This window comes from Kordiimonas sp. UBA4487, from assembly GCF_002389025.1.
Taxonomy (GTDB): Bacteria; Pseudomonadota; Alphaproteobacteria; order Sphingomonadales; family Kordiimonadaceae; genus Kordiimonas; species Kordiimonas lacus.
Genome location: NZ_DGNR01000011.1, coordinates 1 through 461373 on the forward strand (window position 1 = coordinate 1; position 461373 = coordinate 461373).

Annotated in this window: 421 protein-coding genes, 5 tRNA genes, 1 pseudogene and 1 riboswitch (1 of these 428 only partly in view); of the genes and pseudogenes, 187 read left to right on the top strand and 240 right to left on the bottom strand. The window is 56.4% G+C overall.

Annotated elements, in window-relative coordinates:
• The first annotated feature begins 521 nt into the window (after nt 1–521).
• From B3Z17_RS05545 to B3Z17_RS05555, 3 genes are all read left to right on the top strand, one after another.
• On the top strand, nt 522–2006 hold the full coding sequence (locus B3Z17_RS05545; protein WP_286828907.1) for a M23 family metallopeptidase: 1485 nt from the start codon (nt 522–524) through the stop codon (nt 2004–2006).
• Between the two features lie 53 nt (nt 2007–2059).
• On the top strand, nt 2060–2623 hold the full coding sequence (locus tag B3Z17_RS05550; RefSeq protein ID WP_286828908.1) for a hypothetical protein: 564 nt from the start codon (nt 2060–2062) through the stop codon (nt 2621–2623).
• Nucleotides 2624–3328: 705 nt separating this feature from the next.
• Entirely contained in the window at nt 3329–6238 is a 2910-nt protein-coding gene (locus B3Z17_RS05555) for a TonB-dependent receptor plug domain-containing protein (RefSeq protein ID WP_286828909.1), read from the top strand.
• 136 nt (nt 6239–6374) lie between these two features.
• Here the strand turns inward: B3Z17_RS05555 and B3Z17_RS05560 are convergent, their stop codons facing one another.
• Nucleotides 6375–7301 carry a class I SAM-dependent methyltransferase gene (locus tag B3Z17_RS05560; RefSeq protein WP_286828911.1) on the bottom strand — a complete coding sequence of 309 codons (927 nt, stop codon included), beginning with the start codon at nt 7299–7301 and terminating at the stop codon, nt 6375–6377.
• Nucleotides 7301–9163, bottom strand: a complete 1863-nt coding sequence (locus B3Z17_RS05565; protein WP_286828913.1) for a tetratricopeptide repeat-containing sulfotransferase family protein — start codon at nt 9161–9163, stop codon at nt 7301–7303. The genes B3Z17_RS05560 and B3Z17_RS05565 overlap by 1 nt, the downstream gene beginning before the upstream one ends.
• Before the next feature lie 144 nt (nt 9164–9307).
• Here B3Z17_RS05565 and B3Z17_RS05570 point away from each other — a divergent pair, with 144 nt between their 5' ends.
• Nucleotides 9308–10021, top strand: a complete 714-nt coding sequence (locus B3Z17_RS05570; RefSeq protein WP_286828914.1) for a 2OG-Fe(II) oxygenase — start codon at nt 9308–9310, stop codon at nt 10019–10021.
• A 3-nt stretch (nt 10022–10024) separates the two neighbouring features.
• Here the strand turns inward: B3Z17_RS05570 and B3Z17_RS05575 are convergent, their stop codons facing one another.
• The gene (locus B3Z17_RS05575; protein ID WP_286828915.1) at nt 10025–11845 is read right to left on the bottom strand and encodes a tetratricopeptide repeat protein; all 1821 of its coding nucleotides are present in this window, start codon (nt 11843–11845) and stop codon (nt 10025–10027) included.
• Between the two features lie 290 nt (nt 11846–12135).
• Here B3Z17_RS05575 and B3Z17_RS05580 point away from each other — a divergent pair, with 290 nt between their 5' ends.
• The 3 genes from B3Z17_RS05580 (at nt 12136) to B3Z17_RS05590 (ending at nt 17430) form a co-directional block, all read left to right on the top strand.
• A complete protein-coding gene (locus B3Z17_RS05580; protein WP_286828916.1) occupies nt 12136–13371 on the top strand; it encodes a TonB-dependent receptor plug domain-containing protein in 1236 nt (411 codons plus the stop codon).
• Nucleotides 13372–13449: 78 nt separating this feature from the next.
• On the top strand, nt 13450–15375 hold the full coding sequence (locus B3Z17_RS05585; RefSeq protein WP_286828917.1) for a TonB-dependent receptor: 1926 nt from the start codon (nt 13450–13452) through the stop codon (nt 15373–15375).
• A gap of 138 nt (nt 15376–15513) precedes the next feature.
• On the top strand, nt 15514–17430 hold the full coding sequence (locus B3Z17_RS05590; RefSeq protein WP_286828918.1) for an alpha/beta hydrolase family protein: 1917 nt from the start codon (nt 15514–15516) through the stop codon (nt 17428–17430).
• A gap of 52 nt (nt 17431–17482) precedes the next feature.
• Here B3Z17_RS05590 and B3Z17_RS05595 read toward each other — a convergent pair whose 3' ends face one another.
• Nucleotides 17483–19027: a tetratricopeptide repeat-containing sulfotransferase family protein gene (locus B3Z17_RS05595; RefSeq protein ID WP_286828920.1), complete on the bottom strand. Its 1545-nt coding sequence runs from the start codon at nt 19025–19027 to the stop codon at nt 17483–17485.
• Between the two features lie 497 nt (nt 19028–19524).
• Between B3Z17_RS05595 and B3Z17_RS05600 the strand changes: the two genes are divergently transcribed.
• On the top strand, nt 19525–22011 hold the full coding sequence (locus tag B3Z17_RS05600; RefSeq protein ID WP_286828921.1) for a TonB-dependent receptor: 2487 nt from the start codon (nt 19525–19527) through the stop codon (nt 22009–22011).
• Between the two features lie 69 nt (nt 22012–22080).
• Here the strand turns inward: B3Z17_RS05600 and clpB are convergent, their stop codons facing one another.
• The 10 genes from clpB to B3Z17_RS05650 all read right to left on the bottom strand — a co-directional run bounded on the left by clpB (nt 22081) and on the right by B3Z17_RS05650 (nt 35952).
• Entirely contained in the window at nt 22081–24684 is a 2604-nt protein-coding gene (clpB, locus tag B3Z17_RS05605) for an ATP-dependent chaperone ClpB (RefSeq protein ID WP_286828922.1), read from the bottom strand.
• Nucleotides 24685–24883: 199 nt separating this feature from the next.
• The gene (locus B3Z17_RS05610; protein ID WP_286828923.1) at nt 24884–25504 is read right to left on the bottom strand and encodes a DUF4167 domain-containing protein; all 621 of its coding nucleotides are present in this window, start codon (nt 25502–25504) and stop codon (nt 24884–24886) included.
• A 195-nt stretch (nt 25505–25699) separates the two neighbouring features.
• Nucleotides 25700–26560 carry a peptide chain release factor N(5)-glutamine methyltransferase gene (prmC, locus tag B3Z17_RS05615; protein WP_286828924.1) on the bottom strand — a complete coding sequence of 287 codons (861 nt, stop codon included), beginning with the start codon at nt 26558–26560 and terminating at the stop codon, nt 25700–25702.
• Nucleotides 26557–27636 carry a peptide chain release factor 1 gene (prfA, locus tag B3Z17_RS05620; RefSeq protein WP_286828926.1) on the bottom strand — a complete coding sequence of 360 codons (1080 nt, stop codon included), beginning with the start codon at nt 27634–27636 and terminating at the stop codon, nt 26557–26559. The genes prmC and prfA overlap by 4 nt, the downstream gene beginning before the upstream one ends.
• 11 nt (nt 27637–27647) lie before the next feature.
• Complete coding sequence (hisS, locus tag B3Z17_RS05625) at nt 27648–28886, bottom strand: histidine--tRNA ligase (RefSeq protein WP_068307916.1); 1239 nt, start codon at nt 28884–28886, stop codon at nt 27648–27650.
• A gap of 21 nt (nt 28887–28907) precedes the next feature.
• The gene (gene ispG, locus B3Z17_RS05630; RefSeq protein ID WP_286828927.1) at nt 28908–30023 is read right to left on the bottom strand and encodes a flavodoxin-dependent (E)-4-hydroxy-3-methylbut-2-enyl-diphosphate synthase; all 1116 of its coding nucleotides are present in this window, start codon (nt 30021–30023) and stop codon (nt 28908–28910) included.
• A gap of 102 nt (nt 30024–30125) precedes the next feature.
• The gene (locus B3Z17_RS05635; RefSeq protein WP_286828928.1) at nt 30126–31037 is read right to left on the bottom strand and encodes a helix-turn-helix domain-containing protein; all 912 of its coding nucleotides are present in this window, start codon (nt 31035–31037) and stop codon (nt 30126–30128) included.
• 316 nt (nt 31038–31353) lie between these two features.
• Entirely contained in the window at nt 31354–33615 is a 2262-nt protein-coding gene (ptsP, locus tag B3Z17_RS05640) for a phosphoenolpyruvate--protein phosphotransferase (protein WP_169794404.1), read from the bottom strand.
• Nucleotides 33616–33678: 63 nt separating this feature from the next.
• Nucleotides 33679–34695: an NAD(P)H-dependent flavin oxidoreductase gene (locus B3Z17_RS05645; protein WP_068307925.1), complete on the bottom strand. Its 1017-nt coding sequence runs from the start codon at nt 34693–34695 to the stop codon at nt 33679–33681.
• Between the two features lie 27 nt (nt 34696–34722).
• Complete coding sequence (locus B3Z17_RS05650) at nt 34723–35952, bottom strand: aspartate kinase (protein WP_068307927.1); 1230 nt, start codon at nt 35950–35952, stop codon at nt 34723–34725.
• Nucleotides 35953–36133: 181 nt separating this feature from the next.
• On the opposite strand from B3Z17_RS05650, the gene ubiG reads away from it, so the two are divergent.
• The gene (gene ubiG, locus B3Z17_RS05655) at nt 36134–36925 is read left to right on the top strand and encodes a bifunctional 2-polyprenyl-6-hydroxyphenol methylase/3-demethylubiquinol 3-O-methyltransferase UbiG (RefSeq protein WP_286828929.1); all 792 of its coding nucleotides are present in this window, start codon (nt 36134–36136) and stop codon (nt 36923–36925) included.
• 30 nt (nt 36926–36955) lie between these two features.
• Here ubiG and B3Z17_RS05660 read toward each other — a convergent pair whose 3' ends face one another.
• Entirely contained in the window at nt 36956–37879 is a 924-nt protein-coding gene (locus B3Z17_RS05660; protein WP_286828930.1) for a CPBP family intramembrane glutamic endopeptidase, read from the bottom strand.
• Nucleotides 37880–38023: 144 nt separating this feature from the next.
• On the opposite strand from B3Z17_RS05660, the gene B3Z17_RS05665 reads away from it, so the two are divergent.
• A complete protein-coding gene (locus B3Z17_RS05665) occupies nt 38024–38899 on the top strand; it encodes an AraC family transcriptional regulator (RefSeq protein WP_286828931.1) in 876 nt (291 codons plus the stop codon).
• An 8-nt stretch (nt 38900–38907) separates the two neighbouring features.
• Here B3Z17_RS05665 and B3Z17_RS05670 read toward each other — a convergent pair whose 3' ends face one another.
• From B3Z17_RS05670 to B3Z17_RS05685, 4 genes are all read right to left on the bottom strand, one after another.
• Nucleotides 38908–39360, bottom strand: coding sequence for a DUF1178 family protein (locus B3Z17_RS05670; RefSeq protein ID WP_068307936.1), 453 nt, complete (start codon nt 39358–39360; stop codon nt 38908–38910).
• Nucleotides 39357–40184 (bottom strand): carbon-nitrogen hydrolase family protein, encoded by an 828-nt coding sequence (locus B3Z17_RS05675; protein ID WP_286828932.1) that lies wholly within the window; start codon nt 40182–40184, stop codon nt 39357–39359. Before B3Z17_RS05675 ends, B3Z17_RS05670 begins: the two co-directional genes overlap by 4 nt.
• Before the next feature lie 5 nt (nt 40185–40189).
• Nucleotides 40190–40447 carry a glutaredoxin 3 gene (gene grxC / locus B3Z17_RS05680; RefSeq protein ID WP_286828933.1) on the bottom strand — a complete coding sequence of 86 codons (258 nt, stop codon included), beginning with the start codon at nt 40445–40447 and terminating at the stop codon, nt 40190–40192.
• A 113-nt stretch (nt 40448–40560) separates the two neighbouring features.
• On the bottom strand, nt 40561–41316 hold the full coding sequence (locus tag B3Z17_RS05685; protein WP_286828934.1) for a ComF family protein: 756 nt from the start codon (nt 41314–41316) through the stop codon (nt 40561–40563).
• Nucleotides 41317–41376: 60 nt separating this feature from the next.
• Here B3Z17_RS05685 and B3Z17_RS05690 point away from each other — a divergent pair, with 60 nt between their 5' ends.
• Entirely contained in the window at nt 41377–42222 is an 846-nt protein-coding gene (locus tag B3Z17_RS05690) for a methyltransferase domain-containing protein (protein WP_286828935.1), read from the top strand.
• On the opposite strand, the gene B3Z17_RS05695 is transcribed toward B3Z17_RS05690, so the two are convergent.
• Nucleotides 42219–42746: a nucleotidyltransferase family protein gene (locus B3Z17_RS05695; protein ID WP_286828936.1), complete on the bottom strand. Its 528-nt coding sequence runs from the start codon at nt 42744–42746 to the stop codon at nt 42219–42221. The genes B3Z17_RS05690 and B3Z17_RS05695 overlap by 4 nt on opposite strands.
• 23 nt (nt 42747–42769) lie before the next feature.
• Complete coding sequence (gene mutT / locus B3Z17_RS05700) at nt 42770–43168, bottom strand: 8-oxo-dGTP diphosphatase MutT (protein WP_068309330.1); 399 nt, start codon at nt 43166–43168, stop codon at nt 42770–42772.
• A 159-nt stretch (nt 43169–43327) separates the two neighbouring features.
• On the opposite strand from mutT, the gene B3Z17_RS05705 reads away from it, so the two are divergent.
• Nucleotides 43328–43540, top strand: a complete 213-nt coding sequence (locus tag B3Z17_RS05705; protein WP_068307945.1) for a Flp family type IVb pilin — start codon at nt 43328–43330, stop codon at nt 43538–43540.
• A gap of 45 nt (nt 43541–43585) precedes the next feature.
• On the opposite strand, the gene B3Z17_RS05710 is transcribed toward B3Z17_RS05705, so the two are convergent.
• Together B3Z17_RS05710 and argJ are read right to left on the bottom strand one after the other, a co-directional pair.
• Nucleotides 43586–43834 (bottom strand): hypothetical protein, encoded by a 249-nt coding sequence (locus tag B3Z17_RS05710; RefSeq protein WP_139167406.1) that lies wholly within the window; start codon nt 43832–43834, stop codon nt 43586–43588.
• Between the two features lie 162 nt (nt 43835–43996).
• Entirely contained in the window at nt 43997–45241 is a 1245-nt protein-coding gene (gene argJ / locus B3Z17_RS05715) for a bifunctional glutamate N-acetyltransferase/amino-acid acetyltransferase ArgJ (protein WP_286828937.1), read from the bottom strand.
• 297 nt (nt 45242–45538) lie between these two features.
• On the opposite strand from argJ, the gene secA reads away from it, so the two are divergent.
• Nucleotides 45539–48385, top strand: coding sequence for a preprotein translocase subunit SecA (gene secA / locus B3Z17_RS05720; RefSeq protein WP_286828938.1), 2847 nt, complete (start codon nt 45539–45541; stop codon nt 48383–48385).
• Nucleotides 48386–48557: 172 nt separating this feature from the next.
• Entirely contained in the window at nt 48558–49502 is a 945-nt protein-coding gene (locus tag B3Z17_RS05725) for a hypothetical protein (RefSeq protein WP_286828939.1), read from the top strand.
• A gap of 57 nt (nt 49503–49559) precedes the next feature.
• Here the strand turns inward: B3Z17_RS05725 and B3Z17_RS05730 are convergent, their stop codons facing one another.
• Both B3Z17_RS05730 and B3Z17_RS05735 read right to left on the bottom strand, forming a co-directional pair.
• On the bottom strand, nt 49560–50234 hold the full coding sequence (locus tag B3Z17_RS05730; protein ID WP_286828940.1) for a DUF6058 family natural product biosynthesis protein: 675 nt from the start codon (nt 50232–50234) through the stop codon (nt 49560–49562).
• Between the two features lie 150 nt (nt 50235–50384).
• Nucleotides 50385–51380: a ribonucleotide-diphosphate reductase subunit beta gene (locus tag B3Z17_RS05735; RefSeq protein WP_286828941.1), complete on the bottom strand. Its 996-nt coding sequence runs from the start codon at nt 51378–51380 to the stop codon at nt 50385–50387.
• Nucleotides 51381–51659: 279 nt separating this feature from the next.
• On the opposite strand from B3Z17_RS05735, the gene B3Z17_RS05740 reads away from it, so the two are divergent.
• Nucleotides 51660–52220, top strand: coding sequence for a hypothetical protein (locus tag B3Z17_RS05740; protein WP_068307963.1), 561 nt, complete (start codon nt 51660–51662; stop codon nt 52218–52220).
• An 80-nt stretch (nt 52221–52300) separates the two neighbouring features.
• Here B3Z17_RS05740 and B3Z17_RS05745 read toward each other — a convergent pair whose 3' ends face one another.
• The 6 genes from B3Z17_RS05745 to B3Z17_RS05770 all read right to left on the bottom strand — a co-directional run bounded on the left by B3Z17_RS05745 (nt 52301) and on the right by B3Z17_RS05770 (nt 60843).
• The gene (locus B3Z17_RS05745; protein WP_349680301.1) at nt 52301–54139 is read right to left on the bottom strand and encodes a ribonucleoside-diphosphate reductase subunit alpha; all 1839 of its coding nucleotides are present in this window, start codon (nt 54137–54139) and stop codon (nt 52301–52303) included.
• A gap of 335 nt (nt 54140–54474) precedes the next feature.
• Nucleotides 54475–55425: an acetyl-CoA carboxylase carboxyltransferase subunit alpha gene (locus tag B3Z17_RS05750; RefSeq protein ID WP_068307967.1), complete on the bottom strand. Its 951-nt coding sequence runs from the start codon at nt 55423–55425 to the stop codon at nt 54475–54477.
• Nucleotides 55426–55527: 102 nt separating this feature from the next.
• On the bottom strand, nt 55528–57675 hold the full coding sequence (locus tag B3Z17_RS05755) for a penicillin acylase family protein (RefSeq protein WP_286828943.1): 2148 nt from the start codon (nt 57673–57675) through the stop codon (nt 55528–55530).
• 41 nt (nt 57676–57716) lie between these two features.
• A complete protein-coding gene (locus B3Z17_RS05760; protein ID WP_068307973.1) occupies nt 57717–58613 on the bottom strand; it encodes a site-specific tyrosine recombinase XerD in 897 nt (298 codons plus the stop codon).
• A 6-nt stretch (nt 58614–58619) separates the two neighbouring features.
• Nucleotides 58620–60674, bottom strand: a complete 2055-nt coding sequence (locus B3Z17_RS05765) for a hypothetical protein (protein WP_286828944.1) — start codon at nt 60672–60674, stop codon at nt 58620–58622.
• Between the two features lie 28 nt (nt 60675–60702).
• The gene (locus B3Z17_RS05770; protein ID WP_169794405.1) at nt 60703–60843 is read right to left on the bottom strand and encodes a hypothetical protein; all 141 of its coding nucleotides are present in this window, start codon (nt 60841–60843) and stop codon (nt 60703–60705) included.
• 195 nt (nt 60844–61038) lie between these two features.
• Between B3Z17_RS05770 and B3Z17_RS05775 the strand changes: the two genes are divergently transcribed.
• The 3 genes from B3Z17_RS05775 to B3Z17_RS05785 all read left to right on the top strand — a co-directional run bounded on the left by B3Z17_RS05775 (nt 61039) and on the right by B3Z17_RS05785 (nt 64314).
• Nucleotides 61039–61617 carry a shikimate kinase gene (locus tag B3Z17_RS05775; protein ID WP_068307976.1) on the top strand — a complete coding sequence of 193 codons (579 nt, stop codon included), beginning with the start codon at nt 61039–61041 and terminating at the stop codon, nt 61615–61617.
• Nucleotides 61614–62744 (top strand): 3-dehydroquinate synthase, encoded by a 1131-nt coding sequence (aroB, locus tag B3Z17_RS05780; RefSeq protein ID WP_286828945.1) that lies wholly within the window; start codon nt 61614–61616, stop codon nt 62742–62744. The genes B3Z17_RS05775 and aroB overlap by 4 nt, the downstream gene beginning before the upstream one ends.
• Before the next feature lie 271 nt (nt 62745–63015).
• Nucleotides 63016–64314: an HlyC/CorC family transporter gene (locus B3Z17_RS05785; protein WP_286828946.1), complete on the top strand. Its 1299-nt coding sequence runs from the start codon at nt 63016–63018 to the stop codon at nt 64312–64314.
• A gap of 148 nt (nt 64315–64462) precedes the next feature.
• Here B3Z17_RS05785 and htpG read toward each other — a convergent pair whose 3' ends face one another.
• The 7 genes from htpG to B3Z17_RS05820 form a co-directional block, all read right to left on the bottom strand.
• The gene (htpG, locus tag B3Z17_RS05790; RefSeq protein ID WP_286828947.1) at nt 64463–66355 is read right to left on the bottom strand and encodes a molecular chaperone HtpG; all 1893 of its coding nucleotides are present in this window, start codon (nt 66353–66355) and stop codon (nt 64463–64465) included.
• Nucleotides 66356–66455: 100 nt separating this feature from the next.
• Nucleotides 66456–67493 carry a DUF4340 domain-containing protein gene (locus tag B3Z17_RS05795; protein ID WP_286828948.1) on the bottom strand — a complete coding sequence of 346 codons (1038 nt, stop codon included), beginning with the start codon at nt 67491–67493 and terminating at the stop codon, nt 66456–66458.
• 33 nt (nt 67494–67526) lie between these two features.
• Nucleotides 67527–69422, bottom strand: a complete 1896-nt coding sequence (locus tag B3Z17_RS05800; protein WP_286828949.1) for a GldG family protein — start codon at nt 69420–69422, stop codon at nt 67527–67529.
• On the bottom strand, nt 69422–70159 hold the full coding sequence (locus B3Z17_RS05805; protein ID WP_068307986.1) for an ABC transporter permease subunit: 738 nt from the start codon (nt 70157–70159) through the stop codon (nt 69422–69424). The genes B3Z17_RS05800 and B3Z17_RS05805 overlap by 1 nt, the downstream gene beginning before the upstream one ends.
• Nucleotide 70160: 1 nt before the next feature.
• On the bottom strand, nt 70161–71093 hold the full coding sequence (locus B3Z17_RS05810; protein ID WP_068309334.1) for an ABC transporter ATP-binding protein: 933 nt from the start codon (nt 71091–71093) through the stop codon (nt 70161–70163).
• A 112-nt stretch (nt 71094–71205) separates the two neighbouring features.
• Nucleotides 71206–71892, bottom strand: a complete 687-nt coding sequence (locus B3Z17_RS05815) for a glutathione S-transferase family protein (RefSeq protein WP_286828950.1) — start codon at nt 71890–71892, stop codon at nt 71206–71208.
• A 383-nt stretch (nt 71893–72275) separates the two neighbouring features.
• The gene (locus B3Z17_RS05820; RefSeq protein ID WP_286828951.1) at nt 72276–72686 is read right to left on the bottom strand and encodes a MerR family transcriptional regulator; all 411 of its coding nucleotides are present in this window, start codon (nt 72684–72686) and stop codon (nt 72276–72278) included.
• Between the two features lie 36 nt (nt 72687–72722).
• On the opposite strand from B3Z17_RS05820, the gene B3Z17_RS05825 reads away from it, so the two are divergent.
• Both B3Z17_RS05825 and B3Z17_RS05830 read left to right on the top strand, forming a co-directional pair.
• Nucleotides 72723–73100 (top strand): hypothetical protein, encoded by a 378-nt coding sequence (locus B3Z17_RS05825; RefSeq protein WP_286828952.1) that lies wholly within the window; start codon nt 72723–72725, stop codon nt 73098–73100.
• Nucleotides 73101–73319 carry a GDCCVxC domain-containing (seleno)protein gene (locus B3Z17_RS05830; RefSeq protein WP_074519261.1) on the top strand — a complete coding sequence of 73 codons (219 nt, stop codon included), beginning with the start codon at nt 73101–73103 and terminating at the stop codon, nt 73317–73319.
• A 61-nt stretch (nt 73320–73380) separates the two neighbouring features.
• Here the strand turns inward: B3Z17_RS05830 and B3Z17_RS05835 are convergent, their stop codons facing one another.
• Nucleotides 73381–74139, bottom strand: a complete 759-nt coding sequence (locus B3Z17_RS05835) for a head GIN domain-containing protein (RefSeq protein WP_068307998.1) — start codon at nt 74137–74139, stop codon at nt 73381–73383.
• Nucleotides 74140–74155: 16 nt separating this feature from the next.
• Entirely contained in the window at nt 74156–74860 is a 705-nt protein-coding gene (locus B3Z17_RS05840; protein ID WP_068308002.1) for a head GIN domain-containing protein, read from the bottom strand.
• 169 nt (nt 74861–75029) lie between these two features.
• On the opposite strand from B3Z17_RS05840, the gene B3Z17_RS05845 reads away from it, so the two are divergent.
• Together B3Z17_RS05845 and B3Z17_RS05850 are read left to right on the top strand one after the other, a co-directional pair.
• Nucleotides 75030–75398, top strand: coding sequence for a DUF2794 domain-containing protein (locus B3Z17_RS05845; protein ID WP_286828953.1), 369 nt, complete (start codon nt 75030–75032; stop codon nt 75396–75398).
• Between the two features lie 105 nt (nt 75399–75503).
• Nucleotides 75504–76643, top strand: coding sequence for an ankyrin repeat domain-containing protein (locus tag B3Z17_RS05850; protein WP_286828954.1), 1140 nt, complete (start codon nt 75504–75506; stop codon nt 76641–76643).
• Here the strand turns inward: B3Z17_RS05850 and B3Z17_RS05855 are convergent.
• Nucleotides 76623–77873: an NRAMP family divalent metal transporter gene (locus B3Z17_RS05855; RefSeq protein WP_286828955.1), complete on the bottom strand. Its 1251-nt coding sequence runs from the start codon at nt 77871–77873 to the stop codon at nt 76623–76625. The two genes, B3Z17_RS05850 and B3Z17_RS05855, sit on opposite strands and share 21 nt — an antisense overlap.
• Nucleotides 77874–78162: 289 nt before the next feature.
• Here B3Z17_RS05855 and B3Z17_RS05860 point away from each other — a divergent pair, with 289 nt between their 5' ends.
• Nucleotides 78163–78618, top strand: coding sequence for a glyoxalase superfamily protein (locus B3Z17_RS05860; RefSeq protein WP_286828956.1), 456 nt, complete (start codon nt 78163–78165; stop codon nt 78616–78618).
• 50 nt (nt 78619–78668) lie between these two features.
• Here B3Z17_RS05860 and B3Z17_RS05865 read toward each other — a convergent pair whose 3' ends face one another.
• Entirely contained in the window at nt 78669–79577 is a 909-nt protein-coding gene (locus tag B3Z17_RS05865) for a diacylglycerol/lipid kinase family protein (protein ID WP_286828957.1), read from the bottom strand.
• Between the two features lie 191 nt (nt 79578–79768).
• On the opposite strand from B3Z17_RS05865, the gene B3Z17_RS05870 reads away from it, so the two are divergent.
• From B3Z17_RS05870 to B3Z17_RS05895, 6 genes are all read left to right on the top strand, one after another.
• Nucleotides 79769–80119, top strand: a complete 351-nt coding sequence (locus B3Z17_RS05870; protein ID WP_286828958.1) for a hypothetical protein — start codon at nt 79769–79771, stop codon at nt 80117–80119.
• A gap of 67 nt (nt 80120–80186) precedes the next feature.
• Complete coding sequence (locus tag B3Z17_RS05875) at nt 80187–81431, top strand: TolC family protein (RefSeq protein WP_286828959.1); 1245 nt, start codon at nt 80187–80189, stop codon at nt 81429–81431.
• A complete protein-coding gene (locus tag B3Z17_RS05880; protein ID WP_286828960.1) occupies nt 81428–82924 on the top strand; it encodes an efflux RND transporter periplasmic adaptor subunit in 1497 nt (498 codons plus the stop codon). The genes B3Z17_RS05875 and B3Z17_RS05880 overlap by 4 nt, the downstream gene beginning before the upstream one ends.
• The gene (locus tag B3Z17_RS05885) at nt 82924–86037 is read left to right on the top strand and encodes an efflux RND transporter permease subunit (RefSeq protein WP_286828961.1); all 3114 of its coding nucleotides are present in this window, start codon (nt 82924–82926) and stop codon (nt 86035–86037) included. The genes B3Z17_RS05880 and B3Z17_RS05885 overlap by 1 nt, the downstream gene beginning before the upstream one ends.
• Nucleotides 86038–86039: 2 nt before the next feature.
• Complete coding sequence (locus tag B3Z17_RS05890; protein WP_286828962.1) at nt 86040–86477, top strand: YybH family protein; 438 nt, start codon at nt 86040–86042, stop codon at nt 86475–86477.
• 32 nt (nt 86478–86509) lie between these two features.
• Nucleotides 86510–87247, top strand: a complete 738-nt coding sequence (locus B3Z17_RS05895; RefSeq protein WP_286828963.1) for a PepSY domain-containing protein — start codon at nt 86510–86512, stop codon at nt 87245–87247.
• Here B3Z17_RS05895 and B3Z17_RS05900 read toward each other — a convergent pair.
• Entirely contained in the window at nt 87244–88602 is a 1359-nt protein-coding gene (locus B3Z17_RS05900) for a winged helix-turn-helix domain-containing protein (RefSeq protein WP_286828964.1), read from the bottom strand. The two genes, B3Z17_RS05895 and B3Z17_RS05900, sit on opposite strands and share 4 nt — an antisense overlap.
• Nucleotides 88603–88778: 176 nt before the next feature.
• On the opposite strand from B3Z17_RS05900, the gene B3Z17_RS05905 reads away from it, so the two are divergent.
• Nucleotides 88779–89876, top strand: coding sequence for a hypothetical protein (locus B3Z17_RS05905; protein ID WP_286828965.1), 1098 nt, complete (start codon nt 88779–88781; stop codon nt 89874–89876).
• A 45-nt stretch (nt 89877–89921) separates the two neighbouring features.
• Here the strand turns inward: B3Z17_RS05905 and B3Z17_RS05910 are convergent, their stop codons facing one another.
• Nucleotides 89922–90437, bottom strand: coding sequence for an Lrp/AsnC family transcriptional regulator (locus tag B3Z17_RS05910; protein ID WP_068308051.1), 516 nt, complete (start codon nt 90435–90437; stop codon nt 89922–89924).
• Between the two features lie 164 nt (nt 90438–90601).
• Between B3Z17_RS05910 and B3Z17_RS05915 the strand changes: the two genes are divergently transcribed.
• Nucleotides 90602–90877 (top strand): hypothetical protein, encoded by a 276-nt coding sequence (locus B3Z17_RS05915; protein ID WP_068308054.1) that lies wholly within the window; start codon nt 90602–90604, stop codon nt 90875–90877.
• Here B3Z17_RS05915 and B3Z17_RS05920 read toward each other — a convergent pair.
• The 3 genes from B3Z17_RS05920 to B3Z17_RS05930 all read right to left on the bottom strand — a co-directional run bounded on the left by B3Z17_RS05920 (nt 90863) and on the right by B3Z17_RS05930 (nt 93290).
• The gene (locus B3Z17_RS05920) at nt 90863–91855 is read right to left on the bottom strand and encodes a hypothetical protein (RefSeq protein WP_286828966.1); all 993 of its coding nucleotides are present in this window, start codon (nt 91853–91855) and stop codon (nt 90863–90865) included. The two genes, B3Z17_RS05915 and B3Z17_RS05920, sit on opposite strands and share 15 nt — an antisense overlap.
• Before the next feature lie 11 nt (nt 91856–91866).
• Nucleotides 91867–92895, bottom strand: coding sequence for a permease (locus B3Z17_RS05925; protein WP_286828967.1), 1029 nt, complete (start codon nt 92893–92895; stop codon nt 91867–91869).
• 98 nt (nt 92896–92993) lie between these two features.
• Nucleotides 92994–93290: an ArsR/SmtB family transcription factor gene (locus tag B3Z17_RS05930; protein WP_068308060.1), complete on the bottom strand. Its 297-nt coding sequence runs from the start codon at nt 93288–93290 to the stop codon at nt 92994–92996.
• A gap of 314 nt (nt 93291–93604) precedes the next feature.
• Between B3Z17_RS05930 and B3Z17_RS05935 the strand changes: the two genes are divergently transcribed.
• Entirely contained in the window at nt 93605–93850 is a 246-nt protein-coding gene (locus B3Z17_RS05935) for a hypothetical protein (protein WP_068308063.1), read from the top strand.
• A gap of 18 nt (nt 93851–93868) precedes the next feature.
• Here B3Z17_RS05935 and B3Z17_RS05940 read toward each other — a convergent pair whose 3' ends face one another.
• The 5 genes from B3Z17_RS05940 to B3Z17_RS05960 form a co-directional block, all read right to left on the bottom strand.
• Nucleotides 93869–94822 (bottom strand): sulfotransferase family 2 domain-containing protein, encoded by a 954-nt coding sequence (locus tag B3Z17_RS05940; RefSeq protein ID WP_286828968.1) that lies wholly within the window; start codon nt 94820–94822, stop codon nt 93869–93871.
• A 4-nt stretch (nt 94823–94826) separates the two neighbouring features.
• On the bottom strand, nt 94827–96575 hold the full coding sequence (locus B3Z17_RS05945; RefSeq protein WP_286828969.1) for a glycosyltransferase: 1749 nt from the start codon (nt 96573–96575) through the stop codon (nt 94827–94829).
• 143 nt (nt 96576–96718) lie between these two features.
• Nucleotides 96719–97336 carry a cob(I)yrinic acid a,c-diamide adenosyltransferase gene (gene cobO, locus B3Z17_RS05950; RefSeq protein ID WP_286828970.1) on the bottom strand — a complete coding sequence of 206 codons (618 nt, stop codon included), beginning with the start codon at nt 97334–97336 and terminating at the stop codon, nt 96719–96721.
• Between the two features lie 65 nt (nt 97337–97401).
• On the bottom strand, nt 97402–99297 hold the full coding sequence (locus B3Z17_RS05955) for a TonB-dependent receptor plug domain-containing protein (protein ID WP_286828971.1): 1896 nt from the start codon (nt 99295–99297) through the stop codon (nt 97402–97404).
• Nucleotides 99298–99446: 149 nt separating this feature from the next.
• Nucleotides 99447–99658, bottom strand: a riboswitch (cobalamin riboswitch).
• Between the two features lie 95 nt (nt 99659–99753).
• Nucleotides 99754–99828: transfer RNA gene (locus B3Z17_RS05960), tRNA-Thr, on the bottom strand.
• A gap of 449 nt (nt 99829–100277) precedes the next feature.
• Here B3Z17_RS05960 and dcd point away from each other — a divergent pair.
• The 13 genes from dcd to B3Z17_RS06025 all read left to right on the top strand — a co-directional run bounded on the left by dcd (nt 100278) and on the right by B3Z17_RS06025 (nt 109449).
• The gene (gene dcd / locus B3Z17_RS05965; RefSeq protein ID WP_068308079.1) at nt 100278–100832 is read left to right on the top strand and encodes a dCTP deaminase; all 555 of its coding nucleotides are present in this window, start codon (nt 100278–100280) and stop codon (nt 100830–100832) included.
• 102 nt (nt 100833–100934) lie between these two features.
• Nucleotides 100935–102215 carry a UDP-N-acetylglucosamine 1-carboxyvinyltransferase gene (gene murA, locus B3Z17_RS05970; protein WP_286828972.1) on the top strand — a complete coding sequence of 427 codons (1281 nt, stop codon included), beginning with the start codon at nt 100935–100937 and terminating at the stop codon, nt 102213–102215.
• A gap of 116 nt (nt 102216–102331) precedes the next feature.
• Nucleotides 102332–102766 carry a DUF2948 family protein gene (locus tag B3Z17_RS05975; protein ID WP_068308085.1) on the top strand — a complete coding sequence of 145 codons (435 nt, stop codon included), beginning with the start codon at nt 102332–102334 and terminating at the stop codon, nt 102764–102766.
• A gap of 64 nt (nt 102767–102830) precedes the next feature.
• Nucleotides 102831–103499 (top strand): ATP phosphoribosyltransferase, encoded by a 669-nt coding sequence (gene hisG, locus B3Z17_RS05980; RefSeq protein WP_286828973.1) that lies wholly within the window; start codon nt 102831–102833, stop codon nt 103497–103499.
• On the top strand, nt 103483–104784 hold the full coding sequence (gene hisD / locus B3Z17_RS05985; protein ID WP_286828974.1) for a histidinol dehydrogenase: 1302 nt from the start codon (nt 103483–103485) through the stop codon (nt 104782–104784). The genes hisG and hisD overlap by 17 nt, the downstream gene beginning before the upstream one ends.
• Nucleotides 104785–104787: 3 nt before the next feature.
• The gene (locus tag B3Z17_RS05990; RefSeq protein WP_068308094.1) at nt 104788–105285 is read left to right on the top strand and encodes a UPF0262 family protein; all 498 of its coding nucleotides are present in this window, start codon (nt 104788–104790) and stop codon (nt 105283–105285) included.
• Nucleotides 105282–105716 (top strand): low molecular weight phosphatase family protein, encoded by a 435-nt coding sequence (locus B3Z17_RS05995; protein WP_286828975.1) that lies wholly within the window; start codon nt 105282–105284, stop codon nt 105714–105716. The genes B3Z17_RS05990 and B3Z17_RS05995 overlap by 4 nt, the downstream gene beginning before the upstream one ends.
• A 172-nt stretch (nt 105717–105888) precedes the next feature.
• Entirely contained in the window at nt 105889–106107 is a 219-nt protein-coding gene (infA, locus tag B3Z17_RS06000) for a translation initiation factor IF-1 (protein ID WP_068150598.1), read from the top strand.
• Nucleotides 106108–106123: 16 nt separating this feature from the next.
• Nucleotides 106124–106747, top strand: a complete 624-nt coding sequence (locus tag B3Z17_RS06005; RefSeq protein WP_286828976.1) for a Maf family protein — start codon at nt 106124–106126, stop codon at nt 106745–106747.
• Nucleotide 106748: 1 nt separating this feature from the next.
• Nucleotides 106749–108137: a ribonuclease E/G gene (locus B3Z17_RS06010; protein ID WP_286828977.1), complete on the top strand. Its 1389-nt coding sequence runs from the start codon at nt 106749–106751 to the stop codon at nt 108135–108137.
• Between the two features lie 31 nt (nt 108138–108168).
• The gene (locus B3Z17_RS06015; protein ID WP_074519289.1) at nt 108169–108345 is read left to right on the top strand and encodes a DNA gyrase inhibitor YacG; all 177 of its coding nucleotides are present in this window, start codon (nt 108169–108171) and stop codon (nt 108343–108345) included.
• A gap of 99 nt (nt 108346–108444) precedes the next feature.
• Nucleotides 108445–108520: transfer RNA gene (locus B3Z17_RS06020), tRNA-Phe, on the top strand.
• A gap of 20 nt (nt 108521–108540) precedes the next feature.
• Complete coding sequence (locus B3Z17_RS06025; RefSeq protein WP_286828978.1) at nt 108541–109449, top strand: S1 family peptidase; 909 nt, start codon at nt 108541–108543, stop codon at nt 109447–109449.
• 174 nt (nt 109450–109623) lie between these two features.
• Here B3Z17_RS06025 and B3Z17_RS06030 read toward each other — a convergent pair whose 3' ends face one another.
• The 7 genes from B3Z17_RS06030 to B3Z17_RS06060 form a co-directional block, all read right to left on the bottom strand.
• Nucleotides 109624–110781, bottom strand: coding sequence for a hypothetical protein (locus B3Z17_RS06030; RefSeq protein WP_286828979.1), 1158 nt, complete (start codon nt 110779–110781; stop codon nt 109624–109626).
• Between the two features lie 16 nt (nt 110782–110797).
• A complete protein-coding gene (locus B3Z17_RS06035; protein WP_286828980.1) occupies nt 110798–111223 on the bottom strand; it encodes a hypothetical protein in 426 nt (141 codons plus the stop codon).
• Nucleotides 111220–111630, bottom strand: a complete 411-nt coding sequence (locus tag B3Z17_RS06040; RefSeq protein ID WP_286828981.1) for a hypothetical protein — start codon at nt 111628–111630, stop codon at nt 111220–111222. The genes B3Z17_RS06035 and B3Z17_RS06040 overlap by 4 nt, the downstream gene beginning before the upstream one ends.
• Nucleotides 111631–111724: 94 nt before the next feature.
• Entirely contained in the window at nt 111725–112168 is a 444-nt protein-coding gene (locus tag B3Z17_RS06045; RefSeq protein ID WP_286828982.1) for a hypothetical protein, read from the bottom strand.
• Between the two features lie 23 nt (nt 112169–112191).
• Nucleotides 112192–113811 carry a hypothetical protein gene (locus B3Z17_RS06050; RefSeq protein WP_286828983.1) on the bottom strand — a complete coding sequence of 540 codons (1620 nt, stop codon included), beginning with the start codon at nt 113809–113811 and terminating at the stop codon, nt 112192–112194.
• Between the two features lie 110 nt (nt 113812–113921).
• Nucleotides 113922–115784, bottom strand: coding sequence for a DNA helicase RecQ (recQ, locus tag B3Z17_RS06055; protein WP_286828984.1), 1863 nt, complete (start codon nt 115782–115784; stop codon nt 113922–113924).
• Between the two features lie 92 nt (nt 115785–115876).
• Nucleotides 115877–116347: a cupin domain-containing protein gene (locus B3Z17_RS06060; RefSeq protein ID WP_286828985.1), complete on the bottom strand. Its 471-nt coding sequence runs from the start codon at nt 116345–116347 to the stop codon at nt 115877–115879.
• A 261-nt stretch (nt 116348–116608) separates the two neighbouring features.
• On the opposite strand from B3Z17_RS06060, the gene B3Z17_RS06065 reads away from it, so the two are divergent.
• Complete coding sequence (locus B3Z17_RS06065) at nt 116609–118045, top strand: oligosaccharide flippase family protein (RefSeq protein WP_286828986.1); 1437 nt, start codon at nt 116609–116611, stop codon at nt 118043–118045.
• Between the two features lie 75 nt (nt 118046–118120).
• Complete coding sequence (locus B3Z17_RS06070) at nt 118121–119818, top strand: monovalent cation:proton antiporter-2 (CPA2) family protein (protein ID WP_286828987.1); 1698 nt, start codon at nt 118121–118123, stop codon at nt 119816–119818.
• Here B3Z17_RS06070 and B3Z17_RS06075 read toward each other — a convergent pair.
• Both B3Z17_RS06075 and B3Z17_RS06080 read right to left on the bottom strand, forming a co-directional pair.
• Complete coding sequence (locus tag B3Z17_RS06075; protein WP_068308135.1) at nt 119815–120036, bottom strand: SlyX family protein; 222 nt, start codon at nt 120034–120036, stop codon at nt 119815–119817. The two genes, B3Z17_RS06070 and B3Z17_RS06075, sit on opposite strands and share 4 nt — an antisense overlap.
• Nucleotides 120037–120063: 27 nt before the next feature.
• On the bottom strand, nt 120064–121773 hold the full coding sequence (locus B3Z17_RS06080; protein ID WP_286828988.1) for a formate--tetrahydrofolate ligase: 1710 nt from the start codon (nt 121771–121773) through the stop codon (nt 120064–120066).
• A 160-nt stretch (nt 121774–121933) separates the two neighbouring features.
• Here B3Z17_RS06080 and B3Z17_RS06085 point away from each other — a divergent pair, with 160 nt between their 5' ends.
• Nucleotides 121934–122917: an ion channel gene (locus B3Z17_RS06085; RefSeq protein ID WP_286828989.1), complete on the top strand. Its 984-nt coding sequence runs from the start codon at nt 121934–121936 to the stop codon at nt 122915–122917.
• 4 nt (nt 122918–122921) lie between these two features.
• Here the strand turns inward: B3Z17_RS06085 and B3Z17_RS06090 are convergent, their stop codons facing one another.
• Nucleotides 122922–123464 carry a hypothetical protein gene (locus B3Z17_RS06090; protein ID WP_286828990.1) on the bottom strand — a complete coding sequence of 181 codons (543 nt, stop codon included), beginning with the start codon at nt 123462–123464 and terminating at the stop codon, nt 122922–122924.
• Nucleotides 123465–123606: 142 nt separating this feature from the next.
• On the opposite strand from B3Z17_RS06090, the gene B3Z17_RS06095 reads away from it, so the two are divergent.
• The 9 genes from B3Z17_RS06095 to aroQ all read left to right on the top strand — a co-directional run bounded on the left by B3Z17_RS06095 (nt 123607) and on the right by aroQ (nt 131871).
• On the top strand, nt 123607–124152 hold the full coding sequence (locus B3Z17_RS06095) for a GNAT family N-acetyltransferase (protein WP_286828991.1): 546 nt from the start codon (nt 123607–123609) through the stop codon (nt 124150–124152).
• A complete protein-coding gene (rluA, locus tag B3Z17_RS06100; protein WP_286828992.1) occupies nt 124152–124811 on the top strand; it encodes a bifunctional tRNA pseudouridine(32) synthase/23S rRNA pseudouridine(746) synthase RluA in 660 nt (219 codons plus the stop codon). The genes B3Z17_RS06095 and rluA overlap by 1 nt, the downstream gene beginning before the upstream one ends.
• A 204-nt stretch (nt 124812–125015) precedes the next feature.
• Complete coding sequence (locus B3Z17_RS06105; RefSeq protein ID WP_160328651.1) at nt 125016–125159, top strand: hypothetical protein; 144 nt, start codon at nt 125016–125018, stop codon at nt 125157–125159.
• A 108-nt stretch (nt 125160–125267) separates the two neighbouring features.
• Nucleotides 125268–126518, top strand: coding sequence for a type III PLP-dependent enzyme (locus B3Z17_RS06110; protein WP_286828993.1), 1251 nt, complete (start codon nt 125268–125270; stop codon nt 126516–126518).
• 52 nt (nt 126519–126570) lie between these two features.
• On the top strand, nt 126571–127623 hold the full coding sequence (locus tag B3Z17_RS06115) for a 1,9-bis(guanidino)-5-aza-nonane synthase (RefSeq protein ID WP_286828994.1): 1053 nt from the start codon (nt 126571–126573) through the stop codon (nt 127621–127623).
• A 5-nt stretch (nt 127624–127628) separates the two neighbouring features.
• Nucleotides 127629–128543, top strand: coding sequence for an agmatinase (gene speB, locus B3Z17_RS06120; protein ID WP_286828995.1), 915 nt, complete (start codon nt 127629–127631; stop codon nt 128541–128543).
• Between the two features lie 149 nt (nt 128544–128692).
• Nucleotides 128693–129922 (top strand): TIGR03862 family flavoprotein, encoded by a 1230-nt coding sequence (locus B3Z17_RS06125; protein WP_286828996.1) that lies wholly within the window; start codon nt 128693–128695, stop codon nt 129920–129922.
• Between the two features lie 84 nt (nt 129923–130006).
• Entirely contained in the window at nt 130007–130879 is an 873-nt protein-coding gene (locus B3Z17_RS06130; protein ID WP_286828997.1) for an alpha/beta hydrolase family protein, read from the top strand.
• 8 nt (nt 130880–130887) lie between these two features.
• Nucleotides 130888–131871 (top strand): gamma subclass chorismate mutase AroQ, encoded by a 984-nt coding sequence (gene aroQ, locus B3Z17_RS06135; RefSeq protein ID WP_286828998.1) that lies wholly within the window; start codon nt 130888–130890, stop codon nt 131869–131871.
• Here aroQ and B3Z17_RS06140 read toward each other — a convergent pair.
• The 5 genes from B3Z17_RS06140 to B3Z17_RS06160 form a co-directional block, all read right to left on the bottom strand.
• Complete coding sequence (locus B3Z17_RS06140; protein WP_286828999.1) at nt 131868–133085, bottom strand: M24 family metallopeptidase; 1218 nt, start codon at nt 133083–133085, stop codon at nt 131868–131870. The two genes, aroQ and B3Z17_RS06140, sit on opposite strands and share 4 nt — an antisense overlap.
• A 136-nt stretch (nt 133086–133221) precedes the next feature.
• Nucleotides 133222–134799, bottom strand: coding sequence for a SulP family inorganic anion transporter (locus tag B3Z17_RS06145; protein ID WP_286829000.1), 1578 nt, complete (start codon nt 134797–134799; stop codon nt 133222–133224).
• A gap of 150 nt (nt 134800–134949) precedes the next feature.
• Entirely contained in the window at nt 134950–135243 is a 294-nt protein-coding gene (locus tag B3Z17_RS06150) for a hypothetical protein (protein WP_068308170.1), read from the bottom strand.
• 69 nt (nt 135244–135312) lie between these two features.
• Nucleotides 135313–137109 (bottom strand): monovalent cation:proton antiporter-2 (CPA2) family protein, encoded by a 1797-nt coding sequence (locus B3Z17_RS06155; RefSeq protein WP_068308173.1) that lies wholly within the window; start codon nt 137107–137109, stop codon nt 135313–135315.
• A complete protein-coding gene (locus B3Z17_RS06160; RefSeq protein WP_286829001.1) occupies nt 137106–137648 on the bottom strand; it encodes an NAD(P)H-dependent oxidoreductase in 543 nt (180 codons plus the stop codon). The genes B3Z17_RS06155 and B3Z17_RS06160 overlap by 4 nt, the downstream gene beginning before the upstream one ends.
• Nucleotides 137649–137944: 296 nt before the next feature.
• On the opposite strand from B3Z17_RS06160, the gene B3Z17_RS06165 reads away from it, so the two are divergent.
• Complete coding sequence (locus B3Z17_RS06165; RefSeq protein ID WP_241493437.1) at nt 137945–138223, top strand: energy transducer TonB; 279 nt, start codon at nt 137945–137947, stop codon at nt 138221–138223.
• A gap of 104 nt (nt 138224–138327) precedes the next feature.
• Here B3Z17_RS06165 and B3Z17_RS06170 read toward each other — a convergent pair whose 3' ends face one another.
• The 3 genes from B3Z17_RS06170 to B3Z17_RS06180 form a co-directional block, all read right to left on the bottom strand.
• The gene (locus B3Z17_RS06170) at nt 138328–141507 is read right to left on the bottom strand and encodes a TonB-dependent receptor (protein WP_286829002.1); all 3180 of its coding nucleotides are present in this window, start codon (nt 141505–141507) and stop codon (nt 138328–138330) included.
• 67 nt (nt 141508–141574) lie between these two features.
• A complete protein-coding gene (locus B3Z17_RS06175) occupies nt 141575–142567 on the bottom strand; it encodes a FecR family protein (protein WP_286829003.1) in 993 nt (330 codons plus the stop codon).
• Between the two features lie 34 nt (nt 142568–142601).
• Nucleotides 142602–143285, bottom strand: a complete 684-nt coding sequence (locus tag B3Z17_RS06180; protein ID WP_068308188.1) for an RNA polymerase sigma factor — start codon at nt 143283–143285, stop codon at nt 142602–142604.
• A gap of 528 nt (nt 143286–143813) precedes the next feature.
• On the opposite strand from B3Z17_RS06180, the gene mobA reads away from it, so the two are divergent.
• The 5 genes from mobA (at nt 143814) to B3Z17_RS06205 (ending at nt 150857) form a co-directional block, all read left to right on the top strand.
• A complete protein-coding gene (gene mobA, locus B3Z17_RS06185; protein WP_286829004.1) occupies nt 143814–144362 on the top strand; it encodes a molybdenum cofactor guanylyltransferase in 549 nt (182 codons plus the stop codon).
• 232 nt (nt 144363–144594) lie between these two features.
• Nucleotides 144595–144801, top strand: coding sequence for a cold-shock protein (locus B3Z17_RS06190; protein WP_068150689.1), 207 nt, complete (start codon nt 144595–144597; stop codon nt 144799–144801).
• A gap of 209 nt (nt 144802–145010) precedes the next feature.
• The gene (locus B3Z17_RS06195; RefSeq protein WP_286829005.1) at nt 145011–148256 is read left to right on the top strand and encodes a S41 family peptidase; all 3246 of its coding nucleotides are present in this window, start codon (nt 145011–145013) and stop codon (nt 148254–148256) included.
• Nucleotides 148257–148306: 50 nt separating this feature from the next.
• The gene (locus B3Z17_RS06200; protein WP_286829006.1) at nt 148307–150004 is read left to right on the top strand and encodes a dipeptidyl-peptidase 3 family protein; all 1698 of its coding nucleotides are present in this window, start codon (nt 148307–148309) and stop codon (nt 150002–150004) included.
• Between the two features lie 82 nt (nt 150005–150086).
• The gene (locus B3Z17_RS06205; protein WP_286829007.1) at nt 150087–150857 is read left to right on the top strand and encodes a hypothetical protein; all 771 of its coding nucleotides are present in this window, start codon (nt 150087–150089) and stop codon (nt 150855–150857) included.
• An 18-nt stretch (nt 150858–150875) separates the two neighbouring features.
• Here B3Z17_RS06205 and B3Z17_RS06210 read toward each other — a convergent pair whose 3' ends face one another.
• The 3 genes from B3Z17_RS06210 to B3Z17_RS06220 form a co-directional block, all read right to left on the bottom strand.
• Nucleotides 150876–152621: an ATP-binding protein gene (locus tag B3Z17_RS06210; RefSeq protein ID WP_286829008.1), complete on the bottom strand. Its 1746-nt coding sequence runs from the start codon at nt 152619–152621 to the stop codon at nt 150876–150878.
• Nucleotides 152621–154213, bottom strand: coding sequence for an HD domain-containing phosphohydrolase (locus tag B3Z17_RS06215; protein WP_286829009.1), 1593 nt, complete (start codon nt 154211–154213; stop codon nt 152621–152623). Before B3Z17_RS06215 ends, B3Z17_RS06210 begins: the two co-directional genes overlap by 1 nt.
• Before the next feature lie 171 nt (nt 154214–154384).
• Nucleotides 154385–154891, bottom strand: coding sequence for a PAS domain-containing protein (locus B3Z17_RS06220; RefSeq protein ID WP_286829010.1), 507 nt, complete (start codon nt 154889–154891; stop codon nt 154385–154387).
• Nucleotides 154892–155098: 207 nt separating this feature from the next.
• Here B3Z17_RS06220 and B3Z17_RS06225 point away from each other — a divergent pair, with 207 nt between their 5' ends.
• Together B3Z17_RS06225 and B3Z17_RS06230 are read left to right on the top strand one after the other, a co-directional pair.
• The gene (locus tag B3Z17_RS06225; protein ID WP_286829011.1) at nt 155099–156085 is read left to right on the top strand and encodes a hypothetical protein; all 987 of its coding nucleotides are present in this window, start codon (nt 155099–155101) and stop codon (nt 156083–156085) included.
• Between the two features lie 198 nt (nt 156086–156283).
• Nucleotides 156284–157864, top strand: a complete 1581-nt coding sequence (locus B3Z17_RS06230; protein ID WP_286829012.1) for an MFS transporter — start codon at nt 156284–156286, stop codon at nt 157862–157864.
• Nucleotides 157865–158112: 248 nt separating this feature from the next.
• Here the strand turns inward: B3Z17_RS06230 and B3Z17_RS06235 are convergent, their stop codons facing one another.
• The 5 genes from B3Z17_RS06235 to B3Z17_RS06255 form a co-directional block, all read right to left on the bottom strand.
• The gene (locus B3Z17_RS06235) at nt 158113–159378 is read right to left on the bottom strand and encodes a M24 family metallopeptidase (protein ID WP_286829013.1); all 1266 of its coding nucleotides are present in this window, start codon (nt 159376–159378) and stop codon (nt 158113–158115) included.
• Between the two features lie 87 nt (nt 159379–159465).
• Nucleotides 159466–160737, bottom strand: coding sequence for a metal-dependent hydrolase family protein (locus B3Z17_RS06240; protein WP_286829014.1), 1272 nt, complete (start codon nt 160735–160737; stop codon nt 159466–159468).
• A gap of 168 nt (nt 160738–160905) precedes the next feature.
• Nucleotides 160906–162507 carry a tetratricopeptide repeat protein gene (locus B3Z17_RS06245; protein ID WP_286829015.1) on the bottom strand — a complete coding sequence of 534 codons (1602 nt, stop codon included), beginning with the start codon at nt 162505–162507 and terminating at the stop codon, nt 160906–160908.
• Between the two features lie 141 nt (nt 162508–162648).
• Nucleotides 162649–163188, bottom strand: a complete 540-nt coding sequence (locus B3Z17_RS06250) for a hypothetical protein (RefSeq protein ID WP_068308220.1) — start codon at nt 163186–163188, stop codon at nt 162649–162651.
• 11 nt (nt 163189–163199) lie between these two features.
• Nucleotides 163200–164930: an OPT family oligopeptide transporter gene (locus B3Z17_RS06255; protein ID WP_068308222.1), complete on the bottom strand. Its 1731-nt coding sequence runs from the start codon at nt 164928–164930 to the stop codon at nt 163200–163202.
• Nucleotides 164931–165085: 155 nt separating this feature from the next.
• On the opposite strand from B3Z17_RS06255, the gene B3Z17_RS06260 reads away from it, so the two are divergent.
• Nucleotides 165086–166468 (top strand): MATE family efflux transporter, encoded by a 1383-nt coding sequence (locus B3Z17_RS06260; protein ID WP_286829016.1) that lies wholly within the window; start codon nt 165086–165088, stop codon nt 166466–166468.
• A gap of 145 nt (nt 166469–166613) precedes the next feature.
• A complete protein-coding gene (locus B3Z17_RS06265) occupies nt 166614–167495 on the top strand; it encodes a MipA/OmpV family protein (RefSeq protein ID WP_286829017.1) in 882 nt (293 codons plus the stop codon).
• A gap of 7 nt (nt 167496–167502) precedes the next feature.
• On the opposite strand, the gene B3Z17_RS06270 is transcribed toward B3Z17_RS06265, so the two are convergent.
• Nucleotides 167503–168117 carry a nitroreductase family protein gene (locus tag B3Z17_RS06270; protein ID WP_349680304.1) on the bottom strand — a complete coding sequence of 205 codons (615 nt, stop codon included), beginning with the start codon at nt 168115–168117 and terminating at the stop codon, nt 167503–167505.
• Nucleotides 168118–168271: 154 nt separating this feature from the next.
• On the opposite strand from B3Z17_RS06270, the gene B3Z17_RS06275 reads away from it, so the two are divergent.
• The 4 genes from B3Z17_RS06275 (at nt 168272) to B3Z17_RS06290 (ending at nt 171533) form a co-directional block, all read left to right on the top strand.
• Nucleotides 168272–170026, top strand: a complete 1755-nt coding sequence (locus tag B3Z17_RS06275; RefSeq protein WP_286829019.1) for a serine hydrolase domain-containing protein — start codon at nt 168272–168274, stop codon at nt 170024–170026.
• 147 nt (nt 170027–170173) lie between these two features.
• Nucleotides 170174–170434: a hypothetical protein gene (locus B3Z17_RS06280; RefSeq protein WP_068308234.1), complete on the top strand. Its 261-nt coding sequence runs from the start codon at nt 170174–170176 to the stop codon at nt 170432–170434.
• Nucleotides 170435–171073 (top strand): DNA-3-methyladenine glycosylase family protein, encoded by a 639-nt coding sequence (locus tag B3Z17_RS06285; protein ID WP_286829020.1) that lies wholly within the window; start codon nt 170435–170437, stop codon nt 171071–171073.
• A 16-nt stretch (nt 171074–171089) separates the two neighbouring features.
• Nucleotides 171090–171533, top strand: a complete 444-nt coding sequence (locus B3Z17_RS06290) for a TIGR01244 family sulfur transferase (RefSeq protein WP_068308241.1) — start codon at nt 171090–171092, stop codon at nt 171531–171533.
• Nucleotides 171534–171538: 5 nt separating this feature from the next.
• Here B3Z17_RS06290 and B3Z17_RS06295 read toward each other — a convergent pair whose 3' ends face one another.
• From B3Z17_RS06295 to B3Z17_RS06305, 3 genes are read right to left on the bottom strand one after another with little or no spacing between them, the layout of a single operon-like run.
• Entirely contained in the window at nt 171539–172072 is a 534-nt protein-coding gene (locus B3Z17_RS06295; protein ID WP_068308244.1) for an STM3941 family protein, read from the bottom strand.
• A gap of 3 nt (nt 172073–172075) precedes the next feature.
• Nucleotides 172076–172702 (bottom strand): GNAT family N-acetyltransferase, encoded by a 627-nt coding sequence (locus B3Z17_RS06300; RefSeq protein ID WP_286829021.1) that lies wholly within the window; start codon nt 172700–172702, stop codon nt 172076–172078.
• 25 nt (nt 172703–172727) lie between these two features.
• Nucleotides 172728–174779: a S9 family peptidase gene (locus B3Z17_RS06305; protein ID WP_286829022.1), complete on the bottom strand. Its 2052-nt coding sequence runs from the start codon at nt 174777–174779 to the stop codon at nt 172728–172730.
• A gap of 173 nt (nt 174780–174952) precedes the next feature.
• Here B3Z17_RS06305 and B3Z17_RS06310 point away from each other — a divergent pair, with 173 nt between their 5' ends.
• Together B3Z17_RS06310 and B3Z17_RS06315 are read left to right on the top strand one after the other, a co-directional pair.
• Complete coding sequence (locus tag B3Z17_RS06310; protein WP_286829023.1) at nt 174953–176746, top strand: aminopeptidase P family protein; 1794 nt, start codon at nt 174953–174955, stop codon at nt 176744–176746.
• Nucleotides 176747–176766: 20 nt separating this feature from the next.
• On the top strand, nt 176767–177510 hold the full coding sequence (locus B3Z17_RS06315) for a metallophosphoesterase (RefSeq protein WP_286829024.1): 744 nt from the start codon (nt 176767–176769) through the stop codon (nt 177508–177510).
• Here B3Z17_RS06315 and B3Z17_RS06320 read toward each other — a convergent pair.
• Nucleotides 177476–177904 (bottom strand): OsmC family protein, encoded by a 429-nt coding sequence (locus B3Z17_RS06320; protein ID WP_286829025.1) that lies wholly within the window; start codon nt 177902–177904, stop codon nt 177476–177478. The genes B3Z17_RS06315 and B3Z17_RS06320 overlap by 35 nt on opposite strands.
• 157 nt (nt 177905–178061) lie before the next feature.
• Here B3Z17_RS06320 and B3Z17_RS06325 point away from each other — a divergent pair, with 157 nt between their 5' ends.
• Complete coding sequence (locus tag B3Z17_RS06325; protein ID WP_286829026.1) at nt 178062–178490, top strand: BLUF domain-containing protein; 429 nt, start codon at nt 178062–178064, stop codon at nt 178488–178490.
• 3 nt (nt 178491–178493) lie between these two features.
• Here the strand turns inward: B3Z17_RS06325 and B3Z17_RS06330 are convergent, their stop codons facing one another.
• Together B3Z17_RS06330 and B3Z17_RS06335 are read right to left on the bottom strand one after the other, a co-directional pair.
• Complete coding sequence (locus tag B3Z17_RS06330; protein WP_286829027.1) at nt 178494–179147, bottom strand: glutathione S-transferase; 654 nt, start codon at nt 179145–179147, stop codon at nt 178494–178496.
• On the bottom strand, nt 179147–180124 hold the full coding sequence (locus B3Z17_RS06335) for a rhodanese-related sulfurtransferase (protein WP_414672763.1): 978 nt from the start codon (nt 180122–180124) through the stop codon (nt 179147–179149). Before B3Z17_RS06335 ends, B3Z17_RS06330 begins: the two co-directional genes overlap by 1 nt.
• A 301-nt stretch (nt 180125–180425) precedes the next feature.
• Between B3Z17_RS06335 and bfr the strand changes: the two genes are divergently transcribed.
• Nucleotides 180426–180905, top strand: coding sequence for a bacterioferritin (gene bfr, locus B3Z17_RS06340; protein ID WP_068308263.1), 480 nt, complete (start codon nt 180426–180428; stop codon nt 180903–180905).
• Between the two features lie 106 nt (nt 180906–181011).
• Here bfr and B3Z17_RS06345 read toward each other — a convergent pair whose 3' ends face one another.
• Entirely contained in the window at nt 181012–181203 is a 192-nt protein-coding gene (locus B3Z17_RS06345; protein ID WP_068308266.1) for a (2Fe-2S)-binding protein, read from the bottom strand.
• 208 nt (nt 181204–181411) lie between these two features.
• Here B3Z17_RS06345 and B3Z17_RS06350 point away from each other — a divergent pair, with 208 nt between their 5' ends.
• The 4 genes from B3Z17_RS06350 (at nt 181412) to B3Z17_RS06365 (ending at nt 184989) form a co-directional block, all read left to right on the top strand.
• Nucleotides 181412–182032, top strand: coding sequence for a PAS domain-containing protein (locus B3Z17_RS06350; protein WP_286829029.1), 621 nt, complete (start codon nt 181412–181414; stop codon nt 182030–182032).
• A gap of 154 nt (nt 182033–182186) precedes the next feature.
• Entirely contained in the window at nt 182187–182717 is a 531-nt protein-coding gene (locus B3Z17_RS06355; RefSeq protein ID WP_068308272.1) for a PAS domain-containing protein, read from the top strand.
• Nucleotides 182718–182898: 181 nt separating this feature from the next.
• Nucleotides 182899–184200 carry a guanine deaminase gene (guaD, locus tag B3Z17_RS06360; RefSeq protein ID WP_286829030.1) on the top strand — a complete coding sequence of 434 codons (1302 nt, stop codon included), beginning with the start codon at nt 182899–182901 and terminating at the stop codon, nt 184198–184200.
• Between the two features lie 69 nt (nt 184201–184269).
• A complete protein-coding gene (locus B3Z17_RS06365) occupies nt 184270–184989 on the top strand; it encodes a substrate-binding periplasmic protein (RefSeq protein ID WP_286829031.1) in 720 nt (239 codons plus the stop codon).
• Here the strand turns inward: B3Z17_RS06365 and B3Z17_RS06370 are convergent.
• Genes B3Z17_RS06370 through aceB form a run of 3 tightly spaced genes read right to left on the bottom strand, consistent with a single transcriptional unit; the run spans nt 184986 to nt 188298 of the window.
• Entirely contained in the window at nt 184986–185483 is a 498-nt protein-coding gene (locus B3Z17_RS06370) for an ureidoglycolate lyase (RefSeq protein ID WP_286829032.1), read from the bottom strand. The two genes, B3Z17_RS06365 and B3Z17_RS06370, sit on opposite strands and share 4 nt — an antisense overlap.
• A gap of 3 nt (nt 185484–185486) precedes the next feature.
• Entirely contained in the window at nt 185487–186677 is a 1191-nt protein-coding gene (locus tag B3Z17_RS06375; RefSeq protein WP_349680305.1) for a urate hydroxylase PuuD, read from the bottom strand.
• A 19-nt stretch (nt 186678–186696) separates the two neighbouring features.
• Nucleotides 186697–188298, bottom strand: a complete 1602-nt coding sequence (aceB, locus tag B3Z17_RS06380) for a malate synthase A (protein WP_286829034.1) — start codon at nt 188296–188298, stop codon at nt 186697–186699.
• 406 nt (nt 188299–188704) lie between these two features.
• On the opposite strand from aceB, the gene B3Z17_RS06385 reads away from it, so the two are divergent.
• Complete coding sequence (locus B3Z17_RS06385) at nt 188705–189637, top strand: LysR family transcriptional regulator (protein ID WP_286829035.1); 933 nt, start codon at nt 188705–188707, stop codon at nt 189635–189637.
• On the top strand, nt 189634–190101 hold the full coding sequence (locus tag B3Z17_RS06390) for a hypothetical protein (protein WP_286829036.1): 468 nt from the start codon (nt 189634–189636) through the stop codon (nt 190099–190101). Before B3Z17_RS06385 ends, B3Z17_RS06390 begins: the two co-directional genes overlap by 4 nt.
• On the opposite strand, the gene xdhC is transcribed toward B3Z17_RS06390, so the two are convergent.
• Genes xdhC through uraH form a run of 4 tightly spaced genes read right to left on the bottom strand, consistent with a single transcriptional unit; the run spans nt 190098 to nt 195019 of the window.
• Nucleotides 190098–190856 (bottom strand): xanthine dehydrogenase accessory protein XdhC, encoded by a 759-nt coding sequence (gene xdhC / locus B3Z17_RS06395; protein ID WP_286829037.1) that lies wholly within the window; start codon nt 190854–190856, stop codon nt 190098–190100. The genes B3Z17_RS06390 and xdhC overlap by 4 nt on opposite strands.
• 4 nt (nt 190857–190860) lie before the next feature.
• Complete coding sequence (gene xdhB, locus B3Z17_RS06400; RefSeq protein ID WP_286829038.1) at nt 190861–193179, bottom strand: xanthine dehydrogenase molybdopterin binding subunit; 2319 nt, start codon at nt 193177–193179, stop codon at nt 190861–190863.
• Nucleotides 193172–194650 (bottom strand): xanthine dehydrogenase small subunit, encoded by a 1479-nt coding sequence (gene xdhA, locus B3Z17_RS06405; RefSeq protein ID WP_286829039.1) that lies wholly within the window; start codon nt 194648–194650, stop codon nt 193172–193174. Before xdhA ends, xdhB begins: the two co-directional genes overlap by 8 nt.
• Nucleotides 194651–194665: 15 nt before the next feature.
• On the bottom strand, nt 194666–195019 hold the full coding sequence (gene uraH, locus B3Z17_RS06410) for a hydroxyisourate hydrolase (RefSeq protein WP_286829040.1): 354 nt from the start codon (nt 195017–195019) through the stop codon (nt 194666–194668).
• A gap of 183 nt (nt 195020–195202) precedes the next feature.
• On the opposite strand from uraH, the gene B3Z17_RS06415 reads away from it, so the two are divergent.
• The 11 genes from B3Z17_RS06415 to B3Z17_RS06465 all read left to right on the top strand — a co-directional run bounded on the left by B3Z17_RS06415 (nt 195203) and on the right by B3Z17_RS06465 (nt 205976).
• The gene (locus tag B3Z17_RS06415; RefSeq protein ID WP_286829041.1) at nt 195203–195892 is read left to right on the top strand and encodes a GntR family transcriptional regulator; all 690 of its coding nucleotides are present in this window, start codon (nt 195203–195205) and stop codon (nt 195890–195892) included.
• 9 nt (nt 195893–195901) lie between these two features.
• Nucleotides 195902–196825 carry an allantoinase PuuE gene (gene puuE / locus B3Z17_RS06420; RefSeq protein ID WP_286829042.1) on the top strand — a complete coding sequence of 308 codons (924 nt, stop codon included), beginning with the start codon at nt 195902–195904 and terminating at the stop codon, nt 196823–196825.
• Nucleotides 196822–197337 (top strand): 2-oxo-4-hydroxy-4-carboxy-5-ureidoimidazoline decarboxylase, encoded by a 516-nt coding sequence (gene uraD, locus B3Z17_RS06425; RefSeq protein WP_068308310.1) that lies wholly within the window; start codon nt 196822–196824, stop codon nt 197335–197337. Before puuE ends, uraD begins: the two co-directional genes overlap by 4 nt.
• A 16-nt stretch (nt 197338–197353) precedes the next feature.
• On the top strand, nt 197354–198343 hold the full coding sequence (gene alc / locus B3Z17_RS06430) for an allantoicase (protein WP_286829043.1): 990 nt from the start codon (nt 197354–197356) through the stop codon (nt 198341–198343).
• Nucleotides 198344–198446: 103 nt separating this feature from the next.
• A complete protein-coding gene (locus B3Z17_RS06435) occupies nt 198447–199691 on the top strand; it encodes a right-handed parallel beta-helix repeat-containing protein (protein ID WP_286829044.1) in 1245 nt (414 codons plus the stop codon).
• An 84-nt stretch (nt 199692–199775) separates the two neighbouring features.
• Nucleotides 199776–200549 (top strand): DUF4129 domain-containing protein, encoded by a 774-nt coding sequence (locus B3Z17_RS06440; RefSeq protein ID WP_286829045.1) that lies wholly within the window; start codon nt 199776–199778, stop codon nt 200547–200549.
• Complete coding sequence (locus B3Z17_RS06445; protein WP_286829046.1) at nt 200549–201796, top strand: DUF4350 domain-containing protein; 1248 nt, start codon at nt 200549–200551, stop codon at nt 201794–201796. The genes B3Z17_RS06440 and B3Z17_RS06445 overlap by 1 nt, the downstream gene beginning before the upstream one ends.
• The gene (locus B3Z17_RS06450) at nt 201783–202739 is read left to right on the top strand and encodes an AAA family ATPase (RefSeq protein ID WP_286829047.1); all 957 of its coding nucleotides are present in this window, start codon (nt 201783–201785) and stop codon (nt 202737–202739) included. The genes B3Z17_RS06445 and B3Z17_RS06450 overlap by 14 nt, the downstream gene beginning before the upstream one ends.
• Complete coding sequence (locus B3Z17_RS06455; RefSeq protein WP_286829048.1) at nt 202739–204049, top strand: DUF58 domain-containing protein; 1311 nt, start codon at nt 202739–202741, stop codon at nt 204047–204049. Before B3Z17_RS06450 ends, B3Z17_RS06455 begins: the two co-directional genes overlap by 1 nt.
• The gene (locus tag B3Z17_RS06460) at nt 204049–205068 is read left to right on the top strand and encodes a stage II sporulation protein M (protein ID WP_286829049.1); all 1020 of its coding nucleotides are present in this window, start codon (nt 204049–204051) and stop codon (nt 205066–205068) included. The genes B3Z17_RS06455 and B3Z17_RS06460 overlap by 1 nt, the downstream gene beginning before the upstream one ends.
• The gene (locus B3Z17_RS06465; protein ID WP_286829050.1) at nt 205065–205976 is read left to right on the top strand and encodes an RDD family protein; all 912 of its coding nucleotides are present in this window, start codon (nt 205065–205067) and stop codon (nt 205974–205976) included. The genes B3Z17_RS06460 and B3Z17_RS06465 overlap by 4 nt, the downstream gene beginning before the upstream one ends.
• Nucleotides 205977–206065: 89 nt before the next feature.
• Here B3Z17_RS06465 and B3Z17_RS06470 read toward each other — a convergent pair whose 3' ends face one another.
• From B3Z17_RS06470 to B3Z17_RS06480, 3 genes are all read right to left on the bottom strand, one after another.
• Nucleotides 206066–206875: a hypothetical protein gene (locus B3Z17_RS06470; protein WP_286829051.1), complete on the bottom strand. Its 810-nt coding sequence runs from the start codon at nt 206873–206875 to the stop codon at nt 206066–206068.
• 21 nt (nt 206876–206896) lie between these two features.
• Nucleotides 206897–207742: a hypothetical protein gene (locus B3Z17_RS06475; RefSeq protein ID WP_286829052.1), complete on the bottom strand. Its 846-nt coding sequence runs from the start codon at nt 207740–207742 to the stop codon at nt 206897–206899.
• A gap of 113 nt (nt 207743–207855) precedes the next feature.
• Complete coding sequence (locus B3Z17_RS06480) at nt 207856–209091, bottom strand: MFS transporter (RefSeq protein WP_349680306.1); 1236 nt, start codon at nt 209089–209091, stop codon at nt 207856–207858.
• Nucleotides 209092–209282: 191 nt separating this feature from the next.
• Here B3Z17_RS06480 and B3Z17_RS06485 point away from each other — a divergent pair, with 191 nt between their 5' ends.
• Both B3Z17_RS06485 and pgmB read left to right on the top strand, forming a co-directional pair.
• Nucleotides 209283–211625: a glycoside hydrolase family 65 protein gene (locus B3Z17_RS06485; RefSeq protein ID WP_286829054.1), complete on the top strand. Its 2343-nt coding sequence runs from the start codon at nt 209283–209285 to the stop codon at nt 211623–211625.
• A gap of 19 nt (nt 211626–211644) precedes the next feature.
• On the top strand, nt 211645–212292 hold the full coding sequence (gene pgmB / locus B3Z17_RS06490; RefSeq protein ID WP_286829055.1) for a beta-phosphoglucomutase: 648 nt from the start codon (nt 211645–211647) through the stop codon (nt 212290–212292).
• Here the strand turns inward: pgmB and B3Z17_RS06495 are convergent.
• Nucleotides 212289–213311 (bottom strand): LacI family DNA-binding transcriptional regulator, encoded by a 1023-nt coding sequence (locus B3Z17_RS06495; protein WP_286829056.1) that lies wholly within the window; start codon nt 213309–213311, stop codon nt 212289–212291. The two genes, pgmB and B3Z17_RS06495, sit on opposite strands and share 4 nt — an antisense overlap.
• Nucleotides 213312–213552: 241 nt before the next feature.
• Between B3Z17_RS06495 and B3Z17_RS06500 the strand changes: the two genes are divergently transcribed.
• A complete protein-coding gene (locus tag B3Z17_RS06500) occupies nt 213553–215817 on the top strand; it encodes a TonB-dependent siderophore receptor (protein ID WP_286829057.1) in 2265 nt (754 codons plus the stop codon).
• Between the two features lie 447 nt (nt 215818–216264).
• Entirely contained in the window at nt 216265–217551 is a 1287-nt protein-coding gene (locus B3Z17_RS06505) for a site-specific integrase (protein WP_286829058.1), read from the top strand.
• Nucleotides 217552–217571: 20 nt separating this feature from the next.
• Here the strand turns inward: B3Z17_RS06505 and B3Z17_RS06510 are convergent, their stop codons facing one another.
• Genes B3Z17_RS06510 through B3Z17_RS06530 form a run of 5 tightly spaced genes read right to left on the bottom strand, consistent with a single transcriptional unit; the run spans nt 217572 to nt 223671 of the window.
• The gene (locus B3Z17_RS06510) at nt 217572–218285 is read right to left on the bottom strand and encodes an HNH endonuclease (RefSeq protein WP_286829059.1); all 714 of its coding nucleotides are present in this window, start codon (nt 218283–218285) and stop codon (nt 217572–217574) included.
• 12 nt (nt 218286–218297) lie between these two features.
• On the bottom strand, nt 218298–219920 hold the full coding sequence (locus tag B3Z17_RS06515) for a hypothetical protein (RefSeq protein ID WP_286829060.1): 1623 nt from the start codon (nt 219918–219920) through the stop codon (nt 218298–218300).
• Nucleotides 219917–222025, bottom strand: a complete 2109-nt coding sequence (locus tag B3Z17_RS06520; RefSeq protein WP_286829061.1) for a sensor histidine kinase — start codon at nt 222023–222025, stop codon at nt 219917–219919. The genes B3Z17_RS06515 and B3Z17_RS06520 overlap by 4 nt, the downstream gene beginning before the upstream one ends.
• The gene (locus B3Z17_RS06525; protein WP_286829062.1) at nt 222018–223253 is read right to left on the bottom strand and encodes a DNA cytosine methyltransferase; all 1236 of its coding nucleotides are present in this window, start codon (nt 223251–223253) and stop codon (nt 222018–222020) included. The genes B3Z17_RS06520 and B3Z17_RS06525 overlap by 8 nt, the downstream gene beginning before the upstream one ends.
• Complete coding sequence (locus B3Z17_RS06530) at nt 223246–223671, bottom strand: very short patch repair endonuclease (RefSeq protein WP_286829063.1); 426 nt, start codon at nt 223669–223671, stop codon at nt 223246–223248. Before B3Z17_RS06530 ends, B3Z17_RS06525 begins: the two co-directional genes overlap by 8 nt.
• 546 nt (nt 223672–224217) lie before the next feature.
• Between B3Z17_RS06530 and B3Z17_RS06535 the strand changes: the two genes are divergently transcribed.
• Nucleotides 224218–224499 carry a hypothetical protein gene (locus tag B3Z17_RS06535; RefSeq protein WP_286829064.1) on the top strand — a complete coding sequence of 94 codons (282 nt, stop codon included), beginning with the start codon at nt 224218–224220 and terminating at the stop codon, nt 224497–224499.
• Between the two features lie 35 nt (nt 224500–224534).
• On the opposite strand, the gene B3Z17_RS06540 is transcribed toward B3Z17_RS06535, so the two are convergent.
• The 3 genes from B3Z17_RS06540 to B3Z17_RS19650 form a co-directional block, all read right to left on the bottom strand.
• Nucleotides 224535–224828 carry a hypothetical protein gene (locus tag B3Z17_RS06540; protein ID WP_286829065.1) on the bottom strand — a complete coding sequence of 98 codons (294 nt, stop codon included), beginning with the start codon at nt 224826–224828 and terminating at the stop codon, nt 224535–224537.
• 11 nt (nt 224829–224839) lie between these two features.
• A complete protein-coding gene (locus B3Z17_RS19645; protein ID WP_414672764.1) occupies nt 224840–225100 on the bottom strand; it encodes a helix-turn-helix transcriptional regulator in 261 nt (86 codons plus the stop codon).
• Nucleotides 225101–225367: 267 nt separating this feature from the next.
• Complete coding sequence (locus tag B3Z17_RS19650; RefSeq protein WP_414672765.1) at nt 225368–225703, bottom strand: helix-turn-helix domain-containing protein; 336 nt, start codon at nt 225701–225703, stop codon at nt 225368–225370.
• A 133-nt stretch (nt 225704–225836) separates the two neighbouring features.
• On the opposite strand from B3Z17_RS19650, the gene B3Z17_RS06550 reads away from it, so the two are divergent.
• Nucleotides 225837–226178 (top strand): hypothetical protein, encoded by a 342-nt coding sequence (locus tag B3Z17_RS06550; RefSeq protein WP_286829066.1) that lies wholly within the window; start codon nt 225837–225839, stop codon nt 226176–226178.
• Nucleotides 226179–226271: 93 nt separating this feature from the next.
• On the opposite strand, the gene B3Z17_RS06555 is transcribed toward B3Z17_RS06550, so the two are convergent.
• A tRNA-Arg gene (locus B3Z17_RS06555) sits at nt 226272–226348 on the bottom strand.
• A gap of 378 nt (nt 226349–226726) precedes the next feature.
• Between B3Z17_RS06555 and B3Z17_RS06560 the strand changes: the two genes are divergently transcribed.
• Nucleotides 226727–227092: an energy transducer TonB gene (locus tag B3Z17_RS06560; protein ID WP_286829067.1), complete on the top strand. Its 366-nt coding sequence runs from the start codon at nt 226727–226729 to the stop codon at nt 227090–227092.
• A gap of 134 nt (nt 227093–227226) precedes the next feature.
• Nucleotides 227227–227592 (top strand): energy transducer TonB, encoded by a 366-nt coding sequence (locus B3Z17_RS06565; RefSeq protein WP_286829068.1) that lies wholly within the window; start codon nt 227227–227229, stop codon nt 227590–227592.
• 55 nt (nt 227593–227647) lie between these two features.
• Here the strand turns inward: B3Z17_RS06565 and B3Z17_RS06570 are convergent, their stop codons facing one another.
• The 4 genes from B3Z17_RS06570 to B3Z17_RS06585 form a co-directional block, all read right to left on the bottom strand.
• On the bottom strand, nt 227648–228979 hold the full coding sequence (locus B3Z17_RS06570; protein ID WP_286829069.1) for a substrate-binding periplasmic protein: 1332 nt from the start codon (nt 228977–228979) through the stop codon (nt 227648–227650).
• Between the two features lie 147 nt (nt 228980–229126).
• The gene (locus tag B3Z17_RS06575; protein WP_286829070.1) at nt 229127–230332 is read right to left on the bottom strand and encodes a DUF547 domain-containing protein; all 1206 of its coding nucleotides are present in this window, start codon (nt 230330–230332) and stop codon (nt 229127–229129) included.
• Between the two features lie 188 nt (nt 230333–230520).
• Nucleotides 230521–232149 (bottom strand): L-aspartate oxidase, encoded by a 1629-nt coding sequence (gene nadB, locus B3Z17_RS06580; protein ID WP_286829071.1) that lies wholly within the window; start codon nt 232147–232149, stop codon nt 230521–230523.
• Nucleotides 232146–233093, bottom strand: a complete 948-nt coding sequence (locus tag B3Z17_RS06585) for an ABC transporter ATP-binding protein (RefSeq protein WP_286829072.1) — start codon at nt 233091–233093, stop codon at nt 232146–232148. The genes nadB and B3Z17_RS06585 overlap by 4 nt, the downstream gene beginning before the upstream one ends.
• Nucleotides 233094–233267: 174 nt before the next feature.
• Between B3Z17_RS06585 and B3Z17_RS06590 the strand changes: the two genes are divergently transcribed.
• The 5 genes from B3Z17_RS06590 (at nt 233268) to B3Z17_RS06610 (ending at nt 239793) form a co-directional block, all read left to right on the top strand.
• Nucleotides 233268–233465 carry a zinc-finger domain-containing protein gene (locus tag B3Z17_RS06590; protein ID WP_286829073.1) on the top strand — a complete coding sequence of 66 codons (198 nt, stop codon included), beginning with the start codon at nt 233268–233270 and terminating at the stop codon, nt 233463–233465.
• Nucleotides 233466–233519: 54 nt separating this feature from the next.
• Nucleotides 233520–236306 carry a DNA polymerase I gene (gene polA, locus B3Z17_RS06595; protein ID WP_286829074.1) on the top strand — a complete coding sequence of 929 codons (2787 nt, stop codon included), beginning with the start codon at nt 233520–233522 and terminating at the stop codon, nt 236304–236306.
• 73 nt (nt 236307–236379) lie between these two features.
• A complete protein-coding gene (locus B3Z17_RS06600) occupies nt 236380–237132 on the top strand; it encodes an alpha/beta hydrolase (RefSeq protein ID WP_286829075.1) in 753 nt (250 codons plus the stop codon).
• A 128-nt stretch (nt 237133–237260) separates the two neighbouring features.
• Nucleotides 237261–238445: a Bcr/CflA family multidrug efflux MFS transporter gene (locus B3Z17_RS06605; protein ID WP_286829076.1), complete on the top strand. Its 1185-nt coding sequence runs from the start codon at nt 237261–237263 to the stop codon at nt 238443–238445.
• A 76-nt stretch (nt 238446–238521) separates the two neighbouring features.
• Entirely contained in the window at nt 238522–239793 is a 1272-nt protein-coding gene (locus tag B3Z17_RS06610; RefSeq protein WP_286829077.1) for an APC family permease, read from the top strand.
• Nucleotides 239794–239851: 58 nt separating this feature from the next.
• Here B3Z17_RS06610 and B3Z17_RS06615 read toward each other — a convergent pair whose 3' ends face one another.
• The 5 genes from B3Z17_RS06615 to B3Z17_RS06635 form a co-directional block, all read right to left on the bottom strand.
• Complete coding sequence (locus B3Z17_RS06615) at nt 239852–241300, bottom strand: inorganic phosphate transporter (protein WP_286829078.1); 1449 nt, start codon at nt 241298–241300, stop codon at nt 239852–239854.
• Between the two features lie 173 nt (nt 241301–241473).
• Nucleotides 241474–244011 carry a TonB-dependent receptor gene (locus tag B3Z17_RS06620; protein ID WP_286829079.1) on the bottom strand — a complete coding sequence of 846 codons (2538 nt, stop codon included), beginning with the start codon at nt 244009–244011 and terminating at the stop codon, nt 241474–241476.
• A gap of 564 nt (nt 244012–244575) precedes the next feature.
• On the bottom strand, nt 244576–247176 hold the full coding sequence (locus tag B3Z17_RS06625) for a TonB-dependent receptor plug domain-containing protein (RefSeq protein ID WP_286829080.1): 2601 nt from the start codon (nt 247174–247176) through the stop codon (nt 244576–244578).
• A 244-nt stretch (nt 247177–247420) separates the two neighbouring features.
• Complete coding sequence (locus B3Z17_RS06630) at nt 247421–247840, bottom strand: hypothetical protein (RefSeq protein WP_139167398.1); 420 nt, start codon at nt 247838–247840, stop codon at nt 247421–247423.
• A 552-nt stretch (nt 247841–248392) separates the two neighbouring features.
• Complete coding sequence (locus B3Z17_RS06635) at nt 248393–251398, bottom strand: SBBP repeat-containing protein (RefSeq protein WP_286829081.1); 3006 nt, start codon at nt 251396–251398, stop codon at nt 248393–248395.
• A gap of 233 nt (nt 251399–251631) precedes the next feature.
• On the opposite strand from B3Z17_RS06635, the gene B3Z17_RS06640 reads away from it, so the two are divergent.
• From B3Z17_RS06640 to B3Z17_RS06665, 6 genes are all read left to right on the top strand, one after another.
• Complete coding sequence (locus B3Z17_RS06640; protein ID WP_068309355.1) at nt 251632–251919, top strand: YggT family protein; 288 nt, start codon at nt 251632–251634, stop codon at nt 251917–251919.
• The gene (locus tag B3Z17_RS06645; protein WP_286829082.1) at nt 251909–252241 is read left to right on the top strand and encodes a DUF167 family protein; all 333 of its coding nucleotides are present in this window, start codon (nt 251909–251911) and stop codon (nt 252239–252241) included. Before B3Z17_RS06640 ends, B3Z17_RS06645 begins: the two co-directional genes overlap by 11 nt.
• Before the next feature lie 35 nt (nt 252242–252276).
• Nucleotides 252277–253173, top strand: a complete 897-nt coding sequence (folD, locus tag B3Z17_RS06650) for a bifunctional methylenetetrahydrofolate dehydrogenase/methenyltetrahydrofolate cyclohydrolase FolD (RefSeq protein ID WP_286829083.1) — start codon at nt 252277–252279, stop codon at nt 253171–253173.
• A gap of 68 nt (nt 253174–253241) precedes the next feature.
• Nucleotides 253242–253862 carry a MarC family protein gene (locus B3Z17_RS06655; protein ID WP_068308424.1) on the top strand — a complete coding sequence of 207 codons (621 nt, stop codon included), beginning with the start codon at nt 253242–253244 and terminating at the stop codon, nt 253860–253862.
• 72 nt (nt 253863–253934) lie between these two features.
• A complete protein-coding gene (locus tag B3Z17_RS06660) occupies nt 253935–255584 on the top strand; it encodes a M28 family metallopeptidase (RefSeq protein ID WP_286829084.1) in 1650 nt (549 codons plus the stop codon).
• A gap of 141 nt (nt 255585–255725) precedes the next feature.
• A complete protein-coding gene (locus tag B3Z17_RS06665) occupies nt 255726–256454 on the top strand; it encodes a hypothetical protein (protein WP_286829085.1) in 729 nt (242 codons plus the stop codon).
• On the opposite strand, the gene B3Z17_RS06670 is transcribed toward B3Z17_RS06665, so the two are convergent.
• From B3Z17_RS06670 to B3Z17_RS06685, 4 genes are all read right to left on the bottom strand, one after another.
• Nucleotides 256451–257044: a glutathione S-transferase N-terminal domain-containing protein gene (locus B3Z17_RS06670; protein ID WP_082714739.1), complete on the bottom strand. Its 594-nt coding sequence runs from the start codon at nt 257042–257044 to the stop codon at nt 256451–256453. The genes B3Z17_RS06665 and B3Z17_RS06670 overlap by 4 nt on opposite strands.
• A 4-nt stretch (nt 257045–257048) precedes the next feature.
• Complete coding sequence (locus tag B3Z17_RS06675) at nt 257049–257510, bottom strand: YtoQ family protein (protein WP_286829086.1); 462 nt, start codon at nt 257508–257510, stop codon at nt 257049–257051.
• Nucleotides 257507–258451: an AEC family transporter gene (locus tag B3Z17_RS06680; RefSeq protein ID WP_286829087.1), complete on the bottom strand. Its 945-nt coding sequence runs from the start codon at nt 258449–258451 to the stop codon at nt 257507–257509. The genes B3Z17_RS06675 and B3Z17_RS06680 overlap by 4 nt, the downstream gene beginning before the upstream one ends.
• A 130-nt stretch (nt 258452–258581) precedes the next feature.
• Nucleotides 258582–259814: an argininosuccinate synthase gene (locus tag B3Z17_RS06685; protein WP_286829088.1), complete on the bottom strand. Its 1233-nt coding sequence runs from the start codon at nt 259812–259814 to the stop codon at nt 258582–258584.
• Nucleotides 259815–260064: 250 nt separating this feature from the next.
• Between B3Z17_RS06685 and B3Z17_RS06690 the strand changes: the two genes are divergently transcribed.
• The 4 genes from B3Z17_RS06690 to B3Z17_RS06705 all read left to right on the top strand — a co-directional run bounded on the left by B3Z17_RS06690 (nt 260065) and on the right by B3Z17_RS06705 (nt 264255).
• Entirely contained in the window at nt 260065–260895 is an 831-nt protein-coding gene (locus B3Z17_RS06690; RefSeq protein ID WP_286829089.1) for a flagellin, read from the top strand.
• Between the two features lie 109 nt (nt 260896–261004).
• Nucleotides 261005–261739, top strand: a complete 735-nt coding sequence (locus B3Z17_RS06695) for a 2OG-Fe(II) oxygenase (protein ID WP_286829090.1) — start codon at nt 261005–261007, stop codon at nt 261737–261739.
• Nucleotides 261740–261849: 110 nt separating this feature from the next.
• Nucleotides 261850–262605, top strand: a complete 756-nt coding sequence (locus B3Z17_RS06700) for a MerR family transcriptional regulator (protein WP_286829091.1) — start codon at nt 261850–261852, stop codon at nt 262603–262605.
• Between the two features lie 288 nt (nt 262606–262893).
• Complete coding sequence (locus B3Z17_RS06705) at nt 262894–264255, top strand: EAL domain-containing response regulator (protein ID WP_286829092.1); 1362 nt, start codon at nt 262894–262896, stop codon at nt 264253–264255.
• Here B3Z17_RS06705 and rlmN read toward each other — a convergent pair.
• Together rlmN and B3Z17_RS06715 are read right to left on the bottom strand one after the other, a co-directional pair.
• The gene (gene rlmN / locus B3Z17_RS06710; protein WP_068308444.1) at nt 264238–265458 is read right to left on the bottom strand and encodes a 23S rRNA (adenine(2503)-C(2))-methyltransferase RlmN; all 1221 of its coding nucleotides are present in this window, start codon (nt 265456–265458) and stop codon (nt 264238–264240) included. The genes B3Z17_RS06705 and rlmN overlap by 18 nt on opposite strands.
• A gap of 164 nt (nt 265459–265622) precedes the next feature.
• Nucleotides 265623–267005: an MATE family efflux transporter gene (locus B3Z17_RS06715; protein ID WP_286829093.1), complete on the bottom strand. Its 1383-nt coding sequence runs from the start codon at nt 267003–267005 to the stop codon at nt 265623–265625.
• A gap of 227 nt (nt 267006–267232) precedes the next feature.
• On the opposite strand from B3Z17_RS06715, the gene B3Z17_RS06720 reads away from it, so the two are divergent.
• On the top strand, nt 267233–267985 hold the full coding sequence (locus B3Z17_RS06720; RefSeq protein WP_286829094.1) for a carbon-nitrogen hydrolase family protein: 753 nt from the start codon (nt 267233–267235) through the stop codon (nt 267983–267985).
• Here the strand turns inward: B3Z17_RS06720 and B3Z17_RS06725 are convergent, their stop codons facing one another.
• The 8 genes from B3Z17_RS06725 to B3Z17_RS06760 all read right to left on the bottom strand — a co-directional run bounded on the left by B3Z17_RS06725 (nt 267986) and on the right by B3Z17_RS06760 (nt 273036).
• Nucleotides 267986–268501: a hypothetical protein gene (locus B3Z17_RS06725; RefSeq protein ID WP_068308448.1), complete on the bottom strand. Its 516-nt coding sequence runs from the start codon at nt 268499–268501 to the stop codon at nt 267986–267988.
• Nucleotides 268502–268555: 54 nt separating this feature from the next.
• Entirely contained in the window at nt 268556–269401 is an 846-nt protein-coding gene (locus B3Z17_RS06730) for an MBL fold metallo-hydrolase (protein ID WP_286829095.1), read from the bottom strand.
• Nucleotides 269402–269464: 63 nt separating this feature from the next.
• On the bottom strand, nt 269465–269929 hold the full coding sequence (locus B3Z17_RS06735) for a hypothetical protein (RefSeq protein WP_286829096.1): 465 nt from the start codon (nt 269927–269929) through the stop codon (nt 269465–269467).
• A 20-nt stretch (nt 269930–269949) separates the two neighbouring features.
• The gene (locus B3Z17_RS06740; RefSeq protein ID WP_068308450.1) at nt 269950–270471 is read right to left on the bottom strand and encodes an invasion associated locus B family protein; all 522 of its coding nucleotides are present in this window, start codon (nt 270469–270471) and stop codon (nt 269950–269952) included.
• A gap of 58 nt (nt 270472–270529) precedes the next feature.
• Nucleotides 270530–271096: an RNA methyltransferase gene (locus B3Z17_RS06745; RefSeq protein ID WP_286829097.1), complete on the bottom strand. Its 567-nt coding sequence runs from the start codon at nt 271094–271096 to the stop codon at nt 270530–270532.
• Complete coding sequence (locus B3Z17_RS06750; RefSeq protein ID WP_349680298.1) at nt 271096–271443, bottom strand: low molecular weight protein tyrosine phosphatase family protein; 348 nt, start codon at nt 271441–271443, stop codon at nt 271096–271098. Before B3Z17_RS06750 ends, B3Z17_RS06745 begins: the two co-directional genes overlap by 1 nt.
• The gene (locus B3Z17_RS06755) at nt 271422–271652 is read right to left on the bottom strand and encodes a hypothetical protein (RefSeq protein ID WP_286829099.1); all 231 of its coding nucleotides are present in this window, start codon (nt 271650–271652) and stop codon (nt 271422–271424) included. Before B3Z17_RS06755 ends, B3Z17_RS06750 begins: the two co-directional genes overlap by 22 nt.
• Nucleotides 271653–271731: 79 nt before the next feature.
• Nucleotides 271732–273036 (bottom strand): MFS transporter, encoded by a 1305-nt coding sequence (locus B3Z17_RS06760; protein ID WP_286829100.1) that lies wholly within the window; start codon nt 273034–273036, stop codon nt 271732–271734.
• Between the two features lie 108 nt (nt 273037–273144).
• Here B3Z17_RS06760 and ispZ point away from each other — a divergent pair, with 108 nt between their 5' ends.
• Nucleotides 273145–273771, top strand: a complete 627-nt coding sequence (gene ispZ / locus B3Z17_RS06765) for a septation protein IspZ (RefSeq protein ID WP_286829101.1) — start codon at nt 273145–273147, stop codon at nt 273769–273771.
• Between the two features lie 14 nt (nt 273772–273785).
• Here ispZ and B3Z17_RS06770 read toward each other — a convergent pair whose 3' ends face one another.
• From B3Z17_RS06770 to ccmA, 16 genes are all read right to left on the bottom strand, one after another.
• Entirely contained in the window at nt 273786–274568 is a 783-nt protein-coding gene (locus tag B3Z17_RS06770; protein ID WP_286829102.1) for an FkbM family methyltransferase, read from the bottom strand.
• A gap of 83 nt (nt 274569–274651) precedes the next feature.
• On the bottom strand, nt 274652–275350 hold the full coding sequence (locus B3Z17_RS06775) for a sulfotransferase domain-containing protein (protein ID WP_286829103.1): 699 nt from the start codon (nt 275348–275350) through the stop codon (nt 274652–274654).
• Nucleotides 275351–275541: 191 nt separating this feature from the next.
• On the bottom strand, nt 275542–276066 hold the full coding sequence (locus B3Z17_RS06780) for an NUDIX hydrolase (protein ID WP_286829104.1): 525 nt from the start codon (nt 276064–276066) through the stop codon (nt 275542–275544).
• Nucleotides 276067–276110: 44 nt separating this feature from the next.
• A complete protein-coding gene (locus B3Z17_RS06785) occupies nt 276111–277556 on the bottom strand; it encodes a M20/M25/M40 family metallo-hydrolase (protein WP_286829105.1) in 1446 nt (481 codons plus the stop codon).
• Nucleotides 277557–277566: 10 nt separating this feature from the next.
• Nucleotides 277567–278169 (bottom strand): acyloxyacyl hydrolase, encoded by a 603-nt coding sequence (locus tag B3Z17_RS06790; RefSeq protein WP_286829106.1) that lies wholly within the window; start codon nt 278167–278169, stop codon nt 277567–277569.
• Nucleotides 278170–278226: 57 nt separating this feature from the next.
• Nucleotides 278227–278508, bottom strand: a complete 282-nt coding sequence (locus B3Z17_RS06795; protein WP_286829107.1) for an ArsR/SmtB family transcription factor — start codon at nt 278506–278508, stop codon at nt 278227–278229.
• A gap of 97 nt (nt 278509–278605) precedes the next feature.
• Nucleotides 278606–278965: a hypothetical protein gene (locus B3Z17_RS06800; RefSeq protein ID WP_286829108.1), complete on the bottom strand. Its 360-nt coding sequence runs from the start codon at nt 278963–278965 to the stop codon at nt 278606–278608.
• 153 nt (nt 278966–279118) lie between these two features.
• The gene (gene ccmI / locus B3Z17_RS06805) at nt 279119–280207 is read right to left on the bottom strand and encodes a c-type cytochrome biogenesis protein CcmI (RefSeq protein WP_286829109.1); all 1089 of its coding nucleotides are present in this window, start codon (nt 280205–280207) and stop codon (nt 279119–279121) included.
• Nucleotides 280204–280668 (bottom strand): cytochrome c-type biogenesis protein, encoded by a 465-nt coding sequence (locus B3Z17_RS06810; RefSeq protein ID WP_286829110.1) that lies wholly within the window; start codon nt 280666–280668, stop codon nt 280204–280206. Before B3Z17_RS06810 ends, ccmI begins: the two co-directional genes overlap by 4 nt.
• On the bottom strand, nt 280665–281195 hold the full coding sequence (locus tag B3Z17_RS06815; protein ID WP_286829111.1) for a DsbE family thiol:disulfide interchange protein: 531 nt from the start codon (nt 281193–281195) through the stop codon (nt 280665–280667). The genes B3Z17_RS06810 and B3Z17_RS06815 overlap by 4 nt, the downstream gene beginning before the upstream one ends.
• 2 nt (nt 281196–281197) lie before the next feature.
• Nucleotides 281198–283168 carry a heme lyase CcmF/NrfE family subunit gene (locus B3Z17_RS06820; protein ID WP_286829112.1) on the bottom strand — a complete coding sequence of 657 codons (1971 nt, stop codon included), beginning with the start codon at nt 283166–283168 and terminating at the stop codon, nt 281198–281200.
• Entirely contained in the window at nt 283165–283644 is a 480-nt protein-coding gene (gene ccmE / locus B3Z17_RS06825) for a cytochrome c maturation protein CcmE (RefSeq protein ID WP_068308468.1), read from the bottom strand. The genes B3Z17_RS06820 and ccmE overlap by 4 nt, the downstream gene beginning before the upstream one ends.
• Nucleotides 283644–283823, bottom strand: a complete 180-nt coding sequence (ccmD, locus tag B3Z17_RS06830) for a heme exporter protein CcmD (protein WP_286829113.1) — start codon at nt 283821–283823, stop codon at nt 283644–283646. Before ccmD ends, ccmE begins: the two co-directional genes overlap by 1 nt.
• A complete protein-coding gene (locus tag B3Z17_RS06835) occupies nt 283823–284542 on the bottom strand; it encodes a heme ABC transporter permease (protein ID WP_286829114.1) in 720 nt (239 codons plus the stop codon). Before B3Z17_RS06835 ends, ccmD begins: the two co-directional genes overlap by 1 nt.
• An 86-nt stretch (nt 284543–284628) precedes the next feature.
• Complete coding sequence (ccmB, locus tag B3Z17_RS06840; RefSeq protein WP_286829115.1) at nt 284629–285321, bottom strand: heme exporter protein CcmB; 693 nt, start codon at nt 285319–285321, stop codon at nt 284629–284631.
• On the bottom strand, nt 285318–286001 hold the full coding sequence (gene ccmA / locus B3Z17_RS06845; protein ID WP_068308472.1) for a heme ABC exporter ATP-binding protein CcmA: 684 nt from the start codon (nt 285999–286001) through the stop codon (nt 285318–285320). The genes ccmB and ccmA overlap by 4 nt, the downstream gene beginning before the upstream one ends.
• A gap of 153 nt (nt 286002–286154) precedes the next feature.
• On the opposite strand from ccmA, the gene B3Z17_RS06850 reads away from it, so the two are divergent.
• Nucleotides 286155–287612: a phospholipase D-like domain-containing protein gene (locus B3Z17_RS06850; protein ID WP_286829116.1), complete on the top strand. Its 1458-nt coding sequence runs from the start codon at nt 286155–286157 to the stop codon at nt 287610–287612.
• Between the two features lie 3 nt (nt 287613–287615).
• On the opposite strand, the gene B3Z17_RS06855 is transcribed toward B3Z17_RS06850, so the two are convergent.
• From B3Z17_RS06855 to B3Z17_RS06875, 5 genes are all read right to left on the bottom strand, one after another.
• A complete protein-coding gene (locus tag B3Z17_RS06855) occupies nt 287616–288920 on the bottom strand; it encodes an HD domain-containing protein (protein WP_286829117.1) in 1305 nt (434 codons plus the stop codon).
• Nucleotides 288921–289058: 138 nt separating this feature from the next.
• Nucleotides 289059–289541, bottom strand: coding sequence for a hypothetical protein (locus tag B3Z17_RS06860; RefSeq protein ID WP_286829118.1), 483 nt, complete (start codon nt 289539–289541; stop codon nt 289059–289061).
• A 302-nt stretch (nt 289542–289843) separates the two neighbouring features.
• A complete protein-coding gene (locus B3Z17_RS06865; protein ID WP_286829119.1) occupies nt 289844–292447 on the bottom strand; it encodes a VCBS domain-containing protein in 2604 nt (867 codons plus the stop codon).
• A 461-nt stretch (nt 292448–292908) separates the two neighbouring features.
• Entirely contained in the window at nt 292909–295059 is a 2151-nt protein-coding gene (locus B3Z17_RS06870) for an Ig-like domain-containing protein (RefSeq protein WP_286829120.1), read from the bottom strand.
• 186 nt (nt 295060–295245) lie between these two features.
• Nucleotides 295246–295767, bottom strand: a complete 522-nt coding sequence (locus B3Z17_RS06875; protein ID WP_286829121.1) for a DUF962 domain-containing protein — start codon at nt 295765–295767, stop codon at nt 295246–295248.
• A 121-nt stretch (nt 295768–295888) separates the two neighbouring features.
• Between B3Z17_RS06875 and B3Z17_RS06880 the strand changes: the two genes are divergently transcribed.
• Nucleotides 295889–296752: a crotonase/enoyl-CoA hydratase family protein gene (locus tag B3Z17_RS06880; protein WP_286829122.1), complete on the top strand. Its 864-nt coding sequence runs from the start codon at nt 295889–295891 to the stop codon at nt 296750–296752.
• A gap of 80 nt (nt 296753–296832) precedes the next feature.
• Here the strand turns inward: B3Z17_RS06880 and B3Z17_RS06885 are convergent, their stop codons facing one another.
• Together B3Z17_RS06885 and B3Z17_RS06890 are read right to left on the bottom strand one after the other, a co-directional pair.
• Nucleotides 296833–298482: a SulP family inorganic anion transporter gene (locus B3Z17_RS06885; RefSeq protein WP_286829123.1), complete on the bottom strand. Its 1650-nt coding sequence runs from the start codon at nt 298480–298482 to the stop codon at nt 296833–296835.
• A gap of 36 nt (nt 298483–298518) precedes the next feature.
• The gene (locus B3Z17_RS06890) at nt 298519–299151 is read right to left on the bottom strand and encodes a carbonic anhydrase (protein ID WP_286829124.1); all 633 of its coding nucleotides are present in this window, start codon (nt 299149–299151) and stop codon (nt 298519–298521) included.
• 156 nt (nt 299152–299307) lie between these two features.
• Here B3Z17_RS06890 and B3Z17_RS06895 point away from each other — a divergent pair, with 156 nt between their 5' ends.
• On the top strand, nt 299308–300291 hold the full coding sequence (locus B3Z17_RS06895; protein WP_068308492.1) for a hydrogen peroxide-inducible genes activator: 984 nt from the start codon (nt 299308–299310) through the stop codon (nt 300289–300291).
• On the opposite strand, the gene B3Z17_RS06900 is transcribed toward B3Z17_RS06895, so the two are convergent.
• On the bottom strand, nt 300246–300863 hold the full coding sequence (locus B3Z17_RS06900; protein ID WP_068308494.1) for a hypothetical protein: 618 nt from the start codon (nt 300861–300863) through the stop codon (nt 300246–300248). The genes B3Z17_RS06895 and B3Z17_RS06900 overlap by 46 nt on opposite strands.
• A 383-nt stretch (nt 300864–301246) precedes the next feature.
• On the opposite strand from B3Z17_RS06900, the gene B3Z17_RS06905 reads away from it, so the two are divergent.
• From B3Z17_RS06905 to B3Z17_RS06930, 6 genes are all read left to right on the top strand, one after another.
• Nucleotides 301247–302974 carry a diguanylate cyclase gene (locus B3Z17_RS06905; protein WP_286829125.1) on the top strand — a complete coding sequence of 576 codons (1728 nt, stop codon included), beginning with the start codon at nt 301247–301249 and terminating at the stop codon, nt 302972–302974.
• Between the two features lie 31 nt (nt 302975–303005).
• Nucleotides 303006–303908 carry a patatin-like phospholipase family protein gene (locus B3Z17_RS06910; RefSeq protein WP_286829126.1) on the top strand — a complete coding sequence of 301 codons (903 nt, stop codon included), beginning with the start codon at nt 303006–303008 and terminating at the stop codon, nt 303906–303908.
• A gap of 123 nt (nt 303909–304031) precedes the next feature.
• The gene (locus tag B3Z17_RS06915) at nt 304032–305270 is read left to right on the top strand and encodes a cytochrome P450 (RefSeq protein ID WP_286829127.1); all 1239 of its coding nucleotides are present in this window, start codon (nt 304032–304034) and stop codon (nt 305268–305270) included.
• A 12-nt stretch (nt 305271–305282) separates the two neighbouring features.
• Complete coding sequence (locus B3Z17_RS06920) at nt 305283–305939, top strand: hypothetical protein (protein ID WP_286829128.1); 657 nt, start codon at nt 305283–305285, stop codon at nt 305937–305939.
• Nucleotides 305936–306511, top strand: a complete 576-nt coding sequence (locus B3Z17_RS06925; protein ID WP_286829129.1) for a hypothetical protein — start codon at nt 305936–305938, stop codon at nt 306509–306511. The genes B3Z17_RS06920 and B3Z17_RS06925 overlap by 4 nt, the downstream gene beginning before the upstream one ends.
• Complete coding sequence (locus B3Z17_RS06930; RefSeq protein WP_286829130.1) at nt 306511–307926, top strand: Dyp-type peroxidase; 1416 nt, start codon at nt 306511–306513, stop codon at nt 307924–307926. Before B3Z17_RS06925 ends, B3Z17_RS06930 begins: the two co-directional genes overlap by 1 nt.
• Before the next feature lie 53 nt (nt 307927–307979).
• Here the strand turns inward: B3Z17_RS06930 and B3Z17_RS06935 are convergent.
• A tRNA-Arg gene (locus B3Z17_RS06935) sits at nt 307980–308056 on the bottom strand.
• 167 nt (nt 308057–308223) lie between these two features.
• Between B3Z17_RS06935 and B3Z17_RS06940 the strand changes: the two genes are divergently transcribed.
• Nucleotides 308224–309756, top strand: a complete 1533-nt coding sequence (locus tag B3Z17_RS06940) for an ATP-binding protein (RefSeq protein ID WP_286829131.1) — start codon at nt 308224–308226, stop codon at nt 309754–309756.
• A 6-nt stretch (nt 309757–309762) separates the two neighbouring features.
• Here the strand turns inward: B3Z17_RS06940 and B3Z17_RS06945 are convergent, their stop codons facing one another.
• Entirely contained in the window at nt 309763–310521 is a 759-nt protein-coding gene (locus tag B3Z17_RS06945) for an HAD family hydrolase (RefSeq protein ID WP_286829132.1), read from the bottom strand.
• On the bottom strand, nt 310521–311453 hold the full coding sequence (locus tag B3Z17_RS06950; protein WP_286829133.1) for an aminotransferase class IV: 933 nt from the start codon (nt 311451–311453) through the stop codon (nt 310521–310523). The genes B3Z17_RS06945 and B3Z17_RS06950 overlap by 1 nt, the downstream gene beginning before the upstream one ends.
• Nucleotides 311454–311543: 90 nt before the next feature.
• On the opposite strand from B3Z17_RS06950, the gene B3Z17_RS06955 reads away from it, so the two are divergent.
• Entirely contained in the window at nt 311544–312347 is an 804-nt protein-coding gene (locus tag B3Z17_RS06955) for a thermonuclease family protein (protein ID WP_286829134.1), read from the top strand.
• Nucleotides 312348–312412: 65 nt separating this feature from the next.
• Here the strand turns inward: B3Z17_RS06955 and B3Z17_RS06960 are convergent, their stop codons facing one another.
• From B3Z17_RS06960 to fdxA, 3 genes are all read right to left on the bottom strand, one after another.
• On the bottom strand, nt 312413–313291 hold the full coding sequence (locus B3Z17_RS06960) for an RNA polymerase factor sigma-32 (protein WP_286829135.1): 879 nt from the start codon (nt 313289–313291) through the stop codon (nt 312413–312415).
• A gap of 193 nt (nt 313292–313484) precedes the next feature.
• Nucleotides 313485–313985 carry a CarD family transcriptional regulator gene (locus B3Z17_RS06965; protein ID WP_068308516.1) on the bottom strand — a complete coding sequence of 167 codons (501 nt, stop codon included), beginning with the start codon at nt 313983–313985 and terminating at the stop codon, nt 313485–313487.
• Nucleotides 313986–314408: 423 nt separating this feature from the next.
• Nucleotides 314409–314744, bottom strand: a complete 336-nt coding sequence (fdxA, locus tag B3Z17_RS06970) for a ferredoxin FdxA (RefSeq protein WP_286829136.1) — start codon at nt 314742–314744, stop codon at nt 314409–314411.
• Between the two features lie 242 nt (nt 314745–314986).
• On the opposite strand from fdxA, the gene B3Z17_RS06975 reads away from it, so the two are divergent.
• Nucleotides 314987–315454, top strand: coding sequence for a hypothetical protein (locus B3Z17_RS06975; RefSeq protein WP_286829137.1), 468 nt, complete (start codon nt 314987–314989; stop codon nt 315452–315454).
• An 85-nt stretch (nt 315455–315539) separates the two neighbouring features.
• On the opposite strand, the gene B3Z17_RS06980 is transcribed toward B3Z17_RS06975, so the two are convergent.
• From B3Z17_RS06980 to B3Z17_RS06990, 3 genes are all read right to left on the bottom strand, one after another.
• Nucleotides 315540–315977 carry a universal stress protein gene (locus tag B3Z17_RS06980; RefSeq protein WP_286829138.1) on the bottom strand — a complete coding sequence of 146 codons (438 nt, stop codon included), beginning with the start codon at nt 315975–315977 and terminating at the stop codon, nt 315540–315542.
• Between the two features lie 130 nt (nt 315978–316107).
• Nucleotides 316108–316500: an RNA-binding S4 domain-containing protein gene (locus B3Z17_RS06985; protein ID WP_286829139.1), complete on the bottom strand. Its 393-nt coding sequence runs from the start codon at nt 316498–316500 to the stop codon at nt 316108–316110.
• 10 nt (nt 316501–316510) lie between these two features.
• Nucleotides 316511–319441 (bottom strand): helicase-related protein, encoded by a 2931-nt coding sequence (locus tag B3Z17_RS06990; RefSeq protein ID WP_286829140.1) that lies wholly within the window; start codon nt 319439–319441, stop codon nt 316511–316513.
• Nucleotides 319442–319571: 130 nt separating this feature from the next.
• Here B3Z17_RS06990 and B3Z17_RS06995 point away from each other — a divergent pair, with 130 nt between their 5' ends.
• The 3 genes from B3Z17_RS06995 to rpmB all read left to right on the top strand — a co-directional run bounded on the left by B3Z17_RS06995 (nt 319572) and on the right by rpmB (nt 322166).
• Nucleotides 319572–319943 carry a hypothetical protein gene (locus tag B3Z17_RS06995; protein WP_286829141.1) on the top strand — a complete coding sequence of 124 codons (372 nt, stop codon included), beginning with the start codon at nt 319572–319574 and terminating at the stop codon, nt 319941–319943.
• Complete coding sequence (locus B3Z17_RS07000; protein WP_286829142.1) at nt 319940–321691, top strand: amidase; 1752 nt, start codon at nt 319940–319942, stop codon at nt 321689–321691. Before B3Z17_RS06995 ends, B3Z17_RS07000 begins: the two co-directional genes overlap by 4 nt.
• 187 nt (nt 321692–321878) lie before the next feature.
• On the top strand, nt 321879–322166 hold the full coding sequence (gene rpmB, locus B3Z17_RS07005) for a 50S ribosomal protein L28 (protein ID WP_068308533.1): 288 nt from the start codon (nt 321879–321881) through the stop codon (nt 322164–322166).
• Between the two features lie 90 nt (nt 322167–322256).
• Here the strand turns inward: rpmB and B3Z17_RS07010 are convergent, their stop codons facing one another.
• From B3Z17_RS07010 to cobS, 3 genes are read right to left on the bottom strand one after another with little or no spacing between them, the layout of a single operon-like run.
• The gene (locus B3Z17_RS07010; RefSeq protein ID WP_286829143.1) at nt 322257–323252 is read right to left on the bottom strand and encodes an esterase-like activity of phytase family protein; all 996 of its coding nucleotides are present in this window, start codon (nt 323250–323252) and stop codon (nt 322257–322259) included.
• An 8-nt stretch (nt 323253–323260) separates the two neighbouring features.
• Entirely contained in the window at nt 323261–325120 is a 1860-nt protein-coding gene (gene cobT / locus B3Z17_RS07015) for a cobaltochelatase subunit CobT (protein ID WP_286829144.1), read from the bottom strand.
• Nucleotides 325121–325141: 21 nt separating this feature from the next.
• On the bottom strand, nt 325142–326149 hold the full coding sequence (gene cobS, locus B3Z17_RS07020) for a cobaltochelatase subunit CobS (RefSeq protein ID WP_068308539.1): 1008 nt from the start codon (nt 326147–326149) through the stop codon (nt 325142–325144).
• Between the two features lie 155 nt (nt 326150–326304).
• On the opposite strand from cobS, the gene B3Z17_RS07025 reads away from it, so the two are divergent.
• On the top strand, nt 326305–326574 hold the full coding sequence (locus B3Z17_RS07025; RefSeq protein WP_286829145.1) for a BolA family protein: 270 nt from the start codon (nt 326305–326307) through the stop codon (nt 326572–326574).
• Between the two features lie 16 nt (nt 326575–326590).
• The gene (locus B3Z17_RS07030) at nt 326591–327352 is read left to right on the top strand and encodes a transporter substrate-binding domain-containing protein (RefSeq protein WP_286829146.1); all 762 of its coding nucleotides are present in this window, start codon (nt 326591–326593) and stop codon (nt 327350–327352) included.
• Here the strand turns inward: B3Z17_RS07030 and B3Z17_RS07035 are convergent.
• The 5 genes from B3Z17_RS07035 to B3Z17_RS07055 all read right to left on the bottom strand — a co-directional run bounded on the left by B3Z17_RS07035 (nt 327349) and on the right by B3Z17_RS07055 (nt 332381).
• The gene (locus B3Z17_RS07035; RefSeq protein ID WP_286829147.1) at nt 327349–327600 is read right to left on the bottom strand and encodes a DUF3303 domain-containing protein; all 252 of its coding nucleotides are present in this window, start codon (nt 327598–327600) and stop codon (nt 327349–327351) included. The two genes, B3Z17_RS07030 and B3Z17_RS07035, sit on opposite strands and share 4 nt — an antisense overlap.
• Nucleotides 327597–328442 carry a hypothetical protein gene (locus B3Z17_RS07040; protein ID WP_286829148.1) on the bottom strand — a complete coding sequence of 282 codons (846 nt, stop codon included), beginning with the start codon at nt 328440–328442 and terminating at the stop codon, nt 327597–327599. The genes B3Z17_RS07035 and B3Z17_RS07040 overlap by 4 nt, the downstream gene beginning before the upstream one ends.
• A 31-nt stretch (nt 328443–328473) precedes the next feature.
• A complete protein-coding gene (locus tag B3Z17_RS07045; protein WP_286829149.1) occupies nt 328474–329310 on the bottom strand; it encodes a DUF4846 domain-containing protein in 837 nt (278 codons plus the stop codon).
• Nucleotides 329307–329441, bottom strand: a complete 135-nt coding sequence (locus tag B3Z17_RS07050; RefSeq protein ID WP_286829150.1) for a hypothetical protein — start codon at nt 329439–329441, stop codon at nt 329307–329309. Before B3Z17_RS07050 ends, B3Z17_RS07045 begins: the two co-directional genes overlap by 4 nt.
• 159 nt (nt 329442–329600) lie before the next feature.
• Entirely contained in the window at nt 329601–332381 is a 2781-nt protein-coding gene (locus tag B3Z17_RS07055) for a bifunctional aconitate hydratase 2/2-methylisocitrate dehydratase (RefSeq protein WP_286829151.1), read from the bottom strand.
• Nucleotides 332382–332599: 218 nt separating this feature from the next.
• Between B3Z17_RS07055 and acnA the strand changes: the two genes are divergently transcribed.
• Nucleotides 332600–335281, top strand: a complete 2682-nt coding sequence (gene acnA, locus B3Z17_RS07060) for an aconitate hydratase AcnA (protein ID WP_286829152.1) — start codon at nt 332600–332602, stop codon at nt 335279–335281.
• A gap of 61 nt (nt 335282–335342) precedes the next feature.
• On the opposite strand, the gene B3Z17_RS07065 is transcribed toward acnA, so the two are convergent.
• Nucleotides 335343–335864: a hypothetical protein gene (locus tag B3Z17_RS07065; protein ID WP_286829153.1), complete on the bottom strand. Its 522-nt coding sequence runs from the start codon at nt 335862–335864 to the stop codon at nt 335343–335345.
• 177 nt (nt 335865–336041) lie between these two features.
• Between B3Z17_RS07065 and B3Z17_RS07070 the strand changes: the two genes are divergently transcribed.
• The 3 genes from B3Z17_RS07070 to B3Z17_RS07080 all read left to right on the top strand — a co-directional run bounded on the left by B3Z17_RS07070 (nt 336042) and on the right by B3Z17_RS07080 (nt 340021).
• Nucleotides 336042–336815 (top strand): DUF1223 domain-containing protein, encoded by a 774-nt coding sequence (locus tag B3Z17_RS07070; protein WP_068308555.1) that lies wholly within the window; start codon nt 336042–336044, stop codon nt 336813–336815.
• Between the two features lie 288 nt (nt 336816–337103).
• Nucleotides 337104–338684, top strand: a complete 1581-nt coding sequence (locus tag B3Z17_RS07075; RefSeq protein WP_286829154.1) for a DEAD/DEAH box helicase — start codon at nt 337104–337106, stop codon at nt 338682–338684.
• 62 nt (nt 338685–338746) lie between these two features.
• Nucleotides 338747–340021: a hypothetical protein gene (locus B3Z17_RS07080; RefSeq protein WP_286829155.1), complete on the top strand. Its 1275-nt coding sequence runs from the start codon at nt 338747–338749 to the stop codon at nt 340019–340021.
• 6 nt (nt 340022–340027) lie between these two features.
• Here B3Z17_RS07080 and B3Z17_RS07085 read toward each other — a convergent pair whose 3' ends face one another.
• From B3Z17_RS07085 to B3Z17_RS07105, 5 genes are all read right to left on the bottom strand, one after another.
• Nucleotides 340028–340330: a hypothetical protein gene (locus B3Z17_RS07085; RefSeq protein WP_286829156.1), complete on the bottom strand. Its 303-nt coding sequence runs from the start codon at nt 340328–340330 to the stop codon at nt 340028–340030.
• A gap of 1 nt (nt 340331) precedes the next feature.
• Nucleotides 340332–341396, bottom strand: coding sequence for a tRNA epoxyqueuosine(34) reductase QueG (queG, locus tag B3Z17_RS07090; protein WP_286829157.1), 1065 nt, complete (start codon nt 341394–341396; stop codon nt 340332–340334).
• Entirely contained in the window at nt 341397–342065 is a 669-nt protein-coding gene (locus tag B3Z17_RS07095) for a glutathione S-transferase family protein (RefSeq protein ID WP_286829158.1), read from the bottom strand.
• A gap of 165 nt (nt 342066–342230) precedes the next feature.
• Nucleotides 342231–346739 carry a glutamate synthase large subunit gene (gltB, locus tag B3Z17_RS07100; RefSeq protein WP_286829159.1) on the bottom strand — a complete coding sequence of 1503 codons (4509 nt, stop codon included), beginning with the start codon at nt 346737–346739 and terminating at the stop codon, nt 342231–342233.
• Between the two features lie 18 nt (nt 346740–346757).
• Complete coding sequence (locus B3Z17_RS07105) at nt 346758–348185, bottom strand: NAD(P)-dependent oxidoreductase (protein ID WP_286829160.1); 1428 nt, start codon at nt 348183–348185, stop codon at nt 346758–346760.
• 377 nt (nt 348186–348562) lie between these two features.
• On the opposite strand from B3Z17_RS07105, the gene B3Z17_RS07110 reads away from it, so the two are divergent.
• Entirely contained in the window at nt 348563–349393 is an 831-nt protein-coding gene (locus tag B3Z17_RS07110) for an undecaprenyl-diphosphate phosphatase (protein ID WP_286829161.1), read from the top strand.
• On the opposite strand, the gene B3Z17_RS07115 is transcribed toward B3Z17_RS07110, so the two are convergent.
• A complete protein-coding gene (locus B3Z17_RS07115; protein ID WP_286829162.1) occupies nt 349390–350040 on the bottom strand; it encodes a glutathione S-transferase family protein in 651 nt (216 codons plus the stop codon). The genes B3Z17_RS07110 and B3Z17_RS07115 overlap by 4 nt on opposite strands.
• Nucleotides 350041–350127: 87 nt before the next feature.
• Between B3Z17_RS07115 and B3Z17_RS07120 the strand changes: the two genes are divergently transcribed.
• Complete coding sequence (locus B3Z17_RS07120) at nt 350128–350577, top strand: MarR family winged helix-turn-helix transcriptional regulator (RefSeq protein WP_286829163.1); 450 nt, start codon at nt 350128–350130, stop codon at nt 350575–350577.
• On the opposite strand, the gene B3Z17_RS07125 is transcribed toward B3Z17_RS07120, so the two are convergent.
• On the bottom strand, nt 350574–351530 hold the full coding sequence (locus tag B3Z17_RS07125) for a complex I NDUFA9 subunit family protein (RefSeq protein ID WP_286829164.1): 957 nt from the start codon (nt 351528–351530) through the stop codon (nt 350574–350576). The two genes, B3Z17_RS07120 and B3Z17_RS07125, sit on opposite strands and share 4 nt — an antisense overlap.
• Before the next feature lie 214 nt (nt 351531–351744).
• On the opposite strand from B3Z17_RS07125, the gene B3Z17_RS07130 reads away from it, so the two are divergent.
• A tRNA-Leu gene (locus tag B3Z17_RS07130) sits at nt 351745–351831 on the top strand.
• Between the two features lie 118 nt (nt 351832–351949).
• Here B3Z17_RS07130 and B3Z17_RS07135 read toward each other — a convergent pair.
• A complete protein-coding gene (locus B3Z17_RS07135; RefSeq protein WP_286829165.1) occupies nt 351950–352171 on the bottom strand; it encodes a helix-turn-helix domain-containing protein in 222 nt (73 codons plus the stop codon).
• Nucleotides 352172–352333: 162 nt separating this feature from the next.
• On the opposite strand from B3Z17_RS07135, the gene B3Z17_RS07140 reads away from it, so the two are divergent.
• The 6 genes from B3Z17_RS07140 to B3Z17_RS07165 all read left to right on the top strand — a co-directional run bounded on the left by B3Z17_RS07140 (nt 352334) and on the right by B3Z17_RS07165 (nt 355534).
• Entirely contained in the window at nt 352334–352552 is a 219-nt protein-coding gene (locus B3Z17_RS07140) for a hypothetical protein (RefSeq protein WP_286829167.1), read from the top strand.
• Between the two features lie 12 nt (nt 352553–352564).
• A complete protein-coding gene (locus B3Z17_RS07145) occupies nt 352565–353749 on the top strand; it encodes a site-specific integrase (protein ID WP_286829168.1) in 1185 nt (394 codons plus the stop codon).
• A 4-nt stretch (nt 353750–353753) separates the two neighbouring features.
• Nucleotides 353754–354185, top strand: a complete 432-nt coding sequence (locus B3Z17_RS07150) for an MbcA/ParS/Xre antitoxin family protein (RefSeq protein WP_286829169.1) — start codon at nt 353754–353756, stop codon at nt 354183–354185.
• Between the two features lie 35 nt (nt 354186–354220).
• On the top strand, nt 354221–354412 hold the full coding sequence (locus tag B3Z17_RS07155) for a hypothetical protein (protein ID WP_286829170.1): 192 nt from the start codon (nt 354221–354223) through the stop codon (nt 354410–354412).
• A gap of 12 nt (nt 354413–354424) precedes the next feature.
• Complete coding sequence (locus tag B3Z17_RS07160; RefSeq protein WP_286829171.1) at nt 354425–354775, top strand: hypothetical protein; 351 nt, start codon at nt 354425–354427, stop codon at nt 354773–354775.
• A 99-nt stretch (nt 354776–354874) separates the two neighbouring features.
• Nucleotides 354875–355534: an NAD(P)/FAD-dependent oxidoreductase gene (locus B3Z17_RS07165; protein WP_286829172.1), complete on the top strand. Its 660-nt coding sequence runs from the start codon at nt 354875–354877 to the stop codon at nt 355532–355534.
• 646 nt (nt 355535–356180) lie between these two features.
• Here B3Z17_RS07165 and ftsH read toward each other — a convergent pair.
• Nucleotides 356181–357992, bottom strand: a complete 1812-nt coding sequence (ftsH, locus tag B3Z17_RS07170) for an ATP-dependent zinc metalloprotease FtsH (RefSeq protein ID WP_286829173.1) — start codon at nt 357990–357992, stop codon at nt 356181–356183.
• A 348-nt stretch (nt 357993–358340) separates the two neighbouring features.
• Between ftsH and B3Z17_RS07175 the strand changes: the two genes are divergently transcribed.
• The 3 genes from B3Z17_RS07175 to B3Z17_RS07185 all read left to right on the top strand — a co-directional run bounded on the left by B3Z17_RS07175 (nt 358341) and on the right by B3Z17_RS07185 (nt 361198).
• Complete coding sequence (locus B3Z17_RS07175) at nt 358341–359117, top strand: alpha/beta fold hydrolase (protein WP_286829587.1); 777 nt, start codon at nt 358341–358343, stop codon at nt 359115–359117.
• A 209-nt stretch (nt 359118–359326) separates the two neighbouring features.
• Nucleotides 359327–360388: a phospholipase D-like domain-containing protein gene (locus B3Z17_RS07180; protein WP_286829174.1), complete on the top strand. Its 1062-nt coding sequence runs from the start codon at nt 359327–359329 to the stop codon at nt 360386–360388.
• A gap of 111 nt (nt 360389–360499) precedes the next feature.
• The gene (locus B3Z17_RS07185; protein WP_286829175.1) at nt 360500–361198 is read left to right on the top strand and encodes a lycopene cyclase domain-containing protein; all 699 of its coding nucleotides are present in this window, start codon (nt 360500–360502) and stop codon (nt 361196–361198) included.
• On the opposite strand, the gene B3Z17_RS07190 is transcribed toward B3Z17_RS07185, so the two are convergent.
• The 11 genes from B3Z17_RS07190 to B3Z17_RS07240 all read right to left on the bottom strand — a co-directional run bounded on the left by B3Z17_RS07190 (nt 361195) and on the right by B3Z17_RS07240 (nt 376253).
• Nucleotides 361195–362469, bottom strand: coding sequence for a hypothetical protein (locus tag B3Z17_RS07190; protein ID WP_286829176.1), 1275 nt, complete (start codon nt 362467–362469; stop codon nt 361195–361197). The genes B3Z17_RS07185 and B3Z17_RS07190 overlap by 4 nt on opposite strands.
• 77 nt (nt 362470–362546) lie before the next feature.
• Nucleotides 362547–363875 carry an APC family permease gene (locus tag B3Z17_RS07195; RefSeq protein WP_286829177.1) on the bottom strand — a complete coding sequence of 443 codons (1329 nt, stop codon included), beginning with the start codon at nt 363873–363875 and terminating at the stop codon, nt 362547–362549.
• A gap of 234 nt (nt 363876–364109) precedes the next feature.
• On the bottom strand, nt 364110–365969 hold the full coding sequence (gene nqrF / locus B3Z17_RS07200; protein WP_286829178.1) for an NADH:ubiquinone reductase (Na(+)-transporting) subunit F: 1860 nt from the start codon (nt 365967–365969) through the stop codon (nt 364110–364112).
• Nucleotides 365966–366697, bottom strand: coding sequence for a PepSY domain-containing protein (locus B3Z17_RS07205; protein WP_286829179.1), 732 nt, complete (start codon nt 366695–366697; stop codon nt 365966–365968). Before B3Z17_RS07205 ends, nqrF begins: the two co-directional genes overlap by 4 nt.
• A gap of 73 nt (nt 366698–366770) precedes the next feature.
• Nucleotides 366771–369491, bottom strand: a complete 2721-nt coding sequence (locus B3Z17_RS07210) for a TonB-dependent receptor (RefSeq protein WP_286829180.1) — start codon at nt 369489–369491, stop codon at nt 366771–366773.
• A 368-nt stretch (nt 369492–369859) separates the two neighbouring features.
• A complete protein-coding gene (gene hutC / locus B3Z17_RS07215; RefSeq protein WP_286829181.1) occupies nt 369860–370588 on the bottom strand; it encodes a histidine utilization repressor in 729 nt (242 codons plus the stop codon).
• 350 nt (nt 370589–370938) lie between these two features.
• On the bottom strand, nt 370939–371472 hold the full coding sequence (locus B3Z17_RS07220; protein WP_286829182.1) for a transporter substrate-binding domain-containing protein: 534 nt from the start codon (nt 371470–371472) through the stop codon (nt 370939–370941).
• A 360-nt stretch (nt 371473–371832) separates the two neighbouring features.
• Complete coding sequence (locus B3Z17_RS07225) at nt 371833–372786, bottom strand: DUF2231 domain-containing protein (protein ID WP_286829183.1); 954 nt, start codon at nt 372784–372786, stop codon at nt 371833–371835.
• A gap of 142 nt (nt 372787–372928) precedes the next feature.
• A complete protein-coding gene (locus tag B3Z17_RS07230; protein WP_286829184.1) occupies nt 372929–373693 on the bottom strand; it encodes a copper resistance protein B in 765 nt (254 codons plus the stop codon).
• A 50-nt stretch (nt 373694–373743) separates the two neighbouring features.
• Nucleotides 373744–375624 (bottom strand): copper resistance system multicopper oxidase, encoded by a 1881-nt coding sequence (locus B3Z17_RS07235; protein WP_286829185.1) that lies wholly within the window; start codon nt 375622–375624, stop codon nt 373744–373746.
• Nucleotides 375625–375857: 233 nt separating this feature from the next.
• Nucleotides 375858–376253, bottom strand: a complete 396-nt coding sequence (locus tag B3Z17_RS07240) for a hypothetical protein (protein ID WP_286829186.1) — start codon at nt 376251–376253, stop codon at nt 375858–375860.
• Nucleotides 376254–376492: 239 nt separating this feature from the next.
• Between B3Z17_RS07240 and B3Z17_RS07245 the strand changes: the two genes are divergently transcribed.
• Nucleotides 376493–376816 carry an amidohydrolase family protein gene (locus B3Z17_RS07245; RefSeq protein WP_286829187.1) on the top strand — a complete coding sequence of 108 codons (324 nt, stop codon included), beginning with the start codon at nt 376493–376495 and terminating at the stop codon, nt 376814–376816.
• 70 nt (nt 376817–376886) lie between these two features.
• Here B3Z17_RS07245 and B3Z17_RS07250 read toward each other — a convergent pair whose 3' ends face one another.
• On the bottom strand, nt 376887–377579 hold the full coding sequence (locus B3Z17_RS07250) for a class I SAM-dependent methyltransferase (protein ID WP_286829189.1): 693 nt from the start codon (nt 377577–377579) through the stop codon (nt 376887–376889).
• A 75-nt stretch (nt 377580–377654) separates the two neighbouring features.
• On the opposite strand from B3Z17_RS07250, the gene B3Z17_RS07255 reads away from it, so the two are divergent.
• Nucleotides 377655–378605: a sterol desaturase family protein gene (locus B3Z17_RS07255; protein ID WP_286829190.1), complete on the top strand. Its 951-nt coding sequence runs from the start codon at nt 377655–377657 to the stop codon at nt 378603–378605.
• A 60-nt stretch (nt 378606–378665) separates the two neighbouring features.
• On the top strand, nt 378666–379139 hold the full coding sequence (locus B3Z17_RS07260) for a YybH family protein (protein WP_286829191.1): 474 nt from the start codon (nt 378666–378668) through the stop codon (nt 379137–379139).
• On the opposite strand, the gene B3Z17_RS07265 is transcribed toward B3Z17_RS07260, so the two are convergent.
• Complete coding sequence (locus B3Z17_RS07265; protein WP_286829193.1) at nt 379136–379651, bottom strand: helix-turn-helix transcriptional regulator; 516 nt, start codon at nt 379649–379651, stop codon at nt 379136–379138. The genes B3Z17_RS07260 and B3Z17_RS07265 overlap by 4 nt on opposite strands.
• 171 nt (nt 379652–379822) lie before the next feature.
• Nucleotides 379823–380245, bottom strand: coding sequence for a MerR family transcriptional regulator (locus B3Z17_RS07270; RefSeq protein ID WP_286829194.1), 423 nt, complete (start codon nt 380243–380245; stop codon nt 379823–379825).
• Nucleotides 380246–380322: 77 nt separating this feature from the next.
• Between B3Z17_RS07270 and B3Z17_RS07275 the strand changes: the two genes are divergently transcribed.
• The 6 genes from B3Z17_RS07275 (at nt 380323) to B3Z17_RS07300 (ending at nt 387291) form a co-directional block, all read left to right on the top strand.
• Complete coding sequence (locus B3Z17_RS07275; RefSeq protein ID WP_286829195.1) at nt 380323–380985, top strand: cation transporter; 663 nt, start codon at nt 380323–380325, stop codon at nt 380983–380985.
• A 43-nt stretch (nt 380986–381028) separates the two neighbouring features.
• Nucleotides 381029–381343 carry a hypothetical protein gene (locus B3Z17_RS07280; RefSeq protein ID WP_286829196.1) on the top strand — a complete coding sequence of 105 codons (315 nt, stop codon included), beginning with the start codon at nt 381029–381031 and terminating at the stop codon, nt 381341–381343.
• An 88-nt stretch (nt 381344–381431) separates the two neighbouring features.
• Nucleotides 381432–382673: a TolC family protein gene (locus tag B3Z17_RS07285; RefSeq protein WP_286829197.1), complete on the top strand. Its 1242-nt coding sequence runs from the start codon at nt 381432–381434 to the stop codon at nt 382671–382673.
• 8 nt (nt 382674–382681) lie between these two features.
• Nucleotides 382682–383845, top strand: coding sequence for an efflux RND transporter periplasmic adaptor subunit (locus B3Z17_RS07290; RefSeq protein ID WP_286829198.1), 1164 nt, complete (start codon nt 382682–382684; stop codon nt 383843–383845).
• A 9-nt stretch (nt 383846–383854) separates the two neighbouring features.
• Complete coding sequence (locus B3Z17_RS07295) at nt 383855–386983, top strand: efflux RND transporter permease subunit (protein ID WP_286829199.1); 3129 nt, start codon at nt 383855–383857, stop codon at nt 386981–386983.
• Nucleotides 386980–387291: a P-II family nitrogen regulator gene (locus tag B3Z17_RS07300; RefSeq protein ID WP_286829200.1), complete on the top strand. Its 312-nt coding sequence runs from the start codon at nt 386980–386982 to the stop codon at nt 387289–387291. The genes B3Z17_RS07295 and B3Z17_RS07300 overlap by 4 nt, the downstream gene beginning before the upstream one ends.
• A 436-nt stretch (nt 387292–387727) precedes the next feature.
• Here B3Z17_RS07300 and B3Z17_RS07305 read toward each other — a convergent pair whose 3' ends face one another.
• From B3Z17_RS07305 to B3Z17_RS07320, 5 genes are all read right to left on the bottom strand, one after another.
• Complete coding sequence (locus B3Z17_RS07305) at nt 387728–387991, bottom strand: DUF5676 family membrane protein (protein ID WP_286829201.1); 264 nt, start codon at nt 387989–387991, stop codon at nt 387728–387730.
• A gap of 77 nt (nt 387992–388068) precedes the next feature.
• Entirely contained in the window at nt 388069–388476 is a 408-nt protein-coding gene (locus B3Z17_RS19655) for a MerR family transcriptional regulator (RefSeq protein WP_414672769.1), read from the bottom strand.
• Nucleotides 388477–388503: 27 nt separating this feature from the next.
• Nucleotides 388504–389238 (bottom strand): hypothetical protein, encoded by a 735-nt coding sequence (locus B3Z17_RS07310; protein ID WP_286829202.1) that lies wholly within the window; start codon nt 389236–389238, stop codon nt 388504–388506.
• Between the two features lie 47 nt (nt 389239–389285).
• Nucleotides 389286–389690 carry a MerR family DNA-binding protein gene (locus B3Z17_RS07315; RefSeq protein WP_286829203.1) on the bottom strand — a complete coding sequence of 135 codons (405 nt, stop codon included), beginning with the start codon at nt 389688–389690 and terminating at the stop codon, nt 389286–389288.
• Between the two features lie 12 nt (nt 389691–389702).
• Complete coding sequence (locus tag B3Z17_RS07320) at nt 389703–392180, bottom strand: heavy metal translocating P-type ATPase (protein ID WP_286829204.1); 2478 nt, start codon at nt 392178–392180, stop codon at nt 389703–389705.
• 182 nt (nt 392181–392362) lie between these two features.
• Here B3Z17_RS07320 and B3Z17_RS07325 point away from each other — a divergent pair, with 182 nt between their 5' ends.
• The 3 genes from B3Z17_RS07325 to B3Z17_RS07335 all read left to right on the top strand — a co-directional run bounded on the left by B3Z17_RS07325 (nt 392363) and on the right by B3Z17_RS07335 (nt 393649).
• Nucleotides 392363–392575: a DUF2933 domain-containing protein gene (locus B3Z17_RS07325; protein ID WP_286829205.1), complete on the top strand. Its 213-nt coding sequence runs from the start codon at nt 392363–392365 to the stop codon at nt 392573–392575.
• A 6-nt stretch (nt 392576–392581) separates the two neighbouring features.
• Nucleotides 392582–393217 carry a methyltransferase family protein gene (locus B3Z17_RS07330; protein ID WP_286829206.1) on the top strand — a complete coding sequence of 212 codons (636 nt, stop codon included), beginning with the start codon at nt 392582–392584 and terminating at the stop codon, nt 393215–393217.
• A gap of 69 nt (nt 393218–393286) precedes the next feature.
• The gene (locus tag B3Z17_RS07335; protein ID WP_286829207.1) at nt 393287–393649 is read left to right on the top strand and encodes a hypothetical protein; all 363 of its coding nucleotides are present in this window, start codon (nt 393287–393289) and stop codon (nt 393647–393649) included.
• Nucleotides 393650–393703: 54 nt separating this feature from the next.
• On the opposite strand, the gene B3Z17_RS07340 is transcribed toward B3Z17_RS07335, so the two are convergent.
• Genes B3Z17_RS07340 through B3Z17_RS07380 form a run of 9 tightly spaced genes read right to left on the bottom strand, consistent with a single transcriptional unit; the run spans nt 393704 to nt 406054 of the window.
• On the bottom strand, nt 393704–394816 hold the full coding sequence (locus tag B3Z17_RS07340) for an ABC transporter permease (protein ID WP_286829208.1): 1113 nt from the start codon (nt 394814–394816) through the stop codon (nt 393704–393706).
• Between the two features lie 6 nt (nt 394817–394822).
• Entirely contained in the window at nt 394823–395944 is a 1122-nt protein-coding gene (locus B3Z17_RS07345; protein WP_286829209.1) for an ABC transporter permease, read from the bottom strand.
• Complete coding sequence (locus B3Z17_RS07350; protein ID WP_286829210.1) at nt 395941–397656, bottom strand: ATP-binding cassette domain-containing protein; 1716 nt, start codon at nt 397654–397656, stop codon at nt 395941–395943. Before B3Z17_RS07350 ends, B3Z17_RS07345 begins: the two co-directional genes overlap by 4 nt.
• Nucleotides 397640–398680, bottom strand: coding sequence for an efflux RND transporter periplasmic adaptor subunit (locus tag B3Z17_RS07355; protein ID WP_286829211.1), 1041 nt, complete (start codon nt 398678–398680; stop codon nt 397640–397642). Before B3Z17_RS07355 ends, B3Z17_RS07350 begins: the two co-directional genes overlap by 17 nt.
• Nucleotides 398677–399582, bottom strand: a complete 906-nt coding sequence (locus B3Z17_RS07360; protein ID WP_286829212.1) for a ribose-phosphate pyrophosphokinase — start codon at nt 399580–399582, stop codon at nt 398677–398679. Before B3Z17_RS07360 ends, B3Z17_RS07355 begins: the two co-directional genes overlap by 4 nt.
• Nucleotides 399582–401108 carry a thymidine phosphorylase family protein gene (locus tag B3Z17_RS07365; RefSeq protein ID WP_286829213.1) on the bottom strand — a complete coding sequence of 509 codons (1527 nt, stop codon included), beginning with the start codon at nt 401106–401108 and terminating at the stop codon, nt 399582–399584. Before B3Z17_RS07365 ends, B3Z17_RS07360 begins: the two co-directional genes overlap by 1 nt.
• Nucleotides 401105–402463: an MBL fold metallo-hydrolase gene (locus B3Z17_RS07370; RefSeq protein WP_349680309.1), complete on the bottom strand. Its 1359-nt coding sequence runs from the start codon at nt 402461–402463 to the stop codon at nt 401105–401107. The genes B3Z17_RS07365 and B3Z17_RS07370 overlap by 4 nt, the downstream gene beginning before the upstream one ends.
• Nucleotides 402463–404931, bottom strand: a complete 2469-nt coding sequence (locus tag B3Z17_RS07375) for a xylulose 5-phosphate 3-epimerase (RefSeq protein WP_286829215.1) — start codon at nt 404929–404931, stop codon at nt 402463–402465. The genes B3Z17_RS07370 and B3Z17_RS07375 overlap by 1 nt, the downstream gene beginning before the upstream one ends.
• A 46-nt stretch (nt 404932–404977) precedes the next feature.
• Complete coding sequence (locus B3Z17_RS07380; RefSeq protein ID WP_286829216.1) at nt 404978–406054, bottom strand: acetate/propionate family kinase; 1077 nt, start codon at nt 406052–406054, stop codon at nt 404978–404980.
• A gap of 212 nt (nt 406055–406266) precedes the next feature.
• Between B3Z17_RS07380 and B3Z17_RS07385 the strand changes: the two genes are divergently transcribed.
• The 7 genes from B3Z17_RS07385 to B3Z17_RS07415 all read left to right on the top strand — a co-directional run bounded on the left by B3Z17_RS07385 (nt 406267) and on the right by B3Z17_RS07415 (nt 416882).
• Nucleotides 406267–406638, top strand: a complete 372-nt coding sequence (locus B3Z17_RS07385; protein WP_286829218.1) for a hypothetical protein — start codon at nt 406267–406269, stop codon at nt 406636–406638.
• A 204-nt stretch (nt 406639–406842) separates the two neighbouring features.
• Complete coding sequence (locus B3Z17_RS07390; protein ID WP_286829219.1) at nt 406843–408042, top strand: TolC family protein; 1200 nt, start codon at nt 406843–406845, stop codon at nt 408040–408042.
• Complete coding sequence (locus B3Z17_RS07395; RefSeq protein WP_286829220.1) at nt 408035–409534, top strand: efflux RND transporter periplasmic adaptor subunit; 1500 nt, start codon at nt 408035–408037, stop codon at nt 409532–409534. The genes B3Z17_RS07390 and B3Z17_RS07395 overlap by 8 nt, the downstream gene beginning before the upstream one ends.
• An 18-nt stretch (nt 409535–409552) precedes the next feature.
• Nucleotides 409553–412729: an efflux RND transporter permease subunit gene (locus B3Z17_RS07400; protein ID WP_286829221.1), complete on the top strand. Its 3177-nt coding sequence runs from the start codon at nt 409553–409555 to the stop codon at nt 412727–412729.
• Nucleotides 412722–413708, top strand: coding sequence for a DUF2231 domain-containing protein (locus B3Z17_RS07405; protein ID WP_286829222.1), 987 nt, complete (start codon nt 412722–412724; stop codon nt 413706–413708). The genes B3Z17_RS07400 and B3Z17_RS07405 overlap by 8 nt, the downstream gene beginning before the upstream one ends.
• Nucleotides 413709–413741: 33 nt before the next feature.
• On the top strand, nt 413742–414098 hold the full coding sequence (locus B3Z17_RS07410; RefSeq protein WP_286829223.1) for a copper-binding protein: 357 nt from the start codon (nt 413742–413744) through the stop codon (nt 414096–414098).
• Nucleotides 414099–414878: 780 nt separating this feature from the next.
• Complete coding sequence (locus tag B3Z17_RS07415) at nt 414879–416882, top strand: TonB-dependent receptor (RefSeq protein WP_286829588.1); 2004 nt, start codon at nt 414879–414881, stop codon at nt 416880–416882.
• A gap of 53 nt (nt 416883–416935) precedes the next feature.
• Here B3Z17_RS07415 and B3Z17_RS07420 read toward each other — a convergent pair whose 3' ends face one another.
• The 5 genes from B3Z17_RS07420 to B3Z17_RS07440 form a co-directional block, all read right to left on the bottom strand.
• Nucleotides 416936–419170, bottom strand: a complete 2235-nt coding sequence (locus B3Z17_RS07420) for a TonB-dependent receptor family protein (RefSeq protein ID WP_286829224.1) — start codon at nt 419168–419170, stop codon at nt 416936–416938.
• A gap of 160 nt (nt 419171–419330) precedes the next feature.
• The gene (locus B3Z17_RS07425; protein ID WP_286829225.1) at nt 419331–419675 is read right to left on the bottom strand and encodes a c-type cytochrome; all 345 of its coding nucleotides are present in this window, start codon (nt 419673–419675) and stop codon (nt 419331–419333) included.
• Between the two features lie 9 nt (nt 419676–419684).
• Nucleotides 419685–419978, bottom strand: coding sequence for a hypothetical protein (locus B3Z17_RS07430; protein WP_286829226.1), 294 nt, complete (start codon nt 419976–419978; stop codon nt 419685–419687).
• A gap of 17 nt (nt 419979–419995) precedes the next feature.
• Nucleotides 419996–421330: a hypothetical protein gene (locus B3Z17_RS07435; RefSeq protein WP_286829227.1), complete on the bottom strand. Its 1335-nt coding sequence runs from the start codon at nt 421328–421330 to the stop codon at nt 419996–419998.
• A gap of 117 nt (nt 421331–421447) precedes the next feature.
• A complete protein-coding gene (locus B3Z17_RS07440) occupies nt 421448–421975 on the bottom strand; it encodes a hypothetical protein (protein ID WP_286829228.1) in 528 nt (175 codons plus the stop codon).
• Nucleotides 421976–422005: 30 nt separating this feature from the next.
• Between B3Z17_RS07440 and B3Z17_RS07445 the strand changes: the two genes are divergently transcribed.
• Nucleotides 422006–422407, top strand: coding sequence for a MerR family transcriptional regulator (locus B3Z17_RS07445; RefSeq protein ID WP_286829229.1), 402 nt, complete (start codon nt 422006–422008; stop codon nt 422405–422407).
• Nucleotides 422408–422505: 98 nt separating this feature from the next.
• Here B3Z17_RS07445 and B3Z17_RS07450 read toward each other — a convergent pair whose 3' ends face one another.
• The 3 genes from B3Z17_RS07450 to B3Z17_RS07460 form a co-directional block, all read right to left on the bottom strand.
• Nucleotides 422506–423324 (bottom strand): formyltransferase family protein, encoded by an 819-nt coding sequence (locus tag B3Z17_RS07450; RefSeq protein ID WP_286829230.1) that lies wholly within the window; start codon nt 423322–423324, stop codon nt 422506–422508.
• A 7-nt stretch (nt 423325–423331) separates the two neighbouring features.
• Nucleotides 423332–423823 carry a c-type cytochrome gene (locus B3Z17_RS07455; RefSeq protein ID WP_286829231.1) on the bottom strand — a complete coding sequence of 164 codons (492 nt, stop codon included), beginning with the start codon at nt 423821–423823 and terminating at the stop codon, nt 423332–423334.
• A 352-nt stretch (nt 423824–424175) separates the two neighbouring features.
• Nucleotides 424176–425543: an IS1182 family transposase gene (locus tag B3Z17_RS07460; RefSeq protein ID WP_286829232.1), complete on the bottom strand. Its 1368-nt coding sequence runs from the start codon at nt 425541–425543 to the stop codon at nt 424176–424178.
• 275 nt (nt 425544–425818) lie between these two features.
• Between B3Z17_RS07460 and B3Z17_RS07465 the strand changes: the two genes are divergently transcribed.
• Together B3Z17_RS07465 and B3Z17_RS07470 are read left to right on the top strand one after the other, a co-directional pair.
• Nucleotides 425819–426319 carry a hypothetical protein gene (locus B3Z17_RS07465; protein WP_286829233.1) on the top strand — a complete coding sequence of 167 codons (501 nt, stop codon included), beginning with the start codon at nt 425819–425821 and terminating at the stop codon, nt 426317–426319.
• Nucleotides 426319–431598: a tyrosine-type recombinase/integrase gene (locus B3Z17_RS07470; protein WP_286829234.1), complete on the top strand. Its 5280-nt coding sequence runs from the start codon at nt 426319–426321 to the stop codon at nt 431596–431598. Before B3Z17_RS07465 ends, B3Z17_RS07470 begins: the two co-directional genes overlap by 1 nt.
• A 34-nt stretch (nt 431599–431632) precedes the next feature.
• Here the strand turns inward: B3Z17_RS07470 and B3Z17_RS07475 are convergent, their stop codons facing one another.
• The 13 genes from B3Z17_RS07475 to B3Z17_RS07535 all read right to left on the bottom strand — a co-directional run bounded on the left by B3Z17_RS07475 (nt 431633) and on the right by B3Z17_RS07535 (nt 438088).
• Nucleotides 431633–432319, bottom strand: a complete 687-nt coding sequence (locus B3Z17_RS07475; protein ID WP_286829235.1) for an HNH endonuclease — start codon at nt 432317–432319, stop codon at nt 431633–431635.
• A gap of 61 nt (nt 432320–432380) precedes the next feature.
• The gene (locus tag B3Z17_RS07480; protein WP_286829236.1) at nt 432381–432875 is read right to left on the bottom strand and encodes a hypothetical protein; all 495 of its coding nucleotides are present in this window, start codon (nt 432873–432875) and stop codon (nt 432381–432383) included.
• 23 nt (nt 432876–432898) lie between these two features.
• A complete protein-coding gene (locus B3Z17_RS07485) occupies nt 432899–433108 on the bottom strand; it encodes a hypothetical protein (RefSeq protein WP_286829237.1) in 210 nt (69 codons plus the stop codon).
• Between the two features lie 17 nt (nt 433109–433125).
• Entirely contained in the window at nt 433126–433587 is a 462-nt protein-coding gene (locus tag B3Z17_RS07490) for a toll/interleukin-1 receptor domain-containing protein (RefSeq protein WP_286829238.1), read from the bottom strand.
• Between the two features lie 41 nt (nt 433588–433628).
• Nucleotides 433629–433913, bottom strand: coding sequence for a hypothetical protein (locus tag B3Z17_RS07495; RefSeq protein WP_286829239.1), 285 nt, complete (start codon nt 433911–433913; stop codon nt 433629–433631).
• Between the two features lie 24 nt (nt 433914–433937).
• Nucleotides 433938–434135, bottom strand: coding sequence for a hypothetical protein (locus B3Z17_RS07500; protein ID WP_286829240.1), 198 nt, complete (start codon nt 434133–434135; stop codon nt 433938–433940).
• Between the two features lie 102 nt (nt 434136–434237).
• Nucleotides 434238–434570 (bottom strand): hypothetical protein, encoded by a 333-nt coding sequence (locus B3Z17_RS07505; RefSeq protein ID WP_286829241.1) that lies wholly within the window; start codon nt 434568–434570, stop codon nt 434238–434240.
• Between the two features lie 247 nt (nt 434571–434817).
• Nucleotides 434818–435057: a hypothetical protein gene (locus B3Z17_RS07510; RefSeq protein WP_286829242.1), complete on the bottom strand. Its 240-nt coding sequence runs from the start codon at nt 435055–435057 to the stop codon at nt 434818–434820.
• An 11-nt stretch (nt 435058–435068) separates the two neighbouring features.
• Complete coding sequence (locus B3Z17_RS07515; RefSeq protein ID WP_286829243.1) at nt 435069–435557, bottom strand: hypothetical protein; 489 nt, start codon at nt 435555–435557, stop codon at nt 435069–435071.
• A 51-nt stretch (nt 435558–435608) separates the two neighbouring features.
• Nucleotides 435609–435989 carry a hypothetical protein gene (locus B3Z17_RS07520; protein WP_286829244.1) on the bottom strand — a complete coding sequence of 127 codons (381 nt, stop codon included), beginning with the start codon at nt 435987–435989 and terminating at the stop codon, nt 435609–435611.
• Complete coding sequence (locus B3Z17_RS07525) at nt 435986–436549, bottom strand: hypothetical protein (protein ID WP_286829245.1); 564 nt, start codon at nt 436547–436549, stop codon at nt 435986–435988. Before B3Z17_RS07525 ends, B3Z17_RS07520 begins: the two co-directional genes overlap by 4 nt.
• Nucleotides 436550–436551: 2 nt before the next feature.
• A complete protein-coding gene (locus tag B3Z17_RS07530) occupies nt 436552–436836 on the bottom strand; it encodes a hypothetical protein (protein ID WP_286829246.1) in 285 nt (94 codons plus the stop codon).
• 283 nt (nt 436837–437119) lie between these two features.
• Entirely contained in the window at nt 437120–438088 is a 969-nt protein-coding gene (locus B3Z17_RS07535; protein WP_286829247.1) for a DNA/RNA non-specific endonuclease, read from the bottom strand.
• 367 nt (nt 438089–438455) lie between these two features.
• Here B3Z17_RS07535 and B3Z17_RS07540 point away from each other — a divergent pair, with 367 nt between their 5' ends.
• From B3Z17_RS07540 to B3Z17_RS07550, 3 genes are all read left to right on the top strand, one after another.
• Nucleotides 438456–439016: a hypothetical protein gene (locus tag B3Z17_RS07540; protein WP_286829248.1), complete on the top strand. Its 561-nt coding sequence runs from the start codon at nt 438456–438458 to the stop codon at nt 439014–439016.
• Nucleotides 439017–439161: 145 nt separating this feature from the next.
• Entirely contained in the window at nt 439162–439335 is a 174-nt protein-coding gene (locus tag B3Z17_RS07545) for a hypothetical protein (RefSeq protein ID WP_286829249.1), read from the top strand.
• Nucleotides 439325–439711 carry a hypothetical protein gene (locus tag B3Z17_RS07550; protein ID WP_286829250.1) on the top strand — a complete coding sequence of 129 codons (387 nt, stop codon included), beginning with the start codon at nt 439325–439327 and terminating at the stop codon, nt 439709–439711. Before B3Z17_RS07545 ends, B3Z17_RS07550 begins: the two co-directional genes overlap by 11 nt.
• On the opposite strand, the gene B3Z17_RS07555 is transcribed toward B3Z17_RS07550, so the two are convergent.
• On the bottom strand, nt 439687–439956 hold the full coding sequence (locus tag B3Z17_RS07555) for a DUF6471 domain-containing protein (protein WP_286829251.1): 270 nt from the start codon (nt 439954–439956) through the stop codon (nt 439687–439689). The two genes, B3Z17_RS07550 and B3Z17_RS07555, sit on opposite strands and share 25 nt — an antisense overlap.
• A 180-nt stretch (nt 439957–440136) precedes the next feature.
• Between B3Z17_RS07555 and B3Z17_RS07560 the strand changes: the two genes are divergently transcribed.
• The gene (locus B3Z17_RS07560) at nt 440137–441036 is read left to right on the top strand and encodes an IS1595 family transposase (protein WP_286829252.1); all 900 of its coding nucleotides are present in this window, start codon (nt 440137–440139) and stop codon (nt 441034–441036) included.
• Between the two features lie 37 nt (nt 441037–441073).
• Complete coding sequence (locus tag B3Z17_RS07565; protein ID WP_286829253.1) at nt 441074–441526, top strand: hypothetical protein; 453 nt, start codon at nt 441074–441076, stop codon at nt 441524–441526.
• Nucleotides 441527–441856: 330 nt separating this feature from the next.
• Here the strand turns inward: B3Z17_RS07565 and B3Z17_RS07570 are convergent, their stop codons facing one another.
• Nucleotides 441857–442297 (bottom strand): hypothetical protein, encoded by a 441-nt coding sequence (locus B3Z17_RS07570; RefSeq protein WP_286829254.1) that lies wholly within the window; start codon nt 442295–442297, stop codon nt 441857–441859.
• A gap of 65 nt (nt 442298–442362) precedes the next feature.
• Here B3Z17_RS07570 and B3Z17_RS07575 point away from each other — a divergent pair, with 65 nt between their 5' ends.
• On the top strand, nt 442363–442554 hold the full coding sequence (locus B3Z17_RS07575; protein WP_286829589.1) for a helix-turn-helix domain-containing protein: 192 nt from the start codon (nt 442363–442365) through the stop codon (nt 442552–442554).
• 462 nt (nt 442555–443016) lie between these two features.
• On the opposite strand, the gene B3Z17_RS07580 is transcribed toward B3Z17_RS07575, so the two are convergent.
• On the bottom strand, nt 443017–443562 hold the full coding sequence (locus B3Z17_RS07580; RefSeq protein WP_286829255.1) for a PAS domain-containing protein: 546 nt from the start codon (nt 443560–443562) through the stop codon (nt 443017–443019).
• Nucleotides 443563–444413: 851 nt separating this feature from the next.
• Between B3Z17_RS07580 and B3Z17_RS07585 the strand changes: the two genes are divergently transcribed.
• Together B3Z17_RS07585 and B3Z17_RS07590 are read left to right on the top strand one after the other, a co-directional pair.
• Nucleotides 444414–445010, top strand: coding sequence for a PAS domain-containing protein (locus tag B3Z17_RS07585; protein ID WP_286829256.1), 597 nt, complete (start codon nt 444414–444416; stop codon nt 445008–445010).
• Nucleotides 445011–445229: 219 nt separating this feature from the next.
• A complete protein-coding gene (locus tag B3Z17_RS07590) occupies nt 445230–445520 on the top strand; it encodes a putative quinol monooxygenase (protein ID WP_286829257.1) in 291 nt (96 codons plus the stop codon).
• Between the two features lie 103 nt (nt 445521–445623).
• Here the strand turns inward: B3Z17_RS07590 and B3Z17_RS19660 are convergent, their stop codons facing one another.
• Nucleotides 445624–445758 (bottom strand): hypothetical protein, encoded by a 135-nt coding sequence (locus B3Z17_RS19660; RefSeq protein ID WP_414672770.1) that lies wholly within the window; start codon nt 445756–445758, stop codon nt 445624–445626.
• 29 nt (nt 445759–445787) lie between these two features.
• Here B3Z17_RS19660 and B3Z17_RS19610 point away from each other — a divergent pair.
• Nucleotides 445788–446060, top strand: a pseudogene (locus B3Z17_RS19610) (nitric-oxide reductase large subunit); the annotation flags it as partial.
• 315 nt (nt 446061–446375) lie between these two features.
• Here the strand turns inward: B3Z17_RS19610 and merA are convergent.
• Genes merA through B3Z17_RS07610 form a run of 3 tightly spaced genes read right to left on the bottom strand, consistent with a single transcriptional unit; the run spans nt 446376 to nt 448536 of the window.
• Complete coding sequence (gene merA, locus B3Z17_RS07600; protein WP_286829259.1) at nt 446376–447821, bottom strand: mercury(II) reductase; 1446 nt, start codon at nt 447819–447821, stop codon at nt 446376–446378.
• A gap of 1 nt (nt 447822) precedes the next feature.
• Nucleotides 447823–448149, bottom strand: coding sequence for a heavy-metal-associated domain-containing protein (locus B3Z17_RS07605; RefSeq protein WP_286829260.1), 327 nt, complete (start codon nt 448147–448149; stop codon nt 447823–447825).
• A 15-nt stretch (nt 448150–448164) separates the two neighbouring features.
• Nucleotides 448165–448536 (bottom strand): mercuric transporter MerT family protein, encoded by a 372-nt coding sequence (locus B3Z17_RS07610; RefSeq protein WP_286829261.1) that lies wholly within the window; start codon nt 448534–448536, stop codon nt 448165–448167.
• A gap of 106 nt (nt 448537–448642) precedes the next feature.
• Between B3Z17_RS07610 and B3Z17_RS07615 the strand changes: the two genes are divergently transcribed.
• The gene (locus B3Z17_RS07615) at nt 448643–449053 is read left to right on the top strand and encodes a MerR family transcriptional regulator (RefSeq protein WP_286829262.1); all 411 of its coding nucleotides are present in this window, start codon (nt 448643–448645) and stop codon (nt 449051–449053) included.
• A gap of 27 nt (nt 449054–449080) precedes the next feature.
• Here B3Z17_RS07615 and B3Z17_RS07620 read toward each other — a convergent pair whose 3' ends face one another.
• A complete protein-coding gene (locus B3Z17_RS07620) occupies nt 449081–449761 on the bottom strand; it encodes a tRNA-dependent cyclodipeptide synthase (protein WP_286829263.1) in 681 nt (226 codons plus the stop codon).
• Nucleotides 449762–449823: 62 nt separating this feature from the next.
• Nucleotides 449824–450219 (bottom strand): hypothetical protein, encoded by a 396-nt coding sequence (locus B3Z17_RS07625; RefSeq protein WP_286829264.1) that lies wholly within the window; start codon nt 450217–450219, stop codon nt 449824–449826.
• Between the two features lie 264 nt (nt 450220–450483).
• Here B3Z17_RS07625 and B3Z17_RS07630 point away from each other — a divergent pair, with 264 nt between their 5' ends.
• Nucleotides 450484–453462, top strand: a complete 2979-nt coding sequence (locus B3Z17_RS07630) for a Tn3 family transposase (RefSeq protein WP_286829265.1) — start codon at nt 450484–450486, stop codon at nt 453460–453462.
• A 125-nt stretch (nt 453463–453587) separates the two neighbouring features.
• On the opposite strand, the gene B3Z17_RS07635 is transcribed toward B3Z17_RS07630, so the two are convergent.
• On the bottom strand, nt 453588–454076 hold the full coding sequence (locus tag B3Z17_RS07635; RefSeq protein WP_286829266.1) for a c-type cytochrome: 489 nt from the start codon (nt 454074–454076) through the stop codon (nt 453588–453590).
• Between the two features lie 26 nt (nt 454077–454102).
• Nucleotides 454103–454423 (bottom strand): P-II family nitrogen regulator, encoded by a 321-nt coding sequence (locus B3Z17_RS07640; RefSeq protein WP_286829267.1) that lies wholly within the window; start codon nt 454421–454423, stop codon nt 454103–454105.
• A gap of 355 nt (nt 454424–454778) precedes the next feature.
• Between B3Z17_RS07640 and B3Z17_RS07645 the strand changes: the two genes are divergently transcribed.
• The 4 genes from B3Z17_RS07645 to B3Z17_RS07660 all read left to right on the top strand — a co-directional run.
• The gene (locus B3Z17_RS07645) at nt 454779–455033 is read left to right on the top strand and encodes a cation:proton antiporter (protein WP_286829268.1); all 255 of its coding nucleotides are present in this window, start codon (nt 454779–454781) and stop codon (nt 455031–455033) included.
• 629 nt (nt 455034–455662) lie between these two features.
• On the top strand, nt 455663–457114 hold the full coding sequence (locus B3Z17_RS07650) for a Wadjet anti-phage system protein JetA family protein (RefSeq protein WP_286829269.1): 1452 nt from the start codon (nt 455663–455665) through the stop codon (nt 457112–457114).
• Complete coding sequence (locus B3Z17_RS07655; protein WP_286829270.1) at nt 457107–457823, top strand: DUF4194 domain-containing protein; 717 nt, start codon at nt 457107–457109, stop codon at nt 457821–457823. The genes B3Z17_RS07650 and B3Z17_RS07655 overlap by 8 nt, the downstream gene beginning before the upstream one ends.
• 4 nt (nt 457824–457827) lie before the next feature.
• Nucleotides 457828–461373, top strand: partial view of an SbcC/MukB-like Walker B domain-containing protein gene (locus tag B3Z17_RS07660; protein ID WP_286829271.1) — the 5' portion only. Its footprint extends 51 nt past the window's final position; 3546 of the gene's 3597 nt are visible here — the first part of the coding sequence; its start codon is at nt 457828–457830; its stop codon lies off the right edge, out of view.

Sequence of the window (461373 nt, forward strand, 5' to 3'; positions counted from 1 at the left end):
ATCTACAATGTCAAAGAGCAAAAAACCTGCCTGACCGGAAAACCAGTTTGAAACCTTCTTCGCGTTTCAGGCAATGTGCCGGACCGGACATTTCGTCAGCGTGCGGCAGGGCGATCTGTATATGGTGGGCGAACCCTCCGTGTCAAGTCGTTTCAAACAAAGTTTTTAACAACTTTCAGACCGTGTCGTCGGTGCGGCATTCCTATCCGGCGTTGGTGCCCGTGGGCCCCGTCCGGTAGAGCAGCGCGCCCCGTCGGTGGAGCGGTTTCTAGGGGGATCGGGGTGAAAGCGCAAGAGCTTTTTTGGCATTTTTGCACTTTTTTTACAGCCTCCTGTTACAATCCGCAGAAACCCGGGCTTTTCGGCATTATCACTGTCGATTTCAGGATGAAATTGACAGTGAATCCATGTCAGATATACTGCCCTATATATATAAAGACTCTAATTGGTGAATTGAGAGCACCGCACCGTGAATCAGCGAGCGTGTCACGATGCGGTTTTTGTGAATCAGAGGATGATAGATGTTTCGATTAAACGAGATTCGCGACAAGATTTCTGACCCTGCCTGGCGCGCTAATGTGAAAAGTCAGCTCGGCCGGACGCTAAAAGTGAGCGAGTCGCCCCTGGGCTTCGCCACAATCGCTGGCGCTGGCCTCATGCTGGTGCTGATTCTTAACCTGGGCGGCAATGATCATTCTAACGATCCCCAGGCGGCTGACCCAACACCTGAACCACCCATGCTTGCCGATACCGATATAAAAGAGTCAGGCGAAGTAGCCGTTGCAGAAGCAAGTACCGGCAAGACACCCGACACGGATGTCGTCCCCGCCGCAGCGCAGACTTACCGACTGAGAAGAAACGAGACGCTGATCGGCCTGCTGCACCGCGCAGGCATCTCTTCGGTCGAGGCCCACAAGGCTGTAGGGGTACTGAAGGACGTTACGAACCTGAGACGGCTGCAGCGCGGCCAGGAAGTGCGGATCATTCCAGCGGCGGACAAAAGTGGCCGCATCCAGGAATTGCGCATGCGCGACAGCTTCGAGGCGGAAGCCGTTCTGCTGGCCGCCGACGGTCGCTATGACGCAATGCGGACACCCATCGCAACTCTGGCCCTGACCCACCTGGTAGAAGGCGAGATTACCGATAGCCTCTATTTGTCTGCACAACGGGCCGGGCTGCCAACGCCCGTCATTGTCGAACTGATCCGCCTGATGAGCTTTGACGTGGACTTTGAGCGCGAGATTCGAACCGGCGATAAGTTTCAGGTCTATTTCGAGCGCAGCTATGCTCCAGACTTTGGTGACCTGGCAGAAGGCCGCATCCTGCACATGCGCCTTGAGCTTCAAAAGCGCACGCTGGAGGCAACCTATTTTGAAGATGAGACCGGCCAGGGTGACTATTTCGATGCCAACGGCCACAGTACCCGCAAGGCCCTGATGAAGACACCGCTGGATGTCACCGTCGTGACGTCAAGCTACGGCAAACGCAGGCACCCGGTACTTGGCTACACGCGGCAGCATACCGGCGTCGACTTCCGGGCTCGCACCGGGACGCCCATCATGGCCGCTGGTGATGGTGTGGTGGAACGGGCCAGCCGCTATGGTGGGTATGGCAACTATATCCGCATACGCCACAACAGCACCTATCAGACGGCCTATGCCCACCTGAGCAAATACGGGAGGGGTATCAAGGCCGGTGTCCGGGTGAAGCAGGGACAGATCATCGGCTATGCCGGCGCTACGGGCCGGGTAACGGCTGCACACCTCCATTATGAAGTGTTGGTTAACGGCCGACACGCCAACCCGCTTACCCTGAAACTGCCAACTGGACGGGTTCTGGAGAAGGAGCAACTGGCTACCTTCCAGCACGCCCAGGCAGCGCTTGTAGCAGATATTGACAAAATCCTGATGCAGCAACAGATATTGCAAACGGCCTCTGCTGACACGGTGAACCCATCACCTGATTCGGAAGGCGTGGCTGGCATGACAAATACAGCCGACAGATAAACGGCAAGCCCACCACAGATATATGGGGCAGGAAACTTCAAGGGGGACTTCTAATGAACAGGATCGCCGCTACTCTACTGGCATCCACCGGACTTGCGCTGTGCGTATCAATCGGTCCAGTTACAGCAGACGACACACCGACGCTCGACAACTTCAAGAAGTGTGCGGCCATTAACGACGACGCCAAACGGCTAGCTTGCTTCGACAAAGCAGCAGCCGGATTTGACTTCGAGAAAGCCACCGCCAGCCTCAACGAGGCCAAGCGCCTGCGTGCCGAAGCGAAAACACTCAAAGAAGAGAAGCGCAAGCTGGCCGAAGCGGAGAAACGCCGCGAGGCAGAGCTGGCTGCACAGCGGACGGAAGAGTTCGGCAGGGCTGACGCAGAGGTCCGCACCGTTGACCGGGTCGAAAGCGCAATCAAACGCGTGATCGAGCCGCGGGTTGGCGGCAAATACCTGGTACTCGAAAACGGCATGGTTTGGCAGATCGTCGACGGCGGCAGAACCGGCCCGGTCAAAGAAGGCATGGCGGTACATATTAATAAGACAGCCTTTGGCGGTTACCTGTTAACCTTCGAGCTGACACGCCGGACCTTCCGCGTCAAACGCGCCAACTAAGGGTAGCCCCTCAAAACTGACCCGCCAAAATTCAGTCAGGCTCCGGCCTGCCTGGAAGGCGAGACTAGACCATGGGGACCCGCCCAGCCTGTTGCAACAAGGCCACAAAGCCCCATATCAGCCGCCTTTCAGCCCTTTCTTTGTCTCGAGAGGTGGCACGAAAGACTTTGCCTGCTGCATCAGCCCATTTGACCATCCGCAACGCATTACCACAACACCCGCCCGGACGCTCCTGATCTCAGCACTGCCGAATAGCCTGAAAGCGGCCAGGCATGCCCCGCGTCCGGTAAAATACCGCAAATTCAAGAGCTTCAGGTACCAGCCCACCACAAGAAGCCAAAGACCCGGCGGCAAGCGGCGTCATCGTCCGCAGACAAGCATGCCGCACAGGCGCAAAGAGAAACAGTTTCTTCTAAAACCAATGCCAGCAGAAAAACTTTCGCTCTAAACTAAAATCCATCAACCACAGAGGGTTTAAACCGCCTAAAATACAGCTACAGCGAGGTTCCAGTGACTTGATATAACCATCGTTTATGTCTGTGGCGCAAATGACACACCAATCTGCTAATCCCAAAGTTCACCTAACCGGAAGATTAAACTTTTCTGTCATGCGGGGACAGATTCTGGCTACAGGATATGAGCGGAAAGTAATTTCCGCATATTCCGAGTGCTTGGAAAGCAATAATACAGAAGAGGAAACGCAGAGTGTCTAAGGAACTCATGAAATTGCGCCGCTCCGCCCTTATGGGTAGCGCCGCAACACTGCTCGCCAGCTTCGCGCTGGGCGCAGGCGTAACCGGTGCTTCTGCACAAGATGCAGACTCCGATTTTGATATGGACCTGGAAGAAGTAACCGTAACCGGTTCGCGCATCGTACGTCGCGACCTGACGGCTCCTTCCCCAATTTCTACCGTTGGTGCTGAAGAGTTCCAACTGTCTGGTGCACAGAACGTTGAGCAGGTACTTGCTACCCTGCCACAAACGATCCCAGGCTTTGGTGGCTCCTCCAACAACCCAGGTGATGGTACTGCAACTGTTGACCTTCGTGGTCTCGGTTCTTTCCGTACCCTGGTTCTGGTAAACGGTCGCCGTTACCTCCAGTCTCGTCAGTCTGGTACGGTTGACCTGAACACCATCCCATCCACGCTGATCGAGCGTGTTGAAGTTGTGACCGGTGGTGCTTCCGCTGTTTACGGTTCCGACGCTATGTCCGGTGTTGTTAACTTCGTGATGAAAGACGATTACGAAGGTCTGGAAGTTTCCGGTCAATACGACACCACGATCCACGGCGATGCTGAGAAATACAACATCGACGCGACAATGGGCGGCAACTTCGCTGACGGTCGCGGTAACGCTACCCTGTTTGTGAACTACGCTAAGCGTAAGTCTCTCATGCAAGGTGACCGTAAGTTCTCCACTTACGCTCTCGGCGAAGGCGGCGATCCAGATCGTCTGCCAGGTGAAGCATATGGTGCAGGCACTGGCCTGGGTGGCTTCGGCTCCTCCGGTATCCCTGGCACGCGTATCTTCGGTGGCCCAACTGTGAATCCAGGTGGTGCTGGTGAATATGCTCTCGGCCGTTTCAACAGCGACGGTTCCGGTGCGCCATACTCCGCAGCGTCTGATTCGTTCAACTACGCGCCAGACAACTTCCTGCAGCTCCCACAAGAGCGCTGGATGGCGTCTGCAATGGCTCACTATCAGATCAACGACAGCGTTCGTATGTACACGGAAGCTACGTTCGTATCGAACAAAGTGCCACAAGAGCTGGCTCCAACGCCTGCTTTCACTACCATCGAAATCAACCCAGACAGCCCATTCTTCACGGCTGACGTACAGGCTGCTCTCGCTAGCTCCCGTACTGACACCAACGGTGATGGCGTTGTAGACGGCGACGACAACATGCTCGCATTTGTTGGCCGTCGTATGGTTGAAAACGGCCCACGTCAGGCTCTCGACACTCGTGACGCCTTCCGCGTTCTCGTTGGTTTCGACGGCGAAATCGGTGACGGCTGGTCCTACGATGTATCCTACTCCTACGCTCGCGTAGACAACTTCCAGTTCCTGAAGAACGACGTTTCTGCTTCCCGCTTCGTTCAAGCGATTGCAGTAACTGACGATGGTACTGCATGTCAGGATCCATCCGGCGGCTGTGTGCCACTGAACATCTTCGGTGCTGGCAACATCAGCCAAGAAGCAATTGACTTCGTAAACATCTCCGCAACCAACGTAACTGAAATCGAAACCCAGAACATCCAGGGTATCGTTTCCGGTTCACTCGGTGACTGGACTGGTGCTGGTGAAGTTGGCCTCGCGATCGGTGTTGAATACCGCAAAGACGAATCCGCGTTCACGCCTGATACCTTCCTGGCATCCGGTGACGTTCTCGGCTTCAACGCTGGTGAGCCAACTGTAGGTGGCTTTGACACTTACGAAGTGTTCGCTGAGATGGCTCTGCCACTCATCACTGGCGCTCCAATGGCTGAAAACCTCGAAGCCAGCCTGGCTGCTCGTTACGCAGACTATTCCACTGCAGGTTCCGTATGGTCCTACGCTGGTGGTCTGACTTGGGCACCTGTAGCTGACATCAGCCTGCGTGCACAGTATCAGCGCGCTGTACGTGCTCCTAACGTACTCGAGCTGTTCCAAGGTAACGCAAACGGCTTCCCAGGCGCATCTGACCCATGTTCCGATGCAACTGCTAGCCCATCCGCTACCCTGATCTCGCTCTGTGAAGCACAAGGTGTTCCTGCTGGTCTGACCGGCAACTTCACCCAAGCTAACGGCCAGATCGAAGGTATCTTCGGTGGTAACCCTGACCTGTTCGAGGAAACTGCTGACACATACACCTTCGGTGCTGTGATCACGCCAGAAGCCCTTCCTGGCTTCACCATGACCGTTGACTACTATGACATCACGATCGATGACGCTATCTCCACCCTGGGTGGCGGCGTTAACAACATCCTGGACATTTGTTACAACAAAGTTCAGGACCTGAGCTCGATCTACTGTCAAGCAATCACGCGTCGTGTAGACGGTAACGTTGACACTGTATTCGCTGGTAACGCAAACATCGGTCAGATCAAGACTGCTGGTGTTGACCTGCAGATGTCTTACGGCATGGATGTTGACTTCGGCTTCTTCGAAGGTGGTTCCTCACTGGACTTCAACTTCGTTGGTACGCACGTAATCAACAACGAAGTGACGCCTGACCTGTTCGTAGGTACGGTAAACGACTGTGAAGGCCAGTACGGTAACACTTGTGGTGAGCCTGATCCGAAGTACCGCTTCAACCTGCGTACGACGATGACGAACGGCCCACTTCAGCTCTCGCTGAACTGGCGTTGGCTCGACAGCGTACAGGATGACCAGATCATCAACGGCGGTCTGACCGCAGCTGATCTGCCAGTTCCTACGCTGGGTGCTGAGAACTACTTCGATCTGTCCTTCACGTACGACGTGAACGAGAACCTGCAGATGTACGGTGGTGCTCGCAACATCTTCAACAACAAGCCTACGTTTGTTGGTGACAGCCAAGAGCAAGCAAACACCTTCCCAGAAACTTACGACGCAATCGGTACGCGCGTATTCCTGGGTGCACGTGTGCGCTTCTAAGCCAACGGCTTAATCGAAACACGGGAGCGGCGGGCATTGCCCGCCGCTTTCTTTTTGCCCAAACGCCTTGACCAAACGGCAGCGCAAACCGTCGGTAGCCAGACACCCCGCTGCAAATTTCAGGAATTAATCGAAATCACTTGTGGCCAGTGAACTGCCATCCGAGCAGAGCTCGGTCTTCGCCAACGTGAAATGGTTCAAAGCTGACGTGCCGCAGACCTGCATCCGCCATCAACGCACGCAAATTATCTGCCTCGCCTTCAGACAAAGCCGCATCACCAAGCTGGCGCATGCGTTCCTGCTCTGCCTCAAGTCGGTGACGCATATCAGAAGCGCCTTGAGCGCGCACATCCAAGTCGAGATCCTGACGCGCGAGAAGCTGCCTCACTGCTGCGAAAATCTCTGACGTGATTCGCGGCAACTGATTATTGTGCTGGACGAGCAAACGCCTGCCTTCGTCTTCCAGACGGTCCATCGGTAAAGTGCCCGCCAGAAGCTGCTGAATGCAATCAACCAGCCCCCCTGGCACCAAAAGCGCCTTGATTTCAGCGACCTGCTCCACATTCGGCGTAACCAACGCACCCTCCGTATGGTGGACCAGAAACTGGAAGGGTGCCCCTGGTCGAAGCACACGGGCGAGTTCGGCGACCGCAGGCGCAGCCGGCGCATATTCAAACCCGAACTGGGACACAGCACCATCAAAACACTGGTCACCAAACGGCAAGGCGCAAATGTCAATCCCGCCATGGAACTGGATCAGGTTCGCGAAATCGCTATATTCTGTCAGATAAGATTCAGGCCGGATATCCGCCAGATCAACGGCATCCACCGTGACATCCTTGCCAAGGTCAGCAGCGGCCTGAACAAGACGCAAAGCGACCGCACCATTCCCAGTCGCAAGATCCAGCAATCGTCCACCGGATGGACAACCCTTCACAAATTCACGCCAAAATCCAAAGATCGCCTTTTGATCGCCTTCTTGCTGACCCTGACGAACAATACAGCTGTCCAATCGGTTGGCGGCATGCCAGTAGGTTGTCCAGGCTGTCTCCTTCGCCACCATCAGGAAAGCACCCCATAGGCCTCCAGCGCCTTTTCCAGGGGGGCAAGCTGGGCCTCATAAGACCGCCAGCGTCCGATACCTTCCTTGTTCAAGGGCTTCCTGACCTGCAGTTCGCTGAAGGTGAAACTGGTCCCCTGCTGTTTGTGAAATTCAAGACACCCGGCATGCCATTCCAATTCACAGAATTTGGCGATTTCTTGGGTGTGGCTCACTGGGTCATCGACCAGGTCTTCATAGACCACTTCCAGCACCTGATCTGGGAAGACAGACTTCCAGTGATCTTTCAGACGCATATTTTCAGCATAGAAGTGCGCAAGCCATTCCAGGTCCACTGCATAGCGATGCGCTTCCGGGAACAGCCGACTGAAGATAGACAGGCACACATCCCGGGGGTCGCGCCGCATGTATATCACTCGGGCATCAGGGAACATTTGGCAGATCAACCCCACATGGCGGAAGTTGTGAGGCATCTTGTCTGTTACAACAGGCAGCTTATGCGGTGTTTTCTGCCAGTAGGAGGAGGCCATGGCTTCCAAGCTTTCAGCAGCCACCTCTGTCGGGCAAACAGCACGGCCTTGTGCCAGGTCCCAATAGTATTGGGCAGCAACGAATTCGAGCGCTTCATTTTCGCCGCCCGCTTCCACCCCGTCGAGGCACGCCAGAATTTTTTCGACCAGCGTAGTGCCGGACCGCGGCATCCCCAGAATGAAGATTGGCCTCTGGCCCTCCAGCCTGGGCGCTACAGCATAATTGCCACCTATTGGGAAATGACCAATGATCTTGTCGTGTTCAGCGGTCGTGGCGGCTTTGTCGTAGGCAAAGTTTCGTTTAGCCAACAGCGCCTTGTGCTTCGAATTGCCTCGTGCGAATGCCAGGAAGGCATCATCAAACCGGTCAAGCTTCTCGAACGCGCGGCCGGCTGTCAGGTCCAGCATGATCCGGTCCCATTCCGTCGCGCCATCGGCGTCAACCAGGCGGGTACATGTCTCGGCGAGCTCCGCCAGCTCATCTTTGGCCGAGACTTCAAACTTCAACTGCCAGGCGTGCCCAAACGTGGGTCGGCGCTCAATCGCCAAATCGGAAAACTTCCGGACACCCGCTTTATCACCCTCAAGGCGCGCGCATTTGGCCGCCAGGTGATGGGCTTCAGCCCGGTCCACACCACCGCCGACAGCTTTCTCAAGCTCAGCCCGGGCGGCTTCCGGTTGGCGCGCAGTCAGCAGCAGATCTGCAAGGCTTAGAAAGTCCTCTGCTGAAGGCTCTTTTTTGGTCATGTAGGTTTTGAAGGACGCGACCGCCGCAGCATAGTCACGCAGGAAGCCTGCAGCTTTTGCGTGCTCAAACCACACTACAGGGTCATCTGGGCTTTCGTCTGCCAGCTCCGCCAGCGCCCGGGCGGCCCCACGCCAGTTGCCGGCGGCACCCAGGGCCTTTGCCTTGAGAATTCGGACTTTGGGGCTTTGATCGCCGGTACGGTCCAGGCAATTATAGGCCTGCCCGGCCAGCCCCAGTTCAACCATTTTGGTACAGATTGGGATCAGGAAATAGATGTTGTTTCCAGCAAGTGCGGCTGCCCTCAGCAGTGCTGATTTGGCGTCCTCAATGCGCCCAACCTTGACTAGGCAAAGTGCAAGATTGAACTGAAATTCAGGCACGTTGGGTAGCTGCGTCACCGCGCTCGTCAGATGACCCAGCGCTTCATCGCCCTTGTTTTGCTGCATCAACACAGTGCCCAGACCATATTCCGCATCAGCATGCCCTGGGGACGTCATCAATGCTTTTTGGTATAGGGCGACAGCATCATCAAGCCGACCGGCTCTGTGGCACCCCTCAGCCTGGTCAAGTAGCTGATCAATCGTCAAAAAAATCTCCCCTACCCAAATCGCCCAATGCCGCCTGCTTCCTTTTGTCGCCAGGAAAGTCGTCGGCAAGCCAGCCTTCGCCTTTTACAATGGGTCGCCATAAGTTAAAAGACCTGTAGTCACCACAAAGGGAAAAGAGTGGATATGTTGGACTTTTCGCTGAACAGCCAATTGAACGTGGACGATCTGGCCAAGGAATATGCCAGCAAGAGGCGCCTTCATATTCCCAACATCCTGTCTGAAGTCAGTGCCAATAAAATTGCTACATGTCTGGAGACACAGGTGCCATGGGGCTTTGCCTACAACAACGGCGAATCCCAGTTCCTGCGCGCTGAAGAAATGCAGAAGATGTCGGCGCCAGACCAGCAGAAGCTCCTGAAAGAACTTTATGACCGGGCGCGCACAGGATTTCAGTATGCCTACAACTGCTATCCTATTCTGGATGCCTATATGAACGGGTGGGGCCAGGTGCCCCTCCTGGATCGGGTTCTGGAATTTATCAATTCAGAAGAAGTCCTGGCCTTCATGCGGACGCTGACAGGACGGCCCGAGATTATCAAAGGCGATGCCCAGGCGACACGGTACGGCCCCGGCCAGTTCCTCAAGTTCCATACCGATAACGTGACAGAAGAATTTCGGGTGGCCGCCTTTGTGCTGAATTTCACCCGAGACTGGGACCCGGATTTTGGCGGCTACCTGCAGTTTTACGACAAGGACTGGGACATCGAAGAGGCTTTCCTGCCCCGCTTCAACGCGCTCAACATCTTTACTGTGCCTCAAAATCACGCTGTCAGCTATGTGGCCAACTATGCCACCAAACAGCGATATGCCATCACCGGCTGGTTCCGCTACAAGTAGGCTTTAAGTAGGCACCACATCGAACGGCGTCGTCATGCGCACACCGTCATCGGTGAAGGGCACTGTGCCATGCCAGACATAGGATGGGAACAGTGCCAGCAAGCCAGGTTCCGGCTTGATGATCTTTTTGATCTCTTCTCGGCCTTCACCAAGGGAAAGGCCGCTTTCACCGAATTTGATCCAGCCTTCATGGGCTTCATCAGTGTCTCTTACGCTATCCGGCACCTGTACATAAAAGGCGGAGCTGATCCACCCTGCCGGGTGCACGTGGTTGACGTGAAAACCGTCTTTGGTCAGGCGCACCGACCAGGACCCAGCGAACCGGAAAGTCCTGCTTTTGCGCCCCAAAAGGGGATGATCCGCATCATCGGGCAAGGCATCAATATATCGGGCAATGCATATCTCAAGCTGCTGCCTGAGTGTCTGGACGATCGGAACCGGGCGGAAGAACAAGCGCCCGTGAGTCTGGGTGCCGCCGCGCAAGGTCTGTTCAAGCGGCCGCACCTGGGTGACATGCATGTCCGTTACCGTTTGGCCCAACTCCTCAAGGAATTCATCAAGCGACCCGTACCCATCCGGCGTATCAATCCGCTGCGGCCGGACGAAGGCATCATAATCATTCAGCCATGCCTCCCGTTTGTCACCCAGAAAGCGCCAACACAGACCCCGGTAGCACCACATTTCCTGGTCAAACGGGTTCAAGGCCTCAGCAGCTTCCAAGTGGCCCAGTGCGCTTTCATAATCACCTTTTTGGATCAGGAGCCGCGAGAAATCCATGCGGATAGGCTGATGCTCAGGGTTCGCATTCACTGCCTTAGCGAAATAATCGACGCTGGCATCCACATCGCCCTTGGCCGCCAGGATGCGGGCTTTCCGGCGGAACAGCCCCGCGTCTCCACCAAGGTCCGACAAGGCCTCATCGACCACAGCTTCCGCCGCTTCCTGGTTGCCTGCAAGCTCAAGGGACTTGATATAGGCCTCCCGTAGCTCAGGCGACTTGGGCGCGTTCTTGATGCCAATCTGATAGGATTTGGCGAACAGATCGCGCTTGCCATGTTCCCAGTACATCTGGTTCAAGGTCTCGTGGGCGTCCAGGAAATCGGGCTTGAGGGCAATGGCCGTGCGGTATTGTTCGTCTGCTTCGTCATAGCGGCCAAGCTCATACAGAGCGTTGGCCAGATTATACCTGAGCTCTGCGATCCGTGGCTCAATTTCCATGGCCCGCATATAATAATCGAGCGCTTCAGCCTGCCGGTCCTGCATCCTGAGCGCCACCCCCATATTATGGAGGGCACGGTAATAATCGGGCTTCACCTTCAGAGCCTGAGCATAGGCCTCAACAGCCTTTTCCAGTTGATCAGTTTCCTTGAACGAAATACCCATGGCGTTCGCGAAACGAGGATCGCTGGGCATTATCGCCCGTGCCTTTTCAAGCGCGGCAATGGCCTCCTGGTGCTGATCCATGCTTTGATAAGCAAGGCCCATGTTAAAGAATGGTTCGGCAAACCCCGCCTGGACCCCGGCCGCCTTTTCATAGGCACCAACAGCCTCCTGAGGCCGGTTCATATCGCGCAACAGGTTGCCCAGATTGTTAAGCATTTGCGCGTTCGCAGGCTGGATACCCAGTGCCTTCCTCAGTTGTTGCTCTGCTTCGGCAAACCGCCCTTGGCGGCGCCGAATCAAACCCAACAAGTGCAGGGCATTGGGTTCTGAGGCAACCTGAGCGAGGATCGCACGGCAACATTGCTCAGCCGTGGCCAAGTTTCCCTGACTGAAGGCCTGCCCGCCTTGTTGTAGAAGATTTTGCAGTTGCGCGTTACTCAAAAAAGGCCTCCTCTTGCCATTTCTTTAGCCTTCCTAAAGCCGTTTGAGAACGAAAATCTACAGTCTGCGATATAATGTCTTTGGCACAATAAAACCATGACTGGCCTTAAGTTTAGCCCCAGTTAGTTTCAAAAGTTACATTTTTGTCACAGTCAGTTTTCATAATTAATCTCTTGTTAATCTTTGGCTTTACTCCCAATGAGGGGGCCGACACTTTAGGGGCCTAAACAAAAGGTCAGGGGCGCCTGTCGGGGCTGGCAGGCGCTACTTATCTCTGGGAGGAGTAACTTATGAATAGCACAGAGCTATTGAAGAACCGGCTGGCATACAGCACGGCTTCACTGCTTATTGCGACTGCGGGCATGATGGGCACGCCCGGCGCAATGGCACAGGACACGGCAGGTTCCGGTCCACAATGCGCAGCCGACCAAGTCATTGGTGATGACGGCGAGTGTGTATTTGAGGATGAACTGGTTGAAGTGGTTGTTACGGGGTCCCGTATCCGCCGCAGCGAATTCACCAGCGCTTCCCCAATCCAGATCATCTCGGGTCAAAAATCCCGTGAAATTGGTCTGATCAGTGCTGCAGACGTTCTGCAGTCAACTGTTCAAACTTCTGGTCTGCAAATCGATAACACCTTCGGTGGTTTCGTGATCGACAACGGTCCGGGTTCCCAGCAGATTGGTCTGCGTGGTCTTGACCCAGAGCGTACGCTTGTTGTTCTGAATGGTCGTCGCCTGGCGCCTGCCGGTATCGGTGGTGCTCCAACATCGCCTGACCTGAACCTGATCCCAAGTATCATGGTTGACCAGTATGACATCCTGCTTGACGGCGCTTCGACCATTTATGGTTCCGATGCAATCGCAGGCGTGGTGAACATCAAGCTGCGTCAGGACGTTGAAGGCTTCGAAGTTGACGCTTCTTACCAGGTTCCGTTCGCTGGTGGCGCTGAAGAGCTGACGGCTTCCGTTCTGTGGGGCACGAAAACTGACCGCGCAAGCTTTATGATCGGTGCCGAATTCTACGACCGTAAGGCGCAGACTGTTGGCGAAAACCCATACATGGGCGATTGCGAAGGCTACGAGTATGAAGACGCGCAAGGGAACCGTTACCAAGGCGACCGCACATTGGGCCCAGAGTCCCGCGGCATCGTTGACTGTAACATCTTCCCGCTGACCAACCGTATGTCCATTCCAGTGTTCTGGGGCAGCGTGTACTATACGCCTGGTTTCTCCAACACCGGTATTCCTGGTGTATCGGACGGTATTCCAAACTTCTCTGAATCGTCTGTAACTGGCTTCGCTGGCTTCTTCCCACACTGGGTAGCTGCTGACAGCAACGCCAACGGCGATCTGACGGACGACAATGGCTACGCCATCGTTGACTGGGATGGCGATGGCCTCAAGGACTTCGACTTCCAGGACCCGTTCTACGCGTTCGATCGTTCTGAATATGCGCAGCAATCCCAGTTTATCTCACCGTCTCAGCGTGTGACAATCATGGGTACTGCTGACTATAACCTGTAGGACGAGAACGATACGACCTTCTACTTCGAAGGCCTGTATTCCCAGCGTGACGACAGCAGCTTCGCGGCTGGCTACCAGTTGTTCCCAACTGTAGGCGCAGACAACCCGTACAACCCATGTGGTGTAGACGGTGTTGACTGTCTTGGCGTTATCGGCTTCCCGATTGGCCCAACTTCCGTGACGCCAATCGTGAACATTCGCGGTGACCGTGATACAGCAAACTTCGACCTCTACCAGTACCGTCTGGTTGGTGGTGTACGCGGTAACATCAGTGCGCTTGATAACTTTGGTCAGGGTAACTGGTCGTACGACGCTTACGGCTCCTACAGCTACTCAAAAGGCTCCAACAGCCGGTTTGGTATCAGCAACCCTCGTCTTGAGCAGTCTCTGGACGCGACGCGTGACGCTAATGGCAATCCGGTTTGTAACGATACGTCCAACGGCTGTGTTCCTGTGAACCTGTTCGGTGACAACATCTTCCAAGAAGGTGGTGGTACGTTCACTGACGCTGAAGCTGACTTCCTGATGGTTGAGCGTTACTCTGAGACGATCGTCAAGCAGACAATGGCTAGTGCATTCCTGACGGGTGACCTGTTCCGCCTGCCATGGAACGACACTGTTGTTCCAATCGTGTTCGGCTATGAATTCCGCCGCGACACCATCGCGTCCAACCCGAACGACGTAGCTGCAGATGGCCTTCTCTTTGGTTGGTTTGCTGACAGCGGTGCTGATGGCTCCCGTGACCTGCACGAATTCTATGCAGAGACACACCTGGACCTGTTGCAGGGCCTGCCATTCGCCGAAGAGCTGTCGATTGACGCATCTGCTCGCTGGACTGACGAGAGCTACTATTCTCCTGCGTCTACATACTCCGTCAAGGGTGTGTACCGTCCGGTGGAATATCTGACCTTCCGCGGCAGCTACGGTACGTCTTACCGGGCACCAAACCTGCGTGAGCACTTCCTGAACGGTACAACGGGCTTTAACTCGGTTTCTGACCCATGTGTTGTTCCTGAAGCCGCTCGTGCAAACGCTCCAGGCGGCCAGCCTGGCGATCCACAGATCTACAATGCAGCTGATGATACTCGCCTCGACCGCGTGCTTGATGCATGTCGCGCAGACGGCGTGGACCCAACGACGCTGGGCCTGAACCCTGCAACGTTTGGTTCCTACTCTGTAGAAATCATCACTGGTGGTGCTCTTGACCTGACGGAAGAAGAAAGCACCAGTAAGACTGTTGGTGTTGTTCTCGACCAACCTTGGTTCGACAACTTCGACCTGCGCCTTGCTGTGACTTACTTCGACATCGAGATCACTGGCAGTATCGAAGAACCAACCCGGGGCTTTATCGTGAATCGTTGTTACGACAACCCGGATGAGCCAAACGCGACCAGCGGTTTCTGTAGCCGTATCACGCGTGACAGCGATGGCTTCATTGATCTGCTGGATACCTCCTTCGTGAACGCTGGTCGCTACACGTCCAAAGGCTTCGACTTCAACCTGTACTATCAGCAGGACTTTGAAGTTGGCAGCAAAACGCTTGGCGTATCCTTCGACCTGCGTGCAACCAACCAGCGCGAAAACGAATTCGAACTGTTCGGCGACCTCGACGACTTTGCTGGTGAGCCTGGCTCCCCACACTGGCGTGCCCGCGGCCTGCTGACCCTTGAATACGATGATTTCGCATTCAACTGGGATGCGCGTTGGATTCAGGGCGGTGAAAACGACAACCCAGAAGACTTCGACACAACTGCCATTCCTTGTGATGGCCTGGGTGTTGGCTGTCGTCCGGTTTACTACACCGACAACTATATGCGTCACAACATGTCCATCGGCTGGAACAACGGTAAATACCGCGTGAACGTAGGTGTTGAGAACGTCTTCAATGCCAAGCCACCTCGCGTGGATTCAGACGGCGTATTCAGCATTCGCAACGTTCCAATCGGCATCGGTCATGACGTAATTGGCCGCTCTGTCTTCATGAGCGTAGGCGCGACATTCTAAGAAAACTCTTAGCCCACGCCTGTGGGCTAAGTTAGATTGTGGCTCCGGGAGACTGTCTCCTGGAGCCATTTTCACCTGAGGCCCGGTAGGCTGGCGCCCTGTGGCCTCGACCTTGGGAAATGATTGGGGTGAGATTCAATGTTTAAGAAACTCGGTTTTGCTATGGCTGCTGTGCTGTCGATGACAGCTGCGCCGAGCACACCAGCCTTCGCGGAAGAAGAAGACCAGATTCCGCTTGAGGCTTTTACCATGTTGCCAATGATTCAGGACGCGCGTGTTTCACCGGATGGGAAGAAGCTTGCTGTCCTGCGTGCCACATCAGCTGCTGGCAACTATATCGTGGATATCTATGATACCCGCCGCATGGACAAAGAACCTGTCAGGCTAGGCTCCGACAAAATGCAGATGCAAGCTGCAGGTTGGGCCAATAGTGATCGTCTTTACATGACGTTCCGCGTCCAGAAAGAGCGACCGAACCGCTTGGGAAGCTACTATCGCTTCCAGCGAGCCATTGTTGATGCCGATGGCAAAGGTAACTGGCTGGAACTGCCTGAGGGCAGCAGTCTTATGTCCTGGTTCAGGAGCGACAAGGATGAGATCCTCCTGGAAATGGACGCTAACGAAAACCGCATCCCTGATGTGGTTCGTTACAATGTGAATAATGGTCGCACGCGCACAGTTATTCGTGGCAGCACTAAAATCAGCGGCTTCACCAATGATGTCGATGGCGATATTCGCGGCGGTACCGGTTTTGAGGTCGAATCCGGTTCCATCAAATATTATGCACGCCTCAAGGGTGATGATGACTGGGAGCTGATCAAGACGATCACACCTGATGCCGAGACCCGGGAAGATTTCGACCTACTCGGCTTCTCGGTGGAAAACCCGAATGAGATGTATATCCGCGCCAATAACGGCGAAGACAAGTCTGGCATCTACACATACAACCTTGAAACCAAACAGTTGTCAGAGCGTCTGTTCGGCCTCAAGTCAGTTGATGCAGGCGGCATCATCACCGGCAGCCAGCCCCATAACCTGGGCAAGCTTTTGGGCTACACATACGACTCCGGAGAATACAAGCGCTTCTATACCGATCCGGCAGAGAAAGCACTGCATGACGCCGTACAGGCGCTGTTTCCGGAAGATGATGTGTCGCTCTACAGCCGGTCCGACGACGACAACATGATCATGGTTTATGTTTCGTCCGATACGACCCCAGGCACATATTATCTGTTGAAGAACAAGGCGGAGCTGATCAAGATCGGTGATACCTACCCACTGCTGGACAAGAACAACCTCGCAGAGAAAAAATATATCCGCTACAAGGCCCGTGATGGCCGTACCATCTATGCCTACCTGACGGTGCCGAAGGGCGAAGGCCCGTATCCTGGCATCGTGCTGCCTCACGGCGGCCCGTGGGTACGTGAAACCGGCGGCTATGATGAATGGTCCCAGCTCCTTGCCAGCCGCGGCTATGTTGTGATCCAGCCTAACTATCGCGGCTCCACCGGCTATGGCCTCGATCACTGGAAAGCGGGTGACGAAAACTGGGGCCTGAAGATGCAGGACGACCTGGATGACGCTGCCATGTATCTGGTTGAAAACGGCCTTTCCACCAAGGACGAGCTGGCGATGTTTGGCTGGAGCTATGGCGGTTACGCAGCCTTCGCAGCCTCCATGCGTGATGACAACATCTATCAGTGTGCAGTTGCAGGCGCGGGTGTTAGCAACCTGGAGCTCCTGAACGCCGGTCTTCACAACAACCCGTTTTTGAAGGAACTGCAACGCCCTACCATCAAGGGAGTTTCACCTCAGAAACAGGTTGAGAAGGTGAATATTCCGATCTTTGTCGTTCATGGTGCGATTGATGAACGGGTCCCTGTGATCCACAGCCGTCAGTTTGTTGACGAACTGAAGAAATACGGCAAGGACTACAAATACACTGAAATGGAAGGCCTGGACCACTTCTCCAACCGCTTCACGCACGAGCACAAGAAACAGTTCTACACCGAGCTGCTTGATTGGCTCGCCAGCGATAAATGCTTCGGTAAGTAAGCGAGTAGAGAATCAGAGAAAAGCCGGGGTCCTGCCCCGGCTTTTTTTGTCCCTAATCCTGGGCCAAGTCTCCCAGCGCCCGTGTGAGTGGTTCAAGGCCTTCGTCACTGTATCGCTTCCAGCGGCCAATGGAGCCGGAATAGAGCGGCTGTCTGACCTGCACGGAACTGGCCGTCGAAACCGGGGCCGCATTTTCATGGAACCGAAGACACCCTTCGAACCAATCCAGACCGCAGAAATCCAGCAAACGCCGGGTCTGGGCTTCCTGATCAAAGACGATATCCTCATAGCGGATTTCCATGAAGCGGTCTGCAGGCAGCAGGTCGCGCCACTGCGCCATCAGCCCATCAAACCCGCAATAGAATTGCGCTGTGCTCTCAAGGTCGTAAGTGTAGTTATAGTAGGAGAACTGGGTGGAAAACAGCTGCCTGTAATTACTGAGGCAGCTATCCATCGCGCCGCGCCTGAGCGCCACAATGCGGGCATTCGGTAGTGCCTTGAGGATCAGCGCAGCATAGAAGAAATTCAGCGGCATCTTGTCGACGAACCTCTCGGCCCCACGCGCCAGCACTTTGGTTGCGGCCATGTAATGATTGCCAATTTCAGCCAGGTCAGCCCCTTCGACCATTCTCAGTGTTTCTGCATCCAGCACCATATTGCTGCTGCTTCCCGCCTTCGCCTTCACAAGGCCTGCGAATACATTCAGTTCGCCAGCAGACACCACGTCCGGATGGGTGGACAGGATACGGTCTACCAGGGTGGTACCCGTGCGCGGCAATCCAACTACAAAAATCGGTGCGCCATCCGCCCCACCGGGTGCGTCAAATCCAGCCGTTTCCACAGCGGCCTTGAACATGTCCGCCTGTTCGGCTTCATCAATGGGATAGCGTTCCCGGTTCTGGGCCTTTGCGCGCTTCAACCATGCGATACTCTCGTCATATTCGCCCAGGTCCTCATAGGTTTTGGCAATGGCGTGTCCCAGATGCAGTGCTGCATCGGCGTCAACCGAGAGCCGGTCAAACATCGGCAGCAGCACGTCAAGGCGGTTATCCTCAGGCGTCTGCTTCTTGAGCGCCACCAGCCCCGAGTGCGCCTTGAAAAATTCCGCGTCGCGGGCAAGTGTCTCCTTATAGGCCTCTTCCGCTTCCTCGAAACGCCCGGCGAACTGCAGCGATGATGCCAGATTATAGTGGAAGTTGGCAGGCCCCGGGTTCAGGCTGATCGCCTGCCTGAAAAAGGGCACTGCCCGTTCATGAAAGCCTGCCCGACTGAATACGACCGCAATGATATCCGCAGTCATGGGATCATTTACCGGCAGTGCGGCGGCTTTCTCGGCGGCCTCCCGTGCATCGTTCTGGCGGCCAACAACCGACAGGACCTGGGCATAAGCCGCCCAATAAACGGCCTCACTAGGCGACAACATTGTCGCGCGTTCACACAGCTCGACGGCTTTGACAAAGTTCCGGTGATCGAGTGCGAGCAGGCCAAGGGCGTGATAGGGGCGTGGGTCCTTTACATCCTGTCGGATCATTTCCATGCTCAGGTTGTGGGCCTCCTGATACTGTTTAGCCACGACTTTCTTCAGCGCTTCGTTCAAGACAATATTCCCCGCGGATCCCGTTCTATTCAACCTGACGACCTTGAATGCCACTAGTCTCTGTTCCGTTGTAGGCAACAGCCAAACGTCTGCGCAACCGATTTCTCGAAGCCGCCTGCCAGGCGCCTTATCAACTAGGCCAACTTTAGTCTCAGGCAGGCTATAACTTCGGCATAGCCACCGCAGATTCTGCAGGCAAGCAGGTTCGAACTGCATCTTGTGCTGCGCCGTCTCTGCAATTCTGCAGGTCATTCGCCGCGAAAGTTTGTATCATTCCTGTGGAGAACGACGCAATTTTGCGTGTCTTTTTGGTAACATGGACGAAAGAATAATCTTCGGGGCATAGAAATGCTCAGACCATTCTTTGCGGTACAGACGCACGCTATTGTCTCATAAGCAGAACCAAAAGATGCCAACAAGGTCGCCCAAAAAGTCACGTTGTCTGCAGTAGAGGGGCTGCAAAACGGTTTGAAGACCAATCCACAAGGAGGAAACTCATGATCCAGGGTCATGAAACATACCCACAAAAAAAGCATCGCCATGTAGCGCTATTGAGTGGGGCTGCAACGGCGCTTGCGCTGGCTGTTACGGGTTCAAATGTCGCACAGGCGCAAGACAGCCAAGACACGGCCGACGCCTTTTCCATCGATGAGATTATCGTTACGGCCACCCGCCGCGCGGGCTCTGTACAGGATGTTCCCATCAACATTGCAGCCGTAGGTGGTGCACAGATCGAAGAACAAGGCTTCGAGGACATCTCTGATATCCTGGCCTATGTGCCTGGCATCAACGTGGTGGACCGCGGCGGCCGAAACGGTAACCGCCTGATCGTCCGCGGCCTGAACGCCGATTCACTCGGCCAGGGTTCCGCCAGCGCAAATGGCGGAACGGTATCCACCTATCTGGGTGAGATCCCGATCTATATCGACCTCAAGCTCAATGACCTCGAGCGTGTTGAAACGCTGCTTGGGCCACAGGGCACCCTGTATGGTGCAGGCACGCTTGGCGGCGCCATTCGGTATATTCCGAACAAACCCAAGTTCGACGAAACCACATTCGAGGTCCGCGGCGACGCCTATATGACCAAACATGGTGATGGTGTAAGCACCGATACTGGCTTCACCATCAACGTCCCGGTTTCCGACAATTTCGCGATCCGCGGCTCGCTTGATTATCTCGACTATAAGGGCTTCATTGACTATGGCTACGTAGTCAATGACATTGGCGTATCTGAACCGGACGGCGCCAATGCAGACATCACCAGCTATGAGGATATGAACGGCCAGGAAGCGCTTTCAGGCCGTATTGCTGCACGCTGGGAGCCGACAGACAGCCTTGATGCTACACTGACCTACTATTTCCAGAATAGTGACAACGAAGGCCGCCAAACCAGTGGCTGGCGCGGTCCGCTGAATACCGACCGGTACGAAAGCCCGAGCCGTGTGCTGGAACCAAACGAAACCGAAAACGAGCTCCTCGCGCTTGAGATTACAGCCGACCTTGGTTTCGCGGAGCTGACATCAGCATCCGGTATTGGCGGCTACAAGGAAAACGGCCAGCGGGACCAGACCGACCTTCTGATCAGCCTGGAATATAGCTATGAGACCTTCCCAACCTTCACAGCCTTTACCCGTGAAGACCAGGAAAACAGCTTCTTCAACCAGGAAGTCCGCCTCGTTTCCAAAGGCGAACATGACTATAACTGGATCATCGGCGGGTATTATAACAAGTTCAACTCCACCGGCACCTCGGCTGAATTCACGCCCGGTTACGCTGCATTTGCCGGTTTCGACCGCCCGGATGATCTGGAATACTATTCTACCAGCGTGATCGACCTGACGGAAAAAGCTGTGTTCGGTGAGTTTGGGTATGACATCACTGATCGCTGGCAGGTAACTGTCGGTGCGCGCTATTATGAATATAAGCTGGAAACGTCTTCTACTGTGGACTTCCCGCTGTTTGATCCTGGCTTCACCATTCCTGACTTTGACGGACTTGGCGATCGGGCACCTGATCCAGACGCCGGCCAGGAAGACAGCGGTTGGCTTTTCAAGATCAACTCGTCCTATGAAGTGAATGACGACATGCTGGTCTATGCCACAGTCAGCCAGGGCTACCGCATCGGCAACTCGAACGGCATCGGCCAGTGTGACGCGTTTGATCCGGACAAGAACCAGGGCGCGTGTGCTCTGGCCCAAGGTCAGGTGTATGACGCCAATGGCAATACGGCAGAGTTTGACGAGCGTTTCTTCACGCCCGACAAAACCACCAACTATGAACTGGGTGCCAAAACCACCTGGCTCGATGGTGACCTGACGCTGAATGCGGCCCTCTTCTACGTGAAGTGGTCTGACCCTCAGCTGGGTTCGGCAACGGTGAACGCAAGCATTCCGATCACGATCAACGCCTCCGGCGCAGAATCGAAAGGTATCGAGATGAGCGGTAACTGGCGTGTGACTGACCGGTTCAGCCTGCGCGGTGCCTTCAGCTACACCAAGTCCGAGCTGACTGACGATGTACCGTCACTGATCCGGACAATCCCGACGCCAACATCTGCAAACCCGAACCCGGGTTTTGCGACCATCTTTATCGACGGCAAGTCCGGCGACCGTCTGCCTGGTTCTCCAACCACGCAGTTCTCCCTGTTCGCCAACTATGATCAGCCACTCGATAACGGCGCCACGCTTCGGTATAACCTCGGCTATGCCTATCAGGGCCATGTCCTGTCACGTACTGGCACCCGTGGTGGCGGCCTGACGCTGGATGACTTTGGCATTGCCAACGCGTCTGTTGTCTATGACACGGAAGACTGGACTGTTACGGCCTATATCGACAACCTCTTCAACGAGTTTGCCGAAACAGGCGTGCAGAGCACCAGCCGTTCAAACCAAATCCAACAGGGTGCGACGGTGCGGTCCTTCCAGACAACGGTCCTGACACCTCGTCAGATCGGTCTGCGCTTTACCTACCGTTTCGGCCTTTAAGGTCTATAAGATAAATGCAAAAAGCCGGGATCCTGCCCCGGCTTTTTTTCTTTTCTGAATACTACAGAATTATGCCGCGTCAGCTTTGCTTTCCTGCTGCGTCAGCACCAGCGCACCGTCACCAGCCGTGACAGACACATGATCCCCCGGCTTGATGTCACCCCTCAGGAGCTCATCCGCGAGCGGGTCCTGCAGGTATTTCTGCACGGTCCGTTTAAGGGGCCGCGCGCCATAAACCGGGTCATAGCCCATGTTACCGAGCCAGTCGCGGGCTTCATCCGACAAGTCGATTACAATCTTGCGGTCGTCCAGCAGTTTCTGCAGGCGGCGGACCTGGATATCCACGATCGCCGCCATATGGCCACGCTCCAGACGGTGGAACAGAATGATCTCGTCCAGCCGGTTGATGAATTCTGGCCGGAAGGATCCCTTGACCACATCCATCACCTCGTTGCGTACGCTTTCAACTGGCTCGCCGTCCTTGAGGTCGGCAATCAGGTGTGAGCCCAGGTTCGACGTCAGGATGATCAGCGTGTTGGTGAAATCCACCGTGCGCCCCTGACCGTCCGTCAGGCGGCCATCATCCAGCACCTGCAACAGCACGTTGAAGACATCCGGGTGTGCCTTCTCAATTTCGTCGAACAGAATCACCTGGTATGGCCGACGCCGCACTGCTTCGGTCAGCACACCGCCTTCTTCATAGCCGACATAGCCCGGAGGGGCACCGATCAACCGGGCCACGGAGTGTTTCTCCATGAACTCGGACATATCGATACGCACCATGGCAGTGTCGTCATTAAAGAGGAACGATGCCAGCGATTTGGTCAGCTCCGTCTTGCCCACACCGGTTGGTCCAAGGAACAGGAAGCTCCCGAGCGGCCGGTTCGGGTCCTGCAAACCAGCACGAGCACGCCGCACCGAAGCCGAAACAGCCTCCAGCGCTTCCCGCTGGCCGATCACGCGGCGACCAAGCTCGTCTTCCATGCGAAGAAGCTTGTCACGCTCACCCTCAAGCATCTTCTCGACCGGCACACCAGTCCAGCGCGCCACAACGGCCGCGATATCCTGGTCAGTGACCTCTTCCCTGAGAAGTGACCCCGGTTCGTCTGAACTGGCTGCGGCTTCCTCCAGGCGCTGCTCAAGCCCTGGAATGGTGCTATGCTGCAGTTCTCCCGCCTTGGCATAGTCGCCACGACGCTGGGCCTGCTCCAGCTCGATCCGGGCATGGTCCAGCTGTTCCTTGAGGTTCTTGTCGCCAGCGATCCGGTCTTTCTCCGTCTGCCAGCGGGCTGTCAGCTCAGCCGAGCGCTGTTCAAGGTCAGCCAGCTCTTTCTCAAGGTCCTTGAGGCGTGTCTTGGAGCCTTCGTCCTTCTCTTTCTTCAGCGCTTCCCGTTCGATCTTCAGCTGGATGATCTTGCGGTCCAGCTCGTCGATCTCTTCAGGCTTGGATTCGGTTTCCATGCGTAGGCGCGAGGCGCTCTCGTCCATCAGGTCGATCGCCTTGTCCGGCAGGAAGCGGTCCGTGATATAGCGATTCGAAAGAGTTGCCGCAGCCACGAGCGCCGCGTCCGTGATGCGGACACCGTGGTGCAGCTCATATTTCTCCTTGAGGCCGCGCAGGATGGAGATGGTGTCTTCAACCGTCGGTTCGCCCACGAAAACGGGTTGGAACCGGCGCTCAAGGGCCGCGTCCTTCTCCACATATTTCTTATATTCATTGAGCGTGGTGGCACCAATACAGTGAAGCTCACCGCGCGCCAGGGCTGGCTTCAGAAGGTTCGACGCGTCCATGGCGCCATCGGTCTTGCCGGCGCCCACAAGCGTGTGCATCTCGTCAATAAACAGGACAATATCGCCCTCGCCCGCTGACACTTCCTGCAGCACGCCCTTCAGGCGTTCCTCAAACTCACCGCGATATTTCGCGCCGGCAATCAGCGACCCCATATCCAGCGCCATAATGGTCTTGTTCTTCAGGCTGTCCGGCACATCGCCGTTGGCAATCCGCAGCGCAAGGCCCTCCGCGATGGCGGTTTTACCCACGCCGGGTTCACCGATCAGGACTGGGTTGTTCTTGGTCCGGCGCGACAGCACCTGCACGGTGCGACGGATTTCTTCGTCGCGGCCGATTACCGGGTCCAGCTTGCCGTCGCGGGCACGCTGGGTCAGGTCTTGCGCGAAACGTTTGAGGGCGTCATAGGCATCTTCGGCAGACGCCGTATCCGCCGTCCGGCCCTTGCGGACCGTATTGATCGCTTCATTCAGTTTTTCGGGTGCCAGGCCAGCCTTCATCAGAATGCTGCTTGCCTCGCATTTAGGCGTCAGCAGGAACGCCAGCAGCATGCGTTCGGCGGTGACATATTTGTCGCCTGCCTTTTCTGCAATTTCCTCTGCTTTAGCAAATACCTGCGCGGTTGCCGGGTCCAGATGCAACTGGCCGGCGCCGGAGCCCTCGACTTTGGGAAGTTTGGCCAGGGCTTCTTCAACGCCCTTCAAGGCATCTGCTGGCCGGCCACCAGCTGCACGAATAAGGTTCGCTGCAAGGCCTTCCTTATCGTCGAGGAATACTTTCAAAAGGTGTTCTGGTGTAAAGCGCTGATGGCCTTCACGAAGAGCCAGCCCTTGAGCGCTTTGAATGAAACCGCGCGTGCGGTCAGTATAGTTTTCGATATTCATGTGTCATTAACCCCATGATTGTCCTGCCCTTCTTTTGAAGCTGCAGGGTTACTGTCGGTTACTCACAGACGCCTTCTTTGAAGCCCGCCTGCTATACACATGTGGGTACTATACCAAATTCACGCAAGGGTGGGAGGCATGAAAAAAGGTCGCACCCCGGAGGACACGACCTTTCATAATCTTTTCTGCAGAAATTGCCTTAAGCGGCTTCATTGCCTTCTGGGCTTCCGCCAGCTTCAGCCGGGGCATCTGCAGCGACTTCAGGCGCCACATCGGCCTTGGGGCTGCGGCGACGGGCTGGCGCCCTGCGGCGTTTCGGCTTTTCCTCGACCGCTGTGCCGTCCAGGTCCAGCTCAGGATGCACCTCAACCGGCTGGTCAGCCACTGCCGGATCACCTGCAACCTCTGCAGCGCTTGCAGGTGCAGCCTGATCGTCAGCGGCTTTGCGGCGACCGCGACCACGGCGAGGCGCCTGTTCGGCTTCCTGCTGGGGTGCGTTGTCATCGTGCTGGTCATCATCAGACTGATTTGAATCACGCTGGTTCTGGTCGCGTTGGTTTTGTCCACCATTGCGCGCCGTCACTTCGTTCAACACACGCTGATAGTGGTCTGCGAACTGATAGAAATATTCAGCCTGAACCCGGTCACCAGCCTGTTTGGCCTCCCGTGCCTGGTTCTTGTATTTTTCCAGCAGCTGCTTTGGATTGCCGCGAACCTTAGGCTCGTTGCTCCGATTACCAGGACCGCTATTGCTACCTTTGCCGCCTTTGCGGGGTGCAGACCTACCGCGCTGTTTCCGCGCGTTCTGATTCTGTTTCATGCGAAATCATTACCAACAGTGATAAGAGATTAAATCAAAGACAGACCAAGCCTGCCAGTCTTCCGACATCGAATTCGACCGTTTTCGGAAATTATGTCCGCGGCGGTAGGCTAAAAAAGCCCTTGTCCGCTCCATCCAAGACACCTTCACCCTAGCGGGTCTTATCTGGCATTCCAAGGGAAAAAGGCTGAAAAATCAGCTTTTTTTACCCCAAACCACGCGTTCAATACCGCCCAGGTCTTTGACCTTGCCGGTTTCCACCAACCCGGCAGCATCAAATAGCGCCTTCACGTCATCAGCCTGATGAATGCCAACTTCGACCGCAAGGATGCCGCCGGGTGCCAAAAAGGCAGGGGCTTGTTCTGCGATCAGCCTGTATGGCCCCAGGCCATCGTTCCCGCCATCAAGCGCACCACTGGGCTCATAGAGCCGCACGTCCAGCATCAGGTCCGCCATGTCGGCAGACGGGATATAGGGTGGGTTGGAAACGATCACGTCAAAGCGCTGATCACCACCAAGCGGCTCAAACCAACTGCCTTCAAGGAAGGCTGTGCGCTCCTGAAGGCCAAGCGTCTCAGCATTATGCTTTGCCACCGCTAGTGCCCCAGCACTGATATCTACCGCATATCCTTGCGCGCCCGGTAATTCGTGCAACAGGCTGAGGCATATACAGCCCGTGCCAGTGCCCAGGTCTAGAACCGACCGGACAGGCCGACCGGACATCTGGTTGAGAACCGTTTCCACAAGCGTTTCAGTGTCAGGGCGCGGGATCAGTGTGTCAGGCGACACCTTGAAGGGAAGGCTCCAGAATTCCTGCTCTTCTGTGAGGTAGGCCACAGGTTCGAACGCTTGACGCCGGTCGATAAGTGAATCGAACGCCGTAGCTGCTTCTGCCGAAACAGGGTCAGCTAACTTGCCGTATAGCGCCATGTGCGGACAACCCAGCACATGGGCCAGCAGGATCTCCGCGTCCAACCGGGCGGTGTCAATCCCGGCGTCCACCAGCTTGGCCTCAGCCGCCCGTATCAGCTGCTGAAGGGTGCCTGCTGTGCTCAATAGCCCGCTTCCATTGCTGACAGTTTGGCCGCCTGATCTTCGCTGATCAAGGCATCGATCACCTCAGAGAGGCCTTCACCGGCCAGAATCTGGTCCAGCTTGTGAAGCGTCAACCCTATCCGGTGGTCGGTTACGCGGCCCTGCGGGAAATTGTAGGTCCGGATGCGTTCAGACCGGTCACCTGAGCCAACTTGTGCTTTCCGGTCCTCAGACCGCTCGGCCGCCGCCATTTCGCGCTCGCGGTCATAGAGCCGGGCACGCAGGATTTTCATCGCCTTGTCGCGGTTCTTGTGCTGCGACTTTTCCGATTGCACAACCATGATGCCCGTGGGCAGGTGGGTGATGCGAACGGCACTATCCGTGGTGTTCACGTGCTGGCCGCCAGAGCCCGATGCCCGCATGGTATCAATGCGGATGTCTTCCGGGCGAATATCGATATCCACCTCTTCCGCTTCCGGGAGCACCGCGACGGTGGCAGCTGAAGTGTGGATACGCCCGCCGGATTCAGTAACCGGTACACGCTGCACCCGGTGCACACCGGATTCGAACTTCAGTTTCGCGAACACGCCTTTGCCGGAAACGTTGGCCATGACTTCCTTGAAGCCACCCACATCGGCAGGCGAGGCAGAGACCATTTCCATCTTCCAGCCCTGCGATGCCGCGTATTTTTCATACATTTCATAAAGGTCACCGGCAAACAGGGCCGCTTCGTCCCCCCCTGTGCCGGCCCTGATCTCAAGAATCGCTGATTTCTCATCAGCGGCGTCCTTGGGCAGCAGTTGGATCGATAGCGCCCTGTCCATCTCAGGCAGCTTTTCCTTGAGCGCCAGGAATTCTTCCTGCGCCAGCTCTTTCATCTCCGGGTCATCGCCGGATTCGATCATTTCTGCCAGGTCTGCCAGTTCTTCGCGGCCAGCCTGAAGGGCGTTCACGGCTTCAATCACAGGCCCCAGGTCGGCATATTCGCGGCTCAGCTTCACAAATTCTTCGTTTGAGAATTTGTCTGGTGTGCCAAGCGCATGGCCCAGATAGTCGTAGCGGTCAGTCAGTTGCTGAAGACGTTCGTCGGAAATCATACCCTCGCTCCTTACGCCGTGATCGAGGCAACGAGACCGCCAAAAGGCACTTCCCATTGCTCGCCGCTATCCAGCTCCTTGACCATCACATTGCCGGCTTCAAGTTCGTTGTCACCCAAGATGATGGCAAATTTCGCATTTGCCTTTGATGCCCGCGTCAGGCGCTTCTTCAGGTTGCCGCTGCGGTCAGCCAAAACCGTCAGGCCTGCCTCGCGCATGTCTTCCGCCAGCGCAAATGCTTTCAGTGTCGCGGCCTCACCCATCGGCATGATCATAACCGGTCGTACGTCCACTAAATCAAGCTCAGACAGCATGGCCAGACGTTCTATGCCGCCCGCCCAGCCAACGCCAGCCACTGCCGGACCGCCCAGCTTTTCAATCAGGCCGTCATAGCGGCCACCTGCTAGCACTGTGCCCTGTGCGCCCAGTTCGGTGGTCACAAACTCAAAAGCCGTGTGGGTATAATAATCAAGGCCGCGCACCAGACGTTCGTCATGCTCATAAGGCACACCAACAGCTTCAAGGCCGGCCTTCACACTTTCAAAGAAAGCGCGAGACGCCTCATTCAGGTGTTCTGACAAAAGCGGCGCATCAGCCACGATAACCTTATCGCCGTCGTCCTTGCTGTCCAGAATGCGAAGCGGGTTGGTTTCCAGGCGCCGCACGCTGTCTTCTGACAGTTTATCCTTATGTGCTTCCAGATATGCCACCAGTGCCTCGCGGTACGCCACCCGGCTTTCCACGTCACCAAGGGTGTTCAGGTGCAGGATCACTTTGTCGCCGAGGCCAAGCTCACGCAGAAGGCGCCACGCCATGGCAATCTGTTCGACATCCGCTTCCGGATTTTCTGGCCCAAGGAGCTCAGCGTTGATCTGGTGGAACTGGCGGTAACGACCCTTTTGAGGGCGCTCATAGCGAAAAGCTGGGCCGTTGCTCATAAGGCGGCACGGCAGGTTCTGCTGCATACCGTTCGAGATGAAGGCGCGGCATACACCGGCTGTGAATTCAGGGCGCAGTGTGATCTCTTCACCGCCGCGATCTTCAAAGGTGTACATTTCTTTCGAAACCACATCTGAAGCCTCGCCGAGCGGACGGCGGAAGACATCGGTGAATTCGAAGATGGGGGTCGACAGCTCTTCAAACCCGTATGTTGATGCCACGCGGCGGAAGGTTTCCACCACAGCAGTCATCCGGCGGGCCTCATCCCCATAGATATCGCGCGTGCCCCGCGCTGGTTGCAGTTTGGACACGGGAAATTCCTTTTAAATCAGCTAATGAGAGTCTTGGGTGCTAGCAGCTTCAAATTCAGCCGCTTTTTCTTCCACAAGATCAACAATATGATCGACAAGCTTGTCGTCGGTAATTTTATGGTCGGTCACGCCCGAAAGGTAAACCATATGGTTGCCTTGGCCGCCGCCGGTGAGGCCGATATCCGTCTCACGTGCTTCACCCGGGCCGTTCACCACGCAGCCGATGATCGACAGGCTCATGGGCGTATGGATATGCGACAGGCGCTCCTCGAGCACTTCCACAGTCTTGATCACCGGGAAGGCCTGGCGCGCACATGACGGGCAGGAAACGATCCGCACGCCGCGGTGACGAAGTCCAAGTGACTTCAGGATTTCAAAGCCCGCTTTCACTTCTTCAACGGGCTCAGCAGACAGGGACACACGGATGGTGTCACCAATGCCAGCCCAAAGAAGGGAGCCGATCCCGATGGCCGATTTGACCGTGCCGCCCCGCAAGCCACCAGCTTCGGTGATGCCAAGATGCAGCGGATAATCGGTTGCGTCGGCGAGGCCCTGATAGGCCGCGACAGCGAGGAACACATCAGATGCCTTCACGCTGATCTTGAAGTCATGAAAATCATTGTCTTCAAGGATGCGGGCGTGTTCAAGCGCACTTTCAACCAAAGCCTCAGGGCAAGGTTCGCCATATTTTTCAAGAAGATGCTTCTCAAGCGACCCGGCGTTCACGCCAATCCGCATGGAACAACCATTGGCTTTCGCAGCGCGGATCACTTCCCGAACCCGGTCAGCAGACCCGATATTGCCTGGATTGATCCGCAGGCAGGCCGCGCCCGCATCAGCAGCTTCAAGCGCGCGCTTATAGTGGAAATGGATGTCCGCCACGATCGGCACATTGGCTTCACGACAGATTTCCGGCATGGCTGCAGTTGATTCTTCATCCGGGCAGGAAACCCGGACAATATCAACGCCGGCCTCTTCCGCTATGCGGATCTGGTTGATCGTGGCACGCGGGTCAGAGGTCAGCGTGTTGGTCATGGTCTGCACCGTGATCGGCGCGTCGCCACCAACAGGAACATTCCCGACCATGATCTGGCGGGATTTCCTACGGTAAACGTCTCTCCAGGGGCGTACACTCATGACGGTCTATTACCTCTAACTCCAAGCGTGTTTGTTGGCGTTATACATGAGGAAGCGCCTCGCTGAAAGCAAGGATTTTCGGGAATTGGTAGTTTCAGAAATTCAGCGTGAGCCGCCCGTGGAAGCACTAACCGACGACAGCAGACGATCCTGATCAAGGCGAACACCTTCGATCACCTCACCGCGGCCACCAAGTGCAACATGCTGCTGATCACCAAGCGTCAGGGTTACACCCCCAGCATTTGTCGTGGACAGAAGCGCTGAGCCGTCGAACTGCGGGCGGTAGCTTTGGCCTTCGCGCAAGACGCCGGACCAGATTTCCGTACCGTCAGCGTTTTCAAGCCGCAGCCACGAGTCTTCTTTGGCTTCCAGCAAAACATCTGAGGTGCCTACACCGGCAATTGCCTGATCCGCAATCGCGGCCGGTGAAAACAGCGACGCCGGGCGAACAAACAGTTGCGTGTCACCGGAAGCGACCGTTTCAAGCTGCACAGCGTCATTAACCACCGCAGCGTCCGCATTTGTCACCTGGGCCTCTTCGGTGCGGGCCGGCAAGGATGCCTGCACGGCCTGCAACTGGGCAACATCAGTATTACGGTCGATGATGTCACTGTCCGCTGTCAGGCTGAAAGGCACGATGCTTGAGCCAAACATGGCCCAGCAAAGGGAAACGCCCACCACGCCCGCAAGCGGCGAAAGCCAACCGGGCAGGCGGCGGCGCGGCTGTGCAAGCGGTGTATCAACCGGCAGCACCAGCGGCGTTTCTTCAATACCATATTCTTCTTTGAACTGGGCGACGATGGATTTTGCGTCCTGCTTTAATGCCATGGCATACGCGCGCACAAACCCAACTGCGAAAGTTTTCTCAGGAAGCTCGTCATAGTCGTCCGCTTCAATGGCGACCAGATAACTGCTTCTGACACAAATATCCTTGGCGATGGACTCAATACTCAGGCCGCGCTCATCACGCGCGTCCCGCAACAGTTTACCTACTGTTTTTTCATCTTGGCTCATCACAAAACCGTCCCCTGCCTTGCCCTTGCTGGGTTTTCCCAGTCTGGACAGACAGTAACCTGCTATTACAGCGTTTTCCCAACGTGAGACCGTCCGGCATTCCCCCTGAGGTCTCTCGAGCACCACATTTCTGCATCCATTTGTCGCCCCGCTATCGTGCGAGCAGCTTGTGGTTGCGGTCCGTGGTTTTTTTCTACGGTTTCTATTGGACCACACATTAGTCAAAAAACATTTAACGCCCCGAGTCAAATAGATTCAATTTTTATGGGAAATTATTCTCCTCTGAACAACAAACAATTGCTGCTTCAAGAGAATTTCAGAGTTTGATCTTGTGATCCTTGGCGAAAGCCACGAGTGAGTCGCGAATCGAATGTTCCGGCGACGTGATGTTCGACAGCATGAAATCACGCAACTGCTTCAGGTTGACTGAGCGGATCATTCGCTTCACAGGCCCCACAGATGTCGGCGAGATAGATATACGGCGTAGGCCCAGGGCAACAAGAGCCATGGCTTCGATCGGGCGCCCACCCATCTCGCCGCACAGGGTAACCGGCACACCTGCATTATCGCACGCCTTGATCACCATATGGAGAAACGCCAGCACCGGCGGCGCCAACAGGTCATAACGGTTGGCAAGCTTCGGGTTGCCCCGGTCGCAGGCAAAGAAGAACTGCATCAGGTCATTGGTGCCAATCGACAGGAAGTCGATCTCGTTCATCAGGGTATCAAGCTGCCATGAAAGCGACGGCACTTCCAGCATACAGCCTACCTTGACCTCCTTCGGCGCTTCGCGGTCATGCTTGGCCAGGCGGTCAATCTCCTTTTGCAGGATGGCCTTGCAGCGCCTCAATTCCGCGACCTCTGCGATCATCGGGAACATGACATGAAGCGTTTTACCGGCCGCAGCATAAAGAAGGGCTCGCAGCTGGTAGCGCAAGAGTGCCGGACGATCGAGCGCAATGCGGATGGCGCGCCAGCCCATCGCCGGGTTTTCTTCTTCTTCGCGCGGCAGGAATGGCGCGGGCTTGTCGCCGCCGATATCCAGCGTGCGGAACACTACCGGCCTGTCGCCAGCCGCTTCCAGGGCGGCTTTGTAAATCTTTGTCTGTTCATCCACCCGCGGCAATGCTGGCGACACCATGAACTGGAACTCCGTGCGGAACAGGCCAATGCCCTCCGCGCCCGTATTGTCCAGGCTGGGCAGGTCTACCAGAAGGCCAGCGTTCATGAACAGCGTCACCCGGTGACCGTCAAGCGTTTCAGCCGGCAGGTCGCGCTCAGCCGCATATTCGGCATACAGCTGTTCCTGAAGCTCAAGCGTGGCCTTGTAGCTATCGATCACATCGTCGGCGGGACGGATATAAACATGCTCGCTGCCGGTATCGACAATGACCTGCTCACCCGGCTCTACGTGGGTCAAGAGCCCCTTGACCCGGCCAAGCACGGGAATACCCATGGCGCGCGCAATGATGGTCACATGCGATGTGGCCGACCCTTCCTCAAGCACAATAGCTTTCAGGAGGTCACGGTCATAATCCATCAATTCGGCTGGCCCGATGGTGCGGGCGATCAGGGCCGATTCTTCCGTTAGCTTGGTGCGGTAGTCGCTCTTGTCGCCCTGAATGATCCGGATCAGGCGTGACGCCAGGTCTTCGAAATCAGCGATCCGCTCCCGAAGGTACGGGTCCCTGATCTTGCTCATCCGGGCACGATTTTCCTGCAGCACGCGATCAACTGCAGCTTCCGCTGTCAGCCCGGACAGCACAGCTTCACGCATCTTTTCCTGCCAGCCCTGATCGTAGGCAAACATGCGGTAGGTCTCAAGAACCTCGCGGTGCTCACCGCCGTGGGCCAGGTCAGGATGCTCGATCAGCTCTTCAAGCCGCAACCTGAGTTCAGCAATCGCTTCTTCAAGCCGCAGCTTCTCTGCGTCGACATCTTCTGCCACCGTGCGGGTGATATGAATTTGCGGCTGGTGGAACACCGCTACACCGGCCCCAACGCCGCCCGCAAGCGACATGCCATCAAGTGTTACGGGTTCACCGGTCGTGGTGCTGTCCTCGGTCAGCTCTTCCTTGTCCACAAGCGTACCGGAACCAACAAGTTCGGCAATCACCATCGAGATAGTTTGAAGCGCTTCCACTTCTTCAGGCTTGTAGCGCCGCGGTGCCACATTCTGCACGACAAGGACGCCCACCACCTTGCCGGTGCGCAGGATCGGCACCCCGAGGAAACTGTGGTAGATATCCTCCCCGGTTTCCGGGCGATAAACGAATCGCGGGTGCTGGGGGGCTTCAGAAAGATTAAGCGGCAGGCCACGTTCGGCAACCAGGCCTACAAGGCCCTCACCAACACGCAGGCGTGTCTGGTGAACGGCCTCTTCCTTCAGGCCTTCAGTTGCAAATAGTTCGAGGATTCCGCCCGCACGCGACAAATAGATGGAGCACACTTCGGCGACCATATTCTGCGCGATAACACGGACCACGCGGTCGAGCCGGTCCTGCGGCTGGCCGCTACCAGCCATCACACTATGGAGCCGCCGAAGCAGCAATCTTGGCTGACTTACGTGGTCAGGCAAGGCATTCCCCCTTTAGTCGGCACTGGCAAAGGCCAGCTTGCGGTGAAACCCGCATATCATCTGTTAGCCGCGGGCGTTCAGATGACTGATAGCTTGTGCAACAAGCTCATTGATGATGTCCGCCGTTGGCTCGATCTTCTTGACCATGCCAACGCTTTGACCTGCCATAACAGACCCGGTTTCGACGTCGCCGTCAACCACCGCGCGGCGAAGAGCTCCACCCCAGAAATGTTCAATCATCATCTGGCCCTCATCCTGCGCGATTTCGCCAGTACGAAACTTGGCGACAACCTCTTCCTGGGTTTTCATGAAATCTTCCGTACCCTGGTTTTTCAGTGCCCGCACTGGAATCACAGGGAAACGACTATCGATCTGTGTGCTTGCCACGGCGTCACGGGCACTCGCACGGATGAAAGCCTTTTTGAATTTTTCATGGGCCACACATTCCTCTGCGACCACAAACCTGGTTCCTAATTGGGCACCCGAAGCACCCATTTCAAGGTAGGAGGCCATCACTTCTCCGCGGCCAATGCCGCCTGCAACAAACACCGGCACATCGGTGATAACAGGCAGGATTTCCTGGGCTAGCACGCTGGTGGACACAGGACCAATATGGCCGCCCGCTTCAGCGCCTTCGATGATGATGGCGTCAACGCCAGAACGCACAAGTTTCTTCGCGAGGGCCGCTGTGGGTGCAAAACACATGAGCTTTGCGCCGAAGCCCTTGATTTTGGCAATGGCCGCCCCGCTTGGCAGCCCACCCGCCAGCACCACATGGCTGACCTTCTGATCGGCGCAGACATCAATCAGTGCATCCAGGTCTGGATGCAGGGTGATCAAGTTCACACCGAATGGCTTGTCAGTAAGTTCGCGGGTAGCAGCAATTTCAGCCGCCAGGAGTTCCGGGCCCATGCCGCCACAAGCAATGACGCCGAAGCCGCCTGCGTTAGAGATGGCAGAGACCAGGTTTCGCTCGGAAACCCATGTCATCGCACCACCAAGGATGGCATACCGGCTGCCCAAAAATTCCTTGCCACGCTGCCAATGGCGTTCCAGGCGCGCGAGACCGATTTCACTCATAAAAAACACCCTCAAACTCCACGCAGATCATGCGTCAGTTGGGGCATCCAAACCATAAGCCGTATGAAGCGCCCGAACTGCAAGCTCTGTATATTCCGCGTCGATAATTACACTAACTTTAATTTCAGACGTAGAGATAACTTGGATATTGATACCCTTTTCTGCAAGCGTATCAAACATTTTGCTTGCGACACCCGCGTGGCTGCGCATGCCAACACCCACGACAGACACTTTCACCACGTCGCCGGTGTAGACCAGATCACGGTATTTGAGCTCGTCCTTACGGTCGCTGAGCACCTTCACGGCCTTGCGAAGATCATCTTCCGGCACGGTGAAGGTCACGTCGGTGGACGTACCATCTTCGGACGCGCTCTGCACGATCATGTCGACGTTGATATTCTGGTCTGCGAGCGGTGCGAACAGGTGCGATACCTGCCCAGGCCGGTCTTCAAGGCCAACAACGGTAATTTTTGCTTCGCCGCGGGAATATGCAATCCCGCTTACTACTTCCTGTTCCACGATTTCGTCCTCACCAACTACAAGTGTTCCGGGCAGGTCTTCAAAAGATGACAGAACCTGGGTCCGCACGCCGTGCGTCATGGCCATGGCCACAGACCGGGTCTGCAGCACCTTGGCGCCCAGGGATGCCATCTCGAGCATTTCTTCATAGGTAATCTTATCAAGCTTGCGCGCCTTGGGCACAATACGGGGGTCGGTGGTATAGACACCGTCCACATCCGTGTAGATATCGCACTGGTCAGCCTTCAAGGCCGCAGCAAGTGCCACAGCCGAGGTGTCAGACCCGCCGCGACCCAGCGTGGTAATGCGGCCATCGTCAGCAATACCCTGGAAGCCTGCAACAACGGCCACACGACCACCTTTGAGGCATTCCTCAAGCTTTTCGGTTTCAATCTTTTCGATTCGCGCAGCACTATGTACATCGTTCGTACGGATCGGCACCTGCCAGCCCAGGAAAGAGCGCGCAGGCACTTCCATTTCCTGAAGGCAGATCGACAACAGCCCGATGGTAATCTGCTCACCCGCGGCCACTACCGTGTCGTACTCGCGCGCATCGTGCATGGGCGCAGCCGACCGGCAGAAGTCCACCAGCTGGTTCGTGGTGCCTGACATGGCAGAGACAACCACCACCACTTCATGGCCTTCGTCCACGGCTTTCTTGACCCGGCTTGCCACGTTCCTGATACGGTCAACGTCGCCTACAGAGGTTCCACCAAACTTTTTTACTATCCGTGCCATCTGATAATCCGGTTCCTGTCGCAATTCTTCCTGTTTCCGGCAATTTGACGCATCCCCTTGACCCGAAGCGCGCAAAGGTGCGTATTGAGAAACAGCGCGATATTGTTTAAAGGCTGGCTTGCATGCGTGCAAGCGCTCAGTAGGCCAGACGCGCGGGAAAAGCTTGCTTGGAACAAAAGATATGCTGAACGAAAACCAGAGACCCGATAAGGCGCCGGAGACCGGCACCATCGCCCATGGCGGCACCGTGGACGAAAGCGAGGTCGCTTTCTTCGCCCGCATTGCTGACACCTGGTGGGACCCAAAGGGCCCGTTCAAACCCCTGCATATCCTGAACCCAACGCGCCTTGGATACATCCGTCAGGAAGTCGAGGCCCATTTCGGCCTTGAGAAAAACCTCAAGAAACCGTTTGAAGGCCTGCGCCTGCTGGACATCGGCTGTGGCGGCGGACTGGTGTCTGAGCCCATGGCGCGACTGGGGGCAGACGTCGTGGCCGTGGATGCGTCAGAGAAAAACATCAAGACCGCCAGCGTACATGCGGCCCTATCGAAGCTAGAGATCGATTTCCGCAACACCACCGCTGAAGCGCTAGCAGACGCGGGCGAGCAGTTTGATGTGATCATCAATATGGAAGTGATCGAGCATGTCGCGGACGTGGACGCCTTTCTGGGCGCCTGCCGCAAGCTCTTGAAACCTGGCGGCATCATGCTGCTCAGCACCATCAACCGCACCGCCAAAGCCTATCTGTTTGCCATCATTGGCGCAGAACATGTGCTGCGCTGGTTGCCTGTGGGCGCGCACGACTGGAACAAATTCATCAGACCGGATGAGCTGAAAGATTTTGTCTCAACGGCGGGCTTTGAAGCTGGTGAAGCAACGGGTTTTGTCTTTAACCCGCTTGGCGGCAAGTGGCGCCTCAGCGCCACCGACACCGGCGTCAACTATGCAATGACGGCAACCGCCCCCAAATAGGGAAACGGCTGCCGCCATACCCCCATCAAGCTAGCCTGCTGTTTCTGTGGATTTCTTCTTCAGGCCACGCGCGAGCAGCACGCAGCCGCCAATCAACACCAGCATTGTGACCAAGCTGTTTTCCGGCCCGGCCATGCCGCCGGTCAGCCATTCAGGCGCACCGTCCTTGATCATCAGATCCACCCACAGGGGCTTGATATCAAGCGCAATACCTGTCGTTGGCACCCCGAACCAGGTGATGAAGGACCAGTTCCAGGCCGCATGCCACGCACAGGCGCCCCAAACCGATTTCTGTCGGATCACCAGGAAGCTGAGGAAAATTGAAAAGGCCATCGTCATGATGAAGAAGATGCTGAACTCGCCCAGCTTGAAGGGTTCATCACCACCAATGCCAACATGCATCAGCATGAAAAGCGTGCTGTTGCCGAGCACACCAACCCAAAGGCCGTAGCGTTCTGACAGGCGGGACAGCATCCAGCCCCGAAACAGGATTTCCTCAACGCTGGACTGGACAATGAACCCAAGGGCAAGCAGCAGGATCGGCAGGTAACTCACTGCCATGAAATCCTGCGGCCCTTCAACGGCATAACCACCCACAAGCCAGATAACGATAACCGACAAGGCCGCCATGCCGGCCCCCAGTCCAAATCCCTTGCCGAAAGTACGCTGTGCGCCTGCATGCCTCACCAGGCCTATGCTCGCTAGTCCGCGGCGCTCGAAGAAGCGCACCCACAGAAGAAGCGGTATCATCACCGCACCGAATACGATGAAGAGCATATAGAGGATGTTGGGGTATGTTTCTATTTCATCTTCGGCGATCCAGCCGCTTTCGATCGCTGGTACAATGGCCACGACCTGACCAGCAAAAAAGAAGATCACCAATAAAAGCGGCACTGCCCAAGGCCATGTCCGCTTGCCCCCGTTCAGAGCATCTTGAAAAAATGTTGTTGTCATATTGTTTTTCTCTCGCTGTCGGACTCGTCTTTGCGCGAGCCATCCCATAAGCCCCTAACGAAAGTCATAGCGGGCCTATATCAAAATCTTGCTGTTTTGGCTGGGCACACCTATGTTCAGTGGTAACAGCGAGAGGAAAACGGCATGAGCCGCGCAAAAGAAAAAATAGACAGCGCGCTGCTTCTGAAAGCCAACGCCAGCATTGAGGCCCAGCACGATATCCACCGGGATGTTGCTGTGTCCAGATGGTCCATCGACCGCAACAGCGTGGCCTACGAGAAAAGCGACAGCCACACCCTGAGCCTTTATCTGAAGGGCGGGGAAACCAGCTACCGCGCCGACCAACAGGGCAACCTGGGCCGTAGCGGCACCCTGTGCCTGATGCCGCAGGGGCATGCCTCCAACTGGCACATCGGCGGGCCCATCGATTTCGTGCATCTCTATTTTTCGGACGCCATTCTGAAACGCTTCGCGGCCGATCATTATGAGCAGGATGTACGCTTGGTGGACCTGAGAGACCTGATATATCAGGCAGACGATACCCTGTCGGCCATGTTGCTTGGCTATGTGGATTGCTGCACCCGACAGCCGGACCGCGCGGGGCTGATGGGCGAGCATCTGCTTATGAGCATCTTCGACCATATCATCACCCGCTATAACGGCTTCGATCTGAAGGAAAACCGCCTCAAGGGCGGCCTGACACCGCTCCAGATGAGGCAGGTAAAAGCCCTGATTGCCGACAAGCTGGATAGCCGCCTGTCCATGGCAGACCTGGCCGCAGAAGCGGGCCTGAGCCCCTTCCATTTCGCCCGCCAGTTCAAGGAAAGCTTAGGCGAAACGCCCGGACAATATGTTATGCGCAAGAGAATTGAAAGTGTGAGGGAGCGGCTGAAGACTGATGAACCGCTGGCACAGATCGCAGCCCGCACAGGATTTGCACAGCAAAGCCACATGACGTCACAGTTCAGGAAGCAGGTGGGATTGACGCCGCTTGCTTACCGCATGGCGATGGTGAGCTAACGGCTCGTTTAGGCGTCCTTGCGCCCGAGACCGGGGAGCGGCATCACTTCAACACCCTCTTCGAGCAGCTCCTTGGCTTCCTGAAGCGTGCTTTCACCATAGATGCCGCGTTCTTCCGCTTCACCATAGTGAATCTTGCGGGCCTCGTCGGCGAACTTGTCGCCAACATAATCGCAGTTGGCCTCAACATGGTTCTTGAGCTTGGCCAGAACCTTTTGGGCTTCTTCCACCACTTCCTGCAGCTTCGGGTCACCCGCCTTTGCGGCCACAGATGCCACCTCAGATTTCTGGTTACCCTTCGAGGCTACATTCGGTGCCATCAGTGCCTTCGATACTTCGTTGCTGCCACAGTGCGGGCATTCGACAAGCCCAACGGCCTGCTGTTCTTCATAGGCGTTTGAAGACCGGAACCAGGCTTCGAACCGGTGGCCAGTACTGCATTTCAGGTCAAATACGATCATGTGGCATCTACTGTCGTTACAGTTACATCGCGGTCATGCGTGAGCGAAGGGATTTTCTGCCGCGCTTCCGCGCATTTTGCAAGGTCCAAATCGGCGATTGTGACGCCAACGCCTGTGCCTGCGTCAGCGACAACGCTGCCCCAGGGATCGATAATCAAGCTGTGGCCGTATGTGCTACGTCCGGTGGCATGAAGGCCGGTCTGGGCAGCCGCCAGCACATAGCAACCTGTCTCAATCGCACGTGCCCTCAGAAGCGTATGCCAATGCGCTTCACCCGTTGGCCGGGTGAAGGCCGCCGGCACCAGCAACACATTTGCGCCAGCCTTGGCCAGCGCCCGATAAAGATAGGCAAAACGCAGGTCATAGCAGATGGACAGGCCGAAATCAGCCAGCGGCGTTTTCGCAACCACGGCGCTCTGGCCACCATCATAAAGTGCTGATTCCCGGTACGCTTCACCACCGCCCAAATCCACATCAAACAGGTGCATCTTGTCGTAGCTGGTTTTGATCTCACCGTCCGGGCCAATCAGGAAGCCCCTGTTAGCCAGACGGTCCTCAGCCACTTTTGTGATCAGCGAACCAATATGCAGCCACACCTTGAGCTCTGCCGCGATAGTGCGGAAGCGCTTCAGGCCAGGGTCATCATCCTGAAAGCTGGCTTTTTCTAGCACCACCTTGCGGTTCATTTCCATCAGATGCGTGGTTTCAGGCGTGCTTATAAAGTCTGCGCCATCTGCCGCAGCTTCGCGAATATAACCTTCTGCAGCGGTCACGGCATCCGCGACCACATTGCCGGTATTCAGCTGTATGAGGGCGACGCGCAAGGGCTTCAGCTCGCCAGGAGCGACGCAAGGCCGCCCTGTGCATCAAGGGCATACAGGTCATCACAGCCGCCAACATGACGCTGGCCGATCCAGATTTGTGGAACAGTGTTCACGCCGCCTGCCTTTTCACGCATTTCGCGTCGGGCAGCGGGGTTCATGTCCACGTTGATTTCCTTGAAACGCGCGCCTTTTTGCTTCAGCAGCGCCTTGGCGCGGTAGCAATAGGGGCACATGTTCGAGCTATAGATGACAATGTCAGCCACAAAAACTTCCTTTACTTCAAACAGCGTTGCCTTCCCGGCACTCTGGATTCGCTCCTTATGTAAGCGAAAACACGCTAGATTTAAAGGTATTCCCCGCTTCACAACACTGGGAGCTAACTGCGAACTGGTTGCCCCACCCGCGCGAAAGCCACAACCCCAACATGGCTGGCGCCAGCTTTCTTGAGCGCCTTCGCGCATTCTGATGCCGTAGCCCCGGTTGTCAGCACGTCATCCACCAGAAGAACCCGCTTGCCGGCAAGCTGGCCAGACCGGCTGACAGGCACACGGAAAGCACCGCGCACATTCTTGCGCCGCCCCTTTCGGTCAAGCGTGCCTTGACTTGGAGTAGCCCGCATGCGCTCCAACAAAAACGGATCAGCGCGCAAGCCAAGCTTTCCGGCCAAGCCTTTTGCCAGTAACTGGGATTGGTTGAAGCGACGCTTGAGCAGCCGCCACCGGTGCAAAGGCACAGGGATGATCAGGTCAGCCTGCATGTCGGATGGGATCACCCGCGCCATCATTGTCACGAACGCCGGAATGCTGGCCCCGGCGCCGCCATGCTTCATTCGGATGATCAGGTCACGCCCCAGCGCTTCATAAGACACCGCTGCCCGCGCCCAGTCGAAAGCTGGAGGGTCTTTCATGCAGGCGCCGCACAGCGCATCCGGGCCCACATCCACCTCGAACGGCAAGCCACACGACGCGCACCAGGGTGCAGCGATGGGCGACAGGTCCTGCCAGCAGGCCGCGCACAAATGGCCGTGTGACAGGATGCGCTCACCACAGGCCGGGCACCGCGGCGGCAGCAGAAAATCCACCACCCCGCTGCCAAGCTTCCTGAATACCGATTGTGCCCCCATCTGTTTCATGGGGTGAGCTTAGCAGGCAACACGAGATGAAACCAGTTGCACTGGCGCGGGTGCTCGCTTATGTCAAAGCCCATGAGCACCGAGCAAAATGACATCAATCTGTTTGACCAGGTCGCGGTTCAGCGCAACAGGGTGCGTGGCCGTGCCATGGGGCCGGATTTCGATTTCCTGCGCGAGGAAATTGCCGACCGGATGGCGGACCGCCTGGCGGACATCAACCGAGATTTTGGTACAGTGCTGGATATTGGTGGCAACTTTGCGCCCCACACAGGCCAGGGCGTTCAGACAGCGCCTGCGACCGACGGCACCCTTGATGTGGCACCAGGGAGTTGTGATCTCGTGATATCCAACCTGGCGCTTCACTGGGTCAACGACCTGCCGGGGCTGATGGTGCAGGCCAACCACGCCTTGAGGCCTGACGGACTTTTCATGGCAGCCCTGTTTGGCGGTGAGACACTGCATGAGCTGGGCCATAGCCTTCTGGCCGCCGAGGCGGAAGTCACAGGCGGCGCCAGCCAGCGCGTCATCCCGTTCGCCGACGTACGCGACCTGGGCAGCCTGCTTCAGCGCGCGGGCTTTGCCCTGCCGGTCACTGACATGGACACGATCACCGTAACCTACGAGCACCCGCTGAAGCTGATGCAGGAACTGCGCGGCATGGGCGAAGCCAACGCCATGCAGGCCCGCAGCAGGCGTTTCTTGCGCCGCGACGTCTTGATGCGTGCTTGCGAAATCTATCAGGCCAAATTCGGCATGGCAGACGGACGTGTGCCTGCCACCTTCCAGATCATGTATATGACCGGCTGGCACCCGCACGAGAGCCAGCAGAAGCCCCTGAAGCCCGGTAGCGGCAAAGTGAATTTGGCCGACGCCCTCAAGGCTGGCAAACCGCCCCAAAAGGCCTAGTCCCGGACTACCTTCAGGTTCGGCCAGCGTTTCAGCCAGCCTTTGGCCTGTAGGCGTGCCTCGAACCCTTCCGGATCATTGTCTTTCATCACAGGAGTGATCCTGAGGATATGGGCGAAAAGGTCATCAAACCCGAAAGCGGTAAGCCACTCGAAAGCCCCGTCAGGCGAAAGGCGTACACCGATGCCTGTTGCTGTTTCCGCCCAGTGGCGCAAAGCTGTTTCAGTATCCTGGAATGGATCGTGGCCGCCGAATGTGTGCATGCGTGCCTGGTTGCGCACCTGCCAGTCCACATCCGGCATTACCAGCTTCAGCGAAGCCTCATAGGCGAGATCGCGAGTTTTGAGGTCATAGGTCGCGTCGAAATAAATCACATCCACGTCTGCCTCTGGAAACTGAGGCTGGGGATCATACAAGCTGTCCCAGTAGCGATTACGGATGAAGCCTGCGGCGATATAGGCGCCTTCAGGGCCGGCGGTACGAACAGCCTCAAGTGCCGTCATTGCAGCCTTGTCACTGCGCAACAGGCTTTCCAGCACCTCAAGGCTCAAAGGAAATCCCGCAGCATGGCTACGAGCGGATCATCCGCCGGCGGCATTGGGTATTCCCCCAGATCCCGGATTTTCACCCACCTGAAAGCCTGGCCTTCCATACCGCGCACAAGGCCTTCCCATTTCCGGCACAGATACAGCGGCATCAGAAGATGAAACTTTTCATAGGAATGGGACGCGAAGGCAAAGGGCGCCAGGCATGCAGCGGTGATATCGATATCCAGCTCTTCCTTGCATTCGCGGATCAGGGCAGCCTCAGGCAGCTCGCCCTCCTCCACCTTTCCGCCTGGAAATTCCCATAGCCCGGCCATTGCCTTGCCTTCGGGGCGCTGCGCGATAAGCACACGGCCATCCACATCAATAAGCGCAATCGCTGCCACCAGGACTGTTGGCAGACCTGCGTCAATCTTCACATTAGGTTCTGGACAATCATCAATCATGGTGGCTACGGGTAAACACACTTTTAGCCAAATTCAAGCTTTAACAACTTGTTTAGGTTTGGCGCAGAGGCTTATGCTGCTTATAGCGCGGATTAAAACTATGGGGTTGTAATCGTGTTCAGAACAGTCGCGGTAAAATTACGCGGGCTGAAAGATGCCTTATGGCAGGATCGCCATGGTGCGACAGCCGTTGAATATGGGCTGCTGATCGGTTTAGCAGCCCTTGGTCTTGCTGCAGGATGGGGATCGATTGGCGATCTGGTGCAACAAATTTTCGCTATGCTGAGCGACCAGACACAGGCAGCCACCCCAACAAGCAGTAGCTAGTTGGACTGGCACAACAACTTTGTCCGAACCGGCATTCCGGCCCGTTTAGCTAAAGGCAGCTTCCTGAAATCCAGCAGCCACACGGCGTGACCGGCGGTCAGACTTCTTGTCGTCATCGTCATGGTCCATGCGCTCGGCAATCACAAGGCGTGCCCTGGCCACTTCCTGCTTCATGTAATTCAGCTCTGCCAGTTTGTCCGCACCCTCATCAGCATAGCGGTCCAAAGCATCGGTCAGTGCCTCATTCAATTCCGTCAGGAACTTCATCTGTAACTCTAGATTGACGGTTGGCATCATTCTTCTCCAGCAAACTCCGGTTCAACGTACCCCACGCCTTACCTGATACAAGAGTCATGCCAGAGAAATAGCTGTTTAATTTCATGCAGTTACGCCCGCAAAAGAAAACACCCGGCAGAAACCACCGGGTGTATTTTGTCAGCTTGTGGAAAATTCGTCCTAGCTGCGATAATCCGCATTGATGCGGATATAGTCGTATGTCAGGTCACACGTCCAGACCGTAGCAGTACCTTCACCAACGCCCACATCAATGCGGATATCGATATTCTGGCCCTTCATGTGTTCCGCAGCCACCGGCTCACTGTATCGAGGGTGCACACAGCCTGCCTTGGCCACATGCTGGCCCCCGATCCAGATTTGTAACACGTCACGCTCTGCCGCTTCGCCCGCCTTGCCAACAGCCGCCACAAGACGCCCCCAGTTGGGGTCTTCACCTGCAATAGCGGTTTTCACCAGCGGGCTGTTGGCCACTGACTTACCGATCACCCGGGCGGCCGCATCGTCTTCAGCGCCTTCGATCGTGATGGCGACAAATTTGGTGGCGCCTTCACCGTCCCGCACAATCAGTTGTGCAAGATCGGTCATTACTTCGTCGAACTTGGCCCGAAAATCTGCGAGGCGCGGGTCATCGGGATCGTCAATCGGGTCATAAGCCGCGCCAGCACCGGTCGCAATCGCAATACAAGTATCGTTTGTGGAGGTGTCCCCATCCACAGTGATGCTGTTGAATGTACGGTCCGTGGCGTCGGCCAGCATTTTTTGCAGGCAACCATGGGTCAGCGCCGCATTGGTGAACACAAATCCCAGCATGGTGGCCATATCGGGCGCGATCATGCCGGAGCCTTTGGCGATGCCGGAAATGACAGCTGGGCGGCCTTCGACGGTGGCTACCCTGCAACTGCCTTTGGGATAGGTATCGGTGGTCATGATGGCACCGGCCGCTTCCCGCCACATGGAACCGGACATGCCGTCCTTGATAGCCTTCAGCGGCCTTTCGAACAGGTCACCGTTCAGCGGCACGCCAATCACGCCGGTTGAACAGGCCAGCACCTCTTCAGGCGCACAGTCAACAATCGCTGCCGCTGTTTCTACCGACTTCACGGTCGCCTTCATGCCCTTTTCGCCGGTAAAGGCGTTGGCATTGCCCGCGTTGACAATCAGCGCCCGCACCTTGCCGCCAGATTTCAAAAGCGCATCCCGACACCAGTCAACAGGCGCCGCTGGCGCCTTGGACCGAGTGAAAACACCCGCCGCCACAGACCCTTCCGACATCACCGCAAACAGGAGGTCCGGACGCTCGCGCTTGCGGAAGCCTGCGTGCATTGCACCCATTTCGACACCTGGGACAGGTAAAAGGTTTGGAAAGCCCTCTGGGGCAAGGGGGGACACTTTAGACTCGGCCATGCGATTATCCTCAATCAATGCCATTTATTTTGCCGCATCATGCCCGTTGATTTGCCAATCGGCAAGAAATCACGCCCGAAACAGTCAATTCCCCGCGAGAAGGTGCCGCACCAGTTGACAGACGCTGGCATGATACTTATCTGTGCCTGCACTCTTGTAGTTGTGAAACTGCATATAATTATAAAGTCAGTAACGCATTCCCTCAGGGATCACAGTACGGCCGGCCGCGCAGCGCGCACCAACACAGTGACCGGTGATGTCAGAGCTAGGAAGCCAGGGGCAGGCCAGGAAAGAAATATGCTGGGATTAAGCACACTCGCCAAAAAGATTTTTGGGTCCGCAAACGAACGTTATCTCCGTAAACTTGAGCCTAAAGTCGCAGCCATTGGCGCGCTTGCCGACGAGATGACAGCGCTTTCAGATGAGGCCCTCAAGGCAAAAACCCAAGAATTCCGGGACAGGCTGGAAGCGGGCGAGACCGTTGACGACCTTCTGGTTGAAGCTTTCGCTGTTGTCCGCGAAGCCGCGACCCGGTCACTGGGCCTGAGGCACTATGACGTACAGCTGATTGGCGGCATGGTCCTCAACGACAGCTCGATCGCCGAAATGAAAACCGGTGAGGGTAAAACCCTGGTAGCAACATTGGCAGCCTACCTGAACGCCCTGCCCGGCAAGGGCGTACATGTGGTTACCGTGAACGACTATCTGGCCGAACGTGACGCCGAATGGATGAGCAAGGTATACGGCTTCCTGGGCATGACCACGGGTGTTGTGGTGCCAGGGAAAACCGACGAAGAGCGCCGCGAAGCTTACCGGTGTGACATCACCTATGCGACCAACAACGAACTTGGCTTCGACTATCTGCGCGACAATATGAAAACGCACCGCGACCAGATGGTCCAGCGGCCCTTCCATTTCGCGATCGTCGACGAAGTGGACAGTATCCTGGTGGACGAAGCCCGGACCCCGCTGATTATCTCCGGCCCGACCGAAGACAAGTCAGAGCTATACCTCACCATCGACAAGCTGGTGGCCGAACTGGGTGAAGGCGACTATGAAAAGGACGAGAAGTCCAAGCATGTATCGCTGACCGAAGACGGCCACGAGAAGATGGAGAAAATCCTGGCAGACCAGGGACTCCTTAAAGCTGAAAACCTTTACGATTATGAAAATACCCAAATCGTTCACCACGTAGACCAGGCTCTCAAGGCGCGCACCATGTTCGAGCGCGACACAGACTATATCGTCAAGGGCGACAAAGTGGTGATCATCGACGAATTCACCGGCCGCATGATGGACGGTCGGCGCTATTCGGGCGGCCTGCACCAGGCGCTTGAAGCCAAGGAAGGTGTCCAGATCCAGCCTGAAAACCAGACGCTGGCGTCGATCACCTTCCAGAATTACTTCCGTATGTATCCCAAACTGGCCGGCATGACCGGTACTGCCTCCACGGAAGCGGAAGAGTTTGGCGACATCTACGGCCTGGGCGTCATCGAGATCCCGACCAACGTTCCTGTGGCCCGGGTGGACGAGCACGACGAATTCTACCGCACCGGCAAGGAAAAGTTCGACGCCATCGTCAAGGACATCATCGAGGCACAGGACAAGGGCCAGCCGGTTCTGGTTGGTACAGTGTCGATCGAGAAATCCGAGGTGCTTTCGGACTATCTCAAGAAGAAGAAGATCAAGCACCAGGTTCTGAACGCCCGCTTCCACGAACAGGAAGCCGGCATCATTGCCCAGGCCGGTCGTCTCGGTGCCGTAACGATTGCCACCAATATGGCAGGTCGGGGTACTGACATCCAGCTGGGTGGTAATGCAGACTTGCGTATCGCCGATGAAACGGCAGGCATTGAAGACGAAGCCAAGATCAAGGAAATCTCTGAGCGCATCCGTAGGGAAGTCGAGGAAGAGAAGCAAAAGGTACTCGAGGCGGGCGGCCTTTATGTTGTCGCCACCGAGCGGCACGAAAGCCGACGCATCGATAACCAACTGCGTGGCCGTTCGGGCCGCCAAGGTGACCCGGGCCGCACCAAATTCTTCCTGTCGCTGCAGGATGACCTGATGCGCATTTTCGGACCTGAGCGCATGGACGCCATGCTCGTGCGCCTTGGTATTGAGGAAGGCGAGGCCATCATCCACCCGTGGATCAACAAGGCAATCGAGAAAGCCCAGTCCAAGGTGGAAGCCCGCAACTATGACATCCGTAAAAACCTGGTGAAGTTCGACGATGTGATGAACGACCAACGTCGCGCCATCTACGAACAACGCACCGAAGTTATGGATGCTGAAGAGATTTCAGAGACCATCAAGGATATGCGCGCGGACGTTGTCCACAATATTGTGGAAACCCGCATCCCGCCAAAATCATACCCTGAACAGTGGGATATCGATGGCCTGGACGAAGACGTGAGAACCAAGCTGAATCTTGATGTTGACGTTCGCGCTTGGGCGGCTGAGGAAGGCGTGGACGATCATGTGATCATCGAGCGCCTCGAAGAAGCCGTCAATGAAGTTATGGCTGAGAAAGCCAAACGTATCAACGAGATGACGGGCACAGCCGACCCGGAAACCGGCTTCGGCATGTGGGAAAAGGACATCGAGAAAAGCATCCTGCTTCAGGTTCTGGACCAGGAATGGAAAGAACACCTGCAGAATCTCGACCACCTGCGTCAGGGCGTGAGCCTGCGCGCCTACGGCCAGCGCGACCCTCTGAACGAGTATAAGACGGAAGCCTTTACCCTGTTTGAAGGCATGCTGTACCACATCCGCGAGGAAACAACTCAACTGCTGGGCCGTATTGAACTGGCACCACAGGTTCGCCCCGAGGATCTCGAACCGACACCGCCTTCCGTGTTCCAGGAGAGCCATCCTTCACCAGAAGTGGCCGTGGGCAGCCCTGCGCCAAGTGGCGGCTTCAACCCGAATGACACCTCAACCTGGGGTGACGTGCCGCGGAATGCGCCCTGCCCTTGCGGCTCCGGCGAGAAATTCAAACATTGCCACGGTGACGTGTCCGGCATGGGGGGCGGCATGATGGGTGCGTCTCGCCCCGCGTCAAATCCCTTTGCTGATGTTGGGCGCAACGACGCCTGCCCTTGTGGATCGGGCAAGAAATTCAAGCATTGCCACGGCGCCTTCTAGGGGCAAACGGCAAGGTTAAAAGCTGATAAAAGCGGGCTAAAAAGCCCGCTTTTTTATTATTTCCAATCACTTAGACCCTCCACATGCAGATGAACCATTTATGAACACACGGCTCAGGGTGGCGTAAGCAAGGCATGGCTATTGTGTCTCCATAAGACGAGGAGACCGAGTTATGACAGCACAACGAAAAACCGCCATTCTTTTGGCCGCTGCAGCGACACTGGCGCTTGGTGGTGCAGCTGAGGCCGATCACCGTGATCTTCGTGACCTGCCATCCTACGACCCCGACAGCGCAATATTCCGCACCAGCCATCCCATCCGGGTGTTCGTCGATGTGGACAGCAAGGATGAGCGCCGCGAAGCCGGCCTGACAGAATTTGAGGCCCGGGCATTCAAACAGTTGCGCTATGGCCTGCCCAATTATGTGGAATTTGTGCGCGATCGTCATCAAGCCGACATGGTGGTGCGTGCCCGCGAGCAAAACTACCGCTTTGGGTTCCGCGTGACCGATACGGACCGGAAAGACAAAAAATACAAGAAGCGTGCGCGTAACACAGGTGGTCGCTGCGGCCGATTTGAAAAAGCCTACTACACCAAGGTGAAGGAAAAGGGCGAAGCTTACGCGTCATACGGTATCAAGATTGCCATGCATGGGTATGGCCGTGACACCGACTTTATCGAACTGCGCTCGGCTGAGAACTTCAGCTACGGCACTGACCTGGTGGCACACACCAATTGCGGCATTGTGTCGACCCGTCATATGCCGTCCAGTGGTGTCGCCAAGCTGTTCGCCCGCAACACGCCGGAGTACCGCAGCCACGTGGCCCGCGAGGTCCGCAATGAGGCCGCAGAAGACCTTGGCCGTGCGCTCGCGCACAAGATCCGAAATGGTGTTGATCACTATTACCTGAATCTGGCGACCCGGCTGAGCCAGGCAGATTACGACCAATATTCACGTCGTGGTGGCGACTATGGCCTGAGTTCTGAGTATAGCCACCACACCCATCGCCCTCCGCTGGCACGAAACCAGCACTATGAAATAGAGGGCGATGACTTGGGCACCGCGGTTTTCGTCGCAACCGGGCTGGCAATCCTCGCTGCCACCCTGGACGACTAGACCTCCCCTTTTCTGGTGCCTGATACTGAAGCGCCCGGTCCCCGCCGGGCGCTTTTTTTATGCCACCTGCGCCAGATACCGTGCGCGGACCTGGTTGATATATGTTTCGCGTGAACTGCGCGCCACTTCATGGGGTGCAAACGGTGCAGATACCTGATCCAGCAGATCAACCGCTTGCTCCAGTTCTGCCAGAAGCGTACCAGCTCCCCCGGTCTCGATTGCTGCAATCAGAAATTTGATCTTGGCAATCATGGCTTCCTTGGTTGCGATTTCTTCTGCAGAGGCCGAGCCCGTACATAAGCCATAAGCCCCATCAAGATAGGCCAGCCATTCTTTTTCAAGCAGGGCTTCAGCTTCCGCACCGCCCACATGACCGTCCTGACCATAAAGCGCGTCCAGCCCAAAGGTGTGCACGCGCAACGCCACAAGTGTCTCGACATACTGAGCGAAGAAATCCTGCTTTTCCCTTCTGGCCAGCTCATCATCCGGAAGGCCCGACTGTACAAGCCCATTTACCTTGGCAACATAGGACCGCGGAAAAAACTGCAGCTCAACCGCATCTGCATGGTCGCCAAAAATCGAAGAAATCACACATTCCCCGACCACGCGGTAGGCCGGGCCGGGAAGGCATCCTGCCTTGATCAATCCTCGCAACCGCGCCGGTTCAACCCCGGTAAGCTCTGAAAGCTGGTCGAATGTCAGAAAAGTTGATTGAAGATACTGCAAGCTCATCACGTCCCCCATGAATTACAATTGTTCTCTATTTGTTCTTATTGTTTCTTTTCGTGAATGTCATGAAAAAAGCGCCCGAGATTCTCTCGAGCGCTTCTTTGATCCGGGTTTGTGACCAGTTTTGCCCTTCCGGGCTTAGTGCGTTCGGGCCTATTCGAACGCATCCTCCCACGAGCCTTGGGTGGCCGCTTTAGAATATTCGGTCGCCCGGTTTTCGAAAAAGTTGGTGTGTTCTACTGCATTCAACATGCTGTCGAGCCATGGCAGCGGATTCTTCTCCACGTGAAATACCTCATCCAGATCAAGCTGGTTCAGGCGGCGGTCGGCAATATAGCGGATATATTGCTTCACTTCCTCAGCTGTCAGGCCCTCAATCGCACCCATACCGAAGGCCAGGTCGATAAAGGCATCTTCGTGGTGCACGATGGTTTTACACGCTTCTGTCAACTCGTCCCGCATGCGGTCGTCCCACAGGTCGGGGTGCTCCTTCATCAGTGTATGGAACAGCTTGATGATGCTGTTGCAGTGCAGGCTCTCGTCACGCACAGACCAGGTAATGATCTGCCCCATGCCCTTCATTTTGTTGAAGCGCGGGAAATTCAGGAGCATCGCGAAGCTTGCGAACAGCTGCAGGCCCTCGGTGAAGGCACCGAACACCGCAAGTGTAACAGCCGCAGACCTGAGATCATCCGAGTTGAACTGCTGCATATAGTCATATTTGTCCTTCATCTCCTTGTAACGGAGGAAGGCCGAATATTCCGTCTCCGGCATGCCCAGCGTGTCCAGGAGGTGGCTGTAGGCCGCAATATGGATGGTTTCCATATTGGAGAAAGCCGACAGCATCATCTGCACTTCGGTGGGTTTGAATATCTTGGTGTAATGCTTCATGTAGCAGTTATTCACCTCGATATCGCTTTGGGTGAAGAAACGGAAAATCTGCGTCAGCAAGTTCTTTTCCGAATCAGTCAGTTTTCTGGCCCAATCGCGCACATCTTCCGCCAGGGGTACCTCTTCCGGCAGCCAGTGAATCTGCTGCTGTGTCAGCCAGGCTTCATATGCCCAGGGGTACCGGAACGGCTTATAGACGTGCCGTTCTTCCAAAAGTCCTGTCGGTTCGAATGTTTCTACAGTCGCCGCTTCAGCCATACTGACCGTGCCTCCCACTCTTAACGCTGTTGAATTTCATATTGCCCATATGTTGCGTGGCGGCAGTATAGCCCTTCAATTAGTAGAATGGAATTTAAGAGACACAATATTTGGTAAAAAAAAGTCTTGCCGCTATAATCGGGAAAGGGCGCAAAAGCGGCGAATCAATAGTACAGTTAAGGGGCAAGAGCCGGCACGCAGCAGGACAGAAAAAATTACCTATTGATCATTCGCCCGTATGCACCTGATAATGACGTCAATCTTGGAAGGGCTAGGAATGTGAACGAGAGCAATACCAACAGTGTGCTCGGCGGCATCACTGCAAAGGCGATCCTTTTTGCAGCCCTCGCGGCTGTTATCCTGACGCTGATTCAGTTTTTCCTGGAAGTGCAACAAGCCAAGGGCCGGACCGCAGCCGGGGTCGAAGGCTTGATCATGTCGCTTGAAAAACCGGCGGCACGCGCTGTCCTTATCCTTGATGCCGAGCTCGCTCACGATATTGCCGGTGGCCTTCTGGAACATCGCTTCATCACAGAAGCCCGAATCTTCGAAGACCATAATGTAGTGCTTGGGGAAGCCAAACGCTCCAGCGGCGCTAAGTATTCCATGCTTCAATCTATTGTTGGCCTGTTTGTCGGGCTGGACACCGAAGTATCTCGTGAACTGGTCTTGCCGGAAAGCATGTCGGAAGCCACGGGTGAAATCCGGGTCAGCTTCAATGAAAGGCAGGCGGTTACCTCTGAACTAGGCGGCATTTGCGTCCGACTGTTCCTGACTTTCCTGATTGCTGTGATTGCCATCCTGGCGGTTCACGCACACCTGTCCCGCCGCAATAATTAAACCATCCCTTTTCTGGCAAAAGAAAAGGCGCGCCGCTATGGCACGCCTTCTCATGGTTTATCTGATGCCCGCAGCAGACTTTACTGGCAGGCAAGGCATTCCTCATAATCGGTCGTGCCGCCAGAACCCAGTTCCAGCTGCACCTCACCTTTGGCCTTTTTCTTGTAGCTGCCCGTTGCCACAACCTCAGCCCGGCTGATGGATTTGGAACGGCAGTAATAGAGGCTCTTGAGACCCTTCTTCCAGGCTTGATAGTGAATCTGGTGCAGGTCGCGCTTGTGCACGTTCGCCGGCAGGAAGATGTTCACCGATTGGGCCTGACTGATGTGGCAGGCCCGGTCGGCTGCCAGTTCAACCACCCAGCGTTGATCCAGTTCAAACGCGGTCTTGAACACATCTTTTTCTTCCTGGGTCAGGAAGTCCAGATGCTGCACAGAGCCTTCATTGATCGTGATCGACGTCCAGATCTCGTCGGTATCCTGACCCTTTTCTTTCAGCAGCCGCTTCAGGGCGCGGTTGTGAACGATAAAGTTACCGGACAGGGTCTTCTGGTTATAGCTGTTGCCTGCGATTGGCTCGATCCCCGGGCTCGCCCCGCCACAGATGGTGGAGATGGAAGCCGTAGGCGCAATCGCCGTCTTGTTGGAGAAGCGCTGCATGATGCCATAATCGGCTGCGTCCGGGCATGGGCCGCGTTCGAACGCAAGTGCTTCCGACGCACGGTCCACTTCGCCTTCGATATGCTTGAATATCTTCTTGTTCCAGGCTTTCGCCATGGCGCTTTCGAACGGGATCATATTGTCCTGCAGGAAGCTGTGGAAGCCCATCACACCCAGACCTACAGAGCGCTCGCGCATGGCTGAGTAGCGCGCCTTAGCCATTTCGTCTGGCGCACGGTCGATAAAGTCCTGCAGCACGTTATCCAGGAACCGCATCACGTCAGGGATGAAGTCCTTGTTGTCTTTCCACTGCTTATAGTGCTCGAGGTTGAGGCTTGAGAGACAGCACACAGCTGTCCGCTCATTACCCAGATGGTCAAGACCCGTCGGCAGCGTGATTTCCGCGCACAGGTTCGACGTCTTCACCGTCAGGCCCGCCAGCTTGTGATGCTCTGGCATCTGGCGGTTCACTGTGTCTGAATAGATGATGTAGGGCTCGCCGGTTTCAACACGGGCAGTCAGCAGGCGAATCCACAGGCCGCGAGCAGACACGGAACGTACGGCATGACCGTCTTTCGGGCTTGTGAGCACCCACTCTTCGTCCGCTTCAACGGCACGCATGAAGGCATCGGTCACCAGAATGCCGTGGTGCAGGTTTGGCGTCTTGCGGTTCGGGTCACCCCCAGTTGGACGGCGCAGCTCGATAAATTCTTCGATTTCCGGATGGCTGATGGGCAGATAGATGGCCGCAGAACCACGGCGCAAGCTTCCTTGGGAGATCGCCAGTGTCAGGCTGTCCATCACGCGCACGAACGGCACGATACCGCTGGTCTTGCCAACACCGCCAACTGTTTCGCCGATCGAACGCAGGTTGCCCCAGTAAGACCCGATGCCGCCGCCCTTGGACGCCAACCAGACGTTTTCTGTCCACAGGTCCACGATGGACGAGAGCTTGTCCTGCGCTTCATTGAGGAAGCAGCTGATGGGCAGGCCGCGGTTGGTGCCACCATTCGACAGAACAGGTGTCGCGGGCATGAACCACAGGTTCGAGATATAGTTATAGAGCCGCTGCGAATGAGCCGCATCGTCACCATAGTAGGACGCAACACGAGCAAACAAATCCTGATAGCTCTCGCCAGGCATCAAGTAGCGATCCTCAAGCGTTGCTTTCCCGAAATCGGTGAGAAGTGCATCGCGACTGCGGTCCACTTCGACCGGCCCGCCATGCTCAAACTGAGTGACCTCAAACATTGTGCCCATATCTCCCTTGTCCGCCCTAGCCATGCGGTACTGACTCCTTCTTCGTCTCGAGAAACACCCCATTGTGCCCGAGCAAAGAACAAAAGTCGAACGAATCGACTTTTCGTAATTATTGTATGTACTTAGCGAAGCGCTCGACCGAACTCCCCCGTTCGAGTCGCTGTATCGCCGCGAGATTTGTAGGATAAGGTCGAACGGGTATTTTCGTCAAGATAAAGTGGTGAGAAAATTTAAGTCCCCAATATCTAGTGTTTTTATGACAGACGTGTGACAGCTAGGGTTGCACGCTGTACACCCTACCTGCTCTCAACTTCACGGAATTCAATGAGTCGCGGTTATGCGAGGCCTTTATCGCCAATCGCCAGGAATTTTTCGCGGCGAAGTTCTTTCAAACGGCCACCATCAACACCCGACATATCACGCAAGCTACGCTCCATGGCATCACCCAGCATGTTCATGGCACGCTCAGTATCGCGGTGCGCACCACCAAGCGGTTCGGCAACAATCTCGTCGATCACGCCCAGCTTCAGAAGGTCCTGCGCTGTGATCTTCAGCGCAACAGCCGCTTCATTGGCCTTGTCGTTGGTGCGCCACAGGATCGAGGCACAGCCTTCAGGCGAAATCACAGAATAGATGGCATGTTCCATCATCAGCACCTTGTTGGCAGCCGCGATTGCCACTGCGCCACCAGAGCCGCCTTCACCCACGATGCAGGTCACCATTGGCACTTCAAGGCCCAGGCATTTGTCTGTGGAGCGCGCGATGGCTTCCGCCTGGCCGCGTTCCTCGGCACCCACGCCAGGGTAGGCGCCAGAAGTGTCTACAAGGCTCAGCACCGGCAGGCCGAACCGGTCGGCCATATCCATCAGGCGGATGGCTTTACGGTACCCTTCAGGGCGCGCCATGCCGAAGTTATGCTTGATGCGGCTTTCCGTGTCCCAGCCCTTCTCATGGCCCATGACCACACAGGCTTCGCCGCGGAAGCGGGCAAGGCCACCCACAAGCGCTTCGTCTTCACCGAAGGAGCGGTCGCCGGAAAGCGGTGTGAAATCTTCAAATAGATGGCCGATCAGGTCGTGGAAATGCGGGCGTTCAGGGTGCCGCGCCACTTGCATCTTCTGCGTGGGCGTCAGCCCTGCATACGTTTCCTTGAGGAGCTTACCAAGTTTGGTCTCGAGCTGGCCGACTTCCGCGGTGATGTCAGCGCCACCCTTGAAGCTGCGCAGTTCGCGGATCTTGCCTTCCAGTTCAGCAATTGGCTTCTCAAACTCTAGAAACGTCATCATATCATTCGTATCCGTTTTTTGAGGCGACTTGTTCATGGACCCAGTAAACCATGTTTCGCCGAGGGGCGCAAAATCCTTGATTGCACTTGCTATGTCAAGTTCTCAGTTTCCTGCCCCGCCAAGGCGCCTTTCGCTTGTTTTCTCTTGCTCAAGCGCCACCATATCTAGTGGCAACACTCGCTCGCGCCCAGACGCAAACAGTGGCGCCTGGTCCGCATAATGGGGGGAGCTTGCATCCAGCGTCGCGCTGCCAAAATTATGCACCGTGCGCACATGCTGCGCACCGTCCTCACCCCACTCCACAAACATGATGTAACTATCCCCCGCCGTGGCTTCAAGATGCCCTGCGTCATCATTCCATTCACCGTAGACCGCCCGCAGCACATCCGGCCCGCCCGACAAAGGCCAGCTCTCATTGCCACGCACCAGCCGGTTAACTTGCCCCCAAGGCACGTCCAGCCGCCCGAAATTGTCCTTGAGCAGCTTCACAGCGTCTTCAAACGCCTGTCGAAGGTCGGGCCGGGGCTCGCCCCGCATATCGGCCATAATGAAGGGCTTTACTGTCAACACCCCGAGCGCGGCATGGTCGTTGGATGCGTCTGTGGTCAGGCTCCAGCCAAACAGGAAGTCACGGGCTTCTTCAAGCGCCGGGTCTTCAAACTCAAGCCCCGTCACCTCGTGCCAGACCGTGAACGCAACTGACTTTTCCTCACCGCGGAAAGAATAGGCATTGTCGTATTTGATCGACTGGAACGTATGGTCATAAACCTGCTCCGCATCCGTCAGCAATTCGCGCAGGCGCAAGGCCCGGTTTGTCATCCGCGTCTCGACCCCCATGGTGCTGGGATAATCCGCAGGCTGTGCGCCACCATCCCCATCCGTGGCCACGAAAGGCGAATTATTAGCGTTGAACACGGCACCCGAGGGTGGGTTTACCGTTTTCGGAATATCCCGGAACGCGTGATAGCCCTGCCAGATCAGGTCGGAGCGGTCTCCCGGCACAAGGCTGGACCAATCCACTCCTTCGGGCCGCTTCGGCATCATGGCATTATAATAGTGGGCGATGTTGCCCGCCTTGTCGGCATAGACATAATTGATGCTGGGCATGGCCATCATGGCAAGAGCGGCTTCGAAATCGTGCCGAGAGCGCGCCTTGTTGAGCGCGATCATTTCTTCAAGCGTGCGCATCTCGTTCATCCCGGCCCAGCGGACGGCAAAGGCGCCCTTCTCTGACTTGAACACCGGGCCATGGGCGGACCGGTAGATGGGTTCACGGAAGGTCCAGCGGATCGGCCCCCAGAAGGTGACATCGATTGTCGCATCTTCAATCTCGAAATCCCGCCACTCACCATCAAGCTTATACTGGTTCGCGTTTTCCGGGTTAAGGGTCAGCTGATAGACATCCACAAGGTCCGGCTTGTTGACCGTATTGGCCCAGCCTAGCGTCGGGCCAGTGCCGTGCAGAATGATCGGCGAGCCCGGGAAGGTGCCGCCTGCCATATCCCAGCCCTCGCCCGATTTCACACGCGCCTCATACCAGGCCACCGGGCCGGTAAGTGGCTGGTGGCTATTCACAAGAAGGCGCGTGGCGCCGTCGCCAGAGCGTTCGGGCGCGATGGCCACGCCCTGACTGCCCAACTCCGGCTGGGGTGCGTCTGTCACCATCAGGCTGGCGACCTTATCAAGCCCGGTGCCATATTCGCCTTCGGCCACTTTGGCCACCACCTGGTCAAAGCCGTAAAAGAGCGGTGTCTTGAAAGTGAAACCGGCGACGATATCCTTGCCTGTGAAGGGCAGTAGGCCCGGTGCAAGACCATCAGGGTTTTCAGACACGTAGAAATTCAGCCCGGCGGCATAAGCTTCGGCGTGATCGCGCGTCGCCTGGCTGATGCGGCTCTCGTACCCTGCGTCCACCACACTCCACACATCCATCCATTGGATCAGATAGTCGGTTTTGGCAGCATCGGGACCATGGAGCGTCGACAGCTTGCCGCGGGTGGCCAGAACCACATCCTGAATGGTCGCAAAGTCATCTTCCGCGTGGGCGAACGCCAGGCCAAAGGCGACATCCACATCACGCTCACCAAAAATATGCGGCACGCCAAACCGGTCGCGCACGATGCGTACGTCATAGTCTCCAGCCAGTGCCTGATATTGTGCCGGGTTGCCCGTCCCGGGTGCCGCCAGCCAGAAGCCAAGGTAGGTCAGCACCAGCAGCGCAGCCACCGACATTGCAATTTTCTTGATCATACAGCTCCCCTTCCCCCGGATAAGCTAGACCGCTTTGCCAATTAGTCACTCATCGGATGCTTGGTCAGCACCAGGCTCTTGAGCCGTTCCTCCAGCACATGGGTATAGATTTGCGTGGTAGAAATATCAGCGTGGCCGAGCATTTGCTGCACGGCGCGCAGGTCCGCCCCGTGCGCCAGCAGGTGCGTTGCAAACGCGTGCCTTAGCTTGTGCGGACTAACGGCTGAAGGCATCACGCCTGCCGCGACCGCCAGGTCTTTCATCAACTGCCCTACGCGGCGGCGGGTCAGATAGCCTTCCTTGCCGCGGGAGGGGAACAGGTAAGGTGAATCTTTATAAGGCGAGGTGCGCACCACTTCCATGTGGGCCATCAATGCATGCCTTGCCTTGTCACCCAAGGGCACCATCCGTTCGCGCCCGCCCTTGCCGCGCACCATGATCATGGTGGTGTCCGGCCCCACAGCACGCTTTGGCAAGGTCACGAGTTCGCTGACGCGCAGACCTGTGGCATAGAGTGTTTCAACGAGCGCATGCAGGCGCTTTTCGCCCAACCCGCCCGCATCAGCCTGCGCTTCTGCAGTATCCAGAAGCCGGTCCACATCGCTTTCCGAGAGAACTTTCGGCAGCTTCTGTTCTGGCCGTGGGCTTTCGATATTCTTGGCCGGATTATCCGTGCGCAAACCATCCGAATACAGGAACAGATAAAATTGCCGGAGCGCCGAGAGACGCCGCGCAACAGTCCCAGACTTCAGCCCCCGCCGGTGCAGGCCCGAGAGATAATCCCGGATATCCTGCGCACCCGCGGACGCCAGCTTGCTGGTGGTATGTTCGGAAAAGTCCTCGAGGTCGCGTCGGTAGGCCATCAGGCTGTTTTTGGCCCGCCCCTTTTCCGCCGCCAGCATCTCAAGAAACTGATCAATCAGCGAGGCATCAGACATGACTGTCTACAGGCCCCACCGGACCAAGGTCTCCGCCGCCAACTGGTGCGCTTCTGTGGTCAGGCCCAGTTCCCTGAGCGCACCGATGAGCGACCCGGCATAGGACGCTGACGCCGTACCGTCGGCCGTGGTGGCATAAGCCAGTGACAGTACCCCGGCCTTGTCACCCTGCGCCTGCATCACCAGAAGCCGTCGCCAATGGGCGGGCGACATGCTTGGCCCCGCAACTTGCGGTTCGCCTTGTTCGGCCATCGCCCAGATGTCTTCCGGCACAGTGTGCCCAAGCGCCTCCAGGGTGGTGAACAGAATGGCCGCATGCGCGAACCTGTCGTCATCTTCGCCTTGCTGGCCCCACCAGGCCCGCAGGCGTCCTGGTGTTACCTCAGGCGCACCAGTAAACCCTGCTGCCACCATGAGCGGCCAGCTACCTTCAAGCACAGCATCTTTTGCGGTATTGTCACCTGCCTGGCCAGCCCTGAGGGTAGTGAAAAGACCATCAGCCTGCTCAAAGTCACCTTCCAGCAGCGCCGCGCGGATCCGGCGCGCTGCCATCGCAGCATCGTCCGCCTGCCCGGCCTGCAGATAATCCAGCACCGGCAACAGATAGAGCGCCTTATCCGGGCTCTCCGCGCGGCGTTTAAGTGCCGCCATCGCCTCAGTCCGAACCGTCTCATCCGCGCCAGCCATAGCCTCAGCAATCAGCATCATATCGCCGTCGAAGCTCATGTCTTCCTGCATCAGGGCTTGCGTGTCCACGTCTGACGGAGCAGCAGGCGGCACAGCCCGCAGGTAATCCACCAGCACGCCAGCACCCAGCCAGCCTTCGGACAGACCACGGGCGATCAGCTGCAGCTTGGCTTCCGGCGCAACACCCGGAATGCCAAGCATGGCTTTTGCCGCCATCGGCTTCGCGTCGGTCATATCAAGTGCAGAGACTTGCACCTTCGCCAACCGCACCATGGTAGCCTCAAGCACATCAACCCGAAGCATGCTCGACAATACCATGCCGGAGGTCAGCACAGTTCCACCCGCCTGCTCGGCCTCCACCAAAATCTGGTCGGTCAGCTGATAGAAAGTGGGTTGGACACTCTGGACTTCCTCGAGAATGCCAAGGTTGAAATCCACCCCGACCCGGTCGCCCTGTACGGCACGGCAGAACACTGCCATCCGAAGCCAGAAAGCATCGTTGCTGTCGGCGCGTTCCTGTGCGGCAATCGCGCAGGCATCTTCAATCCGGCCAGCCAGGAGGTGGCCGTCAACAATATCGCGTGCGAGGCCGGACCAGTCATGGTCCGGCGTCAACCGGCCCAGTAGCGCCAGATAGCCTTCCGTATCACCGTGCGCTGCCAGAACATCCAGGCGCGCCCGAATAAAGGCCTCAATTTCAGTGTCACCTGCCGGCGCCGGCAGCAAATAGCCAGACAGCGCCATACGCCGTGCGGCCTTCACCATTGCCGGTGTTTTGCTGGGCTGAGCAAACTTCTTGAGTTCCGCCTGAACGGCCTCGCGGCTGTAGCCGGCCCAAAAATCATTTGGGTAAGCGCCAGGGCCTCTCAGCACCGCGATACCGCTTGGGTCAAGCGTCTGCAGGGCGCCTGCAAAAATATCTGTATCGGGCGTAGGAATGGCTTGACCCAAGTGGCCCTCACCAGCGGCGTCATCAGCCAGAGGCTGTTCGGTGTCTGGCAGGGTCTCAACCAGGTCAGATGTCATATCTGCCGGTTGATCCATAGTCTCGGTTTGGGGGGCTGGCGGCACCTCAATGGTACCCTTCGGCACATAAGGTTGTGGCAAGATTGACCGGGGGGCGCCAAGGGCTGGCCCCACCTGGCGCTTCAGCGCAGGGCGCGGGCCAAGGAAGAAGCGACCGTCGGTTCTCTCCGCTGGCCTTTCCAAGGCAGTGTCGGCTGGCTGGGCGTCCTGCGGCTGCTCTTCAGACTGTTCCTGGGCATCCTGAGTGTCACTTTCCGCGTCCTGCTGGGCGCGCACGTCAAAAGCAGCCAGCGCGGCAATAGCCCCGCCCATCAGCATCGCGGCCATCAGACGCCTGATTGCTGTCATGTCTGCCACCCGCGCGGCGGCGCGAGCCTTATGCCGGGAAACGGTCATTGCTCAGTGTTTTGGTCACTGTTTCGGAAGGTGCCGGAATGTCCCAGGTCATCAGAAAAATGGCACCGCCCACGATTACCAGCACACCGGCAATCAGCAAAATCTGCGTTAATTTCGACATGAAACTCCCTTTGGTCTTTCAAGTAACCTTGCCTTACCTGTTGGTCTTATATGATGGCCCAGCGCACAAGTCCAGCCACGCCAGCAAGAGGAAGGGTTGTGAAAAACACATTGGTCATTCTTTTAGGCAGAAATAAGGTATTGGTTTCCCATAAAACCGTTGGCGAAGCGGGCCGGGCTGTGTAAAGAGCGAAGCATGACGAACGCGAAACAAAAAAATCAGGCAAAAAAGCAGTCGGTGGCACGCCAATATGGTGTCGACCGCACGATTGTGCTGGTTGGTCTGATGGGGGCTGGCAAGACCACCGTGGGCCGGCGCCTGGCGCGCAAGCTCAACCTGCCGTTCGTCGATTCAGATCATGAGATTGAAAAGGCTGCCGGCATGTCCGTGGCGGAGATTTTCGAATGCTTCGGTGAGGCTGATTTCCGCTCTGGCGAACGCAGGGTGATCGAGCGACTTCTGGACGGTCGGCCCCAAGTGGTAGCGACCGGCGGCGGCGCCTTCATAAATGAAGCAACCCGGGGCCTCATAAAGGACAAAGGCCTGTCCATCTGGCTGGACGCTGACATTGAAGTGCTGGTGGAACGCACCGGCCGGCGCGACACCCGCCCGCTTCTCAAGACCGGCGATCCCAAGGAAATCCTGACCCGCCTGGCCGCTGAGCGCGCGCCTTTTTACGCACAGGCTGATATGAAAGTGGCCAGTTCCAGCGGGCCACACGAAGATGTGGTGGCCGGCATCCTCGAGGCGCTGAAGGCAAGGAAAGCAGCATGAGCACAGCGACTGGCATCCTGAAGACCGTGCCTGTCGACCTGGGCGACCGCGCCTATGACATCCAGATCGGCGTGGGAATCATGGCACAAATGGGCACACTGGTAGGGCCCATATTAAAGCAGAAACGCGCTATCATCATCACGGACGAGAATGTCGCCAAACTGCATCTGGCGGCGGCGGAAAAATCGCTGGCCAACGCCGGTATCAAATCCGACGCCATCATCCTGCCTGCGGGCGAGGCGACCAAATCTTTCGCCAACTTCGAGAAACTGACGAACCAGCTTCTGGAACTGGGGGCTGAGCGCAAGGACACGCTGATCGCCCTCGGCGGCGGCGTGATCGGCGACATCACAGGTTTCGCGGCGGCAGTCTTGAGGCGCGGCATGGATTTCATCCAGGTGCCCACGAGCCTCCTGGCGCAAGTCGACAGCAGTGTGGGCGGCAAGACCGGCATCAACACCCCCTTCGGCAAGAACCTTGTGGGCGCCTTTCATCAGCCCAAGATGGTGGTGCTTGATTTGCAAGTGCTGGACACCCTGCCCGCGCGCGAACTGCAGGCGGGATACGCCGAAGTGGTCAAATACGGCCTGATCGATGATCCTGACTTCTTCAGCTGGCTTGAAGAAAATGGCGCGCGCCTGCGCACCGGCGACCGGGAAGCGCAAGCTTATGCAGTAGCCAAAAGCTGCGAGGCCAAGGCGCGCATTGTGGCCGAAGACGAGTTCGAGGCCGGCAAGCGCGCGCTTCTGAATTTGGGGCACACCTTCGGGCACGCGCTTGAGGCCGAGTGCGGCTATGACGGCACGCTCTTGCACGGTGAAGGTGTGGCCATCGGCATGGCCATGGCGCTGGACACCAGTGTGCGTATGGATCTCGCACCCAAGGGCGACCTTGCGCGCTATCTGGCGCACCTCAAGTCCGTCAACATGATGGCAACCGCCAGCCAGATTGGCAAATCCCTGGACGCCGACACGCTGCTGGCCCACATGAGCCAGGACAAGAAAGTCGACGCCGGCGAGATTGTCTTCATCCTGGGCCCCATTGGCGGCGCGGCCACGCATAAAGGCGTGGACCTTGATATCATCAAAGCTGTAATAGAGGACTCTATTGACGGTCGCGGCTTATAGCCCATATGTGGGGACGCGTGAAAAAGTCCTTCGGCCATGCCTCAGTGTACTTTTTCCCGGACAATAAGGAAAATCCGGTCCTCAAAGCGGTTCTTCGACCCGGATTTACTTTGACAGTCAGTTGATCCATCTTTGGATGGATCAATATTGGAGAAAAGTTGAAAACAAGGGGCAGAGCCGCCTCAAACCCTGTTTTCGCTTTATTCTATCTGAAGAAAAGTACACCGAGCCTATGCGAGGGACTTTTCTTCACTTGAATTGGAGCTATACCATGGACGAGACAGCGGCAGCCGCTTCTCTCTTCGATACCGATTTTTGGATCACCACGGGGATCATTTTCGTCCTTCTGGGACTTTCGGGTATGTTTTCAGGGTCTGAAACAGCCCTGACTGCTTCCTCCCGCGCTCGCATCCACCATATGGCGGGGGACGGCAACAAGCGGGCGAAGCGTGTGTCCCGCCTGACCGATGACCCAGAGCGCCTGATCGGCGCGATCCTCCTGGGCAACAACCTGGTGAATATCCTGGCGTCCGCGCTTGCAACCAGCCTGTTCATGAACATGGTGGGCGAACAGGGCGTGGTCTATGCCACCCTGGTGATGACCGCGCTGGTGCTGATTTTCGCCGAAGTGCTGCCCAAGTCCTACGCCATCGCCAACCCAGACAATATGGCGCTGAAGGTCAGCTGGTTTATCAGCCTGATCGTGGCGCTTTTTGCCCCGGTTGTTGCGCTTGTGCAGAAGATCGTACGCCTGACGCTGAGGATTTTCGGCATCGATATCTCGAACATGGAAAGCGTGCTGTCGGCCCATGATGAGATCCGCGGCACCATCAACCTGCACCATAAGGAAGGCGGGCTGGTCAAAGAGGACAGCCACATGCTGGGCTCGATCCTGGACCTCAATGACGTCACCGTTGAGGATGTGATGGTGCACCGGTCAGCCATGGAAGCGCTGGATATCAACATGGGCACCGACGAGATCATCACCGCTGTGGTCTCCAGCACCTACACACGGCTGCCCGTCTATGAAGGCGACCCGGAAAACATCATTGGCGTGCTGCACGCCAAGGACTTGCTGCGGGCGCTGAGGCGCGCTGGTGCCATGTCCAAGCGGGTGAACATCAAACGCATCATGGTCAAGCCCTGGTTCGTGCCGGAAACCACCACGCTCCGTGAACAGCTGAACGCCTTCCTTGAGCGCAAGGCCCACTTCGCGCTGGTGGTGGACGAATATGGCGCCATCCAGGGGCTGCTGACACTGGAAGACATCCTGGAAGAAATCGTGGGCGATATCGCCGACGAGCACGACTTTGAAGTGCCCGGCGTGAAGCTGCTGTCGGACGGTTGGGTGCGCGCGGAAGGCACGGTGCCAATCCGTGACCTGAACCGCATGTTCGACTGGCGCCTGCCGGACGACGAGGCCATCACGGTTGCGGGGCTGGTGATCCATGAAGCCGAGACGATCCCGATCGTTGGCAAGAAGTTCGAGTTCCACGGATTCGAGTTTGAAGTAACAGCGCGCAAACGCAATCAGGTGACCGGCCTGAAGATGCGCAAACTTCCAGCATAAAAAAAGCCCCGGCAACACCGGGGCTTTTGTCTCTGTGTCACCCTGAACTTGTTTCAGGGTCCATCTCTCGACCCACACACAGGTGGTAAGTAGTGCATGGATGCTGAAACAAGTTCAGCATGACTGTTTGCGTTTTGGCAGCTGGCTATTAGGCCAGCCCCTTCTCCATCGCGGCGGACAGGCGGCGGGCGAAAGCGGCGGTATCATCCAGCTCGTCGCCCTCGAGGATTTTCGCCTGGTCCAGCAGCAGAAGCACAGGGTCCGCCAGCGTATCGATCGCGCCCTTGTCGCCGGCCTTTTCAGCCAACTTGCGGATCACCGCGTGGCCCGGGTTGATCTCAAGGATTTTAGCAGACACGGCACCCAGCTGTTTGTGAGCCTTCAGGATGCGCTCCATATGCATGTCCATGCCGCTGTCGTCCGCAACGAGACACGCTGCTGTTGTCGTCAGGCGGTCAGAGGCGCGCACGTCCTTGATCTTGTCACCGAAGACTTCCTTCATTAGCGCCGTCAGCTTCGCCAGGTCACCCTCAGGGGCTTTCTCGGTTTCGTCTTCCTTATCGTCGCCGGCGATGTCTTTCAGCTCTGACGCGCCGCGGGTGATGGATTTGAACGGCTTGCCGTCAAAATCAGGTGCCATCTGCAGCCAGAAATCATCGATAGGGTCTGCCAGCAGCAGCACCTCAATGCCCTTGGCACGGAAGCCTTCAAGCTGCGGGCTACGCTTCACCGCCTCGGCGTCCGTGCCGGTGATATAATAGATGGCGCTTTGCTTGTCCTTCATGCGGGACACATAGTCCGCGAGCGTCGTCCAGCCGTCCACGCCTGTCGACTTGAAGCGGGCGATCTTGAGAATGGCATCGCGGCGCTCAAAGTCCTCATAGATGCCTTCCTTGATCACCGCGCCGAATTCGTCCCAGATGGCTTCGAATTTCTCGGTGTCTTTTTCCGCCAGCTTTTCGAATTCACTGAGTACGCGCTTGGTGATGGCTTTCGACATGCGCTCAAGCGTCGGGTTGTTCTGCAGCATTTCGCGGCTGATATTGAGCGGCAGGTCCTGGCTGTCGACCACGCCGCGCATGAAGCGCAGCCAGCCCGGCAGCAGGTCTTCGCTGTCGTCTGTGATGAAGACACGCTTCACATAAAGCTTCACCCGGTTCTTGCGCGCGGGGTCAAACAGGTCCATCGGCTGCTTGGTGGGTACGAACAGCAGAACAGTATATTCCTGCATGCCCTCGACCTTATAGTGCAGCGTCACAGACGGGTCGTCGAAGCCGTGGCCCACATGGCGGTAGAACTCGGCATACTGCTCGTCGGTGATGTCGCTCTTCGGGCGCGTCCAGATGGCGGAGCCTTCGTTGACCACCTTGGGCTCATCGCCCTCGTCGTCGTCTTTCTTATCGCCCCCCTTGATCGCCAGCGTGATCGGCACGGCGATATGGTCACTGTAAGTGGTGATGATTTTCTCAAGCCGGTAGCGCTCCAGGAAGTCTTTGGCGTCATCCTTGAGGTGCAGCACAATCTGGGTGCCTGCATTTTCCTTGGTGGCTTCGGCGATCTCGTATGAGCCCTCACCCGCGCTCGACCACAGCCAGGCATGCTCGTCGCCCGCTTTCCTGGTGGTGACATGCACCATATCGGCCACCATGAAGACACTGTAGAAGCCCACACCAAACTGGCCGATGAGCTGCATGTCTTTCTTGCTGTCGCCGGTCAGTTGGTCCACGAAATTGGCGGTGCCTGACCGCGCGATGGTCCCCAGGTTGGCGATCAGGTCGTCGCGGTCCATACCGATGCCGTTGTCGGCGATTGTCAGGGTTTTCGCGTCGGCGTCAGCCGTGATGGAGATGCCGAAATCGCCAGATGCCAGCTCTGGTTTCGTCAGCGCTTCATAGCGCAGCTTGTCGCACGCGTCAGAGGCGTTCGAGATCAGCTCCCGCAGGAAAATCTCGCGGTCCGAATAGACCGAATGCACCATCATATGCAGCAGGCGGGAAACTTCGGCTTCGAACCCCATTTTTTCTGTTTTTACTTCAGACATGTTTTCTCTCAGCTAGCTGTTTTGGTGTTGTGCAAAATTGCGGTGCGCCCGGAAAGGCGCACCAGGAATTGTCCTTGATTTAGGAAACTATTCCGCCGGATCAAGAGGCAGCAGGCACTGGTGCCTTAACAAAAGCATCGCGGGTGCGCATCAGCACCTCGGCGTCACCCTCCGCCAGCTTGAAAAACCAGCCGCGGGTTTTGGCGTTGATGGCGTCTACTTCAGCCGCGCCGTCTGCTGGCGCGTCCGGCAGCGGGCCGGCTTCGCCTTCGCTCATCAGGCTCTCGTCATGAATGGCTGACACCTGGGCCCAGGTAGCGTCGTCCATGTCATAGAGCGTGACCATCAGGCGCAGGCCGTCGTGGGTCACGAGCGCGACCTGCCGCTTGGGTGCCGCCAGCGGATTGCCCAGATGGCGAACGTCAGCAAAGCTGAGGCCCGTTAGCACGCGCGCGGGTTCATTCAGCTGCCAGGACGGCACAGCTTCCTCGCCGTCTTTCAGACCGTCAATCGTATAGTCTTCCGCGTTCAGCGAACGGGAAAGCACGGTACCACCCAGGCTGATGGAACGCACCCGCGTGTCTTTGAGGTCCAGAAGGTCATTCTTGAGCCACCAGGCTGGATCAGCGGACGCTTCGGCAAGCGACGTCACAAGCCAGGAGCGGGTGTCGCTGTCCTGGAAAATATAGGTCAGGGACCGGTCGCTGCCGATGGTGCTCTGTTTGCCCATGGCGAAAGCCCGCATGGTTTCGCCTTTGCCGTCCCGGAGCGACACGGCCGTGCCGGAACCACCGAGGCCGATCTGGTCAAACCGGTCAGGATCAGCGGTTTTGGGTTCGCGCCTTTCCGAAAGCGCCACACCGCGCAGGAAATCCCGCACCTTGGCAAGGTCGGCCGGATAGCCGTTCCGTTCGGCGACGGTCCAGGTATCATCTGCTTTTTCAAGCGTCACTTTGCTGTCGCCGGTTGTCAGGCTGAGGCCCGCGACATCATTGATGCTGTCCTTCAGCCCCACGAAGGTGGGTTCGCCCCTACCGCCCTGGTCGCGTGTCGGGTCTTCACCGAACAGCACCCAGATAGCGCCCAGGATGGCAAACAGCGTGAGATAACCGAGAATGTTGGTCAGTCTTTCAGACATGCCTCTCTCTTTAGCTCCGTTATTGGGCCCGCATCAGGCAAGCTTATTGTCTTGGCGTCGGCGGCGCAGTAGCACACGAATGAGCGCAAAGGCAATGATCATGAGCGGCATCAGCACGATATTGATGGCCGCCAGCCAGTTGCCAAGGCTGTCGATTTCAGACCTGAGCGACCGTTGCACTTCCCGAAGCGCCTTCCTGGTCTCGAGAAGCTGGGTGCGAAAACGGCTGATTTCAGCCTCCTGGTCCCCAGAGAGCACAGTGGTGCCTTCAGGCTTCTGCGCTTCCAGTTGGGCGATGCGGTCCTCTGTGGCCTGCAGCTCATTTTCAAGGCGCTGTTCTTCAGCCAGATATTTGGCCTCGGCTTCACGGCGGATATCATCCACCACCTCGAATGGGCGCTTGGAGATGCCGCGACCGCGCAGGTCCAGAAGCGCGTCAGAGCCCGAGATATGGTCCGCCATATTGAGGACAAAGCTGCCGTTGCCCGCAAGCGGCACAACGATCCGCTGGCCAAGGAACTGCTGCAGCTGCACCCAGAAGCGGTCATCGAACAGATCACTGTCTGCCGTCACCACCAGATTCACATCGCCTTCCTTGAGCGCCGGGTCCTTGACCGGGCCGCCTTCGGCTGCTGCGCGTTCCGGGAAAGCGGTTGACGCACGGCCGGTAATACGCGCCGACAGGATATAGGATTGGCCAGCAGGTTCCAGATCGCGGATCAGGCTGTCCGGGTCCGGCATGCCCACGGCGCGCGAGGCATCATACAGCATGGCGACCGAGCTTGTGGTCATCAGCGGCTGCACGCTTGTGGTCGCCTCCGGGGCTGGCTCCAGCACGCCACTGCTGGCAAGGTTGAGGCTGTTGACCGACCCGCTGACCGGGTCATCGGTGGTCAGGAAGTTATCCGTTACCGCCAGCCAGAAGATATAATCCTTCACCGCGTCGGGGCCATAGCCGCCCATTTGTACGCGCTGCGCCAGCGACGCGTCACCCACCACCTTGCCTTCCGGCATGGTCACGCCCCAGGCAGGCAGCAGCGGTCCGAGCGTGGAAGCACTTGGTGCCATGGCGCGCGGGTTCATGGCTTCCGAGTGCGGGTCCAGGAACACCAGCGTGCGGCCGCCCTTCAGCACATATTGGTCAATGGCGAAAAGCTGGTCTTCAGTGAGCTCAGGCGGATGCACGATCATCAGCACATCCAGGCCGTCCGGCAGGGCTTCAAAATCGGGGTCGATATCCACCAGATCAAAGGCTTCACCGAGCTGCTCATAGAGGACATAAGGCTGCGCCTGACCCTGCATCATGGCCTGCGGGCCACCCGGCCCATACGGCATTGGCAGCTGGGTCAGGAGGCCAAGCGTCTTGAGGCCCGTACGGTCCAACCCCACCAGCATTTTCACCAGGTCATATTCCAGGAACTTTTCCCGCTCTTCGGAGAAGAAGGGGATTGCGCCCGTGCCGTCGGTGGAGTTGCTGGCCGTCAGCCCCATATAGAGCGTGGAGCCGTCGCCGAGCGGAATGCCCTTGAGCCCCGCAGCCACCGCATCATCTTCTGCTTCCGAGAAGGGCTCAGGGTCAATCACTGACAGGTGAATGTTTGACGGGTTCTGGGCCGCGAGCGCACGCAGCATGTCCTCCACCCGCTTGCCGTAGGTCAGAACCTGCGGATAGGGCGCCGCGAGCGATTTGGAAAAATAGAAATTCAGGGTCACCGGCTCATCAAACTGCTTCAGCGCCTTGATGGTGCCGCTTGAGAGCGTATAAAGCCCCTCGTCTGTCAGATCGAGCCGCACACCGCGCATGTAGCGGTCAGCGATTACCGTCACCGAGAGGAACAAAAGCGCCCCCATCAGGATCTGGATGCCCGGGCGTTTCATGAAGCCTTTTGCCGCCATACTCTGTTGCTCTTGCTTTTTGTCTTCGGCCATTATCCTGCCTCCCGCTTGCTTTCAACCACAACCCGGTTGACCCAAAGCCAGAAGGCAATCACCGCGATGAAATAGAAAACATCAGCAAAGGACACGACGCCCTTTTGCAGGTTGTCGAAATGGATGAGGAAGGAGAAATTGGCGACCGCAAGCGTGATGCCTTCCGGCGCCCAGCCACTAAAGAGGTCCACCACCATCGGCAGGCCGGACACCAGGAACAGGAAGCAGACCGTGACCGCCAGAATGAAGGCCACCACCTGGTTCTTGGTGGTCGCAGACAGCGCGCTGCCAATCGCCAAATAAGCCGACGCCATCAGAAGCGACCCGATATAGCCGGTGAAGATCACACCGTTATCAGGTGACCCCAGCCAGTTGACCGTGATCCAGATGGGCGCCGTGAAAAGAAGCGCGAGTGCGGCGAACGCCACCGCCGCCAGATATTTGCCGACAACAATCGAACCCATGGGGATCGGCAGCGTCAAGAGAAGCTCGAACGTGCCGCTTTTGCGTTCCTCTGCCCAAAGCCGCATGGCAATGGCGGGCATCAGGAACAGATACAGCCACGGCTGGTAGGTGAAGAAGGCCACAAGGTCAGCCTGCTCGCGCGCGTAGAATTGCCCGAGGTAGAAGGTGAACAGCCCCTGCATGACAAGGAAAATCACCAGGAACACATAGGCCACCGGTGTGGCGAAATAGCTGGCGAATTCACGCCGGAAAATGGTCAGCGTCGCTTTCATGTTACCGGCCCTCCGTTACTTGGCGGAACACATCGTCAAGCCGCCCGGCCTCAACCGAGAACTGCCTGACCTTCCAGTTGCTGACAGCGGCTATATCACCGATGGAATCGGATATTTCCGCCCCGTCGCGGGCCAGTACCGTCAGGCGCACGTCGTCGCCTTCATTTGCGGCTTCAACCTTCGCCACCATGCGGATCGATTTCATCGCTGACGCGGCCTTCTCCGCCTCGGACCGGGGCACCAGCATGGTAACCGCGTTCCTGTATTTGGACCGGGCCCGCAGCTCTGACGGTGTGCCGTCAGCCACGATGCGGCCCTTGTTGATGATCACCGCGCGGTGGCACAGGGCATCCACCTCTTCCAGAATATGGGTGGAAATAATGATCGCCCGGTCGACAGACATGGCTTCAATCAACCGCCTGACTTCGTGCTTCTGGTTGGGGTCAAGCCCGTCTGTGGGCTCATCGAGGATCAGCACATCCGGTGCATGCAGGATGGCCGCCGCAAGCCCTACCCGGCGCTTGAAGCCCTTGGATAGCGTCTCCACCCGCTGGTCCATCACGCTATGGAGATGCACGGCACCCGCTGCACTTTCCACCACATCGCGCGCTTCACCGCCTTCAATGCCGTGCGCGGCCGCAACAAAGGCCAGAAAATCGCGGGTTGTCATATCACCATACAGGGGCGCGCCTTCCGGCAGGTAGCCGATGCGCCGCCGGGCCGCAACATTGCCGGTTGAGATGGTCTCACCGCAGGCAATAGCCTGCCCGCTGGTGGGCGCCAGAAAACCAGTGAGCATCTTCATGGTGGTGGTTTTGCCGGCGCCGTTTGGCCCCAGAAAGCCGAGCACTTCGCCCTTCTTGACGGAAAGCGAGATGCCGTCCACGGCCTTTAGCGCCCCGAAATGCTTTTTGAGGTCCTGTGCTTCAAGCAACACATCCATGACCAGATATCCCCCTTCGGTCGGCGGCCGCTTGGGCGCGGCCTATCATTCTTCTTCGTTGCTAGATAAGGTTTCTAGCGGATCAAGGCAAGGTTTCTCAACACTAGTATCCGAGCTTTGCGGCCCGGGCGTACCCGTCAAACATGTCCAGCATGCCCTCGCGCCACTCGTGGATCGGATCATCTTCCCCCAGCAACTCAAAATCACTGGCGATACGGGCCCACATCAAGGTCCCGAACAGACAATAGTCCGCCCAGGCTGGCGCGTCGCCCGACAGGAATGGCTGGGCCATCAGAGTATGCCGGATCGGCGTGAGCGCCGTCCTGAATTTTGGCAGTGCCGCGTCCCGGCCCGCTTGTGCCTCCTCCAGACTGCAGCCGAGGAATTTTTCACGAGTCTCGCGAAAATAGGCACCGTTCTTTTCGTCCAAGCGCGCATGGATATCGGCCACGATCATGGGGAAGATGCCGCGCACCACTGTGTTATCGATAAAGGCATTCAAAAGCCGGGCCTGCCCTTCGGCAATAGCGCCGCCAAAAAGCGGAGCATCGGGATAGGTTTTTTCCAGGTAAAGCGCGATGTCGAAACTGTCTTTCACCCAGGTGCCATCATCATTCAGCACCGGCACGGTCTTCGACTGGGCACTTTCGAGCGGTTGCTTGTTGAGGAAACGAACGGCTACGCCTTCAAAGTCGAGGCCTTTATGCTTCATCGCCATCCTGATGCGCCAGACATATGGGCTGAAGCGCACTTCCTCGTCACGACCACAAAGCTCAAAAAGCTGCCTCATGTATCTCTCCCTTAATCGCACATGGTCAAGCCCTGGTCATTTGGGGCCAAATCTGGCGCTAGCCTGCCCGGCGAGTGCGGAATTGTCGAGTAAGAAAACCATTTTGTGATGGCAGAACACTTTTGATGCCTTTTGGGGAGGAATGCTGGCCCGACCGTGGGACAATGCGAAGATAAGGGGCTAGGGGTTCAGCGCTCCGCATAACGGTCGGGCCAGTCGAGGCCAACAATTGAAAATTCGACCTGCATTGCGGCTGGCGCAGGGCTCAAATATGACCATTTCAGGGCAGATTCTGAACCTTGGTTTAGATGGAAACCTGACACTTATGAGCAAGGGACCGCCGAAGCGCGCCGGTCCCAGACAGCCCAGCCACCCCATAAGACTCACAGGTCATAAAGATGATCGATGATCTTGCAGTCGGGTGTTTCCCCACCCGAGCATTCAGCTGCCAACCCTTCAAGGGCTGACTTCAACCTCAACAAGGCCTCAATTTTTTCCCCAATCTGCCCGGCATGCGACAGGGCTAGTGTCTTCACATCGTCACAGGCATAGCTGCCGTCCATCATCTCAAGCAGGGTCCGCACCTCCTTATTGGTGAATCCCAATTCGCGAGACCTTCGGATAAATTTCAGGCGCTTCAGATGATCGATGGAATAGCACCGATAGCCCGACGCCGTGCGCGGCGGGTCCGGCATCAGGCCTATCTTTTCATAAAAACGGATGGTTTCCAGATTGACGCCGCTTTCTTTGGCCAACCTGCCCCTTGTGTAGTCACGTTTTTGCGATGATGTCATTTTCGCCTTGAGCCTGTATTATATACAGACTTTATCATGGCAGACATGTTGGAACGAAACAACACTGCAGAAACACACCAGACAATTTGGGCTGCCAACGGCAGCCTGATTGGCAGCCTGGGCGCCATCATCGGCGGTTCATGCTGCGTGTTGCCACTGGTGCTATTCAATCTGGGGGTTGGCAGCAGCGTGATCGCACAGCTCGGGTTCTTCATGCAATATCGGCAGGCGTTTCTCGGCATAGCGGTCATCATGATCGTGGGGGCTGCCATCCTTGCCCTCCGCAACAGAAGCACCCTGACGACCAGAACCGTTATCGTGTTTGTCCTTGCGTTTGCATTTGTGGCCGCCGCCTATCTCGCACCCTTTTATGAGCAGGACCTGCTCGTCCTTTTCGGATTCAGGGGAACCTAGATGATTGAGCTTAAGTCAACACTGACCTGCCCCGAATGCGGCCACAAGGTAACAAACACGATGCCCACCGATGCCTGCCAGTATTTTTTCGACTGTCCGGGTTGCGGCGCACTGTTGAAGCCACTTCCGGGGGACTGCTGTGTCTATTGTTCCTACGGGACCGTACCCTGCCCACCGGTTCAGGAAGATGCCGGCTGCTGCAACACAAAAGAGACCTGAACGGAAAAACCCCGACATAAGCCGGGGTTTCCTTTGTCTCTCAAATTGCCGGGTTGGCGGGTCAGCGTACTTCGATATCGCCTGAACCACGCACATTTGTGCGCAGCTTGTCAGGGTTGCCGTGCACGTCAACGTCGCCAGAACCGTGGATGGAAACTTTGGCGGTCTCGCTGGCATGCACCGATACATCACCGGAGCCCTGCACCGTCACGTCCGCCGTTTTGCAGGTCAGGTCATCCACTTCAACATCGCCAGAGCCCTGTACGCCGATCTCAATCTCGTCGCAGCTGCCGTCCATTTCAATGTCGCCGGAGCCATGCACGCTGATGTCAACGTCACCAAACTTGGCGTTCTTAAAGGTACTGTCGCCGGAACCGTGCACGTTCAGGTCAAGCTTGCCGAACTCAGGGTCATTGAAGGTGGCATTACCAGAGCCGTGGATATCCATGTCGAAATCGTCGGCCTTGGCGCCGTCTACCAGCATATCCCCAGAACCATGGATACCGGCCGCGTCCAAGGATGGCACAGTGATATAAACTGTCATACGCTTGATGTTGCGGTAGTTGCCCCGCTCCATGCCGATGCGCAGGCCATCGCCTTTGATCTTGGTTTCAACGTGCTCGATGATGTCACTGTCGGCCACAACGCGGACAGACTGCGTACCACCAACCTTGATTTCCACATCCATGGAGCCCATCAGATACACTTCGTCAAAGGCACCAAGGTCACGGGTTTCTTCAGACACATCGTCGGCCTGTACGGCCATTGCACCAACCGCAAGGGCTGCTGCCGCTGCAGACGCTTTAAACAGATTCTTCATAATTCCCTCCCCAGGATTATTTGATGCGGATCTTGCCGAGCCAGCTATCGCTCTGGCGTACCTTCTTGGGGTCGCCATAAACAGTGATGGAACCGATACCACTTACATCAGCGTCAACGCTTTCGCTGGCAAAGACCTTGGCTTCGCCAACACCTTTTACGCTCACTTCAACGTCTGCGCACTCAAGCTCTTCGGCGTCCACTTCGCCTGCGCCCTTCAGCTCGACTTCCAGTGTGCCGCACGTGCCGTCAAGCTCGATCGAGCCAGCGCCCTTGAGGTCGATGACCAATTTCTCGCTCTTGAGGTTCTTCATTTCGGCGTCCACCGCGCCCATCACCTCAAATTCCTCAAGATTGGGCATGGTGATGGTGACTGTTACATCGTCAGAATCGAAATGCATGTCGCCGTCATGGTCGTCGTCGTCAGAATTGTCGAGCACCAGCGTACCGCTGCTGACATAGCTTTCCAGACGCGCCACATCGTCGTCATCACCTTCAACCTTCACGGAGAAGCTTTCGCCTGCTGTCACTTTCAGTTCCATCGCACCCTTAATGCGGATTTTGGTGAAATCCTTGACGTCGCGGTCATTGACGACTTCCTGGGCGTGGTCAGGATGCATGGCCATCATGGCTGAGGCAGCTGGAGTCAGAATGGTGGCAGCAGTCAGGCTTGCAAGCGCAAGACCAAACACACTCCGGCGAACGGTATTCGCGTGTTTCATGGGATAATTCCTCGCTTTGTTGTCGTTTGCCGTCTCAATTATTTTCTCGAAATCGGCTTTATTGTTATCTCATTCATGTAGGAAGGGGTCAACCGTATTCAAGGGGCCTTGTCGCACCAGGCTTGCTATTGACCGCATTTTTCAGCAAAATGGCAAGGAAGAGGAGTGCATGGACGAAGCATCATCCATCCATATTCTGGGGCAGCCCCCTCGAAACGCCTCAAAGGCGGGACGAGGCTCGGTCGTCTATTTCATGCGCCCCGAACTCAATCAGATTCTGAATGTTTATGGCCGCATGGTCGCTGCCGGCGAATGGCGCGACTATGCCATCGACCATCTGCGCGATCAGGCCGTTTTCTCGATTTTCCGGCGGGCGTCCGAAATGCCACTGTACCGCATCATCAAGGAACCGGCGCTTAGCCAGCAGCAAGGAGCCTGGCGCGTCATTGGCATGGACGGCCAGGTATTGAAGCGTGGGCGCAGGCTGGACCAGCTGCTGCGCTTCTTCGACCGCCAACTGGTGAAGGCGGTCGACTGACGCGGCCATCCACCCAGCCATACTCATAAACCAAATGATCCCTTGGCAATTCTGCGTGCCTGCGGCACCTTGGCGGCACAATAACAATCATTTCGGGGTAGCATAATGAAACGCCTGGGCTTGTCCTTCCTCCTTCTTGCTTTCTTCACCACCGCCGCATCGGCAGACGCGGCCACCGACAAGGCGCTGATGGATGCCGTCATGGCGGGCGACAGTGAGGCCGCGCTGACGGCCCTTGACGCAGGTGCGAACCCCGCCACCACCGACGACAAGGGTGCAAGCGCCCTTTTCCGAGCCGTCCAGAAAAAGCTGGGACCTGTCGTGGAGACGCTTCTGGAAAAAGGCGCAGACCCCAACGTGCAGTGGGACGACTATATGGGCGCGACGCCCTTGATGCTGGCGGTACAGGTGCAGGACATGGGCCTGGCTGGCACGCTCCTGGAGTATGGCGCAGACGTCAATGTGGCAGACAATAACGGCGACCCGGCGATCAACTGGGCGGCCTATTATGGCTATGAAGACTTTGTCGAACTTTTCCTGATGCATGATGCCGACACCAGCCTGACCGGCCACGGCAACGCACTGGAAATCGCCATGCGGCGCGGTCATCAGGGACTGGTGAAAATGCTCAACACGTCCCACGACATGCCGTCCCCTGACGCGGCCTTCATGGTGGAAGCCATTGAAGCGGGCGACGACGCCGGTGTGGCTGAAGCCCTGATGCTGAGCGTGCCCGCAGACACGCTGGACTTCACCGACCGGCCTGTGCTGGCGCTGGCCGCCAGACTGGGACATGGCGTGATTGTTGAACGGCTGCTGGCCGCAGGCGCGCCGGTTGACCAGCCAGACGCCATCGGCTTCACGCCGCTGATGGAAGCCGTGCGGGACGGCCAGCTGGAGACAGCAACCCTGCTCCTTGAAGCGGGCGCAGACGCCAACCACCGGTCGGAAGCCACAGCCCTTCACCTGACACCCATGCATATGGCGGGCCTCAGCGGCAAGCCTGAGATGGTGCATCTTCTGGCGGAAGCCGGCGCGGACGTTGATCCGCTCGGGCGCGAGAATGCCACCCCGCTCGCCTGGGCGCTGAGCGAAGGCAAGATCGAGACTTCCCTGGCGCTTCTGGACCTGGGCGCAGACCCCATGATCAAAAGCAGTTACGGCTACACGCCTGCGGACATGGCCAAGGGCATGGGCAACAAGGCGCTTCTGGAGAAGATGGGCTTAAGTGAAAACCAGGAATAGGTAGCCGGCGGCAAACAGTAGCATCAGCGCAATGCCCGCCCGGCTCCAGTGCATCAGGTACGGTGCCGGGCGATCGCCGTCAGGCACGCTGCTGCCCATCATCACGCGGTGATTGAAGAAGGCCAGCACCGGCGCCGTTAAGAACGCCAGCGACGTGACGAAATCTACAAATCCCTTGAAGCCGCCCAGGAAGAAATACAGCAGCAGAAACGCCGCCACCAGGAAGCCAAGAAGCGTGGCCGCATAGGCCTTCTTTTCATATCTGGACTGATCCGGTTGAGGCTGCGCCCGAAGCGAACCGACCACCGCTACGAAGGCCCGCACAAGGCCGTCAAAGGCCGTCAGGCAGGTGGTAAACATGACACTGAGCGCCGCGATGCCGATCACCGGCACGGCCCATGCGCCAAGGGTGTCGCGGTACAGAGCCATGATCTGGGCGGCGAAGGCAGGGGCGGTATCGGCGGGCTCCACCGCGCCCGAATGCATGATCCCGGCACCCAATAGCAGAAAACAGATCGCCAATATTGCCGTGCCCCAATAGCCGATGTTGAAGTCGGCCAGCACCCCCTCCAGGCTGGGCTTTGTCCCCATATCCTTGGCTTTTTCAACGGTCCACAGCGATGCAAAGATAGAGCTTTCCATCGCCGTCGGCATCCAGCCCGCAAGCGCCGCGACAAACAGCATGGCCTTCATGTCGATGGGCGGCGCGGAAGCAGGATAAAAGGACCAGTCCACCTTCGGCAGGACCAGCACCGTGGCGATCAGTGTGCTGACTGTCAGCACCGCCATGAACAGTTTGTTCAGGCGCTCCAGCCAGTGATAGCCGCCTATGATCAGGAAGGCCCCTGCCGCTGCCATCACAAGCGCCACAGCCGTCAGGATCGACACCTCAAGGCCGAACACCACCTTGACGATGCCCGCGGTCACCAGCGACAGGGCGGCCACGGCAAAACCGTCAGCCAAAATCAAAATTGCGCCCAGCAACAGCGGCGGAAACCAGCCCAGGTCACGGTAGCCTGCCACCAGGCTGCGGCCGGTTGCGGCGGCATAATGGGCGCCGAACCGGAAAGCGGGATATTTGATGACATTCGCCAGCACCACCACCGCCAGAAGCCCAAGCCCGAACACGGCGCCCGCGCGGGTGGACTGCACAAGGTGTGACGTGCCCACTGCCGCGCCCGCAAACAACAGCCCCGGCCCAAGCGCCGTCATGAATTTTGGTGATGCCATCGATGGTTCCTCCCCTGATGGGCTGACGGTATCACCGGCGCGCGCAACTGGGAAGATGGATCGTGACACCGTACCGTGACGATTGACCCCTTGGGCCTTTTGTGAGACAAGGCTGCCAAGGCTTTCAGGGATCGCCTGCCGCCCGCGCCCCACAGGGGCATGGTGAAGATCTCTCGGTACCATCCGATCTTCAATGGAGATCATTCGTCCAAACCGTCATCACGAACGGCCACGGGCGGCAAAGCGGGCCCCGTTTCCAAATGAACTGCCGTTCGCGAAAGGCGAACTGATGACTGATCTTATTACCCAGATGAAGGGGCGCGCGAAGCGGCTCCGATCCTATTTGTCCGACCTTGGGCACACGCTTAGCCATGCGCAATCTCTGGAGGCCATATCAAAAGAAGAAGGGTGCCGGGACTGGAACACCCTCTCGGCCCAGTTGCGACAGCAAGAGACTGTACATGCAAACCGCCCACCCATCCAGGTTGGGGACCGCACCAGCGGTACCTACCGGGGCAGCGCGTTTGAAGGCACTGTGCTGGCGCTTGAACGCACCGACGGCAGCGCGAGGCAACTTGGCCCCGTGTGGCGCATCAAAATCCAGTTTGATGGCCCTGTGGCGATTGGCCAGAGCGAGCAGCTCAACCTGACACGCCAACGCGTGCGCGCCATGATCGACCGCGAAGGCCGATCGGTGAACCTGAAGGGCGTGCCCGACGGCTTCATGCAGCTTGATTTGCTTTAAAGGGTAAATCCTGAGGGGTGGTGCGCCGCCCCTCATCCTACCTTCAGTGCCTACCTGCGCACGAAGGCGCGGAACGGCAGTGGATGCTTCTTGGGTGTCACCGCGACCTCGCCGAAGCCCAGAAAATCGCCGTCCATCTGCACAGGGGTTTGGTCACTGCCCAGATGAAGTGTTGCCTTTTCCAGGACCCAAACACCCGCGCGCTTGTCAAAGCGCCGCAAACCGATGGCCAGTTGGTCCAGAATGCGCGGCCAGGCGCCGTGCCCCTGGCTCATCAGGCAGGCAAGGCCGTGGCTGTTGTATGTGGTCTTCTTCGTCACAATGAACGGCCCGGCGTAGCGCCGGATGTTTGACAAAAGCGCCCAGCCACATGTGCCTTTCGTGTTCCTGTGCATATGCCAGGTGATATCCGGCAGGCTGCTGTCGCCCACAAGTGCCTGAATGATGGCCGGCACAAAAGAGGCGCGGCCGATCTTTTCCTTTAGGCTTGGCGAGACATTCCGAAGCACCTCCGCGTCGAACCCGACACCAACCCAACAGAGCCCCAGCTGCACCCGGCCATCGCGCTCCACCTCAAAGGGGTAAAGGTCAACAATGTCACGCGACAGTAGCGCATTGGCCACATGCCGGGCGCTGACCTGCCCGCTTTTCATATAGCCGAGTTCGCGCGCCAGCACATTGGCAGACCCCGCCGGAATGATGCCCACCGGCACCTTGTGGCCGTATGCGCCTTCCGCCACCTCGCGGATGGTGCCGTCACCGCCTGCCGCCACAATCACATCGGCCTCGCCTGTCGCGGCAATCTTGGTCGCCAGCTCGGTCGCATGGCCGGCATATTCGGTGTCCAGCATGCGCACATGCTGGCCGCCACGCCGAAGCTTTTCAGCAATCCGGTCCACAAGGCTGCTTTTGCCCTGTCCGGCGAACCGGTTTCGGATAATGGCGACACGTTCACTCATACTGCACTGCTGTCCCTGTTGGTTGTGTACGGCTTTCCTACTATAGGCGAACCTTGGTTAAACAAAGGCTACATAAGCGGAAATTGCAACCGTCTGCGCCGATTTATCACAGCCTGGTATCGTCCCTGTCACTAATTGGTGAAACAAAGCCGCTTGACCTTGGACTAACCTCCGGGGTTAAATTGCGCCCGATGACACGGATCGCACATATCATCGCCACCCTATTCCTGCTGGCGACCATGCTGGGACAAAGCGCCGGGGCAACCTCCGGCACGTCCCAGGATATGGATTGTTGCGATAACGAAATGATGCAGCAAATGCATGTAGTAGACGGCCTTGAAGGTGACACCTGCACTCAGGAGCGGGAGTGCCCAGGCGGCGACGCCTGCTGTGGTCAAGCCATCCAGTCCGCGCCTGCCCTGATGCCTGCCCTGGCCGACGCATCCTCCCGCATTTTCGGCCAAGCCCTATTTGAAATGGACACATTGCAGCAACCAAATGGCGCCCCTGTTGCGTCCTTTGCCCAACCGCCCATCGCCTGATTCCACGCCACACGTGTATCTTTTTGCTGCGGGACGCCAGGTGCGGCCCACCTATCAGGTGATAAAAATGTTGAAGAAATTTTCCCTAATCATCGGCCTTTGTGCAGCCAGCACGATGGCCAGTGCGGACCAGAGCCCCCTCAGTCTTGAGGAAGCCATCCGGATTGCCACAGCGACACCCGACCCGTCGGTCGAAAGCTTCCTGACGCGCAAGAGCGCCAATCTGGAAGCCGCCACAGCCGCCGGCGCCCTGCCGGACCCATCGGCCAGTGTCAGCGTGCGCAACCTGCCGGTGGATGATTTCGACCTGAACCGCGAGCCCATGACCCAGCTTCACCTGGGTGTCCGGCAAATGTTCCCGCGCGGCGACACCCGCAGCCTTCAAGCTGAACAGCGCATGTTTATGGCCGATGAAAACAGCGCCTTCGCCCTTGAGCGCACCCGCGCCATCATCCGCGACGTCACCATCGCCTGGCACAAGGCCCGCTACAGCCATGTGGCGCAAGAGGAACTGCAGGGTCTTTCCGCCCTTCTGGGCGAACTTCGGTCCGCGCAGGAAGGCAATTTTGCCGCTGCCGGCAAGGCTGCGATCCAGAAGATTTACCGCACAGAACTTGAGGCCGCGCTGGTGGAAGACCGCGTCGCATCAACCCTGCAGGCCCATGCCCAGGCGGTTGAGATGCTGGCGCGCTATATTGGCCGCGCGGAAGCCTTGCGCCCCCCTGCGGACACACCGGTACTTGCAACCGCAGCCGAAGTCGCGGCAGGGCTGGACACAGCGCTTGATGCCCATCCGCTGTTGCAGGCAGCGACCGCCCGCGAGAAGGTTGCTGGCAACAAGGTGGCGCTGGCTCATGAAGCCTACAAGCCGGCCTGGGGCGTTGAAGTGGGCTACGGCCAACGCTATGGCGGCCGGTCCGATTTCGCCTCAGCCATGGTCACCTTCGACCTGCCATTCTGGACAAGCAGCCGCCAGGACCCGGCCCTAAGGGCCGCCAAGGCGGAAAAACAAAGCCAGTCGCTATCGAAAGAAGCCCTGAAGCTGAACCTTGAGCGCGAGGCGCGCAGCCTGATCGCCGACATTCGCCACCTTGAAGGCCGTATCGACCGGTTTGAGACCGCTATCCTGCCGCAGGCCGACAGCGTCGTGACCGCCACCCGCAACGCCTACGGCGCCGGTGACGTAGACTTTTCCGAATTGATCCGTGCTGAAATCGCGCTGGTGGACAGCCGCCTTCGCCTTGCCATGCTGCACCGCGATTTGGGCATCGCCCACGCGGGCCTCACTTTCCTGACCGGAGACGACCAATGAACAAGACCGTTTTGATTGCTGCTGCAACCGCAGCCCTTGGCCTCGCCGGCGGATATATGCTGGCGGGTGGCGCAATGACCACCGGCGGCGGCGACACAGGCGCTGAGAAAAAGCCCCTCTATTGGGTTGCGCCGATGGACCCATCCTACAGGCGGGACGGCCCCGGCAAATCCCCCATGGGGATGGACCTTGTCCCCGTGTATGAGGAAGGCTCTGGTGGCACCAAGGGTTATGCCGGTGCTGAAATCGACCCGCGCATCGTCAACAACATCGGCGTTAAAACCGCTGCGGTGGAACGCACCATGCTGATGCCGGTGATCGATACTGTCGGCAAAATCACCTATGACGAAAAAGCCACAGCGCACGTTCATGTGCGGGCAGACGGCTGGGTGGAAAAGCTGCATGTCCGCGCCGAAGGCGAACGGGTGAAGAAAGGTGACAAACTGTTTGACGTCTATTCGCCTGAGCTGGTCACCGCGCAAAGCGAATATCTGCAGGCCCGTGCTTCCGGGCGTGCCGCCCTTGTGGCGTCTGCCCGCGAACGCCTGGTGGGCCTTGGCCTCACGGACGCGCAGATCAGCACACTTGAAGGCCGCAGCAAACCACTGCAAACCATCACCGTGCGCGCGCCGATGGACGGCACCATCACCATGCTCAATATCAGCGACGCAGCGCGCATCACCGCGGGCAAGCCAGCGATGCAGGTTACCAACCTGGACAATGTGTGGCTGATCGCCGACGTGTTCGAAGCCGACATGACAGAAGTGCACATCGGTGCCAAGGCCACTGCCACATCGGACGCCACAGGCGACACGCTGTTTGAAAGCACAGTCGACCATATCTATCCGGACCTGAATAAGGTCACCCGGACCAACCCGGTACGGATCCTGCTGGATAATGCTGACGGACGCCTGCGCCCCGGCATGTATATGCGCACGCGCATTGGCCGCCCGATGATCGAGGATGCCCTTGTGGTGCCCGCCACAGCGCTGATCCAACTGGGGAGCAGCAACCATGTGATGCTGGATGAGGGCGACGGCAAGTTCCGCCCCGCTGAAGTGACAGTGGGGGAAACCGTTGGCAACCGCGTGCAGGTGCTATCTGGCTTGCGTGCTGGAGAACGCGTTGTCACCGCCGGCCAATTCATGCTGGATGCAGAAAGCAGCTTCCAGGGCGCCAGCATGCGCATGGCCGCCCAGGCAGAAGCCGAAGACAGCATGGATATGGGCGATATGGATATGGAAGAACCGGAAGCCCAGTCCGGCTTCACATCCGGCACCATCAATGAAGTGATGATGGACGACCGGACGCTGAACATCAGCCACGGCCCGATCGACGCCTTCGGCATGATGGGCATGACCATGAATTTCCCGGTCGCCGACGATGTGGACATGGACGGCCTTGAAGAAGGCCAGGAAATTCATTTTGAGGTCACCAAAACACCTGAGGGACGCTATGTCGTCACCACCATCCATGTGATGGGAGGTCATTGATGATTACAGCCCTGATCCGCGCCTCTATCCAGCACCGGGTGCTGGTGGTGCTTCTGGCGCTCATCGCGCTTGCCTGGGGCGTTGTCACGCTCAAGCAGACGCCGCTTGACGCCATCCCAGACCTGTCGGACGTGCAGGTGATCGTCAAAACCCAGTTCCCCGGGCAGGCCCCGAAGGTGGTGGAAGACCAGGTCACCTACCCGCTGACCACAGCCCTGATGGCGGTACCGAAGGCCACCACCGTGCGCGGCTTCTCCTTCTTTGGCGACAGCTACGTCTATGTGTTGTTCGAGGACGGCACAGACCTCTATTGGGCGCGGTCACGCGTGCTGGAGTACCTCAATCAGGTCGCCGGCCAACTGCCGGACGGCGTGCGCCCGGAACTGGGCCCCGACGCCACGGGCGTGGGTTGGATATACCAGTACGCGCTGATCGACCGCAGCGGTAAGCATGACCTGGCGGACCTCACCAGCCTGCAGAACTGGTTCCTGAAATTCGAACTGCAGAGCGTGTCCGGTGTGGCGGAAGTGGCCACCATCGGCGGCATGGTACGCCAATATCAGGTGGTGCTTGACCCGCTCAAATTGCGCACCTTTGGTCTGACGCTCGCGGAAGTCCGCACCGCCATCCAGATGGGGAATGGCGAAGTGGGCGGTTCGGTGATCGAACTGGCTGAAGCCGAATATATGATCCGCGCCAAGGGCTATGTCTCATCCGTCGACGACCTGAAGGCGATCCCCGTCGGCCGGCTTGAAAGCGGCACGCCGGTGATGCTCGCGGATGTCGCGACCATCTCGATCGGGCCACAGATGCGCCGCGCGGTCGGGGAGTTGAACGGCGAAGGCGAGGCCGTGGGCGGCGTGGTGATCATCCGCTCGGGCGAAAATGCCTATAACACCATCCATGCCGTGAAGGAAAAGCTGGCGTCCTTGCAGGCAGGTCTGCCTGAAGGTGTTGAGGTTGTGACCACCTATGACCGGTCCGGCCTGATTGAACGCGCGGTCGAAAACCTCAAGGGCAAGCTGACCGAAGAGATGATCGTGGTGATCCTGACCTGCGCCGTCTTCCTTCTGCATTTCCGCTCATCGCTTGTGATCCTCTTGTCCCTGCCACTTGGCATCCTGATGGCTTTCATCGTGATGAAGGCACAGGGCATCAACGCCAACATCATGTCACTGGGCGGCATCGCCATTGCCATCGGCGCCATGGTGGACGCGGCCATTGTGATGATCGAGGGCCTGCACCGACGCGTTGAGGATGAGGAGCTTACGGACGAGAACCGCTGGCGCATTGTCACGGAAGTCTGTGTGGAAATGGGCCCGGCGCTCTTTTTCTCGCTGCTGATCATTACCGTCAGCTTCGTGCCGGTGTTCGCGCTTGAGGCCCAGGAAGGGCGCCTGTTTGGCCCGCTGGCCTTCACCAAGACCTATTCCATGGCGGCCGCGGCGATCCTGTCGGTCACGCTGGTGCCGGTGCTGATGGGATACCTGATCCGCGGCAAGATCACGCCCGAGCACAAGAACCCCTTGAACCGTTGGCTGGCCGCCGCGTACCGCCCAGTGCTGAAGGGGGCGCTGAAGTTCCCGAAGGTGGCGATCCTGGCGGCGCTCGCCATCACCATTTCCGGCATCCTGCCGCTCACGAAGCTCGGCAGCGAGTTCATGCCGGACCTGAATGAAGGCGATTTCCTTTATATGCCGTCCGCCTTCCCCGGCGTGTCGGTTGGCAAGGCGCGCGAGCTGGTGCAACAGACCAACAAGATGATCATGACGGTGCCTGAGGTAAAAACCGCCTACGGCAAGGCAGGCCGTGCGCTCACGGCCACCGACCCCGCGCCACTTACGATGATTGAAACCACCGTGCAACTGAAACCACGCGAAGAGTGGCGCGAAGGCATGACCATTGACCTGATCAAGGCGGAACTGAACTCCGTGGTGCAGGTTCCAGGGCTGACAAACGCCTGGGTCATGCCCATCAAAGGCCGTATCGACATGCTGGCAACCGGCATCAAGACGCCCATCGGCATCAAGATCCAGGGCCCTGACCTTGAGACCATCTCCACCATCGGCACGGATATTGAGCGCATCCTGAAGGACGTGCCGGGGACAGCGTCTGTGTACGCCGAACGGGTGGTCGGCGGCCGTTATGTCGAAGTGGACGTCAAGCGTGCGGACGCGGCCCGCTACGGCATGACTGTCGCGGCCGTGCAGGATGTGGTCCGGTCCGCCATCGGTGGTGCCAATGTGGGCCAGACAGTGGAAGGGCTGGAGCGCTACCCCATCAACCTCCGCTTCCCGCGCGATGTGCGCGACAGCCCTGAGGCCCTCAAGGCCCTGCCGGTGGTCACTCCAACCGGCGCCCAGGTGCCACTGAAGGTGTTGGCGGATATCCGCATCACCGACGGGCCCGGCATGATCCGCAGTGAAAATGCCCGCCCCGGCGGCTGGGTGTTCGTGGACATCGAAGGCGTGGATGTGGGCACCTATGTGCCGCGCGCACAAGCAGCGCTTGAGCGCGAAGGCAAGCTGCCAGCTGGCTATACCCTCGGCTGGTCCGGCCAGTTCGAATATATGGAACGCGCCAAGGAACGCTTGAAGATGATCGTGCCGGTGACGCTAGCGCTGATCATCATCATCCTGTTCCTTCTGTTCAGGCGCCTGACGGATGTGGCGCTGGTGCTGGTCAGCCTGCCGCTCGCACTGACCGGCAGCTTCTGGTTCATGCATATGCTGGGCTATGACCTGTCGATCGCCGTGGCCGTGGGGCTGATTGCGCTGGCGGGCGTGGCGGTTGAGACCGCTGTGGTGATGCTGGTGTTCCTGCATAAAGCCATTGAGGAAAACGATGCCCACCCGAAGCCGGACACCAATCTCACGAGCGTGATCATCGAAGGCGCGCTCAAACGCCTGAGGCCCATCATGATGACCACCATCACGGTGATCGTCGGTCTGGTGCCCATCATGTACGGCACAGGAACCGGGTCTGAAGTGATGCGGCGTATCGCTGCCCCCATGGTGGGCGGCATGGTCACAGCCTTGATGTTGACACTTATCGTTATCCCGGCGGCTTTCTTTCTGTTAGAACAGCGCAAACACGGGAAAAGGGAGGAATAGATATGAATACCATGAAACGCACACTTGTTGGCATGATGGGCCTTGCCCTGATGATCGCCCTGCCCGCCAAGGCACAGACAAGCCCCGAAGAGGTGGCCGACGCCTTCCACAAGGCCATTGAAACGGCAGACGAAGCTGCGGTTGAGAGGCTGCTGGCGTCTGAGGTAATGATCCTCGAGGGCGGCCACGCGCAAACAAGCCGCGCCGACTATATGGGCGGCCACATGAAGTCAGACATGACTTTCATTCCGCACATGACCCGCACGGTGCTGGACCGCAAGGCCACCACCGACGGTGATCTTGCATGGGTGGTGACCTTCTCCACCATGAAAGGTACCTACAAGGGCAAGGACTACGATTTCGCGTCTCGCGAGATGCTGGTGATGAAGAAAACTGACGGCGCCTGGCAGATCACGCTGGTGCATTGGGCCGACAAATAACAACAGGAAGCCAGAAGGCTCAGGGTAAGAAAATGACCAAACAGAAGTGGCATAAGTTTTTCGCACAGACCCACAAATGGGTGGCACTGGTACTGGGGCTCCAGCTGATCGCCTGGACAGCGGGCGGCGTGGTGATGTCTTGGATACCGCTGAATGAAATACGCGGCCGGCACAATGCGGCAGAGCAGGAACCTGTGGCTCTGCCGGTCGCGACCGACGCGCTGATGACAGCCCCTGCCCTGGCGGCAAAAGCCACCGGGCCGGTCACCCAGCTTACCTACCGGGACATGCTGGGCACGCCCGTGGCCCTTTTGACATTGAAAGACGGCAGCCGCGAGCTTCGTGATGCCGTGACAGGCACGCCGCTGTCGCCGCTTTCGGAAGACTGGGCGCGCCGCATTGCTGATGCCGATTTCATGCCCGAGGCAGAGATGGCGTCAGTCACACTGCTGGACCGGCATGTGATCGATTATCGTGGGCCGCTGCCGGTGTGGCAGATCACCTTCGCCGACGAGGAGAACACCAACATCTATGTCTCGCCCACCGAGGGTCGTGTCGTTGGGCGGCGGACGGACCGCTGGCGGCTGTTTGACTTTTTCTGGATGCTGCACATCATGGACTATGACGAGCGCGAAGACTTCAACAACCCGCTTCTGATGATCACGGCGCTGTCAGCGCTGTTGTTCTCGATCTCGGGCATTGTCCTCTTGTTCTTCCGTTTCTACCGCCGGGATTTCAACTTCATCCTGGGCAAGAAAAAGAAAGCCTAGTCGGAGCCTGCAGTCCCGCCTTCAAGCGCGATGATCCGGTTGGCATAGGCCTTCGCGAACGGTGCAAGACGCAGCGCTTTCCGGTAGACCGTCAGGGCAGCATCCGTGTTGCCCTGCGCGGCCAGGGCCTCCGCCTTCAAGGACAGGACATAATGGTCTCCCGGTGCAATTTGTTCTGCCTGCTCAAGTAGTTGCAGAGCGTGGGATGGGTTGCCATCGCGGAACAGGGCGAGTGCTGCACTATCGACGACCGACATGTAGTCGTCAGAAGGCATGCTGTCGTCCAGATTGACTTCACCTGGGTCCTCAACCACATCCCAGCGGGCTGCCAGGGCCTTGAGCGCCCGCTTCGCCGTAGAATTGTCAGGGTCTATGGCCAGCAGCTCCCGCCACTGTTTTTCCGCGCCCCTGGCTGCACCCGCCGTTGACAGGTGCGCCAGATAACGTCCGACCCAATAGCGGTCATCCTCCAGCCCCACGGGGCTTGGGCCCTTCACGCGTGAAACCCCCATGGTTTGTAGCATGGCGCCAAGCTGCATGAAAAAGGCACCGCTACCGTCCGCCAGGTCATAGGCACCCGACCAATGGACTTCGTCCGTTTTCGGGTTGGACAGGAACAGCGTGACCACCTGGCCCTCCCCGTCGTTAAGGAGAGTTCCCTTCATCAGATACACCGGTGTCTCGGCACCATAACGAGTGAAGATACCGCCCGTGGGGTCGGGCGCGTCCACATTCCACCAGTGACGGATCACAAGCACTTCCGATGTTTGCGACAGGAAGTAGGACGCCAGTTCAGAGAGCGCAATCACGCGGGAACGGTCTTCCTGCGCTTCCGATTCCGTACGGATGTCCTGCACCGTCAGGATGATGCCCGGCTTGGCTGCATCAGCGGGAGGCACCAACGGCGTAGCACGGGGCCACAAAAAGGCAACCAACAGAGCCACCGCCATAGCCGCAACAGCGGGCCAGAAGCGGCGCAGCACTGGTGCTTCGCGCGGCACTCTATCGGTTTTCACGGTTTCATTGGCTGCAATCACCAACCGGTAGCCGCGTTTCGGCACAGTCTGAAGCAGATCATCATCTGCGCCCACATCCCTGAGTGCTTTCCTCAGCTTGCTGATGGCCACCGGCACGGTTTGTTCGCTCAGGTTTCGCCCTGCCCAGATGGTGGCCAGAATGTCTTCGCGCGACACCACATCGCCCATACGCTGGCACAGGAATTCCAGAAGCTCGGCAACCTTGTCTTCAAGCTTCACATCGCCCGCGGGCCCATGAAGCGTCTTGACCTCCCCTTCAAATCGCACCGCCCCAAGGGTAAAGATTTTTGATTGCTCATGTTCCGTCACTGCTGTCATCCCATCTTTTATATTTGGCCCATTTTAGCGACAGCGGCGCCCCCACCGCCAGCAGAAAGCGCACAGGCGCCACCCCCGCCGGTCAGATTTAAGGTTTTCTTAAAGTGCGTTAAGCGGCCATGCGGACCTAGGCTGAAGCCATAATGACAGCCGAGGACCCGAAAAAGGAGGGATCAATGAAATTCCTGAAAACACTCATTGTCGTGTGTGCGCTCTCGTCCGCCACCATGGCAGAGGACTATAGATCAAACGGCCAGACATGGACCCTGTCCGACCAGGGTGCGAACATCGTCAGCCACATGGGACGGGAGGCCGTGAAAGTGAACCGCGGCACGCTGACCTTTGAGGACACATCATTCAAGAACGGTATCATCGAATTTGATATTGCCATGCCCGGCATTCGCGGGTTCGCAGGCGTAAACTTCCGCACCCGCGACAATGGCATGAGCGAAAATTTCTATCTGCGCGGACACCTTTCCGGCATGCCGGACGCCAACCAATATCAGCCGATTTTCAACGGTAATTCCGCCTGGCAGATTTTCCACGGGGCCCGCTACTGCGCACCAACACGCTATGCCACCGACCGCTGGACCAAAGTGCGACTAGTGGTCAAGGGCAACAAGATGGATGTCTTTATCGACAGCGACAAACCCGTACTGCATGTGGGCAACCTGATGCTGGGCAGTACGCCGGGCGGGGTGACCCTCAATGGCTTCGTCGCCGATTTCTACTATAGCAATATGCGGGTCACCAAGGACGATAGCGTCACACTGACCGGTACCCCTGCACCCGTTCCCGAATTACCAGCTGGATTGATCAAAAGCTTCCGCGTTGGCACGACAGCAGTGGCGGCAGACAAGATAGAAGCCCAGCCCTGGCTGGATAAGGCCCTGCTGGAGGGACAGACATGGCAGACGCTCGCGGTTGGTGAAACCGGAGCCGCGAACCTTGGGCGTATCAGTGCGCGCACACGGGATGTGAACACGCTGCTTGCCAAGTTGACCATCACGGCGGAGGAAGCCAAAACCATTCGCCTGAAATACGGGTTCAGCGACCGGGTGACAGTGTTCCTGAACGGACACGCGCTCGCCCACGGCAACGACACCTACCAGACGCGGGACTATCGCTATCTGGGCACCATCGGGCTGTTTGACAGCGTGTTCCTGCCGCTTGCGGAAGGCGACAATGATGTGGTGTTTGCCGTGACAGAAGCGTTCGGCGGCTGGGCCCTGATGGCCGCCATTGAAGATCAAACCGGCATTGAGGTCCGTTAAGCTCCCCTCATGCCGGCCGGGCAGCCCCTCCTGTTCCGCAGGCCCCTAAGCCCGGGGCTGCCCGCCCAATTCACCCGACAGGCCCAACTCACCTGACAGGTACGACAGCGGCAATTCGGTGGTCACACAACTGGACACCAGGCAGATGCTGGAATTCACTTCCTGCACACCCTGCGCCTTCGACAGGCTTTCCCAGAAAAAATCTTTATAGTCGGCCACCGACGGCACGATGATTTTCAAGAGAAAATCAAAATCTCCCATCATGGTGTGACACTCCAGCACCTGCGGGTACCGGAACATGAAGTCAGCGAAATTCTCCAGCGACTGGCTATCGTGCTTTTTCATTTTCACGTGGGCAAAAACGGTGATCCCCAGGCCTACTTTCTCCTGATCCAGCACCGCCGCGCGGCCCCGGATCACGCCCGCATCCACCAGCTGCTGAATCCGCCGCCCGCACACCGACTTTGAAGACCCGACCTTCTCCGCCAATTCCGCCAGCGATGGTGTGCAATCCCGCTGCAGTTCAGCCAGCAACTTGAGGTCGATACTGTCAAATTCCATTTTTATCGTCCCGAAAATTATGAATATTCGGGACAACGTCCCATATATTGGCTCATCTATCAACCATTAGGGAAGATGACGCGCGGCACTTGGGCTATAGTCTGTCTCGGCCGCACGGTTTCTGCGGCCGATTTTTTTGACCAATTCAGACAGAGGAAAATGTCATGGCACAAGGCCAGAACCAGTTCGTACGCTACACGTTTGTTACCGAAGAATGCGCAAGCGATCTTACCGCGGTACTTACCTATATGCGCGAACACGACATTCTACCGTCTGTGATTGAGACTGAGAAAAGCGGCAGCCGCGCCCGCGTGGTGATCAGCAGCAGTGGCAGCAAGGACTGGCACAGCCATGCCATCGCCGCCCAGTTCGAGGGACGCCCGAGCGTTCAGCATTTCGGGTTCGAGCGCCTCTCAAGCGACGCCTTACGCGCAGCATAGGACCGGGCACGTGTCGGGCACACCTTGGGGGTCTGTGTCCGACACGGCGGCCAACATGGCATCAACAATCTGGCACTCAAGCCGGGCCCCCATCACCGCATTGATCTGCCGAACGGCAGACGGGCTGGTGATATTAAGTTCCGTCAGATAGCCGCCGATGAAATCCGCACCTACCAGCATCAAACCGCGCCGGCGCAGAAGCGGGGCGATGCGCGCCACCGCCTCCCGCTCATGCGCGGACAGCTCCGTTGCCTCAACCCGCGCGCCTTGGTGAATGTTGGCGAGGTAGGCCCCTTCGCGCGGCACGCGGTTGACAGCGCCGATGGGTTCGCCGTTTAACAGAAACACCCGTTTGTCGCCCGCCGCCACATCGGACAGGAAAGCCTGGGCCTGGATTGTGCGTGCTGCTGCACCGTGCCCCACAAACGCCCGTACCGTTTCCCGCCACCCGTCGCCGGATGTGCCGACGCGCTCGATCCCACGGCCGGAACAATCCCCCAACGGCTTCAGCACCACGGTACCCTGCTCTTCCACAAAGGCCTCTATGGCCGCAGTATTCATTGTTGTCAGGGTTGGCGGCACCAGGTCCGGCCACACCAGCGGCAAGAGCTTCTCGTTCATGTCCCTCAGCGCCGTGACCCGGTTGAACTGATGCACATGCCCGGGTGCAAAATCCAACAGGTAGGTCAGATGCAAAAAGGCCTCATTCACCGGTGGGTCCGTGCGTGGTACGATAGCGCTGAAAGCTGCTGCAGGCTTTTCAGCCTGGGCCGACAGGGTGAGTGGCATGGCGGCCTCTACCCTGCGCGCCTGCACCAATAATGTGTTTTGCCGCAGGATCAGGTCATCCACTTCCGCCCAATAGACTGCCATGCCGCGCGTGATCAGCTCGTCCATCAAAAGAAGCGATGTTTCGGTCTCGAGGTTCAGGGTCTCAGCCGGGTCCATGATAAACAGAAAGGAAGGGGTGTGGGTCATGGCAAGCCTCCTTACATCACCACTTGAAAAGCAAAGCTGAATATGAGTGTGCCAGCAAGCGCAAGCGCCAGATAGGCCAGGAACACGGGCAGGCGCGCGAGTGCGAAGACCGCAATCGACGCCGGGATGGATGTCACTCCGCCCGCCAGCAGGAAGGCCATACCGGCCGCGGGCTCCATGCCCTCGCCGATCAGGCCACTCACCAGTGGCAGCGCCGCATAGCCGTTCAGATAGGCAGGCACGCCGATAAGGGTGGCCAGGAAGATGGGGGCCGCGCCCTCGCCGCCCAGCGCAGACATTACCAGCCCTTCGGGCATATAGGCCACCATCAGGCTTTCAAGCGTGAAGGCGAACAACAGCCACTTGCCCAGGAAAAAGGCGTTCGAGAGCGTCGCACCCCGGAAAGCCGTGAGGCGGTTTGCATCCTGCCAGAAGGCCCAGACAATGGGCTGGGTGCCGGACACATCCGGGCTTCCGCAGCCGCCACTCACATTCTGGCGAAGTGGTTCGCTGAATGCACCAAGGCGCTGCAGCCCCGCGACACTGAAGCCGCCCAACATGCCCATGCCAACGGCCGCGACCGACTTATAGACGGCAAACTCAAACCCGAGCGTGCCGGTGGTCATGACAAACATGGTCGGGTCCATGATAGGGGATGCGAGCCAGAAAGCCATCACGGCACTCAGCGGCACGCGCATGGCCAATAGCGCCGCCACAAGCGGGATCACGCCGCAGGAACAGAAGGGTGAAAAGGCGCCGACGATGGCTGCGCTCGGGATCATGATCAGCAGATGGCCCGTGAAAGCCTTGGCGATCATGCGGTCCAGCGACGAGGCCTTGGCAAACGCCGCGATCATGACCGACAGCATCAGGAAGGGAAACACACCCAGCACCGCGTCCCCCACGAATTTGAGAGAGGTACCAGCCTGCCCAGCATCATAGACTGCCAGGCCAGCGAACATGGCCAACACCAAAAGCAGGACCCTGTCCGGCTTCGGCAGGCGGAATATGGATTGTTCAGTCTTTACAGTGTCAGTCATCATTATATACCTAGATTTATGGTTATATTAGCTCAAAAAAAAGCCGAAGCCTTTTAGGGATTCAGTTAGCCGTTATTCACAAACGTCGCTTGCCAGCGCTACCTGAGCGGCACGCCGGCGCAACAGTCGGCAGTCAGGAATGTTGCGACCTGACCCAGTGTCTCAAAGTCAGCGATATTGATCACTTCACGCCCCTGACGTTCCTGCCGGATGGTGCCGGCACGAACCAGATGGCTGATATGATGCGCCAGCGTCGAGGCCGGGATGTCCAGATGCTTCTGCAGCTGGCCCACATTCATGCCGTCCGTGCCGGCGCGAACCAGCAAGCGTAGTACAGCGAGCCGGGCCGGGTTCCCAAGCGAGGCAAATACACTGGCGGCCGTTTCATCCTTCATGCAACACTCCTTAAAACTATATTTCTAGATATGTCGTTTAATTTGAATTGTCAAGACACCGACTGTGATATCCGCGCAACAAGTCAGTAGCTGATTCCGTGCACCAGGAGAAACTTTCGACACAAATCATTTGAATTCTAAACATATTACCCCTATATCAGGAGCACTAACGCACGAAACATAGTAGTTTATGGCAACAAAAAGGCGTGTATACGTTCACACCTCCCCATCAAAATAGTTAGATTTGAAACTTTCTCATCTCTGATGGGATGCCCCAACGCGTGTTTCAGTAATCCTTACAGGAGATTTTTCCAATGGAGCTTTTCTTAAGAGCTCAGAGCCCCGCCGATTTTGATCGTACCAGTGATACGGATGTATTCGCGTGCGCGAAGAAACAGAGCCCGCTGGTGAAGTGGACCTTTATCAACCGGATCAAATCCTGCCACCAGAATGGTGAGCTGGGCGCAACCCTGATGCTGCTGGCATGCGGCAGCGTACTCGCCGGCCTTCTTGCCGTCGCCAACATGGCTGATCGTGCAGCCGGACTGTTCCGCTCCTGACGGTCTTCTTTCCGACAATTATTTCTGGATAAGTTTGCGCGCGTAAGGCGCCAGGCTTTTGTCGAGATCACTGATCCCCTGGCCGGCCTCAAGCCGCGCCAGCAGTGTCTCTGACGCCGCGATTGCCCGCGCTGATGGCGCCGGGTCCTCGTCGCGCAGCGTAGGCGCACACATGTGTGCTGCGTCTTCAAGATAGCTGTTCAGCGCACCTGCGCGCGCAACCGGCCTGACCGGCGTAACCGCCTCCAGGTCATAATCATACCCAAAATTGAGGAAATCATCACGAAAGCGGGCATAGATCGCCCGCGCGACGTCTGGCGTGTAATGGTCCTTCAGCTTTTGCCGTGCCTTCATGGCATGATCGGCCTTGGCTGACAGCAGATGACTAAAATCCCGGCCCAGCGCGGCTACTGAAAAATCCGCCAGGCCCGCGGCCAGCGTCTCAACGTGCCCTACCGCATCATAGGCGATGAAATCGAACAGGCTGGCATAGGTCTGGCTTCTGAAATGAATGTCCGTTCGCGCGCTTGGGCGGTCACACACCATATAGACAAAATCAGCAAAATTGTCGGGGCGGCGCGGCAACTGGAACTTGGCCGGTATGTTCGGCTCAACGTCCACCTTGGCGACAATCTTTTCCAGGTATCCCGAAAGCAAGCGAATATAAGGATTGCGCACAACCGTGAGCATGCGGCGGCCCACCAGCGCGGCATAAAATTCTTCTATCGCGGATTTTCTGAAACCCAGCCACGGCGTACGCGCATCCGGCCTGCCGAAGCGCCAACCATAATTATGGACGGAAAAATACTGCTCACCCACCGGGCGGCAATGCCCCAGCTCGTGCTCTACCTGCCACAGGAAACGCTTGACGTTGGTGTTCGCCGCCTTGCTGATGGGCACATACCCGTAGCCAAGTTCTTTCGACAGGACAGAATCGCGCGCGGTATCCCGCAGAGTTATATGATCTATCATGCACTCATCCGTATTTTCCCATGGTCCGCTCAAGTTCGATCACCAGCGGATGACCGGCATGCTGTTCCTGCAGATAGCCCCGAACTGCATCCACCCCCGCCGTATCCCCAAGTGCTGCCAACGCTTTGACCCGCAACACCCTCGCGTCAACCCTGCCCGACGCCTTGGCAATTGCCATGCCAGCAAGTTGATCCGCAAACCCGGCCTCGCCCGCATCAAGCGCCAACTGGGCCAGCATAATCAATATATTCGGTGCCCGAAGCTTTTTCTCATAGGCTTCCTCAAGCAGCGTGCGGGCATCATCAACGCGGCCCAGCTTTTCAAGAATGCGCGCACGCAACCAGACACACATCGGAGTATCGCGCCAGAAAGGCCACCAGGCATCAGCCAACTGCTCGACGGCCTCAAGGTGCAGGCCATAATACAAGCAGGTTTTGGCGATTGACCGGAATCGGGCCTTCCCCGTTGTTTCCGGGGCCGCAAGAAGTTTGGTCATGGCCGCGATCTCGTCAGCAAGACTATCCGCTTCTTCAAGCGCTTCAGCCAGCTTCCGAAGACGTGCGTTCTGGCTGAACCGCTCGCGCGCCAACGCCACGACAGCTTTGGCCTCCCCCAATTTACGGCCCGCCCTGAAAACGGCGGCCAGCTGCGCCTGGGCATCAGGATCAGCCGGTGCTTTTTCAACTGCCTGCCATGCCAGTGTTTCAGCAAATTCCAGGCGTTCCGGCTTCATGCTGATACCAGACAGTATTTTCAGCAACGACGCCGGCCGTATATATCGATCATATGCGTCGGTGAGAATTTCCCGTGCCTTGTCAAAACGCTGTAGCCGTATCAGCACCCGACTACGCAATTCAATACAGACCGAATGGTGTCGCCACTCTGCCCAGTTTGCTGCTGCAATGTCTTCAAGTGCCTCAAGTTCAATGCCAAACTTGAGCGAAATCCGACATAGTTCCCGAAAGTCCGGAATGGTTGGCTTTTCGGTCGTCAACTTGGTCCTCAACCGTGCGGCAATGGGCCCAGCCTGAGCGCGCTGCCAATTCTGGTCCGACTTCTTATAGTCCAGATTTTGCCCCAGAACCACCTCCGGTCCGGGCGCAATCTTCACATTCTTCAGGTAGTCGACCAGATAGCAGGTATACCCGCCATCCTGCAGCAGCTTTGCCAATTCTACCGTGAAAACATAGGGGCCTGTGAGCGTGCCGATGCCGACATCCTCACTCGCATTTTCCTCAATATTGCGGGCCGCTGCCGACAGGGCTTTACTGATCAGGAGCGAACCTGGCGCCACGGCCATGAAGTTGTTCTGAACCCGGCGTTGCCTGAAATCGATAAAAAAGACGTCACGGTCAAGGCCAAACAGTGCCAGCGCGTCATCGGTGACGCCGTTGTCGGCATCCAGGTAATAGCCGCCATATTCATGGAGATACACAAGCCGGAACAGGTCCGCTTTCATGGCCGGGTGAAAACAGCGGTCAAACAGTTGCAGAAGAGATTTGCCGTCAACCTGGCGGTCCGCCAGATAGGCCCGCGCGTCGGCCTCGCTGAACAGGACATATTCCAGCTGGTGCTTGTCCGCCCAGGCCTTGCTGAGCGACAACATGCGCGCCACGTCCTGTGGCGGTTCCTTGTCCCAGAACTGGATTAACCGGCGGGGCACATGCCCCCCACTTGAGACATCTGGAATATCCGCCAGAAGATGAGCACCGAAAATACGCGCGAAGCTGTCCTGTTCCTGATTACGTGACATGAGGCCCCCACCTTATAAAGTCACCGAGTTAACCGTGCGATAGGGGTGCTATTACATGGCACCGGAGCCGAGTCAACCAACCCGCCCCCGAACCACAGGCGTATGGGAAGTGGGTTAAAATCAACAGCAGCTTCGAGCGAAAGTTAAAAATCAACGCCCTGCTTGGCCTTGATACCCGCATCAAAGGGGTGCTTCACCTGCGTCATGTCTGTGACCAGGTCGGCTTCCTTCATCAAGGCGTCTGGCGCATTCCGCCCCGTGATGATCACACTGGTCCGGGCGTCCCTTGCACGTACACCAGTCAGCACTTCTTCAAGCGGCAGATAGTCGTTCCGGAGCACGATATTCAGTTCATCAAGCATCACCAGGTCATAGTCGCCGCACTGCATCAGCGCACAGCTTTTCTCCCACGCGGCACGCGCGGAGGCGATATCACGCTCTTTGTCCTGCGTGTCCCAGGTGAAGCCATCCCCCATCACATGCATGTCCACCAGGTCCGGGAAACGGTCGAAGAACTCTTTCTCGCCCGTGCGCCACGCACCCTTCACATATTGGACAATCGCCACCTTGTGGCCCCAGCCAAGCGCCCGGATCACGGTACCGAAGCCGGCCGTGGATTTACCCTTGCCGTTGCCGGTGTGAATCAGCAAGAGGCCCCGGTCGGCTGTCTTGCGCTCGCGCATCTTGGCGCGATGCTCTGCCTGCTGGGCCTTCATCTTTTCCTTGTGAAGGGCGGCGTCCGTTTTTGACCTGTCAGTCATCCTGTATCCTTCACAGTTGGAGAGTGCCGGGGCTGCCCACAGGCAACCCCGGATCATGTTACCCCCTAGAAGCGGGCGCGAACACCCGCATAAGCGGAAATGCCTGGCGTGCCATACCCCAGAACCTGCTGATACTCTTCATCGAACAGGTTAACGACCCGGCCGAACAGCTCAATCGTATCCGTCAGCTTGTATGCAGCGCTCAGGTCCACGCGGGTCCAGGCGTCCACCACTTCGCGCTCACCGGTCTCGAAATTGACGCTGGTGTCATGTTCCTTGCCGTTCAGCGTGATGCTCACATTGGTGGTCAGCCGGTCCGTTACCTGCCAGTTGAGCGCCGCGAAAGCCTCATTCTTCGGCTTGCGTGCCAGCTGCTGGTCAGCTGTCAGATCGCGGGCCGAATTATAGGTATAGTTGGCGCTCAGGTTGATGGCATCTGTCAGGTCGGCCGTCAGCTCCAGCTCCACACCCTTGGCGCTGGTTTCCGCAATATTGCGGTAGCCGTCGGCGAAGGTGAAGGTGATCAGGTCATCAATATCCTGATTGAAGTAGGTCGCCCCAAAGGTCGCGCGGCCATCGAGGAACGGCTGCTTGAAGCCAACTTCCCAGCTATTGGACCGCTCGGGCTTCAACGCCAGTTCAGGCAATCCTTCCGCCTGTGCGACATTGGAATCGAAGCCGCAGCATGCGAAGGTCAGGTGGAAGATGGTCGGCGCCTTGAAGCCTTCGCTCCAGGCCGCGGTAATCTGCGTGCCCGTGCCTTCAAACTGGTAAGACGCATTCAGTTCACCATTGGTGGTGGAACCGAAAGTTTCATGGTCATCCACCCGCACGCCGCCGGACACTGTCAGGCCATCGATGCCGTCATAAGAAAGGATACCGAAGATACTGTCGGTTGAGATGGGCTCCGGGTCCTGCGACTTGGCTTCGGTCACCTCATGCTGGGCACCTGCTGTCAGCGTCCAGCCGTCGGCCACTTCCAACACACCCAGATAATCGAAATTCAGGCGCTCCCCTTCAGCCCCAAAGCTGAAGATGCCTGCGTTAAAATTATCGCGCTGGATGGATGAATATTCCACCGACAGCGTGTTCGACAGGCGACCGTCCATCAGGTCGATATACGCACGGCCCGCGACGGAAAATTCTTCTGACTTGCTGCTGTCCTCCGTGTCGGCCAGGCCATAGGTGAAGTCGTCTCTGAGGGTGAAGCCGTCATAGTCGCTTTCGGTGTCGGTATAGCTGGTGGTCACATCGAAGCTGAAACCATCCGTCAGCTTGGTGCGAACACGGCCGCGCACAGTCAGGCTTTCGTAGCCGTCATCCTCGTCACCGACTTCAGCAGCAGAGATGCCGTCGGTATCAAAGTAGGACGCGCTCAGGTTAAAGTTCATCCGGTCACTGCCGCCACGCACGGAACCGCCAATACGCTTGCTCTCAAAGGAGCCATATTCACCGAAAACTTCACCCGCAAGACCTTCTTCGCCGGATTTGGTGATGATGTTGATCACGCCGCCGATGGCATCGGAACCATACAGCACCGCCTGCGGGCCGCGCAGTACCTCGATACGCTCAATGCCGTTCGGGTCAAGGGTTGAAAAGTTGAAGCCACCACCCGGCTGGGACGGGTCATTCACCTGCACGCCGTCGATCAGGATCACGGTCTGGTCGGACGACCCACCACGGATGGTGACCGTTGCCACTCCGCCGAAGGTGCCATTCTGGTTGATGGCCACGCCCGGCAGGCTTTGCAGCGCGTCAACAACATACTGGTACTGGCGCTCAACAAGCTCGGCTTCACTCAGCACCGCGATGCTTTTGGCCACTTCGCTAATCGGTTGCGTGCGGCGACCCGCGGTTACGACAAATTCTTCGATATCTTCATCCTGCGCACTGGCTGCAGGCACATATGTAAGGGCGCTGGTGGCAACCAGAAGCGCCTTTAGAGGGGATAGTCTGGACATGGACAGGCTCCATTTTCGGCCTCTTTGAGGCCCGTAAAACAACAGCTGCAGAAATGGAGATTGTCAGACGAGAGAGGGACAAGCTCCGCACACAGCAACGACCTTGTCGCCGGTACGGAAATCCGCTTCCCATGGTTGACCCGACCAGAGAAATGGGCGACCAGATGGCAGGTCTCCTGGCTTGTGTCTCACCGTGCTCCCCGCCCTTCCCGGCTTTCACCAGTGGGCCCTTCGGGGGACACTCCACACATACAGTTGCGGGCACAGCTGCGGATTTGCCCTTCCTTTTCGGGGGACTTACCGCATTCCCTCTTCGCTCTTACCCTAACGGGCAACAGAACCATCGCGTGCGCCATGCATAGAGGCTCACGCGGGCAAATTCAATATAAAGATATGCGGGCCGCACAAGCGTTCCTGAGCGAGGCAGTGAGATTAATTTGTCGGGGAAACGAAGCGTGGTGCTGCTGAGAAGATTTGAACTTCCGACCTCTCCCTTACCAAGGGAGTGCTCTACCCCTGAGCTACAGCAGCAGGCCACGTCTTGCGAGCGATCTTCTATAAGCGCCCTAGGCATGAGTCAATAAGTAATTTCCGTACACATTCAATCTTGAAAATCTCGGCTGATTGGCGCAAATGTGGGCACATGAGCGAAAAGACTAAACAAGACGTCCCTGTGAAACAGGATTCGGGCAAGCTGAAGGATGCCGAAAAGCAGGCCCGGCTGGCTGAAGCCCTGCGCGCCAACCTGCGCCGCCGCAAGGAACAGCAGCGGACACGCAAGACAGAAGACTGATCAGGCGACTAAATAGCCGTCCGATCTCAGCTTTTTCCCGGACAGCTAAAAGCCCCCTCAACAATTCCCATATCTGGTAGGTTTAACGCTTGTCGCGCACAAGCGATTGGCTTACTAATGCCAAAAATAGCTGTGCCCCGGTGGGTTGGGGAAACAGGCAACCAGATGTCACTCAGGGGAGACGCCAATGGCCATCATGTCCGATAAATGGATTCGCGAAATGTCACAACAGCACGGCATGATCGAACCGTTTGTAGACGGGCAGGTCAGGAAGGATAACATCTCATACGGGTTATCGTCCTACGGCTATGACGCCCGCGTGGCGCCCGAGTTCAAGATTTTTACCAATGTGGACTCGGCCATTGTCGACCCCAAGGACTTTTCCCCGAAAAGCTTTGTCGACCGCGACACAGACGTGTGCATCATCCCGCCGAACAGCTTTGCCTTAGCGCGCACCGTTGAATATTTCCGCATTCCGAAAGACGTGCTGGTGATCTGCCTTGGCAAATCCACCTACGCGCGCTGCGGCATCATCGTGAATGTCACGCCGCTGGAACCCGGCTGGGAAGGCCATGTGACGCTGGAGTTCTCCAACACCACGCCACTGCCCGCAAAAATTTACGCCAACGAGGGCGCCTGCCAGTTCCTGTTCCTGCAAGGCAACGAGCCGTGCGAGACCGCCTACAGCGACCGCGCAGGCAAATATCAGGGCCAGACCGGCGTTACCCTGCCGAAGCTTTAATTTGTTTGCCCAAACACGGGCACTCCGGCGCCGTTAAGATGCCTTTATTGAAGGCCAAGTTTTGCCTTCAGTTGAGTATTGTTGAAAAGGGCACATAGACAGATGGACAAACTGGTTATTGAGGGCGGGAACAGGCTTGAAGGCGTGGTTCCCATTTCAGGCGCGAAAAACTCCGCGCTCAAGCTCATGTGTGCGTCCCTGCTGTCGTCCGAACCCCTGACGCTTCATAACATGCCGCGACTGGCGGACATCACCACGCTCGCAGACCTTCTCAATCACATGGGTGTCACTGTCACCATGGCGGGCGGCCAGGGTGGCCGTATCGCGGGCCGCAGCCTCACGTTTGACGCCGGCCAGATCAACGACACGGTCGCGCCCTATGATTTCGTGCGCAAGATGCGCGCCTCCATCCTGGTGCTGGGCCCCCTTGTGGCCCGCGCCGGTGAAGCGATCGTGAGTTTGCCCGGCGGCTGTGCCATCGGCACCCGCCCGATCGATTTGCACCTCAAGGCGCTCACGGCACTGGGCGCAGAGATCGACGTGGCTGAAGGCTATGTGCGGGCAAGTGCGCCGAAGGGCCTCAAAGGCGGCAATATCCGCTTCCCGTTTGTCTCTGTCGGCGCCACCGAAAATGCGCTGATGGCCGCCACACTGGCCAAGGGCACAACGGTGATTGAAAACGCTGCGCGCGAACCCGAGATCGCAGACCTTGCGGCCTGCCTGAATGCCATGGGCGCCAAGATTGAGGGCGCCGGGCACGAGACCATCACGGTCGAGGGCGTGGACCGCCTGCATGGCGCTGAGCATGAAGTGATGCCCGACCGGGTTGAGGCGGGCTCCTACGCTGTCGCGGCCCTGATGACCCGCGGCAACCTGTTCCTTGAAGGTGCGCGCGCACACGACATGCAGGCGACGCTTGATAAGCTTGAGGAAGCTGGCGGCATCGTGAGCGTTGAGGACGGCGGCATACGGGTGAAATCCAACGGCCACATCCACGGTTTCAATATCGTCACCCAACCCTTCCCCGGTTTCGCCACCGACATGCAGGCCCAGTTCATGGCGCTGGCGTGCGTGGCAGACGGTGCCAGCGTGATCACCGAAGCCATCTTCGAGAACCGCTTCATGCACGTGCCGGAACTGTGCCGCCTGGGCGCGGACATCACGGTGACCGGCTCAAGCGCCACGGTGCGCGGTGTGGAGGCGCTGAAGGGCGCGCCCGTGATGGCCACTGACCTCAGGGCCAGTATGAGCCTCGCGCTCGCCGCCCTTGTGGCAAACGGCAAGACGGAAATCCGCCGGCTGTATCACCTCGACCGGGGGTATGAGCGGCTTGAGGAGAAACTCAAGGCCGTCGGCGCCAACGTCGAGCGCATGCCCGACTGACCCCACCGCACGCTTCCAATAGATTTTCTGCGCGCTTCCTTAATGGGAAACCACTTGAAGCCATGGGGCATGCCGCCTACATTGCAGTCGATTCTGAAGATTGGAACATGTGACCTATGAGTGATGCCCTGAAACTGATCAGCCAGACGGAAGAGGACCTGACCATCATGTCGGGCCTTTTGCAGGATACCACCGTGCGCGTGGGCGACATTGCCTGGCTGCCCAAGGAGCATCGTTTCGCTTTCGTGGGCAACCGGTTCCGCTGGGAAAAGAAGCGCAAGTTCCTCCGCCCAAAAGGTGAGCGCGTGCGCACCGGTTTCCACATGGACGGCATTCTGGCCGCCAAGCTTCACGGCATTGACATCAAGGCCGAGGATACTGTGCTCGAACTTCTGGATATCGAGGCTCACGAAAACGGCGACGACTATTTCATCATGCTGAATTTTGCCGGCGGCGCCAGCATTCGCCTGACGGCAGAATGCATTGACGCCACGCTTTCTGACATGGGTGATGAGTGGGAAGCGCTTGAACGCCCCCATCATGCGGACTAAGTCCACCCCGGCTGCATGCGCGGCCCCTTTTTTTCTTTTTTAAAAACCGAACCGGAACTGACCGATGGAACTCACAGACAAACTGGTACTTGCCCTGCCGAAGGGCCGCATTCTCGAGGAAGTCATGCCACTCGTGAAAGCTGCCGGTATCCATCCGGAAGCCGCGTTTGACGACCCCAAATCCCGCGCCCTGCAGTTCGACACCAACATCCCGAACCTTTCGATCATCCGGGTGCGCGCGTTCGACGCCGCCACGTTTGTTGCCTTCGGCGCCGCCCATCTGGCGGTTGTCGGCAATGACGTGTTGCAGGAATTTGGCTACTCGGACCTCTACTCGCCGCTCGATCTGGATATTGGCCACTGCCGCCTGTCCCTGGCGATGCCCGAGGACGAAGCCACAGAAGACCCACGCGAGTGGTCCCACATTCGCGTGGCCACCAAATACCCGAACCTGACACGGCAATATTATGCCGAGCGCGGCGTGCAGGCCGAATGCATCAAGCTGAACGGTGCGATGGAACTGGCCCCTCAGCTCGGGCTCTCGCGCCGTATCGTCGATCTGGTGTCCACCGGTAGCACCTTGCGCGCCAATCAGCTGAAGGAAGTGGAAGTGCTGACGCACATCACCTCGCGCCTCGTGGTGCATCGCCCGGCGTTCAAAACGCGTCCGCGCGAAATCAGTTACTGGATCGACCGCTTCAGGGAGGCTGTGCAAAATGGCACAAATTCTTAAAAGTAGCGCGTCGGATTTCGAGGCCGCCTTCAAAGCCCTCCTCTCGGCCAAACGCGAGACCACCACAGACGTGCGCGACGTGGTCACCGACATCCTCAGGGACGTGCAGGACCGCGGCGATGACGCGCTTTATGACCTGACGACCAAGTTCGACCGGTTCGACGCGCGCACCAAGGGCCTCGCCATCACCGACGTAGAGGTGGAAGCCGCCTGCGCGCAGGTGGACGCTGAGACCATGGCGGCGCTCGAAGTGGCCGCCGCGCGCATCCGCGCGTTCCACGCAAAACAGATCCCGGACGATCTGGATTATACTGACGACGTGGGCGTGCGGCTGGGCCAGACCTGGCAGGCGGTTGAAGCCGCGGGCCTTTATGTACCTGGCGGCACCGCAAGCTACCCATCCAGCGTGCTGATGAACGCCATCCCGGCGTCTGTTGCAGGCGTGGACCGGGTGGTGATGGTTGTGCCCACCCCCGATGACGTGCTGAACCCGCTGGTGCTGGCGGCAGCCAAGCTGGCGGGCGTGACCGAGATTTACCGCATCGGCGGCGCTCAGGCCGTTGCCGCGCTTGCTTACGGCACAGAAACGATCGCGCCGGTCGACAAGATCGTTGGCCCCGGCAACGCCTTTGTCGCGGAAGCCAAACGGCAGGTGTTCGGCAAGGTGGGGATTGACACCATCGCCGGCCCATCAGAAATTCTGGTAGTGGCCGACAACAAGAATGACCCGCGCTGGATCGCGGCGGACCTTCTGAGCCAGGCCGAACATGACACGGCGGCGCAATCGATTCTGATCACCGATGATGAAACTTACGCTCGCCAGGTGATGGCCGCCGTCGAGGACCATCTCGCGAGCCTCGAGCGCCGCGATATCGCGCTGGCCTCCTGGACAGACTATGGCGCCATCGTCATCGTCGACGAGCTTCTGGATGCCGTGCCGCTGGTGAACCGGCTGGCACCTGAGCACCTTGAACTGGCCATGGACGACGCCGACGCATTTGCCGGGCAAGTGCGCAACGCGGGCGCCATTTTCCTGGGCCGCTACACGCCTGAAGCCATCGGCGATTATGTTGCCGGGCCGAACCACGTGCTGCCCACAGCGCGCGCGGCGCGATTCTCCTCCGGCCTCAGCGTCTATGACTTCATGAAGCGCACCACTTTCGTGGGCTGCACGGAAGCCAGCCTTCAGGCCATCGGCCCGTCTGCTGTACGCCTTGCCAAAGAGGAAGGTTTGGGCGCGCACGCGCTTTCGGTTGCCATCAGGCTTAAAGGCTTTAATAAATAGCCTATGGCGAATCATAAGCTCGTAGATGTGACACTGGATGAAAGCACGGTCGTGCGCTGGAGCGCGGACGTCGAGCACGAACGCCGTATCGCCATCTTCGACCTCTTGGAAGAAAACAGCTTCGAGCTGGAGAAATCCGCCGACGAGGCCTATGAGGGCCCCTACAAGCTGACGCTCGCAACCATTGAGGGCCGCCTGAACTTCGACGTGAAATCCACGAACGATGACCTGCTGATGAGCTTCCGACTGGCCATGACGCCGTTCCGGCGCATCATCCGCGAATATTTCGCCATCTGTGACAGCTATTATGAGGCGATCAAGACCGCAAGCCCCAGCCAGATCGAGGCGATCGACATGGGCCGTCGCGGGCTGCATAACCAAGGCAGTGAACTCTTGCAGGAACGGCTTGAGGGCAAGATCAAGATAGACCGGCAGACCGCCCGGCGCCTGTTCACCCTGGTGTGCGTGTTGCACCTCAAGGAAAACAGGGGCCCCCGATGACAGAAGCCCCGAAATCCGTGAAAAGCGTTCTGTTTGTGTGCAACCAGAATGCTGTCAGGAGCCCGATGGCCGAAGCGCTGGCGAGCAAGCATTCGAAGCGGCGGCTGTTTGTCGAATCGGCCGGGCTGATCGCCGGTGCGCTCGACCCCTTCTCTGTCGCGGCCCTCAAGGAAGAAGGCATTGATATTTCAAACCACAAGTCGCTGACGCTGGCGGATGTGAAGCTGGATGCGTTCGATCTGATCGTGGCGCTGACCAAGGAAGCCAAAGACCACATTGAAAAGGATGCCACTGCGGCGCAGGTCGCGCTTGAATATTGGCCCACGCCAGATCCGTCAGACGCTGAAGGCAACCGCAACCAGATCATGGACAGTTACCGTCTAGTGCGCGATCATCTGGAATGCCGGATCGCCGACCGTTTCCCCTACTAGCGCAGCCCCATGCGGGGCCTGTGGCCGTAAATTTGTCACACATGTCGGCCTGACATGGTAAAATCAGCACAAAATACCGACTTTTTAGGCCCAAGTTCGCCAAAATTGTTGCATTTCATTGGTACACGCTTCATGTATGTCCGCGAATTGAAAGCCATGACAAGGAGACAAAATGGCTAAAGAAGAAGTTTTGGAGATGCGCGGCAAAGTGACCGAACTGCTGCCAAACGCCATGTTCCGTGTAGAACTTGAAAACGGCCACGAGATTCTGGGTCACACCGCAGGCAAGATGCGCAAGAACCGTATCCGCGTACTGGCGGGCGACGAAGTTCTGGTTGAACTGACGCCATACGACCTGACCAAAGGCCGCATCACCTACCGTTTCAAATAAGAACGGTCGGGACCTGATGGCCGTGCGCCCACATGACGCCCAAGGGGGCGCGCAAGCTACCCAAACAGCTCAAACACTCGTCCTCGCCTCGGCATCCCCGCGGCGGCAGGATTTGTTGGCGCAAATCGGCGTCACACCAGACGTGATCGCGCCCGCGCACATTGACGAGACACCACATCGGGATGAACTGCCCAAACCCCACGCCGAGAGACTGGCGCGGGAGAAGGCGGCGGCTGTTGCGCCCGACCATAAGGACGCACTGGTGCTTGCCGCAGACACGGTGGTGGCTGTGGGCAAACGCATTCTGCCAAAGGCGGAAGACGAAGCCACGGCCCGCAAGTGCCTGAAGATGCTGTCAGGCCGGCGCCACAAAGTAATTTCCGGCATTTCGATTGTGCTGCCAGGCGGCAAACAACTGACCAAATCGGTCACCACCGTTGTCGCCTTCAAGCGCCTGTCGGACGCTGACATCGACCGCTATATCGAGAGCGGCGAGTGGGACGGCAAGGCCGGCGGCTATGCCGTCCAGGGACTTGCCGCCACCTATGTACGGTTTCTTTCCGGGTCCTATTCCAGCGTTGTCGGGCTGCCGCTCTTTGAAGTCGGTGGCTGGCTGAACGCGCATCTCAAGCAGAATTAAAATGACAGGCTTCACGATCATCGAGCCCGGCTTACTTGAGTGGCGTAGCGCCACGGTGGGCGAAGACGGCTTCCCCGAGACCATCCAGTTTCATACCGATGCGGACCTGAGCCCACTGGACGCCATTTTCCGCGCCCGGGTCACCCGCGTGGACGCGACGCTTGAGATCGCTTTCCTTGATTTGGGAGACGGCCTGACGGGCGCCATGAATTTCCGCCGCGCCAAACAGCTGGTGAAAGGCCGCGCCGACACCATCAGCGACTGTGTTCGGGAAGGCGACATGCTGACGGTGCAGGTGCTGTCGGAACCGTCCGCGCTTGAAGGCAAGGCGCTCCCGGTCACCGCCCGCCCGCGCCTCCTGGGCCGCTATGTGGTGGCTGAAACAGGCGGTGCGCGGCTGAATTTCTCGAAAGACCTGGGCCCCAAGGCGCAGAAAACCCTGACACCGCTCCTGACCGACGCCGCTTCAAAGGCCGCTGTGATTGTACGCAGCCATGCGGGCAGCGTGGCGCCGGAAGCCGTGGCCGTGGAAGCCCAGATGCTGGTGAATGCGCTCACGGCCGACAGCGACAAGCCGGGCCTGCTGTTCGCGCACAGCCCGCAGGCACAGGCGCTCTTGGCCGCGCCTCACGGTGAAAGCGATATTCTGGTTGAAGGCGGCAGTGCGCTCGCCGACGCCAAAGCCGTCGCAGCCCGCCTGTGGCCCGATGTGGCCGCGCGCTTGAAGCCCTTTAAGGGCGAAAGTGCTGCATTTGAAGAATACGGCGTCAATGAAGCCGTTGAGGAAGCCCTCGCGCCCCGGATCGACCTGCCTTCGGGCGGCTGGATTTCCATCACCCCCACCCCGGCGCTGACGGCTGTGGATGTGAACATGGGTGGCGCGCTCAAGGGCCGTAGTGCTGCGGAAGCCAAGCTGATCACCAACATGGAAGCGGCCATGGCCACAGCCTGGCACCTGCGATTCCAGGATATTGGTGGCCTGGTGGTGGTGGACTTCATCGATATGTCCTCCAAGGGCCACGCCAAGGAACTGATGGACACGGTGAACGAGGCCTTCAAGGGCGACACAGTACCGGTGCAGCACACAGGCCTGTCGCAGTTCGGCCTAATGGAGATCAACCGCAAGCGCTCAGGCCTCAGCCTCCGCGACCGCATGATGGTAAGCACGGCCCCCAGGGCACGCGCGCAGGCGCAGGCCCTGCAGCTGCTGCGCGATGCCGTCCGCACAGCAAACCGGGCGGAACCCGGCACGCTGGTGATCGCAGCACCCGAAGGCACAAAGGCCTGGTTCGAGGCGCGCGCGGATGTTACCGAATCGCTGCAGCAATCCACCGGACGCACTATTGCGTTCGAGACGGCAGAGGCGCCATCAGTATGGCTCAGGGCATAAAAGGGAAAGGCAGATGACTGAACAGGATGAGATGACAAAAACCGGCAGCAAATGCCCCGAATGCGGCAAACCTGCCATCGTGAAATTCCGCCCCTTCTGTTCGAAACGTTGCGCCGATGTGGACCTGGGCAAATGGTTCAATGAGGAATATACCCTGCCCGGCGACACGGAAATTCCGGACGACATTGGCGAAGGCGAGCCTTCGTAACCTGGCGGTTAAAAAAATTCGATTCAGCGCTGGACAGGCCCAAAGTTATTGCCTATAAGCGCCTTCGCTGACGCGGTACATGGTACCGTTTTATAGCATGCCCGGGTAGCTCAGTTGGTAGAGCAGCGGATTGAAAATCCGCGTGTCGGTGGTTCGAATCCGCCCCCGGGCACCACTTAAAAAAGCCGCTCCTTCATGGGCGGCTTTTTTGTTGGCCTCAAAAAATCGCTGAATAGCTTTCCTTGCTTGCGCAAAACCCAACTAATGTCTGCCTTGACTGAAGGCGACAAGGCAGCATCATGGGCAGCCAGAACCTGTCGGGAGCAAGGAAGCCATTTCATGCGTCTATTCTTTTTCAGCTGTTTTGTCATTCTGGCCGTCATAAGCGCCCCGGCACGTGGAATCATCGTCACGAAGGCGGCTCCCGCCAAGCAGGCCATTGTAGACCCAAAAATGTTTGCGGAGGTCGTGCCCTTACTGGAAGGACGTGCCGTTGGCACCCTGGTCGCACCACAATGGATCGTCACGGCAGCGCATGTCGCAGAACATGCGAAAATAGGTGACAAAATCCTCATTGGGCATGAAGAACGGTCGGTCCTGCAACTGGTGTTCCATCCCAGCTGGGATGCGGAAAGAGTGGGGTCGGAGGGCGTTACCGATCTGGCCCTGATAAAACTGGAAAAACCTGTAACGAGCGTTGCACCAGCCTGGCTTTACAGAGAACAGGATGAAACAGGAAAAAGAATTAGCATCCTTGGCTGGGGGCGAACCGGTGACGGCATTGATCCTGCTCTGGTCAAGGATGGGAGGTTTCGACAAGGCTTCAATATCATCGAAGAAGCCGACAAAAGACTGAGGTTCCGATTTGACGCCCCAGATTCCGGTAAGGCTGTTGAGTTTGAAGCCGTCAGCGGGCCAGGAGATAGCGGCGGCCCGGCGTTTATCACCAAAGGCCAACATAGATTTCTGGCTGGTGTAAGCTCGTTTCAACAAGACGAAACCTACCCCGGCATTTATGGGGTGACGGAAAACTATGAACGCATTTCCAACCATATTGAATGGCTTTTGGGTACCATCAACGGAGCTAGCCCCGCGGGAAATTGATACAGACAGGTTTTGCTCGAAAGAAAACAGTCATAACAGCTACCCCGGGCACCACTTAAAAAAGCCGCTCCTTCATGGGCGGCTTTTTTGTTGAGCCACGCGCCTTTGCTCGAGAGGCTCATTTTTCCCGCACGGCCCTAGGCTACTTCAGCTGATCGCTAAGCTTTGTCAACCTCAGGGGCATTTGTACTTGGAAGCCTTGAAGCGCGTGCTACGGATTTCTGACACCTTGCGGCCGTCACCATCATACATGCCAAGCAGATACTCACGGTTTTCCACGCGTTCCGGCCCAACACTTCCATCAACACATGTTGTGAAGGTCCGCAAAATCTTGTCGTCCACAACGAACTTGTCGTCGCGGATGCTGAGAAGCTCGATGCTTTTCTCAAACAACTTCCTGTCGCCGCGGCCATAAAAGACCGCCCGGTGGCGTGGAATACCTTTGCTGGCCTCTTCAGCAGACAGTTCAACAACCATCACCTTCGCTTTTTCAAAATAGCGACACAGCCTGCCACGAAAATTCGATTCATACATGAAAGTGGGCTGGCCAGGACCATGAACCCACTCACCCGTCTCAATATTGATGACACCCTCTTGGTCCAGCCCCTTCCCTTCCTCCGGCGCCACACTGACGCAGGCCAGATCACCATCAGGCAGACGGCCATAAAGCTCCTTGAAGTAGGGTGTTATGGCTTTGCCTGTTGAATCAATATAGGTGATGCGGTTGTCGCTCCCGCCCCTGTCATCCTTCGGCAGTACGGCCAGCGCACGGTTGTTTCTGAACCGGGAGTCCGTGAGCGTGCCCATGATATGGAGATATTTTGGCGGCAGCACCCAAACACCGTGCTGATCGACAAAGCCGAAACGCTTTTTCTCCATATCAAATTCTTTTCTCAGCTCCCGCCAGTCAACCGGCGGCCGCACGACCGCAGCGATGCTCGCAACCGGTATCTCTGCTGCCAGTTGGTGGCGCAGTTCATACCCCGGCTTGCTGAGCAGGAAGGCGATTGCGAAAAGAAGAATAGTGACTGTGCCAGCGAGCCTGGAACGGTGCTCAATATATTGGCCATAGACCGCCTCGCTTTGCACAAATCCCATAACCACCGGCCATGCCACCAAGGCGTATGGGAACCATGCAGCCACATCGCGCTCAGCGCCACCATCTGCAAGCTCGGGCGCGAGTGCATACTCAAGAAACCCCAATATCAACGGATAGGCCAACGTCACCAGAAAGCGGGCTGGCCGCCAATGGAGCCACCAAAAGATTCCGCTGACAAACGTGTAGAAAAAGCCGCGCCAGCTCCACCAGTCTATGGTTGATGCATTTTTCATAGTCTCACCCTGACCTTCAGCGCCCCTTCTTGCGGCGCTTCTTCTTGTCCCGTTTGCTCAGCCTACCCGTCATCGGGCCACCCTCATAGCCGTCCAGTTCCGGCCAATCGATCTCGCTCCAGGGGCTGTCGCATTCAGGCCCCACGTTGATTTCCATGCCGTAGCCCGACAGGCAGATGATGTCGTCGATCGTGTCTTCCACGAACGAGCAATACTGTGAAAGGCTGCCGCCATATTCGTCCGCGTCTGTGTCATGACGCCACTGGCCAGCCATCTTGTCCAGGCACTCCACGTCCCGGACCTTGAGAGTCCAATAGTCACCCTCAACGGTGAAGTCGGCCACATATCCCCGGCAGACGAACTGCCCCTGTTCGTGCAGGAACGGCCGCCCGACGATATCGCGGGCGATGACATCCTCTGCACTGAGCTTCACAAAGGTCATTTCCAGCCCTTTTTGCGCATCATGTCCCGCCGCAAATCACCGAAGCTTTTGCAAAAAGGGTTGTCCATTCGGGCGCGCGTATTGCAGACGGCCTCATAGTCACTCACAGCCAGTGTTTGGCCCACGCATCGCTTATTATATCGCGGCAAAAGGTTTTCATTATAGTCTGCGACATTCGAGTTGTAGCGTGCCTGGTAGCGGTCATGCTCGCTCGCAAGCTCCCTCTGGTAGTTTCGGTTGGTTGTCTCATTATAGCGCTTCTTCGCATGACGCTGCATGCGGGCATAATCATCGATGCGTTTCTGGGCACGCAGAATATCATCACCATAAGAGATACAGTCCCACGCCTGATCCCGTGTCAGCGGTTTATCGGCGGCCTCTGCCCCCGCATCTAACATTACTAGCATCAGCCCGCATGCTACCGTCATCATCAACAGTTTCAATCTTTCCTCCCGTATCACAATGCTCTAGCCACCGTATTCGCACAGGGTCTTGCAAAGGTCATTTCCAGCCCTTCTTGCGTTTGACGCGATTGGCCAAGTCAGGAAAGCTTCTGCAAAAGGGGTTTTCCATCCGGTCCTGCGTGTTGCAAACCCGCTCATAATCGCTTGTCTGGACTGACCGGCGGGCACAGTCCTTGTTAAAACGTGGCAGCAGATAGTCTTCGTAATTTTCAATACGGCGGCTTTGCTTGCGAACTTCCTTGTTATAGTCCCGGGTGAGTTGGCGCTGATAGTCGCGGTTTGTTGTACCGTTCAACCGTCTGTTGATGTCGCGCTGCGCGCGCTCGCCAAGCTCCAGGCGCTCTTCTGCACGCATGATGTCATATCCGAAGTCCATACAGCGGCGGACCTCATCCCGCGTCAAGTCTTTGCCCCATGCTGCTTGATCGGGCAAACCCGCCAGTATCAGCGCCACCGCAATCAAGCCGATCATCTTTTTCATGCGATTCCTCCCAATGCTGCTGGTCAGTTGGCGATATTCTGCTCAATCTGGGCACAAGGCTCACACGGCTGGCCATGACGCTCATAAATGCCTTTCAGGACATCAATATGCTTGCGCGCCTCATCACCAAGTCCCGCGCGGGCCGCAAAATCAGCGCGCAAGGTCTGCGCCTCAACCAGATCATTGGTCGGTTGGGTTGGCCAGGTGTCTGACAAGCCTGAAAAATACTGGTTCATCAAGTCAAAGGCGTCACCGAACCGCGCTTGATTGGCAGCGATCAGCGCGCGCATGCGCTGGGAAGTCCGGCCCAGCCCCCTGAGCCCAGCCCCATTCGCCAAGGGCAGAACGGCAGCGAAATCCTTATCGGCCTGCCCCAAATCCTGCTTGCGCACGTGGATGTCTGCCCGCGACATCAGAAGGCGCGCCTTTGTACTTGGGTCTTTCACCCTGTACACCCGGCTGTCCAGCAAGCCTTTGGCCGCATCAATACCCGCATCCCCGTTTTGAATAAGCCATCCAACGGACGGCAACAGGAAGCGCGTGGCGATTTCCTCATCCCTTGTCTTTGTCTCGCGTTGATAAAAGGAATAGCTGGAAATCAGCGGTGACCCTTTGGCCAGCGCCTTTTCAAGGAACGTCCGGTAGCTGCTTTCCACATCCTGGATGTGCGCCGACAGATCGCTGAAATTGCCCTGCCGGATGATATGAAACAGAAACCGGTGCATCATGCTGCTATTGCTGCTCGCACTCTTGAACAAGAGATCACCGCGATCCAGATCGGAGAATGTTGGCAGGTCTGTACGCACCCGCATCAGCTTCAACAGGCTCTGGTATGACGCGTCCGGCTTTTTATCACGGTCATAGAGCAAAGACTGCAACCGGTAGGCTCGCGCCTTATCGATCGACGGCAGGTTGGTTGACGACAGACAGTCATCAAGTTTCGTCAACTCGTTACCGGTATTAAAATCACCGGCATCAAGAACGCTGCAACTGGTCCGCCAAGACTGTTCCCGCATTAGCCGCAAGGCCTGCTGAGTCGCAGAACGCCTGCTGGATATGCTGCCCGCCACGAACGGGCTGTCATCCAGCAACCCACTTTGCAGGAAGTCGGACAGGGCAGCCTTTTTGTTGCCCAGCTTTTCGTGCGCCTGAGCCCGACGCGAATACAGAAGTTCCCGCCGGTAACCCAGCTGGCTACCGAAATTGGAAAGCATATAGGAAGCTTCGCGGATGTAGCCCCGGTAATCTTTTGATTCCCAGATTGCAGCGATCAGATGGACGCGAAACCTGATTTCACTATCGGTCGTCCAATTGGCCGCCGACAGAGTGCGGCGGTACAGCTGGATGGCTTCCTGGAAATTGTCTTCCGCCAGGCTGAGGTGCCCCAGTATGGAGAGAGCCCTGCCCTTATTCACATCATTTGATGTGGCCGCTACGCACGCGTTCAACTGCCTGCGCTTCTCGCGGATGACCGTGGGCTCGACCACATCGTCCACGCCGCGCTTCCAGTGGCTGTGGTCCTCAAAATACTTGTAGGCGTTTTCGCACACCATCTGGGCAGATGCCGGAGCGCTGAAAACCGCAGCCATGCAAAAAGCCGCCGCCAACGACCGCTTCGGCAGGCATGAAGCCCAAATTTTCATGAAAAACTCCGAACGCGGCTTGCATGACAAATAACGCATACGTCCTCCGGCATTCGACCCCTTGGATATGGATAGTAGGCAAGCAGGCGGCTAATTGCAAATCCACACGGTCAGGCGTCGACGGCATAATCCGCTATGGCATCCAGGAAAGCCTGCCCGAACCGGTCGAATTTCTGCGGTCCGACACCGCTGATGGCCAGCATCGCGTCTGGGTTTTCCGGTTTTTCAGCCGCCATGGCCTGCAGCACCGCGTCATGGAAAATCACATAGGCCGGGACCCCGCGATCGCGCGCCAGCTCCAGCCGCACGCCCTTGAGGTGCTCATAAAGGCCTTCATGCACGCCTTCCACCACCGGGCGGGATGCGGCCCGGCGCGACGCCGCCTTGCGGGCTTTCTGCTTGATGAAATCAACCGTACCTTCACCGCGCATCAGATCCCACCCCTTGGGCGCGATCAGGAGCGAGCCATGCTGCAGGCTGACGTCAATCATCCCCGCCGCCAGCATCTGACGGAAGATGGATTGCCAGTCGCGGGCGTCGATATCTTTGCCAGCCCCGTAAACCGCCAACGTGTCGTGCCCAGCATCGCGAATTTTCTGTGTTTTGCCGCCCACGAGGATGTCCTTGATGTGGGTACGCCCGAACATCTGGCCCGTGGCCTCGATGGCGTTCAAAACCAGTCCGGCTTCATGGGTGCCGTCATAAAGCTCCGGCGGGTTGATGCAGGCATCACAGTTGCCACACGGCGCACCATGGTCATCGCCAAAATAGCGCAAAAGCACAGTCCGGCGGCAGCTTGGCGCCTCGCAGAAACTCAGGAGCGCGTTGAGCCGCTGCACATCCAGCCGCTTCTTCTCTTCGCTCGCGGGCGAGCCGGCAATCATCTCGCGCCGGGCACGGATATTGTCGAAGCCGTATAGCATCAGGGCCCGCGCCGGTGCGCCGTCCCGGCCTGCACGGCCCATTTCCTGATAGTAAGCTTCCATGCTGGACGGCAGGTCCATATGGATCACGAACCGCACGTCCGGCTTGTCGATGCCCATGCCGAAGGCGATGGTGGCCACCATGATCACATCGGGGCGCGCCAGGAACTGTTCCTGGTTCGCAAGGCGCACATCCGCGGGCATGCCGGCGTGATAAGGCAGCGCCTGATAGCCATTCCTGTTCAGATACTGGGCCGTCCGCTCAACGCTGGCGCGTGACAGGCAATAGACAATGCCCTGACGGCCTTCAAACTCGCGGATAAAAGCCAGAAGCTGAGCCTTGGCGTTATCCTTCTGGGCCACATCGATGCGGATGTTGGGGCGGTCAAACCCCTGCACCAGCAACCTGCCGTCACCATGCAGCAGGTGATCCATGATCTCATTGCGTGTGGGTGCATCTGCCGTGGCCGTGAAGGCGCCGATGGGCACGTCGGGAAACAGGTTGCGCAAAGCATCCAGCTGGCGGTATTCGGGCCTGAAATCATGCCCCCACTGGGACACACAGTGGGCCTCGTCCACCACGAACATCGAGACCTGCTGTTTGGCAAGCGCCGGCAGCAGCCGCCCGTTCATCAGCTGCTCGGGCGACAGGTACAGAAGCTTCAGCTCCCCCGCTGTCAGCCGGTTCCATACTGAAATTTTCTCGTCGCGCGTGAGCGTGCTGTTGATGCTGGCCGCGGCCACGCCGTTGGCCTCCAGGCTCGCGACCTGATCCGCCATGAGCGCCAGAAGCGGCGACACCACAATGGTAATCCCGGGCCGCATCAGGGCCGCCATCTGGTAACAGAGGCTTTTGCCCGCGCCCGTCGGCATCACAGCCAACACGCTGTTGCCAGCAATCAAGTCCCGAACAACCTCTTCCTGCCCTGGGCGGAAGTCGCCAAAGCCGAACACCTGCTTGAGCATACTGTGGAGCGACTGATCGGGCTGGTCATCAAGATGCATGGAAAGGCCTGGTGAGAATTTCAAGACAGCCGCCGATGCGGCCATGAGACCCGCACCCTAGACGGTCTGCCGGTGAATTTGAACCGTTCAATTCAGGCTGAAGCAAATTGGTTTACGCAAGCCGCCAGCAAACAGCCCTATTGCCCGTCACCCGTCGGCGGCAGGTCACCCATATGCAGGTCCAGCGGGCCATCGCTCCAGATCAGGATTTCTGTTTCCTCAAGGGCTTCATTAGGGCCGTGGGCAACGTTTTTTGGGGCGTAAAAGAAGTTGCCTGGGCCATAGGTTTCGCCCCCAATCTTGAGACTGCCTTTAAGGATATAGACCGAATGGCCTGCCGTGGTGTGATAGTGGCGCGGTTCGATATAGCCTTCAGGGAATTTCAGAATACCGGCACCGCCGCCCGTTGCCTTGTTGGCGTGCAGGCGCTTTCGTTCAAGCCCATCCGGGAATGGGGTCCCGGTGATCTTGTCCCACGCCTTGGCTGCTGCATCCACGTGGACCATCGCTTCCTCAAGGCCTGTGATCGGGTCATCTGCCGAAGATGCAGTGCCCACCACCACCGTCACCGCCAAAACCGGCGCCAAAATCTGATGCGTCATTTTCATTGCCTGTTCCCCGATTAGATGTTTCCGCCAATCAATTACCGCCCCATGGTACAGCAAATTCCTGTCTGAAGGACCCTGATCTTTCACAAGATCAATGCCCTGATCCTACCCATCAACAATTCATGTCCCACGGCGCCCCAAACCGGTTGAAGGCCAATTCACCCTAAGACCGATAGTACCAATTCTGCTGGACGCATCCGTCAGCCCCAGATAACCTGTTGATTGTATATATTTTTTGGCATTCAAGGGGCATGAAGCACCATGGGGCTTGGGCGTTCCCTCTATTTTTCCGGCCTGTCATCGGTTGTGAAGCTCGGCATCCAGTTCGGGCTGTCGATCTTTGTCGCCCGCATGCTGACGCCAGAGGAAATCGGAAGCTTCGGCGTGGCCCTCGCCGCTGCCGCCTTTGTGCGCGCCTTTGAAAGTGCCGGCGTTGAAAATTTCGTCGCCAGCTACAAGGCGCTCGATAAACTGCTCATGCGGTCTGTCTTCACCGTCAACATGCTGCTCAATCTTCTGCTGGCAGTGGTGTTATGGCTGTTGTCTGAACCGCTGGGTGCTTTCTTTGGTGCCGACATCATCGCCGATATCACCCGCCTGACTGCCCTGGCCACTGCGCTGAACACCCACGTTCCCATCATGCGCGGCCTGATGCGCCGGGACATGCGGTTTCGGGCCTTCATGGCCATCGACAGCGGGTTGATGGTTGTCTCCGCCATTACCACCATCGCAGCAGTTCTCTATGGCTATGGCGCGCTTGCCCTGGCGATGGCCTTGGTGGCCGAAAAGATCGTCTCCATTCTGGTGGGGCTTACCCTGTTCCGGGGAAACATCCCTGTCTCGCCACGACTTGACGGCGCCAGGATTATCATCCGATACGGCCTGAGCCTGTCGACAGCGACGGTCATCGGCATGATCGGCAACCATGCCAACAACTTCATTCTGGGTAAATTGCTGGGGCTTGCGCCCTCGGCCCAGTTTGACCGGGGCTACACATTGCCACGATTGATATCGCAGGTGGCTCAGATGAGCTTCCATAACGTGCTTGTGCCCGAAATCGCGCGACAGCATAAAGCCGGCAACCCATGCGAACCCGTCGTGCAGGATGTCGTGCACATCTACGCCACTTTGCTCTGGCCTGCCGGGTTGGTGCTGGCCATCGTGGCGCCTGAGGTGGTTCTGACCCTTTTCGGTTATCAATGGTCGGAAGCCGCATCGATCGCATCGTATCTGGTGATTTATGGGCTGCTGACCAGCCCTGTCACGCTGGCCTGTTCCGCGCTTGTGGCGTTGGGTCACGGCGGGGCGCTGATCCGCAATCAGCTAGCCGACAACGGCACCAAGGTGGCGGTGTTGATGACCGCCCTTTTCTTCGACCTCAGAACCGTCGCGATCCTGATGATCCTCCCGGTCGTTGCCTACCTGCTAACAGCCTGCGCGCAGCTTCATCGGCTGAAGCTGATCTCGCCTGGCGCGTTCGCGCGCGCGCTCAAGGGGCCCTTGCGAATTACCCTTGTTTGCGCGCTTCCGGCATTTTGTTTTCGTCTCTATGCAGGCGATGGCCATCTGTCGCTGGTGGCATTGCTGCTCCTTGCTAGTGCCTCGGCGATCGTCTATGGCCTCAGCCTGAGGATATGGGAGCCCGCCATGATTACAAAAATTACCGATACAATTCGCGGCCAGAAACCCGCGACATAAGATAGCAACCCGAAAATGCCAGTTTGTGTTTAACCCCGAAAAGAGCCATACAGACCTACCATGCACCAAGACGCCATGCTTTTAGAAATCCTCAGCCTGATGGCCGTTGCCGTAATTGCCGCGACCGTCTTCAGCCGGTTAGGGCTTAGCGCCATCCTCGGCTATCTGGTGGGCGGCATGCTGATCGGCCCTTGGGGTCTGGGGCTGATCACCAACCCTGCCCAAATTGCCCATCTCGGCGAGTTTGGCGTGGTGTTCCTGCTGTTCCTGATCGGGATCGAACTCAAACCTGCGCGGCTGTGGGTAATGCGGCGCCAGGTGTTCGGTCTTGGTAGCGCGCAACTCCTGGTCACCGGCGTCGTCCTTTGGATGGTCGCACAATATGGCTTTGGCTTTGATGCTGCGCCCAGCGCCCTGATCGGCTTTGGGCTGGCCCTCTCCAGTACAGCTTTCGGCATCCAGTTGCTGGCGTCCAAGAACCAGCTCTCCAGCCAATGGGGCCGCTCTGGCTTTTCAATTCTCTTGTTGCAGGATTTGGCAGTTGTGCCGCTGCTGGCGCTTGTGCCCATTCTGGTCAAGGGCGAAGCCACCATCGGGGCTTCCTTCGGGATCGCGCTTCTTGAAACCATGGCCATTCTTGCGGGCGTGATCATGGCAGGGCGGCTGGCCATCAACCCGCTGTTTCGCCTGGTGGCCGCTGGCCGGACACCTGAGGTCTTCACTGGCTTTGCGCTTCTGCTGGTACTGGGCTTCGGCTGGCTGATGGAAAGCATTGGCCTTTCGATGGCCATGGGCGCCTTTATCGCCGGCCTCTTGCTTGCTGAATCTGAATTTCGCCATCAGGTGGAGGTGGACGTCCAACCCTTCCGGGGCCTGCTGTTGGGGCTGTTTTTCATGTCTGTGGGTATGGGCATCAACATCGGCACGCTGTTGGGTCACACCGGGCTCTTGGTGTCTGGCCTGCTGGGCCTGTTGGCGATTAAAGCCACCATCATCGTCCTGCTGGTGCGGGCAATGAAGCAGCCGCTGAGTGAGGCTATCAAGGTTGGGGCGCTGCTTGCCCAGTCTGGCGAGTTCGGTTTCGTGTTGTTTACTTATGCTCAGATAGAAGGCTTGCTTGACGGGCCGCTGGTGGAAATGTTGTCCGCCGTAATCGCGCTATCAATGGCGGTAACACCACTCCTGTTCCTTTTGGGCGAACGGCTCGCGCGTCAGGTGGCACGCGACACTGGTGTTCCTGCGCCGATTAAAAAGGCCGAAACCGAAGGAAGAAAACATATTGTCATCGCCGGGTTTGGCCGGGTCGGCGACACAATCGCCCGTATCCTGACAGACCTGGAACTGCCCTTCACCGCAGTCGACCTGAACCCCGAGCATGTCAAACGTGCGCGCGAAGCCGGTCACACCGCCATCTATGGTGATGCCGCCCGACCTGAGATTTTGCGCGCTGTCGGGGCGAATACCGCAGCCCTTTTGGTGATCACGGTGGATGACCCGAAGGCGGCGGAGCGCATGATCATCTGTGCCAAACGGGAATGCCCGAACCTGCCGATTTTCGTGCGCACGCACAATGCCACGGCGGCCAAGGCCATGCGCAAGCTGGGCGCGGTGCACGCCGTACCGGAAACCCTGGAAGCCAGCCTCAGCCTGGGGGCAGAGGTGGCCCGGGCGCTCAACGCAGATGAAGCCGATATCCAGACGGTCGTAACGGCGCTCCGCTCAGACGACTACCGCGCCATCGCGCCAAAAGAAGGCCCTGAGGGTAAGGCTTAATAGTGCGGCGGCTTGATATTGCCGGGATCGGCGGGCCCCTGGGAATCCTCAAGGTCGGCGATCTGCCCCTGCAACTGTGCCAATGACTTCTTCAGCCGGTCAATCTCCGTCCACTGGTCTGTCACTGCGCTGTTCAGCGTTTCGATTGTTTCCTGCTGGAACGCAAATTTGACCTCAAGATCATCCATACGCTCAGTCAGCTTGGCGTCGTCGGCCATACTATCTTCCTTCTATTGCGGCGGGGCTCAGAAAAGCCCCGCGACACGGCCCTTACCGTCCACATGGATGGCGTTGGCCGATGGCACCCTGGGCAGCCCGGGCATGGTCATGATGTCACCACACACCACCACCAGGAACTCGGCACCCGCCGACAGCCGTACTTCACGGATCGGCACCACATGCCCCGTGGGCGCGCCTTTATAGTCCGGATCGGTGGAAAAGCTATACTGTGTTTTGGCGATGCAGACCGGGAAGTGGCCATAATCGGCCTCCAGGTCCCTGATCTGGCCACGCACTTTCTTGTCGGCGATGATCTCGCTGGCACCATAAAGCTCGGTCGCAATGGTCTGGATCTTGTTCCAGAGCGATGTATCATCGCCGTATAGTGGCTTGAAATTGCTGTCACCACTTTCCGCCGCTTCCACAACTTTGCGGGCCAGTTCCTCTGCCCCTGCACCGCCTTGGGCCCAATGGTCGCTTTCCACCGCGGTGACACCCAGTGACGCGCATTTCTTGCGCACCAGGTCCATCTCGGCCGGTGTGTCGGCGGAGAAGCGGTTGATGCCCACAACCACCTTCACGCCAAAGCGCTTCAGGTTGCGCACATGGCGCTCGAGGTTCACGCATCCCTTCTCCAGCGCATCCAGATTTTCCGTCGTCAGATCATCCTTGGCCACACCGCCATGCATCTTGAGCGCCCGGATCGTGGCCACCAGGACAGCCGCATCAGGCTTCAAGCCACCCTTGCGGCATTTGATATCGAAGAATTTCTCGGCCCCCAGGTCGGCGCCGAACCCCGCTTCCGTGACCACATAGTCCGCCAGCTTGAGGGCCGTCTTGGTGGCGATCAGCGTGTTGCAGCCATGGGCGATGTTGGCAAACGGGCCACCGTGCACAAAGGCCGGGTTGCCCTCAAGCGTCTGCACCAGGTTGGGCTTCATGGCATCTTTAAGCAAGGCCGTCATCGCGCCCTGGGCGTTGATTTCTTTGGCCAATACCGGCTTGCGGTCGCGCGTCAGGCCAATGATCACATTGCCCAGTCGACGTTCCAGGTCCTTCAGGTCCTTCGCCAGGCACAGGATGGCCATCACCTCTGATGCTACGGTGATATCAAAACCCGCTTCCCGGGGCGCACCGTTCGCGACCCCGCCAAGCGACGTGGTGATCTGCCGAAGCGAGCGGTCATTCATATCCACCGCGCGGCGCCAGGTGATGTGCCGATTATCGAGCCCGGTTTCATCATTCTGGCGCCAATAGACGTGGTTGTCGATGAGCGCGGCCAGGAGGTTGTTGGCAGCGCCAATGGCGTGAAAATCGCCCGTGAAATGCAGGTTGATGTCTTCCATGGGCACCACCTGGGCATAACCGCCACCTGCGGCGCCGCCCTTCATGCCAAAGCAAGGGCCAAGGCTGGGTTCCCGGAGACACATCATGGCCTTTTTACCCACACGGTTCAGTGCGTCGCCAAGCCCCACGGTGGTGGTGGTCTTGCCTTCGCCAGCCGGGGTCGGCGTGATAGCTGTCACCAGAATGAGCTTGCCGTCGGGCCGCCCGTTCAGGGCCTCAATATAATCCAGCGACAGTTTGGCCTTATAGTGACCGTAGGGTTCAAGATCCGTTGCCTCGATGCCCAGCTTGTCTTTGGCCACATCCATGATCGGCCGCATGGTGGCCGCCTGGGCGATATCAATGTCAGATTTTGGATGTGCGTGTTGGTCTGAAGGTTGGCTAGCCACCTCAAATCCTTCCCTTTTTCGGCGCTCTTTGGCGTCCTGTTGTCCCTCACGCAAAACTATGGTGGCTGGCGGGCGTGCTGTCAATTTCCCTTACGGCATCCGGGCATTAATCGAATGCTAAACCTTGTCGGATACGCTGCAATAAGAAGTGGACTCATCCATGACCGACAAAAAGGCACCCTGCAAATACGTTAGTCCCGACGGACATCGCTGCGGCGAAGAGACCGCCAAAGATGGCCTTTGCTTCTGGCACTGCCCCAATACCGACAAAAGCAATCACGACTTGAAGACCCGGCTTGAAGACCATGCGCGCAGTGGTGGCCTTATGCAGGGCCTTCAGCTCAAAGGAGCAAACCTGAAAGGCGTTGACCTGGTGAACCGTGGCCATCAGAAGGGATTTGACCTCTCCTATTCTGACCTGTATCGCGCCGACCTCTCAGAGGCTCACCTCTTCAACCTGACACTCAAACACGGGTCCTTGATGAAAGCCGATGTTTCAGACGCCAACCTGCATTGTTGCGATTTCTCTGGCACAAATCTGCTTGGCATCAAGTGGCGCGGTGCACGCATAGACGGCATGGACATCGGCAAGCGCCTGATGCAGGAGGATCTGGCCCACAAGGCGGGTCGTTGGCAGAAGCACAAGACAGCGCGTGACAATTTCGAACAGTCCGAGGAAATTTACCGCGACCTCAGGAAAGCCGCAGAACAACAGGGCCTGTTCGAGATGGGTGGGCGGTTCATTCAAAAGGAACTGACCATGCGGCGGTTCCAGTATCCGCCGCTGTCGGCCCGGCGCCTCACGTCCAAGTTCATCGACCTCTTCTGCGGCTATGGCGAGCGGCCGCTGAACGTCATCATCTTCTCGCTCATCCTCATTTTTGTGTGCGCTGTTGCCTACTTCCTGTTGGGTACGACGTCGGGCGGGGAAGAGATGGGTTTTTCCACCAGCCAGAATTGGGCCACCAACATCGGCCATTTCCTGAACAGCCTCTATTATAGCGTCGTGACCTTCACGACGCTGGGGTACGGGGACATCACCCCCGTCGGGGCATCACGATTTGTTGCTGCAATCGAGGCCTTCACCGGCAGCTTTACGCTAGCCTTGTTCGTTGTGGTGTTCGTAAAAAAGATGACACGCTGAAAGGTCAGTTCTGCACCTCCACTCCGGGCCTCTCGTATCTGGCTTCATCCTTGCGGTCCAAAATCACAATCGTCTCGCCTGCGGGTAGCGCCGGAAAGGTGCCGCCACCGAACTTCCAGCCGTCCTCCGATTTGGCCATGATGACATATTCGGGCTGCTGCGGTTCCGCCTTCTCGTACTTTGTTTCCAGAAAGATGATCACCACCTGCATGTCCTTGCGGTAACAGTGGCGCATTTCGGTGCAGGGAAGCTTGCGCGCATCCACAGGGCCTGCCGTGGTGATGTTTGCCGCCAACAGGTCGCCCGACCGGGACCTGCCCTTGCTCATTGTGCGGCGCCATCGCTTCTTGTGGTGCCAGCGCTGGATGCGCGGGTGGGTCAGCTTCCACTGGTCCAGATAGCGCCCTTCTTCATAGGCTTTGGTCCAGTCAAGAAACACCTGAACGGCTTCCTTGACTTCCGCCTCTGATGCGAGCGGCGGAACCTCAATTGCCGCTGCTGGGCTGGCGACCAACAGAAACCAAAACGATAAAAGAAGACCTTTCATGAGCTTCCTCCCGGCACGCATTAAAGCAGCTTTAAGGCGCACGCACATCGCAACTTTGGCTTACAGGGCCAGAGATTTCGTTGGACAGGCCCCCACCTGCCGCCCATATGATGAAGGACCCGTATCAGCCATAGGCATTGCCATGACCCAGACACCCGATTTCGCGCACCGCGTGGCCACAAAAGAAGACATCCCTGAGCTAACCACCATCATGCATGCCTCCATCGGTACGCTGCAGGACAGCTTCCTGACGCCCGAACAGGTTCAGGCGTCCTTTGAACTGATGGGTATGGACACACAACTGATCGAGGACGGCACCTATTATGCCATCCAGTGCGGCAATGAGATTGTCGGCTGTGGCGGCTGGTCCCGGCGGGAAACGCTGTATGGCGCCAACCATACCAAAGGGCGCAACCCCCGCCTTCTGGACCCGGCATCGGAAGCTGCCCGCATTCGCGCCATGTATACCCACCCCGACTGGGCCAGGCGCGGCATTGGCCGCCTGATCATGGACTTGTGTGAAAGCAAGGCCCGCGAGGAAGGCTTCCAGACCTGCCAGCTGATGGCTACGCTGTCGGGCGAGCCGCTCTATAAGGTTTGCGGATATGAACCCGTCGTGTATGAAGAGGTCCCGACGTCCCTGGGCGTCAATGTACCGCTTATCAAAATGGAAAAGTCGCTGGTCTGATGGTCCTCCTCCTGCCCTATAATCCGCCCACCGAGCCCTGGCTCGAAATCCTGCATGAAGACGAGGACATCCTGGTGTTGAACAAGCAACCGGGGCTTCTGTCTGTGCCTGGCCGGACCGAAGAAAAACAGGACTGCCTGGCGACCCGTGTGCAGGCCCAGTTTACCGGTGCGCGGATCGTCCACCGGCTGGACATGGAAACCTCCGGCGTCATCATCATGGCGCGGCACATGGATGCGCTGAGGAACCTTGGCCGCCAGTTCGAGGACCGACTGACGGAAAAGACCTACGAAGCGCGCGTTCATGGCCATATGGGCGCGGACGAAGGCGAGGTGGATTTGCCGATGGCGTTCGACTACCCCAACAGGCCCAAGCAAAAGGTATGCTTCGAGACTGGCCGACGGGCGCTGACCCGCTACAAGGTAATTGAGCGCGAAGAGAAAGCCACCCGCGTGGCCCTTTACCCGGTCACCGGGCGATCACACCAGCTTAGGGTCCATATGCTCAGCCTCGGCCACCCGATTCTGGGTGACAATTTATATGCCGAAGGCGAAGCCTTGGAGGCCGCGCCGCGCCTGCAGCTGCATGCGAAAACCCTGACGCTCCGGCACCCTGAAACGGCGGAAATGCTCACCTTTGAAGCGCCGGTTCCCTTCTAGAAAACGCGCGCAAAAAAAATTGCTTGCAATCAGGGGGAAAAAACATCATTTACGCCGCCAGACGTAAAAAGCGCACGTGCCACGACTCCCGGGCAAACAAGCCATCAGGCTTCCGGCAGCCATGTACGGGTAACGACGCAAATCGTCCTTTGTTGATTGGGGCCGGCCACTATCCGGTCAAAGTTGATCGAGGGGTTTGCCGGAATGATCCGTACCGCACGTAAAGAAACGCTGCAGCAACTGTCTGCATCCCATGAATTTGAAGCCAACCGGCTGTTCCTGTCGGCTGACATGTACGACTATTTCTCTGTCGTACTGAAACTTTTCCATATTTCCGCGCATCGCTAAAAGATGCGCCAAACGCCGGCACTGCGCTGGCGGCCCTGTCTAGGACCCACGGATTCGTATCCCAGGGGTCATGTGCTTTTTTCCTCTTGAGTGAAGGAATCCAGGCCAATGCAGGTATTGGAAATTGTACGCCCATCGTCCCCAACCGAAGATTTTCGCGGACAGTATGGCGAACTGAATTGCTACTCCTCCATCCGTGGCGCAATCGAAGCTGAGGCCTCGAACGACAGCGTGCACCTGTTCTTCCCGGATGTTCTCCAGGACAAGGCAGCCGAGTTCCTGACCGGATTCCGCGGCCGCTCCATGTATGCGGTGAAAGCCAACCCGCACGCGGAAGTGCTGAAAACGCTGTATACTGCTGGCGTGCGCGATTTCGATGTCGCCTCCATCCGCGAGGTTGAGTTGGTGGCCGGCCTGCTGCCGGGCGCGAAGCTTTACTTCATGCACCCGATCAAGAGCCGCCAGGCCATCCAGCGCGCCTATATGATGGGTGTGCGTGCCTTCGCGTTCGACCATATGGATGAGCTGAACAAGATTCTCGAGGAAACCGGCTATGCCGAAGATCTGGAGCTGTTCCTGCGTCTTGGCGTGTCCGCCAAAGGTGCGGCTTATGAGCTTTCCGGCAAGTTCGGCGCGCCGCTTGATATGGCGCCAATGCTGCTCAGCCGTGCCCGTCAGGTCGCTATGAAGCTGGGTGTCAGCTTCCATGTGGGCAGCCAGTGCATGCGCCCGGGCGCTTTCTCCGAAGCCATTCTGCAGGCGGCGGCCGTAGTTGGCCACGCTGGCATCAAGCTGGACGTGATCGACGTGGGCGGCGGCTTCCCTGTGGCTTATCCGGGCATGGAACCACCGGCGCTCGACAGCTATTTCCAGACCATCCACAGCGCGCTCGACATGCACGGGTTCGCGGATGCTGAAACCCTGTGCGAACCCGGCCGGGCGCTTGTCGCCGAATCCGGCGCTGTCGCCGCCCGCGTGGAGCTGCGAAAAGGCACGGACCTGTATCTCAATGACGGCACCTATGGCGCGCTGTTTGACGCGGGTGTGCCAGAGTGGCCCTTCCCGCTGTCGCTTGTGACGGCTGACGGTCGCGATGTGCTTGGCGAGACCAGCTTCTACCGCTGCTTCGGTCCAACCTGCGACAGCTGCGACAAGATGGAAGGTCCCTTCCCGCTGCCGGTGGATGTGGCGGAAGGCGACTGGGTGATCTTCGAACATCTGGGCGCATACGGCCATACCATGCAAGCACGCTTCAATGGTTTCTATTCCGAAACGATGGTTGCAATTTCACGTGAAACAGACACTCCGAACACAATTTCGGTGCCGACCCTTGTGGCTGCGCCGACCCTGATTGCCTGATCGCTCTATCTAGCTTGGCAGAACCTACAGACTGAAGAATTGGACTGAAAAAATGAACGAACAAATCACCTCACCACTCGTCTCTGGCGAAAAAGCGGAACTTCTGTCGAAGAAGGTTGAGCATATCGACATCAAAAGCTTCGACGCCCGCCCGATCATCGATGCGATGGACAAGATGGCTTTCACTTCGCGCGATCTGGCCCGCGCCACCCAGATCTTCAACATGGCTGTTGAAGACAAGGACTGCAGCGTGATCCTGACACTGGCGGGCTCCACGTCCGCGGGTGGCTGCATGCATGTGTACCGCGACCTGGTGGAAGCTGGCATGGTAGACGCCATCGTCTCCACCGGCGCTTCCATCGTGGACATGGACTTCTTCGAAGCCCTTGGCTTCAGCCACTATCAGGGCGACCAGTTCATGGACGACGGCAAGCTGCGTGACCTCTATATCGACCGTATCTATGATACCTACATCGATGAGGAAGAGCTGCAGGCGTGTGACGAAACCATCAAGATCATCGCCGATAGCCTCGAGCGCCGGCCATACTCCTCCCGCGAGTTCATCTGGGAGATGGGCAAGTGGCTGAAAAAGAACGCCGTCAAGAAGGGCTCCCTGATCGAGACCTGCTATGACCATAATGTGCCGATCTTCGTGCCTGCCTTCTCTGATTGCTCAGCCGGTTTCGGCCTTGTGAAGCACCAGGTTGAAAACCCGGGCAACTATATGTCCATCGACAGCGTGGCTGACTTCCGCGAACTGACAGACATCAAGATCGCAGCGGGCCAGACCGGCCTTCTGATGATCGGTGGCGGCGTGCCGAAAAACTTTGTGCAGGACACGGTTGTTTGTGCCGAAATCCTGGGCAAGGAAGTGGACATGCACAAATACGCCGTTCAGATCACGGTTGCTGACGTGCGCGACGGTGCCTGCTCGTCATCCACGCTGAAGGAAGCCTCAAGCTGGGGCAAGGTAGACACAGTTTGGGAACAGATGGTGTTCGCGGAAGCGTCTTCCGTTGTGCCGCTTCTGGCATCTGACGCCTACCATCGCGGTGCCTGGAAGGGTCGCCCACGCCGTGAATTCGCGAAGCTCTTTCAGAAGTAAATCTGATGAAAGACGCAATCAGAAACGCGCCGTTTGACCTCTTGGCGCCCGAGGATGCTTTCCTCGGGCTCGAGGCAGAGGATGCGGCGACTTACGCTGACGCGCGCGCGGTGATCATCCCGTTCGGGCTGGAGGCTTCCGTCTCCTATGGGGGCGGCACAGCCCAGGGCCCGGCAGCCATGATTGAAGCCAGTCATCAGGTGGAACTGTTCGACGAAGACCTCTGGAAAGAGCCTTTCCGGGATTACGGCGTTGTGACCATGGCTGAAAAGCCCGTCGACGGCGCCAACATCCCGGCGGCGCTGGATAGGCTTGAAAGCTACACCCGGGCGGTGCTGGATGACGGCAAATTCCCGCTGGTGTTCGGCGGCGAGCATTCGATCACGCCAGGCGCCATCCGGCCATACTTTGACAAGTATGATGACCTGATCATCCTGCATTTCGACGCTCACGCAGACCTGCGCGACGGCTATGAGGGCGAGCACTATAGCCACGCGGCAGCGCTTCGCCGTGTGCTCGACCACCCGTCTGTCGAACTGGTGTCTGTCGGCATCCGGAATATTTCCGCAGAGGAAATCCCGTTCCTGGACGCCAACCGCCACCGCATCACCATCCATTGGGGCAAGGACCGCGATGACTGGAATGTGGAGGAGATCATTGCACCCCTGAAGGGTCGCAATATCTATCTGACGTTCGATCTGGACGGCTTTGACGGGTCGTTGATGCCCGCAACCGGCACGCCTGAACCGGGCGGGGTGATGTGGAATGATGCGATGAAGATCATCAAGGCGGCATCGAAGGCAGGCACCATCGTGGGTGCGGACATCAACGAGCTTGCGCCCATCGACGGCTTCCACGCCCCCAATTTCCTTGCCGCAAAGCTTGCCTACAAAATTCTGAATTACGCGCTGGCCCAGTAAGTCGGGCGGCTACATCAGAACAGGAAAGAGGCGGCCACTGGTGCCGCCTCTTTGCATTCATGCGTCAAATAGCCACCTCAAACCAGCTTGCTTGCCAGTGCCGTTCGCACTAGTGTCCGGGCGAGACCTGACCAGTGGGGAAAAGCGCCGTGACGCCAATTGAGGAACAAGTGGATGTTGCCATCATTGGCGCCGGGCCCGCGGGCTTGATGGCGGCAGAGGATCTGATTCATGCCGGCATCACACCAGTGATCTATGACGCCATGCCCACGCCCGCGCGCAAGTTCCTGATGGCGGGAAAATCCGGCCTGAACCTGTCGCACGCCGAACCTGTCCAGGGGTTCCTCAAGCGCTACGGCGCGGGCGAAGACCGCCTTGGAGATGCCATCCGCGGCTTCAACAGCTGGGCGATTCGTGATTGGGCCAAGGGCCTGGATACCGAAACCTTCGTCGGCAGCTCAGGCCGCATTTTCCCCACGGCCTTCAAGGCATCGCCACTGCTTCGCGCATGGCTGACACGCCTGAAGGACGGCCACGCAGTGCTCAAGACCCTGCACCGCTGGACCGGCTGGACGGAAGACGGCTCGCTTCGCATTCAGACGCCGGAACAGGAAATTGCCGTAAGGGCCAAAACCGTGATCCTGGCCTTGGGCGGTGTCAGCTGGCCCCGGCTTGGGTCAGACGGCAGCTGGGTGCCACACCTCAAGGACCGGGGCATTCGTGTGACACCCTTCCGTCCGGCCAACTGCGGTTTCAACGTGAACTGGACCGACCATTTCCGCGACCGGTTCGAGGGCGAACCGGTGAAAAACACGGTGCTGTCGTTCGCTGGGGAAGCCATCAAAGGCGACTTCGTCGTCTCCAAGCACGGGGTAGAAGGCAGCAGCATTTATGCCCATTCCGCCGCCATCCGCGACGCCATTGAGGCGCATGGGCCAGTGGCTCTGATGCTGGACCTGACCCCTGACCGCACGGCTGAACAATTGACGAATGCCCTGTCAAAGCCACGCGGCAAGAAATCCATGGCAACGCACATCAAGAAAGCCACGGGCCTCACCGGTGTCAAAGCCGCCCTGTTGCGTGAATGCCTGCCCGCGGACACCTTCACTGACCCGGCCAAACTGGCGGCAGGCATCAAGGCGCTGCCGCTAAAGCTTGAAAGCCCGCGCCCCATCGAGGAAGCCATCAGTGTCGCCGGCGGCGTAGCGTTTGAGGAACTGGATGACGCCCTGATGCTGAAGGCCATGCCGGGCGTGTTCTGTGCCGGGGAAATGGTCGACTGGGAAGCCCCCACTGGCGGCTATCTGCTGACCGCCTGTTTCGCCCAGGGCAAGCAGGCAGCCTCTGGCGCCATGGACTGGCTGAAGGCCCACGGCTGATAACACTGCATTGACTTGCACGATTGACTTGCACCGGCGCTTGGGCCTTTACTTGCCACTACATTCGGATTGGGGAGCACAATCATGCGCATCATTCTTGGCCTTCTGGCGGCCTTTACTGCACCTGCTTTTGCGGACACGGACCCGCTTCTGAGCGATCCTGTCACCATCGATGCCGACAACCCACCGGGCATGGTGGAGCTTCAAATCCCAAGCGGCGATGCCATGATGAACGGCCATATGTATCTGGCGAACGGTGCCGGGCCGCACCCGACTGTCGTTATGCTGCACGGCTTCCCGGGCAATGAGAAGAACCTGGATACGGCCCAGATGCTGCGCCGGGCGGGTTTCAATGTGCTCTATTTCCACTATCGCGGCGCCTGGGGATCAGGCGGCGATTATTCAGTCAGGAATGTGGTGGCAGACGCCGCAGCGGCTGTCGCCTTTGTGCGGGCGCAGGGCCAAGCGGGCAAGGACCGTATCGATCCCAGCCGCGTCAGCCTGTTCGGCCACAGCCTGGGCGGTTTCAATGCGCTGATGAATGGCGCAATGGACGCGGAGCTGGCCTGTACGGTGGCTGCTGCCCCGGCAGACCTTGTGAACTTCGTGGAAGCGGCCGACCCCAATACTGTTGTAAGCGCGGACGCCAATGTGCCGGTACCGGGCCTGAAGGACTATAGCTTCGCGGACCTCATCAAGGAAACAATGGCCAACAAGGCAGCCTTCAATCTGCAGTCCAGGATGGTAGCCTTCAAGGGCCGCGCGCTGATGATTGTAACAGCCAAGCAGGATGTCGTGGTGCCGCCTGAAGGCCAACAAGCGCTCGCGGACGCCGCGAAGGCTGGCGGCGCAGACCCGTTCCGCCACGTGGTGATGGAAGGCGACCATGGCTTTGCCTGGACCCGCGTTGCCTTCAACACCACCGTTACTTCCTGGATGTCAGAGCACTGTAGATAGGACCCGCCATGACCCGCCTTTTCGCTTTCCTTTTCATTGTTCTGATTGCCGCCCCCGCCGCGCTGGCTGACGCCACCATCTATCTGGTACGCCATGCCGAAAAGGTCGCCGACGGCACCCGCGACCCTGACCTGACAGCCATGGGCCGCGCCCGTGCCGATTGGATCGCAGGGTATCTTGCAGACAAAGGGCTGACCGGCATCTATTCGACCGACTATAAGCGCACGCGCGAAACGGCGCAGCCAACTGCGGAAAAAGCAGGCCTTGCCGTCAACCTCTATGACCCGCGGGCGCTTGACGCCTTCGCCGCGGAGCTGAAAAGCAAGGACGGCGTCTTTCTGGTGGTCGGCCACAGCAACACGACGCCCATGCTGGCGAACCTGTTGGCTGGCTCCCACCTCAAATATGCGGGCGAGGATGTCTATGACCAGATCTTCAAGGTCAAGCTGTCGGAGGCCGGAGCAGCCAACGTTTCCGTGAGTTTCAGCAAACCGCGGCAGGATCATATGGCGCGGCTGGAAACCCTGAAGGAGGCCATCGCCAGCAGGCTGGGCGTCATGGCCGACGTGGCACGCTATAAGTGGAACAACGACCTGCCCATTGAAGCGCCTGAGCGCGAGGCTGCTGTGCTGGACGCAACCATCAAACGCGCCACAGAAATGGGGCTGGACCCAGAGTTCGCCCGGCGCGTGGTGACGGCCCAGATGAAAGCGTCCAAAACGCTGCAAGCAGGCCTTTTCAAGGAATGGCGCGCGACTGGCGCGAAAAAGTTCGATACTGTGCCGTCGCTAGGTGACGACATCCGCCCCAAAATCGATATCCTCACCGACGCCCTGCTTGACGCGGCACAGAAGGCCGACTTTATGCTGGCCTTCTGCAGTTCTCGCGCCTCGCTTGGCACCGCGCCGTCTGATACGTCCATCTCGGCAAATGTCTGGCGGGCGGCCGCGAGCGGGTTTTCCCCGCTCGAACCTTGCGTCATAGCTGACTAAGCAGCCTCAAGCCCGAAGGGGTCATCGATGCTGTGGCTGGGCTGGGTGAACCATTTCGGGCCGTCTTCGGCCATATAGAAATGGTCCTCTAGCCGCACGCCGAACTCGCCGTCGATCACCATCATCGGCTCGTTCGAGAAGGTCATGCCGACATCAAGCGGTGTACGGTCACTTTTCACCAGATAGGGCCATTCGTGAATATCAAGCCCGATTCCGTGGCCGGTGCGGTGCGGCACACCCGGTGTCTTGTAGCCGGGGCCATAGCCCTTGCTTTCGACATAGGCCCGCGCGGCGGTATCCACGTCACCACACGGCGTGCCCAGCTGGGCGGCTTTAAACGCCGCCGCCTGTGCCGCCTTTTCCACATTCCATACCTCGCGCTGCTTGGCGTTTGGTTCACCAAACACATAGGTGCGCGTGATATCGGAAATATAGTCATGCAGCTGGCAGCCGGTGTCGATCAACACCGTATCGCCTTCCTTCAAGGTCTGCTCATAGCTCACCCCGTGCGGGAAGCTGGTGGCCTTGCCGAACAGCACAATCACAAAATAGCTGCCCTTCGGGGCACCCACGCGCTTGTGCGCTTCGTGGATGAACTCTTTCACTTCCGCCGTGGTGATGCCTTCGCGCAGGATGCGCGCGGCAGCCTTGTGCACCTCGATGGTCATTTCCATTGCGCGTTTGATCAGCGCGATTTCGGATTTGGTTTTGCGGGTGCGGCAACCGGCGGTCACCGGCTTGGCGTCCACATAGTCATAGCCCGGATGGGTCAGGCGGATGCCGTTGGTCATGGCGAAGCTGGTGCTTTCGTCCATGCCGATGCGCCCATCCTTGATACCAAGGTCCGCAAGCAGGTTCCCGAACAGCTCATAGGGGCTTTCGTGCTCCTCCCAGCCGTGGATTTCGCCCTCGACGCCCATGAAGTCCTTGACTGTGTCAATCTCGAACGCCGGGCAGATATAATGCAGCGCATCCTGTGTCACGATCGCGCCCACAAGCCGCTCGCTGGCGTACCAGCGCGTGCCAGTGAAATAGTAAAGGTTGGTGCCTGCGTTCAGATAAACGGCCTCGAGGCCTTCGGATTTCATCAGGGTGCGGGCCTTCTGAAGCCGCGCGTCAAATTCGCCCCGCCCGATGGGCGACACGCCCGCTGTCATATCGGAAAGTTTCGCCAGTTCTTCCTGGGCTGTTGAGCCCCCTACGCCAATTGTCATTGCTGTCCCTCGCTTATACTCATCAAGTTTGCGCGCAGACTATCAGCTTTTCCCGGCAAGAAAAGGAAATTGTATACAATTTATCGAGAGTGTCTTCAGGCAAAAAAAACAGGGCCGCGCGGGCCCTGAATTTTCTTTACCAACTGGCGGACTTGCTCAGCTGTTCGCCATAGTCCACAGCCACGCCGTAGATCGGATCTTCCTCATGGCTGGCCTTGACCATAGTGCCCGCTTTTTTCAGAAGCGCCTTGCAGTCAGACGACAGGTGCACAAGCCGAAGCGTGCGGTCAGCGCGCTTGTAGCGGTCGGCCAGCGCATCGATGGCCTGCAGGCCAGAATGGTCCAGCACCCGGGTTTCTGCGAAATCAACGATCACACGGTCTGGGTCTGTCTTGGGGTCAAACAGCTCATTGAAGCTTTCAACCGAGCCGAAGAACAGTGGGCCCGAAAGACGGTAGACCTTGCGGCCCTTGGCGTCCTGTTCCACGCGCGCCACGATCCGGGTGGAGCTTTTCCAGGCGAACACCAGCGCCGCCACGATCACGCCCACGACAACGGCCATGGCCAGATCGCTCACCACGGTCACACCAGACACCAGCACCAGCACGAAGGCATCGGATTTCGGGATTTTGTGCATGATGCGAAGGCTGGACCAGGCAAAAGTTGCGATCACCACCATGAACATTACACCCACAAGGGCGGCCAGCGGGATCTGTTCGATCAGACCGCTTGCGAACAGGATGAAAGCCAGCAGGAACAACGCCGCGGATGTGCCCGACAGCCGCGTACGGCCACCCGATTCCACATTGATCATGCTCTGGCCGATCATGGCACAACCACCCATGCCGCCAAAGAAACCAGTGATGATGTTGGCCGCACCCTGGGCCGCACATTCCTGGCTGGCGCCGCCTTTGGTCTCGGTAATTTCCGCCACCAGGTTCAGCGTCAGGAGCGATTCGATCAGGCCGATCGCGGCAAGGATCAGGGCATAGGGCAGGATGATGCCGAATGTTTCCAGATTGAACGGGACGCTTGGGATATGGAAGTCCGGCAGGCCGCCAGCGATGGACGCCATGTCACCCACCGTGCGCACATCAAGATCAAGGCCGATCACAATACCGGATATCGCCAGGATACCCACAAGCGGTGCAGGCAGGAATTTGATGAATTTGCCGGAAAGCACGATCAGCGCCATGGTCAGACCCACCAGACCAAGCATCAGGAAAAGCTGTTCGCCGGCCATCCAGTGCAGCGCACCTTCAGCGTCCTTCACCTTGAACTGGCCAAGCTGGGCCAGGAAAATCACAATCGCGAGGCCATTCACGAACCCAAGCATCACGGGGTATGGCACCATGCGGATAAACTTGCCGAGGCGCGCAATACCCGCCAGCACCTGAATAATGCCCATCAGGATCACGGTTGCGAACAGATATTCAACACCGTGCGTCACCACCAGTGACACCATCACGACCGCAAGCGCGCCCGTGGCGCCGGAGATCATGCCCGGACGACCACCAAACAGCGCGGTCACCAACCCGACGATAAAGGCGGCATAGAGGCCAACAAGCGGATGCACATGGGCCACGAAAGCAAAGGCCACCGCTTCCGGCACCAGCGCAAGCGCCACCGTCAGGCCCGACAGGACCTCGGTCTTGATACGGTCAGGGGTGAAGTTCGCGGCCAGGCTGGCCTTGTTTTTTGCCGTCGACTGCACGGGATTTCCTTCAGCGTTGGAGACGTCTGTTGCGGGTTAAGGGCACGCACGCGCGCACCCCGCGCAAAATTGAGCGTGCCTTCTGGGCCATTTTGCCCGGAAATGCAAGCTTTGGGCGGCCCACTATGGCCTGAAAAGATGAAATTTCTGTTAGGCGTTTGGTGCCGCGGCGCCGGTCTCGAGCGGGATTTCGATGTCCGTTTCGCCCGCCTCAAGCATATAGACCACCGCCAGCATGGCCAGTTTGCCCATCTCGTCCGTCACCTTGCCCACATCACCTGCGTGCATGTAGCCCGACAGCATCGATGCCGCCTGGCCGTGGGTCATATCCACTTCCCGAAGCAGATTCACGATAACGGGATAGTCCTGGTCGGCCACATCGAAAGTTCCGTTCAGGAACGGTTTTTCATCCTTCAGTACGGTGACGGTCAGTTTCCTGGGCATATCTCTCTCGCTTAAATTCGGGCTTGTCTTGGCGCGGCTTTAACGCGGCCGGTGCACCCAGGTCAAGGCCTACTGCCAATCTTTGTCACGGCCTTTGATCTCTTCCTCGTCCGCCTGCATCAGCCGCTCGAGTTCCTGCCGCGCCTTGATGGCAAAGTCGATGGCCTTCTTCTGGTCGCCCCGGAACTGCCGCGAATCCTTCAGCATCTTTTCGTCATAGCCGCGGAACTTGCGCGCCACCCGGTGCGCCTGATGGGCGCCGAAACCGAGTTCTTTCAGTGTCAGCTCACCGATCTCAAGCGCGGAACCGAACGTTTCCCGGCGCGCCAGCGTGACACCGATTTCAGCCAGGTCAGACACATCGCCCCGCCCCCGGGCGCGCGCCAGGATCGCCAGATCAGGATAAAGCCGCCTGACCAGCTTGGCCGTCTCCAGAAGTACTTCCTGATCATCGATCGCCAGCACCAGGACCCGGGCCTTGGCTATCCCCGCCGCTTCCAGAAGGTCGAGCCGACCGGCATCGCCATAGAAAACCTTGAAGCCGAATTTCCGGAGCATCTCAATGTGGTTGGGATTATGGTCCAATACTGTAATGGGGATCCCGAGCGACATCAGCAGCCGCCCGACAATCTGGCCGAAGCGCCCGTAGCCGGCGATGATGACCGGATGGCCTTCGTCCCGCACGTCGCTTTCCAGCTCCTGCTCCCGGCACACACGTGGGCAGATATAGCGGTCATAAACCAGCATCAAAATTGGCGTTGTCAGCATGGAGAAGGTTGCGATCAGCACCAGAAGGCCCGCCAGTTCGGTGTCCACCAGCCCGGCCTGCGCCCCCAGGGAAATCAGAACAAAGGCGAACTCGCCGCCCTGCGACAGCACAAAGGCAAACAGCCAGCCATCCGCCAGCGACATTTTCGCGGGGCGGGACAGTGCAAGCAGCACCAAAATCTTCACCGCCAGGAAGCCGCCAAGCAACATGAGCACCCGCAATGGGTCGGCGATCAACAGCGAGAAATCCACCGTCATACCGACGGCTATGAAAAACAGGCCGAGGAGCAAGCCTTTGAAAGGCTCCAGGTTAAGTTCAAGCTCGTGCCGATACTCTGATTCGGCCAACAGCACACCAGCAAGGAAGGTGCCCAGCGCCATGGAAATGCCCACCGCCTGCATCAACAGGCCGGTACCGATCACCAGGAACAGGGAAAAGGCCGTGAACACCTCCCGCAGGCGTGTTTCTGCAATGAAACGGAACACCGGCCGCAAGAGATAGCGCCCCCCAACGATGATCAACAGGAAGACGGCGAACGGCTTGAGGAAGGCGGCAACACCCAGGTCTTGCGCTATGGCATGGGTGGCAAACAAGGGAACGATGGCAAGCACCGGAATCATGGCCAGGTCCTGGAACAGCAGAACCGAAAAGGTCAGCCGCCCCACAGGGTTTTTCGACAGGCCCCGTTCCTCAAGGGATTGCAGCGCAATCGGGGTGGACGAAACGCCAAGCGAAAGTGCCGCAATAAGCGCCACCCCAAGTTCAAGGCCCAGCAAACTGGCGCATAAGCCCAGAAGAAGCACGCTCATCAGAACCTGCGCGCCGCCCAGGCCGAATACCGGCTTCCTGAGCTGCCACAAGGTCGCAGGCTTGAGCTCCAGCCCGATCAGGAACATCAACATGACCACTCCGAATTCGGAGAATTTGAAGATGGTGTCCACGTCGGAAATCAGCTTCAGGCCCCAGGGGCCAATCACCATGCCCGCCACCAGATAGCCCAGCACCGCCCCCAGACCGAGGCGTTTGAATATGGGCACCGCTATCACGGCGGCCGCCAGATAGATCATCGCGCTTTCAAGAAATCCTTCTGTCATCATGCGGCTTTCTCCATGACATGGCGCCGGATAGCAGCCGTGAAGCGCTCGGCCTCGCCCTTGATATCGGCCGGTGTGATCTGGCCAACACCGTGACAGATATAAGGTGTCACCAGCCGCATACCGCAAAAGCTGGCCGTTTGTTCAAATGGCCTCAGATAGGCAGACATGGGGGCCCCGTGCGGGCGGGTTTCAGCGTAGGATGCCGCATCACCGCCGGTGGTGACCGCCAGCATGAAATGCTTGCCCTTGAGAGCCGTGCCGCCGGCGCCAAACGCAAATCCCTTGGTCAGCACGCTGTCCTGCCATTCCTTCAAAATAGCAGGGGCGCTGAACCAGTAAATCGGGAACTGAAAGACCACCAAATCCGCCTGCACCAAGGCTTCCTGCTCGTGCGCGACGTTGATATGCATGTCAGGATACATTTCATAAAGGTCATGCACTGCCACCTCCGGCACCTGCCTGGCAGCCAGAATCAAATGCCTGTTCAGGCGCGAACGCTGGGGGTTTGGGTGCGCAAAAAGGACCAGTGCGCGGCTCATAGACTTCCTCATATCGCCGGTGGAACTTCCGCCATAGCATAGGCAATGCGCGGGCGTTGCACCACACATTCTATTGTGATGCAGTTTCCCTTGCCCTTCATCCTATGGTTTAATGATTGTTAACCGGTCCTGTGCATAGTGGATACGCTTTTATTTGGGAGCCTCCGGGCTCCAGCCAGCGCCACCATGACGGCGTAACATCATAAAGGTAATTGGCCATGATGATCCGACTTACCAGCGCAATTCTTGTAGCCTCGTTCCTTTGTTTCTCATCCCCTGCAGTGCTCGCAGACGCAATGACTGACTGGCAGCAGGCCGTTGTACAGAAGGTGAGGGCTAAACAGGGCTATCCCCGATTGGCCGTTGCCAGGCAAATTGAAGGCCGTGCCAAAGTGCGCCTGACTGTGGCCGCCGATGGCACCATCAGCAATTATGAAATTGTTGAAGCCACGGGCGAAGATGTGCTGGACCGCGCCATCCCGCCGCTTATCGGCAAGCTGAGCCCTCTGCCGCCGCTGCCTGATGGCCGGACAGACCTTACATTTGTGCTGCCGCTGAACTGGTCGCTCGACTAACTTTCCCGCCCAACCGACGCGGTTCCGTTTTGCGCCGCGTCGACATCAGGCTCTACTGACCAAAGGGCGCCACAGGCGCCCAATGAGTCAGACCCCTTCACACGCTAGAAATCAAATACGGCGCCCAGATAGAAGCGACGACCCAGCGTGTCATAGAATTGGGGGAATGTGTCCTGCACGGAGCCCGCAAATACCCGCGGGGCATCTTCGTCAAACAGGTTTCGAATACCGCCATAGAAGGTGACATGGCTGTTCATCCGCACCCGCGCAGCAATGTCGTTATAGATGACTGTAGGAATTCGTGCCTCAGGCAGATCGGTGAATGCAAGGTTGGACGTGGCACTACCCCGGATGCGCACATCCCAATCCACCGTTACATTACCCATATCAAAGCTGACACCGGCCTGAAGCCTGTGCTTTGGGTATTTCGGCAAACCACGCAATTCTTCAACCGGGCCGTCAGCGGAGTTTTGCTGCCTGGCATCCAGGTTTCGCGAATAAAGCCCGGACACTGTCACCCCATCAATGAAGCTATCCTGTCCCTTCAGGTCCAGCAGATACTGGAGTTCGACATCATAGCCCTTCAACCAGAATTTGCCGGCGTTGAAGATGGTACCGGTGGCCGCTAAGAGGTTCCCTGTTGACGGATCACGCTGGATATAGGGGCTTCCGGTTACCGGATTGTCGCCACAGAAAATGTTGGTCAGTCCCTCGCTCCGGTAACACACATCCAGAAGCTGGTCAGCATCCAGATTGACGATATAATTCGACACCTTGATGCGGTAGGTGTCGACCGAGAGCCGGAAACGACCCGGGAAATGATCAAAAAGGCCATCGCTATCGAGCGACAGGCCCCATGTCAGGTTCGACGACCGCTCCTCGCTCAGATTCGGATTGCCGAAGCTTTGGATATCGACAGGCGACTGGCTCTGCGTAAAACCATCGGGCACTCCAAGCGGGCCGTTGCTGCGGCAGTTGTCTGCCAGGGTGCTGCTGTCAAAAGGACTGAGGTCGGCGCATGGATCCTGGAACGTATCGAAACCACTGGGTCCGCCCGCGAACAATTCGGCAATATTGGGGGCACGCCGCCCGCTTTGGTAGGACAAGCGCACAGACACGCCACCGCCCGGATTCCAGTATCCCCCGGCATGCCAGTTGATGATACCGCTGGTGGTGGAAAAATCAGACAGGCGCAGACCGAAGGTGGCCGTCAGTTCCTTGGCGAATCGCAGATCCTTCAAAAGCGGTGCGGTGACATCGAAAAAGCCTTCGATGGCATCAAAGCTGCCGCTTGAACCCGGGAAAACCAGTGACCCACTGACCGGACGGGCCTCCAGTGCGGGATCAGGCTCGTCGTCCAGGGCTTCATGTCGATATTCAAGCCCGAGCGTCAGCTTGGTGTCCTCGTCTGTGAACCATTCCAGCGGCCCGGAAATCGCAAAGCTGAATATATTCTGGCGGGTATGGATTTTCCGCGTGGCGTTTGGCGCCTTCAGGAAGTCCACCTGGGAGTCGCTCAGATGGCCAAACCCGAACGGGTTTATCACGCTACATCCGACGGTGCGGGCACACAGGTCCGGGTCGAGCGACGCAGCATAATTCTTGAGATCAAGGAGGCCGTCTCTCTCTTCATCCACTTCGTTTCGGCCAAACTGATAATAGACGTCATAGGACCAACCGGGTGCCATCATGCCCTGGAAACCGATGAGAGACCGGATGGTGCGGCGCGCGATGTGCGTTCGGCGCGGGCCCAATTCAACGATACGGCGCGACAGGATCAGGCCCTCGGCGCCTGACAGGCCTTCCTCGGCCAGCAGCGCTCGTACATCGTCAGGGACAAAAGGGTTGCTCAGCGGCACTGTAACCAGCTTGCCGTCCTCAATCGTCAGGCCTGAGCCAAGCGACAGCGGTATTGGCGCCAATTGAGAAACGACTTTGGTGTCCGCAAGGCTGTTCTCGAATATCAGCTTGTGGCCCGGGGCAATATCATAATTCAGGTTCAGGGTGGCAAATACACGGTCAATCGGGGTGATCAACGTATGCCCGTTAGCGAAATTATAGATTTGGTCTTCGCGGCCTTCATGCATCTCAATCGCCGTCCCGGCTTCATTGAACAGATAGCGCTCCGACAATGAGGCAATGTCGCCCCCCGGCAAGACAACACTTTGGAAGTGTCCTTCCGGGACAAAACTGCTGCCGCCAAACCCACGCGTAAACACAGCGCCTTCTTCAAACGACCGGCGTCCATTTAGGGCAAAGCCACTTGGGTTCGACGTTACTTCCCGGTCTGACATATAAAGGCCGGACTGATCATCGATGGTCAGGCTTGCGATCACACTGCCCTTGCCTTCCGAAAATTCGTTGCCGAAGGTCAGGGTGGCCAGAATTTCCTCACGGTCGCCGCGCTCTGTCACACCGCCCTGAACGGCACCGCTCCAGCCGTCCAGATGGTCCTGCAGGGTGAAATTCACCACGCCAGAAACCGCCTCACCGCCGTAGGAAGTCGCTGCGCCGCCGTTGATGATTTCAATGCGTTCCACCAATGACGCGGGGATGCTGTTTAGGTCCACACCGTAAAGCGTCAGCGATCCACCAAATGTGGGTACGAATCGCCGTCCGTTCACCAGCACAAGCGTCCGCTCCGGCCCGATACCTCTGAGGTCGGCCATGTTCAGCCCGGCCGGGGTACCAAAGATCGTGGTATTGGCTGATGTGATATCCGACAACATGCTTGGCAGTTCAAACAGAAAGTCCGAAACATTCACCTTGCCGCCAAACTGCACATCTTCGCCGCCCAGCGCCTGGGTCGGCTTGAATTTATAGTAAGGCGGATTGCTGGTGCGGGTGCCAACAATCAGCAGCTCATCGATCACCGCTGTGGCGCTCAGTGACAGGCTTCCTGTGTCTGTCACCGGTACGAAGCCTGCGCCGCCACCCACCGGGCGCGTAATCACGGGCCGGACCGGCACAATCGCCAACGTATTGCCGCCCACGTCCACTACATGCAGGCCGCTGTTGGCAAGCAGAAGGTCCAGCGCAACCTTGGCAGAATATTGGCCCGCCAGGTCAGGCGCATCCTTGCCCGCAACAAGGCGGCTGTCGAACACCAGGCCAAGGCCTGTCAGGTCTGTGAATTCCAGCAGGGCGTCAGAGAGGGCTTTCCCTGTCAGGTCGAACTGCACCATGGTGTTGATGCTGGCAACCTCATTCGTTGCCGCAATCTCAGACGCAAAAACGGGACCCCCTATAGCGAGGGTCACCGCCAAATAAGATACCGATGTCAAGCCACTGCACTTCATCCCGAGCCCTTTTAAGCCTCCCCGCTGGCACGAGTATCGCTTCTAGGACGATCTAATTCTTTTGTCTCGCATAAAGAAGTATCACGCCGTCCAGACGCTTGACCGCGTCAATTGAAAATGCCGATTCAAGGGCATCTACAACGACGTCCTGGTCCGTGAGGTTAAAGGTACCGGATACCGGCAGGTCCGCCAACTGCGCGTCCGCTATTTCAAGCGGTGCGTTGAAATAGCGATTCAGGTCCTGAACAACAACACTGAGCGGTGTCTCGTGATACAGCGCCTTACCTGTGCGCCATGCCATGACGGACCCGGTATCGAAGCCTTCAACAACGGCCTCATTCTTGTTGGCGTCATGCTCTGCCTGCTCGCCCGCATGCAAAAGTGCCACTTCACGCACATCGTCATCATCTGACCGCTGTGCGACCGACACCAGACCTGAAAGGACCGATACAACATTCGACGAAGCGCCCAGGCGGACATTGAACTTGGTGCCCAGCACCCGCACCTGCGTATCGCCTGCATCAACAATGAAAGGACGGCTTTCATCCCGCTTGACGCTGAAGAAAGCCTCGCCCCGTTCGATAGTGACGTGGCGTTCGTCGTCCTCCATAAGGGTGGTAACCTGAGTATTGGTATTCAGCTGAAGCACGCTACCGTCCGCCAGCGCGATGGTGGACCGCTGGCCCTTCGCAGTCGCATACGTAACCGGCTCAGGCGCTGAAACCCACATGCTCACGGACAAGACAGCCGCAACAACAAAGCCTGCTGCCAGAGAAGAAATGCCTGCAACCCAGCGCTGACGCTTGCGCTCTTCGGCGGCCTCGTGAAGCTCACGCTCGAATTCTTCCTGGAGCGCAGCCTCGCCAACCGCGTCAAGGTCAGCGGTCATCGCCGCCAGTTCAGCATAAGCCTGGGAGTGGCGTGGGTCTTCGTCCCGCCAGTCCGCCAGGTCCGCTTCGGTATGCGCACGATTGTCGCCAGACATAAGCCCCACAGCCCATTGGGCCGCCTGCTCTTCTATGTCCTGCTTCTTGCTTATTGTCATCACTTCAAGGCCTTTCGCCTGTAGTCCACTTTTGTCACGCCTTGCCACCCCGGCCCCGCCGCGTCTTGCGGGGTAACGGCAAAATGGCAGCGCCCGGCTTCTTCAACAGCCGGGTGCGAAGGCGCTTGAGGGCGTCCATCATATATTTCTCAACCGTGCTTTCGGACACACCCATCTCGCCTGCAATCGCAGCATAGGTCTTGTCCTCAAACCGGTTTTTGATGAAGGCGATCCGCGGCTTGTCAGGCAACGCCCGGATCGCATCCATCATTTCCCCCACATCCTGCCTGTGCCCAAGGGCTTCTTCGGGCGTCGGGTCGTCCGTTGGCAGGTCTGCGACAGTCTTCGAGACACTGTCATCATCCACCTGCACCTGGCGCCTGAGCACACGGCCACGGCGCTTCAATTCATTAATCGCCAGATTTGCCGCGGTCTTGAACAGGAGAGCCTGAGGGTTCTCTATTACTTCGACACTCGCAAAGCGGTAGACCCTCATATAAACATCCTGGGCGACATCGGATGCGTCGTCCGCATTGCCCAGTTTCTTGGTGATCCAGCCCACCAACAGCCCATGACTGGCCTTGATGGTGGCCTCAAGCGCCCGGATATTTTTACGCCGCGCAGCCTCGTCCAGAAGCGGACGATCCCCGCCTCCCACGTCCTCGGGTGCCGGCTCGCCGTCTTTCACCAGTTTGATATGCGGTGCTTTTCGCAGCACAAATATTCCCTCACCTATCCGAAGTACCGCCTTTGAGGCTGTCGCCACCAAAAGGCCCGCTTCGCCCCCCGTTTCCCCGAGCACTGAAACACCAGCGTTCCTGCGCCTTCTAAACGGAAAATCAGAACCAATAGTTTGGTCATAGATCGTCCGTCTTAGGCCAGCAACAAAAAAAGTTGGAGGGATGGCGTCAGATGGGTTGTCTAATGGTACGAAGCACAGATGGTGTTTCCTCTCATGTTTTAACTTTCCAAGCGGAGCGGGTATTTTGCCCACTCCGCTATTTCTCTTGGAAATTTAAATAAATATTTCCAAATAAACAGTTATTTACTTATAGTTTATTGTAATAATATTTCGTTTAGCGCATCACTTTTCCTGGCGTTACTTAAAAGCAACACCTACCTGACAATCTGCCCCATCCCACACCCGGAACCTTCAGGCAACGCCGCCGTTTCGCTGTTTTCCTAAACCATTGATATAGTTTGGGCGCACAAGAACCGCCCAAACCCGGGTGATTCGCCGTATGAAATGGGACAAATCCGTCTTATCATCCCCGGCATGACCGAAACCCTGACAACATTCGTCCTGGCGGGCGGGCGCTCCAGCCGCATGGGGCAAGACAAGGCCGAGATAGAAATCGACGGCCGCAGCATGCTTGACCGCGCCTGCGATTTGGCCGCTGAGGTGGGCAGCGACCGGGTTGTCGTCTTGGGGCGGCCGGACCACCCGTTAGGCGCGGCAGACGAACAGCCTTTCGCAGGTCCCGCACGTGCCATCGCCGCGTACCTGCCGCGCCTGCAAAAGCCCGCGCGCATCCTGGTACTGCCGGTCGACATGCCTTTCCTGAAGCCCAATCATATCAAGGCCTTGCTGGCAAACACACCAGGGGCCTACTTTGATGATATGTATTTGCCCTTCACCGCCCTCGTGCAGGAAGGTGTCACCATAATCGGTGATCGCATACGGGACCTGCATGCCGCCTTTGGCGTGACAAGCATACCGTCAGACCCTGCCTGGGGTGACGCCCTTGTGAACATAAACACGCCAGCGGTGCTGGCGCAGATTGCCGGGAAATAGAAAGCTGCGTCATTTAGGGCACAGGCCAACCGGAATGTCATATAATTTTCATTCCGTTACATCTTGAATCTGCTGGACAGCAGCCTGCGTTAGTATAAGGTGCGTTTTGCATGGATTTGGAATCACTTGACCCAAGTCTGAATGCGGACTGCGACTGATCTGCTTGGTACCGAACTGTTTCCAAAAACGCCGATGCCACGACTGACTTCGCTACTACTTGGAGACCACTAAGATGGCAAACGGTACTGTAAAATGGTTCAACACCACTAAAGGCTTCGGCTTCATTAAACCAGAAGATGGCGGCAACGACGTGTTCGTACACATCTCTGCTCTCGAGCGCGCTGGTCTTTCCGGCCTCGAAGACAACCAGCCTGTTTCTTACGAACTGGTTGAAGACCGCCGTGGTCGTATGTCTGCTGGCGAGCTGAAGCTTCGCTAACAGAATTCATACCGCAAGGTAGGAAAGGGACGGTTTTTACCGTCCCTTTTTTTGTGTCATTTTCCATCATCCCAACGTCCCCGCTGGCGCGGCAATCAGTCCCACTACTGGACCAGTTGCAATCCGCCTTCAGGCGTGGCAGGAAGAATCCCTATAAAAAGTGGCCGCTTCGGGGGAAGCTGCCGACAACGGGGATCCCGGGGGATATAATGAAAAAGACATCCATCACACTGACACTTGCCACACTTATGTCCGGCACTGCGCTCGCGGCCGACATCAGCCCGAACTGGCTCCAGCATGCCGCCATCTCACCAAACGGCGACGAGATCGCTTTCAGCTACAGGGGCGACATCTACAAGGTCCCAGTGAAAGGCGGCACAGCCGTTCCGCTGACAGTGAATGCAGCCTGGGAAGGCCACCCGGTCTGGTCGAAGGACGGCAAGACGCTGGCTTTTGCGTCTGACCGCAATGGCAATCTGGATGTCTATGTCATGCGGGCGACAGGTGGCGATGCCACCCGGCTGACGTTCCATTCTGCAGACGATATCCCCAGCGATTTCACAGAAGACAGCAAAAGCGTGCTGTTCCAGTCTGCGCGGCTGGACGATGCTGCCAGCAGCCAGTTCCCTGCTTCAGCCTATCCGGAACTATATTCTGTCGGCCTGTCTGGTGGCACGCCTGTGCAGCTTCTTACCCTTCCGGCTGTGAACGCACACTGGAACAAGGGCGGCGACAAGCTGATCTACCAGGAGGAAAAAGGCCGCGAAAGTGATCTTCGGAAACACGACCGCTCTGCCTTCGCCCGCGATGTGTGGATGTATGATCCCAGCACCGGTGCCCATACCCAACTGACGACCAACCCGGCCGGTGACCAGGAACCGGTTTGGGGCCGGAAGGATGATAGCTTCTATTTCCTTAGCGACCGCAGCGGCACCTTCAACGTCTGGGCCGGCAAAGTGGGCAGCGACGCCAGGCAACTGACAGACCACAGCCTGCATGCCGTCAGGTCCCTGTCTGCGGCCAAGGATGACACGCTCGCCTACCTCTATTTTGGCGATCTTTATACCGTCAAGCCCGGCAGGAAACCGAAAGCCATTGAGGTGACCTTCGCCAATGATGGCCACGGTACAGAAGAAGAGCGCCTGTCGGTTGCAGGCCGCATTGGTGAGTTTGCCGTGTCCCCGAACGGCAAGGAAATCGCCTTCGTCTCGCGCGGGGACGTGTTTGTCACTTCAACCGAATTCGCCACAACCACCCGCATCACCGACACGCCGGGCATGGAACGCAGCGTCAGCTTCACCAAGGACGGTGACGGCCTTCTGTATGCGGCAGAGCGGGACGGCAAGTGGCGCATCATGGAGACAAACCGCAAGTATGACGGCGAGAAATATTTCTTCACGGCCACAGGGTTTGAGGAAACCGAGCTGTTTGAAACAGACGAGGACGCATTCCAGCCGCTGTCTTCACCCGACGGCAAGAAGGTCGCCTTCATTGGCACGCGCGACAATATCCGCGTTTATGACCGCGACAGCAAAAGCGTCACCACCGTGCTGGACGCCACACAGAACTATTCCTATGTGGACGGGGACATCACCTTTGACTGGTCGCCCGACAGCAAATGGATCACGGCGGATTTCGCCTCAAACGGTCGCCTGTTCTTCACCAATGTCGCCATTGTGCCGGCCGACGGCAGCGAAAGCCCACATGATATCAGCCTTTCGGGCTACACGGACACGTCGCCCACCTGGCACGAAAGCGGCGGCATCATCTATTGGTACAGCGCCCGCTACGGCCAGCGTGACCACGGCAGCCACGGCACCCAGTTCGATATTTATGCCAGCTTCCTCAACAAGGATGCCTGGGACAAATTCAAGGCAAACAAGGAAGAGCTGGCGCTGAAGAAAGAGGCGGACGCCGAAGCGGAAAAAGCCAAGAAGGATGATGAGAAAGAGGACGACACCAAAGACAGCGACAAGAAAGACGCTGAAAAGGTGACGCCCATCGCCATCGAATGGGACAAAATCGAAGACCGCCAGGCGCGGCTGACAATCCATTCGTCCAACCTTGGCACGGCGCTCCTGTCGAAGGACGCGGACAAGCTCTATTATCTGTCGTCGTTTGAAGGCGGTTATGACCTGTGGGTTCACGACTTCCTGGAAAATGAGACCAAGAAGCTGCTGCCGCTGGGCGCAGACCGGGCCTCAATGACCCTCTCTGAAGACGGCAAAACCCTGTTCCTGCTGGCGGACGGCGCCTTCAAGAAAGTGGACACCAAAAGCGGCAAGCCTGAGGGCATCAAGGTGTCCGCCGACCAGACCATCAGGGCATCTGCCGAGCGCCGCTACCTGTTCGAGCATATCTGGCGTCAGGTGAATGACAAATTCTACCGGCCCGGCTTCCACGGCCAGGACTGGGATGCCATGCGCCGCGACTATGCGAAAAAGGTGGATAGCACGTCAAACAACCGGGATTTCGCCCGCCTGATGGAAGAAATGCTGGGGGAACTGAACGGCTCGCACACCGGCGCTTACTATCGGGGCGGCAATGGCGGCACCAGCACTGCAGCCCTGGGCCTGTTGTTCGAGAACGGCAGCTTCCGCGTGACTGAGGTGCTGGAAGACAGCCCAGTGCTGGAGGCTGAAAAAACAGTCGCGGCCGGCATGACCCTGACAGCCATCAACGGCACCAAACTTGATGCCACGACCAACATGTTCGCCCTTCTGGACGGCAAGGCCGGTGAGCGCACCCGCCTGACCTTCAAACCGGAAGACGGCGAGGCCTTCGATATTGTCGTCAAGCCCACCAGCCTGCGCGATGAGGCAGACATGATGTATGACCGCTGGGTGGAAAGCCGCCGCAAGCTGGTTGAGGAACTCTCGGGCGGACGCCTTGGCTATGTCCATGTACCGCGCATGGCAGACAATGTTTACCGCAGCGTCTACCGCGACATGTTCGGGCGTTATATGAACGCCGAAGCGCTGGTTGTCGACACCCGCAACAACCGGGGCGGCGACCTGACAAACGACCTGATCAAGCTCCTGGACGGCAAACAATATATGACCAACATGCCGCGCGGCCGCAAAGCCCAGGGCGAACCGCTCACACAGTGGACCAAGCCTTCCATCGTACTGATGAACGAAGGCAACTATTCTGATGGGCACTGTTTCCCGGCGGGCTTTGCCGCGCTTGGAATGGGCAAGACCGTAGGCATGCCGGTGCCGGGTACTTGTTCCTACGTCTGGTGGGAACGGCTGATGACCGGTGACCTGGTATTCGGCATCCCGCAGATGGGCATTCTGGATACAGAAGGTGACTGGATGGAAAACAAACAGCTTGAGCCTGATGTGAAAGTGAAAAACATGCCCGGTGATGTTGCTGCAGGCAAAGACGCGCAGCTTGAAGCAGCCGTGCGGGTGATGCTTGAGGACCTGGATACCGCCCCGAAATCTGAATAAGACAGGGGCATCTGAATAAAAAACCAAGAATATGAGAAGGGGAAAATATCATGTCTAAAACCGTGATCGGCCTGACGGCAGCGGCGCTCGCGCTTGCCAGCGGCTATTATTATATGTCCAGCCAGAGCGCGCCTGAACCTGTGGCGCAGCAAGAACAGCACGCGGCAGAGCATGCCTACGACCTCCAGGCCCAGCGCGCCAAGATCGCCAAGGTGAAGATGGATGTGGACACCAGCTTCCTGACGGATGAAGAGCGCGCGGTCGTGAACAAGCTCAATGAAGCCGCCGAGCTGATGAGCGAGATCTACCTGCGCCAGCGCAGCGAAGACAACCCGGCGATCCGTGCTGAAATCGCGGCCTCAGACGCGCCGAACAAGGATCTGCTGCTGGACATGTTCGACCTGCATTTTGGGCCGTGGGATACGGTTGCGGAAGCGCACCCCTTTTACGGCAACACCGAAATGCCCGCAGGCGCCGCCTTTTACCCGGCGGACATGACGAAAGAAGAGTTTGAAGCCTGGATCGAGGCCCACCCCGAGGACAAAGAGGCTTTCACCAGCCTCTATACCGTGATCCGCCGTGACGGCGACAAGCTGGTCGCCATTCCCTACCGCGAGCATTACCGCGAGTGGCTTGAGCCCGCGGCCAAGCTGATGCGCGAAGCGGCTGAGATCACGTCGAACCCAAGCCTGAAGAAGTTCCTGACTTTGCGCGCGAAAAGCTTCCTGACAGACGATTATTTCGAAAGCGAAATGGCCTGGATGGACCTTGCCGACACACCAATCGAAGTCGCAATCGGGCCTTATGAGGTCTATACCGATGGCCTCTTTGGCTACAAAGCCGCCTATGAAGCCTTCATTACCATCAGGAACCCGGAAGAAAGCGCGGCTCTCGCACGCTACAAGGATTACCTGCGCGATATGGAAGCCAACCTGCCGGTGGACGACAGCTACAAGAACTTCAAGCGTGGGTTCGAAAGCCCGATTGCAGCCACCTACCAGATTCATGGCGGCGGCGACAATGTGCCGGGTGTGCAGACCATTGCCTTCAACCTGCCGAACGATGAGCGCGTACGCGAAGCCAAAGGCGCGAAGAAGGTCCTGCTCAATAACGTGCTGGAAGCCAAGTTCAAGCTGATCCTGAACCCGATGGCCGAACATATCCTGGCGCCCGCAGACGCTGAAAAGCTGATGGCCAAATATATGGCCAACGAGACGCTGTTCCATGAGCTGTCCCACAGCCTGGGGCCTGGCTCCATCACCGTTGACGGCGTCGAGACCACTGTGAACGCCCAGCTGAAAGAGCTCTATAGCGCCATTGAAGAAGGCAAGGCGGACGCCATGGGCGTCTATAACATCCTCTTCATGATGGAAAAGGGCGAGCTGCCGAAAGTCGAGCGCGACAATATGCTGGCCACCTATTTTGTCGGCCTGTTCCGCGCCATGCGTTTTGGCGTCGACGAAGCCCACGGCCAGGGCGCAGCCTTCCAATATAGCCTGCTGAAGGAAGACGGCGCCTTCACCGCCGACCCGGAGACGGGCCGCTTCAGCCTGGACTATGACAAGATGGAAGCCGCGGTGACGGACATCGTTCGCCGGGTTGTGATGCTGCAGGGTGATGGTAACTACGGTGAAGCCAAAGCCTTCCTGAGCACCTACGGCAAACTGGATGAAGCCGCCAAGGCGGCGATCGCCCGCACCGCCGACATCCCAGTGGACATCCAGCCCGAGTATCCCAGCAAGATCTAGGGTCCCGGCACTGAAAACACATAAGGGGCGGCGGGAAACCATCGCCCCTTGTTTTTTACCCTGCCACCCCCATGTCATGAAAATGGGGAGCTTATCAAAAATCCGGACCTTTAATCTCACCGTGGCCATGCTTGGGACATTGCTGTTTGCCGCCGCATTCGCCTTTGTTCAGTTTCAGCCCAAAGCGTTTGAATCCATGGTGCTTTCGTTTGCGACCGAAAAGGTACAAGACCGCGTGAGCCGGTCCCCACAAGCCCATCTCGCCACAACCCTTTCTGAACGGGCATCCGCCTTTCTGTCTGAGGAGCAGCGACAAGTAGCCGCCAGTCTCAAGGCAGAAATCCCGGAATATATTGCCGCAGTGGTCGCTGCCCACTGCAAGTGTGAAACGCGGGCGGAGCTGGCATTGAAGCTGCGCGCTGGCCTAGAGGCACGACATGCCCGGCTAGCAAAAGCCATGGACAGCTTGGCGCAAGCGGCCACCAACCAGTATGATGCCGTGCAGACTGAACTTCGGCAGGATGTGCGCATATTCCTTGGGACCAATCTGGTGGTGTTCCTGCTTGCCCTTGCCGCATGCCTGTTCAGGGCACCAGCGCGCCTGCATCTGCTGCCCATCTGCAGCATCCTGATTGCAAGCGTCATACTAGGCAGCAGCTGGTATATCTTCGGCCAGGACTGGATGACCACCATCGCGTTCAATGATTATGCTGGATATGGCTATAGCGCCGGCCTTGGCATTCTTGCCGTCCTGTTGGTCGATATCCTGTTTTTCCACGCCTGCCTGACCTCGGCACTCCTGAGTGGCATCTCAGACGCTTTGGGGGCGGCCGTCAGCTTTTCACCGTGCTGAAACAGGCTGAACGGGCTGTCATGCCGTCTTCCGGTTCTCAAGCGGCAACTTGATGGTGAACCGGGTGCCGCCGCCCTCGGCATCGCCCACCTCAATGCTGCCGCCCAGTTTGTGATAGACAGTATTATAGACGATATTGAGCCCAAGGCCCGAGCCGCCGGTGCTGCGCGCAGTGGTGAAAAACGGCTCGAAAATCTTTTCGCGGATGTCTTCAGGGATGCCGCGACCATTATCCATCACCTCAATGATCACGTCCTTCTTGCCCGCCTGTGCGGTGACCTTGATCTGTTTGTCGTCAAAGTCTGGCCGGTCTGAAAAGCCGTGCAGGGCGGCGTTCATGATAAGGTTGGTCAGGATATGCGACAGGTCCCCGGGCACGGTTTTCATCATCAGCTTGCCACCAGCTTCGGCTTCGACCTTCACGCCTTTTTTTCTCAGCGTCGGCACCAGGCTGTCGACAATCTCGTTGATATAGTCCCCCACATCAATCTCGCGCGTGTCGTCGGCTGATTGGTCCACCGCCACCATCTTGAAGCTGCGCACCAGATGGGCCGCGCGCTCCAGGTTCCGGCACACAACGGTGGTGCCCTCGTCCGCTGTTTCCATGAAATTGGTCAGGTCTGATTTCTTGATCCGCCCGGTATCCACCATGCGCTTGAAGCCTTCGAGCACCTCAGCCATGTGCGTGATGCTGGTCAGCGCCACGCCAAGCGGCGTATTGATTTCATGCGCGACACCAGCCACCAAGCCACCAAGCGACGCCATCTTTTCAGACCGCACCAGTTCCTCCTGCGCCAGCTTCAGGGTTTCCATGGCCTCTTCAAGGTCACGGGTCCGCTTCTTTACCTTCATCTCCAGCATTTCATTGAAACCGCGCAGGCCCTCTTCGGCCACACGCCTGTCGTGGGCCTCCAGCATCCTGAGGATCAGGTCACACAGGTAGGATACGAAAGCGATTTCGCTTTGGCGCCATTCACGCTCATAGGTTTCCTCGGCCGCTGCAATCGCGCCGACGACACGAGGGCCACGCATGATGGGCACAATGAGGATGGATTTGATGTCCTGTTCGCGCCCGTCGCCTGAGCGCACACCCTTGAGGAAATCCACCGCCTTGACGTTAGGCACACAGATGGGCTCACCGGCTGCCAGCATCTCAAACAGCGCCGGGTTGACCTCCTTGTCCAGCCGCTCCAGCTCCATATGTTCGCCCGTGGGCGACCAGTATGATTCCTGCGGATACAGCGACGTGCGGTCCACATTCATCAGCCACACATCCGTGCGTGTGGCCATCAATGCCTTGCCGGCGACCTCGGTCATGATCAGATAGGCACGTTCCTTGGTGCCGTCATAGATGGCTTCCTCATTCGCCAGCTCAGACAGCGCCCGTTCCATCCGGGCGATGCTGTCCAGGCTGCGTTTCTTCTCGGACAGGTCCCGGATCAGCGTCAGGGTGCTGCCATCCGGTAGCGCCAGGTCATCGAGCGCACAATAGCGGCCTTTGCCAAACTCGAAGATGCCGTCCTCTGCGCTCAAATCCGATATTTCATCCAGCCTGTTAAGCGCCTCAACGGCTGCAGGCTCATACGTCCGCAGGATATCCCGCACTTCTTCACGGGTTTTGCCGATCATGTCGTTATGGATGAAGCCGGGAAACAGCTCGCCGATCCGCTCGTTGAAGGACACCAACCGGCCATCGGGGCCATAGACGATATAGCCCACGGGTGACGCGCTCAGCTCACCTTCGTACGGGTCCTTGGGCAGCATCAGTCGCCCTCATCAACCGGCAGCGTATCCCGGTAGCGATCATATATCGTCCGGATTTCCGGCAGCTTCTTGAAGAAGACGTCAATGAGTTCCGGCTGGAAATGCTTGCCGCGCTCCTCGCGCAACAGGGCATGCACCTCGTCTTCGGGCCAGGGCTTCTTGTAGCAGCGCTCTGACACCAGCGCGTCATATACATCCGCCAAGGCAGTGATGCGCCCAACCAACGAAATCTCGTTGCCCTTCAGGCCGTTGGGATAGCCACTGCCGTCCCATTTTTCGTGGTGCTCATAGGCCAGCGACGCCGCCACCTGCAACAGCGCGCGATCAGAATGCTTGAGTATGTCATACCCGAGCTGGGCATGGGTACGCATGATATCAAACTCTTCCGGCGTCAGCTTGCCGGGCTTGTTGAGGATGGCGTCCGGGATGCCGATCTTGCCAATATCATGAAGCGGGGATGCCAGCCGGAAGGTTTCGGCCTCATGTTCGTCCATGCCCATCTCAACACCCAGAAGCTTCGATAGTTCCGCGACCCGCTTCACATGGTTACCGGTTTCCTTCGACCGGGTCTCAACCGCCTGCGCCAGGCGGTAGACCACCTCGCGCTGGGTATCGATCAGCGCGTTCCGCAGGTAAAGGTTCTCAACGGCAATCAGCACATTGCGGACGAAAATCTGAATCAGGTGGGTATCGATAACCGCCGGGCGGCCCTCGCCAACCAGATAAAGGATGCTGGCCCGGCCCGAATTGCCCACCACCATGCCGATGTAGGAGCCGTCGACCCAGAAGCCATATTCGCCGCGCCCGCGTTCGCGGTGTTCCTCAATGGCTGCGGCCACACGGCTGGGGAAATGGTCCCATGCCGACTTGCCTACATTGCCTGCGAACCGGCCCGTGCCGGCGACCAGAGTCATTTCCTTGCGGTCGTGGGTCGCGGCGGCTGCGTCCTCAAGGGAGAAGGCCACATCGCGCCCACCCGCCACCAGGGATGACACCTGCTTCAACACACCGCTGGCGAAATTGTCCAGGAACTGTTCCTTGAACATTTCGGCGGACGAATCGATCACCCGCACCAAACCACGGCGGCTGGCTTCAATGATATTGATGTCGCGGTAGCTTCTCAGCGTGGCATAGATCAGCGTAAACAGCTTGGTCGACGAAAGATCTGTCTTTTCCTTATAGTCATTGATGTCGTAGCGCACGATGACGTCGCGTTCGGGCGCCTGGCCCGGTTGGCCGGTCCTGAGCACGATCCGCACCATGGAATTGCCCAGTTCATTCCGGATGAAATCCACCAGATTGAGACCAGCGTCGTCGCTTTCCATCACCACATCCAGAAGGATGATGGCGATATCATTTTCCTCTTCCAGGATTTTACGGGCAGCAGCGCCCGACATGGCTTCCAGGAACTGGAGCGACATACCGTCAAACTGGAAGCCCTTGAGCGCAAGTTTGGTTGCCACATGGACATCCGGCTCATCATCGACAATCAGGATTTTCCAGGCATGCTGATCGACGGACGGGGCATCGCCTTCATCGTCCTCAATCAACAGGTCGTCGTCATCTTCTATAACCAAAAAGTCATCGTCCACGCGGTGTCTCCGCCTTTGATGTTGATGAGGCGGGAAGACTTCGCTCCCCTGCCACCTTTCCCCCTGGTATTTCTCCCTGAACGACTCCTGACATTTTCAGGCCATGCAATGTTTGCACAAACCATTTTATGATCGGTTAATCATAACACAACCATAGCGCAACTTCAGCGCCTAGCATGCAAAGGCCCGGCGAACCGCGACATGCAGGAACAACCGGTCGATATCCCTGTTGTTTTCGGACAGCGGCACATACATCACCGATACCCGAAGATAATTTTTTTCCTCAGACAGGGTGTAGGCCTGCACCAGCACCGGTTTACGGCGTTCAAGGCAGAAGGCCGCGCTTTTGAAAATGCGGTCTGCAACTTCACTGGACGGATGGATGAATATGCTTTTGCCCGTCATCTCGCCATAGAAATTCACCACATTGGTGCCCATTAGGCGCACCTTGACATCCTCAAGCACGCCGGCCGGGTCAAACTCGGGCGTCATGATGCAGACGTCAGGCAGGATATCCCTCAGTTGGCCGGGCTCAATATCCGCCCGGCAGGCCAGCCGCTTGCCGCCGGTCCTTTCCTCGAAATAGGCCAGAACGCGCTCAACTTCGGGACGCTCAGCCCGATAGCTCTCCGCCTCTTCCAGCGAAAAACCAGGCAGGTTTTCCCGCGTCCGGCCCATGGTCCCGGCATCTTCTTCAAAAGACGAAATAAGCTGCCTCCTTTACATATCGCACCAGCATACAGGGCGACCGTCACCCAATGGTTAATTTTAGCACGAACCACGCTCAGACCGAGTTGCAACAGTGCCTTCTTGCTGTATAAGTGTGCCAAAGACGAAATTAGAGAATCTACATTCAGGGAGTGCCGGCCGTGCCCGCGAACGATCATGAAAAAACTTTTGCTTGCAGCGACGTTGCTGCTCATCGGTGGGTTGCTGCCGGCCACTGCACAAGAAGAAGAACCCGCGTCCATTGAGATGCCACTGAGCATCGAGATGGAAAAACCCATCACGATGGATGTCACCTATAAAATGGAACGGGGTCCGGTAAGCCTAACCGCCCGTGAAACCATGACGCTGACTCCGCTTCGCACAGAGGGTGAACAAGTCATCTATCGCTACAAGTCGCTGGATTCAGAGTTTCTGGACCTGCAGGGCATGCCGCCCCTGTTCAGCAATGTCCTCGTGCAGATAACGGATGCTGCGCAAGGCATTACATACGAATATGCCGCAGACAACACCGGCTACCCACTGGAACTGACGGAAACAAAAAACATCCGGAAAGTGATCAAACAGGCACGCAAGAGCCTGAAGAAATGGGCCAAGTCATTCGCTAAGGAAAACGGCCTGAATAAACAACAACAGGCGCAGGTGGTGGCCGTCACAGAACAGTCGCTGCTGGAGGCATTCCCGGAAGAAGATGAGGCCCTGGCAACCGCTGTGCTGGAGCAAGGCCAGATGGTTTTCTACGGCACTGGCCGGTCGCTCTATCTCGATTATTACACCGAGTTCAACACCACGCGGTATTTCGCCCCAGGCCAGGCCACATTCCACACCATCGATAGCTGGCAGGTTGTGAGCTATGACGAGGAAAAAGGTGAAGCCGTTATCCGCTTCGACCAATATCTGAACGACGAAGAGTTCAAAGGATTTCTCGAGCGCCTGAAACCGGTCCTGATGGAACAAAATGGCCCCGCGCAGGAAGCGGCCGTCGACGCACTGGTTGAGAAATATCGCCTGCTGCAACTGAACCGGCAGGGTGAATATGTGATCGACCTCGTAACCGGCCTGCCCATGTCCGGCACTATCCGGTCGGAAGAAATTTTCGATGGCAACACCGAGGTTGAAACCATCGAATTCACCACCAAATACTAAAATATCTTTCGGGGGCGGCGCATCCGCCCCCTACCCCTTCCGCTCTCCTTTTATCGCACAAAATCAGCTTTTTACCGGATTGGCGTTGACCCACGCACATGTCTGCGCCCTAATGCGCCGCAGTTTCGAGTATGGCACGCAGCTTGGGAGGCTGCCAAAACAACAGAAAAGTGCCCAACAAGATAAAAGGGGAAAGAAATGTCCGAGGGAGATAAGGACCTCACAACGACGACCGTGAAGGACGTCAAACAGCTTGGCACCTTCGCCGCCATCGGCAGCCTGTCCTATGTGTTTTGGATTTGCGGCGGCATGGAAATGGTCGAACGACTGGCCTTCTACGGCATCTACATGACACGCGGTCTCTATGCACGAGCCCCCGTCTCGGAGGGTGGCCTGGGCCTGGATGGTGGCGATATCGGCATCATCTTCAGCATTTGGGCCCTGGTTCAATCCTGGGTTCCCGTCTTTACCGGCGGAATTTCAGACCGCCTCGGATACAAAGAAAGCATCTTTGCATCCACGGTTTTAAAAATCGTAGGGTATCTCTTCATGGCTTGGTTTGCCAGTTTCTGGGGGTTCCTGGCAGGCGCCGTGGTCCTGGCCTTTGGCACAGGGATCTTCAAACCTGGTATCCAGGGCACCATCGCCATGGTAACCAGCCGGAAGAATAGCTCAGTCGCCTGGGGCATCTTTTATCAGACCGTGAATATCGGCGGCTTCCTTGGGCCAATCGTTGCAGGCATGATGCGCCAGATGTCCTGGGACAATGTGTTTTATGCGTGTGCCGCCATCATCTCCCTCAACTTCATCCTGCTGCTTACATACAAGGAGGTAGGCAAGGACGAACGTCTGGAACGCAAGGCCAGGATAGCAAGTGGTGAAGAAGTTCAAGTGCCACTATGGAAAGACGCCCTTAAAGAGCTGTCCAATCCTTTGCTAATTCGCTACATGGTACTGTTCACCGGTTTCTGGTTCATGCTCTATATTTATTGGGATTTGGTGCCGCTGTATTTCGATGACTGGGTCGATACCCGCACCATCGTGAGCACCCTGTGGGGCAATGACCAACCATCGACTTTCGCCATCCGCTTCTGGGTAATGGACGATGCAGGCACCCACATCCTGCCTGAGGGCCTGAACAATCTGAATGCCCTCATGATCATGACTATTTGTTTCCTGGTTACTGGGTTTAGCGCGCGCCTAAAAGCCGTTAACTCAATGGCCATTGGTACGTTCCTGGCGGCTTTTGCTATCATCATCTTCGGCTACACCAACCTTGCTTGGATCATGATTGGTGCCATTATGATCTTCTCGCTTGGTGAAATGCTCTCCAGTCCTAAATTTCTGGAATACATGGGCAACATTGCCCCGGACGGGAAGAAAGCCATGTACCTGGGCTTTTCCCAACTGCCTCTTGGCATTGGCTGGACGCTGGAAGGCTACATCGGGCAGAAGTTCTATGGCGAGTATGCGGCAAAGGATGCCATATCACGGCTGGAGCTAGCGGACCTGGGTTGGACACAAGCAGCCATTGATGCTGTCCCCAACGGGGAAGCCTTCAAAACACTGCTGACAACCTCCAGCCTGGATGCTCACCAGTTGACGCAACAGCTTTATGCCAACCATGAGATCGGCACATTATTCTATGCCATGGCCAGCGTTGGCATGATCGCCGCATTAGGGCTCTATTTCTTTGGCAAATGGACTTACAAATATGCTGCGGAAACCAATCCAGAGACAATTGAAGAGCCTCTGACAGAAGTTAAGCCCGCCGAATAGGGCTGACCGAATAAAGCACAAAAGCCGCGGTATCTGCCGCGGCTTTTTCTTTGCCCTTCACCTGGTAGGAGCAATAAAAAAGGGGACGTGCCACCCCCATCAATGGCACGCCCCACAATAGTTCGCCGATCACCAATCGACTAAGTGTCAAGATGCCCGTTTGCTTGGTAACTGGCTACCTAGAAAAAATTTAGGTGCACATTTGGGCCTAAATAAGGTTGCATTGCTACCGGCGTGAGGCAGGCATATCAGCCCATGCGGCCGATGGGCTTGTCCAGGCTTTCAGGCGGCACGGTAAACCAGGCCGGGCCAGCATCCGTCATATGGATGCAGTCCTCAAGCCGGACGCCGAATTCCCCAAAAATATAAAGACCGGGTTCATTGGAGAAACACATGCCGGGCGCCAGCTTTGTGGTTTCGCCGTGGACGAAATTCACGCTCTCGTGCCCGTCCATGCCGATGCCGTGGCCCGTGCGGTGGCTGAGGCCTGGTGTCTTGTACCCGGGGCCATAGCCAAGGCCTTCATACATCTTGCGGACCGCATCATCCACCGCGCCCGCGGGCGTGCCGACTTGCGCGGTCTCGAATGCGATCTGCTGGCCGCGTCGCACCGTATTCCAGACCTCACGCTGCCGCTTTGTCGGCTCCCCGAACACAAAGGTGCGGGAGATATCGCTTTGGTAGCCATGGACCTGACAGCCGCAGTCCATCAGCACGATGTCGCCTTCCTTGAGCCTCTGCGGCTGGCCCGAACCATGCGGGTAGGCGCTGGCTTCCGCCAGGAGCGCCATGCCCCAGATACCCTGCCCGCCAAGGCTTGCCTGCGCCTTGCGCATCATGGCGGTGATGTCCGCCGGCGTCATGCCCACCTCCAGCTTGTCCCACACTTGGCTGTAGGCCGTCAGCGTCACTTCATTGGCCTTGCGCATCAGCGCAATTTCATGCGCCGATTTATACATGCGGCAGCCCAGCGTGACATCCAGTGCCGATGTGATCTCGAACCCCGGCGCTGCTTTCTTGAGGCCCTCAACAATGAAATAACGCACGGTATCTTCAAGGCCGATCTTGCCGCCCTTGAGGCCGCGATCCTTGAGGATGCCAGCCACGCGCTCGAACGGGTTTTCATGTTCGTTCCAGGTGCGCACGTCACTGCCGAAGGTCATGCTTTCGCGCACGCTGGGTTCTTCAAAGAAAGGTGTCACGACGGCGATTTCACCTTCCCGCGGGATCACCACGGCGGTCAGCCGTTCGCTGCGCCACCAGCTGATGCCAGTGAAATACAGCATCGCCGACCCGGGCTCCAGGAGGATGGCGTCGATACCGTGCTCGGCCATCAGCCGTTGGGCCTTGGCGACGCGCGCCTTGCGCTCATCCACCCCGATGGGTGTCACGTCGCCGGTGATTGGCTGCAAGCTGTCGCTCGCCCGCAGGCTGCTGGTGGCCGTGCCCGCCAGAAGGGCCGCGCCGCCCGCAGCTGCACCCAGTTTGAAAAAGTCGCGTTTTGAAAGTGTCATGTCTGTCCCCGCTTTGGTCCTTATTGGAATGGATTGGGCCCGAGGATGCATCCTCGGGCCCTGTCTCCGCAATACGATTTTATCGGCTCAAGGTTTTTTATAAGTAACGCCGCCCTTCATCACAAAAGTCACGCGTTCGGTGACGCTGATGTCTTCCAGCGGATTACCGGACACAGCCACCAGGTCTGCCAGATGACCCTCGCGGATGGCGCCCAGGTCGGTCTCGCGCTTCAGCAGCGTGGCTGAATTGATGGTGGCCGCCTGCAGCGCCTGCAGCGGCGTCATGCCAAACTGTACCATGCGCGAAAACTGTTTGGCATTGTCACCATGTGGATAGATTGCGGCGTCAGAACCAAACACCATCTTCACACCACCCTTCACCGCCTTGGTGAAGCTTTCCCGCTGGCGCTTGGATACCTGGCGTTCCTTATTGAGGTTTTCCTCCGGCACACCGTTCTGCTCGCCGTAGGTCAGCGTATATTCGGTGTTATAGATATCCATCGAAAAATAAGTGCCGAACTGTTTGGCCAGCGCCACGCCCTCGTCATCCAGGAAGCTGACATGCTCAACCGAATCCACACCCGCCACAATCGCGGCCTTGATGCCGTCGGTGCCGTGCGCATGGGCCGCCACGGTAATTTCGCGCCGGTGCGCTTCATCCACAATCGCCTTCATTTCCTCAAGGCTATATTGCTGGATGCCCACTTTGGTGCCTTTGGAAAACACACCGCCCGTGGCGCAGAACTTGATGGCGTTGGCACCGTATTTGATATTTTCACGCACCTTTTCACGCGCGGCCCACGGGCCGTCTGCCACACCGTCTGACTTGGCGCGCGCCTCTGGCGCCATGAAGTTATTGTCGCAGTGACCGCCGGTGATCCCAAGCGCGTTCCCAACCGCATAAATGCGCGGGCCGATGATATCGCCACCATTGATGCCGTCGCGCACACCGATCACGCTATAGCCGCTGGCGCCCACATCGCGCACCGTGGTGAAACCGGCCATCAGGGTTTTCCTGGCATTCTTCACCGCCACCACAGTCTGGCGTGGGACCGAATAGCTCATACTTTCAAAAAATGGCGTCTCCGGCCCGCCCGACAGGTGCACATGCATGTCCATAAAACCAGGCAGCAGCGTCTGGCCATCAAGATTGATGACCCGTGCGTCTTCCGGCACTTCAAGCTGGCCCTGCCGGCCGATGGCCACGATGCGGTCCTCCCGGATCACAATCGCGGGCTTTTCCACCCGCTTGCCATCAATCACGTCGATCATGGCGTCGGCTGTCAGATAGATGTCCTGGGCTGATACCCCGAAAGGCACCATCAGGATGGTCATGAGGGCCAGTAAAAGTGTGCGCATGTTTGTCCTCCCCGGCATGTCTGCGGTTGTGCTTGTTTCTGGCGAGGGAGCGTAAGCGGTGAAAGCGCCTTTGTCCACGCGCCACACCGGATGAAACGAGCAATAGGAGAACACAAATTCGTGTAATGGTGGGCCGCTATTGCGCTGGCACTCGGAAGCGGACGCCAGCTACTCGGTAGTCGGCGAGCCGTTGTCAGCGGAAGCTTTCTCCAGTGCCCGATCGATGCGGCCCAGCATCTGCTCTGCCCGTTTTGCTGTACGCTCGCTCGCACTCCAGTTGGCAATGTTATTCAGAAGCGGGCGTGCTTCGTCATAACGCCCATTCAAGAAAAGCGCGCGTGCATAAAGGTATCGCGCCCGGTCATTTTGCGGCACGAGCTTGATAAAGGACCGCAGTGCCTTGATGCCGCTTTCCGAAGCATTCGCACCTTCATAAAGCGAAGCAATACCAAACCGCAGATAGGCCTCGCTGTCCAATCGGTCTTTACGAGCCACCTGAAAAGCCAGCTTCTTTGCCTCATGGATGACCGCGGCATCTGCTTCAAAGGCCACCGTGTCAGGGTCGAAGTTTTCCTCGTCATCGCCACCTTGTGCAGCCTTCACAAGCTCCCATTTTCTCGTTCCTTCTCGAGACATCAGAAGCTCGGACTTCAGCAGCAGGGCATCCCTGTGATCAGGTGCCTGGGCAAGTGCCTGATCGATAATCGCTTCTGCTTCATCATATTCCTGCTCATTGATGGCAACTTTGGCCTGGTAAAGTCGTGCTTCAAAGGCCGTTGCAGGATCTTTGGCTTGCTTCTTCAGGAACCGCTTCAACCAGGGACTGGCTTCATAGTCTTCCAGAAAGTCCATGCGTAGCCGCATCTTCATTTTCTCCACCTCGACGGCATCAAGCTTTCGGTGATCCCATGTGGGCACATAGTCGATGTTGGAGAAATCCAGCTGCAGAACGGGAAATTTCTTTTCACTCCAATAGTCGCGCGCGGCGAGGCCGAATTCCTCCTCTGTCATACCGAAGTGCTCAAGAAAAGCGGCTTTCTGGTCCATGCCGCCATTGATCGCTATTAGATAATCGTCTAGCGCTTCCATCATTGCCGGTGTCGACCGGATTTTGTGAGTGTAAAGCCATGCCTGGGCATAAAAGGCGCCAACATGGAACCCGGCTCGGTCCGTGTTCTCAAAACGGGCGTTGGCGGCAAACAGAAGACCAGACGGCATCCATTGGTACCTGAGCCACCAGAAACGCTGGAGAGGCGGATTGCCGATCTGCGCAGTGGTGCCGTTAATTGTGAATGTCGAGAGATACTCTGCGAACCCCTCCTGATACCATTTGGGAAAGTTGATCGCTCCAAACTCATGCAGGAAATGGTGCGCATACTCGTGGAACAGGGTATTACGTCCGTCTTCTTTATAGACGCCTTTCTTGTCCTCTACTTCGGCAATAGTCACCGCCCCCCGCGGGGTTACCCAGTAAACACCGGCGAAGCTCGGCCTGTAGCCCAGAAGTTCCTTGTAATCGCGGTATTTGGGGATCAAATAGACTGTCAGCGGCAATGGCGACCCAGCTCCGTTGGTGCCAGTCAGAACAGATAGATAATAGCGATAATACTCGAGGTCGCGCAGAATACTTTCTGCCCGCTCGGCCTCAACCATGCTGTAGACCTGAAAATGTTCGGACCGGTAATAGTGCCACTCATCGTCCGCCTCAACACGAGAAGCGCAGCCGGACACCGCTGTAACTGCGGTCAGAATTAGAAGCCAAAAACGCATAGTACCCCCACAAATATCAATAGCTAGTGTAAAATATACATATATGCCTTTGGTTTAAAGGTCAAAGATCACCCTACCTCCACAAAAGAAAACCGGCGACCCTGAGGCCGCCGGTTTGATGTTCTTGAGTTCAAAGCGGAATCAGGCGGCAGCCTTGACCGCCTTGTCGAACTCTTCTTTCGCGTGATGGAACTGGTCCAGCGACTTGTCCACATACATCAGCACCTCGTCCACATAGCCGTCCGTGGAGGCCGACCAGACACGGTTGATATAGCGTTCACCCGCCGCAAAGCTGGACATGATGTCAGCATAAGCCTGCAGGCCGAAGATATGCTTCATGCTGTCGCGGGCATCCGCAAAACGGTTCAGGTCATCCCTGAACAGGCGGTCGATCTCGAACCGCATGTCATAGGTTGGAACCTTGTCCTTGCGACCATGGAGCTCTTCCAGGTTCTTGAGAATATTCTCAAGCGCCCCCTTCAGTTCACCACGGTGATGCTCAAGCTTTTCTGAGCACCTGGCTTCCGCCGCTTCAGCGCGCTTCAGCATCACAACGCCCACAACCCCAACCAGCATCACCGGCACAAAGGTCATCCAGTCCAGCGTGAGCTTGTCCAGAGACGTCAGGAATGCACCCGCAAGGAAAGAAAGCATGACAAGAAGGTAAGCAACTGTTTTCATCTCTTCTCTCCTTATGCTGCAAAGATCATGTAGGCGGCGTACCCGACACCGACAAGCGCTTCACCAACGATCAGGCCGGCGGCAACAGGGATACCCTTGTTGTCAGACCAGCTGTGACCCTTCTTGCGGTCGGAAATTTCCCGAAGAAGCGTCCCGATCGAGTAGGTCAGAACCACATTGAACGGCAGATAGAAACCAAGCCCCACGGTGATACCAAGGCCGGTTTGAACCGCCGACAGAAGGGCACCAAGAATAGCACCGGCGATATATTTCTCGGTCGGAACATTGCCGCCTGTGATGCCTTCCACCATGGACGCCAGTGCCTGGCCTTGCGGCGCCGGCAGCTGATCGGAGCCAAGGCCCCAGGCTTCATGAAGCAGGAAGATCAGGCCAATGATCACAATCGGGCCAAGCCACGCGCCAAAGAACTGACCCATCTGCTGCATACGCGGCGTGGCTCCCACAAGGTAGCCTGTCTTCATATCCAGCATCAGGTCGGTTGCCTGGCTCATGGCGACACAGGTTGCAGCGCCCACGGTGATCGCGGCAACGATCGCCTGCGTGGTTTCCATGCCACCAAAGCTTTGGGTGATCACGATCAGAAGTGTGACGGCAATCAAGGTCATGCCGGAAAGCGGCGACCAGTTGGTCCGACCGATGGCTTCCGACAGGATGATCCCTGCCATCCAGATCCAGACCGTGCCAAGCACACCCATCATCAGACCCCGCACGATGCCGACTTCCTCAGCTGAGGTAATCGCCATGATGGTCAAGAGGATGGCCGCACCGGCGATGCCTGCATAGAGAAGCTTGATCGGCATCTCGTCGCGGCTCATGGCGCTGTCCACCTTAGCGGACGATTGCATGGATGAGATCGCCGAACGGATCAGCGGGAATGCGAACATCACCCCGATCACCGCACCACCGATCAGCATGCCGATACCGGTTGGCCGGAACAGGCCGAGACGAAGCTCGCTCGGGTTAGAGACATCAACGCCGGCAACAGGCATGTCAAACCAGTTCAACAGCGGCGCCAGCACGAAATAACAGACATAGCCGCCAATGATGAAGGCCACACCGCCGCGACCGGCGATATAGCCGACACCGATGGTCATCAGTGACACATAGAAGGTGCCGTTGAAGTAGCCCGGCAGGCCAAGCTGATCGAACAGAGGCCAGTTCTCAAACCCGGTAGATAAGCTGATCACGTGAACAGCCCCGGAAACCAGCATGGCGATAAGAAGCAGCTTTGCTTTCTCAATGCCCGCGCCTGGTGATTTGAGGATCGTGGCTACAGCCACACCGCCTGGATAGGTCAGGCGCTCGAAATCAATCATCTGCTTCCGAAGCGGAATGATGAACGCAATGCCGAGGAATGCACCGGCAATGGCACCGAATGTCAGCACATAGGGGTTAAATTCTGTGCCGTAGCCCAGAATGAAGATAGCCGGAACCGAGAACATCATACCCGATGATGCGCCGTTCACGGCACTTGCCACGGTTTGGGCAACGTTGTTTTCAATGATGGACCGCCTGCGCAAAATGCCGCGCAGGATACCGAAGCCAAGGATGGCCGCCAGTTCAGATCCCTCGATGGAAAAACCTAGCTTGAGTGCTGCGAAGCCTATTGAAAGCGCAATGATAACGCCCAGAAAATAGCCCACCAGCACTGCTTGTGGTGTAAGCTCAGGGTATGCGCCGCGTGTAATCGGCCCCTGGCTCACTGCAGTTTCTTGTGACACCTTTAACTCTCCCCCTCAGGTATTTCCCCTGAGATATTCACTTATTTTTTATAAGTTCTGCGCCTTCAATTGCTTGCCAGCCGCGCAAAACCAGCATAGCAGTAGCACAACAAGGGCGCTCAGGCGACCCAAACAATACTGTACAGCGAACCGATATGTCCGAAAATGGCACTATAAATAGCCAGGGGGTGAACCCCCAATGGCTGCTCGAGCGTCTGAAGCGTCACTTCAGCGAACTGGCGCGGCTTGCCTTGCCTGCGGTGATGATGCGCATCGGCATCTTCGGGCTGGCGATGGTGGATACTGCCATGGTCGGCCACTATGCTACCGAACACCTGGCCTGGCTGAACCTGGCCAACCAGTCGGTCATCATGTTTGCGCTTGTGGTGGGCCTTGGGCTTCTGGGCGGAATCACTGTTTACACCGCCAATGCCATCGGCGCGGACGACAAGCGCGAAGCAGGCCGGGTGTGGCGTAGGAACGTGCCTTTCACTATTGCTGTCGGCATCGGCATCATGCTGGCGGTGTGGCCCGCGGAAACCTGGCTGACACTTCTGGGGCAACCGGAAGTGAAAGCGCAGGAGGGCGGAAAGCTGATCCGCATCCTGGCGCTGGGCCTGCCGGCCCATATGCTGTTCGTCTGCTGCACCATGTTTCTCGAGGGCATCAAGCGCGCCGAGGTTGGCTTTTATGTGATGGTGGGCGCAAACCTTGTGAATGTGGCGCTCAACTATGCGCTGATCTTTGGGCATTTCGGCATGCCTGAATTGGGCGCGGAAGGGTCAGCCTGGGCCTCCACCGGCGTCCGCATTTTTATGGCCATCGCTGCCCTTGGCTATGTCTGGTTCGCCCCCAGCGTGCGCGGTTACGGCTTGCGCAAACCGCACGGCCAGAAATGGCACGAATGGCGCGATCAGCGCCATATGGGTTATGCTTCTGCCGTCTCCCTGGCCGCGGAAGTGCTGGCGTTTGGCGCGCTGGCCATCTTTGCGGGTTGGCTTGGTACTGTGCCGCTCGCGGCACACGGTGTGGTGTTCCAGGTGGTGGGTGTACCGCTGATGATGTCCATCGGCATCGGCGTCGCATCCAGCGTACGCGTTGGCATCGCCTTCTCCCGCGCTGACAAGGCTGACGCAGCACTCGCGGGCCTTTCCGGCATTCTGCTGAACTTCCTCCTGACGGGCGCTTTTGCCGTTGGCATTTATTTCTTTATCGAACCGCTGCTGGACATCTTCACGGACGATCAGCGCATCATCGCGCTATTGGTGCCGCCGGTGGTGATCTATGCCATCGCCATGATTTTTGATGCCAGCCAGATGGTCGCGTCCATGATTTTGCGCGGCTATCGGGAAACCTGGTGGCCCACCTATCTGCAAGGTTTTGCCTTTATCATCGTCATGCTGCCAGCCTGTTACATCATGGCTTTCCCCGTAGGGCACGGTTGGGCCGGACTGATGGAAGGCATGTGCATGGGTGTGATCACCAGCTGGATTTTGCAGATGGCGCGCTTCTATCATCTGGCGCGCACCCGCATCTAGCGGGCGTCAATTCGTCGAAAAAACCTAAAAAATTTTCAGGTTCCGTTTGCCATACTTTTACCCTTTTATGGCTTCCTAATAAGAGTCAGGCGGGGTTTCAGCATCAATCCGGGGAGATCTGACCGAGACGGAGGAAAGATAGACTATGTCACAGTGGCACCCGTGCCAGATACGTAAGTTCATGCTGCCAGCAACTCTGCTGACGGCTGTTTTTTGCCAGACAAATACAGCCCATGCATCCTCTCAGGGCCTGAACCTTGCAGACCGGTTCAACAATGCGATCGAAGCCGTGCAGGAGGGCATCGACCTGATCTGGCCTGGCGACCTGGACAGCGAACAGATGAATGCCCGCATGGGCATCGGTTTCGGCTGGATTCCCGATTATGTCGGGTCAGACAATTACCGGTTCCGTGCTGTGCCAATCCTGGATGTCCGCTACAAGGAAATCTGGCGCCTGAACGGCAGCAAGCTGACCTACACCGCTTTCAAAACAGATAAGCTGGAGATCGGACCTCTGCTGAACCTGCATTTCGGGCGCAAGGAAAGCGCAAACAAGGCGCTTACCGGCCTTGGGGATATCGGGACCACTTTTGACGTCGGCGTCTTTGCCCGGTTCAAGCGCGAAAGCCTTTTGATTGACGCAGACATCCGGCGCGGACTGAGCGCCGGCCAGGGCACGACTATTCGGCTGACCGCCGGGCACGGCATATACCAGAATGGCGATTTCGCCGCCGGACTTGGCGTCCGCCTGCGCTATATGTCCAAAAAGGGCATGCAGACCAATTTCGGCATCACCCGCGAGCAGGCTGAAAATTCGGTCTATGACACCTTCCAGGCATCTGCCGGTCTATCCGAAGTGTCGGCAAACCTGATCGGCGCCTACCGCTTGACTGAAAAAGCGCGCCTCATGGGGCTGATCTCCGTCGGTCATCTGCTGGGGGACGCGGCAGACAGCCCGATTGTTGCAGACGGCACCGGATCGCCCTTACAGGCCATCGCCGGCGTCGGGCTGACATTCCAGTTCTAGCGACAACTCAGATCCAGCTTGAGATTTCCTCAAGGCTTTTCTTGTCTATGTCCGGCACCTTGACGCCCTCTGCAGGATAGCCGCACACCACCAGCATGGTCGGGCGTTCGTTTTTCGGGCGACCGCAGATCTCATTGAGGAACCCCATGGGGGATGGCGTATGCGTGAGGGTCGCAAGCCCGGCATTGTGAAGGGCCGCAATCAGGAAGCCTGCCGCCAGCCCTGCACTTTCATGGACATAGTAATTATTGGTGCGCTCGCCGGTCTGCGCGTCGATGCCGTAATTTTCGCGGAACACGGCAATCAGATAGGGGGCTGTCTCCAGGAAGGGTTTGCTGGCATCCGTGCCGAAAGGCTCAAGGTCCTCCAGCCACTCATCCGTCGCGCGCCCGCCATAAAACTCACGTTCTTCGGCTTCAGCCGCTTCGCGCAGCTTTTTCTTGGCCGCCGAGTCGGCGATCACCGCGAAATGCCAGGGCTGTTTGTTGGCGCCCGATGGCGCGCGCCCGGCAGTGCGAATGGCGTTCTCGATCACTTCGCGCGGCACAGGCGTGCTGGCAAAATCCCGCACCGTGCGCCGCTTTTTCATCATCTCAAGGAACGCTTTTGAGCGCTCAAGCATTTCCTCGCCCGTGCGGGCTTCAAAGCCCTCAAGCGGGATGAATTTTTCCCCAGTTGCCACGCCTGCTGCTCCTTCTGATGCATCGGTGGTAATCCCCTCAAACTCGTGCTTAAATCACCCTGACGGAAATATCCAGCGAACTGCGTGGGGGTTTATGCGCTTTTCCCGTTTCATCATGTGGCTGAGCCTGATGCTCATGGCGGCGCCCGCTTTTGGACAGGCGGTTGTGCTCAGGCCCGACGACGTGTTGCCGCGCCTCAAGGAAGCTGCGCCTGAGGCTTTCTATATCAACGGCCATGACGTGCACGGCATGACGGATGAGATGGCCGAAGCCTATTACCCGCTGGGGGACAGTGCAAAATATGTGCTCGCCCTCGTCACGCTGCGGCTGGCAGACAAGGGCGTAATCAGCCTTGATGAGCCGGTCGCCAAAGCCATGCCGAACCTGATGGATTTCAATCCCTTCGAGGTCGCGATCACGCCTGCGCATCTGCTGGCGGAAACCGGCGGGTTTGCAAGGCCCGTCGCGGGCATGAATGAGGCGCCTCTCAACTATTACCTGATCAAGTCGCGGGGTGCAGGGCAGATTTCACTGCATGACCCCATCGGTTGGCGGTTGCTACTGGCCTTCCTTGAAAAGCGTACAGGCCAGTCTGTTGTCGATCTGCTCACCCAGGAACTTCTACGGCCGCTTGGCCTGTCGGAAGAGGCTTTAATGCCTGTAGAGACCAGATATCCCGATGTGACCGCCACACCATTATCGGCCGCGGTTTTGCGCGGGGATGCCGTTATAGCGTTGGCCCGGTTGCTGCTTGTCAATGAAGACGCGTCAGGCGCACCGTTCCTGACATCGGAAAACCACGCCCGCCTGATATCAGACCCCTTATGGCAGATGCACCCGCTTGGGTTTGACGTTATGGCAGGGTCACGACGCTACCGGTCTGGGTCGCATGAATGGGTCCAGCTTGGGCACTGCAGGCCGGGTGTTTCAGTCGTGGCCTTCCCTGCATCGGGCATTGCCTATGTCGATCCGGAGGCCACGCCTTTTCCCAGCACCCAAAGCCAAAGCTGCGCGGGCAAGCTGTTTCGCGAACGGGCACTCTCGAACGCGACTGCCAACATTCCCCCGACATGGACCCGGCAGGAGGCAATTGCAGCTGCGGATAAATTGCTCGAACCGGAACAATTGGGCGGGCGCTATCAATGCGCCAACATATCGGCCTGGGTAAAAGACCGGGTGGACGGATCCGAGACCTGCACACTGACAACCCGCATGATTGATGGCGAGACCTTGACCGCGACGATCGTTTGGCCGCCGCGCGCGGACTTTGTGGCGGGACCGCCTTTGTCTCGGCGCTATCAATGGGAAGCGCCATACGCCTACCGTGGCAGCCTTGCCGAACCGCCGCTGATCTTCAGCCCCTACAAGGCCGGCGGCTATGCCTATATCGGCGATGTGGCCTACGTAAAGGTGGGTATGCTTGGCTATATCCGACCAATCGCGGGCAACTATATCCCGTTGATGATCATCATCCTCTTGACCGGGGCATTGCATATCCGCAGCAAAACATCCGTGCAGTGGCGCCGCTATGGTTGGTTCTGCCTCACCGGCGCGGCGCTCGTCGGGTTCGGGCTGTATGCCGACTGGCACTGGTGGCCGACGGTTCTCTATCAGCTTCAGATGCCGTGGCTGATCGTGCTGTGGCGTACGGGGCTCAACGTCGGGCTGATGCTGATGCTGGCCCTGCCCATGCTGTCGACGACCTTCATCAGGCAGCAGAATATGCCCGAGCGCGGCTTTGCGCTGCTGTTCGCCGGGCCGCACCTGGGGCTGATATCGCTGGCCGCCATCGGCCTGTTTTTGACCACCATCATCTGGGGCGTGGCTGGCACCTTCACAGCCTATTGATTTATGAAGGCTGCCCCTATATGGTCCCGCTCATGACACAAACAGGTGCGTATAAACGAATGTGGCGAATGATCCGCCCGGTTTCCAAGGGAAGCCGGGTCTCTGTCGTTCGATCCAACCACAATTTGTTTATGGGAGTCGCGCACCATGACTGCGCCGTTTGAAATAGCCAATCGCTTTGAAGTCCTCACCTGGAGGCAACCCCACGCGTTAAGTAACGTGTTATCCCACTTTTCCACCAGCCAAAGCCAACCTTCCCGCGTCAGCACTGTCGCGCACAAGGACGGGACACTTTCGGTCACCATTGTCGTCAAGGCATTGGCCGAAACCGACGCCCGTGCTATCCAGACAGACCTGAAGGAAGACAAGCAGGTGCTTCGCGCCATGCTCGAGCATTTTGTGGGATAGATGACCGACTTCATTTTGACGGAAAGCGAGATCAGGCGCCGACTTGATCTTTTGGCTAAGGACTGCCCCCATGTGGCGGCAGCGGTCAAGCTTGTGGGCTACCCCGCCGAGCGGCGCGGCACACAGGGCTTCCAGACCTTCATGCAGGTAATTGTCGGCCAGCAGCTTTCGGTGAAGGCCGCCGCCACCATCCGCGGCCGGGTTGAGGCGCTGGTGGGTGATCCAGCCAACCCGGACAGCTACGATAAGGTGACCGACGAACAGCTTCGGGGTGCGGGCCTGTCATGGCAGAAGATTTCCTATGCCCGGTCACTTGTGGAAACAGTACGCGACGGCACGCTGGATGTGGACGCGCTGCCACATATGTCGGACGACGACGCGATTGCGGCCATCACGGCGGTGAAGGGCTTGGGGGTCTGGAGCGCGCATATGTATCTGATGTTCTCGCTGGGGCGGCCCGACATCTGGCCGGTGGGCGACCTGGCGGTGCGCGTGGGTGCAGGCCGGATCGTGGGGCATGCGGAGCGCCCGACCGAGAAAGAGGCTCTGACAATCGGCGAACGTTGGAAACCACACCGCAGCGCCATTGCGCTTCTGGCCTGGCATTACTATTCTAACGCTCCCGCCATTGGTGATTAAGTTTCAGGAGACAGACATGAGCGACTTCAAAAAAGTGACAGACACGGTTTCTGTCTCCCCCCAAATTGGCAAGGCTGACATCGACGCCGCGAAGGACGCGGGCTTCAAGCTGATCATCAACAACCGTCCAGACGGCGAAGAAGGCGGCCAGCCCAAAAATGATGACCTGGCGGCCTACGCGGCGGACAAGGGCCTGAAGTGGGCCACCATTCCGGTGGTCGGCGGTCAACTGACGTTCGAATCGATCGAAATGATGGCGATGGCGCTGAAGGACGCGGACGGCCCGGTGCTGGCTTATTGCCGCTCAGGCACCCGGTCCTGCACGCTATGGTCTTTGGCACAGGCGCTGACAGGTGCGATGGAAACACCGGACATTCTCGCCCACGCCGCCAAGGCAGGCTATGACGTCTCAGGCATGGCCCCCACGCTTGATCACCTCAAGCAACTGCATCACGGCTAGACTGGTTACGCTTTGCGCCAGCAGCCGTCTGGGCCGCAGTCAACATTCGGAACCGCCCGCCGGAACGCGCCACATGCCGCTTCAATGATTTCCTCGTGAGGTTCTGAATAGTGGCTCGTTGCAACTTGCACCTGACCGAAACCAAGCCTGCTATTTAGGTTAGTCAGAGTGCGTTTAAGCCAAAGGCGCTGTCCATTTGGCAGAGCGTCTTCTTCAAGCTCAAAGCAAGCGAATTTCTGACGGTTGGTTTCGCTGGTGTACACACCTTTGACTTTCGTCCATGGCACGAACTCGGCCCAAGCCTTTGCATGAAATCCCTGGGAATTGATTTCCAATTGGTCAATGCCATTTGCAAGAACATATACTCCACGGATAGTGCATAGAGCGAAAAAGCTGCCGCCAAGAATTATGAAAGCCTTAAGGCCCCAATGTCCATTGGTTGCCTCAAACCACCACCAAATATAGCCGCATACAAGCCCAATGCCCAACAAAACTATGGCAAATTGGCGCACCTTCGAAGCCTTGAAAGTAATATCCATTGCCTATCCTTCAACTGGGATTGTTTCTGGCTGCTTGTGAATGAAGCGCACGGTTTCTTCGTAAATCTCGGCACCCGGACCATATAGTTCCCATACGTCATCGCCGTCGATCACGGCGTCCTGCCGGTGCTCCAGCCCTAGCTTCCTGAGCACATTGCGGCTGGGCTCATTGCCCCGAAGCACGTATGCGAACAGGTCATGGTCTGGAAAGCCCATGGTTTTGCGCGCGGCTTCAATTGCCGCTCGGCCCGCCTCCGTGGCCAGCCCCATGCCCCAATATTCTTCCCGGAACCAATAGCCCACTTCAACGAACCGACCATCAGGCGTGGGGCGCATCAACACCCAGCCAAGGGCCGTTTCGTCCGTACCATGCTGAGAGCTTTTCCAAGTCACCGCATAGAAGAATTTGAAGCGCCCTTCCTTCAGACCCTTGAGAAAAGCCTGCTTTTCCTCGGCCTCATCAGTGCCTGCCGGGCGCGGAATGAAACGCATCACATTGGGGTTTGAGAGCATCAGCCACATGGCGTGTGCGTCGCCTTCCTCAAACAGCCTCAGCCGTAAGCGCTCCGTCTCAACCGGCGTCGGATCAAGCGCCAGAACTTCCCGATCATACGTGCCATCCAGTGCCATAAATATTTCCCAACCAATCGTTCGGTTAAATAAGATCAAATGCCATCAGAAGGAAGGTATATTCCTCCGCCACCTCGCGGTAACGTTCAAACCGGCCTGACTTGCCGCCGTGCCCCGCCCCCATGTTGATCTTCATCATGAGGAGGTTATCGTCGGTTTTGGTGGCGCGCAGTTTGGCGGTCCATTTGGCGGGCTCCCAATAGGTCACGCGCGGGTCATTGAGGCCGCCTGTTACCAGCATGGGCGGATAGTCCTTGGCCTCAATATTGCTGTAGGGGCAATAGCTTTTGATGGTTTCAAACGCCGCCTTGTCCTTGATCGGGTTGCCCCATTCTGGCCATTCGATCGGCGTCAGCGGCAGGTCAGCGTCCAGCATGGTGTTGAGCACATCCACAAACGGCACATGCAGCACCACGCCCTTGAATAATTCAGGCGCCTGATTGACCACCGCGCCCATCAGCTCGCCCCCCGCGCTGCCGCCCGATATGCTGATGCCGCCTTTGGATGCATAGCCTTCACTTTCCAGATGTCGCGCCACATCGACAAAGTCATTGAAGGTGTTGGTGCGTTTCTCGAGTTTGCCGTCCTCGTACCAGCCGTACCCCAGTTCGTCCCCGCCCCGAATGTGCGCGATGGCGTAGGCGAACCCGCGATCCAGCAGGCTCAGGCGCGTAGCGGAAAAGCTGGGGCTCATGCCAAGGCCGTAGGCACCGTAGCCATACAGATGGACAGGCGCGCCCTTCTTCCAGTCTTTCCCATAGACAAGGCTGACAGGCACCTCGACGCCATCGCGGGCTTTGACCATCAGGCGTTCGGACGCGTACCCCGTTTTGTCATAGCCCGACGGGATTTCCTGCTCTTTCCTGAGCGTCATCTTGTCGGTACCCAAGTCATAATCGAACACGCTTGGCGGTGTCACGAGGCTCGAGTACCCCAGCCGCACATGCTTCTGGCTGAACTCCGCATTCGTGCCCAGCCCCACTTCATAAACAGGTTCCGGCATATCGATATGACGGCTGGTACCGTCCGGGAACAGCAGGCGGATCTGGTCGAGCCCGTCCAGCTTTTCCTCGACCGCCAGAAAGCCTTCGAACGCCTGCATGCCGGTAAGGTAAAGGGACGCACTGCCATCCAGGATTGGTGTCCAGTCAGCGGGCGCATTCACCGGTGCCTTATAGATGCTGAAGTTTTTCTGGCTCCGGTTCGAGCGGATATAGAAATGCCCGGCGCCGTCATGATCGACTGTATAGTCGTGGCCCGTCTCCCGCGCGCGAACAAGCGCCGGACCAGCAGACGCATCATCAAGCGGCACCACCAGATTTTCGGCGGTCACATGGTCAGCGCTTCTGATCACCAGATGCGACCGGCTGCTGGTGCGGCGGATATGGACGAAGAAGCTGGTATCGCTTTCTTCATAGACCTTGCGGGCCTCACCCCCCAGCGTGTGGAAATTCACCAGATAGGGCCGCCATTCCTTGGAGACCTTCACATAGTAAAAGCCGCTGCTGTCCAAAGCCCAGACAATCTCGCCTGAGGTTTCGACAATCTCATCGGCCAGCATGTCGCCGGTCTTTAGGTCGCGGACGCGGGCGGTGAAGCGTTCAGACCCGTTGGTGTCGCTGGAGTAAGCCAGATAGCGCCCGCAGGGGCTGACGGCCATGCCGCCCAGCTTGAAAAACTCATGCCCTTCGGCCTCAAGGTTTTCGTCCAAGAGCACGTCCCAGTCCGAAGCGCCTTTTGGCCGGCGGTACCAGGCACGATATTCAGCCCCCTTGGCAAAAGCCCAGCGATACTCATGATCGCCATCCGCCCACGGCACGCTTTCGTCGTCTTCCTTGATGCGGCCCTTGATTTCCTCGAAAAGCGCGTCGGTCAGATCTGCCTGATCTTTCATTACGGATTCGAAATAATCATTTTCCTGCCTCAGATACCCAAGGATTTCTTCGTCCGTTACTTCAGGGTAGCCCGGGTCCTTCAGCCAGAAGTATGGGTCCTCAAACGTGATGCCATGATGGCTGGCCTGATAGGGCTTTGTCGTGGCCTTTGGCGGCGCGAGGGACGCGGGGGCTTTGAGCATGGTGTGATCCTGACTCTACAAAGGTGTTTTTCCATAGGTAGGACGGGCAACAGACGCTGTAAAGCCCTTCGCGCAGGCAAGCCCGGAAATACCAACTTTCCTTGCAAAATGGCCCCTGCCCTGCCATGTAAAGCCCAACTTGTTTTCAGTTGAAACCTTAGGAGAAGCCGCCCATGTCCGATCATGCTGCCCGATTGACCGCCCTCAGAACTGAGATGAAGGAGCGTGGCCTTGACGGCTATATCGTGCCGCTGACCGATGAACACATGAGCGAATATGTAGGCAGCTACGCCCAGCGTCTGCCGTGGCTGACAAACTTCACCGGGTCTGCGGGCAACGCGGCGGTGCTAATGGACAAGGCCAGCCTGTTTATCGATGGGCGCTACACAATTCAGGCAGCAGCCGAGCTGGACCCGGCCTTGTATGAACATCACCTGTTTGATGAATACCCGCTTTTGAAGTGGGTGGCCGACCATTCGGATGAGGGCGCCGTGATTGGCTATGACCCGGAGCTGACGACCATCGCCTGGGTTGAGGAAGCCGAAGCCCTGTTCAAGAAGAAGGGCCTCAAGCTTGAGGCCGTCAGCACAAACGTCATCGATGCCATCTGGGAAGACCGCCCTGCAGAGCCGCTGGCGCCCGCGCTGGTGCATACAGCCGAGCATGCCGGCAAATCGGCCGAGGAAAAACGCGCCGAGATTGCTGCCCAACTGCGGGAAGAAGGCGCCGACGCCGCCGTTATTACCATGCTGGACAGCATTGCCTGGGCCTTCAACATTCGCGGCACGGACGTTTCCAACACGCCTGTGACCCACGCTTGGGGCATCCTGCACGCTGATGGCAGCGCCAACCTTTATATCGCGCCAGAGAAAATCACCGACGAGCTGCGCGTGCACCTGGGCAACCAGGTTCAGATTGAGCCGCGCAACACCTTCTATATGGCGCTGGCGGCGCTTGGTGGCGCTGGCCGGAAAATCCTGGTGGACCGCAACACCAACAACGCCAAGGTGTTCAACACGCTTGAGGTCAGCGGCGCCACGCTGATTGAAGGCCAGGACCCTTGCATCCTGCCGAAAGCCATCAAGAATGAGGCCGAGCAGCAAGGCAGCCGCGATGCCCATATCCGGGACGGCGCGGCCATTTCGGAATTCCTGCACTGGATTGAAACCGAAGCACCCAAGGGCGGCATTGATGAGCTGACCGCCGTGGACCGCCTGTGGGCCTTCCGCAAGAAGCGGGATCTTTTGCGCGACAAAAGCTTCGACACCATTTCCGGCAGCGGCCCCAACGGCGCCCTGCCGCACTATAGGGTAAATGAAGCCTCCAACCGCCCACTCAAGGCTGGTGAACTGTATCTGGTGGACAGCGGCGGCCAGTATCTGGACGGCACCACCGACATCACCCGCACCGTGCCGATTGGCGAACCGACAGACGAGATGCGCGACCGCTTCACCCGCGTGCTGAAGGGCCACATTGCGCTGGCCACCACGCGATTCCCCAAAGGCACCAGCGGTATGGCGCTGGACGCCATCGCGCGCCGTCCGATCTGGGAAGCTGGGCTGGATTATGACCACGGCACCGGCCACGGTGTCGGCGCCTTCCTGGGCGTGCATGAAGGCCCGCAACGGATTGCCAAAGGCGGCACGTCCGTTCCGCTACAGGCAGGCATGATCCTGTCGAACGAACCCGCCTACTATAAGGAAGGCGAGTTCGGTATCCGGATCGAGAACCTGATCCTGGTGAAGCCAGTTGATGAAGACACCGAACGTGAGATGTTCGAGTTTGAAAACCTCACCTGGGCGCCCATTGACCGCCGCCTTGTTGATACCAAAATCATGACGGATACTGAGCTTGAGTGGCTCAATGGCTATCACGCACAGGTGTATGATAAGATAGCGGAACTGGTTGACGCAGACACCCGCCAGTGGCTTAAAGAAGCAACCGCGCCAATCGGGCGCGCCGCTTAACGGACTATCCAGGACCAAACATGAACGCATCGCATCAGACAGCCCCGCGCCACATCAGGCTACCGGCCAACACGGCCGGGCGGGACTTTCTGCTTGGGGACCTGCACGGCGAATATGACCATTTCGTCGAGGCCATGACGCGGGTGAATTTCGACCCGGCAAAAGACCGCGTCATTTCAGTAGGGGATCTGGTGGACCGGGGCCCGAGCTCCTATGACTGCATGATGCTTTTGCACAAGCCCTGGTTCTATGCCACCCGCGGCAACCACGAAACCATGCTTCTGGATGCCCAGTTCGACGGCGCCGTGGCCATGTGGATGGCCAATGGCGGCGAGTGGTTCCTACAGCTGACGGAAGAGCAGAAAGACGATTGCACGACGCTGGCGCAGCAGATGCCGCTGGCGATCACACTTGAGCTGAAGGACGGACGCACCATCGGCGTCTGCCACGCCGAATGGCCGGGCGAAGACTGGGGCCAAGTGGGTGACACGGTGTTCGACCTTTATCAGGTTCAGGCCATGCTGTGGGGCCGGCGGGTGCTCACGAAGGGCAAGCCACAGAGCGACCGCACGGCCGCGCTGACGGTGCATGGCCACACGCCTATCGACGCCCCCAAGAAACTTGGGAGCGCGCTGTTCATCGATACGGGCTGTGTTTATGGCGGGACGCTGACGCTCGTGAGCGTCGAGCAGGCGCTGGCAATCCCGCCGGACGCGAAACCGTCAATCTTCAGTCGGCTTCGCGGACTTCGAAGTCAGTCGTAATCTCGGCCATGGCGCCCAGCTGCACCGACGCCGAACAATATTTATCCTTCGACAACTGAATAGCCCGCTCGACCGCGCGAGGGTCAACCCCGTGCCCCGTAATCACGAAATGTGCGTGGATTTTGGTGAACACCCGGGGCGGTTCTTCGGCCCGCTCGCTATCGAGCTCCACCCAGCAGTCAGTGACCTTCTGGCGGGATTTCTTGAGCATCAGCATCACATCGATACTGGAACAACCGCCCATCCCGAGCAGCAGCATTTCCATCGGGCGGATGCCGTGATCAAGGCCGCCGTCGCCGGAACCCGAATCCATCACCACCGCGTGGCCCGAAGGCGACTCGCCAATGAAGGTCATGTCACCGGCCCATTTCACCCGTGCCTTTTTTGCTGCCATGCTGATGCTCCCGATAAGGTTTGAAACGTTGCGTTAGCTGCTTTTAAACCAAGCCGCCCCCAACCGGCAACGACTGTTCGGCGCAAATTCCCGTTAACGCAATCTTTAGCCCTGAAATCATACACTTGGTTATGGTTAACGGTGGAGGCCAGATGCCGTGCTCTATCATCTACTTTATATCAGCGAACTGAAGGATGACACATCCTGCGACATGGACACCATCCTGCTGAACTCCAGGGGCTTCAACAAGGACCACCATATTACGGGCGCCCTATGGTTCAATGGCGCGACATTCGTTCAGATGCTTGAGGGCAGCAGGACATCACTTTCCGATGTTCTACAACGCATCATGCGCTCAGACGCGCACCACAAATTCGAATTGGTCTTTTTCGAGCCCGCGCCGGAACGCATCTTCTCGGATTGGTCGATGGCCTATTATCACGCGTCGAAGGACGAGCAGGATATCGTCAAGAAATTCGCGACGGGCGATCACTTCAACCCGCGCGAAATGTCGGCCCAAAGCCTTATCACCTTCATGCGGTATCTTGAGATGGCGCGTCATGTGAGCGCCGCCCACAGCATCTAAGCCCTAGCCCGGAAAATCGGCTTCCGCATCACCAGGTTGCCACTGCGGGTATTTCTTCATCACCGATTTGAAAAAGTCGCCGTCCATAAAGGCCTTCAGCCATGCGCGCAGCGCCGGATAGGGCGCGCTGTCGAACCAGACGCGATCAACGCTGGCGAACTGGCGCATGAAAGGCAAGACGGCATAATCGGCCAGGCAGGCGCGACCGCCAAACAGCCAACCCGTATCCTGAAGCCGAGCCTCCAGTTTGGCGAGGAACACCTCAGCAGCCTGTCGATGCTCAAGCGGGTCCACATCCTCATACCGGGTGGCATATTTGTAGCGGTCCAGATGATGCTTGAAGTCGCCGTCACAGCCCGCGATCAGCGCGAGCATGTCAGCAAGCGTGCCAGCTTCCGGTGTCAGCCAGCCGTCCGGGTCATGCTGCTCAAGCGCCCAGCGCATCACGTCCAGGCTTTCGTCAATCACCGTGCCGTCCGCCAGCATCAGCACCGGCACCGTGCCCTTGGGCGAGATCTCCAGCATGTGGGCCGGCTTGTCCCTGAGCACCACCTCCCGGAGCTTCACACCCACGCCAGCCTTGGCGATGGCAAGCCGCGCCCGCATGGCATACGGGCAGCGGCGGAAGCTATAGAGAATGGGATGCGCGTCAGCCACTAGTCGGCCTCGGCGCTTTCCGCTGCGCCGCCCGATTTGCCACGGGGTGGCTTGGTGATTCCCACGTGGCGTTCGCCGCGTTTTTGCGCCAGTTCGATCTGCTTCTGGCGTTCCTTGAAGCGCTCTTTCTGGTCAGCTGTTGTCTCGTCAATGCACAGCGGGCAACTGACGCCTTCCTCATATTCCGGCAGCAGCTTGGCGTCTGGGGATACAGGCCGACGGCAAGCGCGGCACATGGTATAGTCCCCTTCCGCGAGGCCGTGGCGCACGGATACCCGGTCGTCAAAGACGAAACAGTCGCCTTCCCACAGGCTGTCCTCTTCCGGCACTTCCTCGAGATACTTCAGGATGCCGCCTTCAAGGTGATAGACCTCCTCGTATCCCTGCTCTTTCATATAAGCCGTGGATTTTTCGCAGCGGATACCACCAGTGCAGAACATCGCCAGCTTGGGCTTCTTCAGGAGGTCTTTGTTTTCTTCGGCCCACTGGGGAAACTCGCGGAAGGATTTGGTCTTGGGGTCCACTGCGCCCTTGAAGGTGCCAATGGCCACTTCATAATCGTTGCGGGTATCCACTACCACCGTATCCGGGTCGGAGATCAGCGCGTTCCAGTCCTGTGGCTTCACATAGGTGCCAACCACCTTGTTGGGGTCCACCCCTTCCACACCCAGCGTGACGATTTCCTTCTTCAGCCGCACTTTCATACGCAGGAAAGGCTCATCCGACGCCCAGCTTTCCTTGTGGGCAAAGCCCGAAAGCGGCGCGATGGCATGCAGGAAATCAAGCACTTTGCGCACACCCGCCTCAGGGCCGGCGATGGTGCCGTTGATGCCCTCGTTCGCGAGAAGGAGCGTGCCCTTCACGTCGCCCTTGAGGCACACATCGGTGATCGGCTGCTGCCAATCCTTAAAGTCAGGGAAGGCCGCGAACTTATAAAGCGCAGCCACAAGATAATTCGACATAGTTGTTCCATTCATTTCAGGGGACCGACGCGTAAAGCCGGGACCAAAACTGGGCGCCTTATACAGGGCCATGGCGCTTTTGTAAAATCGCGGCCCCGCATGCAACCAGCACGCGGCATGAAGCACCCAAACCCTTGAAGAAACTGGACGAATTTTAGCCAGACTATCTTGTGCTTATTTCAGGGAAAAACCTTTTGTTTCCATGCAATTAAGAAGAGTTAGCAACTGTGAAAAGCGATTGGTTTTCTGCTATGGTGCCGCTATAGTCTGGATCAATCATCGATAGCGACAATACCCGAACCCGAGGAGGCTCGTCATGAAAGGCGACAAAAAGGTCATTCAGCATCTTAACGTGATTCTCAAGAACGAGCTGACCGCCATCAACCAGTATTTCCTGCATTCGCGCATGCTCAAGGACTGGGGCATGAAAAAGCTGGCGGACAAGGAATATGAAGAGTCCATCGACGAGATGAAGCACGCCGATGAGCTGATCGAACGCATCCTGTTCCTGGAAGGCCTGCCAAACCTGCAGGATCTGGGCAAGCTGATGATCGGCGAGGATGTGAAGGAAATCCTCGAATGCGACCTGAAGATGGAGCACACGGCCCACAAGGACCTCAAGGACGCGATCGAATATTGCGAAAGCATCCGCGACTATGTCAGCCGTGAACTGCTGGAAAGCATCCTCGAATCTGAAGAAGAGCACATCGACTGGCTGGAAACCCAGCTAGGCCTTCTGGACAAGATGGGCTACCAGAATTACGTGCAGCTGCAGACGCCGGCCGCCGAAGACTAACGGCTGCGCGCGCACCGCACCTGCTTAAGACACAAAAAGACCGCCTGGGCATTTGGCCCGACGGTCTTTTTTCCCCTACGTGCCCGGGCCAGCGCCCGGAAGTAGATTATTCCGCTGCAAGGACCCGCCGGTTCGGCAGTTCCTCCTGCACCAGATCATTTGCACAGTCATGGCAGGCACCACAGCAGAAGCCATTGCCAAGTGACAGATAGGCTTCTTCAGCGTTGCTTACGCCGCCTTCGCGCACAGCGGCACGGATTTCCCGGTCAGTATATCCATTGCAAAGACACACATACATGGCGCAAACAACCTTCTGCAATTGCGAACAATTCTTAGTATTAGTATCAACTGGAAAAATCCCCGTCAACAAGAAAAGTCTGCAACCCCTGCTGAGTGGGCGTTACGGCAAATCACCAAACCTGATCCAAGGACCGATTTCAGCCGTATTGATCTGACCATCTCTATGGTATTGTTGAAAAAAACAAGGCGACAGCAGGATACGCCATATGAAAGAGCCATATCAGAAGAAGCCGTTCGATTTCCCTCATGTTCCGCCAAGGGTTGACCTGAAGCTGGATGAAATCGACGAATCGACCCTCACGGACAAGCTGAAGCTCTGGCCGGTGCTGTGGCGTGATTTGCTCAAGGACGGAAAAGTGATCCCTGCCAAATCTGACCTGAGCATGCCGAAGCTGGCGGCGATTTTGCCCAATCTGATCATCTTTGAACGGCTGGAAAGCGGTGATTATACCCTACGGCTTGTCGGTACCGATGTGGAAGCCTGGCTGGACCGAAAACTGACGGGGCTTGACCCCCTGTCTCTGGTGCCCGAACCACAGCGGCGTCGGGTCAAATCGGTATATGACCATGTGATCAATCAACCATGTGGCTTTTATATTTCCGAGGTGCTGATGCTCAGTCAGGGCAAAAAGGCCCGAACTACCACTTTGAAACTGCCGCTGACCGATAAGGAAGGCACGATCCGCTATTTCCTGGCGGTCTACCAGTTTTCCGACAGTGAGTATGTCGATACAGAACCCCACCTGGCGGCAGCAGAACATCACCGCGTCGATCATATCGGCTATATCGACATCGGGTTTGGTGTGCCCGCTGACCGGGCCTTATAGTCTTCGCGCTGGCCTCCTTGCCGCTGCCTGTATGGCTTCAGCCGCACCCGCACGAGCGAGGCCTGAAGCCAAGCTTGTTTACCATTCCTTGAATTCAGGTATGATAGATTCCAGTCTCGAGTTGGGGTCGAGCAATGGAATCGGATAATCAGTTTTGCTGAATCTGGAGCATAGCATCCTGCCACCCGGCACCGAGTTCGGTGAATTTGTCATTCACGGCGGCAAGGATGTGGTCGGCAAAAATCCGATTATGGATTTCTTCTATGACTATTGGTTGTCCAAGCACACGGGCGACAAGCTTCCATGCCGGGCAGATGTCCGGCCCACCGAAATCCGCAAGCATCTGGATCATCTGGTGATCATGGATGTAACCCGTGACCACGAACCGTTCGGCCTGCATGTACGGCTGATCGGCACCCATGTGGCCAACTTCTACGGTGAGATCTCCGGCAAGGACATCCGGGAGATGACGAACCAGATCGCAGCCAACCGCATCTACCACACAAGTGCGCTTGTGCTCTCTGAGAATGTACCGCAACTGTGCATCACGCCAGCCATCTCGCCGGACCGCGAATATCTGGAAGCTTTCGCGCTCTATTTGCCGCTGTATGACGACGCTGGCGAGATTGAGAAAATCCTTGTCGCCGTGGATGTGGTGTCCCGGCGCAACAGCCGCCTTTTCTAGCCTAAAAATGCGTGAAAACGCTTGGAATTCCGCCAAAAAAGTGATTAACTGACCAAGGAGTCAGGATTGCTCGTTTGAAGGAGCGCCAACCTCCAAATTGTGACAGAATGTAACCCTGCCCGCGGGCAGGGGTTTTTATGTGGGCCACCGGACAATTCCGGGGTCAAGACAAGGATCGGGTGTGACAGTTAAAGCGATCAAAGGCGCGATTTTTCATCTTGTGGACGACCCGGCTGTGGTTGGCACCGAGGCCGCGGCAGCCTATTTCCCGGACGGTTTGCTGGTGCTGGAAAACGGCCATGTGCTGGCCTGTGGCGCGCGCGCTGATCTGGAACCCACCCTGCCGAAAGGCACCTATATTGTCGACCATAGCGGCAGCCTGATCATCCCCGGCTTTATCGACACCCACATCCATTTCCCGCAACTGGACATGATCGCCTCATTCGGCGAACAGCTGCTGGACTGGCTGGAGCGCTATACCTTCCCGGAAGAAGCCAAATTCAAAGACCCAGCCCACGCGGAAGAATGCGCTGATTTCTTCCTTGATGAGCTTTTGAGGAACGGCACCACCAGCGCACTGGTTTACGGCACCGTTCACAAAGAATCGGCCGACGCGCTTTTCAAAGCCGCGTTCGACCGCGGCATGCGAATCGTTGCCGGCAAGGCGCTGATGGACCGCAACGTACCCGAAGCCGTGCGTGACACGGCCGAAAGCGGCGACCGCGACAGCCGCGAGCTGATTGAAAAGTGGCACGGCAAAGGCCGTCTTGGGTATGCGGTGACACCGCGTTTCGCCCCCGCCTGCTCAGACGACCAGATGACCCGCGCCGGCAAATTGCTGGCCGAAATCCCGGACCTTCTGATGCACACGCACATGTCGGAAAACACGGGCGAGATTGACTGGGTGAAGGAGCTGTACCCAGATGCCAAGGATTATCTGGATGTCTATGCCAAGTTCGGCCTGCTGACCGACCGCAGCGTGTTCGCCCACTGTATTCACCTGGGCGACGATGAATTCCAGCGCATGGCAAAGAATGGTGCGGCCATCAGCTATTGCCCGACCTCGAACCTGTTCCTCGGCAGCGGCCTTTTTGACCTGAAAAAAGCCGAAGCGCACGGTGTGAAGGTGGGCATGGGCACAGACGTGGGCGCAGGCACCAGCTTTTCGCTCCTGCAGACCATGAATGAAGCCTACAAGGTGTGTCACCTGAAGGGGCATAAGCTCGATCCCTACAAGTCATTCTATCTGGCGACCCTTGGCGGTGCGCGGGCCCTCAACATGGGGGACAAGGTCGGCAGTTTTGAAGCTGGCAAAGAGGCAGATTTCCTGGTGCTCGATCTGGCTGCGACCCCGCTTCTGAAGCGGCGGCTGGAGAATTGCACGTCGATCGACGAAACGCTTTTCGTGCTATCGATGCTGGGGGATGACCGCGTCATCTGCCATACCTATATTGCAGGCGCGTGCCGGTACAGCAAACCGTAAGCTGCTGGTATTACTCTGATTTTCATGTACACTCTCCGGTGGATGGGTCAACAATAGCCGGAGCACCGCGTGTTCGCTGCCTTCGCCACTGCCGCGATGATAGTCGCTGTGGAACCCGCACCCGACGCGGTGCGGCTGACGCTTTACACTGAAGAAAACCCGCCCTTCAATTTCTTCTCGGAAAACACCGGCAAGATTGAGGGGACAGTGCACGCCGTTGTCACGGAGATGATGCGCCGGGCCGGGTTCAGCTATCAGGTCGAGCTTCTGCCCTGGAAGCGAGCCTTCCAGACCGCGCAGGAAACATCCAACGCCTGCCTCTATAGCGTCGACCGAACCGAAGAACGGGAAGCCCTGTTCCAATGGGTGTCGCCGATCTTCGAAAGCGGCTGGTATCTTCACCGACGACCGGATTCCGATATTGAGATCATGTCGCTGGCGGACATCACGCCTTACCGGGTTTCAGCCACGTTTGATTATGCGTCTACCCGTGAACTCATGGCACAGGGCCATCAGGATATCCTGATGACACAAACCAGCATCGATGCGTTGCGGCTGCTCTATCGGGGGCGGGTTGATCTGCTGCTGACCGGCGAGCTGGAGGCGAAACATCTGTCAAAAAAAGCAGGGCTACCTGAACCCATACCTGTATTGAAACTGGGCACCGCGATTTCCAGCATGGGGTGCAGCCTGACAACAGACCCGGTCATCGTGCAGAAACTGCAGGAAATCAACGACGGCATGGCCACCTTCAAGGCCCGGGTTTTGGGCGAGCCTGCAGGGGACTAGAAGCTGACGACTCGCTGCTCATCCGCGCTCAACTCATGCTCAACGCAATTGTCATCACCCGCAATGCGGTCAATCACCAGAAAATCGCTGACGCCCTCAAGCGCGAGGGAAAAATGATGCCAGGTGCCGGCGTGATAGTTCACGCCCTGACCGGGGCCCGCCAGAAAGGCGCGCATTTTTGAGGCATCAAACGGCCCTTTGGGTGCCACCACCACCAGATAGGGGCGACCGGATAACGGCACAAACGCCTGTGATGATTTGGGGTGATATTCCATCACCTTCACGGTGATCGGCCCGTCAAGCGGGCTAGACCGGAAGATACTGACACCGACTTTGCCGCCATCCGCGGTGAGCGCCAGTTGCGCCAGATCATGGAACCGCGTGGTATTGCCGTAATTGATGGAAATCTGCCGCGCGTCCGCTGACGCCTCAATGACATCGCCGAAAGGGGCGAAAGCGTCTGGTGTCAGCGGTTCGGCTTTGAGCGTGCGCATGGCCTAGCGTTTCATCCCGTCTTCAATCCACTTGCCAAGAAGGGCGCGTTCCTCGTCCGTCATGCCAGTCTCGTTCCCAAGCGGCATGATATCGGATTTGACGGCCTGTTCCATGATCGTCGGGGCATACTGCACCAGTTGGTCAGCCGTGTCGAACATCGCGCCAGCAGGGGCCTCCTCAAAGAACTCGTGGGTCGGCGTCGCCGAATGGCACATGACACAGTGCTTGCCAATAACCGCCTGGACTTTCTCGAACGTCACCTGGTCATCCGCCACCTCAACTCGGCCCGCCTTCTCGGCCTCCGCGGCAAAGAATGCGATGGCGAGGAACAGCGCCACGGCGGCCACCACGAGCGCCGGGCTGGTCTTGCCCTTGTGCCGGAGGTTGAAGAAATGCCGCACCAGCACACCCACCAGGCCGATGGCCGCTACGATCACCCAGTTATAAGGGTTCGAGAAGGTCATTGGATAGTGGTTCGAGATCATCAGGAACAGCACCGGCAGGGTCATATAGTTGTTATGAAGCGACCGCTGCTTGCCGATCTGGCCCAGTTTCGGGTCTGGCGTCTCGCCTGCCGTCAGGGCCGCGACCACCTTCTTCTGGTTGGGGATGATCACCATGAACACGTTGGCCGCCATGGCGGTCCCCACGATGGCGCCGATATGGATGAAGGCCGCCCGGTCCGAAAATATCTGCGTCAGCGCATAGGCTGCCGCCACGAGGCTCGCGAACCAGATGATGCCGGTGAGCTTGTTGTTACTCCCGATCGGTGACCGGCACAGGCCGTCATAAAACACCCACCCGCCAACAAGGAACGCCAGGCTGATGCCGATGGCCTCCGCCTGCGACAGCGCCATCTTGGACCGGTCGATCAGGAACAGGTCCGCGCCCAGATAATAGATCACAGCCAGAAGCGCGAAGCCGGACATCCAGGTGAAATAGGCTTCCCATTTGAACCAGTGCAGGTTTTCGGGCATCTGTTCCGGCGCCACGGCATATTTCTGCTTGTGATAGAAGCCGCCGCCGTGCACGGACCACAGCTCGCCCGACATACCCTTCTTGGGCTCTTTCGGTTTTTCCAGATGGTTATCAAGCCAGACGAAATAGAAGCTGGAGCCAATCCAGGCGATCCCGGTGATGAAATGCAGCCAGCGAATGGCCAGATTAAGCCAGGGGGTAAAATCGAATTCCATCATCCGGTCCTTCTAAGTCTTATGCCGCGTCTGCAAATTCATAATCCATCACCAGCTCATAGGCCGGGCGGGTCAGAAACTCTTCAAGCTCGTCATCCATCACAAGGCAGGTAAACAGCGCCACCGCGTCTGCCAGATAATCCCTGCCGATGAACGTCTCGCCTTCAAGCTTGGTGACTTCCTCATCGATCATGGCACCGAGGAGCGCGTCATCAATGGTGCGGCCATCAGACAGCTTGGCACCATGCGTGCGCCACTGCCACAGTTGGGTGCGGGAAATCTCCGCCGTCGCAGCATCTTCCATCAGGTTATGGATCGGCACGCAACCCATGCCCGAAAGCCACGCCGCGATATAGAGCAAGCCCACATTGATATTGCTGCGCACGCCCGCTTCGGTGATAGCGCCCTTCGGCAGCGTCAGCAGGTCTTCCGCTGTTACGGACACTTCAGTGCGGAGGTTCGAAAGCTGGTTCTGGCCTGGCATGACCGCGTCAAACACCTCGCGCGCGACCGGGATCAGCCCCGGGTGCGCCACCCAGGTGCCGTCATGGCCATTCTTGGCCTCCCGCTCCTTATCAGTGCGCACTTTGGCGACAGCGGCGGCGTTCAAAGCCTCGTCCGTTTTGATCGGGATCTGCGCCGCCATACCGCCCATGGCGTGTGCCCCGCGCTTGTGGCAGGTCTGGATCAGAAGCTGGCTGTAGGACTTCAGGAAATGCTGGTCCATGCCCACCGCCCCCCGATCCGGCAGCACGAAATCAGGCCGCCGGGCGAAGCGTTTGATGAAATTGAAAATATAGTCCCAGCGCCCGCAATTGAGGCCCACGATATGCTCGCGGAGCTCATAGAGGATTTCGTCCATCTGGAAGGCGGCGGTGATGGTTTCAATCAGCACCGTCACCCGCACGGTACCGCGCTTCAGGCCCATGCGGTCTTCGGCAAAGGCGATCACGTCTTCCCACAGGCGGGCCTCGAGATGGTGTTCCATCTTGGGCAGGTAGAAGTATGGCCCAACGCCCTTGGCCATAAGCGCTTTGGCGTTGTGATAAAGAAACAGCGCGAAATCAAAGAAGCCGGCAGATACCGGCCGGCCACCCAACAGCACATGCTTTTCCACCATATGCAGGCCGCGCGGGCGCACCAGAAGCACCGCGTGGTCCGCGTTCAGCGCATAGGCTTTGCCGTTCGCCGGATTCACGTAAGAGATCGTGCCGTGCGCGGCATCGCGCAGGTTCACCTGTCCCTGGATCATATTCTCCCAGGTGGGAGTGGAGCTGTCCTCGAAATCGGCCATGAAACAGTCGGCGCCGGAATTCAGGGCGTTGATCACCATCTTGCGGTCAACGGGGCCCGTGATCTCAACAGCGCGCTTCAGGAGTGGCGAGGGGGCAGGACGGACTTTCCAATCACGGCTGCGGACATCAGCTGTTTCGGGGAGGAAAAGGGGGAGGTCTCCACCGTCGAGCTTTTTCTGGACCGCCTCTCGAGCCGCCATCAGCTCCCGTCGCTTCGCGCCAAACTTACGCTCTACTTCAGCGACAAAGCTGAGGGCATCGGAGCCCAGGATATCCGCAAAGTCGGGGGAAACAGTCGCCGTAACGGTGATGTCTGCATGCTGCATGTCCTGCCTCCTCGCGCACTTGGGGGTTCGCCAAATCAGAATGAAACGCCAATCTGGCAGCGCGCACCATACACCACCTGATCATCCTGAATAATCACGTAATTTCTGTAGGATTTTCAAAAATATTTTGATAATTATAAGCCACAACCCACAAATAGAATCGAGCAGCGCCGCACATAGCTTTCCGTCAGTTAGGAGAAAACGATGCAGAATAATGGGTTATTTCAAGAGTTTTCGACGCGGTCTGACGGGAAGCTGTATGCGGCCCGTAGGGGTGGGCAGAAAAGGCCGACTTCTTCGATCAAAATGCTCGCTGATGTCCCTGCATCACCTGCGCTCTTTCCCTCGAATTCGGTACTTTTCTGCTCCAACGATGCCGATGCTCTTTGTGGGTTTGTGGCCTAGTATGAGCGTGTTTGATGATATGGCGGTTTTTGTCCGCGTGGTGGAACAGGGTAGCTTCTCTGGCGCCGGGCGGACGCTTCGGATGTCGCCGGCGCTGGTGTCCAGCCGAATCGCCCGACTCGAGTCACACCTGGGTGTCAGGCTGTTCAACCGGACTACACGAAAGGTCACCGTCACCGAAGCCGGGCGGCGGTACTATGACGACTGCCTGGATATCCGCAGGCGCGTGGCGGACGCCGAAGCGCGGGTGAGCGAGCACGACACCATGCCCTCAGGCATTCTAAGGCTCACCAGCTCCACCAGCTTCGGGCGCCAGTTTCTGGCCCCCATGATCCCGGAATTCAATGGCCGCTATCCGGACGTCAGCCTACAGTACCGCATGACCGACGCGCTTGTGGATGTGTTCGGGGACGGCATGGATGTGAGCGTGCGCCTTGGGCCCCTCAAGGACAGCAGCCTCAAGGCGCGTATCCTTAGCCCCTGCCCGCGCTATATCTTCGCGTCACCCGACTATCTGGCGCGTCGCGGCGTGCCCGAAACACCGCGTGACCTTGTGGACCATAACTGCCTGCTCTTGCGCTTCCCAGGCTCCCGCCAGTTCCGCTGGCGCTTCAAGGACAGGAAAGGCGAAGACTATGACGTGGGCGTTGAAGGCACGCTCGATAGCAACAATGGCGAAGCGCTGAAGGAATGGGCGCTTCAAGGCGCGGGGCTGGTGTTCAAAACCTATTTCGAGGTGGCCGAGGAGGTGAAGGCCTGCAAGCTGAAGATCGTCCTCGCGGACCACATGCCGCAGGATGCCTATATCGCCGCGCTTTATCCGTACGAGAAATATGTCCCCCCCCGCGTGCGCGCCTTTATCGATTTCCTGGATGAAGCCATGAAAGCGGATGGAAGGTTCGGGCAGGCACCACCGAAGGAGGCTTTTGTATGAGCCGGACCGATCCCATCGTGAAAATCAAACAATCAATCAGCACACTGCTGATTTTTGGAAGTATCCCACTACTGTTGCTCGTTCTGGATCTTTTGGTCTGGCTGAAGCGCGGCACCATCGACCAGGACCTGCTACTCATTTCGATCAGCATTTTCTTGGTCCTTTTCATGTGGTCGCGTGGTGAAACTATCATCCTGACGAAAGACCGGCTGGTTCACAGAAAGTTCTTTGTCCCTCACTGGGAAATCGGTTTAGCGGACATAGCAAAATGTACCGCCATCTCAAAATTTGAAATCGGTGCCAGGCCGCCGTTCCGATTGGAAATCTATTCGGCTCAAAAAGAAAAGCCCGACCATGTCATCAACCTGAAGCCCTTCAGAAGAAAAGATATCAACCTGTTATTTACCAGGCTGCCAAACCTGAAAACGGATGGCTTCACATTCACGCTAATGAGTAAAGACTAAAGCTGCTGCAACAGCTGTGCGGCGACGGCAGCGGCGATGACTTCGGGTTCCTTGCCGGTAACGCCTTCAACCCCGATGGGGCATGTCATCTTCGGCAAATCCGCTTCCGTGATCACGCGTTCCTTGAGCATGCGGTTTTCAAACCGGGCGCGTTTGGTCTTTGAGCCAATGAGCCCACAGTAGCGCGCGTCCCCGCGCTTGAGGACCGCTGCCGTGATGGCATAATCCAGCTGGTGGCTGTGGGTGAAGATGAGGAACAGGCTGCCCGCGGGCGCGCTTTCCACCACCTCTAGCGGGTCGCGGTCTGTCACCGTCTCAGCATGTTTAGGCACAAAGCTTGGGAACTCGTGCGCGCGTTCGTCTACCCATGTGACCCGAAAGGGCAGCTTGTGGATCGCGGCCATCACGGCCTTGCCCACATGCCCCGCGCCGAACATGTAAAGCGGCGCGAGCGCCCGGTGGTCGGCCATCAGCGCCATGCGCTCCGCGAGCGGCTTCTTCGCAAGCTTCAGGACAACGCTGCCGCCGCAGCACTGCTCGAGGAGTGGGCCGAGCGCGTAGTTCTGGGTCACTTCCGTAAGCGTCTCGTCAGCCAGCAGCTTGTGCGCCTGCTCGATCGCCAGATATTCCAGATTGCCGCCCCCAATGGTGCCCTGGATGCCACGCGCATCCACCCACATGGTGGTGCCCGCTTCACGCGGGGCCGACCCTTTGGTCTCTTCAATCAAAATCAGGACGCCAAACTCACCAGACACCAGCTTACCCCCGCATCTGCCCAATGGCCTTCAGCACCTCTTCCGGTGTGGCTGGCGCATTCAGCTGGGGCAAAACCTTATTGTCCGCCACAGACGCCACCGCATCGCGGATCGCCAGGAACACGCTGTTCGCCAGCATGAAGGGCGGTTCGCCCACCGCCTTGGACCGGTGGATGGTGGCCTCGACATTGCGGCCTTCGGCATAGAGGTCAATATTCATCACCTCGGGCCGGTCACTGCAGGCCGGGATCTTGTAGGTCGACGGCGCGTGGGTCTTCAGATTGCCCTGCCCGTCAAACACCAGCTCTTCTGTCGTCAGCCAGCCCATGCCCTGGATGAAGCCGCCTTCAATCTGCCCCTTGTCGATGGCCGGATTGAGCGACCGGCCGGTGTCATGAAGGATGTCGACCCTATCGACCTTATATTCGCCGGTGAGCGCGTCGATGGTCACCTCGGATACCGCGGCGCCATAGCAGAAATAGAAGAAGGGCCGGCCCTTATGCGTGGCGCGGTCATAATGGATTTTGGGCGTCTTGTAGAAACCGGTGGCCGAAAGCGACACCCGGTTCAGGTAGGCCTCTTTGGTCAGCTCCTCAAACGCCAGCTCATTGTTTTCCACATACACCTTGTTGCCTCTAAAGCTGACACGGTCGGTCGGGCAGCCGTATTTCTCGGCCGCGAAATCGATCAAGCGGGCCTTGATCTTGCGCGCGGCATCCAGCGCCGCCATGCCGTTGAGGTCAGACCCTGATGAGGCCGCCGTCGCCGACGTGTTGGGCACCTTGGCCGTCGTTGTGGCGGTGATCTTGATCTTGTCCACATCGATCTGGAATTCTTCGGCCACCACCTGGGCAACCTTGACGAACAGGCCCTGGCCCATCTCCGTACCGCCATGGTTCAGATGCACACTGCCGTCGGCATAGACATGCACCAGCGCGCCCGCCTGGTTGAGGTGGGTGGTGGTAAAGCTGATGCCGAACTTCACCGGCGTCAGCGCGATGCCTTTCTTCAAGACAGGGCTCGCGGCATTGAAATCTCGGATCGCGACCCTGCGCGCCTGATAGTTGGCGCTGTCCTGAAGCCTGGTGATCAGCTCAGCGGCGATATTATCCTCCACCGTCATGCCGTAAGGCGTGGTGTCCCGGCCTTCGCCGTAAAGGTTCGCCAGCCGCACCTCGTTCGGGTCCTTGCCCAGCGTGCGAGCGATGTCGTCGATAACATATTCAACACCGATCATACCCTGCGGGCCGCCGAAGCCCCGGAAGGCGGTGTTGGAGACCGTATGGGTCTTGCATCTGTGTGACTTGATGGTGCTGTCGCCCAGGAAATAGCAATTGTCGGCGTGGAACATGGCGCGGTCATTGATGGCGGGCGACAGGTCGGTCGAGCGGCCGCAGCGCGACGCCATGGTGATCTCAATGCCCAGGATGTTGCCGTCGTCGTCGAAGCCGACGTCATAGTCATATTTGAAGTCATGGCGCTTGCCGGTCATGATCATGTCGTCGTCGCGGTCGAGCCTGAGTTTCGCGGGCCGTCCGGTCTTGACCGCCACCAGAGACGCCATCGCCGCAAACATGGCCGGGTGGGTTTCCTTGCCGCCGAAGCCGCCGCCCATGCGCCGCACCTCAACCGTAACCGCATTGGTTGGCCGCCCCAGCACGTGCGCCACCAAATGCTGCACCTCCGACGGGTGCTGGGTACTGGAATAGACATGCACATCGCCGTCTTCCTGTGGTGTGGCGAAAGCAATCTGGCCCTCGAGATAAAAATGGTCCTGCCCGCCAATGCGGAAGCTGCCCTGCAGGCGGTTGGGTGCCGACGCGAGCGCCGAGGCCGCGTCGCCCTGCCCCATGGTTTGCATGGGTTCAATGGCGCTCTCATGCTCAAGCGCCTCGTCAATGGTCGTGTAGGCGGGCAGTTCTTCATAGGTTACGTCCGCCAGCTTGGCCGCCGCGCGGGCAAGCTCGACACTGGTGGCCGCCACCGCAAAAATCGGCTGGCCGATATATTCGACAAGCCCCTCGGCGAACAGCGGATCGTCGCCCGCGAACGGGCTGACGTCATTATGGCCAGGAATATCCTGGGCCGTTAACACGCACACAACACCCTTGGCCGCCCGCACTTTGTCCAGATCCATCGCCATGATGCGCGCATGGGCTTTCTCAGACATCGCCACATAGAGATGCAGCAGGTCCTTCGGCTCGGGCAGGTCATCGATATAGATGGCTTCGCCCGAAACATGCTTGTGCGCGCTGTCGTGGCGGAGGTCCTTGTGCACGGCGCCCTTGATTTCAGAGAGCTGATCAGTCGTCATTTCAGACATGGGCCAGCTCCTTATTACCCACCAGCCGGGTGTCGGTCTGCTCGGTGGTTTCCACAAACGCTTTCATCAACAGGTTCTGCGCCACCTGCATGCGGTAGTCCGCGCTCGCCCGCATGTCAGAAATCGGCGCATAGTCCTGCGCCATCGCCTCCATCGCGGCTTCAACTGCCTCAGCCGTCCATTCCTTGCCCACAAGCGCGGTTTCCGCCGCCGTCGCGCGCTTCGGGGTCGCGGCCATGCCGCCAAAGGCGATGCGCGCATCCTCAACAATACCGTCCACAATGGTCAGGCCAAAGGCCCCGCACACCGCGGAGATGTCCTGATCGAACCGCTTTGAAATCTTGTAGGTCCTGAATCGCTGATTCTCTACCGGTTTCGGCACAATGATCCGGGCTACAAATTCGCCCGGTGCGCGGTCCTGTTTGCCGTACTCGATGAAATAGTCCTCAAGCGGCATGGTGCGCTCGGCAGCGCCTTTCCTGAGCACGAGTTGGGCGCCCACTGCGATCAGCGCCGGCGGGCTGTCGCCGATCGGCGAGCCGTTTGCGATATTGCCACCGATGGTGCCGCTGTTCCTGATCTGGACGCTGGCGAAGCGGCGATACAGTTCCCCCATGTCCGGATAGTATTTGGCCAGCAGCTCCATGCCGTCCGTCACGCTGACGCCCGCGCCGATCTCAACCGACTCGCCAGACTCGCGAGTCTCCTTCAGCGCCGCCACCGCGCCGGTATAGATCACGACGGAAAGTTCCTTGTGCATCTTGGTGACCCACAGGCCCACGTCGGTGCCGCCTGCCAGGATCGTGGCGTCGGGATAGGCCTCCACCAGATCGGCCAGCGCATCCATCGTTACGGGTGCGAAATATTTCTTCTCACCCCCTGAGACCGGGTCCTTGGCCGTCAGTTCCAGCGTTTCGTGGCGCTTGAGGGCAATGAGGCTTTCGATCTTGTCCTTGAGCGCCATATGGTCCACCGGCACGCGCGCTTCCTGTGCGCGCATCCCGGCCTCAACCAGCGGGCCATAGCCCGTACAGCGGCACAGGTTGCCGGCGAGCGTGTCATTGAGCCGCTCCCGCGTGGCCACGCCGCCGTCCTCATACATGGCATAAAGGCTCATCACGAACCCCGGCGTGCAGAAGCCGCACTGGGAGCCGTGGGTATCCACAATCGCCTGCTGCACCGGATGGAGTGTGCCGTCCTTCGCCTTCAGGCTTTCAACCGTGATCAGTTCCTTGCCGTCGAGCGTGGGCAGGAACAGAATGCAGGCGTTCACCGCCCGGTAGCGCATTTCCTCATCAACCACCTCGCCGATCACCACCGTGCAGGCGCCGCAGTCACCTTCCGCGCAGCCTTCCTTGGTGCCGGTGCGCGCCAGCTTATAGCGCAGGAAACCCAAAACCGTTTCCGTGGGATCAGGGTTCACGAGCTCATACAGCTCACCGTCGAGAAGAAATCTTACAGTTCCATACATCAGGCCAAAAACTCCCTAACTGCCGCGATAGGTGCTGTAGCCGAAGGGCGAAATCAGGAGCGGCACATGATAGTGCGCACCGGCGTCCGCCACACCAAAGCGGATCGGCACGATATCAAGGAACGCCGGATCGCTGAGTGCGGCGCCGCGCGCGCGGAAATAATCGCCCGCCGCAAATTCTAGCAGATACTGCCCCGCCTTGAAATCGGCACCGTCCAGAAGCGGCGCATCCACCCGGCCGTCATTATTGGTGACAGCCTCCTTCAGAAGCGTCATGCTGTCTCCTGTGACCGCATAGAGCTTGATATGAATGCCTTCGCCCGGACACCCGTTCGCGGTGTCCAGAACATGGGTGGTAAGCCGTCCCATAATGCCCTCACAAATTCAGTTGAAATTCGTCATGCTCAACCCTGACCGAAGAATCAGGATTTGTAAAGTAGATCATCGACATTTTTGTTATGAAATTGTTGACAATCCCGCCAAATGCGCGACAATCCTAGGGAAATTGGGCCTGAACAGGTTCCCATGATACCGACAATGGATCACAAAATTATGTCAAAGAGCACAGCCTTTACCGAAGAGGATGTTTGCAAAGCTATTCGGGACCGGGTCTTGGAGCAGCGCCTGGCGCCGGGCACCAAGCTGACGGAAGATTCGCTTTGTTCCATCTTCGGCGTGGGCCGCACCACCATCCGCCGTGCCTTCCTGCTGCTGACGCGCGATAACATTATCGAGCTTCAGAAAAACAAGGGCGCTGTCGTGGCAACACCCAGCCCTGAGGACGCACGGCAGGTGTTTGAGGCCCGCATGGTGCTGGAGCGCGCGATGCTGGAGAAAGCAATAGAGAACGCGACTGCGGGTGACATTGCCCGCCTGCGCACCCATCTGGCGGACGAGGAGCAAGCGCTGAAGGCGGCAGACATCGCCCGCTGGATCCGCCTGACCGGCAAATTCCACATTCTTTTGTCGCAGCTTTCGAAGAATGACCTGATGTGCAATTTCCTGGAGCAGCTTGTGTTCCAGACCAGCCTGATCATCGCGCTTTATGGCCGCACGGGCGCGGCCCCCAACTGCAAGGGCGGCGACCATGAGCGCCTGGTGGATGCGATGGAGCGCGGCAACGCCACTGAGGCCGGCGATATCCTGATCCACCACCTGGCATCGATTGAAAGCCAGCTGGTGTTTGAGGCCCGCTCGGGCGAGCAGGACCTGCACACGATTTTCGCCACCGCGAACGATTGAGGACGCAAGATGACCACGAGTGATTACCCGCGTGACCTTATTGGATACGGCCAGAATGTGCCGCAGGCTTCCTGGCCCGGCGGCGCACGCATCGCCGTCCAGATGGTGATGAACTATGAGGAAGGCGGCGAGAACAGCATCCTGCACGGCGACAAGGGCGCCGAAACATTCCTGTCGGAAATCATCAACGCGCCGGGCATTGAAGGCGCACGCCACATGAGCATGGAATCGCTTTATGAATACGGCAGCCGCGCTGGCGTCTGGCGCTTGTTGAAGCTGTTTGATGATTACGACATCCCTATCACTGTGTTTGCCGTGGCCACCGCGCTCAAGCGCCACCCGGACGTGGCCCGCGCCATTGTTGCCGCCGGGCATGAAGTCTGCAGCCATGGATATAAATGGATCAATTACCAGGACGTCCCAGAAGACGTCGAGCGCGAGCATATCGCCAAAGCGGTCGAGATTTTGGCTGAGCTGACCGGCGAGCGGCCTTATGGTTGGTACACAGGCCGCACCGGCCCCAACACCATGCGCCTTGTGGGCGAATATGGCGGGTTCCTGTATGATTCCGACGATTATTCCGACGACCTGCCCTTCTGGAAAGAGGTAGCGGGCGAACCGCAACTGATCATCCCCTACACGCTGGACGCCAACGATATGCGCTTCGCCAGCGCCCAGGGCTTCAACTGCGGCGACCAGTTCTTCACCTACCTGAAGGACACGTTCGACACGCTTTATGCAGAAGGCGAAACCCATCCGAAGATGATGTCCGTGGGGCTGCATTGCCGCCTTGTGGGGCGCCCCGGGCGCTTTCAGGCGCTGAAGCGCTTCATTGAATATGCCAAAGGCTTTGAACATGTGTGGTTCACCCGCCGGATCGACATCGCCCGCCACTGGCGCAAGGTGCACCCGTTTGAGGGCACAGGCACATGACTGACATGAAGCTGAAAGCCAGCCGCGCAGACAAGGCCACCTTCATGGCGGCCTATGGGCACATTTATGAACACAGCCCCTGGGTGGCTGAAGGCGCATGGAAAAACTGCGACCATAGTGACCTTGATACGCTCGAGGAATTATCCGCCGCCATGGCCAAAGTGGTTGATGCAGCGGATGAAGCCGCCAAGATGAAGCTGATCTGCGCCCACCCGGACCTTGCAGGCAAAGCCGCGCTCAGGGATGAGCTGACGGCCGAGTCCCGGTCCGAACAGGCTGGCGCGGGCCTGGACCAGTGCAGCGCCGACGAGCTTGATGAATTCAACCAGCTCAATAGCGCTTACAAGGTTAAATTCGGCTTCCCTTTCATCATCGCGGTGAAGGGGCTGGACCGCTACGACATTCTGGCCGCCTTCCGTTCCCGCCTGAACCATGACCGGGCGCAGGAGTTCGATACCGCACTTGACCAAATTCACAAGATCGCCAGGCTACGCCTGGCTGACCTGACATAGTTTCGAAGGTATCCCCATGACACGCACCGATTTCACCAAACTCGTCAATCTGGCCCAGCCGCGTCTCGGCGCCAAGGTAACTTTCGCGACCGACGATTTCTTTGCCGACAAAGCCCGCCTGATTTCGCCGGAGGATGCCGTGTTCATTCCTGGCAAATATGACGACAACGGCAAATGGATGGACGGCTGGGAAAGCCGCCGCAAGCGCGGCATGGGCCACGACCATGCCATCATCCGGCTTGGGCAGGCAGGCATCATCCGCGGTGTGGACATCGACACCAGCCATTTCACCGGCAACTTCCCGCCCGCGGCTTCCCTTGACGCCTGCGTGGCAGAAGGCGACGTGCCGGGCGAGGATGCTGCCTGGACGGAAATCGTGCCCGCCACCAACCTGGCGGGCGACAGCCACCATCTGATTGCGGTCGAAAGTGACCAGCCCTGGACCCACCTCCGCCTGAACATCTTCCCCGACGGCGGCGTAGCGCGCCTGCGGGTCTATGGCATCATGCATAAAGTGTGGGGCAAATCGGACGCGGGCAAAACCATCGACCTGGCGGCGCTTGAAAATGGTGGCCGTCCCGTCGTGGCCAACAATGAGCATTTCGGCGTGCTGGCCAACATCATGGCGCCCGGCAAGGGCATCAATATGGGGGACGGCTGGGAGACCCGCCGCCGCCGCGAACCCGGCAACGACTGGGCGATCATTGAGCTGGGGCACCCTGGCACCATCGAAGATATCCTGGTGGACACGGCCTTCTTCAAAGGCAACTTCCCCAGCCATATTTCACTGCAGGCAGCCCTGGTAACCGGCGGCACGGATGAAAGCCTGACGGTTGAAAGCCAGTTCTGGCCGGAACTGCTGTCCAAACAGGACCTGCGCGCAGACGACGAACACCCCTTCAAGCCAACGGCAGACCTGGGGCCCGTCAGCCATGTGCGCATCAATATTTTCCCGGACGGGGGCATCAGCCGCCTGCGACTGATGGGCAAACCGCACATCGGGTAAAGCCCGTACCGTTCACCGCGGCTTCATCAACAACCCGAATAATGAGTGGGTGCTGCTCCTGCGTTGTCATGCGCGAATGACAACGCTATGGTAGCGGTTGCTTATGGCTAACAGTGTGATGGAGATCTCGGTGAACCGCGCAATCTGCCTCTTTTCTGCCCTTCTTTTCTTGGCGTTCAGCCAACCGTCCCGGGCGGATGGCGTTCTCATTGCGGACGATAACTTTGCCAAATATTTTGACCAGGCACGGCCTGGGGACATTTTTTCCATCTACCCAGGTCGCTACCGCATCAAAAAGCAGGTTGTGCTGGCGGCCAGCGGCACCAAAGACTTGCCAATATTCGTGCAACCGTCCGGCAATGGCAAAGTGATCATTGAAGTCGACAGCCCTGTTGCCTTCAAAATCAGGGGCGCCAACTGGGTTTTCGAAAACATCGAATTTGTCGGCATCTGCGACAATCACAGCAGATGCGAACATGCCCTGCAGATCGCAGGAAAAGCCGATAACACGACAGTCCGAAAGGTCAAGTTTGTCGATTTCAATGCTGCCATCAAAGGCAATGGCGAGATCATCGACGGCCGTCAATATTTCCCGGACAATGTTCTGATCGAAGACAATGTCATCTACAACAACACGCCCCGGAACACAGGCAACCCGGTAACCCCTATTGACGTCGTGGGAGGCCGTAACTGGGTGATTCGCGAGAATTTCATTGCAGACTTCGCAAAAGGCGCAGGCAACAAAATCAGCTATGCAGCATTCCTCAAGGGCAACTCAGACCATGGCCTGTTTGAACGCAACCTGATCATCTGTGAATGGCGCCACAAGGGCGGCGCACGGCTTGGCCTGTCTTTCGGTGGCGGCGGCGTCACAAACCCCAATTATTGCCAGGGGCGGTCCTGCAAGATCGAACATTACAAAGGGATCATCCGCGGTAATATCATCATGAATTGCCCCAACGATGTGGGCATCTACCTCAATAACGCCGCCAGTACCGAAATCATCAATAACACGATCATCAACACGGCCGGTATTGACGTCCGTTTCAACGGCAGTTTTGCCACCATCGCCAACAACATAATCGAGGGCCGCATCAAGGACCGCGATGGTGGTCGTTTCCGGCACTTCGGCAATGTCATTGTTGAAGACATCAAGGATATCTTCCCGGGCGCCGACCTGTATGACCTGACACCTGAAGACATGGATGACCTGGAAGAGGCCGCCTTTGGCTTCGAAGGTCGTGACTTTTGCACCGGCAAACCGCTTGAAGACTGGGTTGGGGCCTTTTCTCAACCGATGGCCTGTAGAATTCAGGATCAACTGAAACAGATTGGCGACGAACGCTAGGTTACGTTCGGGACACTTGTATAAAAAACACTTTCAGTGATTTTCCGTCTTTACCTGGGAATTCGGTCTTTCTAGAGTATCGCCATGACGGGGGGCTTCAAAAAAGGTATCAGCAAGAACTGGCGGCAGCTGGCCATATTGGCCGCTGTCTCGATCGGCCTGTTTGGCCTCGCCTACTGGTGGGATACTGAACGGGGCAAAGACGGCGAGACCAGTGACGATGTAGCTGCTGACTCCGTGCAGCTGAAGGCCCCTCTGCCCGATACAGAGTTAGGCCGCCAGGTCGACACTATGCTGGAAGGAGGCAGCTATCAACGCAGCCTGCCCGAGCTGGAAAAACCCAAGCCCACTCGCAAATCCAATCCCTTGCCACGGTGGCTTGGTGACCTGATCGTCTATGCCCTGGTGGGGCTGGGTCTCTTTGCCATTGCCGTGATGATCTGGGTGCTGGTGACCGGTAGCACCAGCCCAAAAATCCGCACCAGGAAGCCACGCCGGTCAACGGTACGAAAAGGCGCGGCGCCTGCCGGCACCCATGCTTTGGCCCAACCCGCCTCCCTTGATGACGCGGAAAAGGCGGCAAAGGCCGGGAATTTTGGCGAAGCTGTTCGCCTGTTGCTGGCGACGGCCCTGATTGGCCTCGCCAGGCAAGAACTTGTACGCCTGCGCCCCTGGATGACCGGCCGCGAGATTGTCAGGGACGCCAAGCTGGCCCCATCGCCAGCCGACGCGCTCGGGTTTCTTGTTGCCACCGTGGAAGCCTACGCTTTTGCCGGCCATGTCATCACCGAACAAACCTACAAAGCCTGTTTCCAGCGCTATCAATTGCTGGTTCAGGCCGGGAAAGGGACAGTGTGATGGCGACAGGCACAAACCATTCCGCGCCTTTTTCCACAAAGGCCCTGTTCTGGATTATTTTCCTCGGGATACTGGCCACCCTTGGCATGGCCGTGACATCCGCCTTCAAGGGCGACGGCAAATATGAAGTCTCGAACGGGGCAAACAGCTTTTCCAAATCGGCGATTGGTCATGCCGCCTTCATGGACATTGCCGAAAGGTCTGGCTGGCAGGTACTGCAAAGCCAGCACAATACCACCGGCAAGCTGGGGCCCGGTTCCACCCTGCTTCTGCTGGAACCACCCAGGGGCAAAGCCAGCAGTGACCGCATAGAACAATTGATCGACTGGGCGCCGATGCTTGTCGTGTTGCCCAAACGCCAGGGCATCCCGCATGGCTTCAAGGCCGACTGGATCGGCGCGGCTTTCGTGAAAAATATTGCCCAGGTAAAGGCGGTGGCAGGCAATCTTGGGGAAGACCTTGAGGTGCTGCGCCCGACCGATGCTTCAGCGGGCACCTGGCAGCATGGTTTCGATCCGCGCGCCATACCGGACATCGATAGCCTTCAGCTGATAAAATCCGAACAGGTGACCCCCCTCATCTGGAACGATCAGGGCATCCTGTTCGGGCGCCTCAACCGTGACTATGAAGAAGAACCGGTCTGGATTCTGTCCGACCCCGACCTGATCGCGACCCACGGCCTGGCCCGCGGCTGGAACGCCGCCCTGGCGCTGAACGTGCTGGAAACCGTCTCTCAGGGCCGGGAAACCCTTGTGGTTGATGAAATCATCCACGGGTTCAAGCGCGACCCCAGCATGGCGCGCGCCATGTTCAGCCATCCGTTTGTCTATGCCACTGTTGCGGCCCTCTTGGCGGTGATCATCTTCCTGCTGGCGCTGACGCGCCGCTTCGGGGCACCCTGGCGCAATGTGGCCACGGCGGACGATTCCAAAGCAGTCTTCATTGAGAATGCCGCCCGCATCCTGCATATGGCGGAAAAGGAACAGGAAGCCCTGATCCGCCTTGTGGACGATCAGTCCCTGACTGTTGCGCGCCATCTGAATGTGCCCAGCGACCTGGAGCGCAACCGGCTGGACAGCTGGCTGGACGAACAATCTGCCAAGCGGTGCGTCAAGCCCGGCTTCACTACGATCAAACGGCGAATCCTTCGCGTGCGTGATGACGACAGCACAAAAAGAAGCCGCCTTCTTACCCTTGCCAATCAATTTTATACCTGGAAACAGGAGATCATGAATGACACCAAGTGACATCAAATCCGCCGGCGACAGCCTGCGCTATAATGTGAAAAAGGTCATCGTCGGCCAGGACGACGCGGTCGACCTGTTGCTGATCAGCCTGCTTTCCGAAGGCCATATTTTGTTCGAGGGCGTCCCCGGCGTCGCCAAGACCTTGCTGGCACAAGCCTTCTCTGCCAGCCTTGACCTGAAGTTCGGCCGCATCCAGTTCACGCCGGACCTGATGCCGGGCGATGTGCTCGGGACCAACATCTACCGGTTCGAGACCAGCGAATTCGTGCTGACCAAAGGCCCGATTTTCACGGATCTCCTCTTGGCAGACGAAGTGAACCGGACACCGCCCAAGACACAGGCGGCGCTGTTGCAGGCCATGCACGAACGTGAGGTTACCATCGACGGCACCGCCCACAGCCTGGGTGACGGCTTCATGGTGATCGCCACCCAGAACCCGATCGAACAGCAGGGCACCTACCCGCTGCCGGAAGCCCAGCTGGACCGCTTCCTGTTCCAGCACATCCTGGACTATCCAAGCCGGGAAGAAGAGCGCCGCATCCTCGGCCTGCACGGCCACCGCGCGACCATGCCATCGGTGTCCGAGATGGATATCCGCCCGATTCTGAATCTGGATAGCCTGCGCGCCATGCGCCAGACCATCGCGGGCCTGCAGGTTGCGGAGGAGCTTCTGGACTATATCGTCGACCTGGTGCGCGGCACACGGGAGCATCCGTCCGTGCGCGTTGGTGCCTCGCCGCGCTGCGGCACCATGATCGCACGCGCGTCGCGTGCCTGTGCCGCCCTTGATGGTCGCGACTATGTCATCCCCGATGACATCAAACGCATCGCCCTGCCCGCGCTCCGGCACCGCCTGGTCCTCAGCCCGGCTGCGGAAATCGAAGGCATCCGCGCGGGTGACGTGGTCCAGCAGCTTCTTGAACAGGTGAAGGCCCCCCGCTGATGCGCCCAACCCTCAGGACATTCTGGCTGATCCTGGCTGCCGTCCCGCTGGCGGTGATCCTGCTTGCGATCTCGCCCACGCTTGTGAGCCTGACGGGGTATTATCTGGCGCTTGTGATGTTCCTGCTGCTGATCGACTGGCTGTCCTGCCCACGGGCACCGAAAATCAGCTTCCTGATTGAAGAACCGGCCCAGATCTATATCGGCGAAAGCCAGCCGCTGGTGGTCAGTGCCGAACGCACGGACGGTATCGCCTTGCCCGTCGTTCAGGTGGCCATTGAGGTTAATGACATCCTGGACCAGGACGCCCAGACACCGGTGACCATTGCGCCCGGTGGCGGCTGGACGGAGGTTGCGCTGACACCGCTGAGCCGCGGCACAGCCACCATCCCGACCGTCTGGTTCCGCTGGCGCGGGCCCCTGGGGCTGGCCGAACGGCAGATTGAAGAAACGCCGGACCTGAAAATCCCGGTCCTGCCGAACTTCCAGCTTGCCGCCCGAAGTGCCCAAGACCTCATGGGCGCGGCGGCGGAAGAGTTCGGCCCACGGCCGGACATACGCCGGGGTGACGGCAGCGAATTTTCCTCGCTTCGGGAATATGTCCCGGGCATGGACCCGCGCACGGTGGACTGGAAACGCTCGGCGCGCTACCGCGGCCTCCTCGTCAAGGAATTCGAAGCCGAGCGCAATCACCAGATCATCCTGGCGTTCGATACCGGCCACCTGATGGCCGAACGGCTGGGCGGCCTGACACGCCTTGACCATATGGTGAATGCCGGACTGGTGCTTGCCCACGCGGCACTGAAGGGCGGTGACAGGGTCGGGCTGTTCTCGTTCGACAGCCAGGTGCGGTCCTATGTGAAGCCGCTGTCGGGCATCACATCCTTCAGCCACCTGCAGCACTATATGGCGGCCATGCAGTGCGATGTCAGCGAAACCAACTATACGCTGGCGATGACACGGCTGGCGGAACAGCTGACCCGGCGTACGCTGGTGGTCCTGTTCACCGACTTTGTCGACACCACAACGGCTGAACTGATGCGCGAGAACCTGAGCCATCTGGCGGTGCACCATTTTGTCGTGTTCGTCGCGCTCAAGGACCCGTATCTGGAGCGCACAGCCAACCAGCCGGTCGAGGATGTCAAAGATATCTCACGCGCGGCCACAGCGGCTGAACTGCTCAAGGAACGGCAGCTTCTGTTCTCGAACCTCAGGCGGCAAGGCATACTGTGCCTGGAGCCTGAATCGGCACACCTGGTGGGTCATGTGATTAACCAGTATCGCACCATCATCAATCAGGAGCTGGTCTGATGGCGTCAGTGGGAACCAAAAGCTTCCAGTTCCGGCAGGAACGCGAAGAAGGTTGGCAACAGCTGGAACAACTGGTGCTGCAGGCCGAGAAGAAAGGCATCCGGTCCCTGAGCGCAACCGACGTGTTCGAGTTGCCGCACCTGTATAAAGGCGCGCTTTCAAGCCTCAGCGTCGCGCGGTCGATCTCGCTCGACAAGAATGTTGTCGACTATCTGGAGAATCTGACCACCCGCGCCTACTTCCTGCTGTATGGCCACCAGCGTCCTGCTGGCAGGGCCTTCGCGCGGCTTATGCAATTCTCCATCCCCGATGCTGTGCGGTCGATCCGCCAGGAATTCCTGGTGGCTCTGATCGTGACCCTGCTGGGCGTGATGGCCGGCTTCTTCCTGGTGCTGGAGAACCCGGAATGGTTCTACACCTTTGTGGACCGGTCGCTGGCCGGCGGGCGGGTACCCGGCGCTTCGGCCGAGGACCTCAGGGCCGTGCTGTACCCGGACAAGAACGAGATAGAAGGCCTGAATATATTCGCCACCCAGCTCTTTACCCACAATTCGCAAGTCGGGTTGCTGGCCTTTGCCCTTGGGTTTGCCCTTGGGCTGCCCACAATTTGGCTGTTGTTCACGAACGGCACCATGCTGGGTGCCTTTCTCGCGCTCCACTATGAAAAAGATCTGCTGGGTGAGTTGGGTGGCTGGTTGATCATCCATGGCTCCACCGAAATTCTGGCCATCATCCTGTGTGGTGCCGCAGGGCTGACAATCGCCCGGCACTATGTATTCCCCGGCAAGCTGAGCCGGATGGAAGCGCTGGCCACATACGGCAAGAAGGCCGCCCTGGTCGCCTTTGGCTGCATCCTGATGTTCCTGGTTGCCGGTCTTCTTGAAGGCTTCGCCCGTCAGCTGGTCACATCCGATGCCAGCCGCTATGCCATCGGTCTTGGCTTCCTTGTCATGTGGGCAGTCTATTTCCTGGGCATGGGCCACAACAGGCCCGATGACGCCGGGGAGGACGAGCTATGAGCCGCAAACAGCGCAATAGGCGCCCGGCAAAAGAAACCCGGCGCATCCTGACACCCGAGGGCGTGGCCCTTGAAGTGGAACTGGCCGAACGCGGCGACAGGGCGGGTGCCGTGATCATCGATCTGTTGATCCTGTTCGGCATCATGATCCTGGGGTCCATCGCCATTGCCATCACCACCGGCTGGGCCAACATCGGCCATTTCGGCCTGATTGTGATTCTGCTGCTTATCTTTGCGCTCAGGAATTTCTACTTCATGTTTTTCGAGCTGAAGTGGCAGGGCCAGACACCGGGCAAAAGGCGCCTTGGCATCAAGGTGATTGACCGGTTCGGCAGGCCGCTTTCATCCGAAGCCATTTTCGCCCGCAACATGATGCGCGAGATTGAGATTTTCGTGCCCATGGGTATTGTCTTTTCTTCGGGATCAGCCGGTGTGTCGGGCCTGATGCAGCTGTTTGCCTTTATCTGGGCCATGCTGCTTGTGTTCCTGCCCATGATGAACAAGGACAACCTGCGCGCGGGTGACCTGATCGCAGGCACGCTTGTGGTGCGCGAACCCAAGGTGTTGCTGGCCACCGATATGCTGGAAGCCAACGGGGCTGCAGCGGGGGCGCTGGACGCCTACGGCTTCACCACCGCGCAGCTGAATGCCTACGGCATCTATGAGCTGCAGACACTCGAGGAGCTTCTTAGGCAACAAGGCAAGGACGCCGCCGATAAGCTCCGGACCGCGGGTGAGACCATCATCAAGAAAATCGGCTGGGAAGACCCGGTCCTGCCGCACCAGATGGAAGCTTTTCTGTCCGCTTACTATCATGCCCTCAGGAAACACCTTGAAGGCAAACTGTTGATGGGCACGCGCAAGACCGACAAGTTCGACACAGGCCAGAAACCGTCCGGACCTAAATAGCCCCTAAAAGCAAGGCCCTAAGCAAGATGGCGTCACCAGTCTGGGACGCCATCAGGAAAATGCTATTTCAGTGAGCCTGCGTTATCGGATCAGGCAAACACCTTGGCGATCTCGTCCGCCGACGTGCCTTCCTTGGCCGCCCGCAAATTGGTGTAAACCGCAGCCACTGTCGACCCCATCAGGCCATAGGTAAGACTGCCCATCGCGATTGAAAGAATGGTCACAACAAGGGCCAAAATCGAACTACCCCCATTGGAACCAAGCATGGAAGCGCCCGCGCCAACCATAACCGTGGCAAGCAATATCTGGAAAAGCCAGATGGCAATCAAAACAACAAGGAAAGCAGCAAAGACCTGCCATTTGAAGCCGGTTGTCAGCTCCTGGCTGCGTTTCAAACCGTCAGCCATGCCGAGCTTTTCAGACACGATTGCCGGTACGGTCACTGACAGCATCAACCAGATAATGATGCCAGGCACCAACAGGAAGATGGACCCGATAAACACCAGCACAGACATGACGACCGTAGCAAGAACCACCGGAATTGCTGATCGGACGCCAGCCTTTATCATACCCAGCACAGTGGCAGACCGGCCGGCCTGATGCTCAACCGCTCCGAACGTGACACTGGCCTGGATCACCGCAGCGGCAACCATCGTCAGCAGGAAGTTCAGGAAGAATTGCCCGGGTGCGACAAACGGGCTGATTTCCCCGGACCGGTCCGACATCATCAGGCCGCTTCCCGTAATCAATCCCACACCGCCAATAATAACCACATAGCCTATAAAGCTTACGGCCAGAAACTTGAAGAAGTTGCCAAAATAAGTGCTGAAGGTTTGCGATAGCACCTCACCAACGCGGAACTCCGGGTTCACCCCATTGGTTACAGTTGAATCAGTCATGATTTTCTCTCCCCCTGACCCTTATTCGAAAACTTTTGCGATATCGTCTGCCGACGTGCCCTCTTTTGCAGCGCGCAGGTTTGTGTAGATCGAGGCAACGCCCGAACCAAAGAATACATACACCGACCCCATGAGGGTGGTGGTGACAGCCGAATAGACAAAGCCCACAGTTCCTGGTGTGACGTTCACTGTGCTGCCCAGTATCATGGGCATCATCAAAGCCAAATTAACAACCTGTGCCACGACGGCCATGACAAGGAAGCACCCCAAAATCGGCCATTTGAACCCTGACGTCAGCTCCCGACTGCGGCGTATTGCCTTCAGTGGACCCAACTTTTCGGCAACAATGGCTGGTACGGTGACACACAGCATCATGGCAACAATGATGCCCGGCACAATGAACAGCATCCAGCCGATCATATAGAGTATGACTGACAGCACCATTGCGACCACAACCGGGACACCTGATCGCACGCCAACTTTCAGCATGTCGACCAGTGGGGCCTTACGCCCTGTCTGGTATTCTATCGCGCCATAGATCACCGCGGCCATCATCACGGCAATAGAAGCCAGGACCCACGCCAATGTGCCAAAAAAGCTGATGAAAAATCCAATGGGATCGGCTGGCATCGGTGCGTCCGGAGCTGGGCCCATAAAGACACCCATGGCCCAGAAACCGATAGCGGTCGGCGCCATCACAACCAGCGCTACGGCCCAGAACCGGAAAAAATTGGCAAAAAATATGGCGAAGGTGTCGGATAGCACTTTGCCAACGCGAAAAGACGGCAGCGACACGGGCTGCGTTACAGGTTCTTCTTTCAAGGAAGAAAGCGCGCCCCAAGCGCCCGCTTGACTGTCCTGCCCCATGCTTCCCCCAACAAGCTTCGTCGGCACTGGCAGTTCCCGATCTCTTCGTGTCTCGGGAACAACCGCTTGATGGGCAGCTTATGCGGCGATTTCAAAGATGGCAAGCGCCTTGGCTAGGCCGCTGCCTTGACCGTTTCGCGCTTGAAGAAAAACAGCGTGATGAAAATCACCGTCAATGGCACCAGTGACATATAGAAAGCGGTCTGTCCGCCAAGCGCGCCGAACACCTTGCCCGTGATCAGTGACCCGGTGGTGCCGCCAAGCGCCGAAAAAATCACAATCAGGCCCGTCATGGCCGCATGCTGGTGCTTCGGCAGCGCCGACAGCACGGCGGAATTGATCGCCGGGTAGATGGGCGCCATAAACAGCCCGATAAGCGGGAAAATATAAGCCGCGATAGGGGCCGTGCTCCATGACATCGACGCCTGCGGTTCAACCCCGCTTGCCAGCGGCAACACAAGGATCACAAGCACCGCCATTGCGATGATGCAGACATTCAGCACCGGATACCAGGAAAAGCGCGCCATCACGGCGCCTGCGCTCAAGCGCCCGATGGCAATGGCAAGCGGAAAGATAACGGCGCCCGTTTGAATGCTCATGTCCGACGGCATGCCCAACACTTCCTTGTTGAAGGTGGGCAGCCAGGTGCCGATGCCCTGTTCGATCAGGACATATAGAAACACGGAAAACACAAAAACATATACCAGCGGTGCGGCCACCAGTTTTACCATGCCCATGAAATCCTCCAGGGCGCTGTGCGGCCTGTCCTGATGGCTTTCATGTTCATCAATCGGTGTCACGGCAAACACCAGCAGGCTCACAAGGCTGAGGCCAGCCAGTATCCAGTAGACATTCAGCCAGTTCTGGTCCTTGGCGTTGTCTGGATCGACGAAATTGCCGAACAGGACCCCGCCACACAGAACACCAATCATGAACGTGCCCTCGAGCACATTCATCATGCTGGCGTGTTCGCGCTTGCTGTCCGTAATCAAGCCCACGGTGGCGAAAACCGACACTTTCACCAGGGCAAAGGCAACACCCGTCGCGAGGAACATCATCTTCGACGTCAGAAAACTGGGCACCAGGGGCTGCGCAACCGCGGCGAACGCAACAATAACAAGCCCTGCCATCATGGCCCGCCGGAACCCCAGGCGCGGCAAAAAGGAAGCCACCAGGAAGGAAACGCCCGCGATGGACAGGTCCTTGAAGGCTTCCAGTACGGCAGCCTGTGTATGCAAAAGGTCATAATTGTCGATGACCTGCAAGATCACCGTACCCACGCTGTTCAGGAGGATCGCAAAAACGAAATAGACCAAAAACAGCGCAAACTTGATGCGCCAGTTGTGCATGAACCCGCTCACAGGCTTCCTCCCAATCAAACAGCTAACCCGGGGTGACCTCCCAAACAGTCCCTCACCTGATCCCGGGTGACATCGAATGTCCACAATAACAGTATTGCAATCGATTGCAAAGAAGATATTATAGGACCCTATTCCAGCACAGGCTGGCAAGTGGGGTTCAGGTTAGGGAAGACAGTTACGTGAGTAAAACGGGCGACCAGAAAAGAAAGGCACCAGCGTTCCTGCCGGACGACTGGCGGCTGGTGGAGAATGGCTTCACGCCGGACACGCAGGCCGTGTCGGAAACACTGATGGCGCAGGCAAACGGCTATCTTGGCACCCGCGGCACGTTCGAAGAAGGCGTGGCAGATGGTATCCGCTCCACCGAGGGCACCTATCTGAACGGCGTCTACCTGCGCGACCCGATCCATTATGACGAGGCCGCCTTCGGCTTCGCCAGCCATAATAACAAGATGATCTTGGTTCCGGACGGCAAGGCGTTTGACCTGACGGCTGGTGATGAACGCTTTATCCAGGGCGCGAGCAAGCTTGACGGCCAATCCCGCGTGCTGGACATGCGCGACGGCATGCTCAGCCGTACCAGCCGCTGGCAAACGCGCACGGGCGGCACACTTGAAATCAACAGCCGCCGCTTTGTCTCCATGGCCGCGCCCGGCCTGATGGTGATCGACTATATCCTGGCGTCGGTTGATTACACCGGGCCTGTCAGCCTGACCACCGGCCTCAACACCCGCTATGGCGGCGGCCATGAAGGTTTCGACCCGCGCGCGGGCGAGCTGTCGGTGGCAACCTGCCTTGAGAAGCCGGAAGCAACCGACCATGACTGTGCGATCCTGGTCGCCCACCGCGTTCGGCACAGTGGGCACCTGGTGCTGGCAGGGTGCCGGGTTGATTATTCCGGCGACACAGACATAGGCGCACAGGATATTCGCGAAGATGGCCTGTGGGCCACCCGGCTTGATGCCGCGCTCGCGCCCGGGCAGGAAATCACCGTTCGGAAATATGTCGCCTACGCCGACTTTGAAAAGGGCACACAAAGGGCACGATGGTCGGCGCTTGGTGAGAATTTGGGCACTATGGCCCAAAAGGGTTTTGACGCGCTTTATAAAGACCACAAGGCCGTTTGGGATGCCTTCTGGGATACGGCGGATGTTACGGTCGACAGCGACGACCCGGTCGAACAGGGCATCCGCTTCGGCGCCTTTCATCTGTTCCAGAGCGCCGGCAAGGACGGCGGCCGCGCCTTGGCTGCCAAGGGATTGAGCGGCCCAGGCTATGACGGCCACTATTTCTGGGACACAGAGATTTATGCCGTGCCCTTCTTCCTGTTCAACGCACCTGAAGTGGCCCGGTCGCTCATTGAGTACCGCATCAGCACGCTTGATGCCGCCCGTGCCCGGGCGCGGGAAATGGGGCACACCAAAGGTGCCCTTTTCCCCTGGCGCACCATCGGCGGCGAAGAATGCTCCAGTTTCTTCCCTGCAGGCACGGCCCAATATCACATCAATGCGGCCATCGCCTATGCACTGATCCAATATGTAAACATCAGTGGTGACAAGGAGTTACTGGCGGGTGGCGGTGCGGAAATGCTGTTCGAAACCGCCCGCATCTGGATGGACCTTGGGCACTTTAACGCCCAAAAAGGCGGCGCCTTCTGCATCCATGAAGTGACCGGTCCGGACGAATATACCGCCATGGTCGACAATAACCTCTATACCAACCTGATGGCCCAGCAGCATCTTGCCGAAGCCGCGGCACTCGCAAAAAGCTATTCAAAACAAGACTTTGATGCGATTGCCGCCAAAGTCGACTTGTCACAGGATGAAGTCGCCGCATGGCAGAAAGCGGCAGACTGCATGTATGTTCCATTCGATGAAAACCTGGGTATCCACGCCCAGTGCGATGGTTTCCTGGACAAACCGCAATGGGATTTTGACGGCACGCCGGCAGAAAATTATCCGCTGTTGCTGCACTATCACCCCTTGGTGATCTACCGCCATCAGGTGCTGAAGCAGCCTGATGTGGTGCTGGCCCAGATCCTGCTCCCCGCCCGCTTCACGGCCGATGAGAAGGCCCGGAATCTGGCCTATTATGAGCCGCGCACCACGCACGACAGTACGCTTTCGGCCTGCATTCACGCGGTCGCCAACCTTGAGAGCGGCGACCCGGCAAAGGCCTATGAGTTCTTCGAGGAAACCTACCGCATGGATCTGGAGAACCGGCACGCCAACACCCATTATGGCAACCATATGGCCTGCATGGCCGGCTCCTGGATGGCCTTGGTCTATGGCTTCGGTGGACTGCGTCTTGAAGGGGCATTGCCTGCGCTCAAGCCCGCGCTGCCTGACGGCTGGCGGTCCTACAGCTTCAAGCTCCGCTTGGGGGCGGGTCTGCTGAAGCTGTCCGTATCAGCAGACAGCACAGACTATCAATATGACGGACCGGACCCTGTGATTTTCCATCACTATGGCCACCGTGTCGCTCTGAAGCCCAAAGAGCAAATTTCCCTGCCGAACCAGTAACTTTTGTATGGAGTAACCGATGGTACAGAAAGCCTGCATCTTCGATTTGGACGGCGTGATCACCGATACCGCCCACTATCATTTCCTGGCGTGGCAGCGATTGGCCCATTCCCTGGGCCTGCCCTTTGACGAGGATGACAACCACCGCCTGAAGGGTGTTGGCCGCATGGAATCGCTGGACTATATCCTGGCCAAAGGCACCACGGCCTACAGCATGGATGACCGACTGGCCCTCGCCCAACAGAAGAACGAAGACTATAAGACACTGATCGGCGGCATTACGCCTGCAGATATACTTCCCGGAATTGTTGAGGCCCTGGATTGGCTGAAAGCCAACAACTGGCGGATTGGGCTGGCCTCGGCGAGCCGCAACGCACCGCAAGTGCTAGCCAGCCTGGAGATCACCGGCGCCTTCGACTATATCGCTGACGCAGGCGCGATCCCTAACGGCAAGCCAGCCCCGGATATTTTCCTGGATGTGGCCAGGGCTTTCGGTCTGCCAAGCAGCCAGTGCCTGGGGGTTGAAGATGCCGCATCAGGCGTTGCCGCCATCAAGGCCGCTGATATGTTCGCGGCCGGCATCGGGGACGCGGATATACTCGCGCAGGCGGATATTGTTCTGCCCAGCCCTGAAGGACTGGTTGAGAAGGTGCTGAAGCCCTTCTAGCCCTGCCCGCACGAATCGCGGATCACCAGTTCAGTCGGCATCGCCACATGGTCGATTGTCTGACCGTTCAGCACCTTGATCAGATTCTGCACCAGAAGCCGCCCCCCTTCCTGAACATCCTGTTTGATGGATGTCAGCCCCGGGGTGCTGAACAGCGCCGGTGGGTTGTCGTCAAAGCCGACAACTGCCACGTCATCCGGCACGCGGATGCCCAGCTCCGCAAACCGCTTCAGAAGCCCAAGCGCGATATTATCGCTGACACAGAAGACCGCGTCACACGTTGGTTTGCCGCCCTGGGCCAACAGGTCCGCTTTCTTGTAGCCATCCGACTGCGAAAAATCGGTCGGAATGACCAGGTCGTCGTTGGATGTCAGACCAGCGTCATCAAGGGCCTTCTGATAGCCTTCCCACCGATGTTCCATTTCCGGGTGACGCACATCCCCCATGAAAGCAATCCGTCGGCGACCGTTGCGCGCCAAAAGGCTGGTGGCGTCATATCCGCCACGGCGATTGTCGCTGCCTACAGTGTAATAATTATGGTCCGCCATTTCTGCGCCCCACACGATGAAGGGCGCTTTGGCTTCGGCCAACCGGTCAAGCCGCGGGTCATTACGGCCCTGGCCAATGATGATCAAGCCGTCAGCACGTTTGGATTCGAGGAAATAGGCGTTCAGGTCAGCAACATCGCTCTGGTTGGTCGACAGCAGCAGGTCATAGCCCTGCCGGCCAGCCTCGTCTGCGATGCTCCCCAGCAGCACCATCAGGAACGCGTCTGAAACCTCGTGCCCCCAGCGGCGGTCCACCAACAACACAACGGCCAGAGTATGGGTCTTCTTGGTGCGGAAATTCCGCGCTGCTGCATTGATCTCATAATTATTTTCGCGTGCGATTCGCTGGACCCGCGCCCGCGTTTCCTTGTTGATCAAAGGACTGTCTTTAAGCGCACGCGACACCGTGGCTTCAGACACGCCAGCCAGCTTGGCGATATCCGCCATCGTCAGGTTTTTGCTTTTTTCCATATGGTTTTACTACATGCCAGACCATGGTTTTGTCGAGATATATTACAAATCAATGCAATCGATTGTAATTTTGTATTGCAATCGATTGCAAAGGGGCGTAGATATGAGTCCATTCACCGCTTTGATGCGAGTGCCGACACGTGTGTGCGACCCCCTTCGCCACACAACCGGAGTGGAAGCCGGTCTGTTGAGCACAGCATGGAAAGTATACATAATGGTAAGGCGTGGGAGGGCCAAACACATGCGTTTTACACTCAGTCACCTTAAATCCAGCACCGCCTTGGCGGCGCTTATTGCCGTTGCGGGCACAACCGCTTCGGCGCAGGACACTGCCGCCGACACTGACGATGCCGTCGCCTTTGAAGAGATCGTCGTTCTAGGTACACCAGGCGGCGCAGGCGTTCGCAAACAGGATGCCAGCTTCGCCATCACCACCATGAACGAAGAGGCCATCGGCCTCGCCGGCACCAAAAGCACCGCAGAGCTGTTCACGCTCGTGCCTGGCGTCTGGGCTGAAAGCTCGGGCGGTGTCGCCGGCGCGAACATCGATGTGCGCGGCCTGCCAGGCGGCGGCGACGCACCGTTTGTGACCATGTCCATCAACGGTGCGCCCATCTATGGCACCGAGATGCTGTCCTTCTTTGAACAGAGTTCCATTTTCCGGATCGATGAAACCATCGCCAGCGCTGAAGCACTCCGGGGTGGGCCGAACGCTGTATTCTCAAATGGCGAGCCGGGCGTAACGCTGAACTTCAACCTGAAGAAAGGCGGCGACGAGACCGAAGGCCGGGTGAAATACACAACATCAGACTATGACCTGCAGCGCGTTGACGCGGTGCTGTCCGGCCCGCTCGGTAACGAGCTCTATTATATGGTCGGCGGCTATATCAAATCATCCCCCGGTGTGCGCGACGCCGAGTTCAATTCGGAAAAAGGCAAGCAGGTTACCCTGCAACTGACCAAGGTTCTCGATAACGGCGAGATCAACGCCTGGACCCGTGTGACCGACGATCACGGCCAGTGGTATCTGCCAATGGCGCTGAATTCCGGCAACGATCTGGGTGAGTTTTCTCAGCTCGGTAACGCCACGCGTTTCCGTACGCTCCAGGTGAACGGCAATGGCGATACTGAAGATTTTGATTTCGCTGATGGGCGTGGTTGGGACGGGTCGGTTTCCGGCCTGAATGTAGACTTCGACCTGGGCGACGGCTTCACTGTGCGCAACAACACGTCCTACACCAAGGGCAACGCCGACACCTATGGCTTCGTGCCTGACGGCAGCCCGATTCAGGTGGCCGCTCTCGGGCTGGCATCTGTATCCACGCTTGGTGGTGAGGAACTGACTGACAGCGACTATGTCCAGAACTATGGCCACTGGGTCGTGCAGAAAGACCTCGAATCCTTCACCAATGACCTCAGCCTTGCCAAGGAAGTTGGCGATCATGAGCTGACAGTTGGCTACTATAAAGCAACCTGGTCGTCAGACGATTTCTGGACACTCGGCAACTTCACGCCTGTCCATAACGTCGCAAATGGCGATTTCCTTGAGGACAGCATTGCCTGCACAGATTTGCAGGCCGCGGGTTCTGGCTCCGGTTGCTGGGCATACGGCATCAACTCCGCGGGCGACGCGTCAGCTGACGCGCTTTATCTCGCTGACAGCTGGCAGGTCACGCCTGATTTCCGGTTTGACTTCGGCATCCGCAACGAGTGGATCGATATCGACTATGTGCTGGATAGCGGCCCAGGCTACCCGGACGGCACGCGCGATATGTCGGTCAACCTGAAGGAAGACGCCTTCTCCTATACTGCGGCTGTCAACTATGACGTCAATGAAGACCTGGGTGTCTTTGCGCGGTATTCCAAAGGCTCGCTGTTCCCGCACTTTGATGATGTGCGCGAAAACAACCTCAATGTGAACGGTATCAAGCAACTTGAAGGTGGCGTGAAATATTCGAACGACTATTTCGGCCTGTTTGCCACCGCCTTCTATAACAAGAACGACAGCTTCTCCTCTGTGGTAGGTGGCACACTGGGAGCAAGCGCCTTCAAGACCCGGTCGATCGGTGTCGAGCTTGACGGCTTTGTCACCTATGAAGCTTTCAACATGGCCTTTATCGCTACACTGCAGGACGCGGAAATCACCGAATCCACCACAGCGAGCGACATCGGCAACCGGGTGCTGCGCCAGCCGAAGTTCCAGCTGCGCCTGAGCCCAAGCTATGAGTTTGAGGTGGGCGATATGACGGCAACGCTTTATGGCGCGGTCCAGTTTGTCGGCAAACGATTTGGCGACAATGGCAACAGCGTTGAGTTGGCCGGCTATGAGAAGATCGACCTTGGCCTTCTTGTGAACACGCCGTCCGGGCTCTTTTTCCAGGTCCATGCTGATAACCTGAATAACAGCCATGGCATCACGGAAGGTGACCCGCGTAACCCGGCTGCGCCAAACGGTCGCCCCATCCTGGGCCGTTCGGTGAAATTCAGCATCGGCTACGACTTCTAAGTCCTGAGTATCGGGCCCGCTGCACCCTTAGGCGGCGGGCCTTTCCCCCTAAGGCAGGATTTCCCATCCAAGTAATTGGGGCCTGGGGCGCTTTCGGTATCAACCGAAGCGTCCCTTTTTTTATGGCAGATACAGCCCGGACTAATCGCGCCACCAACGCGGCATCACCACCGGGCAACTATTTGTAGCCCGTACAGCCATGAGACAGGCGTCAACCCAAACGGCTGCACCAGCGACATGACATCGGGTAGGTAGATCTGGTAAACGGAGAATGTCTGAAGATAATGGCGCACCCGAGAGGATTCGAACCTCTGGCCTCTGCCTTCGGAGAGAAATTTCAGGTGCTACGCCATGAAACCGAATGCGACGCATTGAAACAGATTTATTGATATTTTTCAATTAGTTACTGGATTTCACTCGTTTCATTCGGCACTGTTTGAAATCAGTGTGTTGCGGGCATTTGCACTTACAGGTCACTTACGGCGGCCGAATGCCCCTTCACTTATAGGGGACTTGTTGGCCATGCTTTCAAAGCTGAATAGGAAGGTGATCGATCGGCTGAAGCCGGAAGAAAAACCATATGAGGTTCGCGACACACATGTAAAAGGGCTGATCGTGCGCGTCCAGCCCTCGGGATCGAAAAGCTTCTATTGCGAGTTCAGGAAAGGTCGGCGCATCAGTTTGGGTAAAGTGTGTCACCTATCTATCGATGAAGCCCGGACACAAGCGATCAAAGCAATCGCTGAGGCCAGAGAGGGGGGTGACCCTGCCGCCGAAAGAAAACGGCGCAAAGCTGTGTCATCTTTCCAGGAATATCTTGATAGTCACTATGGACCTTGGCTCATCGAACATACCTCTTCCGGGAAGGCCTCTATCAAACGCCTGGAATCTGCTTTTGATTTCCTTCTCACCAGAAAACTGGACGATATCCATATCTCTGATCTGGAGAAGTGGCGTACGAGACGACTGAGTGACGGCAAGAAGCATACGACTGTCAACCGCGACATTTCAGCAATCAAGGCGTCGCTCAACAAAGCCGTTCAATGGAAACTGATCACTTCGAACCCGCTCAGCGACCTCAAGAAAATGAGGGAGGATAAGATCGGCCGCGTGCGTTTTCTCAATGAATTCGAAAGAAAACGACTGTTTGATGCCCTTGAGGTCCGCGAGGAAAAGATCCGTATAAAACGGGACACCGCAAATGCCTGGCGGAAGGAGCGAGGGTATGAGCTGATGCCTGACATTCGGCAAGTTACCTTCGCAGATCACCTTAAGCCCATGATCATCTTGTCCCTCAACACGGGCTTGCGGCGAGGCGAGCTATTCTCACTCGTATGGACCGACATCGACTTCAAGAATGCCCTGGTGACAGTTCGCGGCTCAAATGCCAAGTCCAAACGCACCCGCCATGTTCCAATGAATGATCTTGCCAAGAGCACTATGGTGAATTGGCGAGACCAGGCACCGCCTGAAAGCAACTATGTTTTCACCGGCAAGAATGGCGGCAAGTTCGACAATGTAAGTTCAAGCTGGGAACAACTGCTTGACGATGCAGACCTCAAGGACTTCCGCTGGCATGACATGCGCCACGACTTCGCCTCTCGCTTGGCGATGGCTGGTGTTGATCTCAATACGATCAGAGAACTCCTAGGGCACAGCGACTACGCCATGACCCTCCGCTATGCCCACCTCGCACCCAACAAAATGGCCTGTGCTGTAGAAGCAATCTGCTAGAAATCCAATAGCCATAGAACTTATGCGGAAAACACATGCTCCCGGTGATACCGCATATAAGGCCTGCTTTGATTATGGAGTGATAGTCTCATGTCGGCTCGGATTCCCAAGGCCTTCCGCCCAGGCAACTGCTCAGAAATCATAATACGCCCGTAATCATCAAAAGATATCAATCCACGATCAAATACCTTATCGATATTTGGAAGCAAGAGGAGACCGTTATAAGGGTCTACCCGTTCTGTCGCTGAAGCACTCGCCCATGGCTTGATATGTGATGCGATAAGCAAACCGGTCTCTGGATATCCGGTTACGCTACATCTATTCCAGATCTTGACTAATTCTTGCCGGAAACGCCCCTGACCAACCCTAGCGGATATCATTTGAGCTTTTTCCGTTTGGCTCAATTCCTTAACGGCTAATATTTCTTTAACGTCGCGCTCAAGAGGCGGAAGGCAGGCCAATAAATACTCAGCATACTTTTTTAATGCACTTCCGTACATTTGGTGCCCAGTCGTGTCTCTTTCTCGAAAAATAGCTGTTTTACGGAGCGATTTGGCAACTTCGGAAAAATATAGAGAATCTGTTATCGACAGAATAGAATGATTGGTGATGCCTTCTAACCGTGCCCAGTCAGTTAAAGGACCCGCGATGGCGTTCGAGTATTTGATAATTGAAGAATCGGACAAGCCCTTTCGCTTCAACCATACTTCAAACCGAGATTTCCCGTCTAACATTTCAACCTCCAACTATTCGACGAAGGTAAGTCCTACGCGGTTGGCATGGCTAGCCATGCGGGAGAGAACCGAAGATGCTACATCACCCCTCAATCGGAAGATTGGGGCCTCCGATGTGTGATGCTTCATGTCAGTGGACTTGAGCAGCTTGAAATCCAGAATCAGATGGTACTCCTCACCGTCAAGCTGGAACGGCGGAATATCTTTGTAGATGCTTACGCCTGGCGCGAAGTCTTTTGCATACTCTCGCGGTATCAATACTCCGGGTAACAGACGATACTTCACCCACTTTTTTTGAGCGTAATCGCAAATTGGAGTTACTTCGAGCTCAACAAACTTAAACCGGGACACCTCATCATTGTCAATTGCGACCTCCCCTGTCGCTCTGTTAATCACACCATTCTTGTTGGGCTTTCTGTTGAAATAGTTCTTCAGCAGCGATCTACGGCGATTCCAGTGCGGTACTTTTTTCTCATAAACATTTCCTGGCTGAACATAACTTGGAACAACCATATCAATTAGGAGGCGAGTGTTAATAGCAGGCGTTATCGCCAGAAATCCATTGAGAAACTCCACTACACTTGCCTTCTCTTGATCATTCCGCCCCTGTTTGTACAGGCTGCCAAATGCAAGGGGGTTCTGTGTAATCTTATGGTTGTCAATGTAGAGGTGATATTTGTCCTGCTTGATGAGACATACAATTTGAAAAACTTGGCCATTGATCGTCGCCGTATATTTCACCTTGTTTTGCTCGAACTTTATTCCCTGCGATAGCCTGGGAATTTCCTGGCAATGGTTTTCTGCCATATCCAAAAACGCGTTATTCATAGTTTTGATAGCGTTTTGAAGTCGTTCATCCGTATCCGCCTCAGCAACATTCTGACCTAGCTGGGCTTTTGATAGTCGATAAATCGTCGATTTAACATTCTCGGGCCAGAACCCATTGTAATCATGCAAAGACCCAAATTCTTGTACTGTCTGCCCTGAGGCTCGATTAATAGAGGCCTCCCACGCAGTAAAAATTTGAAACGCATCCACGTTATCGCTCAGCTGTTTGACCAACTCCGTAGTAATCTTTTCGAGTGCATTGTCTTTAGGTACAAATCTTTGTTCTGGCGCAAACTCATCATCAATTGCCGATGCAATAAGCTCAATATCATCATCATCAAAAGCTGATGTAATACGATCTGAAACTTGATGAATAAGATTTCTTTTCGCTAGCTCATCAAACTCTCGAGAAAAGAAGTCGGTCTTATCCAACCGCATAACAGCAAGTGGCCTACGTTCAGAACTTACTGAAAGCACTTCAGCCTCAATGGCATCTGCATTGACGTCCAATCTCTCACTCCACAGCACCAAAACATAAGGCCCGTTGTTTGAAGGAATGAGAGCTTTAAGAATTCTGCGGATATTTGAAGCATAGCTGTGGGGATCACTGGGCCCAAACAGCTGAATGTCAAAAAACGCAAGCCGGACTTTTTGTTTTGGTTTATCCGGGAGCTCGTTGTCTAACCCACTATAGTATGTGCAAGCGACACCTCGACTGGAGAGCAAGCGGATAAGCGGGAGTGCTTCTTCAATCCTGTCATCAACCACCAGCACCGAACCGTCTGATGGTAGGATAAAATCATTCATATGGAGTTCCTGAATGCCAGCAATAGAATTGCTCCAGATTGAAACTCATCTGGCAAATCAAAGTCATATGGATCTGGGAACATCAGGTGGCCATTTTGGCCCTTCATAACCTCGTCAGCCAAATGAAGGCCCAGCCCCATACCCCCAGATTTGTCGGAAATAAACGGCCGGATAGCCTCTTCGGGAGGTATGGTAAACCCGGGACCATTGTCAGCAATTAGGAGAGAAGTGTGTTTTTCTGGGTATTCAACGATATCCAGTAAAACCTTCTTGTTTTTTGTTTTTGCGTAAGTTTGCCACCAAATAGAATTATCAACGATATTGATGATTGTGCTGATGACAAGGTTCTGCGCACAGGAAACATTCGAATTTACACTATGCCTATCCAAATAAGGCTCTAGCAAATCTACTTCATGCGCTTTGATCCTAAATTGGATATTCGAAAGGGCCTGCCGCGTCACCTGGGCCAAATTCACTTTCGATTTCTTCGACTGCTTGATCACTCCTGCATAATCACCAACGGTTTTCTGCAGTGTACCGACCAACTGCTTAACATGAGCATCTACTGGTTTACTTTTAATCGCAGCCGCCAACTCTGAAATCATGTGAATAATTTCGTGCATCACGATGCTAAGACTTAGTCCTGCACTTGAGCTGCGAGTGTATACTTCACTTATCGTCAGATAATCTTTTTCAATCTTTCCAATAGATTTCAGCAGCTCATCGCGAAGCTTTACATCTTGAACGTTACTAACAACCTGATCATGCAAAGTCCTAATCTGACCTATTACTGGCTGTTTTGTTCCCGATGGGCTGTAAAATTTGCGTACCTGACCTTTATCAAGGTTTCGTTTGGTGAGCACTTTATCTAAGCCAAAACGAATAGCTGAAACAAATTTACGGTAGGCTTCATTTTCAATAAAGCCTTCTCTATTTGTCTTTTCTTCCAGATCTGCACTTGCAATACGATCCAAGCTTACCGCCCCCACGATAATGTTGTTGCTAATAGTTTTGCCTGGTTGATTCACTCTCATCATATCCAGATTCAACCAGTCATTGCCCGGCTCACCATAGTCATATACTCGTATACCGTTTCTAAATACACGTATTCCACCGTTTCGATCAAGGTACTCTTTGAACCCTTTCTTATCGCTTACCCCCAGAGACAGGATCTTTTGTGACCTATCAAAGATCAGTAGCTCCAATTCAATCCTGCCAATCTTATGTGTTGATAAATCTAACGGGATCAGCTTTTTCTTGCCAGAATGCTCATCCTTGACCGTTTCTACCATGTCGATATTTTTGTCTGGTCGCGGAACAGGCTGAAGCTTTGTCATCGTGTCCCAAGGACAAAATTTGTAATCCAAACTTACAATTTTATCGCCCTCGATAATGAGCTTGGCCCGATAAAGTGCGTGTGCCTCAATATCCTTGAATGAGGTAAGACCAGTTAACCAGCTTTGATTGGCACCGAGCTTAAACTTAGTTCGAAACGTATCTTGAGAGCCAAAAGGGGAATTAAGTGAGTTAACTGCGCGATAGATGTCACGTACGGCGCCACGGGTCCAAGTATTTTTAAGTTCCCTAATATGAATCTTGGTACCCGTTTTCCCTTCCAAGAATTCATGTGGCGTGTCCCTTTCTTCAAAATGAATCTTGATTTCACTGAGTAATTTGTCCTGTAAGAAATCCCGCCAATCAATCTTTATAAAAACTTCGGGGAACCCTTCTTTTTTGCTGGTTAGCTCAATTACAGAACCCAGCTTGTGCACACCAAACCTACCAATGCCCTTTCCACCAATCGGCACTCGTTTACTTTCATCGATTTCTCCTGACCGGATAAGGGCATCTTTGTATTCGCTGCCCGGGCGCATCCAGACATTTCGAATGATGTTAGTATTCATGCCATCACCATCGTCGGAAATAGTGATTTCCGCCAACTCAGGCTTATCCAAATTTTGCATACGAACGGTCGCGCTATTTGCGTTTGCATCATAGGCGTTTTTAACAAGCTCAAGTAAGGCAATGCTCTCGCTTCTGATTAGTTGGTCACCAAGTTGCAAAAGCATCCTTGCTTTAGGTTGAAATTCCAATTTGTCAGCCATTGGACATCATTTCCTTGATTTTTTCTGCAATTGCGCAAGCCATTAGTGGCGGCACCGCATTCCCGATTTGCCTAAAAGCCGGTGTCCTAAATCCGTACTCAGTTGAGCCTTCAAAATAATAATCGTCAGGGAAAGACTGTATACGCGCGGCCTCTCGAACAGAGATGGAACGTAGCTGCTGTGGATCAGGATGAATAAAATGATGCCCGTCTTTGGCTATATGAGCTATCACAGTATGAGGCGTCTCCCCTACTACCTTAAATCGATCGAGGAAAGACTCCACATTCTTCTGCGTTCTCAATTCTTCAGGGATCTTGTCATTCTTGAGACGTATACCTTCTTCCAGACGAGTAATGGCAAGTTTATAGATCGCCAAATCCCGTTCGTTATGAGGACGGGTTATATGCTGGCTCACGAATTCGACACAGTTCCTCATGTTGGTATTCGAAACATATTCTCCAGGTTCACGAGAATAGTATTGAATCCGGTTAGTTTCGCCAGTTCCAATAGCAGGCAGGTCACCAAAAATATCATCTCTGAAATGTAATTTTTCTTGGCGCAAAAATTCAGGATAAGACCAGTTCAATTCTTTACGCCAACCGATGATGATAACCCTCTCTCGATGCTGAACGACATTGAAATCCCTTGCGTTCAGTAGCCTTTCCTGCACTTCATAGCCTAGCCTCTTGTAATACTTTTTCAGATTACGATAGTACTGACCTCCGGCAGATGAAAGCAATCCGGGAACATTTTCAAAGACAAACGCTTTAGGCCTATATCTGTTTAAGAAGCGACCGTAATGTACATATAACTTTGTTCGCTCATCATTGGTTTTATGCTTCAGAGGTGCTCGACCTACGACCGAGTAGGCCTGGCAAGGAGGTCCGCCAATAATCAAATCGACTGAGTCCTCTCCAACTAGCTCATCAAGTTTTTCAAATATTTTTGTATTTTTCTCACCTATCCTCGCGGCAATCACCGTATCAAGCTCATCCGCAGGAATCGCATTGTAAAGCTGTTTTCGGGAGATCGTCCCTTTTAGGTAGTCATGATAGAGTTTAAGATTGTTTTCCCGTGCTAAATAATGAAACGCCACGCGGGTCTTTAGCGTAAAAACCGCCGCAGGGTCAGCCTCAACATGAGCCAATGGCTGAAAACCATTGCGAACAAACCCCTCCGACAGTCCGCCCGCTCCCGCAAAAAGGTCTATATATTTGATCTTACTCATTATTTTTCACTATTTCCTGCGCAAGACATTCAAGAAATTTTTCTTTCTTCCCGGGTTTCAACTGACACTCCCAAACAACAATGACCTTCCAGCCAAACGCCTTCAACCGCTCTACATTTTTGCGATCTCGATCCACATTCTTCCTGATTTTGGCCTGCCACCAAGCAGTACGAGTTTTAGGCAGCTTAAAGTACTTGCAATTCGCATGGCCGTGCCAGAAACACCCGTTGACAAAAATAGCAGATTTGTATTTGGGAAATACTAAGTCTGGAGAGCCTGGGAGCCGTCTGTCATGCAGCTTGTATCTGAATCCAGAGGCAAACAAATACCTCCGTACCACCATTTCAGGTTTTGTATCCTTTCCTGAAATACGGCTCATATTGTAACTGCGTACTTTCGCGGAATGTACATCGGTCACATGCCATGTCTCCCCCTAAAACCATACAATTTTTTTTTAATTCATATGTTTACCTTCATTAGGAGTTTCTGGCAAGAAAGGCACGCTAAACACCAATAAATTGTTTTATTGCCTCTCAAGATGAGCGATTGTTACCTTGGCTAGAATAGGTCACACACGAGCCCCAAAGGCCCTTTCAGAGGACTCATAGGCAAGGCATCGAAGGCCGGTTCAAACCTTTTTGAAACAGCGGATGCTCTATCGTCCTTCAGTACACACCTGACGCACCTAGTGCGTATTGGTGAATTATGATTACAAATCAGGCACTTAAGAGAGATTTCAATTGATTGCGCACCGTTACAGCGGCTGAACTCAAGAGAACTCGCCATAAAATCAAAGGTTTATGCAAGCCGCTCCTTAGGCCCCAGGAAGAATGTCTTTAGGCAAAAAAAAGAGGCGACCAAAGTCGCCCCTTGTTCATTTGGCTGAATTGCAAACCTATACGTAGGACCATCCCCACTCATCTACGACAAAATGGCTAGGCCCAAGTGGCGTTGGGTATTGCAGGTGAAGCCGCTTCATGTCTTCCCTCGCCTGCTTGATCAAATCATCCATGTGATCATCCAGGCAAAAGGCATAATGCGTCCAGTTGCTGAATGCGGACAGAAATACGAGGTGGCTCCGATACAAGCGCAATGTGATTGCACACAGCGTGAGCAACGGGTCAGCCTTCTTCCGATCTTGCAGCTGATCGACCGCGACCAAAAGCATTTGCCTTGCGAACGACGCGGGTGTCTCACCATGGTCTTTTGCCAGACGGATCAAGTCACCGTGCAGGCCTTCGTCTAATCTGACCGTCAATGATTTGGTAAACCTCTCCTGTTTCATCGCCGGGGCCTAGGTTCCAAAGTTAAAAAATGCGGATCTATCTGCTTACGAGAAGCCATGTCCAGAGCCAACCCCTTGAGCCAATCGCTTGTTATCCAATCTGGAATTGGCTTTTCAAAGTTTCTCCTGGACAGGTAGTCCATAACTCTGGCGGATAGTTCACGCACAACAAAGTTCTCAACCACGTTTTCTAGCAATACATCGTAGTCCAATTGCTCCTTGGAACAGTAGGCCTTGAGGACTTGATCGGTGTCTCTGTCAATTTTCACTTGTCGCGTTACTTTAGTCATCGCACCCCTCCTCAATATCGACGACGAGGACAGGACAAAGACCACTCTAGTATGTCATCAGCGGGCCATTTAAGGGGACCGGGTCTATCCAGGGGACGAGGAAAGATATCATCAGCCATCCACCGATATAATGTAGTTCGGCTGATCCCCACAAATTCACAGACTTGCTTGGTATTCATCATCTTTTTGTGTCGCATAACATCTCTTCCATTTTGGAGTTTCATGAGATGTCGTGGCCACGACAAGACCAATCCTGCCGCATGATTGTTCATTGAAGCAAGGCTTTATCTTTTTGATATCATTATGGATTTCTGGATATAAAAATATTTATACTATTGCTCGGGCATCATATGAAACATTTAACATTAGCACCCAAAATCATGGATATTTTTATATCGGATCGGCCGATTTTTCGGGCGAAAATGCAATCAAAAGATGCAGTTGAAACAGCACGATTTTGTTCGATTTAGTAATTTTTTCGATTCGTTGCGGTAAATTTTGCCCGCAGATGGCTGAACTCAATGGTTTGTTAAGCCCATTTACAACCTATAGGATTTAGCTACCTTAATTAGTGTTTCAAGCTGTTCATTTGTGATCAAATCAACATGCGCCATCAACTCTAAAAGGCGCTCTTTCCTAACTGTCGAGAGATTATTGCTTTGTCCGTCATCGGATAGAAGGCTATCGACAGCGACACCCAAAACCCTCGAAAGGCAGAGCAAAGTTTCCGCGCTAGGAGAATTCACGCCGCGTTCTATCTGAGAAATTGAGTGCACGGATCTCTCGATCAAGTCCGCCAGATCTTCCTGGCTTAACCCCTTCGCCTTTCGAGCCGCTTTAACTCGCATTCCCACATTTCGTCTAAAGTCATCCATTACCGTAGAATGCTAGTAATTTCAGACATTTAACATTATCTTAGCTACGATTATTTGATTGTAATCGTAGCATTATACGGATAAAATTACTTTGTCATATCTACTCAACGAGGTCGGAACGATTGGAAGAGAAATGAAATTTAAAGACATCGATGTGCGCGGCATTATCGAAGAAGAAAACTGGAATTTTGTTCGCACGCGCGCACGTCTGAAAACTATCACTGAGCCAATTCACAGCAAGGCCGCCCTGCTGGCAATGTTCGGCGGACCGTTGCTCGGCGCATTCATCGGATTTCTTCTTCAATTGCTGTCAGGGAACTTGGATGACCTAGGAGCAGCAGCAATGCTAGGCGGCATAGCGGGTTTTGCAATTGGTCTTGTAGGGTCTGCGGCATACGTGATCAGCGGCGAAATGCGCCTTCGGATCAAGCTCCAGAAACTGGCTGCACAACCCAAGGCAACCGCCTACAGATAGCCATTTGCACTTACAGGTCACTTACGGAAACAAGAAATACGGCTCTTCACAATGCGTGAAAAGAGCTATACAATTGAAATATCTAAGGAAATATGGCGCACCCGAGAGGATTCGAACCTCTGGCCTCTGCCTTCGGAGGGCAGCGCTCTATCCAGCTGAGCTACGGGTGCGCGGACAAGCTTTTGTCGGCGCGGACACTACACTCACACCCCACACGTTGCAAGCCCAAATGCGCCAGCCCTGCTCCCTGCGCCGAATCCTGCATTCGGATAATCAGCGGATCAGGCTGAATCATTTTAACGACTCTCATTAAATTATGGATTCAGCAGCCCTGCAGGCAGGACCCAGGCTCTCAGAAGGGCGAACTGTATAAGTTTTTTATTGTTTTAAATCAATTAGTTATAGATATTTTCGCGGGTTGCTTAAAATTTTATCTTTTTCATTACCAGTGATTAACGGGCTGTCTCTATAAAGCTCGATCAAATACAGCGGCTTTCTTGCAAACTCGTGACTGCCGCACGGAACATTCTAGAATGATGGATGGAAACATGTTGAAGAATTTTGGCACTTTCTTGCTCGCTACACTGGTCATGAGCTTCGCGCTTGCTACCGCTCCTGCACATGCAGCAGACGATATGAAAAGCTGGAAAATTGCGGTGGTCAAATCGGTTGCCAAAAACCAGCGCTATCCCCGTTCCGCAATTGCGCGGGAAATTGAAGGCAAGGCCAAGGTTCGCCTGGTGGTCGCCGCCGACGGTACCATTACCAGCCACGAAATTCTGGAAGAAACTGGCCAAAGCATTCTGGACAGCGAAATCCCCAAGCTGGTGGAAAAGATGAGCCCACTGCCTGCCCTGCCAGCTGGCCAGCAGGAAATGTCCTTTGTCCTGCCACTGAGCTGGACACTGAACTAGGAATTCTGGTTCCGAGTAAACACCCATTCGTTTTGAGTAGAGAATGGCTTCCGGTTGCGGAAGCCATTTTTCTGATCCCTCCCCCCCCAAGCCGGTTTGGCAAAAACCACCGGCACTGTTGTGAGTATATCCAAATGAAACTTTCTACTGCCCTGAAATCTGCCCTTGTGGCGGCAACCACCCTGCTTGCAGTCAGCTCCCAGGCGACTGCCGCTGACACCATGAAATCCTGGCAACAGGCGCTGCTGCGTGCCGTATCACAAAACCAGAGCTATCCCCGCGCCGCCCTGATGCGTGAGATCGAAGGCAAGGCCAAGGTTCGCCTGATCGTTGCAGCTGATGGCACCATCACCGCGCACGAAGTGATCGAAGCCACAGGCAATGATTTGCTTGACCGTGAAATTCCGAAGCTGGTTGCAAAGCTGAACCCTCTGCCGGCCCTTCCCGAAGGCCAAACCGACATGAGGATTGTCCTGCCGCTCGAGTGGGCGCTGCAGTAAGCCTGCCTGTTTAACAGCATAAAGGTCCTGCACCATGTGCAGGACCTTTTTCGTTTCAGCGCGGCAAGCCGTCCAGCATCAGTGTAATGGTCCCCGTCTCTCGAAGCCGAGCAATCGCAGCGTTTATTATTGGTATTAATTCCTGCCTCGACCGATGAACTCGCACCCGAAGCGGTGCAATTTCAGACACAGGCCCCAAAACCAGCGGCCGGTGCTTTGTCTCCATCTGCATACGAAAATCATGGATGTTGATCATGGCCACTTGTGCCCTGCCCGAGGCGACCAAATTCAGAACGTCACCGATGTTACGCCCTGGAATGATTGACCGATAAGCAAGTGGTGGGTCAAACCCCCGCACCACAGCAACATTGAAGTTGGCCAAATCTGTCGCTTGTGAAATATTCAACGGTGTCTTTTCATGGAAGACATACCGTTCAACGGATTCATATAATACGTCGGAAAATAACTGGACCTGTATCTCATCCGGATTATTCCGCCAATCTGGCACCACACAACAATCCAGCACAACGCCACCTTCCACGAACATCCGCCGCTTCCGCGCGCCCGGCATTTCCACAATACGGTGCGGTATGCCACTTTCTGCCAGAACCAGACGCCAGACACTCCTGAGCGCCAGCGTATCCGCATCACCCACCAAGGCAAACGGCACACCTTTGTTTCCGAGCCTGATGGCGGCCCCGATTGCAATATTGATATCGCCTCGCGCCTTCATTCGGGCAATCGCATCATTCAGCCGATCAAGAAGGTCTGGGCGAGACTTGTGCACCCGCGCGCGCATGGCCAGTGTATGAAGTTCAGGACCCAGCACCAATGGGAGGGACTGGCCTTTCTGGCGAAACATGAGCTCCTGCTTGTTTGCAATCGCCATATCTGCATACCCGTCAGCCACCATCTGGAAGGCTTCATCGATGCTGCCCGCCAGCACGGTTGATCCGAAAAATTCGCCGTGGACATAGTCATGTCCCCGAACCACCGATACCCGATAGGCGCCTAGGTCCTCTGGCGCCCGGTAGACAATGGGTAGGTCGGGGCGATGCACGATATGCAAGGCAGAATAAAAAAAATGTGAGGTATATAGCTGAACTGCGCGCTCTTCAGGGCGGTTCCGCCATTCCGGTATTGTACAACAATCAAGTTCAAGCGCGCCTTCAATAAAGAGCCGCCGTTTCTCATCATCTGTCGTGATGACAAACTCCGGTTGAATGTCGGCTTCCTTGAGGATGGCCTGCCATGCATCGTTAAAAACACTGGCGCTACTATGGCCGGCACGAACTCTGTCCTGCGCCAGACTGTTCTCCGTCAGCACTGCGAATGCAAACAGAAAACAAAAGATGCATAACCGGAATGTCACGCCCAGATATGGCACGGTATCCTCCTACCTGCCAACTGTAGCGATCTCCGGTTAAGAGAGCCTTACCCTGCCAGCACAGATGTCAATGGCCCCGCCCGATCATTTGGGTGGGGCCATTTTCATGTCTTCCTGACCAAAGCCGCGGCGGGCCCTTCAGAACTGTTATTCTGGTGGAGACTCGTCATATTCCTCAATGCTCACTTCCCCTTCCTTGTTGGTGCGCCTGCGCTCTTCAATCGTCTTCAGATACTCAACAACGTGAATTGGGAACCTGCCACCATACTGGCTTTGCCCTTGCAGGTAAGGCGTGACGCCAGCCGAAAACACGGCACCGTCATTGGCAACATAGGAGGTAGGGCCAAAGTGGCCCTCAGCCGACGTGCCGTCATCGCCTGCGGACTTAATGGCCCCCAACAGCGCTGCCGGATTGGTGCTGACCGATGTGCCACGCCCTTTATAGCCATTGTGTATGTCGGCGATGGCATAGTTGGTGATGCTCGGCGCAAACCGCGACGCAGACTTGATCCGATCCTGATAAACACCATCAGCGTAGCGCCGCAGATGTCGCCGTAAGTCAGCGTCCCAGTTGGGGAAAAGATCGCGATTGACCTCATACAGATGCGACACTTTCATCAACCGGTCCCTGCGATGCATCCCCCGGTTCGAATTCACGAATTCTTCTGCGTTTTGCGCAAGCTGCGCCATAACCCGCCCGCCTTCATAAGCCTCAGACCGAATGTTGGGGCCGCCAGCAAAGCCTTGGAACAATCCATACATAACCAGCGGATTCTCATATTTCGGCACAAGGATTTTGTGGTGAATATCGTTGAGCGACAAAGGCATACCTGCCACCGTCAGAAGCTTGCGATCCCAGAGCGACTGGTCGCCGACATAGTGGCGCTTCAGGCGTGTTTCCGGATAGATGGTGGTGATCTGTTCAAGCACGGTGACATTATAGAGGTTGAGCCAGTACGCCAGCTGCTCGTCGCGGGACAGGAGCTTGAGCGGCAAGGAATCAGGGACAGCCTCAAGGCTTTTCCTGACTGCGGTCAGCACGGCCAGATTCCGGTCTTGCTCCAAAACCGTGAACATGATCCGGTTGCCTTCAAGCGAATAGTGGCTGTTCGATGCCCGGATGATACGCGAGGCTGCCGCCGGACGTGCCCGCGGCGCCCGTGACCGGTCAGAGCGCCCGGTCTCCAGAACCACCGCCTTCAGGATGGCGCTGAGATCGTCATAGCGGATGCTCAGGGTCGATGTCGGATCATCCCCCTGAAACGGGGCTGGCACCCCGGCCTCATCAGCCGTCGCCGCAGCGCCAGCTGCTATGACGATGAGTGCCCCCACGCCGGTCATAATACGCTTCAATATAGTGATAGGTCCCTCCCCTATGTTGCCCAAGAAGAAGAGGTAAGTGTGCCTGCCTCCGGCAATATGCCTCAATCCCTCTCCTCTAAGCTTTAGGACAGGGGAAAAGGACGGTTTCCTCACAGACAATCCGTGGAGTAAGGAGAACCGCCCAAATGTAAGGCATGATCAGGCCAGCTTGACGCCGGTCAGGCTACCCGGTCAGAAACCGCGTGGCCGAACGGGATCAGTGTGGTGTCACGAGGTTCATCTGCGAGCTTTGGATAGTCCGACGTAAAATGCAGGCCGCGCGATTCCTTGCGCATCTGGGCCGACCGCACGATCAGGTCTGCCACCGTCACCAGGTTCCGGAGTTCCAGAAGGTCTGCCGTCACCCGGAAGTTGCCGTAATATTCCTGGATTTCCGCGGCCAGCAGGTCCACCCGGCGCTTGGCGCGCGCCAGGCGTTTGTCGGTGCGCACAATGCCCACATAGTCCCACATGAAGCGCCTGAGCTCTTTCCAGTTGTGGGTCACGACTACCATTTCGTCACTGTCTGATACCTGGCTTTCGTCCCAGTCGCGCGCCATGGCGGCAGACGGCAGGTCGTCGATCTTATCGAGAATGTCATCAGCTGCCGCGTTGCCCAGAACCAGGCATTCCAGCAAGCTGTTGGACGCCATGCGGTTGGCGCCGTGCAGTCCGGTGTGGGAGCATTCGCCCGCTGCATACAGGCGGTCGAGGCCAGTGCGCGCATGCATGTCCACATGAATGCCGCCACAGGTATAATGCGCCGCCGGCACCACCGGAATCCAGTCCTTCGTGATGTCGATCCCCAGCGTCAAACAATGCCGGTAGATGGTCGGGAAGTGGGAGATAACGAAGTCTGCGTCTTTGTGGGTGATGTCCAGCCACACGCACTCCTCACCCGTCCGCTTCATCTCGCTGTCGATCGCGCGGGCGACAATGTCCCTGGGCGCCAGCTCTTCCCGCTTGTCATAGCCAGGCATGAAGCGCGTGCCGTCCTTGAGCCTCAGCACAGCCCCCTCGCCGCGCATGGCTTCCGTGATCAGGAAGGTCTTGGCATCGGGGTGATACAGACACGTCGGGTGGAACTGGTTGAACTCCATGTTGGTCACCCGGCAGCCCGCGCGCCACGCCATGGCGATGCCGTCACCGGTCGATGCATCCGGGTTGGAGCTATAGAGATACACCCGGCTGGCACCACCCGAGGCAATGATGGTCGCCCGCGCGGAGAAGGTTTCAACCCTGCCTTTTTCCAGGTTCAGCACATAAACGCCGTGGGCTTGGTCATTATAGTCGCCCGGGTTCTTCAGATGCCGGTTGGTGATGATGTCGATTGCGATGTGGTGCTCGTAAACATCGATATTGGGCTCATCCAGCACCCGCTGGTTCAGGGTTTTCTGGACTGCCTGGCCCGTGGCGTCAGCGGCGTGAATGATCCGCCGGTGGCTGTGCCCGCCCTCTCGCGTCAGATGATAGTCATAGCCGTCTTCGTGAACCGAGTTTGCCTTGTCAAACTCCACGCCCAGATTGATCAGGCCCTCAATGGCCTCCCGGCCGCGTTCCACCACGTATCGAACGGCTTCCTCATCACACAGGCCAGCGCCGGCAATGAGCGTATCGTCGATATGGCTCTGGATACTGTCGGTGGCTTCCAGCACCGCCGCAATACCGCCCTGAGCCCAGCGCGTGGAGCCGCCAGACATTTCGCCCTTTGAGAGGACAGCAACCCGCATATGCGGCGCCAGTTTGAGGGCAGCGGTAAGGCCCGCAGCGCCCGATCCGACAATCACAACGTCATAGATGCGTCTCATTCTGCCGCGTCCTTATGCTTGTCGCTGGTGAGCTGCAGGAAGATATCTTCAAGGTCGGTCTCATTAGTCGAGATATCTGTGATCGTCAGGCCCGCCTGCTGAACGGCAGCCAGCACCTGGCCCACATTGGCGTTCACCTGGCTGATCTGCACGGCCAGCTTATGGTCGCCCCGCACATCGCTGCTGAAAGGTTTCAGTTCGTCAGGCACTTCAGTCAGCTTCTCGGAAACCGAAATCACGATTTCCTTCTCATCAATACGCTTCAAAAGCTGCTCTGTCGGCTCGCAGGCCACCACATCCCCATGGTTGATGATGGCGATGGTGTCACAAAGCTCCTCGGCTTCCTCAAGATAGTGGGTGGTCAGCACGATGGTGGTGCCACGGGCATGCAGCTCGCGGACATATTCCCACAGCATCTGCCTCAGTTCGATATCCACACCCGCTGTCGGCTCATCCAGCACCAGGATCGGCGGGTTATGCACCATGGCCTTGGCGATCAGAAGCCGCCGTTTCATGCCGCCCGACAGCGTGCGGGAATAGGCGTCTGCCTTATCGAACAGATGCACGGCCTTGAGAAGTTCTTCCGTGCGGCGCTCATCCGGCTTGACGCCATACATACCAGCCTGCACCTCAAGCATTTCACGCGGGGTGAAGAAGGCATCGAACGTCAGTTCCTGCGGCACGATACCGATATTGGCGCGCGCATTCCTGGGGTTGTCGTCAATATCGAACCCCCAGATTTTGGCGCTGCCCTCGGTCTTGTTCACAAGGCCCGCGAGAATATTGATGGTGGTGGACTTGCCGGCCCCGTTGGGGCCCAGAAGACCGAACATCGACCCCTGCGGGATATCAAGGTCAATCCCCTTCAGCGCCAGCTTACCGCCGCCCTTCTTGCCGCCGTAAACCTTCTTCAGTCCCCTGATTTCAATTGCGTTTTTTGTCACACTTACAATCCTGTTTATTCTCGCTGCTACGAATGGCGCCCGACGATATTATCGTCTTTTCGGACATTGTACCACGCTGCCGCTTGTTCGCACGGCCCACCCCCGCTATATAGGGCTAAATCCCAATCTGTTTTGGGATAAATTCAATCAGACCCAAGCCAAAAGAGACACACCATGACGGTAGACGCACCTGAAACAAAACTGGTCTCCACCAAGAAAGTTGCCTGCGACGGTGACGAAGGCGCCCTCGGCCACCCACGTGTATATCTGACGATGGATGACGAAGGCAAAGTAGAATGCCCATATTGTGATCGACTTTATATCCTGCAAGGTGGCCCATCTGAAAAGAAATTGGCAGACAAATCTAAGTGATTTGACCGCCTTTTTCTAACCTGACCACCAAATAATTTTATACCGGAAAGCCTTATGCCCGAAGACACTGATCACCAGAAACATCTCTATCTGATCGACGGTTCGGGCTATATCTTCCGCGCCTATCATGCGATGGCCTACTCAAAGCGCCCGCTGACGCGTGGGGACGGCACGCCCGTGGGTGCCGTGTATGGCTTCTCCAACATGATCATGAAGCTGTTGCGCGATCTGTCTGACGCCGAGCGCCCGAGCCACCTGGCGGTGATCTTCGACGCGTCGGGCAAAACCTTCCGGAATGACATTTACCCGGAATACAAGGCGCACCGCCCGCCAGCACCCGAAGACCTGATCCCACAGTTCCCGATCATCCGGGAAGCTACCGAAGCCTTCGGCCTGCCCTCGATCGAGATGCTCGGGTATGAGGCCGATGACCTGATCGCCACCTATACCAAACAGGCGCGCGAAAAGGGCTGGAAGGTCACCATCGTCAGCTCCGACAAGGACCTGATGCAGCTTCTGGACGCCGAGACCGATATGTTCGACACCATGAAGAACAAGCGGACGCGCGCCGAAGATGTGCCGGAGAAATTTGGCGTCGGGCCAGACAGGGTTGTTGACGTTCAGGCGCTTGCGGGCGACAGCGCCGATAATGTGCCCGGCGTGCCCGGGATTGGCGTCAAGACAGCCGCGCAGCTGATTGACGAATATGGCGACCTGGACACGCTTCTATCTCGCGCAGGCGAGATCAAGCAGAACAAGCGCCGCGAAAATCTGATCGAATTCGCCGAGCAGGCTCGCGTCAGCCGCCAACTGGTGACGCTGGAGCGCGATGTGCCCATTGAGGCCCAGCTGGACAGCTTCGAGGTCAAGGACCCGGACCCAGCCACCCTGGTGCAATTCCTGGACGCGCAGGATTTCCGCTCCCTTAAGGCCAAGGTGATCAGCGCCTGGGACGGCGATATCCCTGAGGACGTGGTGACCGAAACCGTAACCGTTGAAAAGGCTACCTACGAGTGCGTCACCGAGATGGACGCGCTGAAGGCCTGGATCAAAAAGGCCTATGAGGTTGGCCATGTGGCGGTGGACACGGAAACCACCGGCCTCAACCCGGCGAAAGCTGACCTGGTGGGCATTAGCCTGTCGGTTGAACCGGGCAAGGCCTGCTACATCCCGGTGGGCCACGGCGCCAACAGCGACGACCTGCTGTCGGAAATGCCGAAGCAGATTGCAAAAGCGGATGTAATTGGGGCCCTTAAGCCGCTCATGGAGGATCTCGCTGTCCTCAAGATCGGCCAGAACCTCAAGTATGATATGTCGATCCTCGCGCGGGAGGGCATCAACCTCTACCCCATCGACGACACGATGCTGATGTCCTATGCGCTCGATGCCGGCAAGCATGGCCACGGCATGGACGAGCTGGCGGGCATCCATCTGGACATGACGCCAATCTCCTTCAAGGAAGTGGCGGGCACCGGCAAGAACCAGATCACCTTCGACAAGGTACCGCTGGATAAAGCCACCGACTATGCCGCCGAGGACGCCGACATCACGCTCCGCCTGTGGCATGTGCTGAAGCCGCGCCTGGCCAAAGAGAAAGTCACCACCGTTTATGAAACGCTCGAGCGCCCGATGGCGGCTGTGCTGTCGGCCATGGAACGCGAAGGGATCAAGGTTGACGGCAGCGTGCTCAACAAGCTGTCGAACGAATTCGCCGTTGGCATCGAACGGCTGGACCGCGAAATCCAGGACCTGGCCGGCAGGCCCTTCAACGTCAATTCGCCCAAGCAGCTTGGCGAAGTACTGTTTGACGACATGGGCCTTGAAGGCGGCAAGAAATCATCCAAGACCGGCGCCTGGCAGACCAACGTGGATGTGCTGGAAAAGCTCGCCGCCGAAGGCCACGAAATGCCCGCCAAGGTCATGGAATACCGGCAGTTCTCGAAACTGAAGAGCACCTATACAGACTCGCTGCAGAATGAAGTGAACCCGCGCACGGGCCGGGTGCACACCAGCTATCATCTGGCGGCCACCACCACAGGAAGGCTGTCGTCTAACGACCCGAACTTGCAGAATATCCCGATCCGCACCGAAGAGGGCCGGAAAATCCGCCGGGCCTTCGTGCCTGAGAACGGCAATATCCTGATCGCGGCCGACTATAGCCAGATCGAACTTCGCGTGCTGGCCCACATGGCGGATATCGACGCGCTCAAGCAGGCGTTCGAGGACGGCACGGACATCCACGCCATGACGGCAAGCGAAGTGTTCGGTGTGCCGATTGAAGGCATGGACCCGATGGTCCGCCGGCAAGCCAAAGCCATCAATTTCGGCATCATCTACGGCATCTCCGCCTTCGGGCTGGCGCGCCAGCTGGGCATCTCTCGGGGTGACGCGCAGGGCTATATCGACGCCTATTTCGAACGCTTTCCGGGCATCCGCCGCTATATGGACACCACCATCGATTTCGCCCGCGAGCACGGCTATGTGGAAACCCTGTTCGGGCGCAAATGCCACATCACGGCGCTGACAGACAAAAACCCGATGAAACGCGGCTTCGGCGAACGCGCGGCGATCAACGCGCCGATCCAGGGCACGGCTGCAGACATCCTGCGCCGGGCGATGGTGCGCATGCCAGCGGCCCTTGAAGACAATGGCCTGACGGACGTGAAGATGCTGTTGCAGGTGCACGATGAACTGGTGTTCGAAGCGCCAGAAGGCCGGGACGAGAAAGCGATTCCCGTGATCGAAGAAGTGATGGCAAACGCCTGCCAGCCGGTGCTGGACCTTTCGGTCCCGCTGGTGGTCGACAGCGGCATCGGCAAGAACTGGCAGGAAGCCCACTAGACATGTTATAATATATCGTGTATTTTCTCCCTCAGTAGTGTGTTTTAAACATTAACACTATGAGGGGGCTTATATGCGTTTCCTGCTTTTCTTGATTTGTCTGGTTTGCGGTAGCACCGCTGCCATGGCCGGCCAACTGTCCGCCAATATCCGTATCACCAGCAAACACATGGGGTATGACCTGCAATATTGGGTTTACTACCCGAGCGGCATCAAAATCACCGACCAGCTGCCAACTCTTTATCTGACAGACGGCCAGCTGTATCTGGAATATGGCAAACTGCACGGCCTGATTGACGATGAGATAAAGGCGGGCCGGATCAAACCCATCATTGCTGTTTTCATCGACCCGCGTGACCCGGACAACCATGAGGAAAACAAGCGCTGGATGCAGTTTGTCTGCAATCAAGACTATGTGGATTTTTTCAGAGACGAATTGATCCCGGATGTGGAGCGCCAATTCCCGGTCAGCACCCAGCGCGAAGATCGGGTATTGGCCGGCCTGTCTTTGGGCGGGCTGAATGCTGGGTGTTTCGGTGCGATAGCCCCGGAGCTGTTCGGCGGGGTTGCCATGCAGTCCCCCGCACTATTTCCCTTCGACTACGTCAAAAGCCTCTATCAGGCTTCACCGTACCACCCAACGAAGATTTTCTTCAGCGTCGGCCGGGAAAAGGACGGCTTGGGCGACGCCCTGAAAATGAGGAAGGTCTTGACCGACAAAGGCTATGATCTTGATTTCAGAGTAGTGCTGAGCGATCACAGTTGGAAAAACTGGGGCCCCCTGCAGGATGATATCCTGCATACCTTCTTCGCGCCCACCCAATAGACGTTGCGCTGATCGCGACATGGTGTTGCCGGATGCGGGCTTGAGGCTATATCAACAAGCATGCTAGGGCTGTGGCACCGCGCGCGGCGTCGCCTGCGTGCCCGTACCATTCAACTGACGGGTATCCGATGAAACTGAGCAGCAAAAACACCGTCGGCCTTGCGCTGATCCTGGGCAGCGTCACGGCGCTGACGCCGCTGGCGATCGACATGTATCTGCCGGCCTTCGGGCTGATCGCAGAGCATTTCGGCGCCGGACAATCGGATGCGGAATTGTCGCTCACGGTATTTTTCATCGGCCTGGCGCTGGGACAGCTGATGTATGGGCCGCTCGCGGATCGGTTCGGACGCAAGCCGCCCCTGGTGATCGGCCTCGCGCTTGCCAGCGCGGCGACCTTCACCTGTGCGCTGGTGCCCACGATCAGCGACTTTATCCTGCTCCGCTTCCTGCAGGCGCTGGGCATTTGCGCGGGCGCTGTGATTTCACGCGCGATTGTGCGCGACATGTTCGAACCGGTGGAGGTGGCTCGCTTCTTCTCGCTCCTGATGCTGGTGATGGGCGTGGCACCAATCCTGGCACCAATCCTGGGAGCGCAGGTGGCGCTGGCTTTCGGCTGGCAGGCCATCTTCTATTTCATCAGCGGTTTCGGCTTCCTGGCGCTGCTGGCGATCACCCTGTTGCTTGAGGAAACCCACCAACCCAACCCGGGTGTGCAGCTGCTGCGCGCGCTGTCCACCTACCGCGATATCCTGAGGAACCGCACCTTCACCGGCTATGCGCTGGCGGGCGGCGCCGCGCTGGCGGGCATGTTCGGCTATATCACCAGCGCCAAATTCGTGCTGGTGGACCATTTCGGTGTCTCGCCCGAACAATTCGGCTTCTTCTTTGGCGCCAACGCCGCTGGCTTCATTGTCATGAGCCAGGTCAACCGCTGGCTGGTGCAGCGCTATAGTTTCCACCAGATCCTGCGTGTGGCGCTGCCGGTGGTGCTCTTGTCGGCGCTGGGGCTTCTGACCGCCACCCTGACCGAGGCCCCCTTACCTGTTTTCATCATCCCGCTGTTCACCTTCATCGCCGTGCTGGGCGTGGTGGCCCCCAACACCATGGCCGGCGCGCTGGCAGACGAAGGCCACCGCGCGGGTGCCGCATCGGCACTGGCGGGCTCGCTGCAGTTTTCGCTGTCGTTTGTATCAAGCGGCATCATCGGCATCACAGAGGCCACCAGCCCCCTGTTGATGTGTCTGGTAATGACAGCCTGCGCGGCGCTCAGCCTTCTGTGCTTCTGGTCATCCCGCAAGCCTGTGACGACATAATCAAGGTGTGATAAGGGACACAGCACCAACTCACAAAACCCGGCAGTATGTTTCCTCGAACCAAAGCGAGGTACATATGACACAGTTGCAAAGACGCGTAGGGTTCTGGGGTGGCATCCTGATGGTTTTCTCCATGATTGTTGGGTCCGGCTTTCTTGGCGTGCCCGGCATCATGGTAGAGCAGGCCGGTCCCCTGGGCAGCCTGGCCGGATGGCTACTGATCATCCCACTCGCGGCCCCGATGGTGCATATCTTTGCCCGCCTTGGCACCCGCTTCCCAAGCGCAGATGGGGCTGTCGCTTACGCTGAATTTGCTTTTGGGCCGCGCGCCGCATCTGGCTTTTCCTTTGTTGTACTTGGCGCCTTCATGGCTGGCATGCCTGCTTTCTTTTTTATCGGCGGCGCCTACATGGCAGAGCTGTTGCAACTGAACCCCGATAGATATGCCTGGGTGTTTGCTGTACTGCTCGGCGTCTTTTCAACAGCCTTGAACACCAAGGGAACAGACAAGCTTGGGTGGTTGTCCGCTTTTGTCGTCCCACTGCTGTTGACTCTTATGGTTGTCGGCATGGCCTGGTACCTGCCACAAAATCTGGACGGTTTTGCCGCGCTCCACACCCTCGCCCAGACAGAATCGCTTTCCTGGCATTCAGTCTGGACCGCAGCAGTCATTGCCTTTTGGGCCTTCCAGGGCTGGGAAAGCATGTCGTTCGGCCTTGAGGAATTCAAGGACCCTGAAAAAACAATTCCCCGCATCTATTGGATCAGCTTCCTGCTGATCGCGGCCCTTTATGCGCTCTTCGCCCTTACCGTATCGCTTTTGGCGGCCAAGGGACTTCAGATTTCAGGGCCATCCGGGCTGGTCGCGATGCTGGCAGGCTATGGCCCTTTGCGCATAGTGGTTCTGATGCTGGTTGTGGGTGTTCTGGTCACCAACGCCAACGCCTGGGTCTTTGGCTGCAGCCGAATTTTCTTTGCCGCTGCGCGCAAAGGACTACTGCCCCCGGCAATGGCACGCTTAAACGGCGCCAATGTTCCAGCAAATACCTTATGGATACTCATGGCGGTCTATGGATTGACCATTGGCTTCATCGAGTTTTCTGACGTTGATATTCACCAGCTTTTCATGCTGACGACCCAAGGGTTCATCCTGCTTTATGGCGCAGCGATCGCGGCTTACTGGAAAGTGGAACAAGGCACTTCCAGGCTGCTTGTCTGTACGGCGGCCTGCGGGGCCATGATCATTCTGATCAGCGGGTTCAAATGGATGATGCTGGTACCGGCCGCGATTTTCATCGCCGGCTACCTGAAGCATGGGCGTCAGTTGAAAGGCCTGTTTGCGGCCTGACGCAATAAAAAAAGGCGGCCCCGAGAGACCGCCTTCCTATCTTTCCTGTTCGCCTTTCCTAGAAGGCGTTTGACATGGCGTAAAAGAGTGCGGCCGACAGAAGCCCTGACGCCGGCACAGTGATCACCCATGCGGCTGCGATGGTCAGAAGCTCACGCCGGCGCACAAGGCGGCGGTGGGCGATCTTGACCTCTTCTGAACGCGTCAGGCGCCGCTTCTTGCTCTCGCGGCTGTTCAGATATTCCCGAAGGAAGCCAACGCCGAACACCCCGCCCACGGCAATGTGGGTCGAGGATACAGGCAGGCCAAGCCAGCTGGCCGCAATCACGGTGATGGCAGCGGAAAGTGCCACACAGAAAGCGCGCATCTGGTTGAGCTTGGTGATCTTCTCACCGACCTTGCGGATCAGCTTGGGGCCATAAAGCAATAGCCCGATTGAGATACCGATAGCACCAATCGCCATCACCCAGATCGGCAAGGCAATCTTGCCAGAACCCATATCCACCGACTGCGCGGCGCTGACAATAGCCGCCAGCGGGCCAACGGCATTGGCCACATCGTTGGCACCGTGCGCAAACGACAGAAGCGCAGCGGAACAAATCAGCGGGATTGTGAACAATTTGGCAACCGACTTGCGGCGGTTTTCAAGGCCCGCAGCCGCCCGCTTCACCCAGGGCTTGGTAACAGCCCATACGACAGCGAAAGACCCAAAGCCGATCATCCACAGCATGGCGGTGTCAGGCTTCCACAGCTTCTTCAGGCCCTTCATCACCAGATACATGGAAAAGGCGCCGGCCATAATACCAACGAGAACCGGAACCCAGGTTTCGGCAGCTGCCAGCTTGTTTTCCTTGGCCAGAATCATCTTCTTGATAAACAACAGGAACAGTGCGGCAATCAGGCCGCCCAACAGGGGTGAGATCACCCAGCTTGCCGCGATGGCACCCATCTTGCCCCACGCCACGCTGGCAGCACCAGCCGCCGCGATACCGGCGCCCACAACACCACCGACAATGGAATGGGTGGTGGACACGGGCGCGCCAACCCAGGTTGCCAGGTTGAGCCACAGGGCCGCCGCCAGAAGCGCTGACATCATCGCCCAGATGAAGGTCATCTGATCTGCCATGGCAGAGGGGTCGATAATGCCCTTGCGGATGGTCGAGACCACGTCGCCGCCCGCGATCAGCGCGCCTGCCGCCTCAAACACCGCTGCGATGAGAAGCGCGCCAACCATGGTGAGCGCCTTGGAGCCCACAGCCGGGCCGATATTGTTGGCCACATCGTTGGCGCCGATGTTCATGGCCATATAGCCACCGATCACGGCAGCCGCGATCACGAAGATACCCGTGGACCCGTCGCTTTGGGTCATGGCCGTGTAGATCAGCACAAGCACCAGAAATACCAGCGCAACACCAAGATTGGCGATGCCCCGATTTTCTTTCTCCATGCCCGCGCGGAAGGCCTGTATTTTTTTCAGGTCTTTGTTGACCGGATGGTTCTCAACCATGGAAATCCCTTTTCCCGTTAGTCATGCGGGAAAGGACCGCCTGTGCCCCATGCCTTCCCCTTTGGGCGCTTATATCAGGCTGTCAAAAAAATGTAATGAAAATGTCGCACGTCGCTGCAGGCAAAAAAAAGGCGGCCCAGAGGCCGCCTTTTCCGCATTCATTTGGTTGGCTTTTAGAACTTGTAGCCGACCGAAACACCGTACATACGCGGTGGGTTGGCATAGCCGTTCACTGTGCCTGGCTGGATCACGCCCGGGAAGGCGCTCAGGTAGAACTCGTCGTTAAACAGGTTCCGGCCCCAGACAGAGAGGCTCAGGCCATTTTCCCACTCAAGGCCGGCACTGGCATTGAACAGGCTGACTTGGCGGAACACGCCATCGACGTTATCCACAACCTGCGTTTCGCTTTCATACTGCCAGTCACCACGAACATAACCGGTCATGCTGTCACCCAGTTCGAAGAAGTAGGTGGCGGCGAATGACAGGCTGGTTTCATGGATACCGGCAGGCTTTTCACCGGACAGGTCAACCACGGTACCGTTCGGGCCAGCAGCGCCCGGGAAGCTGTCAAAGACAGGATCGAGGAAGGTACCGGCAAAGCGGAATTCCAGATCTTCGATCGGTACCCATGTCGCATCAATCTCAAGGCCTTTGGTCGACTGCTTACCAGCGTTCGCCAGTACAAAGCCTGTGCCCTGGAAGATGTTAGACTGGAAGCCCTTGATGGTCTGGTCAAAGAGCGCGATGTTGATCGCCCCTTTCGAGTAACGGGCCTTGATGCCGATCTCGTAAACGGTTGAGTTTTCCGGGCCCGCATAGAGCGTACCGTACGTCTGGTTCACTTGTGTCAGGCCAGCCGCTTCAAGTGCCGCCTGATTGGCAGCAAACGGACGCGCGTCCCGCGACAGGTTCCAGCTGGTGGATTTGAAGCCGGTACCGGCACTGAGGTAAATATTGATATTGTCGCTTACCTCATACGCGGCACGTGCCTGCCAGGTTACTTTGTCGTCGTTGGTCTTGCCGTCCTGAACCGAGTTCGGATACGCCAGGAACTGCGGCTGGAACTGCAGGCCCTGCAGGCCCTGGATCGCGCTGGTTACGCCCGCGTTGATCGCGGCAGACGTACCCGGAGCCACGGATTCGATGAAGGCAATATTCTCAGGCGTTGGCGCCAGGCCGGTATTGTCCGCGAAGGCCTGACCAAACAGAGCCGTCGGGATAAAGCCGCCATTGACGGTGAACAGATCGATGCTTGAGAAGGCATCACCATTGACGGTACTACCCGTCACGGTTTTCTTATCCTTCGTATAGTTGATGCCACCGGTCAGCGTCAGCCGATCAGTCAGGTGAAAATCAAGCGATGCGAAGAGCGAGAAGGCCGTGTTGTCCTGGGTGAAGGTTTCCCGCGTCGTGGTGTCAGCCGCGAAGAAGGAACCGGACGGCATGCCAGAGAGAAGCTCAAGCGTTGCCAGCGTGCCCGGTGCACCGGTCAGGAAGTCGATATAGTTCCTTGTATCCGTACCATATTTCAGGCCCTGGATCTGGGTGATATCCTCTTTGAAGAAATAACCACCAACCATCCAGTCCAGCTTGTTCACGCCGGTCGAGGACAGGCGGATTTCCTGGGTGTAGGTATCGATGTCAGCGTCATTGTAGGCGCTGTCGAGAATGTGCGCGCCCGTATAGTCAGGCTCGGAGTCGTTGAAGCTGGAGTTGCTGCGGTACGACGAGATGGACGTCAGCGTGAAGCCTTCAAAGTCGACGTTCGCTTCCAGCGAGACACCACCGTCCTTGATCTTGTTCACCGGAACCTGGTTGATCGGCGACTCGTATGCGAACGGGTCGCTGTCATCCAGAACGGTGCCGCCCAGAAGCTGGATTAGACCGGCTGTTGGGCCGTTGATGATGTTGGTAACACCACAGCACAATTCATCAAGTTCGTTATAGTCGGCAATCATGCGGACGGAAACGGTCTCGGATGGCTCCCACAGGGCCTGGCCGCGAATGTTCCAGCGGTCACGGTTGTTGATGTCGTCAATGTTCGGGTCGCTGGTCTCGATATAGCCGTCGCGCTTGTTGACGCCGCCGGAGATGCTGACCGCGAACGTGTCAGTGAGGCCAGTGGTGTAGTAGGCCTTGATCTGACGGGCATCATAGTTGCCGTAAGACGCTTCAATACCGCCTTCAGGCTCAAAGGACGGGGCGGCTGTCACGATACTGATTACACCCGCGGATGCGTTCTTACCAAAGAGCGTACTTTGCGGACCGCGCAGAACCTCTACGCGCTGCAGACGCGGCAGGTCGCCGATCTGGGCAGCGGAACGAGACCTGTAGACACCGTCAATAAACACGCCAACGGATGGTTCGATACCGGCGTTGTTGGCACCGTTACCAAAACCCCGGATGGCGAAGTTGGTGTTGGAGGACGTCTGCAACGTCCAGACACGCAGTGAAGGCACAACAGACTGCATATCCGAGATATCCAGAATGTGAGACTTCTCAATCGTCGCGGCATCTGTAACCGATACAGCGATTGGCGTTTCCTGAAGCGTTTGAGGCCGCTTCTGTGCCGTTACCAAGATTTCTTCGAGAGTAAAGTCGGAGCTGCTGTCCTGCGCCTGGGCAGAGAGGCTGGCTCCTGTCACGACGGCGGCAGCGGCTGCTGACGTCATCAGAAATGCACGGGTTTTATGCCCTAAGTTCTTGCTCATTGGTTTCCTTCCCATTCCCTTCGACTTTTGCTGAGACACATGAAAACCCGGGGTTCCTGCAACAACTGTCTGGCAACAGCGCTGCGCCTATCTGGAACGGGACTTTCATGGCAAAAGCCAAGATCTCCACAATGCATTGTGACCAGGGGAAAAATAGTGAACAGCGGAGGTCCTGCGACCGACCCGCCTGTATGCTCCCAGCTTCCTCCCACAGCCAAACCATCCTGGCCAACCCAACCGACAGTGTCGGCGCCTTCCTGGGCCAGAAACGATTTCGGTGCAATTGTGCCTCTTGATTTACGTTAACGTCAAGCGGTTCAACACCAGCTCTCCAAGATTTCAAGTGATTGTGTATCGTCAAAACAACAATAAAAAACCCCGGAAACCTGCCGCTTTCTTGTCGAATCCCCTTAATTCCGTAACGTCAACTGAGACCTCTTAGCATCGAATACTCACCGCGTTCGGAAGGCTCCTTGGCGGCAACTTTTTTTGTCCCTCGTGAATACTCAGTCCTTAAACCAAAACCGGGGCGAATGATTTCGCCCCGGTCTCTGTGTTTTCATTTTAGAATGATGCGCTTAGCTTCGCATAAACCATCCGGCCGCGAGGGTCGTGGGTCCGCGATTCATAGCCACCGTTTGTCGAAACATAAGGTGGAGCCTTGTCGAAGGCGTTGATCACACCCAGCTGGATGCTGGAGCCATCGCCACCGTCAAACAAACCGCCGAGGTTGAAGGTATATTGTGCATCAACTGTGGTCATTGCCCCGACACGACTACCCGCATTCTGGTCGTCGTCCATGCCGCTGATATGACGGATATAGAAGCGGAAGTCATGGTCTTCATTGGTCCAGGACATGCCTGTGTTGAAGCGCCAGCTTGGCGTAGGGCTACCGAAGTTCGAGAAGTTCCGGTTGCCTGCACCGTCCACTGCACCGGCTTGTGGGTCTTCCAGGTCATACTTCAGGACGTGGGTTGCCTCGAAGAATGGCTGGAAAGTGCCATAGTCGGTGTCGAAGGTGTAGCGGGCGTTGACATCGAAGCCCTGCGTTTCCACGCTGGAGGCATTCAGGAAGTCAACAAACACCAGAAGGATGGTGCCCGACGTTCCGTTCTCGCCAGACCGGAAAACCCGGGATGGATCTGTTGGGAACGCATTCACAACAGCCTGCGAGTTTTCGACGATGATCACGTCTTCGAACTTGTAGTTCCAGTAGTCGATGTCGAACTCAAAGCCGCTATTGCCGGAATAGCTGGCACCAAAGTTCCAGGCCTTGCCGGTTTCAGGGCGGATGTCCCGGCCACCGTCAGGCGCCACAGACCGCACTGCCGCGAAGGCCGTACCGCCCATGACCGGATCAGACACCTGCTCAAGCGCCGTGGTACCACCGGCCACCTGCAGCACGCTTGGTGCCCGGAAACTGGTAGAATAACTGCCGCGCAGCGACAGGCTGTCCATCGGACGATAGAGAAGCGAGATCTTCGGATCTGTGGTGCTGCCGATATCGCCGCCATAGCTCTCATTACGAAGCGCCAGCGACAGATCGATCTGGTCGGTAATCGGGATCAGGGTTTCAGCGAAGAGGCCCACGGCGGAGCGATCTTCAGAGAAGTCCTGGTTACCGATCAGGAAGGCAAAACCGTCATTGTTCGAGACATCGTCATAATCACGACCCCAGAACTCACTCCGGTACTGCATGCCAACGGCAATGCCGATATCGCCTGCTGGCGTCGACCCGATAGAGCCGGACAGGACAGCATCAACCACTTTGGTATTTGACGAACCGTCAATCACCTGGGTGCCAATGATATAGTCAAGCACTTCAGGGCTGTTTGGCAGTGTCGAATAGCTGGTGGCGAACGGGTTATAGAACAGACAGCCGTTGGCACCCGGCACGCCGGCCCCAATGTCACAGTTGTTGCCACCAAAGCCCGCCAGCGCACGCTGGAAGTTCGCTGTCAGCGTGTCTTCTGTATTGAGGACATAACTGTTGTCCGCAATGGTGAAGCCAACGTCATAGCTCCAGGTGTCGTTGATGTCGCCTGTCAGCTCGATGTTGAAACGGTAGGTTTCCGATGTGGTCAGGTTCGGTGACACTTCCCCGCCGTTACCAATGGCACGGCCCAGGAAGGTTACGCCCTGCCCGAACGGGTTACCCGGGTGATAAGCCGGTACGCCGGCCTGGCTCAGTTGCAGGTACGGGAAGGTTGGCGAGTTGCCGCGCCGGGCTTCCGTATCTGCCCAGCCGCCTTCAACACGCAGCTGGTGGTTATCGCCCAGTTGCTGAGTAACAACAGCATACGCCTGCTTGCGCTCTTCTTCCGGTACCAGGTTGAAATAGTCACCAAAGTCGAAGCCACAGGTACCGATGCGGGCAACCCCGATGTCCACTGCGACATTTGCCTGGCCACCGACTTCCTCACAACCGGTCGGGTCGATCACAGGCACCACAGAGCCCACTGCCGCGATGATGGACGGCACATAATAGGCGCCCGGGTTACCCAGCACCGAGCTGTCGTCAGCTGTCTGGCTCAAACGACGTTCCTCGGTTGTCAGAGGCGTCCGGTCATAGTAGCTGAAGGCACCCATGACGTGGGTGGTGTCGTTGCCCCAGCCGAACTTGGCCTGATAGAGCGCATCAGACTGGCTGCCCTGATCGGTCAGTGTCTGATATTTAACAGACGCTTCCACGCCTTCGAAATCATCGTCTGTGATGAAGTTCACCACACCGGCAACGGCATCTGTACCGTAAATGGCGGCAGCGCCGTCTTTCACGATCTCAATCCGCCGAACAGCAATCTGCGGCACAAGAGAACTGGTATCAACAAAGGCAATACCGTCGTTCGTAACTGTACCTGCAACCACCTGACGGCGACCGTTCAGAAGCACCAGCGTGGAAGCCACACCAAGGCCGCGCAGGTTAAAGTTGGAAGTCCCCGTGGTGCCGTTCTGGGTGAAGGCGTCCGGGTTATTCTGAGCACCGTTGTTGATGGTCAGCGTCTGGACCAGGTCTGCCACGTTGCTGGCGCCGATCTGATTCAGGTTGTCTGCGCCGATCACTGCAAGCGGCGATGGGCTGGTGAACTGGGATTTCCCTTTAAGGTAAGTACCGGTAACTACAACTTCTTCAATGGTAAATTCTTCGTCGCTTCCATCCTGGGCCATAACTGAGCCCGAGGCTAGGAAAGCAAGACAACCGGCTGTTAGCGCGGTCGTTTTAAACAAGCGGTTCTGGCGCATGTTTCCCCTCCGTGATGTTTAATACAACTTCATTAGTCCTTCCCACTTATATGGGATAGGACGATTGCCAGAGGGGTCAAGTAATTCGCTTCATTAATTCATGGGATTTGGAGAGGTGTTACTTTTTCACCACAGCCCATAAATCAGGCATCCTGATGCCGGTATGGCGTCAGCTTGGTTCGATCAACGCCTGCTTGACATAGACAGACACGACACCAGACCCCAGGCGCTGGTCGGCATAGGGCGTCAGGTAGGCCTTGACAATATCGGGGTCGATCGGGCGGGAAACACTGAAGCGCTGACGCGCAAGCACTGTCAGCGCGCTGTTGAAATCGGCCCTGAGCTGCGGCAGGCGGGTGCGGACAAATTCATGCCCGCCCTTCTGTTCAATAACCAACACGAGATGCATGGTTACCTGGCCTCGAACGCGCCCACGCTCCAGAAGCGCCATATTGAAGGGCTTCATCTCGATCCTGGGCTTGCCGACGTCCTGAATCTCTTCGCCCTCTCCGTCCTGGGCGCGCACATCCTGCGCCCCAAATCCAGAAAGGAGAACCATCATGATCGAAAAAATAACCGAAAGGCGCATACTGCTTCTGTCCTTGCATGTCAGGGCGACGTCAGGGCCCATTCAACAGGCCTTGTCTCGTCGGGCTTGATCCTTCTAAGCCATAGTGTGTGAATAATGGCTGAATGACAATCACACTTCAGCGACTTTCTGTTGTTGCTATTTGCGACATAATTGCAAAACAAGACAATATATGTTGCTTTTTGCAATTATCTTTTCATGAAAAACAGAGCCTCATCAATGGAAAATTACATAAACCATTGAAAATAAAGAAAATAAAAAGTCGTCTAAAAAATGGCACGGAGCTTGTATTGTATAGAAGTACCTCTCGAGCAGGGGTGCGGGAATAGGTAAATTTATTTACTCGACCCCCAATCGTGCACCTGTTCCCGCCTACCCCGCCGAGAGAGGTACCTGCCAAAAGACCAGCCAGAGCCGCACCAATCGTGTGGCTTTTTTATTATCCAGCCGCTCCATGTGAACCCTTGAAAACTCCCGCACATACAGACATGCAGACCCAAGGCCCAAAGGCCGTTGGTTAAGGCAGTTGACTAAACCGGATTGGAAAAAGCGTCAGACAAACAGGCTGAGCGAAGGTGAGGACGCGCCGGACTGCAAGCGTGCGAGACCCGTCTGGAAGTTGGCAAGCTGGGCCTGCAGGTGCGCTGGCACCGTGCCCTGGGTTGACCGACCTTCTTTGATCAAGGCCTTCAACGGGTTATATTCGAGCGACCGGAAAGCGCGCTGCACTGAGCTTATCGCGCCATCAAACAAGCTCAGCACATATTTGGCTGTCGCCTTGTCCTTGATATGCAGCTCGCCCTTGAGGCCGAGCCCGAACGCACCACCCAGATTATCTGGGTCGGTGCCGTCTTCTTCTTCGTCGTCACCCAGGCCAAAAACCTCGTTCTTTGGCAGCAATTTGCCAGGCTCAAGGCCGATACGCTCCAAAAGGTCACGGTCGCCGGTACCCGGCAGAAGGTCAATCGATACACCGTCATCCAGCGTCGAGATCGTGAGCTTGTCGCCTTCTGACGTGCTGGAAACATCCACATCGATCTTGCCGAAGCCGGCGATGCGCAATTTACGCTTGAGGTCATCAAAGGTATCGCCGTCGCTCAGGGTGATCTTCTTCTTGGTACCGCCATCAACGGAGATATAGAAGAAATCGCCTTCCTTGGCAGACGTTTGTGTCTGGATATCCAGTGTCTCGTCAATATTAACCGTGCCGGTTGGCAGGCCCAGGGTTTCAAGCACAGAGTTGCCCTGCGTGGTAAAGGCCAGGCCGCCAACTGCGGATTTGGACAGACCTTCGCCATATTGCTCCATGTCTTCAAGGGCCCCCGTCTTGCCGTCGACCCGCGCCACAAAGGCGTCAACAGAGCCCCGCGCCGTCTCACCCGACAGCGTCCCAGCCGTGGAGCCCGCCACATAGACAACCTGATCAACCACTACCACATCATTGATGCGGTCGGTGCCGCTGGTTGACAGGTACGTGGTGCTTTCAGCCTTCAGGTTGGACTTGCCGTTCAGGCTGAGCGCGCTGACAAATCCTTCAAAGCCACCTTCCGCGGTCCCCACAACGGTGGCAGTGCCGCTGGCATCAAGGGCTGAATTGGTGGTCACGCCCGCGATGTAAACATCGCTATTGGTGTTATCGATGGCGATACCCTGGATCGAGCCACCGGCACCCAAGCTGCCCATATTCAGGAAATTGGTCGTGTCGCTGAGGTCAGTGGCATCCAGCCGGTATACGACGGCGTCACCGCCCTCTTCCACCGCCACGACAATGTCATCATTTCCGTCAATGGCAATGCCTTTGATCACGTCATTGCCGCTGGTGCCAAAGACGCTCGAGTCCTGCAGGCTACCGTCGCTGCCGGACAGCTTCAGGATCAAGGCATCCTGTCCGCCGGTAAATCCGGAGGTGGAGCTGATGGCAGACTTGGTATAGCCGCCCACATAAATGTCGTTGTTGCTGTCAACCGCCACACTATAGGCCGCGGATTCGCCAAAGGTATCCAACTGGTAACGGAACACTTCATCGCCGCGCTTGCTGATTTTGGTGACAAAGGCGTCTGTGCTGTCGATCACATCGCTGGTGGACAGCTCGCTGTCGGTCTTGCCCACCACAATGACATTGTCTTCACTGTCAACCGTGATGCCGTAGGCATCGGCGTCACCGGCCACGCCCAGCAGGCGGGAGAAGACCACATTGCCTTCTGTGTCGAATTTGGTCAGGAACACATCTTCGCCAGACGCCGTATTCAACTGATGCCCGAAGCTGCCTTCAGACGTACCAACCACATAGATGCCACCTTCGCTGTCCACCGCAACCCGGCTTGCCGTGGTGTCGGCATTGACCTGATAGTCGCTGTTCACGTTGGTGATGGAGAGTTCATTGTCGGTGTCATCTACTTCTTCATCGTCGGACGTACCCGTAACGTCTTCTTTGGCTTCCGCCAGAAGCTTATCGCGCAGGCCGGCGATTTTAGGATCCAGATCGTCGTCTTCCTGCTCGGCCACCTGCTCCTTCACCGCACTGGCTTCATAATCGATGCCCGAGAAGGAGGTCACATCATCAATCGCCAACGTGCCGTCAAGGCCATTGATCTCAGTGATCCGGCTGGTCACGGCAAAATCGTCATCCAGCTGCGAAACGGCAGACGCCACATAAAGCGTTGGTGTGGTCACGGCAGCGGACAATGTGACCTCTTCCGTGATGGTACCATCAATCTGCAGGCTGTATTTGCCGCTATCGCCGTCGCGGCGCACATCAAAGCGCGTTAAATGCTTCGGCGTCGGGTCGCCGTTGCCATCAAGAATGGTCAGCGCCTCAATCTGCGTGTTGATATAATCCTTGATGTTATTCAGTGACAGCGTGCCGGAAACCCCCGACAGGTCAACCTGGATATCATCTGTTTCGCCGCTCTTTGTGACGGAAATCGTGAAGACCTCATCCCCCACCAGGCCGTCGATCGCCGCGTTGGGATCGGTGGTGATCAGGCTGCCGTTCGATTCCGAGCTGTTTTTGCCCAGGCGGGTCGTCGCCTCGGTCTTGTATTCCTTATCGCCCAGGAAAAGGTCGAGCTTTTCAAGGTCAGCCGTGGACAGGAAGTCACGGACTTCATCAAGGCCCGCCTGGAATTGATCATTGAGGCGCGACAGAGAGGAAGCCGATGTGCTGTCCTGAGATGCATATTCCGCCAGGATACGCAAGTTATTGAGCGCCTTATAGAGCGCAAATGTGGCCTTCTTGTCGGAGTCGCCCACGGCGTCCAGATCATCTGCCTTCAGGTCGATGAATTTGGTCAGCTCGCGGACTTCGCGGATTTGCTGGCTGAGGGTTTTGGATTCTTCCGGCACTTGCCACGGCGGGATCACAGCATCGCCGCGGCCACTCAAGGAAAAGGCGGCACGCTGCTCAGCGGTCAGGGTCGACAGCGAACGCTGTGCCATTTTGGCGTCGACAGACATGGCAATAAGCGACGTATCAATCCCGACAATCTGTGGTCGGAACGTCTGCTGCTGCGTGGGTCCAAAAAGACCGCTAAAGCTTGTGCCACCAAAAAACGCCATGCGCTATCTTACCAGCTTTCTGCCACTGCCAGGTGGGCATTTTTTGCCCCATAGGCAATTCTTACCCAGGGGCGTATCATTTTGAGCCATTCGACTCGGAACCCCAGGGTATTTTTTGCCGCTCAATTGCATTTCGCGGCTACTCACATTACATGTCTTGCAATAACTGTGACAGTTTACCCCAAGGCCTGATAAGGATCGGTTAACAGGAAAAAGGATCGAAAATGGTCGTCATTGATGCACTGCTGCAAGTTTCCTATGTCGCGCTCGACATCTTCAAATGGATGTTGATCATCAGCATCATTCTGGGGTGGCTGATCCATTTCGGCGTCGTCAATGCCTACCAGCCGTTTGTCCAGACCGTCGGGCGATTCCTGCATGCTGTCACCGAACCGGCCCTCAAGCCGATCCGGCGCTTTATCCCCACCATGGGTGGCATGGATATATCGCCCATCGTCCTGTTTCTGCTGATCATGTTCCTCCAGCGGCTGATTATCAACATCCTCTATAATGTCGGATAGGCTGCTTATCCGGGTGGCTGAAGGCGTCAGGCTGCACATCCGCCTGACACCGAAGGCCGCCGCCGACAAGCTTGACCGCATCGACAGAGACGCCGAGGGCCAGCCACGCCTGCGCGCAACCGTTACCGCCATCCCCGAAAACGGCAAGGCGAATGCCGCGCTCATCAAGCTTCTTTCCAAAAAACTCAGGTTGCCCAAATCGGCCATTCGCCTTATAGCGGGGGACCAGAACCGGAATAAGACGATTCTCTTTGAGGGCGTGCCGGACGAACTATTTGATGCGCTCGACGCAAAGCTTCGCGAGCTGGGCCTGATGGGTTAGGCAACAGTGATCGCGACCACCGCACGGAGACACCCATGCCCACCGCCAAACTTATCGATGGTAAAGCCTTTTCAGCCAAAGTGCGCGAAGGCGTCGCCAAGGATGTTACCGCCCTTAAAACCGCTCACGGCATCACGCCCGGCCTCGCCGTGGTGATTGTGGGCGAAGACCCTGCAAGCCAGGTTTATGTCCGCAACAAGGTGAAGCAGACCGGCGAAACTGGCATGAACAGCTTCCACTTTGAAATGCCGGCCGACACCAGCGAGGAAACCTTGCTTGCCAAGGTCAATGAGCTGAACGCCGACCCTGCTGTGAACGGCATTCTGGTGCAGCTGCCGCTGCCAAAGCATATCAACGAAGCCGCCGTGATCGACGCCATCAACCCTGAAAAGGATGTGGACGGCTTCCATGTGATCAACTCTGGCCTTCTGGCCACCGGCGGCAAGGGCATGGTACCCTGCACCCCGCTTGGCTGCCTGCTGATGCTGCAGGACACACTCGGCGACATGAGCGGCAAGAAAGCCATCGTTGTGGGCCGGTCGAATATTGTCGGCAAGCCGATGGCGCAACTTCTGCTGGATGCCAACTGCACCGTCACCATCGCCCATAGCCGCACGAAGGACCTGGCGGGCGAAGTGGCTGAAGCCGATATTGTCGTGGCCGCCGTTGGCCGGGCAGAGATGGTCAAGGGCGACTGGATCAAGGAAGGCGCGACCGTCATTGACGTGGGCATCAACCGCATCGACGCACCCGAGCGCGGCGAAGGAAAAAGCCGCCTTGTGGGCGACGTGGAATTCGGTGCAGCGGCCGAGCGTGCCGGTGCCATCACGCCGGTTCCGGGCGGCGTCGGCCCCATGACAATTGCCTGCTTGCTCAAAAATACCGTGACAGCGACCTGTCGTCAGAACAATATTGATCCTGACACGCTATAAGACTGGCAGCCTTTAGGACCTCAAATTCAACAGGCTGATAACCGCGACTGAATGCAGGAGCATGCGTCATGTATGAAGCCTTTATCGCCGCCTTTATCGGCCTGTTCGTGATTGTAGACCCGATCGGCATCGCACCGGTTTTCGCCGGCCTGACCCAGGGCGCAGACACCAGCCACAAGCGCACCATGGCCGTCAAAGGCACAATCGTGGGCACATTGATCCTGGTGTTTTTCGCGCTTGTCGGAAAGCCGTTCCTGAATGCCCTTGGCATTTCCATGGATGGCCTCAGGGTCGCAGGCGGGCTAATGCTGCTGATCATCGCGCTTGAAATGGTGTTCGAGAAACGCACGGAGCGGAAGCAGGAATCGGCCGAAAAGTTCGACGAATATTTCGAGGATATTTCGGTCTTTCCCGTGGCCATCCCCCTGCTTGCGGGGCCCGGCGCCATCGCCACCATCATGCTGACCATGTCCAACTATGAAGGCGACCTTGAGGCCCAGGGCGCGATCCTGGCGGCGCTGGCGGTTGTCATGCTGATCACGCTTGTTATCTTCTTCGCCGCCTCCAAGGTGATGGACTGGCTTGGCCCCACCGTGAATGCCGTGCTGACCCGGCTTCTGGGCGTTATCCTGGCCGCCCTGTCGTGCCAGTTTATCCTCGACGGCATCAAAAACACCTTCATTGCATAAGCAAGAAGTCGCATTGACAGCAGGGCTGCGACCCGCCACTCTCCGCTTCGAACCTTAAGCGGGGAGTTTTCCATGAAGAATTTTGCATTGACCGGGGCGCTGTTGCTCTCGCTCGCGGCCTGTGGCGACAGCCAGAAGCCGGACGAGACAGCCACCAGCTACACCATGAATACAGAGGCTCTGAAGGGCCATGTTACCACGCTGGCATCCGATGAATTCGGCGGCCGTGCGCCCGGCACACCGGGCGAGGACCTGACAGTCGCCTACCTTGAAAAGGCCTTCCGGGATGCGGGCCTCAAGCCGGCGAACGGTGACAGCTACACCCAGGCCGTGCCGCTGGTGTCGATCGAGACCAAAGACGCGCCCGAGATGACCATCAAGGGCGAAGGCGGTGAGCTGAAGCTGGCCTACCGTGCCGACCATGTTGTCTGGACCCGGCGCGAGCAGTCCGACAGCGAAGTGCACGAAAGCGACATGGTGTTCGTGGGTTACGGCATCAACGCGCCCGAGCGCGGCTGGAACGACTATGACGGCGTGGACGTGAAGGGCAAAACCGTGGTGATGCTCGTGAATGATCCGGGCTATGCCACGCAGGACGATGACCTGTTCGCCGGCAACACCATGACCTACTATGGCCGCTGGGACTATAAGTTCGACGAAGCCGCCCGCCAGGGTGCCGCCGCCGCCATCATCATCCACGACACCAAACCTGCCGCTTACGGCTGGATGACAGTGGACAGCAGTTGGACCGGCCCCCAGTTCGGCCTGGTGCGCGAAGACAAGGGCACAGGTTTTTCAGAAGCCGAAGCCTGGATCACCAAGGAAAAAGCCGGTGAACTGTTCACCATGGCGGGCCTTGACCTCCAGGCCATGTATGACGCGGCCAAGACACCTGGCTTCAAGGCTGTGCCGATGAACCTTGAGTTCTCTACCCATTTCCGGTCCGACGTCGCGCACATGGACAGCCGCAATGTGGCGGGCTTTGTGGAAGGCAGCGAGCGCCCCGACGAAGTGTTCGTCTATATGGCGCACTGGGACCATATCGGCACCGACCCGACCGTTGAGGGCGACGGCATCTATAATGGCGCGCTCGATAACGCGACCGGCACCGGCGGCCTGATTGAACTGGCGCGCAAATATGCCTCTGGCCCCAAGCCGAAGCGGTCTGTGCTGTTCCTGGCCGTGACGGCCGAAGAACAGGGCCTTCTGGGCTCTGCCTATTATGCCGAACATCCGCTGTTCCCGCTGAAGGACACCGTGGGCGGCATCAATATGGACGGCCTGAATTTCTATGGCCCCACTCGGGACGTGACGGTCGTGGGCCTCGGCAATTCCGAACTGGATGACGCCCTGAAGGCAGCCGCCCAGGCACAGGACCGCATTCTGGTGGCCGACCAGGAGCCCGAGAAGGGCTATTTCTACCGCTCTGACCATTTCGAGCTGTCGAAAAAAGGCGTGCCGATGCTCTACCCCAACTCGGGCTATGACCACCGCGAAAAGGGCCGGGCCTACGTGGAAGCGATCGTCGCCGAATATATCGAGAAGCACTATCACTCCCCGTCTGACGAATACCGCGACGACTGGGACCTGACCGGTGCCGTTGAGGACCTGCGGCTTTACTACACCACCGGCCGCAGCCTGATCGACAGCGACGTCTGGCCGAACTGGCGCGAAGGCACCGAATTCAAGGCCACCCGCGACGCCCAGCGCGCTGGTGACTAGAGCCTATTTTGCCAAAGAAATGAGATCAGGCCATCCGGTACCCCGGGTGGCCTTTTTGCTAAACCATTTTCCGCCTTTGCTTAGGGCGGTCGCTGATCTACTGTTCCCGCACTCTGGGTGCTGCCGACCGAAAGATATCTGATGAAGACCGCCAAGATAATCGCGAGCACGATGGGTGTCATCCTGACCACCAGCCTTCTGCATGCCGATGACCGCCCCGCCTGGCGCAGCGCGTTCGACCTGACCCGTGCCAACCTGGACACCTTCACCATGACCCTGATGCGGGACGGTTCCGAAGCCGGGTCCATGACCTACGGCTGGGAGGTCAAGAACGGGCACTACCGCATTCACGACAGGTCGGAAATGCAGCCCAACATCCTTGAAACCGCCGAAGCATTGATCGACCGCGACAGCCTTCTTCCTGAGATGCTGTCGATCGATTTCACCATCGGGGCCAATCGCATGGATATTGATGCGGCCTGGCAGAACGGGCAGGCAACCGGCCAACTGGTTACCACGCGCGACGGCCAGCAACAGGCGCGCCCGATCGCAGACGACGCCAGTCAAGTGGCACCCCTGCGCCTTGCAGTGATCGGCCTTGTCGCGGCCCTGCCGCTTGGGCCGGATTTCAAGGTTACGCTTCCCTGGTTCAACAGCATGGCAAACCGCACCGAGCAGGTGACGCTTGAGGTAACGGGTGAGCAGATGGTCGAAACCCCGGCAGGCACCTTTGACAGCTGGCAGGTCGCCATCAAAGGGGGGACGCCCGAAAATATCGCCTATGTCAGCAAGACGCGGCCGCAGCGCATCGTGCGGATCGACGTGGTTGGCCAGCCGATGCATTTCCTGCTGACCAAAACCGGTTCCTAGTCGCGCGGATTGGAGGCGATGAAGTCCGGGTTCTGGCTCACCTCATCGAACCAGGCGGCGAGCGCGGGGTGCGCCTCGCGCCAGCTTATTTCTGGCAAGCGGAACAGCAGATAATCCAGCATGCACACGGTGGCGATGGTGGCGCTATTCCAGGCGTGGAGCTTATCCAGCCAATCGCGCTCGAGCACAACAAGCGCGCGCTTGATGGCGCCGTGCCAGCGTTCCTGCCAATAGACAGACTTCTCAGCGTCCTCGCGCCGACTTTCCATCACCAGCGAAAGCGCGGCATCCAGAATGCCATCAGTCAGCGCCTGGATCTGCAGGTCTTCGAAATACTCGTCACCCGCGCGGGGGCGCCCGGCCATATCCAGAAGGAATTCCATGATCACCGGGCTGTCGAACACGCACCGACCATCGTCGAGCACCAGCGCTGGTACCTTGTTGAGCGGATTGGCGGCCAGCAGCGCGTCCTCGTTCGCCAGCGGGTTCGCGGCCTCCACCTCAAGCCGGTCACCGAAGCCCAGCGCCTTGGCGAGCAGCAGCACCTTGCGGGCGTAGGGCGAGGTTTTTGAATAATAGAGTTTCATCATGGTCCTAACGGTTCAAAACACCGGTGGTAACGTAGCGCAGGATTTCGATCACTTGGTCGACAGTCTCGCATGTCGCCATGGCCGCGCCGTCGACTTCCTTGAGCGCATGGGTGAACTCAGGTGGATGCTGCACGATCAGGCTTTTGCCCAAGGCCGCCGCATAGCCTGCGTCAAAGGCCGCATTCCACTGGCGATATTTTTCGCCGAAACGCACCACGACGATATCGGCATTCTCGATCATGGTGCGGGTGCGGATGGCATTGACCTTGGCGCCCATATGGTCGCGCCAGAAATCATTGCCGGGCTCGCCCATAATCACCGCGCCGCAGTCGTCCGAGTCGCCGTGATTCGTATTCGGGGCCATCAGCTCAACCGGCAGCTCGGCGTCCTTGACTGCCGCCGCGATCTCATCGCGCCAGTCTGAGTGGATTTCGCCCGACAAATAGACCTGCCAGATCATTTTCATGAGAGCCCTCCTGCCTTCAGACCAAACAATACAACAGACAGCGTGGCGGCTGATAACCCGGTGGAAATCAGCACCGCTGTGGCTGCCCTACGCGCACCGATACCATACTGGCTGGCAAAACTGTAGGCGATCATACCGCTGGGCAGCGCTGCCATCAATGTTGCCACACCCACCCAGACGTCCGGCAGGCCCATGAGGAAGTGCGCCACTAAAAACACCGTCAGCGGCAGGATCATCAGCTTGAGCGACACAGCCACCATGGCGTGGGTGATGTTGCCGGCAATCCGGACACTGGCGAGCGACAGGCCGACCGAGAACAGCCCTACCGGTGCCGCCGCCACCGCCGGCAGCTCCAGCACCTTATCGAGCCAATGCGGGTAAGGCAGGCTTAAGGCCGACCAGCCAAGGCCGACAAGAAGCGCGATGATAATCGGGTTCTGGCGCACGCTTGCGAAGGTGCGCGACAGTATCCCCGGCCCTTCCGTGGCATCTGCGGCGCGTTCCACAATCACGGTGGTCACCGGCAGAAGCGTCAGCGAATGGAAGCTGACCAGCATCAGGAGAAGCCGCACGCCTTCCTCGCCATACACGCCTTCAACAATCGGGATGCCGATAAAGCCAGCGTTACCGAAGCAGGTGACGAAAGCGAATGTGGCCTGCTCTGCCGTGGACAGCCCAAACAGCAGCCTGGTTGACAGCATGGCAAGCGCATAGACCACATAAAGTGACCCATAATAGGCCAGAACAAACAGTAGTTCTGACGCGTCCGGCAGCTCATTGGGCGCGAGCGAGCGAAAAAGGAGCGCCGGGATCGCCACATACCAGACAAAGCTGATCAGGATGGGGGCGGAGCCATCGGGGAACAGCCGGGTTTTCCCAAGCCCATAGCCAAGCATCATGATGATGAACACTGGCGCAATGATGGTGAAGATTTCAGCCACGCGGGTCCCTCCGATCTTCTGATTGAAAGTGATCCGAAGCGGCAGCCTTTCAACTCGCATCATGAAAAACCGGACCTCGACATCCGTCAAGACCCGGTTCTGCAACCCTGCCATACGCAGGAGGATCGGCTTAGTCGTAGGCGGGCGGTTCGGTGACCTTGCCGCGGCGTTTCAGAAGCTGCAGCCGCAGCGCGTTTAGCTTGATAAAGCCTTCGGCGTCGCGCTGGTCATAGACGCTGTCTTCCTCGAACGTCACATGCTCCATGGAATAGAGGCTGTAGGGGCTCTTGCGGCCCACCACATGCACACCGCCCTTATAGAGCATCAGCCGCACGGTGCCCGCCACGAACTCCTGGCTCTTGTCGATCAGCGCCTGCATCATCTCGCGCTCAGGGCTGAACCAGAAGCCGTTATAGATGCACTCGGCATATTTAGGCATGATCTCATCCTTGAGGTGCATCGCACCCCGGTCGAGCGTGATCTGCTCGATACCGCGGTGGGCCGCAAGAAGAATGGTGCCGCCGGGCGTCTCATAGATGCCGCGGGACTTCATGCCGACAAAGCGGTTCTCCAGCAGGTCCAAGCGGCCAATGCCGTGCTTCTTGCCGTATTCGTTCAGCTGCTCCAGCAGTGTCGCGGGGCTCATGGCCACACCGTTGATGCCCACCGCGTCGCCCTTTTCGAACTCGACCTCGATATATTCGGGCTCATTCGGGGCCGTCAGCGGATCGTCCGTGCGGCTGTAGACATATTCTTCTGCTGCGTCCCACGGGTTCTCGAGCGCCTTGCCCTCAGATGAGGTGTGAAGGAGGTTCGCGTCCACGCTGAACGGGCTTTCGCCGCGCTTGTCCTTGGGCACCGGAATCTGGTGCTCTTCGGCAAATTTGATCAGCGCCGTCCGGCTGTGCAGGTCCCATTCCCGCCAGGGCGCAATCACCTTGATGTCCGGGTTGAGGGCATAATAGCCCAGCTCGAACCGCACCTGGTCGTTGCCCTTGCCGGTGGCGCCGTGGCACACCGCGTCAGCACCAACTTCCTTGGCGATTTCGATCTGGCGCTTGGAAATCAGCGGCCGGGCGATCGATGTGCCCAGCAGATACATGCCTTCATAGACCGTGTTGGCGCGGAACATGGGGAAGACATAGTCTTTCACAAATTCTTCGCGCAGGTCTTCAATGAAGATGTCCTTGATGCCCAGCATCTCGGCTTTTCGTCGTGCCGGCTCAAGCTCTTCGCCCTGACCCAGGTCAGCCGTGAAGGTTACCACTTCACAGTCGTAGGTCACCTGTAGCCACTTGAGGATGATCGAGGTATCAAGGCCACCTGAGTAGGCCAGTACCACCTTGTTGATCTTGTCCGACATTCAAAAAACTCCAAAGATAAAAAGTGTCAGCGCGAGTATGCGGGGGCAACCGCCCCCAGGTCAATCGTTCGACGTTCATGCTTTCTCTTTTGGGAATGCAGAAAATCTATCGAATCGCGCAGGCGTAAACAGCAGATTCTGCAGTTTTTGTCAACCGAAACTAAAGATTCTGCAGATTGCTGTAACCATCTCTTTCGTGTATTCTGTTGATGGGTGCCCTTACGGGTGGTCTGCCAAAAAGGCGGACCGAATGCTGGAGAAACTGGCAATGCTGAGCGTCAACACGAACGCTGGCGCGCTTTCTGCGCTGCGTAACCTTGAAGCCAACCACAAGTGGCTCGAGACCCTTCAGGAACGAATTGCAACAGGATACAAGGTCGCGTCCGTCAAGGATGACGCCGCCATCTATACCATTGCCCAGCGCATGCGCGGCGATCTGGCGGGCATTCGCGCGTCGCTTGACAGCATCAACCGGGCGACCGTCGCCGTTGACGTGGCCCTTGTGGCAACCGAAAGCATCTCCAACATCCTGATTGAGATGAAAGGCAAGATGGCGTCGCTCCTGAGCGCGCAGAAGAATAATGATGATGCGGCAGCGGAAGCCTATACCCGCGACCTGGACGCCTACCGCGAACAGATCAAGCTGATGATCTCCAGTGCTGACTTTAACGGCACCAACCTGATCGACAGCGGCAATGATATCATCAGCGCCCTCGCCAATTCCGACGGTACAGAGACACTTGATTTCAACCATCAGGACCTGTCGTTCGGTGGCGCGCTCATCACCCTCACGGACGACCAGGAATATTCGATGGAGGAAATCAATAACTCCATTGATAACGTCAACCGTGCCATGGGACATTTCGGCACGGCGTCGCGTCGGCTCGAGATCCAGCACGAGTTTGCCAGCAAACTGCATGACGTGGTGGAGCGCGGCATCGGCCGCATGGTGGACGCCGATCTGGCCCGCACGGCCGCCGACCTGCAGGCCGCGCAGGTGAAGGAACAGCTGGGTATCCTGGCGCTCAATATCGCCAACCAGGCGCCCAACAGCATCCTGGCGCTCTTTGGCAGGCGGTAGGGGTGCGACCCTTTGCCGTCCTGCCATTCGCCTCTCGGGCTTTGACCACCTCCCCAATTCAGGCTATGAGGCATTAAGTCTGAAACGGGCCTGATTGGGAAATGCGCGGATGTCCTCATTCAATCTTGAACTGTCGAACACACTGAAAGCGCGGGAACTGGCCGCAGCCTACAAGCAGGCCGGCCGTATCCATATTCCGGGCTTGCTGGCGGACCAGTCAGCGGCGGACCTTTTCAAGGCCATCGCCGACTTCAAGGAGTGGGTGCTGCACCTCAATCAGGGTGACAAGCTCTATGATATCTTCCCCGACCAGCGAAAGGCCATGACCGACCAGCAGCTTCATGACCTGCGCATGGCGGCCTATGCCGGGGCCCAGAAGGGCTTCCAATATATCTACGACAATTACCCGATTTACGACGCCTATCACGCCGGCGCGTGCGCCAAGCCGTTCGATGCGCTGTTCGAGTTTCTCAACAGCAAGCCGTTTATCGAATTCGTGCGCACCGTCACGGGCCACGCGGACATCACTTTCGCCGATGCCCAGCTGACAAAATTCTCGCCCGGCGACTTCCTGACCATCCATGACGACAATGTCTACGGCAAGGACCGCCGCGCCGCGTTCGTTCTGAACATGACACCCGAATGGCAACCGGACTGGGGCGGCCTCCTGCAGTTTTTCGACAAGAAAAAGCATGTGGAAGGCGGCTTCACGCCCAGCTTCAACGCGCTCAACATCTTCTCGATCCCCAAACCGCATGCAGTGAGCCAGGTATCCACCTTCTCGCGCCGGGCGCGCTACAGCATTACCGGCTGGCTTCGGACAGGAACAGACCCGCTGGCCTGATCGGCCCTTCTGCGCCGCTGGCGAAAAAATCGCATTACGGGTAAAAAAAGCCCTTGCCCCTGACGCTACGTCACCCTTTAGCGCTCGTATCCGTGGAAAGGAGACCGGCAATGACAGCCTATTCAATCGGTGAACTCGCCAAACGGTCCGGCATCACGGTGCGGGCGCTGCGCTATTATGAATCGCAGGGCCTGTTGGCACCCCTCAGGACCGAGTCAGGACAGCGGGTTTATGGCACACGGGACATTCTCAGGCTTCAGCAGATCCAGATGCTCAAGCAGGCGGGTTTTTCCCTTGCCCAGATAAAAACCATGATGGCCGAACAAACCGTTGATGCAGCGCGTCTTCTTGGCATGCAGCAGGAGCTGCTGCAGGCCAGGCTGGCGGAAACCGACGCAATGCTGGAGACAGTCACCAGCGCGTTGCGGGCGGTCCGCGAGGGCCAGACGGTCGACCTTTCCACACTCTGCAGCATCATCAAACAAGGAGAATCCGCGATGAGTGAGGAAAAATGGCAGAAGGTGTGGGACACCTATTATACGGCTGAAGAGCAGGAGCGCTGGAAGGCGGCCAAGGAGGCCGTGCCGGAAGATGTCCAAAAGGCATGCGAACGGAACTGGCCGACGCTGATTGCCCGCACCGAGGCGTTGGTCGGCACCGACCCGGCTGCCCCGGAAGCGCAGGCAATCGTCAAGGAATGGAACGCCATGACCCAGGTGATCTATGATGTCGACCCAAGCCTGATGCGCAGCGCCGCGCGCATGTATGACGATATGGACAACTGGCCAAAGGACGGTCCGGTGTCGCCCTTCTCGAAAGAAGTCTGGGATTTCATCAAGGCAGCCGAGGCGGTAGCAGAATCATAAGAAAAGGGCGCTCCAACCGGGCGCCCTGACAGCCTAGCCTTATCTGATGAAGCACAGGGATATAGCCTGTCAGGGTGCGACTCGCCCTGCTCTTTCAGGCCCAAGCCCCAAAAGGGACACTAATGGCGAAGTAATGCGGCTTAAAATCGGCCTTTGACCATACTAATTCCATGAAACAGCAGGTAATTACAGGTAAAAGCTTTAATAATAAAGCCAATACGTGTACCATCAGGTCAAAATGATCCTTGGGAGGATCGCCCGCTTCCGCACAAATGAACGGGAGTATATATGCGCCAAAAGGCCACCCAAGAGGATGCGAGGCCTCGGGCTTTGGTTGTCGACGGCTGTAGCTTTCAACGCCAATTACTGACCCTCATCTGCCGCACGGCCGGTTTTGAGACGCTTGAAGCCGGCAGTGGTCGCAAAGCCATAGACCTGATGGCCAAAGCGCCCTGCAGCTTGCTTGTCACAGACCTGGACCTTCCCGAACTTGATGGCTTTCAACTGCTGCACCATATGGCGGATTCGGGTGGCGCGGCAGACCTTCTGCTGGTTTCCAGCCAAGGGCATTCCATTCTCAACTCCGCCGACCGACTGGCCCGAACATTGAACTTCAATGTAATCGGTGCCCTTGAGAAGCCGATCATTGCGGAAGACATGCTGGACCTCCTGAACGGTCGTTGCGACAAGCCCAGCATGATCGAGCTGCTGGGCGATCCGCGCCAGGGGCCAACCATGGAACCGCTGTCGCACAGCATCATTGAACAAGGCATCACCAACGGTTCTCTCGTCGCCTTCTACCAACCCAAAATCCACCACCAGGATTCCGCTATTGTCGGTTTCGAATGTCTGGCCCGCTGGCGCACTGCCGAGGGTCTAATTCTGGAGCCTGGGGCCTTCCTGCCAATGGTGGAGGAGCTGGGGTTAATGACCTCACTGACGCAGGTGATGCTCAATCACGCCATCAAGGATATCGCGGCCTGGCAAACATTGGGATGGCCCATGCCTGTCTCGGTCAACCTATCGGCAGACAGCATGACAGATACCAACCTGCCTGACCGGCTGGCATGGCTGGTGGCGGAAAATGGCGTCCGGCCAACATCGATCACGCTTGAAATCACAGAAACTAAACTGATGGAAGAGGCCGCGGAATGTCTGGAGGTTATGTCGCGGTTGCGCCTCAAGGGCTTTGGCCTGTCGGTGGACGATTTTGGCACCGGCTACTCCACCCTCAAGCAGCTCCAATATTTCCCCTTCACCGAGCTTAAGCTCGACCAAAGCTATGTCCGGTCATCGCTTTCCCACCAGCCGTCGCGAGCGGTTCTGGAAACAGGCATTCAACTGGCGCGCAGCCTGTCTTTGTCGTGCGTTGCGGAAGGTGTTGAAACAACAGACCACGCAGACCTTCTGGCAAGCCTTGGCTGCCACAACCATCAGGGATACCTATATGGTAAGCCCATGCCCGCGGCCGACATACCTGTCTGGATTGCCGGTTGGCTGGAACGCGGCGGCACCATGATGGCGGTGGAGCCGGAAATAGCCTACCCCACCTACCTCAGCCACCGGCCTATCGGCATGCCCGACATTAGCCCTCGGGGGCCGTCAGGTCGCGGCAGCCCCCTGTCCAGCCGGTCAGGTCAGGCCGGTTGAGGTGTGGTGCGGCTCGGTGCCCGCAGCTGTTGCGGCGGCGGCAGCTTCCGCCTCACGCGCCAGCTGCGCCTTGGATTTCTTCTCTGATGCCGACTTCAGCTGGCCGCAGGCCGCCATGATGTCACGCCCGCGCGGGGTGCGGATCGGCGCAGAGATGCCGCCTTCATAGACGATGTCTGAGAAACGCTGGATCTGGCCCCAGTCACTGCACTCATAATCCGTGCCCGGCCATGGGTTGAACGGGATCAGGTTCACTTTCGCCGGCAGCTTATATTTGCGGATCAGGCGCACCAGTTCGCGCGCGTCTTCGTCCGAATCGTTCACGCCCTTGAGCATGGCATACTCGAACGTGATGCGGCGGGCATTGTGGGCGCCTGGGTAATTGGCGCAAGCCTTGAGGACTTCATCAAGGCCGTACTTCTTGTTGATCGGCATGATATCACTGCGCACGTCATTCCGAACCGCGTGCAGGCTGACGGCCAGGTTCACGCCGATTTCCTTGCCGCAGCGTTCCATGTGCGGCACCACGCCGGAGGTGGACAGCGTGATCCGGCGGCGGGAAAGCTGGATGCCCTCCTCGTCCATGATGATCTCAAGCGCCTTCTTGACGTTATCGAAATTATAGAGCGGTTCGCCCATGCCCATCATCACGATGTTGGTCACGCGGCGGCCTTCGGTCGGGTTTTCCCACTCGCCCAAATCGTCGCGCGCAATCATCATCTGGGCCACAATCTCGCCCGCCGTCAGGTTGCGCACCAGCTTCATTGTGCCGGTGTGGCAGAATTTGCAGTTGAGCGTGCAGCCAACCTGGCTGGACACACACAGCGTGCCCCGGTCTTCCTCGGGGATATAAACGGCTTCGGCCTCGTTGCCGTCGGCAAAGCGGATCAGATATTTGCGCGTACCGTCGTTTGAATATTGCGCTTCGACAATCTCGGGCCGCGTGATGATGAAATGTTCCGCCAGCTTCGCGCGCACGTCCTTGGAGATATTGGTCATATCTTCAAACGAGCTGACGCCGCGGTGATAGAGCCAGTGCCACACCTGCGTGGTGCGCATGCGCACTTGCTTTTCAGGCACGCCGATTTCAGCGATAGCGGCCTTAAGCTCAGCCCGGTCGAGACCGAGGATATTGAGCTTGTCTTCAGCGGCTGGAATGCGTGGGGAAACGATCGGCTCTTGGCCGTTCGGGGTAATCTGCATCGTGTTAACTCCTGCCTTTTCCGGTTATCTGCCGGTCCAGGGCGTTTCGGGCGAGCCAAGCGTTCCACCTGGCTGTGGGTTATCTGTTCGGGCGCCTTATACGCCTGACGCACGGGATTGTAAAGTAAAGGCGGCGCCCCCGGTTTGCAGGCGCCGCCACGTCTCTAGGCTTGCCGGAACAGGCCCCAGCGCAGGCCCTGCCGCTGGCTGGTGTGAGCCAGCGTCGCGGCGGTCAGCGCCAGAAGGCACAGTTCCGCCACCGGCCCCGCCAGCCAGATACCCGGTTCGCCAAAGCCGATAGGCATCAGGAACACCAGCGGAATGGCAAACAGATAGGGCTTTACCAGACCCAGGATCGCGGCCTGGGCCGCTTTGCCGATGGCCTGAAAGTAGGACGACAGCATCATCAGCGGCCCGCCAATGGCAAGCAGCGCCACCATCACCGGCATGATGCGCTCAATCTCACCAATCACCGCGGCGTCTGCCACGAACAGGCGACCAATCGGACCCGCAAAGAAGGTCAGCCCCGCCTGCATCAGAAGGCAATAGGCAAAGGCGGACGCGATGCCAAGCCCAAGCCCCCGGTTCGACCGCTGCCACAGCTGGGCGCCAAAATTGTTGCCCACCACGGCCTGCATGGCGTGCGACAGCCCCAGAAGCGGCAGGAACACAAAAGTGCTGACACGGGTGATGATGCCGTAGGCTGTGACCGTATCAGCATAGGTGGGGCTGTCGACCATCTGCAAGGCCGTCAGGATGGCCGCCGAGATCAGCGATACACCGAGGAAACTCAGGCTGGGCGGCAAACCCAGTGCAAGCGTCGGCCGCCAGAAGCCGGTGAAGGCGTGCCGCCCGAAGGCCGTCAGCCGCAACTGAGTGGTGCCCCATGTCCGGTATGCCAGCACGCAGGCAAGCGCCACGCACTGCGCCAGAATGGTGCCATAAGCCGACCCGGCCACACCCATCTCAAGACGCGCAATCAGCAGATAATTGAACACTATGTTCAACAGCGACACCATCAGGCTGACGCCAGCCATCAGCCCCAGATGCCCCTCGCAGCGCATGGCATCGGAGTTGAGCGCGAGCGAAAACATGAGCGGCGACCAGAAGATCAGGATACGCATATAGAGATGCCCCATATCGCCAAGCTCGGCAGACCCGCCCGCAAACAGCAGCGCCATATCTGCGCCGAAGAGCGCAAAGCCCGATATCAGCAACGCACAAATGAACCAGGCAAGCCCATGGGCGCCAACAAACGCCGCTTGCGCCTGTTCATGATTGGTCCCGCCCATGAAGCGGGCAACCTGGCTGGCCATGCCGGATGACACCAGCGTGGACAAGGCCACAAGCAACATGAAGATGGGGAACATGAGCGTCACGGCCGCAAGGGCTTCCGGGCCCACATAAAGCCCCAGGAACAGGGCATCGATGACGGTCACCGCCCCGTTCATGCCCATGACAAAAATGATCGGAAGCGCGGTTTTGATGAAAACGGCGCCCAGTGGTCCAGCGAGATAGGGGTTGCCGGATGAGAGTTCTTTCGACACGGAAATTTCCTTTGTCTGGCCTCTCAGTTCAGGGATGGATGCCCGCATTGCCATCGGCTTGAAAGGCCGTATGGAAATTCATGTCAATGAATCCAGCACTTCACCATGGCATCTGCCTGCGAGCGGCGGGCGGCTGGAGCCCGTGGGCCTTGCTATACGCCCGAAAAAGTCGATTGTAAAGCGGGCGCGGGCGAGTAGGATAAGCGCACGTTTGAGGGGAATTCGTCATGGCCAACACATTTGCAGCCGCACAGATCACCAGCATCCGGGGTGACGTGAGCGCCAACCTTGCCCTGCACCGGCAGGTGATGGAGCAGGCGGCGATGGAGGGTGTGGACGTTCTGGTGTTCCCGGAGCTTAGCGTCACTGGCTATGAAATGGATCTGGCAGCAAGCCTGCAGACCAGCGCCGAAGATATCCGCTTCATGCCCCTGCAGGCGCTCGCGCGCGAGGCGGGGATGCTGGCCTATCTTGGCATGCCGCTGAAGGCGCCCGATTATATCAAGGGCGGCAAGCCGTATCTGGGCGCGGTGATTTTGGGCGGTGATGCGCCCATGGCCTACGCCAAAATCCATGTCCACGACAGCGAAGCCATCTATTTCCAAAGTGGCACCGACTATAGCGTCACGCCGCACAAGGGCGCGCGCGTTGGCGCCGCCATCTGTGCGGACCTCACCAAACCCTGCCATGCGGCGGGCACGGTGGCAGCGGGCGCGGATGTCTATGCCGTTGGGGCGCTGATTAACGCCGATGCCTGGACGCGCGAAGAACCCTTGCTGCGCGGCTACGCCACCGAGCACGGCATCCCGGTGGCCTTTTCAAACTATGCCAGCAAAAGCGGGCCTTATACGCCCGTGGGCAAGTCCAGCGTGTGGGCGCCCGGAGGCGATCTGGTCGCACAAGCAGAAGGCAATGAGGACGCCCTCGTCATCGCCCGCCGCAATGGCGGCGACTGGCAGGGCAAAACGGTTGCCTTGTAGCTATTCCAGCATGGTAACAGACCAGTTGACGCTGGCGATGCCCCAACGGCCATCCACCTTGAACAACTGCCAGACCTCAAGGCCATAGTTGGTCACCTTGTCGTCGACAACGAATTCATAGTCGAAAGTGACAAGCGCGTAGGTCTGGTCCTGCGTGATCTCGATGTTATAGAAGTTTTCCGCGACCGTGCTTTCGGTGGTGGTGATGAAATTGACGAAATTCATCGCCTCCGTCATCGGGCCCACTTTCATGAAATCGGGGTCGTATCTTTCGCGCACATCGTCGATCACCGCCTGATAGGGCGGCGAGATAAAGAGTATCTCGTCATGCAGGAAGGTGGACTTCAAGAGCTCGCCGTCTTTTTCGCGGATACCGCGGTCAAACCGCGCGATCACCTCACGGATTGCCGCTTCGTCCTCCGGCGTCGAATGATAGGTGCCGATATAATCCGGTGCGGCGTGAACCGGCGCGGCAAGGCCAATCAACAGCATGGCTGACAGCAAAAACCTTTTCATGAATTCCCCCTCTTAAGTGAAAGAAGGGGACCATATTGTCCATTTTACTGCAAGCTATTTAGCCTCGAACGTGTGGCAGGCCATCTCGTCCGTCAGCTGCACACTGCCGGGCCATTGGCCGTGAATCCAGGCCAGAAACTGGTCACGTCCGCCATATTGGTTCATCCAGCCGCGCTCGCCCGGCGCCAGATGCATGGGCACCACGGTACCAATCTGCCACATGTCCGTGATGGTTTTTGATTGCTGGGGGTTATTGAGCCCATACCAGAAAGCCAGCAGCATCACATCCACCGGCGTGTTGCCGAGCCCCGCTTTCCGAAGGCTTTCGCCCGACGCATTGATATCGCCCGTGTGGAAGAAGCTGACGCCGTCGACCGTGACATGAAAGCCGATGTTCTGAGGCCGGTTCGGACCATGATCCACCCGGTAAGCCTTCACCTTGACGCCCGCAATGTCATAGCTGAGCGGCCCGCCTTCCCACGGCGGCAGCACGGCCATGGCGCGCGCTTCCTCGGCTTCCGTCAGGCCCGCTTGCTTGAGCATTTCGAATGCCTCAGGTGGCATCAGGTAGGTGACATCCGCGTCCGCGCGCAGGTGCGCAAGCGTGGCGCCCGCATCAAAATGGTCATTATGCTTGTGGCTGACAAAGGCCAACTTCACTTTTTCGAACGCGCCCTTGCCTAAAGTCAGGTCCGCCATCAGGCCCGCCGACGGCAGGCCGTATTCGCCGTCGTATTCGTCAGTGACCCGCGCGGCATCAAACAGCACGGCGGTTTCTTCACCTTCCACCAGGAAGCCCGCGTTGGCGATATGGCACAGCTTCACGCCTTCTGCCGCCACAGGCGCTGAGGCCAGCAGCGTAACGGCACAAAGCACGGATTTAAGATGCTTGATTGTCATATGACTGTCCCTCCCGCAGCCAGCAAAGCGGATGCAGGAGAGGAAGGCAACCCAAACTTCAGATTAACGGTATTCGTGCCAACGTTCCCGCACATAGTTCCAGCCGGCCTTCGCATTAAGAAAGAGCATACCAGAAACGATCAGGAATAATGCCGCACGCCATAGCAGGCTATCCGGGCTGGACTTGAGAAGGACAAACCCCAGAATTCCAAGAGAAAGAATGCCGTACCCGGCACCGAGCAGGTAGATTGCCCATCGCCGCAATGTGAGTAAGGCATACCCAAAAGCCCAAAGGGCGAATATCACGAGCCAGCCCCAACCCGCGGGTATGTTCACGTGAAATGAGGTCAAAAAATTAGGGTCTAACGACCACCGAAAGAACTCCACGATTAAACCGGTCAACGGCAACACAATGAACAAAATGCCAAATCGAATACCCGCCAAATGAGATTTTAGCCCTCGACCCACCACATATCTATGATCGTAATATTTGGCTCCACCCCAAATGGAACCAATCAGAAACGTCACAACCACGATTTCCAGTACAATCACCGGCAGGCGCGGGAGGCGGCGTTATAGGCCGCGGTGAAGCCCCTGAGGCTGAAGGTGTCGCGGGTGTTGGTGCCGCGCTGGCTGGTGGCGCGAACTTCCAAATTGATGCCGGCCTTCATGGCGGCAACCACGCTGCGGTCATCCTTGGGGTCATAGGCCCAGGCACCGCTGCCTTCGGTGAAGAACTGGTAATTCTTCTGGCCGTCCACATTGATGCGGGCTTCGCTGCCCTGGCGGATCGGGTATCCCACCACCACATTCACCTCATCCTTCACGCCGAAGGCGGGCCGATGGGTGACGGTCATATAAATATCGCCGCGGATCGCGCCCTTGCGGCTGATCCAGGTTTTCTTGGGCACCGAGATGACATAACAGACCTTGTTCGAGCCCGAGCCCGCGACCATGGCGTCCCAGTCATTATGGCTGGAAAGCTTGCGCGGCGTGCCCTGCGCGAACGCGGCGGCGGTGAAGCTGATGACAAGAAGTGCCGTGAGTGTGAATGCCTGAAGCTGTCTCATAGTGTCCCTGTTTGTCTCTTCCCGATTGTCACACGCCCCAATCTCATGGGCGCCTGGCTTATTTATTCTCGTTTTTCAGCCGTCGTTCTATCCGGCTGAAGCGGCCGCCATGCACATGCGCCGGCTTCTCTATCGGTTTGCCGCCCGGCATCACCGGCCTTTCGGCGAAACCACCCAGCAGGCGCAAGCGGTCGTACATGACTATAGCACCTGCAGTCGCTACGTTAAGGCTGAACTTTGTCGGGATTTTGATCATGTGATCACAGCGCTCTGCCATGGCGTGCGACAGGCTCGTGCGCTCACCCCCCAGCACATAAACCGCCTGCACCGGATGGCGGAAACTCGGCAGGTCCACAGCGTCGTCCGTCATCTCGATGCCGACAAGCTGGCAGCCCTGCGGCACATGCACGTCAGCGGCTGTTTCATAATTAAAGAAAGGAATCTGCGTGGTGCTTTTACTGGTGTCGGCGAAATCGGCGGTGACCAGCTCGCCGGTGTGGGAGATTTTCATCGGGTTGACGGCAAAGGCGAAGGACGCGCCGAAGGAATGGGCCGTGCGCACCAAGTTGCCCACATTGCCTTCTTTTGACGGACCGTCGATCCCGATCCCGAAATAGCCGCGCATCACATGCCTTCCACTATTGCTGTTACTGACTGCTCCAGCTCTGCCACCAGCTCTCCATCCATATACTGATATATATCGGGAATATCGAGAACATAGAGCGGTTTATACTGAAGCGCCCGGCCAAACGCAGCCTTCAGGCGGCTTTTATGCTTGTCTTCCATCACGAAGATCATATCGGCCCAGTCGACATCCTGGACCGACACCGTCTTGCGGGCACGCGGGCTGGTGCCGGCAGACCGGGCCTCAAACCCGTCCCGCCTGCGCCAGATGTTTTCCGCTGTGGGGCTTCGCCACTGGTTGCGGCTGCAGATAAAGAGCAGCTTTTTTACCAATTGATGTCCCCCCATTCGCCGCTGTTCAGGCATTGCCGAACCGACCGGCGCGGATACTCAAATCCAAGCCTTTGCGCCCGTTTCAGTTTGACGTGCCGTATATAGAGCAAACCAAACTTCTTCTCCATACCGCCCTTGAAGGGCGGGCGTGGCTGGCCGAGGCGCGCTTTTCTTTTGGTGGCAGACTTATGACGCCGCCACCCTCTGTCACGGATAGTGTCCATGATCTTTCCTCCTTGGTTACCGGGTTCAGCAGCCGCGGTAATCCCAAGAGGGCGACGTTTTATACAGTCAGGACCGCCTTTATTGCAAGTCCGTGACCTCTTCCTTCACCCCCGCGGGCACGCTGAAGCGGGTCGCATAGGGGTGGAAGGCACCAATGCCGCAGGCCAGCATGATGGCGCCTGAGGCCACTAGAAGCGCGCCTTCGAGGTTGATTTCAAACGCCACGCCCATGATGACGGCGGCAATGGGCAACAGCCCGACCGACATGAACATGAGGAGGCTCATGACCCGCCCGAGCAGTTTTTCCGGCGTTCGTTTCTGCAAGAGCGTGGTGAAATGCACCCACACCCAGCTGTCGCCGCAGCCTGCGATGAAGAACACCACCATGCCCCACCAGTAGGGCGGATAGAGCACAATCAGCGCGATGGTCGCGCCCGAAAAGGTAAAGAGCGAAAACATGATGCGGATGATATTCTCATCCTTCGGGGCTTTGAAAACCCCGGCAGACGACGCACCTAGAAAGGCGCCCGAGCCGTAGGCCGCTATCTGCAGGCCGTAGATATAGGCACCCTCTTCAAAGCGCAGGTCCGCAAGCGCGGGCAGGCCGACAAAAATCGGCGCCTGGAAGAAAAATTCAAGCGCGGCAATGCCCAGGAACCCCAGGCGGAACGCTGGCACAGCCCAGACAAACCGCACCGCCACCTTGATCTCTTCAAGCATGGAAGTGCCGCCCTCGTCTTCCTTCTCAAGGCTGCGGGTGCGCACGAACAGAAGCGTGAGCGCGGAGGCGAAGAAGGTCAGGCCGTCGAGCGCAAAAGCACGCGCGAGCCCCTGTTGGTCATCCCCGAGCCCGATGGTGTGGGCCGCCGCAGAATGGGTGCCCAGGCTGGCTTCGCCGGCAATCACGAAACCCGCGATCAGCGGCCCGATAATCACCCCCAGCCACATGGTGGTCTGCACCAGCGCGTTGCCCTGCTTCAGCTGGTCTTTCTTCACCAGGCTGGGGACAATCGATGTGGTTGCCGGATAGAAGAAGGCATCCGCAACCCCGAACGCCAGCGCAATGGCAAAAACGATCCCGATTGTCACGCCGCCGGTGAACAAAAGATACGCCAGCACCGACATCAGCACCATGCGGATGACGTTGGTATAAAGCATCACCTTCCTTGGGCTTGTACGGTCCACCACCGCGCCGCCCATCAGCATCAGGATGGCGCGCGGCAGGCCCTGGGCCGCAAACACCAGGCCCATCATGAATTCGCTGCCCGTCAGCTGCAGCACCAGCCAGGGGAAGGCAAGCATGCTGATATGATCCCCGATCACGGAGATAAATTCGCCGATCCAGAAGATACGGAAGTTGCGATCTTTCAAAACCTGCAGCATAACTAGCCTGCTTTCCTGCGTTTGGTGGTGCGCTATCTAGCCAGCCACTTGATGACCGGGCAAGCGCCAAATGTGATCACAAATGCGCGATGAGGCACCGAAACCACTATGGATGACAAAAAAGCCACAATAGAAACCGGCACTGACGGCCAGCAGGACGCCAAACCACAGCTGACCGGCTGGCGCAAATTCATGCTGGATTTCGGCCCGCTCCTGGTGTTTTTCATCGCCTTCCGCTTTGGCGAAGGCGAACAGGCAGTGATCACCGCAACCATTCCCTTCATGGTCGCCATCGTCATTGCTGCCCTCTATTCAAAAGTGAAACTTGGCCACGTCAGCGCCATGCATAAATTCACCTTTGTAGTGGTCATGGTGATGGGCGGGCTGACGCTTTACCTGCAGAGCGCCGTTTTCGTGAAGATGAAACTGACCATCCTCAACGGCATCTTTGCCGGGATTCTTTTGTTCGGGTTGGCGACCGGGCGGCTTTATATCAAGTCCATCATGGAGCTGGCGTTTCACCTGCCGGATGCCGCGTGGCGGGTCCTGTCGCGCAACTATGCCATCTTCTTCCTGGTGATGGCGGCGGTGAACGAGCTGATCTGGCGCACGCAGAGCGACGAATTCTGGGTGAATTTCAAGACCTTCGGCTATACGGGCATCAACTTCATCTTCATCCTGGCGCACATGCCCATGCTGATGAAGCACATGCCGGAAGAAGACGAAAAGGCCTGACGGCCGCTGGGACATTATCCCGACACCGAGGCTCTCAAGATATCACTACAATAGCTCGGAAGACGCGATGCAAAGTTAGCCACTTCCTTCGGATACGCAACAAACTCCCAGCATTTTAGGGGGCTATGCCAGAGGTCACGAGTAAAGCGCTCTCCACTGATCACATACAGCTGATATCCGTGCCGTTCAAATAAGCTGAAAAAATCGTCCTTCGTGTAACCATACAACTGACTGGCACCATGGCGACCATTCTCAAAAATAATTACGGGCCGGTCACGCGCCACAAGGCGTTCCGCTCCCAATAGGGCGTGATACTCGCCGCCTTCGATATCAAGCTTCATCAGTGTGACACGACGGAACCAGGGCATCTTGCTATCAAGGCGACAGCAGTTTACCGCGATTTCCGCTAGACCACCTTCCTCGTCAGAAAAGGGGGCACTGCGTCGCTTCAAGCCGCTAAAAGCTTTTCTGTTTTCAAACAAGCTAAAACTAGCCTTACCAGCTTCTGCGGCCACCGCACATTCGTGCAGCTGAATATTCTTGAAGCCATGCTTTCGCGCTCGCTTTCGAAGCCTCTTGCAAAGACTGGGAATGGGCTCAAAGGCGACAATGCGTCCCTTCGAGCCAACCGCCTGCGCCATAGGAAACATGTGGCGGCCATTGTTGGCCCCCACATCAATGGCTACATCACCCTCCGCCAGCAAGTCTTCATAGATTTTCTGAACTATGGCCTCAAAATAATGGCCAACCGGCTGCCCTTGAGAGGCAGAAAGCGCGTGCAATTGTTGAATAATCATGGGCCCCCCATCTCATGAACTAATGGTGGCAAACCATATGTTTGGAATTTTATGAAATCAATTTAACGACAGGAAAGCAAGCCTTACGGCTTCAGGCTTTCAATCCAGCTATCGTCGGTTTCATAGCCCAGGATTTCAAGGGACCGCTGGTGTCTGTCGGCGAACGCACGACCCAGCTTCTGGTCGAACACGGTCTTCCACTGCGCCTTCTTGCCTGAGCGCCCGTGGTGGCCCACGGCGTTCTTGTTGGCGAAAAGCGAATGTTTGAGGAACGCTGACTTGGCCTTTCTGACCGGTAATTTGAGGTGTCGGCACACCTTGCTGAATTCGGTCAGCTCGGTGTCTTCCACCAGATCTTCATATTTCACCGTCAGGAAATTCTGCTCCAGGAACTGCTGCTGGGCCTTGTCGCCCTTGGCGTCCGTCATGGCGGCGATGGTGTCCGCGGCCGCATTATCCATCTCGAACCGGTAGCGATCCGTGATCGTCTCGAAGCTATTGATCATTTCAGCGTAGGTCTTGCCGTCAAAAAAAGGCTTGGCTTCGTGAAGCCAGGCCTCGGAGGATCTCGCGTGATAGTGCGCGCCGGAGATCACCACGTCGCGGGGGTCGCGGACAATACGGATACCCCGAACCTTTCGCTTCAGGAACGGCGCCGGAAAATGAGTATGATCTTCTAGGTATATGGTGTTTTTCTGCGGCACTGCCGCTGCGTCCGCCTCTCGCAGGTCAACAAAATCGCTGCCGATCGCTGCTGCAACATCCTTGAAAACTCGCCGCATCCAGACGGTCCCTGTCTTGTGGTAGGTGCCAATGCAGCGGATGGGCGAAGGACGGAGGCGGGTCAGTTGGGATATCATGGGGAGCAGAACACCATTCTTTGGAAAACTACGGAGGAAAACAACAGTCTCTCCCCTTACACCCTGTGCGGCAGGGAATAAAGCCGGTAGGCCCAAAAAGGCCAGCTCAGGCGTTAAACAGGGTTGGTGAAGGGAGCGAAACCGGACTTGCCTTGGGCCTCCCGGTGGTGGCCCAGCACCCAGTGCACACTGGGGAACGCCAGCTCGTCCCACGGGATGTCGTCCCACGCAAACAGCCCCACTTCCTGGCTTTCAATCCCCGGCGCAAAGTCCGGCGACTTGAGCGTGGCGCGGTACATCATATGCACCTGGCTGATGTGCCGCACCGAATAAACCGCCAGCAGATCGCGGATTTCGATATGCGCCGTGGCTTCCTCATAGGCTTCGCGCGCGGCACCCTCGTCAGGGCTTTCGCCAATCTCAAGAAAGCCCGCCGGGATCGTCCATTTGCCCTTCTGGGGAAAGATGGCGCGCTTGCACAAGAGGATCTTGCCGTCATGCTCCACCACCGATCCGGCGATGATGCGCGGGTTCTCGTAGGCGATGAAGCCGCAGTCACGGCAGACAAGCCGTTCGCGTTCGTCGCCTTCGGGCACGGTGTGGTGGAAGTTTTTGGGTGCTTTTGGTGCGTTCGCCATGATTAGAAATCTAAGGCGGTCACGCGGGCTGTCCAGCCCTAATTCTACTCCGACACCGGATCTCTCAGGAATGCCTCCAGGCCCAGGAATAGCTGGCGATAAAAGTGGCCCGCCTCTTCCACATTCTGGGTCGTTACCCATTCACCGATGCCGTGGGGACCCTGCAGTTGCTCGGCTGTCAGGTGTACCGGTGTAAACCCGAAGACATGGTCACTCAGCACCCGATAATGGCGGGCGTCAGTCCCGCCGGTGATCAGCCAGGGTGAGATGAAGGTGGCATCAGGAAACTGTGTCCGTGCAAGCCTGGCAAGGGCCTGGTAGGGCCTTGAGCCGGTGTCGCTTGCCGGGCGCGGGTTACGCGGCTGCAGATGCTGTTTCACCGAAATCTCGATCGCGGGGTCATCAATAGCCCTGGTGACGTGCGCCACGACACTTTCGATCGTGTCTCCTGGCAAGATGCGAATATTCACATTGGCCTCAGCAATTTCCGGGATCGAATTGGCCTTCGTGCTGCCGCTGATCATGGTGGGTACCATGGTGGTGCGGATCATGGCATTGCTGGCTGGGCGGCTGGCCAGGCGGTTCCTGACCACGCTTTGAAAAAGCCATCGGTTGCGCAGAGCAACGCCATCAAGCCCTGTCATCACAGCTCCCATATGATCAAGTAGCGCGCTTGTCGCCGCTGTGAGCTTCGCATCGAACGGATTGTCCGCAAGCCGCACCAAAGCTCTCGCCAACCGGGTTACCGGCGTGTTAGGGCCGGGGCTTGAGGAATGGGAAAAGCCAGGTTGGGCGCTGCTCCTCAATGTCAGGTTTACCTCACCCTTCTCGGCAATGCCGATCAGACCAATGTAGCCGGGGATGTCGCCAAGCAGGGTTCCTTCCAGCACACCGCCGCCCTCATCCAGGACAAAGGAAAACCGGCCAACTCTGGTGGCCAAATGCTTGGCCATGGCCCTGGCTCCTGCGCCGCCACCTAGTTCTTCATCATGCCCGAAGGCAAAATATACATCCGTTGGCGGCTGATACCCCTCCGCAAGCAATCTTTCGGCAGCCCCCAAAAGGGTGATCACCTGTATTTTATTGTCGAAAGCCCCGCGTCCATAGATTCGGTCGCCTGCAATCGCACCGGAAAACGGCGGTTGGTCCCAGGCCCACACATCGCCCTCACGGACAGGCACCACATCCATATGGGCGGTCAACAAAACCGGCAAACTAGTTTGTTGCCGTCCCGGCCAATGATAGAGCAGGCTGTAGTCCCCGACACGCTCGCGCTCCAGTTCAGCATGGACACGGGGGAAGCTTGCTTTCAGGAAGTCATGGAATTCGTTGAAGGCTGCCATGTTTCGATTGGCGGGGTCATCATGGGATATGGTTTCAATCCGCAACGCTTGGGACAGCTTTTCAATGTCAGGGTTTTCCGGTGTATCCGCCCAAAGCGGGCTGATACACAGAAGCGATGCAAACAAGGCAATTGGCACAAGACGCATGATTTCCTCCTTAGAAACGATACTGCAGGCCAAGCGTAACGCCTTGGCTATCCACCGCAGGATTCCGGTCGGGGGTGTCCATCATGCCGTTGGAAATATGCATATAGCGGTAACCGAGCTCGAGGACCGCGCGTTCCGACAGGCTGTATGACAGGCTTCCGCCAAGCCGGGACATGATGTTCCAGTGCGTGCCACCAGTGGGATACTGCTTGTCGTAAACCACGCCCCCGATCGAGCCTTCCGCGAACAGCCCGATCCGGCCGCTTTTCAGAAGATGGAAGCGCGCCATGATACCGGCACCCGCGCCAACAGAGTCCTCGTCCATGCGCCCCAAGTCAGGGTTCCAGTCATCAGTGGAGTAGCCAGTATTTCGCACCAACGTCATCTGGCCAAACAGCTCAAGCCTTTCCCAGGACAAAAAGCCCACGGCAGCGTCAAGCAAAAGCGTATCGATGTTCCTGTCGCTATGGACAGACGTCATATATGCCGCGCTGAAAACGGTGTTTAGGTCGCGGTCGGCTTCACCGGTTTCATCAGCGCGGTCCGCTGCTGCTGCGCCACCCGCCAGAGTGAAGCTAGCGATCAGAGCCAGAACCATCCTTTGTCGTGTCATTTCTTTCTCTCCAAAACTATATTTCGAAAAATATCGAAACGTATGGGTAAATTTTTTTCAGCAGCAGCGGAAACGATCAGCCAGTTCGCTAAAAATTCGCACCATAAACTCACGGTCCCCTTTATAGAGCACATCCTTGCCCTCCTTCCGGGACACAAGGATGCCAACACGCTTAAGTTCCTTCAGGTGGTGGGATGCTGTTGAAATGGCAATGTCCATTTCCTTTGCCACAGCGCTGACGGAATGCTCTTCGCCATCCAGAAAGATATCGACAATGATTGCCTGCCGGGTATCGCTGGCCAGTGCCTTGAAGAAGTCAATCAGTTGATCACGGTTCATGGTGCTTCCAAACAATTCGATATTATTCGAAATATAGTAATGATACTGCAGAATGCAAGGGGTGTTTCAGTCCAGACTGAAAAAAGAAGAAAGAAAATCAGACGCGGATATCGATGATCTGCCCCAGCGGCACATCGCGCTGGCTGTTTGCCTGAGTTGACAAACGGCCGATCGGCGCTTCCCGCTGCCCGGCGCCCAGTTCGCCAACCCTGCTTTGCGCCGCCTCAAGCTCCTGCGACGAGGACAGGTCCGCGTTCCGGTTCGATTTTTCAGATTGCTGCGCCGGCGCCTGCCTGTTGCCTTCGCTCTGGCGCGCCTTGATACGCTCCTCGATCACGTCCGTCGGGCGGGGCGTCAGGTCGAGTTTGTTTGCTGCGGCCCGTGCACCACGGCCATTCTGAAGCTGAGCCTGCAACTGGGACTGAAGCCCAGAGGCGTTCGGGTTAATGTCGACCATGGTCTTTTGACCTCAATCTCACGAGTAGGCTATTTTAGCGCTGGAATCTGGCAGTCGAATTCTTCGGGCCGATTAATGTTCCGGTATCCATTGGGAGCCCTGACGGGCCAAAGCTCCTGTCGCGCATATTACTGCGCAATTCTGACCAGAGTCTTAAAGATCGGGATTGGACGTCAAATTGTCAAGAAAGGCCTGCAAGACAGCAGCCTTTTCGCCTGAAACATGGCTTAAACCGCGCTCCAGGGCATCAATCGCCGCATCCTGGTCCCCCATCGCAAGGTAGGAGCGCGCCAGCATCATCCAACCCTCGGCGTCATCCGGCGCCGATTCGAGCTTGGCTTCAAGCCGCGCCATCATGCTGGCGATGAAGGCCCGGCGCTGGTCTTCGGTCATATTCTCAACCGACGCGACTTGCTCGTCCGTCAATTTCGGCGGCGCAACGCCCAGACTTGAGAGCTGGCGCCTGAGAACCGGCATCCAGGGCGCATCAGGCGCAGACCTGTCAGCCAGCGCCGTCCAAGTGGCCTTTGCGCCCACCTCATCACCCGCCTGCAGGCGGGCGAGGCCCAGATAATATTGTCCCGCTGCATGGTCCGGGAACTCTTCGATCAGCTTGCCCAGCACCAGGCGGGTGGCGGGCGAAATCTGCCCCCCGGACATGGCAATCATGGCTTCCAGCTGTTGCGCGCGCCAGGTGGCATTGGTTGGGTCCAGCATGGCAAGCTGGCCGAAGGCGTTGGCGGCGGTCGAGAAATCGCGCACAGACCGCGAGGTCTTGGCCAGTATTTCCCAGGCTTTCTGGTCCTGCGGCGCGTCCTTCAGGTGCTTCTGGATGGACTTGATGGCTTCACCAAACGTCGGACCGCCTTCTTCCACCAACTGGTCGAGGCTGCTTGCCACCATGCCGGGTTTAGCCGGCAGGTCGGGCCGCCCCATGAAGCCATAGAGCGTGAAGGCAGCCACAAGGGTTACCGCAGCCAGCAGGACCGGCAGGCGCTTGTCGCCCACAACTGTGCCCGCGCTGGTTTTCTGTTTTGCCACCTTGAGAATGCGGCGCTCAACCTCAAGGCGGGCCGCCCGGGCGCTTTCCGCGTCCACGACGCCGCGGGCCTCATCTTCCGTGATTTCATCAAGCTGGGCGCGGTAATGATCCAGCGGGTCGACCGTCTTGCCGCGCCCGCGTCCAATGATCAGCACGAGCGCAACCAGAAGGGCTGTCAGGGCAAGCAAAAGCCAGATCATACGTCGTCCTTTCGCTTGCCGAGAATCTTATCAAGTTCGGCCTGTTCTTCAGCGCTGAGCGGCACCGGCGCAACGGGTTTCTTGCGGGACCGGAGCACCATATAAACCACAAAACCCAGGAAAATGAACGGCGAGCCCCACAGGAAATAGGTGGTCGGCTTCAAGGGCGGCTCGAGCAGTACATAATCGCCGTAGCGGTCAACCAGATAGGCCTTCACATTATCCGGCGTGTCGCCCATGGCGATGCGTTCGCGCACAATCTGCCGAAGGTCACGCGCAATATCGGCGTTCGAATCCTCAATCGACTGGTTCTGGCATACCACACAGCGCAGCTCTTTCATCAGCTCCCGCGCCATGGCTTCCTTGGCCGGGTCTTCGAGCGGCTTTTCATCCACCGCGACCGCAAGCGCCGCGACAGTCAGGGCAATGGTAAGCAGGATTGCTGTGAGCGCGCGCATCATTTCAGCGCCTCCAGGGCCGGCAGCACCTGGGCTTCAAGCCCGTCGCCCACAATCGGGCCCCAGTGGCGGTAGACAATGGTGCCGCTGCCGTCGACCAGGAAGGTTTCCGGCACACCGGTCACGCCCCAGTCAATGGCCACACGGCCATCCAGGTCAGCGCCGGTTTTTGCAAACGGGTTGCCAAGCTCATCCAGGAAAGCGAGCGACCGGTCCGGCGTGTCCTTGTAGGCGATGCCAATGATGCTTACGCCGTGTTCGCGTGCCAACGCCATCAGGCTTTCATGTTCGGCACGGCACGGCACACACCAACTGGCAAAGAAATTCACCAGCACCGGTTCCCCGGTCCTGAGGTCCGCGTCCGTCAGCCCGGGCGCACCGGCGTCCAGTCCCGGCAGCGCAAAAGCCGGTGCCGGTTTGCCGATCATCACGCTTTTGATCTCATTCGGGTTGCGGCCCTCCTGTGTCATCATCATGAAGAACAGGCCCGCCAGCGCGAGAACGATGATAAGGGGGACAAACCGCTGCATGATCAGGCCTCCGCGCTCAATTTTTTCGCCTTGGGTGCGCCGACCCGGAGCCGCCGGTCGCTGAGCGACAGCAAGCCGCCCAGAACCATCATCGCGGCCCCCAGCCACAGGCCAACAACAAACGGCTTGAAATATAGCCGGACAGACCAGCGCCCCCCGCCCGCGGCCTCGCCGATCACGGCATACAGGTCGCCCGACACCATCGAATGGATCGCGGCTTCGGTGGTGTTCATCACTGGGTCTGTATAGAGCCGGTCCTGCGGCTCAAGCGTAATGTCGGCACCGCCCGATTTCGGGCTAGCGTAAAAATGGCCCTGAATGGCAGTATAATTGGGGCCCGTAACCGGCGCCACGCCGTCAAACCGGACGCTATAGTCGCCCACCTCAGCCGTATCACCGCGCTGCATGATCACCAGCTTTTCCTCGGTCCAGGCCTCGGAAATGGTGATGCCGAACAGCAGCACCGCAACGCCAGCATGTGCCAGGCTCATGCCCCAGCCGGCCCGCGGCAGGTGGCGCAGGCGGCGCAGGAAGCCCGCCGGATTCTTGACCAGTTGGGTGCGCTCCGCGATTTCCATCGCCACAGACGCCAAAAGCCAGGTCGCCAGCAGCAGGCCGAAGGCGGTCATCACCAGGCCGCCTGCCGTTTGCCAATAGGTGAACAGCCCCACCACCAGCCCCACAACAAGCGCCGGCAACAGCGTGGTGGCCGCGCGTGGCAGACGCCCGCGTTTCCAGGCCAGCAACGGCCCAAACCCCAGCGCCACAATGAGGGGGCTCATCAAGACAATTGCACCGAAATCGAAGAAGGGCGCGCCCACGCTGATCTGCCCGGAACCCATGGCTTCAAGCACCAGCGGATACAGAGTACCCACCAGCACCACACCGGCGAAGGTCGACAGCAGGATGTTATTGAGGACAAGTGCGCTTTCGCGGCTCACGAGCCCGAACAAGCCGCCCGGTGTCAGTTTGGGTGCACGCCAGGCATAGAGTGTCAGCGCCCCGCCGATCACGACCACCAGGAAGGCCAGAATGAAGACGCCCCGCGCTGGGTCATTGGCGAAGGCATGCACGCTGGTGATCACGCCCGAGCGCACCAGGAACGTGCCCAAGAGGCTGAACGAGAAGGCCACGATCGACAGCAGGATCGTCCAGCTTTTGAGCGCGTCGCGTTTTTCCACCACAATGGCAGAATGCAGGAGCGCCGTTGCCACAAGCCAGGGCATGAAGCTGGCGTTTTCAGCCGGGTCCCAGAACCACCAGCCGCCCCAGCCGAGCTCATAATAGGCCCACCATGACCCCAGAATGATACCGGCCGTCAGGAACATCCAGGCCACCAAGGTCCAAGGCCGCACCCAGCGCGCCCACAGGGGCGTCACTTCGCCTTCGATCAGCGCCGCGACGGCAAAGGAAAAGGCGACGGACAGGCCGACATACCCGAGGTACAGCATGGGCGGATGGAAGGCGAGGCCCGGGTCCTGCAGCAGGGGGTTCAGGCCGTTGCCTTCAAAAGGCGCCGGGTCAAGCCGGACGAACGGGTTGCTGGTGAAAATGATAAACAGCAGGAAGCCAACCACAAGGGCGCTCTGCACCGCGATCACCCGTGTGCGGAAGCGCTGCGGCAGCTTGCGGCCCTTGAGCGACAGGGCGGCGGCAAACAGCGTCAGCATCAATATCCACAGCAACAGGCTGCCCTCATGGTTGCCCCACACGCCCGCGATCTTATAGAGCATCGGCTTGGCCGAATGCGAATTGGCAGCCACGGCGTAAACGGAAAAATCAGAGATGATATAGCTGTACATCAAGGCGCCGAACGCAATGATCGCCATCAGGAACTGGCCGATCGCCGCATTGTCCGCTACCGCCATCAGGCGGCTGTCGCCGCGGGCGATGCCCACATGCGGCACCGTAGCACCAAGAAGCGCCAACACAAGCGCCAGGATGGTGGCGAAATGGCCCAGCTCTGCGATCATCTGCCGTCCTGCCCTGCCGTCAGGGCTTCAGGGTGGCCGCAGGCTTCTTCATTCTTCGGCAGTGTGCCGGGGGCTGCGTAATTTTCATCGTGCTTGGCCAGAACCGTGTCGGCCACAAAGACCCCATCGGCGTTCAGCGCGCCTTCGGAGACCACACCCTGGCCTTCACGGAACAGGCTGGGCATGATGCCAGTATAGCTCACCGGCAGGTCTGCGGCGCAGTCTGTCACCCGGAACTCGTACGTCAGACCGTCATCCTTGCGCGCGACCGAGCCGGTTTCCACCAGGCCGCCCAGGCGAAAACGCTGGCCCACGGCCACCTTCTGCTGGAACACCTCGGAGGGCTGCAGAAACAGGTTGAAGCTGCCGGTCTGGCGCCCGGCGAATACGATCAGGAAGGCAGCAAGCGCAAGCACGGCCACAGCCACAATCATCACCACAAGGCGCTGGCGTTTTCTGGTCTTAAGGCCCGCCATCAGCTGTCTCCCTCGTCAGGTTTCCTGCGGCGCTTCGGGCGCATGCGCTCCACCTCTGCCGCCGCCGCCTTATTCGCACGCAGGCTGAGAACCGCAAGCGCCACAAGCGCCACGGCAGTGACGCCATAAGCGCCCCAGACAAAGGGGCCTACACTGCCCATGTCAAAAAGGTCTGTCATCAGCCGGTCACCCTGCTCATGCGCAAGACACTGAGCTTGCGGCGGTTGATCTCGAGCTTCATCCTATAGAGAAACACGAGAACAAAATAGGCCTTGAAGGCGATGGCCATCATAAACAACGGCCAGAGCATGTCGGCGCTGATGGTCGGCCCGTCCAGCCGGAACACGCTGGCGGGCTGATGCAGCGTGTTCCACCATTCGACCGAGAATTTGATGATCGGCAGGTTGATCACGCCCACAAGTGCGAGGATGGAGGCCGCGCGGCCTGCCTTGTCTTCCTCATCCATGCTGCGCCAGATGGCCATATAACCCAGATACAGGAAAAACAGCACCAGCACCGATGTCATGCGACCGTCCCACTGCCAATAGGTGCCCCAGGTGGGTTTGCCCCACAGCGCGCCGGTGATCAGCGCCAGCGCCGTGAAGGTGGCGCCAATGGGCGCGGCGGCCTTGCCCGCCAGGATCGCCAGCGGGTGGCGCCAGACAAATTCGGTGAAGCTTGCGCCTGCCACCACCAGATAGCAGAACATGGCCATCCAGGCCGCCGGCACATGCACATACATGATGCGCACGCTTTCGCCCTGATACTGGTCCGGTGGGCTGCCGAGGAACGCCAGATAGAGGCCATAGACAAGCGATGCCGCCAGCACAAGTTTCGCCCAAGGCAGAATCCTGTCTGCCAGGCGGTTGAACTGAGCTGGATTGGCGAATCTATGCATGGCCTTTACCTATAGTGATCCCGCGCGCGCGGCAAGTGCGACGTGATGCCTCACACAGCCTTGTTATTCAAGCGACAGCGCCAGCACTATTCAAGCGACAAGCGAAGCGCCTGGGCGCTGACAAACGGGCCGATCACAAGCGCCAGCAAACTGGCCGCCCCCAGAAGCGCCAGCGGCTGGGTTGGGTCCACCAGTCCGGCGGTCGCGTCCACCGCGCCCACGGCGAAAATCAGCGTCGGCACATAAAGGGGCAGCACCAGAAGTGAGAGCAAAACCCCGCCCCGGCGCACCGATACCGTCAGCGCCGCGCCCATGCTGCCGATCAGGCTGAGCGCGGGCGTGCCGACAAGAAGCGAGATCAACAGCGTCCCATAGGCGCCGTCCGGCAGGTTCATCAGCATGCCAAGGACCGGCGAGATGACCACAAGCGGCAGCACGGTGGAGACCCAGTGCGCCAAAATCTTGGCCGCCGCCACGCCCGTGAGCCCAAGGGGCGACAGCGCCAGATCATCCAGACTGCCGTCTTCAAAATCCGCCTGATACAGCCGGTCAAGGCTGATCAGGCACGCAAGCAAAGCCACCACCCAAATAACGCCTGGCGCGATACGCGCCAGGATCTGCGGCTCCGGCCCCACGCCAAACGGGAACAGGGTGACGGCAATCAGGAAGAAGCTGAGCGCCATGGTGCCCGTGCCGCCCTGCGACCAGGCCAGGCGCACATCGCGCTTCACGATGCCGAAGAAAATACCGCTAAGGGAAGTATCGGGAGCCATGGTCATAGCCATGCCTCCTCAAGGCTGACTTTGGGCTGATAGTCGCGCATGTCAATCATCGCGCCCTCAACCCCGATCGGGTCGTGGGTCGCGGCAATGATCATGCCGCCCGCGTCCAGGTGGGCACGCATCAGGCCCGCCAGCGCTTCGCGGTTTTCAGTGTCCAAACCCACGGTGGGTTCATCCATCAGCCACAGCGGGCGCTTCAGGTAAGCGAAACGCATCAGATTCGACCGGTGCCGCTGCCCGCTGGAAAAATATCGCACCGGCTGGTCCAGAAGCCCGGTCAGGCCGAACACGTCGGCGGCGTCCGCCAGCGCCACATCGCCCACGGCGTGCCCGGTCATCAGGCGCGTCAGCTCGCGGGCGTTTTCCCGCAGCGTCAGCACCGGCTTCAGCGCATTGTCGTGGCCGGCATAAATCAGTGCTTCCGAGAGCGCCGCATCGCCGCGCCACCAGGCGTCATCGCCAACCATCAGCGTGCCACCGTGGATGCGCAGATAGCCCGCGATCAACCTGAGGAGCGTCGATTTGCCGCTGCCGTTTTTGCCCCTGAGATACAGAAGCTCGCCGGGATCAAGGGTGAAGGAAAGACGCTCAAACACCATCCGCCCGCCACGGAAGCAGGCAAGATCGTCTGCCCGCAAGGGTTTCGGGGCGGTCGCGAATGTGGAACGTGAGGCCATGAGCGCACGCTAGCGCCATTCCCCGCCCTGCTCAAGCAAGAAATCAGCCTGTAATTTCAGGCGCCTAGGGCGGTCTGCCAAATCATCTTTGGGCCTTCACAGGCGGGGCCAAACCCCTATATGGTGATAAGAAGATCATTCGGATGGGGAATTATGAATCTGGAAGCACTGATATGGCCTAACGGCTGGCTGATAGTGGGCTTTGTTTTCCTGGCCCAGCTGCTTGCCAGCATCCATATTCTGCGCACCAAGAATGACGTGCGCTCGGCCATCACCTGGATCGGCCTGGTCTGGATCGCCCCCATGCTGGGGCTGCTGAGCTACATCCTGTTCGGCATCAACCGCATCAGGCGCCGGGCCCGGCGCGTGCGGGAACGCCGGGGCATGGCACCGAGGCCCGAACACGCACGCGAGCCTGAAGGCCCCGCCTTGACTGACGGCGTGCCGGACGCGGCCAACCGGTGGCAGGCCCACGCGCGCCTTGGCGGCCGTGTTACCAACCTGCCGCTGACGCTGGGTAACAGCATTGAGCCACTGACGGGCGGGCGCGAAGCCTATGACGCCATGATCCAGGCCATCGACGGCGCCAAACGCACCGTCGCGCTGACCACCTATATCTTCCAGGCGGACCAGGCTGGCAGGCGGTTCGTAGCCGCACTGGCGCGGGCGCACGAACGCGGCGTTCAGGTGCGGGTGCTGGTGGATGCAGTGGGCAACCTTTATGGCCTGAAGCCGGTCTCGAACCTTCTCAGGCGGCGCGGGGTGCCTGTGGCGGTGTTCAACCCGGCGCGGCTGTCGTGGCGGCTGGCCTTCTTCAACCTGCGCACCCACCGGAAGCTCCTGATCGTGGACGGCAACATGGGCTTCGCCGGCGGCATGAACATTCGCAAGCATCACCTGGAACGCACTGACGGCAGCCCGCGGGTGCGCGACACCCACTTCCGCCTCAAGGGCCCCATTGTCAGCCAGATGATGGAAGCTTTCGCCGATGACTGGGCTTTTTCCACCAAGGAAGACCTGGATGACGCGGTGTGGATGCCGCCCGCTGAACCGCAAGCGCCCAATATCACTGCGCGGTCCATCCCCGACGGGCCTGACGAATATTACCACAAGACCGCCATGATCATGGAAAGCGCGCTTTCAAGCGCGCGCAAACGGGTGCAGCTGGTAACACCTTATTTCCTGCCGGAACCGGGGTTGATTGCCGCGCTCAAGCAGGCGGCGCTTCGGGGGGTACAGGTGGATATCCTGGTGCCAAGCCAGAACAACCTGCCGCTCTTTGCGCTGTCATCGCTATCGGGTGCGCGGCAACTGGTGCAGATTGGCTGCAATCTCTATCTGTCCGAGCCACCGTTCGACCATACCAAACTGATGATTGTGGATGACGACTGGGTGCTGTTCGGGTCTTCCAACTGGGACGCCCGGTCGCTGAAGCTGAACTTCGAATTCAATGTGGAATGCTATGATGCCCGCTTCGCCGGCACCATGACCGACTGGGTGCGGGAACGCATGAGCCGCGCCACCCCCATGACACGGGACGATTTCAAGAACCGGTCTACCTTCAAGCGCGCGCTGGGCCGCGTGCTGTGGCTTTTGAGCCCCTACCTTTAAGTATTATCGACCAGACGGCTGATGACAGACTTCTTCAACGAAAGCGTCATAAAGTTCGGCTTTCTCAGGCCCTGAATCACCATCCGATTCGGGAAGATAGTATACTCTACGGCCAGAATAATCGAAGTTGCTTAACTGACTAAGCAAGGCATCACGTCTACTAATCAGCAATTCGGCCTCCAGCTTACCTGTTGCAAGTATTTTGACTGCTGTAGCCTTTTGGACATCGTCCAAATGGTCATGATCTGTTTCACCAGCTATTTTGCTTAGCTGGAGGGGAGCTTTCCACACATAAAACCGATCCGGCGAAATACCAAACTTTGCCGCGACAGCCTTTTTAGCTTTCTCGAATAGCTGAAGAGGTAGTGAGGATTCGCCTTTTTTCTTAATTTCTTCCCAAGCAGCAATCATTTTAGCGGGGCGCCGGTTCAATATTGCCCTAGCATGATCACGTATGACGATGTCCTCTTCTAAGGTTGAGGTTGAGAGTTCACCTACCAATTCACGTAGTTTTTCAAAAACATTTTGATCGTCAAAATTGTACCAATCCCCAGACTGAATTTGGCAAATCATATTTTGAGCAGAACAGTCAAGTTTGCCTATTTTCAGGAGCTTATTTATGCAGCTCACCAAACTCCATTCAACTGCAGCAACCGTCTTATTAAACGGGACCTGCATATAATCATAATATCTTGATACCAACAGGTGATCAGCTGCACGCATCGCCTTTTGCAGAAAACAATATTGGCCGGTGTCGTCTACAGTCGCCTGTTCAATTATATATTTGATGTCTACAGAGCCATAAGGCGCACCACTGAAATGAGCTGTACGCCGCAAATAGTCCAGTCGATCGCAGTCAAGGTCTGAGCTTATTATTCCGATAAGCGGGTCCGGGGTACCCTTGGAAAATATATCCTCCAGAGTATTAATTTCAAATCCATGTCGTTCGAAAATTGATCTCAATTCGCCATCATGCTTGAGAATCTGTTCCCCGAGATTTTCATGATCAAATGAAGGAGGTAGATCGTTTGGAATTGCTGACTGTTGATTGGCATCGCTCTGACCATCAATCGCTAGCAATGTTTTAGCATAATAGTTTTCGATTACATGTTCAGTTGCATGTGAGAAAGGATAATGCCCTATATCATGCAGCAGTCCCGCCAATCGATATGCTACTATTTTAGATTTGCTAATTTTTTCGCCACTGTTTCGGGAAATCGCTTTCAGGATTTGACCTGCATTGTGACAAGCCCCGATTGAGTGTGAAAAACGAGAATATCCGGCCCCTGGAAATACCAGATGTGCCAAGCCCAACTGCCTTACATTGTGAAGTCGTTGAAAAGTCCTGGATGAAGCGACTTCTGCCTCAAGCTTGCTGAGGCCTATGCTTCCGTGGACTGGGTCAGTAATTGTCTTGTGTTGGAAGTGCGTACCCACAAACACTCCCTATAATAAGGCACATTTTTGCAGATGAGCGGCACCAATATCAAAATAGTTATGTAAATGTGGCTTTACTGTCTTTAGGTAACTCTTTGCTGCATCCAAAGGCTTACCGTTGCGCCTCACTAGAAAGTGAATCGACGCCAAAAGCTCGTACCACCCTGAAATATCTAGCTCTATTTCATCAGGCTTTTCCAGCACCGCCTTAACGTCTTGCAGCTTATTCTTTACAGCTTCATTGAGCGCCACGTTGGCACTTTCAAAGTCCCCCGACCGTTTTTCTTCATCCAACTGATAGTAATCTTGTGTCAAAGATGTCGAGTAAGGACCCTTAATATACCAGCTATATCCATAGCCAAGATTTACGCCCAATAGCTGAGTAAGATATATGGCCTTTTGAATTCTGACACGATCCTTGACCGAGGAAATCTTATCCTCCTCGTCTAACTCATCAAGCACCAGCTTCAGCGCTATCAACTTGGAGTCCATTTAGCCTTCCCTTCGCACTACTGCACTCTAGATAATGTCGGAATATGAAGAACACAACAAGAACTTCTGTAACAGTCGAGCTGAAATTACGTTGGATAACCAAAAGATGAGTCAAAAATATCACACCAAAAAAGCTAAAAACACACTCAATGGAGGCACTTAATCCACTTCCCCGGCCTCAACTTAAAAACCCAAGCCTAAGCTCCAATTCCCGGCTTACGCAGCTATCCAAGTGCCACTATAGAAAAAGAGGAGCGCGAAATCGCGCTCCCCACCTGTTTCCAGACTTCAGCAGTGCTGTATCAGTCAACGTCGACGCTGATCTGATAGTCGAACTGGAAGTCCCCGCCATGGTCACCACCGCTGAGATAGTTGGTGACGATGAAGGTATACATGCCGGTTTCCTGAACGGTGAAGGTAAACAGCGGATCACCGAAAGGACCATCCGACCGCCAGATTTCGTCATCCGCGAAGCCGATATAACCGGGCTCGGAATTGAAATCGATGTTGGTGCCGAAAGTGGCAAGAGGATCATCGATCACGCCCTGGAAGATGAAGAGCGCTGGATCAAGCGCAGATTCCAGACGGTCCACCTGAATGGTTACAACCGTTCCGGCCTCAAGCGCCACATACCAGAAGTCACTGTGATCCGGATCCGCGGAATTGTACCAGCCAGCCTGGGCTACAGAGCCAATGGCACTGCTGCCAGCCTCCAGGTTGCCTTCCGAGATTTCCGGAATTTCCGGTTCGTCCGTACCGTTGATCGTGATCATGACTTCTTCGGTTGCATCACTGATGCCGTCACTGACGGTCAGGGTGAACACATCCTGCAGTGGGTCAGAATCCCCGTCGAGAGCCTGGACATCCGGGTTGCTGTTATCCAGCGTGTATTCCCAATTGCCGTCGGCATCGACAGTGAGGGTACCATAGGTCCCGACCGCATCGCCGCTCCACTCAAGGTCGTCCGACGCATCAGCATCTGTCGCTTCCACGGTGCCAGTGGCGACTTGGCCGTCGCCGCTGTCTTCCGTGACTTCACCGGTCGTACCGACACCGCTGACCACAGGCGCTTCGTTGGTGCCCACCATGGTGATGGTTACCGTCTCGGTCGCTTCGCCGCCATTGCCGTCAGATACCGTCACATCATAGGTCTGGGTCAGGCTTTCGCCTTCGCCGAGCGCTACGAGGGCGTCGTTATCCACCGTGAAGTCCCAGCTTACCTGGCCCGAACCATCGCCTTGCGACGGGTCGGAGATCGTGGCCACAAAGGTGCCCAGATAGCCTGCGCCGCCGTCGGCAACTGAAACGGAATGACCGTCCGACAGATCAGCGTCGGAGAAATCAAGCGTACCGGAATCCGTCAGCAGTGCGTTGGCAGAGCCAGCAAGGCCGCCCGCAGCACCCAGCAGTTCATAACTGCCTGATGAATCCCTGACCGACAGTTCAAGCGATGCTTCGCCGCCATACTCAAAGAAGAACAGCTCAAGCGAATGGTCGCCAGGTGAGAGGGCAATGCTGCCTTCAAACGGTGCTTCCGGATGATAGCCCGTGTCACTGATGATCAGTTGGCCGTCAACCATGAGGAAGACGCCGTCATCATTGAAGGTCCGGAAGGTATAGGTGTCGGCTTCTGACACGCTAAAGTCGGTGGTGATCCGGGCGAAGAAGACATCATTGATGCCGCCCGTCCCGGATGATCCAGTCGCCGCCGCGGCAGGCCAAGGGTTGCTGCCAGGAATTTCGCCTGCGAAGCCGCCCGGATCATCGGTGAAATCGATCACTTCGGTTTCACCGACATAGTTGGCAGCATGCGTGGCCGCATAATTCTGCAACGTTGCCAGATTGTTGGACTGGAACCCGGTATATTGCTCAACCGTGAACACCAGTGGTCCGGCCTCCCCGGCATCGGGTTCCACAGCTACTGCCGTGACAGACCCAGAATCGCCACCTGCAAACTCAGGCGCGTCATTGACACCATTCACCGTAATGGTGGCGGTTGCATCGCTGGTGCCGCCATTGTTGTCCGACATGGAATAGGAAAGCTCAACCACCGCGCTTTCGCCCGCAGCCAGATAGTCATAGTCGCTGCCCGGGTCCCACTGGACCTGGTTGCCAACAATGGAGGCCGTGCCACCACCCGAGCTGACAGACACGCTGTCAACCGTGTGGGTGTCGCTCAGGTCCACGTCTGTATCGTTGGCCAGAACATCCATTGTGATCGCGGTATTCTCGTCAGTGGAGCCCGCATCGTCAGCGGCCACAGGGCCATCGTTGGCGCCTTCAACCGTGACCGTTACCGAGCCCACTGAAGAATCCGTGCCGTCACTGACGGTATAGTCCACAACAACCTCGGCGGTTTCGCCAACGGCCAGATAGTCAAAGCTGCCAGCTGCATCATATGTCAGGCTGCTGCCATCAAGGCTGCCGGCGGACGCGCCGGTAACCGTCATCTCGTCGCCTTCATAGTCCCAGGCACCAGCCAGAAGGTCGAGGCTGCCATCGCCATCTTCCGATACCGTCATGGCATGATCATCGACCAGCGGCGCGTTATTGCCGGTCAGGTCAATTGTGAAATTGTCAAACACCAGTCTGTCGAAGTGCTTCAGGGTGTCTGTGCCATCGTCCCCCGACACAATGAAAGCATTCCCCCTGCCATCTTCAAATGTATAGTCCCGCACATCGCCTGAGAAGACGGCCGTATTCGACCCATCATTCCCATAGAGTGTGTCGTCACCTGCTCCACCGGTGACCGTATCATCGCCGTCCCCGGCATTTACGCGGTCGGCATTGCCTGTCCCCACAATGACATCATCGCCGTCCCCGCCGTTGATTTTGTTTTCGGTTGCTTCGATGACATCATCGTCATCGGTGCCGTTATCTACGCCACCATTACCGCCCTTAGGCATTGTCGTGTCCTTTCCCAGCATTTACCCCCAGCCGTGCAAATTTGGGAACTCCGAACTATCGAGCGCGTCATTGTATCTCAAATTTAAATAAAATTTTAACGAATTATTGCGTTTCTTCATGTTGTGATACTGAAATTAGGTTGTATTTTTAGCTAGATTTAAGCATCGGATACTATTAGTTGTATTTTATTAACCATAATTTCGATGAAAATCTTTTGGATTACTGGGAAAGAGAACAAAAAAAGCGCCTGATTGGGCGCTTTTTTCTTGTAACCTTATGTTCTGGCCGATCACACGCAGATCAACTTTAGTTTGTAGCGCTATTTGAGGTATTTCTTGGCCCGCGCCTCAATTTCTTTTTTTAACCCTGTTTCCAGCCCCCTATGTAGGGGGCCATTCGGGTCTGGCAGGCAGATGCCGGGGGCTGGAGCAATCGACATCCAGGCCCCCGACCATTACCGTCAGAAGATGAAATCATCGGCGCCAAGATCGCCGGCGTTCACATTGACAAGGGCAATGATATCGCCGCCACCAAAGTCGATATAGGTAATCGACCCTGCATCGATGATGTTGAGGTCATCAAAACTGTTCACACCACTCATGCCGGAAACATCAATCTTGTCCGTCCCGTCCTGATAGTCGAACACATAGTCATCAGCGAACCCATCAGCGAAAACGAAAGTGTCTGCGTCCAACCCACCCCACATATAGTCGCGGCCAGCGCCGGACTGCAGCGTGTCATTGCCGCCTTCGCCGTACAGCCGGTTTGCGTATGAGCTGGCGCTTTCGGTCACAATGGTGATGACATCGTTGCCGTTGCCACCGGACAAATGGTTGAAGCGCACACCATATTGGGATCCGGTTTCATCAGACCCGATGATCGTCAGTGTGTCGTCACCATCATGCCCATAGAGCCTGTTGCTGTATACTTGGGCATTATAAACCGTATTCGTGACATCGGATGCGTCAATGATCAGCTCGTCATCACCGGCACCGCCATACATCTGTTGGTAATATGTGTAGCTGTAGTAGTTACCGTCACCGTTCTGGTCGACTGTCAGGCTGTCATTGCCGGCATCGCCATAAAGGTAACTGTTATAGATGCCTGCATCGCCGGAATTGGTGGCATTCTGCTGCAGCAGGAAGCTGTCATCACCATCGCCTGCATGGTAGCGCGTATTATAGATGAAGCTGTTGCCCCAGCCATAACCAGATCCATCACCATTGACTTGCAGATAGGCTTCGTCATTGCCCTGATCGCCGTAGAAGAAGTTATAGTAGGCATATCCCTGATAATCGCCATTGATCTGCAGCACGAGCAAATCATCGTCTGCGCCACCGCTCAGGCCATTATAATAACCCCACCCTTGCGCGCCGCTACCCGACTGCAGACCAAGCGCATCATCGCCACCGTCGCCATACAGCCAGTTATTATAGAGATTGCCCGGCTCGTTGCCTTCAGCGAAAGACCGCAACTGGACGATATCATCACCATCATAAAGATATGCCCGGGTGCCATAGATATAATAGTCGACGTCATAGGCGAACTCATTGTCACCGTTATCGCCATGGAAGGTTTCGTAATAGAGATATTCGACATTGACGATATCCTCGGCCCCCAGGTCAATCGGGGCCTGGCTAAGCTCGAACTCGTCATTGCCAACACCGGTTATGGTGATTGACACCGTCGCCGTATCTTCGCCGCCGTTTCCGTCAGAAACCGTATAGGTAAAGCTGTCCGCCGCGGTTTCACCGTCTTCCAGGTCATCAAATGCGCCAGCCGGATCATAGCTGTAGGTCCCATTGGCATGCATCATCACAACAGCGCCAGAAGCAAGCGTGATGGTGGACCCCACGGCGCCACCGGCAACGGCTGTAACCGTCAGGGTGTCGCTTTGGTCTACATCGCTGTCATTGTCGAGCGCATAACCGATAATCGGCGGCCCTTCTTCGCTAACCGTGCCGCTGTCGTCCACAGCGTCAGGCGCATCGTTTACACCCTCAACTGTTACCGTGACCGACCGCATCACCTCGTTGGTGCCATCCGTGACTGTAAAATCAAAGACCAGGACTTCGGTTTCGCCCACAGAGAGATAGTCGTACGACCCCGCGGCATTGAATTCGAAGACACTGGTCCCACCCACAACCGAAATGGCCTCGCCTTCATAGTCCCAGGCACCGGCAAGAAGATCAGTGCTGCCGGAACCATCTTCGGAAACTGTCAGGAAGGCGTCTTCAACCAGCGGCGCGTTATTGGTGCCGTCAATCAGTAAGGTGAAATTATCGAACACGAGCGTGTCGATATGTTTCAGGGTATCTGTGCCATCGTCGCCTGAAACGATGAACGCGTTGCCCTTGCCGTCTTCAAATGAATAGTCACGAACGTCGCCTGAAAATACGGCCGTGTCTGATCCGTCATTGCCATACAGCGTGTCGTCCCCGGCGCCACCGGTGACCGTGTCATCGCCGTCGCCCGCATTGACGCGGTCAGCGGCGTCTGTACCCGTGATGACGTCACTGCCATCACCACCATTGATTTTGTTTTCCGTTGCTTCGATGACATCATCATCGTCGGTGCCGTTGTCTACGCCACCATTACCACCCTTTGGCATGTCGATACCCAGCTTTCCGTATGCCCCAACCGCAGCTTCAAATACGGAATATCAACCTCTCGGGTGACGAGGAGTATACAGGATAAAACGCCTAAACTTTAGGTAAAGTTGTCCGTTAACCATAAATAAAATCAATGACTTACATCGTACCCGGCATGCTTTCAGGATTCTATTTTCAGGGGAAAATTAACCGTCATTTTTGGGCATATATTTCTTGGCCCGCGCTTCCACTTCTTTTTTTAACCCTGTTTCCAGGCCCATCATGAACAGCACTTCCGCGATCAGGAAAGCCGGAGCGATAAAGACCTGAGTCAGATTGTCAAAAAGCGCCGGCTTGCGACCTTCGAAAATATGGCCGGTGAACTGGATGGCCCAGCCCACGATAAACAGCACTGCGAAGCTTTTGACGGCGAAGGCCGTGCCCTCAAGCGCCATAATCTCGGCAAGGTACAGCAGCAGGCCGTATATCAGCACAGCGATGGTGCCAATCAGCGGCGCATTGATAATGTAATAAAGCAGCAGCACGCCAATCAGGGCCGCCGCCAGCGTGATCCGCCCGACCTCCAGCGCCATCAGCGGCACGGTGCTGGTGAGCACAAGAAGCGAAAAGACAATCATCGGCACGCCGATATGATGCGTGGCCTGGTTGCGGCCATCGCGGTGATAGGCCGAATACATGGCCAATTGTTCCAGAAACCAGGTTTTCATCGAAGCCTCCCTCCCCAAGGATTTCACTTAAAATGGACTGAACAGTCTGGAAAGGCAAGCGGGCGCGCACTTTCCTCCGCCGCGCACCGCCCTATGATCACATCAAACAGGGAGCCCCAAGATGAGCTATGAAACACTGATCTATGACCAGGACGGCCCGGTTGTGACCGTCACACTGAACCGGCCCGATAATATGAATGCCTTCACCCCCACCATGGGACGGGAAATGGAAGAGGTGCTGGACCGCGCCGACAATGACGACAGCGTGCGCGCCGTGATCTTCACCGGCGCCGGGCGGGCCTTCTGCGCAGGCATGGACCTCTCGGCCGACGGCAATGTGTTCGGGCTGGATGAGACCGTGGACCCCACATCGCCTGAAATGGAAAAGAACCGCGACACCGGCGGGCGGGTGGTCTTGCGCATGTACCGCATGAAAAAGCCGCTGATTGGTGCCATCAACGGCGCCAGCGTGGGCGTGGGCACCACCATGCAGCTGCCGATGGACGTGCGCATCGCGTCGCCCTTCGCCAAATTCGGCTTCGTGTTCGCCGAGCGCGGCATCACGCTGGAGAGCTGTGCCAGCTGGTTCCTGCCGCGCCTGGTGGGCATCGCGAAAGCAGCCGAATGGTCCTACACGGGCCGCGTCTTCAAGGCGAATGAGGCACTGGCCGGCGGCCTGATTTCAGAGATTGTCGAACCCGACGCGCTTCTGGCGCGCGCCCATGAGATCGCGGAGAGCTTTTCAGCGCGCACAAGCGCCATGTCTGTGGCGCTGAACCGGCAACTTCTGTGGCGCATGATGGGGGCCAGCCACCCGATGGAGGCCCACAAAGCCGAAAGCCGCACCATGCTGCACACCAGCATGCGCGACGGTAAGGAAGGGGTTCAAAGCTTTCTGGAGAAACGCGACCCGGCCTTCAAAGACAGCGTGTCAGATGGTCCGCCTGCAGGCTTCGACTGGGACGCGGAGCCAGACTTCAGGTAGACCCAAATTTCTGAAAGACTGATTTCAGGCAAAAAAAATGGGCGCCCCAAAGGGCGCCCAAGGTGGATAGGAAAAGTGAATTACTCAGCCGGTACAGCCGCCATGCGCAGCGTATCGGTTTCATCCTTTTCGATCAGGTTCGCCGCTTCCGTCAGCGCAACCATGCGGTTGTCAAACCAGTGGGCGTCTGCCATGCCGGTCGCCACCTGAAGGCCGTCGATCACAGACCGCACGTCTACTGACGCACCCACGAAGAACAGGCCCTTGCCTGCGTGGCGGGCGTCCTCAACGATGGTTTCCACAGCCTTGGCAGCTGAGAGGTCGAGGAACGGCACGCGGGTGAAATCCATGATCAGGATACGCGTGGCGCCATCGGCTTTCTCGCGCACATGGTGACCCAGGTCAGCCGCTGCACCGAAGGAAAGCGGGCCGCCAAAGTCGAACACGGAAACCCGGTCCCTCAGCGAGGTCAGAAGCGCACGCTCCTCTGGGTCAGCCACTTCACGGTCAATCACCTGCAGGTTCTTGATCTGCTGCTCCGAGAGCTGCTTGATGAAGGCGAGAGCCGCCAGCACCACACCAGCCGCCACGGCAGTGATCAGGTCAACGAACACAGTCAGGCCCAGAACAACAGCCATCAATGCCAGGTCCCAGCGCGGACCTTTGTGGGCACGCTTCAGGTAGGTCCAGTCGATGATGTCATAGCCAACCTTGATCAGGATACCGGCGAGGGCGGCATGCGGGATCAGGCTTGCCACCGGTGCCAGCACCAGCGCGACTGCCAGAAGCACAAGGCCGTGGATCATGCCGGAAAGCTTGAACTGGCCGCCAGAGCGGATGTTCACAACTGTCCGCATGGTAGCACCCGCGCCCGGCACAGCACCAAAGAGGCCTGCGATGGTGTTACCGATGCCCTGACCCACCAGTTCCTGGTTCGAATCATGGCGCGTGCGCGTCATGTTGTCGGCCACAAGGGAGGTCAGAAGGCTGTCGATGGCACCCAGAAGCGCCAGCAGCACAGCGGCTTCAAGCACGATGAAGATCGTGTCGCCGGAGAAGGCCGGCATAATGAAGGACGGCAGACCGGTTGGTACGTCACCCAGGATCGGCGCACCGGAGATCATTACCGAAAGGCCCGTGGCGATCGCAAGCGCCGCCAGGGGCGCAGGCACCCATTTGCCCAGGTTCTTCGGCCAGAAGAATACGATTGCAAGCGTCAGCAGGCCAAGCGCAAGCGCGACCATGTTCGGGTCCATCACGGCGCCCGGAATGGAGGCAATAGCGGGGATAGTGCCGCTGCCTTCCGGCTCATGACCGAACAGACGCGCCAGCTGGAGCGCGATGATGATCACGCCGATGCCGCTCATGAAGCCGGACACTACAGGGTACGGCACCAGGCGGATAAATTGGCCAAGCTTGAAGACCCCGAACAGGATCTGCAGCAGGCCCGCCAGCACCACGGCCGCGAAAACCAGCGCGGGTTCACCCGACAGGCTGGCGAACACGCCCGCGAACACAACAACCATCGGGCCGGTCGGGCCGGAAATCTGGCTGCCGGTACCACCAAAGAGGGCGGCAAAGAAACCAACGATGATAGCGCCGTACAGACCCGCGATCGGGCCGGCGCCAGACGCTTCACCAAAGGCAAGCGCCAGCGGCAATGCAACGATACCGGCCGTCAGGCCGCCCATCACGTCGCCGCGGATGTTTGAAGTATCAAGGAATTTCATTTTTCTTGTCCTGCTGTCTCAGGGGGGGCCGCCGCTTTATGCGACGGCTTTTTTATGGGCGAGGGCATTGAAGCTGCCCGTGGCTGCGTCATAGGCATGCACTTCACCGTGGCCGATATCATAGACCCAGCCATGCAGGGAGATCTTGCCTTCTGCGAGGCCCGCGGCCACAACAGGGTGTGTGCGAAGGTGCTGAAGCTGCAGCAGCACGTTTTCTTCCGTCACAGCCTTGAGGAAATCCTTGCCTTCAAGGTCTGGATACTTGCGGCGGGCAACAGCCACAGCAGCCCGGCTGTGCGCCAGCCAGTTGGATACGTGGGGGAGTTCCGTCAGCGCTTCCGGGTTGATGGCGCCTTTCATGGCACCACAATCGGTGTGGCCGCATACGACAATGTCGGTCACGCCCAAAACGGCGACGGCAAACTCGATGGAGGCGGTGTTGCCGCCAGTGTGGGTGCTGTGCGGCGGTACAATATTACCTGCGTTACGGCAGATGAACAGATCACCCGGCTCGGCCTGGGTGATCATGCCAGGGTCGATGCGGCTGTCGGCACAGGTGATCATCAGCACCTCAGGACTTTGGCCCGATGCCAGGTCCTCGAACAGCGCTTTGCGCTCGGGAAACACCTCGTGTTTGAACTTCAGCACGCCATCAACAATTTTGTCCATCATACTCTCCTGCGTTTGTGAGCCACCGCCCATGGGGAAGGGTTGGCGGTGGCGAAAAATTCCGTGGCTTGGATGTATTCGCAGGTAAGTGATAATTCAATTGGCATATTTTCATAAATAGTGATAGGAAACAGCTATCACACAAAAGAGGCCCTCATGGCAGATATTGGATACCCCACGCTCAAACAACTTATGTATTTGCAGGCTGTGATAAAGGAAGGCAGCTTCCGGGCTGCGTCCCAGAAACTGGGGGTGTCGCAGCCCACAATCACCTCGCAGATTGCCGCGCTTGAAGAGACGCTGGGCATGGTGCTGCTGGAACGGTCGCGGTCTGGCACAATCCCCACGGCGGCCGGGCGCGACCTGATCCCGCACATCACCAACATCGAGACAGAAGTGAACGGCATTCGCGAACAGGCGCGCTTTGCCAGCACCGGCGGCAGTGGGGTTCACAGGCTGGGGGTACCGCCCACCCTGGGGCCCTATTTCCTGCCGGAAGTCTTGTCAGAGGTGCACACCACGGACCCGACCCTCAGGCTTTATGTGCGCGAAGGGACCCCGCGCGAGCTTGAAAACGGCCTTCTGGACGGTCGCTACGACCTGATTCTCACCACCATGCCGGTTGAGATCGGCGGTTTGGTGGTCGAACCCCTGTTCGGCGAACCCTTCAAGCTGTGCGCGCCACCGGACCATCCGCTTGTTGGCAAGGGCAAGGTGGATGCCAGCGCCATCAAGGGCGAACGCCTGCTGGCGATCGAGGAACGCCACCGCCTGTTCGAGCAGATGCAGGCCATGGCCAACCAGTTCGGCGCCCGACTGATGCGGGACTATGAAGGCACCAGCCTGGATACGGTGCGGCAGATGATCGGCACGGGGTTTGGCCTGGCGTTCCTGCCGGCCCTCTATATCCGCAGTGAGATTGCCCCCCGGAATGACGTCACAGTGCTGGAAATGAGCGAAACCCCATCAGACAGGGATGTGGTACTGGCCTGGCGGCCGACTGCGGCCAAACGCCAGCTGTACCGGTCGCTCGCCAGCCAGATGCGGCGGATTTGCCGCGACAAGCTGGCGGATTGCCTGCATGTAGCAGCGCCTCAGTCCACGTCGGTGCCCGGTGACGGCGACAAATACCCATCATAGGCTGCCAGCAGCTGATCCCCGATGCTGTTCAACAGCGCCAGATGCTGGACAAATTTGCGGGCCGCTTTGTCCGATACCTCGTCATACTGAATATCAATGGTCAGGTTGGTATATTCGCGCATGAAAAAGCGGGCGTAATCGCGGTAATAGCTTTGCGTGTCATAGACGCCGGCAAGCCGGGCAACATGATCTGCCGGCATGCGGCCCAGCACTTCTGTCATTTTGGCTGACGTCCAGGCCGAATCGCTCAATGAACTGGAAGAGATCGCGAGATGGGGGCCGATCCGGTCGATCAGGGGCGGCCTATTTTCGTCTGCACCTGTGTTGTTCTTCAGCGCTGCTGTGATGGCCGCGATATTGGCATTGTTTTCAGCAATGGACGCCCTGACTTCCCGCCGGTTGGTCTCAACCTCCAACTGAATGCGCGACAGGGCAACATCGGCCCGCTGCTGAAGCTCCATATCGTCGCGCCAGCTCTCCAGCCACAGCGCCAGCAAAACGGCAAAGACAATGCCGGTAATTTCAAGTGCCGCATCTTTTATGTTGAAGCGTGATTTTCCCTGGCCCGCCATCGCCTTTCCCCCTTCGTAAAAGCCTTCAACAGCAATCTGGCATAGTGCAAGCTTATTGTCACACCGTTGCTGACCCTCCCATCAAGTGATGGACGGCCCGAAATGCCGCGTTAGTTGCGTTTCCTGGACAATAGATTGCGTTAACTCAACAAAAAGACTGCCTAAACAGGGGTCACACCATGGAAGCTGGTTCCATTTCCGGTGCAATTACTACAGAAATGGTGAGATTTAGTCCCTGATACCAAAAAAATATGCGGCTTTATCAAATAGTTTTGCTAGATTGGCCTCTCCAAGACCTTGGTGGGGGCATCAATATTCGTATGAGGCCGGATTTCGGGACCCTTGTTCCTGTTGTGTGATGAACAATGTTTGGTAAAGCGACTATGGCTTTTTGGAAATTTACCTTCGCGTCCCTCTGGCTTGTGCTTCTGACACTGTCGCAGCCCGGTCTCGCCAAAAATCATCTCGAAATAGATGGCCTCGAGTCTGTCGTCGATGTAACGCCTTACCTGCACGTTCTTGAAGATCCCAAACGCGAATTCACTGCTGATGATCTGCGTGACGGGCTTTTCAATGCCCGCTTCGAGCCACTATACCGGGGCGCCGCAAATTATGGCTTTTCACGGTCCGACTGGTGGGTGCGCTTCACCGTTAAGAACAGTGGCGCCAAGGCCGATAAGGTTACCTTCAAACTTGATTATCCGCTGCTTGACTATGTCGATGTCTGGGTCCTCTCGGGCAAGGAACAGGTACAAAGCTGGGAAACAGGCAACAGGCGCCCCTTTGGCAGCCGCCCGATCCGGCACCGTGATTTCCTTTTCCCGCTGACACTGGCGGCCGACGAGCAACAGACCGTCTATATGCGCGTACGCACGGAAGGGCCGGTGAACATTGGTCTGTCGCTCTATGATCAACATACGCTGCTGCCGAAAATCGAACTCGAATATATGGCGTTCGGTGCTTATTTTGGCGGCTTCCTGTTGCTGGCCCTGTGTATTTCGCTTCTGTATCTGGTAGACCGCCACCTGGCGTTTCTCTATTACCTGACCTACATCCTGAGCTACAGCAGCTATATGATGGCCTTCAATGGCCTGGCCTTCCAGTATCTGTGGCCCGACGCGCCGGAGTTCGGCCAGATCAGCCGGCCCGTGCTCCTGACCTTGTCGATCATCTTCCTGCTGCAATTCTCGCGCTCGCTGCTGGGCATCAAGCGCCTGTCGCCGTTTTTGCACCGGGCCGTCACCAGCCTGCAGCTGATACTGGTGCCAATCCTGTTGTCCGTGCCGTTCATCGGCTATGGCAACCTGGTGATGCCGCTTGCCGTCCTCAACCTGATGGCACTTGGCCTTGTCCTGGCGATGGGCATTGTGGCCCATATTCGGGGCGAAGCCGCCGCGCGCTACTATCTGATGGCTTGGTCGGTCTTCCTGGTCGGCCTGCTTCTTTACCTCCTGAAAGTGTTTGGCCTGCTGCCCCATAATTTCATCACCCATTATGGCTTCCAGGTTGGGTCCTTCTTCGAATTCATCTTCCTGTCCGCGGCCCTTGGCGTACGCGTCAAGCAGCTGCGCCACCAATCGCATATCGACCCGCTGACGGGCCTGGCGAACCGTCGTCATTTTGACGAAGAGCTTGAGGCCGAATTCGACTTCAGCGCGCGCCCGGAAGCTGACCTGTCGCTGCTGGTGATCGACGTGGACAACTTCAAGAAATTCAATGACGAGTTTGGGCACGCCATCGGTGACCAGGTCTTGCGCGAGCTGGGCCGTATTTTCAAAACCCGCATCCGCCGCCCGGGCGCCGCCTACCGCTATGGTGGTGAGGAGTTCGCGGTGCTGCTGCCGCGGACTGGCAGTGAAGAAGCGGTTATCCTGGCGGAACGCCTGCGCGACCATGTGGCCATGGATATGGCGCTCAAGAAAGTGTCCATCAGCGTCGGCGTTGTCAGCCGCCGGGACGACAATTTTGCCTCTGCCGCAGATTTCTTCGACGCCGGAGACGAAGCCCTGTACCGCGCCAAGGACAGAGGCCGCGACTGCGTGGCTGTCCACCGCAGCGATGCGGCGCCAAAGCCCGACCCGACAGGCGACGTGAACGGTGCCCTGGCCTGATGGCAGCGACCGGCAGACACTGGGGGCATGCATGACGTCCGGCAAATCTGATATCGAAAACCTTGTGTTCGAAGGCGGCGGCGTGCGCGGCATTGCCTATGCCGGGGCGCTGAAGCTGCTGGAAGAGCGCGGCATGATGAAGGGCGTGCGCCGGGTGGCGGGGTCGTCCGCAGGTGCTTTCGTCGCCCTGCTCCTGAGCCTGGGCTATTCATCCGATGGCCTGAAGGACGCCCTGAAGGCCATGCAGTTCAAAACGCTGGAGGACAAGCCCAACCCGATCCGGGTGGCAACCCATTATGGCCTCTATAAGGGCGAAGTACTCTATGACTGGATCGCCCGCCAGGTAACCGATCTCGGACTGCCTGAAAGCCTGACATTTGCCGACCTCGCGACCGAGGGAAAGCGGGAGCTCAAGGTGTTCGCCACCGACCTGACCATCCGCAACACCCGCGAGTTTTCTGCCGAACAGACACCCGATGCATCCGTGGTGGGGGCCGTGCGTGCCTCCATGTCGATCCCGTTGATGTATGCGGCCTGGCAGTTCCCGGACGGCAAGCCCAACAATCATCTCTATGTGGATGGCGGCACGGTCTATAACTATCCGATCAGCGCGTTTGACGGCGAACGGGATATCACAGACAGCACGCTGGGCTTCTGTTTCACGCGCGGGGCCGACACGGCGCCCGCGCATCTTGAACTGGATAATCTGTTCGAGTTTACCAAAAGCCTGTTCGCCACGCTTCTGAGCGCCCAGGCCATCGATTTCGACCGCGACCCGGAGCAGGTTCGCCGCAGCGTGCTGATTGACGACCTGGGCTTCAAGGCAACAGACCTCGACCTTTCGGCCACCAATTTCGACCGGCTTTATACCTCTGGCTATCAGGCTACACAGCGCTATTTCGACGACGATCCCGGCATGAGGACAATCCTCTGAAGCCACCCCCTTTTCAGGAAGCTGGACAGGCGCGCATGGGTTGGATAGGCTCATCCTGTGATGGTATGTCACACCTGCCGTGGGGGCGGCATATGGATAGGCGCACATATTGGGGGTTACCGCATGAAGCCAGCTGCGGGGACAGAGAAGCTGTCCAGTCTTCAGGATAAACGGCCTGGGCCTATCGCCCAGTTCCTGACCACATTACTCGTCCGCCGGATCATTCCGGGCACATTCGCCATACTCAGGCGTTTCGCCCCAGCATTCCGGTTCCCATTCACCAACACTGTTATCGTCACCAGTTTCGACCTGGTGCAGGAAGTGTTCAGCCGCCAGAAGGATTTCCCGGTGCCCTACCAGCGCCAGGTGGATTATCTGGACTGGAAACCCACCTTCCTGTTGGCGATGAAAGACACACCCGCTTACTGGGAAACGCTTGAGAACGTCAAAAAGCTCTGGCGCACCGAGGACCTGAAGTTCGTCGGCCAGATCGCGAATGAAGTCAGCCAGCAGGCGCTCGACAAGGCAGGCGACAGGATTGATGCGATCCAGGGCCTGATGGTGCCCGTCACCGAAGCGGTGATCGACCGCTATTATGGTGTGCCGATCCCATCGGAAAAACGCCAGGACTTCTTCAACGGCTGCATGCATGTGGCCGGCTTCCTGTTTGGTGCCCAGTCCACCGCGCCCAAGGTTGTCGCTGGCGCCCAGGCCGCCGTCAAAGTCGTGTGGGAGGTGATTGATGACGCCATCGCGAGCGCACGCAAGAACCCGCTGCCGGACACCACCATCATCGGCCGCTGCCACGCCCAGAATATTGTCGATGACCAGGCGCTGAGGTCCTACCTGATGGGCATGATCATGGGCTATCTGCCCACCAACACGTTGGCGAACGGCCATGCGCTGGATGTGATCATGAACAACCGCACAGGCTATCAGACGGCATGTGACGCGGCGGCGGCAGACGATAGCGGCATGATCCTGAAGTGTGTCCATGAAGCGCTTCGGATCAGCTATATCCTGCCCGGCCTGTGGCGCACGGCACCCGAGGACCAGGAGATCGGGATCGGCTCAAAGAAGACCTACAAGATCAAGAAGGACCAGTTGGTCTATATCTCCGGCATGTCGGCCATGAAGGACAAGCGCCGGATTGCCGACCCGAACAGGTTCGACCCGAACAGGTCAAAGGACGTCTATATGGTCTACGGCTATCACTTCCATTACTGCGTCGGCGACAAGATTGCCGACACCATGATGGAAGAGATTTTCACGGCCATCTTCAAACGCAAGCCAAAGGCGGGCGGCAAGATGGTCTATAACGGGAACTTCCCCTGGAACTTCTTCCTGTCCTACGAAAAATAAAGGGGGGCCGCCATGCCGCTTGTACCCATTCATTTCAAGGGGAAGTCCAACCCCATGACGGTGATCACACCGGTTAAAAGGGGCTGGGGCCGGTTCCTGACCAAGGTGATCCTGTTCATCTTCCACCACCTGCCGCTTGGCGTGGTCAAGGAACTGGCATTCATCCATTTTGCCCGCTGGATCCTGATTGAGGGTGACAAACTACCGCGCCTGAGCCCGGACCAGCCGGTGGAAGACAAATGGCCCTATGACCTTTATCTGTTCACCACCAATTTCAACGGGCCCTGGGACCAGTATATTGATGCCTTCGGCCGCATTCACGCGGTGTCAAAAGGCCTCAACATGCTGTGGTACACCAGCCGGGGCTTTGAAGGCTCGTGGCCGATGCGGCATTTCAAGCGCTATATCCACTATTTCGAGAATGAACAGCATCTCTATTATAACGCCTACCCTGGCGCGACGGTGCGCGATATCGATGCATCCACAAGGCTGAACACGGAACTGGAAGCTTTCCTCGCGGACACGGAAAACGAGATGGACGACGCCGAGTTTGGCCGCCGCTACCGCGCTTTCGTGAACCAGGTTTCGCCCTGGCTTGGCAAATCGGGGCTGGAGCCAGAGCATGAAGCGCTGCTCCACCGCGCCCGCCCGCTGGAGTTGAGCCAATGACCGAGCACAGTTTCCTGACCGCCTTCTCGCCCATTGAACACCGCCGCAACGACCCAGATGGCCGCGAAGCCACCATCCGCAAGACGCTTCTGAGCCACGAGCAGGACGACAGCCCGTTTGCCGATTGCCCGATGGTTCATATGGCGCGCGTGCAGATTCTGGACCAACTGGTACCGCCCATGGGGGATGTCTCGGGCTCTGGCCTGAAGACCAAATATCTGATCTTCGCCGCCGATATCGACGGCCGGATCGATGATTTCCTCGATGCCCTCTACCGGCGCGATACGGACTTCGTCCATAATGTATGGGGCCAGTGCATCGGCTATCCGGACTTCCGGGGGGCTGTCTTCTTTCGCCGCTATATCGACGCCTGCAGCTTCCATAATCCGCTTGGCTATGCCGGCTTCCCCTTGAGCGTCGGGGAAACGCTCCTGCAGCTTAGGCGCAAGAATGCGCTGGCAGACTTTGTCTCCGACCATCAGGGACTGTCGGACAAGGAACTGCAAGCGGCGTGGCGGAAAAACCGCGAAAGCCTCAAAAATCCCGATCTGCCAAAGCCAGGAACATTCTGATGAGCAGCACCACGATCAACACCAAGGACGTTCAGGGCATCTTCAAGGGCTTTGGTCTCGCGTGGCCCAAGGGGCGCTTCTTCTTCCTGCGCTATGATGACGACAAGGCGGGCCGGGCGCTCATCAGGCACCTGATGCCGCTCACCAGCTTTCATGACCTCAAGTCGGTCAAACCGGACGTGTGCGTAAACGCCGCCTTTACCTGCGCGGGGCTTGAGGGCCTGAAGCTGGACAATGACCTTCTTTACAGCCTGCCGGAAGACTTCCGCGACGGCATGCGCAGGCGCGCGAAAATCAATGGCGACGCTGGCGCAAGCGCGCCCGAGCATTGGGAAGACATCTGGGCTGACCATCAGGTGCATCTGTGGGTGGGCGTCTATGCCCGCACCGACGCGCTTCTGAAAGACTGGGACAAGGCCTTCACCACCTGGGTTGCCAAGACAAAGGGTGTTGCCATTGTCGGCAGCCAGGATGTCAGCCGCATTGTCTCCAGCCCCGATGTGCCGGTTTATATCGAGGACAAAACGAGCCAGCCCGAAAAGCCCGTGCTGCTGGAGCATTTCGGCTTCCGCGACGGCATCGGCAACCCGCCGATCAAGGGCCTTAATGACAAGCACGTCACCGGCGGCGGGCGCATCACACCGGAGGGCGAATGGGCCGACTTCCCGGCAGGCGAGTTCATCCTGGGGCATGTGGACACCAACGGTGAAATGCCGATCGCGCCAAAGCCCGATGCCTTCGCCAGGAACGGGTCCTTCATGGTGCTTCGGAAGCTGGCACAGGATGTGGACCTGTGGCGGGATTACCTGAAGGGCCAGGCGTCGAAGCTTGGGGCAGACGCAGACGATATCGCCAGCCGCATGGTCGGCAGGCGCCGGGACGGCACGCCCCTGATGCCCGCCCATGACGATTTCGATTTCCGCTATTCATCGGACCCTGAAGGCCGGGTGTGCCCGATGGGATCGCACATGCGGCGCACCAACCCACGTGACAGCTCTGGCGCCAGCTTCGGGTCCCTTCTGGTGGACCGGCACCGCATCCTGAGGCGCGCCATCACCTATGGTGAGCTGGTGCCCACAGGCAAAACGCAGGAAGAGGTGAACGGCGAGGACGGCCAGGGCCTGATGTTCATCGTGCTGAACGCCAGCATCTCGCGCCAGTTCGAGTTCGTGCAGCAACAGTGGGTGAATTACGGCAACGAGTTCAACCAGGGCAATGACCGCGACCCGATCATCGGCACCCAGTGCGGGCACGACCAGATGGTAATCCCGGGCGACAATGCCGCCGGGCGCGACACCATGGTGTGCGATAACCTGCAGCAGTTTGTGGTGTGCCGAGGCGGCGACTATTTCTTCCTGCCCAGCATCAGCGCGTTCGAGGCCCTTGCATCCGACAGCCAAGGCTGGCGGCGGTAAAATGCGCCCCCGGCCTGACCCGGCCAAGCGCGCGCAACATACATTGTGGAAGGTGGTGACCCCGACAGGATTCGAACCTGTGGCCCCCAGATTAGGAATCTGGTGCTCTATCCTGCTGAGCTACGGGGCCATGCCTTGGCATGTCTATGCGGTTTAGCGGCAATCCCGTACCGGGTCAACCATGTCGAACCGGGCTGCAGGCAGGCCATTCAAAAAATGCAGAAAACTGCGGATTTCTTACAGAATATTAACCTATTCGGCGTCTGATACCCTAGGAGCTCTGTTTAAGGAATCAGCGTGAATTTTCACCGACTTGTCGCACCGGTCTTCATTGCGGTTGCCGCCAGTATTGCGGCATTCGTCGGTGTTGTGATTGTTGCGGCGACGCTTCAGGATGAAGCCGCGCTCGAAGCCGAGGCCAAGGTGATCGAACAGGATATGGCGTCCATCCACAAGTCTCTGGCCGTGCTGGCAGAGGACAATGCCTGGTGGGACGAGTCCGTCGACAATATCACGATCGAAGAAGATATCGACTGGATCGACACCACCATCGGTGAATCTGTCAATGGCATCCAAGACATTCACGGTGTACTGGTGCTGCGGCCTGACGCCAGCCTGATTTATGCCAACTTTGTTCAGGACCTGCCAGCGCCGCACGTGCTGCTTGATGCGGGTTTTCAGAAGCTTATACGCACCTTCCCCAAACCGAAGCCAAGAGAACCGATAAGCCGGTCAGGCTTTATCCTGGCAGAGGGCCAGTTGTTGGCTTTTGGCGCGAGCCTGGTACAAAACTCCGGCATCAACCAGCTTGATGATGTGGTGGCGGAAAACGGCCATTCCGCGATTATCTTTGTAGCCCAACTGACGGCTGAACACCTTGAGGAGATGGGCACCGCAAACGCCATCCACACCCTGTCCCTTACCGATGATCCGGGCGGCAGCAACGCATCGCTGCCGGTTCTGGACTTTGACGGCAACCCCATTCGTTACCTGGTCTGGAAAACGGCAGCGCCCGGGTCGGAGATGGTCAGCAAAATGATCTTCCCGGCTATCGTCTTGCTGATCATTGTGGTGCTGGCCTTGGGCCGCTTCATGCGGCGCGCCAACCAGCTGTTCCGTGAACTGGAGGGCGCCAACAAAGCGAAGTCGGCCTTCCTGGCGTCCACAAGTCATGAAATCCGGACACCGCTGAATGCCATCCTGGGCTTTACCGAGCTGATCTCGCTGGAGCTTTACGGCAAGGTTGAGGGTGAAAAGAACAAGGAATATCTGACCCTGATTCGCCAAAGTGGCGAACATCTGCTGTCCATCATCAATGACATTCTGGATATTTCAAAGCTGGAGGCCGAACGGTTTGAGATTTATGCCGAGAAGGTCGACCCCATCCTGGTGGTAGACGCCAGCAGCAAAATCATCCAGGCGCAGGCAGATGAAAAATCCATCGAGATTACCAAAGAGTGCGAGAGTGCAGAGCTGTTTAGCGATGAGCGCATCATGCGCCAGGTGCTGATCAACCTGCTGTCAAACGCGGTGAAATTCACCCGGCCCAATGGGCAGATCATGATTTCCGGCCATACGGTGGAGGACCGCTATCAGCTGGTGGTGCGCGACACAGGCATCGGCATGTCAAAGGATGAAATCCAGAAAGCTGTTTCGCTGTTTGGCCAGGTGCAGGGCGAATATGCCCGCAGCCACACAGGCACAGGCCTGGGCCTGCCGCTTGTCAGCCGCTTCATGGAACTGCTGGGCGGCGATTTCGCCATCAGCTCTGTCCCTGGCGAAGGCACAACCGTTACGCTCGGTTTCCCGCTCTATATCAAGAAAAGCTGAAGCTGGTCAGACCCGGTAGCGGCTCATTTCCTCATAGATCGGCATGGCAGCGTCTGCAATGCGCTTAAGGTCGTCATCCAAGCTGTTAAATTCTGCCGTTCGGGCCGCATCATTGGGGGGCGCGAACCCGGTCGATTGCTCCACACCGGCATACCACCAGGACGCCCACACACCGTCACTGTCCCGCGGGCCTTTGGGCCACGACAGCATGGCCGCGTCGAACGGAATATCGAGCGCCGCACAGAGCCGCGTCAGCGTCTCCTTCGGCGCAGCCTGCACTTCGGCGGTGTCGATCACCGGCGGGGCCTTGCCCTCACGGTCAGCGATCATGCGGAATATTTCCAGCTGGCGTTCCACGCCCAGATCCTCAAGCGTCACGTCGGGGCGTGACTTGACATAGCTTGCCAGGATGTGACGCGGATCACGCACCAGAAAGGCGTTCCGGAAATCGTCGGTCCAATCGAGGCCAAAGCTGGGCAGCATGTGGTGGCACATATGCTTCTGGTAAAAAATGCGCTTGCCGGTCGGCAAAGGCGCCAAGAGGTCGTCCACCACCGCCTGCCAGCTTATGGGCTGCTCCTTCAGGATCAGGTCCCGGCCCGGATGGTCGAGCCCGCTTTCCTTCAGAAAGGCGGCATAGAAGGGCTCATCCACAACCATGGTGTCCGCCCGGTTCTCGAACGAGCGCATCATGGCGGTCGAGATATTCCTTGGGCCCGACCACATGGCGATCCGGATGATATCGCCGGTCATCAGGTCCGTCATCAGCTGCGTCCCTTTGCAACCTCGGCCTCGATCCGCGCCCTATAGAGGCCGCGCAGGCGTTCAACCATCGGGCCGGGCATCGGGGCACTGTCTTCGCCAAGCGTCCGCCCATCCACATCGCCCACAGGCACAAGGCCCGCGAAGGTGCCGGTGACAAAAGCTTCGTCAGCACCGTAAACATCCGTGAGGCTGAAGTCTTTTTCAAACACCGGGATGCCGGCGTCGCGCGCGCATTCAATGACGTTGGAGCGGGTGATTCCGCCCAGGCAGTATTTCCCGCTTGAGGTCCAGACCTCGCCGTCGCGCACGATGAAAAAGTGGGTGCTGTTGCAGGTGGCGACAAAGCCGTGCGGGTCCAGCATCAGGGCTTCGTCCGCGCCCGCCTTGGCGGCCTGGATGCAGGCGGTGATGCAATTAAGCTTCGAGTGGCTGTTGAGCTTGGGGTCCTGCACGTCCGGCGCGCCGCGGCGCACATGCACGGTGAACAGCTTCAGGCCCTTCTCAAGCGTGGTCTTGAGCGGTGATTTGAATTCCGGGATGATCACAATGGTCGGATCACCGATGGTCACGCGCGGGTCCTGATAGGGCGTGGCCTTGATGCCGCGGGTAACCATCAGGCGGATATGGCCGCCCTCAAGCATCTTGTTCCTGTCGATGGTCTCATAGAGCCGCGCCTTGAGCTCTTCGCGCGTCAGGGCGATATCCATATCGATGGCCTTGGCGCCTTCATACAGCCGCTTCATGTGCCGGTCGAGAAACGCGATAACGCCGCCATGTACCCGCAGGCCTTCCCACACGCCGTCGCCCAGGATATAGCCGCTGTCGAACACAGACACTTTGGCGTCTTCGCGCGCGAAATATTCGCCATTCACATTGATCAAAATGTCCCGGTTGCGCGGGTCGTCTTCATAGTCGTGGGTACCGTGAGCCATAGCGTCTCTCTGTGGTTCTCTGTGTTGTTTTATCGTTCTCGGCGTGTGCCAATCAGGCTATGATCACCTGATCCACGGGGAGGATGAAACATGATGCCACTGAGGGCAATCCTTATATTGGTCGCGATGCTGGCGGGGCAAGCAGCCCAAGCCACAGAGCTGGACCTGACGGGCCTTGAAGACTGCGGTACGGTTACGGCCCAAGGCGCCATCGGCGGGGCGCGTTTCACCACAAATGGCGGCCAGGTGGTCAAGCTGGCGCTGGTGAAGGCGCCGGAGCTTTGGAAAAAAGGTGATCCCTACAGAAGCTGGCCCCACGCTGAAGCCGCGCGGGACGCGCTGACCGCGCTCACAGACGGTCAGGAAATCAGTCTGTACTGCGAAGGGGGCAAGACCAACCGCGAAGGCGAACTGGTGGCCCATGCGCTGCTCGCGGACGGCCGCTGGCTGCAGCATGTCCTGGTGGAGGGCGGCAACGTATTCGTTTTCCCTCGCCCGACCAGACGGCGCGGGCTTGAGACCCTCTACCGCACGGAAGATGCAGCACGGGCGGAAGGCAAGGGCCTGTGGGCGTATGACAATATGAAAACCGTCGACGCGCTGAGCTCAGGCGTGCGCACCGGCTGGTTCCAGATTGTTGAAGGCTCTGTGGTGGCGGCCAACCAGGTGGGGACAACCCTTTACCTGAACTTCGGCGAGGACTGGCGCACAGACTTTACGGTGGAAATTCCCAGTACCGCCCTGCGGCATTTCGGGAAAGCCAAAATCGACCCGCTGACGTTTGAAGGCCGGCGGGTGGAAGTGCGTGGCTGGATCGATTTCAAGGGTGGGCCAAGGCTGTTGCTGCAAGGCCCCGGGCAGCTGCGCCTCATGAAAGACAAACCCGCGCAATGAAAAAGCCGGGCTGTGCGGCCCGGCCTTGATGGTCTCTCTGATCGTCTCTTTGGGAGTACAGTGTATCAGCCGGCCAGGCCCGCCAAGCGGGGGTCGCCCACTTCGGCGATCAGCGCCTGCTTCAGCTTGCCCAGCGCCTGCGCTTCAAGCTGACGGACACGTTCCTTGGAGATGCCCAACTGGCTGCCAAGTACCGCAAGGGTCACACCCTCTTCCCGAAGCTGGCGCTCGCGGATGATGAAGCTTTCGCGTTCGGTCAGGCTGCCCATGGCTTTCTCAATAAGCGCGGCTTTCTTGGCACCGTCCACATTTTCCATATATTCCTGATCGGGACGCGGGCTTTCGCTGACCAGAAGATCCTGCCATTCCTGGGCCGATTCGTCAGCCACAGGCGCGTTCAGCGACCGGTCAACGCCCGACAGGCGCCCTTCCATGGCTTCCACATCCTTCAGCCGTACGCCCATCTCATCAGCGATCTGGTTCCTCGACAGCATGGATAGCGGCCGATCCGGGTCAACGCCCATGCGGGCCTTCAGGCGTTTCAGGTTGAAAAACAGGGCCTTGTGCGCGCTCGTGGTGCCCGTGCGGACGATCGACCAGTTCCTCAGGACATAATCCTGAACGGCGGCGCGTACCCACCAGCTTGCGTATGTGGAGAAACGAACATCCCGCTCCGGCTCGAACCGGTAGGCGGCTTCCATCAGGCCAACGGTGCCTTCCTGGATCAGGTCAGCGACGGGCAGGCCGTAATGGCGATACTTGCTGGCAGCGGCAATGGCCAGGCGGAGGTGTGCCTCGGTCAGCGTCTTCAGCGCATGCTCGTCGCGCTCCTGCTGCCAGGAAAGGGCCAGTTCGCCTTCCTCTTCCCGGTCCAGCATTGGAACCTTCATTGCGAAACGAATTAGCCTACGGTCATCGCCGGTGGCCCAGTTTCCACGACTCATTCATTCCCTCCCAAGAATTAATGTGATCGATTAATGAAGCGCATTATGGCCCTAAACGATTCAAAATGCAGCAACTTTTTTTTGAGATTTAGTTTAGTCCTCCAATGTCACAGGATTGTGTACCTCAGTACGAAAAAGCCCGCCCCCAGGATCACCGGGGACGGGCTTTTTAAAACCGATTAAGCAGATGCGCTTAGGCAGCCAGCTCTTTCTCGAGCTTGACCATCGCTGCTGCTTCGTCGATGTCCTCAACGGCGGCCAGCTCACGGGCAAGACGACCAAGGGCCGACTCGTAGATCTGGCGTTCGCTGTAGGACTGCTCAGGCTGATCAGCGCCGCGGTGCAGGTCGCGGACGACCTCCGCGATGGAAACCAGGTCACCGGAATTGATCTTTGCTTCATATTCCTGTGCCCGACGGCTCCACATGGTGCGTTTGATGCGTGCTTTGCCCTTAAGTGTTGTGAAGGCTTCCTTCAGCGTGGCGTCCGAGGACAGACGGCGCATACCGCTGGCTTCAGCTTTCAATGTTGGGACACGAAGCGTCATGCGTTCTTTCTCGAACCGGATGACATAGAGCTCCAGTGCGAGGCCCGCGATTTCCTGGGTCTCAAGCTCGGTGATCCGGCCTACGCCGTGCTTCGGGTAAACAATGTAATCGCCAACTGAGTAAGGATGTTTTGTGGATTTTGCCATAGTGGTCCTTTGTCCTTCTTTACATTAGCCGGCCTACCTGTGTAGGGTTGGACGTCCTCTCGGGCATGCACGGTTTCCCATAAGGGTCCGGCAGAGAATGTCCGGGCGGGCAATAAAATTGCGCCGACCCTGCACTGGGCCAAAAAAAACCGTTGCTGCCCCAGCTCCAGGAGCGCAAACAGGCTTTAAAAAGCGTTTCAATTATAGGCGGTTCCAGCCACCACACGGCAAAAGGCTTGGCGCCCTTTTTGCCGCGTCAATCCCTATTGTATACCACAAATTTCACTAATATGACAGTGGAAAGATGCCGCACTTTGGCTCTATTGCTGGATTTTAGACGTTTTTACACGAAAAAGAGGCCCGGCGGGATGGCCGAGCCTCTGATAAACCATTGCTGCAAAAGCAATAACGGAAACTGCTAAATCAGTCGCCTTTACCCGGCTTGTCGGAGAAATGCTCCATTTTGCCTTCTTTGCCTTTCCAGTCATCGGCGTCAGCGGGCTGCTCGCCTTTGACCGTGATATTCGGCCATTCTTCGCTGTATTTGGTGTTCAGCTCGAGCCACTCTTCCATGCCGTCTTCGGTGTCTGGCAGGATGGCCTCAGCCGGGCACTCAGGTTCACAAACGCCGCAATCGATACATTCGTTGGGGTTGATAACCAGCATGTTTTCACCTTCATAGAAGCAGTCCACAGGGCATACTTCCACGCAGTCCATATATTTACATTTGATACATGCCTCAGTGACAACATAGGTCATGAGTGTCTCCTTAACTGTGCCTGTTCGCAGTCTGCCGGGCTGGAAGGCGGCGATGCGATATAATCATTAGTTCGCTTTATGCCCAAAACAATAGCGGCCCGCAACGCCTTTATGTGCAAGCGATTCTTAACTCACGCGATTGTTTGGCTTGCTTGGTAGCCAAATTATACATCCGGCATAGATGCTTTACTTTCCTATCTGCTACATGCCTACATTAAGCGAGGAAATCAAAGGGGGTATGTGTGCAATATTTTTGGGAAGGGATTAGCAGGGCTCCGGCATGGACGACGCTCATCTGGGCAGCAATCGCACTGCTCGTTCAGAACTCCTTTGGCCTCATTCTTTTGTCGGGATTGATGTGTCTTTGGCCAGCGGCACTGGCATATGACCTTGAGCAGAAATTCGATTTTATCTCTGCAAAAATCGAACGCTACTGTCTGACTTGCGCCTTCCTGATTGCCATGACCCCGGCACTTGTTCCCAATGCATCCCCTGATGATGCAGCTTTCACCGCAACACCCGCAATCATTGCCTTTTGTGCCTATGTCTTTGCCGTCTGGAGGGTATCAGGCCTGATCGTAACGTTACAAAAGAAGTCCTTCCAGGAAACAGACGATCAAGAGCTGGTCTTTGGCGCCTTCTTCTTTCTTAGCCTTGGCGGCGCATTCTGGATTTCGAAACGGGTGTCCCGCCTAAATCCAGTGCTTTGAACCGTACCCTTTACCCGCCCATCAGCGTGTCGGTGGCGCGGCGCCGGGCCCCGGCTAAACGGGCCCCAACGCCTAACCTTGTCTTCTAAGGCACAAGAACGATGGGTTTATCCACCGTGTGCGCGAGCGAGTTTGCGACGCTGCCGACCACCAGGTCAGCCACACGGGAGCGACCGCGTCTGCCTGCAAACACATGCGTGACAGTGTTGGCCCTGACGCGTTCATTGATGGTATCGACCGGATCACCCCAGTGAACCTCGGAGCTCAATTCGACGCCCGAGTTTTCATGCCTCTCCAGGATCGGCTTGAAAATCCGGTTCCTGATTTCCGGTTCTTCATCTCTGTCGATCCGGCGGTGCGCCGCATTATCGACAGCCATCGGCTTGATGTTTGATGACCACGGTACAACGGTGATCAGACGCACAGCCGCGCCGGAGATTTTCGCCATCATAACCGCTTGGTCTACCGCACGGTTGCCCCATTCACTGCCATCAACGGCCACCAGATACGTATGCTCACTCACTGTATTTCTCCTGATATGAACTGGCAGCAGAATAGGCGAGTCGGGCGTGGAAAGATTTGAGCTAAGTCAAGCAGACAGCGCTTTCCACGGATTAAAACCCCAATGAAAATGCGGGAAGGGAGACAGGCACTTAGCGGTCCATCAGCTTGTCGATGGCGCGGCGTTCGGCCTTGGTGGGGCGGCCTGCGCCCGCGTCCCGAAGCGCCGGGGCGGACTTGCGTGCCTCGGCCTGCTCGCGCTTCTGCTCTTCAAGGGGGGCCAGGTCTTCATAAAGCGCCTGGGCCTCAGCCGCCGGGCCGCGGCGCGCGCCACAGGCCAGCACCTTTATCACGCGCACGTGCGCCGCTTGCGGGAAGGTCAGTACATCCCCGGGGCCAATGGTGGTTGAGGCTTTCTTTGAATGCTCGCCATTGACGCGCACCTTGTGCGCTTTGCAGACCTTGCCGGCGAGCGAACGGGTTTTGAAGAAACGGGCGTACCAGAGCCAGAGGTCCAGCCGGATTTTATCGCCCGTTTCAGTCATGTCTCAGGTCTTACTTCTTCTTCTGAAGCGCGTCCTTCAGGCCTGCAAGCGCCGCAAAAGGCGAATCCGGATCGGCCTGCTTTTCGCGTTTCTGGGGACGCGCCGTGTGGGTGCGCGGACCGGACGGCTTACCGCCCTTACCCTTGCCCCTGCGGTCGCCGCCTTTGCCTTGTGGCTTGCCGCCACCCGGCTTGCGGTCACCGAGCGGACGGCCACCCTGTGGGCGGGCCTTGCGCTTCGGCGCCCAGGCGAAGAAATAGCGCTCAACCAGTTCGGCTTCGCCCTCTGCTGCGGCTTCACCTTCCGGTGCTGCTGCTTCAGCTGGGGCCTCTTCGGTTTTGGCTTCTGCTGCCTTAGCTTCTTCGGTAGATGCTTCCTCAGGCTTGGCTTCCTCGGCCTGACCTTCTGCCGGCGCTTCAGCCGGAGCTTCCTCAGCTTTTTCAGCCTCAGGCGCCGGTTCAGCAGATGCCTCGTCTTTCGGGGCTTCTTCCTTGGCTGCTTCTTCCTTGGCAGGTGCCGGTACCTGACGCACTTCGTGCTTGTAGCCCGCAGACGCCATCACCTCGGCGAAGTCCTCGCCCGACAGGCCCACAAGGCCCATGATCTCAGGGGTCACCTCAAACCAATCACCGCCCTGGCCAAGGGGCCGAACGGCATCAGCAAGACGCTCGAGCATGTCCATGCGAACAGCTTTCTTGCCCACAACGGTGAAGCCTGCGAGCTCATAGAAAGCGTTCGGCGCCGTGGCTTCCGTATCCACCCACACCATGCCCGGTGTCGGCAGGCCCGGCAGACCATTCAGCTTGCCAGCCATCGCCCACATCATCAGCCTGAGCTCAATGGCATGCGGCTTCAGCACAAGCGGGATATAAAGCGAGGACGCCCCAATGCGGATACCGAACCGGCGCAGGCCCTTGCGGGCGTCCTGGTCCAGCTGGCGAAGATCGCCGTCCACTTCGGTGCGTTTCATCACGCCGTAATTTTCCAGAAGGCGGTAGGCCACGCCCCGCGCCAAACCGGAAAGCGGTGCCGCGCCCTCAGGGGCCTCGGTCTCGCCGTTCAGCTCCTGCGCCAGCTTGATCAGCGGCTCCAGCTTTTCAGCGATCCGCGTGTCCAGCCATTCCTGCGTTTTCTCGACAACCAGGTCGGCGTTTTCGCCCTGCAAAAGGCTGGAGGCCAACAGCTTCACGCGCGGGCCAAACAGGGCGCCGCTGTCGTGAACGGTCGCGATCGGCGCGCCTTCCCACATGATTTTCGGGTTCGCGAGGCCTTCGGAAAAATCGAAGGAGAGCGTTTTATAGCCCACGTTGGCGAACAGTTTCGCGCGGCGGGTCAGCTCTGCCTGCAGGGCGGTCTCGGCCGCGGCCTTCAGTGTCTTCTGTTCATCCGGGGCGGCGGAAGCCTCCACGCGGAAGGAGAAACCGTTCAGTTCACCGATTTCGTGTCCTTCGACAGAAACCTGGTTTGTCTCGTTATCAATGCTCACGCTAAGCGTATCCCTGTGCCTAAGCGAGCGCATGAGGACCGCCGTGCGGCGATCCACAAATCGCTGTGTTAACTTTTCATGCAGCGCGTCCGACAAACGGTCCTCGACGCTGCGCGTAACATGGGCCCAATGGGCCGCATCCCGAAGCCAGCCTTTCCGGTGTGAAACGTAAGTCCATATACGGATACTGGCAATTCGACCGGCCAAGGTATCTATGTCGCCGGTAATATTGTCAAGCCGCTTCACCTGACGGGCAATCCAGTCATGCGGGATGGTCCCGGCAGGCCCCATCAGATCGACGTAAATTTTCCTGAGAAGTGAAGTATGATCTTCCACGCTCAGTTTTCGGAAATCCGGAATTTGGCAGACATTCCAAAGCCTTTCGACGGATTCCTTGGTTGTCGCCAGGCTCGCAATCTTGTCGTCCGCCCCCAGCGCCTTAAGCGCCAACAGGTCAACCGTGTCCCTGACCCGGTGCAGGCCGTCTGTGCTTACAGGCGCCTCCAGCGAGCGCAAAAGCCGGGGAATCGTAGAAAAATCAAGCCGGTGATTCCGCCAGTAAAGCCGCTTTACGGGCTCAAACTCATGTTCTTCGATCTGGGCGACCATCATCGGGTCCATGGGCTCACCGCCACCGCCAAGGGTGGAAAAAGTGCCGTCTTTCTTGAAGCGCCCGGCACGCCCGGCGATCTGCGCGGCCTCTGCCGCCGTCAGGTCCCGGAAGGTGCGGCCGTCGAATTTCGAAAGCCCGGCGAAAGACACATGCCCGATATCAAGATTGAGCCCCATGCCGATGGCGTCGGTGGCCACCAGATGATCCACTTCGCCGCTTGCATACATTTCCACCTGCGCGTTCCGGGTGCGGGGCGACAGCGCGCCCATCACGATGGCAGCGCCGCCCTTCTGCCGCCGGATCAGCTCGGCCAGGCCGTAAACATCAGATGAGGAGAAACCGACAATCGCACTGCGGCGCGGCAGGGCGCGCATCTTTGCGGGGCGGATATGCTTGAGCTCGGAAAAGCGCGGGCGGGTGATGATCTCGGCTTCGGGGATCAGCTTCCTGATCAAGGGGCGCATGGTCTCCGCGCCCAGCAGCAGCGTTTCGTGCCTGCCGCGGCTATGAAGCAGATGCTCGGTAAAAATATGCCCGCGCTGGGGGTCGGCGGCCATCTGGATCTCGTCGATAGCGACAAAATCGGTCGCCGCCATGCGCGGCATGGCCTCGGCCGTACAGAGGAAATAGCGCGCGCCTTCGGGCACGATGCGTTCCTCGCCGGTCAGCAGCGCCACCTGGTTTTTGCCCTTGATGGATACCACCCGGTCATAGACTTCGCGCGCCAGAAGCCTGAGCGGGAAACCCATCACCCCACTGGCATAGCCCATCATCCGGTCCACCGCATAATGGGTCTTGCCCGTGTTGGTGGGGCCTAAAACTGCTTTGATGATGCCAGCCATAAGGTACGCCTACAGGAACATTGGAACGGGTGCGAGTTTTAAAGAACCGACCGGCCCAGCACAATGGAATAATATGGCAGCATTTTATCGATTAATTGAACCTTCATACAGTGCGCATTAGGCTGTTGAAATGAATATGGAAATCAAAGCCCGCGCCCTGCGCATCATCCTGATTGTACTGGCTTTCGCCATACTTTTCGTTCGGCCCAACATGTTGGGCGTGGACGTGGATATGCTTATGCTGTTCCTGATGGCTGGCGCCCTGGTTCTACCGCCAGCCCTGCAGTGGCGCTTCAGTGTGCGCACCATGGATGTTTTCGATATTTTGCAGGCCGCGGTCCAGATTCTTGGTCCGGCAATGATCTTTGCGGCAGCTGCTGCGGACGGACCACACGGCGCCTGGGTTCCTCTCGCTGCGATATTCTATGGGATCATGCTTATTGGCGTTATCCTGCGTGACATGGCAGCAATCATTTGTGAGCTCAGGAGGTCTCCGTCGTGAGCCAGGATAAAAGACTGAACCGGCGCCAGATATTGAAAGGCGCAACTGCGCTTGGCAGCATGGCTGTGGCTGGGGCTGCGCTTGGCCAGGATACGGCTGCGCCCGCGCCGCAGTCAGGCGAGGTGCCGCTGCCGCGCCCCCAGGATCTGGCCGGTGCCGAGCGGGTGCTGGCGGTTCAATACACGCCCGAAGAACGCGCGCTTCTCTTTGACAAGCTTGAGAATATGATCGACCGGGTGCGCGCCCGCCGCGCCAAGGTACCGCTGGAGAATGACGACGCACCGGCGCTGGTGTTCGACCCCCGCCTGCCGGGCGAGACCTATATGGTTCAGGAAAACCGGGTGGAAGTTGGCGCGACCGACTTTGGCGCTGTGCCGGCCTCCGCGGACGATATCGCCTTTGCGCCCCTGGCGGCCCAAAGCCATTGGATCAAGACCCAGCAGCTGACCTCCAGCCGCCTGACGGACATATGTCTTGGCCGTATCCAGGCCCATGCGGCCAAGCTGGAGTGTTTTGTCACGCTACTCACCGACAGCGCGCGCGAGGCCGCCTACCGCGCCGATATCGATATCCGCTCGGGCCGCTACAAGGGGCCGCTGCACGGTATTCCCTATGCGCTCAAGGACCTTCTGGACACCGCCGGTGTGCGCACCACATGGGGCGCCACAACCCACCGGGACCGAGTGGCCCTGACGGACGCGGAAGTGACCAAGCGGCTCGAAGAAGCCGGGGCGATCCTCCTCGGCAAGACCACGCTTGGGGCGCTGGCGTACGGCGACAAATGGTTTGGCGGCATCACCAAGAACCCCTGGAACCTGGCCGAAGGCTCATCAGGTTCAAGCGCCGGGTCGGCCTCCGCCGTAGCTGCCGCGCTCTGCAGCTTCGCCATCGGCACCGAAACGCTGGGGTCTATTGTGTCCCCGTCCGCGCGCTGCGGCGCCACCGGGCTTCGGCCCACCTTCGGGCGCGTCGCCCGCACCGGCGCCATGGCGCTGTGCTGGAGCCTCGACAAGATCGGCCCCATCTGCCGGGGCGTGGAGGATACCGCGCTGGTGCTGGGCACCATCAATGGCGGGCACAGGGATGACCCCAGCTCCTACGACTGGGGCTTCAGCTATGTTGGCCGGGACGCCGTGACCGAAACACTGCGTGTGGGCTATGACCCCGCCTGGTTTGGCGACGAGGCGACAGACCTGGACCGGATGGTGCTCAATCAGATCAAGGATCTTGGCTATGAGCTGGTGCAGGTCTCCCTGCCGGACCTGCCCTACAGCTCGCTTCTGGGTACGCTTGAGGTGGAAGCCGCCGCCGCGTTCGAAGACCTGACCCTGTCGGGCCGCGATGAGGAACTTTCCTGGCAGGAAGCCCGCGCCTGGCCTTCGACCTTCCGTGCCGCCCGCTTCCATTCGGCGGTCGAGTATCTGCAGCTGACCCGCTTCCGCCGCCAGGTGATGGAAATGATGGCCGAGCAGTACCGCACGGTGGACATCATTGTGTGCCCCAATTTCGCCGGTGATATGCTGGTGGTCACCAACTATACCGGCCACCCCAGCCTGACCCTGCCCGTGGGCATGACGGAGCGCCCGACCATGCCGCTCGCGGGTGAGGACATCAAGGCCGGCCCCAAACGGCTGGTGCCGCATACCATTACATTGTGGGGCAATATGCTGCGGGAAGACCAGCTGATCGGCCTTGGCTGGCTCCTCGAGCGCAACCTGAATTTCGCCAAGAACCGCCCGGCGCTCTAAGCCCACCGCAAAGAGACCGCCGGTGCCGCAACCGCGGAAAACAGCCATTAAAGCTTGACCCGGGGCAGGGAATCGCATAAACCCCCGCGAGCTAATGCCAAAACGGTCTTAGCGAAATTTGGTCATAAAGATTCACTGGATGTGCCTAAGGCACTGAAAAACCAGTAGAAAAACAAGGATAACGATCATGTCTCGCGTATGTGAACTGACCGGCAAAGGCGTAATGACTGGTAACAATGTGTCTCACGCACATAACAAAACCCGTCGTCGCTTTCTGCCAAACCTGACTAAAGCAACCCTGCTGTCTGACGTTCTGGGTCGCTCTGTAAGCCTGCGTATTTCCACGCACGCTCTGCGCTCCGTTGAGCACAATAACGGCCTTGATAACTTCCTCCTGAAAGCTCGCGATGCAGACCTGTCTGCCAAGGCGCTGAAGCTGAAGAAGGAAATCAAGAAGAAACAAGCTGCAGCCTAAGGCCAACCGGCATAGCAACAGTTTCATGAAGCGCTGCGGCAGAGATGTCGCGGCGCTTTTTCGTTGCGGGTGGCATTGTTGGGTGGATGGCTAGCCCTCGAGCGCAAACATCAACAGAAGCGTGCGCTGGTTTGAACTGAAATTGTCGTCCGACACCATATAGACCCGCGTGGTGCCATCGGCACCCGTGCCAACCTCAAGGCCTTCCAGGTTATCGACCGTCAAGGGCGGCGCCAGATGCGCCAGTTCTTCGCCCACCAGCGTCGCACCGGGCCTGATATCCTCCGCCTTGAAGCGCAAAAGCTTGATCGCCACACCGTCCACCACGGAAAAGAAGCGTGTCAGCAGCAGGATGTCGCCGTTTGGCAACAGGGCCGCGTCCGTAGGCGCAAAATTCTTGGGGCGCTTGAAAAAGAGCCCATGAATTCCGCCCGCTCCCACCAGCCAGGCGCGCGAAAGCCCCTGCACGTCCACGCCACGTTCGGCAAAAGCCAACAGGTGACCATCCGCTGTCCAACTGATCGCCTCCATGCCGCCGTTATCTGAAATACCGTCAAACTCCATCCCCTGGGCTGGCGCCCAGGGCGTGGGAACACCGCCGGGTTTGGCCATCTCCAGCCGGTGCCGCTGTTCGAACGCCACCAGGAAGCCGTCGTCCATCCGGATCAGGCTTTCCGCATCAAAGCCCTCCTTGCTGTCTTCAGGCATATTGAGGTCAAACGGTATTAGTTCAGCATCGGTGATGGGCTGCGGTGCCGCCGGGGTGAAACTGGCGGTGAACCAATCACCCTGGTCGCTGATGGCCACCAGCGTGCCATCTTCGGAAATCGTCAGCCCGGACAGGCCGCCGAACCGGTCGTGGGGTGATGTCAGCGCCCAGCCCGCAAGATATTTGAGCGCGCCAACACGGTTGAGCGCCGGATCATCCGCGTTCAGCGGTACCGGTTCGGCGCGCAGCTCAATCCCGGCGGGGGCGGCCAGCGCCTCTCCCACACTCTGGGACAAGAGGTGGCTTTTGAAGGCAAATACCACCGCGGCAATTGCCAGACAAAGGATCATCAGAATACTACTGCGATGCTGTTTCACGGGTGCTGCTATCTGATCATTTTCGGTTTGGGCGGCGTTTCCTCAAACAGGGACGCCAATTGTTCGGTCATGGCGCCGCCAAGCTGTTCGGCATCGAGGATGGTAACCGCCCTTTTATAATATCGCGTGACATCATGGCCGATACCGATGGCGATGAGTTCCACGGGCGAGCGGTCCTCGATCCAGGTGATCACCTGCCTCAGGTGGTTCTCGAGATAGGTGCCCGAATTGACGCTGAGCGTGCTGTCGTCCACCGGCGCGCCGTCGGAGATTACCATCAGGATGCGGCGCTCTTCCGAGCGCGCCATCATGCGGTTGTGTGCCCATAGAAGCGCTTCGCCGTCGATATTTTCCTTGAGGAGCCCCTCGCGCATCATCAGCCCCAGATTGCGGCGAGACCGGCGCCAGGGCGCATCGGCGGTCTTATAGATAATGTGCCGGAGGTCATTCAGGCGGCCCGGGTTCTTGGGCCTGCTGGCCTGCAGCCATTTCTCGCGGCTCTGGCCGCCCTTCCATGCCTTGGTGGTAAAGCCCAAGATCTCGACCCGCACACCACAGCGCTCCAACGTGCGGGACAGGATATCGGCAGAGATGGCGGCGATCGAGATCGGCCGTCCGCGCATGGAGCCCGAGTTATCAAGGAGGAGCGTCACCACCGTGTCCTTGAATTCGGTGTCGCTTTCAAGCTTGTAAGAGAGCGGCTTGGTCGGGCTCGAGACAACCCGCGCCAGACGGCCGCTGTCCAGCAGGCCTTCCTCAAGGTCAAACTGCCAGTGGCGGCGCTGCTGCGCGAGAAGACGCCGCTGCAGCCGGTTCGCGAGCTTGGATACGGCGCCCGACAGGTGCGCCATCTGCTGGTCGAGATATTTCCTCAGCCGCTCCAGCTCCTCAATATCGCAGAGCTCTTCGGCCTTGACGACCTCATCAAATTCTTCGGTGAAGACATTATAGAAAGGCGTGTCGGGCAGATTGTCGAGCGGGCGATTCGGGCGCCATGGGATGGTGCCTTCCTGCTTGCCTTCGCCGGCTTCAGCCTCGCCGTCGTCCATTTCATCCATCGCAGCTTCAGACGATTGCTCGTCTTCCGCGGTTTCGCCTTCCTGCTCGTCAGACCCTTCGGCGCCGTCGGCGTCACCGTCCTGGTCTTCGCCCGGTTCGCCGTCCGGTGTATCGGGCATGCCGTCCTGCGCGTCATCTGACGATTCGTCCTCCTGGTCCTCGTCGGATTTGTCGCCTTCATTATTGCCGATCAGCTCGGCAATGATGGTGCGGGTCAAAACGGACGCGCCTTTCTGGTCCTCAACCTTGTTTTCAAGCTGATCCAGCAGATGACCGACCGATTCCTCAAGCCACTTGCGCTGGCTTTCAACGGCAACCACCGCGCTTTCAGGCGGCGGGGCACCCGTGAGGCGTTCGCGCACCAGAAGCCCGAGCACATCCGCGAGCCGCGCGCTTTCATCGTCAGACGGCCGGGCCATACCGGTCTCAACCGCTTTCTTTTCGGCGAGCGCCGCCAGGTTGGCTTTCATACCGGGCATCTGCCGGGCACCAATGGCTTCAATCCGTGCGCCTTCGACCGAGTCGAAAATGGCGCGGGCGAGTGCGCCACCTGGCGCCAGTTTGGTATGCAGCTTGGTGTCATGGTAGCGGTGCCTGAGCGCGAGCGAGTCGGCAAGGCCGCGCACTTCGGCCACATCCTTCGCGCGCACCACATGCGGCAGGTACGGCACGCGGGCTTCGCCGGCAACAATGCCCGGCACATCCGCCGTGAACTTGACCTCCAGATTGCGGTCGTCCGCGACCGCACGGGTCACGGCGGCAAGCGCGTGCTCGAACACTTCTTTTGCTGACTGGCTACCGTCTGCCATGAAAAACTACTCCGGCGGTACTTAGGACGCACCACCCATCACAAGATTGGACGCGCTTTCCTTCAGGTCCTGCCCGAACGAACGCTGAAAATACTCGGCCACAATCGGGCGTTCGGCTTCATCGCATTTATTGAGGAAGCTGACGCGGAAGGCGAACGCCACATCACCACCGAGGAGCGCGGCATTCTGCGCCCAGGTCAGGACCGTCCGGGGGCTCATCACCGTTGAGATGTCACCGGCCATGAAGCCCGCGCGGGAAAGGTCCGCCACACGCACCATGTTGGAGATGATCTCCTTGCCTTCAGGCGTGTTGTAGCTGGGCTCTTTCGCCAGCATGATCTCGGTTTCCGTATCGTGCGGCAGGTAATTCAGTGTCGCCACGATATTCCAGCGGTCCATCTGGCCCTGGTTGATCTGCTGCGTACCGTGATAGAGGCCTGTGGTGTCGCCAAGGCCGATGGTGTTGGAGGTCGCGAAAATCCGGAAAGCCGGATGGGGGCGGATCACTCGGTTCTGGTCCAGAAGCGTGAGCTTGCCTTCCACCTCGAGAACCCGCTGGATCACGAACATCACGTCCGGGCGGCCGGCGTCATATTCATCAAACACGATTGCGGTCGGTGACTGGAGCGCCCAGGGCAGGATACCTTCCTGGAATTCTGTCACCTGCTTGCCGTCCCGAAGCACGATCGCGTCCTTGCCGACAAGGTCGATCCGGCTGATGTGGCTGTCGAGGTTCACACGGATCGTGGGCCAGTTGAGGCGCGCCGCAACCTGCTCGATGTGTGTGGACTTACCTGTGCCGTGATAGCCCTGGATCATCACCCGGCGGTTGAAGGCAAAGCCCGCCAGCACCGACAGCGTGGTGTCATGATCAAACACATAGGCTTCATCAACATCGGGGACATGCTCGTTCCGCTCTTCGAATGCCGGTACTTCCATATCCAGGTCGAGCCCAAATGTCTCCCGCACGGAAACCTTGTTTTCCGGAAGCGTCAGATTGGGCAGCTTTTCAGCAGTTGCGGCACTCATACGAGACATCCTCTTGTCTTAAAAACTCTTGATAACCATTCTAAAGAATGAGCATTTGCATTACCAGTGGGGTCTCGGGCCTTTTGGGTCAACCGAAAACCACTGGAAATAGGCGAAAATTCTTCAACCTTTTGTGTAGAGAAAATAAGGCGTTTATGGGCAAAGTCACCGAAAGAATCGAAAAAAAACTGAATGACAGCCTTTCACCCACGCATCTTGAGGTGATTGACGAGTCAGAAGGCCACCGGGGGCATGCCGGATACCGCGAGGGCGGTGAAAGCCATTTCCGCGTGGTGATCAAATCCAAGGCGTTTGAAGGCCAGAACCGGCTGGCGCGTCAGCGCATGGTAATGAAGGCCCTGGCGGACGAGATGAAAGAGCAGATCCATGCGCTTTCAGTCCAGGCAGACGTACCCGACGCCTGAAGCGTAGACTGACCAGATGGGGCGATTTACGATCATTCTCGGTTTCCTTGTCGCGCTGGCCGATACGCTTGGCGCAGCGCACGCTGACACGCCGGTCACTGTCGTGGTTCAGGAAATGCCGGGGCTGATCGAACCGGACAAACAGCTGCCCTATAACCGGCTGCTTGATGCGTTGCTTGAGGATGCGCCCGTGGCAACAAGTATCGAGATTCTGCCCGGCTACAGGGGGCCGCGGCAGTGGTTGCGATTTGAGCATCAATGTGTTTTCGGCGGCGTCAGCGCACCCGGGCACCAGAGGCCCCGCGATACCGCCATATCAAAGACGGACTGGTCAACGCTGCATATCTCCACACCCTTCAACATCCTGAATGTTCATGCCCTTACGCGCGACGGGGATGAGCCCGCCCACAGCCTGGCGGACCTTAAGAGCCAGACAATCGCCGTGGATCAGGTGCTGTTTTTCGACCTGCGCTTCCACTCGGACGTCCTCAAGGCCAGCGATTTCGTCAAGGTGGATACGGCCCAGGAGGCGCTGACGCTCCTTACCCAGGGCCGGGTGGATCATGTGTTCGCTTACGATAACGATGTGGCGCTGATGCAGGAAAAATCAGCTGCACGCTTCGCCTACGACCCAGCACTGACGTTACTCGAGCTCGAAGAAAGCATGATGTGCTGGTCGGGCGGCGATGTGGCAGACCTGATCGATCATATCAATGTAAGGCTGAAAGATATGACGCAGTCCGGCGCCCTCAAGGAGCTGCTTCCCAGCCTGCGCTAGGGCTTGCGCTCTGTGGCCAGCGGAATGATCTCGAAATCCACCAGATCAGCCCACTTGTCGGTCCAGGCCTTGAACAGGTCCGGGTCCTTCGCCTCCATCAGCTGGTAGCAGACTGTTTTGTCTTCCGTGAGCCAGCTGTCGATATACTCCAGCCCCAGCGGCATCATCCGGCCGTGCGTATTGAACCGCTCGTAAACCGGCTCCGCGCCATTCCTGAATTTTTCAATCACCATATAGCGCATCGTCATTCACCTTCCTCGCCACTGGGTACTTCATGCGGAAAGGGCAAACGGTAGGATACGGCCATCTTGCGCCCATCAATCAATACAGCCGTTTTGGGTGGCATTGATTTTACCAATGCCTCAAATGCTTCCGCCTCCGAGGATGGAAGATAGACGCTGAACGAATCCTCCCTACGTTCAAGCGTGGTTGTGTGATCTAGCCCTGGCCATGCTTCTGGCCATTCAATGGACTTTCCAGGGGCATATTCATAAGGCCAGAACATCACTTCCAGATGGCTGGGCGTCCACGGCTCCGCATGTTCCCAATGTCCCGACATAGCAAAGTCCCACAGATCAATAATGTCCGCAGGCAGGTCCGGTTCGTCCTCGATTATCTGTGCAACGCGGGCGCATCGGTCATTGCTGTTATTGTCGCTGCATTCTTCTTCGAACCACTCGCGGTACCTTTCCCGACGTGCATCTAAGCTGGCTTTATCGAAAGCGCCATAGATAGCTGCCGCCTTCCAGTCCTTTTCGTCATGTACAAAGAACTCATAACTGGGCTGATCGGTTGCCGATGCGACCCTCACCATTTTCTCCCGATGCTGCATCGCTTCCATGAGCGCCTTCAGGCTTGCCTCGCTGGACGTGCCCTTGATATTGGCGGTGAAATAACCGTCATCATCCTTCATGAATATGATCGTGCCGTCTGGATAATAGCTGAAAACGGGCGAATCAGACCCGATCACCATCAGCCAGGGGTCGCGCTTGTATATCGAAAGGAGCGGTTCGTCAGATGCCGAGACAGCACCCTGCATAAACAGGCCACTGACAGCAAACGCAACAAAGATTGAGATTATCCTGAACATCATGCCCCCATCGATGATCCCGCAGCCAGCCCTATTCCATGCGGTGCAGCTGGCGCGGCGTAAACCGCCACACAGGGGTGATCAGGTCTTCGCCGTTGGTGAGATCATACCAGTCACCATCCGAGAAGGGCAGCAGATTCCTCAGAACATGGGCATCCTGCGCTGGCGAAAAGCCTTCTATCAGCAGAAGCTTGCGCCTGCCCGCGCCGTCCACTGCCATGTCGGCGATCATCACCGTATGGCCCGGGAAACCCGGCCCGATGAACAGATCGCCAATCTGTGCGTCCTTTAGGTTTACACTTGGGAGGTCCCGCGCCAGCGATGCCGTGCCGGCATAGAGAAAAATGGTATCCAGCCAGCGGCGGAAGGTGTCACGCCCATGGTCGCGCGCGTCCTCCTGCTGCCACAAGACCTTACGGCCCGCCACCACCGGGCGGCGGCCAGACAAATAGTCGACATAGGGAAACGTGTCGCCGGAGGTGAAGTTGAAGGAAAGGGTTTCCGCGCTGCCTTGGGCGTAATGATATTCGGCATAGAGGCGGATCAGCGTGTCGGCACACTGCTGCAGGTCTCTGGGGCCCAGGTCCAGATCAATGATCGCGCCAGCGTAGGCGGGCCAGGCCACTTTGCTGCCATCATAAAGCCGGAGCGGCGTGCCTGTGGGCTTCATGGGCAGGTGCCTGAGGAAGTATGCGAAGCTGCCGGGAGTGGCCGCGACGCGCTCGAACCCCGCAGGGGCCGGGTGTCGGGCTTTGAGGGTTTCAGTTGCCTGCCCGCTATCCCCCAGCCAAGGATAGGGTGCCGCAAACGCCGCTGACACTTGCAGCAGGACCAGTCCCACAAGGGCCAGGAGCCGCAGGGCGGTCACCTGCGTTTCCAACTACCCATCATGAACCCCGACGCCATTTTCGCCTGCGCGCGGGCGTACCAGAGGCCGCCGATCGTCAGCATGATCAACAGGGGGAAAATAATCAGGTCTGTCGCCATCAAGTCTGTCATTGGTCTTTTCCTTTTCCGACACGACCAATGTCACGCTGAAATAAGGCAAACCCATGAAGAAATTGCGGTGTTTTCGGTAACGCAGAAAAAAACCGGCAGCGCACAAAGCACACTGCCGGTCTATCTTTCATTCAGGCATTCAGCCGAGTGGCAGAAGCCTTAAAGCTGATGCGTCACCGGTGGTTTGCCAAGCGGCGGGGCAAACTTGGTGAGGTTGATGCCCTCAACCGCGGCTTCATATTCCTCAAGCTTGGGCGTGCGGCCCAGGATGGTGGACAGCACCACAACCGGCGTTGACGCCAGAAGGCTTTCGCCTTTCTTCTCGTCACTGTCTTCCACTACACGGCCCTGGAACAGACGCGTGGATGTTGCCATCACCGTGTCGCCCTTGGATGCCTTTTCCTGGTTACCCATGCAGAGGTTACAGCCCGGACGCTCCAGATACAGGATGTTTTCATATTCGGTGCGTGCCGCGCTTTTTGGCGCGTCATCATCGAATTCGAACCCTGCGTATTTCTGCAGAACGGCCCAGTCACCTTCTTCCTTCAACTCGTCAACGATATTGTAGGTTGGCGGCGCGATCACCAGTGGCGCCTTGAACTTGACTTCGCCCTGCTTCTCCAGGTTCTTGAGCATCTGGGCGACGATCTTCATATCGCCCTTGTGCACCATGCAGGAGCCAACAAAGCCCAGGTCCACCTGTTTTTCGCCCTTGTAGAAGGATACCGGGCGAATGGTGTCGTGGGTATAGCGGCGGGATACGTCCGCGTTATTCACGTCCGGGTCTGCGATCATCGGTTCAACGATCTGGTCCAGGTCCACCACGAACTCGGCGAAATATTTCGCGTTGTCGTCAGGCCGCAGGGCCGGACGCTCGCCAGACTTGATCTCGGCGATGCGCTTGTTGGCAATGTCAATCAGGCCCTGGAGGGTCTTGGCGTCATTGTCCATGCCCTTGTCGATCATGATCTGGATGCGGTGCTTCGAGATCTCAAGCGACTGGATCAGCGTATCGTCTTCGGAAATACAGATCGAGGCCTTGGCTTTCATCTCCGCCGTCCAGTCGGTGAAGGTGAAGGCCTGGTCCGCCAGAAGCGTACCGATATGCACTTCGATCACACGGCCCTGGAAGACGTTGTCGCCGAACTGTTTCAGCATCTGCGCCTGGGTCGCGTGCACCACATCACGGAAGTCCATATAGTCCCTGAGCGTACCCTTGAAGGTCACCTTCACCGATTCCGGGATCGGCATGGTGGCTTCACCGGTCGCGAGCGCAAGCGCCACTGTGCCACTGTCGGCACCAAAGGCCACGCCCTTGGACATACGGGTGTGGCTGTCGCCGCCAATGATCACGGACCAATCGTCAACTGTGATGTCATTGAGGACCTTGTGGATCACGTCGGTCATGGGGTGATAGACACCCTTCGGGTCCCGCGCGGTGATCAGGCCGAACTTGTTCATGAAGCTCATCAACTTCGGAATGTTCGCCTGGGCTTTCTTGTCCCACACCGACGCTGTGTGACAGCCAGACTGGTAAGCCCCGTCCACAGTTGGGGAGATCACAGTCGCCGCCATGGCTTCGAGTTCCTGCGAGGTCATCAGGCCTGTGGTGTCCTGGGAACCCACGATGTTCACCTTCACGCGCACGTCAGAGCCCGCGTGCAGCACCTTGCCCGGGGTGGAACCAACAGCATTCTTGTTGAAGATTTTCTCAACCGCCGTCAGGCCCTGGCCCGCGTGCGACACTTCTTTCGAAGCCGCATAAACAGCAGGTGTTTCAACGCCCAGCGTGTCAGCCGCAAAGCTTTGAAGCTTCTTGCCAAACACAATTGCGTAGGAACTGCCGGCCTTGATGAACTCAACCTTCGGCGCGGTCAGCGCGGAGGAGATATCAACAAGCTCATCGCCCGCTTCACTGTAGAGCTTCTTGGTTTTGGTGTTGATCGTCAGCACCGTGCCGGTTTCAACAGAATAGACCTGCTCGAGCACCGGATCGCCGTTTGCGTCCAGAACCGGCTTGCCGTCAGCGTCCAGCTTCTTGACCCAGTTCTTCAGGTCGAGGCCGATACCGCCGGTCACGCCGACTGTTGTCAGGAAGATCGGCGAAATGCCGTTGGTGCCGCCAACAATCGGCGCGAAGTTCACGAACGGCACATAGGGGCTCGCCGGCTTGCCGGTCCAGAGCGCCACATTGTTCACGCCGGACATACGGCTTGAGCCCACGCCCATGGTGCCCTTTTCGGCCACCAGCATTACGCGGGCATCCGGGTGCTGTTTCTGCAGCGCCTGGATTTCAGCCTGGGCTTCTTCAGAGATCATGCATTTGCCGTGCAGCTCGCGGTCGGAGCGAGAGTGCGCCTGGTTGCCCGGCGACAGCAGGTCTGTCGACACATCGCCTTCCGCGGCGATGTAGGTCACGACCTTGATCTCTTCATCGATGTCCGGAAGCTTGGTGAAAAACTCTGCCTTGGCGTAGCTTTCCAGGAGGTCCTTGGCGACTGCGTTGCCGGCCTTATAGGCGGCAGCAAGGCGGTCCGTATCCGCTTCATAGAGGAAGACCTGGGATTTCAGGACGTCTGCGGCTTGCTTCGCGGTGGCTGCATCGTCGCCGAGCGCCAGATCAAGCAGGACTTCAACCGATGGGCCACCCTTCATGTGGGACAGAAGCTCAAAAGCAAAGTCCGGCGTGATTTCCGCAACAACGGCCTTGCCGAGGATGATATCCTTCAGGAAGGCGGCTTTTTCGCCCGCGGCGCTCGTGGTGCCCGGCAGTGTGTTATAAATGAAAAAGTCGAGCGACTGTTTCCTGTGCTCGTTGCCTGTATCCGTGATCTGGGCGATCAGCTCTTTGACGAGCGCGCCATCATCGATGGGCTTCGGATTCAAACCCTGGTTTTTGCGAGTTTCGATCTCGTTCAAATATTCGGTGTACAAACCCATGACTATCCTGACAAAAAAGTGTTAGAAGAAGCTTGAAACCCGGGCGGCAGGAGTGGTTGCCGAACGTGGGAAAAGCGGGCCGGCGCGCATACTATTTCAACATGCCCCTGCATGCAAGATGGTTCGGCCCGAAAAACATAAGTTTTCTGCCAATTTTTGCCCTGTTCCAGGCGTATAATCGGCCTATGTTAAACTCTTTAAGCGGAGGTCTTGATCACATGACGACAATCGGAAAAGACACACTCAAAACCCGCCGCACGCTAAAGGTCGGCGATAAAGAGTATGACTATTTCAGCCTGAAGGCTGCAGCGGACCAGATTGGCGACGTCTCGCGCCTGCCCTTCACCCTGAAGGTTCTCCTGGAAAACCTGCTGCGCTTTGAGGACGGCACCAGCGTGACCACGGCCGACATCCAGGCGCTGGCAGACTGGCAGAAGAAGCGCCGCTCGGACCATGAGATCGCCTACCGCCCGGCCCGGGTGCTGATGCAGGATTTCACCGGCGTGCCTGCCGTGGTGGACCTTGCCGCCATGCGCGCAGCCATGGCCGAAATGGGCGGCGACCCGGAAAAGATCAACCCTCTGGCCCAGTGTGACCTTGTGATCGACCACTCCGTGATGGTCGACAAATTCGGCACGCCGCAAAGCTTCAAGCAGAATGTCGACCTGGAGATGGCGCGCAACGCCGAGCGCTACGAGTTCCTAAAGTGGGGCCAGAATTCGCTGGATAACTTCAATGCCGTGCCGCCGGGCACCGGCATCTGCCACCAGGTGAACCTCGAATATATCGCCAAGGCCGTCTGGACCAGTGAGGAAGGCGGCCGCACCATCGCTTATCCGGACACCTGCGTGGGCACCGACAGCCACACGACCATGATCAACGGCCTGGCGGTTCTGGGCTGGGGCGTCGGCGGCATTGAGGCCGAAGCCGCCATGCTGGGCCAGCCCGTCTCCATGCTGATCCCCGAAGTTGTCGGCTTCAAGCTGACCGGAAGATTACTGGAAGGCATCACCGCGACAGACCTGGTGCTCACCGTGGTGCAGATGCTACGCGAAAAAGGCGTTGTGGGTAAATTCGTTGAATTCTACGGCGACGGACTGGATGAGCTGACGCTCGCGGACCAGGCAACCATTGCCAACATGGGACCCGAGTATGGCGCCACCTGTGGCTTCTTCCCGATTTCCCAGCGCACACTGGATTATATGAACTTCACGGGCCGCGACGCGGATACGCTCGCGCTTGTGGAGGCCTATGCCAAGGAACAGGGCCTGTGGCGCGACGCAAAGTCACCCGAACCGGTGTTCACCGACACGCTTGAACTGGATATCTCCACGGTCAAGCCGTCGCTTGCGGGGCCAAAACGCCCGCAGGACCGGGTGGAGCTTGCTGTCGCCGCTGAGGCGTTCGAAGACGTCCTCGAAAGCTTCGGCAAGAAGGGCGACGACACTGACTATAAGGTGGACGGCGAAGACTATACGCTCAACCACGGCGATGTCTGTATCGCGGCCATCACCAGCTGCACCAACACCTCAAACCCCGACGTTCTGGTAGCAGCCGGCCTTGTGGCCAAAAAAGCCAACAAGCTGGGCCTGAAGCGCAAACCGTGGGTGAAAACCTCACTCGCACCCGGCTCCCAAGTGGTGACCGACTATCTGGACAAGGCAGGCCTGACAGAACATCTGAATGCCCTTGGCTTCAACCTTGTGGGATATGGCTGCACCACCTGCATCGGCAACTCCGGCCCGCTGGACCCGCCGATCTCGAAAGCCATCAATGAAAACAACATGGTCTGTACCAGTGTCCTGTCGGGCAACCGGAACTTCGAGGGCCGCGTTAGCCAGGACATCAAGGCCAACTATCTGGCCTCGCCGCCACTCGTTGTGGCCTATGCCCTGGCGGGATCGATGAAAATCAATGTGGCCAAGGACCCAATCGCCCAGACCGCCGACGGCCGGGACGTTTACCTCAAGGATCTCTGGCCATCAAACGCGGAGGTCAAGGCCGAGATTGAAAAGGCCCTGACCCGCGAGATGTTCATCGAACGCTACGCCAATGTTTTCGAAGGCACCCCGGAATGGCAGGCCGTGCCGGTGACCGAAGGCAAGACATACGAGTGGAACGACAAGTCCACCTACATCCAGCATCCGCCCTATTTCCAGGGCATGAGCACGGACGTGGCGCCCACCCGAAATATCATCGGCGCGCGCCCGCTGGCGCTTCTGGGCGACAGCATCACCACCGATCATATCTCGCCCGCCGGCGCCATCAAGTTCGACAGCCCGGCCGGCCAGTATCTGCAGTCCAAAGGCGTGGCGAAAGCTGATTTCAACTCATACGGCTCCCGCCGCGGCAACCATGAAGTAATGATGCGCGGCACCTTCGCCAACATCCGCCTGAAGAACCTGATGGCACCGGGCACCGAAGGCGGCTGGACCACGCACCAGCCGTCAGGCGATGTGATGAGCATCTTTGATGCCGCCATGAAGTATCAGGAAACCGGCACGCCGCTGGTGGTGGTCGGCGGCAAGGAATACGGCACCGGCTCCAGCCGGGATTGGGCCGCCAAGGGCACCATCCTGTTGGGCGTCAAAGCGGTTCTGGTGGAAAGCTTTGAGCGCATCCACCGCTCGAACCTGGTGGGCATGGGTGTGCTGCCGCTGCAGTTCAAGGAAGGCGACAGCCGCGAAAGCCTGGGCCTCAAGGGCACGGAAGTGTTCGATATCACTGGTATCGAAGGCACCATCAAGCCGCGCCAGGACGTGGCGGTGACGGTCCATTATGAGGATGGCACCAGCAAGTCAATCACCGTCATGAGCCGCATCGATACCGATGACGAGGTCAGCTACTACCAGCACGGCGGCATCCTGCACTATGTGCTCAGGCGCCTCGCGGCAGAATAGCCTTGGTCGAAGAAGTGAGAATCTGAAAGGGCGCCCCCCCGAGGTCGCCCTTTTTTGTCACTTACGCCCGAATGCCGCGCGCGAAAGAAAGAATGTAGCGAAGCTCGCCGTGCCTGTCGGTTGCCGGGATATCCAGCACCTCCAGATTGACATGCTCGCGGCCGTCATAGCCAAGCCGTCCATTGAAGTATCCCATGGCCGGGGTGTTCAGCAGCCGACCAAAGAAACTGATAAGCGCGCCGACCCGCTCAGTACGGGCGTCCCTCAACCGGCTTCCCTGGGTGATCGTCCCACCAAACAATTGCGCGAAATTGCTGCCCATGATGCGAAAGCTGCCGTCTGAAAGATCGCTGTTCATTTCCGTCAAAGCAAAATGGGAATGCCACCCCCGCAAATCCTGAAACCGGTAATCCAGCCGCTGCGGCAGGGTTTTACCATCCCATTTTTCGTCAAACAGGGCGATGATGTCGTTGAACCGATCCAGCGCCGGCAACCCTTCGTTCAGGTCAAAGACATGGGACGTACCAAACTGCCTCGGCTCTGTTTCAGCTTGAGATAACTTCAATCGCGGGCGCGGTTGCATGCATCCAGTCCCCAGAAAAGTCTATTTAGGCACGTTTCTTCATGTATTGCGCACCGGCTCAGGCCCAGCATTACAGGGGGCAATAAAATAATTCAATCCCAAGTCCAATTGCGCTATAGGGACAGGCTCACACACAGGTGATTGGTAAGTGAGACGGGCCGCCGTTAAGTTGGAAGCATGAAAAACTGGTTCAAAATTCTGTTCTCTAGTGCCCTTTTGCTTGGCCTGCAGGCTGCGTCCGTTCAGGCGGATGATGCGAAAGCCCCCCGTCTGACCGTGATCGAGCTGTTCACCAGCCAGGGCTGTTCAAGCTGCCCGCCTGCTGACGCGGCGCTCAAAAGCCTGCGCGGGCGCCCCGGTATCCTGACACTGTCCTGGCCTGTTGACTATTGGGACCGGCTGGGCTGGGAAGACACGTTCGCCCACCCGCACAATGCCGTGCGGCAGGCTGCCTACAACAAGCGCCTCGGGCGCGGCGGCGTCTTCACCCCGCAGATGATCCTTGATGGCCGCATCCAGTGCGTGGGCTCCAAGCCTGAAAAAGTGCGCATGTCCATTGAAAAAGCGCGCGCTGTTGAACGTCCCGTGATCAACCCGACCCTCGCGGAAGCGCCGGACGGCAAGCTGCAGCTGACCCTGCCTGCCGCAGACGTGGGTGACATGGTGTCCGTGCGCGTGGTCTGGTTCCTGTCTGATGCCACGGTCCAGATCGGTGACGGTGAAAACCAGGGCCGGTCGCTGCATTATACCAATGTTGTCCGCGCCTCCGACATCCTGATGGACTGGAAAGGCGATGCCGCCATGCTGACGCTTGACCCGGCTGACGGCCTGGGTGCAGGGGCCGACCATGTGGCCATCCTGCTGCAGGATGACTATGGCCACGGCCCGATCGTCGGGGCGGTATCCGCGCCGCTCAAGCAGGCCTCAACAACGGTCGCAAGCGCCCGCTGATCCACGGCCACCAAGCCTTCGAGTAAAAAGCATTTCTTGACTCTGGGCGCAAAACCCGTCATAGACCGCGCCAACCTGCGCGCCATTTGTGGCCGCAGCGCGCGCATGTTGCGCGAGAATGCCCGGCTGTTATGGGCAAGTGATTGAACGAAGTTTCCGTGCGACAGTCGCACATGCCCAGTCAGCGATAAGACCAGTTGGTCTCCTGCCCCGGTTGAGGAAAAGGCGTTCATTCGGAATGAATGCGGCAGTCCTCATGGCCTGCCTTAACCGTGTTAGGAAAATTGAATGACTGACTTCGCCACGCTCGGCCTGAGCGCGCCAGTACTGGACGCGCTCGTTCAGGAAGACTTTACCACTGCAACTGAAATCCAGGCTCAAACCATCCCGCTCCTCTTGAGCGGTCGCGATGTAGTTGGCCTCGCGCAGACAGGTAGCGGCAAGACCGGCGCCTTTGTGCTGCCGATGATCGAACGCCTGATGCAGAATAGCGAGCACCCGAAACCCGGCATGCCTCGTGCGCTGATCCTGGCGCCGACCCGTGAGCTGGCGATCCAGATCACGGATGCGATCAAGACCTTCTCGCGCCACACCAAGCTCAGGAACTGCACCATCTTTGGCGGCGCCCCATATCGCACGCAAATCCATATCCTGCGCCGCGGCGTGGATATCCTGGTCGCGACCCCGGGCCGCCTGCTGGATCACATGAAACAAGGCAACATCTATCTGGATGAAGTTGAATATTTCGTTCTGGATGAAGCCGACCGCATGCTGGACATGGGCTTTGTTGACGATGTCAGCAAAATCTCCGCCAACATCCGGTGCGAGCACCAGAGCGTGATGTTCTCCGCGACCCTGAATGAGAAAATCAAGGATCTGTCGGCCACGCTGCTGAAGAACCCTGCGCGTGTCGAGATCACGCCGCAGGCAACCGTTGCCGACAACCTGACCCACAAGGTGATGTTCGTGGCCCGCCACGACAAACACGACCTGCTGCTGCACATGATTGAAGAAAAGCGCGTCTATAAAGCGCTGGTCTTTGTGCGCACCAAACGTGAGGCCGACGAACTGGCCGCCGTTATGGAAGCGCACGGGCTGAAGGTGGACTCGATCCACGGCGACAAGCAGCAGCGCCAGCGTGAGCGTATCATCCGCTCGTTCCGCAACGACAATATCGACTTCCTGGTGGCGACCGACGTGGCAGCGCGCGGTATCGACGTCAAGGACATCGGCCATGTGTTCAACATCGATGTGCCGGTTGAAGCCGAAAGCTATGTCCACCGGATTGGCCGCACGGCCCGCGGCGGTAAAAGCGGCGAAGCCTTTACCTTCTGCTCCAAGAACGAGTTCCGCCTGCTGCAGGCTGTAGAGCGCGTCATCAAGATGCGGATCGAGATCGACCACGATCATCCGTTCCCGCAGCAGGCCAAGCCAAGCAAAGGCAAGGCGAAGGTGCAGAAGCGCCCGTTCGGCGATCGCCCAGAAGGCACCACCAAGAAGCGCAAGGACCGCAAGGACCGGACGCCAATTGGCAAACAGACCAAACACCGCAAGGGTCAAAGCTCTGCCGCCAAGGCGGCTGGCAAGCCGCTCAAGAGCCGCCCTGCCCAGGACACCCGTGACACACGGGATACCCGCGCAGAAGGCAGGCCCGCATCCGGCAAGCCAGCCTCTAGTAAGCCGTCCAAGGGCAAGCCAGCATTTGGCAAGCCGGCGAAAGGCAAATCCGCTCAAGGCAAATCCGCTCTGGGCAAACTCAAAGGCAAGCCCGCCAAAAGCAGCTCAAGCAGGGGCAGCAAGCCCTTTGCCAAGACGGCCCGCCCGAAAAAGGCCGGCGGCGGCTTCGACACCCTGAAGCGCAGGGCCTGATACAGGGCCTGATCCAAAGACAGTCTTGGCGGACTGAAAGAATTATGCCTAGGATGTGTTCCATGAAACATATCCTGGGCATTTTCATTTTTGCAGTCGTGCTGGCGAGCGCCGCCACCGCGACCAACCTTTTCCTTGAAACCGACGCGGCCTATGAGGCCAGCCAGGAGGCCCGCAACAAAGGCGTCGCAGCCTTCCGCGAGGGCGACCTTGAAACCGCCCTCACCCATATGGAAGAAGCCTTCAGGCACCGGCCCAACCACCCGCTCCTATTGGGCTATATCGCCTATCTGGCAGCGGAAACGGGCAACAGGGAAAACGCCATGGAGGCAGCGAAACGTTATGCCGCCATGGGCATTGCGCCGGGCGCGGATATCCGGCTCGCACTCAAAAACGCGCTGGGCGACGAAGCGGCAGCACTTGAAAAACAATTCGAGGCCAACCTCGCCGCGCAAGGGTCGGCAACGACCAAATTCATGCTGCCGACAGAATTTCGCCTTGTGGAAGGCATTGCGCGTGACGGCCAGGGGCGCTTCTATTTCGGCACGGTAGTGTCGGGCGAGATCGTCCGCATGGACGCCACGGGGCCGGTCCAAATCGTTGACGCCAAGCAGCATGAGTTTGGCAGCTTCTTCGGCATGACCTTCCTTGACGGCAGCCTCTATGCCACCTTTGCCCATATGGAGCAGACGTTCGGCTATACCGAAGGCGAAGGCCAGACAGGTATCGCCCGCATCAACCCGGACACCGGCGACATCGAAGACGTCTGGACCTTGCCTGGTGGTACGGAAAACCAGCAGCTCGCGGATATCACGGTCACCCAGGACGGCACGATCTTTGCCTCAGACGCCAAAGGCGGGCAAGTTTTCCAGGTCACCGGCGACACCCTGTTTCCGCTGTTTGCCCATGACGGCTTCATGAGCCCGCAAGGGCTGGCTGAAACGTCCGATGGCCATTTGATTCTGGCGGACTATGGCCGGGGCCTGTGGCACCTGGACAGGAAAAGCGGCCAGATCACGCTCCTCGGCGCACCAGCGGATGTGAGCCTGCACGGCATCGACGGATTGGCGCGCCACGGCAACAGCCTGATCGCGATCCAGAATGGCGTGACGCCCCACCGTATCCTTGCCGTGACCCTGTCGGCAGACGGCAAGTTGGTAACCGATGTTACGGTCAAGGCAAAAGCCCTGCCCACCTTCGATGAACCCACGCTGGGCGTCAGCGCCCCGGACGGCTTTTATTTTGTTGCTGGCAGCCAGTGGCCGAAATATGATCCCGGCGGTTTCGTGCGCGAAGGCGCGGAAGTTGCGCCTACTACGATCATGAAGCTGGATTAAGCTGACTTAATCGGTGCTGTCGCTGACGATGTCATAGACATCCGGGAAAAGCGTACGCTCAAAAATGCCCACCTTGGCCTTGTAGCCCGGCTTGAAAAAGAAGGGTGCGAGCGTCTCGATGGTGCGTTCCTGCCCGTCTGCGAAGCGAACAGTGATCAGCCGCCGGCCCTTGCCGCCCCGCACATCCTCAAGCTTCACCACCTCCGCGACCATGGTGATGGACGGCTTCGCCGGTACTTGAGCAAATGTCCAGAGCCCGCCCAAAATAGCTGCTACCAGGATCAGGCTGGCTACCAAAAGCTTCTTCATATCATTCCCCCTCATTTTGCAACGTGTCCCATGCCCATTCGGCAGCATCGCGCACAACATGGCTTTGGTCGTCCTTGAGCGCCGCTATTTTCGTGAGGTAGCCCGCATCGCCCGAGTTGCCGATGGCATACAGCACGTTCCTGACAAACCGGTCGCGGCCAATGCGTTTGATTGGGCTGCCGGAGAAGACCTCGCGGAAAGTGGCGTCATCCAGCGCGACCAGATCCTCAAGTGCCGGGGCGCCCAGCTCGACCCGGGCGTGGAACGCCGCTTCCGCCGACGTCTGCGCGAACTTGTTCCAGGGGCAGGCGGCGAGGCAGTCATCGCAGCCATAGATGCGGTTGCCAAGCGCACGGCGAAACTCGGCGGGGATCGGGTCCTTGTGCTCGATCGTCAGGTAGCTGATGCAGCGCCGGGCGTCGATCTCATAGGGCGCCGGGAAAGCATCGGTCGGGCAGGCATCCAGGCAGGCGCGGCAGCTACCGCACTGGTCTCGGTGTGGGCCATCGAGCGGCAGTTCCATGGTGGTATAGATGGCACCCAGGAACAGCCAGCTGCCGAACTCGGGGCTGACCATATTGGTGTGCTTGCCCTGCCAGCCAAGGCCGGCGGCGGCGCTCAGGGGTTTTTCCGGCACGGGTGCGGTGTCCACGAACACCTTCAGCTCGCACCCCCAGGTTTCCACCATCGAACGCGCCAGCGCCTTCAGGCGTTTCTTGATGATGTCGTGATAATCCTTGCCGCGCGCATAGACAGAGATATTGCCGAAGCCTTTCTGCTCCAGCAGCAATCGCGGGTCATCCTTGGGGCCATAATTGACGCCCAGCATGATGGCGCTTTTGGCCTCCGGCCACAGGTTGGTGGGGCTTTCGCGGTGGTGCAGGCGCTCCTTCATCCAGGCCATGCTGCCGTGCCGGTCCAGCGCAACGAAATTCCTGAGCCCCTCGACAACCTTGTCGCTGGTTTCCGCTCGGGTGATGCCGAAGGCGTCGAACCCCAACTCACGGGCTTTGGCTTCAAGCGCGGCGCGGATATCGCCGGGCCCGGATGTCGGACCCCCTGGCATCTAGAAATCCAGTTCGGAATAGTGGGCCGGCGGCTTGAGGCCGGTGATGCGGTCCTCCAGGAGCGCGCGCACGGACCGGCGGGACTTGACCCGCACATACCATTCCTTCACCTGCGGCCAGTCTTCCCAGTTGATATCGCCGAAATAATCGACCACCGAGATATGTGCCGCAGCGGCGGCATCGGCCATGGTGAACTGCGGGCCCGCCAGATAATGACGGCGCTCCGACAGGTAGGAAATATACTTCAGATGCACCTTCAGGTTATGGGAGGCGCAGCGGATGGCTTCCGAATCCGGCTCCCCCATGCGCAGGAACCGTTTGAACAGCTTTTCCGATACCGTGTGGCGCGTGACTTCCGTGCCCAGTTTATTGTGGAACCAGCCGGTCAGGCGGCGGACCTCGTACCGGTCCTCCGCGTCCCCGATCAGCATCGGCGGTTCGGGGATCACCTCTTCAAGATATTCGGCAATGGCCATGGTGCCCGAATAGGCGTGGCCGTCATCCATCACAAGCACAGGGACTTCGCCCGCCGGGTTAAGGGCGAGGAAAGCCGGACGGCGCTCCCACTCCTTCTCAAGGCGCAGCTCAAAAGCTACGCGCTTCTCAACCAGAAGCGCGCGCACAAAGCGCGCAGAAGGACTAAGCCAGTGATGATAAAGTATTGGCATAACAGCCCCTTATTAGCCGATGGTGGGCGCGCCGCCAATCCGGAAAACGCGAGCGACCGTGAAAAACCCCGGGGGAGCGGTTGCTCCCCCGGGGTTAAGATGGTTGAAAATTGAGGCTGTTGTTTGACAGGCGCTCTTGTCTGGTCGCCTGATCAAGCCGTCTGATCAAGCCGTCAGGGCTTCCTCAGCTGGCGCGTCGCTCACCGGATGCTCAATGCGGTCCACCATTTCCTTGGGCACAACCTGCCAGAAAGAACCGCGCTTGGCTTCCCAGTTAGAGAGCACCGTCGCGCCCCAGCGGGAATGGGTTTCCGCCACATGCTCCTCAATGAGGGCCTTGAGGACGGCTTCCCAGTGCGCTGAGGAGAGGCGGTTATAAAGCACCGTTTCCTCGTTCACATGCTCCTCGAACTTGCCTTCTTCGTCGAGAACGAAGGCCATGCCGCCGGTCATGCCGGCGCCGAAGTTGTCACCAACGCCGCCCAGGATCACCGCCGTACCGCCGGTCATATATTCGCAGCCGTTGGCACCGCAGCCTTCAACCACGACAGTCGCGCCCGAGTTCCTGACCGCGAAACGCTCACCCGCCTGCCCCGCCGCGAACAGCTTGCCCGCGGTGGCGCCATACAGCACCGTGTTGCCGATGATGGTATTGTCGTTCGAATTGAACGACGCCCGGTTCGACGGCCGCACCACAATGGTACCGCCAGACAATCCCTTACCGACATAATCGTTGGCGTCACCCGCCACTTCAAGCTTCAGGCCCTGCACCGCAAAGGCGCCGAGCGACTGGCCGGCAGAGCCGCGCAGGCGCACGGTCACATGGTCGGGCTTGAGGCCGGTCATGCCGAAGGTGCGCGTGATCTCGGATGAGAAGCGCGTGCCGATACCCCGGAGCGTGTTCTGCACGGAATAGGTCAGCTGCATCTTTTCGCCTTTGCTGAACACAGCCTTGGCGTCTTCGAGCATCTGGGCATCCAGCGTGTCCGGCACTTCGTTGCGGCCCTCGAGCGTGCACACAGCACGCCTGTTGCGGCCACCCACCTGCACCAGAAGCGGGTTGAGGTCCAGGTCGTCCAGATGGTCGGCACCGCGGCTGACCTGATGCAACAGGTCCGTGCGGCCGATGATGTCATCCAACCTCTCCACACCCAGTTCGGCCAGGATTTCACGGACTTCTTCGGCGATGAAGCTGAAGAGGTTCACCACCTTGTCAGCCGTGCCGTCGAACTTCTTCCGAAGGTCTTCGTCCTGGGTACAGATGCCCACCGGACAGGTGTTCGAGTGGCACTGGCGCACCATGATGCAGCCCATGGCCACGAGGCTTGCCGTGCCCACGCCGTATTCCTCGGCCCCGAGCAATGCGGCGATCACGACATCGCGGCCCGTGCGGATACCGCCGTCGGTGCGGAGCTGCACCCGGTGGCGGAGACCATTGAGCGTCAGCACCTGGTTCACTTCAGCGAGACCGATTTCCCAAGGCGTACCGGCGTATTTGATGCTGGTTTGCGGGCTTGCACCCGTGCCGCCCGAATGGCCGGACACCAGGATCACGTCAGCGTGCGCCTTGGCAACACCAGCGGCAATCGTGCCGATACCAGCCGAGGACACCAGCTTGACGCAGACGCGGGCGCGTGGGTTGATCTGCTTCAGGTCGTAGATCAGCTGTGCCAGATCCTCGATTGAATAGATATCATGGTGCGGCGGCGGGGAAATCAGCGTCACACCCGGCGTGGAGTGCCGAAGTTTCGCAATCATTTCCGTCACCTTAAAGCCCGGCAACTGGCCGCCTTCACCCGGCTTGGCGCCCTGGGCCACCTTGATTTCAAGTTCCTCGCACGCGTTCAGATATTCCGCCGTCACCCCGAAGCGGCCGGAAGCCACCTGTTTGATCGGGCTGTTGGCGTTATCACCGTTCTCGTAGGGCTTGTAGCGCTTGCTGTCTTCGCCGCCCTCACCCGACACCGATTTGGCGCCGATGCGGTTCATGGCGATGGCCAGCGTTTCGTGTGCTTCTTTCGACAAGGCCCCCAGGCTCATGCCCGGCGTGATGAAACGCTTCCTGATCTGGGTGATCGACTCGACTTCATCCAGCGGCAGCGGCTCATCGGCGCGGCGGAAATCCATCAGGTCACGCAGGTTCACCGGCGGCAGGTTATGAAGGCCGCGCGAATAGGTCAGATATTTGGCATAATTGTCCTGGCTGACCGCAGTTTGCAGCAGGTGGATCAACTGGCCGTCATGGGCATGCACTTCGCCGCCGCGGCGGTAGCGGTAGATGCCGCCGATAGGCAGGCTTGCGCCTTCCTCGTCAAACGCCTTGGCGTGCTGCTCCAGCACCTTGTGCTGGATACCCGCGAGACCGATACCGGAGATTTTCGTCGGCATGCCGGGGAAAAACTCCGCCACCAGCGACCGCGACAGGCCAAGCGCTTCAAAGTTGTTCCCGCCCCGATAGCTTGAAATCACAGAGATGCCCATCTTGGACATGATCTTCAACAATCCCTGGTCGATGGCTTCGGACGCACGCCAGATGGCTTCATTGAGGTCCATGTCGCCAAACAGGCCCTTGGCGTGCCGGTCCGCGATTGCGTCTTGCGCCAGGTAAGCGTTCACAGTGGTCGCGCCCGCGCCAATCAGCACGGCAAAATAGTGTGGGTCCAAGCATTCGGCAGAGCGAACGTTCAGGCTGGTGAAGGTACGCAGGCCTTCGTTGATAAGGTGCGTATGCAGGCCGCCCGCCGCCAGGATCATTGGCACTGGCGCGCGGTCGACGCTGATATTCTCGTCTGTCAGGAACAGGTGGCCGCGGCCTTCGCGCACGGCGTCTTCGGCTTCACGCCGGATACGGTCCAGCGCTTCCCTGAGCGCGCCGTCGCCGCCTTTGGCGTCAAAGGTACAGTCAATCACCTGGGCTTCGTCACCGAAGTGGCTGATCAGCGTATTCCATTCCCGGTTCGAGATTACCGGGCTGTCGAGCACGATGGCGCCCGCTTGGGTGTGACCGGCGTCCAGCACGTTGTTGAAGTTGCCGAAGCGTGTCTTCAGTGTCATCACCCGGTGTTCGCGCAAGCTGTCGATCGGCGGGTTGGTGACCTGGCTGAAATTCTGCCGGAAATAGTGGCTGAGGTTACGGTATTTCGAGGACAGCACCGCAAGCGGCGTGTCGTCGCCCATGGAGCCAATGGCTTCCTTGGCCGTCATCACCTGCGGCTGCAGGATCAGTTCCATATCCTCATGGCTGAGGCCGGATACGATCTGGCGGCGGCGCAGGTCATCCCCCGTGAACTCGGGCTCTTCCGGGCCACGGAAACCAGGCAGCTCATCAATCTTCTGGATATCTTCTACCCAGTCTTCGAACGGCTGGCTGGCGGCCAGCTTGTCCTTGATTTCACGGTCGTGATAGAAGCGGCCTTCCTTGAGGTCGAGCGCGATCATCTGGCCCGGGCCAAGGCGGCCTTTCTCCAACACGTCTTCCTCGTCCACAACCACCATGCCGGTCTCGGACCCCACGATCAGATAGCCGTCGTTGGTGACGGTAAAGCGCATGGGCCTGAGGCCGTTCCGGTCCAGCCCCGCGATAACCCAGCGGCCATCGGTGGCTGCAAGAGCAGCCGGCCCGTCCCACGGTTCCATCACAGAGTTGGTATAGGCATACATGGCACGGTGCGCGTCCGGCATGGATTGCTTGTTGGTCCAGGCTTCGGGCACCAGAAGGGTTTTCACCATCGGGGCATCGCGGCCCGCACGCACCATCACTTCAAACACAGCGTCGAGCGCGGCACTGTCGGACGCGCCTTTGGGCACAACCGGCTTGATGTCTTCGGAATGTTCACCGAAGGCGATGGAGGCCATACGGATCTGGTGGCTGCGCATCCAGTTCACGTTGCCGCGGATGGTGTTGATCTCACCGTTGTGCGCCAGCATGCGGAACGGCTGTGCCAGCCACCACTGCGGGAATGTGTTGGTGGAATAACGCTGGTGATAGAGCGCGAAGGACGACACGAATTTCTCGTCCAAGAGGTCCGGATAGAAAGTGGACAGCTGCTCGGCCAGGAACAGGCCCTTATAGATCACCGACCGGCACGACAGCGAACAGATATAGAAGTCAGCAACCTGCGACTTGATCACGGCGGCTTCGATCCGGCGGCGGCAGATATAGAGCTCGCGCTCGAAATCCTCTTCGCTGGCGCCCTTGGTGTTCTCGATCATGATCTGCTCGATCTCGGGGCGCGTGGCCTCGGCCTTTTCGCCGATCACATCGATATCAACCGGCACCTGGCGCCAGCCATAGATGGTGTAGCCCAGGGCCAGGATCTCTTTTTCCACGATTGTGCGGCAGGTTTCCTGGGCCGGCAGGTCAACGCGCGGCAGGAAGACCATGCCCACGGCCAGCTTGCCTTCAGAGGGCGTGTGGCCGGTGGCGCGCACATGTTCCTTGAAGAATTCCTGCGGGATTTCCACATGGATACCCGCGCCGTCGCCGGTTTTGCCGTCAGCGTCCACCGCGCCCCGGTGCCAGATGGCCTTCAGGGCTTCGATGCCGCGCAGCACCACTTCGCGCTTCGGCTTGCCGTCCAGCGCCGCGATCAGGCCCACACCGCAGGAGGAATGCTCATCGACCGGGTCATAAAGACCGATAGGGCCAGGGACGTGCTCGTTAAACTGTTGCATTGATAATACTCCCTCGACCTACGCTACTTGGCGCACTTTTTCTTTAATATACTGTTTGATGCTCTCGGCGGCGTCGCGGCCGTCGCGGATCGCCCACACAACAAGCGATGCCCCGCGCACGATGTCGCCAGCGGCGAAAACGCCGTCCAGGTTGGTCATCATGCTTTGGTGATCCACCGTCACCGTGCCCCAGCGGGTTACGCGCAGCTCGGGCGCACCGAACATGGCGGGCAGGTCTTCGGGCTCAAACCCGAGCGCCAGGATGCCCAGATCACAGTCCAGCGTGTAGCTTGAATTGGGCACAGGCTCAGGCGCCTGACGGCCCGTGGCATCGGGGGCGCCCAGGCGCATCTCGTAAACGCGCACGCCTTCGACAACCTCGTCGCCAGTAAAGGCTTCAGGGCCCGCGAGCCAGACAAATTCAACGCCTTCTTCCTCGGCGTTCTGTACTTCACGGACGGAGCCGGGCATGTTTTCCCGGTCGCGCCTGTACACACATTTCACCGATTTGGCGCCCTGACGCACGGCGGTGCGCACACAGTCCATCGCGGTGTCGCCACCACCGATCACAACCACATTCTTGCCCTTGGCATCCAGGGTGCCGTCGTTGAATTCCGGCACATCGTCGCCCATGCCCACCTTGTTGGAGGCGGTCAGATAATCCAGCGCTTCGCGGATGTTGCCAAGGCCGACGCCCGGCACCTTGAGGCCGCGCGCGCGGTATACACCGGTCGCGATCAAAAGCGCGTCATGCTTTTCACGGAGCTCATTCAGGCCCGCTTCATCGCCGACCTCGAAGTCCAGATGAAAGGTGATGCCGCTTTGCTCCAGCCGACCCGTGCGGCGCTCCACCACATCCTTTTCAAGCTTGAAGCCCGGGATGCCGTAAATCAGCAGGCCGCCGGCGCGGTCGTGGCGGTCATAGATATGTACCTGGAAACCGGCTTTCCTGAGTTCTTCGGCGGCCGCGAGGCCCGCCGGGCCCGCACCAATGATGCCAACGCTTTCCTTCAGTTCCACACGCGGGGTGATGGGCTTGATCCAGCCCTGGTCCCAGGCGTTGTCGGTGATGAATTTCTCGACACTGCCGATGGTGACGCTCTCGAAATCCTTCTCGATCACGCAGTTGCCTTCGCACAGGCGGTCCTGCGGGCAGATGCGGCCACAGATTTCCGGCATGTTGTTGGTGGATGCCGCCATTTCATAGGCGTCCTCCAGGCGGCCTTCAGCCGTCAGGCGCAGCCAGTCCGGGATATTGTTCCCCAGCGGGCAGTGAATATGACAGAAAGGCACACCGCATTGGCTGCAGCGGCTGGCCTGCTCCTTGGCGCCTTCAATATTGTAGCGCGCGTAAACCTCATCAAAATCGCCAACGCGGTCTTCAGCTTTGCGCTTTTCCGGCATTTTCTGGTCGATCGAAATGAATTTCAAAAGATCGTCGGCCATGGATCACCCTTCTTCTGGTCACGGTTTATTTCGAATCTTCAGACACTTGGGGACAAAGAAAGGCTTCGGCGGTCCTTCAATCAGGGTCGTCGGCAGAGCCTTCGGGTTGTCACGTAATAATAGTGTCTGCGAATCTGCTTGCGCGCATTATATGTTCAAAAATCTCAAATTTCACGTAAAAAATTCATAATAGGACAAATAAGCTGACCTATTATTCCTAAATATACCAAATATAATGATTCTTTTCCAGCCCTTAGGGTGATTATTAGTACCATAATGGTATTATATAGTGTCTCGCATCCCGATTGGGGCGCTGATATAAGGAATCAGCATCAAGACCGGCGCGCGTATGACCGGCCTGAGGGAGGACGTTACCCGTGACCGCATTGCATCTTTTCGTTCTGGCGATTGTTCAGGGCATCACCGAATTTCTGCCCATCAGCTCGAGCGGTCATCTGATCCTTGTGCCTGCCCTCACCGGCTGGCCGGACCAGGGGCTTGCGATGGACGGTGCCGTGCATGTGGGCACACTGGTCGCAGTGCTTCTTTATTTCCGGGAAGATACCAAAGGCCTGTTCCTGGCCGCCCTTGGCGCCGTCGGCATTGCCCCGGCCCGCCGCGCGGTGGCGGACACCATATATGCGAAGCTGTTCTGGGCCCTGGTGATCGCCACCATCCCGGCAGTGATTTTCGGCTTTGCGGTGAAAATATCCGGTCTCGCGGACCTGATGCGCGGCGCGGCTGTGATCGCCACCACCTCAATCGTCTTTGGCCTGCTGCTGTGGGTTGCCGACAAGAAGGGCGCGACTGAGAAGGCGCTGGACCGCATGGCGGTCAAGCCGGCGCTGATCATCGGCTTCGCGCAGGTCCTGTCGCTCATCCCCGGCACCAGCCGCGCGGGCATCACCATGACGGCGGCGCGCTACCTGGGCTTTGGCCGCCAGGAAGCCGCGCGCTTCTCCATGCTGCTGTCGATCCCCACCATCATCGGCGCCGGTGTGCTGCTCGGCAAGGACGTGGCCGAAAGCGGCGACCCGGTTATCTGGATCGACGCCGCCATCGGCGCGGGCCTGTCGTGCCTGGCCGCCCTTGCCGCCATCCATTTCCTGATGAAATGGCTGGAGCGCGCCAACATGACCATTTTTGTGGTCTACCGGGTGCTTCTGGGCATTGGCCTTTTCGCGCTTATCGGCACAGGCGCTATCTAAGCCGCAGCCTTTAGCAGAAACGAGTTCCGACGGCCGAGGAACGCCCGCAGGTCGCCGGTATATGTTGCAGCAACCGCGCGCTGAACCGATGGGCGCGCCGCCAGCCGCTGCCGCCAGGCCGCCAGCGCCTCCAACCCCGCCAGAAGGCCATGATCAAGGAGCTGGTCGAACAGGTCGAAATACCGGAAAACCGGCGCATATACTGCGTCCAGCAAACTAAACGCTGCGGCAGTCGGCCACCCGGCCTCCGCCGCTGCCTGCTCCAGCTTTTCAAATTCCCGCCTCAGGTCAACCCGCGCGCCTTCATATGCCACCGCATCACGGGCACTGTATAGTCGCCCGATAGCATTCAGCAGGGAGCCCGCAAAGGCCACCCAGGCCCGCATATGGGCACGCGCCGCCGGGTCTGTCGGATACAGGACTGGCTCAATCGTGTCTTCCAGATATTCCAGAATCGCGACGGATTCGAACAGGACCGCGTCACCATCCTTCAAAAGCGGCACCTTGCCGTGCGGGGACAGGGCCAGAAACCAGTCCGGCTTGTTCGCGAGATCGATATTTATGCGCTCAAACCTTCGCGCTTTTTCATCAAGCACGATAGAAACACGTTGAGCATAAGGACACAGGGCATAACTGATAAGCTTCATGGGTTTTCTCCTTCGCTGCGTATATACATGCAATTGCATGTATTATCAATATTGATGCAAATGCATGTACCTGCTAGAAACCAGGGCATGTTCAAAGAACCCAGCAAACAGGCGCAGAAGGCCTGGATATCCATGATGCGCGCCAGCCAAAGCCTGCTGGCTGACATTGACCAGCAGCTGAAGCGGCAGGGGCTGCCGCCCCTGGAGTGGTATGACATTCTTTGGGAGCTTGAGCGCGCGGGCGCAGACACCCTTCGGCCACAGGACCTCGAACAGCGCACCCTGTTGGCCCAGTATCAGATGTCCCGCGTGCTGGGGCGCATGGAAGCCGCCGGCCTGATAACCCTTGCCAAAATGGAGCAGGACAAACGCGGCCGCACCGTTACCATCACGGACGAAGGGAGCCGTGTCCGTGCCACCATGTGGGAATGCTACGGCACCTTCCTGCGCACCCGGTTCGACGGCGCGTTGGAGCCGGCACAGTTATCAAGCCTGAGCGACCTCATGGCACAATTGCGGCCGGACGATCGGCCCTAGGACGCCTTGAACTGTCCCTTGGGCCGATATTGCTGGCTGTAACGCGGCAACACACCCGCGATGCCTGTCGGCTTGATGCCGAAGGCCTCGAACCCCAGCGCACCTTCCGACACGACATTGTCTGACCGCAGAAGCGTCACCTGATCGCGCGTCAGCGGCGGGTTGGGGAGCATCTGCAGGAAGGTGGCCTGCAGCATGGCCAGGCCCCACGGCACACGGATGATCGGCCTATGCGTTCCGATCCGGTCCATCATGTCTTCGAGAAGCGCGCGCAGGCTCATTACCCGCGGGCCGCCAAGCTCGAATGTCTTGCCTTCAAAGGCCCGATCTCCAGAAGTCAGGCCGCCATGGCTCGCCATCACGGCGGCCTTGGCCACGTCATCCACATAGACGGGCTGGAACTTTGTATCCGCGCCGGGGATGGGCAGGACGGGCAACAGTTTCACCAGCTTGGCGAAGCGGTTGTAGAAGCCGTCCTCAGGGCCGATGACCACGCTGGGGCGCAGTATCGTCGCCGTCGGAAAAGCTGCCAAAACCGCGTCTTCGCCCATGGCCTTGGTGCGGGCATAGCGGCTGTCGGACGCGTGCGTGGCCCCCAGCGCCGACATCTGCACCATGTGTTTGACGCCTTCTTCTGCCGCCACGCGGGCCACCAGCCCCGCGCCTTCCGCCTGCAGGGCCTCAAATGTCTGGCCGCCGCTGTTGAACAGGATGCCCACCAGGTTGATCACGGCGTCCGCGCCGCGGATGGCGCGCCTGACCGATGGCTCATTCTTCAGATTCGCGGCCATAAGCTTTATCTGGCCCAGGTCCCCCAGCGGTTTGAGGAACAGGGCCTCGTTGGGGCGGCGCACGGCCACCCGCACCTGCGCGCCTTCGCGCGCCAGCTGTTCGACGATATATCTGCCGATAAATCCAGACCCACCAAAGACAGTGACAAGCCGTTCTTTCATTGTCTAAGCCCCTTCTTCCAAAAGAAAAATCGTCCCGACCGGACCAGTGTATACCGAGCGCGGGTCTGCTGCAATTGGCCCGGCGTTCCCTTCTGTACGCGGCCACCGGGGTATCCGGATGGAGGCCCCTTCAAAATTTGTGATTTTTTTGAAACTGGATGCTTGACAGCACCCCCCCGGGCGCGCTACATCCCGCCGACCAATTGATACCCGTGCCCAGATGGCGGAATTGGTAGACGCGCTAGCTTCAGGTGCTAGTGTCCGTATGGACGTGGAGGTTCGAGTCCTCTTCTGGGCACCAACTATAACTCTTTGAAATACAAGAGTTATTCAGAAATTAAAAAGGCCGCTTTGAGTATATTCTCTAGCGGCCTTTTTAATTTTATACCGGATTTATACCGCTGTTATACCGCATACCACTACTCGGGTACCCGAACAGCAATGCCCTCAAGCTCACAATTAAAATAACCACATAGCTTATCGAGGTTATCAGTGGTCGCATTGTAGCCATGGGTATTCATCATTCTGGATAATGTCTGTCTACTGATGCCCGTAGATTTCGAGATTTCGTCCATCGATATTCGGCGTTTTTCTGAAAATTCCTTATCGGCGATCCGCTCTTTCAACAAAAACCTAATCATGTGGAGACCTCCAGAAACCTTAATTCTGTAGCTACCACATCACCTACGTACCGTCAAAAATTAAAAATGTATCACATACTTTACATATGAGCCTTGACATTACACGTCACATACGTACCATATATGTTACTTATCATTCATGTATGGCACAAGGAGGTTGTGATGAACTTTACTTACCTGACTACGGACGAATTAGCTGAACGTATTAAGTACGACGCGAGGACGATTCGTAACTGTCTGAAAGATTCGGTACTGATTGAAGGCATCCACTATATTCGCCCGTTTGGAGGTCGAAAGATTCTCTACAAGTGGGAGCAGATCGAAGAGGACATGAATGGCGCTCCTTCCGTGAGTCGCTTGATGCAGTCCGTTATGGCCTAATGGTGGCATCAAATGGCTACAATTAGCGAATGCAACGGAAAACTGCTTTTCGATTTCAGGTACAGGGGTATCAGGGTGAAAGAATATACGCCCTTACCCGATACCCCTGCCAATCGCAGGAAAATGAAAGTGATCCTGGATCGGATCGAGGCGGAAATCCTACTTGGGACTTTCGACTACGCTGAATACTTTCCCAATTCAAAACGCGTAGAAAAATTCCGGGTCATCGAAAATCGCACTGCATGTGCGCGATCAAACATGCCGACATTCAAAGAGTTTGCGGAGGTATGGTTTCTTGAAAAGCGACCAGAGTGGCGAAATAGCTATATCACCAACATTAGGCAAACGATGGACAAGTATCTTTTGCCGACGTTTGGTGCAAAACCACTCGATACGATTACCAAGGCAGACATTCTATCGTTCAGGAGCGATCTCGTTCGGCAAGACGGCCTAAAAGGTCGGAAATTATCACCGTCACGCATCAACCATATCCTGACCCCAGTTCGGCAGATTCTGACAGAAGCGTCGGACCGATATAGCTTTCAGACACCCTATCGAAACATCAAACCCATCAAGGTACCTCGGTCAGATGTTGAGCCCTTCACTCTACAAGAAGTGAAACTAATTCTGGATCATATCCGGGAGGACTTTAGGGCCTACTACACCGTCCGCTTTTTTGCCGGGTTGCGAACAGCGGAAATTGACGGCCTCCCATGGGACTCGGTGGACTTTGAAAGACGGCAAATCCTCGTAAAACAAGCCATTGTGAATGGCGAGATTGTTCCGACCAAAACGGATGGATCCTACAGAACGGTCGATATGTCCATGCCTGTCTATCAGGCGATGACGGAGCAGCAGAAAGCCACCAAAGGGCAGACTTATGTTTTCTGCAATAGGGCAGGCCAACCGCTAAGACACAATGATGTCACCAAGAAGGTTTGGTATCCCATTCTTAATCTCCTGGGCCTAAAAAAGCGCCGCCCCTATCAAACCCGCCATACGGCGGCTACCCTTTGGCTTGCTGCTGGTGAGAACCCCGAATGGATTGCCCGCCAAATGGGCCACGCCAACACCAAAATGCTGTTCGAAGTCTACAGCCGCTATGTCCCTAATCTTACCCGAAAAGACGGCTCAGCTTTCGAGCGACTATTGAAAGCTGAGCTCAACCACCCGCGAGCCACGACAGACAAGGAATAAGAAAATGACCCGGATGAAATACGCAATGCAAACAGCCCCCAAACTGTTACCAGCAGACCCTTTCCACCAGAAACTTGCCATTGAGCTTTCCTTCACAATCATGCGCGGTTGGGCGTTATCTGACAGCGAGCAATTCACGCTGACCGGCCTCAAAGACGCCTATATCTTTCAGTTATGGCAACAGCGGGTTTTCACTGAATTGAGCAAGGAGACTTATCTTCGCCTTGCCTGCGTCATCGATGTAAACCGGCAGCTGAAACTAATGGGCACGACAGCCCCTTCAACCGTCCGGTGGCTCAAGTCGAACAATCCCGCTTTTCAGGATCAAAGTCCGCTCCATCATATGCTCAGCCATGGCCTGGAAGGCATTCAAGATGTGAGCAGGGTTCTTTGTCAGCAGGCTCACTACCCGCTCAATACCACCCAGCTTCACTAACCATCCCTAGCCACGACCCACCAAAGGAGGCACCAATGACTGCTTCTCACGCTACTGCTACGTCTAAAATCGCTGGTACACAGCCCCTAAAGACAGTAATCAACGAATATCTCACCACCTGCCACAAAGAGTTCATTGCATGGCTCTTTGAACAAGCTGCCAAAGGCGGTTATCACATTCTGCTCGTGCTAGCAGGATTGATCTCTGAAGCCACAAACTGGTTCTGAGGGAGGCAAGACATGAACAAAATATATGATGGCGTCATCGAAGACGCATGCCTGGTTTCCTTTACGGATGCTCCTGAGCATCACAAAAATCTTCGTTTGCTATGTGGTACTGTTGTGGAAGATAGGCTCCAGCGCTTCCGCCCTGGCGATGCCTTCCGATCATCGCCTGTCCTTGAGGTTGATGGCGACAATGTTCGCACCGCCAATAGTCTCTACCAAGTGAAAGGTTCGCTGGACCATATCGAGCTGCCATGGTCTCACCTTGAAGCAGTGCTCAGATTGATGCACCCGAGGGAAATCAAAGACTTTGTGGATGGGGGCTTCACAGAAATCCTTATTCAGGCCGAAACTAAGAAAAGATGAAGCATCTTAAATGTTAGATAAATCAGTCACAGTTGCAATGCTAGTATACAATACCCGAATTCGTACTGTTCAGAATGCAGGATATGGTGGGGCGGCATTGTGACGACACAAAAGGCAATCCAAATTGTTGGCGCAGGCCCATCGGGTTTGGCTTGCGCCATAGTATTGGCTCGCGCAGGCTTCAAAGCTAAAATTTATGATAGAAGGCCGGGAGTTGGCGGCCGATTCCATGATGACTTTCAAGGGCTAGAGAACTGGACCGCAAAAGACGACATATTGCGGGAGCTTGAGCTCGCAGGAATGAAAATCAATTTTGATGTCCTTCCGGTCCGGCATGGTACAGCCTTTGATGCTTGGGATCATGCCTACGACATCAATAGTAATGCACCACTATATTATCTCGTCCGCCGGGGGCAAAAGGCCGGAACCCTTGACCGGGGCCTACTACAACAAGCCCTGGATTTAGATGTGGAAATACAGTTTGGCCATCCGATTGAAGAGGTCGATAGCCCTGCGGTGCTAGCTATCGGTCCACGTACTGCTGACGCGATTGCCACAGGCTACATATTTGAAACGACCATGCAAAATGGAAGCTGGATTTGTTTCAACAAAGAATTGGCCCCCCTTGGCTATTCATATCTACTTGTTTGGCAGGGGCGCGGCACAGTGGCAAGCTGCATGTTCACAGGCTTTAAAAGCCACCAGAAGTTTGTTGATCGTACCGTCGCATTCTTTGAAAAAAAATTGGCCTCCAAATGACCAATCCGCGCCAATTCGGGGGCTACGCGAATTTCCGGTTACCGGAGACTGCCACCCAGGGCGACAATTTGGTCATTGGCGAACAGGCCGGGTTTCAAGATGCTCTTGCGGGCTTCGGAATGGGCTATGCTATACGATCTGGCATATTGGCAGCACGCAGCATCATTGAAGGTACGAGCTATACGCGGCTCTGGAGACGTGAACTGCTCTCGCAGCTCAGAACATCTGTTTGCAATCGATTTATCTTCAATGTCGCGGGGCGATATGGTCACAGATATGCTATCGCAAACCATATAGCCACTGGCGACGCCCGCGAAGCACTGTCTGCATTGTATCAACCATGGTGGTTAACAAGGCTATTACAGCCCATCGCGTTGTTGCGCTACAGGCATCCTCTGCGCGACAAAAGCTGTGATCATATAGATTGTACATGTGTTTGGTGTGAGCATGGCATCACCGGCCACCCAAGCCAACACGATGGATAAGACATCAAGCCATCTCAGCGCAAATCGCAGCTACTGCAGGACTACCCTGGGGGCTTTGGATGCTTTGCACAGAGGATATTTTACTATGTTAACTATGCCCGTGAATATCCTGACAAGTGGGCTCGCAACAACCTTGCCACATTAGGTTTGGCTCAAGGAACCTACTTAGAGTGCCGATGAAGATATTGCCCCAATTCTTTACCACTTAGTGTTTCCTTTTCCAATAGACCCGCGGCAGCTGCATTGAGAATATCTCGTTTTTCTCGGAGAATATTTGTTGCTGCATCAAAAGCCTTATCAATTAAATCATGCACGGCGCTATCAATCTTACTCGCTGTTTCTTCACTATAGTGCCGCACACGTTCTGGCGCGGGGCTAAGAAATTGTTGCGGCTCAACTTCATAGGCTATTTGCCCAAGAGCCTCGACCATACCAAAACGGGTAACCATAGCACGAGCGATATCAGTCGCCTTCGCCAGGTCATCGGCGGCACCGGTAGAGACTTCATCAAAAATGAGAGCTTCAGCTGCACGCCCCCCCAATAGAACCGCCATCTTATTTTGGAGCTCGGTTCGACTCATTAGAAAACGATCCTCTGTCGGTCGCTGGATAGTATACCCCAGCGCACCAACACCACGCGGGATAATCGATACTTTGTGAACTTCGTCTGTCCCGGGCAAAGACATAGCGACAAGGGCATGCCCCATTTCGTGAAATGCCACAACATTCCGTTCATGGGGATTCAACAGTCGATTCTTTTTTTCCAGACCAGCAACGATGCGCTCGATCGCTTGATTGAAATCTTCCAAGGTAACAGCGTCGGCACCGCGGCGTGTCGCTAAAAGGGCTGCTTCGTTCACAAGATTTTCAATGTCCGCGCCACTAAAGCCTGGAGTCAAAGCGGCAATTTGAGCCAGATCAACATCGTCTGCCACTTTGGCTTTTCGAGTATGAACCTGCAAAATAGCTAGGCGCCCACCCTTATCGGGGCGATCTACCAAAACCTGCCGGTCAAACCGACCGGCACGTAGCAGTGCCTGATCCAAAATTTCCGGGCGGTTCGTAGCTGCGAGCAAAACCAAGCCATCCCTTGGGTCGAAGCCGTCGAGTTCAGACAACAACTGATTGAGCGTTTGCTCTTTTTCATCATGCCCACCCAATCCAGGATACGCTCCACGGGCACGGCCCAAAGCGTCTAATTCATCGATGAATATAATTGCTGGGGCTTGTTTGCGAGCTTGCTCGAAAAGATCCCGTACTCGTGCCGCGCCAACGCCAACAAACATTTCGACAAATTCGGAACCATTAATTGAGAAGAACGGCACCCCCGCTTCTCCCGCCACGGCTCTGGCAAAAAGTGTTTTTCCAGTTCCTGGAGGGCCGACCAGCAAAATACCCTTTGGCATGCGGGCGCCCAATCGACCATATCCTTTTGGCTCCTTCAAGAAATTGACTATTTCCTCCAGCTCAGCCTTGGCTTCATCGACACCAGCGACATCTTCGAATGTAACCTTGGTGTCCGTTTCCAAATATACCTTGGCCTTGCTTTTCCCAATCGACATTGCTCCTCCGCCAAGGCCCTGCTTTTCCGCCATCCGACGGATTAAAAACATCCAGATGGCCACAAAAAATAGTGTCGGTAGCAACCAGGACATTAGGTCACTTAAAAAGGTGTCTTCCACAACACCAGCAACCTTAACGTTATATTTAGAAAGCTGTTCCGCTAAGGCTGGGTCAACTCTAACAGCTATGACATGTTGCAGTTGCTCGCCGTTGCCGCCTTTCAGCGTGCCTTGAACATATTGCGAGGTTATCACCACCTCGCTCAATTGATCACTTCTGAGATAGTCCTCGAATTCGCTGTATGCGACCGTAGTGACGTGAGGCTTCTGAGCAATAACATCTTGAAGAAGAAGAATGCCAAACACCGCCAAAACGACATACCAAAAGTAGATTCGTGTTTTCTGGTCCATCCTTACGCTCCATATAGCCGGCTTGAGACTTACCTCACCCGTTATATTAACAGAGCACTCGAGCTAAGCATCAAGATACTATTGCCACGATACAGGTGCCTCTTTGATTTATGTCAACAGCTACCGTTGTTACTCAATCGATAGTTCATACGATTATAGGTAATCATCGCAAGCTGATAGATTTTGTGGTCGCTGCTTCACTGACGCAGGAAGTATATTGATCTGCTCCCGCTTCATGCTTGTGGAAATATTGCATTGCGACATAATCTTTCAAAACACAAACGCCCTGAACTGATGCCCATGAACAAAACAATGTCTGAGACGCTATCACTCACGTTTCTTGGTGATATGTCACCGAAAAAAGCTTCCGCGGACGAACCTCTTGTATTTTTACATGGGCTCGGTGGTACAACCCGTTACTGGACCTGTATGCTAGATAGAGCACCACTTGGTCGGCCAGCAATTTTTGTAGATTTGTTAGGATTTGGGGACTCTCCTCGACCTTGGTGCCGTTATACGGTAGACCGTCACATAGCTACCCTCCACAATTCGCTTGCATCATTGGGGCCTATCACATTGATAGGCCATTCGCTTGGAGCCGCATTAGCGCTCATCTATGCTTCGCGGTATCCAGAACAGGTCAGATCTCTCGTCCTTATCAGCTTACCCTGTTTTCACGACAAAAAGCGCGCGTCAAAGTGGTTTCGGCACATGCCCGGTGGCTGGATATTTACGAACATGGTGATAGCCGCATTAGTGTGCATGTTTACTCGTCGCGTAATAGGCCACCTGCTGCCCCTCATCTTAACTGACTATCCGCGTGAAGTTGCAGAGGACCTCGTGAAGCACAACGCGATGTCGTCCATCACATCACTATGGAACATTCTCTATCGTCGAGATTTGACTAATGACGCCCAAGAGATTTCCCCCAATATCGACGTTCTTTGTATCCACGCCATCGATGATGACACCGCGCCCTACGCGGAAACAGCGGCTCTTGTTGGAAAGATGGAAAATTGGAAAATTCGCCAGATAGACGGTGCTCGACATCATCCCTGGCTTTTGAATACGCAAGCCTGCCTAGAAGCAATCAAAGATTTCTGCGACCGCCGGAGAGCACCATAATGGCATGCCCGATACGGTTCACCTATCGGGCAGTAGCCTCTAGCTGCCTTCTCTATTATCCACAAGCTTATCTTATTATTTAACGATGGAACAAGATAACCAAGTCGGCCTTTCAACGGATTCCCGTTGATCACAGTCCAAATAGGTTTAGGTTAAGGAAATTGTCTATTTCTTGTCGCATGGAACTCGATCCGATGCAGCAATCCTACATGGAAAAGTTTGATCTTTTTGTCGACGGTGATGAATTGTACAGCTCAATGTTGTCGACAATCGCGACCGCAGAGAACACCATCGACTTTGAGAGCTATATTTTTGCTGATGATGTGGTTGGCAATCAATTCGCCAAGGCCTTGGTTCAGCGAGCTCAGCAGGGGGTCAGCATTCGATTGCACCTTGATGCGGTTGGATCAATGTTTGCAGCCTCCCGTCACTTGGAAAAGTATTTACGCAACGGCGGGGTACAGGTGCAATGGTTTCACCGTTGGAATTGGCGATGGCCCTGGCGCTATAACCGACGGAATCACCGTAAACTGCTGGTTATCGACAACAAAATTGCATTTCTAGGTGGCTTCAACATTCACAAGGAAAACTCCCGCAAATCCTATGGGGATTCATGCTGGCGAGACACGCATATCCGTTTTGAAGGGCCTGTAACTCAAGCAGCGTCCCAAACCTTTGACGCATTCTGGCGCGGCTGTAAGGTTCACACCAATGATTTGCAGAGCACAGAAACAGTCTTGCTGCACAACCCAACCCGTTCCTGTCGGCACCGCCTCAGATGCACCTACATGGCATCATTTCTGGCCGCAAAATCATGTATCTATATAACAACACCATATTTTGTGCCTGACCACCGCCTATTAAAACACATGAAACAGGCAGCCCGGCGCGGCGTTGATGTCAGGCTGTTGGTTCCGAGAATAAGTGACGTACGAATAGCACAGTGGGCCGCGCGCCATTTCTATGCTTCCCTGATAAAGGCGGGCGTTCAAATTTATGAATACCTGCCAAGAGTACTGCATGCCAAAACAGTGGTTGTAGATGATACATGGTCTGCGATAGGCACAGCAAACCTAGACTATCGCAGCTTCTTTCTTAATTACGAACTGACATTGGCAACCAATAATCACATGTTGGCAAAAGGCCTCCGAGAACAATTTTTGTCGGACCTAGACGTGTCCGAAAAAATCCTGTTGAGGAATTGGAACACAAGATCCAGACTTTCCAACATTCTTGAGCATATGGCTGTTATGTTCAGGCGTTGGCTGTAAACAAAAATAAATCTGCGAACTTCACATATAGGCTGTTCACAGTCTCCTCCCTGAACCAAGAAGGGGTGCTGGCAGAGGACGTTAGCTAAACTGGAGAGGGAGAATGCCGTGATGGCCATGCATTATACATATCTAACATGGAGCCTTCTGTTACTCGCAATCTGGGGAGGTGTTTTTGTTGCCAACCGGACAGAAAAGAAGAAAATGCTCTTCGTCAGCGTAAGTACCATGCCACTTGGGTTAACCGAGCCGCTTTTTTATCCAGAATATTGGTTCCCACCTACCCTTTTCGATTTGGCGGCCCGAACAGGTTTCGATGTAGAAAGCCTGATCTTCTCCTTTTCGGTTGGAGGACTTGCAAGCGCACTATACGGCATTGGGCAACGCACCGACATGGAGCTTATGCCAGAATGCACCAAACGCCAGAAACGCCATCGCTTTCACAAATTAGCACTGGCGTCACCAATATTGGCCTTTATACCTATGTTTATCTTCTTAGAACTGAACGCAATTTATATTGCTTCTATCTCAATGGCTGTGGGTGGCCTGGCTACTTTTTTGTGTCGGCCAGACCTTTTTAAGAGAATGATTTGGAGCGCCAGTATTTTTGTGGGCCTCTATTTCCTGTTTTTCGCCGCTATGAGCTGGTCACACCCAGACCTGGTTTCTCTATATTGGAATAATAACGCCATCAGCGGATGGACCATCGTCGGAGTGCCAGTGGAAGAGCTGTTGTTTGCTGTAACCTTCGGCTTTATGTGGGGCGGTCTGTATGAGCATCTCGGATGGTACAGGTCCATCCGTACTTAGCCCGCAGGCAAGGCAAATAGAACCGCGAACGTCAATATACCCGCCATCGTTACAAAACACATAAGGCGCAAGCCTTCTTTTATACTTGCAATGCCACCCTGACAAATCACCCAAATTCCCAATAGTGTTTGCAGAAGGTAATATAGGGCAAACGCGCGCGACGCGAATGCAATGATAGCAAAGATATCCGTGACCCAAATGAGTATGATTGCACTTCCTACAATACCTAAATAAGCGGTACGGCTCGAAAGCCTTTGATCGCTCTCCTGTTCGAGCAATCCCCCGGCACCGACTGTATCAGCAACCGCTGCGCTAAACTGGCTCATGATTGCTGCTAAGGCCAAAAGTGCAGGTAGAACTGGGGCTGCAAAAGCCGACAGGTCAATTATCGCTGTTTCATCTGGATTGCCCTGTTCCAGGTGATGGATCAAGGGCAGAACCAAAATGATAAAGAACAGATATATAACCGCTGAAAGACGCTGAGCTAACTTCATGCTGGCAATCCGCTTATCCGCGCTATATTCGCTTGCTAGATAACGCGACGTCTCAAACCCTTGTACGACCAGCAGCATACCAGCCAACATTCTCAATTGATCCAAAAAGGAAAGATGGGCAGCTCGCACGCCAACAAAGGAAAAACCCTCGACCAGGTTGTGATGTAGCAAGCCTGCTAACAACGCTACAATGATTGCAAGCTTAACGGAAACTGCGAGCGTTTCCATGCGTTCGAGAGCGGTCAAGCCGTAGCGCCAACCCAGACCACCGATTGCTGCCAAAACAATTGTCGTAAAGGAAGCCTCCATAAAGGGGGCCGTATCTTCGAAAGCACTAAACAGAAAGGCCGACATCAAACGCAAATAGAACGCGATCGAAATAACATAGGCGATCGAGAGGGTTATACCGGAGGCATGTTCCAATCGCCGCACAATCAACGGCTGGTAACTTCCCGCGTGTCTTTCACAATAGTTGATATTGAATCGGATGACAGCACCAATGCCGTAAGCAACAAGCAATATACTGGCCATTGCCAATGGCGCCAACTCTCCAGCAACCTCAGCCATTAAAGGTGCGATGATTAGAAATCCACTCCCTATAATGGAGGCAAGGGGCGTCGCTGTCGCGCGCCAAAATGAGGACTGTCGCAGGTGCTTGTTCTGGAGTATTGCGAAAGCAAGAACAGCAACCAGCAACACAGACTCGTTCAACAACAGCATAGAGGAGCTATTGGTTGACATCGGTGCTGTGGTTCCTACTGATTGCGTATTTTGCAATGCACCTCCTCCACATACAAGTCCTGAAGGTCTGAGCCTTAAAAACCCTGAACTAGCTTTTCACTTTCGAGGGGCCGCTAATGATGGTGGTGTTCATGGCCCGCATCACCTGCTCCTCGAAGGTTGCGCAGGTAAAATCTTTCGAAAGCAAATACAGCAGCAATGCTGCTCGCGGAGACGATAATGATGAAGGGGTCAGTGGACCCTCTGATAAAGATAAAGGCCCCCAACATAAGCGCATCCAGAACCATTGCCACAATCAGAACCCATATCGCCGCTGAGACATCGCGACGCAGGTGTCTAAACACGCCCCAGTGAATGATTATGTCCATCAGGAGGTAGAATATGGCTCCCATTGACGCGATCCGGCTCAGATCAAAGAAGGCCGCCAGCAGGCTTGCCAATACCACCGTATAGACCAGTGTGTGTTTCTGAATCCCACCCGGCATTCCGAAATGGCTGTGGGGAATCAGCTTCATGTCTGTAAGCATCGCCAGCATGCGCGACACGGCAAACGTGCTAGCAAGCAGACCAGATGCAGTTGCGATCAAGGCAATGATCACTGTGAATACAACACCATCCTCCCCTATCGCGGGGCGTGCTGCTTCAGCCAATGAATAGTCTTTTGCTTTGACGATTTCGGCGACAGACAATGTTGAGCCAACGGCAAAACTGACCGCAAGATAAACGGCAAGGCATATCAACAAAGACAGGACGATGGAGCGGCCCACGTTTTTCTTCGGCTCCTTCACCTCGTCACCGCTGTTCGTGATCGTCGTGAACCCTTTGTAAGCCAGGATGGCAAGGGCCATAGCAGCCAGAAAGTCCGGCAGGGATCGGTTAGGAGGTTCTCCACTCAGCTTTGGCGCAAAGCTGAAATCCGCCGCCCACAGGGCCAACAGGGCAAAAATTACAATCCCGCTTACTTTGATAACTGCAGAAGCCAGGGATATCCGGCCAATAATTTTGTTCCCGGAGATATTGACCAGAAAGGCCGCGACGATCAGCCCCACAGCAATAGTCGGAACCAGGATTTCGCCCTTGTCAGTGTCAATCAACCGCAACAGATATGTCGCGAATGTCCGGGCCACCAGGCTTTCGTTAATGATCATGGAAAAAGCCATCAGGAGCGCTGCAGCACCCGTGATGGTGGCAGGCCCATAGGCCTTGTGCAGGATCATCGCGATGCCACCAGCCGAAGGATATTTGCGCGAAACCACGATGTAACTGTAGGCGCTGAAGCCGCTTACGATTGCCGCCAGAAGGAACGCAAGCGGGAACCACGGCCCTGCGTATTCCGCAACCTGCCCCGTGAGCGCAAAAATGCCTGCGCCAATCATGACACCAGTTCCCATTGCCACGGTTGCGATCAGTGACAGGCTTCCCTTTTCATATGTCGGCTTCATTTGTCTCCCTTTTTTCAATCAAGTCCCAAGTATAGTTCTCTTTCTCAACCATAAAGATCACGGTGCCAAACCGAAGCAATATAAGACCTGTACATTCAGATTGTCCTAACCTTGTAAATTGAACGAGACCTTGAGGGTTCCAGTGACTGTAAGGTCAAATTGAATCAATAGATAAATGCGAAAGCCGATACCTAAATCAGCTTTCGCTTACACCTACTTTAATTGGCGAATCGATCAGATACCGAAATCGTCGAAATCTATTCGGGCATCGTCCACACCCATTTCCTTGAGCATGGCCAGAGTGGCCTCCAGCATCTTGGGCGGACCACACAGATAGAAGTCGCACTCGTGAAGGGCTTTATGACCCTCCAGATATTCTCGGCGCACCACCTCGTGGATCATGCCGGTATATCCCTGCCAGTCGGTGTTTGCCGCTTCTGACAAGGCAACATACCAGTTGAAGTTCGGATGCAGCCTTTCCAGAGTCTCAAAGGTTTCCTGGTAATAGACATCAGCACTCGTCCGGGCACCATACCAGAACGTCATCGGGGTCTTTTCGCCCTGATTGCGCAGAGCATGCATGATCATGGATCTAAGCGGTGCCATTCCGGCTCCGCCGCCAATGAAGACCTTTTCGCGTGCGTTGTCCTTGAGGGCGAAATCACCAAAAGGTCCGCGCAGAGTTACCTTTTCCCCGACTTCCAGGCTGCACATGTAAGCAGAACCTGCTCCCACAGGAACGGCGACATCACCGTTTTGTGGCAAGGCCACCCTGACATTCAGCAAAAAGTCGGCTCCGAATTCCTCAGGCGCGTTGGCCATGGAATAGGTACGGTGCAACGTTTCCTCGGTGCCCACTTCATGTAAAACATGGCTTTCGGCCCAGGCATCCTTCAGAGGTTGAGGCAGGTTTTTAAGGGAAGCCAGTGTCCTGCTGTAGGGCGGAATTGTCACCTGCATATAACTGCCGGGCCGGAAGGCTGGCGCCTCGCCGGACAGCGGACGCAGCCGCAGTTCACAGATAAACGGAGTAACAAACCGGGTCGCAACCACCTCGGCCTCAAAATCCCGGGCAGACAGCAGATCGCTTGCCACAGTGATCTTCTCCGTACTGTCGGACTGGTGCTGGCAGGACAGGCGGTAACCGGCTTCAATTTCACTGGCAGGAATTTGCCGCAAGTCAGCCGCAGTTGCGACCGGGGCCGGTGCCATGCGAACCCGGCAGAGGCCGCATGTTCCACCACCACCACAGGTGGACGGCAAGTGAATATCTTCCGCGGCCAACGCATCGAATAGGGTCTTGCGTCCCCGACTGATGACTTCTCGCTCAAAATGGCTGCCATCATCTGACACCAGAAGTTTTCTGGCATCACCCCGTTGCCGGACTGCCGCAACCAGGTTGAAATCACCACGGCGGAAATTTTCGACCAGCATGATGACACCGGTCAAGGCAAGCCACAGCACAATCCATCCTGACAGGATAACAAACATATTGTTGAAATCCTTACGGTTTTCGTAATCCATGATGTGCAGCATCCAGAAGATATCAAACAGACGCCATGTGTCCTGGCGACGCTCCCAGATGCGCCCTGTCTCGGCAGAAAGGTAAAAGGAACTATTTTCCTCGTCATCGAAGTCAACACGCCAGCCCGGCCCAACACTTTCGCGGGTTTCCATGGTTGGTGCGGTGATCGGCGTCACATTCTTGACCGTACCGTTACCGGCATAGTCGGCCACTGCGATTTCACGCGCCTTTTCTGCGTCAATGATGACGGGTTGAGCTGTCCTGGCATCAAACATACGGGTGCCGGTCTCTGTCCGCACCTTATAGATAGGTTTGCCCTGAAAGAGGTCCATTGTGACACCTTTCAGCACATCGCTGCCTGAAACCTGCACGAGCACTTCCCGCTCATTAGCAAACGGACCCAATGCGGCCAGACCGGCCGGCTCTGCATGCACATGCTTGCGAAGGTGATGCCCTTCCACCTGGTCATGCTCGAACCAGCTCATCATGAAGCCGCTCAACATCCAGAGCATTAGTTGAAGCCCCAGCAAAAGGCCGACCCATTTATGGGTAACACGCATCAAATTCATGACATGTCTCCCAAACCGCCGGTAGCCTTCCGGTTTTTCCGCCTGAAACTGTAAAACAGCAGCCAAATGCCCGTTAGAGAAAGAATGGTGCCGACAAACGCAGCTACACGGAGCAGATTGTTGTTCATGTCCGACCGGTCTTCATAGTCCATAATATGGAGCATCCAGACAAAATCGAACATGCGCCAGAAATCATGCCGTCGGGTGACGAGCCGACCGTCATTCGGCGATACATAAAGACTGGTCGCGATTGCGTCATTGAAATCAATTCGCCAAAGCGGTAGCGGGCGGGTCTGGATTTCGGTTGGTGCGTCCTTCTTGTCTGTTAAAAGGCTTGCACCAATGATCTGTCCGTCCAGAGCATAGTGATATTCTGCGACTTCTCGCGCGGCCTGTTCGTCAAGAGGAGAAACCAGTTCACCCGTGTAGCCATTGACCAGCTTCGGCCCTTCCGGCGAATAAATCCGGTAATGCGGATTACCCAGCCAGGAAACAAGTTGAATACGAGATGCATTCGGGTTTCTTGCCAGAATAGTCGAATAGGGAACCACATCTTCGTGGTCCGCCACGAGCGGGTCATCCATGTTTTTCACAAGATGATCACCATGGATATAGTCCAGATTAATCGTGACCATATAGACCCCGCTGATCATCCAGAGCAGGGCCTGGATACCAATCACCAGTGCCAGCCACTTGTGCCACCGGCGGGATAAAAACGAAGCGCGCATTTAGAAACCCCAAAAGTGCAATTAATAAAACAGTAGCCAAGGGCGGGAATATCCCGCCCTTGGGATCGCCACCCTAGTTCATCCGATATGTAAACCGGAGATAGCCGCGGCGACCGGCCAGATCATAGGTCATGGTGTCGGTATTCCCGTCCGTCCATGATGCCACATATGGTGGGTTCTTCTGGAACAGATTGTCGATACCAAGGCTCAGCTTCATTGCTTCGTTGAAGGAATAGGAGAACTGAACATTATGGTAGAAAACAGCCTTCATATGGGAGCCGACACCCTCCGTTGCATTGAAGTCGTCACCACTACCAATCATCTGAACTGAGTAGGTGCCAGACCATTTCTCGGCACTGGTTGACCAGGACGCATTGGCCCGCCAGTGTGGGTAGCCACCATTGCCGCCACCGATGAAACCATCAAACTCAAATGGTTCGTCACCATCAAAGGCCGTGGATTCATATTTAGCAAGGTAGGTAGCCTTCACGTCCAGCGAGTGTGCAAGGCCTTCCGTGTCGAAGTTATAGACAGCGCCAAAATCGACACCTTTCATAACTTCACGCCCTGTGTTGGTCTTCTGCGTCGAGAGATAGTTGATATCACCGTTCACAGAGTTCCTGGTGTGGTGATCCGGACCACAGAAAATGTGCGACAGGCTTGGCGAGTTGTAGCAGATGGACAGCTTAGTCGAGCCCGGGGTTTCGCGGATGGCATCTTCGATCTCGATATCGAAATAATCGACGGTGAAGGACAGCCCATCAAGCGGCTGCAGTACAAGGCCCAGCGTCATCGACTTTGCTGATTCCGGCTGCAGATCCGGGTTGCCACCACGGTCTGTCAGGATCGTGTTACCAAGTTGAACATAATTCAGCGGTACGCCGGCGGCCTGACAGTTCTGGTAAACCGTGCTTGAGCTATCAAGGGAGGCATAACCCGAGCAAGGATCTGTCGTGGTCAGGTTGCCCTCGGACACACCACCGAACAGTTCTGGCACATTCGGAATTCGGAAGGCCGTTGTATAGGTACCGCGCAACTTGATCGCATTCGACGCTTGCCAGTTCAAACCAATCTTGTAGTTGGTATCTCCACCGAACAGGTCATAATCCGAATAACGAATGGCTAGGTCCATATCCAGCGTTTGAACGAATGGCAGATCAGCCAGGAGTGGCACGTGCATTTCTGCATATACTTCCTTGGTTTTGGTCGTACCGGAAATCGGATCTTCCTGGTTACCGAGTGCCAGCCCTGCAACAACAAGAGAATCCGGATTACGCCAGCCTTTTTCCTTACGCCATTCCACACCACCGGCGATGCCGACCATACCTGCAGGCAGCTCAAACAGATCGCCGCTGATATTACCACTGACGCTGATCTGTTCGTTGCCGCCGGTGCCTTGCTGGTTAAATACGATGTAATCAAGCACCTCTTGGGACACATCGCCAAAACCAAGGTAATCACCGCAAGGTATGCCGCCAGAGCCACAAACATCAGTGTCCAGCGTTTCACCAAAACGCTGCATGTTGATATTGTTGGCAATGGCATCCAGACCTGTGTTCCGGCCCCAGTTGAAAGCAACATCATAAGACCAGTGGTCATTGATCGTTCCTTCAACACCAGTGACAACTCGCCACGTATCGACTTCCTGGAGGAAGTCACGGGCACCGTTCTCCAGCAGGCGGCGACGCTCAAGCGTAAAGTCCACACCTGTCGGGTTTGTCGGGTGATCCGCTGCATAAAACACATCGCGCAGAGTTGCGGGTGAAGCGGGCTGCATCGATTCCCTGTGTGTATACATCAACTCTGCAAACAGGCGGGTCTCATCGTTTAAGTTATACGAACCCAACGTTGTGAAGCTGAACCGCTCAATCGGTTGAACCGCATTGAAATACGGATTGTAGTTAAACGAGTGCCTGGAACCGTCATAAGGCTCGTAGAAATCACCGTCACCCGCACCCTGATTGAAGTTGATGCGCGTCGGCTCCGTCAAAACCGTGCCGTCCGGCAAGGTAGCTCCGGCAGGCAATGTCGCACGGCCACCAATGGTGGAAGAACTGCCGCCACATTCCAGTCCGCCGTTCCCGTCCGGGAAAAGAGGGCATGGTGCCCGGCTGTCGTCAGCAAGAGGTGACGCCTTGTTATCCTGATAGCTCATGTTGACCATGATGTTGCCGGCATCGCCGGATGCACCCCATGTCAGGTCAACAAGATATTCTTCGCCATCACCTTCGTCGGTCATGCCGAACTTGCCCTCAACCTCAAGGCCTTCGAACTCTTTTTTGGTAATCAGGTTCACCACTCCGGCAACCGCGTCGGCACCGTAGGTAGCCGAAGCACCATCCTTGAGAACCTCAACCTTGGAGATCAGGGACATCGGGATCATGGAAAGATCCACACTACTGTTTGCACCAGTACCGCCGAATACAACGCGGCGACCGTTCACCAGAACCAAGGTCCGGTTAACACCCAGACCTCTAAGGTTAATCTGTGGTGTACCCCAACCATTTGAAACCCAATAGGCATTGGTTTGGTTGCCACCAAACCCGGCTGCTGCAGGCAATCGTTGAAGAAGGACCTCAAGAGAGGTCACCCCCGTGGCCTCAATCGCCGCCTCATTCAGAACCGTTACGGGACCAACGCCCGACAGATCCTTGCGTTTGATCCGGCTGCCTGTAACGACGACTTCTTCAAGATCTATTTCCTCCCCGTCGTTAGAAATCGCAGGTGCCGTAGCGAGCGTCCCAGCCCCCAAGGCAGTCATGGCCATGAGCCAACTCAATCTAGTGTTTTTCATCTCGTAATTTCCTCCCGGTCTTTACCTGGTATTGTTGGACTCGCCACACACAAAACATCTGAAACAAGACGTCACCAAACTTCCCAGTTTATCCAGACCTGTCTAGACAACCATATATAATGAGAGAAACATTAGTATCGATTCAGGCGAAAGCAAGAACAAATCGACCAAATTAACCCTTCATTAAGAAATAAACTACATCACCACCCCGAAAACGCCATCTAAGGCCCAAGCCATTTCTAGCTATTGGCGAAATGTGCCTTCACATTCGGAAGATAAACAATTTCAACGAGTGTTGAGAGCGAAGCAAAATGGATGGTTGATGAGCGTCAATCACATTTCCGTGATGTTACGCGGTCGGAAGCTATTTAGTCGAGATTAACATTGGCGCTGAATTTATTTCCCAACCGATATCGGCTTCCCGGGAAAAACATGCGTGCAAAAGTAATGACTTTGTTGTTCATGGAAGTACGCCTGGTTAGCACAAGACAGGGTTCATTCTCAGGCATCCGGAGCAGTTCGCATATCTGCTCACTCGGCATTTCCGCGCGAATGGTATGCTCGACTTCTTGCAAGGGTAACTTCGATAGAAGATAGGCTGTTGGTGTGATCTCCCGGAAATCATTAGTCAGATAATCGGGTGCGAAACAGGGATTGACCCAACGGTCCTCCAATTGCAACGGCATGTCACCTTCCAGATGTACGATTCTGGTACGAAGAAGCGTTTCTCCCAGCGGCATCCGGAATAGCTCCGCCAATCGGCCGGTGGCAGTTTCCTCGCGACGCCGAATAACGTCCGCCGAATAAGTGTGACCTCTCGCTCGAATATCGTCCGCGATATTCCGTACATCCAGAACATGGCCATCATCTGTCTTTTCGGCGACAAACGTACCCACACCGGGAACACGCGCCAGTACGCCTTCGTCCGTCAGTTCCCTAAGCGCTCGGTGCGCCGTCATGCGGGCAACACCATACTGTTTCATCAAGGCATTTTCTGACGGAACTTTGTCATTTGGGCCGTATGTGCCATCCTTGATTGCCTGGATAAGCTCATCCTTGATACGCTGATAGGGTGCCCGAAGGGAGTGTGCTGTCACTAATCCAACCTTAAGAATTCTTTGGCGCCCTATACTCGGGAAAAATTAGCGGCGTAATCAGATCACTTTTCACCGCGGAGCAAAGCATAGTGGCGCGATATTCAGAGTGCCGAATGAACGAAAATCCACTCTAGACAACCCTAGCCTTTGCCCTTCTATAGGTTTCAATTTAAATTTGTAAATCTTTATTTGGAAACCGGGCAGTCGGTCTTAGACGTTTGCAACCCTTTACGGTGAGCCCGAGAGGTTGCTTTTATCCCGACTGGTACACAATCAAAAAACGAGGATATCCGAGACATTCACAGCCAATTACACGTTTTTGGCGTCACCGACTATCAGCGAAACCATTTTTATTCCGCAGCAAATAACTTTTCTGACAGCCCAGTCACGCGAGCTTCCTCAATCGCCGCATTCACCTCTTTCAGCGCAGCAGCCGTTTTCCTGGAATGCCAGCACGTCAACACCTCGCCCCACGACACGAGTTCCAGATTTTTATCATAAGTATATGGTCCTCGACTATGTGCTTGTTCAAACAGGCGGGTATCAAAGTCTACCGACACAACTACATCCACCCTGTGCCTGTCCAACAGTTCAAAGGCCTTAACCTCGGTTTCCACTACAAGAGTGGTAATATCCCAATCAATCCCTACATGAGGTTCAAGCATTTTTAAGTGGCTGCCCGCTCCAACAACGACCTTGCCTCGCAGTTCATGATATGCAGATACCGGCGCCTCGCCTTGGCGAGTGTAAAGGCGCAGTCCAATACGGTTTATAGGCTCTGAAAATCTTATGTGATTTCGGTCATTGGCATTAATTGGATAGTCATCGATACTATCAATCGCGATATACAGACAATCCGCGCGGCGCTCCGCAAAATCCCGCATGGCCCGTCTGTAGGACAGAAACTTCACTTCATGGTTACCGACCGAGGGCCTGACGACCTGTTCGAAAAAAGGTTATGGGGGCCAGGTGTTTGCTGATGGAAAACGTGGGGTATCTGCCCAGCCAATATTTTCAAGGGCTCCGCTCGCCCCGAAACGGACCCGAGCAACAAAATCACAAGAACTGAAGAAAGAAAGATAACCCGCACGGTCCGCCAATGCCCTAATTGTTGCGATATACTCAACCACATATTTGGCAAGCATGGCAACAGTCCCCATAATTATGTGAAGACATTTTCTCGAGTTAAAACAACACAGCTGGTGCCGCCCCGCAGCCCACACTGCAGGGCGGCTTTTGAAAGGCTACCGGTCAGCCCATTCTATCAAGGCGATCTTCCAATCGTGTCCTTCACGGCGGAGCAACATAAATTCACGACCCATCCGGTCATACTCTTTACCTCGGTAATTACCCGTTGTTCTGGAGTGGGTCACGACCCAGGCCCTGTCCCCCGCCTGCCCCATTTCACGCGACAGGGTCTCGCTTTCCATATTTGGCAGAAACGCCATGTCTGATTTCATATGCCCTGCCATATAATCGGCTTGGCTGGTTTGGGCGTGGCCGCCCTCAATGATCAACACATCGTCTGCAAGCAACCGCGCCACTGTCACCTCATCGCCAGCTTTCAATGCTGCATAAAAAGCGTCGGAAATAGCGCCGACATCCAGCGCTTCCGCCTTATGTGCATCGCCGTGATCATGCGCCTCGGCACCTTCGCCATGGTCGTCAGCCTTGTCTGCATGGTCTGGCTGGGCCGCATGGTCATGTGAACTGCCATCGCCATGGTCATGATCATGCCCTTCACCGGTAATCTCGGGCAGGCTTTTCACCCCGAGCCCATAACCATAGACAATCCTGCCACCCCACCAGGCCGTCACGGTAAGTGCCAGCGCGGCAACAGTCAGCAACGACAGGAACAGGGTTTTCGGATTGGCTTGCCCGGCCTTCCAGCGCCAGAAGGCCAGTACCAACATCGCCAGACCGGACGGCACTGCCCAACTCCTATGGGTGGTCATCGCAGCATGGGAGGGACCATCATGCCCCACCGTATAGTAGGCCTGAAAGCCAGCGGCGATTGTCACGATTATGGCCAGGGCGCCAAAGGCCAGCATCCAATCCGCCGCTTTGAGAAGGCCGGGCTTCCAGTTCCGCTCCGGGCCAAGGGTGCCAAGCCAATAAGCAACCGTCGCCGTTACCGGCAATGCATAGGCAAAATGCACCAACACCGGGTGCAGATTTGGTTCGATCAAACTGGTCATCAGGCCCTCCCGCCTTCATCAAGTCGCCTCAGGCACGCCGGGACATGCCTGCGAAACACCAATGTTTCAACTTCGTGTATGACGAGCGGGCCACTAAGGCCCGCTCCATCTACTAATGTGAGTGTATTTTCCATGCGCGTCTCTAGAACCATGCACGAATGCCAGCAACCAGTACTGTTCGCCCGACATCTTCACCAGCTGCTCGCGCAAAATCGGCGGTGCCCCCCAGTTTTCGCTGCCACTCGATACCCACATAGGGAGCAAACTCCCGCTTGACTTCATAGCGCAACCGAACACCGGCACTTAATGAGGTGAACCCCGCTCCGGTCTCCTGCTTTGCTATATCCTGGAAAGAGAACCCAATCTCGGCGCGGGGCTGCAGGATCAGGCGCTGTGTCAGCAGAAAATCATACTCCAACTCGGCGCTTGCCGTCAGATCCCCGTCGGTGCTCAGAAAAGCTGCGGCATCCACTTCAAACCAATATGGTGCCAGCCCCTGCACACCTAGGACCAGATGATCCAGCCCATCCGGTTTGAAATCATGGCGCAGACCGGCCTGCACATCCCAGAAAGGCGAAACTGCGCGCGACCAGAGCGCCTGAACTTCGGCCTCTTCGACGGCTCCACTGTCCAGATTCAACTCGGCTTCTGTTTTGACCCAGAACTTGTTGATATCGCCGCCGTACCAAGCCTGGCCATCAAGGACCAGATTGTCTTCGCCATTGTGGCTTTGCAGCTCAAACCGATCAAACTGCAGCAGGTAAGTTTTCTGGCCACCCATGGCCTTTTTGATCTCTCGGCGCTTTTCCGCCATTTCCTGCGGATCATAATACTGATCCGCCTGCTGACCGGCGATAACGGGCGGCCTGTGCACTTCCTCATTGGCAGCTGCAGAATCCGTATTCATGAGAAGCGCGCCCACTACCACTGCAGACGAAAATATCTTGTACCTAAACATTATTTACGCCCCCCTGTTTCGGTTACCGCCTTATCGCCATGCCCATGATGCATGTGCTTGTGATCGGCTTCTTTCTTCATCCCTTGATCGGACTCTGGATTGCCTCGATGGCGCCGCATATGCGGGGGCGTTTCCGATTCTGGCAGCACGGATACCACCTGAAACATGCCTGCTTCCATGTGATAAAGCAGGTGACAATGGAATGCCCAGTCACCCACATGCTCGGCTGATATATCGACCGACAGCTTTTCCCCGGGCTTCACGATAATCGTATGCTTGCGTGGTTTGTGATCGTCAGCACCGTTCACAACGTCAAAAAACATGCCATGCAAATGGATCGGGTGAGGCATCATGGTATCATTCACCATCGCCAACCTTAAGCGCTCACCCTCATAGAAGACGATGGGCTCTTCCACTTCCGAATACCGTTTCCCATCGAACGACCACATATATCGTTCCATATTGGATGTCAGGTGCAGTTCGATCTCACGTTCTGGCTGTCGCAAGTCCGGGTTTACATCCAGACTGCGCAACTGCGAATATCGCAACGCACGATGGGGGACATCAGCAAGGCCGTGCCCGGGTTCGTCGAGCCTGTTTGCGGGTGCAGCAGCAATATTCACAACGCCCGGTCCGCGCTGGATATTGGCGCCAGTTGTCGGCAGGGCATGGTGCGTGTCACCTTGCGTCGTCATAGTGCCATGGCCCATGGCGGCGTGATCCATTTTACTGTGATCCATGCCAGACATCGCGCCGTGGTCCATGCCCATATCCTTCATTGTCAGAGGAACAGGCTTTCTGATCTTCGGCTCGGCGGCGCGCATCCCGGGTCTCGGCCCAAGCGTGGCAACAACCTGACCTGACCGGTCGATGGATTCCGCCACCATGGCATAGGCTTTTTCTTCCCGTGGCTCAACAATCACATCATAGGTTTCAGCCACCCCGATTTGGAATTCATCGGTTTCAACGGGCTGAACATTCAGCCCGTCCGAGGCGACAACCGTCATCGGCATACCTGGTATCCGGAAGTTGAAAATGGACATGGCTGCTGCGTTGATTATCCGCAAGCGCACACGTTCTCCGGGATGGAAAACACCATTCCAATTGTCTGCTGTCGAATGTCCGTTGATGACATACGTGTAGGTTGCGCCGGTCACATCTGCCCAGTCAGTGGATGACATGCGCATCCGACCCCACATCGCCCGGTCGGCAAGTGTGTCACCCAGGCCATTCTCGGATATGTCATCAACAAGATCGCGCACCGTCCGGCGCTGAAAATTCAGCGATTCCGCGTTCTTTTTGAGTTTGGCGAAAATTCGGTGTGGGTCTTCAAAGGTCCAGTCGCCCAAAATCAATACATATTCGCGGTCATATTGAACGGGATCGGCGCCTTTAGGGTCGATAATGATCGGCCCATAATGGCCCAGTTGTTCCTGCATGCCCGAATGCGAGTGATACCAATAGGTACCACTTTGGGGGACAGCGAACCGGTAACTGAAGGTTTCCCCGGGTTTGATGCCTGGAAACGAAACACCTGGCACACCGTCCATATGAAATGGCACCAGAAGGCCATGCCAGTGAATAGACGTATCTTCGGCAAGGCGATTAGTGACATTGAGGGTAATATCATCTCCCTCACGAAACCGGATCAAAGGCCCAGGCAAGGTGCCATTGATCCCAACCGCAGTGGTGGAACGACCATCGATCCGGACCGGGAATCTGTCGATATCCAGATTGAAACTGTTGGCAGTGCCTGATGGCACACCCAAGTTTCCTCTGTCCGCGCTTTGTGCCCACAGAGGCAACAGACCGGAAAGGCACAGGAATGCGCCGCCGCCTGCCGCGCCTTTCAGGAGGCTTCTTCTGCTCAGATATTTCATGGTCTCCCTCCCATGCCAAAATGGTGGGATGGATTTGTATATGCACCTTCCATACGGCGCTGCCGGTCGCTATCGCAGGCAACGCCCAAATTAGGGTATTTACCCGCACTGTATAAAACAACTGATGAGATCATTTCCGAACCCTCTCGGGAATTATAACATTTTCCTTTACCGGGCAGCCATTTGCCAACGGTAGGTGACAACCAGAATCAGATGATTTGGCTTGAGAAAAGTTATAGGGTCCGGGGAGGCGGTGTGATGTGATCACCAACTGTCGAGAACAACGGTTGGCCGGGCATAGGCGCCGGAGACGTATGAAGCATCCAGGTAACTGACGCCTGCGGCAATCGTCCGATCATCGCAACAGTAACCGCCAGCCCGCAGCAGGATACATCACAGGCACTATTGTCCTGACCAATGTGTCCATTCTTTTGAATCATGCTGGTATGCTTGAATGCCGAAACTGTTGTTGCAGCTTGATCGCCTGCCATCTGTGCCATCGTGGGAGAAGCCATTTCTTCAACACAGCAATCATGGCCAGAGGCCGCGAATACGCTTGGAACGACAACCATCGATGCCGTCACCATAAAGACCATAAGGGCCGAATGTATCCTCTTAAATATAGCCATTGCTATCTCAGCATAACCCTTGACCAGGGTCGAGGGTCAAGAGGTCATTGTCTATTTCGTGGATAAAACAAATAAATTACTCACCCCCCCTAGACCTTCCAACAATTGGATGCTTCATGTGCATATCGTTCAAGACAGCATGCGCGACAAGGTTCCTTTCGTCAAACCGCTTTTCGAGCTTGACAAGCAATTGACGCTGCGGTTCCACCAAGCAGGTGTTGTGTTGGGGGCTGGCAGCGATGTCTTGTATGCCCTGGATGACACCGGGCGCCAGCTTACATCGAGAGCTGGAACTTTTTGTAGACGCAGGCATCTCGCCCGCAGACACATTGAGGATCGCAACGCAAAACGGCAGCAAGTTCGTCTATCGCGAAGACCAGATTGGCACCATCGAGACTGGTAAAATCGCAGACTTGGTCGTTCTATCCGCCAACCCATTGGATGATATCCGAAACACCCGGAAGATTGTTTCGGTTGTTAAGGCAGGCATCTCATACATGCCTGACGATCTGCTCAATAGCCTGGATCATGAAAAGACGACTTCACCCACTGGCCAACACTGAGCACAGCTGCGTGGGACAAGATATGGAGCCGCTTTTGCGCGAGTGCCCTCTCTCCTAAAAGACGTAAAGTTCACTTCGCTGCTGAATATTGCCAAACGGTGCCGAACATGGTGTTCAGCAGTGGTTTTGTGTCGACCTGCTCGAAGCCGGCTTCTTCAAGCATGTCGGGCAAGTTTCCGTTCGCGTTATCGCGGGTGACGGCCAACCCATCAAGCAAACGCACCAACCAGAAGGCGGCTCTGAGGAACATATTCACCCCTGGACCCCAGTCGATCAACACGAACCGGCCACCCGGTCGGAGCAACGTATGAACGGACCTAAGAGCCCGCTGCTTTTGATCATGGGTCAAATGATGAAACACGAGACTGGAGGTCACACAATCGAACCGGCCAATATCCTGCTGTGGAAGTGAGGCTGTGTCCGTCACATTGACTTCCCGAAATGTGACAACAGGTGCTCCGTCCTGGAAGGCAGTCTTCTTGCGTGCCAAATCCAAGATGTCGGAATCGATATCATAACCAGTGATGCTGGCCCTTAGCTCAGCTTGCGCCAGCGCGAAGGACAGGCCACCTGTGCCACACCCGAGATCCAATATGGTTTCTTCAGCCTCTGGCGCTATCGCGTCCACCGACAACCTCCGCAGCGCTCTGCCACGCGTAAAATATTCGATAACCAGGTCATAAACACCCGTTGCCCACTTGTAGCGAAGGGCCGGGACAAAGGCCTGGGGCTCACCCTTTTCGTGTTCTGCGATATTCGACATTACCGCCTCCTGAATTGTTTCCTTCAACAACAAACTAAGTGAACAGCCACCCAGTGCGCTTGAAGAAATGGCCATTTGTTCAAGCCGCTTGGACCTCCAATCGTTATCTCCGCCCTGAACAAAGGAGAGAGATCGATGTTTGTTTTGAGAGAATTGATCAAGGTGACTTATGTGCCATTGATGCTTGGCGGCTTTTTGACTGCCGCGCTATATGCCGTTGCAGGTGGTTATGGTTTTGGGGCGCTGCTGGTGCTGCTACTGCTTGCTATTGGTATCTCGTTTGCGTTGGAACGGCTTGTGCCATACGAAAGGCAATGGAACCAAGACCGTGGGGATAGCTGGCGAGACGTGCTTCATGCCTTTGTGAATGAAGGCGCCAATGCCTCGTCTGTGGCCTTGCTGCCTTTGATTGTCGCCATCGTACCGGGCTTCGATATTTGGCCCACCGACTGGCCAATGTGGGGGCAACTGTTCCTCGCCATCCTGATCGCTGACTGCGGCATCACTTTGGTGCACTACGCAAGTCACTTCTATCCAATCCTTTGGCGTTTCCATGCGGTTCATCACAGCGTCAAGCGCATGTATGGCTTCAATGGCCTGATGAAGCACCCGCTTCATCAGGCCATCGAGACGGTCGGTGGCACGTGCCCTTTGATCCTGATGGGAATCCCACTTGACGTTGCAACCCTGCTCGCCTTCGCGATCGCCATACAACTGCTCCTGCAACATAGCAATGTGGATGTGAAGATCGGGGTGCTCCGCTATGTATTGGCGCTCTCGCCTCTGCACCGGTTTCACCACATCAAGCGGCCTGTGGAGGGCGATGTGAATTTCGGCCTATTCACCACAGTTTGGGACCGGATGCTAGGGACAGCCGTGTACGACGCCGAACGCCGCTTCTCATCAAGCGACCTGGGCATCGGTAAGGAACCCGACTATCCGAACGGCTATCTGGCACAGTTGATCCGGCCGTTTAAAGCGCCCTCTAAAACAGAAGCAGCAGTTCCAAACCAGCCTGTAGAATGAGTTGCCATATACCATAAAAACCCTTTAGTATCAGTGCTGTAATAAAAAAGGAGGGATAGAGTGAGAACACTAATCTGTGCGGCACTGATCGCCATCGGGTCAACGTCCGTTTTCGCGTCTGCAGACGATGAAAAAGCGATTAAAGAAATCATCGCCGCCATCGAATATGGTTGGGAAAACGGCGATGGGACACCGTTTCGAAAGCATTTCCTCGATTTTGAGGGCGCCCGCTATGTAGAGTCCGGCGGTCAGAATGAAGGATTGGATGACCTGGTGACCAATCATGTGGAACCAGAGAAAGATGCTCTCGAATATCTGCACCTGGATTTCTCGGATATCGAAATCCATTTCGAGGGCGGCTTTGCCTGGGCCGTTGCCGACACCCGCGTTAAAGGCAAAGCTAGGAAAAATGGGCGCGATTTTGATAAAGCGGGGCGCCAAACATTCCTGTTCCGCCTGGTCGAGGGCGAATGGAAAGTGGTGCACACCCATTCTTCAAGCCGAGACTATAGGCCAATGAAGCACGAACACTAGACAGCTGGTTTTTCTGCAACCGTCATCTGGATCTTTAGAACGCTATCTGTGGGGGAGACACCAAATGTCTCCCTCATTGTTCTTGAGAAATGGGCAGAATCCGCAAAGCCTGCCTTGTGGGCTGCCGCAGTGGCGTCGTCACCTGCACCGATTGCGGCAACCGCAACATTTATGCGCCGCCATAGGGCATACCGCCGAAGCGGCATACCGATGTTGGCGCGAAACAGGTCTGTGAAACTGCTTTTGGACATACCGGCCTCTCGCGCGATCATGTTCTGCGTGACTTTGCCACCCAATGCACCGTCGATTGCTTCAAGAGCGCGGATCATCCTGGGGTCATCAATAGTGGTTTTTTGCTGCTGCAGCGCTGACAGCCACTCCTGGAGTGCCTTACGTTCGCCCTCACACCCTTCCAATAAGGTTGGCTCGATGTAAAGCAGATCGAGGGGCTCCTCGCTTGGCGCCAACCTGTGCCTTGCGTTCGACGGGACGCGAAGGAAATGACCCACCATCTTGCAATCATCAAGGGTAACCGTCGCCTCAGCTGTATCTGAGAAGACGAGTTGTGCAGGATAATGCGCATGAAACGACGTGTCGCCAGCGGGGCCATGATAATGCGCCCATCCTTGTGCGAGCAGGAGTTCACCTTGCCATTGGGCCCCATATTTCAAAACGTGAAGCTCCTAGCCGTGTTCTTTGCAGAGACTATGGTCTGCAAGCACCTTGATGATCCGACACTCCGCGATCGCACCACCTGAGCATTCGTTGATCATGCGTTTTAGCTCAGCCTGCAAAACCTGCAATGAAGCAATCTTCCTATCAACGGCACTTAAATGCTTTCTAGCGATTGCATCTACTTCGCTACAGGACCTACCCGGTTGGTCGGACAATTCCAGGAGGTTGCTTATATCATCCAGAGAAAACCCAAGTTCCCGGCTATGACGTATAAAGGTCAATCGCTCAAGGTGGGTGTCGTCATAAAGGCGCCGGTTGTTAGCGGCCCGGGTCGCCTTTGGCATGACACCAATGTCTTCATAATAGCGAATGGTTTGCACCTTTGTGTCCGTGCGTTTGGCCAATTCGCCAATCATGAACTCCCGCGTCATGCATTTTCTCCTTGCTCCTACAGTCACTGTAGCATTTAGAGTTTATCCTACAAAACTAATAGTGATTCGAGGTAAAAATGTCTGGTAGTTGTGGATGCGGTTCCGATCAAAATTTTGACGGTTCATCGCCCGCGTACAAGCGGGTATTGAGCGCCATCATTGCCATCAACCTCGGTATGTTCTTTGTCGAGCTTGTGGGCGGGCTTGCCTCTGGGTCAATGGCGCTCCTTGCAGACTCTCTCGATTTTCTTGGCGATACCGCCACCTATACAATCTCGCTTATTGTGATAGGGATGCCGCGTGCGGTCCGGGCCAAGGCTGGTCTTTTTAAGGGGCTATCCCTGTTTATTGTCGCCGCCTGGGTGCTTGGCAGCACATTTTACCGTGTCTTCATTGATGGCGTGCCCGAGGCCCTTACCATGGGAGCCATCGGCATTACCGCCTTCATTGCAAATGTTATCAGTGCAGTGTTACTTCTTAAATACAAGGATGGCGACAGCAATGTGCGCTCGGTCTGGCTATGCAGCCGGAACGATGCGATCGGTAATCTGGCTGTTGTCCTAGCGGCCTCTGGTATTGCGGCGACTGATGCGGCTTGGCCTGACCTTTTGGTGGCAGGTATTATGGGCGGCCTATTTATTCATTCTGCCACCGGGATTGTACGCCAGTCATGGGCTGAGCTTTCTGAAGAGAAACGCCGGAACAATGCGGGCAGTGACTCGTGTAAAGAAAACCTGTAAAAGCTGCATTGTAAAAATTTGGGATTAGGCATTGAAGCTATCGATGGCGAAATATTTGAAAATATTGCTGCTGTTCATTTTTGTAACAGCACCCGCCTTGGATATTGCTTTCCTTGACCCTCAGGAGTCCGCTGACCATGTCAGTGAAGCCTATCACGACGCAGTTGATCATGAGGAAGATGCGACAGCGGATTTGCACTGCATCTGTCATGTCATTCATCACGGCGTAGCCATAGGCAAGACTGCCGCTCTATCCATCAAAGATACACATTTTAAAACGCGGCAGGTGACGTCTGTCGCAATTAACGGCCTCAACCCCAAACCGGGCCTACAGCCACCTTCCATCACTCTCTCTTGATATTTCCCTGCGTAGGGCATGCCACTGCTTTCCGGATCGGAGGCCAGACTGTCCACGCACATATCAATCTATTTGAGAGTAAATAAGCATGACATATAAGCGACATGCCCTTATGGGCGTCGCGGCGATCGGCCTTTGTACCAGTATGGTGCAAAGCGGTCCTGCCGTGTGGGCGGACAGCCAGAAGCGTCCCGTCCTTCATGAGTTTATTGAACAGGTCTCTGCCGACCATCCAGCCTTGAAGGCTGCGGAGGCTTCTCTGGCGGCTGCTAGGGCGCGGGCCAAGGGCCAATCCCGTCCCATCTATAATCCTGAAATCGAAGTAGGGTATGAGAACGCCTCCGAGGTCACCAAGGAAGTAGGCCTGACGCAGACGTTCGACTGGTCAGGCAAGCGTAAAGCGCGCTCTGGTGTTGGTCGCGTCGAGGTTGAAGCAGCCGAAGCCAGCTACGCGATAGCCAGGAAAGCGCTATTGAGCGATATCCTGCAGTCACTTACCGAATATCAAACGGCATCGAGGCTACTCAATGTTGCGGCGCAGCGCGAAAACCTAAGCTTGCAGTTCCTTGAGCTGGCAACACGCCGCCATCAGGCAGGCGAAATGCCGCAAGCTGAACTGCTGACCGCGCGCCTTGCGCTCGCCGAAGCGCGTGCTGCGAAGAATGAAGCGCTACTCGTGCTATCTTCAGCGGAAGAAAAGCTGGTGGCGATTAGCGGCCAAGATCGGGAGATGTGGCCTCGCCTTAACGGTGCGCCACTTCATACGGCGGTAGAACCCGAAACAACCGTCTATGAGCGGCTCCCTGAGCTGCGCCTCGCTCAGGCGCAATCGGAGATCGCCCGCGCCCGCATTCGGGTCGCCAAGTCGGAACGCATGCCTGACCCCACGGTTGGCGTCAGGGTTGGCGAGGAAGGCAATAGTAGCCTTGTCGGGCTTTCTGCCTCCATTCCAATCCCAATCCGCAACAGCTATCGGGATCAGGTGGATGCGGCCGGGTCAGATTTTCTGGAAGCCCAGCAAAACTATTACGCTGAAAACAGGCGTGTTCGGGCACGTTATGATGCCAGTCTGAAACGCTATCTGGCGGCATCTCAAGCCTGGAGCCTTTGGCAGGACCAGGGGGCCGAACCGCTAAAAGAACAACGCTTGCTTCTAAGTAAGCTACTGGATGCCCGCCAGATCGGCGCCATCGATTATCTGATTCAACTCAATCAAACATTCGCAACTGAAGAGGCTTCTGTCGAGCTGAATGGTCGGCTCTGGAACGCCTGGTTTGACTGGCAGGATGCCGGTGCAACGGTTGAAGAATGGCTGGAGACAATTCAATGAAATACTCAATGAAATTTGCGCTGCTGGCCTTGGTTTCGCCACTGGCAATCGACACCGCCGTTGTTGGCATGCTGCCACAGCAGTTTGCTGCGTTCGCTTACAGTCAGGATGAACACGGCGACGGGCATGCTGAAGAAGAAGGCGAAAAGCACGGCGAAGAAGAAATCATCAAAATGTCTGATCAGGAATTACGTGATGCAGGTGTTGTAACCGCGCGCGTCGCACCGCGGACATTGGCAGAGACGGTCTCGGCTCCTGGGGAAGTTACCGTCAATCAATATGCAACCATTCAGGTGACGCCCCGTATCGAGGCCCAAGTGATCGCACGCCATGCCCGTATGGGGGACGTGGTTAAAAAGGGCCAGCCTCTCGTAACCATGTCCAGTGTAGAGATGGCTCGTGCGCAGGCGGATCTGATCCTGACAGAACAGGAATGGCAGCGGGTCCAGAAGCTCGGGCGGGACGTTGTCTCCGAACAGCGTTTTCTTGAAGCGAAGGTGGCCGCACAACAAGCAAAAGCCAAAGTGCTCGCCTACGGCATGTCAGAGGCTCAGGTTAAAACTCTGCTAGCCAATGAAGTCTCTGCCGCCACGGGTGTGTTTGATCTGTTGGCCAATCAAGAAGGCACCATCATTCATGACACGTTCGTGGTGGGGCAGATTATAGCGCCTGGCAATCTTCTGTTCGAAGTAAGCGATGAAAGCCGGATATGGGTAGAAGCCCAGCTGTCACCTGAAAAAGCTGCCTTGGTCGAACAGGGTTCTCAAGCCTGGGTCACAAAGAACGGTATATCCATGACGGGGACCGTCGTGCAAGTCCACCACCGTGTCGATGAAGCGACACGAACTCTGTCTGTTCGGATTGAGGTGAATAATCAGGAAGACAATCTCCATCCGGGCCAGTTCACTGATGTGGCAATCCAGACTGGCGAAACCGAACGGGTTGTTGCTGTTCCAAATAACGCGATCGTTCTTCTTGAAGGTCAGCAGGTGGTATTCAAGCGCGAGGGCGACGAGTTGCACCCCATGCCGTTGGATCTTGGCATCTCTAAAGGCGGCTGGACCGAAGTGAAAGCGGGCCTGTTTGGCGGCGATGTGATTGTCATTGAGAACGCCTTCCTTATCAAATCCCTCATCTTGAAGTCCAAGATGGGTGAAGGCCACGGGCACTAGGAGGTGCATATGTTGAACAAACTCGTAGAAAGCGCGCTCCAGTATAAATTTCTGGTGATTATCGCGTTTCTGGTCGTCGGCTTCATGGGCTGGCGCGCCGTCAATACCGTGCCGATCGATGCCTTCCCGGACGTGACGCCGGTACAGGTGAATATCTATACAGAATCCCCCGGCCTTGCAGCAGAAGACGTGGAGCAACTGCTCACGTTTCCGGTGGAATCCGGCATGGCAGGCTTGCCGGGCGTGCAGGAGATCCGATCCGTTAGCCTTTTCGGTCTTTCGTATGTGGCGGTTTATTTCGAGGATGACATGGACATCTATTTTGTCCGCCGCCTCGTTATGGAGCGCCTGGCGGAGGTTGGGGACCGTATTCCGGAAGGATACGGGACGCCAGAGATGGGGCCCAACACATCAGGGCTGGGTCAGGTGTTTTGGTACACAGTCGAACAAGCAGACGAGAAGCTGGCAGGCGCCGATAGTGAGATGGACCTGCGTACTTTGCAGGACTGGACCATCCGGTTGATCCTGAGAACTGCACCCGGTGTGGATGACGTTATGTCGTGGGGTGGTCAGGAGCGCCAGTATCAGGTTCAGATCGATCCGCTCAAGCTGATTAAATATGGCCTTGGCTACCGTGATGTGATGGAAGTGATTGAGGCCAACAACCGGCAGGTGGGCGGCCAGTATATCGATCAAGGGCCGGAACAGTATCTGGTGCGCGGCCTGGGGCTGGTTCGCGGTGAAGAGGATCTCGGCAGCATCGTCGTCAAGGAAGCCGATGGTACGCCTGTGTACCTGAAGGACATTGCAACAATTTCACAGGCAGGTGCCCTCAGGTTCGGTGCTGTCACGCGTGACGGCAAGGAAGTTGTGCTTGGCATGGCTTTGTCCCGTATCGGTGAGAACGCCAAGAATGTGGTAGATGCGGTCAAGGACAAGGTCGATATCGCCGAACAGGCATTGCCGGACGGTGTGGTGATCAAACCGATCTATGACCGGACCGAGCTCGTGGAAAAAGCAGTTTCGACGGCAGAGAACGCGCTCATTGAGGGCTCCATTCTGGTGGCAATTGTGCTGTTTCTGTTCCTTGGGGAGTTCCGGTCGGCCTTTGTGGTGATCGCGGCTTTGCCGCTCGCCATGCTGATCGCTTTCATCTTCATGGAAAATGCCGGGCTATCCGCCAATCTGATGTCGCTTGCAGGTCTCGCGATCGGCATTGGTATGATGGTGGATGGGGCCGTCGTGATGGTGGAAAACTCGTTCCGGGTTATGTCAGAGCGACGGGAAGCTGGCGAGAATGTCAACCGCTCCGCCGCAGTACTTGAAGCTGCACGCGAGGTGGCCAACCCGATCTCGTTTGCGATTCTGATCATCATCGTGGTGTTCCTGCCGCTCTTCAGCCTCGAAGGGCTGGAAGGCAAGCTCTTCAAACCCATGGCTTTCAACATCAGCTTCGCCATGGCGGGGTCGCTCCTGCTGACGCTGACAATCATCCCGGTTTTGGCCGCGTTGATCCTCAAGCCAAAGGAAGAAAAAGATACCTTCCTCGTCGCCTGGATCAAGAAGCGTTATCTGCCACTCCTTGAGTGGGCGCTGGGACACAAGAAAGCCGTTGTCAGCGGTGCGGTCGCCCTTCTTTTAGGTAGCCTGGCGCTCTTCCCGTTCCTCGGCAAAGAGTTCATGCCGCAGTTGCAGGAAGGCTCGATCATGTGGCGGGTCACCTCGATCCCGTCCACGTCGCTCGATCAGTCGATCAAGATATCGAAGGACATTGAGTTGGCGCTAGGCGAGTTCCCCGAGGTGGAAACGACCATCGCTATGATCGGCCGCGCCGAGAAAGGTGAAACCGCCGATGTGAACTATATGGAGATCTATACCGCACTCAAACCCCATGATGAATGGAGCAATGATCGGTCCATTGAGGAACTGGCCGATGACATGCGAGAGAAGCTTGAAAAAGTAGTTCCTACATCAGTCATTGCTTTCACTCAGCCCATTCAGATGCGGGTGGAGGAATTGATCTCCGGCGTACGGGCCACGCTCGCCGTCAAACTCTATGGGGAAGATCTGGGCGAACTGGACCAGCTTAGCGCCCGGATCAAAGAAGCTGTGTCCGCGGTGCCTGGTGTGGCTGACCTGTCACTTGAGGCCAACATCGGCAAACCGCAGGTGCGCATCCAGGTGAACAGGGCCGCTCTCGCGCGGTACGGCATGAACGCAGATAACATCCTCGATATTGTCCGTACCGGTATCGGCAATGAGCCTGTCAGCACCCTGATCGACGGCGTCAAGCGGTTCGATATCACTGCACGCCTGCAGGATGCCTCCAAAGCGTCTGTGGACGCAATCAAGGCTATACCTGTCAGGACATCGTCGGGCGCCATCATCTCGCTTTCTGATGTAGCAGACGTCAGTGTCGCCGAGGGCTATAGCTTCGTTAGGCGCGAACAGTTGCAGCGCTATGCTGTCATCCAGATGGATGTACGCGGACGTGATGTAGACGGTTTCGTGCAGGAAGCCAATCGAGTGATCGGCGAGCAGGTTGAGATGCCTCCTGGCTACTGGATTGAATGGGGCGGTGCCTTTGAGAACCAGCAGCGGGCACTTGCCCGTTTGTCGGTGATTGTGCCGCTGACGATCTTCTTCATCTTTGTGCTTCTCTATACAGCCTTCAATTCCGTGCGCTTTGCCACGCTGATCATCGCCAACGTACCGTTCGCGACAGCAGGCGGGCTGATCGGGCTCTTTATCACAGGCCAATATGTGTCCGTGCCCTCAGCCATCGGCTTTATCGCTGTGTTCGGTGTGGCCATGTTGAACGGTATTGTGCTCGTAAGCTTCATTAATGAACTGCGGGCCAAAGGAATGACAGTACAGGAAGCTGTCAGGCGAGGCACAGAGCTCAGGCTCAGGCCTGTATTGATGACCGCCAGCGTTGCAATCCTGGGGCTCGTGCCGATGCTACTTTCAAGCGGTGTTGGCGCGGAAACGCAGCGACCCCTTGCTACCGTTGTCGTCGGCGGTTTGATCACATCTACGCTGCTCACGCTTGTGTTGTTGCCGGTCATTTATGACTGGATGGAAAGCCGTGGCGGCAAGACAAAACCACTCCCTTCAATCGATGAGGTGCAATCATGAAAGAGATCAAAGCCTTTATTCACCGGAACCGGATTTCAGATGTGGTCCATGAACTGAAACAGTCGGGATATAAGTATATCTCGGTGGTCGATGTTCTTGGTCTCCTCAAGGCGCTTGATGATAAGGAACAGCACTATTCTGTCGAAATCGGCGACAAGGTGCTGTCTGAGATCAAGCTGGAACTGGTGTGTGATGATCACCAATTGGATAGCGCGATAGATATCATCTGCCGTCAGGGTCGAACCGGCCAGAAAACGGCAGGCTGGATCTATGTGACCGAAATTGCGCAGTCAGTCGAAATTACATAAACTAAACCCTGAACTACGTGGCCATGGTTTTCAGTCATGGCCACGCATGAGGGAATATTCACAGTTGCTAACGCGCCCCAATACCTATGTCCGAGAACTGCAACAGCCAATGTCAGCGCAGTTCAATCTACTGGCATTCATGTACATTCACAATCCGGTGGCTGACACCAACTTTCATAGTGATATGGGTCTTTTAGTGCTCCCGAATGCGGCAGCGTGAGTACCCATATGCCATCCGTCAGCCAGAACCACCGGCGAGCCGAACATGAGCCTCGCAGCAATTTCCACATTATCATAGTGTCAGCCAAACCAGCGGCAGGCTGCTTTTTCTCTCTAGCTGGCACTCTGAAAGTCATGGCTATGTATACATTAGTCCATCTTATCCGCGTACATATCCGACCCTCTAAGTTCCTTTCCAAAGACCTGACTCGCAACCTCAAGCGCCATCCCTAAACCTGTTGTAAAAGGTGCCAAATAGCCACCCCGTTGTCCAAGCCAATACCACCCAGATTACTAGCCCAAACGCAAAACCATACAACGTGACAACCCAGCTGTAGGCTTGCATTTCCAGATGGACCATATGCCCTGTCATGGACATCATCATGCCGGGCAGCAAGACGACGAAGAGGCTGCAGACAATCCATAGAATGGCTGCCGTTGCGGCAGCCGCATTTGCCAAAGCGGTTACATTGAGTTTCATTTCGACGTTCCTTTCCCTTTAGCCTTTGGTCTCAAGCACTCCAACTGAAACAGTGACACAGGCGCGTCAGCTGCTGCCTACGGAGCGTATCCGTGCCCGAACATTTTCTCCGCAATATGCGGTCTCTTCTCACCAGTCATCAATGCGCACAACGTTATTCTCAGTCGATCTGACAAAGCCCGCCGCACCTCAAGGTCTTCAACTATCTCTTGGACAAAGGATTCATCGTCCACACTCAACGGCTTTTCTTCATCACAGATAGAAAGCAAAGTGACCAATTGACTAAGCGACAACCCCAAGGATTGAAGATTGTGCAAGAAACGAACTCGCGCAGCATCTTCCTTGCTATACATTCGATAGTTGGAGGGCTTTCTCGCAGGTGACGGAAGAAGCCCGCGCCTTTCATAGTACCGGATTGTCTCACTCGGTACACCTGAGTAGGCCGAAAAATCCGATATCTTCATTGTCTTTTCCAAAGCCAGCATCCTTTCCAGCAGCCGCCCGGCAAGCACCTAAAGCCGCCGCCTCCGTCCGAGGAGCCAGTTAAAATCCCGCCGGTAGAAGCGGAAAAACACGAGGCCCAAACCCGACAGTGTGAACAGCGATGCACTGAACGCAAAAGTCATGATCAACGGATTGTTGAAATTTTCGCGTTCGTCATAATCCATGATGTGTAGCATCCAGAAAAAATCATACAGGCGCCAAGTGGCCGAACGCCTGGCGAGCACAAGCCCCTCGGCAGGAGACACATAAATTGATGTGGTGTCTTCATCGGCGAACATGACCTGCCACACTGGAAGCGGCCCGCGATAGTCAATCGTATGCGCATCCAGAAGCGTGCTGGACGCTATCGGCACGTCTGGCTTGAAATCGGCGTCGGCGATCTGGCGTGCCACCTGCTCATCAATGGGTGACAGCAGCTCGCCGGATCCAGCATCCACCAGTGTCACTTCACCACCCATATGCACCAACCGGACGACCGGGCGCCCCAATAAGGTCTTATATGTTGCTTGCTGAATTTGACCTTTTTCTTGGCTGGCAAGGCTCCCCAAGGGCAACAGTCCCTCGACATTTGGCAGCGCTACAGGTGCATGCTCTTCGACATTATGCGTACCCCTCACCGTATCGATCGGTATCCAGCTCATGACGACGCCACCCACCGTCCAAGCCAGAACCTGAAGACCAAGAACCAGACCGATCCACTTATGGGTTTTTGCTAGAAATTTATGAAGTTGCTGCTTTTTCAAAGTTTATTCCTACTCAAAACGAGCTTTAGTATGAAAACTGGTATTGGTTAGCCACCGTACAAATGATTGATGATGCTACAGTCCTGGAGCGGCTGTTCATTGCCAGGGCAATACTCAGCCAACACTTCCAAATTCTGTTTGATCTTGCTGAGAAGAGCCAGTTTGCCATCAATCTGTGCAATCTTGGCTCTTGCTATCTTGTTCACAGTGGCGCAATCAGCCTCAGGGCTTGCAGACAGTTCCAACAGCTCTCTGATTTCCTTGAGGGTAAAACCCAGGGACTGCGCTTCCTTCACAAACTTAAGCTGCCTGACATTTTCCGATCCATACACCCGGTATCCGGCGCTGGTTCGCTCAGGCGTGGGAAGGACGTGGCACCGCTCATAATACCGTATTGTTTCAATGCCAACGCCGGTCGCATCGGCTAGTTTCCCAATTGTAAGCTGTGCCATGTCATTTCACTCCTAGAGCCGGATCGACTTAAGGCGTAGCGAATTGCTGATCACCGAAACAGAACTCAGGCTCATGGCCGCGGCCGCAAACATGGGCGAGATGAGGATACCGAACCAGGGATACAGGACACCTGCCGCAATCGGCACACCAGCGGCGTTATAGACAAGCGCAAAGAACAAGTTCTGCTTGATATTGCGCATCGTAGCTCGGGCGAGGCGCCGGGCTCTGACGATGCCGGTCAGGTCCCCTTTCACAAGGGTGAAGCCCGCACTTTCAATCGCCACATCGGCACCGGTACCCATAGCAATGCCCACATCCGCCTGCGCGAGCGCCGGTGCGTCATTGACACCGTCTCCCGCCATGGCAACTCGGTGGCCTTTTTCCTGCAGCTCCCGAATGATCCGTGCCTTGTCCTCGGGCAACACGTCCGCGCGGATATCGTCGATCCCGAGCCTTGCAGCAACGGCCCGGCCCGTGCGTACATTATCACCCGTGGCCATAATAACTGTCAGGCCTTCTGTATGCAGTGCCTTAAGAGCAGCCGGCGTGGTCTCTTTCACCGGGTCAGCCACTGACACAAGCCCCGCGATCTTGCCTTCGAGCACAACAAACATGACTGTCTCGCCTTCATCGCGGCGGGCATTGGCGATATCGGCCAAGGCCCCACCATCCAGCCCCAATTCGTCAAGAAGTTTGGCATTCCCCAGTGCGACAGATGTCCCCTCGATCACGCCTTTCACGCCCTTGCCTGTCACCGCTTCAAAATCGTCGGCAGCCACAAGCTTCAGGCCACGCTCTTCCGCGCCGGAGACAATGGCTTCCGCCAGCGGGTGCTCGGACCCGCGCTCAAGGCTTGCAGCAAAGCGAAGTACATCGTCTTCGCCATATCCTTCCTGTGGCAGCACAGCTACCAACTTGGGCTTGCCCACGGTCAGCGTACCAGTCTTGTCGACAATCAGAGTGTCAACCTTGGCGAAGCGCTCAAGCGCTTCTGCATTCTTGATCAATACGCCCGCCTGTGCGCCCCGGCCGGTAGCTGTCATAATTGACATCGGTGTTGCCAAGCCGAGCGCACATGGACATGCAATGATGAGTACAGCGACAGCCGCGACCAAGCCATATGACAACGAGGGTGCTGGACCCCAAACAGCCCATGCGATAAAGGCGAGCACGGCAATAAGAATTACCACCGGCACAAACTTGCCCGCGACAGAGTCTGCCAGTTTCTGAATCGGCGCCCGGCTCCTTTGCGCATTCGCCACCATCTCGACAATCTGCGACAGCATGGTGTCCTTGCCCACCCGCTTCGCCGTCATGATCAGGCTGCCTGTGCCGTTGATGGTGGCGCCTGTGAGCTTGTCGCCCTCAACCTTTTCAACCGGTACCGGTTCGCCGGAAATCATCGATTCGTCAACGGACGACCGCCCTTCCTGCACGATACCATCCACCGGGATCTTGTCGCCCGGTCGCACGCGCAGGCGGTCGCCAACCACAACATCTTCAAGTGGGATTTCTTCTTCCCTCCCGTCTTCACGGATCACCTGCGCCGTCTTGGCCGCCAGGTCCAGAAGCGCCTTAATGGCAGCGCCGGTGCGTTCCCGGGCGCCCAGCTCCATAACTTGACCAAGCAGAACGAGGGTCACAATCACGGCGCCCGCTTCGAAATAGACACCCACATGGCCTTCCTGATCTCGGAACCCGTCCGGGAAAATGCCGGGCGCCAGCACCGCGACAACGCTGAAAAGATAGGCCGCACCGGTCCCCAATCCGATCAGTGTGAACATATTGAGGTTACCGGTAACAACTGATTGAACCCCACGAACAAAGAAAGGCCAACCGGCCCACAAGATCACGGGGGTACCAAGGGCTAACTCAATCCACAGCGTCAGACGTTCGCCAAAGATTTCACGAATGCCACCAAGGCCGACATAGGGGCCCATGGATAGCACCAGAAGCGGTACCGTGAAAATTGCCCCAAACCAGAAACGGCGTTTGAAATCCACCAGCTCCGGATTTGGGCCTTCGTCTCCCGTGGGCACACCCATGGGCTCGAGCGCCATACCGCAAATTGGGCAGGTTCCCGGCCCCACCTGTTGGATTTCAGGATGCATTGGGCAAGTATATATCGTGCCTTCCGGCATCGTCTCTGGGTCCGGTCTGTCGCCAAGATATTGGGCAGGGTCGGCTACGAACTTCTGCTCGCACTTTTCCGAACAGAAATAGTAGCTAATGCCCTCATGCTTCTGGATATGGGTCGCTGCACCCCGGTCCACAGTCATGCCGCAAACAGGGTCTTTGGCTGTTGCATATGTATCAGGATCTGCTTCGAAATTTGCTTTGCAATTGTCGCTGCAGAAATAATAGTCATGCCCAGCATGGCTGACCTTGCGCTCGCTTGTCGACGGGTCGACTGACATGCCGCAAACAGGGTCATGGACTGCAGGTTTGCCATTGCTGGCATGGTGGTGATGGTCGTGGTGCTCACACATGGGCGAAACTCCTGATCAACTGTAGATTCGCCGGAAGCCTAAAGCTTCTAGTAAGGGCAAGGTCAATAGGCTTTCTGTATTTTTTTGACCCTCTGAAAATATAATGCGCCTGAAGAATTCCTGCCTTGACCTTCCTGTAACTGGAAGCCCTAAGCTCGTGCCAAACCTTTCGGAGGGCGACCATGAAAAATTCTCCAGGCTTCTTTAAAACACGGATCGGTTTCGTGTTCATCGTGTTCCTAGCAATCGCTGGTTTGATGTTAGTTTATGAACATAGGGCTCATATAACACTCGGTGGCAATGCACCGTTACTGCTGTTGTTGCTGCTTTGCGTAGGAATGCATCTGTTCATGCATGGGGGCCATTCCCACCATGACCACAAGGATGAGGAGTAAGGCACCATGGATCATTCATCGTCCTATGGCTTGTGGAGCCTTGTGATCCTGAACTCGGCCATTTTCATCTTCTTTGCTTTCAGCTTCACAAAACCAAAGACGAAAACTGACTGGCGTTCCTTCGGCGTTTTCAGCGCTTTCATAGTCGCCCTTTTTACTGAGATGTATGGCGTGCCACTGACCATCTATTTCCTGTCGGGATGGTTGCAAAGTCAATTTCCCAATGTGGACTGGTTCGCGCACGATTCCGGCCACCTGCTGGAGATGATGTTCGGCTGGAAAGCCAACCCCCACTTCGGGCCATTCCATATTCTGAGTATGGTCTTCATCGCTGGCGGCTTCTGGCTTCTGGCAGCCGCTTGGAACGTCCTCTATCGAGCTCAAAAAACAGGAACGCTGGCAACGAGCGGCCCCTACGCCCGCATGCGCCACCCGCAATATGTTGCATTTGTCCTGATCATGTTCGGGTTCCTCCTGCAGTGGCCCACCATCCTGACGCTCGCGATGTTCCCTATCCTGCTTGTTGTCTATTGGCGGCTGTCGATCGCGGAGGAACATCAAGCGGAAAAGGATTTCGGCGACACCTTCTCACGGTACGCCGAGCACACACCACGCTTTTTCCCGAAGCTGACAGGCGCCTGATCCTCTGCCGCATCAATCCCAGCATTTGGAATTTCCATACAGACCACAATCAATCCTCAGGAGGTTTTCATGAAAAGCAAATCCATCGTCACCACATTGGCAACTGCCGCTATCGGCTTGTCGCTCACGATGCCCGTCTATGCCCACGACGATGATCATAAGGAGGGTCACAAAGACAAGACAGGCCATATGATGATGAAAGACGGCATGATGATGCGGGATATGATGCGCAAGCATATGAAGGCCTGCATGACCGAGAAAATGGAAATGGATCATGAGACCGACCCAGCCAAAATCCGCAACAACATGATGATGCAAATGGAAGAGTGCATGTCGATGATGCCCATGGATAAAGGGATGAAAAAGGGCATGGACAAAGACGACATGAAACAGGAAGCCGAGAAGAAAAAAGAGCACGATCATAACCACTGATCGGCTGGTCCCTCTCCTTTATGCGGTGTGTCGCCCTGGCACACCGCATTGGCATCAGGAGAGCTTGCGCCGGAACATCCAGGCACCGGCCGACAAGGTGACAAAGGCGATGCCCAGCATCGGCCACATATGGCCAACCACATCACCTGCCGGCACCGCTTTCAGGAAAACACCTCGGCAGATCGCGATAAAATGCGTCACCGGATTGGTTTGCGCCACGGTTTGCAGCCAGTCGGGCATGTTTTCCACAGGCGTCGCATAGCCGGACAACAGAACGGCAGGCACCATATACATGAAAATGCCGATGATCGCCTGCTGCTGCGTGGAGGCGAGCGATGAGATGAACAGCCCGATACCGATGATGGCCGCGAGATAAAGCGTCATGGCGGCAAAAAGCAAAAGCACCGAACCTTCGAACGGCACGCCCAAAACGAGGATACTCAAGATCAGCATCGCAAGCGCGCTTGTCATGGCGATGATCAGCGCGGGAATGGTCTTCCCAACCAAAATCTCAAACGGCCGCAGCGGCGATACCAGCAACTGCTCGAAACTGCCCAGCTCGCGCTCCCGCGCGACCGAAAAAGCCGACACCATAAAGCCCACCGTGGCAATAAGCCCCGCAAACAGCCCCGGCGTGCCCGACCAGATGGAGTCGAAATTCGGGTTGAAGTAGGTTCGGGAGACAATCTCGCTGGGCGGGTTCCCGTTCCTCGGCGCTCGCGCCTCCACCTCCGCATTGAAAGTGGCAACAATTTCCCCGGCATAGCCCGCCAGAATCTGCGCAACGTTCGACCGACGGCCATCCAGAATGATCTGCACATTTGCTGTCTCACCCCGTGCGAGCCGTTTGGAAAAGTCAGGCTGGATGTGAAGGACCATCAATGCCGCCTGGCTTTCGATAACTTCACCGATGTCGCTGTCGCTTTCCAGGTAGGTAATCTTCGTGAAGGTCGGTGCCCCAACAAAGCGCGACACCAGTTCGCGGGATTCAATGCCCTGATCCTGATTGAAAACCGCAAGCGACACATTCTTAACCTCTTGCGTCAGCGCGAAAGCATAGATGAGCAACAGGAACGGCGGCGCCACGAGTAGCAGGAAACGGGTTTGCCGGTCCTGGATATTGGCCCACAGTTCCTTCTTGATCAGCGCATAAAGCCGGGTCCACATGGGTGCCTACTCCAAATCCGTTCGGGTTTTCCTGACTGCTGCCATGAAAAACACCAGCCCGATCAGCGCCAGCACCAGCGTATCAGTCACGATCACACCGCCCGCGTCCCCGGCCAGAAACAGCGTCTGAAGTGTTGAGACAAAATATTTGGCCGGTACGATATAGCTGACCCACTGAAGCGGCGCAGGCATGCTGTCGATCTCAAACACAAAGTTCGAAAAGTAAAAGGCCGGAAGGAAGGCTGACAGAATGGAAATCTGGGCCGCGATCAGCTGACTTCGTGAGATAGTCGAGATCAACAGCCCCATGCCAAGCGACGTCCACATGAACACGGCGGATGTCAGCCCCAACACCCAAAAAGACCCACGAAACGGCACGTCAAAAAGCCAGATGGCGACGCCAACCGACAGGACCATGGACACCATGCCCAACAGAAAATAAGGCGCAAGTTTCCCAAGAAGCAGTTCCCACCGGCCTATAGGCGTGGTCAACAGCGCCTCCATCGTTCCGCGCTCCCATTCCCGCGCCACCACAAGGGCAGTCAGCAATGCGCCGATCATGGTCATGATGATCGCCACGGACCCGGGCACCAGATAATTTTTGCTGGAGGCTTCCGGATTGTACCACAGACGCGACACAAGGCTTACGGGCGGCGCATAGTCGATGCCGTTGCTGGATAGTTCCTGGCTAAGCCAGGAGGCCCACAGGGCCTGAACATAGCCACGGATCAGCTCGGCCGTATTGGCATCCGTCCCGTCAACAAGAACTTGAATGGGTGCCGTATCCCGGCGAAAGGCGCGGCGGGAGAAATCAGCGCGTAGCACCACAATACCTTTCAGATCGCCCGACACCAGTTTGCTTTCCAGGTCCCGCACATCGCGGCCTGTTTCGACACGGAAGTAGCTGGATGTCACCAGCGAGGCCGTAAAGCTGCCGGTCTCGGGCGTGGGCTGTTCAACCACAAGGCCAATCTCATAGTGGCGCGGGTCGAACGTGACGCCGTACCCGAACAGGAACAGCAGGGTCAGCGGCAGAAAGACGGCAATGATCAGGCTGCTGGGGTCTCTTAATATCTGCCTGCTTTCCTTGCGGGCCAGTCCATATATGCGTCCCGTATTGAACCTCATGCCGCCGCCTCCTGTTTCGCCACCAGGGCAACAAAAGCGTCCTCCAGTGTGGGGTTGGGCACACCGGGTGCGCGCACTTCAGATTTCAGCGCATCGGGGGCGCCTGAGGCGATGATCCGGCCTTTGTTGATCAGGGCCACCTGATCACAATATTCGGCTTCGTGCAGAAAGTGGGTGGTCACAATGATGGTGACACCCCGGCTGACCATGGCGTTGATATGGCCCCAAAACTCTCGGCGTGTCTTCGGGTCCACCCCGGATGTCGGTTCATCAAGGAACAGGATATCCGGCTCGTGCATCACTGCACAGGCGAGCGCCAGACGGCGTTTGAACCCAAGGGACAGTTCGCCCGCTCGGCTCCCGTGGTGGGCCATAAGTCCAAAAATATCACTTACGCGGTCGATGGCATGACGGGCGCTTTTCCCCTTCAGCCCATAGATGCCCGCAAAGAAGCTCAGGTTCTGAAACACACTCAGGTCGCCATAGAGGGCAAACCCCTGCGCCATATAGCCAATTCGGCCACGCACCATGCTCGGCGCCTTCCGGAGGTCCAGCCCTGCGACCGAAGCATTGCCCGCGCTTGGCTTCAAAAGCCCACACAGCATTTTGAAGGTGGTGGATTTCCCTGCGCCGTTCGGTCCGATCAAGCCAAAAACCTCACCCCGATCGACAGAAAAGCTGACCCTGTCCGCCGCCACAAATTCGCCAAACTTGCGCGTCAGCCCATCGGCCCGGATCGAGACATCGCTACCGTTCCGAGCCACTTCAGCCATATCCGCGAAAGGCGAGGCACTGAGACGCGCGCCACCGAGCAAGGCGATGAAGGCATCTTCAAATCTCGGCTCAACAGGCACGATATCGACGTCATCTTCAATGCCCAGCGAGCGCGGTGTCGGCCTCTCAGCCCCCACCCCCATAAGGAAGCGAACCTCGTGCCCTTCGATCGTCGTGTCAAGCACGCCGTCCTGCTGCATGATCTTGGCCAACGTCCTGCGCTGACCCGACACAAGGCCGCGCACAGCATAGGTTTGGCCTGCCATGCGGTCAGTCGCCACAGCAGGCGGCCCGCAATATAAAACCCGGCCGCTTTCCAGCAACAGTACAGACGAACAGCGCGCCGCCTCATCCAGATAGGCGGTGCTCCACACGACCGCCATGCCCTGGCCCGCCAGTTCCTGCGTCATCGCCCATAGTTCCCGCCGCGAGATCGGATCCACGCCCACGCTTGGCTCATCCAGCAGCAGGATCTTGGGTGTTCGGATGAGTGCACACGCGAGGCCAAGTTTCTGCTTCATGCCACCTGAAAGCCGCCCGGCGAGCCGTGCTGTGAATGGGCCTAGCCCGGTAAAATGCAAAAGCGTTTCAAAGCGCGCCGGTCTTTCCGCTGTGGGCAGTGACCGCAAATCGGCATAAAGTTGCAGGTTTTCCATGACCGTCAGGTCTTCATACAGGCCGAAATGCTGCGGCATATAAGCCAGGTGGTCACGCCCCCCGCCGCCGTCGCGGCTATCCTTGCCATCAACCAGAATGCGCCCTTCATCGGGGTTAAGAAGCCCTGCCATCATCCGAAGCAAGGTGGTTTTGCCCGCGCCGTCGGGGCCAACAATACCCGTTATCTCGCCGGGCATCAGGCTGGCGGATATGTCCGTGATCGCCGCGCGACAGCTGCCAAAGCTTTTGCTGACTGCCTGTATGTCAATCAGCGGCTGCACCGGCCACAGCCCCTTTCGGCACAAGAACCACGGTCACCGGCATACCCTGCCGCAAACCGTCGTCATCACTGTCCACAATCACCCGTACACGATAGACAAGGCGCGTACGCAATTCCCTGGTTTCCACTGTCTTCGGCGTGAATTCCGCGACAGGTGAGATGAAACCGACCTGGCCTTCAAATGTGCCCCCGGAATCCGTCTGCACGGTTGCTTTCATACCGGGCGAGACGAACCCAAGTTGCGGTTCTTCTACATAGGTCCGAACCCAGACCGGCGACTTCAGGCTCAGGTTCAGGATAGGCTCCCCCGCCTGAATGATGGCGCTTGGCTCCCGTACGCGGGTCAGGATGGTGCCTTCGTTGGGAGCAAAGAGGTCCGTGTCTGCCAGCCGACGCTGGGCGAGCGACAGTGCTGCCGCGTCCGCCGTGTGAGCGGCCCGGGCGCGCTCGATTTCCTCATCCCTCGGCCCAGCTTTCACAAGATTGAGCGTCTCGAAGGCCGACTGAAGGCGGGCCTCGGCCTCGAGTAGCGCGGCTTCGGCATCTTCGTGCGCCTGATGTGCTGTAAAGCCTTCTTCCGCGAGCTCAGCTCGCCGTTTCACAGTGCGTCTTGCATTCTGAACCGTAGCCCGCCGTTCCTCAACAAGGGCCTCGGCCTGGGCAATTTCTTGTGGTCGGGCGCCGTTTTCAAGCTGATTGAGAGCAGCCGCACTGGCATCAAACCGGGCCTGTGCCAGCGCGACGTCATCGACAAAATCGGGCTTTTCGAGGGATGCCAATTTCTGGCCAGGCATCACCCGGTCCCCTTCTTCGACCAGCAGTTGGTCCACCCGACCCGAAACCTTGAAGCCTAGATTGACCTGCCGCACATCCACATTGCCATAAAGCATGATCTGTTCGGGTACACAGACTGCTGGCGCACCACCAGCCGCGCAGACACTGTCATCTTGCTGCCAAAACCACGCCGCCGCGGCAAGGGCAGCTACAATCGCACCTATTGCGATATATCGACTTGTCTGGTTCATGATACCCCCTGTTTGGTGCTAAGAAGCGCCTGTATTCCACTGGCGATCAGACCGGTCAGGTCAATTGCGTTTGTCGAATGCGGCACAGCGTTACAGGTAATGATCCGGCTCGCCCCACTATTCTTCAGTGCCTCATACCCGTCACCCGCGAAGATGGCATGCACACCGATGCATACTGGCGGTTTCATTCCAGCATTCTTCAAATGGGAGATCGTTTCGATCATTGTCCGTGCCGTGGAAATGATATCATCTACCAGCACCGGCGTTCTGTCGTGCCACCGGTCTGCGTGCGGCACACTAACCTCCACATCGCGGTCTCCATGCCTGACTTTCGTAAGCACGATGAAAGGCATGTCGGCGACCTCGGCCACGGCCTTCACCCACTGTTCGCTTTCACCATCAGGCCCCACAAGAAGGGCGTCCGGCACATTATGGGCTATCCAGTCACCGATAACCGGTGCCGCATGAAGCGCACTGGCTGGAATGGAATAAATCTCAGAGAGGCTCTTGCGCCGGTGCAAATGCGGATCGACCGTAATCATCCAGTCCAGCGCGTTATTGACCAGTTTGGCGAAGGAAGCGGAGGTAATCGCTTCACCCTCGTGGAACCTTTTGTCCTGGCGCATATAAGCCAGATAGGGCGCCACCAGCCCCACATCTTCAGCGCCAAGATCATGCATAAGATCAGCAGCGAAGAGCAGCGGTAATGCCGAACGATCAGGCCGCGCAAGATCCGCGACCAATACCACCCTTTGGCCCCGACACGGCGTATGGGCCCGCACATATATTTCACCATCAGGGAACTGGTGCACTTCCAGGCTGCCAACCTTGGCCTGCGCCCTGTGGGCCAAATCTTTTGCCAATGCTTCCGCGCCTGGCAAGGCATAATAGATAAAGCTCATCAGTTGACCTCCACGGCAATAATATCTGGGTTTTGGTCCACATAGGCCTGCGCGTAAGCAAGCTCACCCGTGGATTCTGCATGCATCTCATAGAGCAGCGCGCCAGCTTCTACGCTGTCGCCCACACGCACCCTCATCAGCACTCCTGCGGCTTTGGCATCTGGGGCGCCCAGCAGCTTTGCCACTTGGGCGATACGGCGATTGTCGATACGCGACACCCTCCCGCTTTTCGCCGCCTCAACCGTCCGCCGGTGCTGTGCGACAGGCGGCTCGGCCAGACCACCTTGAGCCATGCAAATGGCTTCAAACTTCTTGAAAGCACGTCCGTCGTCCAAAGTGGTAATGGCGCGTGCGATACCCTCGCCCGCGTCCACACAGCCCGCCATTTCAAGCAGGCATCCGGCAAGGGTGATGGCGCGGTCTCGCAGGTCCTCTGGCGCGTCCCTCTCGCACCTGAGAACAGACAGCACATCCCGCGCCTCAAGGGCCGGGCCGATACCACGCCCCACTGGTTCGGCCCCATCACTTAGAACCGCTTGCGCTTTCAGGCCAAAAGCCGCCGCGGCATCCAGAAGGCTGGCCTTCAGTTTCTCCGCAGCCTGAAGGGACCGCACCTTGGCCGTCGGCCCATAAGGGATATCAAGGACAAGATGGGTGGCCCCGGCGGCGATCTTTTTCGAGAGCACCGAGGCAACAAGTTGACCGTCGCTATCGATATCAAGCGCGCGTTCGATACGGATCAGCAGGTCGTCAGCCGGACTGAGACGCACCGCCCCACCCCAAGCAAGGCAAGCACCTTCGCTTTCCACCACCCGCCGGATGGCTGCAAGGTCAAGATCAACCTTGGTCAGCACCTCCATCGTATCCGCCGTACCAGCGGGCGAGGTGATGGCGCGCGACGATGTCTTCGGCATCAGGAGGCCGTTCGCCGCCACAACGGAAACAACGATCGGCGTGGTCCGGTTACCCGGCAGACCGCCGATGCAATGCTTGTCCACCACTGGCGTGCGCGGCCATTCCAGCCTGTCGCCCACGTCAACCATGGCCTTGGTCAGCGCGATGCGCTCTGCCTCATCCAGATCGCGGGCGGAGCATGCCGTGATGAAGGCGGCGGTTTCCACATCGGAATAGCGTCCTTCGGTCAGGTCACGAACGATGGTTGACAGGTCATCGCCCTCAAAGGCGCGGCCATAAATCTTGCCCCTGACTTTCCTGAGCGATTCCAGAAGTGCCGGGTGGGACAGCGAGATGCAATCCCCTTCGCTTGCGCCGAGCAACGCCCAGGCCCGCTCAGACAGGCTTGCCTCGCCGTCGGCCAACAGGTCGGTGCTAATATGATGGACCGTCGCGATGATGAACCTGTCGCCCAGGTCCACACGGACTCGCGCCTGCGCGCTGAAGCCCTCGGCCCGACAAACGGCACAGTCTTCACGCATATAGATGATATGATCAGAGCGGCTGTTGATGCCAAGCCGCTTGAGCCGGATACCCAGATGGCACGCCCCTTCTTCCCCCGAGGTGGTCATGGCAGCTCAACCTCCTGCCCCAGTTCCGGGATTTCGCAGTGCCAGCCGAGCTCATCCCTTATTCGGGCGGCAAGCGCCGCCGACGCCTCGGGTTCGCCGTGGGTGACAAAGGTTGTTTTGGGCGGGTGTTTGAAGCCGGAAAGCCATTCAAGGATCTCGTCACTGTCTGCGTGCGCCGACAAGGCATCAAGATTTTCAACCTGCGCATTGACCGGAATGTAGGACCCATGGATCTTGATCTGACGTGCGCCTTCAACCATGGCCCGGCCGCGCGTTCCAGCTGCCTGAAACCCAGTGAACAGGATCGTATTCCGCCTGTCCGCCGCATAATGCTTGAGATGGTGCAAAATCCGCCCCCCTGTTGCCATGCCGCTCGCGGAAATAATAATCGCAGGCATCGCGAGATATGTCAGCTTCTTCGACTCTTCGACCTTGCGGGTATATTTGGCGACCGAGCAGGCTGTTTTACATTCCGCGTCAGATAGCCGGTGAACCGCCCGGTTTTCGCAATAGATATGGCTGGCATTGATCGCCATGGGGCTATCGAGGAACACGGGCAGGTCCGGTATCCGGCCCGCCTTCTTCAGCCGCGAAATTTGATAGAGGAGCGACTGGGTCCGCCCCACAGCGAAGGCTGGTACGATCACCGAACCTCCCCGCGCCGCCGTGCTGGAAATAATGTCAGCAAGCCTTGCTTCCACGTCCAGGGCCTCATGCTTGCGGTTCCCGTACGTTGATTCCACCACCAGATAGTCGGCATGGTCTATCTGGGTTGGTCGCAGCATAACGGGGTCCTCCATACGTCCCAGATCGCCTGAGAAAACAATGGTACGCCCTTCCATCTGCACTGTGATGGTGGACGCCCCCAGAATATGTCCCGCTGTGCGGAAGGTTGCCTCAATGCCATTCTGCACATGCATCGGGTGATCAAACGCTTGTGGCCGCAAGAGCCCGATCGCCTTCTCTGCATCCTCGCTTGTGTAAAGCGGGCGCGCCGGCTTGTGTTTGGAGAAGCCGTAACGGTTTGCGAACTCCGCATCCTTTTCCTGCAGGTAGGCGCTGTCGCGCAGCAGGATGTCGCACAACTCGGCCGTTGCGCCGGTGCAATAGACCGGGCCCTTGAAACCCTCTTTCGCCAACAGCGGCAGATAGCCGGAATGGTCAAGGTGCGCATGGGTCAACAAAACCGCGTCGATGGTCGAGGGAGCGACCTCAAGCGGCGCCCAGTTCTTCAGGCGCAAATACTTGAGCCCCTGGAAAAGGCCACAATCCACCATGATTTTGGAGTCCGCCCCGGACAGGAGATATTTGGACCCTGTAACGGTGCCCGCCGCCCCCATGAATGCCAGTTTCATCATTGGATATCTCCTCTCTCATTGCGCCATAGTGGCTCTGGGTCCGCCTTCCCGTGGATCGCTGCAATTTCACCTTCACTCAGAAATTGGGCTGGATCGACCTGTAACCCCTTCGCGACCTTCTCAAGTGCGTGGGCCCATGTGCAGCCGTTCGCGAACAGCATGCCATTTTCATCAAGCGTGCCGCCACGGTTGGCATACCCAAGAACAAATGTCTTTCCCGGTCCCGTATCAAGCGGTCGGGTCGTTCCCAGAAACGGGGCGGCCCGCATGTGCGTGAGCATCACCCGAATGTCTGCTGCGTCTGGAAACAGCTCACCACGAATACTGTCTGCTGCCACCATCGCCGCTTCGCGTTCGTCGCGTGGCTCTCGGAATCTGCCGGGTTCCAACAGATACACCAGACCATGGGCGACACCGCGTTCATCAAGTCGCCCGGAGGCCTTCAATGCTTCCGCCAATTGATAGGCACCGCAGGCGACCAGAATAACCTTTTCATCAGGCCCACCATGTCCCTTCAGCCTGACTGCCCCTTCGGCAACCAGTTGCTGCGCCTGCTCTGGCGTAAAGAAGGTCGGTTGCGCCCTTTTGGGTGTCACGAGGGACCAGATGGTTCCCTTGCTTTCATAAACCGCCCGAAGGCTGGTTTGGGCGCTGTTCCAATCGGCAGGGAACAAGACGCGGGACACATCCGACATCTCACCCAACAGGGCTTCACACAAAGTTGGGTCCTGGTGCGATTGTTCGTTCTTGCCGTTTTCCCAAGTGTGGGATGTCAACAAGATCGGCACGCCAAGCCAACCAGGTTCCTGCCCCGCAACCCTTCGGTGCCGCGCGAAGATGATTTCCTGCCTGAGCGCGCCCAGCATTTTGACGGCAAAGGCTTCATACGAGCAGACGAGGTTGAGGCCGCCCTTGTTCCCAAGCGCCGCGCAAACAACGGCTTCTTCATTGAGGGCCGTCACAACAGCACCATCAACGGCTTCGGCCACACCTTCCTCCGGAGCCGTAACCCTGTGCTTGAGGAGGTCCAGCGTCGCATTCATCTTGTTGCTGCGCATTTCATCGGGATTGCCCACACGTGGCCTCAGCCCGGGGTTGGACCGAACCATGCTGCAGAAATACTCATCAATGCCAGCCATGGGGGAGCAGGTCTGCTCATCGCCAACGTTCTTCCACGTCGGCTCCGGCAGAACAGTGTCCGGCAGCTTGCGCGATACCAGTGGATGGTCTCGCTCCATTGGGCGACCCTGCGCTTCATGCTGGTTCAATAACTGAACCGCCTCTGCCAAGGCGTCCTTGGGCACAAAGAGCGCCTTTGCCCCTTCATTGAAGGCCGCCCTCGCTGCGTCGTTAGCATGGGGATTTTCGACCAGTGGCAGATTATGAGCCGCATTGGTGCCCGCACCTGGAAAACCGAAACCCTTTTCCGTTTCCGCGATGCCATAATGAAGCGGCACAGGATACTGTCCCGTGCCCTTTTTACAGGCGCTCGCACAAGCTGACAGCCGAGCCTCGATTTCAAAAATGGCCCACGCAAAGGCCGCCGGGTCCCGCCCATCCAGATCGATGGGGTCAAATCCATTCAGGCGAAGATGGTCGCGAAACCAGTCAACGCCGCCGCTTTGGGCCATGGTTGACCGTTGGTCAATCCGGCGACCGTTGGCGATCATGATCGGGGCAACCAGCCCACTGTCTTCGGCCCGCCACCACCGGGCCGCCCAGTCGCTGCCCCTTTGCTCTTCGAATGCGCCGTCGCTCAGGAATGCCACCAGCTTTTCGCCCGGCAAAGGCATGTGGGGATACAGTAGTTCTGCAAACCCCAGATAGCCGCCTTCGATCATGCCGCCTCCAGTGTGCGGATTGACATGGCTGCCAAGAGGCGACAGCGGGTACCCGTCATGCCCAACACCATAAGAGTAGAAATCCTGCGCGAACCGTGTCGCCCCGTCATCCGTCCAGTCGTATCGCCTAGCCTGCTCGGGGGACATATTGTCGGTGATCAGATTGGTCGCATCGATCGCCGCCACACAGTGCCCCTGGCCCATCAGCCAGGACCTGGTTTCACCACTGAGTGCATTTGCAAGCAAATAGCCCACATATCCGATCGCGATATTGAGCGAACCGCCAGTGTGGCCTTGGGGTTCCGCTTTGAAATCGCTCGCCTCCATCGTACGACCATCAGTATAGACGCGGCCGGCGTAGGTCATATGCGCAACCATCCACATGGCCGCGCTTGCCACCTTGTCCGCAGCCGTCAGCCGCGCATATCCCTCGGTTGCACTTAGCAAACTTCCATTTTCCACCAACATCATCACCATGTCGTGGATACGCACCTGGGTCAGGTCGTCGTGGCGGATAACACCGTAGCCCGCCGCCCATGCGGCGAACGCCTCGTTGTTGGCGCGGAAGGCTTCGGCACGGGCCCGAATCCTGTGTCGTTCGTGGGCGGGAAATTGCGCTAACATGATTACACTCCATTCTTTTCGATCACCCAGTCGGTCACCTGGCTGGTTAGGCAAACAGCCGGGCAGCTTTGTCTGCCATAAATCTGTTTTCGTCGAGCACGACGACTTCAACGGTCACGTTGCTATGGGGGGCAGAAATCACACCTCCCGATCCGTCACAGCTTGCGTTGCGACAGTCATCCATCTCGACGCCCAGAAATGCCAGTCCTTCGAAACAGCGCCGTCTGATTTCAGGGAGGTGCTCGCCAATACCGCCACCTACAACGATGGCATCTAGCCCCCCGAGCGCCGCAGCATAAGCCCCGACATATTTCCGGATACGGTAACAGTACATTTCAACCGCAAGTTTTGATTGATCATCGTCAAGCAAGAGAAGGTCTTTTAAGCTCGTGTTACCCCCCGAAACTCCATGCAGGCCGGATCGGCGGTTCAAAAGATCCTCAATCTCGCTTACCGACAGGCCTTTCTCCTGCTGCAGATACAAAAGGACACCAGGGTCAATATCACCGCATCGGCTGTTCATCATCAGACCTTCAAGGGGCGTGAAGCCCATGGACGTGTCAACAGCGCGCCCGTCCCTGACGGCGCAGGCGGAAGCCCCCGAACCAAGCTGCAGACTGATCACGCGACGGGCCTGAGGATTGCGTTTGACGGCTGCCTGCCACATCAAGTGGTGCGCGATACCGTGAAACCCCAAACGTCGGATGCCCAGGCGGGCCGGAATGGCATAAAGCGCGGCATAGTCCGGCATATTGTGAAAGAAGGCGCTATCAAACACTGCCACCTGCGGCACCGCCGCCCCAAACAGCGCCCGACAGGCTTCGATCATCTCAAGCGCCAAGGGGTTGTGCAAGGGGGCCAGCGGGCTGTTGGCCTTGATGGCTGCTACGACTTTATCGTCAATGAAGCAGCTTTCACCATAGGCCGCACCGGCGTGGACAATTCGGTGGCAAACTGCGTTGGGGGTCGCATTGCCCTGGGCCTCAATGAATTGACCTATATGTCGGGACAGAACGGTCGCGCCGCCTTTACCATCGAAGGTCGCCGTCGTGGCGGACCCAGCTTCCCCATCATGCCAGCCAAGCCGCAAACTGGAACTGCCTATGTTGACGGAAAGAAACATTGATCGCACCTTTCGCTTCAGGCAACACATACCACCTCGATTCCTGAGCAGGCTAAACCTTCCACAAACTGGAAGGTCAAACAGGAAATTGGATTAACGACACACGCCACGATCAACTCGATGTGAACCGTGAAAAGCCCCTTGACCCTGAACTATGGTATAGGGCTATGCTTCCGGACATGCGATTCGTCAGACACATATATGGTGCCCTATTGGCTGCCCTTCTGTTTGTCTCTCTCGCCAGCGCTCCGGTGATGGCGAAGGTTGCTGCGCATGCCTGTTGTCCAGAAACAGAAATGTCTTTTTCAACGACCTTTATGGACGGCACGCTCATCCATAGCCAGCATGTCAAAAGCATGGGGCAAAATAATGCTCATGACGATCATAATCGCAGCTCTTCCAAAGCTCCCTGTAGTATTGCCTGCTGTGCTGGTTTCGCCAATATTGTCGCGCTGCCCGACCCTTTGGGCAAACAGGACGACTACTATGGTGCGGCACCACTTTATGAGCTGACGCCCCAAGTTGGACTTTCTGTAACACACTCCATCGTTACCCCCCCTCCACGCCTCCTGACTTTTTCCTAAGGTAGCATTGGTCCGCCAATCTGCGCCTTATGCTGGTATACTTGCTCTACCAGCCAACCATTCCTGTCCTTTGTCAGTTGAGGTTTAGACATGTACCGACAGACGTCCCTAGTCGCTATCGCGACTATTATGATAGCCGTTCCGGGATTGGCATCTGAAAATGCTGTCCCCATAGAAGTAGCGTCAGCTACTCCACGCGCCACTATGCAACAAGATGAGCACCAACCCGCCCTTACGATGAAAGAGGCCGTTAGGCTGGCGCTCAATTCCGACGACCCCTATCTTCTGGAGCCCGGCGTCCGCGCTGACGCCCAACTGGACCGTGCTGTGGCTGACTCGCAGTTGCCCGATCCAAAATTCCGGGCCACATTCGCCAATTGGCCGACAAATAGCTTCAGCTATACCCAAGAACCGATGACCCAGCTTCAGCTGGGATTGAGCCAGACCTTTCCAAAGGGTGATACGCTCAAGTTCAATCGCCAGAAACGGCAGGCATTGGTAGGAATGGAACAGGCCAGACTGGACCTACGCCGCCGCGAGATTGTGCTCGACACACGGCAAAACTGGCTTGATCTCTATTATTGGACTGCTGCCCGGGAAAAGGTCCTGGCTAGCAGAATGGCCATCGCCGAACTGATCGAAGTCATTGAAGCCATCTATGCGACGGGTCGGGAAACCAGTCAGGACGTGTTCCGTGCGGAGCTGGAATTAAGCCTGCTGGATGACCGGCTGGTAGAAATTGACCGCCAAGACGCAATGGTGCGTGCCCGACTTGCCCGCCGTATAGGGCAAGACGCAGCCACCAAACAAGTTCCCGCGTCACTACCACCAATGCGTCATCCTTCCGATATCGCACCACTGACGGAACGCCTCAGCCAACACCCTGCGGCCCGTGTGCAGGAAGCCAATGTGGCGGTAGCGGACAAAGACGTTGGCGTGGCTCGTGAGCAATATAAGCCCGGCTGGTCAGTGAACGTGGGTTATGGTGCGCGTGGGGCCGACAGGGCCGACCTGGCTACCGTTGGTGTCGTGATGGATGTGCCCTTGTTTACCCAGAAACGCCAGGACAAGCGCCTATCTGCCGCCAAGAAAGACCGGCAGGCCGCCCAGTTGGGGCATGACACCGTCCTTCTTGATCTGAAAAAGATGCTCGACAGCAGCTATGCCGACTGGCAGCGGCTGCAGAAACGCGTGGGCTTGTTCCAATCCGTTGTTATCAAGCGGGCAAAGGAAACGTCCGAGGCGTCCCTGACATCTTATCAAAATGGGGTCACCGACTTTGCAGAACTTGTTCGGGCCCGGCTCGCTGAACTGGATGCGGAGCTTAATCTGCTCAAGCTCCAGAGCGAACGCATGAAGGCCCAGGCTCAACTATTATTCCTCGAGGGGGAAGACGATGCGTAAGACATTAATGATCGCCACGGCCACGCTTGCGGTAGGGATTGCCCTTGGCTATGCGGGCAGTCAACTGACAGCGCCGGGCGCTAGTGAAACTGCCGGTTCTGCCAAATCCGGCGAACGCGAAATCCTGTATTGGGTTGCGCCAATGGACGCCAACTATCGCCGCGACCAACCAGGTAAGTCCCCGATGGGGATGGACCTGATCCCAGTCTATGCCGATGAAGCCGGTGGTGGGGATGACGCCAACGCGCTGAAAATTAGTGCCGCGGTCGTCAACAATCTGGGCGTCCGGACAGCTGCAGCCACCGTTGCCGATATGACCCGAGAGATTGAAACCGTGGGCTATATCGACATGGACGAAGACAAGACGGCCCATGTCCATGTTCGGACGGCTGGCTGGGTTGAAAAACTGTACCGGAAGGCCGTGGGTGAGGAAGTCAGGAAAGGCGAACTGATTTTCGAACTGTATTCACCTGAACTGGTGAATGCCCAGACGGAATTCCTGCAGGCAATACGCCTGAAGCAGGAGGGCCTGACCCGTGCCTCGCAGGAACGCCTGCGGGCCCTGGGCATGACAGACAGCCAAATCTCGGACATTCGAAAAAGTGGCACAGTCAATCAGCTTGTTGAGGTTCGCGCCCCTCAGGACGGGGTCATTGTGGACTTAGGCATTGGCGAAGGCATGTACGTCCAGCCCGCCAAGACCGTCTTTTCACTGGCCGACCTGTCAACGGTGTGGGTGATGGTTGATGTTTTCGAAGGTCAAAGCGATTGGGTCGCGGAAGGCCAGAAGGCGACAATGCAACTGCCATTCCTGCCAGGAGAGACCTGGGACGGAACGGTTGATTATGTCTACCCGATGGTTGACCCTAAAAGCAGGACCGTGCAAGTGCGGCTCGCGTTCCCCAACAAGGATGGCCGCCTGAAGCCCAACATGTACGGCGAGATCAGCATTATGGCTGCGCCAGAATCCGGCGTTCTTTCCATTCCCCGTGAAGCCCTGATCCGCACAGGTAAGACAGACCGGGTTATCCTGGCCCTCGGAGACGGGCGGTTCCGGCCCGCTGAAGTGATCGCAGGCCATGAGAGCGGCGACAGAGTCGGCATCAAGGCTGGCCTTGAAGCAGGCGAGCGTGTTGTGACCTCCGGACAGTTCCTGATCGATAGCGAAGCCAGCATCAACAGCGCATTCCTGCGCATGCTCGACGGCGATGCTCCCATGGCGGACATGGCCATGCCAAATGACGACACGTCGCCTTCACCTGAAAAGGCGCAAATCCATCACGGCATGGGGACTGTCAATTCGATTGCGGGCAACACGGTCAATCTGTCTCATGATCCGATCCAGTCATTGGGCTGGCCGGAAATGACCATGGATTTCACCGTAGCGCCAGAAGTGGATCTTTCCCTTTTCAATCCAGGCGACCGGATGCACTTCCAACTTCAGCAAGGCGAGGATGGGCCCTTCATCATCGTCTCAGCCATGAAAATGTAGAAGACGGAGTTTGAACCCATGATAGCCAATCTTATTCGCTGGTCGGTTCAGAACCGTTTTCTGGTTGTGATCCTGACTCTTCTTTTCGCCGGTTGGGGTGCCTATTCGCTGTCGAAGACACCACTTGACGCCATCCCCGACCTTTCCGATGTACAGGTAATTGTCAAAACCACCTATGCGGGCCAGGCCCCACAGGTGATTGAAGACCAGGTTACCTATCCTCTGACAACTGCGATGCTATCTGTCCCAGGTGCGGTTACCGTTCGCGGCTACAGTTTCTTCAACGACAGCTATGTTTATATCATCTTCGAAGACGGCACCGATCTTTACTGGGCACGGTCGCGTGTTCTTGAATATCTCAGCCAGGTTGCTCCCACCTTGCCTGAGGGTGCCAGAACCGCGCTCGGGCCCGACGCAACCGGTGTTGGTTGGGTCTATCAATATGCACTTGTCGATCGCAGCGGAAAACATGACCTTGCAGAGCTCAGGAGCCTTCAGGACTGGTTTCTGAAGTTCGAGCTTCAGACCGTGGAAGGTGTATCCGAAGTCGCCACCATTGGCGGCATGGTCAAGCAATATCAGGTGGTGGTGAATCCGAACCGCTTGCGCGCCTACGACATCCCGCTCCAAATGGTCAAACGGGCGATCCAGCGCGGCAACCAGGAAACTGGTGGTCGGGTGATCGAGATGGCCGAGGCGGAATATATGGTTCGCGCTTCCGGCTATATTGACGACCTTAAGGATCTGGAATCCATCCCCGTTGGCCATACAGCGAACGGTACACCGATCCTGCTCAAGGAAATAGCCGACATCCGCATGGGGCCAGAACTTCGCCGGGGTATTGGTGAGCTGAATGGTGAAGGCGAGGCCGTTGGTGGTGTCATCATCATGCGATGGGGCGAAAACGCTTTGGCTACCATTGACCGGGTGAAGGAGAAACTGGAACTCCTCAAGGCCAGCTTGCCCGAAGGCGTAGAGGTTGTTGAAACCTACGACCGTTCCTCACTGATTGAGCGCGCCGTAGACACGCTGAACGAAAAGCTCATAGAAGAATTCATCGTGGTAGCCCTTGTTTGCGCTGTGTTCCTTTTCCACATGCGGTCGGCACTTGTTGTCGTGCTCAGCCTCCCGGTTGGCATTCTGGCCGCGATCATCGTGATGAATGCGCAAGGTATCAATGCCAACATCATGTCGCTTGGAGGCATCGCAATTGCCATCGGCGCCATGGTGGATGCCACGATCGTGATGATCGAGAATTTTCATAAGCATATGGAAGACGAGACAGTCACCAGCGCGAACCGCTGGGAGATTGTCACCAAAACCGCCGTCGAGGTGGGGCCGCCCCTCTTCTTTTCGCTTCTAATTATAACCCTGAGTTTCGTGCCGATCTTCGCGCTCGAAGCGCAAGAGGGGCGTCTTTTTCATCCTCTGGCCTTTACGAAGACCTACGCGATGGCTGCGGCATCTGTCTTGTCGGTCACCTTGGTGCCGGTTCTGATGGGCTATTTTATCCGCGGCAAAATCTTGCCCGAACATAAGAACCCCATCAACCGCGGGCTGATCGCGGCCTATCGCCCCTTCATTGGCATGGTGCTGAAGTTTCCAAAAAGTATGATTGTGGTCACACTTATCATCATGATCAGCGCTTTATATCCGCTTAACCGTATTGGCGGAGAGTTCATGCCGGATCTTGACGAAGGTGACCTTTTATACATGCCAAGCGCCTTCCCTGCCGTCTCTGCAGGCAAGGTCGCGCAAATCGTCCAACAGACCAACAAGTTGATCAAATCGATCCCTGAAGTGGAGGCCGTGTATGGCAAGGCGGGACGCGCTGAAACCGCCACGGACCCCGCACCCCTCACCATGATCGAGACCACGATCAAGCTGAAGCCCAGAAGCGAGTGGCGCGAAGGGATGACCACTGAAAAACTGAAGGCCGAGCTGAATAGCCTTGTTCAAGTCCCAAGCCTCACGAATGTCTGGATTATGCCGATCAAGAACCGCATCGATATGCTGGCTACTGGAATCAAGACCCCCGTAGGGATCAAGGTGGCCGGGCCTGATTTGAACGTGATTAGCGAAGTTGGCCAACGCATTGAGGCGGTGATGAAAAATGTACCTGGCACCGCATCCGTCTACGCTGAACGTGTTACGGGCGGGCGCTATGTCAACGCCGAGATCGACCGTGTGAAGGCAGCCCGGTATGGCCTCAATATTGCGGATGTCCAAGAAGTGATCCGTACCGCCATCGGTGGTATGTCTGTGACGGAAAGCGTTGAAGGGCTGGAGCGATACCCTGTCAATCTCCGCTACCCAAGGGAATACCGGGATTCACTTGACCGACTTCGTTCTCTGCCCATCGTTACACCCAAGGGCGAACACATCCCGCTTGGGCAGGTGGCCGACATCAATGTCTCAGGCGGCCCCGGCGTGATCAGGTCCGAAAACGCGCGGCTTAACGGCTGGATCTATGTCGACATATCCGGCGTTGATATCGGGTCCTACGTCAAGGAAGCGCAAAGGGTGGTGCGAGAACAGGTTGATTTGCCGGCGGGCTATTCGATCGCCTGGTCCGGTCAGTATGAATATATGGAACGGGCAAAGGCGAAACTGAGCGTCGTCGTTCCTGTCACGCTGATTATCATCCTGCTTCTGCTGTATATCAACTTCAAAAACCTGACATCTGTGCTGATCATCATGGGCACGCTGCCACTCTCACTCGTTGGCGGCATCTGGCTGCTGTACCTACTTGGATACAACCTCTCCGTGGCCGTGGGCGTAGGCTTCATCGCCCTTGCAGGCGTCGCCGTTGAGATTGGTGTCTTGATGATCGTCTATCTCAACCAAGCTTGGGAGAAGGTCAAATCCGAGGCTGAAACTGAGGGCCGCCCTGTTGTCGCTGCCGATCTCACAAATGCTGTTGTCCAGGGAGCATTGATGCGGGTTCGGCCAATCATGATGACGGTCGCCGTTATCATCGCTGGCCTTCTACCGATCATGCTTGGCTCTGGCACGGGGTCTGAGGTTATGCGCAGGATTGCTGCCCCCATGGTGGGCGGCATGGTCAGTGCTACCATCCTGACGCTTCTGGTGATTCCGGCCATGTATCTCCTCTGGAAAGGGCAGGAGATAAAACGGCAACCCAAACAGACATCAAACCCAACCAACCCTGCATCGGGAGACGAAAATGACTGATCTAATCATTCCCAACTGGCATCCGCTGCTGGTCCATTTCACGGTGGGTTTGACCGTGAGTTCGACACTGTTTCTTATTTTGTCAAAAGTCGTACAGAAGAAGCATGTCACAATATTTGAAACTGCCGGGAAATGGACCCTGTGGCTCGGCGCGGCTATCACGGTCTTGACTGTGCTGGCAGGCATTCAGGCCTTCAATAGCGTCGCGCACGACGATATCGCCCACAAGGTGATGAAGGTTCATCGGGCCTGGGCGCTCGGGACGGCAGTCGCAATCATTTTGGTTGCGGTTTGGGTCTACAAGTCGAAGGCCATCTCGACCGCTGTCATCGCGGCCAGTCTGGTGCTTACAGGCCTTGTGGGCGTGACCGGCTATTTGGGGGCGGAGCTTGTATACCGCCATGGCCTTGGCGTCATGCGCCTGCCTGACGCCAGCGGCGAAGGCCACGACCATGGCGGCGATGCATCACACAGCCATGACAGCGATCACCAAGAGGAAGTCGCTGGTCACGACGAAGACCACGATCACGCTGCTGCGGGAGTTGAGAGCGACCAACACGAACCAACAGCGCCCACGGTTATAGATGGTCATTCACATTCAGGCATGTCGGCGCAGGACTATGCCCAGCACTTTCAAGAAGCCCTATACAGCGGCAATTTCGAGAGTGTGGCCGCAAGTTTTGCCGCAGACGCAGTCATCTTCGAGAACGGCGTGCGGGAAGCGTCACTCGAAAACTACTTGGAACATCACTTGAAGCCAGAGATGCCCATGCTTGAGGCAGCACAACGCAAGCTCCTCAAACAAGATGTTCAAGAAAAAGCCAATCTAGCCGTCGTCACCACGTCAGCGACACTTTCATTCATGAACAATGATAAGCGCTACGATTTTTACAGCGTCGAAACTCTTGGCCTTGTGAAGGTGGATGGAGAATGGAAGGTATCACACGCCCATTGGTCCTCCCGTCCCATAAAAAAATAGTGACAATTTGGTAATTCAGACAAAGGAAAAGTCATGAGAAAAATTTTGAAAGCCCCCCTGACCGCCCTCACTATTATCGGACTGAGCTCACTCTCGGTCCATGCGGGTGGTGATAGTCATGAACACAAAAGCCATCAACGCAAGCACGCCGCCGAAAAGCAGGTAATGGTGCATGCCAAGGTGAATAGAATCGACGCTGACAAGCGTACAATCAACGTCACCCATGGTGCCATCAAAGAGCTCAACTGGCCCGCGATGACTATGGATATGAAAGTCGCCAACGACGTTGACTTAGATATTCTAGAGACAGGTCAGGAAGTCATGGTTTCCCTCGGCCGTGGAGAAGATGAGATCTACATGATCACTAAAGTGATGGTCCACGGTCACTAAGGCGGGAGGCCCCGGGCAATTTCCTCTCTGAGCTTGGGGCCTCTCTTCTTGACCCATCTGGTTGTGGTGCTACCTTAGCAATAACCGAATAGGGGAGATTAAGCTGATATCAAGGAAGTTCAGCCACTTATTCCTACTGGTCAACATTCTCGTGTGGATCAGCGCCCCTACTCTTGCATTTTCCTCAGGAGAACCACTTCATAACGAAGGAAACCTTGTTGACCTTGTTCAGGGCCATAGCATATTCCTAGCTCTTGAAGATGTGGATTCCGAAACACTAAGGAATACCAACACGGAAGAGCTTGATATGTTCATTGGGCTTCATATTGCTGAAACTGCGCCGGATGATTGGACTCATATCCATGGCACTCTTGACGGTTGCTGCGCGGCCGGCGGCCTTGTCTGTGACGCAGGCCTCACCTTCAGCACAATGTACGCCCCTTACTATATCGGTCAACTGACGCACTGTGCCCATTCGGTGTCCAACCTTTCGGGTATTGAAACTCCCCCACTTTACCATCCTCCCAAAGTGTAAGCCGCGGACCAGCCGCATGCTGCCTATATAGCGCCGCATGCACAAGCTGACGCGACTTTTCCCAAAGTTCGAAATTCAAAACCACACGCCCGAAGGGGCTGTGTGAATTGGTCAACGGGCACTTTTGCCCCGTGGAGGAAATTATGACGTATCAATCAAAATCAAAATACACTCTGACGTGTACGACATGTGCCGTCGCCCTGCTTTCTAGCGCTGCCATTTCCGATGACAGCGACAAAAATGAGATGTTTCTTGAAGAAGTAATCGTTACCGCACAAAAGCGGGAGTCCAGTCTCCAGGATACTCCTATCGCGATGACAGCAATGACGGGAGAGATGCTTGAGAATATCGGCATCCGCACCATTGAGGATTTCCAATTCTTCGTGCCCGGTGTCACGGTTACCAACGATTCCATGGCGATTGTAAATATCCGCGGCATCGGCACATCAGCATTTGGGGTCGCGACAGACCCAAGCTCAACCGTACATTTCGACGGCATTTACCAGCCCCGCCCCACAACCGGCTATCAGGACATGTTCGATGTGGAACGGCTGGAGCTATTGCGAGGCCCGCAAGGAGTGCTCTTCGGCCGAAACTCGGCAGGCGGTACACTCAATGTGATCTCGAAAGCTCCAAGCGAGGAGTTCGAGGGCACTTTCGGCGTTACCATGGGCAGCTATAACAAAAGGAGCTTCAGCGGCACCGTTTCGGGCCCGCTGAGCAACAATATCCGGGCCCGCCTGACCTTGCTGAAAAACGACCGGGACGGCATTTATACCGATATTGTTTCCGGTGACAAGTATCAGGATCAGGACACGTTCGCGGGCCGTGCCACCATAGCTATCGATTTCACGGAAAATTTTGAGATGATCCTGCGCGGCGACTTCAGCAAGGAAAGGGAAACGGGCTATCCTGCTGTACGCACCTTCTATCCGGACGAATTCGCAGATGCCGGCGCTACGATCCCGACCGACGAGGATGAAGTGGCATTCGACACCAAGCCGGTAAGTAATGCCGATATCTGGGGCATGTCCGCCACTGCAATCTGGAGCGGCGAAGACTATACCTTCAAGTCGATCACATCATATCGGGAAAGTGAGGTCGATCAGGTTATTGATGCCGACGGGACAGACCTGACCATCTTCGATATCGGCTTCCAGGAAAACTCGCGCTCCTTCACGCAGGAACTCCAGCTTTCCAACAACAACCCTGAGCGCCTTGAATGGATCGTGGGTGCCTTTTTCCTGAATGAAGACGGTGACGGCGGCATTGATATCCTGTTCGAGGACCCGAAGATCAATATTCCAGAACGTAACGTCACCAATGCCTATGCCCTGTTCGGCCAGAGCACCTACAGCGTGACAGACCGACTGCGCGCCACCGTGGGCCTGCGTTACAGCTACGAAAAAAAAAGCTACAACTATTCCACGGCAGTGAACGGCACGGAAGTAGATAGCGGCTCGCCTACCGACGATTGGAAGGCTTGGACACCACGCTTTGCCATTGATTACGACATCAATGACGACGTGATGGCATATATTTCGGCAACTCGTGGTTTCAAATCCGGCGGTTTCCAGCTTGGGGACGCCAGTTCATTCGATCCTGAATATCTCTGGAGTTATGAAGCGGGCGTGAAATCCACTCTGTTCAACAAACGCATGCGAGCAAATGTCGGTGTATTCCAGTATGATTACACCAACCTTCAGGTGGTTGAATATATTGGCGGCGTAGCCACCACATCCAATGCCGGTCAGGCCACCATCAAAGGCATTGAGGGCGAGTTTGTGGCGCGCGTTGCCGATGACTTCGATGTCAATGCAACCATTGCCTACCTGGACGCCAAATATGATGTCTTCTTCGAAGGCGGGGAGGACTTCTCTGGCAATCGCATCTCCAACTCGCCGAAGTGGGCGTATTCGTTCGGTGCCCAATATACGTACGATATTGGCGACAAGGGCTATATAACCTTGCGCGGAGACTTTGCTTGGCGTGACAATGTCGATTTCAAGCGGAACAATCTACCGCAGTACCGGGCGGATACCTATTCGCTTCTGAACGCGCGCATTGCCTACACCACGGCAGACGAACTGTGGGAAGTATCGCTATATGGCCAGAACCTGACCAATAATCGTTATGCCACATATATCACAACCGGACGCAACGTGGCGGGAGCCGCCGACAGCAGCCTGCCTGTGACTGTGTTTGGCGAACCTCGCCAATATGGCATCCAGCTGAAACGAAACTTTTAAGCCTCGGTTCCGAAACATGTGTGGCGGGGAAATCCCCGCCACATTTCACTCGATTAAAAGCTATATTTCACGCCACCGGTTACGGTGCGCGGCTTGCCAGGCAAAAGCCCCATAGGCCGCCGGGAAACAGCATAAGTCTTATCGAACAGATTGTCGACACTCAGGAACAATCCGATGTCATCACTAAGCTGGTAGTTTGCAGAAATATCAACAACGACACGTCCACCGACCTTCTCAGCGTTGAAAATTTCCCCAACACCTGGCTGCGTGCGCGTGGACGACACGTAGTTTGCCTGTATTGTTGTGCTGAGATTCTCCGAAGCCAACCCAGCGGCCATAGTCAGTTGGTGACGCGCCAGATATGGGAAGTGGTCTCCCTGTGTCACCTCGCCCCAAAAACTATCCGAGAAGCTCGTGCTAAACTCGGAATCCGTATAGGTATAGTTAAAGGATAGAGGCATCGTCCAAGAGCCTCGCAGGTCAACGTTATAGCCGCCCAATAATTCCAGCCCATACACACGGGCAGCACCGCCATTGAATTGATCCCCGATATCACACTGCCCCGGCTGTCCTGAGGCGGCGGTACAATCACCAAGAATGTTGTTATAGTCGGAATAGAACAGAATACCTTCGGCGTAAAAGCCGTTCCTGTCATATATCAAGCCTGCTTCAACATTTAGACTACTCTCTTCCTTTGCTTCTGGGTTGCCAGCACCAGGCGGATTGAACCCTTTGAATAGGCCACCTGTAATCGTCAGATTATCGGAGTACCGGTAGCTGACGCCGATACCGGGTACAAAGGCGTTTACCTTGACCTCCGGCTTGCCCTTCCCCTCGGTCAAGCGATCTGCATCATCTGTCCAATCCATGCGGTTTAGTTGAATGGCTTCAAAGCGCACACCGGGCACAAACGTCCAGCCGCCAACAGTAATGGTATCTTGTGCGAAGAAGGCCCATGCTTTGGCCTCAACCAACCTATTGCCAGCGGCGCCCAGATTGTCAGCCGATGAGAATACCAGAGCACCATCGACCATTGAGTACCGCTCGTTGAACTGAAGCCTATCTTCATTGTCTTCATGATAGCGGATCGAAAATTCCAAATCATGTTCGGCTCCTTCTGTAGAGAATGGCACTGCGACCAACGACTGGATGCCCTTGGCTTCGTAGGTTCGCGCATTATGGCGAATGCGGATGGCGCCTTCTGCACTGTCAGCCTCCCCCCGAAGCCAGCTGAGCTCGGTTGCGCAAATATCAGGGTTGGCCAGAACAAAGGCGCCGCTGCTGCTCCCGCATGCATCCGTGGTGTTCTTGAGGTCATGAAGTTTGAACCAGTCGCGCTCAAATGTGTTCCGATAGGCGGTCGTGACTAGTTCCACGTTCCCAATCCTGGCTTGGTGTGTGAGCTGTATTTGGTCATGCTTGGTGTCAATATTGTCCAGTGCACTGGCGGCATATCGCATGTTGGGGTTTGTTGCGAAATCAGTGTCAGTTAGCCCCAGATAAGTCTCGTTGGAAAAACCATTCGTCCTGGAGAACTTGATCTCAATCGACTGGGGAATGGCGACGTCCTCGTCAGTTTTAACCCTGAACTTGGCCAGATAGTCTTTCACATCGAAGCCGGTATCGCCGCCACCTGGTAGTTCCTTGAAGCCATCATTGTTCGATCTGAAGAATTCCACAACACCCCCGATGTTTTTGCCCGAGCCCCCGATCACACTGTGTGTGACGAACAGGTCGTCGCTACCCACGCGAAGATCGGCAAAACCGCCGAACTCTTTAGGAATGGAGCGGCTTACAAGATTGACAGCGCCACCAACGGAGCGCGGTCCAAACTTAACCGCTGCCGATCCTTTGCGAACTTCCACGGCTTGCATACGAACTGCGGTCGGAAAATAGTAGGCTGCTGGCGCAGCATATGGCGCTGGCGCGATCAGTACGCCATCCTCCATCAATGTAATTTTGGAAGATCGTTCAACACCTGATCCCCGTAGCCCGATATTCGGGCGCAGCCCATAACCGTCTTCTTCCTGAATATTGACGCCGGGCACCATACGCAGCGTACGCAATATATCCTGATATTTGAATGTATCGAGATCTTCTTGGCTGAGCCGGGTTGCCGAACCTGGGACCTTTGACCGGTCTGTTCTTTCCCCAATCACTTGGATACGCTCTACATCCAGAAACTCAATCGTGGGTTCATCCACCCCATATGCGTTTACGGAAATAGCAATGAGGGCTGCAGTCGAAACAGAGCCGAGCAGTGCTGTGTTTATAGTTTTGCTTTTCATCTTTTGTTCCATTTTCGCTAATTTGCGAATGCTCTTGCGTGTTATTCGCATTAATTTTGCTAAAAAGAAGCGCTGGCAGATTTCCTTATCAAAGGATCAAACAGCGCTCTTGTTGATGGAGCCGCCCGCCGCTGGCGGGTGGCTCAAATTCTAATATTCGTCATTTGCCTTTGAATGTTTTGCGGATGTAGGAAAGAATATCGCGAACATCATCCTCGGTCAGGTCCGGGTTGCCACCGAGAGGAGGCATTGCCATGTCCGCGCCTGGACGATCAACACCTTCCATCACACTTTTCACAAGCGCACTGTTACCCTTTTTTAGGGGCCCAGTTCGCGATGTGAAATCCGGCAACCCGGGAATGGTTGGCTTTCCATTCTCACCATGACAAGCGATACAGGTCTCTTCATATTTCTCTTTACCATTGACCAAGTCACGTGGTGCGGCTTGCGCAGCAACGGAGAAGGCCGAAATGACAATCAGCGATATTGCGGTTTGTTTTTTCATCTTAGTTCCTTACTTGTTGCTGGCCTGAAGGAAGGCTTTGATGTCGCGGGCAACATCGCCAGGGATATTGGCCCTAACGCGCATATGCGTTACATCCACATGCCACTCTTCGTCAGAGTTGTCCTGAGCGCTTTTCATATTGTGGCATCGGGCACAGGTTTTCGCCCAAGCCTTGGCCCCGCGGGCAAATTGCATCGGGTCGGGTTTGGGCTGTTGCGTATCAGCTGAGGCTACGCCCAACCCCACCATGGAAAGAACTGTTCCCGCAAAAGCAAGGACAACGAAATCACTTTTCTTAAGCATTGTTTATCTCCTGATGCCTAGAAGCCATAAGACAGCTGGAACTGAAGACGGGTATCATCTTCACGTTCTTCAGCCATATAATTGCGAAATTCGAGACCGCCTTTGACAACGACCGAAGGAGAGAACCAATAGTTGAGGCCCACATTGAAGCGTTTCTCATTGGTCTCTTCTTCCAGTTCATGGTCCCCGGCTACTTTGAATTCGCCATATCGAACTACTGGCTCAAGTCTTTGAATAAAGGGAGAATCTGAAATATCAGACAAACGATAAGCCGCCTGTGCATACCACGCCTTCCAGGACAATGGCTCAGGCTCCCCGTGATCATCATCAGCTTCGCCGAAATTCTTGAGGTCCGCTTTCAGGTATTCGGCACGGATATCCCAGTTACCGCCAGTATAGGCAGCATCAAAGCCCCACAGGTCATAGTCACCCTGCGACAGATCTTCGAATATCTCCTCCGCCTCACCATGATCATCTACTACTGGTTCTTCAGCATGGTCATCTCCGCCGTCTGATGCCTCTGGCGCAACCTTCGCGGTGAGGAATGAGCCACCTATTTCAAGGTCATCAAATGGGAAGAATGCCAGACGACCGCTGAGTGCTTTGTTGCTATTGTCGTCACGGCCAAAGCCCTCGACTTCAACCCCTCCATGGCCGGCTCGCGGCCCGTTCCCGACCGCGACAGAATAGGTGAACATGCGTTCGCCCACGGGTACACCGCCTCGCAGCATCAGGCCCACTTCACTGATGGGCTGTATACCGCCATGACCAAATCCAGCTGGTGCATTTACCGACCGGTTGATCCAACTGGGGTGCAACCTTTCCTGAAATTGGCCAACTGGGCTTAGGAATTTGCCAGCGACCAGAACAGCATTATCATGCAAGAGGAAGTCAAGTTGACTATACTCAAGCTCAATATCGGTTTCACCGGTATTACTGGTCGATACTTCAAACTCGGATTCAAATAAGATCAGGTCCTTATACTGGAAGTGAAAGGCCGGGTTAAATTTACCGCTCGTAAAAGTATCGGCATTTTCACCATCACTAAACTCGATACCAACATCAGCGTAACCTGCCAGGTGCCAAGCATTCGGCCGGACAGGATCAGCAGCCTGTACCGCTTTCTGGGCTCTGCTGTTAGCTTTCTCAGCGATTTCCTTAGATTTGTCTGCTTGCGTCTTTGTTTCTGCAAGCTGTTGTTTTAAAAGTCTCAACTCTTCCTCAAGCGCGCTTAGCCGCTCAATAAGTTGGGTTTGGTCGGCCTGCTGGGCATAAGCAGGTGTGCCTAGGCTGACCGCGGACACAGCACAGGCCATGCTGGCGGCAATGCCCCAGTAAGAAATTGCTCTCATGGCAACTCTCCGAAAACTAAGATAAAACTTGATTTTGTTAGATGGTTAGCCAGCCCCCTCGACCCGAGACACACGGGTTCAAGGTTTGGTTGATAGGGCCGAGGCGACTAGCTGCTATCAGCCAGCTTTCGGGGGATGTGGGGCAACTTCAGGATGAAGTGAATGAGGAATGTGCTCTGGGGGAACCTGGATTTTTTGAGCCTTTGGTGCTGGCACTGCCAATCGTGCCGGTTGCGCCAATACCAGAAGTGGAGTCGGCGCAATATCGTGGTTAGAGACATCTGTCGGCAAATCTTCTGCGCTCATGAAATGGCCGCAAAAAACATCTTCACTTGTTTCGACTTCATCAGCTATTCCAGCAGCATCTAGCGCTTCAAATGACCATGTGCCGTCCCATTGACTAACACAGGCGTCATAACTGGTTTCACCGCTCTTATTTGGCTGCACCCGCGCAGATGCAGGCAGCGCAATCAATGACGCAACAAGCATAAGTCGGAGCATGTAAACCAAATATCTCAAAAGACGAACCTTTCTAACCAAGGAGAAGAGCGTGAAAACTGTATAGCAGCCTTGACCAAAATCAAACGGACAAAAAAATCCTTCTAATTCACTGGATGCAAATGTATTGTATGCGAACGGGTTCAAGGTACTCAATACTTTTAGAGAGGTATTGCGATGAGTACCCTTGTCAAAATCGGAGAGGCCGCGAAAAACATTGGCCTGCCCGAAAAAACCATCCGCTATTATGAAGATATTGGTCTTGTGAACCCGCTTCGCGCTGAAAATGGGTTTCGCCAGTATCGGCAGTCCGACCTTCAGCTTCTTAGAATTGTTAAAGGCGCCAGAGAGCTCGGTTTTTCGATAGATGATAGTCGCGCTCTCCTGGACCTGTTTAACAACGACGCACGGAGTAGTGCGGAAGTTAAGGCGCTTGCAACAAAGCAATTGCAGGAAACCCGAAAGAAAATCGATCGACTGAAAAATCTGGAAGCGAAGCTGCAGCATCTCACGAACCGTTGCCAAGGCAACCACAAGCCCGACTGCGCCATTCTGGATTTCCTCGCTGACCCGCATTAGCAAAACGTAGTACCGAGTAGTTAGGCTAGCGGGAGTGCTCAGGGATTCCGCTAGCCTCCTTCCACTTCCATTGCGAACCAAATTCGAAACCACCTCCGCTATAGCTCGACCAGGCAATATTTTGGGATACAGATGAACCCATCCCGGTTCGATATGGCCAACATTTCACTAAGCTCGAAAAGCAATTCACCTGGTTTTTTCTCGGCATCATAGGGAACAGCTTCGGCGTGAATGACGCGCCAAAATCGATCCTCAAATTTCAAAAACAGTCCAAAGTGGCCGAAACGCTTGATACGCTGCTGCAATTCGACCGTAGTCAAGTCCGGGTCAAGCAATCGCTCGGTTATGTCGGGCACGGGCCAATAGCTGCCTCCCATCTGAGGTTGCGCATTTGTGTAATAGAAATCGATATCACGCAAAAACTGTTCTAGTAGCTCCGGCGCCTGCAGATGCATTTTGACCATTAGGCTATTGAGAGTATCATGTTCTTCCACCCCAATAGCCGTATTTATGATGATATCGCCGCAATCAAATTGGGTTGCTAGTTTGTGGAGTGTTAGTCCGGAATGCTGGTGCTGACCGTGTGTGAAATACGGAAGAGGCGTCGCCCCCCTTCCTTCCGGCAACAAGGAGGTATGCAAGTTGACACCATACCTCAGCCCGGAAGGTGTTGGGATTTTATGTTGGTACTCGGCGCTAAAAAATAAGGTCACTCCTTCATCGACCAAAGCCTTCATCTCTTCAGGTAAAGGCAATCCTGTCCGAACTGTCAAACCCAGACGCGTCGCTTTCGCCAGCATGTTCTCAGCAATACCCTCAATGGGATTGACATAAACCGCACATATTTGATGTCCACGTTCGACAAAAACATCGAAGCAGGAGGAAAACATGTCATTACCGAAGTAGGCGAGCTTCATAGCGGAGCTATCCCGGAGACCTAACACCATCCGACCGCATCAAATCGTGCCTTTGACGAACATGATCCGGCCAACGGCTTTTGATGTACGAAAGGGTCGCCAATATTTCCCTGTCCGTCAGTATGCCATCATATGCAGGCATATCACTCTGATAACTTTCATCCCCAACTACTGCGGCGGGGCCATATTTGGTTATTGCAAACAGCACTGCATCTGGATGGTGCCAAGTATGACCGGTTTCATCATGCGGCGGCGCGGGCAAGCGGCCATTAGGCTTGCGCTCGCGCCAATTTGGCTGCCCTTCCAGGTTTGCGCCATGGCATGCCGCACAGTATTGCCCGTATAGCCGTTGGCCGCTAGCAACCAGCACTTTATTCTCTGGCTGCAAGTCAACTCCTAGATCAACTTTAGAATCATGGCGTTCCGCGCCAAGTAGGTAGTACGCACCCAACACCAATACCGCAACAATCACGCCACCCAATTCCATGCGCAAATTCATAGCTGCAAAATGTCCTCTGATTCTAAGCAGGAGCAAGGCACCAATTCGCCTTTCCGTATTGGAAATTGTTATGGGGCTTCCAGTCGCAGGAAGGGCAAATCTTTTTTTTGCCTAGCTGCGGTTTTGCATATTCTGCGAATGGGCAATGCTATTGATTGCCAGCTGCTGCGTGGATGTCAGCGATGACACGAACATGAAGCAACGACTGCTTTTGGCGGATGTTGTTGAAAAAGTTTTGGCTGAGGCCAGCTGTGTCAACTCCCTTGATCTGGAATGACACGAGAGTGAGCATTTGGTTCCGCCTTGGCCGCCGTTTTGGCGGTTTGGGGCGAGTGAGAGGGGTATTTCGGTGTCAGGCAGGCACACGTGTCCTGTCGTCATCCGGTGGTTTCCAGGTCAATTTCGCAATCTTTCGTAGGTTCTGGACCGTGGCGGCAAGATGGAATTCGTCGCGGGCACCAGTGAGGCCGCGCAGACGTAATCGTTCGAGGCCCATATTGCGCTTGAGATGGGCGAACAGCATTTCCACTTTCTTCCGCTCGATGCTGGATTGCTCGAAGGCGATCGTTCCGGCTAGAGCCCTGGCAACATCCCGACCGTGTTCATTAACATCGCGCGGGACCTTCCTCGACGGCGTATTGGGGCAGCAACGCAGCTTCAATGGGCAGGGATCACAGTCGCGCTTGCTGGCCCGATAGAGGAGTGTCTTACCGTTATGGACAGAGCCTGTTGTTTTGAGTTCCTTGCCCTCAGGACAGACATAGCGGTCCTTCCCCTCGTCAAAGCTGAACTCGGCACGGGATAGCGTGCCGTCGGTGCGCCCGCTCTTGTCCCACACCGGGATATGCGGTTCGATCCCCTGGTCGACGAGCCAGCCAAGAAGCCTTCCGGTGCCGTAGGCACTGTCGGCAGCGATCCGCTGCGGCTTGATCCCTAAGCGCGCCTCTGTCCTGTCGATCATGGTCTTGGTTGAGGCAACTTTCTTGGAGATGCGCGCCGGCGTCGCCTCCACATCGACAATCACGGCATGATCATTGTCGATGAGATAGTTGACACCATAGGCGAACTGAACGCGCAAGCGACCTTTGGTGGTCCAGGCGGCACAGGGGTCGGACGGCGATAGAGCCCGAGGTTTGCGCTTTGGGTTGTCAGGCGAATGCTCAGTATCGAGGGCATCCAGATATTCGCGCACAGCCCGGCTCTGGTTTTCAGCGTCAGCCCAACTTGTTGGCGCTGCTTCAATCCTTTGGAAACGGCTGGCATCGGCCTCGATCACGCTGGCGTCGATGGCAAAACCTTCACCACCCACAAGACCCGCCGCCATGCAAGTCTGTACCGAGCGTTCGAAGATATGACGCAGGATATCGCTCTCGCGGAAGCGGCCATGCCGGTTCTTGGAGAAGGTCGAATGGTTCGGTACCTGGCCTTCGAGCCCCAACCGGCAAAACCAGCGATAGGCCAGATTGAGGTGAACCTCGTCACACAGTCGCCGCTCTGACCGGATACCAAAACAATAGCCGATGATCAGCATGCGGATCATCAGTTCCGGATCAATCGACGGCCGGCCGGTCGAGCTATAGTGGGGTTCCAGCCGTGTTCTGATGTCACCGAGGTCGAGATAGTGATCAATCTGACGCAGCAGATGATCCGATGGCACATGGCTTTCCAGATTGAACGCGTAAAACAGCCCTTCCTGCATCACCTGCCGTTCGCCCATCATCAGTCAAGCTCCCCCTATGGATCATAGGAGAAGTGAATCACGAGAGGCGCCAACTGGCGAGCAGTTTTTCAACAGCATCGGCGAGAAGGGGACCATTTCGGAACAATGCCACCATGACAGCTTTAGTTATAAAGCAGTCACCCCAACCTCCTGATTCCAACAATTTATACAATTTTAATAAAATTTTTACTCGCTTTTGACCGATCCCCACGGAACTGCTTAGGTGATCCCGTCAACAAATTCGCATCAACAACTAGAGTGCTGGTAAAAACTCTATGAATTCGGCTTTGGTTCCCCCTAAACCATCCAAAATCCACTTAGTTCCCGCGCAAAATTATCGGTTCACTCTGCATTCAACCATACAGCCATACCTTAGCGCGTTCATTGACTGCCCAAGACCACCAAGCTGGCTCCTGAAAGACCTTGATCAAATACAATCATTGGCATTTGCAAAGCCAATATGCGTCACGCAGAAACCAAAAGGAAATCCCTCAGGCAAAATTGTAGTCCCTTGCTTTGGCGGCTTTACCATCGCGCGTCTACTTGATTTTATTCCAGACAATATCTGCCAAGACTTGCAAATCGCCCTGGCTACATACCCTAAAATCAGCGACGCGCACATGCGAACTCTAGCTGCCGCAGATTCTGTTCCAAATGTCATTTTCCGCCAAACACCCACTAAAGATATCAAAGCACTTTTCCTTAAAAGAGAAGCGCCGACAAAAACCACGCTGAAGATTCCCAATGCAGTCAAAGATAGCCTGGAGATAAAATAGTGCTGGTTCACGATCTTGCCCATGTGCTTCAGCTAGACAATTGCGACCTACTTGTAGAACGGCTGAAATGGATCAGTGATGTTTATCGCAATCAGCCTTTTCTTGCAGAGCAATGTAATCAGATCATAGAAGCACTGTATGACCAGGCCGCACTGTCTCAATCAGATGGATTTGACCAGCGCAATGAAGACAGTTTCCCGCATTACGTACAATCATGGAAACAATTGATTGTCGCCGAGCTGCCGGCCGATGATGTCGATCGCGAGCTCTTCACCAAACTGTACCTTGCCACCTCCGCAGCCAGTCTGTTGACAATATTTCAGTTTCAACAGCAGGAAAAAATCCAGCGTAAACCTAAATCCTTGGCAGCTTTTTCCAGAGCGGAAATCGCTCTCCGGTTGACGTTAAATAAAGACCGTCAATTGCTCACCAAGTTTGAAGATATTTCGGCTGATCTAAGGCAGTTCCTTAGAAAACTCCAGGCCTTGAAAAAAGATCCCGAGATATCGCAGAAAATCATCGACAATCGCATCGAACCGTTACGGGTAGTTTTCGTCTATGCTCTGGGTGACAAAGAGGGCAAACACGAGCATTCCAAAGAGCAATTGCCGGAAATATTGAGCATTCCCCTCGGAGACGAAGATGATCTATCCGGGGGTGCCAGCCAGGTTATTCGATCTAGAATAAGCGAATTCGGCAATACCAGTCACTTGCCTGCACGAGAAAATAGTTACGATAGCCCTGCTGCCAAAAGTTATGTTCAACACCCACGGGCAGAGAAGTCACTACCCACAGCGAAATCACCGCATCTACAAAACCAGTTGAACAGTAAGATAAGCCAACGCCTCGTCATGTCACAGGTTTTGACTGGCGCCAACCATAAAGCCCTTAGCCAAAACGACGTTGCAATCCTTAGAACCGAATGCCTGGCCACCTTGGATAACGCAGCCAAATTAGGTGGCCCCTCGTGGGAAAATTCTCTGTTTATAATGTTGTCTTTGACCACAGGGCGATCGACCAGCTTTCTTAGGTCTTTAAAGGTCAAGCAACGGCCTTCGTACGGCTTTCCAAATCAACCATGCTGGATATTCCACAAGAATCGATATTTTCTGTATGACGTCCCTCAAATTCCCAGAGGCACTCGCCCGGACATGATTGGCAACTTTGATGCTGAAGTCTTTTTGTCACAGAAAAAAACAGCAGGGTTTTTCCTTCCGGTTCCTGAAAAGCTAGCGCTTTGGCTTAAAACCTTCCACAAAAAGCGAAACATTGCGGAATACTTCTTGCCGGAGACCGAGGCCCAAACGCTCGGTCGCATGGAGCTGCTGAGGGAACGAAATGTTACATTGGCCAAAATACAGTTGCACCTCCACACTGTTCTGACGCACACCGGCGTTGATGACGTGATAGCGGGATATATTTGCGGCAAGACCCCCGACCAACTCCCCTCAATGTATTATACCCAGCTATCCCAGGACACCATAGTCTCGGCTTATGCAGAGTATGTATCCAAGCTCGATTTGGAGACGTCCGTGGTAGCCCTGACAGATCAAAATATTGGCAGCATGCTTGTACCTAAATCTGAAAGGATAAAGGGACTGTTTGCGTCCATGCGCCAGCACATTGTAGATGTAGACACTGGCAAACAAGCAGACCTGATAAACCACCATAACTATACGGTACTCTATACTTACCTACTTTTGTGCCTTTCGACGGGGCACCGGCCGGTCAAAGCACCATTCCAGTATCTTCGCGATTTTGATTTGAATGCTGGCTTTGTCTGGATAAGCGACAAAGTGGTACGCACAAATCATGCTTCTCGCGTTATTCCGCTATGTGATACGGCCCTCCATCAAATGCGTCACTATGTAGAACACCTTCAGAATCTGAGGGTTAAGCTGAGACACTATGACGGTGAAAGCGCAACTCGAATTGACCATACTCTCCAGAGCAAAGAGCCATTACTTTTCTTGCTACAAGACCCAGAGGGCAATTGTCTGACACCGAAAAAGCTCCAAGATTGGTACGACTTCATAAGCGCTCTACCCGGAAATTGGCACCGACATATGTTGCGCAGCTATCTGACAAACAAAATACCAAAAGACAACCTAAACGCTTTTATGGGGCATGCTTTGATCGGCATAGGCCCTCTCAGCCACACCAGCGGATATTCCTTTACGGCAATCAGATCAGTATCTGAGCAAATCGAAATGCTTATGCATACGCACGCCATCAAACCACTTGGCAATTTAGCGGGGCAGTACTGTATTGGCCCATATGAAACACCGGGTAACTACAGTGCCCACATTGGACGCAACGGACGGGAGAAAAATAGGGCTTATCTTCTGAAGCTAGCCGTGGAGAAATGCGCCGAAATCCAAGATCGATTGGGTTTTCATTGTGACAAAATTGCTACCCTCGATCAGTACGAAAAAACTCTCGCCGACGCAGAAACTAAACTTGAAGAACTCAACCTTTCAGCCGAGCAGTTTTACCGTGCAAAAAAGTTCCTGCAAAAAAGCGCTAAAGAAATCATTGATACACACAATCTACCAGCTAGCCTGCCTTCGGTGCCAGCGAAACTCACTTTCATATCTTCCTTCCGGACAGAAAAATGGTTCTCTTGTGCAAGATATATCCATGTCTGGGATAAGCACTTTTACAGGAGGCTTGAGGAGCTAAATCGGACCTCACATGAAGATGACCTAACACTGGTTGGTCTCATTCTGTATTCAGCTGCTACCCATGGCGGATTGGCTGATTCAAAGATGCTGTTGGAGTTGGCTGTTAAGCTGACTGATTTCAGCTTGCGCCCCAATGTGATGGGCCCTTATGTCTGGTTTGACCTGGATTTGCCGGTCCAATCGAAGCAAGGCCGATATAGCCTTAGGAACGGAAACAAATGCCACCGCCATCGCCATTGGTTTGTGGATGAAGTGAGTCTAGCATTAGTCATTCGACTATATAAAAAGCGATCGCCTCGAAGCGAAAATGTTGAACTCGGGCAAAAGAGACTCCTCAAAGCCAACGTCTTCGAATTGGTGAAAAACTCAATTTTTGACGGTCAGCCAAACGAAACCTCTATCACTAATCTTGAGGAGCTTACCTTAAGCGCGTTCTGGCGTCATGATTGCTGCCAAGGTCCGACAATAAGTGAAGCTCTGCAGATGCTAGCATCAGGTAAACTGTCGTCCTTCTCAATAGACCGCTATTCCTGGACAAATCTATTTAGCGCATCAAAAGCAATCGCGCCGGTACGGGTGAGTTATAGGGCTGATGAACGAAAGAACTCTGTGAAACGTCAGCGTGAGGACCCACATAGTTGGGGGGCATTTTATGAGAACGAGCTAATCCCCGCCGTACGCCCAGCAAAAAAGGGCCGCGTCAAAATCACGACAGCTGAAGTGATTACGAATTTACTGGCGCTCAGAGAGACAACCGACCTACCGAGACACCTTCAACTCGCTATTGATTGGCTAATTGATGTAGCTGAAAGAAACAACAAACCGTCAACCATTCAGCGCTATTGCGCCAGTTTGGTTTCTGTTTGGCTACTTGAAACCAATGCGATGATGCCAAACCTCCATGATGAGGATGTGCTCGAGGAAATTTACGACAACTTACTTGCATATCATTCAACCTCTAATGAGGTCAGTTACATGATCGGCCGCCTCGCAGACTTTCACACATTCGGCGTCAAAGACTCACGGTATCGGCTCCCAGAGATAAAGAAGCATCGCTGGCACAAGTTCAAACACCACACTCGCGTGCGCACAAAGATTCTATCATTCAAACAAGTACAGGCCGCCATTGGGCTGATGACATCTGGTGAGCCGGATGCTCGAGAGAAGCGCAAAATTAGCCTTTTCGTCACCCTGGCATACCGAACCGGCATGCGTCTCCTGGAACTCGTGAAACTGCGAGTGAAGGATGTGGAGCCCTCGGACGATTTTGTGATTTCAATTCGTGACAATCAGTTTGGCAACAATAAGTCTCGGGCTGGGCGCCGACAAATCAACCTACGCGTCTTCTTGAGTGACGATGAGCTAAATGATTTTAGGGCACTGATGAAGCAGACCCACCATAGGAAAAACCATAACGAACCCATCTTCAGTTTTGGTAGCACCGGCATGCCCTATCATGGGGGTCAGATTTCCAGAATGTTTTCCGATGCAATATTCGGAGTTACGGGTGACGAAGCTATTGTCTTTCACAGTCTCAGACACAGCTGCTTTTCCTGCTTGCACGCCGTGCTGGAGGACGAACCTGAAATAGCCAATGTTATCACCGAACTCCCCATTGAACGACTGAAGGCAATTCGAGAACACTTGATGGGTCATCCCTCCAATCAAATGGGGCTTTACTACACTTTAGCTGCCTTTGCGGGCCACGCTGAACCCAAAGAAACGATGCTGAGTTATCTTCACCTTTCTGACCTGATTTTGTTTAAAAAGCTGCAAAAGCAAAAATGCGAAATCAGTACAGGAAAGCTGGCACAGATTGCGGGCGTACAAGGCACGAAGTTGGATGGCCTCTGCCATGCAGAACGATACAAATATATTGTACAGCACAAGGCCATCTCCATTGCTACACAGCACCCCTATATTTTGCCTGCCGAGCAGGGCAATCCTTCAGTGCCTGCCGCGGAACAGTCCTCCATAGGGACCATGCATGATCTGATACTCATCGCAGAGACACTTCAGGCTTTAGAAAAAGGCTCAAATGCAGGAGATCTTGCCTTTTTGTATGACATCGACCGTGCGCTGATTGAAAAGTGGCACGACAGAGCCATTGCACTTCAGAAGCTCAAAACACGTCGGGGAAATCCCAGACTCAGATCCAAATCAGACGATACTTCCATCACAATGAATGTCGCCAATGATAACGCAGTTCGGGCCGAATTCGATAAGGTCTGCCGAGCCGTACAAAGGCGATTGACCTCGGAGCTTGTACCTGAGATCGGGGACTTTGCCTTAGCCGTATTAGTTGCCTCTTCACCTTGTGCAACTGAATATAGAATTCATGACCCGGCATTCGCGGCAAAGATCGTTGACCTCTTCAGCCCAGAAATTCCCACCAAAAGATGGCAGCTAGATGTAGTGATCCGAGAAGGGGACGATTTTGAAGCTTACCGGCAAAAATGGAAACACCATGTTCCGTGGCTCAAGGACAGTGATATTCAGACCGCCCCCAACCTGACACCACCGCAAATTCCGGGTGGGATCGGCCACCTTGCGCTACAACACGGTATGGTGGCGCAAACGCACCCATCAAATTGATGCTCGCTAATTACCAGCCCTATAGGCTAGGCATTTACTGGCTTTCGAGCTTACCCTCTTGAATGAGGGTTTTCAGCTGGCCCACAGTCAAGGTAGGTGAGGCCCTGTGAGCCATCGCATGGCAATTTGGGCAAAGAGGAACCAAGTCTTCTATCGGATTGACTTCGTATTGTTCCTGTATCTCGGATAGTGGCGTTTTGTGATGAACATGGATATAGCCCGTGCCGAGCTCACCATAGATACTCTCGAAATCGAAGTCACACGCCTGACATTTGTAGCCATAATGATCAAGACAAAGCCTTCTCGCTTCAGGGCTTCGCTCATATGCATTTACAGACACGGTAGTTCTGCTGCCCTCGGCAAAGGTCTTTTTATCGGTTACCTCTTCGGCATAGCGAAAAGGTGCCCCTTGTGAAGCTGCAAACCATCCTCTACCGATCTTCAATAGAGAACGATCCAGCAACTCTGGCTTAAACCCATCTAGCTTGGCTGGCCCGCGCCCTTCGTCGTCCTGATGAGCATTAGAAAATGTCTGCGGGAAAATTTTAAGTTGATACTCGTGGTTATCTACCAGATCTATGTGTTCAAGAGCTTGAACATAGCCCGGCTGCTTTCTTTCCGCATCGTTGTGTTCCCAGTCCTCATCTAAGATGAGAGAATAATCTGATTTTAGATGCTCTTCCCAAACGCCAAAAATCACGATCTTTGCTTCGTGATTCACGAACGACCAACTCCAAGTCCAATTCTTACACGTCGCACCGACGGAGGTAATAAATTGCTTTCTATTCATCAATTTTCTCGTTGAGCTCACTGGATGGGAGGCCCACATAAAACCCACAGGCCTCAAAAACCTCTGCCGGAAATTCATACAGTCTTGGAGTTGCCCGATTGACCTCTGAAAACAGGTCAAACATTCCTTTCGCTGTTACCCGGTTTCCCTGGCCGGGCTCAAGGAAGCCAGCATAGAGATCGCGAAGCTCTATCATTTTCTTGGCTTTCAAAAGGCCCAAGATTGCGAATAATTGAAAAAGGATGGCCGCATCTTCATCACAGCCCTTCAAAATCTTCCGCAAGAAGGCTGGGCGCTGAAACGCTGTTTTCTTAATGTAGTCTGATACCAAATGACGATTGTTACGATCAAACTGCAATAGGTCACGAGCGCTAACTTCATGAAATACATCTAGCGCCCGCTGTATCCCGAATTCTTCTTCGACGTCCGCTGCAATCTCCATTGCGTCGCGCCAGGCATGGCGTTCGTAAGAGGACATGGACTTCACGTATTTATCCTTCCGGCAACCGATTATAGGTGTGGCCATGCCCTTATCGCCGACCAAATGGCCAAGCCAATTGCTATTACGACCAACAATAACCAAACACTGACGACTATTTTCCCTGGACCAGCAGATAGCTTTCCAAGAGACCGAGAGCTATCACTTGCGACCGCATCAAGTGCAAAGGCGGCCTTTCCCAGAGCAATCGCCGCAATTAATAAATAGATGGCTTCCAGCATCGCCTTTTCCTTACCTATCACTTCGAATTTATGGCCCACACGACGGCACCAAAGATCAAAATCAGAGCCAACACTCCGATCCTTTTATCGGCCTTAATTTTCTCCGCTATTTCGGAAATTATTGGTGTGATCGCGGACATGTTTAGATCTTGAAGCAACACGCCTTGATGGGAGCTGATCCAAGGCGAAACTTCTTCAGGCGTTACATCTACAAAAATTGGAACCAGTTTTTTGCTGGAAAAAAATGCGCCGCCAACTTCTTGCATCACATTCATTGATTTCAGGGCATTCTTCGTCGCAATGAAAAATACCCAATCAGCCTTATTGTGGGCTTCTTTGATTTGAGGGGACCATTCTGTGCCAACTGAAAGATCCTCCCCTGAAAGGAAAACGTCAGCCCCATGAGCATTGGCCAATGCCTTGATCTCTTTGGCAATCTCTTCATCTTTTATCGAGTAACTGATAAATATATCTGGCATTCAACCAACCTTTTTTGTTTGAGACAAAGATAGTGGGGTCCCTATTTTTGGCTTTCAGAATCACCATCGTCTTTAATGAAAACTCGGTTTTCCAAAATGGTCACAATGTACTTCTTGGAGGGCATGCAAAAAACCCGAAACTGAGAGCCACCTTCTGGATTGGTGAGCTTTTCCACCCGGTAGACATCAACACACAAACGTCCAGTAGAAACTATAGGTTCGATGAACGTCTTGTATCGGCCATCCTTGTTGGGCCAGAGATCATCGGCGCGACCTGCGGAACTGATAAGAAGCACTAGACAGATTATCACTCCTGTTTTCATCATATATTCGCCCCCTGTCCTGACAGTTCAACACTTGTAGACTTTTGTGTCCTTATCGATCACGCATAGCTTTGAGTGGCCTTTTACGGTATCCATCCGAACAACGGCTTGAATATCAACCACGTGGTATTGATATCGACCCGGTTGATTTGCGGCCACAATAGCTGCTCCGGCAACACCGCCAACAATGCCACCTAAAAGGCCTGCCACTACAGTTTTCAGCATAATTATTTCTCCCGCGCCCCAAGCTAGAAATCAGAAACCATCACTAATTATTGGGCGTGCCACCTTGCGAAGAATGAGCGATGCTAAACATATACTTGGTTCCTATCGGGACGCCTTGTTGTTGTACTGCTGTTCAAGCGCGGCCAATGCGGCCTGCAACTGGTCAAATTCTTCTCGATCAAACGGCTTATTGGTTTTGAAGTTGCGCGCGATCACCTTCGCTCTGGCGGACGAAATGGTGAACTTTTCAGAAATGTCATCTGAACCATGCCATGATAGTATGATGGAAAAAGCATGATCATCTTCTGCCTCAACGGTTACCTGAGGTATGCCATCGACCCCCAATAGATTTACGCGTATGTCATGCAGGATCATTTCCATAATGCCTCCTGCAATCTGAGCAGATGTCATATCGCCAGCAGTAAAATACGTCATCAGTACAGCCCTTAGTTTGAGTTTTGTGCAGCAAACCATGCCGCTTCTTGTTCTGGCGTCGGCTTCGTTACATGGAAACAAGCGCTTGTCATTTCTGCATGGACCAGATGATCACAATGAGGACATCGTATCTCTTCTCGTTCCTTTCCCCCAGGAACGCCGCCGCCAAGCGTTGCTACACCAAAAGGGCGACCACATGTGGGGCTTGGACACTTTTGCATCATTGATTTGGTCCTTTCTGCTAATGTTATGAAGTTGTCTCAGGTTTGGCGCAGAAAGAGCATTTCTGGCGAACTTGGACGGGTAGCGTTCGTTGCTTATCCTCCGCATCTTTTTGCTTATGAAATGGTCCGATCCAAACGCCATTGAGCGGATTTGCATGCCCGCCAGATACGCCCATCCCATGATTACAGAAGCGGCAGTCTCCGGCATGAAGAACAGCTTTATGTCGTCCGGCACGCCAATTTTGATAGAGCCACCAACTCATCAACCAGTCTCCTATCTTCCAGCCAAGTCAGAGATAGTTCCAAGGAGCCGATCGATGCCGACTGTCCAAGATGTATTCACGGTTTCAGTCAGTTTCTGGCGGACCTTCTCTTTGTCATAATCCGATTTTACCCCATTCAATAATGGAGTTTCTGGTTCATAGATTTTCACATTGTTTGGTTTGTTCAAACCGCTGGCGAGATATTCGACCAACTGACTACCCGCGGAAACGACACAAACATCTTCGATCAATTTAGAATGGGCGCTTAGTTTTAGAGTTAGCCCTTTCGGCTGACCATTAATCCAAAGCTCAAAAGGGACATCTTTTCGGTTGGCCGTGATCGAATATAAAAATCTAACCAATTGTGAACTATCTATTGGACAGTCTGGACTATCATGGATGGTGAACCAGACCTTAATTGTTTCTCGGTTTTCAGCATGCGCAGGTAGAGATGCAGCAAGTAAAACGGAGAGCAGAATTGCATAGATTTTCTTCATCATACGACCGTTTCCCTTTTCTCGGAATTTAGCCAGGAGACAGGGTTGACCTAATCAATATTTTTTCCGGCCATATATGCGAAGATGAGCTTCTTCGGCACTCTCCCCGCCATGAACCGCACAATAGCCGCCATTTGAGTTCATCCATTCGCCAATCCGCATCTGCATGCCTCCGCTGACCCAATTTTTACATCGAGTACCTTTCTTGGTGAGCGCTCCACATCGCGGCGTTCCCTGACTTTCAAGCCAGCCCAGATAGTCGTCCCGGCTTACACCTTTTTGCGCGGCCACAAATCCTTCAGGGTCATCAATAAACTTTTCAACGTCGCTATATGTCAACAACACGGTTTCCGACCCACAGGGATGCGGTACTTCGGCGTAAAGCCGAATATTTGCGTTTTTAAGGGCCATCAATGTTTCTTTGGAAAGCATCATTGCTCTTCACTTTCTCTCTCTATGTTGCGTCTGCTGGCTTCTAAATATTGAAGCAAATCGGCAATGAACTGAGCAAGTCCGTTCAAGCAAGCTTCTTCAGAAGCGGCATGTATCGTTACATTGAACATGACTGCCGAAAGGTAGTCCTGCCTGTAAAGGAAGACTGGGTTCAAGAACCAGTCCAAACACTTTTCAAGCCAATCCCGGCTATTTGGATATCGCTCCAAGACCTGATCTAAGAATATTTGAAATAGCTGTTCGGTGTTTTCACTTGTGGCATGCTCTGGGTGTCGAAAGCCGAAATGCAACATCAGTCCGGCATATGGAGTGCCATCGTCTTCTTTGCCCGATCCAAAATCACAGCCATACGTCCTGAAGATATTATTCGCATGGTTCAGCTCCCACAGCAGATCGCGAAGCGGCCTGAAGGATTGCGCTTCTTTGATTTCATCGACCATGCAATGTTGTGCAACAAGATCAACGCCGCCATAATTTTCAGGCCGATCAGGGTCTGGTTCGCATGGATAGATCAGGAAACCTTCATCATCTGCTTTTCGCATGGCTACCTCTTTAGGCACTCAGGAATTAAATCAGGCCTAAAGTCATCACCTACCAGCTGATTTGCTCTTTCAATTGCGGCTTCGGTTGGAACGTAGCCGTCACCTTCTCTTCGATAAAATCCCGTTCGTTCGATCTCGAACCTCTGCACTTCAAAGGCACCATTTGCGTTCGCGACAACAGCCTGCCCGACAGGTTTGCCTATAGCTTCAGTGAGCTTGATTTCATAAGCGGTCTTTCTGGTCATCTTCATCATGGGAAGAGGCTTGCCGCTTTCTAATTTTTCCACCAAATCAGTCCTTATTAGTCTTATGAATAACTCACTTTGCCCGTTTCACCACACTTGGGACATGTCGGTTTCAACGCGGTAAGAATGCATTTTGGGTATTGCTTAGCTGAGGTGATTTCCACGGTTCCGCCCTCGAACCCGATCAACGAATAGCGTTCCCAAAGGGAACTATATGGCTGGTCATTCTCACTGCACGTCTCGAAGCCTTCATGGCCACATTCACATCGGATCGGTGTTCTCGTTCGTGTAGTCATTTTTTCTACTTCCCGCGGACGCTTATTAGCTATTTACAGCTGCTGCTAAAATTCGATCGGCCAACAGACAGATCCCAATCGGAGCCATCACTGCTTTCTTGAACGCTAGCTATGTCGATGGATGGGAAAAGGTCGAGGCCTGCTGCGGCTTCCACTACTGCAATGGACGAGATATCAGCTTGCACCTTCGGTTTCACGTCCGACCAATCAACACCATTGTCATCATTGTTATGCGGAAGCTTGAAGGTAATAGCGTGCCAGACACCGTTCTCCTGTCTTAGGAAGGTTTTGAAGTAATCACTTGGCACAGCAACGCGCTCTTTACCGTTGTTGCTCTTCATATGCATGGCGGCAGTGTCGTCGTCTCGACCAGGGAGACCATCACGATCAAAGATGGTGCCGGAGGTAACGAGAATATCACCATATTTCTCGGCCCAGATGCGCGTTAGATGCTCCAACGAAAGCCAAATGCCCCGGTTAAACCGGCAATGTTGCGGCGACATATTTGACATCATGTAGGTGTTGATTTGCTCCGTCAGATCATCCTTCAGGTCCGCGTCATTGGTCATATGGCCCTGGTCGTAGATAGGCTCTTTATAGTCAGATGTTGAGGCGGCATTGGCACGCTGCAGCCGCGGATCTGTCCGAAAGCAATTCACTCGATCCTTACCAGTAGCGCCGGCAATATCATTGGCCGTCAAGCGATATGAAACCCAAAGAGCAGTTCGAAGATCGCCGTCATGGCCCAGAATATATCCGTTCTGGAACAGCACCTTTTCGTTACTGGCTGAGATGGTGGTCACCGGCACACCAAATGGTGCGTGCCTGGTAGCAATCTGCGACTGGAGGGTTGCGTCAGCCTCAATAGCTTTTAATTGGTTGTTTGCCGCTTGTTTTTCTGCAGTTGTACAGTTGCGAGAAGCCGCGCTCGCGGAAGTGCTCGCAAGTGTCAGGACAAGTAAAGCGCTGAAAGCAAGCCGATATACATAGTCCCCCATCGAAAAGTCCCCTATAGCAGTTCAAGCCCTAAAGTTGAACGCTATACGATTTCTAGTAGAATTACTAACATCAATCTTTGGGGAGAATGCGAAAACGAAAAGCGGCAACCTTAAAAGGTCACCGCTCCGCTGGTAGCTCATGATCGCTCATAGGCGATCCCGCCTCACAGACAAAATCATATAATGCATTTGGGATTGTGGCAATGAGAGAGGGAGCGGAACCAGTAGCGAGTGGTAAATAACATAAGTATTATGCCACTTTAGGCTCTCATCGGAGGCTCCGTTCTGCATAAAATAGGGGGTTGCCTCGCTCTTGCCTTTTGGTCTTTTATACGATCAATCGCAAACTAAGGAGCCTCCTGGATCGATGAGAGAGTTCGTATTAGAACAAATGGACAATTTGAACCATCAAATGAGGTTGATGGATCAACAGATTGGGGCCGTGGACAAGCGCCTGAACGAAATCATGGCGACCAAAGGCGGTTTAGTGTCCCAGAAGGATAAATTGAAGGCCGAATACGCCTATCTCGAAAAGACAGTTAAATTATACGACCAAGCCATCACAAAAGAAGGCAATTCAGATCCAACTCCGCCGTCAACTAACCCGGCTTCCAAGCAGAAAAAGAAGGCTAAGTCGGCGAAAGCAAAAAAGCCGACGGTTAAGACGAAGCGCAGCCGGATTTCAAAAGAACAGTGGCGCGTCCTTCCTGAAATTCTCCCGGTTACACCAGAAACTGCTGTGACGACTGCTGAGTTAGCTGAAACCGTTACGCAGTTCGGCATCAGCCCCTCTCAGCATGCCGTTTACATGCAAATGACCAAATTAGAGGAGCAAGGGATGGCCAAACGCCTCAAAACCCCAACCAAGGACTTATGGTATCGCGAGGAAAACAACGTAGTGAACTTGAAGAATGTAGCTGGAAAATAAAAGCCACCTAAGACGCAGCAACGCCTTAGGTGGCATAGGCAGGTCATGCATATAAGCTTCAACCAACCCTCACAGGCCTGAAGCTTCCATATCTTGACTGTCTTTTCAATGATTCAATTATGCAGATCATGGGAGCTGATCATCAATGCCGCCCAAACCCTTACTCACGCCTGAACAAAAAACGGAAATTTATTGGCGCTACACTCACGGTGAAAAGAACCAAGAAAAGCTGGCCTACGACTATGGAGTGGGGCAGTCAACTGTCTCCAGGGCTATCAAAGACGAGAAAGATAGACTGGAGGCGTTGCGTGACAACTGATCCAAAGCAACTCGCCGCTGTACTATTGGAAATGGCTCAAGAGGCCCAAAACGCCTCTAGTTATGCCAATGGTCTTTCCGACGGCCTTTTCGCTGCTGCTGCTGCCCTGGATGCTGACGCTTTTGTCTCCAATGACAATTCTGGTTCTCGACCCAGCACGGCATATCGCATCAAAAAGCAGCCAACCCAAGGGCCTGTGATCGAAGCTTTGAAGGCCAACGGTTCGATGTCAGTTACCAGCATCATAAAATGGGCGCGTGCCAGAGGGCATGATTTGCTCAGGCCCACGGTCAAAGATGTGCTGGAAAGGCTAATGAAGCGCGGATTGGTGAAGGCGAACGGACAACAGTATCAATTGCTGGACTCTGACGACTGAAGGTAAGTCGCGATATTCTTGAGCTCGCAACCTTCTTCGCCAAGTGCCTCAAGCACCTGCAGGAAGAACGCTGCGGTAAAGGATACCCGGTTGAGCTTGTTTGAAAGGGTCCGCCGATCCAGTTCAACGCCCATGTCGGCCAGTCGCTTTGCCAGCTCAGGAAGTCCCATTCCCTTCTCTGCCAGCTTCGCTTTCAGCCAAAGGCGCAATGCTTCCCGCCATTGTTCGTCCGTTAAGTCCCCCATAGAAGGCTCCATACAATGCAAAAACAAACGTCACCATATTTGATGACATTTTCGCTTGCAAGCCCTGTTTTGAAGCGCTATGTTGGAGTCATCAATAATGATGACGTTAAGGACAACAGGCCGGTGCCACAGCACTTCCTAAAAAGCGCGAAAGCCCGCACTCTTTCTGTAAAGGAAGTGATGCGTATGAGCGAAGATGAAGCCTTCGCCACTTTCGCTATGCTTCGCTGGCCAGACACCGAAGGCGAAGCGGTATGTCCTCATTGTGGTCACGATAAATGCTATCTAATTAAAACCCGCCGCCGCTTCAAATGCGCGGCCTGCCGTAAACAGTTCTCGATCACCAGTGGCACAATCTTTCACAGCGCCAAGCTTGAGCTTCGCGATTATCTTGCTGTGATTGCTCTGTTTGTGAATGCGGTGAAGGGTATTTCAGCCCTGCAGGTTTCTCGCGATGTGGACATTTCCTATAAAGCCGCCTTCGTATTGCTGCACAAGCTGAGGGAAGCCATTGATGGCACTCGGTCTGATATTACCCTATCCGGCGAAGTTGAGATTGATGGAGCTTATTATGGTGGCCATGTCCGTCCATCAAACGGCGGGCGTGAAGGCCGTAAGCCTTCCAAAAAGCGTCGCAAGAAATGTGTGCTGACCCTTGTGCAACGCGGGGGGTCAACAGTTACCAAAGTTATCCCTTCCGAAAACACCGATGACGTGCTGGATATTGCCCGCAAGCACATCGCTCAAGACAGTGTTGTCTTTGCCGACGAGCATGGTGCCTATGATGTGCTGCATGCCCGCTATGAAGTTTATCGGATCAATCACCGCTGGTCATATTCAGACGGCATTGCTTGCACCAACCAGGCCGAAAGTTTCCATGCCCGCATGCGCCGTGCAGAGATTGGCCAGTATCACCGGATTTCCAACCGCTACTTGGGCCAATACGCTAGTGAGATTGCGTACCGCTCTGATCGCAAACGGGTGGACAATGGAACTGTCTTCTCTGAGGTCACGGAAATGGCGCTTGCAACGCCTGCAAGCCGCACATGGATCGGTTATTGGCAGAAACGAGCGGTATAACTAGTCTGAATTTTGAAAGCTGCATCGAGGAATTTCTATGAGCAAGAAGCCTAAAGACAAATTTCACCGGAACAAGGTGGGCATTAAAATGTGCTTCCGGCTTGCCGAGAAATGGAACATCTCTGATGCCACCCTTATGACCCTTCTGGGCCAAGCCGATGCAGAGCAATTTGAAGCGTGGCGAGAGGGCGATGTTGGCGAAATATCAAACGACACCCTCATGCGGGTTTCCTACATGCTGGGAACTCACGCCGACCTGCGTACTATTTTCACGAACCCAAATAATTACTATGGCTGGATAACCCGCTCAAACTCGGGCTTTGAGCGTATTTCGCCACTTGAACACATGCTTCGGAATGGCCAAGAGGGCATGCATGATGTTCGTCTCTATCTGAACCACTGGATCAATGGCGGCAAGAGCATGACGCTCGCGGAGATCAAGGCATTTCATTGCCCTACTCAATCCATTCCCACAAAAGAGCTCCATTAGCACCCTGTACGCGCCCCAGTTTTCGAACTATCCCCATCTTCACCCTTGAGTTCAGAAGTCGCGATACATTCCGGTTCGTCAGTATCCACGTCTGTTCATTAACCTTCCGATCGGACACCAAAAGGTTCGTAAGCTCAGTCGTAGAGATTGGGCCTGCACGTCCGCGCATGACGTTGTCCAGCTTGACAGGCAGTTCAAGATACCTGAATTCGCCTTCTGGGCGGCGACTAGACGGCTCAGGGACGCACTCAGATTCCACCACCAGACTTTTAAGGTATGACAGCCTGTTTTCCAGCTCAGCGCGCTTTGAGTATAGCGACGCGATCCAATCTACTGACGCTTGATTTTCCATAAAATAGACCGTGTGCGGCTCTGGCCCGCCTTTTCAACAACTCCTCTGCGAAATTGCGTCTGCAATGCCGCGTGTATCTTGGCCGACAGAGACTGGAAGCGCTTTGGCGAAAGCCGGGGAGATCCTTTCAGCTCCAACAGATGCTTGGCTAGGTCTATTGTTGAAACTGGTTCTGAGGCGTTGCGTAAGAAATCCAGAGCAAGCAGCGGCACTTCACCTGGCCGGAAGACATCATCCTCGGTAACTGGCCTCTTTGCCTTCAGCTGCGAGAAGTCGTAGCCTGGATCATAAAGCCGGATGACTGCATCAATGTGGACTATTGCCTCTTCGGTGGCCTTGATTTCACGATGAAGCCAAGCTTGCTCTCGCATAATTTCCCGTCGCCGATCCACCAGCGACGTAACAGTATAGGAAGTCATACATTCCTCCAGACATTGCATCTGAAGGCAGTCTACTAAAGCCTCAATATTGGAGCATCAGTTTGATGGGTGCATCTGCGCCACCATACCGAGATCTTGGCTTTGAGAGTGGCTTGCATCGCACTTATGTTTCAGGAGTTGAGAGAGGCGTCCGAAACCCAACGATAGAGGTCTTGGAAAAGTTGGCTCTTGCCTTGGACGTATCCATTGCTGATCTGGTGTCTGTTGGTGACGGCGATGACGTTAAAGACAAGTGATTATATAGCTAAACCATATATTTTATGCTGATAGGCATAGAATTTTTATATTTTCGCTAAAAAATATAAGTAAAACGATAGTTTTGATCAAAAAGTATAGTTATTTATATATCTCAACGTCGCAAATATTTAGTGATATCCTCAACGGTCTCCTTCTTTCTTTGAATTGAATTATGATCTTCTTTACAAAGAGGTCTTTTCAGTATTGCATGACGGGAACCAAAGAGGCTCGTCATGGAAGAAAGTATCACAGAAGCAATCAATGAATGGCGCTGCATGGTTGTGTGACCAACCTGCTACCCAACAGCGACAAGATGTTTAACAGAAATACTCTCGCTTCATCGTCGCAGATGCTGACCAAAATCGAGGGATTGGAATTTAAGGGCGCAGAATGCATTGAACGTCACAGACAATAACTGACAATTCGAAACTATTGCAAACGGATTCATTAGTTGCGAATAGTCAATTATCCAAAGAAATAAAGGTCACATCTTCCATAGATCTACCAGATGGACCACTGTCAATCAGTTCCTGGATACATTCTTCCGGACAATCGTATTGGAAATAGCCTACTGAAGATGTTGGCTCTCCGGCCGCATTCCGAAGAGGGAGAAGAAGGCCGCTACATTGCAAGTTTTTCCCGCTGGAAGTGGTCACGATTTCATGTGTGATACAGCCCAAGAGGTAGTTCTTGAGCGAAATAAAGAGATCTTTGTATTTCTGGCGCACATCACCTGACAGATGATCGAGAAAATTGTCAGCGATAATATTCCGACTCCACATTTGATCATGAGCGTTACCGATCAAAAGAATGGAAAGCGTATCTTCATCAACCATATCAAGGACGGTCAGGTAGGGTATAAGTAACGCAATCTTATCTGGTGTTAGCGCTGTTCGTTGCGGAATCTCAAAGCCGGCACCTCTATACAGAGCCAGCCAATATTGCCAGAGCAAATCATGATTCCCTGTCGGCCTAAAATCACTTTGTTTGATGAACTTTATTTGCATATACCTGCCCTTCGCTCCCCTTTTAGGCTTTGAATTGAGCCTGTCAAGAAGGGGGAGCCCCAGATTTGGCGCCTCGCCAGGAATAGCTCAGGAGACGCTGGCACTCATTTGTCAAGCCCCACTTAGTAATAGTGCAAGATACATTATATAAGATGTTAAGGTTTCACTACGAATTACGAAGAAAAGTGGTCTAAAAAGGTAGAACCAAAAACTACGAGCCAACAAGAAAGCTTAAAATTGTGCTAGATTGAGGTCGGCCAATAGGTTACCGGCAGCAGTGAGGTGTGACTGAAACATAAGCGAAAGGAAGCTTGGCCAATGCGGGGAAGTAAGCCAAGATCAGCGTATGGTCTGTTCCAAGAGTTTTTGGACTATTACAAAAACCTTACAACCGAAGGCACATCACCTTCCAAATCTGCAATTAAGTCGCTTAGACCCGAGTGAGGTTAGCTTAGGAAGCTCGGCCCATGGGCCTACGATTGGTAGCGATACAAAAGCCGACAACCAGTGCATCAAATGTATTGTGCCACTTAAACTGATCGGCGGGCGATAGGTGCGATTTGCAAGAAATTAATATGATCTCAGTGGCGCTTAATGTGATTTAGAAGGCCCGGAAAAAATCAAACCATGTGATCCAAAAAGTCTGATGAATGTGATCGCAGCGCCTGATGAGTGCAATCCCCTATACTTAATTGTTCAGGATGACAAAGGATTTCATCATGAAGCATGACAATCTCATTCAGGCGTTCCCGGTTTCTCAAATGCCCAGATCACACTATTGGAGATAGGCCCGTTTAAGATGGGTTTCTATGAGGCCACTATGAGTGGTATACTGATCTGGAGGTGGCCAGATGATCACAAAGGAATACGCCCCAGTCTTCCCGCCCCAGCGTCAGAACAGGACGCTCGAAGGCTTTACCTTGCACGATGCGAATGATGTGCGGGGTTCTGCGTGCGACATCAATTATTTTCTGACTTACTTTGAAGCAAAAACTGGAAACGCCCGCCTCCCGCGACGTGCTGACATCGTATCTGCCGAGATAAAGCATGTTTTGCCAAATGTTGCGACTTTTCAGTTGGTTTTCGAAGCAGATGGTGGTCTCAACGATGTTGTCGTCCTGCAGATGGGCTCGACATTGCTTGATATGTATGGGGAGTTGACGGGCAAAAGCATTTTCAAATGTACCGATCATGAGGTTTCGGCTCAACTTTTTAGAACATGTGGCTATTGCCTTGAAAAGCGCGCTCCAGTTGTTTCCACAATGGAGACTTTTTCAGCCGAAAAACCATACCTGAGTGCCATGGTTCTGTTGATGCCATTGTCGGAAGACGGAAAGTTGATAGATGGGGGAATTGCATACCTTTCCATTAGTTCATGGAAGTTGTTCTCAGCTCTATCGCCTGAATCCAGGACCAAAGCTGTTTACAGATGTCGCTCTAAAACCTAGTTGAAGCCGCAGACGTTCTACAGAGAGGGTATTTGGGCATTGTATGACCTCCTGACGGTCTTAAAAATTGGGAACCGCATGTCCTGAGGTGCCGGACGCCCATTCTGTCTGTGTTTGCCCTTGAGCGAAGATCTCATGAACAATCCTTTCCATTATCTCGCTCTCTGTGCATTATGGTTTTGCCTGTGACGGGGGTCGTTCTGAGAAGGGCGGGGCAAAGTGATTATTGTTTCGGGCTTGATAGAAGTCGCCCCTGAATATCGCCAGGAATTGATAGCGGCGGCCATCCCCTATGTTCAAGAGGCAACGGCAGATGCTGGAAACATAGAGTTCTATTTTGGCGAAGACATAGATGTTTCAGGCTCGTTCTACCTGTACCAGGAATGGGCCTCTCATTCTGATCGCAGCAAACATTTACAATCCAGTCATGCCCAGGCTTTCCGAACAAGCCTCGCGGCTATACAAATTCTTTCCATTGTTTTGAAGGTTGTGGAGGGTAAGGAACTATAGCGCTAAGGCCTAGTTTCGTGCCATTGGCATAATACCCTCATGGTAAGACCCCAAGACAAGGTCAGTCCCAAAATTACATTGTAATCATTAGCTTGATTGAAGGCTATGCTTGATGCCCAAGATCAATGGCAGCAAATTTGGCTACCAGTTCTTCGCTGGTCCGGCACCTCAGTTTTTTACGGGCATTTGCGAGGTGAAATTTGACAGTCTCGTAACTGATGGCTTCCAGATAACATATCTCTTTCTAGGTGAAGGCCCACAGTCAGTATCCGGCCACAGATGGTCTTTGACGAAAAGTTGATGAAATGGGGATTCCGTTGCTTGAACGGCGGCCTTGTTCTGATGCTGTTCACCAGCTTGCTGCCCGTGGGCATCATTCAGTTTGTCGCCAGTGCATCCGAAGGGCTTTGGTATGCAAGAAGCGAGAGCTTCATGCAAAGTGATCTCCTGCAAACCTTGAGGTGGGTCCGTACCATTGGCGACATCGTCTTTATCGTTGGTGCGTTGGCTGCAAGTTGGCAGGTTGTGAAGGGTCTTTTCAATATCGGCGATACCAGATCACACCAGCCGACAGAAGCTCTTGCCGCAGGTACTGGCGCGTCGATGGCGTCGGCCCTTGAACGTGGGAGCTCTGCAGTGTCCTCTACTATGTCTCCTGTGATGTCGATGAATAGCGAGCAGGAAGACAGTATTTGCTGTGGTGGTCAGGGCCACTGACACGCAATATGACCCGAGCCAGTTTGTGCTGGCTCGGGTCATATTGCTGGAGCATCGCTGGTGCCAGGCCATGAACAATATAAAGCACACGCTCCTCCATACGCCTCTCTCCTTGCTGTTCTTTGACTATATCCCGGCCTATCCCGCGCAACAGGATAATGTGCTCACGTCCTTGTCGAAGGTTTGGGCGGCAAGCTTCAGGCCTTCAACGCCGGTCAGGTAGGGGAAGATGGTCTGGCCAAGCTCGCCCGTGGTCATTCCAGCCTTGATCGCCATCACGGCGGTTTGAATTAGCTCCCCGCCCTCGGGTGCCAGAACATGCGCGCCGATCAAGCGGTCGGACATTTTGTCGGCCACCAGCTTTATCAGCCCGCGGGCGTCGCGCGCCGCCAGATAGCGCGGCACATGATCAAGCGTGATCAGGCTGGTCTTCACATCGATGCCTTGGTTGCGCGCCTTTGCTTCGGTCAGTCCAACAGTGGCGACCTGCGGATCGGTAAAGATCACCTCGGGCATCGCAGCATTGTCGTAGCGGGGCTCCTCATCACCGACAGCATTGCGCGCCGCCAGTTTGGCCCCGTAAGCCGCCATATAGACGAACATGTCCCTGCCGGTCACGTCACCGGCGGCATAAACCATCGGATTGCTTGAGCGCATGGTGGCGTCAACGTCTATCCCGCCCCATGCGTTCAGGGCGACCCCAGCTTCCTCAAGTCCCAGTCCTTCCGTGTTGGGGCGGCGTCCGGCAGCGAGCAGGAGCGTTTCCGCCCTCACGGTTTGACGGGTGCCATCCCGCTGATAGGTGAGGTTAATGGTGCCGTCTATGTCGGTGACGGACTGATAGTCGAGTCCTGAGAAAACGGTTATGCCTTCCTCTTCCAAATAACGGGTCAGATGGTTGCTAATCTCCGGTTCCATGCCCGGCACCAGGCGGCTGCGGCAACAGATAGTCACCTTGACACCTGCGCGCGCGAACATTTGCCCCAGCTCGCACCCGATCACGCCGCCGCCGATCACAATCATGGACGTGGGCAGCGCCGCTAGATCAAGGGCGGACGTGCTGTCCAGATAGGGCACGCTGTCGATACCGGGGATGGGGGGCACCGCATTCGAGGACCCTGTCGCAATGATAATCTTGTCAGGCCTGTAGAGTGTGTCCTCCACCAACACGCCATCCGCTGTCAGTTTTGCCTTGCCTTCCACATAGCTCACGCCGGGATGGGACGGTAGCACGTCGGAATATTTGGCTTTCCGAAGGTCATCCACCAGTTGCTGTTTCTGGCCGACCACAGCCTGCCAGTTCAACACGGTCGCGGCGGAGGAAATCCCCTCGAAACGGCTGGCGTGGCGTGCCTGATAGAGCGGCTCCACGGCCCGGATCATGGTTTTAGAGGGCACGCAGCCCACATTGACGCAGGTACCGCCGATTGTGCCTGCGCCCACAAGCGTCACGTCCGCGCCCGCCTCCGCCGCCGTGATGGCGGCCGAAAAACCCGCTGACCCGGCACCAATGACCATCAGGCTCATCTTGTGGCCAGAATCCCTACCGTTGCAACAGCCGTCTTCGGGCAGATCGAACGCCATATCAGGACCCTTGCGTCACTTTGGCAGGATAGCCTGCATTTGTGGAAGCGGCGGCAATGGCGTCGGTGTTCACCCTTGACGGGTCGAAGACTACGGTCGCGGTTTTGCTGTCATAGTCGGTTTCGACAAATAGCACGCCTGCCACTTTCTCCATGGCCTTGCGCACGGTGATCGGGCACATGGCGCAGGTCATTTTCTCAATGGTGAAAGTAACTGTCTTCTGCGTGGCATGATCCGCAGCCTTCTGCGTGTCATGGGCGTTTGCCCCGGCGGGGATGGCTAGACCAAGCGCGAGGCCTACGATGGTTGCTTTCAATATATGTTTCATCTTGCTTACTCCGTATCAGATATAGCTGCCAAGAATGGGCGCCCAGAAGTCGACGGTTAGTGCCAGCAGAACCAGTATGGTTGACGCCCATAGAATGATTTTAATGACCCGGTCCGACTTTGGCGTTGCGCAGTAGCCTTCCTCGCACTGCTTTTTGGGTTTGACATAAACCTGCCAGAAGCCGACGCCGAGGAAGATCAGCGTCACCGCCGCAAAATAGTTCTTATAGGGTTCCAGCACTGTCAGATTCCCGATCCAGGCACCGCTTACGCCCAGCATCAGAAAGACGAACGGCAGGATGCAACATGAAGACGCTAATATCGCCCCAACAGCGCCGACACCCGCCAACCAGTTCTTCTTGCTATCCGCAGCTTCCAACTCTGACATAAAATACTCTTTCTACTTATCTATCACTTGCCGTGCTGCGTACTTGCACATGCTCGACCTTTTGCGCTAAGCTACACCCTGTAATAATTACAGGCTCAAGAACAAAATGGCTGCTTCTCAAAAACGTGATTTTACGCGAGGTGCGATTGCTAAAGAGGCGGGCGTGAACCTGGAGACCATCCGCTTTTACGAAAAGATCGGCCTGATGCCCGACCCGCCGCGCACGGCCTCGGGCTATCGATGCTATTCCCCGGATCATCTGAAGCGGTTGACGTTCATCCGCCGGTCCCGCGAGCTGGGCTTTACCAATCGGGAAGTAGCAGGCCTCTTGGAGATGGTGGACGGCACCTATGCCTGCGATGATGTGAAAGGCATGGCACTTGCGAATGTAGCGCTGATCAAAAGCAAAGTGGCGGATCTTCTCAAACTTCAAAAAGCGCTTGAAAGCATGGCGTCGGAATGCAGCGGCGGCGACACGCCCGATTGTGTCATCATCGACCGGCTGCTGGATGAGTAGGGGCACCCGCTTGAATGCCCCCATGAATTACGCTGCCTGAGCGGCGAGCGCTATCTCGTCGACAATCAGAAAACCCTGCTGTTCGTCGATAAGGCCATCGGACCTGTCTTCATACAGGGCTCTTAGGATTGCCGGACACTGGTGATAGCAGAAGACAGATGAGGACACGCCAATGATGCTGGCGCTATCCATAAACAAGGGCATTTCGGCCAGCAAATATTTGACCGCATGCATTAACGCACTGTCATCAATGCTGTTTACATCTTCCACCTGATTTTCGAGTACCCAGTGGGAGCATTCCAGGCATTGGCGCTTGAAATCAGCATCGCTGGCAAACTTCCGCTCAACGTGTGCCAACAGACTTTGATATCTGTTGTTTGCACCAAGTATGTCACCTGTGAGGACAATGGACATGTCCAACTCCGGTGCTGTGTATGCGATTGCACGCTCTATTTTATTCAATAGATAACGGCACTGGCGGCGAGCCTTCTTTTTTGCCCTTACCGGGTCATAGCCGACGGCCTCCAGCGTGTATCTGGTGGCTGTATCGGGCACAAAGATATGGAATGCCTCAAAGGTCTCATTGGCCCAGGTGAACAGGGCCCTTAAGCGCTCTTCAGAAAAATAGCTATTGAAGGGGCTAACCCCGATGACCGCGTGCTGCCGCTCCGCATATATGGCAGCGCACGCTTTGGAAACAGGTTGCATGGATTTCTTCCTCCACTGAAAACACATGGCTCGGCCAAAATATGACCGCGCGTTCAAACGGTTCAGAGGAGCGAAGGTTTGGGAGGGTCGGGGTCCGACGTGGTAAGCGTATCTTCAAGAGCTGCCAGAGCTGCGGGGTTAAGCGCCTCATGATCGTCTGGTGATACGCTAGCGATCATAGGGTCGAGCACCGCACACATATGGCAAGGCAAGATGCTATCAGGATCACAGGGCTCGTCATGTTCCCAATCGGCGGGGGTTTCGGTGCTGTGGCAGCCAGTCATTACCGGGGTGTTAGTGTCGTCAACAGCCACAGCTTCATACAGCCCGGCCAAGTCCGTAATCATCGCCACAAAGGCGAAGAGGACTACGGCTGCAAAATGTTGAGAAATCAGCTTTATCAGCGGCATCATAGCAATGATGCAGATTGCACCTAAATCACGTTTGTGTGCTATCACTCTTGCCTGACTAAACTGGCTGCATAGGGTCATGAGGGAATGGTAGGCCGATCACAGTGAAACGGTCGGTCATGTAAGAAATTGCAGCCCCTCTCCAGGGTGAGCCATTGTCAACACCATTCGGCGTTTCACGGCAGTTGCGGTACCCTCAATCTTCGATAGGCGGCTTCGACAAAAATCCTGATAGTATGCCTGTACAAAACACCTGTTTTCAGAGAGCCTGTTTGACATTGGCTAGGGTGGCATTCTGCGGGAGGAAGGAACATGGCGCATCGACCTTTGTTGAAAGAAGACGAGTGGCATCAGCTGATGGGTGTGCCGGCGGACGAGGAAAGCCTGATCCAGCATTATCTGTTCGACATGGTGGATATTGACCGCATCAACTCAAAACGCCGGTCGGAAAACCAGCTAGGTTTTGCGGTACAGCTATGCCTGATGCGCTATCCCGGCAGGGCTTTGCAACCGGGTGAGGCGCCGCCAAGGGAAACCCTTGCGTTCATCGCAGGCCAGCTTGGTATCGACCCAGCAGCATTCGCGGACTATGCCCGCCGCGATGAAACCCGCCGGGAGCACGCCATCCAGATTCAGGAATATCTTAACCTGTCTCCGGCAACCCGCCCCAATCAACGCATCGCGCTCACGGCCGGGCTTGATGCCGCGGAGAAAACGGACAATGGTCTGGCAATCGCTGAAGCTATGGTTCAGGCTCTTCGGAACCAGTCCGTCTTGCTGCCAAGCTTCCGAAAGCTCGACCGACTGGGCCGTGCTGCCCGTGCCATCGCGAGGGCTCGTACTAATGCAGCCGTGCTGGACGGGTTGAATGAAGACCAATTGTTCAAGATCGACAGGCTTTTGGAGTACGACCCACAAATCCGGCAGACGCGGTTCGGTTGGCTGCGATCCCACTCGGAATCGCCGGGAGCCGACAATCTTGTCGCGCTCATGGAACGGCTTGAATTTGTCCGTTCCCTTGAGATCGATATGTCATGCAAGGCCCGCATCCATCCCGATCGCTGGAAACAGATCGTGCGCGAAGGCAAGGTGACCCCCAGTTGGCTCGCAGCGGATTTTAATGTCAACCGGAGACGGGCCACAATAGCGGCACAGATCATCTCTCTCTCGGAAACGCTCACCGACGAAGCCGTCAGCATGTTTACCAAACTGATCGGGCGATTATTCTCCCGTGCGATCGCAAAAAGTAAACAACGTCATATCGACAAGCGCAAGGAAACGAACCAGACACTTCGGCTTTTCCGCGATACGCTGAATGCCCTCATTGCAGCAAGTGAAAACAAACTCGATGCCTTTACAGTTCTGGAAGAAACAGTGGGCTGGCAACGGCTGGTCAGTGCAAAGCCCAATCTAGATGCCATGGTGACGGAAGCGGAGCAGCCTGCCCTCGTCATCGCGGCTGAGCGCTATTACGGCATGAGAAAATATGCGCCTCAGTTTCTGGAGACCTTCACCTTCCAATCGGGGCGTACCCTTGACCCGCTCTTGAGCGCCATTGACCTCCTGAAGCAGTTGAACCGAAATGGCCGCAGATCCTTACCTGATATTTTTCCCATGAACCATCTTCGTAGGAAGGAACGCACGCTGATCATGGCAAAGGGTAGCCCGGATAAGCACCTGTATGAAATCGCCACGCTTTCGGTACTCAGGGAACGCTTGCGTTCCGGCGATATCTGGGTGGATGGCAGCACACAGTACCGCCCCGTCGGGGATGATTTCATACCCAAGCCTGAGTTTGAAGTGAAAAAGGAAACGGGCAGCTTGCAGCTTGGGGTGCCGACAGACTTTGACGCATGGCATGGCGAAACCAGGCGGGTGCTGGACTTCCGGCTGAAGCGTCTGGCCTATCGGGCTCGCAACAATAAATTGGAAGGCGTGCGCCTTGTGAACGGTGAACTGATTGTCTCTCCGCTCACCAGTGACGTGCCAGCGTCGGCAGATGAACTCAAATGGCGGCTCAACCAGATGCTGCCTCGTATCCATATCACCGACTTGCTTGCCGAGGTTAACGGTTGGTTACGGTTTTCAGATGCCTTTACCCATTTGCGGACGCAACAACCCGTCAGGCAAACGCCTGCAATACAGGCAGCCGTGTTGGCAGACGCGACCAACATGGGCATGCTTCGCATGGCCGGCGCGTCCTCCAACGTCAGCGAGCGCCAGATTGCCTGGGCCAGGCTGTTTCATATGCGGCCGGAAACCTACCGGCGCGCACAAGCTGTTATCACCAATGCGCATGCAGCCCACCCCCATAGCCGCGTATGGGGTGCTGGGACAACCTCCTCTTCGGATGGCCAGTTCTACCGGGCGGGAGATCGAGCCCGACTGCGCAGCGATGTGAATATGCATTATGGCCGGGAACCAGGAGGAAAATTCTACAGCCATTTGTCCGATCAGTATGGCTATTACAGCATCCTGCCGATCAGTCCTGCCGAAAGCGAGGCACCCTATGTGCTGGATGGCCTGTTGGATCATGAAACCAATTTGCAGATCGGTGAACATTATACGGATACGGGTGGCGCCAGTGACCATGTTTTTGGTCTTTTCTGCTTGCTGGGCAAGCGGTTTGCGCCGCGTCTGAGAGATTTAAAGGGCAGGAAGTTTCATACTATCGAAGATGCGGGCAGCTATCCCTTCCTCAGGCAACATATCGGACACCGGGTCAATATCCCGCTGGTCAGGGAAAATTGGAACGATCTCTTGCATCTGGCGGTGTCGTTGGACGAGAGGGTCGTCGCACCTTCCAAGATCCTCAAGAAGCTATCGGCGTCTCCAAAGGCAAGCCAATTGTCGCGGGCACTCAGAGACCTGGGGAGACTGGAACGCACCCTGTTCATGATCGAATGGTATAGCGACCCCGCGCTGCGACGCCGGTGTCAGGGCGGATTAAACAAAGGGGAAGCCGCCCATAAACTTAAGCGGGCCGTCTTCTTCCATGAACGCGGAGAAATCCGGGATCGCTCATTCGATAGTCAGGCATTCAGGGCGTCGGGCCTGAATCTTGTGGTAAGCGCCATTGTGTACTGGAACACAGTCTATCTGGCGCGGTGCGTGGCACAGCTCAAAATGGACGGCACGTATGTTCCCGACGAACTCCTGAAACACGTATCACCGATATCCTGGGAGCATATCAATCTGACGGGCATATATACATGGCGGGAAGACCATCCGGAACCGGGCTTGTTCCGGGAACTAAGGAAAGCACCGCCAGGAATAAACTGGGCGGCATGACATCAAAGAGCCAAGTGTTCACGATTTGTCCAAGTTAGCGTACAGATTGACACTGTTCTTGTCGTGAGCCCTATTTGCTTCGCCCATTATAAATCTCCCTGATTGCTGCCACCGCCATAAAGTTGCTAATCATCGCTCTCGCTTCCCTGCCTCATAAGGTCGTGCCTCATGCGAATATGGTCAGGCCAGGTGCTTTTGATGTAGGATAAAATCGCAAGTATTTCCTCGTCAGACAGCACATCCGCATAGGCAGGCATATCGCTTTCATAGCGCGTATCGCCCGCCACAGCCGCAGGCCCAAACTTTGTTATTGCAAACAGAATATGATCCGGGTGATGCCAAGTGTGCCCGCTGGCATCGTGTGGTGGCGCAGGCAGGCGTCCGCTTGGCTTGCGCGTGCGCCAGTTTGGCTCTCCCTGCAACTCTGCACCGTGGCATGCGGCACAGTGAGTTTCGTAAAGCGACTGCCCCATCTTGACGACAGAGGCATCGTCAGGTGTCAGCTTTAGAGCTAACGCCTGCTGTTTTGTCGTTTCTTCTAAATCCATGAACAGGAAAAAGAGCGACGCGATAACTGCAAATGCCACCAGAACTGTGACCGTCATTTTGTTCATATTGCCAACCTTACTCTTCCACTCGACTAGTCTGCTGTGATCTCTGTCTTGTCGGATATTCGGAATAGGCGCGTTATTGGACTGATTGCGATAACACCATCACTGTCCAGCCCCGTGTGAGCCACGTCCATAATCGCCTCAGCGATGCGCTCAACCTCTTCTTGCGGCACATAGACCAGCAGGCGCGCGTAAGCACCCATCCAGTCACTTTGAAAGAAGTTCTTGTAGTCACCAAAGCCTCTTGTCTCTGACACACTCATGCCCGGCACACCAATTTCCTGCAGACGCTTTTCAACAGCGCCGCATTTCAGTTTGTGAATTGTTGCTGTTAGCGCAACGAACCCCATGGCACACGCCTCTCCACTTCATCTGGCTGTCGTTTCATGCGGTTTCGAAACAACAGCTGTCTGGATTATGGGGGGTCCAGCAACGGGAGGGTCAAAGACTTTTCGTCGCATACAGCGCAACTCGGCAAAAACAATTCGTGTTGTGTGAGCCCCGCTCAAATTGCAAGCCAAGGCTGACCACTCGGATTGGGTTTCGCCTCCAAGGGTCATCAGACCGCTATGATTACCGTCAGGGCGCCTCTGAAACCGACCTTGAATCGAATGAAACTGAGTGCCACACTTGCGCTTGCCTCGGCGTAAAGGGTTTCATTTCCTGCAACCATATAATCGCTTAACGGAACACGGGCCAGCCACGATGGGATTTTTGGCGCCCATTTTTACCTCAATTGGGCTGGAACTCGATTTCAGCGCCATAACTGAGGTCCCTTATTTCCTGACTGCGTTGATCGCGATTGCTTTCCTGGGAAAGCTTGTCGGCGCTGCACTGCCCGCTATGGTTCTTGGTCTTCAGTCACGCGACGCACTAGCCCTCGGCATGGCCATGAGCGCGCGCGGGGCGGTGGAGTTGATTATCGCCGGCATCGCACTCAGGGCCGGACTTTTCGCGTGAGGTGATCAGACGTCGCCGGTTGTTGCCAATCTGTTTTCGTCCATCGTCCTCGTCGCTATTGTCACGACAATTGCTGCTTCGATAGGGCTTCGCCTTGTCCTTTCCATGCGGCGTGGGGAAAATGAAGGCTCTCAGAGGTAGAAGCGTCTATTTGGTTGGCCAAATCCGGCATGAGAAAGACGAATAAAGCGCTCAACCGATTTGACCACACCGATTGGCTGCAGACGTATGCCAATCGCGGAGCGATACGCTCGAAACCAATGCGGCCTGCTAGCTTCCGTTTTTTGGCGAATTTGAGACGTCTGACAGGAAAACCTTAAGGTCCTCTCTCGGAAGGAAAAGCAGCCCTGTAGAATGGCTCCCTTAATAAGCCTCAAAAGTGAAATACTTCAATTTATCCTCTGCCCGGACATAAGCAATGGTGAGTTCTATTAGAAACCGGCCTCACTATTTATATCATCAGAAAGTTGCAAAATAATAAGTTGCCAAAATCAACCACAGATATATTATTTGTGACGTTTTGACCCTAGCAATGATCGTAATACTATCATTTTTGGCAAAATCTCAGCTGTGTTCACTTAATATATTAATTTCAGAACACGCTTGGCCGACTACAGAAAGGCCTCTAAGTGCTTTTTGAGGTAATCCCAGATCACTTTTTTCGGGTATTTTCAGGCCCTAGACGTCATATCAATGCATACCTGATCAAACGATTATATAATGTCTATTATGGCGATGATGCAGATCTAGAGGTGCCGCTCGCGTCAGAAGTCAGGGCGTTTCTTATCTCAGAGATTCGCACACTTCCGGAACACCTTCAGCAAACCCTGGATAGGGACGGTGCTCCATCCAGTCCCGAAACCGAGGGGCATGAGTTCTTCCGTAAACTGGTGACGTCCTACAAGTGGCTCAAGATCACAAGAGACCTTGGTAAAAAGTATGTTCAGTTCACAGCCGTTGCACACTCCATCCTTGATTTTTTTATGGGGCTGCGCTCTGCTTTGTCGGAAGACTTTACCATTGACCTTGCAGGCATTTTATCGAGCCTTGAGACTACGGTAAACAAGAGCGATCCTCATGCGTGTCTGTCTGCACAGAAACAGTCTCGCGAATTAGTGAAGAAGCTGAAAGCCCTCAGCGCCTCCCTCATCGATATTGAAGAGCAGTTCTTCACTAACAAGGATCTTAAATCCAACATTCATCTGCTGATGCGGGAATTTTTCGACAATATCCTGATAAAGGAAATTGCGCCGCTTGTTACCCAAAACCACCCAATACGGTATCGGACGCGGATCATCGAGCTCTGCAATGAGCTGAGATCGGACCGTAGCGCTGTGATGTTGCTTGGGCGTTCCTTGTCAAAGGCAAGTAAGTATGGCGAGATGGAAGCCATTGATGTGATCAATGTCTCTTTGAGCTTCATATCCCGTGCCTTTGATATCGTCCCTGCGCTGATGCGCCAGGTTGACACAAATCGCCGAAAGCTTGAGACCCGAATCGATAATACAACCAAATATATGGAGCTATCAGCACCAACCGATACGGAAAAATTGCGCCTGGTGTTGGCAAATATCTCCCGCCACCCTGTCGAGGAAAACGAGTTTGACTTTCGGGGGCGAGCCGGGCTTGTCAGCGAGACAATGCAGGAGTTATTCCCGTGGCCGTTCCTGTCTGAAGGGTGGTCCCTTATCGACGACGCCTGCCTCACCTTTCCCGCTGCAAGAAAACGCTTGGTCGTGCCAAAACGGCAGAGGCGGCAAAAACGGAACAAAGCGGCGGATAGGCGGATCAGGGCTATCAGGCAGTGGGAGTTGTTTCTGGAGGGAGATCCGGAGATCGCCCGCACTATCATTGAGAAAACCATTTGCAAGGGTGAACCTTTTCGGAGCGCCGAGATGAAGGTGGATGGACTGAGCGACTTTATCCTTTTTGATCAGCTCAGAAGCCTTGAAACGGTTTTCGAGGGGGTCCTTAGGGAAGACTATCAGATTGACCGAGAGGAACTGGGCGAAAACGACTTCGCTATCTTCCGGCACTTTACGATCACACCAAGACACAAGGATGGGGGAAAATATGGCTGATGCTATGCTGTTTGAAGAAGCCGAAGAATTGCTGGAAAAGGCAGCGCGCCGCAACTTGAAAATCGACGAATCAGACCTTCAGAAAACAGCCCAGCACCTTTTCGAGAAGCAGTTTCTGTTGGAAGAAGTCAAGCTTGACCGGGCGAAATACGAGATTGTCGCTCGATATCCCCAGTATTTCGACATGCTGGCTTACGCCTTCGGGCGCCGGCTAATCATCGACCCAGAGAAGGGCCTTGTTGGCCTAGTGCCGATTGACCACGCAAGTGAGGCCCGCGGCCCCAGACGCCTGCGCGTGTCGCAGTCAAGAACCCAGATTCTCTTGGCCTTACGGATCGCGTTTGCCGATGCTGCAAGTGGTGGGCATTACCGGCGAGGCATGGTGGCACAGATTCCCATGAAAGATGTGATCGAGATTCTTGAGACTGGTCTGGGCCAGAAGTTCGAATGGAGCCCGCACTTTGTTGAGGACCTTCGCTGGGCAAAACAACATCGGATTGTTGTCGGGTCCCTGGACGAGATCAAAGAGGAGGATGCCGTCATCGAAGTAGCTCCGACGATCCTACACATCATTGGTGATAATTGGCGGGAGCTTGCTGAAAGATATCACGGCAGTTTTGGCCAAGCGGCCATAGAGGCGAAAGAACAGGCTGAGAAGGAAGCAGCACTTAAGAAACCTGCGCAAGAACAGCATGACGGCGAGGAATAGCGAGATGGATGAAAAACCAAACCTTGAGCCAAGAAAATCTTCCGGATTGCCAGCTACCCACATTTACAATGCGCGGTCTCTTGCTGACCACCCAAAGGTTTTTGAGCTGGTCCATATCGCCATCGTGAATTGGTACCTGTTGGACAGGGAAGACCTGCCTGTCCGCGGTGCGATCGCGATCACAGGCGCCAACGGAGCAGGCAAGTCGTCGATCCAAGATGGCATACTGGCTGTCATTTCCGCCCTCGACGAAAGCAAAATGGACTTCAATGCCCTGGCTCGTGGTGGCGCCAGCAAAGCCCTTGGCGGTCGCTCTGTAAAGGACTACGCCCTTGGGAAGCTGGATGACTACGGCTATAGGCGCTCTGATGAGGACGGCACACTCACCCGATTCTCCCTCGGTTTCAAGCACACTGTTACGCAGGAGGAAGTATCCATCGGGTTTGCGATTTCTACCGCACCTGGGCAAGACAAATATGATATTGAGGCCCTTTTCATTGTTAAAGGACGCGTTCTCAAGACTGACGACTTCGTAGATGACTTTGACGAGGACGAGTATTCACCTGTGTTCTTTCAAGAAACGACCGACAGGCTTCAAACTGAAGGGCTTCAGGTCGAAACCTATAGCAAGCACGAGAAGAGAAAGTTCCTAAAGCACTATCTGACAGCGCTGCAAGGCCAGAAATTCAGAATGGATGCTGAGCCCGAGCGGGTCAGGAAAGGCTTCCTGGCGGCGGCGTCCTTGAAAGAGATCAAGAACATCTCGGACTTCGCAAGGCGTTATGTCTTTGACCCCGCCTACATCGATGTCGGCGACTTCAGAGAAAGCTATGAACGCTATACCGCGCTCAAGAATAAGGTTGAACGGATACAGGACGAGATTGACGTCCTGAGCGGACTGATCGATGTCTGCACCTCATACGAAACCAAGGGACGGCAGATCGAGGCTTGTGAATGGTTCAAGCGTCGAGCGCTAAACATTGAGGAGTATCTCAGGTTTCGTGAAACCCGTGAGAACATGATCAAGGCTGAGGCTGACTACCGCGCAAGGGAGGTACTTCTTCAGCATGGGCAAAATGCGCTTGAACAACGCCTCGCCCAGCGAAATGCCATGGAAAAGAGGCTGAACGAGGCTGGCGTCAATGACATGGTCGAAAAGCTACGGCTTCAGGACGAACAAAAAATTAGAGCCGCAGGGGAATTGAGGGGTGAAATTCAGCGCTTCGACACGGCTATCAAGGGCGTTGTGGGGTTGCAGCAGAATGCCCACTATATCAAAAACCATCGGCCTCTATTCGAAGCGATCAATACCGTAGCCAAAACGATGTCTCCCCTGCCCGCCAGTGCAGTTGAAGCGGATGCCGTTGACCATAGCTTGGAGGGCGTCAGGAGTTTTTCTGCGCTCGAGACAGATATCAAGGCTCAGCTTCAGACGGCTTTTGCTGAAGCGGAAGCGGCTGAAATACAACTGAAGGAGTTTGAGGGCCTCAGAAATACTCAAGGTCGCTCCAGTGTTCGGGTTCCAGAGGCAATTTCAACGTTTCAGGAAAGCCTCCGAAGGGACAGCCTTGATACAAAACTACTGTTCGAGCTTGTCGACGACGTTGATGAAGAGTGGCAAGACGTGATCGAGGCATATCTAGGACAAGACAGGTTTGCAATTGTTCCTCGCCCTGATCAGGCAATCGGAGTCATCAGTGCATATCGCCGCCATCCGAACACTGGCCCCTTCCGGGCTGTAAAAGTGCTAAACAGCGCCTGGTCGGTCACCAAGGGGCGGAGCGCAAAACCCAATAGCATCGCCAGCAAAATTACAGCGACCGATCCGACCGTCAGGGCAATCCTGGATGACCGCTACGGCGATATCATCTGTGTTGAAGACAGCGAAGACTTTGAACTTCATGCAAGGGTTCTGACCCGAGACTTTACGACACAGAGTGGAGGCATGGTGTCAAGGATCAGGCCTGCAGTTGGTGCCCTGCTATCTTCCAGCACATCGCCACAAATGGCGGCAAGGCTTCAGGAAAGCTTCTATGAAGCTCAGAGCCAGCTTAAGAAGGCGATGCATGAAGTCACGAGAATTGAAACCGATCATGCCACAGCCAAGCGGTTCATTACAGCCCATGATCGGTGGCAAGAGCGCCGCATTCGTAAGATTTGCGAAGAAATAGATGACATCGCGAACGAAAGAGCATCAATCCAGAAACAGATTGAAGTCGCGTTTGCAAGTGTCGACGCAGACCTACAGACCGAGTTTCAGGCACTTGAACAGGAGATTGGTGAGGCACGAAAGGAATTGGAGAGAGACCAGAACCTTTATGAAAAGGCTAAGGAAACATTCAATACTCAGCGGGGCATTCTCAAATATTTGCCTGAGCTCAAGAGCTATCGCACCCGTTTGGAGCTGAATAAACGGCCAGCCGCAGCTGACTTTGCCATGACGAGCTTCTCAGCACTTTTCAAGCGAAATCTGGAGCAGAAGCAAGCTCGCTCTTCCCAAGCCCTTTCGGTTGCCGCGCGGATAAAATCACTGGAGACCGCTCTGGCTGGAAGCACAACGGTGTGTGATCAGGAAAAACAAAGGCTAGAGCCTGAGATTGAGGCAGCCGGGGCAAGGATCGTCAAGGACTATGCAAACTATGTCCGCGATTTCCAACAGGACCCAATACTGGACTTTGAAACTCGCCGGGCAGATATCCATGACCACGTGTCTCGACGCCATGCAAAACTGAAGGATCATGTCCTTCTCGATTATGAGGCCAAGCTGGCGGAAGCGCTCGTGCAAGTCGATGAGATGCTGCAGGGGCGGTATTTGACCGAGCTTCATGGCCGAATTCAGGAGATCGATATCCGGCGGAACAGTATCAACAATAGCCTCCGCAAAAGCCCCTTCCATGGAGAACACTATCGGTTCGTCATGAAATGCAAGGCAGATTACCTTCCTCTCACAAAATTGGCGGACCGGATCGGTGGTGATGGCGCTCAGCTTAGCCTCTCGATGAATCCCGACGATATCAAAGACCTTGAAGAGGATGATGTGGAAGCGCTTGAGAAACTGAAGCTGCTGATCTCCTCTCCAGAGTTCGAGTATGATGAATTTACCGACCCGCTCACCTTTTATGACTTTGAGCTAGAGATTGGTCGCTACGAGCAGTCCGAGACGGGTCGAACGGTCTTTAGGAAAAAGACAACCTTTACGCACGGCGTTGGCACCCGCTCCGGAGGAGAGATACAGGCCCCCTACTATGTTGTACTGGCATCTGCCATGTCTTCGCTCTATCACGGCAGGAGCATTAACACCCATGACTCGCTCGGAATGGGCTTGATTTGTCTCGATGAGGTGATGAACAAGACCGATAGCCCGAACATGCGGCGGTTCATTGACTTTCTCGTCAGCATTGGCCTTCAGCCCATCATGGCGGCGCCAGGTAAGGAAAGAAGCACCTTCCAAAGCCGATGTGACACCGTCATCGATATTGTGAAGATTGAAAACAATGCGATGCTTGACATTCTCTATCCAAAGAACCGGCTCCATGCAGAAATCAAGGCA

Coding starts and splice junctions, on each gene's coding strand:
- B3Z17_RS05545 (WP_286828907.1), top strand. CDS start 522: ATGTTTCGATTAAACGAGATTCGCGACAAGATTTCTGACCCTGCCTGG.
- B3Z17_RS05550 (WP_286828908.1), top strand. CDS start 2,060: ATGAACAGGATCGCCGCTACTCTACTGGCATCCACCGGACTTGCGCTG.
- B3Z17_RS05560 (WP_286828911.1), bottom strand. CDS start 7,301: ATGGTGGCGAAGGAGACAGCCTGGACAACCTACTGGCATGCCGCCAAC.
- B3Z17_RS05570 (WP_286828914.1), top strand. CDS start 9,308: ATGTTGGACTTTTCGCTGAACAGCCAATTGAACGTGGACGATCTGGCC.
- B3Z17_RS05580 (WP_286828916.1), top strand. CDS start 12,136: ATGAATAGCACAGAGCTATTGAAGAACCGGCTGGCATACAGCACGGCT.
- B3Z17_RS05590 (WP_286828918.1), top strand. CDS start 15,514: ATGTTTAAGAAACTCGGTTTTGCTATGGCTGCTGTGCTGTCGATGACA.
- B3Z17_RS05600 (WP_286828921.1), top strand. CDS start 19,525: ATGATCCAGGGTCATGAAACATACCCACAAAAAAAGCATCGCCATGTA.
- clpB (WP_286828922.1), bottom strand. CDS start 24,684: ATGAATATCGAAAACTATACTGACCGCACGCGCGGTTTCATTCAAAGC.
- B3Z17_RS05610 (WP_286828923.1), bottom strand. CDS start 25,504: ATGAAACAGAATCAGAACGCGCGGAAACAGCGCGGTAGGTCTGCACCC.
- prfA (WP_286828926.1), bottom strand. CDS start 27,636: ATGATTTCCGACGAACGTCTTCAGCAACTGACTGACCGCTACGACTAT.
- ispG (WP_286828927.1), bottom strand. CDS start 30,023: ATGAGTGTACGCCCCTGGAGAGACGTTTACCGTAGGAAATCCCGCCAG.
- B3Z17_RS05635 (WP_286828928.1), bottom strand. CDS start 31,037: ATGAGCCAAGATGAAAAAACAGTAGGTAAACTGTTGCGGGACGCGCGT.
- B3Z17_RS05645 (WP_068307925.1), bottom strand. CDS start 34,695: ATGAGTGAAATCGGTCTCGCGCGCCTGGAACGCCATTGGCAGCGTGGC.
- B3Z17_RS05650 (WP_068307927.1), bottom strand. CDS start 35,952: ATGGCACGGATAGTAAAAAAGTTTGGTGGAACCTCTGTAGGCGACGTT.
- ubiG (WP_286828929.1), top strand. CDS start 36,134: ATGCTGAACGAAAACCAGAGACCCGATAAGGCGCCGGAGACCGGCACC.
- B3Z17_RS05660 (WP_286828930.1), bottom strand. CDS start 37,879: ATGACAACAACATTTTTTCAAGATGCTCTGAACGGGGGCAAGCGGACA.
- B3Z17_RS05665 (WP_286828931.1), top strand. CDS start 38,024: ATGAGCCGCGCAAAAGAAAAAATAGACAGCGCGCTGCTTCTGAAAGCC.
- B3Z17_RS05670 (WP_068307936.1), bottom strand. CDS start 39,360: ATGATCGTATTTGACCTGAAATGCAGTACTGGCCACCGGTTCGAAGCC.
- B3Z17_RS05685 (WP_286828934.1), bottom strand. CDS start 41,316: ATGAAACAGATGGGGGCACAATCGGTATTCAGGAAGCTTGGCAGCGGG.
- B3Z17_RS05690 (WP_286828935.1), top strand. CDS start 41,377: ATGTCAAAGCCCATGAGCACCGAGCAAAATGACATCAATCTGTTTGAC.
- B3Z17_RS05710 (WP_139167406.1), bottom strand. CDS start 43,834: ATGCCAACCGTCAATCTAGAGTTACAGATGAAGTTCCTGACGGAATTG.
- argJ (WP_286828937.1), bottom strand. CDS start 45,241: ATGGCCGAGTCTAAAGTGTCCCCCCTTGCCCCAGAGGGCTTTCCAAAC.
- secA (WP_286828938.1), top strand. CDS start 45,539: ATGCTGGGATTAAGCACACTCGCCAAAAAGATTTTTGGGTCCGCAAAC.
- B3Z17_RS05725 (WP_286828939.1), top strand. CDS start 48,558: ATGACAGCACAACGAAAAACCGCCATTCTTTTGGCCGCTGCAGCGACA.
- B3Z17_RS05730 (WP_286828940.1), bottom strand. CDS start 50,234: ATGAGCTTGCAGTATCTTCAATCAACTTTTCTGACATTCGACCAGCTT.
- B3Z17_RS05735 (WP_286828941.1), bottom strand. CDS start 51,380: ATGGCTGAAGCGGCGACTGTAGAAACATTCGAACCGACAGGACTTTTG.
- B3Z17_RS05745 (WP_349680301.1), bottom strand. CDS start 54,139: ATGGGCACAATGTTTGAGGTCACTCAGTTTGAGCATGGCGGGCCGGTC.
- B3Z17_RS05750 (WP_068307967.1), bottom strand. CDS start 55,425: ATGATGACGTTTCTAGAGTTTGAGAAGCCAATTGCTGAACTGGAAGGC.
- B3Z17_RS05755 (WP_286828943.1), bottom strand. CDS start 57,675: ATGATCAAGAAAATTGCAATGTCGGTGGCTGCGCTGCTGGTGCTGACC.
- B3Z17_RS05760 (WP_068307973.1), bottom strand. CDS start 58,613: ATGTCTGATGCCTCGCTGATTGATCAGTTTCTTGAGATGCTGGCGGCG.
- B3Z17_RS05765 (WP_286828944.1), bottom strand. CDS start 60,674: ATGACAGCAATCAGGCGTCTGATGGCCGCGATGCTGATGGGCGGGGCT.
- B3Z17_RS05770 (WP_169794405.1), bottom strand. CDS start 60,843: ATGTCGAAATTAACGCAGATTTTGCTGATTGCCGGTGTGCTGGTAATC.
- B3Z17_RS05775 (WP_068307976.1), top strand. CDS start 61,039: ATGACGAACGCGAAACAAAAAAATCAGGCAAAAAAGCAGTCGGTGGCA.
- aroB (WP_286828945.1), top strand. CDS start 61,614: ATGAGCACAGCGACTGGCATCCTGAAGACCGTGCCTGTCGACCTGGGC.
- B3Z17_RS05785 (WP_286828946.1), top strand. CDS start 63,016: ATGGACGAGACAGCGGCAGCCGCTTCTCTCTTCGATACCGATTTTTGG.
- htpG (WP_286828947.1), bottom strand. CDS start 66,355: ATGTCTGAAGTAAAAACAGAAAAAATGGGGTTCGAAGCCGAAGTTTCC.
- B3Z17_RS05795 (WP_286828948.1), bottom strand. CDS start 67,493: ATGTCTGAAAGACTGACCAACATTCTCGGTTATCTCACGCTGTTTGCC.
- B3Z17_RS05800 (WP_286828949.1), bottom strand. CDS start 69,422: ATGGCCGAAGACAAAAAGCAAGAGCAACAGAGTATGGCGGCAAAAGGC.
- B3Z17_RS05805 (WP_068307986.1), bottom strand. CDS start 70,159: ATGAAAGCGACGCTGACCATTTTCCGGCGTGAATTCGCCAGCTATTTC.
- B3Z17_RS05815 (WP_286828950.1), bottom strand. CDS start 71,892: ATGAGGCAGCTTTTTGAGCTTTGTGGTCGTGACGAGGAAGTGCGCTTC.
- B3Z17_RS05820 (WP_286828951.1), bottom strand. CDS start 72,686: ATGACATCATCGCAAAAACGTGACTACACAAGGGGCAGGTTGGCCAAA.
- B3Z17_RS05825 (WP_286828952.1), top strand. CDS start 72,723: ATGGCAGACATGTTGGAACGAAACAACACTGCAGAAACACACCAGACA.
- B3Z17_RS05830 (WP_074519261.1), top strand. CDS start 73,101: ATGATTGAGCTTAAGTCAACACTGACCTGCCCCGAATGCGGCCACAAG.
- B3Z17_RS05835 (WP_068307998.1), bottom strand. CDS start 74,139: ATGAAGAATCTGTTTAAAGCGTCTGCAGCGGCAGCAGCCCTTGCGGTT.
- B3Z17_RS05840 (WP_068308002.1), bottom strand. CDS start 74,860: ATGAAACACGCGAATACCGTTCGCCGGAGTGTGTTTGGTCTTGCGCTT.
- B3Z17_RS05845 (WP_286828953.1), top strand. CDS start 75,030: ATGGACGAAGCATCATCCATCCATATTCTGGGGCAGCCCCCTCGAAAC.
- B3Z17_RS05850 (WP_286828954.1), top strand. CDS start 75,504: ATGAAACGCCTGGGCTTGTCCTTCCTCCTTCTTGCTTTCTTCACCACC.
- B3Z17_RS05855 (WP_286828955.1), bottom strand. CDS start 77,873: ATGGCATCACCAAAATTCATGACGGCGCTTGGGCCGGGGCTGTTGTTT.
- B3Z17_RS05860 (WP_286828956.1), top strand. CDS start 78,163: ATGACTGATCTTATTACCCAGATGAAGGGGCGCGCGAAGCGGCTCCGA.
- B3Z17_RS05865 (WP_286828957.1), bottom strand. CDS start 79,577: ATGAGTGAACGTGTCGCCATTATCCGAAACCGGTTCGCCGGACAGGGC.
- B3Z17_RS05870 (WP_286828958.1), top strand. CDS start 79,769: ATGACACGGATCGCACATATCATCGCCACCCTATTCCTGCTGGCGACC.
- B3Z17_RS05875 (WP_286828959.1), top strand. CDS start 80,187: ATGTTGAAGAAATTTTCCCTAATCATCGGCCTTTGTGCAGCCAGCACG.
- B3Z17_RS05880 (WP_286828960.1), top strand. CDS start 81,428: ATGAACAAGACCGTTTTGATTGCTGCTGCAACCGCAGCCCTTGGCCTC.
- B3Z17_RS05885 (WP_286828961.1), top strand. CDS start 82,924: ATGATTACAGCCCTGATCCGCGCCTCTATCCAGCACCGGGTGCTGGTG.
- B3Z17_RS05890 (WP_286828962.1), top strand. CDS start 86,040: ATGAATACCATGAAACGCACACTTGTTGGCATGATGGGCCTTGCCCTG.
- B3Z17_RS05895 (WP_286828963.1), top strand. CDS start 86,510: ATGACCAAACAGAAGTGGCATAAGTTTTTCGCACAGACCCACAAATGG.
- B3Z17_RS05900 (WP_286828964.1), bottom strand. CDS start 88,602: ATGACAGCAGTGACGGAACATGAGCAATCAAAAATCTTTACCCTTGGG.
- B3Z17_RS05905 (WP_286828965.1), top strand. CDS start 88,779: ATGAAATTCCTGAAAACACTCATTGTCGTGTGTGCGCTCTCGTCCGCC.
- B3Z17_RS05910 (WP_068308051.1), bottom strand. CDS start 90,437: ATGGAATTTGACAGTATCGACCTCAAGTTGCTGGCTGAACTGCAGCGG.
- B3Z17_RS05915 (WP_068308054.1), top strand. CDS start 90,602: ATGGCACAAGGCCAGAACCAGTTCGTACGCTACACGTTTGTTACCGAA.
- B3Z17_RS05920 (WP_286828966.1), bottom strand. CDS start 91,855: ATGACCCACACCCCTTCCTTTCTGTTTATCATGGACCCGGCTGAGACC.
- B3Z17_RS05925 (WP_286828967.1), bottom strand. CDS start 92,895: ATGACTGACACTGTAAAGACTGAACAATCCATATTCCGCCTGCCGAAG.
- B3Z17_RS05930 (WP_068308060.1), bottom strand. CDS start 93,290: ATGAAGGATGAAACGGCCGCCAGTGTATTTGCCTCGCTTGGGAACCCG.
- B3Z17_RS05935 (WP_068308063.1), top strand. CDS start 93,605: ATGGAGCTTTTCTTAAGAGCTCAGAGCCCCGCCGATTTTGATCGTACC.
- B3Z17_RS05940 (WP_286828968.1), bottom strand. CDS start 94,822: ATGATAGATCATATAACTCTGCGGGATACCGCGCGCGATTCTGTCCTG.
- B3Z17_RS05945 (WP_286828969.1), bottom strand. CDS start 96,575: ATGTCACGTAATCAGGAACAGGACAGCTTCGCGCGTATTTTCGGTGCT.
- cobO (WP_286828970.1), bottom strand. CDS start 97,336: ATGACTGACAGGTCAAAAACGGACGCCGCCCTTCACAAGGAAAAGATG.
- B3Z17_RS05955 (WP_286828971.1), bottom strand. CDS start 99,297: ATGTCCAGACTATCCCCTCTAAAGGCGCTTCTGGTTGCCACCAGCGCC.
- dcd (WP_068308079.1), top strand. CDS start 100,278: ATGGCCATCATGTCCGATAAATGGATTCGCGAAATGTCACAACAGCAC.
- murA (WP_286828972.1), top strand. CDS start 100,935: ATGGACAAACTGGTTATTGAGGGCGGGAACAGGCTTGAAGGCGTGGTT.
- B3Z17_RS05975 (WP_068308085.1), top strand. CDS start 102,332: ATGAGTGATGCCCTGAAACTGATCAGCCAGACGGAAGAGGACCTGACC.
- hisG (WP_286828973.1), top strand. CDS start 102,831: ATGGAACTCACAGACAAACTGGTACTTGCCCTGCCGAAGGGCCGCATT.
- hisD (WP_286828974.1), top strand. CDS start 103,483: ATGGCACAAATTCTTAAAAGTAGCGCGTCGGATTTCGAGGCCGCCTTC.
- B3Z17_RS05990 (WP_068308094.1), top strand. CDS start 104,788: ATGGCGAATCATAAGCTCGTAGATGTGACACTGGATGAAAGCACGGTC.
- B3Z17_RS05995 (WP_286828975.1), top strand. CDS start 105,282: ATGACAGAAGCCCCGAAATCCGTGAAAAGCGTTCTGTTTGTGTGCAAC.
- infA (WP_068150598.1), top strand. CDS start 105,889: ATGGCTAAAGAAGAAGTTTTGGAGATGCGCGGCAAAGTGACCGAACTG.
- B3Z17_RS06005 (WP_286828976.1), top strand. CDS start 106,124: ATGGCCGTGCGCCCACATGACGCCCAAGGGGGCGCGCAAGCTACCCAA.
- B3Z17_RS06010 (WP_286828977.1), top strand. CDS start 106,749: ATGACAGGCTTCACGATCATCGAGCCCGGCTTACTTGAGTGGCGTAGC.
- B3Z17_RS06015 (WP_074519289.1), top strand. CDS start 108,169: ATGACAAAAACCGGCAGCAAATGCCCCGAATGCGGCAAACCTGCCATC.
- B3Z17_RS06025 (WP_286828978.1), top strand. CDS start 108,541: ATGGGCGGCTTTTTTGTTGGCCTCAAAAAATCGCTGAATAGCTTTCCT.
- B3Z17_RS06030 (WP_286828979.1), bottom strand. CDS start 110,781: ATGAAAAATGCATCAACCATAGACTGGTGGAGCTGGCGCGGCTTTTTC.
- B3Z17_RS06035 (WP_286828980.1), bottom strand. CDS start 111,223: ATGACCTTTGTGAAGCTCAGTGCAGAGGATGTCATCGCCCGCGATATC.
- B3Z17_RS06040 (WP_286828981.1), bottom strand. CDS start 111,630: ATGCTAGTAATGTTAGATGCGGGGGCAGAGGCCGCCGATAAACCGCTG.
- B3Z17_RS06045 (WP_286828982.1), bottom strand. CDS start 112,168: ATGAAAAAGATGATCGGCTTGATTGCGGTGGCGCTGATACTGGCGGGT.
- B3Z17_RS06050 (WP_286828983.1), bottom strand. CDS start 113,811: ATGAAAATTTGGGCTTCATGCCTGCCGAAGCGGTCGTTGGCGGCGGCT.
- recQ (WP_286828984.1), bottom strand. CDS start 115,784: ATGGCCGCATCGGCGGCTGTCTTGAAATTCTCACCAGGCCTTTCCATG.
- B3Z17_RS06060 (WP_286828985.1), bottom strand. CDS start 116,347: ATGAAAATGACGCATCAGATTTTGGCGCCGGTTTTGGCGGTGACGGTG.
- B3Z17_RS06065 (WP_286828986.1), top strand. CDS start 116,609: ATGGGGCTTGGGCGTTCCCTCTATTTTTCCGGCCTGTCATCGGTTGTG.
- B3Z17_RS06070 (WP_286828987.1), top strand. CDS start 118,121: ATGCTTTTAGAAATCCTCAGCCTGATGGCCGTTGCCGTAATTGCCGCG.
- B3Z17_RS06075 (WP_068308135.1), bottom strand. CDS start 120,036: ATGGCCGACGACGCCAAGCTGACTGAGCGTATGGATGATCTTGAGGTC.
- B3Z17_RS06085 (WP_286828989.1), top strand. CDS start 121,934: ATGACCGACAAAAAGGCACCCTGCAAATACGTTAGTCCCGACGGACAT.
- B3Z17_RS06090 (WP_286828990.1), bottom strand. CDS start 123,464: ATGAAAGGTCTTCTTTTATCGTTTTGGTTTCTGTTGGTCGCCAGCCCA.
- B3Z17_RS06095 (WP_286828991.1), top strand. CDS start 123,607: ATGACCCAGACACCCGATTTCGCGCACCGCGTGGCCACAAAAGAAGAC.
- rluA (WP_286828992.1), top strand. CDS start 124,152: ATGGTCCTCCTCCTGCCCTATAATCCGCCCACCGAGCCCTGGCTCGAA.
- B3Z17_RS06105 (WP_160328651.1), top strand. CDS start 125,016: ATGATCCGTACCGCACGTAAAGAAACGCTGCAGCAACTGTCTGCATCC.
- B3Z17_RS06110 (WP_286828993.1), top strand. CDS start 125,268: ATGCAGGTATTGGAAATTGTACGCCCATCGTCCCCAACCGAAGATTTT.
- B3Z17_RS06115 (WP_286828994.1), top strand. CDS start 126,571: ATGAACGAACAAATCACCTCACCACTCGTCTCTGGCGAAAAAGCGGAA.
- speB (WP_286828995.1), top strand. CDS start 127,629: ATGAAAGACGCAATCAGAAACGCGCCGTTTGACCTCTTGGCGCCCGAG.
- B3Z17_RS06130 (WP_286828997.1), top strand. CDS start 130,007: ATGCGCATCATTCTTGGCCTTCTGGCGGCCTTTACTGCACCTGCTTTT.
- aroQ (WP_286828998.1), top strand. CDS start 130,888: ATGACCCGCCTTTTCGCTTTCCTTTTCATTGTTCTGATTGCCGCCCCC.
- B3Z17_RS06140 (WP_286828999.1), bottom strand. CDS start 133,085: ATGACAATTGGCGTAGGGGGCTCAACAGCCCAGGAAGAACTGGCGAAA.
- B3Z17_RS06150 (WP_068308170.1), bottom strand. CDS start 135,243: ATGCCCAGGAAACTGACCGTCACCGTACTGAAGGATGAAAAACCGTTC.
- B3Z17_RS06155 (WP_068308173.1), bottom strand. CDS start 137,109: ATGATGACAGAAGGATTTCTTGAAAGCGCGATGATCTATCTGGCGGCC.
- B3Z17_RS06160 (WP_286829001.1), bottom strand. CDS start 137,648: ATGAGCCGCGCACTGGTCCTTTTTGCGCACCCAAACCCCCAGCGTTCG.
- B3Z17_RS06165 (WP_241493437.1), top strand. CDS start 137,945: ATGACTGACTGGCAGCAGGCCGTTGTACAGAAGGTGAGGGCTAAACAG.
- B3Z17_RS06175 (WP_286829003.1), bottom strand. CDS start 142,567: ATGACAATAAGCAAGAAGCAGGACATAGAAGAGCAGGCGGCCCAATGG.
- mobA (WP_286829004.1), top strand. CDS start 143,814: ATGGGACAAATCCGTCTTATCATCCCCGGCATGACCGAAACCCTGACA.
- B3Z17_RS06190 (WP_068150689.1), top strand. CDS start 144,595: ATGGCAAACGGTACTGTAAAATGGTTCAACACCACTAAAGGCTTCGGC.
- B3Z17_RS06195 (WP_286829005.1), top strand. CDS start 145,011: ATGAAAAAGACATCCATCACACTGACACTTGCCACACTTATGTCCGGC.
- B3Z17_RS06200 (WP_286829006.1), top strand. CDS start 148,307: ATGTCTAAAACCGTGATCGGCCTGACGGCAGCGGCGCTCGCGCTTGCC.
- B3Z17_RS06205 (WP_286829007.1), top strand. CDS start 150,087: ATGGGGAGCTTATCAAAAATCCGGACCTTTAATCTCACCGTGGCCATG.
- B3Z17_RS06210 (WP_286829008.1), bottom strand. CDS start 152,621: ATGCTGCCCAAGGACCCGTACGAAGGTGAGCTGAGCGCGTCACCCGTG.
- B3Z17_RS06220 (WP_286829010.1), bottom strand. CDS start 154,891: ATGGGCCGGACGCGGGAAAACCTGCCTGGTTTTTCGCTGGAAGAGGCG.
- B3Z17_RS06225 (WP_286829011.1), top strand. CDS start 155,099: ATGAAAAAACTTTTGCTTGCAGCGACGTTGCTGCTCATCGGTGGGTTG.
- B3Z17_RS06230 (WP_286829012.1), top strand. CDS start 156,284: ATGTCCGAGGGAGATAAGGACCTCACAACGACGACCGTGAAGGACGTC.
- B3Z17_RS06235 (WP_286829013.1), bottom strand. CDS start 159,378: ATGACACTTTCAAAACGCGACTTTTTCAAACTGGGTGCAGCTGCGGGC.
- B3Z17_RS06240 (WP_286829014.1), bottom strand. CDS start 160,737: ATGCGCACACTTTTACTGGCCCTCATGACCATCCTGATGGTGCCTTTC.
- B3Z17_RS06245 (WP_286829015.1), bottom strand. CDS start 162,507: ATGCGTTTTTGGCTTCTAATTCTGACCGCAGTTACAGCGGTGTCCGGC.
- B3Z17_RS06250 (WP_068308220.1), bottom strand. CDS start 163,188: ATGAAAACAGTTGCTTACCTTCTTGTCATGCTTTCTTTCCTTGCGGGT.
- B3Z17_RS06260 (WP_286829016.1), top strand. CDS start 165,086: ATGTCCGAAAATGGCACTATAAATAGCCAGGGGGTGAACCCCCAATGG.
- B3Z17_RS06265 (WP_286829017.1), top strand. CDS start 166,614: ATGTCACAGTGGCACCCGTGCCAGATACGTAAGTTCATGCTGCCAGCA.
- B3Z17_RS06270 (WP_349680304.1), bottom strand. CDS start 168,117: ATGCTTGAGCGCTCAAAAGCGTTCCTTGAGATGATGAAAAAGCGGCGC.
- B3Z17_RS06275 (WP_286829019.1), top strand. CDS start 168,272: ATGCGCTTTTCCCGTTTCATCATGTGGCTGAGCCTGATGCTCATGGCG.
- B3Z17_RS06280 (WP_068308234.1), top strand. CDS start 170,174: ATGACTGCGCCGTTTGAAATAGCCAATCGCTTTGAAGTCCTCACCTGG.
- B3Z17_RS06285 (WP_286829020.1), top strand. CDS start 170,435: ATGACCGACTTCATTTTGACGGAAAGCGAGATCAGGCGCCGACTTGAT.
- B3Z17_RS06290 (WP_068308241.1), top strand. CDS start 171,090: ATGAGCGACTTCAAAAAAGTGACAGACACGGTTTCTGTCTCCCCCCAA.
- B3Z17_RS06295 (WP_068308244.1), bottom strand. CDS start 172,072: ATGGATATTACTTTCAAGGCTTCGAAGGTGCGCCAATTTGCCATAGTT.
- B3Z17_RS06300 (WP_286829021.1), bottom strand. CDS start 172,702: ATGGCACTGGATGGCACGTATGATCGGGAAGTTCTGGCGCTTGATCCG.
- B3Z17_RS06305 (WP_286829022.1), bottom strand. CDS start 174,779: ATGCTCAAAGCCCCCGCGTCCCTCGCGCCGCCAAAGGCCACGACAAAG.
- B3Z17_RS06310 (WP_286829023.1), top strand. CDS start 174,953: ATGTCCGATCATGCTGCCCGATTGACCGCCCTCAGAACTGAGATGAAG.
- B3Z17_RS06315 (WP_286829024.1), top strand. CDS start 176,767: ATGAACGCATCGCATCAGACAGCCCCGCGCCACATCAGGCTACCGGCC.
- B3Z17_RS06320 (WP_286829025.1), bottom strand. CDS start 177,904: ATGGCAGCAAAAAAGGCACGGGTGAAATGGGCCGGTGACATGACCTTC.
- B3Z17_RS06335 (WP_414672763.1), bottom strand. CDS start 180,124: ATGAATGGAACAACTATGTCGAATTATCTTGTGGCTGCGCTTTATAAG.
- bfr (WP_068308263.1), top strand. CDS start 180,426: ATGAAAGGCGACAAAAAGGTCATTCAGCATCTTAACGTGATTCTCAAG.
- B3Z17_RS06345 (WP_068308266.1), bottom strand. CDS start 181,203: ATGTATGTGTGTCTTTGCAATGGATATACTGACCGGGAAATCCGTGCC.
- B3Z17_RS06350 (WP_286829029.1), top strand. CDS start 181,412: ATGAAAGAGCCATATCAGAAGAAGCCGTTCGATTTCCCTCATGTTCCG.
- B3Z17_RS06370 (WP_286829032.1), bottom strand. CDS start 185,483: ATGCGCACGCTCAAAGCCGAACCGCTGACACCAGACGCTTTCGCCCCT.
- B3Z17_RS06375 (WP_349680305.1), bottom strand. CDS start 186,677: ATGGAATTCGATTTTACCCCCTGGCTTAATCTGGCCATTCGCTGGCTG.
- aceB (WP_286829034.1), bottom strand. CDS start 188,298: ATGCAGCATGCAGACATCACCGTTACGGCGACTGTTTCCCCCGACTTT.
- B3Z17_RS06385 (WP_286829035.1), top strand. CDS start 188,705: ATGAGCGTGTTTGATGATATGGCGGTTTTTGTCCGCGTGGTGGAACAG.
- B3Z17_RS06390 (WP_286829036.1), top strand. CDS start 189,634: ATGAGCCGGACCGATCCCATCGTGAAAATCAAACAATCAATCAGCACA.
- xdhB (WP_286829038.1), bottom strand. CDS start 193,179: ATGTCTGAAATGACGACTGATCAGCTCTCTGAAATCAAGGGCGCCGTG.
- xdhA (WP_286829039.1), bottom strand. CDS start 194,650: ATGTATGGAACTGTAAGATTTCTTCTCGACGGTGAGCTGTATGAGCTC.
- uraH (WP_286829040.1), bottom strand. CDS start 195,019: ATGGGACGGCTTACCACCCATGTTCTGGACACCGCGAACGGGTGTCCG.
- B3Z17_RS06415 (WP_286829041.1), top strand. CDS start 195,203: ATGTCAAAGAGCACAGCCTTTACCGAAGAGGATGTTTGCAAAGCTATT.
- puuE (WP_286829042.1), top strand. CDS start 195,902: ATGACCACGAGTGATTACCCGCGTGACCTTATTGGATACGGCCAGAAT.
- uraD (WP_068308310.1), top strand. CDS start 196,822: ATGACTGACATGAAGCTGAAAGCCAGCCGCGCAGACAAGGCCACCTTC.
- alc (WP_286829043.1), top strand. CDS start 197,354: ATGACACGCACCGATTTCACCAAACTCGTCAATCTGGCCCAGCCGCGT.
- B3Z17_RS06435 (WP_286829044.1), top strand. CDS start 198,447: ATGGCTAACAGTGTGATGGAGATCTCGGTGAACCGCGCAATCTGCCTC.
- B3Z17_RS06440 (WP_286829045.1), top strand. CDS start 199,776: ATGACGGGGGGCTTCAAAAAAGGTATCAGCAAGAACTGGCGGCAGCTG.
- B3Z17_RS06445 (WP_286829046.1), top strand. CDS start 200,549: ATGGCGACAGGCACAAACCATTCCGCGCCTTTTTCCACAAAGGCCCTG.
- B3Z17_RS06450 (WP_286829047.1), top strand. CDS start 201,783: ATGACACCAAGTGACATCAAATCCGCCGGCGACAGCCTGCGCTATAAT.
- B3Z17_RS06455 (WP_286829048.1), top strand. CDS start 202,739: ATGCGCCCAACCCTCAGGACATTCTGGCTGATCCTGGCTGCCGTCCCG.
- B3Z17_RS06460 (WP_286829049.1), top strand. CDS start 204,049: ATGGCGTCAGTGGGAACCAAAAGCTTCCAGTTCCGGCAGGAACGCGAA.
- B3Z17_RS06465 (WP_286829050.1), top strand. CDS start 205,065: ATGAGCCGCAAACAGCGCAATAGGCGCCCGGCAAAAGAAACCCGGCGC.
- B3Z17_RS06470 (WP_286829051.1), bottom strand. CDS start 206,875: ATGACTGATTCAACTGTAACCAATGGGGTGAACCCGGAGTTCCGCGTT.
- B3Z17_RS06475 (WP_286829052.1), bottom strand. CDS start 207,742: ATGGGGCAGGACAGTCAAGCGGGCGCTTGGGGCGCGCTTTCTTCCTTG.
- B3Z17_RS06480 (WP_349680306.1), bottom strand. CDS start 209,091: ATGCACAACTGGCGCATCAAGTTTGCGCTGTTTTTGGTCTATTTCGTT.
- pgmB (WP_286829055.1), top strand. CDS start 211,645: ATGGTACAGAAAGCCTGCATCTTCGATTTGGACGGCGTGATCACCGAT.
- B3Z17_RS06495 (WP_286829056.1), bottom strand. CDS start 213,311: ATGGAAAAAAGCAAAAACCTGACGATGGCGGATATCGCCAAGCTGGCT.
- B3Z17_RS06500 (WP_286829057.1), top strand. CDS start 213,553: ATGCGTTTTACACTCAGTCACCTTAAATCCAGCACCGCCTTGGCGGCG.
- B3Z17_RS06510 (WP_286829059.1), bottom strand. CDS start 218,285: ATGTTAGACGGGAAATCTCGGTTTGAAGTATGGTTGAAGCGAAAGGGC.
- B3Z17_RS06515 (WP_286829060.1), bottom strand. CDS start 219,920: ATGAATGATTTTATCCTACCATCAGACGGTTCGGTGCTGGTGGTTGAT.
- B3Z17_RS06520 (WP_286829061.1), bottom strand. CDS start 222,025: ATGGCTGACAAATTGGAATTTCAACCTAAAGCAAGGATGCTTTTGCAA.
- B3Z17_RS06525 (WP_286829062.1), bottom strand. CDS start 223,253: ATGAGTAAGATCAAATATATAGACCTTTTTGCGGGAGCGGGCGGACTG.
- B3Z17_RS06540 (WP_286829065.1), bottom strand. CDS start 224,828: ATGACTAAAGTAACGCGACAAGTGAAAATTGACAGAGACACCGATCAA.
- B3Z17_RS19645 (WP_414672764.1), bottom strand. CDS start 225,100: ATGAACAATCATGCGGCAGGATTGGTCTTGTCGTGGCCACGACATCTC.
- B3Z17_RS19650 (WP_414672765.1), bottom strand. CDS start 225,703: ATGGATGACTTTAGACGAAATGTGGGAATGCGAGTTAAAGCGGCTCGA.
- B3Z17_RS06550 (WP_286829066.1), top strand. CDS start 225,837: ATGAAATTTAAAGACATCGATGTGCGCGGCATTATCGAAGAAGAAAAC.
- B3Z17_RS06560 (WP_286829067.1), top strand. CDS start 226,727: ATGTTGAAGAATTTTGGCACTTTCTTGCTCGCTACACTGGTCATGAGC.
- B3Z17_RS06565 (WP_286829068.1), top strand. CDS start 227,227: ATGAAACTTTCTACTGCCCTGAAATCTGCCCTTGTGGCGGCAACCACC.
- nadB (WP_286829071.1), bottom strand. CDS start 232,149: ATGAGACGCATCTATGACGTTGTGATTGTCGGATCGGGCGCTGCGGGC.
- B3Z17_RS06590 (WP_286829073.1), top strand. CDS start 233,268: ATGACGGTAGACGCACCTGAAACAAAACTGGTCTCCACCAAGAAAGTT.
- polA (WP_286829074.1), top strand. CDS start 233,520: ATGCCCGAAGACACTGATCACCAGAAACATCTCTATCTGATCGACGGT.
- B3Z17_RS06600 (WP_286829075.1), top strand. CDS start 236,380: ATGCGTTTCCTGCTTTTCTTGATTTGTCTGGTTTGCGGTAGCACCGCT.
- B3Z17_RS06605 (WP_286829076.1), top strand. CDS start 237,261: ATGAAACTGAGCAGCAAAAACACCGTCGGCCTTGCGCTGATCCTGGGC.
- B3Z17_RS06610 (WP_286829077.1), top strand. CDS start 238,522: ATGACACAGTTGCAAAGACGCGTAGGGTTCTGGGGTGGCATCCTGATG.
- B3Z17_RS06615 (WP_286829078.1), bottom strand. CDS start 241,300: ATGGTTGAGAACCATCCGGTCAACAAAGACCTGAAAAAAATACAGGCC.
- B3Z17_RS06620 (WP_286829079.1), bottom strand. CDS start 244,011: ATGAGCAAGAACTTAGGGCATAAAACCCGTGCATTTCTGATGACGTCA.
- B3Z17_RS06625 (WP_286829080.1), bottom strand. CDS start 247,176: ATGGCCCAGGATGGAAGCGACGAAGAATTTACCATTGAAGAAGTTGTA.
- B3Z17_RS06630 (WP_139167398.1), bottom strand. CDS start 247,840: ATGCGCCTTTCGGTTATTTTTTCGATCATGATGGTTCTCCTTTCTGGA.
- B3Z17_RS06635 (WP_286829081.1), bottom strand. CDS start 251,398: ATGGCGTTTTTTGGTGGCACAAGCTTTAGCGGTCTTTTTGGACCCACG.
- B3Z17_RS06645 (WP_286829082.1), top strand. CDS start 251,909: ATGTCGGATAGGCTGCTTATCCGGGTGGCTGAAGGCGTCAGGCTGCAC.
- folD (WP_286829083.1), top strand. CDS start 252,277: ATGCCCACCGCCAAACTTATCGATGGTAAAGCCTTTTCAGCCAAAGTG.
- B3Z17_RS06655 (WP_068308424.1), top strand. CDS start 253,242: ATGTATGAAGCCTTTATCGCCGCCTTTATCGGCCTGTTCGTGATTGTA.
- B3Z17_RS06660 (WP_286829084.1), top strand. CDS start 253,935: ATGAAGAATTTTGCATTGACCGGGGCGCTGTTGCTCTCGCTCGCGGCC.
- B3Z17_RS06665 (WP_286829085.1), top strand. CDS start 255,726: ATGAAGACCGCCAAGATAATCGCGAGCACGATGGGTGTCATCCTGACC.
- B3Z17_RS06670 (WP_082714739.1), bottom strand. CDS start 257,044: ATGATGAAACTCTATTATTCAAAAACCTCGCCCTACGCCCGCAAGGTG.
- B3Z17_RS06675 (WP_286829086.1), bottom strand. CDS start 257,510: ATGAAAATGATCTGGCAGGTCTATTTGTCGGGCGAAATCCACTCAGAC.
- B3Z17_RS06685 (WP_286829088.1), bottom strand. CDS start 259,814: ATGTCGGACAAGATCAACAAGGTGGTACTGGCCTACTCAGGTGGCCTT.
- B3Z17_RS06690 (WP_286829089.1), top strand. CDS start 260,065: ATGCTGGAGAAACTGGCAATGCTGAGCGTCAACACGAACGCTGGCGCG.
- B3Z17_RS06695 (WP_286829090.1), top strand. CDS start 261,005: ATGTCCTCATTCAATCTTGAACTGTCGAACACACTGAAAGCGCGGGAA.
- B3Z17_RS06700 (WP_286829091.1), top strand. CDS start 261,850: ATGACAGCCTATTCAATCGGTGAACTCGCCAAACGGTCCGGCATCACG.
- B3Z17_RS06705 (WP_286829092.1), top strand. CDS start 262,894: ATGCGCCAAAAGGCCACCCAAGAGGATGCGAGGCCTCGGGCTTTGGTT.
- rlmN (WP_068308444.1), bottom strand. CDS start 265,458: ATGCAGATTACCCCGAACGGCCAAGAGCCGATCGTTTCCCCACGCATT.
- B3Z17_RS06720 (WP_286829094.1), top strand. CDS start 267,233: ATGGCCAACACATTTGCAGCCGCACAGATCACCAGCATCCGGGGTGAC.
- B3Z17_RS06725 (WP_068308448.1), bottom strand. CDS start 268,501: ATGAAAAGGTTTTTGCTGTCAGCCATGCTGTTGATTGGCCTTGCCGCG.
- B3Z17_RS06730 (WP_286829095.1), bottom strand. CDS start 269,401: ATGACAATCAAGCATCTTAAATCCGTGCTTTGTGCCGTTACGCTGCTG.
- B3Z17_RS06740 (WP_068308450.1), bottom strand. CDS start 270,471: ATGAGACAGCTTCAGGCATTCACACTCACGGCACTTCTTGTCATCAGC.
- B3Z17_RS06745 (WP_286829097.1), bottom strand. CDS start 271,096: ATGCGCGGCTATTTCGGGATCGGGATCGACGGTCCGTCAAAAGAAGGC.
- B3Z17_RS06750 (WP_349680298.1), bottom strand. CDS start 271,443: ATGGGGGGACATCAATTGGTAAAAAAGCTGCTCTTTATCTGCAGCCGC.
- B3Z17_RS06755 (WP_286829099.1), bottom strand. CDS start 271,652: ATGGACACTATCCGTGACAGAGGGTGGCGGCGTCATAAGTCTGCCACC.
- B3Z17_RS06760 (WP_286829100.1), bottom strand. CDS start 273,036: ATGCTGCAGGTTTTGAAAGATCGCAACTTCCGTATCTTCTGGATCGGC.
- ispZ (WP_286829101.1), top strand. CDS start 273,145: ATGGATGACAAAAAAGCCACAATAGAAACCGGCACTGACGGCCAGCAG.
- B3Z17_RS06770 (WP_286829102.1), bottom strand. CDS start 274,568: ATGATTATTCAACAATTGCACGCGCTTTCTGCCTCTCAAGGGCAGCCG.
- B3Z17_RS06775 (WP_286829103.1), bottom strand. CDS start 275,350: ATGCGGCGAGTTTTCAAGGATGTTGCAGCAGCGATCGGCAGCGATTTT.
- B3Z17_RS06780 (WP_286829104.1), bottom strand. CDS start 276,066: ATGGCGAACGCACCAAAAGCACCCAAAAACTTCCACCACACCGTGCCC.
- B3Z17_RS06785 (WP_286829105.1), bottom strand. CDS start 277,556: ATGCGTCTTGTGCCAATTGCCTTGTTTGCATCGCTTCTGTGTATCAGC.
- B3Z17_RS06790 (WP_286829106.1), bottom strand. CDS start 278,169: ATGACACGACAAAGGATGGTTCTGGCTCTGATCGCTAGCTTCACTCTG.
- B3Z17_RS06795 (WP_286829107.1), bottom strand. CDS start 278,508: ATGAACCGTGATCAACTGATTGACTTCTTCAAGGCACTGGCCAGCGAT.
- B3Z17_RS06800 (WP_286829108.1), bottom strand. CDS start 278,965: ATGGTCGACATTAACCCGAACGCCTCTGGGCTTCAGTCCCAGTTGCAG.
- ccmI (WP_286829109.1), bottom strand. CDS start 280,207: ATGATCTGGCTTTTGCTTGCCCTGACAGCCCTTCTGGTTGCGCTCGTG.
- B3Z17_RS06810 (WP_286829110.1), bottom strand. CDS start 280,668: ATGATGCGCGCGCTCACAGCAATCCTGCTTACCATTGCCCTGACTGTC.
- B3Z17_RS06815 (WP_286829111.1), bottom strand. CDS start 281,195: ATGCAGCGGTTTGTCCCCCTTATCATCGTTCTCGCGCTGGCGGGCCTG.
- B3Z17_RS06820 (WP_286829112.1), bottom strand. CDS start 283,168: ATGATCGCAGAGCTGGGCCATTTCGCCACCATCCTGGCGCTTGTGTTG.
- ccmE (WP_068308468.1), bottom strand. CDS start 283,644: ATGGCGGGCCTTAAGACCAGAAAACGCCAGCGCCTTGTGGTGATGATT.
- ccmD (WP_286829113.1), bottom strand. CDS start 283,823: ATGACAGACCTTTTTGACATGGGCAGTGTAGGCCCCTTTGTCTGGGGC.
- B3Z17_RS06835 (WP_286829114.1), bottom strand. CDS start 284,542: ATGCATAGATTCGCCAATCCAGCTCAGTTCAACCGCCTGGCAGACAGG.
- ccmB (WP_286829115.1), bottom strand. CDS start 285,321: ATGACCATGGCTCCCGATACTTCCCTTAGCGGTATTTTCTTCGGCATC.
- ccmA (WP_068308472.1), bottom strand. CDS start 286,001: ATGGCCTCACGTTCCACATTCGCGACCGCCCCGAAACCCTTGCGGGCA.
- B3Z17_RS06850 (WP_286829116.1), top strand. CDS start 286,155: ATGAATCTGGAAGCACTGATATGGCCTAACGGCTGGCTGATAGTGGGC.
- B3Z17_RS06860 (WP_286829118.1), bottom strand. CDS start 289,541: ATGGACTCCAAGTTGATAGCGCTGAAGCTGGTGCTTGATGAGTTAGAC.
- B3Z17_RS06865 (WP_286829119.1), bottom strand. CDS start 292,447: ATGCCTAAGGGCGGTAATGGTGGCGTAGATAACGGCACCGATGACGAT.
- B3Z17_RS06870 (WP_286829120.1), bottom strand. CDS start 295,059: ATGCCAAAGGGTGGTAATGGTGGCGTAGACAACGGCACCGACGATGAT.
- B3Z17_RS06875 (WP_286829121.1), bottom strand. CDS start 295,767: ATGAAAACCTGGTTTCTGGAACAATTGGCCATGTATTCGGCCTATCAC.
- B3Z17_RS06880 (WP_286829122.1), top strand. CDS start 295,889: ATGAGCTATGAAACACTGATCTATGACCAGGACGGCCCGGTTGTGACC.
- B3Z17_RS06885 (WP_286829123.1), bottom strand. CDS start 298,482: ATGAAATTCCTTGATACTTCAAACATCCGCGGCGACGTGATGGGCGGC.
- B3Z17_RS06890 (WP_286829124.1), bottom strand. CDS start 299,151: ATGGACAAAATTGTTGATGGCGTGCTGAAGTTCAAACACGAGGTGTTT.
- B3Z17_RS06895 (WP_068308492.1), top strand. CDS start 299,308: ATGGCAGATATTGGATACCCCACGCTCAAACAACTTATGTATTTGCAG.
- B3Z17_RS06900 (WP_068308494.1), bottom strand. CDS start 300,863: ATGGCGGGCCAGGGAAAATCACGCTTCAACATAAAAGATGCGGCACTT.
- B3Z17_RS06905 (WP_286829125.1), top strand. CDS start 301,247: ATGGCTTTTTGGAAATTTACCTTCGCGTCCCTCTGGCTTGTGCTTCTG.
- B3Z17_RS06910 (WP_286829126.1), top strand. CDS start 303,006: ATGACGTCCGGCAAATCTGATATCGAAAACCTTGTGTTCGAAGGCGGC.
- B3Z17_RS06915 (WP_286829127.1), top strand. CDS start 304,032: ATGAAGCCAGCTGCGGGGACAGAGAAGCTGTCCAGTCTTCAGGATAAA.
- B3Z17_RS06920 (WP_286829128.1), top strand. CDS start 305,283: ATGCCGCTTGTACCCATTCATTTCAAGGGGAAGTCCAACCCCATGACG.
- B3Z17_RS06925 (WP_286829129.1), top strand. CDS start 305,936: ATGACCGAGCACAGTTTCCTGACCGCCTTCTCGCCCATTGAACACCGC.
- B3Z17_RS06930 (WP_286829130.1), top strand. CDS start 306,511: ATGAGCAGCACCACGATCAACACCAAGGACGTTCAGGGCATCTTCAAG.
- B3Z17_RS06945 (WP_286829132.1), bottom strand. CDS start 310,521: ATGACGGACCTGATGACCGGCGATATCATCCGGATCGCCATGTGGTCG.
- B3Z17_RS06950 (WP_286829133.1), bottom strand. CDS start 311,453: ATGGCTCACGGTACCCACGACTATGAAGACGACCCGCGCAACCGGGAC.
- B3Z17_RS06955 (WP_286829134.1), top strand. CDS start 311,544: ATGATGCCACTGAGGGCAATCCTTATATTGGTCGCGATGCTGGCGGGG.
- B3Z17_RS06960 (WP_286829135.1), bottom strand. CDS start 313,291: ATGAGTCGTGGAAACTGGGCCACCGGCGATGACCGTAGGCTAATTCGT.
- B3Z17_RS06965 (WP_068308516.1), bottom strand. CDS start 313,985: ATGGCAAAATCCACAAAACATCCTTACTCAGTTGGCGATTACATTGTT.
- fdxA (WP_286829136.1), bottom strand. CDS start 314,744: ATGACCTATGTTGTCACTGAGGCATGTATCAAATGTAAATATATGGAC.
- B3Z17_RS06985 (WP_286829139.1), bottom strand. CDS start 316,500: ATGACTGAAACGGGCGATAAAATCCGGCTGGACCTCTGGCTCTGGTAC.
- B3Z17_RS06990 (WP_286829140.1), bottom strand. CDS start 319,441: ATGGCTGGCATCATCAAAGCAGTTTTAGGCCCCACCAACACGGGCAAG.
- B3Z17_RS06995 (WP_286829141.1), top strand. CDS start 319,572: ATGAATATGGAAATCAAAGCCCGCGCCCTGCGCATCATCCTGATTGTA.
- rpmB (WP_068308533.1), top strand. CDS start 321,879: ATGTCTCGCGTATGTGAACTGACCGGCAAAGGCGTAATGACTGGTAAC.
- cobT (WP_286829144.1), bottom strand. CDS start 325,120: ATGGCAGACGGTAGCCAGTCAGCAAAAGAAGTGTTCGAGCACGCGCTT.
- cobS (WP_068308539.1), bottom strand. CDS start 326,149: ATGAGTGCCGCAACTGCTGAAAAGCTGCCCAATCTGACGCTTCCGGAA.
- B3Z17_RS07025 (WP_286829145.1), top strand. CDS start 326,305: ATGGGCAAAGTCACCGAAAGAATCGAAAAAAAACTGAATGACAGCCTT.
- B3Z17_RS07030 (WP_286829146.1), top strand. CDS start 326,591: ATGGGGCGATTTACGATCATTCTCGGTTTCCTTGTCGCGCTGGCCGAT.
- B3Z17_RS07035 (WP_286829147.1), bottom strand. CDS start 327,600: ATGACGATGCGCTATATGGTGATTGAAAAATTCAGGAATGGCGCGGAG.
- B3Z17_RS07040 (WP_286829148.1), bottom strand. CDS start 328,442: ATGTTCAGGATAATCTCAATCTTTGTTGCGTTTGCTGTCAGTGGCCTG.
- B3Z17_RS07050 (WP_286829150.1), bottom strand. CDS start 329,441: ATGACAGACTTGATGGCGACAGACCTGATTATTTTCCCCCTGTTGATC.
- B3Z17_RS07055 (WP_286829151.1), bottom strand. CDS start 332,381: ATGGGTTTGTACACCGAATATTTGAACGAGATCGAAACTCGCAAAAAC.
- acnA (WP_286829152.1), top strand. CDS start 332,600: ATGACGACAATCGGAAAAGACACACTCAAAACCCGCCGCACGCTAAAG.
- B3Z17_RS07065 (WP_286829153.1), bottom strand. CDS start 335,864: ATGCAACCGCGCCCGCGATTGAAGTTATCTCAAGCTGAAACAGAGCCG.
- B3Z17_RS07070 (WP_068308555.1), top strand. CDS start 336,042: ATGAAAAACTGGTTCAAAATTCTGTTCTCTAGTGCCCTTTTGCTTGGC.
- B3Z17_RS07075 (WP_286829154.1), top strand. CDS start 337,104: ATGACTGACTTCGCCACGCTCGGCCTGAGCGCGCCAGTACTGGACGCG.
- B3Z17_RS07080 (WP_286829155.1), top strand. CDS start 338,747: ATGAAACATATCCTGGGCATTTTCATTTTTGCAGTCGTGCTGGCGAGC.
- B3Z17_RS07085 (WP_286829156.1), bottom strand. CDS start 340,330: ATGAAGAAGCTTTTGGTAGCCAGCCTGATCCTGGTAGCAGCTATTTTG.
- queG (WP_286829157.1), bottom strand. CDS start 341,396: ATGCCAGGGGGTCCGACATCCGGGCCCGGCGATATCCGCGCCGCGCTT.
- B3Z17_RS07095 (WP_286829158.1), bottom strand. CDS start 342,065: ATGCCAATACTTTATCATCACTGGCTTAGTCCTTCTGCGCGCTTTGTG.
- gltB (WP_286829159.1), bottom strand. CDS start 346,739: ATGCAACAGTTTAACGAGCACGTCCCTGGCCCTATCGGTCTTTATGAC.
- B3Z17_RS07105 (WP_286829160.1), bottom strand. CDS start 348,185: ATGGCCGACGATCTTTTGAAATTCATTTCGATCGACCAGAAAATGCCG.
- B3Z17_RS07115 (WP_286829162.1), bottom strand. CDS start 350,040: ATGAAGCTTATCAGTTATGCCCTGTGTCCTTATGCTCAACGTGTTTCT.
- B3Z17_RS07120 (WP_286829163.1), top strand. CDS start 350,128: ATGTTCAAAGAACCCAGCAAACAGGCGCAGAAGGCCTGGATATCCATG.
- B3Z17_RS07125 (WP_286829164.1), bottom strand. CDS start 351,530: ATGAAAGAACGGCTTGTCACTGTCTTTGGTGGGTCTGGATTTATCGGC.
- B3Z17_RS07135 (WP_286829165.1), bottom strand. CDS start 352,171: ATGATTAGGTTTTTGTTGAAAGAGCGGATCGCCGATAAGGAATTTTCA.
- B3Z17_RS07140 (WP_286829167.1), top strand. CDS start 352,334: ATGAACTTTACTTACCTGACTACGGACGAATTAGCTGAACGTATTAAG.
- B3Z17_RS07145 (WP_286829168.1), top strand. CDS start 352,565: ATGGCTACAATTAGCGAATGCAACGGAAAACTGCTTTTCGATTTCAGG.
- B3Z17_RS07150 (WP_286829169.1), top strand. CDS start 353,754: ATGACCCGGATGAAATACGCAATGCAAACAGCCCCCAAACTGTTACCA.
- B3Z17_RS07155 (WP_286829170.1), top strand. CDS start 354,221: ATGACTGCTTCTCACGCTACTGCTACGTCTAAAATCGCTGGTACACAG.
- B3Z17_RS07160 (WP_286829171.1), top strand. CDS start 354,425: ATGAACAAAATATATGATGGCGTCATCGAAGACGCATGCCTGGTTTCC.
- ftsH (WP_286829173.1), bottom strand. CDS start 357,992: ATGGACCAGAAAACACGAATCTACTTTTGGTATGTCGTTTTGGCGGTG.
- B3Z17_RS07175 (WP_286829587.1), top strand. CDS start 358,341: ATGTCACCGAAAAAAGCTTCCGCGGACGAACCTCTTGTATTTTTACAT.
- B3Z17_RS07180 (WP_286829174.1), top strand. CDS start 359,327: ATGGAAAAGTTTGATCTTTTTGTCGACGGTGATGAATTGTACAGCTCA.
- B3Z17_RS07185 (WP_286829175.1), top strand. CDS start 360,500: ATGGCCATGCATTATACATATCTAACATGGAGCCTTCTGTTACTCGCA.
- B3Z17_RS07195 (WP_286829177.1), bottom strand. CDS start 363,875: ATGAAGCCGACATATGAAAAGGGAAGCCTGTCACTGATCGCAACCGTG.
- nqrF (WP_286829178.1), bottom strand. CDS start 365,969: ATGAATTTGATGCGTGTTACCCATAAATGGGTCGGCCTTTTGCTGGGG.
- B3Z17_RS07205 (WP_286829179.1), bottom strand. CDS start 366,697: ATGCGCGCTTCGTTTTTATCCCGCCGGTGGCACAAGTGGCTGGCACTG.
- B3Z17_RS07210 (WP_286829180.1), bottom strand. CDS start 369,491: ATGAAAAACACTAGATTGAGTTGGCTCATGGCCATGACTGCCTTGGGG.
- B3Z17_RS07220 (WP_286829182.1), bottom strand. CDS start 371,472: ATGCGGGATTTTGCGGAGCGCCGCGCGGATTGTCTGTATATCGCGATT.
- B3Z17_RS07225 (WP_286829183.1), bottom strand. CDS start 372,786: ATGACCAGTTTGATCGAACCAAATCTGCACCCGGTGTTGGTGCATTTT.
- B3Z17_RS07230 (WP_286829184.1), bottom strand. CDS start 373,693: ATGAATACGGATTCTGCAGCTGCCAATGAGGAAGTGCACAGGCCGCCC.
- B3Z17_RS07235 (WP_286829185.1), bottom strand. CDS start 375,624: ATGAAATATCTGAGCAGAAGAAGCCTCCTGAAAGGCGCGGCAGGCGGC.
- B3Z17_RS07240 (WP_286829186.1), bottom strand. CDS start 376,253: ATGGCTATATTTAAGAGGATACATTCGGCCCTTATGGTCTTTATGGTG.
- B3Z17_RS07245 (WP_286829187.1), top strand. CDS start 376,493: ATGTCTTGTATGCCCTGGATGACACCGGGCGCCAGCTTACATCGAGAG.
- B3Z17_RS07250 (WP_286829189.1), bottom strand. CDS start 377,579: ATGTCGAATATCGCAGAACACGAAAAGGGTGAGCCCCAGGCCTTTGTC.
- B3Z17_RS07265 (WP_286829193.1), bottom strand. CDS start 379,651: ATGGTGGGTCATTTCCTTCGCGTCCCGTCGAACGCAAGGCACAGGTTG.
- B3Z17_RS07270 (WP_286829194.1), bottom strand. CDS start 380,245: ATGACGCGGGAGTTCATGATTGGCGAATTGGCCAAACGCACGGACACA.
- B3Z17_RS07275 (WP_286829195.1), top strand. CDS start 380,323: ATGTCTGGTAGTTGTGGATGCGGTTCCGATCAAAATTTTGACGGTTCA.
- B3Z17_RS07280 (WP_286829196.1), top strand. CDS start 381,029: ATGGCGAAATATTTGAAAATATTGCTGCTGTTCATTTTTGTAACAGCA.
- B3Z17_RS07285 (WP_286829197.1), top strand. CDS start 381,432: ATGACATATAAGCGACATGCCCTTATGGGCGTCGCGGCGATCGGCCTT.
- B3Z17_RS07290 (WP_286829198.1), top strand. CDS start 382,682: ATGAAATTTGCGCTGCTGGCCTTGGTTTCGCCACTGGCAATCGACACC.
- B3Z17_RS07295 (WP_286829199.1), top strand. CDS start 383,855: ATGTTGAACAAACTCGTAGAAAGCGCGCTCCAGTATAAATTTCTGGTG.
- B3Z17_RS07300 (WP_286829200.1), top strand. CDS start 386,980: ATGAAAGAGATCAAAGCCTTTATTCACCGGAACCGGATTTCAGATGTG.
- B3Z17_RS07305 (WP_286829201.1), bottom strand. CDS start 387,991: ATGAAACTCAATGTAACCGCTTTGGCAAATGCGGCTGCCGCAACGGCA.
- B3Z17_RS19655 (WP_414672769.1), bottom strand. CDS start 388,476: ATGCTGGCTTTGGAAAAGACAATGAAGATATCGGATTTTTCGGCCTAC.
- B3Z17_RS07315 (WP_286829203.1), bottom strand. CDS start 389,690: ATGGCACAGCTTACAATTGGGAAACTAGCCGATGCGACCGGCGTTGGC.
- B3Z17_RS07320 (WP_286829204.1), bottom strand. CDS start 392,180: ATGTGTGAGCACCACGACCATCACCACCATGCCAGCAATGGCAAACCT.
- B3Z17_RS07325 (WP_286829205.1), top strand. CDS start 392,363: ATGAAAAATTCTCCAGGCTTCTTTAAAACACGGATCGGTTTCGTGTTC.
- B3Z17_RS07330 (WP_286829206.1), top strand. CDS start 392,582: ATGGATCATTCATCGTCCTATGGCTTGTGGAGCCTTGTGATCCTGAAC.
- B3Z17_RS07335 (WP_286829207.1), top strand. CDS start 393,287: ATGAAAAGCAAATCCATCGTCACCACATTGGCAACTGCCGCTATCGGC.
- B3Z17_RS07340 (WP_286829208.1), bottom strand. CDS start 394,816: ATGTGGACCCGGCTTTATGCGCTGATCAAGAAGGAACTGTGGGCCAAT.
- B3Z17_RS07345 (WP_286829209.1), bottom strand. CDS start 395,944: ATGAGGTTCAATACGGGACGCATATATGGACTGGCCCGCAAGGAAAGC.
- B3Z17_RS07355 (WP_286829211.1), bottom strand. CDS start 398,680: ATGAACCAGACAAGTCGATATATCGCAATAGGTGCGATTGTAGCTGCC.
- B3Z17_RS07360 (WP_286829212.1), bottom strand. CDS start 399,582: ATGAGCTTTATCTATTATGCCTTGCCAGGCGCGGAAGCATTGGCAAAA.
- B3Z17_RS07365 (WP_286829213.1), bottom strand. CDS start 401,108: ATGACCACCTCGGGGGAAGAAGGGGCGTGCCATCTGGGTATCCGGCTC.
- B3Z17_RS07370 (WP_349680309.1), bottom strand. CDS start 402,463: ATGAAACTGGCATTCATGGGGGCGGCGGGCACCGTTACAGGGTCCAAA.
- B3Z17_RS07375 (WP_286829215.1), bottom strand. CDS start 404,931: ATGTTAGCGCAATTTCCCGCCCACGAACGACACAGGATTCGGGCCCGT.
- B3Z17_RS07380 (WP_286829216.1), bottom strand. CDS start 406,054: ATGTTTCTTTCCGTCAACATAGGCAGTTCCAGTTTGCGGCTTGGCTGG.
- B3Z17_RS07390 (WP_286829219.1), top strand. CDS start 406,843: ATGCAACAAGATGAGCACCAACCCGCCCTTACGATGAAAGAGGCCGTT.
- B3Z17_RS07395 (WP_286829220.1), top strand. CDS start 408,035: ATGCGTAAGACATTAATGATCGCCACGGCCACGCTTGCGGTAGGGATT.
- B3Z17_RS07400 (WP_286829221.1), top strand. CDS start 409,553: ATGATAGCCAATCTTATTCGCTGGTCGGTTCAGAACCGTTTTCTGGTT.
- B3Z17_RS07405 (WP_286829222.1), top strand. CDS start 412,722: ATGACTGATCTAATCATTCCCAACTGGCATCCGCTGCTGGTCCATTTC.
- B3Z17_RS07410 (WP_286829223.1), top strand. CDS start 413,742: ATGAGAAAAATTTTGAAAGCCCCCCTGACCGCCCTCACTATTATCGGA.
- B3Z17_RS07415 (WP_286829588.1), top strand. CDS start 414,879: ATGTTTCTTGAAGAAGTAATCGTTACCGCACAAAAGCGGGAGTCCAGT.
- B3Z17_RS07420 (WP_286829224.1), bottom strand. CDS start 419,170: ATGAAAAGCAAAACTATAAACACAGCACTGCTCGGCTCTGTTTCGACT.
- B3Z17_RS07425 (WP_286829225.1), bottom strand. CDS start 419,675: ATGAAAAAACAAACCGCAATATCGCTGATTGTCATTTCGGCCTTCTCC.
- B3Z17_RS07430 (WP_286829226.1), bottom strand. CDS start 419,978: ATGCTTAAGAAAAGTGATTTCGTTGTCCTTGCTTTTGCGGGAACAGTT.
- B3Z17_RS07435 (WP_286829227.1), bottom strand. CDS start 421,330: ATGAGAGCAATTTCTTACTGGGGCATTGCCGCCAGCATGGCCTGTGCT.
- B3Z17_RS07445 (WP_286829229.1), top strand. CDS start 422,006: ATGAGTACCCTTGTCAAAATCGGAGAGGCCGCGAAAAACATTGGCCTG.
- B3Z17_RS07450 (WP_286829230.1), bottom strand. CDS start 423,324: ATGAAGCTCGCCTACTTCGGTAATGACATGTTTTCCTCCTGCTTCGAT.
- B3Z17_RS07455 (WP_286829231.1), bottom strand. CDS start 423,823: ATGAATTTGCGCATGGAATTGGGTGGCGTGATTGTTGCGGTATTGGTG.
- B3Z17_RS07460 (WP_286829232.1), bottom strand. CDS start 425,543: ATGATGGGCGAACGGCAGGTGATGCAGGAAGGGCTGTTTTACGCGTTC.
- B3Z17_RS07465 (WP_286829233.1), top strand. CDS start 425,819: ATGAATTCGGCTTTGGTTCCCCCTAAACCATCCAAAATCCACTTAGTT.
- B3Z17_RS07485 (WP_286829237.1), bottom strand. CDS start 433,108: ATGCTGGAAGCCATCTATTTATTAATTGCGGCGATTGCTCTGGGAAAG.
- B3Z17_RS07490 (WP_286829238.1), bottom strand. CDS start 433,587: ATGCCAGATATATTTATCAGTTACTCGATAAAAGATGAAGAGATTGCC.
- B3Z17_RS07495 (WP_286829239.1), bottom strand. CDS start 433,913: ATGATGAAAACAGGAGTGATAATCTGTCTAGTGCTTCTTATCAGTTCC.
- B3Z17_RS07500 (WP_286829240.1), bottom strand. CDS start 434,135: ATGCTGAAAACTGTAGTGGCAGGCCTTTTAGGTGGCATTGTTGGCGGT.
- B3Z17_RS07505 (WP_286829241.1), bottom strand. CDS start 434,570: ATGACGTATTTTACTGCTGGCGATATGACATCTGCTCAGATTGCAGGA.
- B3Z17_RS07510 (WP_286829242.1), bottom strand. CDS start 435,057: ATGAGTTGGTGGCTCTATCAAAATTGGCGTGCCGGACGACATAAAGCT.
- B3Z17_RS07515 (WP_286829243.1), bottom strand. CDS start 435,557: ATGATGAAGAAAATCTATGCAATTCTGCTCTCCGTTTTACTTGCTGCA.
- B3Z17_RS07520 (WP_286829244.1), bottom strand. CDS start 435,989: ATGATGCTTTCCAAAGAAACATTGATGGCCCTTAAAAACGCAAATATT.
- B3Z17_RS07525 (WP_286829245.1), bottom strand. CDS start 436,549: ATGCGAAAAGCAGATGATGAAGGTTTCCTGATCTATCCATGCGAACCA.
- B3Z17_RS07535 (WP_286829247.1), bottom strand. CDS start 438,088: ATGGGGGACTATGTATATCGGCTTGCTTTCAGCGCTTTACTTGTCCTG.
- B3Z17_RS07540 (WP_286829248.1), top strand. CDS start 438,456: ATGAGAGAGTTCGTATTAGAACAAATGGACAATTTGAACCATCAAATG.
- B3Z17_RS07545 (WP_286829249.1), top strand. CDS start 439,162: ATGCCGCCCAAACCCTTACTCACGCCTGAACAAAAAACGGAAATTTAT.
- B3Z17_RS07555 (WP_286829251.1), bottom strand. CDS start 439,956: ATGGGGGACTTAACGGACGAACAATGGCGGGAAGCATTGCGCCTTTGG.
- B3Z17_RS07560 (WP_286829252.1), top strand. CDS start 440,137: ATGCGTATGAGCGAAGATGAAGCCTTCGCCACTTTCGCTATGCTTCGC.
- B3Z17_RS07565 (WP_286829253.1), top strand. CDS start 441,074: ATGAGCAAGAAGCCTAAAGACAAATTTCACCGGAACAAGGTGGGCATT.
- B3Z17_RS07570 (WP_286829254.1), bottom strand. CDS start 442,297: ATGACTTCCTATACTGTTACGTCGCTGGTGGATCGGCGACGGGAAATT.
- B3Z17_RS07575 (WP_286829589.1), top strand. CDS start 442,363: ATGGGTGCATCTGCGCCACCATACCGAGATCTTGGCTTTGAGAGTGGC.
- B3Z17_RS07580 (WP_286829255.1), bottom strand. CDS start 443,562: ATGCAAATAAAGTTCATCAAACAAAGTGATTTTAGGCCGACAGGGAAT.
- B3Z17_RS07585 (WP_286829256.1), top strand. CDS start 444,414: ATGATCACAAAGGAATACGCCCCAGTCTTCCCGCCCCAGCGTCAGAAC.
- merA (WP_286829259.1), bottom strand. CDS start 447,821: ATGGCGTTCGATCTGCCCGAAGACGGCTGTTGCAACGGTAGGGATTCT.
- B3Z17_RS07605 (WP_286829260.1), bottom strand. CDS start 448,149: ATGAAACATATATTGAAAGCAACCATCGTAGGCCTCGCGCTTGGTCTA.
- B3Z17_RS07610 (WP_286829261.1), bottom strand. CDS start 448,536: ATGTCAGAGTTGGAAGCTGCGGATAGCAAGAAGAACTGGTTGGCGGGT.
- B3Z17_RS07615 (WP_286829262.1), top strand. CDS start 448,643: ATGGCTGCTTCTCAAAAACGTGATTTTACGCGAGGTGCGATTGCTAAA.
- B3Z17_RS07620 (WP_286829263.1), bottom strand. CDS start 449,761: ATGCAACCTGTTTCCAAAGCGTGCGCTGCCATATATGCGGAGCGGCAG.
- B3Z17_RS07630 (WP_286829265.1), top strand. CDS start 450,484: ATGGCGCATCGACCTTTGTTGAAAGAAGACGAGTGGCATCAGCTGATG.
- B3Z17_RS07635 (WP_286829266.1), bottom strand. CDS start 454,076: ATGAACAAAATGACGGTCACAGTTCTGGTGGCATTTGCAGTTATCGCG.
- B3Z17_RS07640 (WP_286829267.1), bottom strand. CDS start 454,423: ATGGGGTTCGTTGCGCTAACAGCAACAATTCACAAACTGAAATGCGGC.
- B3Z17_RS07645 (WP_286829268.1), top strand. CDS start 454,779: ATGGGATTTTTGGCGCCCATTTTTACCTCAATTGGGCTGGAACTCGAT.
- B3Z17_RS07655 (WP_286829270.1), top strand. CDS start 457,107: ATGGCTGATGCTATGCTGTTTGAAGAAGCCGAAGAATTGCTGGAAAAG.